General features: G+C 70.9%; 408 protein-coding genes, 10 tRNA genes and 4 pseudogenes (2 of these 422 cut by a window edge). 180 read left to right on the top strand and 242 right to left on the bottom strand.

Annotation, left to right across the window (positions count from 1 at the left end):
• On the top strand, nt 1–442 hold the 3' portion of the coding sequence (locus ACFQ2D_RS02360; RefSeq protein WP_280941989.1) for a PA4780 family RIO1-like protein kinase. The gene continues 419 nt to the left of window position 1, outside the view; only the last 442 of its 861 coding nucleotides appear in the window; its start codon lies beyond the left edge, outside the window; it ends in the stop codon at nt 440–442.
• Nucleotides 443–497: 55 nt separating this feature from the next.
• Here ACFQ2D_RS02360 and ACFQ2D_RS02355 read toward each other — a convergent pair whose 3' ends face one another.
• The 7 genes from ACFQ2D_RS02355 to ACFQ2D_RS02325 form a co-directional block, all read right to left on the bottom strand.
• On the bottom strand, nt 498–1460 hold the full coding sequence (locus tag ACFQ2D_RS02355; protein ID WP_280941988.1) for an alpha/beta hydrolase: 963 nt from the start codon (nt 1458–1460) through the stop codon (nt 498–500).
• A gap of 136 nt (nt 1461–1596) precedes the next feature.
• On the bottom strand, nt 1597–1821 hold the full coding sequence (locus tag ACFQ2D_RS02350) for a hypothetical protein (RefSeq protein ID WP_342457122.1): 225 nt from the start codon (nt 1819–1821) through the stop codon (nt 1597–1599).
• A 108-nt stretch (nt 1822–1929) separates the two neighbouring features.
• The gene (locus tag ACFQ2D_RS02345; protein ID WP_280941987.1) at nt 1930–2991 is read right to left on the bottom strand and encodes an ATP-grasp domain-containing protein; all 1062 of its coding nucleotides are present in this window, start codon (nt 2989–2991) and stop codon (nt 1930–1932) included.
• Nucleotides 2988–4202 carry a tyrosine/phenylalanine carboxypeptidase domain-containing protein gene (locus ACFQ2D_RS02340; RefSeq protein WP_280941986.1) on the bottom strand — a complete coding sequence of 405 codons (1215 nt, stop codon included), beginning with the start codon at nt 4200–4202 and terminating at the stop codon, nt 2988–2990. The genes ACFQ2D_RS02345 and ACFQ2D_RS02340 overlap by 4 nt, the downstream gene beginning before the upstream one ends.
• On the bottom strand, nt 4203–5060 hold the full coding sequence (locus tag ACFQ2D_RS02335; RefSeq protein ID WP_280941985.1) for an N-formylglutamate amidohydrolase: 858 nt from the start codon (nt 5058–5060) through the stop codon (nt 4203–4205).
• An 82-nt stretch (nt 5061–5142) separates the two neighbouring features.
• Nucleotides 5143–6852 carry a SulP family inorganic anion transporter gene (locus tag ACFQ2D_RS02330; RefSeq protein ID WP_280941984.1) on the bottom strand — a complete coding sequence of 570 codons (1710 nt, stop codon included), beginning with the start codon at nt 6850–6852 and terminating at the stop codon, nt 5143–5145.
• 3 nt (nt 6853–6855) lie between these two features.
• Nucleotides 6856–7113 carry a helix-turn-helix domain-containing protein gene (locus tag ACFQ2D_RS02325; protein ID WP_280941983.1) on the bottom strand — a complete coding sequence of 86 codons (258 nt, stop codon included), beginning with the start codon at nt 7111–7113 and terminating at the stop codon, nt 6856–6858.
• A 309-nt stretch (nt 7114–7422) separates the two neighbouring features.
• On the opposite strand from ACFQ2D_RS02325, the gene ACFQ2D_RS02320 reads away from it, so the two are divergent.
• Nucleotides 7423–7956 (top strand): hemerythrin domain-containing protein, encoded by a 534-nt coding sequence (locus ACFQ2D_RS02320; protein WP_280941982.1) that lies wholly within the window; start codon nt 7423–7425, stop codon nt 7954–7956.
• Nucleotides 7957–7963: 7 nt separating this feature from the next.
• Here the strand turns inward: ACFQ2D_RS02320 and ACFQ2D_RS02315 are convergent, their stop codons facing one another.
• Nucleotides 7964–9304 (bottom strand): M14 family zinc carboxypeptidase, encoded by a 1341-nt coding sequence (locus ACFQ2D_RS02315; protein ID WP_280941981.1) that lies wholly within the window; start codon nt 9302–9304, stop codon nt 7964–7966.
• A gap of 142 nt (nt 9305–9446) precedes the next feature.
• On the opposite strand from ACFQ2D_RS02315, the gene ACFQ2D_RS02310 reads away from it, so the two are divergent.
• Complete coding sequence (locus ACFQ2D_RS02310; RefSeq protein ID WP_280941980.1) at nt 9447–9806, top strand: hypothetical protein; 360 nt, start codon at nt 9447–9449, stop codon at nt 9804–9806.
• Nucleotides 9807–9878: 72 nt separating this feature from the next.
• Nucleotides 9879–11117, top strand: a complete 1239-nt coding sequence (locus ACFQ2D_RS02305) for a CynX/NimT family MFS transporter (protein WP_280941979.1) — start codon at nt 9879–9881, stop codon at nt 11115–11117.
• 22 nt (nt 11118–11139) lie between these two features.
• On the opposite strand, the gene ACFQ2D_RS02300 is transcribed toward ACFQ2D_RS02305, so the two are convergent.
• Together ACFQ2D_RS02300 and ACFQ2D_RS02295 are read right to left on the bottom strand one after the other, a co-directional pair.
• On the bottom strand, nt 11140–11619 hold the full coding sequence (locus tag ACFQ2D_RS02300; protein ID WP_280941978.1) for a VOC family protein: 480 nt from the start codon (nt 11617–11619) through the stop codon (nt 11140–11142).
• Nucleotides 11620–11732: 113 nt separating this feature from the next.
• Complete coding sequence (locus tag ACFQ2D_RS02295; RefSeq protein ID WP_280941977.1) at nt 11733–11870, bottom strand: hypothetical protein; 138 nt, start codon at nt 11868–11870, stop codon at nt 11733–11735.
• A gap of 131 nt (nt 11871–12001) precedes the next feature.
• Between ACFQ2D_RS02295 and gntA the strand changes: the two genes are divergently transcribed.
• The 5 genes from gntA (at nt 12002) to ACFQ2D_RS02270 (ending at nt 16000) form a co-directional block, all read left to right on the top strand.
• A complete protein-coding gene (gene gntA, locus ACFQ2D_RS02290; protein WP_280941976.1) occupies nt 12002–12748 on the top strand; it encodes a guanitoxin biosynthesis heme-dependent pre-guanitoxin N-hydroxylase GntA in 747 nt (248 codons plus the stop codon).
• The gene (locus ACFQ2D_RS02285) at nt 12745–13383 is read left to right on the top strand and encodes an urea carboxylase-associated family protein (protein ID WP_280941975.1); all 639 of its coding nucleotides are present in this window, start codon (nt 12745–12747) and stop codon (nt 13381–13383) included. The genes gntA and ACFQ2D_RS02285 overlap by 4 nt, the downstream gene beginning before the upstream one ends.
• A gap of 88 nt (nt 13384–13471) precedes the next feature.
• Nucleotides 13472–14416, top strand: coding sequence for a glutathione S-transferase family protein (locus ACFQ2D_RS02280; RefSeq protein ID WP_280941974.1), 945 nt, complete (start codon nt 13472–13474; stop codon nt 14414–14416).
• Nucleotides 14417–14491: 75 nt separating this feature from the next.
• Nucleotides 14492–15532 carry a S66 peptidase family protein gene (locus ACFQ2D_RS02275; RefSeq protein ID WP_280941973.1) on the top strand — a complete coding sequence of 347 codons (1041 nt, stop codon included), beginning with the start codon at nt 14492–14494 and terminating at the stop codon, nt 15530–15532.
• Between the two features lie 99 nt (nt 15533–15631).
• Complete coding sequence (locus ACFQ2D_RS02270; protein WP_280941972.1) at nt 15632–16000, top strand: SpoIIAA family protein; 369 nt, start codon at nt 15632–15634, stop codon at nt 15998–16000.
• A 67-nt stretch (nt 16001–16067) separates the two neighbouring features.
• On the opposite strand, the gene ACFQ2D_RS02265 is transcribed toward ACFQ2D_RS02270, so the two are convergent.
• Together ACFQ2D_RS02265 and ACFQ2D_RS02260 are read right to left on the bottom strand one after the other, a co-directional pair.
• Nucleotides 16068–17489 carry a PQQ-dependent sugar dehydrogenase gene (locus ACFQ2D_RS02265; RefSeq protein ID WP_280941971.1) on the bottom strand — a complete coding sequence of 474 codons (1422 nt, stop codon included), beginning with the start codon at nt 17487–17489 and terminating at the stop codon, nt 16068–16070.
• Nucleotides 17486–17914 (bottom strand): DUF2231 domain-containing protein, encoded by a 429-nt coding sequence (locus ACFQ2D_RS02260; protein WP_386795550.1) that lies wholly within the window; start codon nt 17912–17914, stop codon nt 17486–17488. Before ACFQ2D_RS02260 ends, ACFQ2D_RS02265 begins: the two co-directional genes overlap by 4 nt.
• Before the next feature lie 376 nt (nt 17915–18290).
• Here ACFQ2D_RS02260 and ACFQ2D_RS02255 point away from each other — a divergent pair, with 376 nt between their 5' ends.
• The 12 genes from ACFQ2D_RS02255 (at nt 18291) to ACFQ2D_RS02200 (ending at nt 34185) form a co-directional block, all read left to right on the top strand.
• Nucleotides 18291–18509, top strand: a complete 219-nt coding sequence (locus ACFQ2D_RS02255) for a hypothetical protein (RefSeq protein ID WP_280941970.1) — start codon at nt 18291–18293, stop codon at nt 18507–18509.
• A gap of 21 nt (nt 18510–18530) precedes the next feature.
• Entirely contained in the window at nt 18531–21050 is a 2520-nt protein-coding gene (locus ACFQ2D_RS02250) for a diguanylate cyclase (protein WP_280941969.1), read from the top strand.
• A gap of 88 nt (nt 21051–21138) precedes the next feature.
• Nucleotides 21139–21648 carry a ferritin-like domain-containing protein gene (locus ACFQ2D_RS02245; RefSeq protein ID WP_280941968.1) on the top strand — a complete coding sequence of 170 codons (510 nt, stop codon included), beginning with the start codon at nt 21139–21141 and terminating at the stop codon, nt 21646–21648.
• A gap of 60 nt (nt 21649–21708) precedes the next feature.
• Nucleotides 21709–22527: an exodeoxyribonuclease III gene (xth, locus tag ACFQ2D_RS02240; RefSeq protein ID WP_280941967.1), complete on the top strand. Its 819-nt coding sequence runs from the start codon at nt 21709–21711 to the stop codon at nt 22525–22527.
• A gap of 71 nt (nt 22528–22598) precedes the next feature.
• Complete coding sequence (gene ligD / locus ACFQ2D_RS02235) at nt 22599–25376, top strand: non-homologous end-joining DNA ligase (RefSeq protein WP_280941966.1); 2778 nt, start codon at nt 22599–22601, stop codon at nt 25374–25376.
• A 19-nt stretch (nt 25377–25395) separates the two neighbouring features.
• On the top strand, nt 25396–26226 hold the full coding sequence (locus ACFQ2D_RS02230; protein WP_280941965.1) for an OBAP family protein: 831 nt from the start codon (nt 25396–25398) through the stop codon (nt 26224–26226).
• A 140-nt stretch (nt 26227–26366) separates the two neighbouring features.
• The gene (locus tag ACFQ2D_RS02225; RefSeq protein WP_280941964.1) at nt 26367–28217 is read left to right on the top strand and encodes a right-handed parallel beta-helix repeat-containing protein; all 1851 of its coding nucleotides are present in this window, start codon (nt 26367–26369) and stop codon (nt 28215–28217) included.
• Nucleotides 28218–28322: 105 nt separating this feature from the next.
• Nucleotides 28323–28853 (top strand): hypothetical protein, encoded by a 531-nt coding sequence (locus tag ACFQ2D_RS02220; RefSeq protein WP_280941963.1) that lies wholly within the window; start codon nt 28323–28325, stop codon nt 28851–28853.
• A 50-nt stretch (nt 28854–28903) separates the two neighbouring features.
• A complete protein-coding gene (locus ACFQ2D_RS02215; protein WP_280941962.1) occupies nt 28904–30217 on the top strand; it encodes an acyltransferase family protein in 1314 nt (437 codons plus the stop codon).
• Nucleotides 30207–31064, top strand: coding sequence for an endonuclease/exonuclease/phosphatase family protein (locus ACFQ2D_RS02210; protein ID WP_280941961.1), 858 nt, complete (start codon nt 30207–30209; stop codon nt 31062–31064). The genes ACFQ2D_RS02215 and ACFQ2D_RS02210 overlap by 11 nt, the downstream gene beginning before the upstream one ends.
• A gap of 338 nt (nt 31065–31402) precedes the next feature.
• Nucleotides 31403–31870, top strand: coding sequence for an FKBP-type peptidyl-prolyl cis-trans isomerase (locus ACFQ2D_RS02205; protein ID WP_280941959.1), 468 nt, complete (start codon nt 31403–31405; stop codon nt 31868–31870).
• A gap of 200 nt (nt 31871–32070) precedes the next feature.
• Nucleotides 32071–34185, top strand: a complete 2115-nt coding sequence (locus ACFQ2D_RS02200; RefSeq protein WP_280941958.1) for a M13 family metallopeptidase — start codon at nt 32071–32073, stop codon at nt 34183–34185.
• An 80-nt stretch (nt 34186–34265) separates the two neighbouring features.
• Here the strand turns inward: ACFQ2D_RS02200 and ACFQ2D_RS02195 are convergent, their stop codons facing one another.
• Entirely contained in the window at nt 34266–35105 is an 840-nt protein-coding gene (locus tag ACFQ2D_RS02195) for a BON domain-containing protein (RefSeq protein ID WP_280941957.1), read from the bottom strand.
• Nucleotides 35106–35282: 177 nt separating this feature from the next.
• Between ACFQ2D_RS02195 and ACFQ2D_RS02190 the strand changes: the two genes are divergently transcribed.
• Together ACFQ2D_RS02190 and ACFQ2D_RS02185 are read left to right on the top strand one after the other, a co-directional pair.
• On the top strand, nt 35283–35627 hold the full coding sequence (locus ACFQ2D_RS02190; RefSeq protein WP_280941956.1) for a RidA family protein: 345 nt from the start codon (nt 35283–35285) through the stop codon (nt 35625–35627).
• A gap of 121 nt (nt 35628–35748) precedes the next feature.
• Nucleotides 35749–36894, top strand: coding sequence for an NAD-dependent epimerase/dehydratase family protein (locus ACFQ2D_RS02185; protein ID WP_280941955.1), 1146 nt, complete (start codon nt 35749–35751; stop codon nt 36892–36894).
• A gap of 73 nt (nt 36895–36967) precedes the next feature.
• Here ACFQ2D_RS02185 and ACFQ2D_RS02180 read toward each other — a convergent pair whose 3' ends face one another.
• The gene (locus tag ACFQ2D_RS02180) at nt 36968–37330 is read right to left on the bottom strand and encodes a glycine zipper 2TM domain-containing protein (RefSeq protein ID WP_280941954.1); all 363 of its coding nucleotides are present in this window, start codon (nt 37328–37330) and stop codon (nt 36968–36970) included.
• A gap of 145 nt (nt 37331–37475) precedes the next feature.
• On the opposite strand from ACFQ2D_RS02180, the gene ACFQ2D_RS02175 reads away from it, so the two are divergent.
• Nucleotides 37476–38213 (top strand): extensin-like domain-containing protein, encoded by a 738-nt coding sequence (locus ACFQ2D_RS02175; RefSeq protein WP_280941953.1) that lies wholly within the window; start codon nt 37476–37478, stop codon nt 38211–38213.
• A 10-nt stretch (nt 38214–38223) separates the two neighbouring features.
• Here ACFQ2D_RS02175 and ACFQ2D_RS02170 read toward each other — a convergent pair whose 3' ends face one another.
• The 3 genes from ACFQ2D_RS02170 to ACFQ2D_RS02160 form a co-directional block, all read right to left on the bottom strand.
• On the bottom strand, nt 38224–38874 hold the full coding sequence (locus ACFQ2D_RS02170) for a glutathione S-transferase family protein (RefSeq protein WP_280941952.1): 651 nt from the start codon (nt 38872–38874) through the stop codon (nt 38224–38226).
• An 88-nt stretch (nt 38875–38962) separates the two neighbouring features.
• A complete protein-coding gene (locus tag ACFQ2D_RS02165; protein WP_386795549.1) occupies nt 38963–40120 on the bottom strand; it encodes a PQQ-dependent sugar dehydrogenase in 1158 nt (385 codons plus the stop codon).
• Between the two features lie 262 nt (nt 40121–40382).
• Nucleotides 40383–41792 (bottom strand): ATP-dependent DNA helicase, encoded by a 1410-nt coding sequence (locus ACFQ2D_RS02160; RefSeq protein ID WP_280941950.1) that lies wholly within the window; start codon nt 41790–41792, stop codon nt 40383–40385.
• A gap of 167 nt (nt 41793–41959) precedes the next feature.
• On the opposite strand from ACFQ2D_RS02160, the gene ACFQ2D_RS02155 reads away from it, so the two are divergent.
• Entirely contained in the window at nt 41960–42382 is a 423-nt protein-coding gene (locus ACFQ2D_RS02155) for a hypothetical protein (protein ID WP_280941949.1), read from the top strand.
• A gap of 17 nt (nt 42383–42399) precedes the next feature.
• On the opposite strand, the gene ACFQ2D_RS02150 is transcribed toward ACFQ2D_RS02155, so the two are convergent.
• The 14 genes from ACFQ2D_RS02150 to ACFQ2D_RS02085 form a co-directional block, all read right to left on the bottom strand.
• Nucleotides 42400–42486, bottom strand: a tRNA-Leu gene (locus ACFQ2D_RS02150).
• A gap of 29 nt (nt 42487–42515) precedes the next feature.
• Nucleotides 42516–42974: a DUF2214 family protein gene (locus tag ACFQ2D_RS02145; RefSeq protein ID WP_280941948.1), complete on the bottom strand. Its 459-nt coding sequence runs from the start codon at nt 42972–42974 to the stop codon at nt 42516–42518.
• A 44-nt stretch (nt 42975–43018) separates the two neighbouring features.
• Nucleotides 43019–43612, bottom strand: a complete 594-nt coding sequence (locus tag ACFQ2D_RS02140; protein ID WP_280941947.1) for a cysteine dioxygenase family protein — start codon at nt 43610–43612, stop codon at nt 43019–43021.
• Between the two features lie 58 nt (nt 43613–43670).
• A complete protein-coding gene (gene metX / locus ACFQ2D_RS02135) occupies nt 43671–44783 on the bottom strand; it encodes a homoserine O-acetyltransferase MetX (protein ID WP_280941946.1) in 1113 nt (370 codons plus the stop codon).
• A 100-nt stretch (nt 44784–44883) separates the two neighbouring features.
• On the bottom strand, nt 44884–45939 hold the full coding sequence (locus ACFQ2D_RS02130) for a tetratricopeptide repeat protein (protein ID WP_425603622.1): 1056 nt from the start codon (nt 45937–45939) through the stop codon (nt 44884–44886).
• Nucleotides 45933–46385 (bottom strand): cytochrome c-type biogenesis protein, encoded by a 453-nt coding sequence (locus ACFQ2D_RS02125; protein ID WP_280941944.1) that lies wholly within the window; start codon nt 46383–46385, stop codon nt 45933–45935. The genes ACFQ2D_RS02130 and ACFQ2D_RS02125 overlap by 7 nt, the downstream gene beginning before the upstream one ends.
• Nucleotides 46382–46939: a DsbE family thiol:disulfide interchange protein gene (locus ACFQ2D_RS02120; protein WP_280941943.1), complete on the bottom strand. Its 558-nt coding sequence runs from the start codon at nt 46937–46939 to the stop codon at nt 46382–46384. The genes ACFQ2D_RS02125 and ACFQ2D_RS02120 overlap by 4 nt, the downstream gene beginning before the upstream one ends.
• A complete protein-coding gene (locus ACFQ2D_RS02115) occupies nt 46939–48933 on the bottom strand; it encodes a heme lyase CcmF/NrfE family subunit (RefSeq protein WP_280941942.1) in 1995 nt (664 codons plus the stop codon). Before ACFQ2D_RS02115 ends, ACFQ2D_RS02120 begins: the two co-directional genes overlap by 1 nt.
• 74 nt (nt 48934–49007) lie before the next feature.
• Entirely contained in the window at nt 49008–49487 is a 480-nt protein-coding gene (gene ccmE / locus ACFQ2D_RS02110; RefSeq protein WP_280941941.1) for a cytochrome c maturation protein CcmE, read from the bottom strand.
• Nucleotides 49484–49654: a heme exporter protein CcmD gene (gene ccmD / locus ACFQ2D_RS02105; protein ID WP_280941940.1), complete on the bottom strand. Its 171-nt coding sequence runs from the start codon at nt 49652–49654 to the stop codon at nt 49484–49486. The genes ccmE and ccmD overlap by 4 nt, the downstream gene beginning before the upstream one ends.
• Nucleotides 49651–50400 (bottom strand): heme ABC transporter permease CcmC, encoded by a 750-nt coding sequence (ccmC, locus tag ACFQ2D_RS02100; RefSeq protein ID WP_280942059.1) that lies wholly within the window; start codon nt 50398–50400, stop codon nt 49651–49653. Before ccmC ends, ccmD begins: the two co-directional genes overlap by 4 nt.
• A 191-nt stretch (nt 50401–50591) precedes the next feature.
• A complete protein-coding gene (gene ccmB / locus ACFQ2D_RS02095) occupies nt 50592–51287 on the bottom strand; it encodes a heme exporter protein CcmB (RefSeq protein WP_280941939.1) in 696 nt (231 codons plus the stop codon).
• Nucleotides 51284–51934, bottom strand: coding sequence for a heme ABC exporter ATP-binding protein CcmA (ccmA, locus tag ACFQ2D_RS02090; RefSeq protein ID WP_280941937.1), 651 nt, complete (start codon nt 51932–51934; stop codon nt 51284–51286). Before ccmA ends, ccmB begins: the two co-directional genes overlap by 4 nt.
• A gap of 34 nt (nt 51935–51968) precedes the next feature.
• Nucleotides 51969–52457, bottom strand: coding sequence for a DUF3293 domain-containing protein (locus tag ACFQ2D_RS02085; protein ID WP_280941936.1), 489 nt, complete (start codon nt 52455–52457; stop codon nt 51969–51971).
• Nucleotides 52458–52531: 74 nt separating this feature from the next.
• Here ACFQ2D_RS02085 and ACFQ2D_RS02080 point away from each other — a divergent pair, with 74 nt between their 5' ends.
• Together ACFQ2D_RS02080 and ACFQ2D_RS02075 are read left to right on the top strand one after the other, a co-directional pair.
• On the top strand, nt 52532–53677 hold the full coding sequence (locus ACFQ2D_RS02080; RefSeq protein ID WP_280941935.1) for a pyridoxal phosphate-dependent aminotransferase: 1146 nt from the start codon (nt 52532–52534) through the stop codon (nt 53675–53677).
• 55 nt (nt 53678–53732) lie between these two features.
• Nucleotides 53733–54530, top strand: coding sequence for an amidohydrolase (locus ACFQ2D_RS02075; RefSeq protein ID WP_280941934.1), 798 nt, complete (start codon nt 53733–53735; stop codon nt 54528–54530).
• 216 nt (nt 54531–54746) lie between these two features.
• Here ACFQ2D_RS02075 and ACFQ2D_RS02070 read toward each other — a convergent pair whose 3' ends face one another.
• On the bottom strand, nt 54747–55841 hold the full coding sequence (locus ACFQ2D_RS02070) for an NAD(P)/FAD-dependent oxidoreductase (RefSeq protein ID WP_280941933.1): 1095 nt from the start codon (nt 55839–55841) through the stop codon (nt 54747–54749).
• Nucleotides 55842–55932: 91 nt separating this feature from the next.
• On the bottom strand, nt 55933–56385 hold the full coding sequence (locus ACFQ2D_RS02065) for a PaaI family thioesterase (protein WP_280941932.1): 453 nt from the start codon (nt 56383–56385) through the stop codon (nt 55933–55935).
• 140 nt (nt 56386–56525) lie between these two features.
• Between ACFQ2D_RS02065 and ACFQ2D_RS02060 the strand changes: the two are divergent.
• The 13 genes and pseudogenes from ACFQ2D_RS02060 to ACFQ2D_RS02000 form a co-directional block, all read left to right on the top strand.
• Nucleotides 56526–59037: pseudogene (locus ACFQ2D_RS02060) on the top strand (DNA internalization-related competence protein ComEC/Rec2); the annotation flags it as partial.
• Entirely contained in the window at nt 58964–59608 is a 645-nt protein-coding gene (locus ACFQ2D_RS02055; protein ID WP_386795548.1) for a MotA/TolQ/ExbB proton channel family protein, read from the top strand. The pseudogene ACFQ2D_RS02060 and the gene ACFQ2D_RS02055, both read left to right, overlap by 74 nt.
• A 4-nt stretch (nt 59609–59612) precedes the next feature.
• Nucleotides 59613–60041 (top strand): ExbD/TolR family protein, encoded by a 429-nt coding sequence (locus ACFQ2D_RS02050; protein WP_280941929.1) that lies wholly within the window; start codon nt 59613–59615, stop codon nt 60039–60041.
• Nucleotides 60038–61807, top strand: a complete 1770-nt coding sequence (gene msbA / locus ACFQ2D_RS02045) for a lipid A export permease/ATP-binding protein MsbA (protein ID WP_280941928.1) — start codon at nt 60038–60040, stop codon at nt 61805–61807. Before ACFQ2D_RS02050 ends, msbA begins: the two co-directional genes overlap by 4 nt.
• Complete coding sequence (gene lpxK / locus ACFQ2D_RS02040) at nt 61804–62823, top strand: tetraacyldisaccharide 4'-kinase (RefSeq protein WP_280941927.1); 1020 nt, start codon at nt 61804–61806, stop codon at nt 62821–62823. The genes msbA and lpxK overlap by 4 nt, the downstream gene beginning before the upstream one ends.
• The gene (kdsB, locus tag ACFQ2D_RS02035; protein WP_280941926.1) at nt 62820–63590 is read left to right on the top strand and encodes a 3-deoxy-manno-octulosonate cytidylyltransferase; all 771 of its coding nucleotides are present in this window, start codon (nt 62820–62822) and stop codon (nt 63588–63590) included. Before lpxK ends, kdsB begins: the two co-directional genes overlap by 4 nt.
• A 4-nt stretch (nt 63591–63594) precedes the next feature.
• Nucleotides 63595–64077 carry a low molecular weight protein-tyrosine-phosphatase gene (locus tag ACFQ2D_RS02030; protein WP_280942058.1) on the top strand — a complete coding sequence of 161 codons (483 nt, stop codon included), beginning with the start codon at nt 63595–63597 and terminating at the stop codon, nt 64075–64077.
• Nucleotides 64078–64086: 9 nt separating this feature from the next.
• On the top strand, nt 64087–65511 hold the full coding sequence (locus ACFQ2D_RS02025) for a thioredoxin-like domain-containing protein (protein WP_280941925.1): 1425 nt from the start codon (nt 64087–64089) through the stop codon (nt 65509–65511).
• Nucleotides 65508–67532: an excinuclease ABC subunit UvrC gene (gene uvrC / locus ACFQ2D_RS02020; RefSeq protein WP_280941924.1), complete on the top strand. Its 2025-nt coding sequence runs from the start codon at nt 65508–65510 to the stop codon at nt 67530–67532. Before ACFQ2D_RS02025 ends, uvrC begins: the two co-directional genes overlap by 4 nt.
• Nucleotides 67529–68179 carry a CDP-diacylglycerol--glycerol-3-phosphate 3-phosphatidyltransferase gene (pgsA, locus tag ACFQ2D_RS02015; RefSeq protein WP_280941923.1) on the top strand — a complete coding sequence of 217 codons (651 nt, stop codon included), beginning with the start codon at nt 67529–67531 and terminating at the stop codon, nt 68177–68179. The genes uvrC and pgsA overlap by 4 nt, the downstream gene beginning before the upstream one ends.
• Nucleotides 68170–68245, top strand: a tRNA-Gly gene (locus tag ACFQ2D_RS02010). The genes pgsA and ACFQ2D_RS02010 overlap by 10 nt, the downstream gene beginning before the upstream one ends.
• Nucleotides 68246–68327: 82 nt before the next feature.
• Nucleotides 68328–68401: transfer RNA gene (locus ACFQ2D_RS02005), tRNA-Cys, on the top strand.
• 436 nt (nt 68402–68837) lie between these two features.
• Nucleotides 68838–70466, top strand: a complete 1629-nt coding sequence (locus ACFQ2D_RS02000) for an FMN-binding glutamate synthase family protein (protein ID WP_280941922.1) — start codon at nt 68838–68840, stop codon at nt 70464–70466.
• Between the two features lie 12 nt (nt 70467–70478).
• Here ACFQ2D_RS02000 and ACFQ2D_RS01995 read toward each other — a convergent pair whose 3' ends face one another.
• The 5 genes from ACFQ2D_RS01995 to ACFQ2D_RS01975 all read right to left on the bottom strand — a co-directional run bounded on the left by ACFQ2D_RS01995 (nt 70479) and on the right by ACFQ2D_RS01975 (nt 76379).
• Nucleotides 70479–71390, bottom strand: coding sequence for an amidohydrolase family protein (locus ACFQ2D_RS01995; RefSeq protein WP_280941921.1), 912 nt, complete (start codon nt 71388–71390; stop codon nt 70479–70481).
• Between the two features lie 95 nt (nt 71391–71485).
• Nucleotides 71486–72772: a dicarboxylate/amino acid:cation symporter gene (locus ACFQ2D_RS01990; protein WP_280941920.1), complete on the bottom strand. Its 1287-nt coding sequence runs from the start codon at nt 72770–72772 to the stop codon at nt 71486–71488.
• 165 nt (nt 72773–72937) lie between these two features.
• The gene (locus ACFQ2D_RS01985; protein WP_280941919.1) at nt 72938–73780 is read right to left on the bottom strand and encodes a MurR/RpiR family transcriptional regulator; all 843 of its coding nucleotides are present in this window, start codon (nt 73778–73780) and stop codon (nt 72938–72940) included.
• Nucleotide 73781: 1 nt separating this feature from the next.
• Entirely contained in the window at nt 73782–74876 is a 1095-nt protein-coding gene (locus tag ACFQ2D_RS01980; RefSeq protein ID WP_280941918.1) for a dipeptide epimerase, read from the bottom strand.
• A gap of 36 nt (nt 74877–74912) precedes the next feature.
• A complete protein-coding gene (locus ACFQ2D_RS01975; RefSeq protein WP_386795514.1) occupies nt 74913–76379 on the bottom strand; it encodes a C40 family peptidase in 1467 nt (488 codons plus the stop codon).
• A 138-nt stretch (nt 76380–76517) separates the two neighbouring features.
• Here ACFQ2D_RS01975 and ACFQ2D_RS01970 point away from each other — a divergent pair, with 138 nt between their 5' ends.
• From ACFQ2D_RS01970 to ACFQ2D_RS01950, 5 genes are all read left to right on the top strand, one after another.
• Nucleotides 76518–77981, top strand: a complete 1464-nt coding sequence (locus ACFQ2D_RS01970; protein ID WP_386795513.1) for a transglutaminase-like domain-containing protein — start codon at nt 76518–76520, stop codon at nt 77979–77981.
• 34 nt (nt 77982–78015) lie between these two features.
• Complete coding sequence (locus ACFQ2D_RS01965; RefSeq protein WP_280941916.1) at nt 78016–81021, top strand: TonB-dependent receptor; 3006 nt, start codon at nt 78016–78018, stop codon at nt 81019–81021.
• A gap of 265 nt (nt 81022–81286) precedes the next feature.
• Nucleotides 81287–84148, top strand: a complete 2862-nt coding sequence (locus ACFQ2D_RS01960) for a TonB-dependent receptor (RefSeq protein WP_280941915.1) — start codon at nt 81287–81289, stop codon at nt 84146–84148.
• Nucleotides 84149–84219: 71 nt separating this feature from the next.
• Nucleotides 84220–85782, top strand: coding sequence for a serine hydrolase (locus ACFQ2D_RS01955; RefSeq protein ID WP_386795547.1), 1563 nt, complete (start codon nt 84220–84222; stop codon nt 85780–85782).
• Entirely contained in the window at nt 85772–86500 is a 729-nt protein-coding gene (locus tag ACFQ2D_RS01950) for a M15 family metallopeptidase (protein WP_386795512.1), read from the top strand. The genes ACFQ2D_RS01955 and ACFQ2D_RS01950 overlap by 11 nt, the downstream gene beginning before the upstream one ends.
• Nucleotides 86501–86515: 15 nt before the next feature.
• Here ACFQ2D_RS01950 and ACFQ2D_RS01945 read toward each other — a convergent pair whose 3' ends face one another.
• The 3 genes from ACFQ2D_RS01945 to ACFQ2D_RS01935 all read right to left on the bottom strand — a co-directional run bounded on the left by ACFQ2D_RS01945 (nt 86516) and on the right by ACFQ2D_RS01935 (nt 87552).
• The gene (locus ACFQ2D_RS01945) at nt 86516–86686 is read right to left on the bottom strand and encodes a hypothetical protein (protein ID WP_280941912.1); all 171 of its coding nucleotides are present in this window, start codon (nt 86684–86686) and stop codon (nt 86516–86518) included.
• A gap of 129 nt (nt 86687–86815) precedes the next feature.
• Entirely contained in the window at nt 86816–87337 is a 522-nt protein-coding gene (locus tag ACFQ2D_RS01940) for a cysteine hydrolase family protein (RefSeq protein ID WP_386795546.1), read from the bottom strand.
• A gap of 41 nt (nt 87338–87378) precedes the next feature.
• Entirely contained in the window at nt 87379–87552 is a 174-nt protein-coding gene (locus ACFQ2D_RS01935) for a hypothetical protein (protein ID WP_280941910.1), read from the bottom strand.
• A 203-nt stretch (nt 87553–87755) separates the two neighbouring features.
• Here ACFQ2D_RS01935 and ACFQ2D_RS01930 point away from each other — a divergent pair, with 203 nt between their 5' ends.
• Nucleotides 87756–88058 (top strand): DUF3247 family protein, encoded by a 303-nt coding sequence (locus tag ACFQ2D_RS01930; RefSeq protein WP_280941909.1) that lies wholly within the window; start codon nt 87756–87758, stop codon nt 88056–88058.
• Between the two features lie 380 nt (nt 88059–88438).
• Here the strand turns inward: ACFQ2D_RS01930 and ACFQ2D_RS17020 are convergent.
• A pseudogene (locus ACFQ2D_RS17020) lies at nt 88439–88561 on the bottom strand (uracil-DNA glycosylase family protein); the annotation flags it as partial.
• 578 nt (nt 88562–89139) lie between these two features.
• On the opposite strand from ACFQ2D_RS17020, the gene ACFQ2D_RS01920 reads away from it, so the two are divergent.
• From ACFQ2D_RS01920 to cydB, 7 genes are all read left to right on the top strand, one after another.
• Nucleotides 89140–90000, top strand: a complete 861-nt coding sequence (locus ACFQ2D_RS01920) for an SDR family oxidoreductase (RefSeq protein ID WP_280941908.1) — start codon at nt 89140–89142, stop codon at nt 89998–90000.
• Nucleotides 89993–91078, top strand: a complete 1086-nt coding sequence (locus tag ACFQ2D_RS01915; protein WP_280941907.1) for a BON domain-containing protein — start codon at nt 89993–89995, stop codon at nt 91076–91078. The genes ACFQ2D_RS01920 and ACFQ2D_RS01915 overlap by 8 nt, the downstream gene beginning before the upstream one ends.
• A gap of 111 nt (nt 91079–91189) precedes the next feature.
• Entirely contained in the window at nt 91190–92851 is a 1662-nt protein-coding gene (locus ACFQ2D_RS01910; protein ID WP_280941906.1) for an FAD-dependent oxidoreductase, read from the top strand.
• A gap of 187 nt (nt 92852–93038) precedes the next feature.
• Nucleotides 93039–94466 (top strand): SDR family oxidoreductase, encoded by a 1428-nt coding sequence (locus ACFQ2D_RS01905; protein WP_280941905.1) that lies wholly within the window; start codon nt 93039–93041, stop codon nt 94464–94466.
• Complete coding sequence (locus tag ACFQ2D_RS01900) at nt 94457–94933, top strand: DUF2269 family protein (RefSeq protein ID WP_280941904.1); 477 nt, start codon at nt 94457–94459, stop codon at nt 94931–94933. The genes ACFQ2D_RS01905 and ACFQ2D_RS01900 overlap by 10 nt, the downstream gene beginning before the upstream one ends.
• Nucleotides 94934–94985: 52 nt before the next feature.
• Nucleotides 94986–96389 (top strand): cytochrome ubiquinol oxidase subunit I, encoded by a 1404-nt coding sequence (locus ACFQ2D_RS01895; protein ID WP_280941903.1) that lies wholly within the window; start codon nt 94986–94988, stop codon nt 96387–96389.
• A complete protein-coding gene (cydB, locus tag ACFQ2D_RS01890) occupies nt 96389–97402 on the top strand; it encodes a cytochrome d ubiquinol oxidase subunit II (RefSeq protein WP_280941902.1) in 1014 nt (337 codons plus the stop codon). The genes ACFQ2D_RS01895 and cydB overlap by 1 nt, the downstream gene beginning before the upstream one ends.
• 27 nt (nt 97403–97429) lie before the next feature.
• Here the strand turns inward: cydB and ACFQ2D_RS01885 are convergent, their stop codons facing one another.
• Nucleotides 97430–97927 (bottom strand): hypothetical protein, encoded by a 498-nt coding sequence (locus ACFQ2D_RS01885; protein ID WP_280941901.1) that lies wholly within the window; start codon nt 97925–97927, stop codon nt 97430–97432.
• A gap of 713 nt (nt 97928–98640) precedes the next feature.
• Here ACFQ2D_RS01885 and ACFQ2D_RS01880 point away from each other — a divergent pair.
• Nucleotides 98641–98716: transfer RNA gene (locus tag ACFQ2D_RS01880), tRNA-Ala, on the top strand.
• A 58-nt stretch (nt 98717–98774) separates the two neighbouring features.
• Nucleotides 98775–98850, top strand: a tRNA-Glu gene (locus ACFQ2D_RS01875).
• Between the two features lie 228 nt (nt 98851–99078).
• Here the strand turns inward: ACFQ2D_RS01875 and ACFQ2D_RS01870 are convergent.
• Both ACFQ2D_RS01870 and ppsR read right to left on the bottom strand, forming a co-directional pair.
• Complete coding sequence (locus ACFQ2D_RS01870; RefSeq protein WP_280941900.1) at nt 99079–99570, bottom strand: DUF1249 domain-containing protein; 492 nt, start codon at nt 99568–99570, stop codon at nt 99079–99081.
• Nucleotides 99571–99705: 135 nt separating this feature from the next.
• Nucleotides 99706–100527 carry a posphoenolpyruvate synthetase regulatory kinase/phosphorylase PpsR gene (gene ppsR, locus ACFQ2D_RS01865; RefSeq protein WP_280941899.1) on the bottom strand — a complete coding sequence of 274 codons (822 nt, stop codon included), beginning with the start codon at nt 100525–100527 and terminating at the stop codon, nt 99706–99708.
• Nucleotides 100528–100645: 118 nt separating this feature from the next.
• Here ppsR and ppsA point away from each other — a divergent pair, with 118 nt between their 5' ends.
• Nucleotides 100646–103051, top strand: a complete 2406-nt coding sequence (gene ppsA, locus ACFQ2D_RS01860) for a phosphoenolpyruvate synthase (RefSeq protein ID WP_280941898.1) — start codon at nt 100646–100648, stop codon at nt 103049–103051.
• A gap of 85 nt (nt 103052–103136) precedes the next feature.
• Here ppsA and ACFQ2D_RS01855 read toward each other — a convergent pair whose 3' ends face one another.
• Complete coding sequence (locus ACFQ2D_RS01855) at nt 103137–104033, bottom strand: EcsC family protein (RefSeq protein WP_280941897.1); 897 nt, start codon at nt 104031–104033, stop codon at nt 103137–103139.
• 55 nt (nt 104034–104088) lie between these two features.
• Nucleotides 104089–104670: an oligoribonuclease gene (orn, locus tag ACFQ2D_RS01850; protein ID WP_280942056.1), complete on the bottom strand. Its 582-nt coding sequence runs from the start codon at nt 104668–104670 to the stop codon at nt 104089–104091.
• Nucleotides 104671–104731: 61 nt separating this feature from the next.
• On the opposite strand from orn, the gene ACFQ2D_RS01845 reads away from it, so the two are divergent.
• Nucleotides 104732–105217: a DUF2721 domain-containing protein gene (locus tag ACFQ2D_RS01845; RefSeq protein ID WP_280941896.1), complete on the top strand. Its 486-nt coding sequence runs from the start codon at nt 104732–104734 to the stop codon at nt 105215–105217.
• 14 nt (nt 105218–105231) lie between these two features.
• Here the strand turns inward: ACFQ2D_RS01845 and tadA are convergent, their stop codons facing one another.
• The 7 genes and pseudogenes from tadA to ACFQ2D_RS01810 all read right to left on the bottom strand — a co-directional run bounded on the left by tadA (nt 105232) and on the right by ACFQ2D_RS01810 (nt 111581).
• Complete coding sequence (gene tadA, locus ACFQ2D_RS01840; RefSeq protein ID WP_386795545.1) at nt 105232–105723, bottom strand: tRNA adenosine(34) deaminase TadA; 492 nt, start codon at nt 105721–105723, stop codon at nt 105232–105234.
• 108 nt (nt 105724–105831) lie between these two features.
• A pseudogene (locus tag ACFQ2D_RS01835) lies at nt 105832–106149 on the bottom strand (GNAT family N-acetyltransferase); the annotation flags it as partial.
• Between the two features lie 110 nt (nt 106150–106259).
• Nucleotides 106260–107246, bottom strand: coding sequence for an aldo/keto reductase (locus tag ACFQ2D_RS01830; RefSeq protein WP_280941895.1), 987 nt, complete (start codon nt 107244–107246; stop codon nt 106260–106262).
• 29 nt (nt 107247–107275) lie between these two features.
• Nucleotides 107276–108841, bottom strand: coding sequence for a glutamine-hydrolyzing GMP synthase (gene guaA, locus ACFQ2D_RS01825; RefSeq protein WP_280942054.1), 1566 nt, complete (start codon nt 108839–108841; stop codon nt 107276–107278).
• A gap of 11 nt (nt 108842–108852) precedes the next feature.
• Nucleotides 108853–109161 carry a hypothetical protein gene (locus ACFQ2D_RS01820; protein WP_280941894.1) on the bottom strand — a complete coding sequence of 103 codons (309 nt, stop codon included), beginning with the start codon at nt 109159–109161 and terminating at the stop codon, nt 108853–108855.
• 5 nt (nt 109162–109166) lie between these two features.
• Nucleotides 109167–110624 (bottom strand): IMP dehydrogenase, encoded by a 1458-nt coding sequence (guaB, locus tag ACFQ2D_RS01815; protein ID WP_280941893.1) that lies wholly within the window; start codon nt 110622–110624, stop codon nt 109167–109169.
• A 120-nt stretch (nt 110625–110744) separates the two neighbouring features.
• A complete protein-coding gene (locus ACFQ2D_RS01810; RefSeq protein ID WP_280941892.1) occupies nt 110745–111581 on the bottom strand; it encodes a cytochrome c oxidase assembly protein in 837 nt (278 codons plus the stop codon).
• A gap of 117 nt (nt 111582–111698) precedes the next feature.
• On the opposite strand from ACFQ2D_RS01810, the gene ACFQ2D_RS01805 reads away from it, so the two are divergent.
• Nucleotides 111699–112202, top strand: a complete 504-nt coding sequence (locus tag ACFQ2D_RS01805; protein WP_280941891.1) for a CopD family protein — start codon at nt 111699–111701, stop codon at nt 112200–112202.
• Here ACFQ2D_RS01805 and ACFQ2D_RS01800 read toward each other — a convergent pair.
• The 5 genes from ACFQ2D_RS01800 to folD all read right to left on the bottom strand — a co-directional run bounded on the left by ACFQ2D_RS01800 (nt 112145) and on the right by folD (nt 117417).
• Nucleotides 112145–112672 (bottom strand): DUF2231 domain-containing protein, encoded by a 528-nt coding sequence (locus ACFQ2D_RS01800; protein ID WP_280941890.1) that lies wholly within the window; start codon nt 112670–112672, stop codon nt 112145–112147. The two genes, ACFQ2D_RS01805 and ACFQ2D_RS01800, sit on opposite strands and share 58 nt — an antisense overlap.
• Nucleotides 112673–112679: 7 nt before the next feature.
• A complete protein-coding gene (locus ACFQ2D_RS01795; protein ID WP_280941889.1) occupies nt 112680–113015 on the bottom strand; it encodes a hypothetical protein in 336 nt (111 codons plus the stop codon).
• Nucleotides 113012–115540, bottom strand: coding sequence for a cytochrome c oxidase subunit I (gene ctaD / locus ACFQ2D_RS01790; protein ID WP_280941888.1), 2529 nt, complete (start codon nt 115538–115540; stop codon nt 113012–113014). The genes ACFQ2D_RS01795 and ctaD overlap by 4 nt, the downstream gene beginning before the upstream one ends.
• Nucleotides 115537–116199 carry a cytochrome c oxidase subunit II gene (locus ACFQ2D_RS01785; protein WP_280941887.1) on the bottom strand — a complete coding sequence of 221 codons (663 nt, stop codon included), beginning with the start codon at nt 116197–116199 and terminating at the stop codon, nt 115537–115539. The genes ctaD and ACFQ2D_RS01785 overlap by 4 nt, the downstream gene beginning before the upstream one ends.
• A 345-nt stretch (nt 116200–116544) precedes the next feature.
• Nucleotides 116545–117417, bottom strand: a complete 873-nt coding sequence (gene folD / locus ACFQ2D_RS01780) for a bifunctional methylenetetrahydrofolate dehydrogenase/methenyltetrahydrofolate cyclohydrolase FolD (RefSeq protein ID WP_280941886.1) — start codon at nt 117415–117417, stop codon at nt 116545–116547.
• 66 nt (nt 117418–117483) lie between these two features.
• Here folD and ACFQ2D_RS01775 point away from each other — a divergent pair, with 66 nt between their 5' ends.
• On the top strand, nt 117484–117792 hold the full coding sequence (locus ACFQ2D_RS01775) for a DUF1244 domain-containing protein (RefSeq protein ID WP_280941885.1): 309 nt from the start codon (nt 117484–117486) through the stop codon (nt 117790–117792).
• A gap of 30 nt (nt 117793–117822) precedes the next feature.
• Here ACFQ2D_RS01775 and ACFQ2D_RS01770 read toward each other — a convergent pair whose 3' ends face one another.
• The 11 genes from ACFQ2D_RS01770 to ndk all read right to left on the bottom strand — a co-directional run bounded on the left by ACFQ2D_RS01770 (nt 117823) and on the right by ndk (nt 128914).
• Nucleotides 117823–118812, bottom strand: coding sequence for a DUF2272 domain-containing protein (locus tag ACFQ2D_RS01770; protein WP_280941884.1), 990 nt, complete (start codon nt 118810–118812; stop codon nt 117823–117825).
• 118 nt (nt 118813–118930) lie between these two features.
• On the bottom strand, nt 118931–120058 hold the full coding sequence (gene moeB, locus ACFQ2D_RS01765; protein ID WP_280941883.1) for a molybdopterin-synthase adenylyltransferase MoeB: 1128 nt from the start codon (nt 120056–120058) through the stop codon (nt 118931–118933).
• Between the two features lie 80 nt (nt 120059–120138).
• Nucleotides 120139–121368 (bottom strand): molybdopterin molybdotransferase MoeA, encoded by a 1230-nt coding sequence (locus tag ACFQ2D_RS01760; RefSeq protein ID WP_280941882.1) that lies wholly within the window; start codon nt 121366–121368, stop codon nt 120139–120141.
• Between the two features lie 2 nt (nt 121369–121370).
• The gene (gene mobA, locus ACFQ2D_RS01755; protein ID WP_280941881.1) at nt 121371–121964 is read right to left on the bottom strand and encodes a molybdenum cofactor guanylyltransferase; all 594 of its coding nucleotides are present in this window, start codon (nt 121962–121964) and stop codon (nt 121371–121373) included.
• 10 nt (nt 121965–121974) lie between these two features.
• Nucleotides 121975–123369 carry a ribosome biogenesis GTPase Der gene (gene der / locus ACFQ2D_RS01750; RefSeq protein ID WP_280941880.1) on the bottom strand — a complete coding sequence of 465 codons (1395 nt, stop codon included), beginning with the start codon at nt 123367–123369 and terminating at the stop codon, nt 121975–121977.
• Nucleotides 123370–123659: 290 nt separating this feature from the next.
• Nucleotides 123660–124853: an outer membrane protein assembly factor BamB gene (gene bamB, locus ACFQ2D_RS01745; RefSeq protein ID WP_280942053.1), complete on the bottom strand. Its 1194-nt coding sequence runs from the start codon at nt 124851–124853 to the stop codon at nt 123660–123662.
• A 32-nt stretch (nt 124854–124885) separates the two neighbouring features.
• Nucleotides 124886–125518 (bottom strand): YfgM family protein, encoded by a 633-nt coding sequence (locus ACFQ2D_RS01740; protein ID WP_280941879.1) that lies wholly within the window; start codon nt 125516–125518, stop codon nt 124886–124888.
• Between the two features lie 107 nt (nt 125519–125625).
• On the bottom strand, nt 125626–126462 hold the full coding sequence (locus ACFQ2D_RS01735; RefSeq protein WP_280941878.1) for a helix-turn-helix domain-containing protein: 837 nt from the start codon (nt 126460–126462) through the stop codon (nt 125626–125628).
• Complete coding sequence (locus ACFQ2D_RS01730; RefSeq protein WP_386795511.1) at nt 126459–127274, bottom strand: type IV pilus biogenesis/stability protein PilW; 816 nt, start codon at nt 127272–127274, stop codon at nt 126459–126461. Before ACFQ2D_RS01730 ends, ACFQ2D_RS01735 begins: the two co-directional genes overlap by 4 nt.
• Nucleotides 127261–128412 (bottom strand): 23S rRNA (adenine(2503)-C(2))-methyltransferase RlmN, encoded by a 1152-nt coding sequence (rlmN, locus tag ACFQ2D_RS01725; protein WP_280941876.1) that lies wholly within the window; start codon nt 128410–128412, stop codon nt 127261–127263. The genes ACFQ2D_RS01730 and rlmN overlap by 14 nt, the downstream gene beginning before the upstream one ends.
• A gap of 76 nt (nt 128413–128488) precedes the next feature.
• Nucleotides 128489–128914, bottom strand: a complete 426-nt coding sequence (gene ndk / locus ACFQ2D_RS01720) for a nucleoside-diphosphate kinase (protein WP_280941875.1) — start codon at nt 128912–128914, stop codon at nt 128489–128491.
• A 193-nt stretch (nt 128915–129107) separates the two neighbouring features.
• Here ndk and ACFQ2D_RS01715 point away from each other — a divergent pair, with 193 nt between their 5' ends.
• From ACFQ2D_RS01715 to ACFQ2D_RS01705, 3 genes are all read left to right on the top strand, one after another.
• Nucleotides 129108–129722 (top strand): TetR/AcrR family transcriptional regulator, encoded by a 615-nt coding sequence (locus ACFQ2D_RS01715; RefSeq protein WP_280941874.1) that lies wholly within the window; start codon nt 129108–129110, stop codon nt 129720–129722.
• A 36-nt stretch (nt 129723–129758) separates the two neighbouring features.
• Nucleotides 129759–132131 (top strand): 3-hydroxyacyl-CoA dehydrogenase/enoyl-CoA hydratase family protein, encoded by a 2373-nt coding sequence (locus ACFQ2D_RS01710; RefSeq protein ID WP_280941873.1) that lies wholly within the window; start codon nt 129759–129761, stop codon nt 132129–132131.
• A 69-nt stretch (nt 132132–132200) separates the two neighbouring features.
• The gene (locus ACFQ2D_RS01705; protein ID WP_280941872.1) at nt 132201–133406 is read left to right on the top strand and encodes an acetyl-CoA C-acyltransferase; all 1206 of its coding nucleotides are present in this window, start codon (nt 132201–132203) and stop codon (nt 133404–133406) included.
• Nucleotides 133407–133542: 136 nt separating this feature from the next.
• Here ACFQ2D_RS01705 and galU read toward each other — a convergent pair whose 3' ends face one another.
• From galU to cmk, 8 genes are all read right to left on the bottom strand, one after another.
• Complete coding sequence (galU, locus tag ACFQ2D_RS01700) at nt 133543–134445, bottom strand: UTP--glucose-1-phosphate uridylyltransferase GalU (RefSeq protein WP_280941871.1); 903 nt, start codon at nt 134443–134445, stop codon at nt 133543–133545.
• A complete protein-coding gene (locus ACFQ2D_RS01695; RefSeq protein WP_280941870.1) occupies nt 134442–136352 on the bottom strand; it encodes a nucleoside-diphosphate sugar epimerase/dehydratase in 1911 nt (636 codons plus the stop codon). Before ACFQ2D_RS01695 ends, galU begins: the two co-directional genes overlap by 4 nt.
• Nucleotides 136353–136399: 47 nt before the next feature.
• Entirely contained in the window at nt 136400–137356 is a 957-nt protein-coding gene (locus ACFQ2D_RS01690; RefSeq protein ID WP_386795544.1) for a lipopolysaccharide biosynthesis protein, read from the bottom strand.
• Nucleotides 137357–137369: 13 nt separating this feature from the next.
• Nucleotides 137370–138548, bottom strand: coding sequence for a lipopolysaccharide assembly protein LapB (gene lapB / locus ACFQ2D_RS01685; protein ID WP_280941868.1), 1179 nt, complete (start codon nt 138546–138548; stop codon nt 137370–137372).
• 3 nt (nt 138549–138551) lie between these two features.
• A complete protein-coding gene (locus ACFQ2D_RS01680) occupies nt 138552–138821 on the bottom strand; it encodes a LapA family protein (protein WP_280941867.1) in 270 nt (89 codons plus the stop codon).
• A 25-nt stretch (nt 138822–138846) separates the two neighbouring features.
• Entirely contained in the window at nt 138847–139149 is a 303-nt protein-coding gene (locus ACFQ2D_RS01675) for an integration host factor subunit beta (protein WP_280941866.1), read from the bottom strand.
• A gap of 110 nt (nt 139150–139259) precedes the next feature.
• Nucleotides 139260–140948: a 30S ribosomal protein S1 gene (rpsA, locus tag ACFQ2D_RS01670; RefSeq protein WP_280941865.1), complete on the bottom strand. Its 1689-nt coding sequence runs from the start codon at nt 140946–140948 to the stop codon at nt 139260–139262.
• A gap of 184 nt (nt 140949–141132) precedes the next feature.
• A complete protein-coding gene (gene cmk, locus ACFQ2D_RS01665; RefSeq protein WP_280941864.1) occupies nt 141133–141816 on the bottom strand; it encodes a (d)CMP kinase in 684 nt (227 codons plus the stop codon).
• A gap of 163 nt (nt 141817–141979) precedes the next feature.
• On the opposite strand from cmk, the gene ykgO reads away from it, so the two are divergent.
• The 8 genes from ykgO to ACFQ2D_RS01625 all read left to right on the top strand — a co-directional run bounded on the left by ykgO (nt 141980) and on the right by ACFQ2D_RS01625 (nt 148283).
• On the top strand, nt 141980–142105 hold the full coding sequence (gene ykgO / locus ACFQ2D_RS01660) for a type B 50S ribosomal protein L36 (protein ID WP_010342887.1): 126 nt from the start codon (nt 141980–141982) through the stop codon (nt 142103–142105).
• Between the two features lie 209 nt (nt 142106–142314).
• Complete coding sequence (locus tag ACFQ2D_RS01655) at nt 142315–142641, top strand: hypothetical protein (protein ID WP_280941863.1); 327 nt, start codon at nt 142315–142317, stop codon at nt 142639–142641.
• Nucleotides 142642–142666: 25 nt separating this feature from the next.
• Nucleotides 142667–143701: an agmatine deiminase family protein gene (locus ACFQ2D_RS01650; RefSeq protein ID WP_280941862.1), complete on the top strand. Its 1035-nt coding sequence runs from the start codon at nt 142667–142669 to the stop codon at nt 143699–143701.
• Nucleotides 143702–143768: 67 nt separating this feature from the next.
• Nucleotides 143769–144671, top strand: a complete 903-nt coding sequence (locus ACFQ2D_RS01645) for a carbon-nitrogen hydrolase (protein ID WP_280941861.1) — start codon at nt 143769–143771, stop codon at nt 144669–144671.
• Nucleotides 144672–144691: 20 nt separating this feature from the next.
• Nucleotides 144692–145219 (top strand): GNAT family N-acetyltransferase, encoded by a 528-nt coding sequence (locus ACFQ2D_RS01640; RefSeq protein WP_280941860.1) that lies wholly within the window; start codon nt 144692–144694, stop codon nt 145217–145219.
• A gap of 31 nt (nt 145220–145250) precedes the next feature.
• On the top strand, nt 145251–145865 hold the full coding sequence (locus ACFQ2D_RS01635; RefSeq protein ID WP_280941859.1) for a TetR/AcrR family transcriptional regulator: 615 nt from the start codon (nt 145251–145253) through the stop codon (nt 145863–145865).
• A 79-nt stretch (nt 145866–145944) separates the two neighbouring features.
• Complete coding sequence (locus ACFQ2D_RS01630) at nt 145945–146955, top strand: alpha/beta fold hydrolase (protein ID WP_280941858.1); 1011 nt, start codon at nt 145945–145947, stop codon at nt 146953–146955.
• A 110-nt stretch (nt 146956–147065) separates the two neighbouring features.
• Complete coding sequence (locus ACFQ2D_RS01625) at nt 147066–148283, top strand: TraB/GumN family protein (RefSeq protein WP_386795543.1); 1218 nt, start codon at nt 147066–147068, stop codon at nt 148281–148283.
• On the opposite strand, the gene ACFQ2D_RS01620 is transcribed toward ACFQ2D_RS01625, so the two are convergent.
• The 4 genes from ACFQ2D_RS01620 to ACFQ2D_RS01605 all read right to left on the bottom strand — a co-directional run bounded on the left by ACFQ2D_RS01620 (nt 148284) and on the right by ACFQ2D_RS01605 (nt 156837).
• On the bottom strand, nt 148284–148997 hold the full coding sequence (locus ACFQ2D_RS01620) for a CPBP family intramembrane glutamic endopeptidase, BDIM_20840 family (RefSeq protein WP_280941856.1): 714 nt from the start codon (nt 148995–148997) through the stop codon (nt 148284–148286).
• A 146-nt stretch (nt 148998–149143) separates the two neighbouring features.
• Nucleotides 149144–152230, bottom strand: coding sequence for an efflux RND transporter permease subunit (locus ACFQ2D_RS01615; RefSeq protein ID WP_280941855.1), 3087 nt, complete (start codon nt 152228–152230; stop codon nt 149144–149146).
• 3 nt (nt 152231–152233) lie between these two features.
• A complete protein-coding gene (locus tag ACFQ2D_RS01610) occupies nt 152234–155707 on the bottom strand; it encodes an efflux RND transporter permease subunit (protein ID WP_280941854.1) in 3474 nt (1157 codons plus the stop codon).
• Complete coding sequence (locus ACFQ2D_RS01605) at nt 155707–156837, bottom strand: efflux RND transporter periplasmic adaptor subunit (protein WP_280941853.1); 1131 nt, start codon at nt 156835–156837, stop codon at nt 155707–155709. Before ACFQ2D_RS01605 ends, ACFQ2D_RS01610 begins: the two co-directional genes overlap by 1 nt.
• A 305-nt stretch (nt 156838–157142) precedes the next feature.
• Between ACFQ2D_RS01605 and ACFQ2D_RS01600 the strand changes: the two genes are divergently transcribed.
• Both ACFQ2D_RS01600 and ACFQ2D_RS01595 read left to right on the top strand, forming a co-directional pair.
• A complete protein-coding gene (locus ACFQ2D_RS01600; protein WP_280941852.1) occupies nt 157143–157589 on the top strand; it encodes a c-type cytochrome in 447 nt (148 codons plus the stop codon).
• Nucleotides 157586–158020, top strand: a complete 435-nt coding sequence (locus tag ACFQ2D_RS01595) for a c-type cytochrome (RefSeq protein WP_386795510.1) — start codon at nt 157586–157588, stop codon at nt 158018–158020. The genes ACFQ2D_RS01600 and ACFQ2D_RS01595 overlap by 4 nt, the downstream gene beginning before the upstream one ends.
• 639 nt (nt 158021–158659) lie before the next feature.
• On the opposite strand, the gene ACFQ2D_RS01590 is transcribed toward ACFQ2D_RS01595, so the two are convergent.
• A complete protein-coding gene (locus ACFQ2D_RS01590; RefSeq protein WP_280941851.1) occupies nt 158660–160315 on the bottom strand; it encodes a hypothetical protein in 1656 nt (551 codons plus the stop codon).
• Between the two features lie 15 nt (nt 160316–160330).
• Nucleotides 160331–160924, bottom strand: coding sequence for an NfuA family Fe-S biogenesis protein (locus tag ACFQ2D_RS01585; RefSeq protein WP_280941850.1), 594 nt, complete (start codon nt 160922–160924; stop codon nt 160331–160333).
• Nucleotides 160925–161049: 125 nt separating this feature from the next.
• Between ACFQ2D_RS01585 and ACFQ2D_RS01580 the strand changes: the two genes are divergently transcribed.
• Nucleotides 161050–161391 carry a 4a-hydroxytetrahydrobiopterin dehydratase gene (locus tag ACFQ2D_RS01580; RefSeq protein WP_280941849.1) on the top strand — a complete coding sequence of 114 codons (342 nt, stop codon included), beginning with the start codon at nt 161050–161052 and terminating at the stop codon, nt 161389–161391.
• A gap of 12 nt (nt 161392–161403) precedes the next feature.
• On the opposite strand, the gene ACFQ2D_RS01575 is transcribed toward ACFQ2D_RS01580, so the two are convergent.
• The 12 genes from ACFQ2D_RS01575 to ACFQ2D_RS01520 all read right to left on the bottom strand — a co-directional run bounded on the left by ACFQ2D_RS01575 (nt 161404) and on the right by ACFQ2D_RS01520 (nt 173072).
• Nucleotides 161404–162657: a glutamate-5-semialdehyde dehydrogenase gene (locus tag ACFQ2D_RS01575; protein ID WP_280941848.1), complete on the bottom strand. Its 1254-nt coding sequence runs from the start codon at nt 162655–162657 to the stop codon at nt 161404–161406.
• A gap of 92 nt (nt 162658–162749) precedes the next feature.
• The gene (gene proB / locus ACFQ2D_RS01570; RefSeq protein ID WP_280941847.1) at nt 162750–163889 is read right to left on the bottom strand and encodes a glutamate 5-kinase; all 1140 of its coding nucleotides are present in this window, start codon (nt 163887–163889) and stop codon (nt 162750–162752) included.
• A 4-nt stretch (nt 163890–163893) separates the two neighbouring features.
• Nucleotides 163894–164127, bottom strand: coding sequence for a YciI family protein (locus tag ACFQ2D_RS01565; protein WP_280942051.1), 234 nt, complete (start codon nt 164125–164127; stop codon nt 163894–163896).
• Between the two features lie 32 nt (nt 164128–164159).
• Nucleotides 164160–165452, bottom strand: coding sequence for an argininosuccinate lyase (gene argH / locus ACFQ2D_RS01560; protein WP_280941846.1), 1293 nt, complete (start codon nt 165450–165452; stop codon nt 164160–164162).
• Nucleotides 165445–166419, bottom strand: a complete 975-nt coding sequence (argC, locus tag ACFQ2D_RS01555) for an N-acetyl-gamma-glutamyl-phosphate reductase (RefSeq protein ID WP_280941845.1) — start codon at nt 166417–166419, stop codon at nt 165445–165447. The genes argH and argC overlap by 8 nt, the downstream gene beginning before the upstream one ends.
• Nucleotides 166416–167027, bottom strand: coding sequence for a GNAT family N-acetyltransferase (locus tag ACFQ2D_RS01550; protein ID WP_280941844.1), 612 nt, complete (start codon nt 167025–167027; stop codon nt 166416–166418). Before ACFQ2D_RS01550 ends, argC begins: the two co-directional genes overlap by 4 nt.
• Before the next feature lies 1 nt (nt 167028).
• Entirely contained in the window at nt 167029–168351 is a 1323-nt protein-coding gene (locus ACFQ2D_RS01545) for an acetylglutamate kinase (protein ID WP_280941843.1), read from the bottom strand.
• Complete coding sequence (locus ACFQ2D_RS01540) at nt 168348–169442, bottom strand: acetylornithine deacetylase (RefSeq protein ID WP_280941842.1); 1095 nt, start codon at nt 169440–169442, stop codon at nt 168348–168350. Before ACFQ2D_RS01540 ends, ACFQ2D_RS01545 begins: the two co-directional genes overlap by 4 nt.
• Before the next feature lie 9 nt (nt 169443–169451).
• Complete coding sequence (locus ACFQ2D_RS01535) at nt 169452–169919, bottom strand: GNAT family N-acetyltransferase (protein WP_280941841.1); 468 nt, start codon at nt 169917–169919, stop codon at nt 169452–169454.
• 2 nt (nt 169920–169921) lie between these two features.
• Nucleotides 169922–171124, bottom strand: coding sequence for an argininosuccinate synthase (locus ACFQ2D_RS01530; protein WP_280941840.1), 1203 nt, complete (start codon nt 171122–171124; stop codon nt 169922–169924).
• A gap of 193 nt (nt 171125–171317) precedes the next feature.
• Complete coding sequence (locus ACFQ2D_RS01525; protein ID WP_280941839.1) at nt 171318–172322, bottom strand: N-acetylornithine carbamoyltransferase; 1005 nt, start codon at nt 172320–172322, stop codon at nt 171318–171320.
• 255 nt (nt 172323–172577) lie between these two features.
• Nucleotides 172578–173072, bottom strand: coding sequence for a hypothetical protein (locus ACFQ2D_RS01520; RefSeq protein WP_280942050.1), 495 nt, complete (start codon nt 173070–173072; stop codon nt 172578–172580).
• A gap of 165 nt (nt 173073–173237) precedes the next feature.
• On the opposite strand from ACFQ2D_RS01520, the gene cysS reads away from it, so the two are divergent.
• The 3 genes from cysS (at nt 173238) to ACFQ2D_RS01505 (ending at nt 176458) form a co-directional block, all read left to right on the top strand.
• Nucleotides 173238–174614, top strand: coding sequence for a cysteine--tRNA ligase (gene cysS / locus ACFQ2D_RS01515; protein WP_280941838.1), 1377 nt, complete (start codon nt 173238–173240; stop codon nt 174612–174614).
• A 153-nt stretch (nt 174615–174767) separates the two neighbouring features.
• A complete protein-coding gene (locus ACFQ2D_RS01510) occupies nt 174768–175208 on the top strand; it encodes a SufE family protein (protein WP_280941837.1) in 441 nt (146 codons plus the stop codon).
• A 71-nt stretch (nt 175209–175279) separates the two neighbouring features.
• Nucleotides 175280–176458, top strand: coding sequence for an MFS transporter (locus tag ACFQ2D_RS01505; RefSeq protein ID WP_386795542.1), 1179 nt, complete (start codon nt 175280–175282; stop codon nt 176456–176458).
• A 58-nt stretch (nt 176459–176516) separates the two neighbouring features.
• On the opposite strand, the gene dksA is transcribed toward ACFQ2D_RS01505, so the two are convergent.
• Nucleotides 176517–177494 carry an RNA polymerase-binding protein DksA gene (gene dksA, locus ACFQ2D_RS01500; RefSeq protein ID WP_280941836.1) on the bottom strand — a complete coding sequence of 326 codons (978 nt, stop codon included), beginning with the start codon at nt 177492–177494 and terminating at the stop codon, nt 176517–176519.
• Nucleotides 177495–177651: 157 nt separating this feature from the next.
• Here dksA and yidD point away from each other — a divergent pair, with 157 nt between their 5' ends.
• Genes yidD through ACFQ2D_RS01485 form a run of 3 tightly spaced genes read left to right on the top strand, consistent with a single transcriptional unit; the run spans nt 177652 to nt 180002 of the window.
• Nucleotides 177652–177828: a membrane protein insertion efficiency factor YidD gene (gene yidD / locus ACFQ2D_RS01495; RefSeq protein WP_280942048.1), complete on the top strand. Its 177-nt coding sequence runs from the start codon at nt 177652–177654 to the stop codon at nt 177826–177828.
• A complete protein-coding gene (locus ACFQ2D_RS01490) occupies nt 177829–179175 on the top strand; it encodes a dihydroorotase (RefSeq protein WP_280941835.1) in 1347 nt (448 codons plus the stop codon).
• Nucleotides 179175–180002: a M23 family metallopeptidase gene (locus ACFQ2D_RS01485; RefSeq protein ID WP_280941834.1), complete on the top strand. Its 828-nt coding sequence runs from the start codon at nt 179175–179177 to the stop codon at nt 180000–180002. Before ACFQ2D_RS01490 ends, ACFQ2D_RS01485 begins: the two co-directional genes overlap by 1 nt.
• Before the next feature lie 184 nt (nt 180003–180186).
• Here ACFQ2D_RS01485 and ACFQ2D_RS01480 read toward each other — a convergent pair whose 3' ends face one another.
• From ACFQ2D_RS01480 to efp, 8 genes are all read right to left on the bottom strand, one after another.
• A complete protein-coding gene (locus ACFQ2D_RS01480; RefSeq protein ID WP_280941833.1) occupies nt 180187–181134 on the bottom strand; it encodes a hypothetical protein in 948 nt (315 codons plus the stop codon).
• A 16-nt stretch (nt 181135–181150) separates the two neighbouring features.
• Nucleotides 181151–182788, bottom strand: a complete 1638-nt coding sequence (locus ACFQ2D_RS01475; protein ID WP_280941832.1) for a sensor domain-containing diguanylate cyclase — start codon at nt 182786–182788, stop codon at nt 181151–181153.
• Nucleotides 182789–182877: 89 nt separating this feature from the next.
• On the bottom strand, nt 182878–183795 hold the full coding sequence (gene folE2, locus ACFQ2D_RS01470; RefSeq protein WP_280941831.1) for a GTP cyclohydrolase FolE2: 918 nt from the start codon (nt 183793–183795) through the stop codon (nt 182878–182880).
• Nucleotides 183796–183869: 74 nt separating this feature from the next.
• Entirely contained in the window at nt 183870–184526 is a 657-nt protein-coding gene (locus ACFQ2D_RS01465) for a phytoene/squalene synthase family protein (RefSeq protein WP_280941830.1), read from the bottom strand.
• A gap of 111 nt (nt 184527–184637) precedes the next feature.
• Nucleotides 184638–185324 carry a phosphoglycolate phosphatase gene (locus ACFQ2D_RS01460; RefSeq protein WP_280941829.1) on the bottom strand — a complete coding sequence of 229 codons (687 nt, stop codon included), beginning with the start codon at nt 185322–185324 and terminating at the stop codon, nt 184638–184640.
• Nucleotides 185325–185327: 3 nt separating this feature from the next.
• The gene (gene ubiG, locus ACFQ2D_RS01455) at nt 185328–186041 is read right to left on the bottom strand and encodes a bifunctional 2-polyprenyl-6-hydroxyphenol methylase/3-demethylubiquinol 3-O-methyltransferase UbiG (RefSeq protein ID WP_280941828.1); all 714 of its coding nucleotides are present in this window, start codon (nt 186039–186041) and stop codon (nt 185328–185330) included.
• Nucleotides 186042–186126: 85 nt separating this feature from the next.
• Nucleotides 186127–187470 (bottom strand): TRZ/ATZ family hydrolase, encoded by a 1344-nt coding sequence (locus ACFQ2D_RS01450; RefSeq protein WP_280941827.1) that lies wholly within the window; start codon nt 187468–187470, stop codon nt 186127–186129.
• Between the two features lie 206 nt (nt 187471–187676).
• Nucleotides 187677–188243 carry an elongation factor P gene (gene efp / locus ACFQ2D_RS01445; protein ID WP_280941826.1) on the bottom strand — a complete coding sequence of 189 codons (567 nt, stop codon included), beginning with the start codon at nt 188241–188243 and terminating at the stop codon, nt 187677–187679.
• An 86-nt stretch (nt 188244–188329) separates the two neighbouring features.
• Here efp and epmB point away from each other — a divergent pair.
• Together epmB and ACFQ2D_RS01435 are read left to right on the top strand one after the other, a co-directional pair.
• Nucleotides 188330–189328: pseudogene (gene epmB, locus ACFQ2D_RS01440) on the top strand (EF-P beta-lysylation protein EpmB); the annotation flags it as partial.
• Nucleotides 189329–189393: 65 nt separating this feature from the next.
• Complete coding sequence (locus tag ACFQ2D_RS01435; protein WP_280941825.1) at nt 189394–191484, top strand: bifunctional diguanylate cyclase/phosphodiesterase; 2091 nt, start codon at nt 189394–189396, stop codon at nt 191482–191484.
• An 81-nt stretch (nt 191485–191565) separates the two neighbouring features.
• Here ACFQ2D_RS01435 and htpX read toward each other — a convergent pair whose 3' ends face one another.
• Nucleotides 191566–192465 carry a protease HtpX gene (gene htpX, locus ACFQ2D_RS01430; RefSeq protein ID WP_280941824.1) on the bottom strand — a complete coding sequence of 300 codons (900 nt, stop codon included), beginning with the start codon at nt 192463–192465 and terminating at the stop codon, nt 191566–191568.
• A gap of 111 nt (nt 192466–192576) precedes the next feature.
• Here htpX and gluQRS point away from each other — a divergent pair, with 111 nt between their 5' ends.
• The 4 genes from gluQRS (at nt 192577) to phbB (ACFQ2D_RS01410) (ending at nt 195834) form a co-directional block, all read left to right on the top strand.
• On the top strand, nt 192577–193488 hold the full coding sequence (gluQRS, locus tag ACFQ2D_RS01425) for a tRNA glutamyl-Q(34) synthetase GluQRS (RefSeq protein WP_280941823.1): 912 nt from the start codon (nt 192577–192579) through the stop codon (nt 193486–193488).
• A 43-nt stretch (nt 193489–193531) separates the two neighbouring features.
• The gene (gene phbB, locus ACFQ2D_RS01420; protein WP_280941822.1) at nt 193532–194272 is read left to right on the top strand and encodes a beta-ketoacyl-ACP reductase; all 741 of its coding nucleotides are present in this window, start codon (nt 193532–193534) and stop codon (nt 194270–194272) included.
• 284 nt (nt 194273–194556) lie between these two features.
• Complete coding sequence (gene phaR / locus ACFQ2D_RS01415) at nt 194557–195030, top strand: polyhydroxyalkanoate synthesis repressor PhaR (RefSeq protein ID WP_386795509.1); 474 nt, start codon at nt 194557–194559, stop codon at nt 195028–195030.
• A 63-nt stretch (nt 195031–195093) separates the two neighbouring features.
• Nucleotides 195094–195834: an acetoacetyl-CoA reductase gene (phbB, locus tag ACFQ2D_RS01410; protein WP_280941821.1), complete on the top strand. Its 741-nt coding sequence runs from the start codon at nt 195094–195096 to the stop codon at nt 195832–195834.
• Between the two features lie 12 nt (nt 195835–195846).
• Here phbB (ACFQ2D_RS01410) and ACFQ2D_RS01405 read toward each other — a convergent pair whose 3' ends face one another.
• Both ACFQ2D_RS01405 and ACFQ2D_RS01400 read right to left on the bottom strand, forming a co-directional pair.
• Nucleotides 195847–196758, bottom strand: coding sequence for a M48 family metallopeptidase (locus tag ACFQ2D_RS01405; protein WP_280941820.1), 912 nt, complete (start codon nt 196756–196758; stop codon nt 195847–195849).
• A 28-nt stretch (nt 196759–196786) separates the two neighbouring features.
• A complete protein-coding gene (locus ACFQ2D_RS01400; RefSeq protein ID WP_280941819.1) occupies nt 196787–198658 on the bottom strand; it encodes a formylglycine-generating enzyme family protein in 1872 nt (623 codons plus the stop codon).
• Between the two features lie 83 nt (nt 198659–198741).
• Between ACFQ2D_RS01400 and rnd the strand changes: the two genes are divergently transcribed.
• The 7 genes from rnd (at nt 198742) to chrA (ending at nt 205529) form a co-directional block, all read left to right on the top strand.
• Nucleotides 198742–199869, top strand: a complete 1128-nt coding sequence (gene rnd, locus ACFQ2D_RS01395) for a ribonuclease D (protein ID WP_280941818.1) — start codon at nt 198742–198744, stop codon at nt 199867–199869.
• Between the two features lie 13 nt (nt 199870–199882).
• Nucleotides 199883–199958, top strand: a tRNA-Ala gene (locus ACFQ2D_RS01390).
• A gap of 172 nt (nt 199959–200130) precedes the next feature.
• Nucleotides 200131–201162 (top strand): patatin-like phospholipase family protein, encoded by a 1032-nt coding sequence (locus ACFQ2D_RS01385; protein ID WP_280941817.1) that lies wholly within the window; start codon nt 200131–200133, stop codon nt 201160–201162.
• Nucleotides 201163–201318: 156 nt separating this feature from the next.
• On the top strand, nt 201319–202488 hold the full coding sequence (gene nirK, locus ACFQ2D_RS01380) for a copper-containing nitrite reductase (RefSeq protein WP_280941816.1): 1170 nt from the start codon (nt 201319–201321) through the stop codon (nt 202486–202488).
• A gap of 238 nt (nt 202489–202726) precedes the next feature.
• A complete protein-coding gene (locus ACFQ2D_RS01375; RefSeq protein WP_280941815.1) occupies nt 202727–203626 on the top strand; it encodes a pirin family protein in 900 nt (299 codons plus the stop codon).
• A 31-nt stretch (nt 203627–203657) separates the two neighbouring features.
• On the top strand, nt 203658–204278 hold the full coding sequence (locus ACFQ2D_RS01370; protein ID WP_280941814.1) for a trimeric intracellular cation channel family protein: 621 nt from the start codon (nt 203658–203660) through the stop codon (nt 204276–204278).
• A gap of 21 nt (nt 204279–204299) precedes the next feature.
• Nucleotides 204300–205529 (top strand): chromate efflux transporter, encoded by a 1230-nt coding sequence (gene chrA, locus ACFQ2D_RS01365; protein WP_280941813.1) that lies wholly within the window; start codon nt 204300–204302, stop codon nt 205527–205529.
• A 10-nt stretch (nt 205530–205539) separates the two neighbouring features.
• On the opposite strand, the gene ACFQ2D_RS01360 is transcribed toward chrA, so the two are convergent.
• From ACFQ2D_RS01360 to hemN, 6 genes are all read right to left on the bottom strand, one after another.
• Complete coding sequence (locus tag ACFQ2D_RS01360; RefSeq protein WP_280941812.1) at nt 205540–205938, bottom strand: SirB2 family protein; 399 nt, start codon at nt 205936–205938, stop codon at nt 205540–205542.
• A 68-nt stretch (nt 205939–206006) separates the two neighbouring features.
• On the bottom strand, nt 206007–207230 hold the full coding sequence (locus tag ACFQ2D_RS01355; RefSeq protein WP_280941811.1) for an NnrS family protein: 1224 nt from the start codon (nt 207228–207230) through the stop codon (nt 206007–206009).
• A gap of 151 nt (nt 207231–207381) precedes the next feature.
• Complete coding sequence (locus ACFQ2D_RS01350; RefSeq protein ID WP_280941810.1) at nt 207382–207630, bottom strand: DUF6522 family protein; 249 nt, start codon at nt 207628–207630, stop codon at nt 207382–207384.
• A gap of 124 nt (nt 207631–207754) precedes the next feature.
• Complete coding sequence (locus ACFQ2D_RS01345) at nt 207755–210037, bottom strand: nitric-oxide reductase large subunit (protein ID WP_280941809.1); 2283 nt, start codon at nt 210035–210037, stop codon at nt 207755–207757.
• A gap of 768 nt (nt 210038–210805) precedes the next feature.
• Nucleotides 210806–211558, bottom strand: coding sequence for a helix-turn-helix domain-containing protein (locus ACFQ2D_RS01340; RefSeq protein ID WP_280941808.1), 753 nt, complete (start codon nt 211556–211558; stop codon nt 210806–210808).
• Between the two features lie 30 nt (nt 211559–211588).
• Entirely contained in the window at nt 211589–213004 is a 1416-nt protein-coding gene (hemN, locus tag ACFQ2D_RS01335) for an oxygen-independent coproporphyrinogen III oxidase (RefSeq protein ID WP_280941807.1), read from the bottom strand.
• A 289-nt stretch (nt 213005–213293) separates the two neighbouring features.
• Here hemN and ccoN point away from each other — a divergent pair, with 289 nt between their 5' ends.
• The 17 genes from ccoN (at nt 213294) to ACFQ2D_RS01250 (ending at nt 228232) form a co-directional block, all read left to right on the top strand.
• A complete protein-coding gene (gene ccoN / locus ACFQ2D_RS01330; RefSeq protein ID WP_280941806.1) occupies nt 213294–214772 on the top strand; it encodes a cytochrome-c oxidase, cbb3-type subunit I in 1479 nt (492 codons plus the stop codon).
• Nucleotides 214769–215422 (top strand): cytochrome-c oxidase, cbb3-type subunit II, encoded by a 654-nt coding sequence (ccoO, locus tag ACFQ2D_RS01325; RefSeq protein ID WP_280941805.1) that lies wholly within the window; start codon nt 214769–214771, stop codon nt 215420–215422. The genes ccoN and ccoO overlap by 4 nt, the downstream gene beginning before the upstream one ends.
• On the top strand, nt 215419–215559 hold the full coding sequence (locus tag ACFQ2D_RS01320) for a cbb3-type cytochrome oxidase subunit 3 (protein ID WP_280941804.1): 141 nt from the start codon (nt 215419–215421) through the stop codon (nt 215557–215559). The genes ccoO and ACFQ2D_RS01320 overlap by 4 nt, the downstream gene beginning before the upstream one ends.
• Nucleotides 215556–216500, top strand: a complete 945-nt coding sequence (ccoP, locus tag ACFQ2D_RS01315; protein WP_280941803.1) for a cytochrome-c oxidase, cbb3-type subunit III — start codon at nt 215556–215558, stop codon at nt 216498–216500. The genes ACFQ2D_RS01320 and ccoP overlap by 4 nt, the downstream gene beginning before the upstream one ends.
• Nucleotides 216497–216793 (top strand): hypothetical protein, encoded by a 297-nt coding sequence (locus ACFQ2D_RS01310; protein ID WP_280941802.1) that lies wholly within the window; start codon nt 216497–216499, stop codon nt 216791–216793. Before ccoP ends, ACFQ2D_RS01310 begins: the two co-directional genes overlap by 4 nt.
• A gap of 199 nt (nt 216794–216992) precedes the next feature.
• On the top strand, nt 216993–218540 hold the full coding sequence (locus ACFQ2D_RS01305) for a 4Fe-4S dicluster domain-containing protein (RefSeq protein WP_280941801.1): 1548 nt from the start codon (nt 216993–216995) through the stop codon (nt 218538–218540).
• On the top strand, nt 218540–219037 hold the full coding sequence (locus ACFQ2D_RS01300; RefSeq protein WP_280941800.1) for a FixH family protein: 498 nt from the start codon (nt 218540–218542) through the stop codon (nt 219035–219037). Before ACFQ2D_RS01305 ends, ACFQ2D_RS01300 begins: the two co-directional genes overlap by 1 nt.
• A gap of 8 nt (nt 219038–219045) precedes the next feature.
• A complete protein-coding gene (locus ACFQ2D_RS01295) occupies nt 219046–221403 on the top strand; it encodes a heavy metal translocating P-type ATPase (protein WP_280941799.1) in 2358 nt (785 codons plus the stop codon).
• A gap of 73 nt (nt 221404–221476) precedes the next feature.
• Nucleotides 221477–221671: a cbb3-type cytochrome oxidase assembly protein CcoS gene (gene ccoS / locus ACFQ2D_RS01290; RefSeq protein ID WP_280941798.1), complete on the top strand. Its 195-nt coding sequence runs from the start codon at nt 221477–221479 to the stop codon at nt 221669–221671.
• A complete protein-coding gene (locus ACFQ2D_RS01285; RefSeq protein ID WP_280941797.1) occupies nt 221661–222386 on the top strand; it encodes a sulfite exporter TauE/SafE family protein in 726 nt (241 codons plus the stop codon). Before ccoS ends, ACFQ2D_RS01285 begins: the two co-directional genes overlap by 11 nt.
• 130 nt (nt 222387–222516) lie before the next feature.
• Nucleotides 222517–222972 (top strand): azurin, encoded by a 456-nt coding sequence (azu, locus tag ACFQ2D_RS01280; RefSeq protein ID WP_280941796.1) that lies wholly within the window; start codon nt 222517–222519, stop codon nt 222970–222972.
• 103 nt (nt 222973–223075) lie between these two features.
• Nucleotides 223076–223152 (top strand) — tRNA-Arg (locus tag ACFQ2D_RS01275).
• Nucleotides 223153–223215: 63 nt separating this feature from the next.
• Complete coding sequence (gene amaB / locus ACFQ2D_RS01270; RefSeq protein ID WP_280941795.1) at nt 223216–224751, top strand: L-piperidine-6-carboxylate dehydrogenase; 1536 nt, start codon at nt 223216–223218, stop codon at nt 224749–224751.
• A 170-nt stretch (nt 224752–224921) separates the two neighbouring features.
• Nucleotides 224922–225203 (top strand): DUF4190 domain-containing protein, encoded by a 282-nt coding sequence (locus ACFQ2D_RS01265; protein WP_280941794.1) that lies wholly within the window; start codon nt 224922–224924, stop codon nt 225201–225203.
• Between the two features lies 1 nt (nt 225204).
• Entirely contained in the window at nt 225205–226260 is a 1056-nt protein-coding gene (locus ACFQ2D_RS01260; protein ID WP_280941793.1) for a quinone-dependent dihydroorotate dehydrogenase, read from the top strand.
• Entirely contained in the window at nt 226257–227309 is a 1053-nt protein-coding gene (murB, locus tag ACFQ2D_RS01255; protein ID WP_280941792.1) for a UDP-N-acetylmuramate dehydrogenase, read from the top strand. Before ACFQ2D_RS01260 ends, murB begins: the two co-directional genes overlap by 4 nt.
• 56 nt (nt 227310–227365) lie before the next feature.
• Nucleotides 227366–228232, top strand: a complete 867-nt coding sequence (locus ACFQ2D_RS01250) for a DMT family transporter (RefSeq protein WP_280942047.1) — start codon at nt 227366–227368, stop codon at nt 228230–228232.
• Between the two features lie 12 nt (nt 228233–228244).
• Here ACFQ2D_RS01250 and ACFQ2D_RS01245 read toward each other — a convergent pair whose 3' ends face one another.
• Nucleotides 228245–230971: a serine/threonine-protein kinase gene (locus tag ACFQ2D_RS01245; protein ID WP_280941791.1), complete on the bottom strand. Its 2727-nt coding sequence runs from the start codon at nt 230969–230971 to the stop codon at nt 228245–228247.
• Nucleotides 230972–231062: 91 nt separating this feature from the next.
• On the opposite strand from ACFQ2D_RS01245, the gene ACFQ2D_RS01240 reads away from it, so the two are divergent.
• Nucleotides 231063–231959, top strand: coding sequence for a GGDEF domain-containing protein (locus ACFQ2D_RS01240; protein ID WP_280941790.1), 897 nt, complete (start codon nt 231063–231065; stop codon nt 231957–231959).
• 101 nt (nt 231960–232060) lie between these two features.
• Here ACFQ2D_RS01240 and ACFQ2D_RS01235 read toward each other — a convergent pair whose 3' ends face one another.
• The 3 genes from ACFQ2D_RS01235 to ispG all read right to left on the bottom strand — a co-directional run bounded on the left by ACFQ2D_RS01235 (nt 232061) and on the right by ispG (nt 237626).
• The gene (locus ACFQ2D_RS01235; protein WP_280941789.1) at nt 232061–235417 is read right to left on the bottom strand and encodes a S8 family serine peptidase; all 3357 of its coding nucleotides are present in this window, start codon (nt 235415–235417) and stop codon (nt 232061–232063) included.
• A 240-nt stretch (nt 235418–235657) separates the two neighbouring features.
• Entirely contained in the window at nt 235658–236347 is a 690-nt protein-coding gene (locus ACFQ2D_RS01230) for a phosphatase PAP2 family protein (RefSeq protein WP_280941788.1), read from the bottom strand.
• Nucleotides 236340–237626, bottom strand: a complete 1287-nt coding sequence (gene ispG, locus ACFQ2D_RS01225; RefSeq protein WP_280941787.1) for a flavodoxin-dependent (E)-4-hydroxy-3-methylbut-2-enyl-diphosphate synthase — start codon at nt 237624–237626, stop codon at nt 236340–236342. Before ispG ends, ACFQ2D_RS01230 begins: the two co-directional genes overlap by 8 nt.
• 189 nt (nt 237627–237815) lie before the next feature.
• On the opposite strand from ispG, the gene xseA reads away from it, so the two are divergent.
• From xseA to ACFQ2D_RS01205, 4 genes are all read left to right on the top strand, one after another.
• The gene (gene xseA, locus ACFQ2D_RS01220) at nt 237816–239189 is read left to right on the top strand and encodes an exodeoxyribonuclease VII large subunit (RefSeq protein WP_280941786.1); all 1374 of its coding nucleotides are present in this window, start codon (nt 237816–237818) and stop codon (nt 239187–239189) included.
• 128 nt (nt 239190–239317) lie between these two features.
• Nucleotides 239318–240964, top strand: a complete 1647-nt coding sequence (locus tag ACFQ2D_RS01215; protein WP_280941785.1) for an acetolactate synthase large subunit — start codon at nt 239318–239320, stop codon at nt 240962–240964.
• Nucleotides 240965–241001: 37 nt separating this feature from the next.
• Nucleotides 241002–242471 carry an aldehyde dehydrogenase family protein gene (locus ACFQ2D_RS01210; RefSeq protein WP_280941784.1) on the top strand — a complete coding sequence of 490 codons (1470 nt, stop codon included), beginning with the start codon at nt 241002–241004 and terminating at the stop codon, nt 242469–242471.
• A 33-nt stretch (nt 242472–242504) separates the two neighbouring features.
• Nucleotides 242505–243296, top strand: a complete 792-nt coding sequence (locus ACFQ2D_RS01205) for an NRDE family protein (RefSeq protein ID WP_280941783.1) — start codon at nt 242505–242507, stop codon at nt 243294–243296.
• A gap of 3 nt (nt 243297–243299) precedes the next feature.
• Here the strand turns inward: ACFQ2D_RS01205 and ACFQ2D_RS01200 are convergent, their stop codons facing one another.
• A complete protein-coding gene (locus ACFQ2D_RS01200; RefSeq protein ID WP_280941782.1) occupies nt 243300–243764 on the bottom strand; it encodes a hypothetical protein in 465 nt (154 codons plus the stop codon).
• A 218-nt stretch (nt 243765–243982) separates the two neighbouring features.
• Between ACFQ2D_RS01200 and ACFQ2D_RS01195 the strand changes: the two genes are divergently transcribed.
• Nucleotides 243983–244342 carry a hypothetical protein gene (locus tag ACFQ2D_RS01195; protein ID WP_386795508.1) on the top strand — a complete coding sequence of 120 codons (360 nt, stop codon included), beginning with the start codon at nt 243983–243985 and terminating at the stop codon, nt 244340–244342.
• Nucleotides 244343–244469: 127 nt separating this feature from the next.
• On the opposite strand, the gene ACFQ2D_RS01190 is transcribed toward ACFQ2D_RS01195, so the two are convergent.
• From ACFQ2D_RS01190 to ACFQ2D_RS01165, 6 genes are all read right to left on the bottom strand, one after another.
• Nucleotides 244470–244937, bottom strand: a complete 468-nt coding sequence (locus ACFQ2D_RS01190; protein WP_386795541.1) for a hypothetical protein — start codon at nt 244935–244937, stop codon at nt 244470–244472.
• Nucleotides 244937–245149 carry a PspC domain-containing protein gene (locus tag ACFQ2D_RS01185; RefSeq protein WP_280941780.1) on the bottom strand — a complete coding sequence of 71 codons (213 nt, stop codon included), beginning with the start codon at nt 245147–245149 and terminating at the stop codon, nt 244937–244939. The genes ACFQ2D_RS01190 and ACFQ2D_RS01185 overlap by 1 nt, the downstream gene beginning before the upstream one ends.
• Nucleotides 245150–245562: 413 nt before the next feature.
• Nucleotides 245563–246633: a class III poly(R)-hydroxyalkanoic acid synthase subunit PhaC gene (locus ACFQ2D_RS01180; protein WP_280941779.1), complete on the bottom strand. Its 1071-nt coding sequence runs from the start codon at nt 246631–246633 to the stop codon at nt 245563–245565.
• Between the two features lies 1 nt (nt 246634).
• Nucleotides 246635–247933 (bottom strand): class III poly(R)-hydroxyalkanoic acid synthase subunit PhaE, encoded by a 1299-nt coding sequence (gene phaE, locus ACFQ2D_RS01175; RefSeq protein ID WP_280941778.1) that lies wholly within the window; start codon nt 247931–247933, stop codon nt 246635–246637.
• Nucleotides 247934–247985: 52 nt separating this feature from the next.
• On the bottom strand, nt 247986–248606 hold the full coding sequence (locus ACFQ2D_RS01170) for a CDP-alcohol phosphatidyltransferase family protein (RefSeq protein WP_280941777.1): 621 nt from the start codon (nt 248604–248606) through the stop codon (nt 247986–247988).
• Nucleotides 248607–249438: 832 nt separating this feature from the next.
• Nucleotides 249439–251268 (bottom strand): 3-hydroxybutyrate oligomer hydrolase family protein, encoded by a 1830-nt coding sequence (locus ACFQ2D_RS01165; RefSeq protein WP_386795507.1) that lies wholly within the window; start codon nt 251266–251268, stop codon nt 249439–249441.
• A 107-nt stretch (nt 251269–251375) separates the two neighbouring features.
• Here ACFQ2D_RS01165 and ACFQ2D_RS01160 point away from each other — a divergent pair, with 107 nt between their 5' ends.
• The 13 genes from ACFQ2D_RS01160 to ACFQ2D_RS01100 all read left to right on the top strand — a co-directional run bounded on the left by ACFQ2D_RS01160 (nt 251376) and on the right by ACFQ2D_RS01100 (nt 263197).
• A complete protein-coding gene (locus tag ACFQ2D_RS01160; protein WP_280941775.1) occupies nt 251376–252179 on the top strand; it encodes a 3-hydroxybutyrate dehydrogenase in 804 nt (267 codons plus the stop codon).
• 92 nt (nt 252180–252271) lie between these two features.
• Nucleotides 252272–252727, top strand: coding sequence for a GNAT family N-acetyltransferase (locus ACFQ2D_RS01155; RefSeq protein WP_280941774.1), 456 nt, complete (start codon nt 252272–252274; stop codon nt 252725–252727).
• A gap of 7 nt (nt 252728–252734) precedes the next feature.
• Entirely contained in the window at nt 252735–253400 is a 666-nt protein-coding gene (locus ACFQ2D_RS01150; protein ID WP_280941773.1) for a response regulator transcription factor, read from the top strand.
• 198 nt (nt 253401–253598) lie between these two features.
• Nucleotides 253599–254036, top strand: coding sequence for an NIPSNAP family protein (locus ACFQ2D_RS01145; RefSeq protein WP_280941772.1), 438 nt, complete (start codon nt 253599–253601; stop codon nt 254034–254036).
• A gap of 151 nt (nt 254037–254187) precedes the next feature.
• Complete coding sequence (locus ACFQ2D_RS01140) at nt 254188–254619, top strand: SRPBCC family protein (RefSeq protein WP_280941771.1); 432 nt, start codon at nt 254188–254190, stop codon at nt 254617–254619.
• Between the two features lie 50 nt (nt 254620–254669).
• The gene (locus tag ACFQ2D_RS01135; RefSeq protein WP_280941770.1) at nt 254670–255041 is read left to right on the top strand and encodes a VOC family protein; all 372 of its coding nucleotides are present in this window, start codon (nt 254670–254672) and stop codon (nt 255039–255041) included.
• Between the two features lie 350 nt (nt 255042–255391).
• Nucleotides 255392–255685, top strand: a complete 294-nt coding sequence (locus tag ACFQ2D_RS01130) for a hypothetical protein (protein WP_280941769.1) — start codon at nt 255392–255394, stop codon at nt 255683–255685.
• 110 nt (nt 255686–255795) lie between these two features.
• Nucleotides 255796–256881, top strand: coding sequence for a sensor histidine kinase (locus tag ACFQ2D_RS01125; protein ID WP_280941768.1), 1086 nt, complete (start codon nt 255796–255798; stop codon nt 256879–256881).
• Between the two features lie 2 nt (nt 256882–256883).
• On the top strand, nt 256884–257750 hold the full coding sequence (locus tag ACFQ2D_RS01120) for a LytR/AlgR family response regulator transcription factor (protein ID WP_280941767.1): 867 nt from the start codon (nt 256884–256886) through the stop codon (nt 257748–257750).
• A 246-nt stretch (nt 257751–257996) separates the two neighbouring features.
• Nucleotides 257997–261074 carry an efflux RND transporter permease subunit gene (locus tag ACFQ2D_RS01115; protein WP_280941765.1) on the top strand — a complete coding sequence of 1026 codons (3078 nt, stop codon included), beginning with the start codon at nt 257997–257999 and terminating at the stop codon, nt 261072–261074.
• 33 nt (nt 261075–261107) lie between these two features.
• Nucleotides 261108–262205 carry an efflux RND transporter periplasmic adaptor subunit gene (locus ACFQ2D_RS01110; RefSeq protein WP_280941764.1) on the top strand — a complete coding sequence of 366 codons (1098 nt, stop codon included), beginning with the start codon at nt 261108–261110 and terminating at the stop codon, nt 262203–262205.
• 105 nt (nt 262206–262310) lie between these two features.
• The gene (locus ACFQ2D_RS01105; RefSeq protein ID WP_280941763.1) at nt 262311–262670 is read left to right on the top strand and encodes a VOC family protein; all 360 of its coding nucleotides are present in this window, start codon (nt 262311–262313) and stop codon (nt 262668–262670) included.
• On the top strand, nt 262649–263197 hold the full coding sequence (locus ACFQ2D_RS01100) for a hypothetical protein (RefSeq protein ID WP_280941762.1): 549 nt from the start codon (nt 262649–262651) through the stop codon (nt 263195–263197). Before ACFQ2D_RS01105 ends, ACFQ2D_RS01100 begins: the two co-directional genes overlap by 22 nt.
• Here the strand turns inward: ACFQ2D_RS01100 and ACFQ2D_RS01095 are convergent.
• From ACFQ2D_RS01095 to ACFQ2D_RS01080, 4 genes are all read right to left on the bottom strand, one after another.
• A complete protein-coding gene (locus ACFQ2D_RS01095) occupies nt 263145–263633 on the bottom strand; it encodes an NUDIX hydrolase (RefSeq protein WP_280941761.1) in 489 nt (162 codons plus the stop codon). The genes ACFQ2D_RS01100 and ACFQ2D_RS01095 overlap by 53 nt on opposite strands.
• Nucleotides 263634–263694: 61 nt before the next feature.
• On the bottom strand, nt 263695–264690 hold the full coding sequence (locus ACFQ2D_RS01090; protein ID WP_280941760.1) for a polysaccharide deacetylase family protein: 996 nt from the start codon (nt 264688–264690) through the stop codon (nt 263695–263697).
• A gap of 48 nt (nt 264691–264738) precedes the next feature.
• On the bottom strand, nt 264739–268062 hold the full coding sequence (locus ACFQ2D_RS01085; protein WP_280941759.1) for a hybrid sensor histidine kinase/response regulator: 3324 nt from the start codon (nt 268060–268062) through the stop codon (nt 264739–264741).
• A 129-nt stretch (nt 268063–268191) separates the two neighbouring features.
• Nucleotides 268192–270393: a TonB-dependent receptor gene (locus ACFQ2D_RS01080; RefSeq protein WP_280941758.1), complete on the bottom strand. Its 2202-nt coding sequence runs from the start codon at nt 270391–270393 to the stop codon at nt 268192–268194.
• Between the two features lie 174 nt (nt 270394–270567).
• On the opposite strand from ACFQ2D_RS01080, the gene ACFQ2D_RS01075 reads away from it, so the two are divergent.
• From ACFQ2D_RS01075 to ACFQ2D_RS01060, 4 genes are all read left to right on the top strand, one after another.
• A complete protein-coding gene (locus tag ACFQ2D_RS01075) occupies nt 270568–271971 on the top strand; it encodes a GntP family permease (protein ID WP_280941757.1) in 1404 nt (467 codons plus the stop codon).
• Between the two features lie 62 nt (nt 271972–272033).
• Nucleotides 272034–274085, top strand: a complete 2052-nt coding sequence (gene asnB / locus ACFQ2D_RS01070) for an asparagine synthase (glutamine-hydrolyzing) (protein ID WP_342457121.1) — start codon at nt 272034–272036, stop codon at nt 274083–274085.
• A 42-nt stretch (nt 274086–274127) separates the two neighbouring features.
• Complete coding sequence (locus tag ACFQ2D_RS01065) at nt 274128–275897, top strand: DUF1800 domain-containing protein (protein ID WP_280941755.1); 1770 nt, start codon at nt 274128–274130, stop codon at nt 275895–275897.
• Nucleotides 275898–275907: 10 nt separating this feature from the next.
• The gene (locus ACFQ2D_RS01060; RefSeq protein WP_280941754.1) at nt 275908–277443 is read left to right on the top strand and encodes a DUF1501 domain-containing protein; all 1536 of its coding nucleotides are present in this window, start codon (nt 275908–275910) and stop codon (nt 277441–277443) included.
• A gap of 251 nt (nt 277444–277694) precedes the next feature.
• Here ACFQ2D_RS01060 and pnp read toward each other — a convergent pair whose 3' ends face one another.
• The 26 genes from pnp to tpiA form a co-directional block, all read right to left on the bottom strand.
• Nucleotides 277695–279803 (bottom strand): polyribonucleotide nucleotidyltransferase, encoded by a 2109-nt coding sequence (gene pnp / locus ACFQ2D_RS01055; RefSeq protein ID WP_280941753.1) that lies wholly within the window; start codon nt 279801–279803, stop codon nt 277695–277697.
• A gap of 123 nt (nt 279804–279926) precedes the next feature.
• Nucleotides 279927–280187, bottom strand: a complete 261-nt coding sequence (rpsO, locus tag ACFQ2D_RS01050; protein ID WP_280941752.1) for a 30S ribosomal protein S15 — start codon at nt 280185–280187, stop codon at nt 279927–279929.
• Between the two features lie 179 nt (nt 280188–280366).
• Nucleotides 280367–281335 carry a tRNA pseudouridine(55) synthase TruB gene (gene truB / locus ACFQ2D_RS01045; RefSeq protein WP_280941751.1) on the bottom strand — a complete coding sequence of 323 codons (969 nt, stop codon included), beginning with the start codon at nt 281333–281335 and terminating at the stop codon, nt 280367–280369.
• A gap of 142 nt (nt 281336–281477) precedes the next feature.
• Nucleotides 281478–281816: a 30S ribosome-binding factor RbfA gene (gene rbfA, locus ACFQ2D_RS01040; RefSeq protein ID WP_280941750.1), complete on the bottom strand. Its 339-nt coding sequence runs from the start codon at nt 281814–281816 to the stop codon at nt 281478–281480.
• 115 nt (nt 281817–281931) lie between these two features.
• Nucleotides 281932–284538, bottom strand: a complete 2607-nt coding sequence (infB, locus tag ACFQ2D_RS01035) for a translation initiation factor IF-2 (protein ID WP_280941749.1) — start codon at nt 284536–284538, stop codon at nt 281932–281934.
• Between the two features lie 95 nt (nt 284539–284633).
• Nucleotides 284634–286145, bottom strand: coding sequence for a transcription termination factor NusA (gene nusA / locus ACFQ2D_RS01030; RefSeq protein WP_280941748.1), 1512 nt, complete (start codon nt 286143–286145; stop codon nt 284634–284636).
• A 98-nt stretch (nt 286146–286243) separates the two neighbouring features.
• Nucleotides 286244–286822 carry a ribosome maturation factor RimP gene (gene rimP, locus ACFQ2D_RS01025; protein ID WP_280941747.1) on the bottom strand — a complete coding sequence of 193 codons (579 nt, stop codon included), beginning with the start codon at nt 286820–286822 and terminating at the stop codon, nt 286244–286246.
• 316 nt (nt 286823–287138) lie between these two features.
• Nucleotides 287139–287948 (bottom strand): hypothetical protein, encoded by an 810-nt coding sequence (locus ACFQ2D_RS01020; protein WP_280941746.1) that lies wholly within the window; start codon nt 287946–287948, stop codon nt 287139–287141.
• 146 nt (nt 287949–288094) lie between these two features.
• Nucleotides 288095–288171 (bottom strand) — tRNA-Met (locus ACFQ2D_RS01015).
• A gap of 61 nt (nt 288172–288232) precedes the next feature.
• The gene (gene nuoN, locus ACFQ2D_RS01010) at nt 288233–289681 is read right to left on the bottom strand and encodes an NADH-quinone oxidoreductase subunit NuoN (protein WP_386795506.1); all 1449 of its coding nucleotides are present in this window, start codon (nt 289679–289681) and stop codon (nt 288233–288235) included.
• Between the two features lie 82 nt (nt 289682–289763).
• Complete coding sequence (locus ACFQ2D_RS01005; protein ID WP_280941744.1) at nt 289764–291278, bottom strand: NADH-quinone oxidoreductase subunit M; 1515 nt, start codon at nt 291276–291278, stop codon at nt 289764–289766.
• A 4-nt stretch (nt 291279–291282) separates the two neighbouring features.
• Nucleotides 291283–293394: an NADH-quinone oxidoreductase subunit L gene (nuoL, locus tag ACFQ2D_RS01000; protein ID WP_280941743.1), complete on the bottom strand. Its 2112-nt coding sequence runs from the start codon at nt 293392–293394 to the stop codon at nt 291283–291285.
• A 550-nt stretch (nt 293395–293944) separates the two neighbouring features.
• Nucleotides 293945–294268, bottom strand: a complete 324-nt coding sequence (gene nuoK / locus ACFQ2D_RS00995; RefSeq protein ID WP_280941742.1) for an NADH-quinone oxidoreductase subunit NuoK — start codon at nt 294266–294268, stop codon at nt 293945–293947.
• Nucleotides 294268–294915: an NADH-quinone oxidoreductase subunit J gene (locus tag ACFQ2D_RS00990; RefSeq protein ID WP_280941741.1), complete on the bottom strand. Its 648-nt coding sequence runs from the start codon at nt 294913–294915 to the stop codon at nt 294268–294270. The genes nuoK and ACFQ2D_RS00990 overlap by 1 nt, the downstream gene beginning before the upstream one ends.
• Nucleotides 294916–294925: 10 nt before the next feature.
• Complete coding sequence (gene nuoI, locus ACFQ2D_RS00985; RefSeq protein WP_280941740.1) at nt 294926–295414, bottom strand: NADH-quinone oxidoreductase subunit NuoI; 489 nt, start codon at nt 295412–295414, stop codon at nt 294926–294928.
• The gene (gene nuoH, locus ACFQ2D_RS00980) at nt 295414–296517 is read right to left on the bottom strand and encodes an NADH-quinone oxidoreductase subunit NuoH (protein WP_280941739.1); all 1104 of its coding nucleotides are present in this window, start codon (nt 296515–296517) and stop codon (nt 295414–295416) included. The genes nuoI and nuoH overlap by 1 nt, the downstream gene beginning before the upstream one ends.
• Nucleotides 296514–298775 (bottom strand): NADH-quinone oxidoreductase subunit NuoG, encoded by a 2262-nt coding sequence (gene nuoG / locus ACFQ2D_RS00975; protein WP_280941738.1) that lies wholly within the window; start codon nt 298773–298775, stop codon nt 296514–296516. Before nuoG ends, nuoH begins: the two co-directional genes overlap by 4 nt.
• Complete coding sequence (nuoF, locus tag ACFQ2D_RS00970) at nt 298772–300139, bottom strand: NADH-quinone oxidoreductase subunit NuoF (protein ID WP_280941737.1); 1368 nt, start codon at nt 300137–300139, stop codon at nt 298772–298774. The genes nuoG and nuoF overlap by 4 nt, the downstream gene beginning before the upstream one ends.
• On the bottom strand, nt 300139–300666 hold the full coding sequence (gene nuoE / locus ACFQ2D_RS00965; RefSeq protein ID WP_280941736.1) for an NADH-quinone oxidoreductase subunit NuoE: 528 nt from the start codon (nt 300664–300666) through the stop codon (nt 300139–300141). Before nuoE ends, nuoF begins: the two co-directional genes overlap by 1 nt.
• An 8-nt stretch (nt 300667–300674) precedes the next feature.
• Nucleotides 300675–301973: an NADH-quinone oxidoreductase subunit D gene (locus tag ACFQ2D_RS00960; RefSeq protein ID WP_280942046.1), complete on the bottom strand. Its 1299-nt coding sequence runs from the start codon at nt 301971–301973 to the stop codon at nt 300675–300677.
• Between the two features lie 20 nt (nt 301974–301993).
• The gene (locus ACFQ2D_RS00955; protein ID WP_280941735.1) at nt 301994–302782 is read right to left on the bottom strand and encodes an NADH-quinone oxidoreductase subunit C; all 789 of its coding nucleotides are present in this window, start codon (nt 302780–302782) and stop codon (nt 301994–301996) included.
• Nucleotides 302775–303383, bottom strand: coding sequence for a NuoB/complex I 20 kDa subunit family protein (locus ACFQ2D_RS00950; protein WP_280941734.1), 609 nt, complete (start codon nt 303381–303383; stop codon nt 302775–302777). Before ACFQ2D_RS00950 ends, ACFQ2D_RS00955 begins: the two co-directional genes overlap by 8 nt.
• On the bottom strand, nt 303374–303730 hold the full coding sequence (locus tag ACFQ2D_RS00945; RefSeq protein WP_280941733.1) for an NADH-quinone oxidoreductase subunit A: 357 nt from the start codon (nt 303728–303730) through the stop codon (nt 303374–303376). The genes ACFQ2D_RS00950 and ACFQ2D_RS00945 overlap by 10 nt, the downstream gene beginning before the upstream one ends.
• Nucleotides 303731–303810: 80 nt before the next feature.
• Nucleotides 303811–303895 (bottom strand) — tRNA-Leu (locus ACFQ2D_RS00940).
• A gap of 50 nt (nt 303896–303945) precedes the next feature.
• Nucleotides 303946–304401 (bottom strand): preprotein translocase subunit SecG, encoded by a 456-nt coding sequence (gene secG, locus ACFQ2D_RS00935; RefSeq protein WP_280941732.1) that lies wholly within the window; start codon nt 304399–304401, stop codon nt 303946–303948.
• A 33-nt stretch (nt 304402–304434) separates the two neighbouring features.
• Nucleotides 304435–305187, bottom strand: a complete 753-nt coding sequence (tpiA, locus tag ACFQ2D_RS00930) for a triose-phosphate isomerase (RefSeq protein ID WP_280941731.1) — start codon at nt 305185–305187, stop codon at nt 304435–304437.
• Nucleotides 305188–305258: 71 nt separating this feature from the next.
• Between tpiA and ACFQ2D_RS00925 the strand changes: the two genes are divergently transcribed.
• Nucleotides 305259–306059 carry an SDR family NAD(P)-dependent oxidoreductase gene (locus ACFQ2D_RS00925; RefSeq protein WP_280941730.1) on the top strand — a complete coding sequence of 267 codons (801 nt, stop codon included), beginning with the start codon at nt 305259–305261 and terminating at the stop codon, nt 306057–306059.
• Between the two features lie 290 nt (nt 306060–306349).
• Entirely contained in the window at nt 306350–307519 is a 1170-nt protein-coding gene (locus ACFQ2D_RS00920) for a trypsin-like serine peptidase (RefSeq protein WP_280941729.1), read from the top strand.
• 79 nt (nt 307520–307598) lie between these two features.
• Here ACFQ2D_RS00920 and ACFQ2D_RS00915 read toward each other — a convergent pair whose 3' ends face one another.
• From ACFQ2D_RS00915 to trpB, 7 genes are all read right to left on the bottom strand, one after another.
• Complete coding sequence (locus tag ACFQ2D_RS00915) at nt 307599–308738, bottom strand: glucuronyl esterase domain-containing protein (protein ID WP_280941728.1); 1140 nt, start codon at nt 308736–308738, stop codon at nt 307599–307601.
• Nucleotides 308739–308825: 87 nt separating this feature from the next.
• Nucleotides 308826–309764: an isopenicillin N synthase family dioxygenase gene (locus tag ACFQ2D_RS00910; RefSeq protein WP_280941727.1), complete on the bottom strand. Its 939-nt coding sequence runs from the start codon at nt 309762–309764 to the stop codon at nt 308826–308828.
• 73 nt (nt 309765–309837) lie between these two features.
• On the bottom strand, nt 309838–311199 hold the full coding sequence (glmM, locus tag ACFQ2D_RS00905; protein WP_280941726.1) for a phosphoglucosamine mutase: 1362 nt from the start codon (nt 311197–311199) through the stop codon (nt 309838–309840).
• Entirely contained in the window at nt 311196–312080 is an 885-nt protein-coding gene (accD, locus tag ACFQ2D_RS00900) for an acetyl-CoA carboxylase, carboxyltransferase subunit beta (RefSeq protein ID WP_280941725.1), read from the bottom strand. The genes glmM and accD overlap by 4 nt, the downstream gene beginning before the upstream one ends.
• 144 nt (nt 312081–312224) lie before the next feature.
• A complete protein-coding gene (trpA, locus tag ACFQ2D_RS00895) occupies nt 312225–313025 on the bottom strand; it encodes a tryptophan synthase subunit alpha (RefSeq protein WP_280941724.1) in 801 nt (266 codons plus the stop codon).
• A gap of 43 nt (nt 313026–313068) precedes the next feature.
• Nucleotides 313069–313572, bottom strand: coding sequence for a hypothetical protein (locus ACFQ2D_RS00890; RefSeq protein ID WP_280941723.1), 504 nt, complete (start codon nt 313570–313572; stop codon nt 313069–313071).
• On the bottom strand, nt 313572–314789 hold the full coding sequence (trpB, locus tag ACFQ2D_RS00885) for a tryptophan synthase subunit beta (protein ID WP_280941722.1): 1218 nt from the start codon (nt 314787–314789) through the stop codon (nt 313572–313574). Before trpB ends, ACFQ2D_RS00890 begins: the two co-directional genes overlap by 1 nt.
• 94 nt (nt 314790–314883) lie before the next feature.
• On the opposite strand from trpB, the gene ACFQ2D_RS00880 reads away from it, so the two are divergent.
• Entirely contained in the window at nt 314884–315777 is an 894-nt protein-coding gene (locus ACFQ2D_RS00880; RefSeq protein WP_280941721.1) for a LysR family transcriptional regulator, read from the top strand.
• Nucleotides 315778–315798: 21 nt separating this feature from the next.
• Here ACFQ2D_RS00880 and ACFQ2D_RS00875 read toward each other — a convergent pair whose 3' ends face one another.
• The 9 genes from ACFQ2D_RS00875 to prmB form a co-directional block, all read right to left on the bottom strand.
• On the bottom strand, nt 315799–316455 hold the full coding sequence (locus ACFQ2D_RS00875) for a phosphoribosylanthranilate isomerase (protein WP_280941720.1): 657 nt from the start codon (nt 316453–316455) through the stop codon (nt 315799–315801).
• A gap of 64 nt (nt 316456–316519) precedes the next feature.
• Complete coding sequence (gene truA / locus ACFQ2D_RS00870; RefSeq protein WP_280941719.1) at nt 316520–317305, bottom strand: tRNA pseudouridine(38-40) synthase TruA; 786 nt, start codon at nt 317303–317305, stop codon at nt 316520–316522.
• Complete coding sequence (locus tag ACFQ2D_RS00865; RefSeq protein ID WP_342457120.1) at nt 317306–319165, bottom strand: FimV/HubP family polar landmark protein; 1860 nt, start codon at nt 319163–319165, stop codon at nt 317306–317308. It lies immediately after the preceding gene.
• Nucleotides 319166–319261: 96 nt separating this feature from the next.
• On the bottom strand, nt 319262–319774 hold the full coding sequence (locus ACFQ2D_RS00860) for a hypothetical protein (RefSeq protein ID WP_280941718.1): 513 nt from the start codon (nt 319772–319774) through the stop codon (nt 319262–319264).
• Between the two features lie 179 nt (nt 319775–319953).
• A complete protein-coding gene (locus ACFQ2D_RS00855) occupies nt 319954–320532 on the bottom strand; it encodes a hypothetical protein (RefSeq protein ID WP_280941717.1) in 579 nt (192 codons plus the stop codon).
• 73 nt (nt 320533–320605) lie between these two features.
• On the bottom strand, nt 320606–321634 hold the full coding sequence (locus ACFQ2D_RS00850) for an aspartate-semialdehyde dehydrogenase (protein ID WP_280941716.1): 1029 nt from the start codon (nt 321632–321634) through the stop codon (nt 320606–320608).
• A 109-nt stretch (nt 321635–321743) separates the two neighbouring features.
• Nucleotides 321744–322748, bottom strand: a complete 1005-nt coding sequence (locus ACFQ2D_RS00845; protein ID WP_280941715.1) for a 2-hydroxyacid dehydrogenase — start codon at nt 322746–322748, stop codon at nt 321744–321746.
• On the bottom strand, nt 322741–323835 hold the full coding sequence (aroC, locus tag ACFQ2D_RS00840; RefSeq protein WP_280941714.1) for a chorismate synthase: 1095 nt from the start codon (nt 323833–323835) through the stop codon (nt 322741–322743). Before aroC ends, ACFQ2D_RS00845 begins: the two co-directional genes overlap by 8 nt.
• 191 nt (nt 323836–324026) lie before the next feature.
• Entirely contained in the window at nt 324027–324974 is a 948-nt protein-coding gene (gene prmB / locus ACFQ2D_RS00835) for a 50S ribosomal protein L3 N(5)-glutamine methyltransferase (protein WP_280941713.1), read from the bottom strand.
• Between the two features lie 86 nt (nt 324975–325060).
• Between prmB and ACFQ2D_RS00830 the strand changes: the two genes are divergently transcribed.
• The 3 genes from ACFQ2D_RS00830 (at nt 325061) to ACFQ2D_RS00820 (ending at nt 327644) form a co-directional block, all read left to right on the top strand.
• Nucleotides 325061–325708 carry an SCO family protein gene (locus ACFQ2D_RS00830; protein WP_280941712.1) on the top strand — a complete coding sequence of 216 codons (648 nt, stop codon included), beginning with the start codon at nt 325061–325063 and terminating at the stop codon, nt 325706–325708.
• Nucleotides 325705–326553: an archaetidylserine decarboxylase gene (gene asd, locus ACFQ2D_RS00825; RefSeq protein WP_280941711.1), complete on the top strand. Its 849-nt coding sequence runs from the start codon at nt 325705–325707 to the stop codon at nt 326551–326553. The genes ACFQ2D_RS00830 and asd overlap by 4 nt, the downstream gene beginning before the upstream one ends.
• Before the next feature lie 77 nt (nt 326554–326630).
• Nucleotides 326631–327644 (top strand): MBL fold metallo-hydrolase, encoded by a 1014-nt coding sequence (locus ACFQ2D_RS00820; RefSeq protein WP_280941710.1) that lies wholly within the window; start codon nt 326631–326633, stop codon nt 327642–327644.
• Between the two features lie 36 nt (nt 327645–327680).
• Here ACFQ2D_RS00820 and ACFQ2D_RS00815 read toward each other — a convergent pair whose 3' ends face one another.
• Complete coding sequence (locus tag ACFQ2D_RS00815; protein WP_280941709.1) at nt 327681–329213, bottom strand: transglycosylase SLT domain-containing protein; 1533 nt, start codon at nt 329211–329213, stop codon at nt 327681–327683.
• 157 nt (nt 329214–329370) lie between these two features.
• Here ACFQ2D_RS00815 and ACFQ2D_RS00810 point away from each other — a divergent pair, with 157 nt between their 5' ends.
• From ACFQ2D_RS00810 to greB, 9 genes are all read left to right on the top strand, one after another.
• Nucleotides 329371–330867 (top strand): helicase HerA-like domain-containing protein, encoded by a 1497-nt coding sequence (locus ACFQ2D_RS00810; RefSeq protein WP_280941708.1) that lies wholly within the window; start codon nt 329371–329373, stop codon nt 330865–330867.
• Nucleotides 330868–330925: 58 nt separating this feature from the next.
• On the top strand, nt 330926–331648 hold the full coding sequence (gene pxpB, locus ACFQ2D_RS00805) for a 5-oxoprolinase subunit PxpB (protein ID WP_280941707.1): 723 nt from the start codon (nt 330926–330928) through the stop codon (nt 331646–331648).
• Nucleotides 331641–332612, top strand: a complete 972-nt coding sequence (locus ACFQ2D_RS00800) for a 5-oxoprolinase subunit C family protein (protein ID WP_280941706.1) — start codon at nt 331641–331643, stop codon at nt 332610–332612. Before pxpB ends, ACFQ2D_RS00800 begins: the two co-directional genes overlap by 8 nt.
• Nucleotides 332609–333370 carry a 5-oxoprolinase subunit PxpA gene (locus ACFQ2D_RS00795; RefSeq protein WP_280941705.1) on the top strand — a complete coding sequence of 254 codons (762 nt, stop codon included), beginning with the start codon at nt 332609–332611 and terminating at the stop codon, nt 333368–333370. Before ACFQ2D_RS00800 ends, ACFQ2D_RS00795 begins: the two co-directional genes overlap by 4 nt.
• Complete coding sequence (locus tag ACFQ2D_RS00790) at nt 333367–334074, top strand: DUF969 domain-containing protein (protein ID WP_280941704.1); 708 nt, start codon at nt 333367–333369, stop codon at nt 334072–334074. The genes ACFQ2D_RS00795 and ACFQ2D_RS00790 overlap by 4 nt, the downstream gene beginning before the upstream one ends.
• A complete protein-coding gene (locus ACFQ2D_RS00785; protein WP_280941703.1) occupies nt 334071–335024 on the top strand; it encodes a DUF979 domain-containing protein in 954 nt (317 codons plus the stop codon). The genes ACFQ2D_RS00790 and ACFQ2D_RS00785 overlap by 4 nt, the downstream gene beginning before the upstream one ends.
• A complete protein-coding gene (pcp, locus tag ACFQ2D_RS00780) occupies nt 335024–335686 on the top strand; it encodes a pyroglutamyl-peptidase I (protein WP_280941702.1) in 663 nt (220 codons plus the stop codon). The genes ACFQ2D_RS00785 and pcp overlap by 1 nt, the downstream gene beginning before the upstream one ends.
• Before the next feature lie 66 nt (nt 335687–335752).
• Nucleotides 335753–336268, top strand: coding sequence for a copper resistance protein NlpE (locus tag ACFQ2D_RS00775; RefSeq protein ID WP_280941701.1), 516 nt, complete (start codon nt 335753–335755; stop codon nt 336266–336268).
• The gene (greB, locus tag ACFQ2D_RS00770; RefSeq protein ID WP_280941700.1) at nt 336269–336772 is read left to right on the top strand and encodes a transcription elongation factor GreB; all 504 of its coding nucleotides are present in this window, start codon (nt 336269–336271) and stop codon (nt 336770–336772) included.
• Nucleotides 336773–336802: 30 nt separating this feature from the next.
• On the opposite strand, the gene rimO is transcribed toward greB, so the two are convergent.
• Nucleotides 336803–338176, bottom strand: a complete 1374-nt coding sequence (gene rimO / locus ACFQ2D_RS00765; protein ID WP_280941699.1) for a 30S ribosomal protein S12 methylthiotransferase RimO — start codon at nt 338174–338176, stop codon at nt 336803–336805.
• Nucleotides 338177–338266: 90 nt separating this feature from the next.
• Between rimO and ACFQ2D_RS00760 the strand changes: the two genes are divergently transcribed.
• Together ACFQ2D_RS00760 and ACFQ2D_RS00755 are read left to right on the top strand one after the other, a co-directional pair.
• Complete coding sequence (locus ACFQ2D_RS00760; RefSeq protein ID WP_280941698.1) at nt 338267–338941, top strand: dienelactone hydrolase family protein; 675 nt, start codon at nt 338267–338269, stop codon at nt 338939–338941.
• 10 nt (nt 338942–338951) lie between these two features.
• Nucleotides 338952–339380 carry an HIT family protein gene (locus ACFQ2D_RS00755; RefSeq protein ID WP_280941697.1) on the top strand — a complete coding sequence of 143 codons (429 nt, stop codon included), beginning with the start codon at nt 338952–338954 and terminating at the stop codon, nt 339378–339380.
• Nucleotides 339381–339395: 15 nt separating this feature from the next.
• On the opposite strand, the gene ACFQ2D_RS00750 is transcribed toward ACFQ2D_RS00755, so the two are convergent.
• From ACFQ2D_RS00750 to ACFQ2D_RS00735, 4 genes are all read right to left on the bottom strand, one after another.
• Complete coding sequence (locus tag ACFQ2D_RS00750) at nt 339396–339896, bottom strand: RDD family protein (RefSeq protein WP_280941696.1); 501 nt, start codon at nt 339894–339896, stop codon at nt 339396–339398.
• A 64-nt stretch (nt 339897–339960) separates the two neighbouring features.
• On the bottom strand, nt 339961–340533 hold the full coding sequence (dcd, locus tag ACFQ2D_RS00745) for a dCTP deaminase (protein WP_280941695.1): 573 nt from the start codon (nt 340531–340533) through the stop codon (nt 339961–339963).
• Between the two features lie 217 nt (nt 340534–340750).
• Entirely contained in the window at nt 340751–341608 is an 858-nt protein-coding gene (gene apbC / locus ACFQ2D_RS00740; protein WP_280941694.1) for an iron-sulfur cluster carrier protein ApbC, read from the bottom strand.
• Between the two features lie 24 nt (nt 341609–341632).
• On the bottom strand, nt 341633–343264 hold the full coding sequence (locus tag ACFQ2D_RS00735) for a tetratricopeptide repeat-containing sulfotransferase family protein (protein ID WP_386795505.1): 1632 nt from the start codon (nt 343262–343264) through the stop codon (nt 341633–341635).
• 178 nt (nt 343265–343442) lie between these two features.
• On the opposite strand from ACFQ2D_RS00735, the gene ACFQ2D_RS00730 reads away from it, so the two are divergent.
• The 5 genes from ACFQ2D_RS00730 (at nt 343443) to rnfB (ending at nt 351871) form a co-directional block, all read left to right on the top strand.
• Nucleotides 343443–346478, top strand: a complete 3036-nt coding sequence (locus tag ACFQ2D_RS00730) for a TonB-dependent receptor plug domain-containing protein (protein ID WP_280941692.1) — start codon at nt 343443–343445, stop codon at nt 346476–346478.
• A 119-nt stretch (nt 346479–346597) separates the two neighbouring features.
• Entirely contained in the window at nt 346598–348634 is a 2037-nt protein-coding gene (locus ACFQ2D_RS00725; protein ID WP_280941691.1) for an alpha/beta hydrolase family protein, read from the top strand.
• A gap of 59 nt (nt 348635–348693) precedes the next feature.
• On the top strand, nt 348694–349131 hold the full coding sequence (locus tag ACFQ2D_RS00720) for a DUF2147 domain-containing protein (protein WP_280941690.1): 438 nt from the start codon (nt 348694–348696) through the stop codon (nt 349129–349131).
• Nucleotides 349132–349254: 123 nt separating this feature from the next.
• Complete coding sequence (metG, locus tag ACFQ2D_RS00715; RefSeq protein WP_280941689.1) at nt 349255–351372, top strand: methionine--tRNA ligase; 2118 nt, start codon at nt 349255–349257, stop codon at nt 351370–351372.
• 64 nt (nt 351373–351436) lie between these two features.
• Nucleotides 351437–351871 (top strand): Rnf electron transport complex subunit RnfB, encoded by a 435-nt coding sequence (gene rnfB, locus ACFQ2D_RS00710; RefSeq protein ID WP_280941688.1) that lies wholly within the window; start codon nt 351437–351439, stop codon nt 351869–351871.
• 22 nt (nt 351872–351893) lie between these two features.
• Here the strand turns inward: rnfB and ACFQ2D_RS00705 are convergent, their stop codons facing one another.
• The 6 genes from ACFQ2D_RS00705 to ACFQ2D_RS00680 all read right to left on the bottom strand — a co-directional run bounded on the left by ACFQ2D_RS00705 (nt 351894) and on the right by ACFQ2D_RS00680 (nt 359460).
• A complete protein-coding gene (locus ACFQ2D_RS00705) occupies nt 351894–352856 on the bottom strand; it encodes a TraB/GumN family protein (RefSeq protein ID WP_280941687.1) in 963 nt (320 codons plus the stop codon).
• 128 nt (nt 352857–352984) lie between these two features.
• Nucleotides 352985–353926 (bottom strand): DUF1684 domain-containing protein, encoded by a 942-nt coding sequence (locus ACFQ2D_RS00700; RefSeq protein WP_280941686.1) that lies wholly within the window; start codon nt 353924–353926, stop codon nt 352985–352987.
• The gene (gene mutL, locus ACFQ2D_RS00695; protein ID WP_280941685.1) at nt 353926–355767 is read right to left on the bottom strand and encodes a DNA mismatch repair endonuclease MutL; all 1842 of its coding nucleotides are present in this window, start codon (nt 355765–355767) and stop codon (nt 353926–353928) included. Before mutL ends, ACFQ2D_RS00700 begins: the two co-directional genes overlap by 1 nt.
• Before the next feature lie 100 nt (nt 355768–355867).
• Nucleotides 355868–357397 (bottom strand): N-acetylmuramoyl-L-alanine amidase, encoded by a 1530-nt coding sequence (locus ACFQ2D_RS00690; RefSeq protein ID WP_280941684.1) that lies wholly within the window; start codon nt 357395–357397, stop codon nt 355868–355870.
• Between the two features lie 75 nt (nt 357398–357472).
• Nucleotides 357473–357961 (bottom strand): tRNA (adenosine(37)-N6)-threonylcarbamoyltransferase complex ATPase subunit type 1 TsaE, encoded by a 489-nt coding sequence (gene tsaE / locus ACFQ2D_RS00685; RefSeq protein ID WP_280941683.1) that lies wholly within the window; start codon nt 357959–357961, stop codon nt 357473–357475.
• Nucleotides 357958–359460 (bottom strand): NAD(P)H-hydrate dehydratase, encoded by a 1503-nt coding sequence (locus tag ACFQ2D_RS00680; protein WP_280941682.1) that lies wholly within the window; start codon nt 359458–359460, stop codon nt 357958–357960. Before ACFQ2D_RS00680 ends, tsaE begins: the two co-directional genes overlap by 4 nt.
• A gap of 23 nt (nt 359461–359483) precedes the next feature.
• Between ACFQ2D_RS00680 and queG the strand changes: the two genes are divergently transcribed.
• Entirely contained in the window at nt 359484–360596 is a 1113-nt protein-coding gene (gene queG / locus ACFQ2D_RS00675) for a tRNA epoxyqueuosine(34) reductase QueG (protein WP_280941681.1), read from the top strand.
• 22 nt (nt 360597–360618) lie between these two features.
• On the opposite strand, the gene pgi is transcribed toward queG, so the two are convergent.
• From pgi to pcnB, 5 genes are all read right to left on the bottom strand, one after another.
• The gene (gene pgi, locus ACFQ2D_RS00670) at nt 360619–362124 is read right to left on the bottom strand and encodes a glucose-6-phosphate isomerase (protein WP_280941680.1); all 1506 of its coding nucleotides are present in this window, start codon (nt 362122–362124) and stop codon (nt 360619–360621) included.
• A gap of 213 nt (nt 362125–362337) precedes the next feature.
• Nucleotides 362338–363189 carry a pantoate--beta-alanine ligase gene (gene panC / locus ACFQ2D_RS00665; RefSeq protein ID WP_280941679.1) on the bottom strand — a complete coding sequence of 284 codons (852 nt, stop codon included), beginning with the start codon at nt 363187–363189 and terminating at the stop codon, nt 362338–362340.
• 3 nt (nt 363190–363192) lie between these two features.
• Nucleotides 363193–364002, bottom strand: coding sequence for a 3-methyl-2-oxobutanoate hydroxymethyltransferase (panB, locus tag ACFQ2D_RS00660; protein ID WP_280941678.1), 810 nt, complete (start codon nt 364000–364002; stop codon nt 363193–363195).
• 4 nt (nt 364003–364006) lie between these two features.
• Complete coding sequence (gene folK / locus ACFQ2D_RS00655; protein ID WP_280941677.1) at nt 364007–364504, bottom strand: 2-amino-4-hydroxy-6-hydroxymethyldihydropteridine diphosphokinase; 498 nt, start codon at nt 364502–364504, stop codon at nt 364007–364009.
• Nucleotides 364501–365826, bottom strand: coding sequence for a polynucleotide adenylyltransferase PcnB (gene pcnB / locus ACFQ2D_RS00650; protein WP_280941676.1), 1326 nt, complete (start codon nt 365824–365826; stop codon nt 364501–364503). Before pcnB ends, folK begins: the two co-directional genes overlap by 4 nt.
• 150 nt (nt 365827–365976) lie before the next feature.
• Between pcnB and ACFQ2D_RS00645 the strand changes: the two genes are divergently transcribed.
• Nucleotides 365977–366052: transfer RNA gene (locus ACFQ2D_RS00645), tRNA-Glu, on the top strand.
• Between the two features lie 216 nt (nt 366053–366268).
• Nucleotides 366269–366592: a ferredoxin FdxA gene (gene fdxA / locus ACFQ2D_RS00640; protein ID WP_280941675.1), complete on the top strand. Its 324-nt coding sequence runs from the start codon at nt 366269–366271 to the stop codon at nt 366590–366592.
• A gap of 69 nt (nt 366593–366661) precedes the next feature.
• Here the strand turns inward: fdxA and ACFQ2D_RS00635 are convergent, their stop codons facing one another.
• The 4 genes from ACFQ2D_RS00635 to dapA all read right to left on the bottom strand — a co-directional run bounded on the left by ACFQ2D_RS00635 (nt 366662) and on the right by dapA (nt 369824).
• Nucleotides 366662–367216 carry a cytochrome b gene (locus ACFQ2D_RS00635; RefSeq protein WP_280941674.1) on the bottom strand — a complete coding sequence of 185 codons (555 nt, stop codon included), beginning with the start codon at nt 367214–367216 and terminating at the stop codon, nt 366662–366664.
• Between the two features lie 242 nt (nt 367217–367458).
• Nucleotides 367459–368298, bottom strand: a complete 840-nt coding sequence (locus tag ACFQ2D_RS00630) for a LytR/AlgR family response regulator transcription factor (RefSeq protein ID WP_280941673.1) — start codon at nt 368296–368298, stop codon at nt 367459–367461.
• An 84-nt stretch (nt 368299–368382) separates the two neighbouring features.
• A complete protein-coding gene (locus tag ACFQ2D_RS00625; protein WP_280941672.1) occupies nt 368383–368892 on the bottom strand; it encodes a hypothetical protein in 510 nt (169 codons plus the stop codon).
• Nucleotides 368893–368918: 26 nt separating this feature from the next.
• A complete protein-coding gene (gene dapA, locus ACFQ2D_RS00620) occupies nt 368919–369824 on the bottom strand; it encodes a 4-hydroxy-tetrahydrodipicolinate synthase (RefSeq protein WP_280941671.1) in 906 nt (301 codons plus the stop codon).
• 116 nt (nt 369825–369940) lie between these two features.
• Between dapA and ACFQ2D_RS00615 the strand changes: the two genes are divergently transcribed.
• From ACFQ2D_RS00615 to ACFQ2D_RS00590, 6 genes are all read left to right on the top strand, one after another.
• Complete coding sequence (locus ACFQ2D_RS00615) at nt 369941–370573, top strand: glycine cleavage system protein R (protein WP_280941670.1); 633 nt, start codon at nt 369941–369943, stop codon at nt 370571–370573.
• Nucleotides 370574–370593: 20 nt separating this feature from the next.
• Nucleotides 370594–371076 carry a peroxiredoxin gene (locus tag ACFQ2D_RS00610; protein ID WP_280941669.1) on the top strand — a complete coding sequence of 161 codons (483 nt, stop codon included), beginning with the start codon at nt 370594–370596 and terminating at the stop codon, nt 371074–371076.
• Between the two features lie 100 nt (nt 371077–371176).
• Entirely contained in the window at nt 371177–372577 is a 1401-nt protein-coding gene (locus tag ACFQ2D_RS00605; RefSeq protein WP_280941668.1) for a PhoH family protein, read from the top strand.
• Nucleotides 372578–372775: 198 nt separating this feature from the next.
• Nucleotides 372776–374659 carry an ABC transporter ATP-binding protein gene (locus ACFQ2D_RS00600; protein ID WP_280941667.1) on the top strand — a complete coding sequence of 628 codons (1884 nt, stop codon included), beginning with the start codon at nt 372776–372778 and terminating at the stop codon, nt 374657–374659.
• A 428-nt stretch (nt 374660–375087) separates the two neighbouring features.
• Entirely contained in the window at nt 375088–375882 is a 795-nt protein-coding gene (locus ACFQ2D_RS00595; protein WP_280941666.1) for a ferredoxin--NADP reductase, read from the top strand.
• 63 nt (nt 375883–375945) lie between these two features.
• Nucleotides 375946–376368 (top strand): universal stress protein, encoded by a 423-nt coding sequence (locus ACFQ2D_RS00590; RefSeq protein WP_280941665.1) that lies wholly within the window; start codon nt 375946–375948, stop codon nt 376366–376368.
• Nucleotides 376369–376398: 30 nt separating this feature from the next.
• Here ACFQ2D_RS00590 and ACFQ2D_RS00585 read toward each other — a convergent pair whose 3' ends face one another.
• Together ACFQ2D_RS00585 and ACFQ2D_RS00580 are read right to left on the bottom strand one after the other, a co-directional pair.
• Nucleotides 376399–376881 carry a glutathione peroxidase gene (locus ACFQ2D_RS00585; RefSeq protein ID WP_386795504.1) on the bottom strand — a complete coding sequence of 161 codons (483 nt, stop codon included), beginning with the start codon at nt 376879–376881 and terminating at the stop codon, nt 376399–376401.
• Between the two features lie 2 nt (nt 376882–376883).
• Entirely contained in the window at nt 376884–378923 is a 2040-nt protein-coding gene (locus tag ACFQ2D_RS00580; RefSeq protein ID WP_280941664.1) for an amidohydrolase family protein, read from the bottom strand.
• 171 nt (nt 378924–379094) lie between these two features.
• Here ACFQ2D_RS00580 and ACFQ2D_RS00575 point away from each other — a divergent pair, with 171 nt between their 5' ends.
• From ACFQ2D_RS00575 to treF, 3 genes are all read left to right on the top strand, one after another.
• Entirely contained in the window at nt 379095–381284 is a 2190-nt protein-coding gene (locus ACFQ2D_RS00575) for a M3 family metallopeptidase (protein WP_280941663.1), read from the top strand.
• A 131-nt stretch (nt 381285–381415) separates the two neighbouring features.
• Nucleotides 381416–382261 carry an NAD-dependent protein deacetylase gene (locus ACFQ2D_RS00570; RefSeq protein WP_280941662.1) on the top strand — a complete coding sequence of 282 codons (846 nt, stop codon included), beginning with the start codon at nt 381416–381418 and terminating at the stop codon, nt 382259–382261.
• Nucleotides 382258–383829 (top strand): alpha,alpha-trehalase TreF, encoded by a 1572-nt coding sequence (gene treF / locus ACFQ2D_RS00565; RefSeq protein ID WP_280941661.1) that lies wholly within the window; start codon nt 382258–382260, stop codon nt 383827–383829. The genes ACFQ2D_RS00570 and treF overlap by 4 nt, the downstream gene beginning before the upstream one ends.
• A gap of 3 nt (nt 383830–383832) precedes the next feature.
• On the opposite strand, the gene cfa is transcribed toward treF, so the two are convergent.
• From cfa to ACFQ2D_RS00540, 5 genes are all read right to left on the bottom strand, one after another.
• Nucleotides 383833–384951: a cyclopropane fatty acyl phospholipid synthase gene (gene cfa, locus ACFQ2D_RS00560; protein WP_280941660.1), complete on the bottom strand. Its 1119-nt coding sequence runs from the start codon at nt 384949–384951 to the stop codon at nt 383833–383835.
• 50 nt (nt 384952–385001) lie between these two features.
• Nucleotides 385002–385832, bottom strand: coding sequence for a DUF3298 and DUF4163 domain-containing protein (locus tag ACFQ2D_RS00555; RefSeq protein ID WP_280941659.1), 831 nt, complete (start codon nt 385830–385832; stop codon nt 385002–385004).
• Nucleotides 385833–386080: 248 nt separating this feature from the next.
• Complete coding sequence (locus ACFQ2D_RS00550) at nt 386081–386290, bottom strand: cold-shock protein (protein ID WP_280941658.1); 210 nt, start codon at nt 386288–386290, stop codon at nt 386081–386083.
• 246 nt (nt 386291–386536) lie between these two features.
• Nucleotides 386537–387250 (bottom strand): pseudouridine synthase, encoded by a 714-nt coding sequence (locus tag ACFQ2D_RS00545; protein WP_280941657.1) that lies wholly within the window; start codon nt 387248–387250, stop codon nt 386537–386539.
• Nucleotides 387251–387361: 111 nt separating this feature from the next.
• The gene (locus tag ACFQ2D_RS00540) at nt 387362–387634 is read right to left on the bottom strand and encodes a GNAT family N-acetyltransferase (RefSeq protein ID WP_280941656.1); all 273 of its coding nucleotides are present in this window, start codon (nt 387632–387634) and stop codon (nt 387362–387364) included.
• A gap of 184 nt (nt 387635–387818) precedes the next feature.
• On the opposite strand from ACFQ2D_RS00540, the gene ACFQ2D_RS00535 reads away from it, so the two are divergent.
• Nucleotides 387819–388001 (top strand): hypothetical protein, encoded by a 183-nt coding sequence (locus ACFQ2D_RS00535; RefSeq protein WP_280941655.1) that lies wholly within the window; start codon nt 387819–387821, stop codon nt 387999–388001.
• Nucleotides 388002–388007: 6 nt separating this feature from the next.
• On the opposite strand, the gene ACFQ2D_RS00530 is transcribed toward ACFQ2D_RS00535, so the two are convergent.
• From ACFQ2D_RS00530 to ACFQ2D_RS00520, 3 genes are all read right to left on the bottom strand, one after another.
• A complete protein-coding gene (locus ACFQ2D_RS00530) occupies nt 388008–389576 on the bottom strand; it encodes a DUF4034 domain-containing protein (RefSeq protein WP_280941654.1) in 1569 nt (522 codons plus the stop codon).
• Nucleotides 389577–389639: 63 nt separating this feature from the next.
• Nucleotides 389640–390245: a rhomboid family intramembrane serine protease gene (locus ACFQ2D_RS00525; protein WP_280942043.1), complete on the bottom strand. Its 606-nt coding sequence runs from the start codon at nt 390243–390245 to the stop codon at nt 389640–389642.
• Nucleotides 390246–390269: 24 nt separating this feature from the next.
• On the bottom strand, nt 390270–391904 hold the full coding sequence (locus tag ACFQ2D_RS00520; RefSeq protein ID WP_280941653.1) for a POT-type proton-dependent oligopeptide transporter: 1635 nt from the start codon (nt 391902–391904) through the stop codon (nt 390270–390272).
• Between the two features lie 107 nt (nt 391905–392011).
• On the opposite strand from ACFQ2D_RS00520, the gene ACFQ2D_RS00515 reads away from it, so the two are divergent.
• Both ACFQ2D_RS00515 and ACFQ2D_RS00510 read left to right on the top strand, forming a co-directional pair.
• On the top strand, nt 392012–393829 hold the full coding sequence (locus tag ACFQ2D_RS00515) for a M14 family metallopeptidase (protein ID WP_386795503.1): 1818 nt from the start codon (nt 392012–392014) through the stop codon (nt 393827–393829).
• Nucleotides 393830–393894: 65 nt separating this feature from the next.
• Complete coding sequence (locus ACFQ2D_RS00510) at nt 393895–394575, top strand: MliC family protein (protein WP_280941651.1); 681 nt, start codon at nt 393895–393897, stop codon at nt 394573–394575.
• A gap of 55 nt (nt 394576–394630) precedes the next feature.
• Here the strand turns inward: ACFQ2D_RS00510 and ACFQ2D_RS00505 are convergent, their stop codons facing one another.
• Nucleotides 394631–396235: a protein adenylyltransferase SelO gene (locus ACFQ2D_RS00505; RefSeq protein ID WP_386795540.1), complete on the bottom strand. Its 1605-nt coding sequence runs from the start codon at nt 396233–396235 to the stop codon at nt 394631–394633.
• Nucleotides 396236–396370: 135 nt separating this feature from the next.
• Here ACFQ2D_RS00505 and ACFQ2D_RS00500 point away from each other — a divergent pair, with 135 nt between their 5' ends.
• The 3 genes from ACFQ2D_RS00500 (at nt 396371) to ACFQ2D_RS00490 (ending at nt 400275) form a co-directional block, all read left to right on the top strand.
• Nucleotides 396371–397501: a GGDEF domain-containing protein gene (locus ACFQ2D_RS00500; protein ID WP_280941649.1), complete on the top strand. Its 1131-nt coding sequence runs from the start codon at nt 396371–396373 to the stop codon at nt 397499–397501.
• A gap of 44 nt (nt 397502–397545) precedes the next feature.
• The gene (locus ACFQ2D_RS00495) at nt 397546–399432 is read left to right on the top strand and encodes a DEAD/DEAH box helicase (protein WP_386795502.1); all 1887 of its coding nucleotides are present in this window, start codon (nt 397546–397548) and stop codon (nt 399430–399432) included.
• An 87-nt stretch (nt 399433–399519) separates the two neighbouring features.
• The gene (locus ACFQ2D_RS00490; RefSeq protein ID WP_280941184.1) at nt 399520–400275 is read left to right on the top strand and encodes a type 1 glutamine amidotransferase; all 756 of its coding nucleotides are present in this window, start codon (nt 399520–399522) and stop codon (nt 400273–400275) included.
• A gap of 45 nt (nt 400276–400320) precedes the next feature.
• Here ACFQ2D_RS00490 and ACFQ2D_RS00485 read toward each other — a convergent pair whose 3' ends face one another.
• On the bottom strand, nt 400321–400731 hold the full coding sequence (locus ACFQ2D_RS00485) for a hypothetical protein (protein WP_280941185.1): 411 nt from the start codon (nt 400729–400731) through the stop codon (nt 400321–400323).
• Between the two features lie 109 nt (nt 400732–400840).
• Here ACFQ2D_RS00485 and ACFQ2D_RS00480 point away from each other — a divergent pair, with 109 nt between their 5' ends.
• Nucleotides 400841–401674 (top strand): helix-turn-helix domain-containing protein, encoded by an 834-nt coding sequence (locus ACFQ2D_RS00480; RefSeq protein WP_280941186.1) that lies wholly within the window; start codon nt 400841–400843, stop codon nt 401672–401674.
• Here the strand turns inward: ACFQ2D_RS00480 and ACFQ2D_RS00475 are convergent.
• The 11 genes from ACFQ2D_RS00475 to ACFQ2D_RS00425 form a co-directional block, all read right to left on the bottom strand.
• Entirely contained in the window at nt 401671–402060 is a 390-nt protein-coding gene (locus ACFQ2D_RS00475; protein ID WP_280941187.1) for a hypothetical protein, read from the bottom strand. The genes ACFQ2D_RS00480 and ACFQ2D_RS00475 overlap by 4 nt on opposite strands.
• Nucleotides 402057–402818, bottom strand: a complete 762-nt coding sequence (locus tag ACFQ2D_RS00470; protein WP_280941188.1) for a sulfurtransferase — start codon at nt 402816–402818, stop codon at nt 402057–402059. The genes ACFQ2D_RS00475 and ACFQ2D_RS00470 overlap by 4 nt, the downstream gene beginning before the upstream one ends.
• 41 nt (nt 402819–402859) lie before the next feature.
• Nucleotides 402860–404416 carry a leucyl aminopeptidase gene (locus ACFQ2D_RS00465; RefSeq protein WP_280941189.1) on the bottom strand — a complete coding sequence of 519 codons (1557 nt, stop codon included), beginning with the start codon at nt 404414–404416 and terminating at the stop codon, nt 402860–402862.
• Nucleotides 404417–404511: 95 nt separating this feature from the next.
• Nucleotides 404512–405759 carry an APC family permease gene (locus ACFQ2D_RS00460; protein ID WP_280941190.1) on the bottom strand — a complete coding sequence of 416 codons (1248 nt, stop codon included), beginning with the start codon at nt 405757–405759 and terminating at the stop codon, nt 404512–404514.
• A gap of 54 nt (nt 405760–405813) precedes the next feature.
• Nucleotides 405814–406179: a DUF6164 family protein gene (locus ACFQ2D_RS00455; protein ID WP_280941191.1), complete on the bottom strand. Its 366-nt coding sequence runs from the start codon at nt 406177–406179 to the stop codon at nt 405814–405816.
• Between the two features lie 34 nt (nt 406180–406213).
• A complete protein-coding gene (locus tag ACFQ2D_RS00450; RefSeq protein WP_280941192.1) occupies nt 406214–406834 on the bottom strand; it encodes an HD domain-containing protein in 621 nt (206 codons plus the stop codon).
• The gene (locus ACFQ2D_RS00445) at nt 406831–407292 is read right to left on the bottom strand and encodes a DMT family transporter (RefSeq protein WP_280941193.1); all 462 of its coding nucleotides are present in this window, start codon (nt 407290–407292) and stop codon (nt 406831–406833) included. The genes ACFQ2D_RS00450 and ACFQ2D_RS00445 overlap by 4 nt, the downstream gene beginning before the upstream one ends.
• Before the next feature lie 98 nt (nt 407293–407390).
• Nucleotides 407391–408686 (bottom strand): MFS transporter, encoded by a 1296-nt coding sequence (locus tag ACFQ2D_RS00440; protein ID WP_280941194.1) that lies wholly within the window; start codon nt 408684–408686, stop codon nt 407391–407393.
• Nucleotides 408687–408714: 28 nt separating this feature from the next.
• Nucleotides 408715–410760, bottom strand: a complete 2046-nt coding sequence (locus tag ACFQ2D_RS00435) for an alpha/beta hydrolase family protein (protein ID WP_280941195.1) — start codon at nt 410758–410760, stop codon at nt 408715–408717.
• A 64-nt stretch (nt 410761–410824) separates the two neighbouring features.
• On the bottom strand, nt 410825–411619 hold the full coding sequence (locus tag ACFQ2D_RS00430) for a fused MFS/spermidine synthase (RefSeq protein ID WP_280941196.1): 795 nt from the start codon (nt 411617–411619) through the stop codon (nt 410825–410827).
• A gap of 189 nt (nt 411620–411808) precedes the next feature.
• Nucleotides 411809–412762 (bottom strand): hypothetical protein, encoded by a 954-nt coding sequence (locus tag ACFQ2D_RS00425; protein WP_280941197.1) that lies wholly within the window; start codon nt 412760–412762, stop codon nt 411809–411811.
• Here ACFQ2D_RS00425 and ACFQ2D_RS00420 point away from each other — a divergent pair.
• Nucleotides 412751–413245, top strand: coding sequence for a hypothetical protein (locus ACFQ2D_RS00420; RefSeq protein WP_280941198.1), 495 nt, complete (start codon nt 412751–412753; stop codon nt 413243–413245). The genes ACFQ2D_RS00425 and ACFQ2D_RS00420 overlap by 12 nt on opposite strands.
• 223 nt (nt 413246–413468) lie before the next feature.
• A complete protein-coding gene (locus ACFQ2D_RS00415; RefSeq protein ID WP_280941199.1) occupies nt 413469–414593 on the top strand; it encodes a tetratricopeptide repeat protein in 1125 nt (374 codons plus the stop codon).
• A gap of 1 nt (nt 414594) precedes the next feature.
• Here the strand turns inward: ACFQ2D_RS00415 and ACFQ2D_RS00410 are convergent, their stop codons facing one another.
• From ACFQ2D_RS00410 to rlmE, 4 genes are all read right to left on the bottom strand, one after another.
• Nucleotides 414595–414861 (bottom strand): DksA/TraR family C4-type zinc finger protein, encoded by a 267-nt coding sequence (locus ACFQ2D_RS00410; protein WP_280941200.1) that lies wholly within the window; start codon nt 414859–414861, stop codon nt 414595–414597.
• Between the two features lie 51 nt (nt 414862–414912).
• Entirely contained in the window at nt 414913–415812 is a 900-nt protein-coding gene (gene folP / locus ACFQ2D_RS00405; protein WP_280941201.1) for a dihydropteroate synthase, read from the bottom strand.
• Nucleotides 415813–415976: 164 nt separating this feature from the next.
• A complete protein-coding gene (gene ftsH, locus ACFQ2D_RS00400) occupies nt 415977–417893 on the bottom strand; it encodes an ATP-dependent zinc metalloprotease FtsH (protein ID WP_280941202.1) in 1917 nt (638 codons plus the stop codon).
• Nucleotides 417894–417923: 30 nt separating this feature from the next.
• Entirely contained in the window at nt 417924–418571 is a 648-nt protein-coding gene (gene rlmE, locus ACFQ2D_RS00395; protein WP_280941203.1) for a 23S rRNA (uridine(2552)-2'-O)-methyltransferase RlmE, read from the bottom strand.
• Nucleotides 418572–418708: 137 nt separating this feature from the next.
• On the opposite strand from rlmE, the gene yhbY reads away from it, so the two are divergent.
• On the top strand, nt 418709–419014 hold the full coding sequence (yhbY, locus tag ACFQ2D_RS00390) for a ribosome assembly RNA-binding protein YhbY (RefSeq protein WP_280941204.1): 306 nt from the start codon (nt 418709–418711) through the stop codon (nt 419012–419014).
• A 12-nt stretch (nt 419015–419026) separates the two neighbouring features.
• Nucleotides 419027–419401, top strand: coding sequence for an Mth938-like domain-containing protein (locus tag ACFQ2D_RS00385; protein ID WP_280941205.1), 375 nt, complete (start codon nt 419027–419029; stop codon nt 419399–419401).
• Between the two features lie 492 nt (nt 419402–419893).
• Here the strand turns inward: ACFQ2D_RS00385 and ACFQ2D_RS00380 are convergent, their stop codons facing one another.
• Genes ACFQ2D_RS00380 through surE form a run of 4 tightly spaced genes read right to left on the bottom strand, consistent with a single transcriptional unit; the run spans nt 419894 to nt 422833 of the window.
• Nucleotides 419894–420664, bottom strand: a complete 771-nt coding sequence (locus ACFQ2D_RS00380; protein ID WP_280941206.1) for a peptidoglycan DD-metalloendopeptidase family protein — start codon at nt 420662–420664, stop codon at nt 419894–419896.
• A 46-nt stretch (nt 420665–420710) separates the two neighbouring features.
• Nucleotides 420711–421358, bottom strand: a complete 648-nt coding sequence (locus ACFQ2D_RS00375) for an exopolysaccharide biosynthesis protein (RefSeq protein WP_280941207.1) — start codon at nt 421356–421358, stop codon at nt 420711–420713.
• 9 nt (nt 421359–421367) lie between these two features.
• Nucleotides 421368–422051, bottom strand: a complete 684-nt coding sequence (locus ACFQ2D_RS00370) for a protein-L-isoaspartate(D-aspartate) O-methyltransferase (protein WP_280941208.1) — start codon at nt 422049–422051, stop codon at nt 421368–421370.
• The gene (gene surE, locus ACFQ2D_RS00365) at nt 422051–422833 is read right to left on the bottom strand and encodes a 5'/3'-nucleotidase SurE (RefSeq protein WP_280941209.1); all 783 of its coding nucleotides are present in this window, start codon (nt 422831–422833) and stop codon (nt 422051–422053) included. The genes ACFQ2D_RS00370 and surE overlap by 1 nt, the downstream gene beginning before the upstream one ends.
• A gap of 102 nt (nt 422834–422935) precedes the next feature.
• On the opposite strand from surE, the gene ACFQ2D_RS00360 reads away from it, so the two are divergent.
• Nucleotides 422936–423475, top strand: coding sequence for a Smr/MutS family protein (locus ACFQ2D_RS00360; RefSeq protein WP_280941210.1), 540 nt, complete (start codon nt 422936–422938; stop codon nt 423473–423475).
• A 46-nt stretch (nt 423476–423521) separates the two neighbouring features.
• On the opposite strand, the gene ACFQ2D_RS00355 is transcribed toward ACFQ2D_RS00360, so the two are convergent.
• The 9 genes from ACFQ2D_RS00355 to ACFQ2D_RS00315 form a co-directional block, all read right to left on the bottom strand.
• Nucleotides 423522–423737 (bottom strand): hypothetical protein, encoded by a 216-nt coding sequence (locus ACFQ2D_RS00355; RefSeq protein WP_280941211.1) that lies wholly within the window; start codon nt 423735–423737, stop codon nt 423522–423524.
• Nucleotides 423738–423828: 91 nt separating this feature from the next.
• The gene (gene truD, locus ACFQ2D_RS00350) at nt 423829–424905 is read right to left on the bottom strand and encodes a tRNA pseudouridine(13) synthase TruD (RefSeq protein WP_280941212.1); all 1077 of its coding nucleotides are present in this window, start codon (nt 424903–424905) and stop codon (nt 423829–423831) included.
• A complete protein-coding gene (gene ispF, locus ACFQ2D_RS00345) occupies nt 424902–425375 on the bottom strand; it encodes a 2-C-methyl-D-erythritol 2,4-cyclodiphosphate synthase (protein ID WP_280941275.1) in 474 nt (157 codons plus the stop codon). The genes truD and ispF overlap by 4 nt, the downstream gene beginning before the upstream one ends.
• Before the next feature lie 2 nt (nt 425376–425377).
• Nucleotides 425378–425827, bottom strand: coding sequence for a hypothetical protein (locus tag ACFQ2D_RS00340; RefSeq protein WP_280941213.1), 450 nt, complete (start codon nt 425825–425827; stop codon nt 425378–425380).
• A complete protein-coding gene (ispD, locus tag ACFQ2D_RS00335) occupies nt 425824–426567 on the bottom strand; it encodes a 2-C-methyl-D-erythritol 4-phosphate cytidylyltransferase (protein WP_280941214.1) in 744 nt (247 codons plus the stop codon). The genes ACFQ2D_RS00340 and ispD overlap by 4 nt, the downstream gene beginning before the upstream one ends.
• On the bottom strand, nt 426564–426896 hold the full coding sequence (gene ftsB, locus ACFQ2D_RS00330; protein WP_280941215.1) for a cell division protein FtsB: 333 nt from the start codon (nt 426894–426896) through the stop codon (nt 426564–426566). The genes ispD and ftsB overlap by 4 nt, the downstream gene beginning before the upstream one ends.
• A 12-nt stretch (nt 426897–426908) precedes the next feature.
• Complete coding sequence (gene eno / locus ACFQ2D_RS00325; protein WP_280941216.1) at nt 426909–428195, bottom strand: phosphopyruvate hydratase; 1287 nt, start codon at nt 428193–428195, stop codon at nt 426909–426911.
• On the bottom strand, nt 428192–428686 hold the full coding sequence (locus tag ACFQ2D_RS00320; RefSeq protein ID WP_280941217.1) for a hypothetical protein: 495 nt from the start codon (nt 428684–428686) through the stop codon (nt 428192–428194). The genes eno and ACFQ2D_RS00320 overlap by 4 nt, the downstream gene beginning before the upstream one ends.
• Before the next feature lie 108 nt (nt 428687–428794).
• Nucleotides 428795–430477: a CTP synthase gene (locus ACFQ2D_RS00315; protein ID WP_280941218.1), complete on the bottom strand. Its 1683-nt coding sequence runs from the start codon at nt 430475–430477 to the stop codon at nt 428795–428797.
• Between the two features lie 656 nt (nt 430478–431133).
• Here ACFQ2D_RS00315 and parE point away from each other — a divergent pair.
• The gene (gene parE / locus ACFQ2D_RS00310) at nt 431134–433023 is read left to right on the top strand and encodes a DNA topoisomerase IV subunit B (protein WP_280941219.1); all 1890 of its coding nucleotides are present in this window, start codon (nt 431134–431136) and stop codon (nt 433021–433023) included.
• A 692-nt stretch (nt 433024–433715) separates the two neighbouring features.
• Here the strand turns inward: parE and ACFQ2D_RS00305 are convergent.
• From ACFQ2D_RS00305 to ACFQ2D_RS00260, 10 genes are all read right to left on the bottom strand, one after another.
• Nucleotides 433716–435833, bottom strand: a complete 2118-nt coding sequence (locus tag ACFQ2D_RS00305) for a glycoside hydrolase family 43 protein (protein ID WP_280941220.1) — start codon at nt 435831–435833, stop codon at nt 433716–433718.
• A gap of 40 nt (nt 435834–435873) precedes the next feature.
• Entirely contained in the window at nt 435874–437847 is a 1974-nt protein-coding gene (locus tag ACFQ2D_RS00300; protein WP_280941221.1) for a glycoside hydrolase family 97 protein, read from the bottom strand.
• Entirely contained in the window at nt 437840–438865 is a 1026-nt protein-coding gene (gene yjfF / locus ACFQ2D_RS00295) for a galactofuranose ABC transporter, permease protein YjfF (protein ID WP_386795501.1), read from the bottom strand. The genes ACFQ2D_RS00300 and yjfF overlap by 8 nt, the downstream gene beginning before the upstream one ends.
• Nucleotides 438862–439920 (bottom strand): ABC transporter permease, encoded by a 1059-nt coding sequence (locus ACFQ2D_RS00290; RefSeq protein ID WP_280941222.1) that lies wholly within the window; start codon nt 439918–439920, stop codon nt 438862–438864. Before ACFQ2D_RS00290 ends, yjfF begins: the two co-directional genes overlap by 4 nt.
• A complete protein-coding gene (locus ACFQ2D_RS00285) occupies nt 439920–441407 on the bottom strand; it encodes a sugar ABC transporter ATP-binding protein (protein ID WP_280941277.1) in 1488 nt (495 codons plus the stop codon). The genes ACFQ2D_RS00290 and ACFQ2D_RS00285 overlap by 1 nt, the downstream gene beginning before the upstream one ends.
• Before the next feature lie 136 nt (nt 441408–441543).
• A complete protein-coding gene (locus ACFQ2D_RS00280) occupies nt 441544–442518 on the bottom strand; it encodes an ABC transporter substrate-binding protein (RefSeq protein ID WP_280941223.1) in 975 nt (324 codons plus the stop codon).
• An 82-nt stretch (nt 442519–442600) separates the two neighbouring features.
• Nucleotides 442601–444040 carry an aldehyde dehydrogenase family protein gene (locus ACFQ2D_RS00275; protein WP_280941224.1) on the bottom strand — a complete coding sequence of 480 codons (1440 nt, stop codon included), beginning with the start codon at nt 444038–444040 and terminating at the stop codon, nt 442601–442603.
• Nucleotides 444041–444126: 86 nt separating this feature from the next.
• Nucleotides 444127–445134, bottom strand: coding sequence for an AraD1 family protein (gene araD1, locus ACFQ2D_RS00270; RefSeq protein ID WP_280941225.1), 1008 nt, complete (start codon nt 445132–445134; stop codon nt 444127–444129).
• A 120-nt stretch (nt 445135–445254) separates the two neighbouring features.
• Nucleotides 445255–446196 carry a Gfo/Idh/MocA family protein gene (locus tag ACFQ2D_RS00265; protein ID WP_280941226.1) on the bottom strand — a complete coding sequence of 314 codons (942 nt, stop codon included), beginning with the start codon at nt 446194–446196 and terminating at the stop codon, nt 445255–445257.
• A gap of 71 nt (nt 446197–446267) precedes the next feature.
• Nucleotides 446268–447317 carry an aldose epimerase family protein gene (locus ACFQ2D_RS00260; protein ID WP_449280310.1) on the bottom strand — a complete coding sequence of 350 codons (1050 nt, stop codon included), beginning with the start codon at nt 447315–447317 and terminating at the stop codon, nt 446268–446270.
• A 537-nt stretch (nt 447318–447854) separates the two neighbouring features.
• Between ACFQ2D_RS00260 and ACFQ2D_RS00255 the strand changes: the two genes are divergently transcribed.
• Nucleotides 447855–447912, top strand: the beginning of a protein-coding gene (locus ACFQ2D_RS00255; protein ID WP_280941228.1) for a TonB-dependent receptor. Its footprint extends 2789 nt past the window's final position; the window shows 58 of its 2847 coding nt (coding positions 1–58); it begins with the start codon at nt 447855–447857; the stop codon falls past the right edge of the window.

The raw sequence follows: 447912 nt of genomic DNA, 5'->3' as shown, positions 1-447912 counted from the left end.
GTCGCCGCTGCAGGCGCGCGGTTTCCACCGCTTCCTGGTGCGACAGGTGGTGCGCATGCTCTGCGCCGGGCTGGTGCACGGCGACCTGTCGCCCTACAACGTGCTGGTCGCCGCCGACGGCCCGGTGGTGATCGACTTCCCGCAGGTGGTCAGCGCCGCAGGCAACAATGCCGCGCGGACCATGCTGCTGCGCGACGTGAACAACATCACCGCCTGCCTCGGCGGCTGGGCGCCGGAACTGCTCGACACCTGGTACGGCGAGGAGATGTGGGCCCTGTACGAGGCCGGCGAACTGCGCCCGGACAGCGAACTCACCGGCACCTTCGCGCACGACGAATCGATGCCGGACCTCGAGGGCGTGCGCGATGCGATCCGCGATGCGCGCGAGGAGGCGCTGATCCGGCAGCAGGGCCGCGAGGCTGCCGAGCAGGATCCGGACTGAGCTTCGTCCGCAAGTGCGATGCCGGGCGACGCGAGCCGCCCGGCATGCAGGTGGATCAGGCGCCCTTGCGCGCCAGATAGCCGTGCATCTTCAGCCAGCTCACCCAGGCTTCGAACCAGCCGGTGCTGGTGGTGTCCTTGGGATACATGCCGAAGCCGTGGCCGCCCTGCTCGTAGTAGTGGAACTCCACCGGGCGGCCGGCCTTCTGCCAGCTTTCCACCAGGCCGAAGCCCGCGTTGGAGAACAGCCCGTCGTCGGCGGCGAGCGCGACGAATGCCGGCGGCGCGTCGGCGGGTACCTCCAGCGCGCTGATCGGCCCGTAGATGTTGCCGATGAAGGCGGGCCTGGCGTCCTCGCCGTGCAGGGCGGTGGTCAGGGTCAGCATCGCGCCGGCCGAGAAGCCGATCATGCCGATGCGGTCCGGATCGATGTTCCACTCACCCGCGCGGCTGCGCACCAGGCGGAAGGCGGCGCGGGCGTCGGCCAGCTGCGGCTCGAGCATCTTCGCCGCGTCGGCCGAACCCGGGTCGCGCGGCGGGCGCGGCCCGGACAGCATCTGCCGGATCGACTGGGCGAAGCCGTCGAGGTCGGCCGGCGTCTGGTTGAGGCGGTACTTGAGCACGAACGCCGACACGCCGCGCTCGGCGAGCGCGCGCGCCACGTCCCAGCCCTCGTTTTCCATGGACAGCGAGCGGAAGCCGCCGCCCGGCGCGACGATGACCGCCGCGCCCGTGGCCTTGGCCGGATCGGCCAGGAACGGCGTCAGCGTGGCGTCGGTGACGTTGCGCGCGAACACGCTGCCGTACTGGCGGTGCCAGGCTTCCTTCTGCTTCGCGTCGGGCAGGGTGCCCGTGTCGAGCGCGATCGCGCCGGGCTGCGCCGGCGTGTCGATCGCGGTCATGGTGTCGTCCTGCGCGATCGCGGCCGGGGCGAGCGCCCAAAGCACGGCGAACATGGCGGCGAGCGACGCGCGGCGGCGCGGGCTCGCGGCACGGGTCGAGCGGGTCTTCGTTGTCATGGAGTCCTCCCTGGGTGCTGCGCCCTGCTGGCGCACGAAGGCGAGGATAGGTCAGCCCGATGGCGCTGGACGCTGCGATCCGGAACTGGACCGGAGCGATCACAGAAGCGGGATGCGGGACGCGCAGGAGCCTTGTTCAACCGTGGCCGGGCGCCGCCACGCCGGCCGCGCCGCTCTCGACCACGTAGCGCGAGAGCGCGTCGTCGAGCCCCGGCATGCAGCATCCGCGCTCGCTGCCGAGCGCGCTGTAGGCGTGCCGCGGCGCCAGCCAGCCGAGTTCGCCCGCCGTGCGGGCGCGCACGCGGGCCGGATCGGCCGTGCCCGCGGCCGCGGCCCGGCAGGCGAGTTCGCTCCAGGTCACCGCCTCGCCATTGCTCAGGTGCCAGAGACCGCACTCGCCACGGTCCGGAATGGCGCGGGCATCCAGTATTGACGGGGCATCGGACGATCAGCCCCGCCGACATCGAGCTCACAGCATCGCGAGCTCCACGTTGCCCAGGTTGCCGCGGTACTCGTCGCGCAGGCGCACCTTGCGCGCCAGGTCGGCGATCACGTATCCGCTGAAGTCCACGCCGGTCAGCTCCTCGGCCATGTTGATGCCGCCGGGCGTGTCCACGTTCACTTCCATCAGCTTGTCGCCGACGATATCCAGGCCGGCCAGGTACATGCCGTCGTGGATCAGCTTGGGCGCCACCAGTTCGGCCAGGCGCAGGGCGTCGGCGTCCGGCTCGGCCAGTTCGATCTTGCCGCCGGCGCTGATGTTGCTGCGCGCATCACCGCTGTCGTTGTAGCGGCGGAAGCAGGCGTAGCGGCCGTCGACCTGCAGCGGGCGCCCGTTGAGCGTGAGCAGGCGCAGGTCACCGTCGGCGGCCTTGGGCAGGTATTCCTGGGCGATGGCGTAACCGTCGCGGATCACCGCGTCGATCATCTGGTTGACGTTGGCGCCGCCGTCGCCATTGACCACGAACACGCCCTGGCCGCCCGAACCCTGCAGCGGCTTGATCACGCCGCGGCCGCCCTGTTCGGCGATGAACGCCTTGATCTCGTCGGCGTCGCGGCTGATGCAGGTCACCGGGCGCACGTCCTCGGGAAAATGCTGGAAGTAGGTCTTGTTGGAGGCGTCGGTCAGGTGGGTGGGATCGTTGAGCACGATCACCCCGCGCTTGACCACCAGCTGCGCGAACAGCAGGGCGCTGTTGGGCGCCCAGGGGCGGTCGACCACTTCCTCGGCCGGGTCGCTGCGCAGCATCAGCACGTCGAGTTCCTCGACGTTGATGCGCTCGACCACGGCCTCCTCGCCGTGCAGCTCGGCCAGCAGCGCCGCGTCGTCGGGGTAGGCGTCGCCCTGCGGCACGTGCGCCTTGGCCCGGACCACGCCGTCGCGGTCGTAGATGAAACCCTCCAGCCCGATCAGCGCCACCGAATGGCCCATGGCCAGGGCACGCCGCGCGAGGCGGATGGTGGTGTAGTTGTCCTGTTCGGTGGCCACGTCGTTGACCACGAAGCCGAGGCGCAAGGGACGTTCGTTCATGCAAGTGGTTCCTGCAGCAGGGGAGCGGGAAGGGAGTGGTGGAAGTCGACCGCGGCGACGCTGCGGCAGCGCTCCAGTGCCTGGGCGAAGCCGGGAGCGCTGGCGTAGCGCGGCAGCAGCCGCGGCGGTGCGGCCCAGCCCTCGTCGATGAGGGCAGCGACGGATTCGCGATGGGCGAGGGCGAACTTGCCGGCGAACAGGATCTCCAGCTCGCCGCCTTCGGCCAGGTCGGCGAGCAGGTCGCAGAGGCCGCGCAGGTACACTGCGTCCTTGGTCAGCCCACCGCCGCGCAGCGCCCGCACCGCCACGTCGAAGGCGTCGTCGGTGGCGAATCCGTGCTGTTCGTGCAGGCAGGCGAAGATCTCCGGGATGCCCTGGCGATGGATCGCCATGTCGGCCGCCACCACGCGCGCGGCCAGGATGCGCAGGCGCTCGCCGGGCAGGTAGCCGGCCAGGTACTCGGCCAGCACGCCGAGTCCTTCCTGCAGCGGGTCGTACTGGGCCAGGCCCACCGCCAGCTGGCGCAGCGGCTGGCGCGCGCCGTTGTAGTGGGTGACTACGTGGGTGCCGATCTCGTGCTGCAGCAGCGGCTGCAGCCGGGCCTCGGGCAGGCGCAGGTCGGCATCGAGGTAGAGCCGGCCATGCGAAACCATCATCAGCGAGCCCACGTCGGCGTTGACGATCACGTCGAGCGCGAAATCGGGGGCGCGCTCGCGATACCACTCCACTTCGCGCTCCACCGCCTCGACCACCGCGTCCACGCCGGTATCGGCCTCCAGCGGCTGGCCGGGCACGACCTCGGCGAGAATGCGGCGGGCCAGGTCCAGCAGCTCCGGCTCGACACCCCCGAACAGGGCGACGCTGGCCTCGGTAAAACCTGCATCGCCGCGCAGCCGCACCAGCTCGAGCGTGCGCGCCAGGTCGACCTGCTTCCCGCCCAGCACCTGCGCCAGCAGCGGAGATTCGATCCGGTCGACCGGCAGGTCGAGCAGGCGGCGGCGCATCGCGTCCAGGTCCAGCACCGGCTCCGGGTAGCGCAACGCGGACACCCGCGTGCGCCCGCTCGCGTCGAACTCGTCCCACAGCGCATCCGTGCCGAGCGGGTTCAGCGCGAGCAGCCAGTCCAGCTCGGCGTCGATCGCCAGAAGCGCCGCATCCACTTCGGCCGCGACCGGGGGCAGGGCTCGCAGCGGCGGCTCGAAACCGTCCACTCAGGCGCGCCGCAGGAAATCCGGGCGCACCGCGTCGACCGCGCCCTGCAGCCCGCGCAGCATCGCCTGCAGCGCGGCGATGTCGGCCTGTCCGGTCCATTCGTCCATGAAGATCTTCTTGTATTCCGGCGAGATCGTGCAGACCCGCTCGCCCCAGCGGGCGTAGACCCACTCGGGGAAGTACCCGCCGGTGGGGAAGCGCACGTTGGCGCGCACGTCCGGCGTGCGGCCCGCGATGGGAACGGCGCGCAGCGCCCCGGCGAACCGCCGGGTCACGTCGCCCCAGCGCTCCGGATCGGCCGTGGTGAGGCCAAGCTCGATGTCCGGATTGCCGGCCTGCGGCGCGCAGGCGGCATCGGCGCCGTCGCGGCGGTGGTTGTAGCTGTGCAGGTCGATCAGCAGCACCGACTGCCAGCGCTCGAGCAGGTGGTCCAGCAGCTCGGCGACCATGGCGTAGAAGCGGTCCCATCGCGCCAGCGAGCGGTCCACCTCGTCCTGGGGCAGCGGTGCATTCCATGCCCGCAGGCCCCAGCAGTGCTCTGGCTGCGCGTACACGGCCAGCTCGCGCGGGCGGTTGAGGTCGACCTCGAAACGCGAGACCGGCACGCGGATGCGCACGTCGCCGACCGTGGTGAGCAGGCCGGTCAGCGGGTCCTCCTCGCGCAGGCGCTCCTGCGGCGACAGCGCCGACAGCGACTGCAGCGAGGACCGCAGCGCGTGGCCGTCGTGGATCGCGGTCGCCACCACCGGCCCGTCCGACAGGGTGATGTCCCAGTCCTCCGCGGGCAGGGCGGGTACGATCTGTTCGCGCGCATCGAACCAGGCCTGCGCGTCGGCCCTTGCCTCGTGATCCATCATGGGAGGCAATGCTGTCAGGGCCGGGATGATCGACCCGTGAGATGCTTGAACGCCGCCCTAACCGGGTTGCCGGAGCCGCCCGTCAGGCTGGTCCTTCCACCCTGGTCAGCTCCGCGGCCAGCGCCACCGCCTCGTCGAAATCGCGCGCCAGCCGGGGCGCGTGCGGGCCGTCGAGCAGCTTCATCTGCCGCACCACGTTGCGCGCCTGCGGCTGCAGGCCGGACATCACCAGGATGATGCCTTCGCGCCGGCAGCGTTCCGCCAGCTTCCTGAGCGCATGGATGCCGCTGGCATCGATCACCGGAACCCGGCGCATGCGCAGGATCAGCACCCGCGGCGGATCGAAGAACTGGTCGAGCAGGTGGTCCAGCCGGCTGGCCACGCCGAAGAACAGGGGCCCCGCGATCTGGTACGCCTCCACGCCGGCGGGCAGCCGGTCGCGCTGGCTGGTCTCGCGCCCGTCCGCCGCCGCGTCGGGCCGCGGGTTCGGGGACTCGCCGGCGCCGGACGAGAGCTCCACCGCTTCGGACATGCGATACATGAACACGAATGCGGCGACGACGACGCCGGCCTGGATGGCGACCGTCAGATCGAACAGGACCGTGAGAAAAAAGGTCAGCAGCAGCACCAGGCGGTCGCCCCAGGGCGCGGACATGGTGCTGCGGAAGTGCTCGGCCTCGCTCATGTTCCAGGCCACCACCAGCAGCACCGCGGCCAGCGCCGCCAGCGGCACGTAGCCCATCAGCGGCGCGAGCAACAGCATGAACAGCAGCAGGAACCCCGCATGCAGCATGCCGGCCACCGGCGTTCGTCCGCCCGAACGGATGTTGGTGGCGGTGCGCGCGATCGCGCCGGTGGCGGGCAGGCCACCGAACAGGGCCGAGCCGACGTTCGCCACGCCCTGCGCCACCAGTTCGCCATTGGAGCGATGGCGCCCCCCCGTCATGCCGTCGGCCACCACCGCCGAGAGCAGCGATTCGACGCCGGCCAGGAACGCGATGGTCAGCGCGCTGGGCAACAGGTCGAAGGTGCGCTCGAACGGGATGTGCGGAAATTCGAAGCTGGGCAGCGACGCCGGCAGCTCGCCGAAACGCGATCCGATGGTTTCCGCCCCCGGGCCCAGGAAGTGGGCCGCGAGGGTGCACACGCACAGCGCGATCAGGAAGCCGGGCCACTTGGGCCGGCGGTGGCGCAGGCCCACGATCACCGCCAGGCCCAGCACGGTCAGCAGCACGGCGGCGGGCTGGGTGGTCGCCAGGTGCGCGCCATAGGCGGTCCAGCGGCCGATGAAGTCCGCCGGCACCTCGCCCATCCGCAGGCCCAGCGCGTCCTTGACCTGGCTGGAGAAGATGCTCACCGCGATGCCCGCGGTGAACCCGGTGATCACCGGCTGCGGCATGTAGCGCATCAGCATGCCCAGGCGCAGCAGGCCGGCGGCGATCAGCAGCAGGCCAGCCATCAGCGTGCACAGGATCAGCCCGCCATAGCCGAACTGCTGGATCACCGCGAACACCACCGGGATGAAGGCGGCGGTCGGACCGCCGATCTGCACCCGCGAGCCGCCCAGGAACGAGATCAGGAAGCCGGCGACGATCGCGGTATGCAGGCCCTTGTCGGGCGTGGTGCCCGAGGCGATCGCCAGCGCCATCGCCAGCGGCAGCGCCACCACGGCCACGGTGAGTCCGGCGATCGCGTCGGCCCGCAGCGCCGACAGGGTGTAGCCCTCGCGCAGCACCGTGAGCAGCTTGGGCTCGAACATCCGCACGTACTCGCGGGCATTGGAGCGTGCCATCGTTCAGGCCTCCGGCGGCGCCTTCAGCCGCACCCCACGGCCCTGGCCGACGCTGGGCTGTCCGTTGCCGATCAGTTCGACCCCGGCCGCTTCCAGCGCCTCGATCACCCGCGTCAGGGTCCCGATCACGCCGCGCACCGTGCCATCGCTGGCTTCCATCCGCTGGATCGTAGGCAGGGACACGCCCGCCATCGCCGCCAGCTGGCGCTGGTCGATGCCGAGCAGGGCCCGGGCGGCCTTGAGCTGCGGCGCGGTGATCACTCGAGTGCCTCCATGGCCCGGCATTATAGCGACTGTACCGTCGAGATGCATGTCCAGACACCCATCAATGATGCTTTGAACATCACGCAGCCGGTTTGTCCCGATGGGCAAACCGTGCGGCATTCGACCGTGCCGCCATCCCACCGCGCCGGCACCCGACTGTGCCACCACCAACGGCGCCGGCATCCGAATGTGCGGTCTCCGGCAGCGACGCCCCGCGGCCCCACGCTTCGCCGCCCTCCGCAACTCACGCGACCAAGACGCGCGGTGCCGCAGGGTCGCGGCTTCGGACCGCAAGGAGCAGCATCGATGGCGACGCGCGACATTCTCAGGACCCTCAAGGCCGAACACGACCAGCTGCGCGACCTGTTCGAGCAGATGGAAGCCACCACCGATCGCGCGGGCAAGAAGCGCGCCGACCTGCTGGGGAAGATCAAGGCCAATCTGCTGCCGCACGCGAAGTGGGAGGAGACGGTGTTCTATCCGATGTTCGCCGAGCGCGCGGACCGCGATGGACTCAAGACCCACGCCGAAGCCGTCGAAGAGCATCGCGCGGTGGAAAAGACCGTGCTGCCGGACGTGCATGCGGCGGAGATCACGACGCCGCAATTCGCCGGACGGGTCAAGGTGTTCGGCGAGATGATCGACCACCACGCCAGCGAGGAAGAGAGCACCATGTTCTCGATGGCGCGCAGGCTGTTCAGCGCCAGGGAGCGCGCGGAGCTCGACGAGGCCTACGAGGCCTGGAAGGCCTCCCCGGCCGCCGCCGCGGTCTCCGCGATGGCGGAAGCCAAGACCGGGGTCAAGGCCACCGTGCGCAAGGTGACGCGACGCGCCGCCTGAGCTTGCGTCAGGGCGGGGACGGCGCCTCCGGGTCGACGTCCTCCGCCAGCGTCCACACCACCTCGCGGCCTTCGGGATCGCGGCTGAGCGCGAAGCGCGCGGCCGCTCGCGGGGCGAGTCCACGCCCGTCCCCGGACGCCAGAGGCAACAGGTACAGGCCGGCCCCGTCGATCACCCGGCGGGCCCTGGCGTCGGCCAGGTCGCCGATCTCCGCGATCCTGCCGCCGCGCTCGAGCAGCGGCTCGTCGAACGCGACCATCACGTCGGCGCGCGCCGGTTCCGCGCCCGGCACGACCAGGGTCGCGCCGCGCACCAGCAGGTCCGGCCAGACCTCGCCGTTCTCCGGCAGGTCCTCGTACGGACCGTGCGGCAGGTCGAGATGGGCGCCGGTGGCGATTGCGTCCAGCGCGCCGGCCAGGGCGAGGAAGTTGAGCTTGCGCAAGCGCTGCTTGTGGCGGTCGCCCTCGATGCCGCCGGATTCGATCAGCAGGGTGGACACGCCCGCCTGCGCGGTCAGGTCGCCGAAGGCGCGCGGATTGAAGGTGTCGTCCCACTTGGCGATGTGGCCGCCGACGTAGGGCTCGAGCACCGCGCGGACCGCCACGGCCAGGCCGATCGCGCGGGCACGCACCGCGTCCACCTCGCGCGATTCGTTGAACGGTGGCGCGAGCAGGGCGATCGCGGTGCCCCGCTCCGAATCGCCAGCGCGATAGCCGACCCGCTGGTCGTGCAGGTTGAAGCCATAGTGCGGCCGCAGGCGTTCGCGCAGGCCGTGCAGGGCGCGCGCCTCGGGCGAGGCGAGGGCGCGCGCGTCCCGGTTGATGTCGATGCCCAGGGCATTGTGGCGCCGGAATCGCGCGGCACCGTCCGGGTTCACGATCGGCAGCAGGTGCAGGGTGGTGCTGCGGCGCAGCCGCTCCACCAGCGGATGCGACGGCTGCGCGCCGATAAACCGCAGCAGGTCGGCCAGGGCCATCGAGGCGGTGCTTTCGTCGCCGTGCATCTGCGACCACAGCAGCACTCGGATGGGACCTTCGCCCCAGGACACGTGCCGCAGCGGCCGCCCCTCGGCGCTGCGCCCGATCTCCTCGACCGACACGCCGGGCTGCTCGAGCAGCGGGGCGGCGACCCGCCACCACTGTTCGGGCTGGAAGCGGCGATCCTCCAGCCCCGCCACGCGGATGCGCGCGTCGTACAGCGCATCCAGTCCGGCCAGCCAGGGTGGAGGCGCGGGCAGTCGCGTCACGCCCGCCTCAGCGGCGTCCTGCGAGGTCGCCGTCCCCGACGCGGTAGCGGCGGGCGGCAGGCAGAGGAGGCCGGCGAGCAGCAGCGCGGCGGTGGTTCGCATGCGGTTTTCCGGCAACGGGATGCGATCCATGCTCTGGACCCGTGCCCGGCTTGTCAACGCGCGTCCGGATGCGCCGGCCTTTGCGCCGCGTTGTCGGGTTCCATGCCATCGTGCTGTCCTCTTGCCTCGCCCTGGAGTTGCGATGTCCAGCCTGCAGCGTATCGCCGTCCTGTCCTCGACTGCGCTTGTCGTCATGCTCGCCGCCTGCGCGGGCACCCCGGCTCCGGGTCCTGCCAGCGCGAACACCACGATCGAGGGCAGCATCGCGTCGATCGATACCAGCCCCTGGGCCTACGACGGCAATGCGGTGATCGCGATCGACGCGGATGCGGGCGGGCGCGTCACGGTGCAGCTGCCGGCGCGCTGGAACCTCTGCCAGGCGGCGCCCGTGGACGTCGCCGCGCTCGCCGAGGGCATGCGCGTGCGGGCGACCGGCAGCAGGGAGGAGGGCAGCCTGGTGGTGTGCCAGGGCCCGTCGCACGAGCTCGTTCCGCTGCGCTGATCGCGGCGGGCACAACGCAGTATCGCGGCGTGCGTGCTGCCCTGCGCGCTGGCGTTCGCCGACAATAGGAGGATGACCTCCCCCCGTTTTCCCTGGGCCGGCCGCCTGCTGGCCCTGTCGTGCATCCTGTTGTCCGCGTTCAACCTGCGCACGGCGGTGACCTCGCTCACGCCGCTGCTCGACAGCCTGGGCGGCACGTTCGGCTTCGGCGCCACCATGACCGGCGTGTTCGGGATGGTGCCGACCGCGGCCTTCGCGGCCTTCGGCGTGCTGACCCCGCGGCTGGCGCACCGCATCGGCCTGGAGCGAACGGCGCTGCTGTCGATGCTGCTGGCAGCGGGCGGGCTGCTGGCGCGCTCCTGCGCAGGCGGCACCGGCGGCCTGCTGGGAGGCTCGGTCGTCGCCCTGGCCGGGATGGGCGTCGGCAACGTGGTGCTGCCGCCGCTGGTCAAGCGCTATTTCCCCGACCGGGTCGGCTCGGTCAGCACCCTCTACATCACCGTGCTGCAGGTCGGCACGATGCTGCCGGCCCTGGCCGCCGTGCCGCTGGCGCAGGCGGCCGGCTGGCGCGTGTCGCTGGGGGTGTGGTCGCTGCCGGCCGTGGCCGCGGCGCTGGCATGGATGGCGGTGCTGTGGCAGGAGCGGCACCACCGGGGTCTGCTCGCGGTCCTCCACGACCGTGCGGTGGCGCCGGGCGACGAGGCGCCGGAGCTCGCGTCGCCCCCCGCGCGGGGCAGCGTCTGGCGGGCACCGCTGGCCTGGGGCATGGCCTTCATGTTCGGCATGACCTCGCTGGTGACCTACACCATGTTCACCTGGCTGCCCAGGCTGCTGTCCGAGGCGGGCGCGAGCCAGGCCTTCGGCGGCGCCATGACCGCGCTGTTCTCGGCGCTGGGTCTGGTCGGCGCGCTGCTGGTGCCGGGCTGGGCGGCACGGGTACGCAATCCGTTCCCGCTGGTGATCGGCTGCGTGCTCGGCTACCTGGCCGCGTTCGCCGGCCTGCTGCTGGCGCCGATGCAGTGGCCGGTGCTGTGGGTGGTGCTGCTGGGCCTGGGGCCGACGACGTTCCCGCTCGCGCTTACCCTGATCAACCTGCGCACGCGCACGCCGGGTGGTTCGGCGGCGCTGTCCGGGTTCACCCAGGGGCTGGGCTACACCCTCAGCTGCGCCGGCCCGCTGCTGTTCGGCGCGCTGCACGAGGCGACCGGCGGCTGGACCTGGTCGTTCGCCTTCCTGCTGCTGTGCGTGGCGCTGATGGTGGCCGGGGCCTGGCAGGCCTGCCGGCCACGCATGCTCGAGGACCAGTGGTGACCGCCGCCGTCGCGACGCGTCGCTAGCCGCGAACCGCGGCCTCGATCGCGGCGATGTCGATGCGCCGCATCCGCATCATCGCCTCGAATGCACGACGCGCCACCGCCCGGTCGGGGTTCGACACCGCCTCGGTCAGCACCCGCGGGGTGATCTGCCACGACAGCCCCCAGCGGTCCTTGCACCAGCCGCAGGCGCTCTCCTGGCCGCCGTTGCCGACGATGGCGTTCCACAGCCGGTCGGTGTCGGCCTGGTCCTCGGTCATCACCTGGAACGAGAACGCCTCGCTGTGCCGGAACGCCGGTCCTCCATTGAGGCCCAGGCAGGGAATGCCCAGCACGCTGAATTCGACGGTCAGCACGTCGCCTTCCTTGCCCGACGGGAAGTCGGCCGGCGCGCGGTGGACCGCGGTCACCGCGCTGTCGGCGAAGGTTTGCGCGTAGAAGGTCGCGGCTTCCAGCGCCGTGCCGTCGAACCAGAGGCAGATGGTGTTGCGGTGTGGCATTGGGGACTCCTGCGGAAGGAACGGGCCCGGATGGCCCTTTCAAGACCGCGACGAGCGGGCAGGGCGGGAATCGACATCGCCTTCCCGTATCGCTCCCCCAAGCGCAGGCCCGGCTAGCCCTGGCCGGGTTCCGGCGCGGTGTCGGGCTTGCCCTCGCGCTCGGCGCGCTTCTTCGCCGCCTTCTCGTCCTGCTTCTTCTTCTTGGCCAGTTCGCGCTGGCGCTTCTCGAACGAATAGTTGGGCTTGGCCACGGTCACTCCGTCTTCATATGAACGCGCAGTGTCTCATTTTTCTGCGGAAACACTCGTGAGGCGCCGCGCACACGCGACCTTGGCGGACCAGTCCCTAGGGTGCAGGGCATTCCCGCGATACCTGGATCGATATGCCCACTGCCGCTGCAAGATGCCCCGTAGACCACTCGCTCCTGCAGCCGCGAGCGTCCGCCGCCCGCCTCGCCAACGAGGAAGGCGCGCTGGCAGCGCGCCTGCGCAAGTTCCTCGCCGGCCCGGCCTTCCCGTGCGTGGGCGCGAAGGCCGCGCTGGCGCGCAATGCGATCTCCATGCACGAGTTCGGCCCGCTGGGCGACCGCGCCAACGATGCGGCCCTGCTGGACCAGCTCGGCGTATTCGCCACCATGCTCGATGGCGTCGACCCGGGCGACACCACGCTGCATTCCCTCGTGGCGCTGTTCGACGGGCCACGCGATACCGATGAGCGCCGCTTCGAGGCGCTGCTGTGGTCGCAGCTGCAGCGGCTTCACGACCTGGACGTGCGGCGCGGACGCCCCTGGGCGCAGGACGTCAGCCGCAATCCCGACGATCCGGACTTCAGCCTCAGCCTGGCCGGGCATCCGTTCTTCGTGATCGGCCTGCATCCGGGCGCGTCGCGCCTGGCGCGCCGCTTCCAGGCGCCGGTCATGGTGTTCAATTCGCACCGGCAGTTCCAGCGGCTGCGTGCCGACGGGCGCTACGCCAAGATGCAGAAGGCCACGCGCGCCCGCGACAGGGCGCTGCAGGGTTCGATCAATCCCAATCTTGCCGACTTCGGCACCGCCAGCGAGGCCCGCCAGTACAGCGGCCGCGCGGTGGAGCCCCATTGGGGCTGTCCGCTGCGGGTGAAGTCGCCATGAGCGCGCGGCAGGCGTCCGGGACGATGGCCGCCGAGGGTTTCGAGCGCATTCCGCCGTGTTCCGGCCGGGCGGTGGAGCTGGAACTCGGCGACGAGCTGATCGTGGTCGATCCAATGGGGCAGCAGGTCAGCGACCTGACCGCGTTCGCACGCGACGACCTCGACGAATACCTCTCGTCCGGCCGTTCCATCGACTACGCGTCCAAGCTCTGGCTCAGCACCGGCGACGTGCTGTATTCGAACCGCAGCCGCCCGATGTTCACCATCGTCGAGGACACCTGCGGCCGCCACGACTTCACCCTGACGCCGTGCTCGAAGCGGATGTTCGAACTGCTCTACGGCGAGCCGGAAGGGCGGCCGGGTTGCGAAGGCAATCTCGCCGCCGCGCTGGCTCCCTACGGTATCGGCGTCGACCGGGTGCCGGTGGCCTTCAACATCTTCATGCACGTCAGCGTCGACTGCGGTACCGGCGCCATCGCGGTCCTGCCGCCGCTGAGCAAGGCAGGCGATTACGTGCGCCTGCGCGCCCACATGCCGCTGGTGGTGGCGCTGACGGCCTGTTCGGCGGGACAGTCGAACAACTTCAGCTACAAGCCCATCGACTTCCGCGTCGAGCGCGCCAGCGCCCGGCGCTGACGGAAGGGAACACTGCAACGCAGCCACGGGACGCCGCCGCCACCCCTGCCGCGCTACCCTGCCTGCAGGCACGATCGATGGAGGCGACATGGGACTGCTGGTCGACGGCACGTGGCACGACGAGTGGTACGACACCAGCGATGGCGAGTTCAAGCGCGAGCAGGCCCGCTTTCGTGACTGGCTGAGCGCCGACGGCGCGCCCGGACCGGGCGGGCAGCGCGGGCATCGGGCAGAGGCGGGGCGCTACCGCCTGTACGTCAGCTACGCCTGCCCCTGGGCGAACCGCACCCTCATCCTCCGCGCGCTGAAGGGGCTCGAGGACCTGGTGCCGGTGTCGGTGGTGCACTGGCGCATGCGCGAGCACGGCTGGACCTTCGATGACGGGCCCGGCGTGGTCCCCGACCCGGTGATGGATGCGGATTACCTGTACCAGCTCTACCTGCGCGCGCGGCCCGGCATGAGCGGCCGCGTGACCGTGCCGGTGCTGTGGGACCAGCAGACCGACACCATCGTCAGCAACGAATCGTCCGAGATCATCCGGATGTTCAACACCGCCTTCGATGGTCTCGGCGCCCGCCCGGGCGACTACTATCCGGAGGGGTTGCGCGAACAGATCGACCGGGTCAACGAACGCGTGTACGCCGAGGTCAACAACGGCGTCTACCGCGCCGGGTTCGCCACCACCCAGGAGGCCTACGAGAAGGCCGTACGACCGCTGTTCGAGGCGCTCGACTGGCTTGAGCAGCGCCTGCAGGATGCGCAGTGGCTGGTAGGCGACCGCCTGACCGAGGCCGATATCCGCCTGTTCACCACCCTGGTGCGCTTCGACGCCGTCTACCACGGCCATTTCAAGTGCAACCTGCGGCGGATCGCCGACTACCCGGCGCTCAGCAGCTTCGTGGCGCGGATGATGGCGATGCCCGAAGTCGCCGGCACCGTGCACATGGACCACATCAAGCGCCACTATTACGAGAGCCACCGCCAGATCAACCCGACCGGCATCGTGCCGCTGGGCCCGCTGCAGCTGTACTGAGGCCCGGCCGCGGCGATTGTCGCGGCCAGCGCCGGTCGCTAGGCTGTCGGCTCCCGACTGCGAACGGACAACCCGATGCGAAGGCGCGATTTCCTGGGCAATGCGGCGCTCGCGGCGCTGGCGCTGTCGCTTCCCGGCGCACCGGCGATCGCCGCGCGCGCGCCCTCGCGCCTGTTGCCGGTCCCGCTGGCGAAGGGCGATACCGTCGCCCTGGTGAGTCCCTCGTCCGCCACCGACGAGCGCCTGAGCCTGCAGCTCGCGGGCGAGGTGATGGAAGCGCTGGGCCTCAGGGTCAGGACCGGCAGCCACTACGCGTCGCGCCGCGGCCACCTCGCTGGAGAGGACCGCGCACGCGCGGCCGACATCAATGCCGCGTTCGCCGACCGCGAGGTCAAGGCCGTGATCTGCGTGCGCGGCGGCTCGGGTGCGGCGCGCCTGCTGCCGCTGCTCGACTACCAGGCCATCCGCGCCAATCCCAAGGTGCTGCTGGGCTATTCGGACATCACCGCGCTGCACAGCGCCATCCACGCCCGCACCGGCCTGGTGACGTTTCATGGCCCCAATGGCACCGGCAGCTGGAACCGGTTCAATGCCGACCAGTTCGAGCGCGTGTTCTTCCAGCGCGAGCTGATGGAATACCGCAACCAGGTCGAGGCCGGCGACGAACTGGTGCCGCGGCGCAACCGCACCCTCACCATCCACGGCGGCAAGGCCAGCGGCGAACTGGTGGGCGGCAACCTGACCGTGCTGACCGCGCTCGCGGGCTCGCCCTACCTGCCGGATTTCAGCGGAAAGATCCTGTTCCTGGAGGACGTGTCCGAGGCGCCATACCGGGTCGACCGCATGCTCAGTACGTTACGGCTGATGGGCGCGCTGGACCGCATCGCCGGCGTCATCTTCGGCGAATGCACCGACTGCGATCCGGGGGAGGGCTTCGGCTCGCTGACCCTGGACGAGATCTTCGACGACTATTTCAAGCCGCTCGGAATCCCCGCCTATCGCGGCGCGATGATCGGGCACATCAGCAGGCAGTTCATCGTCCCGGTCGGCGGGTGCGTGGAGATGGATGCGGATGCCGGAACGTTCCGCCTGCTCGATCCGGTGTTCCAGGACTGAAGTCCGCGCGGCGCGGTTTGACCCGGCGCACACCCGCGGTTGTCGATCATGCGGGTCCCCGGCGGGTCTTCCGCCGTCGACCTCCAGGCAGGAACCGCGATGCATGACTTCCTTCCCACCGCCGACGATGTGATTGCCCTGGTCGTGAGGGACGAGGTGGCGAGTACCGACCTGGAGGCGATCATGGACCGGCTCGAGGCAAGGCTGCAGCGCCACGGCCAGGTGCACGTGTACGTGGAGACGCGTGCGATCGACGGCATCGCGCTGGCCGGCCTGGGCGCCCATGTCGCGCGGGCCATGCCGCTGCTGGGGCAGCTGAAGAAGTTCGGCCGCGTCGCGGTCGTCGCCGACCAGGCCTGGGTCCGCGTGGGCTCGCGGCTGGAAAGCGCGCTGCTGCCGTTCGTCAGCTATCGCGTCTTCGAACCCGCGCAGCGCGAGGATGCACTGGCCTGGGTGCAACAGGGCTGAAATTCACGGCGACGGGCGGACCTGCCCGGCGTCGCCGGCGGCGGAGTCCCGCCACCGCGAGTCCCGGTCATGGCTGCTCCTGCGCCTGTCCCGCCTGCGGCTCCGGGGCCGGCTCCGCATCCGCCGCTGCCCCGGCATCCGTCCCCGTGGACGCAGCGGAGGAGGGCGGCATCGCTGGCGCGTCGTCGCGGCTCACCCGCCAGATCGTGTTGGACAGATCGTCGGCCACGATCAGGGCGCCGCGCGGATCGACGGTGACGCCGACCGGGCGTCCGCGCGCCCGCTGGTTCTCGGCGTCGAGGAAGCCTGTCAGGAAGTCGATCGGATCGCCCGCAGGCCGTCCGTTGCGAAACGGCACGAACACCACCTTGTAGCCGACCGGATCGGCGCGGTTCCAGCTGCCGTGCATGCCGACGAACGCGCCCTCGGCGAACTGCGGCCCCATCACCTCCGAAGAGAAGTCCAGGCCGAGCGCGGCGACGTGCGAGCCCAGCGCATAGTCGGGCACGATGGCCGAGGCGACCTTGTCCGGATCCTGCGGCCGCACCCGGTCGTCGACGTTGCCGCCCCAGTAGCTGTAGGGCCAGCCGTAGAAGCCGCCCTCGCGCACCGAGGTGAGGTAATCGGGCACCAGGTCGGGGCCGATCTCGTCGCGCTCGTTCACCACCGCCCACAGCTGGCCGCTCCCGGGCTCGATCGCCAGCGCGGTCGGATTGCGCAGGCCGGTGGCGTAGGTGCGGTGCATGCCGGTGGCGGCGTCGATTTCCCAGACCACCGCACGGTCGGCCTCGGCGGGCATGCCGCGCTCGGTGATGTTGCTGTTCGAGCCGATGCCCACGTACAGCAGGCGGCCGTCGGCGCTGGCGGTCATCGCCTTGGTCCAGTGGTGGTTGATCTCCGAGGGCAGCGGCGTCAGCGTCTGCGGCGCGCCACTGGCGCGGGTCTGGCCGGGCTGGTAGTCGAAGCGGACCACCGCGTCCTGGTTGGCCACGTACAGCTGGCTGCCGACCAGGGCGAGGCCATAGGGTGCGTCGAGGCCTTCGGCGAACACCGTCTGCAGTTCGTACTCGCCATCGCCATCGGCGTCGCGCAGCAGGGTCAGGCGGTTGCCGCTCGGGACAGACGTGGTGCCACGCGATTTCACCAGGCCCGCGATCACGTCCTTGGGCTTGAGCTTGGGCGCGTTGCCGCCGCGTCCCTCGGCCACGAGGATGTCGCCGTTGGGCAGCACGATCGTCTGCCGCGGGATGCCGAGGCCCGTGGCGATGGCGCGCACGGTATAGCCGGCAGGCGCGACCGGCAGCCGGTCGCCCCAGTCGACGGGCTTGGAGATCGTCATGTTCGGCAGCAGCCCGCGATGCGGCTGCGGCAGCTCCGGGTCGGCGCCGTACTGTTGCTCGACCGGTTGCGGCGCCTTGCCGCAGGCGGCCAGCGCAACCGCCAGCAGCGTGGTCGTGGCGACCCGGGTCGCCTTCCACCGCCGGCTCACGGCACCACCCCGCGACGCGGGACATGGAATCCCAGGCAGACCGCCCCCAGCGCTAGCAGCGTGCCGATCGCCGACAGCACCAGTGCGCCGGGCATGCTGGCCCAGGCGTCGCGCGCGTGCATCAGGGCATTGAACAGCTGCACCAGCCACGCCGCCGCCAGCACCAGCGGATACGCGAACCGCCACCCGGGCCGTCGACGCGCACCCAGCGCGTCGACGACCGCGCACAGCAGCGCCACCGCCGCCAGCACCAGTCCGCCGGCGATCAGCCAGGACGCGAAGTTGTTCCACTGGATCTCGTAGCTGCGCCAGTACGCGATGTCGCTCAGCAGGGCACCGGCGAACAGGGGCAGGGCGCCGGCAAGGAAAACCGCGTGCAGGGGATGCAGCGGCCGGGGCAGGCGCTGGTCGACGATCACGGCCACGCTGGACTCCTCGATGAAGACGGGATCGACGCGACGGGAGTGGTGCACGCGCGGCGCTCGGTGGAGCGTCCGCGGGCAACACAGGCGCGACGTGCAGGCGAGGCTAGCGGGGAGCATGTGCAAGACAGGTGCACGGCGCGACGCGAACGAAGGAGTCGGCCGGCCGGGCGGCGCAGTCCTGCCCACACTGCGGACCTGGCGCCCGGCGACCGGGCTTGCGGGCCGCCGCGCGGCCCGTCCGCCTGCCCTGCGCCATGTGTTAATGTCGCCAACCTGAGGGAGCTGCAGTGCACTGCGCCCTTGCCGCAGGAAGGGCCCGGGTATCGCGGGACGGCGGCGGCGGCGCGACCAGGGCTGTGTGTACCGGGGAAGGGACATGTCGAAGCTGATCGGGTTGATGAGGAGGCTGGGCAGCGACGCTGCGCTCGCCGAGGAATACGCACGCGATCCGGAGGCCGTGCTGCAGCGCGCCGGCCTGACCGAGGAAGAACACCGGGCCATGGCCGAGCGGGACTACGCCGCGGTCAAGCGGCTGACCGGCCTGCCGGATGGCAAGTTCGCCACGAACCACACCATCAAGCTTTACGAGGAATAGCACCGCGGTCGCGGTGCCGCCATGGGCCGGTTGATCGCCAGCGCATTGCTGGGCCTGGCGCTGGCCTGCGCACCCGGCTACGCCCAGGACGATCCGCTCGACGCGCGGGTCCGCGACATCGAGCGGCTTGCCGTCACCGCCCACTGGCGCGAATCGGAAGCGGCGATCGCGCAACTGGAATCGGAGGCCCCCGGGTTCAGCCCGGCGCATCGCCAGCGGCTGGAGTTCGTGCGTCTGCGCAACCGCGCGCTCGCCGGCGACCAGGCCGGCGCGATGGACGGTCTCGACCAACTGCTGCAGCAGGACCTGCCGGTCGAGCTGCGTCTGCGGGTGTACAACACCGCCATCAGCGTGGCCGGCAACCTGGAGCGGTGGTCGCAGGCCTTCACCTGGCTGAGCGAGGCGCTGGCCTACCTGCCCGAGGCGCCCGGCGAATCGGCGGGGATGCTGAGCTCCGCCAGCTACCTGCACACCCTGGTGGGCGAGACCGACAAGGCCCGCGACCTGGCCATGCGGGCGCTCGAGGTGGTGCAGCCGCTCAACGACCCCCGCGCCCTGTGCCTGTCGCTCAGCGACGTCGCCCTGGCCGAGGACCATGCCGGCCGCTTCGCCGAGGCCGAGACCTGGCGCCGGCGCCAGATCGAGGCCTGTTCGCGGGCCGGCGATCCGGTGTTCATCGCCAACGGCAAGTATGGCGTCGGCAAGATGGCCGCGCGCCAGGGTCGCCACGCCGAGGCGCTGGACTGGTCGCGGCAGGCACTGGCCGAGTTCGAGCGCGCCGGCTTCACCGCAGGGGTCTGGAGCGCGCGCCTGGTCATGGCCGAGAGCCTGATCGAACTCGACCAGGACCTGGACCGCGCCGACGCCATGCTCGACGGAACGCTGGCCTATTACCGCGGCCAGCAGGCGCACCTGGCCATCGCCGAAACCGAGGAACTGCGCGCGCGCCTGGCCGAGCGGCGCGGCAATCTCGCGGCAGCGCTGGCGCATTTCCGCGCGGGCGCGGAAGCCGCGGCGATCGCCGAACGCGATGCGCGCGAGCGTCGCCTGACCTACCTGCAGGTCGAGTTCGACACGCGCCTGAAGGAGCAGCAGATCGCCCTGCTGGAGGCCGAGAAGGAGCTCGCCGCCCTCCAGGTCACCGCCACGCAGCGGCGGCAGTGGATGCTGGCGGCGGGCATGGGCGGGCTGGTCGTCATCGCCGTCCTGCTGGGACTGCTGCTGCGCCATACCCTTCGCGAGCGCCGCCGCTACCGCTGGCGCTCCGAACACGACAGCCTGACCGGCCTGTACAACTACCAGCACGCGCGGCGGCTCGGCGAGCAGGCGTTCGCCCGTGCGCGCGCCGAAGGCCGCCCGTTCACCGCCGTCGTACTGGACATCGACCGCTTCAAGAGCGTCAACGACCGCCACGGCCACGCCGCCGGCGACGAGGCGCTGCGGGCGCTCGGCACCTGGATCAGCGAAGAGGTAGGCGACGGCGGCATCGCCGGGCGCAGCGGCGGCGACGAATTCATGATCCTGCTCGACGCCGACGCCGCTTCCGCCGCGGAACTGCTGCAGCGCCTGCGCGCCCGGATCGAGCCGATCGCCGTGTTCGGCCAGACCGTGCGCTTCAGCATCAGTTCGGGCGTGTGCCAGGCCGGCGAACGGGCGGACGACCTCGAACAGCTCGTCCACGAGGCGGACCAGGCCCTGTATCGCGCCAAGCACGAAGGGCGCGACCGGGTGGTGCACGCGGACGAGGGCGGCGCGGCGCGCGCCCCCGGCGGCGGCCTGGTGGTGGTGGGAAGCGGCATCGATTTCGGCCGCCACATCAGCGAGCGCTGCCTGTCTGAGATCCGCGAGGCCGACGTGGTGCTGTGCCTCGTCGATCCGTTCTCGCTGGGCATGATCCGCGACTTCCGCCCCGACGCGATCCACCTTGGCGTGCACTATGCCGACGGCAAGGACCGGCGCGATACCTACCGCGAGATGGACGCCGCGATCATGGAGCAGGTGCGCACCGGCAAGCGCGTCTGCGCGGTGTTCTACGGGCACCCGGGCGTGTTCGCGGACGTGCCCCACGGGGTCGTGCGCAAGGCGCGCGCGGAGGGCTTCCCGGCCCGGATGGAACCGGGCATCTCGGCCGAAGCCTGCCTCTACGCCGACCTCGGCATCGACCCGGGGCGTTACGGCGTGCAGTCGATGGAGGCCACGCAGTTCATGGTGTACGAGCGCATCCCGGACAACGCCGGCCTGGTGCTGCTGTGGCAGGTGGCCCTGGCCGGCGACCTGACCTGCACCCGCTTCCACGCCGAACCCGGGGGATTGCAGGACCTGGTGGACCGGCTGCTGCGCTGGTATCCGCCCGAGCACGAGGTGATCCTGTACGAGGCCGCGCGGCTTCCGATCGAAGCCCCGCGCGCCGACCACCTGCGCCTGCGCGACCTGCCGCGCGCCCGTTACCAGGAATACACCACGCTGGTGATCCCGCCGCTGCGTCCCGCCGCCCGGGAACCGGGCACGGTGGTGGACGGACGCGCCGAACGCATCGCCTGAGCGCTTCGCGCAGGCGTTGACGCCATCGTGCCGCGATATTCACCGCGCGGCCGGCAGGATCGTGGCTCCCACGTTCAGGAGACCCCCGATGACCGACGCCCGCGAACACCTCCTCGACTGGCTGCGCGACGCGCACGCGATGGAGCAGCAGGCCGAACAGATGCTCAAGGGGCAGGCGGCCCGCATCGAGAACTATCCCGCACTCAAGGCCCGCATCGAACAGCACATCCAGGAGACTCTCGGCCAGCAGCAGCTCCTGGAAAGCTGCATCAGCCGCCTGGGCGGCTCGCCGTCCACGATCAAGGACACGATGGGCAAGGTCATGGCCATGGGCCAGGCCGTCGGCGGCATGATGGCGTCCGACGAGATCGTGAAGGGCTCGATGGCCAGCTATGTGTTCGAACACATGGAAATCGCGTCCTACCGCACCCTGATCGCCGCCGCGCAGGCGGTCGGCGATGTCGAGACCCAGCGCGCGTGCGAGCAGATCCTCGCCCAGGAAGAGGCGATGGCCCAGTGGCTGCAGGAGCACCTGCCCGAGGTCACCCAGCAGTTCCTGGTGCGCGACGAAACCCCCGGCGTGACCGCGCGCAAGTAAGCACCCGCCGGCCCGTCCGCGCCTCCCGCGCGGGCGGGCCGCGGCAGCGAGGAGCGCACGGTGGCGCGCAGCCGCACCCTCAAACTGGCCACGTTCAACATCAACGGCATTGGCGCGCGCCTGCCGCAGCTGCTGGCGTGGCTGGAGCAGGCACGGCCCGACATCGTCGCGCTGCAGGAACTCAAGGCCACGGACGCCGCGTTTCCCGCCGCCGAACTGGAACAGGCGGGCTATGGCGCGATCTGGCAGGGCCAGCGCTCGTGGAACGGCGTCGCGCTGCTGGGGCGCGGCACGGTGCCGGTGGAAAGCCGCCGCGGCCTGCCCTGGGACCGCAGCGACACCCAGAGCCGCTACCTGGAGGCCGCCATCCACGGCATCGTCGTCGGCGGCCTCTACCTGCCCAACGGCAACCCGCAGCCCGGGCCCAAGTTCGACTACAAGCTGGCCTGGATGCGCCGGCTGTACCGGCATGCCGCCACCCTGGTGGACTTGCCGCACCCGGTCGCGCTGGTCGGCGACTTCAACGTGGTGCCGACCGACGAGGACATCTACGACCCCACGGGCTGGCGCAAGGACGCATTGCTGCAGCCCGAAGTACGCGGGGAGTATGCGCGCCTGCTCGCGCAGGGCTGGACCGATGCGCTGCGCCGGGTGCATGGCGACGCGCGCATCTACACCTTCTGGGACTACTTCCGCCAGCACGCCGAGCGCGACCGGGGCCTGCGCATCGACCACCTGCTGCTCAACCCCGTACTCGCCGCGCGCCTGGTCGATGCCGGCGTGGACCGCAGCGTGCGCCTGCAGCCCAAGGCCAGCGACCACGCGCCCACCTGGGTGACGCTCCGCACGAGCGGCGCGACGCGGCGGCGCAAGGCGTGATCACGCATGCGCGACGCCGCCTGCGGTAGGTAGGGCGTCCGGACGTAGACCGCCATGCCCCCGCACACGCCATGACGATCGAGGACTATCGCCGCAAGCGACGGTTCGACCGGACCCGCGAGCCCGAGCCGGGCAAGCCGGCGCCGCGCGGCCGGCGGCCGATCTTCGTCGTGCAGCTGCACCACGCCAGCCGTCGCCACTACGATTTCCGCCTGCAGGTCGGCGATACGCTGAAGAGCTGGGCGGTGCCGAAGGGCCCCAGCTACGATCCGTCGGTCAAGCGCATGGCGGTGGAGGTGGAGGACCATCCGCTCGACTATGCCGGCTTCGAAGGCGAGATCCCCCGCGGCGAGTACGGCGGCGGCCACGTGGCCCGCTTCGACCACGGCGTCTGGTCCACCGACGGCGACGCCGAACAGCAGCTGGCCAAGGGCCACCTGCGCTTCGACCTGTTCGGCGACAAACTCAAGGGCGGCTGGCATCTGGTGCGCTCGGGCAAGCCGGCGCGGCAGCCGCAGTGGCTGCTGTTCAAGGACCGCGACGACTACGCCGGCGAGCTGGAGGCCGACGACCTGCTGGCGGACGTGACCGCGCCACCCGCCGAGGACCTCAAGCGCTCCGGCAGCGGCAAGCCGGTCAAGAAGAAGCTCGCCAGCGTGCCGGTGCGCAAGCGCCGGCGCCGGGACTGGGCGGGCAGGGCGCGCAAGCTGGCGGGTGCCGCGCAGGCGGCCGCGCCGACCGGCCCGTTCGAGCCGCAGCTGGCGCGGCTGGGCGAGACCCCGCCCAGCGGCGCGCAGTGGATCCACGAACTCAAGTGGGATGGCTATCGCATCGTCGCCACCATCGCCGAAGGCCAGGTGCGCCTGTGGTCGCGCAACGCGCTGGAGTGGACCGACCGGCTGCCCGACATCGTCGGCGCGCTGCAGGCGCTGGGCCTGCGCAGCGTCGCCCTGGACGGCGAACTGCTCGCCGGCAGCGGCACGCGCGCCGACTTCAACCTGCTGCAGTCCACCCTGTCGGGCGAGCGCCAGGGCAGGCTGTCGCTGGCGCTGTTCGACCTGCTGCACGTCGATGGCGTCGACATCAGCGCCGCGCCGCTGGTCGAGCGCAAGGCCCTGCTCGAGGAACTGCTGGACGGCGCACCCGCGCAGCTGGCCTACAGCTCGCATATCGAGGGCGACGGCGAGGCGGCGTACCGGCTGGCGGGCGAGGGCGATTTCGAGGGGATCATCTCCAAGCGCGGCGACCGGCCCTACCACGGCGGCCGCGGCGACGACTGGCGCAAGACCAAGCAACTGGCCAGCGACGAGTTCGCCGTGGTGGGCTACACCGCGCCCAAGGGCAGCCGCAAGGGCTTCGGTTCGCTGCTGCTGGCCAAACCGGATGCCGAGCACGGCTGGCGCTACGTCGGGCGGGTGGGCAGCGGCTTCAACGACGCGCTGATGCGCGAGGTCAACGCGCGGCTGCGCGGGGGCGCGCGCGAGCCCACCGCCTTCGTCGGCACCACCGACACCGACCTGCGCAGCGCGACCTGGTTCGCGCCGCGCTTCGTGGTCGAGGTCCACTATCGCGGCATCGGCCGCCAGCAGCTGCTGCGGCAGCCCTCGCTCAAGACGGTGCGCTGGGACAAGGAGATCGGCGACCTGTCCGACAGCGACCACGACCCCGACAAGACCGGAGTCCCCGACATGGCAGAACCCTCGGCCGCCGCGCGGACGGCAGCGAAGAATGGCGGTGGCCCGCGCAGGACGGCCAAAGCGGGCGCAGCGTCCAAGGCCGCGAACACTGCGCGGGCATCCGGAACCGCGAGGGCTTCAGGGGCTGCGACGACCCCCAGGACGACGAAGGCAACGAAGGGCGCGAAGTCCGCGAAGGCGGGCAAGGCCGCGCAGGCCGCCAGGACCGCAAGCGCCGCGAAGACCGCCAAGGCGGCGCGCTCCCGCACCTCGCGCAGTGCCGCCGCCCGCGCCCGCCCGTCCGGCCTGCCCACGCTGTCGAGTCCCGACAAGCTGCTGTTCCCCGACGCGGGCATCACCAAGCAGGACGTCTGGGACTACTACGCCGCGATCTCCGAGTACCTGCTGCCGGAGATCGCGGGCCGGCCGCTGTCGGTGATCCGCTGCCCCGGTGGCATCGGCCAGGACTGCTTCTTCCAGAAGCACCTCACCGCCGGGCTGGAGCGCGTGTCCACCGTGCGGCTCAAGGAGGAGAGCGGGCGCAACGCGCATTACCTCGTGGTCGAGGACGAGGCCGGGCTGATGGAGCTGGTGCAGTTCAACACCATCGAGTTCCATCCCTGGGGCGCGCACGCCGCCGATCCGGACGTGGCCGACCGGGTCGTGTTCGACCTGGATCCGGGCGAGGGCGTGCCCTTCGACGAGATCAAGCGCGCCGCCGCGGACATCCGCAAGCTGCTCGAACGTCTCGAACTCGAATCGTTCCTGCGCGCCTCCGGCGGCAAGGGACTGCACGTGGTCGTACCGCTCAATCCCGGCTGCGACTGGGACCTGACCAAACGGTTCGCGCGCGGCTTCGCCGAGGCCCTGGCGCAGTCGCAGCCCGACCGCTTTCTCGCCACCGCCACCAAGAGCAAGCGCAGCAAGCGCATCTTCATCGACTACCTGCGCAACGGCCGCGGCGCGACGGCGGTGGCTTCGTACTCGCTGCGCGGCCGCCCGGATGCGCCGGTCGCCATGCCGCTGGCCTGGCGCGAACTGTCGAAGCTGCCCGCGGCCAACGCCTTCGGGCTCGCGGACGTCCCGGCGCGGTTGCGCCGCCGGCGCAAGGACCCGTGGGAGGGCATCGACCGCATCCGCCAGAACCTGGCGCGCTGGGCCAAAGGCAACTGACGATACCCGGGAGCATCGAATGCAGCGCAACCTCACCATCGCGACCCTGGCCCTGGCATTGTCGGCCTGCGGCGGACACCAGACCGGATCGGGCGTGGACGCGCCCGGGCGCGAGGAAACCCCGGTCACGCAGGCCCTGGATGCCGGCGCCTCCGCACTCCAGGACAAGCCGCCGATCGAGGCGCTCAATGCCTACCTGGACGGATTCCATTTCTACAACGGGCGGATGGACGCGCAGATGGAGGCGCACCACTACTGCGCCGTGCTCAACGAAGAACTGATCCAGTGCGTGATCTACGACGGGAGCGTGCGCGAGGCCAAGATGATGGGCGTGGAGTACATCATCAGCGGCGAGCTGTTCGCCGGCCTGCCGGCCGCGGAGCAGGCGCTGTGGCACAGCCACGTGCACGAGGTGAAGTCGGGCACCCTGGTCGCACCGGGACTGCCCGAGGTGGCCGAACGCGCGCTGATGGAGAAGCTGGTCGGGACCTACGGCAAGACCTGGCATACCTGGCACACCGACCAGGACGATGCGCTGCCGCTGGGCGTGCCGCAGCTGATGATGGCCTTTACCGCAGACGGGCAGGCCGATCCGGCGATGATCGCGGAGCGCGATGCGCGACTGGGCATCGACAGCGCCGCCAGGCGCGAGTCGCGTTCCGGCATTCCCGCTCCCCGGGTCCATCCGGAGGCCGATGCCTGGCAGCGGGGGCAGGTGTACCAGGTGCCCGATCCCACTGGCCAGACGCATCATCCCGAGCACCAGCAGCAGGGCGTCGAAGCGCCGGGTCGCAACGCGGATTCGGATGGCGATGCGGGGCCGTCGGCGAACGGGAGCCCGGATCGCTGACCGCGCGCGTCCAACGCGGGTCTGCTCACGGCGCGGATCCGGAGCCGCATCGCGCGGCGACGCCCGTCGACACGTGCTACCTTCTGGTAGCGCTAACACCGGAGCGTACGACTCCGGCCACGTGTCTCCGGGAGGAACCAATGCCAATCCGCTTCGCCGCGCCGCAGGCGCGTTTCCATCGCCTGCGCGCCTTGCTGGCCCTGCTGCTGGCCACGCTGCCGCTGCCCCTGCTGGCACAGCCCTCGGGCGGTCCCTACGGACCGATCCCGCAGGCCTACGCGGTCCCCGAAGAGGGCCGGGTCTACTACGTCGCTCCCGACGGAGATTCCAATGCGGCGGGCGACGCGCTGGCGCGGCCGACGAGCCTGGAAGCGGCCATCGCGCGCGTCGTGACCGGCGACACCATCGTGCTGCGCGGCGGTACCTACCGCACCGGTGGACTGCAGCTCAACCAGGGCATCACCCTGCAGCCCTACCTGGACGAACGGCCGATCCTCAAGGGCACGCGCGTGGCCACGGACTGGGAGACGCTGCGCGACGGCGTCTGGCGCACGAAGTGGGACCGTCTGTTCCCGGCCAGGCCGTTGGCCTGGTGGCGGGTCGAGCGCGAGGGCATGCGCACGCCGCTGCACCGCTTCAACAACGACATGGTCTTCGTCGACGGCAGGCCGCTGCTTTCGCAGGGCTGGGCCGGCGGCCTTGGCGAGGACGGCTACTACATCGATTACGACAACGGCTATGTCTATGTCAGCGTCGACCCGGCCGGGCACGAGATCGAAATCACCGCGCACGACATCGCACTGCATCGTCCCTCGCGCGAGGTGCACGGCAAGCCGTCGGACGGCAAGGGCCCGACCATCCGCGGGCTGACCTTCACCCAGTACGCGTTCCGCGCCATCGACATCGAGGGCAAGAAGCCGTCCACCGGGCCGAACGAGGAACCCACCGACGATCCGGTCGGCGTGTCCGATCCTTCCCAACACGGCAAGGAGGTGGTGGGTACGACGCTGGAGAACGTCACCATCAGCTTCACCTCGCGCGTGGCCGGCTATTTCCGCGGCGATGGCCTGGTGATCCGCAATTCGCTGATCAGCGACACCGGCACCGAAGGCATCTACGTGATCGGCTCGTCGGACGTGCTGCTGGAGCGCAACATCGTCCGCCGCAACAACATCGAGCGGCTCACCGGCTATTTCCCGGCGGCGGTCAAGATCTTCAACCAGTCCTGGCGCGTGACGGTGCGCGACAACCTGGTCATCGACCATCCCCACTCCAATGGCGTGTGGTACGACGTGGGCAACGTCGATGGCGTATTCGCCAACAACCATGTCGAGGGTACGCTGATCGGCCTGTTCTTCGAGATCTCGAAGGGCATCGTGGTCGCGGGCAACGTGTTCGTGGACAACGAGCAGGGCATCCGCATCCTCAACAGCGCCGATGCGCGGGTCTACCACAACACCTTCTACAACTCGCCGGCGCTGTTCGACCGCGACGAGCGCAGCGCCCGTGGCGACCATTTCGGCTGGCACCCGCAGACCGGTCCGGATGTGGACGAGCGCGAGGGCCACGCATTCGAGGGCAACCTGCTGGTGGGGGGCGAGGGATTCACCCGACCGCTGCTGCACTTCGACCAGAAGGCCAGCCAATGCGGCGTGCTCACCCGGCCGATGGCCACCCGCGTGGACGGCAACGTGTACGTGCGCGGACCCAGCGACGAGCCGCTGGTGACCTGGAGTCCCGTGCGCGGCAAGGACTGCCTGGCAAAGTACGACAGCCTCGATGCGTTCCGCCGGGGCGCGGGGGTGGAGTCGCGTGGCGTGGCGCTGGTGCCGTGGGAGGGCAACCTGTTCAGCAGCGTGGACCTTCGCCGGTTCGAACTGGCGCGCGCGCCCGCGTCGGTCCAGCCGGCCGCGGTGCCGGAAGAGGCGCGCGAGGTACTGGGCTGGAGCGGCGAGGCGCTGCCGGGCGCGTATCCGGCCATCGCGCGGTAACGGTTTCGGCGCGCGCCGTCGCGGCATCGCCGCGGCGCGCGCCGCATCACGTTGATGCGACGCCGGATCTGCCAGCCTCCCGACAGGCTTCAGGAATCCGCTCCCATGTCCGACCTCCCGCTCACCGGGGAAGTCTCCAACAGCAAGCTGGCGGCGGTGTTCGACAGTCGCCAGGCCGCGCAGGACGCCGCGATGGCGCTGTGTCGCGAGCTCGGCATCGCCCAGGCCCAGGTCAAGCTGGTCGGTCCGGACGCGGCCGATGTCGACATCAAGCTCGAGCCCGAAGGCGGCGGCATCTGGCGCACGATCCTGACCGCGCATTTCTGGCTGGGACTGTGGGGCGGGCTGCTCGGCCTGCTGGCGTTCGCCCTGCTGTACTGGGGCGGAGTGCCGTTCATCGTGCAGTCGCCGCTGGCCGCGGTGCTGGCGCTGCTGTTCTTCGGCACCACCGCCGGACTGCTGCTGGGCGGACTGGTGTCGTTGCGCCCGGACCACGACCGCTACATCCACGCGACCCGCGAGGCGATGGAGCAGGGCCGCGACACGGTACTGGTGCACGCCCTGGACGAGGCGCAGTGCGAGCGTGCCGCGCGATTCCTGTCCGAACGCGGCGCGGACGTGACCCGGACCCTGTAGGCCGCGGCACGCGCCCGGCTACCATGGGCCGCCCCCTGTCCGGACATCCGATGTCGTCGTCGCGACGCGACCCCTATCCCGACGCCCTGCGCGCAGGCGCGCTGCTGGTGGTGGTGTTCGGGCACTGGATGGCCACGCTGCCGCGGCTGGTGGACGGCCGCCTGGTCGACACCGACCACCTGCTGGCGGCCTGGGACGCGGCGGGGATGCTGACCTGGCTGGTGCAGGTGGTGCCGCTGTTCGTATTCGTCTCGGCGGCGGTCAGCACGGCGGGCGTGGAGCGTCGGCTGGCCGCAGGACGCCAACGCCACTGGTGGGCGGCGCGCGCGCTTTCGCTGGCGCGACCCACGGTGAGCTACCTGGTGGTGCTGGTGGCCCTGGCGCTGGTCGCGCTGCTGTCGGACGGCCGGCTGCTGGGCGTGTTCGGCCAGTCATTGACCATCCACCTGTGGTTCCTGCTGATGCTGCTCACGGTGCAGGCGCTGCTGCCGTGGTGCCTGCGCATGGACACGCGCATGGGCGTGGCGGCGATCGCGCTGCTGGTGCTGGCGGCAGGCGTGCTGGACCTGGCCCGCGCCGACGCGGGTTCGCTGCAGGCGCTGCGCGAACTCGGCGCGCGGGTGGCGGAGCGGCAGCCCGGCATCGCCTGGCTGAACATGCTGGTGGTGTGGCTGGTCCCGCAGCAGCTGGGCATCGCCTGGGCACGCGGGCGCTTCCGCGGGCCCGCCGCGGGCGCCGGCTTCGTGCTGCTCGGCGCGGCCTGGCTGCTGCTGGCGATGGGCAGCGGCTATCCGGTGGCGATGGTGGGCGTGGCGCTGGCCGGCAACAACATGCTGCCGCCGACGCTGGCGCTGTTGGGCGTGGTGTGGCTGCAGGTCGGCGTGGTGCTGCTGTGCGAACCGCTGGCCCGGCGACTGTTGGCGGGACACGCGCCCGCGCGCGCGATCACGGTGCTGGGGGCGCTCGGCATGCCCCTGTACCTGTGGCACAAGCTCGCCGAGCTGCCGGCGGCCTGGCTGGGCGAGCGGCTGGGCCTGCCGATCGATGCCGGCCTGCCGGGCGAGCCCGGGTTCTGGCTGGGGCGTGCGTGCTGGATCGGGCTATGCCTGCTGATGGTGGCGCCCGTGATTGCGGCGGTGCTGCGCTTCGAACTGGCCCGGGCACGCGACGTGCCTCCGGTGGACAACCTTGGGCGAATCCTCCTGGGTGGCCTTGCGCTCTATGCCGGACTGGCGGCGGCGCTGGTTTGGGGTGCATGGCCGGGCGCGGCGATCGGACTGCCCCTGCTGTTGCTGGCGTCCTGGCAGCTGCGCCGTCGCGGGGATGCACCACGGGACGACGAGGGCAGGGCGGATGCGCGGTAAACGACCGGCGTGGCGCGTCCTGGCCGCCTGCGCGCTGCTTGCGGTGGCCGGCTGCGCTTCGCTGCCCGAACCGCCTGCGCCGATACGCGTGATGACCCTCAACGTGCGCCTGCCGCTGGACAGCGATGGCCCCGACCGGTGGGCGCTGCGCCGCGACGCGATGGCGCGGCTGATCGACGACACCGCCCCCGATCTCCTGGGCACCCAGGAACTGATGCGCAGCCAGGCCGACGAGCTGGCCGCGCGACTGCCGCAGTACGCCTGGTTCGGCGTTGGCCGGGGCGGTGGCGACGCGGACGAACACATGGGCGTGTTCTACCGCCGCGACGCCTGGCGGCTGCTCGATTCCGGGCACTTCTGGCTGTCGGACACGCCGCAGGTGCCGGGCAGCATCAGCTGGGGCCATCCCTATCCGCGCATGGCCAGCTGGGGCCTGTTCGAGCGAAGCGCCGATGGCGTGCGCCTGTACCTGCTCAACACCCACCTGCCGTACCGCCCGGACGACGTCGAAGCGCGCCTGCGCGGCGCGGCGCTGATCCTCGAATGGCTCGGCGCGCGGCAGGACGTGCCCGTCATCGTGACTGGCGATTTCAACGACGTACCGGGTGGCGAGGTCCACCGGCGGCTGACCGCGGTCCTGGACGATGCCTGGGAGCAGGCGCCGCGGCGCGAGGGACCTGAAGGCACCTTCCACGGATTCACCGGCACGCCGGACCGGCGCATCGACTGGGTGTTCGCGCGAGGGCTGCAGGCGCGCAGCGTGCGCACCGTCGATGCACCCGTCGAAGGACGCCACGTCTCCGACCATTTCCCGGTCCTGGTGGAGTTCGCCGCGCCGCGGCCCTGACGCAGGCCGCATCGCCGTCCCCCGGCGTGCGCATTCCGGGGATGCGCGGACGAACCGCCGGCTGCGGCCGCGTGCATGCCGGGCACTGGTCTGCGGCACTGCGCCGTCGCAGGCGGAAACGCTCCGGCTCGCCGCGGCAGCGGCCGTGGCGGCCCGCGGCTGGTCCCGGGCTGAATCCGCCGTTCACTTCGGAGCCCCGGGCGCGCCACGTGGCGGGCCAGGCGTTTGCGCCGCACAGCCCGCGCCGCTATGGTGGTCGGCGTCCGCTCCGCCGTGATTGCACCGGCATGTACTCGCGGACACCTCCCTTCATCCCCTCACGTCCAAGGAGACACTCCATGGAGATCGCTGCCGCGCGCGTTGCCAGCATCCATTACACCCTGACCGGCGACGACGGCCGGATCATCGACCAGTCGTCCGATTCCCGTCCGCTGACCTATTTCCACGGCGCCGGCAACATCATCCCGGGCCTGGAGAAGGCGCTGGCCGGCAAGCAGGCCGGCGACACCCTGCAGGTCGACGTGCCGCCCGAAGAGGCCTACGGCGTCCGCAACGAAGGCATGGTGCAGGTGCTGCCGCGCGAAGCCTTCCAGGGCGTGGAGAAGGTCGAGCCGGGCATGCAGTTCCAGGCCAGCAGCGAGCGCGGCCCGCTGCTGGTGACCGTGGTCGAAGTGGACGGCGACAAGGTCCGCATCGACGGCAACCACCCGCTGGCCGGGCAGACCCTGCACTTCGACGTGCGGGTGCTGGAGGTGCGCGATTCGACCGAGGCCGAGAAGCAGACCGGGCGCGTCGCCCAGGATTGAGCCACGACCTCCGCCCGCGCGAAGGTGGGCGCGCCCACCGCGTTCGCGTGTCTCCGGCGCGGGCCGATCGGGCATGGTTGCGGCCGAGACCATGCCCTTTGGCCCGGGCCACGCACGGGCGCCGCCGCTATCCTCGACGCAGAGGCGGCGCAGGTTGCAAGACCGCCTTGTCTTGTCAATCAATAGCTTGGAGATCGATCTTGAAGAAGAACATCCTGTCGGCGGCAACGCTGCTGGCCTTGGCCCTGTCGGCGTCGGCAGCGGCCAGCGAGGGCCACGGCTGTGTTGACGAGGCCTGCACCGTGCAGGCGCTGGTGCCGGTCGAGGCCGGTGGCGGCGCGGGCCAGGGCGCCATCGAGGCGAAGCGTTACGGCAGCTGGGGCTTCGACGTCGAGGGCATGGACCGCGATATCGCGCCGGGCACGGATTTCTTCGCCTACGCCAGCGGCAACTGGGCGCGCACCACCGAGATTCCGTCCGACCAGTCGAGCTACGGCAACTTCCGCGTGCTGCGCGACCTGTCCGAGGCGCGCGTGCGCAAGCTGCTCGACGGCTACCCGAAGGCCGATCCGGCCACCGGCGGCGATGCGGCCAAGATCGCCACGCTCTACCAGGACTTCCTGGACGAGGCGGCGATCGAGGCGCGCGGCGACGCACCGCTGCGGCCGCTGCTGGCCCAGCTGCGCGAGGCTGCCGACAAGGACGCGCTGGTGCGCGCCAGCGTCGCGCGCGGCTTCGGCGGCGGCCTGTTCCGGCTGATGGTCTCCGACGACCAGCGCGATCCGGATCGCTACACCCTTTACCTGTCGCAGTCGGGCCTGGGCCTGGGCGACCGCGAGATGTACCTGCGCGAGAACTTCGCGCCGCAGCGCGAGCGCTACCTGGCCTACGTGGCCGAGCTGCTCGCGCTGGCCGGCTGGGACGATCCGGAAGGCAACGCGAAGAAGGTGCTCGACTTCGAGACCCGCATCGCGGAGGCGCACTGGACGCGCGCGCAGAGCCGCGACCGCGACAAGACCTACAACCCGCTCGCGCTGCCGGAATTCGACGCAAAGGCGCCGGGCTTCCCGTGGGCGAGCTTCTTCGAGGCGTCTGGCGTGGGCCATGCCGAGCGCGCGGTGGTGCGCCAGGACAGCGCGATCCCGCAGATGGCCAAGGTCTTCGCCGACACCGACCTGGACACGCTCAAGGCCTGGCAGGCGGCCGACCTGGTCGATTCGATGGCCCCGCTGCTGCCGGCGCGTTTCGTCAAGGCCCACTACGAGTTCCGCGAGAAGTTCATGTCCGGCCAGCCGCAGCCGCGCGAGCGCTGGAAGCGGGCGGTGTCCTTCGTCGAAGGCGTGATGGGCGAGGCCATCGGCCGCGACTACGTGGCGCTGTACTTCCCGCCGGACGCCAAGGCCAAGATGGACGACCTGGTGGCCAACGTGAAGCTGGCGATGGGCGCCCGCCTCGACGCGCTGGAGTGGATGTCGCCGGCGACCAAGGCCGAGGCCCGCGCCAAGCTGGCCGGTTTCGGGCTGAAGATCGGCCACCCGGACAAGTGGCGCGATTACAGCGCGCTGGAAGTGCGTGAGGGCGACGTGTTCGGCAACGCGCTGCGCGCGCAGCGTTTCGAGTGGGACTACCGCCGCGCCCGCCTCGGCAAGCAGGTCGACAAGGACGAGTGGGGCATGACCCCGCAGACGGTCAACGCCTACTACAACTCGGTGAAGAACGAGATCGTGTTCCCGGCCGGCATCCTGCAGCCGCCGTTCTTCGATCCCGATGCCGACCCGGCGGTCAACTACGGCGCCATCGGCGGCGTGATCGGCCACGAGATCATCCACGGCTTCGACGACCAGGGCCGAAAGTCCGACGGCGCCGGCGTGCTGCGCGACTGGTGGACGTCCGAGGACGCGGCCAAGTTCGAGGCCCAGGCGGCGAAGCTGGGCGCGCAGTACGAGGCCTACGAGTTCCCGCAGCTGCCGGGCATGCACATCAACGGCAAGGTGGCGATGGGCGAGAACATCGGCGATCTCGGCGGGCTGACCATCGCGCTGGAGGCCTACCGCCGCTCGCTCGACGGCAAGCCGGCGCCGGTGATCGACGGCTTCACCGGCGAGCAGCGCCTGTTCCTGGGCTGGGCGCAGGTGTGGCGCACGCTGTGGCGTGACGATGCGCTGCGCCAGCAGCTGGTCAACGGCACCCATTCGCCCGGGCACATCCGCGCGTTCGCGCCGCTGCGCAACATCGATGCCTGGTACGAGGCATTCGGCGTCAAGCAGGGCGATCCGCTGTGGATCGCGCCCGAGGATCGCGTCCGCATCTGGTGACGCACGAGGAGGGGCAGCGCAGGCTGCCCCTCCTGCCTTGCGGCGGCGGCCACGCCCGTCGGGGCATGGCCGCACGCCCGCTAGCGGTGGTCGCCGCGTAGCACCCGGATGCGGTTGTCCACGTCGCGCACGCCGCTGCAGCGGCCAGCCAGGTCTTCGGCGCGATGCTTCATCCAGCGTTCGCCGACCGTGCCGGCAAGGGTCACGACGCCCTGATCCACCTGCACTTCGATATCGCTGGCGTCGATGTCGTCGTCGTCCGTCAGCCGTTCGCACAGGTCCTCGACGATGCGCTGGTCGGGGCGCCGGTAGTTCTTCGGTCCTCGGCCACGAAAACCCGTTGCCGGTTGCGCGGAAGTGCCGCCCCTGCCTCCGTCGCCATCGCCGCCGTCCGGGCCGTACCAGCCGCGCGGGTTGTCGCCGAAGGCACCGCCGCTGCGCGCAGCGTGCTGCGGCCGGGAGCCGGTGCCGCGCCCCAGGTAACCACCGCCGGCGAAGTCGCCCGCCTGTGCCGGACGCGCGCCGTGTCCGCTTTCGCCCTGGTACTGGCCGCCCGACCGCATGTCCTGGTCCGCGCCACCGCCGAACCGGGTTGCGCCATCGTGGCCGCCGCCGGCCCAGCGGGCGCCATCGCCGCGATCGCGCCCGGCGCGCCCGCGCGGTGCTCCGCGATCGCTGCTGTCGGCGACGCGCTTGCCGCGCACGCCGCGGGGTGCGTCGGCATCCAGGCCGCCGTGGTCGCGCGTGGCCTCGCCATGGCCGCCCTGGCGATAGGCACCGCGGTCGTATCCGCCTTCGCCGTGGCCGTAGCGGTCGGCGAGTTCGCGGGTGTAGTCGTCGCCGCGCGCTTCGGCGCCGCTGTCCTCGAGCCATGAGGATTCCCGCCTGCGCGCGCGTTCACGTGGGTCACGGTCAGCCATCGTTCGCTCCAGTCGTGGGGGTAGGGCGATGCTGCCTGCCCGCGCGTGGGTGCCGCGCATGGGCCGCGTCGAAATTCCGTTCGCGACGCGCGAGCGGCGCGTCGTCGCCACGACCGGCCGCTTCCCTCGCCAAGGCCCATGTCCTATCGTGCAGCTCCCGTCACCCTTGGAGCCACGATGATCCAGCGCATCGACGCCGGCCCGCGCATGTCCGAAGCCAGCATCCACAACGGCGTGGTCTACCTCGCCGGGCAGGTCCCGGAAACCGACGGCGCGGACATCGAGACCCAGACGCGCGAGGTGCTGGAGGCCATCGACGCGCTGCTGGCGCAGGCCGGCAGCGACAAGACCCGGATCCTGCGCGCGCAGATCTACCTGGCCGACATCGCCGATTTCGACGGCATGAACCGCGCCTGGGATGCCTGGGTCGCGGCGGGGCAGGCGCCCTCGCGCGCCACCGTCGAGGCCCGGCTCGCCCGGCCGGAATGGAAGGTCGAGATCGTGGTGACCGCGGCGGTCTGAGCCGCCCGCGCCGCGGCGCTTTGCCGGGCGTGGCGGCAGCGGGGCGACCCCCGACTTCCGCCATGGGCGGGGGCTTCGGCGGCGGTGGTAGAACGGCGGGCACATCCCTGGGGAACCCGCCATGCAGACGACCCGCCGCAACCTGTTCAAGCTCGGCGCGCTCGCCGCCGCGTCCACCGCGCTGCCGTCGCTGGCCATGGCCGCGGGCGAGGCCACGGTGGAGCGCGCCGCAAAACCGCTGCGCATCCTGATCCTGGGCGGCACCGGTTTCACCGGACCGTTCCAGGTGCGGTATGCGCTGGCGCGCGGGCACAAGGTCACGCTGTTCAATCGCGGACGCAGCCCGTCGCCGGAGTGGGACGACGAGGTCGAGCAGCTGCACGGCGATCGCAATACCGGGGACCTCAAGGCGCTCGAAGGGCGCGAGTGGGACGTGTGCATCGACAATCCCACGTCATTGCCGTTCTGGGTGCGCGATGCCGGCCGCGTGCTGAAGGGGCGCGTCGGCCACTACCTGTTCGTGTCGACGATCTCGGTCTATGCGGACGGTTCCAGGCCGGGCATCACCGAAGACGCGCCGCTGGCGCCATACGGCGGCCGCGATGCCATGGCCGAAACGCGTGAGACCCTGATCGCCGACATGGGCAACCTCTACGGTCCGCTGAAGGCACTCAGCGAGGCGGAGGCGCGCAAGCAGTTCGGCGCGAACACCACCATCGTGCGCCCCGGCTACATCGTCGGTCCGCGCGACCAGACCGACCGCTTCACCTACTGGCCGCACCGTATCGCGCAGGGTGGGGACATCCTCGTGCCGGGCGACGGCACCGACCCGGTGCAGATCATCGACGGCCGCGACCTGGGCGAATGGATGATCCGCCTGGCCGAAAACGGCACCACCGGCACTTTCAACGCCTGCGGGCCGGACTACACGCTCACCACGGACGCGATGGTCCACGGCTGCCATGCGGTGACCGGGGGGCCGGCGAGTTTCACCCACGTGCCGGCCGATTTCCTCGAATCGCAGGAGGTGGGCTTCCCCATCTGGGTGTCGCGCCGGCACCCGCAGTTCGGTGGCTATGGCGCGGTGAGCAACGCCCGCGCAATCGAAGCCGGGCTGACCTTCCGCCCGCTCGCCACCACCGTCGCGGATCTGCTGGAGTGGTTCCGCTCGCTGCCGCCCGAGCGCCAGGCCAGGCTGGAAGCGGGGCCGAGCCGCGAGCAGGAGGCGCGGATCCTGCAGGCCTGGAAGGCCAGGGCCGGCGGCTGAGCGGACCGGCGTGCCACAAAAAGGACTGCCGCCCTGGCGGCGGCAGTCCCAAGAAGATCCATCGGCCCTCGAATCAGGGCAGCACGCGTTCGCAGCGTTTTTCGACCACGCGCTCGCCCTTGCGCTCCTGCACGTCGCCCTGGATATTCCGTCCCAGCGCGCCGCCCGCCACCGCGCCGCCCACGGTCGCCAGGTCACGGCCGCGACCGCTGCCGACCTGGCTGCCGAGCAGGCCGCCCACCACCGCGCCGACGGCGGTACCCGCGATCCGGTTCGGATCGCCCTGCGCGCGATGCGTCTCGACCTCTTCGCAAACCACACGGGTGCCGTCGCTGAAGCGGAGACCTTCATCCTCGGGACCGTAGATCTGCGCCTGCGCCAGCGGCGCTGCGGCCAGGGCAAGGGTCGCGACCGCGATGCCGTGAATCCGTTTCATCTCAACCTCCGTCTGTTCTCGGTAGGGCGATGCTCGCGATCCAGGCGAAAAACCACGGTGAAACCGGGGGCTTTCGCCGATCGCGATTCAGTCGGCGGACATGCCCTCACGCACGCTGCACAGGCCGCACGCAGGATGCGGAACGATGAAGCCAAGCGCACCACGCCGCCCGCTGTCGGGCCTGCTGTTCCTGCTGCTCGTTGCGTTCGCGGGCTGGGCGCTGTGGTCGGGCGCGCTGCGGCTGCCGGACGCGTGGAATCCCTGGGCACCCCTGCGGCTCGACGATGCGCCCAATGCACTCACCCGCTACAAGTTCCAGCGCGCGTCGGCCGACCGGCGACTCTGCCGGGAAGCGCTCGCGCAGGCCGGCATGGACGCCGTGGCGCTCGACGATCGCGAGACCGGCCCGGGCTGTGGCTTCGACAATGCGTTCCGGATCGCGCGCACCAGCGTGGCCGTCGGCGAGGCGTTTGCGCTCAGCTGCCGTGCCGCGCTGTCGCTGGCGATGTGGGAACGCCATGCGCTGCAGCAGGCCGCGCTGCACCACCTGGGCAGCCCGGTGGCGCGGATCGAGCACTTCGGTTCCTACAACTGCCGCAACCTCTATGGGCGCGAGGGCGGCAGGCGCAGCCAGCACGCCAGCGCGGATGCGCTGGACATCGCCGGTTTCGTGCTCGAAGACGGCCGCCGTATCCGGGTGCTGGGCGACTGGGCCAGCGACGGGACGGGAGAGGGCGCCGACCTGCCGGCCGAGGCCGCCTTCCTGCGCGAACTGCGCGACGGCGCCTGCGACTGGTTCGATGTCGTGCTCGGCCCCGATTACAACGCCGCGCATGCCGACCACTTCCACCTCGACCGCGGCCGCGCGCGCATCTGCCGCTAGTGGGCCGGCGTCAGTCCTCGATCGGCCCCAGCGGGAAGTACGACCGGTAGGGCCGCGCTTCCTCGACCACGCGCGCGAACGATGGCCGCGCCAGCAGGCGCGCACGATAGGCCAGCAGGCGAGGATAGCGGTCCGGGATCGGATGCGTGAAGTGGGCGTAGAACAGGAACGGCGCCGCGCCGCAGTCGGCCAGGCTGAAGCAATCCGCCGCCGCCCAGGTGCGTCCCTCCATGTGCGCGTCGAGCCAGGCATAGGCCGTGTCCAGCATCGCCCTGGCCTCGGATACGCCCCGCGGGTCGCGCTCGCCGGGCGGGCGCAGCGCGTCGAACACGCACGTCTGCTGCGGCGTGGAGACGTAGTTGTCGAAGAAGCGGTCCAGCATCCGCACCTCGAGCGCGGCGTCGGCGCCGGCGGGGAGCAGCGGCCGGCGACCTGGATGGTGGAGCCGCAGGTGCTCGATGATGATGCTGGCCTCGATCACCGTGCGGCCCTCGTAGACCAGCACCGGGAAGCGCTTCATCGGCCACAGCGCGGCCAGTTCGTCCATGTACGGCGCCTGCTCGAGATGCCGCAGTTCGAAACCGGTGTCGTTTTCGTACAGCGCCACCAGCACCTTCTGGCAGTAGGAGGAGAACGGATGGGCGTACAGGATCGGCGGCATGCTCGGGACTCCGGACGGTTTGCGATGCGACGAGCCGGCGCGCGTGGAATCGACGCCGGACACGCATGACACACCGCCCGGGTGGCCGTCAGCCCGGCGGGGTGAGCCTGAGCAGGCGTCCGCCGGCGCCGTCCTCCAGCAGCCACAGGGCGCCGTCCGGCCCCTGTTCGACCTCGCGGATGCGGCGGCCCATCGGGTAGCGCCGGTACTCGGCCGCCGCGGTGCCGTTGAAGCGCACCCGCACCAGCGCCTGCGAGGCGAGCCCGCCGATGAAGGCATCGCCGCGGAAGGTGGGGAACAGGTTCCCCGAGTAGATGACCATGCCGGCCGGCGCGATCACCGGCGTCCACCAGGTCTTGGGCGCTTCCAGGTCGGGTCGCGTGCCGTGGTCGGGGATCGGCGCGCCGCCGTAGTGGTTGCCGTTGGACACCAGCGGCCAGCCGTAGTTGCGCCCGCGCAGGATCAGGTTGAGCTCGTCGCCGCCTTCGGGGCCCATCTCGTGCGCCCACAGGCGGCCCTCGGCGTCGAAGGCGATGCCCAGGGGATTGCGGTGGCCCCGCGTCCAGACCTGCGCCGCCACGCCGCCCTGGTTCGCGAAGGGATTGTCGGCAGGAACGCTGCCGTCGGCGTTGAGGCGGAGGATCTTGCCGAGATTGCCGGACATGTCCTGGGCCGGATCGAACTTCTGGCGGTCGCCGGAGGTGATCCAGAGCTTGCCGCCGGCGTCGAAGGCGAGGCGGTGGCTGAAGTGTCCCTGGCCGCCCACCTTGGGCACCTGCTCCCAGATCCGCTCGACCATGTCGAGGTGGCCGCCGCCGGCGCTGTCGGGCGTCAGCCGCGCGCGGACCACCACCGCACCGTACAGCGATCCGCTGCGCTCGACGTGGCTCAGGTAGATGCGCCGGTTGCTGGCGTACTGCGGATGCAGGATCACGTCGCCCAGGCCGCCCTGGCCGCCATAGGCGACGGCCGGCACGCCGCTGACCGTGCCGACCCGGCCGGTCGCCGGATCGACGATGCGCAGCGACCCGGCCTTCTGCGTCACCAGCAGGCGCCCGTCGGGCAGGAAGGTCATCGCCCAGGGCTCGTCCAGGGTGGCCACCGGCGTGCTGCGGAAAGGCGGATCGGGTTCGACGATGCGCCGTCGCGGGCCGTTGCCGCCGGTCGCGCGCTCGGCAGCCGCAGGTGCGACAGCGGCGGGTGCGGGCACCTGTGGCGCGGCGCGTTCCGGGGAACGCCTGGACACCACCACTGGAGACGCAAGCTGCTGCCGCGCCCGCGTCTCGGCGGCGGTCCGCTCTTCCCGCTGCGAGGACGTCTCGACGACGACCTCGTCGCAGCCCGCGAGGGCCAGCGCGAGGAAAAGGCAGGCGGACCAGGTCAGGCGCATGCGCATGCTCCCTGCAGGACGGGTGCGCACGGTCTCCGGTGCGCCACGCGCTTCCAGTAGCGCGCGTGGCGTTAGCTCGCCGTGATCGGCCAAGGCGGCCGAAGGCCGCAGGCGGCGCTCAGCGGTCGATCCCGAGCTCGCGGTAGAACGCCAGCACCACCGGATCGGCGCGCACGTCGCGCATCGAGATCGGCCGCGCCAGGGTGATGCCTTCCAGGGTCCGCGCGCGCGACAGCGCCACGTAGGTCTGGCCCTCGGCGAAGGCGCCGCCGTCGCCGAGGTTGAGGGTCATCGCGTCCAGGCTCAGGCCCTGCGACTTGTGGATGGTCATCGCCCAGCCCAGCGCCAGCGGGAACTGCTCGAAGCTGCCCACCACCTCGGCTTCGACCCGCCGGGTCTGGTAATCGTAGACGTACTTGTACTTGTGCCAGGTCTCGCGGCCCACCAGCAGCACGTTGTCGGTCTCGTCCTTGCGCACGCGCACGTGGTCGTCTTCCAGCCCCACCACGGTGGCCAGGTCGCCGTTGATCCAGTCGGGCTTGCGGTTCTTGAGGAAGATCACCTTGGCGCCAAGCTTCAGCTCCAGGCGGTCGGGCACCGGCAGCTTCCACTTGTTGGCGGCCACCGTGCCGCCCACGCGCGCTTCGTACAGCCGGGTGTCGCCCGGCAGCTGGTCGAGCTCGCGCATGTTGATGCTGCGCGCGCTCTGGTTGGTCGGGACCAGGTAGGTGCCGGCCGGCGCATCCGCCGCGCGGTCGCGGTAGCAGGTGCGGTTGAACAGCGCGACCGCCTCGCGGCAGTCCTCGCCCAGGCGGATGCGGTTGAGCGCCTCGATGAAGTCTTCGTCGGCCTGGCGCCGCACCTTGGCCAGTACCACCGGCACGATCGGCTGCTCGCGGAAGATGTCGGCCGAGAAGAAATAGCGCGTGCGGTAGCGATGCGAGAAGTACACGACCTCCTCGGGCGTGCCCACCACCGGCGGCAGCTGCAGCAGGTCGCCGACGAAGATCACCGGCACGCCGCCGAAAGGGCGCTCGTCGTCGCGGGCGCTGCGCAGGATGTTGCTCATGGTGTCGACCATGTTCGGCAGCACCATCGACACCTCGTCCACGATCAGGCACTTCACGTTTTCCAGCACCAGCCGCACCTTGCTGCTGAGCGGATGCTTCTCCTCCGGGTCGATCAGCCGCGGCGGAAGGCCGAAGAAGGAGTGGATCGTGTCGCCCTGGACCGCCGCGGCCGCGACCGCAGTCGGCGCCACCACCGCGCAGGAATCGAGCCGGCTGCGCAGCCAGTGGATCAGCGTCGACTTGCCGGTGCCGGCCTTGCCGGTCACGAACAGGGCCGGGCAGCCGGACTGGATCGCCTCGAGGATGAACTCGTACTCGGGCAGCACCTCCACGCCGGCCAGTTGGTCGGGCGTGGAGGTATAGCGCCTGGCCTGGCGCTGGCCCTGCTCGGGCACGATCCGGTCCTCGACGCGGGACAGGTCGCGCGCCAGCCATTTCAGGGTGTCGCGAATGCTCATGGAGAGATGATGCGCCGCACCGGCAGGACCCGCCAGCGACGCGGCCGGGATGCGCGTGAATGCGCCCGCGGCCTGTTCACACGTATCCGTCGCGAAACGTGTAGCGTTCAGGTCAGGGGACGCAGGGATGGGCGTCGCACCGGGACCTCAGCGCAGCTGGAGCTGCCATGCCGTTCTCGCTGTTCGAATGCAGGGATGGAACCTTCGTCGTCGTCCCCCGCGGACTCGCGCCGCCGCTGGCTGCCTACCAGGCGCATGGCGAATCGATCCACCTCAGCGACCTGTGCCGCCACCTCTACGACTCCAGCGTGTGGGACGACGTCTCGCGCGAGGTCGAGCGCCAGCTCTATGCCGTCGTGCATCCGGACGTGGCGTTCCGCCTGTTCGACCTGCCGGCGGGCGCGGCAGGCACGAGACCGGGCGATACGGCGCAGGAGATCGTCGAAGGCCAGGGCGCCGCGCCATCCGGCAGCACGCGCGGACGCAGGGCCGAACCGCACCGCATGGGCCGCGCGACGTCGCCGAGGACCGAGGCGGGCCAGCGCCGCCACCTGCGCGCCGTCCGCCCGGCGCCCACGGGGTCGCAGTAGCGGACGGACATTGTCCCTGGTGCCGGAAGTGGGACTCGAACCCACACGCTTTTAAGGGCGGCGGATTTTGAGTCCGCTGCGTCTACCGATTCCGCCATTCCGGCGCGGGCGCGCAGTATAGCGGGCCGGCCGGTCAGAACGGCAGGCCGCCGTGGCGGGCCATGCCGGCGGCGCAGACCAGGATCACGGCGATCAGCGCGAATTCCAGGCGCACGATCGTGCGCAACCTGCCGACCTGGGCAGGATCCGGCGACCAGGCCGCGTTGGCGCGCAGCTGCCGGCGCCACTGCAGGAAGGCGAGGGTGGGCCAGAGCGACAGCGCGGCGGTCAGCACGAAGGCGCCGACCTTGGCGTGGAACCAGGGATTGTGCAGGTAGAAATCGCTGCCCTTGACCCCGTGGAACAGGCGCGCGCCGCCGGCGAACAGCAGCAGCACCGCGGTCAGGCCATAGCCCCGGTCCAGGCCCGCCAGGCGCCGCATCGCGGCCGCGTCGATCGGGCGCGACAGCAGCCCGGACTGGAGCGCGAGCATCGCGACCAGACCGAAGGCGAGCAGGTGGTGGAGGCTGGCGAGCAGGAAGTCGGTCAGCATGGACGTGCCTCGGCGGGGGAGGGCCGAAGCCTAGCGCAACCGGCTCAGGCGGCGCGATCGATCACCAGGGTCGCCGGCACGCGCCGGTACCATTCGCCATCCTCGGGTTCGAAGCGGCAGCAGTGGTCCATGCGGCCTTCGTAGATGTGCACCGATACCGCCACTGCGTCCTCGCTGGCGTTGCGGATCGTGTGGTACTCGTGCGGCGGGATCAGGCTGCCGGCACTGCCGGGGCCAGCCCGCATGCCGCCGGCGGCGCGGAAGCGGCAGCGCTCGCCGTCGCTCTCCAGCAGTTCGTACTGGGTGATCTCCAGTTCGCCGTGCCACACGCCCTCCACGCACCACAGGCCGCAGTGGTCGTGCACCGGCGTGCCCTGGCCGGGGCCCCAGGTCATCGCGATCACGCTGTAGCCCAGGTCCGGACTGCGGTAGATCTCGCGCCGGGCGTAATGGTCCTCGAGCCGGTCGTGCACGCAGGCCGGCAGGCGCACGGACGGATCGCGGATCAGCTCGCACAGCACGCCGCGCAACGATGCGGTGACCGCGTGGCCGTCGCCGCTGCGGACCGCCGCGTCGACGGCGGCGATGAAGCGCTCGCGCCCTTCGAAGGGCAGGCCGGTCTCGGCGTCAGGGCTCATGGACCCATTCTAGACCGTACCGCTTGAAACAATCCAAGCCGGTCCGGCCGCGCGGGGTTCAGAGCGCGTCGAGGAAGCCGCGGATCGCCGGGCCGAAGCGGTCGAAGTCCACCAGGAAGGCGTCGTGGCCCTGCGGCGATTCCAGCCCGAGGAACTGTGCGTCGGCGCCGCCCAGGGCCAGGCCCTCGGCGATCTCCTCCTGCTGCTCGACCGGGAACAGGATGTCGGTGCGCGCGCCGATCGCCAGCGCCCGCTCCACCCGCAGGCCCGCCAGCGCGGCGAGGACATCGCCACCGTTGCCCTCCGACAGGTCGAACCAGTCCATCGAACGGCTCAGGTATAGATAGCTGTTGGGGTCGTAGCGGCGCACGAAGCGCCGCGCGTGGCCTTCCAGGTAGCTCTCGACCTGGAACTCGAGGCCGAAGGGATCCTCGTCGAGCTGGTCGGAGTCCAGGCGCACGCGGCCGAAGCGGCCGTCCCATTCCAGCGCCGAACGATAGGTGATCACGCCGAGCTTGCGCGCGATGCGCATGCCCGACTCGGGATACGTGGCCTCGTCGTATCCGCCGTTGTTCCAGTTGGGATCCAGCCGGATCGCTTCCCGCTGCAGCGAGCGCACGGCGATCGAGAACGGCAGGGCGCGGGCGCTGCCCGAGACGTTGACATGGCTGCGGGCAAGCCCCGGATGGCGCTGCAGCAGGGCCAGCGCGGTCATGCCGCCCATCGAATTGCCGATCACGCAGGCCAGGCGTTCGATGCCCAGCGCCCGCACCACGTGCGCGGCGGCGTCGGCGATGTCCTCGATCGAGACGTCGGGGAAGTCGAGCCGGTAGGCGCAGCCGGTTGCCGCATTGAGCGAGGCCGGACCGGTCGAACCCTTGCAGCTGCCCAGCGAGTTCACGCAGACCACGAACCAGCGGCCGGTGTCGATCGCCTTGCCGGGCCCGAGCATGGCCTCCCACCAGCCGGGCGTCGGGTCGGCCGCGCAGGACGCGGCATGCGCGTCCGGCGAGAGGCCGGTGACGATCAGGATGGCGTTGCTGCGCGCCGCGTCGAGTTCGCCCCAGGTCTCGTAGGCGACGCGCGCGCCGTGCAGCGTGCCGCCGCGCTTCATGGCGAACGGCGAGGGCAGGTCGATCCAGCGGGTGGCGGGCGGGATGAATTCGGTCATCGCGCGATTCTAGCGGCATCGACCGGGCCGCCAGGCGGCATCCCGGCAAGGCTCGCCCTGGTGCGCGCCGCGCCTGCTCGCGGCACGCGGCGTCCTTGCCTCAGGGCGCCTGCGCGCCGATCACCAGGTCCACCGGCCCGTCCGCGGGCAGCGCAAGCCGCACCGGCGCCGATTCGAGGTCGCCTTCGGAGCGGTTGGCGCTGCCGGTGGCGGAAATGCGCGCCAGCACCTCGACCTCGCGCAGACTCGACAGCTTCGCCGTCGGCATCGGGCTGTCGCCGTCGTCGAGCACCACCTCCAGCGGCAGCGACTGCAGCGCATGGCGTTCGACCGCCACCGGCATCGGCGGCCCGCCCGCCGCGCGCGCGATCACGAACACGGTGGCATCGCCGCGCAGGCGCACGCGCGCGGCGAATTCCGGGTCCAGCGAGACGCGCACGCGCAGCCCGGCGCCCGGCGCGGCGCCATCGTCGGCCGACACGGACGCGACCTCGGCAGGCGCCAGCGGCGGCATGCCCGCGGCCTCGCGGGCCTGGTCGATCTGGGTGCGCAACGCGGCGGCGGTGTCCGCATCGAGCGCCGGCAGCAGCGTCTCCCAGGTTTCCACGGCCGCGCGGTCATCGCCGCGCTGGCGCTGGACCACGCCGATGAACCACAGGGCGCGCTGGTTGCCCGGGTCGAGCGCGAGCGCCCGCCGCAGCTGCGCCAGCGCCTCGTCGTCGAACTGGTTGCCCGGCGCGGCCTGCGCGCGTGCCTGCGCGGTCTCGATGAGAAGTTCCGGATCGTCGGGAATCTGCTCCAGCGCCCGCATGAAGGCATCGCGGGACTTGGCCCGCTCGCCCTGCGCCGCGTAGGCGCGCGCCAGCAGGCGCCAGCCCTCGGGTTGGGCCGGATCGCGCCGCAGCGCGGCCTCCAGCTCGGCGATGGCTTCCTCCATCGTCGGCGCATCCGCCTGCGCGCTCGCCGCCGCCAGGGCGGGATCGAGCGCGGCAGGGGTGCCGACGATGCGGTACAGCGCGAAGGCCAGCACCGGCACCACCAGCACGACGGCCGCGAACAGCTTCGGCGTCGCGCGGCGCAGCGGCGCGGCGACCACGGCGGCGGTGGCCAGCGCGGCCACGGCCAGCACGACGTACAGTATCGGCACGCTCACCACTCCTGTTCCTCGTCCGCCGGCAGCGGCCGGCTGCTGCGCGCCCGCACGATGCGCGCCACGACCACCACGCCGACCAGCAGCACAAGCCCCGGCGCCAGCCACAGCAGCGCGGTATGCCCGCCGAAGCGCGGGCGGTACAGCACGAACTCGCCATAGCGCTCGACCAGGAAGCTGCGGATCTCCTCGTCGCTGCGGCCGCTGCGCATCAGGTCGAAGACCTCGCGGCGCAGGTCGTGCGCGATCTGGGCATTGGAATCGGCCAGCGACTGGTTCTGGCACATCACGCAGCGCAGTTCCGCCACCAGCCCGTTGAAGCGCCGCGCCTCGTCGGCATCGCGGAATTCCAGCGGCGTGGCATCGCGCACCGCCTGCGCCGCGACGCCCGCCGGCACCAGCAGCAGGGCGGCGAGGAGCAGGGCGCCGCCGCAACGCAGCCAGGCGCTCATCGTGGCACCCCCAGTTCGTCGAGCAGCGGCACCAGGCTGTCGGCGATCACCCCGTCGTCAACCGGCCCGACGTGCTTCCAGCGCACGATGCCCTGGGCATCGACCAGGAACGTCTCGGGCGCGCCGTAGATGCCCCAGTCGATCGCCTTGCGGCCCTCGTAGTCCACCAGCACCAGCCAGTAGGGGTTGCCGAACTGCTCGAGCCAGCGCATCGCGTCGGCGTGCTCGTCCTTCCAGTTGTAGCCGACCACGCGCACGCGCTTGGTCTCGGCGAAGCGCGTGATCACCGGATGCTCGACCCGGCAGCCCGGGCACCAGCTGCCCCAGACGTTGAGCAGGTAGGGCTGGCCGCGCAGTTCTTCCGACGAGAACAGGCGACCGGGCTGGTGCAGCACCGGAAGCTCGAAGGCGGGTGCCGGCTTGCCGATCAGCGGCGAGGGCAGGGCCTCGCGGTCGGCGCGGTCGGAGACCAGCACGCCGTACAGCAGCAGGCCGACCAGGCCGACGAAGACCACGCCGATGACCACGGCGGGCACGGCACGGGAACGCGCCATCAGTGTTCTCCTCCGCGCGCGGGCACCGCGCCCGCCGCGCCATCGCGATCGTCGCCGCGCACCGCCGATGCGGCATCGCGCTCGCGACCGACCCGGCGGAAGCGCCGGTCGAGCGCGGTGACGAAACCGCCCAGCGCCATCAGGAACGCGCCTGCCCAGATCCATCGCACCAGCGGCTTGATCTGCACCCGTACCGCCCAGGCGCCGTTGCCCAGCGGTTCGCCCAGCGCCGCGAACACGTCGGCCATGATCCCGGCGTGGATGCCGGCATCGGTCATCACCTGGCCGCCCGAGGCATAGGCGCGCTTTTCCGGATGCAGCAGCGCCAGCGGCCGCTCGTCGCGGAAGACCTGGACCGTGCCGCGGTCGGCCATGTAGTTCGGGCCGGGCACGCGTTCCACCCCGTCGAAACGGAAGGCGTAGCGGCCGATCTCCACCGTCTGCCCGGGGGACAGCGCCACCTCGCGCTGCACCAGCTGCGCCTCGACCAGCAGCGCGCCGGCCACGAACACGGCGATGCCGGCGTGCCCGAGCACCATGCCCAGCATTTCAGGCGTGAACGTGCGCCCGGCCGCGCGCACCCGGCTCCAGACGAAGCGCAGCGTGCCCAGCGCCACCCAGGCCGCGGCGAACACGCCCGCGGCGGTCTTCAGCGGGCCCTGCGGCGCGATGAACCACCCGGCCACGCCCGCCGCCAGCGCGAGGCCCAGCCAGGGCAGCAGCATCGCCACCGGCCTGGACGCCTGCTCCTGCTGCCAGCGCGTCAGCGGGCCGAACGGGACCAGCAGCACCAGCGGCGCCATCAGCACCAGGAACAGCGTGCCGAAGTAGGGCGGCCCCACCGACACCTTGCCCAGGTCCAGCGCATCGGCCAGCAGCGGGTAGAGCGTGCCCAGCAGCACCATCGCGCAGGCGGCGGTGAGCAGGAGGTTGTTGACCAGCAGCAGGGTCTCGCGCGATGACGCGGCGAACGGCCGGCCGTCGGGCAGGCGCGGCGCGCGCAGCACGTACAGCAGCAGCGCGCCGCCGATCACCGCCGCCAGGAAGGCGAGGATGAACAGCCCGCGCGACGGATCGGCCGCGAACGAGTGCACGCTGGTCAGCACGCCCGAGCGCACCAGGAACGCGCCCAGCAGCGACAGCGAGAACGTGGCGATCGCCAGCAGCAGGGTCCAGCCGCCGAAGCTGCCGCGCTTCTCGGTGACCGCCTGGGAATGGATCAGTGCCGCTCCGGCCAGCCAGGGCATGAAGCTGGCGTTCTCCACCGGGTCCCAGAACCACCAGCCGCCCCAGCCCAGTTCGTAGTAGGCCCACCACGAGCCCAGCGCGATGCCGATGGTGAGAAAGCCCCAGGCCACGTTGGTCCACGGCCGGGTCCAGCGCTGCCAGCGCGCATCCACCTTGCCCTCGAGCAGGGCGGCGATGGCGAAGGCGAACGGCACCACGAAGCCGATGTAGCCGATGTAGAGCATCGGGGGATGGATGATCATCCCCGGGTCCTGCAGCAGCGGGTTGAGGTCGTGGCCCTCGGCCGCCGCCGGCAGCAGGCGCTCGAACGGGTTGGAGGTGAACACCATGAACGACAGGAAGCCGATCGCGACCAGTCCGATCACGCCCAGCACCCGCGCCGCCACCACCTCGGGCAGCGCCCGCGACCACAGCGCCACCGCCGCGTTCCACACGCCCAGCATCAGCACCCACAGCAGCAACGAGCCCTCGTGCGAACCCCAGACCGCGGTGTAGCGGTACACCATCGGCAGCAGCGAATTGGAGTTGTTGGCCACGTACAGGACCGAGAAGTCCTGGCGCACGAACGCTGCCGTCAGCACCGCGTACGCGAACCCGAGCAGCAGCAGCTGCGCGTACGCCGCGGGTCGCCCCACCGCCATCCAGGCCGGCCGCCCGCCGGCGGCGCCCACCAGCGGGAATACTGCCTGCAGCAGCGCCGCAAGCAGGGCGAGGAGGAGGGCGATCTGGCCGAGTTCGGGAAGCACTTAGTCGGATACCTTGCTGGGGGCGGCGCGGAACGGCGGCGCGGCGGGAGCGGTGACGCGCGGCGGACGCGGGGTCACGGCGCCGGCTTCGCCGGAGCGACGTCGACGTCGTGCTTGCTGTGCGCCAGGCCCATCTTGTCGGCGACTTCCTTGGGCACGTAGGTCTCGTCGTGCTTGGCCAGCACGTCCTCGGCCACGAAGCGGCCGTCCTGCATGCGCCCGGTGGCCACCACCGCCTGGCCCTCGCGGAACAGGTCGGGCAGGATCCTGTCGTAGACCACGTCCAGCTGCGCGTCGCCGTCGGTGACGCGGAAGTGGCTCTGCAACGAGCCTTCCTCGCGGCGGAACGAACCGTCCTCGACCATGCCGCCGAGGCGGAAGCGCGCCTGGCCCGAGGCCACCGCCTCGCCGGCGGTGCCCGACAGCACCTCATGGGGCGTGTACAGGTAGGCGATGTTGCGCTGGAGGGCAAGCGCGATCAGGACCGCGGCGAGGCTGGCGGCGGCCAGCAGCGCGACCACGAACCAGATGCGGCGGCGGCGGACGGGGTTCATCGTTTGAGCTCCTGCGCATCGGGCTGCGCGCGGGCGGCGTCGCGGCGCGCCAGCAGGCGGACGGCGCGCAACACCTGGGCGATGCGGATGCGCGGGGCCACGAAGTCCCACAGCAGCACCGCGATAAACACGGCATAGGCCGCAATGACGTAACCGGCGTAGCTCATCGCGCCGCTCCCGCCACGCGCCGCACCCAGTCCTTGCCGGCCTCGCGCTGCAGGTTGTCGGCGCGGGCGCGCGCCAGCAGCGAGCCGATCGCCCAGAGCTTGGTGCCGACCACCATCCACAGCAGCGGCGGCAGCATGCTGGCGTCCATCGAGGACTCGCCGAACACTCGGATGGTCTGGCCCTGGTGCAGCGAGTTCCACCACACCACCGAGTAGCGGATGATCGGCAGCATCACCACGCCGACGATGGCCAGCAGCGAGGCGGCGCGCGCGGCGGCGCGGCGGTCCTCGATCGCCGCGTACAGGCCGATCACGCCGAAATACAGGAACAGCAGCACCAGCTGCGAGGTCAGGCGCGGATCCCAGTCCCACCAGGTGCCCCACATCGGCTTGCCCCAGATGCTGCCGGTGGCCAGGGTGATGGCGGTGAAGCCGGCGCCGATCGGCGCGCAGGCCATGGCCAGGATCTCGCACAGCTTGATCCGCCAGACCAGGGCGATGGCGCCGTACACGGCCATCAGCGCGAACATCGCCATGCTCATCCACGCGGCGGGCACGTGGATGTAGAGGATGCGGAAGCTGTCGCCCTGCTGGTAGTCGGCCGGCACCACGAACAGCCCCAGGTACATGCCCACGGCCATGGTCGCCAGGCCCAGGCCGAAACCCCAGGGGGCCCAGCGCGCGGCGAAGCGGTCGAAGTAGGGGGGCGACCCGAGCTGGTGGAACCAGCGCACCACCGGGTTCATCTTGGACATCGGGCTGTTTGCTCGCTAGGGGGGAACCGCCGCAGGCGGCAGGAGGCCGGGCTGGCCGCCGGCATCCTTGGCTAAGTGCCTATTTTTTCAGACTCGACCGGTGGGGCCAAGCCTTGGGGGTGGACAGGATGCCCCAGCGCCGCGCGTCGTGCCCGCGCGGCGCCTCGCGCCGGCCCGGCGCCTCACTGGGACGCGATCCGGATCGCGGTGGCGGCCGCGACGGGCGCCAGCACCAGCGCCAGCAGCAGCCCGGCGGCGAGCAGCAGCAGGCCGCCGGACGGGTCGTGCCCCTGCGCGGCCTGGGCCACGCTGCCGGCCCCGAACACCAGCACCGGCACGTACAGCGGCAGCGCCAGCAGGGCCAGCAGCACGCCGGCCCGGCGCATGCCGACGGTCAGCGCCGAGACCACGGCGCCGAGCAGGCTCAGCAGCGGGGTTCCCAGCCCCAGCGCCAGCAGCAGCACCGGCCACAGCGAGCGCGGCAGGTACAGCAGCTCGGCCAGCACGGGCACCGCCACCAGCAGCGGCGCGGCGGTGGTCAACCAGTGCATCAGGGTGCGCACCAGCACCAGCCAGGCCAGCGGCACCGGGGCCAGTCGCCACTGCTCCAGCGAGCCGTCCTCGGCATCGCCCCGGAACAGGGTGTCCAGCGCCAGCAGGCCCGACAGCAGCACCGCCACCCACAGCACGCCCGGCGCCGCGCGGGCGAGCAGCTCGCGCTCGCTGCCCATCGCCAACGCGAACAGCACCACCACCAGCACCGCGAACAGCGCCGGCTGCAGCGCGTCGCCCCGTCGGCGCCAGAGCAGGCGCAGGTCGCGCAGCACCAGCGCGCGCGCCGACGCGGCCAGTCCGGGCGTGGCCGGCGATGCGCTCACGCGCGCACCGCCGTGCCCAGTTCCAGCAGCCGGGTGCGCACCGGCGGTGCGGCGTAGGCGCCGTGGGTGGTGACCAGGGCGCCGCCGCCTTCGGCCAGGTGCGCGCCCACCATGCGGTTGACCAGTTCGATGCCGGGCAGGTCGAGGTTGGCGTAGGGTTCGTCCAGCAGCCACAGCGGCGCCGGCGAGAGCCACAGCCGCGCCAGCGACAGGCGCTTGCGCTGGCCGGCCGAAAGCGTGCGCGCGGCGGCATCCTCGTAGCCGGCCAGTCCCACGATCGCCAGCGCCTCTTCCAGCGACAGCGATGGGCGACGGCCGAGCAGCCCGCACAGGTAGTCCAGGTTCTCCATCGCCGTCAGGTCGGCCTTGAGGCCGGGCAGGTGGCCGAGGTAGGCCAGGCTGCCGGCGCGCGCGGCGGGCCCGGCGCTCCGGCCGCCGAGGCGGATGTCGCCGCGCTCGCCGTCGAGCAGGCCCGCCAGCAGCCGCAGCAGGGTGGTCTTGCCGGCGCCATTGCCCCCCTGCACGAGCAGGGCTTCGCCGCGCTCGACGCTGAAATCCAGCGGGCCGAACACGGGCAGGTCGTCGCGGTCGAAGCTCAGGCCGCGCACGTCGAGCAGCGGCGCGGCGGCGGAAAGGGTCTCGGGCATCAGGCGCGCTTCGGCCGAAGACCGGCCATCGCGCTCATTCTACTAGCCAGTCGACGAAGCGGTCGTCGTCGTCGAGTTCGGGCGGACGCCGCGCGTCCATGCGCAGGCGCACCGGCGCGCCCGCCGGCCACCACAGCGCCCCCAGCTGCCCGAACCTGCGCGAGAGGGCATCGTAGCCGGCCGCATCCATGTCCATCACCAGCCAGCCGGGTTCGCGCCAGCTGCGGTTGCGCGCCGAGGAAAAGGCGGGCAGGTACTGGTAACCGGTGGCATCGAGCGCCTCGCACAGCGCCTGGTCGGCGTCGCGGTTCTCTGCGGTGCTGCGCTCGATCGACGATGGATTCCAGGCGGAGACCAGCCCGAACGAGCTGGCGCGCGGATACGCCAGGTCGAGCCCCGGCGCGGGCAGGCCGATGCTGATGTCGTGCCAGTCGCCCTCGCGCTGCCAGCGGTACTCCGCGGCCAGGTAGGCGCGCAGCAGCGAGGCAAGTCGCGCGTCATCGGGGGCTGCCTGCGTCGACATCGGCGACAAGGTTTAACCGATCGGGGGCGGACCGTAAACTGCCGGGCTTCCGGTCGCCGCGTGGATGGACGTCGATGTTGCAGAGCAAGCTGCCGAAGGTCGGCACCACCATCTTTACCGTGATGTCGCAGCTGGCCCAGGAACACGGTGCGGTCAACCTCGGCCAGGGTTTCCCCGACTTCGAGGCACCCGCGCGCCTGGTCGAGGAACTCGACCGGGCGATGCGCGCCGGCCACAACCAGTACGCGCCGATGACCGGGGTGCCCGCGCTGCGCCAGGCCATCGCCGCCAAGACCGTTCGCGTGTACGGCCACCAGCCCGACGCGGACGGCGAGGTCACGGTGACCAGCGGCGCCACCGAAGCCATCTTCAACGCCATCCACGCGGTGGTGCGGGCAGGCGACGAAGTGGTGGTGCTCGACCCCTGCTACGACTGCTACGAGCCGGCGATCGACCTGGCCGGCGCCCGCGCCGTGCACGTGCCGCTGGACCCGGCGACCTTCGCCCCCGACTGGCAGCGGGTGCGCGAGGCGATCGGGCCGCGCACGCGCATGCTGATGATCAACAGCCCGCACAACCCCTCCGGCGCCATGCTGTCGGCGCAGGACATGGTCGAGCTGGCCGCGATCCTCGAGGGCACCGGCATCTTCCTGCTCTCGGACGAGGTCTACGAGCACATCGTGTTCGACGGCGCCCGCCACGAGTCCGTGCTGCGCTGGCCGGCGCTGCGCGATCGCGCCTTCGTGGTGTCGAGCTTCGGCAAGACCTACCACTGCACCGGCTGGAAGGTCGGCTACTGCATCGCCCCGCCGGCGCTGACCGCCGAGTTCCGCAAGGTCCACCAGTACAACGTGTTCTGCACCTTCGCCCCGGCCCAGCACGCCTTCGCCGCGATGCTGGAGGCCGAGCCGGAGCACTACGAGCAGCTGGGCGCCTTCTACCAGGCCAAGCGCGACCGCTTCCGCGAGCAGCTGGCGAGCACCCGACTGCGGCCGCTGCCGGTGCCCGGCGGTTACTTCCAGCTGGTGGACTATTCGGCCGTCAGCGACCTCGACGACGCCGCGTTCTGCCGATGGCTGACGGTGGAACACGGCGTGGCCGCCATCCCGCTTTCGCCGTTCTACGAGGCGCCGCCACCGGGCCAGCGCCTGGCCCGCCTGTGCTTCGCCAAGAACCCGGCGACGCTGGACGCGGCGATCGGTCGCCTGCAGCGGCTGTGACCGCACCGCGCGGACCCGCCTACCCAAGCCCGCGCGGCTTGGATAGGCTGGCCGCATGAACGACCTCCGCATCTCCCTGGTCCAGGGCGCCACCCGCTGGCACGATCCCGCCGGCAACCGCGACTACTACGGCAGGCTCATCGCGCCGCTTCGCGGCACCACCGACGTGGTGCTGCTGCCCGAGACGTTCACCAGCGGCTTCTCCAACGACGCGATCGGCAACGCCGAGACCATGGACGGCCCGACCCTCGACTGGATGCGCGAGCACGCGCAGCGGCTCGACGCGGTTGTGTGCGGCAGCGTGCAGCTGCGGGTCGGCGACGGCGTCTACAACCGGCTGCTCTGGGTCGCGCCCGACGGAGCCGTGTCGCACTACGACAAGCGCCACCTGTTCCGCTATGCCCGCGAGCACGAACGCTACGCGGCCGGACGCGAGCGGCTGACCGTGGAGTGGCGCGGCTGGCGGATCTGCCCGCTGGTCTGCTACGACCTGCGCTTCCCGGTGTATTCGCGCAACCGCTACGACGTCGAGCGCCCCGGCGCGCTGGACTACGACCTGTTGCTCTACGTCGCCAACTGGCCGTCGGCGCGGGCGTACGCCTGGAAGACCCTGCTGCGCGCACGCGCGATCGAGAACCTGTGCTACGTCGCCGGGCTCAACCGCGTCGGCACCGACGGCGCCGGCCTGCAGTATTCGGGCGACAGCGCGGTGATCGACTTCCTCGGCCATCCGTCCAGCGAATGTACCGACGCCGAGGTGGTGGCGACCACGACCCTGCTGGCCGCCGAGCTGGCCGCGCACCGCGAACGCTTCCCGGCCATGCTCGACGGCGACGCGTTCGAGCTGCGCTGACGCCCAGCCGTTGTCGAGGCGCTACGTGCGCCGCGTGCGCGGCACCACGAGGACCAACCAGATCCGCGAAGGCATGGTCGCTGCCCGTCGCGTGCAGCGCGTACTCACGGCGCGGCGCTGGTCGGGTGCGATATCGCGGTCGTGCGCGGCGCCTTGGCCAGGGCGACCACGAACCCGGCGCCAGCGTGCCCGGCTGGCCAAACGACAGCGCCAGCATCATCGGGCACCGCGCGGCCTGGCGTGGAAGTAGATGCGTTCGGCCGCCCAGCGCAGCGGCGGCGTGCCCAGCAGCAGGTCGAACGGCCAGTCCTGCTGCAGGTGGTCGTAGGCCCAGCGCAGCAGGCGCTTGCCCCGATAGCGCGGCGCGGCGCGGGCGGCGACGTGGCCCGGATCCGGGCCGCCCGCCAGCAGGTGCGCGGCAATCGCGCGACCGACCGCCTCGCCATGGCGCCAGGCCGAATGGATGCCGCCCGCCGTGACCGGCGAGACGATGCCGGCCGCGTCGCCGGTCAGGATCACGCCTGGCGCCGCCAGCGGCCGTACCGGCCCACCGCAGGGAATCAGGCCAGCGCGGGTGGCGGTGGCCCGCCGCCCGGGGTCCAGCCCGAGCCGTTCTCCGACCCGCCGGCGGAACGCGTCGATATCGGGGACCCCGGCACGGTCCTCGCGATGGCGGAACGCCAGGCCCAGCTGCACGCCGCGCGGATTCTGCGCCGCCCAGCCGACGTAGCCCGGCGCCAGCGCCCGGTCGATGAAGCAGTGCAGGCGATCCGGTTCTGCGAGCGTCGCACCGTCGAACTCGTGCTCGACGCCATAGAGGAAGTCGCGCACGCGGCCCAGGCCGGCGCGCATCGCCACGCGCGACTTGGCGCCGTCCGCGCCGACCAGCCAGCGGCAGGCCCCCAGCCCGGCCACCTGCCAAGCTTCGCCGTCGCGCCTTGCGTCGGTGAACGACTGCATCAGCCGCAGCTCGACGCCGGCGCGTTCGAGTTCGCCCGCCAGCCAGCGCATCACCGCCGGGGTGTCGGTGGCAAGGAAATAGTAGTCGCGGCGCTGCAGCGCGACGCTGCGCAGGCCCGGCGCGTACAGGCGCACGCCGTCGACGCGGCGCACGAGCGCCGGCGGGATTCCGGCCAGTGCCGTACCTTCGGCGGCCTCGCGCACGATGATGCCGGTGGTGTGCAGGCGGATGCCCGGATCGCGCTTGCGTTCGAGCACGCACACGCGCAGCCCTGCCTCGCGCGCCGCCAGCGCGCAGGCCGCGCCGGCGAAGCTCGCACCGACCACCACCACGTCCCAGCTGCATCGCATCCACGCGCCTCCATCCCGAACCGCGCACAGCGTGGCGCGGCGGGATGTGGGCGGCGGGAAGCCGCGGTGAAGCGGGAATGAAGTCGGGCGATCAGCCCGGGACGCGTTCGCCCAGCAGCTGGTTCACCGACTGCGCCAACACCACGATCTTCCCGGCCTCGTTGCGGGCCTCGGCGTGGATGTGCAGCGTGTTGCGGGTGCGCTCGACCAGCCAGGCGCGACAGGTGATGCTGGCATCGGCCGATGTCACCGGGCGCAGGTACTGGGTATCCAGGCTGGCGGTCGCGCTCGGCGGCGCCACCAGGAACGAGAACGGGCCGATGGTGTTGTCGAGCGCCGCCACGATGAAGCCCCCCTGCATGTTGCCCAGCGGATTGCGGTAGCGGGGCAGCACCGGAAAGCGCATGCGCAGCTCGCGTCCGTCCTCGTAGTCCACCAGTTCGCCCTGCATGTCCAGCAGGCAGGGCGGCGGCACCAGGGCCTGCAGCGCGGGCGGAAGCCGCTCGCGGATCAGCGCGGACAGGTCTGGCGTGGAAGCGGACATGGGGGAGACCGTGTGGTTGCGGAGCCTTCGATGGTAAGCGGAGCGGGTCGGGGCATTCCTACGCCGCGGCGCGCCACGCCCCGATGCCGCCGGCACGACGGGCGCTGCACGCTTTCCCCGTCTCCCCCCGGCAGGCGACCATGGAAGGTCCAAGCTGCGATCCGGCGCCGCGCGCGCCGTTCGGGCCGGCGGTCGCCGCCGCCCTCGTGCTCGGCGTGCTGGCCTGCGCGCGGCTGCCGGCGCTGCCGCCCGTCCCGCTACTGCTGGCTGCCGCCTGCGCCGGGCTGGCCGCGTGGTGGCGCTGGGACGACTGGCGCAGGCTGGCGGGCGCGCTGGCCTTGGGCGCGGCGCTGTTGGGCCTGCATGCGTCGTGGGGACTGCACGGCCAGCTGCCGCCGGCGCTGGAGCGTGGCGACTTCGAGGTCCAGGGCCGGGTGGTGCAGTTGCCCGAGCACGAACCGCGGCGCACGCGCTTCCTGTTCCGGGTCGACCGCGACGCCGGCCAGCCGGAGGCGCTGCGCGGCCGGCTGCTGCGCCTGGCCTGGTACGACGACCGCGACAGCGCCGCTTCGCCGCGCCTGGACCTGGTGCCGGGCAGCCGCTGGCGCCTCACCGCGCGCCTGCGCGCGCCGCGCAGCCTGCGCAATCCCGGCTGGTACGACGGGGAACGCCATGCGCTGGCGTCGCGCCTTGCGGCCACAGGCTACGTGCGCTCGGGCGAGCCCTGGCAGCGCATGCACGGCGCGGCAGGCATCGACGGCTGGCGCGACACCATCGCCACGCGCATCGACGCCGCACTGGCACGGCCGTCGTCGCGCTTCATCCGGGCGCTGGCCCTTGGCGACACGCGCAGACTCGACGATGTCGACTGGGAGGTCCTGCGCGCCACTGGATTGACCCATCTGATCGCGATCTCCGGATTCCACGTCGGCCTGGTCGCTGGCTTCTTCGCGCTTGCGGTCGCCGGCCTCTGGTGGCTGCTGCCGGGCCTGGGGCGATGGCTGCCGCGGCCGCAGGCATCGGCCTGCGGCGCGCTGCTCGGGGCGGTGGGCTATGCCGCGGTTGCCGGCTTCGCCCTGCCGACGGTGCGCACGGTCCTGATGATCGCGGTGGTGGTGCTGGCGCGGCTGTGGCGGCGGCCGATGGGCGTGGCCGGCTCGCTGGCGCTGGCAGCCATCGCCCTGCTGCTGGCCGATCCGCTGGCGGTGCTTGCCGCCGGCTTCTGGCTCAGCTTCGCCGGCGTGGCCTGGCTCGCCTGGTGCCTGCCCGGCGTCCACGCCCAGCCGCTGCTGCGCGGCTTCCTGTCCGCGCAGTGGGTGGCCACGCTGGGCCTGCTGCCGCTGACCGCGGTGCTGTTCGGCCAGGCCTCGCTGGCCGGGCCGCTGGCGAACCTGGTCGCGATCCCGTGGTGGAGCCTGGTGGTGGTGCCGCTGGCCCTGGTCGGCACCGGGCTTGAGGCGCTGGGCGCCGGCTGGGGCGGCCCGGCCTGGCGACTGGCGGCGTGGTGCTTCGACCTGTCCTGGCCGCTGTTCGAATGGCTCGCGCAGGGCCGGCTGGCCCTGTGGTGGCTGCCCGAGCCGCACTGGCTGGCGCTGCCCCTGGCCCTGCTGGGGGCGTTCTGGCTGCTGCTGCCGCGGGGCGTGCCGGGCAAGGCGCTGGCCGCGCTGCTGCTCCTGCCGCTGCTGTGGCCGGCGCGGGCGCTGCCGGCACCCGGCGCGTTCGAACTGGTGGTGATGGACGTGGGGCAGGGCACCTCGGTGCTGGTGCGTACGGCGCACCATGCGTTGCTCTACGACACCGGCCCCGCCCAGCCGGAGGGCTTCGACGCCGGCGAGCGGGTGGTGGCGCCGGCCCTGCACGCGCTGGGCGTGCGGCGCCTGGACGCGGTGGTGGTCAGCCATGGCGATGCCGACCACGCCGGTGGATTGGACGCGATCCGCCGCCGCTTTCCCACCGGCCCGGTGTTCGCCTCCGCCGACGCAGGAATCGACCGGGCCGCGCCCTGCCTGGCGGGCAGCGCCTGGCAGTTCGACGGCGTGCGTTTCGCCTTCCTGCATCCGGACCTGCACTTCCCGGCCATGCGCAACGAGTCGAGCTGCGTGCTGCGGATCGAATCGGCGCAGGGTTCGGCCCTGCTGGCCGGCGACGTCGGCGCGGTGGTCGAGCGCATGCTGGTGCACGGCCAGGCGGCCTCGCTGCGCAGCGACGTGGTGCTGCTGGCCCACCATGGCAGCGACAAGTCCTCCGACCCGGCCTTCGTGGCCGCGGCACAGGCGCGGCTGGCCATCGCGTCCAGCGGCCACGGCAACCGCTTCGGGCACCCGCATCCGCGGGTGATCGAGCGCTGGAGACGGGCCGGCGCAGCGACCGCCGACACCTCCCGCGACGGCGCGGTGCGCGTGCGCATCGGTGACGCAACGCACATCGAACGCCGGCGCAGCCGCCATCCACGGCTGTGGGACGCGGTGCGGAGGGCCGACGCGGCGCGCTGACCGGCTATCCTATCGGCCGATCTGGGGCAGGCCGTCGGGCCGGAGGACGAAGCGTGCTTGAACTGGTGAAGGCCGGCGGTTGGCCGATGCTGCCGCTGCTGCTGCTGTCGGCGGTGGGGCTGGCGATCATCGTCGAACGGTTCTGGGCGCTGCGCCGCGCCGCGGTACTGCCGCCGGGGCTGGGGCAGGAAGTCCGCACCTGGGCCGCGCGCGGCCGGCTCGACCCGGCCCACATCGATTCGCTGCGCCGCAATTCGCCGCTGGGCGAGCTGCTGGCCGCCGCGCTGGACGTGCGCCATCGTCCGCGCGAGGAGATCCGCGAGCGGGTCGAGGACGTCGGCCGCCACATCGCCCACCGCATGGAGCGTTTCCTCAATGCGCTCGGCACGATCGCCGGGGCAGGCCCGCTGCTGGGACTGTTCGGCACCGTGGTCGGCATGATCCAGATGTTCCTCGGGGTGATGGACCACGGCGTGGGCGACGTCAACCAGCTCGCCGGCGGCATCGGCAAGGCCCTGGTCTGCGCCGCGGCGGGCATGGTGGTGGCAGTGCCTGCGCTGGTCTTCCACCGCTGGTTCCGGGCCCGCATCGACGGCTACATCGTGGACATGGAGCACGAGGCCATCCAGCTGATGGACGTGATCGATCCGCGCGCCCGCGCCGCCGCCGCGGCCATGGCCGCGATCCCGACCGGCGCCGCAGCGCCCGCGGCCGAGCCGGCCCAGGGCTGACGCCGTGCGCATCCGCGACCGGCGCGCCGAGGACGTGCCCGAGATCAACCTGGTGCCGCTGATCGACGTGATCCTGGTGCTGATCATCTTCTTCGTGATCACCACCACCTTCGACGCGCGCTCGGTGCTCAAGCTCGAACTGCCGCGCGCGGCCGGCGAGGCCAACACGCAGTCCGATTCGCTGAGCCTGCTGATCAACGCCGACGGCCGCTATTTCGTCGGCGACCGCGAGGCGCTGCGCACCGACGTCGAATCGCTCAAGCGCACCATCGTGGAGGTGGCCGGCGACGACCGCGATCGCACGGTGCTGCTGCGCGCCGACGCGCGCACGCCGTGGCAGGCGGTGGTGACCGCCTACGAGGCGCTCGGCCAGCTCGGCTTCACCCGCATCGCCAACGCCACCGCGCCCGAGCAGGCGCCGGCTCCACAATGACCCGGCCTTCAAGCGAAGCGCAGGCGCCGGGCGCCTGGCCGATCTACCGCAGGCTGCTCGGCCACGCCTGGATCTACTGGCCGTTCCTGCTGGTGGCGATGGCGGCGATGATCGTCGAGGCCCTGGCCGGCGCCGCCTTCGTGTGGCTGATGGAGCCGCTGACCAACGACGGCTTCGTCGATCCCAAGCCCGAGATGGCGGTGGTGCTGCCCGCGGCGATCATCGGCCTGTTCCTGCTGCGCGGCCTGGCCACCTTCGCCACCGACTACGGCATGGCCCGGGTCGGCCGCAGCGTGGTCCGCGACCTGCGCGAACTGGTGCTGGGCAAGTACCTGCGCCTGCCCAGCACGCGGTTCGACACCGAGTCGGTGCCGGCCATGGTGAGCCGGCTCAACTTCGACACCGAGCAGGTCACCCAGGCCAGCTCCGATGCGCTCAAGGCGATCCTCACCGATGGCCTCACCATCGCCTTCCTGTTCGGCCTGATGCTCTATACCAGCGTCAAGGTGACCCTGGCGATGATCGTGATCGCGCCGCTGATCGGCGTGCTGGTCTGGTACGTGGGCGGGCGCTACCGGCGCATCAGCCGCGGCATCCAGGACGGCATGGGCGCACTGGCGGCCAGCGCCGAGCAGTCGCTGGCCGCCCAGCAGGACGTCAAGGTCCATGGCGCACAGGCCTTCGAGCGCGAGCGCTACTCGGGCTTCGCCAACCGCATCCTGCGCCTGAACATGAAGGTCGAGACCACGCGCGCGATGTCCTCGGCGCTGGTCCAGATCCTGGCCGCGCTGGCGCTGGCGGCGATCGTCTGGGTCTCGGTGCACGAGGCCCTGGAGGGCCGGCTCAACCCGGGCGAATTCGTCCAGCTGATGACCGCGATGATGGGCATCATCCCGTCGCTGCGCCGGATCACCAACGTGCAGAGCGTGATCGGCCGCGGCGTGGCCGCGGCCGAGCGCCTGTTCGGCGTACTCGACTCGGCCGAGGAGCGGGACGCCGGCAGCCTCCCGCTGGCGCGCGCCCGCGGCGAGCTGGTGTTCGACAACGTCTCGCTGCGCTACGAGCGCGACGAGGCGCGGCACGCGCTGGACGGGATCAGCTTCACCGCGAGGCCGGGCACCGTCACCGCCATCGTCGGGCGCTCGGGCAGCGGCAAGACCAGCTTGGTACGCCTGGTCCCGCGCTTCTACGAGCCCAGCGGCGGCCGCATCACCCTCGATGGCGTGCCGCTCGACCAGTACCGGCTCTCCGACCTGCGTCGCCAGATCGCCCTCGTCGGGCAGCGGGTCATGCTGTTCGACGACAGCGTCGCGGCCAACATCGCCTACGCCGCCGAAGCCTCGCCCGAGGCGCTGCGCGCGGCGGCCGAGGCGGCCAACGCCTGGGAGTTCATCGAGCGCCTGCCGCAGGGCATGGACACGCCGGTCGGCGAGAACGGGGCGATGCTGTCGGGCGGCCAGCGCCAGCGCCTGGCGATCGCGCGCGCGATCCTCCGCGACGCGCCGATCCTGATCCTGGACGAGGCCACCGCCGCACTCGACACCGAATCCGAGCGGCTGGTGCAGGAAGCGCTGAACCGGCTGATGCCCGACCGCACCACCCTGGTCATCGCCCACCGCCTGTCGACCATCGAGCACGCCGACCAGGTCCTGGTGCTCGACCAGGGCCGGCTGGTGGAGCAGGGCACGCATGCCGAACTGCTTGGCCGGGGCGGCCTGTACGCGCACCTGCACCGGATGCAGTTCCGCGAGGGCGGCGAAGCGTGAGCCGCGGCAGCGGGGTTCCGGGGTACTGGTACGGCGGCAAGGCGCCGCCGCCGCATGCGCGGCTGCTCTCGGGCGTCTATGGCGCGCTGACCGGCCTGCGCCGCGACCTGTACCGGCGTGGCCTGCTGCGTGCGCGCCATCCGGGCTGCCCGGTGGTCGTGGTCGGCAACCTGGTGGCCGGCGGCAGCGGCAAGACGCCGATGACCATCGCCCTGGTCGAGCGCCTGCGCGCGGCCGGCTGGACGCCCGGCGTGGCCAGCCGCGGCTACGGCCGCGCCGAGGCGGGCCGGCCCGCCTGGGTCGAGGCCGGGACCGATCCCGCGCTGGGCGGCGACGAACCCGTCCTGATCGCCGCGCGCACCGGCGTGCCGGTGCGGGTCGACGCCGACCGCGTCGCCGCGGCGCGCGACCTGGTGGCGCGCGGCTGCGACATCGTGGTCTGCGACGACGGCCTGCAGCACTACCGGCTGGCGCGCGACCTCGAGATCGAAGTGATCGACGGCCGCCGCCGCTACGGCAACGGCCACCTGCTGCCGGCCGGACCGCTGCGCGAGCCCCCGGGTCGCGGCGAGTCGTGCCACTTCCGCGTGCTCAACGTGGGCAGCGATCCGGACCTGTCCGCCGGCTTCGGCGAATGGCCGATGTGGCTCGAGCCGGCCGACGCGCGCCCGCTCACGGGCGGGCGGCCGCGTCCGCTGGCGGCCTATTCGGGGCAGCGGGTGCACGCGGTGGCCGGCATCGGTGATCCCGAGCGGTTCTTCTCGATGCTGCGCGGCCACGGCATCGCCGTGGTCCCGCACGCGTTCCCGGACCACCACCGCTACCAGGCCGACGACCTGCGCTTCGGCAGCGACCTGCCTGTGCTGCTGACCGAGAAGGACGCGGTCAAGTGCGCCGCCTTGGCCGGCGAGCGCTGGTACAGCGTCGGCATCGACGCGCGACTGCCCGAGGCCTTCTGGGTGGCGCTGCTCGGCCGCCTCCCGACCCGTTCTTCCCGACCCGCCCAGGCGCCATGACCCACCCCGACTTCGTCGTCGCCATCCCGGCCCGCTACGCGGCCACGCGCCTGCCCGGCAAGCCGCTGCGCCTGCTCGGCGGGGAGCCCCTGGTGTTGCACGTCGCGCGGCGCGCCCTCGCCGCCGGCGCGCGCGAGGTCTGGGTGGCCGCCGACGATCCGCGCATCGCGGACGCGCTCGAGGGCTGCGGCGTGCGCGTGGCGATGACCCGCGCCGACCACCAGTCGGGCACCGACCGCCTGGCCGAATGCGCCGACATCGCCGGCTGGGCCGACGACACCCTCGTGGTCAACCTGCAGGGCGACGAACCCTTCGCGCCCGCCGCCGGCATCCGCCGGGTGGCGGAACTCGCCGCGGACGGACACGCCGCGATGGCGACGCTGGCCGAACCGGTCGACGCGCCCGCGGTCCTGTTCGATCCCAACACGGTCAAGGTGGTGGTCGCCGATACCGGCCATGCGCTGTATTTCAGCCGCGCGCCGATCCCCTGGCACCGCGACGCCTTCGCGCGCGAGGGCACGGTGGCCGTGTCGGGCGAATGGCTGCGCCACATCGGCATCTACGCCTACCGCGCGGGCTTCCTGCGCCGTTTCTCGCGGATGCCGCCGGGGCGGCTGGAGCAGATCGAATCGCTGGAACAGCTGCGGGTGCTGGAGGCGGGCTGGCCGATCGCCGTCGGCCTTGCGCCAGAAGCGTTTCCGCAGGGCGTGGACACGCCCGAGGACCTGGCGCGCGCCGAGGCGATCCTGGAGGCGGCGCGTGGCTGAACCGCTGCGGCTGCTGGTGGTGTGCCTGGGCAACATCTGCCGCTCGCCGCTGGCCGAAGGCGTGCTGCGCCAGCGCCTGCACGACGCCGGCCTGGACCACCGCGTCGAACTCGACTCCGCCGGCACGGGCAACTGGCACGTCGGCGAACCGCCGGATCCGCGCACCGTCGCCAATGCTGCGCGCCACGGCGTCGACCTGACCCTGCTGCGCGCGCGCCAGCTGCACGCCTCCGACTACCGCCGCTTCGACTGGCTGCTGTGCGCGGACCGCAGCAACCTGTCGGACGTGCGCGCCCGCGCGCCGGCCGGCGCCACCGCGCGCAGCGCGCTGCTGCTGGAATGGGCGGGGATGGGGCAGGGCGCCGAGATTCCCGACCCCTATACCGGCGGGCCGGAGGCCTTCGAACGCGTCTGGACCCTGGTCGACCGCGCCGCGCGCGCCGTGGTCGCGCGACTGGCGGACCGCACTGCGCCGATTGACGCATAATCGTCGGCGATGGACGCGACCACCGCCCCCGAGTTCCCGCCCGGCATCGAATGGCTGAACCTGCTGGCGCCGCTGCGCATGGCGCAGCTGCGCGGCAAGGTCTGCGCGCTGGCGTTCGTGAACGCCGGTTCGGCCTGGTGCCAGCAGCGCCTGGCCGACCTGGCGCGCCTGCGCGCGCGCCATGGCGACCGGCTGAACGTGGTCGCCGTGCACGTGCCGCGCTTCGACGGCGAGCGCGACGCGCGGCGCATCGGAAAGCGCCTGAACCGTCCGCGCTACGACTTCCCGCTCGGCCACGATCCGGACTGGACCCTGTGGCAGCACTACGGCATCGAGGCCTGGCCGACGGTGGTGTTGATCGATGGCGAGGGGCGCATCCGCCAGCGCGTGGTCGGCGACGGGCCGATCCGCGAACTCGACGCCCTGGTCGGCGCACTGGCCGGCGAGCTGGTGCCGACCCTGCCCAGCGCCGATCCGATCGAAATGCGCCGCGGCGGCGAGCCGCCGCTGCCGCTGCGCTTCCCGACCGGCCTGGTGGTCTCGGGCAACTATCTGTACGTGGCCGACTGCGAGCACCACCGCATCCTCGAGTGCGACCAGTCCGGGCGCGTGCTGCGCCAGTTCGGCAGCGGCGACCCGGGTTTCATCGACGGGCCGATGGAACTGGCGGCGTTCAACCGCCCGCACGGCATGTGCCTGTGGCGCGACGTGCTTTATGTCGCCGACAGCGGCAACCATGCGGTCCGCCGCGTCGAACTGCGCGGCGGCGACGTGGACACGCTCTGCGGCGCCGGACGCTCCGGCACGCCGCGCGAGGGCGCGATCTCCGATCCGCGCGCGGTCCCGCTGGACCAGCCGCGTGCCGTCGCGATCAGCGGCAGCGCGCTGTTCATCGCCACCACCGGCGACAACCGGATCTGGAAGTACGACCTGGGTGCGCCTGCCATCGAACTGGTGGCCGGCTCCGGACGCCTGGCGGTGACCGATGGCGGCAGCGTGGGCGCCGCCTTCGCCGAACCCGTCGCGCTGGCCGCGGTGCAGCAGGTGCTGTACGTCTGCGATGCGGCCGGCTCGGCCATCCGCAGCGTCAACGTGCGCAGCGGCACGGTCTCGACCCTGGTCGGCCAGGACCAGTGGCAGTTCGGCCATGCCGACGGCGTACGCACCGAAGCGCGGCTGCAGCAGCCGCTGGCGATCGCGCTCGACCCCGATTCCCCGCTGCTGTGGATCGCCGACGGCGGCAACGACGCGCTGCGCTGCCTGCGCCTGGGCGGCGGCGAGCTGTCGACCATCGAACTCCCGCAGCGCCTGCACGGCTCGGCCGGCCTGGCGGTCGGCGGCGGCGCGGTCTGGATCGCCGACACCGACGCCCACGCGGTGCTCCGCTTCGATCCCCGCACCGGCGCGCTGCGCCACGTGCCCATCGGCGAATGACCGGCGACCGATCCGTTCCCGGCACCGGCAGTCCGCCCGACGACGCGCCCTTCGACGGCAAGGCCTTCGCCCGCGGCCTGAGCACCGCGCCGGGCGTGTACCGCATGATCGCCGCCGACGGCAGCGTGCTGTACGTGGGCAAGGCCGGCGCGCTGCGCAAGCGCGTGGCCAGCTACTTCGCCAACACGCCCAAGGCCTCGCGCACGCTTGCCATGCTGTCCCAGGTGGCGCGCATGGAGGTCACGGTCACCCGCACCGAAGGCGAGGCGCTGCTGCTGGAGAACCAGCTGATCAAGTCGCTGCGGCCGCGCTACAACGTGCTGCTGCGCGACGACAAGAGCTATCCCTACGTCCTGGTCACCCAGGAACCGTGGCCGCGACTCGCGCTGCACCGCGGCCCGCGCAGCGTGCCCGGCCGCTACTTCGGCCCGTACCCCGGCGTCACCGCGGTGCGCGAAACGCTGAACATGATGCACAAGCTGTTCAAGCTGCGCAGCTGCGAGGACAGCGTGTTCCGCAACCGCTCGCGGCCGTGCCTGCAGCACCAGATCGGCCGCTGCACCGCGCCTTGCGTGGGCCTGGTTCCGGCGCGCGAGTACGCCGATGCGGTGCGTCGCGCGACGCTGTTCCTGGAAGGCCGGAGCGACGAACTCACCCGCGAACTGGGCGAGGCGATGGAGGCGGCCAGCGCCCGCCTCGACTTCGAGGAAGCCGCCCGCCTGCGCGATCTGGTTGCCAGCGTGCGTACCCTGCAGGCGCGCCAGTACGTGGATGGTCGCGCCGCCGAACTCGACGTGCTCGCGGTGGCGATGCAGGGCAGCCAGGCCTGCGTGCTGCTGCTGGCCTTCCGCGACGGCCGCAACCTTGGCACGCGCGCGTTCTTTCCCAAGACCAACGGCAGCGACAACCCGGCCGAGGTGCTGGCCGCGTTCGTCTCGCAGTACTACGGCGAGCAGCCGGCGCCGCGCGAGATCGTGCTCGACCGGGCGATCGAGGACATCGAACTGCTGGAAGAAGCCTTCACCGCCGCCACCGGCCGCAAGGTGCAGATCCGCCACAGCGTGCGCGGCGAGCGCGCCGGCTACCTCGACCTGGCGCGGCGCAACGCCGAGATGTCGCTGGCCACCGAGATCGGCAGCCGCGCCGCGCAACGGGCGCGGCTCGATTCGCTGTGCGAACTTCTGGGCCTGGTGCGTGCGCCGTCGCGCATCGAGTGCTTCGACATCAGTCACACCATGGGCGAGGCCACCGTGGCCTCGTGCGTGGTGTTCGACGCCGAGGGGCCGGTGCGCGGCCAGTACCGGCGCTACAACATCGCCGGTATCGAACCGGGCGACGACTACGCGGCCATGCAGCAGGCCCTGACCCGGCGCTTCCGCCGCGCCGCCGAAGCGCGCGACGCGTCGTCCCTGCCGACGACCGCCGGTGCGGCGGCAGGCGGCGACGGCGCCGACACGACGCAGCCGGACACCGGGGCAGCGGCCGCGCGCGAAGCCGGACCGTCCGGCGTCCTGCCGGACCTGCTGCTGATCGACGGCGGGGCAGGGCAGGTGGCGCAGGCGCGCGCGGTGCTGGATGCGTTCGGCATCCCCGCCGCCGGTGGCCCGGGCGAGTCCGGCGTGATCGTGGTCGGCGTAGCCAAGGGCGAGGAGCGCCGCGCCGGACACGAGCGCCTGCTGCTGCCCGACGGGCGCGAACTGCGTCCCGGCACCGACTCGCCCGGCCTGCAGCTGATCCAGCAGGTGCGCGACGAGGCCCACCGCTTCGCCATCACCGGCCACCGCGGCCGTCGCCAGAAGGCGCGCAGCGTCAGCCGGCTCGAGGACATTCCCGGCATCGGTCCGCGCCGCCGCGCCAGCCTGCTCAAGCATTTCGGCGGCCTGGCCGGGCTCAAGGCCGCGGGCATCGAGGAGATCGCCCGGGTCGAAGGCGTCAATGCGGCGCTGGCGGGCCGAATCTATGCGACCCTGCACGGCCTCCCGGACGCCGTTCCCCCCGGCACGCCCCCCACGTCCAGATGAAGCTCACCATTCCCACCTGGCTGACCCTGCTGCGGATCCTGCTGATCCCGGTCCTGGTCGCCGTGTTCTACATGCCCTCGCACTGGACCAACTTCGCGTCCGCGCTGGTGTTCATCCTCGCCGCGGTCACCGACTGGCTGGACGGCTGGATCGCGCGCCGCTACCACCAGTACTCGGCCTTCGGCGCCTTCCTCGATCCGGTCGCCGACAAGCTGATGGTGGCGGTCGCCCTGTTCCTGATCGTGCAGGGACATCCGACGCCGTGGATGGCGTTCTGGGCGGCGGTGATCGTGGGCCGCGAGATCGCGGTCTCGGCGCTGCGCGAATGGATGGCCGAACTGGGCCAGCGCGCCAAGGTCAAGGTGGCCACGATCGGCAAGATCAAGACCATCGCGCAGATGGTGGCGCTGTCGTGCCTGCTGTACTCGATCAACCCCCGCCATCCGCTGCAGCCGGGCACCGACATCTGGATGGGCGTGCCCGTATTCCACCTCGGCGACTGGCTGCTGGGCGCCGCCGCGCTGCTGACCCTGTGGTCCGGGTTCGCCTACCTGCGGGCCGCCTGGCCATCGCTTCGCGCGGCGGAGAAATCAGTTGTTGACACCAAACAAAGCTCCGGTAAAATGCCGGGCTCAACGCGGGAATAGCTCAGTTGGTAGAGCGCAACCTTGCCAAGGTTGAGGTCGCGAGTTCGAGCCTCGTTTCCCGCTCCAGTTTCAAAGCAGGCCCCGGCACCGCCGGGGTTTTGTTTATCGGCGCCGCGAACGTGTATCGTTGGCCGCGGCGAGCGTCACCGGCCTGGTGGCAGAGTGGTTATGCAGCGGACTGCAAATCCGCGTACGCCGGTTCAATTCCGACCCAGGCCTCCATCTTCCCCGCAGCGGGATGACGCACACGCCGCCACGCCCGAGTGGTGAAATCGGTAGACACAAGGGACTTGAAGATTTGAGCCCTCCGGGGGAAACCCCGGGGGTGGCACCCGTCAAATTCGGTGGACGCCCTGGGCCCCGCGCCCGAGCCAACGCCGAGCCAAGCCCTCCGTTCGCGGCAGGGAAGGTGTAGAGAGCAGACGGCGGGCACCTACCGCGCGCAAGCGCCACGGTGAAGGCGTGCTCCAGACCACGAACGGCTACGGCCGGCGGCCAAAGCCGAAGTGGTACGAAAATCCCTCGACCTCGCGGTCATGCCGGTTCGAGTCCGGCCTCGGGCACCACTCCTTACCATTGCGCCGTGCGGGCACGCGCCGGCCACGGCGGCTGTGTGATGATGGCGCCGCGCCATTCCGGCGCGTCGCTCCCGGTGCCCATGCTCCATCGCAAGACCGCCTGGTTCGCCTGCATCGCGTTCACCGTGCTCGGCATCGTGCTGGCACTGTTCTGGTCGCCGGCCTGGTGGTGGGCGGCCGCGATGTTCGGCGCGCTGTCCCTCCTGGGCCTGGTCGACGTCGTGCAGCGGCGTTCGACGCTGCGCCGGCTGTATCCGCTGATCGCACACTTCCGCTACGGGTTCGAATCGATCCGGCCCGAGATCCGCCAGTACTTCATCGAGGACGACCTGGCCGAGGTGCCGTTCTCGCGCGAGAAGCGCGCCCTGGTCTACCAGCGCTCCAAGAACGAACGCGACACGGTGCCGTTCGGCAGCGAGCACGATCCCTACAGCGTCTCCTACGAATGGATCAACCATTCGCTGTCGCCGGCGCACGCCGAGTCGCATGACTTCCGCGTGCTGGTGGGCGGCGCGCAGTCCATGCCCTACGACGCCAGCGTGTTCAACATCTCGGCGATGAGCTTCGGTTCGCTCTCGGCCAACGCGATCCGCGCGCTCAACGAGGGCGCGAGGCGCGGCCGCTTCTACCACGACACCGGCGAGGGCTCGATCTCGTCCTACCACCGCGAACGCGGGGGCGACCTGGTCTGGGAGATCGGGTCGGGCTACTTCGGTTGCCGCGACGCGGCCGGCGGTTTCAGCGAAGAGCGCTTCGCCGAGAACGCGCACGACCCGCAGGTGCGCATGATCGAAATCAAACTCTCGCAAGGCGCCAAGCCCGGCCACGGCGGCATCCTGCCGGCCGCCAAGGTCACCGCCGAGATCGCCGCCGCGCGCGGCGTGGTGCCGGGCGTCGACTGCGTCTCGCCGGCCTCGCACTCGGCGTTCTCGACACCGGCCGGCCTGCTGGAGTTCGTCGCGCGGCTGCGCGAGCTTTCCGGCGGCAAGCCGACCGGCTTCAAGCTGGCGATCGGCCATCCCTGGGAATGGTTCGGCGTGGCTAAGGCGATGCTGGAAACCGGCATCACGCCGGACTTCATCGTCGTCGACGGGGCCGAAGGCGGCACCGGCGCCTCGCCGCTGGAGTTCATCAACCACGTCGGCGTGCCGATGCACGAGGCGTTGATGCTGGTGCACAACACCCTGGTCGGGATCGGCCTGCGCGACCGTGTCCGCCTCGCGGGCGCCGGCCGTATCGCCAGCGCCTTCGACATCGCCCGCACCATCGCCATGGGCGCGGACTGGTGCAATGCCGGGCGCGGCTTCATGTTCGCGCTGGGCTGCATCCAGTCGCGCAGCTGCCACAACGACCGGTGCCCCACCGGCGTGGCCACCCAGAACCCGGCGCGCTGGCGCGCGCTCGACGTCGAGGACAAGGCCGCGCGCGTGTTCAACTTCCACCAGAACACCCTGCGCGCGCTGCGCGACATGCTGGGCGCGGCGGGCCTGGAGCACCCCTCGCAGCTGGGACCCGAGCACATCCTGCGCCGCGTCTCGCCAACCGAGGTGCGCTCGCTGGCGGCGCTGTACCGCTTCCTCGTACCGGGCGAACTGCTCGACCAGGTGCCCGAGCACGCCGTGTTCCGGGCGTTCTGGGCGAGCGCTCGCGCCGATTCCTTCCAGCCGCCCGAGCGGGCGCTGGAGATGCGACGCAGCAAGCTGATGTAGGCGCCGCGCCTGTCAGGGCGCCTCCAGGCCGAACAGCCGCGCGGCGTTGTGCCACCGGATCTTCGCCTTCTCCTCGCCGGTGAGGTCGAGCCGTCCGAGCGCGTCCACGGCCGCGGCCAGTCCCAGCTGCGGATAGTCCGATCCCAGCAGCACGTGGTCGATGCCGACGTTGCGCAGGGTCCACACCAGTTCGGCTTCCAGCGGCGAGTCGGCCAGCAGCACCGGGCCGGAGATGTCGAAGTAGAGGTTGTCCATCGCGAAACCGTCGGCGGTGCGCGCAAACATCAGGATGTTCCAGAAGCGGAAATTCATGCCGCCCATGTGCGCCAGGATGAACTTCGTGCCGGGGACGCGCACCACGAGGTTGAACAGCTTCTCGTGGTCCCCGGGCAGGATCCCGGCGTTGTCCATCAGCACCACCACGCCGAGCTCGCCGGCCCGGCGCACCAGCGCCTCGACGCGCGGATCGTCGACATCGAAGCGCTGGGTGTGGGCGTGCAGCTTGAGCAGCTTCACGCCGGCGCTGGCGACCCGCGCCAGCTCGTCCAGCGCCGCCTGGCCGTCATGGGGATGGACGGTGGCCGCGGCCACCACCCCAGGTCGCGTCGCGGCCAGCGCGATGATGCCGTCGTTGCCGGCGCGCACGGCGCCGGTGTCGCCGGCCAGGGCCTGGTTCGGCCCCCCGAACCACATGGCGCCGACCCCGCCCAACTCGATGCCGGCCGCGCGCGCGTCGGCCTCGTAGTCCGCCAGCGAGCGTGCACCCTCGCGCAGGTGCACGTGGACGTCGAACACCGGCTCGGCAGCCGGGGCAGCCGGGACCGCCAGCACAGCCGCAAACAGTGCCGGCAGTGCCAGCCGGCGCGCGAACGATGCGGGGAAGCGGGCGCGGGATTCCCGCGAAGCAAGCGATACGGATGCCATGGCGTGCTCCTGTCGGACCGTTGGCGGTGGGGCGCGTATGCGCCTGTCCCGCCATCAGACGCCCGGCAGGGCCGGGCTGTGACCGCGCAAGCTGCCTACGCGGCAGTTCCAGCGGCGTCGTCAGCGCCGCCATGGCGGGTGACGATCGCCGTCGCCGTCACGTCGGCCGACGTGTTGGCGACCGTGGCGAACACGTCGGGAATGGTATCCACCGCCAGCAGCACGCCCAGCGGTTCCACCGGCAGGCCCATGGACTGGGTGACGGGCATGTTGGTGGTCATGAAGCTGACCTGGCCGGGCAGGCCCACGGAGCCCATGCTCACCACGATGCTCAGGCCGACCGCCGTCGCGTACTGCACCGCGGTCAGGTCGACGCCGTACATCCAGGCGATGAAGCTGGCCACCACGATGTACTGGGGCGGGCTGGCGATGCGGAACAGCGACACCGCCATCGGCAGCACCAGCGAGGTCACCGCCAGCGGATAGCCCAGGCGCATGCGCGCGCTCTCGATCATCACCGGCAGCGAGGCCAGCGACGACTGGGTGCTGGCCGCGATCGCCTGCACCGGCAGCAGGGCGCGGGCCATGCGCCCCGGGCGCTCGCCGGCGGCCAGCAGCGCCACAGCGTACAGCAGCAGGGTAATGGCGATATAGAGCGCGCACTGGGTCAGGATGTAGTAGCCCAGCGCGCTGAGCATGTCGAGGCCGACCCGCGCGCACACCGCCAGGACCAGCGCGAAGACGCCCAGCGGCGCGGCCCACAGCACCCAGCGCACCACCACGATCATGGTGTCGCCGATGGTGCGCACCAGCTCCAGCATGCGCGCGCGCCGCTCCGGCTCGATGCGGGTGAGGCCGAAGCCGAAGAACATGGCGAACACCACCAGCGGCAGCATCGCGCTGTTGGCGGCGGCCGCGATCGCGTTGTTCGGGATGACGTTGGCCAGCCAGGCGCCGATGCCCGGCGCATCGGGCAGGTTCTCCGGCGCCTGGATCGCGGCGCGGAAGGTGGCGATCAGCGCCTCGTCGCGCGGCAGCATCGACAGGAAGGCGGGCGCGGCGATGGCCGCGAACGTACCCGACAGCGCCAGCAGCACCAGGAACACCACGATGGCGATGCGCGCCGTGCGCCCGGAGGCCGCGGCGTCGGCGGCGGAGTTGATGCCTACCACGACCAGCGCCGCCACCAGCGGCACCACGGTCATCTGCAGGGCGTTGAGCCAGAGCCGGCCGATCGGCTGCACCGCGTCGGCCACCGTCGCGGCCTGGAGCGGATCGAAGGCGGCCAGCAGCAGGCCGACGGCGGCGCCGAGCAGCAGCGCGATCAGCACCCGTGCGGGCGTGGACAGGCGGGGGCGGGGCGCACCGGCTGCGTCAGTCATGGAGATCCTGGCGAACGGGGGGAGACGAATGGCGGGAGACAGATAGCACGAAGCTGCGCCTGGTGCGCGTGCGAACGGGCCAGCGCCTGGCGCAGGGCGCCGCCCGGTGCGCCATTGTCCGAGCCACGGCGGGGGACGGCCGCGATCCGCCCCTGCGGGCGTCCCTCACTCATCCAGCAGCGAGCGCACGTGCTCGCGGTAGTCGTCCAGCCGCATCCGCCGCGACTCGTCCGCGCACAGGCGCAGGAACACCAGGTCGAGCAACTGCTGCAGCGCCGCCTGGTAGAGCAGGGGTTCGACATGGCGGGCGTCGTCGTGCGCCGACACCAGCAGGGACAGGTCGGCATGCGCGCGCAGCGCGTTGGCAGTATGCCGGGTCACCGAGACCACCCGGCCGCCGCGGCTGCGGAACAGCCGCGCCAGCCGCGCCAGCGCGGTCACCTCGCCGCGTTCGGAAAACAGCAGCAGCAGGCCGCCGGAGCGGGCGTTGGAGACCTCGGCCGGCACCAGTGCCGGATCGAAGTGGTGGATCGCCAGCAGCCCCAGCAGCGACAGCCGGATGGCGAAAGCCCGGGCCATCACGCTGTCCTCGCCGATGCCGACCACGAAAATGCGCTCGGCCTCCTGCAGCATGCCGGCCAGCGCCTCGAGCCGCTCGGGCGGGTTGAGCAGGCGGGTCTCTTCCTCGGCCCGCGACTTGGCCTGCCACAGGCCGCGCGCCAGCGGATCCTCGCCGGCGCCGTCGCCGGCCTCCACCGCGGGCTCGGCGCTCTCGCCATTGCGCGCCACCGCTTCGCCGATCGAGTACTTGAGGTCGGGATAGCCCTTGAAGCCCAGCTTCTGGCTGAACTTGACCACGCTCGACTGGCTGATCCCGAGCGCGTTGGCGAGCTGCTGCGAGGAGTAGTCGCGCAGCAGGTGGGCGTTGTCGAGGATGAAGTCGGCGATGCGGCGCTCGATCGCCGACATGCCCCCGCGTCCGGCGCGGATCAGCAGCAGCGGCTGCATGTCAGACGATCGGCTGGTAGCCGCGGATGGCGCGGATACCGAGCCCCGGGGCGTCGGACACCGAAATCTCGGACTCGTTGAAACTAACCCCGCCGTCGACCGGATCGAACGCACACAGCGAGGGTCCGTCCAGGTCGACCTTGGTGACCACATCGGACTTTGCGATCGCCAGGTGCACGGCCGCGGCCACGCTGATGCTGGTCTCGATCATGCAGCCGATCATGCATTCCACGCCGTAGAGCGCGGCGATGTCGGCGATGCGGATGGCGTTGGAGATGCCGCCGGTCTTCATCAGCTTGATGTTGATGATGTCGGCCGCGCGGCGCTCGATCAGGTTGATCACCTCGAGCGGACCGAACACGCTCTCGTCGGCCATCACCGGGGTCTTGATCCGGTCGCTGACGTACTTGAGCCCGTCGATGTCCTGCGCACGCACCGGCTGCTCGAGCAGTTCCAGGTGCACGCCGGCATCCTCGAGCGCATGCATGGCGTGGACGGCCTGCTTGGCGGTCCAGCCCTGGTTGGCGTCGAGGCGGAGCAGGGCGCGCCCCTCGACCGCGGCATGGATGGCCTTGACCCGCTCCACGTCCAGGCCGATGTCCTTGCCCACCTTGATCTTCAGCGATTCGAAACCTCGGTCGACCGCCGATAGCGAATCGGCCACCATCTTGTCGATGTGGTCGACGCTGATGGTGATGTCGGTGGTGATCACCGGCTCGCCGCCGCCCAGCATGCGGTACAGCGGCGCCTCGTACAGTTGGCCCCACAGGTCGTAGAGCGCGATCTCGACCGCGGCCTTGGCGCTGGTGTTGCGCTCCAGCGCGGTTTGCACGAGCCGCACGATGCGGTTGAGGTTGGCGATGTCCTCGCCGACGATGCGCGGCGCGATGATGCGGCCGATCGCCTCGATCATCGAACCGTGCGTGTCGCCGGTGATCACCGCGGTCGCCGCGGCCTCGCCGTAGCCCACGTGGCCGGTGTCGGTGTGGATCGAGACGATCAGGTCCTCGACCGTGTCGACCGTACGCAGCGCGGTCTTGAACGGCGTCTTCAGCGGAACCCGGACCCGGCCCAGGCGCACCTCGGTGATCTTCATTCCCCGTTTCCCCTTGCGGCCACGGCCGCGCGCTCCTCACCGGTCATGCCGGATCCGCCTGATGGTGGTGATGCGGTCCACGGTGGGCGTGGTGGCGTCCGACATCAACGGCAGCAGAGGCGTCACCACCACGCCGTTGAGATGGTACCGGCGCAGCGCGCCGTCGTCGTCCAGCAGCGACATTCCGCTGGTGTCGTGGATGACGTAGGTGTTCCCGTCGACCTGCCCCAGCACCATCATCACGTGGCCGGGAATGTAGACCAGATCGCCGACCTGGCTCTGGCGCAGCAGGCGCAGGCGCTCCTCGTGGCCGGTGCGATCGTCCATCAGCACCCCGTCCAGGCCCGGGCTCCGCGACTGGGCGCTGGTATTGCGCGGCAGCAGCAGGCCGAAGCTGCGGTAGATCTCGGACACGAAGCCGCTGCAGTCGCGAGCGTCGTAGCGATGCCCCCAGCCGTAGCGCTCGCCGAGGAACTTGAAGGCCTGGCGCACGAGGTTGGCCCGGGTCAGCGGCAGGTAACCGCGCGAAACGTCCGCCGAGCGGGGCACCAGCGCCCGCGCGAAGGACAGCGTGCCGTCTTCGGCGCGGACCGGCAGCTCGACCACGTGGCCGAAACCGGGGTGCTGGCCGTTGAGCGGTTCGTCGGCCGGCCACTGCGCCAGCGGCAGCCGCACGCCCATGTCCAGCACCACGTCGGACACCTCGGGGCGCTCCGGCGTATGCACGGTGCGCACCTGCGCGCCGGTCACGACCAGGAAGGGCGCGCGGCGCGCATAGGCGAAGACCTCGTCCTTCCCGCCGACCGCAACCGCGTCGGCCTCGACCCAGGCCGCATAGGTCTCGCTGACCACGAACAGCCAGCGCCGGTCGCGGCTGCGGTGCACGACCGCCACCGGCGTGCCCGGGAACAGCGCGCTCTCCTGGAAGCGGTCGATGTCGCGGTCGTCGGGCGTGCTGAATACGCGCAGGTGGGTCGGGAAGGTGCGCAGATTGGCGCGGCGCACGAGCAGTCCGTAGCGCGTGACCTGGGTCTGCGGGATGGCCTTGAGGTCCAGCCCGGCCTCCAGCCGGTCGAGCGCGCGGGCACTGCCTTCCCCGCCGCTCTCGTCGTAGAGCGTGCGGGTCGGACGCGGGGAGGCGGCCTCGATCCAGGCCCGCACCTGCTCGGCCTCCAGGGTCGCGGGCAGTTGCTCGATCAGGTAGAGCGAGGGCTCGCGCTCGCGCATGCGCGCGTTGTGCGCGGCGATCTCGTCCGCATCAAGGATGGTCTGGTCCGCGCCACGCAGCCGGCCGATCCAGTAGGCGGGTTCGAGCTGCTCCTGGGTGACCCCGGGCAGCACTTCATGGGCCGGATCGTCCGGAACCTGCGCGGCCGTCCCCAGGGCGGACGCGACCAGGATCAGTGCGGTGAGCAACCGGGCCCCGGTCCCTGACCAGCGCTTGCGCAAGGCGGTTCTCCTGCAGGTCGCCGTGCCTGCGGCGCTGAAGAATACATCATTCATTTTTACTGCCTGTCAAGAATAATTTATTGACCCCGCCTTGCGGCCATGTTACACAGCCGCCGACCGCCACCTCGCGTGAGGGGGAACACGCCAATGCCGACCAGCTTCCGTTGGAGACGGGCCGGGGGCGCCAGCCGCATGCACGCTGCCCGCCGCGCAGCGTATCCGCTGCTGGCGTCGGCGCTGCTGCTCGTCACCGGCCTGGGGCTCCGCGCGGCGTCGCCGCCGGCCACCGCACTGCTGGAGGATGTCATGGACCTGGTCGACGGCGGGCGGTTCGCGCAGGCCGAACGGCTGATCGCGCAGGCGGGCGAGGGCGGGTCCCTGACGGATGAGCTCGCTTTCCAGCGCGAACGCATGCGCCGTATCCGGCTCGACTTCAGCCTTGACGAATCCGGGCTGCGCGCGGCGGTGCGGCGCCAGATTCCGGACCTGCGCGAGGACGAGTTCCGTCGCTGGCGACGTGCGGGACTGTTCGATGCCATGGCGATCGACGGCGAGATCCGCTACTTCGGTCGCGCACCCCACAACCTGTTCCGCCTGAGCGAGGAGGCGCGCGCGCGCCGCGCGCAACCGCGCCCGTTCCACGACAGTCCGCTGGAACTCGCGCAGGGCCCGCACCACGCGGAGGTGCGCGATCGCGCGGCCTCGGCCGGCCCGGCCGCGGCGCGCCGGGTGCGGATCACGCAGTCGCTGACGGTCGAGCCCGACGCGGTACCGGCGGGCGAGACCATCCGCGCATGGCTGCCGTATCCGCGCGCGATCGCCGGCCAGCAGGAAGACATCCGTCTGCTCGGCGGCGAGCCGGGAATGCCGCGGCTGGCGCCCGCATCGGCGCTGCAGCGCACCGCCTACTTCGAGCAGCCGGCGCGGGCCGGCCAGGCAACCCGGTTTTCCGTGAGCTACGAGCTCACCATCCTCGGCAGGCACGTGCAGGTCGATCCGGCGCGGGTGGTGCCGGTCGAGGCCAGTCCCGGACTCGCGCCGTTCCTGTCCGAACGCGTGCCCCACGTGGTGTTCAGCGACGCGATGCGGCTGTTCTCCGCGCAGGTGGTGGGCGACGAGACCAATCCCTATCGCATCGCCCGCCGCCTGTTCGACGCGGTGGACCGCATTCCCTGGGCAGGTGCGCGGGAGTACTCGACCATCGCCAATCTCGGCGAGCATGCGCTCCGCGCCGGGCGCGCCGACTGCGGGCAGCAGACCCTGTTGCTGATCACCTTGCTGCGGCTGAACGGAATCCCGGCGCGCTGGCAGTCGGGCTGGATCTTCTCCGACGGCGACTACAACAACATGCACGACTGGGGCTGGCTGTACCTCGCCCCCTACGGCTGGCTGCCGATGGACGTCACCTTCGGCCGGCTGCCCGGCGACGATCCGACGCTGGAACACTTCTACCTCGGCGGCATGGACGCCTACCGCGTCGCCTTCAACGACGACTACGGCCGCGAGTTCGTGCCGGCCAAGACCCATTTCCGCTCCGAAACCGTCGACCTGCAGCGCGGGGAAGCCGAGTGGGCGGGCGGCAACCTGTACTTCGACCAGTGGGATTACGACTTCGATTGGGAGCTGCTGCCGCTCCCTGAAGACCAGCGCAGCTGAACAGGCCAACTTTTCGCACCGGGGAGAAACCGCAATGTCGACACACCCGCAGTTCCGTCGTGCAGCCCTCTGGATCGCCCTGGGCGCCTGCATCGCGGCCACCACGCCGACGGTGTTCGCGCAGAGCGCCACCGGTGCAGTCGCCGGCCGCGCGACCGCAGGCGACCAGATCACGATCACCAACCCGGATACGGGGCTGAGCCGAACGATCTCGGTGGGCGCGGACGGCGTCTACCGTCTGGCCCAACTCCCCGTCGGCGATTACACCCTCGTGGTCGCGCGTAACGGGCAGGCGGTCGGGGAACCGATCACGGTCAACGTCGGGCTGGGTGGAACGACCACAGTGAACGTCGCCGGCGACGGCGCCCTGGTGAATCTCGCTGCCGTCCAGGTCGTCGGTTCGCGAGTGGTCAACCGCGTGGACGTCCGCTCCACAGAGTCGGCGACCAACATCCGACGGGAAGAACTGGCGCGGCTGCCTGTGGACCAGAGCCTCGCATCCGTCGCGCTCCTCGCGCCCGGCGTGGTCGCCTCGGGCGCCACGTTCGGCGGTCTCACTTTCGGTGGCTCCTCGGTCGCCGAGAATGCGGTGTACATCAACGGCCTCAATGTCACCGACCCCTATCGTCGCCAGGGCTTCTCCACGGTACCGTTCTCCTTCTACGAGGAATTCCAGGTCAAGACCGGGGGTTACTCGGCCGAATTCGGCCGCACCACGGGCGGTGTGATCAACGCGGTCACCCGTTCTGGCTCGAACGAATTCAGGGCCGGAGCGCAGGTCACCATGGAGCCGAGCGCCTGGACCTGGGCCCGGCAGGACAGGTTCCATTCCGACGGCACCATCGATGAGCGGGATCGCAGGAGCCGCGACGAATCCCCTCTGTACAAGGCCAACGTCTGGGCATCAGGCCCGATCGTGCGCGACCGCCTGTTCTTCTTCGCCATGTACGAACGGCAACAGAGCAAACCGCGCGACATCGACAGCGCCCAAGCCTGGTATACCGACAGCGACAACGACTTCTGGGGCGCCAAGCTGGACTGGCAGATCAACGATAACCACCTGCTGGAGTTGCTCGCCTTCTCCGACCAGGCCGACTCCGCGACCGGCGCCTACGAATACGGCTGGAATACCACTGGTCGCGGCGAGAAGACCGGCGAAAGCTTCGCCGGGTCGGGCGGGGAAAACTGGTCGATCACCTACACCGGTCATCTGGGCGAGAACTTCGTCACCAAGGCCATGTACGGCGTCAACGAGCGCAGCGCCACAGCCGGCAGTCCCTGGGATCCGGACTGCAGCATCGTCAGCCGCGACAGCAGCTACGACGCCCTGTTCCCGCCCGTCTCGGTGCGAGAGGGCTGCCACCCGAGCAACTCGAGCATCAGCAACCGCTACGACGAACGCGAGGCGGCTCGCCTCGACTTCGAATGGACGCTCGGCAACCACCTGCTCCGCTTCGGCGTCGACCAGGAGAAGATGGACTCCACCAGTTCCCGCATCTATCCGGGCGACGGTCGCAGTTACATGGTCCTCGGCATCGAGGACGAGGAGGACCGCGACCTGCCCAACGGAGCGCGCGTACCCGACGGAGCCCTGGCCTACGTGGATGCGCGGCGCTACATCACCGGCGCGCCGGTGACGACCGAAGCCCAGGCCATCTACATCGAGGACAACTGGAACATCACTCCCAACCTGCTGCTCAACCTCGGCGTGCGCGCGGACAAGTTCCACAACAAGCTGGCATCCGGAGCCACGTTCGCCCGGGCGGACTTCGAGGACATGATCTCGCCACGGCTGGGTTTCAGCTGGGACATGAAGGGCGACGGCACCACCAAGCTGTTCGGCAATGCGGGGCGCTACTACATCCCGATCACCAACAAGCTGACCGACTACTTCGGCGGGGGCACGACCGACGAGCACACCTATTACACGCTGGAGGGCTGGGACCAGCGCATCGACCCCGTGACCGGAACGCCCTACCTGTTCCCGCTGATCGGCGAACAGCTGGGGCCGGTCAACACCGACGGCAACGCGCCCGCACCGAGCGACATGCGGACTGCGGTCGCGGACAATCTCAAGCAGGTGTTCCAGGACGAGTACATCCTCGGTTACCAGCAGGCGATCAACCAGGCCTGGTCCTGGGGCGTCAACGCGACCTACCGCAAGGTGACGCGGGCGGTGGAGGACGCCCGCATCAACCATGTCGAAGGTTGCCCGTGGTACTCGGGAGACTGGCCCATCATCAACCCCGGCGAGACCACGCGCCTGTGGTGTCCGGATACCCAGGACTGGGTGACGTTCGACAGCTCCCGTGACGGCTACATCGCCCAGGGAAGCAACATCGTGATGGGCTACAAGAAGCCCCGCCGCACCTACAAGGCGGTCGAGTTCCAGCTGGACCGGGCCTGGAACGAGCGCTGGGCGTTCAATGCCAGTTACCTCTGGTCGAAGTCCGAGGGCAACATCGAGGGCCCGGTGAACTCCGATACCGGCTACAACGACACCAACCTCGTGCAGTACTACGACCATCCGGCCGTCAACGAGCGCTACGGCGTCCTGTTCAACGACTTCCGGCACCAGGTCAAGCTGCGTGGCAGCTTCAAGCTCAACGAGATGTGGAGCTTTGGCGCCACGATGTCCGCCCGCTCCGGCGGCCCGATCACCGCATTCGGCGTTCGCTGGCCCGACGACAACCGCAGCGCCGGCGGTCCGGGCGAGTTCAGCGGCGGCGGTTCGGGATGGCTCTGCGTTTCCGGATGCGGAGACTGGACGACCCGGGAACTGGTCTACACCGAACGCGGCGCCTTCGGACGCATGCCCTGGGTGTACGACCTCGGCGCCAGCGCAACCTGGACGCTGCCGGTCGAGGGCATCGACCTGAAGGCCCGGCTTTCGGTGTACAACCTGCTGAACCGACAGACCGTGATCAACGTGCATTCCCGCTACGAGAGCACGCCTGGCAGCCGCATGCCGTACTTCGGCGAGGGCACGGTCTGGCAGTCCCCGCGCTACATGCAGCTCGTGGTGACTTGGAACTTCTGACTCCTCCCTGCGGCCACCGCACGTGGCCGCATTCTTGTTCTTCGTCGATCGGGGACGCGATGGCGCCGCTGCAATGCGGCGCCATCGCGCGCATGCGGAGGCACAGACTGAAATTGACAGGCTTCTTCAGCCCGTGATAAGCAACGTGCAGGGGATCCACGCGATTGCGCGGACGGCCTGCCCTGCGGGGCGGCCGGCGCGAACCCATTGCACATTCATTCCGGGGGAAGCCATGTCACCAGTCCGTAGCCACCAGTCCGCCGCAATGGCATCGGCGCTCGCCTTGGCGATCGCGCTCGCACTGAGCGGGACGGCCGCGGCGCAGGATGGCGCGACCAGCGCGGACAGTGCATCCACCCGGACGCTCGACCGGATCAACGTCACCGGCTCGCGCATCAAGCGCACGGATGTCGAGGCCGCTCTGCCGGTCACGGTCATACAGAAGGAGGAAATCCAGGCGCAGGGCATTTCCTCGGCGGAACAGCTGCTGCAGTACATGAACATCGCCGGCAACGGCTCCGACAACCTGGCCGCCAACGCCGGCATCGCACCGGCCGACCTGCGCGGCAACAACGGGGTGTCCGGCGCAAACCTGCGAGGGCAGGGCGCCGACGCCACGCTCGTGCTGCTCAACGGGCGCCGTGTCGCGACCCACGGCCTGCGCGGCACCGCGGTCGACCTGAATTCGATTCCCTTCGCCGCGATCGACCGGGTGGAGGTGCTGCGCGACGGTGCGTCCGCGGTCTACGGCACCGATGCCATCGGCGGCGTGATCAACTTCATCACCCGCACCGACTACCAGGGCGCGCAGGCCTCGGCCTTCGTCGACGTCACCGAGGAAGGGGGCGGCAACATCTATCGCACCGACTTCCTGGTCGGCGGGGGCGACCTCGACACGGACCGCTGGAACGCCTTCCTGAGCCTGGGTGCCAGGAAGAACGATGTCCTGCGCGGCAACGCGCGCGATTTTTCCAACAGCTTCCAGCCCGAGCGCGGCCTTTCGCCGGATACCCGCGGCACACCCTTCGCCACTGTCTTCAACCTGGAAGGCGGCATCACCGGAACCGGGCTGATCGATCCCGACGGGGCGTCGGTCAACGGCGTGAACATCCTCAATCTGCCGGGCGGCGCCGGTTGCGAGGCTGGCGGCGACGATATGGGCCCGTACGACTACCGCCTGTGGGCGACCACGGCCGCGAACGTCGCCTCGCGCTACGGCTGCGCGTGGGACTACCCGGCGGCGGCGGTCATGCAGCAGCCGCTGGAGACGGTGCAGGCGATCGCCCGCGCCACATTCAGGATCAGCGACGGCCACCAGGCCTACTTCGAGTTCATGGGTTCCAACGCGAAGGCCAACCGCATCTTCGAGCCCAACCAGATCTCCTCGTCGGCGACCACGACGGCGGTGTTCAACCCCTCCACCTGGTATCCGCTCAACGACCGCACCCGCGAGACCTACGACATGGTCTACAACGGCCTCGCGGCCTTCTTCGGCGAGGATGCGCTGACCTATGGCGCACCCATCGCCTACCGCTGGCGCTGCATGGAGTGCGGCCCGCGCGAGATCCAGACCACGACCAAGGCCTTCCGCTTCATGGCTGGCGTGGACGGCATGATCGGCGACTGGGACTACAGCATCGGCCTGGCGCATGCGTCCAGCGAATCCGAGTCCGAGCTGGGCACGGGGTACCACTACGTCGAAGGCCTGCAGGCGGCATTCGCCGGCGGACTGCTCAATCCCTTCCTGCTGCCCGGGCAGGCGCAGAGCCCCGAGGCGATCGCCGCGCTCGAGGCCGCGTCCGCGCGCGGCGTGGTGCTCTATGGCGGCAAGTCGACGGTGACCAACTTCGATGCGGTGATGTCGGGCAGCATCGGCCAGCTGCCGGGCGGCGACCTGCAGGTGGCGGTCGGCGTGGACCTGCGGCGCGAGGCCTTCGAATTCAACGGCGACCGTCGCGCTGCCGCGACGCGGCCAGCTATCTTCAATGCGCCCTTCGACGACGCCAACGCGCTGCCGGAGGCCACTCGCGACGTCAAGGCGATCTTCACCGAGATCAACCTCCCGTTCTTCGAGCGCTTCGAGGCCACCCTGGCCGGGCGCTACGACCACTACACCGGCTTCGGCGGCACCGCCAACCCGAAGGTGTCGTTCAAGTGGCAGCCGCTGGATTCGCTGGCGGTGCGTGGCGCCTACAGCACCGGGTTCAAGGTGCCCGAGTTCAGCAAGCTCTTCAGTGGCCTGACCGAAAGCCAGAACAACGCGCTCGACCTGGCCGACCCGGCCACCTGCCCGGGCGGCGTCGTCGACGTCAACCGGCCCGGCTGCGAGCAGATCGACCCGGACATCCTGACGGGCGGCAACCCGAACCTGGCGCCGGAGGAGTCGCGCCAGAAGAGCCTGGGCATCGTCCTGGCACCGGTCGACTGGTTCAACATGAGCCTGGACTGGTGGGAGATCGAGCGCATCAACACGATCCGCACCGGCCCGGACCTGGACATCCTGCGCGAATACTACGATCTGTACGCCGACAACTGGATCCGCGACGCCAGCGGCGAAGTGGTCCTGGTGGACCGCCGATTCGTCAACTCGGGCGGCACGCTGATGAGCGGCGTCGAGATCGACCTCAACTTCCGTGGCCAGCTCGCCGGCGGCGACTGGAACCTCAACCTCAACGGGAGCTACCTCGACAACTACCAGGACAAGCTGTTCGAGTTCATGCCCTATTCGGAGAACCGCGTCGGCGAATACATCCGCTACTGGAGCCTGCCGCTGCGCTGGAAGCATACGCTTGGCTTCTCCTGGGCCCGCGGCGACTGGGCGCACAGCATCACCCAGATCTACCGCGACGGTTACAAGGACGAGGAGCCCACCAGCGTGTCCACCGGGCACTACATCCCCTCGCAGTGGAACCCGGACGTCGACCGCTACATCACCTACAACTACAGCACCACCTACACCGGGTTCGAGGGCCTGCGCCTGACCTTCGGCGTCAAGAACCTGCTGGACGAGGACCCGCCGTTCACCGCGCACAAGAACGACTGGGCCAGCGGCGCAGGCTGGGAGCCGCGCATCGCAGACCCGCGCGGCCGCGCCTACACGTTCCTGGTCCAGTACGACTTCTGGTGACCGGGACGCGCGCATCGCGGGGCAGGGGAGGCGGCCGCGGCGCGGGCCGCGTCCTGGCCTGCACCGCGGGCCTGCTGTGCGGAGCGGCGCTGTCGCCGGCGACTGCCGCGGAAGCGGTTCCGCCCGACCCCGTCGTCATCGAGGCGGACGTGGACGCAGCGGTAGAGCGCTACCGTCCTCCCGGCCTGGCCGTCGGCATCATCGTCGACGGCGAGGTCGTGTTCACCGCGACGCGGGGGGAACTCGCCGCCGGTGGCGGGCAGCCCGTCGACCGCGACACGCTGTTCCAGATCGCCTCCAACAGCAAGGCCATGACCGCGGCGGTGCTGGCGCGCCTGGTCGACCAGGGCAAGCTCGCATGGACCGACCCGGTGGTGCGGCACCTGCCGGACTTCCGCATGTACGACGACTGGGTCACGCGCGAGATGCAGGTGCGCGACCTGCTGATCCACAACAGTGGCCTTGGGGCGGGCGCCGGGGACCTGATGCTCTGGCCCGGCCCCAACCGCTTCAGCCGCCAGGACGTGATCCACGGACTGCGCCATCTCAAGCCGGTCTACAGCTTCCGTTCGCGCTACGCCTACGACAACACGCTCTACATCGTTGCGGGCGAGGTCGCGGCCGCGGCGGGCGGGGCGCCGTTCGACCGGTTGCTGCGTCGCGAGCTGTTCGAGCCGCTGGGCCTGCGGCGCTGCCAGGCCGGGCGCTGGCTCCGCGACGAGGTCGGCAACATCGCCCAGCCGCATGCCGGCGGTGCGGATGGCCACCGGGTGGCGCGTGCGGATCCGGAGATCGTCGAGGACCCGCCGATGCTCGCGGCCGGCGGTATCCGCTGCAGCCTGGACGACATGCTGCGCTGGGCCGCGATGTGGCTGCAGCCCGAACGCCATGGCCTCGACGCCGGGGGGCGGCCCTTCCTGTCGGCCACGCAGCGCGAAGAGGCGTGGAAGACCCACATGCCGATGCCGCTGACCACGCGCATGCGCGAGTGGGACAACAGCCACTTCTCCGCCTACGGATACGGCTGGCGGCTGACCGACGTCGATGGCACCTGGAAGGTTTCGCATACCGGCACGCTGTCGGGCATGTATTCGTCGCTCACCCTGCTGCCGGAGAAGGGCGTGGGCATCGTGATCCTCGCCAATGGCGAGATGGACGAGCTGCGCACGGTGCTGGGCCAGGTGCTGGTGAAGCGGTTCACCCGCCCGGCCGACGCCACGCTGACGGTCGCGCACTACGCCGGCCTGCTGGCGGCGACAGCGCCCGCCGCGGCCAACGCGGCCACGGCGGCCGACGCCGGTCCACGCAAACCCGCGCTTGCATCGGACGCGCAGGTGCCCACCGGCCGGTACCGCGATCCCTGGTTCGGCGAGGTCGCGCTGTGTCCAAACGGCGAGGGTATCGAGTTCCGCGCACTCAAGTCCCCGCGCCTTGCAGGCGCGCTGCATTACAGCGGCGAGCGGCTGCTGGTGGACTGGCACGACCCCGGCGTGGATGCGGAGGCCTGGGTCCACTTCGACCAGCGCGACGACGGCACGCGGATGACCCTTGCCAAGGTCGATCCGGCGGCGGACTTCAGCTACGACTACGAGGACCTCGCCTTCGAGCGGACCGGGGACTGCGATGCGCCGTGATTCCGGCATGCTGGGCACGCTGTTGGCGATGGTGCTGTGCGCCGGCTGCGAGACACCCGGTCCGCGGCACGCGGCGGCCGGTCCGGATGGCGCAGCGGCGACGCCGGCAGCGGCAGGCATGGTGGACATCGCCACGCTCGTGCCCGACATCGACCTGGACATCCGCTACGCCGGACCCGGCAATTTCACGGGCGCGCCGGTTGAAGGCTACGAGGCGCCGAAATGCTATCTGCTGCGCGACGCGGCCGAAGCCCTGCGCCGGGTCGAGATCGCCCTGCGCCCGCAGGGCCTGCGCCTGCGCATCTTCGACTGCTATCGGCCAGAGCGCTCGGTGCGCGCATTCATGCGCTGGGCGGCCGATCGCGCCGACCAGTCGACGAAGGCCGATCACTACCCAGCACTGGACAAGGCCAGTCTGGTCCCGGGCTACATCGCCGAGCGCTCGGGCCACAGCAAGGGCGCGACCGTCGATCTCACCTTGCTCGCATGCGACGGCGACGCATGCGCGCCGCTCGACATGGGCACGCCGTTCGACTACTTCGACCCGCTCGCCAACACGGACAACCCTGCGATCACGCCGGGACAACGGGCGAATCGCATGCGACTACGCGACGCCATGGCGCGCCACGGCTTCGAGAATTATCCGATGGAGTGGTGGCACTACAGCCTGCGGATGGAACCGCCACCGGAGGCGTTCCACGATATCCCGGTCAGATAGGACCGGTGGCGGGACTCAGCCGATCTTCTTGAAGGTATTGGTGTTGCCGAGCTTCTCGATCTTGCCGCCAGCCTTGCGGAACGCCGCCAGGTGATCTTCGATCTGCTCGCGGGTGAGAGAGGCGGCCTGCTTGCCGCCGGCCTTGCCGGATTTGCGGAGGACAGTGTTATTGGTCTTGGGCGCCATCAGGGTCTTCGGTTGCGGATGGTGAGCGTCACCATAGCGTGAAGCCTGTAAAATTTCGTCAACTGGCGCTGGATTGCGCTTGATCGGACACTATTTTCCCCGAACTTCGCGTAAGTTGACCGCAATTGCCTAGCGCGCAGCCCATGCCAGGGCGGCCCGGCTGGTCATGACGCGCGCGGTATGTGCGCCCTCCAGCACCTTGAACGTGGGCGCCGCCAGGTCGGGGGCCCCTGCAACCCCGTCCTTCACCACCGCGACCTCGAACTCGCGCGAGTGCGCGTCGACCGCGGTCGCCAGCACGCAGCTCTCCAGCGCCATCCCGGTCAGCAGCAGGCGCCGGACGCACAGCTTGGCCAGAAGGACGGGGAGGGGCGTGGACAGAAACGCGGAGTGCTTGGGCTTCAGCACATAGTGATCGCGCGGCCCGGGATCGAGACAGGTGGCGATCTCGCCGGCCGCGCCGCCCGCGTGCATCGCCATCGCCACCTGTTCCCGGAATTCGGAATGCCAGCGGGCGAAGTTGTCGTTGGCGAACACGACCGGCCAAGCACGTTCATGGAAGGCGCCACGCAGCTTCTGGATCCGGCGCGCGGCGGCGACCGCCCGCGGGGCCATGCGTTCGGCGCCGGGAAAATCCAGCAGGCTGATCATGTCGATCACCAGCAGTGCGGCCGGCGGTCCCGCCTGCGCCATTACTCGGGCCTCTTGGCCGGAATGAAGGGCGATACCGGATCGCTGGCGGGGAAGGTCTCCTCCAGCGCCTCGTCCTGGTTCTCGCTTTCGCGCTCCTTGCGTTCCCTGCGCTCGGCCGGGCTCTCCTGTTCCGGAGGTTGGGACTTGGGTGGATCCTTTCTGTCGCGACTCATGGCATGGCCCTCGCCTGGGGAGGGCTGTGATAGCGCAGGCCGCGTTGAATCCGCGTGACCCCGGTCGCGCGGCGTGGGCCCTTCACCCGCATCGCGCACTGCTGAACCGCGCGCATCCGTCGACTTGCCTGCACGGCTGCGCAGGCACCGATTTGACAGCCGCCCCCGTAGCATCGCCTGCAGTCGGACACGAGGCCAATCCCATGGCGCAACGCGCGGAACGGGTGCATACCCGTCAGCAGGACATCGAGCGGCTGACGTCGCTCTGCGATGCCCTCGAAGAAGAGGAACACGTGCTCGTCACCCTCGCCAACGGCGAGACGTTCTCGGGCGTGGTGCTGATGAAGCCGAGCCTCCAGACCTTCGTCGATCCTGCCGGCAACGAAGGCGTCAACGGCGTCCTCAAGCTCGACAATATCGGCGGCATGGGGGTCACGCGGTACTTCTGGCTCGACGACATCCGCGACGTCGCGCATCGCCCGTCGGGCGAGGCACCCGGCGCCTGACCGGCGGCCGCAGGCGGTTCCTCCAGGCATCCATCCGGACGCGCGCCTTCGCGCTGCGTACATCCGCCAGAAGCTGCGCCCGCGCGGCTTCGCGCTCGGGTCCACGCATGCGCCGGATGGCGGAGGGGTGCCGTCGATGTCGCTGAGGCATGGGACCGACGATGCGCCAGCCTCCCCGTTCGCGGGTGAGGCGGTAGCCGCGCCCGGAAAGCGTTTGCGCCGCCAGCGCGCCCAGGCAGACGATCACCCTGGGTCTGATCCGTGTTGCAGTTCCGCCGCCAGCCACGGGCGGCAAGCCGCCTGTTCCGCGGCGTTGGCGCGTTTGTGGAGGCGTGCCTTACCCCGTGCCTCGAACTTGAAGTGCTTGACCGTGTTGGTCGGGTAGACCTCGCCAGCGCCGATGCCGGCTGGTCCAGCAGCTGGCGAAGGAGTTGCCCGGCGGGCCCGACGAAAGGCTTGCCCTGGATATCATCCTGCGCGCCCGGCTGCTCCCCGATGAGCATCAGCGGCGCACGCGCCGCTCCCGCACCGAAGACGGTCTGGGTCGTGGTCGCCAGATCGGACACACCCTGCATTCGCGTGCCCGCCGGCGCAGCGCCGACAGGCTCCCCGCCGGCACCTCGTCGACACCGAGCGCCAGGCGAACCCGGGGAACCGTCGAGGCGTTCACTCCCCAGGCGGAGGGTTCTGCTGCGGCTCGGCAGGCGTGACGGTTGCGGGCGGATTGTTGCGGAGACAGGTCTCGCGCTCCGCGCCCGTGGTGCGGTCGCAATCGACGCCTTCTCGTCCGGCCCCAGTGCCGGACCCCGGCGCGGGAACCGCCGGGACGTCGTCGGCCGGTACCGTGCCGATGGGTTCCTGGTGCTTTTCGCAGGCGGTGGCGAGCAGCAGGCAGGCTGCAGCCGCGAGTGCGGCGCATATCGAGGACATCGGAATCTCCACGGGCGGGGACGGGTGAGCCTCCCACCGCACGGGCGATGCGTGCGTGAACAGGGGCGGTTACCGAATCCTGAAGCCGGCCGCGACGTGGACTGCACGGCCCAGGTGCCAAGGTGCGCGCTCGACAGGCATGGAGCGCGAGATGAACGACGACGCACAGACGCCGCCACCCCAGCAGCAGACCCACCAGCCGGGCCGGCAGTCCGAGATGCATCCGCAGCCGATGAGTATCCGCGACAGCTACCGCGGCTCCGGGCGGCTCAAGGACAAGGTTGCCCTGATCACCGGCGGCGACAGCGGGATCGGCCGCGCGGTGGCGCTGCATTTCGCGCGCGAGGGCGCGAACGTGGTGATCGGCTATCTCGACGAGGACCAGGATGCGGCAGAGACCGAGCGCCTGGTGGCGGCGGAAGGCGCGACCTGCACCCGCATCGCCGGCGACGTGGGCGAACCCGCGTTCTGCCGCGAGCTGGTGCGCAGGACAATCGAGGAGCACGGCAGGCTCGACATCCTGGTCAACAACGCCGCCGAACAGCACACGGTGGACGATCCGCGGCAGCTCACCCCGGCGCAGGTCGAACGCACCTTCCGCACCAATGTCTTCGCCTACATCAACCTGGCGACGGCCGCGCTCGAGCACCTCGGCGAGGGCGGCAGCATCATCAACACCGGGTCGGTCACCGGTGTACGCGGCCACGAGAAGCTGATCGACTACGCCTCGACGAAGGGCGCCATCCACGCGCTCACCTTCTCGTTGGCGCAGGCGGTGGCCGAGCGGGGCATCCGGGTCAACGCGGTCGCGCCGGGACCGATCTGGACGCCGCTCATCCCCGCCAGCTTCACCGCCGAGGAAGTCGCGGAGTTCGGTGGCTCGACGCTGCTCAAGCGCCCCGGCCAGCCGGCGGAGGTGGCCCCGGCCTACGTCTTCCTCGCCAGCGAGGAGGCGTCGTTCATCACCGGCCAGACCATCCACGTCAACGGAGGAGGGCATATCAGTGCGTAATTCCCATCGATCACGCCGCGGCTCGCGCCTGGACGACGAGCGCAACGTGGCCGGCGTCGGAGAGCTGCGCGCCGTCGCCGAACGGCTGCTCGAAACCGGCGCCCAGTACCTCGAGCAGGGCCGCGAGTGGCTGCACGCGGCGACACGCAAGGAGCGGGACGGCGGACACCATGGGCCGGGCCATCGCGCCAGCCAGGAGGGGTTCGGCCCACCGCGCGGAGGTTTCCGCGACAAGGACGACGACTTCGGCCCCTACGCCCCCGACGAGACTGCGTTTTCTTCCACCGGCGGTCATTACGACGCGCGCGCGCGGGCGGGTTACGACTACGACGACCACCGCGCGCGCGACTTCGACGACCATGCCGACCGGCTGGCACGCGGCCGCGGCGGACCGCAGCGCGGCGGCAGGCGCGACGACCCGTTCGAGGCCTGGGCCGAGACCTACCTGCCCGGCAGTTACGGATTCGGCGGGGAAGGGCGCAGCCAGACCGGCGCACCCTCAGGCAGTGGCCGGACACGCCACGAGCGCGGCTTCGACGAGGTCGCCGGCCGCTGGGAACGCACCTACCGGGCGCAGGGCTATGGCGGTCATCGCGGCCGCGGTCCCCGCGGATACACGCGGTCGGACGAGCGCATCCTGGACGAGGTCAACGAACGGCTCTGCGACGATCCCATCGTCGACGCCACGGACGTCGAGGTGCGCTGCGAGCGCGGCTGCATCGTGCTCGAGGGCCGGGTGCCGACGCGCTGGATGAAGCATCGCGCCGAGGACATCGCCGACGCGGTCTCCGGCGTCAAGGACGTGGACAACCGCATCCGCGTCTCCGCCGAGGAGCCCGTCGCGCAAGGCGACTTCGACACCGGGCGAGCCAGGTCCGGTGCGACGTACTCGCCAGATGGGCGGCCCGGCTCGAAGTCGTATTCGACGGGCGCGGGATCTTCCCCCGGCGCGTCCACGGACCAGGAGGCCAAGGCGACCTCGGCGCCTTCGTCGGGATCCACCGCCGCCGGCGCGGGTACAGGCGCCGGGCCGGCGCAGGCCAGCATGTCGCCGCAGGAGCCGCAGTCACCGCATTGAGCGGAGACCGGCCCGCTTCCGTATGGATGCCGGGCACAGAAGGCGCGGTGGTGCACCGCGCCTTCACCCTTGGCCAAGCACCCTGCCGCCTGGCCAGAGTCTGGAATGCACATGGGGACTGCGCGCACGATCCCGGTCTGGAGCGACGTGACCGCCCAAACCGCCGGGTGGTGGAGCGAGGCCGCTCCTGAAGGACCGCTCGATATCGTTGTCGTCGGCGCCGGCATCGCCGGCCTGAGCACGGCGCTCTGCCTGCTGCGCGAAGGCCGGCAGGTCCTGCTGGTGGACCGCGAAGGCATCGGCGCGGGCGAAACGCTCCGCACCAGCGCCCATCTCGCATCCGCACTGGACGACCGCTTCAGCGTGCTCGCCCGCGATCACGGCCGCGATGGCGCCCGCCTGGCCGCCGAGAGCCATGCGGCTGCGATCGACTGGATCGAGATCCTCGCGTCGGGGCACTCCTCCGGCTGCGGCTTCAAGCGCATCCCGGGCTACCTGTTTCCCCACGATGGCGATGCATCGACGTTGCGACGCGAGGCGGAGGCGGCCGCACGCGCGGGGCTGAAGGTGCAGCTGCTCGACCAGGGAGTGCCTGGCCTGGCCATCCCCGCACCCGTCCTGCGGTTCGAACACCAGGCCAGGATCGATATCGGCGCCTACCTGCTTCACCTGGCCGGCGCCGTCCGGCAGGCGGGCGCGCAGCTGTTACGCGCCAACGTCGCGTCCATCGAAGGCGGCGATGCGCCGCGCGTGGTGCTCGCCGACGGTGCCACGCTGCAGGCGCGTGCGGTGGTGGCAGCCTCGAACGTGCCGTTCCACGCAACCCGCGTCGGCTGGATGAAGCAGGCGCCGTACCGCACCTATGTGGTGGCCGGCCATGCGCCTCGGGATTCGATTCCGGACGCGCTGTACTGGGACGACGCCGATCCCTACCACTACGTGCGCCTGTGCGAGGGTGGCGGAGCGGACGAGGTGCTGGTCCTCGCAGGCGGAGCGGACCACAAGGTCGGGCAGGACGACGATCCGGAAGTCTATGCGCGGCTGCAGGCGTGGACCCGTCGGCACTTCCCCTCCGTCACCCGCTTTACCGCCGCCTGGTCCGGGCAGGTGCTCGAGCCCGCCGACGGGCTCGCTTTCATCGGCGCCGACCCGCAGCACGAGAACGTCTACCTGCTGACCGGCGATTCGGGCAACGGCCTGACCCACGGCACCCTGGGCGCATTGCTGCTGTGCGACCTGGTGCAGGGTCGGTCCAACCCGTGGGCCGAACTCTACGATCCGGCGCGGCGGCGCTGGACGAGCGCCGGCCCATGGCTGCGCGAGAACCTCAACGCCGGGGCCCAGTACCGCGACTGGGTGGCGCCCGCGGATCTGTCCGATCCGGCCGAACTCACGCCGGGCAACGGTGCGGTGATCCGCCGCGGACTCCACCGGATCGCGGTGTACCGAGACGGGCATGGTGCGCTGCACGCGCACGATGCGCGCTGTACCCATATGGGCTGCGTGGTGCGCTGGAGCAGCGAGGAGAAGTCCTGGGACTGCCCCTGCCACGGGTCGCGCTTCGAGGCGACGACCGGCGCCGTCCTCAACGGCCCGGCGAGCGAGCCGCTGGCGCCCGTCGCGCTCGACCCCGCCGCGCGGGACCCGGATTCACCACCGCCCGCACCTTCGCATGTCGCGCGCAGCGGCTGGCCAGCAGCAGGCCCAGCCCGAACGCGGCATACGCCGCCGCCACGCCGGCCGGTCCGATCCGGTGCTCGAAGCCGGGACTGAGCCGGCGGGGGACGACGTGGTAGTCCACGACGTAAGCGAGCGCCGCGGTGCCTGCGGCACGGACCACCTGCCCGCGCAAGGGGGCCTGCGCGGGACGCGTCGTTTCGTACACGCAAGCCCAGAGCAGCGAACTGGCGTGGTGTATCGCGTAGCCTGTCGCGGTGTACCGCAGCGAAGGACGCGAGACATGCCGTGCCCGCGGATACCAGAGCCACTGGCTGGCGGCATTCGTGCCGGCGGCGGTCGCCCCGCTGCGGCGCCGGCTGAAGACCGACACCACGAGTGTGCTCAACGCACTGGCGAGGCCTCCCGAGCCGAACACGCGGGCGGCGAAGGACATGGGCGTGCCGCCCGGCTGCGCGTGCTGGTCCTCGGGGCGGGGCTGATCGGCTCGGCACTGGCGAAGGCGCTGGCCTTGCAGGGACATGATCCACTCCTCGTAAGCCGGCGCCCGGATGCCACCGCCGGGACGCCCGGCATCGACTTTGGCGCATTGCCCGACGACCGTGCGCTGTTGGACATGCTCGCCGGCGTCGACGTACTGGTGAATACGGTCGGCATCTTTCGCGAACCAGCAGACCAGTCCTTCGATGCAGTCCACGTGAAAGGCCCGCTGGCGCTCTTCGACGCCGCGCGTCGCGCAGGCGTGCGCCGCATCGTGCAGCTCTCGGCACTGGGCGCGGCCCCCGCCTCGCCGTTGCCGTATTTCTCCAGCAAGGGCAGGGCAGAGCGGTTGCTGCGGGAGATCGGCATCGACCATGCGATCGTGCGGCCGTCGCTGGTCTTCGCGCCGGCGGGGACCAGCACGCGCTGGTTCGCGCAGCTGGCGAGCCTGCCGCTGCTGCCGTTGCCGGGAGGCGGTACCCAGCAGGTCCAACCACTCCATCTGGACGATCTGGTCCACGCATTGGTCCGGCTTGTCGAGGCGCGAAGCGTGCCGGGCTCGCTCGACGCGGTCGGCCCGCGGCCGCTGCCGCTGCACCGGTATCTCGACCTGTTCCGCCGCGCCATGGGCGTACCCGGCGCGAGCGTTCCGGTTCCCCGTGCCGTGGCGAGTCTCGGGGCCGCGGCTCTCGGCAAGGTGTCGCCCGCGCTTCCCGTGAATGCCGATGCGCTGGCGATGCTGGATGCGGGCAACACCGCCGATCCGGCGCCCTTCGCACAGTGGCTGGGCCGCGATGCGCGCGATCCGGCCGCATTCGTCGCCGGAGCGGCGGACCTGCGCTGGCCGGCCCTGCTGGGGTGGAGCGTGCCGCTGATGCGCCTGGCGCTCGCGGCGATGTGGATCGCCACCGGCATCGTCTCGCTGTGGCTGTACCCGCGCGAAGCGAGCCTGGCCCTGCTGGCCGAAGTCGGCCTGCGGGGGGCGCTGGCCGATGCCGCGCTGGTCACGGCCGCCCTGCTCGACATCGCCCTCGGCATCGGACTGCTGGCTCGGCGCTGGCGCCAGCCGGTGTACCTGGGGCAACTGCTGCTGGTGCTGGGCTACACGGCCATCATCACCCTGTGGCTGCCGGCACAGTGGCTGCATCCGTTCGGGCCGGTGCTCAAGAACCTGCCGCTGCTCGCGATGATCCTCGCCCTGTGGTCGCTCGACCGGAAGCCATGGACCTGATCCTGGTCAAATACCTGCACGTGCTCTCGTCCACGCTGCTGTTCGGGACGGGCATCGGCACGGCGTTCTATCTGTTCTTCGTCAGCTGGACGCGCGACGCGCGCGTGGTGGCGCCGGTCGCCAGACTGGTGGTGGCCGCGGACTGGATCTTCACCGCCACGACGATCGTCTTCCAGCCGCTCAGCGGTTTCTACCTGGCCCATCGCATGGGCCTGCACTGGACCACGCCGTGGATCTTCTGGTCGACCGTCCTGTTCGTCATCGCGGCCCTGTGCTGGCTTCCCGTGGTCTGGCTGCAGATCCGCCTGCGCGACATCGCCGTCGACGCCGCGCAGGACGGGCGCGAGCTTCCGCCGGCCTACGCCTCGCACCTCGGCGCCTGGGCCGCGCTGGGCGTGCCGGCGCTGGTGTCGTTCCTGGCGATCTTCTACATGATGGTGTCGCGGCAGGTGCCGTTCGCGGGGTGACCCCGCCATCGGATTCACCGGTCCTTAGCGGGCGCGATGCTATCCAGCATCGATGGATGCCTTGCTCCTGTCGCGGATCCAGTTCGGTTTCGTCATCAGTTTCCATGTCCTGTTCCCGGCCTTCACGATCGGACTGTCGAGCTGGCTGGCGTTCCTCGAATTCCGCTGGCTGCGCACCCGCGACCCGGTGTGGAAGGACCTGTATTTCTTCTGGCTGAAGATCTTCGCGGTGTCGTTCGGGATGGGCGTGGTCAGCGGCATCGTCATGAGCTTCCAGATCGGCACCAACTGGTCGGTATTCGCCGAGCGCGCCGGCGCGGTGATCGGGCCGCTGCTGGGCTTCGAAGTGCTGACCGCGTTCTTCCTGGAAGCGACCTTCCTCGGCGTGATGCTGTTCGGCTGGAAGCGCGTTCCCGACCGGCTGCACTTCCTGTCCACCTGCATGGTCGCGCTGGGCACGCTCATCTCGACCTTCTGGATCCTCTCGGCCAACAGCTGGATGCAGACACCGCGCGGCTTCGAGCTGGTCGACGGCATGTTCCACGTCACCTCGTGGCGCGAGGTCATCTTCAACCCCTCGTTCCCGTACCGGCTCGTGCACATGACGCTGGCCGCGTTCCTGACCACCTGCTTCGTGATCGGCGGCGTATCGGGCTGGTACCTGCGCCGCGGCCTGCACCGCGATCCGGCCCTGCGGATGCTCAAGCTGTCCATCGCCTTCGCCCTGATCGTGGTGCCGCTGCAGATCCTCGCGGGCGACCTGCACGGCCTGAACACCGCCGAGCACCAGCCGCTCAAGGTCGCGGCGATGGAAGGCCACTGGGAGCGCCAGCCGGAAGGCGAGGGGATGCCGCTGCTGCTGTGGGCGGTGCCCGACCAGGCCGCCGCCACCAATCGCCAGGAAATCGCGATCCCGCGCCTGGGCGGCCTGATCCTCACCCACACCTGGGACGGGCAGATCGAGGCGCTGGACATCGCCCTGCCCGAGGATCGTCCGCCGGTGGCCCCGGTGTTCTACGCGTTCCGGGTGATGGTCGGACTGGGCATGGCGATGCTGCTGCTGGCGCTGGCCTCGGGCCTGCGCTGGCGACAGGGCCGGCTGGAGAGCGCACGCGGGCTGCACCTGGCCTGGAACGTGATGCTGCCCTCGGGCTTCGTCGCCATCCTCGCCGGCTGGTTCGTCACCGAGATCGGCCGCCAGCCCTGGGTGGTGTACGGCCAGCTGCGCACTGCGGACGCCGTGAGCGATATCACGACGGCCAGCGTGGCGATCTCGCTGGGCGTCTACATGTTCGCGTATGCGGTGGTGTTCGGTTTCGGCACCGCCTACATCCTGAAGATGCTGCGCCGCGGACCGCTGCCGCACGAGCCGGAGCCTGAGACCGAGGGCGGGGACCGGACGCCGGCGCGGCCGCTGAGCGCCGCCGACGCCACGCTGGAAGAGGGGACACGCTGATGCCGGTGGAGACCTGGCTGCCCGTCGTGTGGTTCGGGGTCATCGGCTTCGGCGTGCTGATGTACGTCGTCCTCGACGGCTTCGTGCTGGGCCTGGGCATCCTCGCTCCGTTCGCCGAGGACGAGGACCAGCTCGACCTGATGATGAACACGGCCGCGCCGATCTGGGACGGCAACGAAACCTGGCTGGTGCTGGGCGGGGCGGGGCTGCTGGCCGCGTTCCCCGCCGCGTACGCGCTGGTGTTATCCGCGCTGTACCTGCCGGTGCTGCTGATGCTGGTGGCGCTGGTGTTCCGGGGCGTCGCCTTCGAGTTCCGCTTCAAGGCCGGCAGCACGCGCTGGCTGTGGGGCTGGGCGTTCGCGCTGGGATCGCTGTGCGCGGCGTTCTGGCAGGGCGTGATCCTCGGGGCGCTGGTCGAAGGCATGCCGGTGGAGGAGGGGCGCTACATCGGCGGGCTGCTGTCGTGGTTCAGCCCGTTCTCGATGTTGACCGGCGCCGCCGTGGTATTCGGCTATGCGCTGCTGGGCAGCACCTGGCTGATCCTCAAGACCGAAGGCGACCTGCAGCGCGTGGCGCGCGTGCTCACGCGCCCGCTGGTGCTGGTGGTCGCGGTCTTCATGGGGCTGGTGAGCGCCTGGCTCCCGTTCCTGGATTCGCGCGTGATGGAACGCTGGTTCGAGGACAACAACTTCTGGTGGCTCTCACCGGTGCCGGCGCTGACCCTGCTCACCGCGTTCGCGCTGTGGCGGGCCGCGATGGCGCAGGGCCGCGATGCGCGCCCGTTCGTGCTGACGCTGTGCTTCTTCGGACTCGGGTTCGCCGGGCTGGTGCTGGGAATGTGGCCCTACCTCGTGCCGCCGTCGCTGACGATCTGGGAAGCGGCCGCGCCGCCTTCCTCGCAGGGTTTCATGCTGGCGGGGGTTGCCGTGCTGCTGCCGGTGATCCTGGGCTACACCGCGTGGTCCTACCGCGTGTTCCGCGGCAAGATCCTGGCCGAGCAGGGCTACCACTGAACCCTCCGCCAGGCGCGGCGCGATGACTCAGCTCAGGGCCGTGGCCGCGTCGTAGGACAGGCGGGACGCACCCGCGCCCTCCAGCGCCTGCTGCACGGCAGGCAGTTTCTCGGGTTCGGCATCGACGACCACGAGCACGCTGCCCGATTCCAGCTCCGCCTGGAACTGGCGCCGGATCGGATCGCGGATCGAAGCGCCCGCGAGCGATCCGCCCAGGCCGCCCATCGCGGCGACGATGCCGGTGGAGAAGATCAGCGCGTAAGCCGGCATGCCCCAGAGCAGCATGATCGCGATACCGGCCACCAGCCCGATCACCGCGCCCATCAGCACGCCGCGCATCGCGGACGGCACCAGGTCGCTGTCGGCCAGCTTGCGACGGTTGCTGACCCGCCGGACCTCGGTATCCGAGCGGGCGATGATGCGGACGTCGTCGTCGGGAATCCCGCCCTGCGTGGCCAGGCGCGCCACGCGGTTGGCGTCCTCGACGCTGCCGGTCTTGAACACGCTGCGATGCTTGATGGACATGCTGGACCTCGCTGGCTTAAGCCTGGGATCGATGCCCGAAGTCTAGGTAGCTGCGTGTGCGGCGAACGTGTACAGCGGCAGTGGAGATCGCAAAGGAGTAAAGCGAAGCGTTGGGCGGAGCAGCGAGCTTTGGGGGTGCGCTGAAGGCATTACGGCGCTTTGGGAAGGCGGCAGGTCCAGCCAAGGTCGCTCTTGATTTCGCATAATGCATATTATGTTATAATCTGCCTGCGCCAATTCTCGCGAGTTGGCTGCTTACTCGACGGCGCCGCTGGGCGTTGAACTGCCTCCGGCGATGCGGGCCGGCCTTGAACTGCCTATGGCCAGCGAAGACATCGACTCCCTCCATCCGTGGACTTGGCCAGATGGCGCGTGTCCCAACGCATGTCGTCCACACAGCGCATGGCGACAGGATCCGTCCTTGGGCCCGGCACCTCTGCACCCACTCCGGGCAGCCGCGCGCCTGATCGATGGAGCCGACAGCCAGCCTGGCTTCCGGCACCCAGCGGCGCGCATCCGGTCCGATGCAGCGCAGCTTCACCGCGTTCGCGCCGGACATGCACACGCGCCCCGTATCCAGCACGCGCATTCCGTATCAAAATCGCGCAGCGGCGATCGAAGCGATGCCGCCATCGAACGCTCTTCGGATCGTTGAAAAAATCCTGTTGACGGACTCGGAAACCGCCCCTACAATTTCGCGCTTTCCAGCCCGTGGGGCCATAGCTCAGCTGGGAGAGCGCCTGCATGGCATGCAGGAGGTCGGCGGTTCGATCCCGCCTGGCTCCACCACAATTCGCTGCACGTTCCGCTGCACAGGCCGCGCGGTAACGAACAACTTGTTTACCGCGTCCCCATCGTCTAGAGGCCTAGGACATTACCCTTTCACGGTAGCGACCGGGGTTCGAATCCCCGTGGGGACGCCATCTTCTGACAACGCCCGCGCAAGCGGGCGTTGTCGTTTACGGGATCTTGCTCACAGGCAGAACCCCGCAGCGGTTGAACTGCTGCCGCAGCGCCGCTGCGACCCGACGCAAGCGCCGGATCCAGCAGGCGCCTCTACCCGTGATGCCAGCGTTCCCGATGCACCCGGACCGCCCCCGGCCATGCCTCGCATCGCCCGGACTTCGCGCGCGACGGACGCCGCGGCCCGGTCACTCCACCGGCGCCAGATCCACCCGCGCGGCCACTTGCCGCAGCGTGGCCACGCCGTGTCCACCCTCGGCCAGGTACTGCAGCCATTTGCCCAGGAAGGTGTTCATCCGCATGCGGTGGTCGAGCACTTCGGCTGCCGGCGGGTACATCCCGATCACGTCCTGCCAGCGCCGGCCCACGTAACAGTGGGTCGCCTCTGCCTGGCGCGCGTCGCGGTAGAGGCGCAGGAAGGCCGAGGGGTCGGGTTCGCCGGTCAGCGGGTCGCGCACCGTGTAGGTCAGGCGGAGCTCGCTGGTGTAGGCGTGTTGCTCCAGCACGTCCAATCGCACGTCCAGACCGTTGCCCACGCTGGACACATAGCGGCCCGGCGCCAGGTCGCCCGGTTCGAACAGCCGGGTGATGCGCTGGTAGTTCTCGGCATACAGCCCCATCAGCCAGCCGAACCGACCGAGCTTGGGAATCTGTGCGCTGCGCTTGGCGACCTGGTGCATGGCTCGATCCTACACGCTGGTGCCGAGCGCGGGCAGGATTGAATAAACCCTGCAAAGCCCCTACGTTAAGAAAGTCGCCGGCGGCCATCAGGCGCAACTCCCGCCCTCACGCGACGCGCACGCGCCCTCCCCCGTTCAGTACATGACCCGCTGCAGGCCCAGGGTCGACATGACCTTGCTCGAGATTTCCTCGATCGATACGTGGGTGGTGCTGAGCACCGGGATCCGCTCGGCACGGAAGAGCTTCTCGGCCGCCGCCACCTCGCGCTTGCAGGTCTCGAGCTTTGCGTAGGACGAATCCGGGCGCCGCTCCTGGCGGATCTGCTGCAGCCGGACCGGGTCGATCGTCAGTCCGAACAGCTTGGACCGGTGCGCGCGCAGCCGCGGCGGCAGGCGATCGTGTTCGAGATCCTCGTCCGTGAGCGGATAGTTGGCGGCGGCCACGCCGTGGTGGAGCGCGAGGTAGATGCAGGTCGGCGTCTTGCCGGCCCGCGAGACCGCCACCAGGATCACGTCGGCCTGGTCGTAGTTGATCGACATGCCGTCGTCGTGCGCCAGCGCGAAGTTCATCGCGTTGATGCGGCGGTGGTAGGTTTCGAAGTCGACCATGCCATGTGCCTGCCCGACCTTGGCCTGCCGCTGCTCGCCCAGCTCGGCTTCCAGCGGTGCGATGAAGGGCTCGAACACGTCCAGCATCAGCGCGCCGCTGTGCCCCAGCGCTGCCGTGATCTCGGGATTGACCGAGGAGTTGACCACGATCGGCCGCACCCCCCGCGCCTCCCCTTCCGCGCGGATGCGTTCGGCCACTTCGAAGGCCCGCTCGACACTGTCCACGAAGGGAATACGGCTGGTGTGGAACCGTTGTCCGCCGAACTGGGTCAGCAGGCTGTGGCCGACGGTTTCGGCGGTAATGCCGGTGCCATCGGAAACATAGAACACGGGTCTGGTCGTTGACAACGCTGTCTCCTTGCCTACGGGCGCCTGCCGTGGCCTGCATGGGGGCTAAAATAACGTCCTTTTCGACCGGGCGCCGCCCGGTTGTTTTCGTCTTTCGCCACGTTTCGGGAGTTCCGCCTTGAACCAGCCTGCACCGCAACCGTCCGGATCGACGGCCAACATCCTCTGGCTGCACGACCTGCGGCTGTCCGACCTGGCCCAGGTGGGCGGCAAGAATTCCTCGCTCGGCGAGATGATCGGCGAGTTGTCGGGACTCGGGGTGTCGGTCCCCGGCGGCTTCGCGACCACGGCCGAAGCCTTCCGCGCCTTCATCGCCCACAACACGCTGCACCAGCGCATCTTCGATCGGTTGGCCACGCTGGATGTGGAGGACGTGGACGCACTGACGGCGGCCGGCGGCGAGATCCGCGGCTGGGTGATCGACGCGCCACTGCAGCCCGAGCTGGACCGCGAGATCCGCGAGGCCTACGCCAGGCTGTGCGCCGACAACGGCGGCGGCGACATCGCCGTGGCGGTGCGTTCCTCGGCCACCGCCGAGGACCTTCCCGATGCGTCTTTCGCCGGCCAGCAGGAGACGTTCCTCAACGTCACCGGCGCCGATGATGTCGTGCGCAAGGTCAAGGAAGTCTTCGCCAGCCTCTACAACGACCGCGCCATCGCCTACCGCGTCCACCACGGGTTCAAGCACGAGGACGTGTTCCTGTCCGCCGGCGTGCAGCTGATGGTACGCTCGGACGTGGGCGCCTCGGGCGTGCTGTTCACCCTCGACACCGAGTCGGGCTTCCGCGACGTGGTGTTCGTCACCTCCAGCTTCGGCCTCGGCGAGATGGTCGTCCAGGGCGCGGTCAACCCGGACGAGTTCTACGTCTACAAGCCCACGCTCAAGGCCGGCAAGCCGGCGATCCTGCGCCGTTCGATCGGCGCCAAGCAGCTGCGCATGGTGTATTCCGACCAGCCCGGCGAACGCGTGCGCACCGAGGACACGCCGGCAGAACTGCGCAAGACGTTCTCGATCAGCGATGCCGACGTGCATGAGCTGTCCAGGCAGGCGCTCGTAATCGAACAGCACTACGGCCGCCCGATGGACATCGAGTGGGCGAAGGACGGCGTGACCGGCAAGCTGTTCATCGTGCAGGCGCGTCCGGAGACGGTGAAGTCGCGCGCCAAGGCGACCCAGATCGAACGCTACTCGCTCGAGCAACGCGGCACCGTGATTGCCGAGGGCCGCGCCATCGGCCAGAAGATCGGCAGCGGCGTGGCGCGCGTGGTGCGCAGCCTCGAGGACATGAACCGCGTGCAGCCCGGCGACGTGCTGGTGGCCGACATGACCGATCCCGACTGGGAGCCGGTGATGAAGCGTTCGTCCGCCATCGTCACCAACCGCGGCGGCCGCACCTGCCACGCCGCGATCATCGCCCGCGAGCTGGGCGTGCCGGCCGTGGTCGGCACGGGCAACGCGCTGGACGCGATCGAGGACGGCAAGCCGGTGACGGTGAGCTGCGCCGAGGGCGACACCGGTTTCATCTACGACGGCACCCTGCCCTTCGAGCGGATCACCACCGACCTGACCTCGATGCCCGAGGCGCCGCTCAAGATCATGATGAACGTCGCCAACCCGGAGCGCGCGTTCGACTTCGGCCAGCTGCCGAACGCCGGCATTGGCCTCGCGCGCCTGGAGATGATCATCGCCGCGCACATCGGCGTGCATCCCAACGCGCTGCTCGAGTACGACCGCCAGGACGCGGAGACGAAGAAGAAGATCGACGAGAAGACCGCTGGCTACGCCTCTCCGGTCGACTTCTACGTCGACCGCCTGGCCGAGGGCATCGCCACCCTGACCGCGTCGGTGGCGCCCAACCCGGTGATCGTGCGCCTGTCGGACTTCAAGTCCAACGAGTACGCCAACCTGATCGGCGGCCCGAACTACGAGCCGCACGAAGAGAACCCGATGATCGGCTTCCGCGGCGCCAGCCGCTACGTCGATGCGTCCTTCGCCAAGGCCTTCGCCCTGGAATGCCGCGCGGTGCTGCGCGTTCGCAACGAGATGGGCCTCGAGAACCTCTGGGTCATGATTCCCTTCGTGCGCACGCTCGAGGAAGGCCGCAAGGTGGTCGAAGTGCTGGCCGAGAACGGCCTGCGCCAGGGCGAGAACGGCCTGAAGATCATCATGATGTGCGAGGTGCCCTCGAACGCCCTGCTGGCCGAGGAGTTCCTGGACATCTTCGACGGCTTCTCGATCGGCTCCAACGACCTGACCCAGCTCACCCTGGGCCTGGACCGCGACTCCTCGATCGTCGCCCACCTGTTCGACGAGCGGAACCCGGCGGTCAAGAAGCTGCTGTCGATGGCGATCAAGGCCGCGCGCGCCAAGGGCAAGTACGTCGGCATCTGCGGCCAGGGCCCGAGCGACCACCCCGACCTGGCGCAGTGGCTGATGGAGGAAGGCATCGAGTCGGTGTCGCTCAATCCCGACACCGTGGTCGACACCTGGCTGAAGCTGGCCAAGTCGAAGGCCAGGGGCTGAGCCACCTCACGGCGGCTCGCGGCAGGCATGCCGCGGGCCGTCGGTCGATCCATCGGGGTCGCCCCGCGCGACCCGGGCGTCCGGCCTAACCGCGTCCGGCCCGCTCCGTGAACGGCCTTGCGGGCACTGCCTTCCCCTCGCGCGCCAGCCGGTCGTAGGCCTCGCGCACCGCATCCTCCCCGTACCGACGCTCCAGTCGCCGCACGATGAAGTGGCCGCGCGCCATGTCCTGGTAGTAGTCGGTGAACATGGTATTGAGCGCGGCTCCGGTGGCGGCGCCGACGATCGGCACCGCCTGTGCGGCGAACTTCTCGGTCACCACCACGCCGAAGCGCGTGGCCACCTTCTCGACCAGCTTGGCCAGCCACTTGCCGGCCTCCTTCGAGCCGATGCCGCCGGTCAGGCCCTGCCCCGCCAGGCTGCGGCCGGCCAGTTCGGCCGACAGGTGCCGCATGACGTCGGCCGTGAACCCGCGGGCGAGGTAGTAGCCGGTTTCGCTGGCGTCGTCCTTGCCCGACTTGCCGCCCAGCGCGAACACCTCCAGGCAGGCCTGCTGCGTGCCCGGCTCGGAGAGATCGAAGCCTTCGCTGCGCGCGACGTCGGCGACCGCCCGCATCATGATCGTGGTCGACACCGGCAGTTCGACGAACAGCGCGGCGAAGCCGAACGCGCCGCCCACCGCGCCGGTCGTGGCCGCGGCCAGCTTGTGCCAGCGGGTCGAAGCGCCGCGGCCCGGAGCGTTGTCCATGCTCCACAACGCGACCTGCGCCGAACGGTACAGCGCCGCTTCGACCGCGCCGTGGATGCGGCCGGACACCGAGTCCGGCAGCGCGCGCACCGCGAACTCCAGCGGCGTGCCCACCAGGCTGGCCATGCGCGCGGTGATGGTGGGCGCTTCCAGCAGGGCGACGGCGCGTCGCAGCTCGGCGCCATCCAGGGTCGCGTGGGACAGGCCTTCGGCCGGTTCGATCATCTGTGCCATGCCGCGATGCTAGCGCCCCGGACGGGCACGCCGCAGCCCCGGCACGGCACGCGGTTCAGCCGGCCGCGGGCAGCCCCGACAACGGCCCCATGTGCCGACGGTAGTGGCGCAGCTCCTCGATCGAATCGTGCACGTCGCTCAGCGCGGTGTGCGCCGCGGCCTTGCGCACGCCCGACAGCACCTGCGGCGCCCAGCGCCGCGCGAGTTCCTTGATCGTGCTGACGTCGAGGTTGCGGTAATGGAAGAAGCGTTCCAGCGACGGCATCTGCCGGTGCAGGAAGCGGCGGTCCTGGCAGATCGAATTGCCGCACATCGGCGACTGGCGCGGACCCAGCCACTGCTGCAGGAACTCGAGCGTGCGCTGTTCGGCCTCGTCCATCGCCACGCCCTCTTCCAGTACCCGCCGCCACAGCCCGGACTTGCCGTGCTGGTTGCGGTTCCATTCGTCCATCGCCTCGAGCGTGGCCAGCGGATGCGCGATCGCCAGCGACGGGCCCTCCGCCAGCACCTCGAGCGAGGCGTCGGTGACGACCGTGGCGATCTCGAGGATCGAGTCGCGATCGGTATCCAGTCCGGTCATCTCCAGGTCGATCCAGACCAGGCGGCCGTTGCCCTGTGCGTTGTCGTGCTGTGCCATGCGCTCGCGGCGATTGTCGGGACGGGGCATGATAACCCCGTCGCCCCCACCGCCCTCCCCGATGCCATCCAACGCCCCGCTGGCCCACTACGCGATCCTGACCGCGATGCTCGCGCCCGCGTTCTTCCTGACCGCGACCGCCGCGCTCCTGGCCTCGGCCAATGCGCGCCTGGCCCGGATCATCGACCGCGCCCGCCAGTTGCTCAAGGACCTGGCGGAGATCGAGGACCCGGCCGAACGCCGCGTCCTGGAGCAGCGCGTGGTGGTGCAGCGCCGCCGCAGCCAGATCATCCTGCGCGCCAGCCAGCTGCTGTACGTGGCGATCAGCTGCTTCGTCGGCACCAGCCTGCTGGTCGCGGGCGATTCGTTCTTCGACCACGCGTTCGGACCGGGCCCGACCATCATGGCCGTGCTCGGCGTGCTGGCGATGTTCGGATCGAGCCTGCTGCTGGCCAGCGAGGCGTCGATGGCCGTGCGCGCGATCAACGACGAGATGGACGACCGCCACCGCTTCGCCAACCGTCGCGGCGCCTCGCCGCAGGACTGAGGTTCCCGCCGCCGCTACAGCGGGGGCTTGCCGCGCTTGGCACGGAAGTAGTTGGACAGGCGCCGGCCCGCTTCCTCGCCCAGCACCCCGCCCTGCACCGAAACGCGGTGGTTGTGGCGCGGATCGGCCACGAGGTCGAACACGCTGCCGCAAGCCCCGGTCTTGGCATCGGCAGCGCCATAGACCAGGCGCGCGACGCGGGCGTGCACCAGCGCCATCGCGCACATCGCGCAGGGCTCGAGCGTCACGTAGAGCGTACTGCCGAGCAGGCGATGGTTGCCCAGCCGGCGGCCCGCTTCGCGCATCGCCATGATCTCGGCGTGCGCGCTGGGATCGTGGTCGGAGATGTTGCGGTTCCAGCCCTCGCCCAGGATCTCGCCCTGGGCCGAAACCAGGACGGCGCCGACCGGGATCTCGTCGTCCTCCCGCTGCGCGCGGTCGCCCAGGGCCAGGGCGTGCTGCATCCAGCGTTCGTCGGCCGCTGCGTCAAAGGCTGGCGCCTTCAGCAGTTGCCTCGAATCGTCGAGCAGCTTGTAGAGCACGCGCGTGGCGGCCAGCAAGCCGTGCGGCTTGTAGGCGTACTCGGGGATGTCGCCTGCGGTGCGGTAGCCGAGCCGGCGATAGAACGCCGCCGGGCCCTCGACCAGGGAGGCATCGAGCGTGAGCAGGCGGCGGCCGCGCTCGCGCGCGGCCTGCTCCAGCGCGGCAACGAGGGCGACCCCGACGCCGGTGCCGCGCGCGGCCGCGGTGGTCATCACCTTGGTCAACTCGCCGCGGTGCGGCTGGCTGGGCGCCGCCACCAGCAGCAGCGAACCGGTGCCCAGCATTCGGCCGTCGCGCCAGGCGCACAGCACCACGCGCTCGCCGCGCGCGGCCGAGTGCAGCGCGCCGTCCCAGAATGCGCGCGCATCGTCCAGGTCCAGCGGGTGCATGAAGCCGACCGAGCCGTTCGCGGCCACGGTCTCCACCAGCAGCGCGGCCAGCGCCTCGCGATCCTCCGCGCGCGCCGGGACGATGCGCAGCGGCTGTGCCTCGCCTTCCATCACCAGCGCTGGTGGACGTGCGGCCGGATGTCCTGGTCGTAGATGCGCGCCACCTCGTCCATGGTGGCGACCGGCAGCGCCGGCAGGTCGGCGGCGGCGAGATTGGCCAGCGCCTGTTGCGGATTGCGCGCGCCTGGAATCACCACCGACACCGCCTCGTCCATCAGGATCCAGCGCAGCGCCAGCTGGGCCAGGGTCGCGCCTTCGGGCACGAGCGGGCGCAGCTTCTCGACCGCGGCCAGGCCGACCTCGTAGGGCACGCCGGAGAAGGTCTCGCCCACGTCGAAGGCCTCGCCGCGGCGGTTGAACTGGCGGTGGTCGTCGGCTCCGAAACGCGTATCGGCGCGGAACTTGCCGCTCAGCAGGCCGCTGGCCAGCGGCACGCGTACGATCACCGCCACGCCGCGGCGCTGGGCTTCGCGGAAGAACAGCTGCGCCGGGCGCAGGCGGAACATGTTGTAGATGATCTGGACACTCGCGACGTCCGGGTACTCGATCGCCTTGAGCGCTTCTTCCACGCGCTCGACGCTCACGCCGTAGCGCGCGATCTTGCCGCGCTCGACCAGCCGGTCCATGCGCTCGAAGATCTCGGGGCGGTAGTAGGCATCGGTCGGCGGGCAATGCAGCTGCACGAGGTCGAGCGTCTCGACCTCGAGGTTGCGCAGGCTGCGGTCGATCCAGGACTCCAGGTTCTCCGCGCTGTAGCCCTCGACCGCCTGCGCCGGCAGCCGCCGCCCGGCCTTGGTCGCCACGAACGGGCGCTCGCCGCCACGCTCTTTCAGCACGCGCGCGATCAGGCGTTCCGAATGGCCGTCGCCGTAGACGTCGGCGGTGTCGATGAAGTCGAGCCCGGCGTCGAGCGCCGCGTGCAGCGCCGCGATGGACTCGGCGTCGTCGACCTTGCCCCAGGCCGCGCCGATGGCCCAGGCGCCGAAGCCGATCTCGCCAACGTTGCGGCCGGTGCGGCCGAAGGGTCTGGATTGCATGTAACGCTCCCTGTGCCGGCCAGCCCGCCCTACTCCCACTCGATGGTCGCGGGCGGCTTGCCGGAAATGTCGTAGACCACGCGCGAGACGCCGCGCAGCTCGTTGATGATGCGGTTGCTCACCGTTCCGAGGAACTCGTACGGCAGGTGCGCCCAGTGCGCGGTCATGAAGTCGATGGTCTCGACCGCGCGCAGCGCGATCACCCACTCGTAGGCGCGCGCGTCGCCGACCACGCCCACCGACTTCACAGGCAGGAACACGGCGAAGGCCTGCGAGGTCCGGTCGTACAGATCCGCCTTGCGCAGTTCCTCGATGAAGATCGCATCGGCGCGCGCCAGCAGTTCGGCGTACTCGCGCTTGACCTCGCCGAGGATGCGCACGCCCAGGCCCGGGCCCGGGAACGGATGGCGGTAGACCATGGTGCGCGGCAGGCCGAGCTCGACGCCCAGGCGGCGGACCTCGTCCTTGAACAGTTCGCGCAGCGGTTCGACCAGACCCAGCTTCATGTGTTCGGGCAGGCCGCCGACGTTGTGGTGACTCTTGATCACGTGCGCCTTGCCGGTCTTGCTGCCGGCCGACTCGATGACGTCGGGATAGATCGTCCCCTGCGCCAGCCAGCGCGCGTTCTTCAGCTTGCCCGACTCTTCCTCGAAGATCTCGACGAACAGGTTGCCGATGATCTTGCGCTTGGCCTCCGGGTCGGCCACGCCTTCCAGCGCCTTGAAGTAGCGGTCGGCGGCATCGACGCGGATCACCTTGACGCCCATGTGCTCGGCGAACATCGCCATCACCTGGTCGCCTTCCTGCCAGCGCAGCAGGCCGGTGTCGACGAACACGCAGGTCAGCTGCTCGCCGATGGCCTTGTGCAGCAGCGCGGCGACCACGGAGGAATCCACGCCGCCGGACAGCCCCAGGATCACCTCGTCCGAACCCACCTGCTCGCGCACGCGGGCGATCTGGTCCTCGATGATGTTGGCCGCGGTCCACAGCGTGGCGCAGCCGCAGACATCGACCACGAAGCGACGCAGCAGGGTCTGGCCCTGCAGGGTGTGGGTGACCTCGGGATGGAACTGCACGCCGTACCAGCGCCTGTCCTCGTTGGCCATGGCGGCGACCGGGATGCGGTCGGTCGTGGCGGTGATGCGGAAGCCCGGCGGCACTTCGGAGACATGGTCGCCGTGGCTCATCCAGACGTTCAGGCGGCTCTTGCCGGGATGGTCGGTCAGGCCGGAGAACAGCGCATCGGGGTGGACCACGTCCACTTCGGCATGGCCGAATTCGCGCTGGTCGGCGGCCTCGGTGGCACCGCCCAGCTGCGCGGCCAGGGTCTGCATGCCGTAGCAGATGCCGAGGATCGGCAGGCCGCTGTCGAACACCTCCTGCGGCGCCGCGGGCGCGCCCGGCAGCGTGGTCGATTCCGGACCGCCCGACAGGATGATGCCCCTGGCGCCGAACGCGGCGATCTCGGCCGGATCGTGGTCCCAGGCCCAGATCTCGCAGTACACGCCGATCTCGCGGATGCGGCGGGCGATCAGCTGCGTGTACTGCGCGCCAAAGTCCAGGATCAGGATCTTGTCGCCGTGGATGTCGGTCAGCGGCTGGGAGGTCATGCCTTGTTCTTCCGGATGTAGCGGGTGATGAGATGGAGCACCAGGGCGGCGCACATGCCGACGGGCGCCACGACGACGGCGACCTCCGCCGCCACGGACGCCGGTTCGGCGAGCGTCATGCCGACGGAAGGCGGCCCCCGCCGCACCATGTCGGCCTGCATGGCGTACAGCACTGCCGCGTAAACTGCGGCTGCAACGGCGCCGGACAACGCGACGCGCTGCCAGACACGGCGGAAAAACAGGCCGATGGCAGCACCGCCGAGGACAGGAGCCGCCACCAGCATCATCCAGGCGAACTCCTCCACGGGCCTCAGCCGATCTGGTAGTTCGGCGGCTGCTTGGTGATCGTGACGTCGTGCACGTGGCTCTCGCGCTGGCCGGCGCCGGTGATGCGCACGAACTTCGGCTGCGTGCGCATCTGCTCGATCGTGGCGCAGCCCACGTAGCCCATGGTGGCGCGCAGGCCGCCGGCGAGCTGGTGGATGATGCTGCTCAGCGGGCCGCGGTAAGGCACGCGGCCCTCGATGCCCTCGGGCACCAGCTTGTCGGCATCGCTGGCGTCCTGGAAGTAGCGGTCCTTGGACCCCTTCTCCATCGCACCCAGCGAGCCCATGCCGCGGTAGCTCTTGTAGCTGCGCCCCTGGAACAGCTCGACCTCGCCCGGCGATTCCTCGGTGCCGGCGAACAGGCCGCCGATCATCACCGTCGAGGCGCCGGCAACCAGCGCCTTGCCGATGTCGCCGGAGTAGCGGATGCCGCCGTCGGCGATCAGCGGGATGCGGTCCTGCAGCGCCTCGGCCACCAGGTCGATGGCGGTGATCTGCGGCACGCCCACGCCCGCGACCACGCGGGTGGTGCAGATCGAACCCGGGCCCACGCCGACCTTGACCGCGTCGGCGCCGGCATCCATCAGCGCCAGCGCGGCGTCGCCGGTGACGATGTTGCCGCCGATCACCTGCAGCTTCGGGAAGTTCTTCTTGACCCAGGCCACGCGGTCGATGACGCCCTGCGAGTGGCCATGCGCGGTATCGACGATCACCACGTCCACGCCGGCGGCGGCCAGCGCGGCGACGCGTTCCTCGGTGTCGCCACCCACGCCCACCGCGGCGCCGACCAGCAGCTGTTCGTCGGGATCGTAGGCGGCGTTGGGATTGTCGCTCTTCTTCTGGATGTCCTTGACGGTGATCAGGCCGCGCAGCTCGAAGGCATCGTTGACCACAAGCACCTTCTCGATGCGGTGCTTGTGCAGCAGGCCGATCACTTCCTCGTCGGCGGCACCTTCCCTGACCGTGACCAGGCGATCCTTCTTGGTCATGATGTTCCTGACCGGATCGTCGAGCTTCTTCTCGAAGCGCATGTCGCGGCCGGTCACGATGCCGACCAGCTGGCCGCCGTCGACCACCGGCACGCCGGAGATGTTGCGCGCGCGGGTGAGCTTGAGCACCTCGCCGATGGTGGTCATCGGGCCGACGGTGAACGGCTCGCGGATCACGCCGGCCTCGAAGTTCTTGACCTTCGCGACCTCGGCGGCCTGCAGTTCGGCCGACAGGTTCTTGTGGATGATGCCGATGCCGCCGAGCTGGGCCATGGCGATGGCCAGGCGGGCTTCGGTCACCGTGTCCATCGCGGCCGAGACGATCGGTAGCTTCAGGCGCAGGGATTTCGTGAGCTGGGTGGCGAGCGAGACGTCCTTGGGCAGGACGGTGGAGTGCGCGGGGACGAGCGAAACGTCGTCGTACGTCAGTGCTTCAGCCTGGATGCGGAGCATCGGCAGTCCCGGGAGAGGTGGGGAAGCGCGTCATTATACCGCGCTGCGGCATCGCCGCGCAGCGCTCCGCCGATCACCGCCCCTCGACCGCGCCCTGCCCAGAATGGCCCCCGCCGGCGCTCACCGGACCGGGCGCAGGCGGTCGAGTTCCCGGGCCAGCAGCCAGATCGCACCGGCCAAGTACGGCAGGCAGGACGGCACCCACATCACCAGGCCCGCCAGCTGCTGGTCGGCCAGGACGCCGAGGCCCAGTTCCGGCGCCCGCGCCTCGTAGAACGGATACAGCGCGCGCCGCGAGAACGTCAGCAAGGCTCCGAGGAAGCCCATCTGCATCATGACCACCACGATGGCCACCGTTCCCGCCAGCGCGCCGCCCGCCGCGTCGTCGCGCAGGCGCTGCCACAGCAGGGTCCAGAGCCACAGGCCGGCGGCGAGGAAGCTGCCATGCATCAGCCAGTGCACCGCCTCGCTGGCCAGCGCCAGTTCCAGCGCGGCCGGCGCGTGCCAACCCCACATCACCGCCGCATTGGCCAGGGTCGCCGCCGCCAGCGACCGCAACGGCGCGACCGTGGCAGCCTGCGCGCAGCGGTGCAGGACGCGCGACCACGCCGGCGGCAGCGCCGCGGCCAGCGCAGCGCGCGGCCGTGCGGCCAGCAGCAGCGGCGGCGCCAGGGCCAGCAGCAGCATGTGCTGGGCCATGTGCGCGGCCAGCGACCACTCCCCCAGCGCATCGAAGGGCCAGACCGTGGCCAGCGTCAGCGCCAGCAGCCCGGCGCCACAGGCTCCGGCCTCGGCACGCGAGATCCCCCGCCCCGTGTGGCCGCCGCGCCACAGCCGCCACAGGCCGCGCAGGTACAGGCCGGCGAACAAGGCCAGCGGCACCAGCAGCAGCGGCGACAGCGTCCAGGCCGTGGCCAGGGTGGGCACCCCGTGTCCGGTATCGTGGGCGAACGCCACCCCCGGGAGCGCCAGCGTCGCCGCGGCGGCGCGTGTCCAGCCGCGTCCGGCAGCGACCCGGTCCGCTCCGCGATCCCGTCCCGCCCGCCTTCTCCCGCCCGCTCCTGGAGCCGATCCATGCTGTTCTGGCTGAAGGTCGCCCACATCGCCTCGATGTCGATCTGGTTCAGCGGCCTGTTCCTGCTGGTGCGCCTGTTCGCCGCCCGCCGACGCGGTGAGCGCGACGCGCGTCCCGACTTCTTCAATCCGGTCGCCAATCGCCTGTTCTTCCGGATCGCCACACCTGCCGGCGTGCTGACCATTGCCCTGGGCATGAGCCTGATCCCGTGGGTCGAACCGGGCGCCTGGCTGATCGGCAAGCTCGTGCTGGTGGCCCTGGTGGTGCTGGTGCACCTGTGGATGGGCGCGCACCTGCACGCGCTGGGCAAGGGCAAGGAGCGGCGCCCTGGGCTGCTGCCGCGCCTGCTGGGCTGGAGCCCGCTGCTGCTGTTGCTGGGCATCGCCGCGCTGACCGGGGCGAAGCCGCGCAGCGTGGGCGACCTGCCACCTCCGGGGGAGGCCACTCATTCGTCCAGCGCCCGGTCGGAGGCGTCGTCCTCGTCGCGCTCGCGGTGGCCGTAGACGCCGATGCCGTGGCCGAAGCTGAGCGTGCCTCCCAGCCATCCCACCACCAGCACCATTGCCGCCGTCGGCGCCGAGTGCGCCAGCGCCCACCAGCCGGCCGCGGCCGGGTCGGGCCAGCGCAGCCAGACGCCCGCGGCCGCGAGCGCCAGCAGCATCACGCCCGCGATGAAATGGCTCCATGCCGACACATGCCGCCGCGCCACCCGGATCAGGAACATGTCGGCGATGCCCAGCCCAGCCGCCATCAGGCCCGCGACCAGGCCGACCACGTTCAGCCACCACGCCGCCTCGGCCCAGAACATCCGGCCGCTCCACAGGTGGAGGACGTCGGCCGGCAGCAGCAGGGTCAGGCAGGCAATCGGATAGACCACCGCCACCGGATGCAGCGGATGGCGATGGAGCGCCACGCGGCTTTCCACCGTGGGGCTGCGCTGTTCGGGGACGGGTTGCTGGAGCGTCTCGCGCATGGCCGCTTCACTCGCAGGGCTGCAGCAGCAGCACGGGGATGGTGGTGAACGCCATCGCCAGCAGCGACAGCAGCGACAGCATCGCGACCAGTCGTGCCGCGAAGCGCCGGCCGTCGCCGGTGTCCGGCGCGGCGGCGCTCCGCCTGGCGCGCAGCCCGATCCAGGCCACCGCAGCGAAGGCCGGCAGCGTCGCCAGGGCGATCGCGATCCACGCCGCCGGCGCCGGCCAGCCGCGACCGCAAACCAGACCCTGCAGCGAATAGACCGCGAAAAAGTGCAGCCCCCAGACCAGGAAGGGGCTGGCGATCCAGCTCAGGCGGCGGGGACGTCGCGCGCCGTTCATTGCAGCACCGGGAACAGATGGACCACCGCCCAGCCGATCGCCGCCTGCACCAGCGCGTAGCGCAGGAAGGCGTGCGCGACGCGCCACTCGAGGGGCCGCGCCGCGTCCACCAGGCGGTGGCCGATACGCGCGCTCACATGCAGGCACAACACCGCGGCGAGCACGAGGTGCAGCGCGCAGAAACCCGCCAGGGTCCACACCACCGAGGCATAGGCATGGGCCTGCGGCTGACCCGGCGCATCGGCCAGCGGCGGCAGGTGGACCAGGACGGATCCCAGCGCCGCCGCGGCCGCCACGATGGCCGGGATCGCAACGCGACGACGGCGCCGGAATCCGGCGCGCAGTGCAGCCGATGCCACCGCGCCGGCCAACCAGGACACCGCCAGCAATCCCGGCGCGAACCAGTGCATGCCACGCAGCGCGGCCTCGCCCATGCCGCGCGGCGGCCAGCCGTCGCTGCCCAGCCACAGGTAGAAGTAGGCGAACACCAGCGAGGCGAACAGCGAGCCGACGATCAGCATCGTCACCACCACCGCCCACCAGCCCGGCGCATTGCGGCAGGCATATTGCGACGGCAGCATCCGCCCGTCGCCGGCGTCCACCTCCTCCGGCGCGCCGCGCCAGCCGGTGCTCCAGGCCCAGGTGCAGAACAGCGCCAGCAGCGGCGCGACGCAGGCGGCCGCCAGCCAGTACCAGCCGGCGATGAAGCAGGCCAGCAGCGCGGTGATCGCCAGCGCCGACAGCAGCGGCAGCCACGACGAACCGGACAGGAACACCACCTGTTCCGGTCGCGCCGACACGATGCCGGTGCCCAGCAACTCGCGCCGGCCGCGTGCGGGATCTCCGAGCAGGCCGTCCGTGCGCGCCACCCGCTCGCGCAGGCCGCGGTCGCGCCACAGCGGCCAGGCGTCGTCGACCCGGGGCGCGGAGGCGAAGTTGTAGTTGGGCACCGGCCACGGCAGCGCCCATTCCAGCGTGCCCGCCCGCCACGGGTTGGGGCGCGCGCGGCGGCCGTGGGCGAAGCAGAGGCCGGCGTCGACCAGGATCGCGACGATCCCCACCGCCAGCACGAATCCGGCGGCGGTCGAAAGCAGGTTGAGCCATTCCACCCCCAGTTCCGGCGCATAGGTATGGACCCGGCGTGGCATGCCGAGCAGGCCGGTCAGGTGCATCGGCACGAAGGTCAGGTGGAAGCCGACGATCACCAGCCAGAACGCCATGCGGCCGATGCTCTCGGACGGCATGCGACCGGTCGCCAGCGGCAGCCAGTAGTAAAGCCCGGCGAACAGCGGGAACATCAGCCCGCCGATCAGCACGTAGTGCAGGTGCGCGACCACGAAATGCGTGTCGTGGGCCTGCCAGTCGAACGGCACGAAGGCCAGCATCACCCCGGTCAGCCCGCCCAGCACGAACACCACCAGGAAGCCCAGGATGTGCAGCATCGGCAGCCGCAGCCAGGGCCGGCCGGCCCACAGCGTGGCGATCCAGGCGAACACCTGTACCGAGGTCGGGATCGCCACCGCCATGCTCGCGGCGCTGAAGAAGGCCAGCGCCAGCAGCGGGATGCCGACCGCGAACATGTGGTGCACCCACAGTCCGAAGCTGAGGAAGCCCGTGGACACCAGCGCCAGCACGATCCAGGCGTAGCCCACGATGGGGCGCCGGGCGAAGGTCGGCACGATCATCGACACCACGCCCGCCGCCGGCAGGAAGATGATGTACACCTCCGGATGGCCGAACAGCCAGAACAGGTGCTGCCACAGCAGCGGATCGCCACCCAGCGCCGGGTCGAAGAACACGAAGCCGAAGGCGCGCTGCAGTTCCAGCAGGATGCTGGCCAGGATCAGCGGGGGGAACCCGAGCGCGATCATGAAGGCCATCACCAGGATCGCCCAGGCGAACAGCGGCATGCGGCGGATGTCCATGCCCGGTGCGCGGGTGACCAGGATCGCCACGATCAGCTCGACCGCCGCCGTCACCGCCGCGATCTCGGAGAAGGTGACGCCGATCAGCCAGAAGTCCGGCCCCTTGCCCGGCGAGAAGGTGGCGTCGGTGAGCGGCACGTACATGAACCAGCCGCCGTCGGGCGCCGCGTCGAACAGCAGGCTCGAGTAAAGGAACAGGCCGCCGAACAGGTAGCACCACCAGCCGAAGGCGCTGAGCCGGGGGAACGGCAGGTCGCGCGCGCCCAGCATCTTCGGCAGCAGGTACATCGCGAAGCCTTCCATGATCGGCACCGCGAACAGGAACATCATCGTCGTGCCGTGCAGGGTCACGAACTGCGCGTAGCGTTCCGGGTCGAGCACCTCGGCATCGAACCAGGCCAGCTGCAGGCGGATGAACATCGACAGCAGGCCGCCCACCAGCATGAAGGCGAAGCCGGTGACGATGAAGCGCATCGCGATGGTGCCGTGGTTGACCGCGGTCAGCTGGCCGCGCCATCCGGCGTCGTTGGCCCAGATGCGCTCGAGCGCCGCGAGCCGGCGCGCGTGGGTGCCCGGGATCGGGGCCGCCGGCGCGCTCATCGCACCCTCCCGTCGACGGCGTTTCCGTCGAGCCAGCCCGCGAACGCGTCCGGTGCAAGCACCACCACGTCGAATGCCATCAGCGCGTGGTCGAGTCCGCAGAACTCGGCGCACTGGCCGCGGATCGGGCCGGCGCGTTCGGCACGCAGGCGCAGCACGTTGACGCGTCCGGGGATGGCGTCGATCTTGCCGCCCAGGCGCGGGATCCAGAAGCTGTGGATCACGTCCTCGCTGCCCACATGGAACTCCACCATCGTGTCCAGCGGCATCGCCAGCTCGTCGAACGAGCGCGCGACGACCTCTCCATCGGCGTCCAGGTAGGCGAATTCCCATTCCCACTGGCGCGCGGTGACCTGTACCACCTGCCCCACCTGGGCGCGTTCGCCGGTGATGCGGTCGCTGGCGAGGGTGCCGTAGACCAGCAGCGCCAGCAGCAGCGTGGCGGGCAGCGCGACGCCGCCGGCGAGGATCAGCTTGCCGCCCTTCGCGGGGGACAGGCGGTGCCGACCGCGCATGGCGACCCCGGCGAGCAACAGCACGACGCTCCAGGCGAGCAGCGCGCCGGCGGCCATGAGCCACCAGCTGGCCGCGATCGCTCCGGCCGCCGGCCCAGCCGGATCCAGTGCCGACTGCGGCCCGGCGCAGCCGGCCGCGAGCACCGCGATGCCTGCCGCGCAGGCCCTGTGGCCGCTTGCACGCCGATAACGCTCGATGGTCCCTACCCTCCGGGGAACCGCGCGCCACGCGCGGCCCATGCACAGGAAGGCCCAGTCTGCCCAGCGGCTCGTGAAGCCCCTGCGAGACGGAATCCATGCGCAGCGCATCCGCAAGCGTCCAGGACCGCCGGACCCGGGCACCAGAAAGCGGTCATTGCACCCGGAAGCGTCAAAGGCCCCCGGAGCGTGATAGGCAGCCGGGATACCGTCGCCACAAGACCGGCGCGCACGTCCCCTCCCCGCCTGCGGGGGAAGGCCGGGATGGGGGCCCTCAGGTCGCCACGAACCCTACCCCGCCCGCTGCGACTCCAGCGCTTCAGCCGCTTCCAGTGTGTTCTGCATCAGCGTGGCCACCGTCATCGGGCCGACGCCGCCCGGCACCGGGGTGATCCAGCTCGCACGCCGCGCGGCGGCATCGAACTCCACGTCACCGGTGAGGCGGCCGTCGTCGAGGCGGTTGATGCCCACGTCGATCACCACCGCGCCCGGCTTCACCCAGTCGCCCGGGATCAGGTCCGGCCGCCCGACCGCCACCACCAGGATGTCGGCTTCGCCCACGTGCCGCTGCAGCTCATCGCGCGGGGTGAACTTGTGGCAGCTGGTGACCGTGCAGCCTGCGATCAGCAGCTCCAGCGCCATCGGCCGGCCGACGTGGTTGCTCACGCCGACGATGGTGGCGCTACGGCCGCGCACCGGGCGGTCGGTATAGGCCAGCAGCGTGGTGATGCCGCGCGGCGTGCAAGGACGCAGTCCGAACTGGCGCAGCGCCAGGTGGCCGACGTTCTCGGGATGGAAGCCGTCGACGTCCTTGCGCGGGTCGATGCGGTGGATCATGTGGGTCGCGTCCGGAATGCCCGGCAGCGGCAGCTGCACCAGGATGCCGTGCACGGCCGGATCGGCATTGAGCCGGTCGATCAGGGCCAGCAGCTCGGCCTCGCCGGTGCCCGCCGGCAGGTCGTGGTCGAACGCCTGGATGCCGACCTTCTCCGCGGCGCGCCGCTTGTTGCGCACGTACGATTGCGATGCCGGGTCGCTGCCCACCAGCACCACGGCCAGCCCCGGCCGCGGCAGCCCCGCCGCCACGCGCGCGTCCACGCGCTGGCGCAGTTCGTCGAGCAGGGAGTCGGCGATGCGCTTGCCGTCGAGGATGCGTGCGCTCATGCGTCTTGGAGGGCGGAAACGGGAACGCGTATTGTCTCACGTCCTCCCTGACAGCCAAGAGCGCACATGTCCCCCAGCGACGACGACACCGTCCATATCGAGGCCGCGGTTTTCCGCCGCCTGCGCGAGCACCTGCTGCAGCGGCGTCCGGACGTCCAGAACATCGACCTGATGATCCTGGCCGGTTTCTGCCGGAACTGCCTGGCCGACTGGTACCGCGACGCAGCGCAGGAGCGCGGCATCGGCATGGACCGCGAACAGGCCCGCGAGGCCCTGTACGGCGAGCCGTTCGCGCAGTGGAAAGCGCGCCACCAGCGCGAGGCGACGCCGGAGCAGCTGGCGGCGTTCGAAGCGGCTCGCCAGCGACACGGCTGAGGGCCTGCGACCGCCGCATGCCTCGGTCGCTCACTCCTCGGCAGGTGGCGCCGGCGTAGCGATCGGTGCGGACGCCGGTGCCGATGCAGGGGCAGCGCCCGGTGTGGGCGCCACGCCCGGCGCAGGCACCATCCCCGACCCGCCCCGCAGTCCGGCCAGTTCCGCCGCCGGCCGCAGCTGCAGCAGCACCGACCAGTCCTGGCGGTTGAGGTCGCACACGTGGCGGCTTTCGGGCGTGCAGTCCGGGTCGCTCGCCAGGCGCATCGGCAGCGCGGCGAAGCGTCCGCCCGCGCTCAGCGGCAGCTCGCGCATGGCGACCGTGTCGAACACGTTGCCGCCGATCAGATGGGCGTACTGCACCCGGTCGCGGATGGAGGTGCCGACCACGATGTCGCAGTGCATGCCCAGGCCCGGGTCGTTGTTGCTGAGCACGTGGGCCAGCTCGCCGAAACCGTACACGCGGGTGCCGCCGCGCACGCTGCACAGCATGTCGCCCACCCCGACCTTGCCGGACTCGGGGTTGGACACGCGGTAGGGGCTGAGGAAGGGTTCGCGGTAGGCGCGTCGCACGTAGCCGAGGTGGCTGGCGGACGCGCCGAAGCCCGGCAGGCCCGCGCGCTGCATGACCCAGGACACGAACGCGGCCGACCACGGCGTGTCGACGACGAACGCGCGACACGAGGGCGCCGGCAGTTCGCCGTAGGCGCAATCGCCGGCGCCGGCCTGCCACAGCAGCCCGCTGCCGCGCCAGTACTCGATCACCCGCTCCCATGCCGGCTGGCCGTTGACCAGCCGCGCGCGCTGCGCCTCGCGCACGCTGACCACGCCCACCCGGCCATCGGCTTCGATGAAGGGCCGGTACCAGTTGCGGTGTTCTTCGCAGGCCACGGCCGCGATGCGGCCCGGTACGTCGTCCGCCGCCGGCGTGCCCAGGCGCATGCAGGGATCCGAGGCCAGCGCCGCGGACGACGACAGCCCGCACAGCAGCGAAAGAAACAACAGGAAGGCGAGACGCGGCAAGAGGTCACCTGCACCGGCTGGAAGGGGGCCGCCCGGCCGGTCGCATGCTCCCCGCCGGACCCTGCGGCGCCCTCGAAGCTAGCACAGCGTCGTGCAGGCGATGTCGCCGTGGCCAGGTTCAGCCGGCGCAGAACGCTGCGTAGTCGATATAGCCGGGAAAGGCCGCACCCGGCGCGCACAGTGGGCAGTCGGGATCAGGAGCGAGCCGGGTTTCGCGGAACCGCATCGACAGCGCGTCGAAATGCAGCAGCCGGCCGGTCAGCGGTTCGCCGACGTGCAGCAGCAGCTTCAGCGCCTCGGTCGCCTGCAGCATGCCCACCACGCCGGGCAGCACGCCCAGCACGCCGGCCTCGCTGCAGTTGGGCGCGGCTTCGGGCGGCGGCGGCTCGGGAAACAGGCAGCGGTAGCACGGCATGCGTCCGCGCTGTCGCCCGGCATCGAACACGCTCACCTGCCCCTCGAACCGGTGTACCGCGCCATACACCAGCGGCTTGCCCAGGTGCACGCAGGCGTCGTTGAGCAGGTAGCGGACCGGGAAGTTGTCGCCGCCGTCGACCACCACGTCGGCATCGGCGATCAGCCGCTCCACGTTGACCGACTCCAGCCGCTCGGCCACGGGCTCGACCGACACCCGCGGGTTGAGCGCGGACAGCCGCGTGTGCGCCGACTCGACCTTGGCCACGCCGATGTCGGCATCGGTGTGCAGGATCTGGCGCTGCAGGTTGCTGCGGTCGACCACGTCGTCATCGACCAGGCGCAGCTGGCCCACGCCGGCCGCGGCCAGGTAGAAGGCGATCGGCGAGCCCAGCCCACCCGCGCCCACCACCACCACGCTGGCGGCTTCGAGCCGGCGCTGCCCGCGCGCCCCGATCTCCGGCAGGCGCAGGTGGCGCGAATAGCGTTCGTGGAAATCCTCGTCGACCGTGCCGGTCGGACGCGTCAGCGGCAGCCCTTCGGCCTGCCACATCAGGGTGCCGCCGCGCACCGAGACCACGCGCCGGTAGCCCAGCCGCTGCAGCTGCTGGGCCGCGAGCAGCGAGCGTCCGCCGCTCTGGCAGATCAGCATGATGTCCGCATCGGGGCCCGGCAGGTGCTGGTGCGGCGCGGCCTCGAGGTCGGCCCGCGCCACGCCCAGCGCGCCCTGGGCCATGCCCAGCTCGCGTTCGTGCTCTTCGCGCACGTCCACCAGCACCGCGCCCTGGGCAAGGCGGTAGCTGGCGTCGCGCGGCGTGATTTCCCTGATCATGCGCCGATTATCGCCCCCGCCGGGCGACGCAGGTACCCGGGCCAGCACGAGGTGGCGGCACGCTGCGTCGCGTGGGCGGATCAGTAAGGCAGCACCTGGACCACGTCGCCCGCCTCGAGCCGCCGGGCGCCCTCGTCGAGCACGATCAGGGCATCGGCGTCGGCAGCGGCGCGCATGCGATGCGATCCGTCCGCCGGATCCGGCTCCACCAGCAGGCTGCCGTCTTCGCTGCTGGCCAGGCGGCCGCGCAGGAACTCGAGCCGGTCGTGGCGCTTGTCCCAGGGCGCGGCCAGCCGTGCCCGCCAGCGCTTGCGGGGCGCCCTGCCCTGCAGTCCGTCCAGCAACGGGCGCGCCAGCGCCAGGAAAGTCGCCAGCACCGAAACCGGATTGCCCGGGAGGCACAGGAACAGCGCGGGCCCGAGCGTGCCTCCGTCGGCCAGCAGCGCGGGCATGCCGGGCCGCATCAGCACCTTCCAGAAATACACGTGTCCGCGCCGCTGCAGCAGGGCCGGCAGGTGGTCCTTCTCGCCGGCGGAGACGCCGCCACAGGTCAGCACCAGGTCGAAGGCCTCGCCGGCGTGGCGCAACGCCGATTCGATCGCGGCCGGGTCGTCGGGCAGGGTCGGCCAGGCCACCGGGTCGAGTCCCTCGGCCCGCAGCAGGCCCATCAGCAGTTCGCGGTTGGAGTTGTAGACCTGGCCGTGCGCCAGCGGCATCCCGGGCTCGACCAGCTCGTCGCCGGTGGCGAAGACCGCCACCGTCGGGCGACGCACCGTGTCGACGCCGGCCACGCCCAGCGCCGAGAGCAGCGCCACGCGCGCCGGCGTGAGCACCTCGCCCGGCGAGGCCACCAGGTCGCCCACGCGCACGTCCTCGCCGCGGCGGCGCACGTGGCGCCCGGACGCGACTGGTTCGAGGATGCGTACCCGCGCGCCGTCGACCACCGTGTTTTCCTTCATCACCACGGTATCGGTGCCGGGCGGCAGCGGCGCTCCGGTGGTGATGCGCACGCACTCGCCCGGACCCGCCCCCGCCGCCGTTGCCGCACCCGCGAACTGCTCCCCGACCAGCAGCAGGCCGGCCCCCTCCGCGCCGGCCAGATCGGCGTGGCGCAGCGCGAAACCGTCCATCGCGGCGTTGTCGAAAGCGGGCATCGCGACCTCGGCGACCACTTCGCGCGCCAGCATCCGCCCGTGCGCGCGCGCGGTCGCGGTGTGCTCCTGCGGCAGCCGCCGGGCGCCCGCGACGCGCTCGATAATCGCCAGCGCCTGGGCGTAGGGGATGCGCAGCGGGAATGCGTCGTCGGCCATGGTCAGGTGGGGTCGATGCCGGCGGCCCGCAGGTCGTCCGGCGTATTGAGGTTGCCGAAGCGTACCCCCGCGAAACGCGCCACGCCCATGCCCATCCGGGCCTGCAGGGCCTGGACCGCCAGCGCGCGCTGCGCCAGCGCCTCGGCCACGGCCCCGCGCAGGGCGGGCACCGGCCACAGCGCAACCAGCGGTTGCGGACCGTCGTCGTCCTGCGCGCTCGCGCCGCGCGTGCCCGCGACCGCGACGAGGCTGGGCAGCAGGCAGTCGTTCGCGTCCACGAGGTCCACCGGCAGGGTCAGCAGCCAGGGCGTCGCGCAGGCCGCGGCCAAGGCGTCGAGGCCGGCCAGCGGCCCTGCATCGGCAACCCGGTCGGCGACGACCTGCAGTCCGGCGCCGGCATGGCGGTCCAGGCCGCGGTTGGCCGACACCAGGATCGCGCCCGTGCCCACGCCGAAGCGGCGCGCCAGGCGCAACACCTGCGGCACGCCGTCGCGTTCGAGCCAGGCTTTGTCGCGCCCGTCCAGGCGCGTGGCGCGCCCGCCGGCGAGGAGGCCGAGAGTGACGTCCTGCCCGGCGATGGCGGACCGCTCCTCCATCGCGCCGCGGCTACCTGCCGCGCTTGACGTGCCGGATCAGGCGCCGCTTCCTGGCCACCTGGCGCTCGGTGAGCACGTTCTTCTTGTCCTTGTAGGGGTTGTCCCCCTCCTTGAACACGAAACGCACCGGCGTTCCGACCAGCTTGAAGCGCTTGCGGAAGAAGTTCTCGAGATAGCGCGTGTAGGTCGGCGGCAGCGACTTCAGGCGCGAACCGTGGACCACGAAGGTCGGCGGGTTCTCGCCGCCGGGGTGGGCGAAGCGCAGCTTCGGCGCGTGTCCGCGCACCACCGGTGGCGGGCTGGCCTCGTAGGCGATCTCCAGCGCGCGGGTGACCTCGGCGGTGCTGAACTGCCGCGTGGCCGAACCGTGCGCGCGGTGGATGGCGCGGAACAGCTCGCGCAGGCCCGAACCATGCCTGGCGCTGATGCGCACCGCTTCGGCCCAGTTGACGAAGGCAAGCTTGCGCGAAAGCAGCGCTTCGGTCTGCTCGCGCTGGTAGGTGCTCAGCCCGTCCCACTTGTTGACCGCCACGACCAGGGCACGGCCGGCATCGAGCACGGCACCCAGCACCGAGGCGTCCTGCTCGGTCACGCCTTCGCTGGCGTCGATCATGATCACCGCGACCTGGCATTCCTCGATCGCCTGCAGCGTCTTGACGATCGAGAACTTCTCCACCGCCTCGTCGACCCGCGACTTGCGCCGCAGGCCGGCGGTATCGATCAGGCGGTAGCTGCGACCGTCGCGTTCGAGGTCGACCGCGATCGAGTCGCGCGTCGTGCCCGGCACGTCCGAGGCGATCATCCGTTCCTCGCCGAGGATGCGGTTGACCAGGGTCGACTTGCCCACGTTCGGCCGGCCGACGAAGGCCACCCGCACGCGGCCGGGATCCTCTTCCGGCTCCTCGGCATCGGCCGGGAGCCGCTCCAGCACCGCGTCGAGCAGGTCGTCGATGCCCTGCCGGTGGGCGGAGGACACCGCGAAACTGTCGGCGTAGCCGAAACGCGCGAACTCGGCCAGCGCCGCGCGCGCGTCGATGCCGTCGGTCTTGTTGACCACCAGCAACACCGGTCGCGCGGCCTTGCGCAGCCACTGCAGGATGTCGTCGTCCAGGGCCGAAGCGCCTTCGCGGCCATCGACCACGAACAGCACCAGGTCCGCTTCCTCGGCGGCGGCGCGCGCTTGGCGTGCGGTCGCGCCGGCCAGGCCTTCTTCCTGCCCGGCGATGCCGCCGGTGTCGATCACCACGAACGGTCGCCCCTGCTCCAGCCTGCACACGCCGTAGTGGCGGTCGCGGGTCACGCCGGGCTCGTCGTGCACCAGCGCGTCGCGGGTGCGCGTGAGCGCATTGAACAGCGTCGACTTGCCGACATTGGGGCGGCCCACGAGGGCGACGGAGGGAAGCATGCTGGACCGTTGTGGAAGGATTTCGGGGGTGAAACCGGACGCCGGGCGCGCCGGCCGCGGCATCGGCGGGCGGCGGATGCGCCGGCGATCGGGATGGCAAGCCTACCGTGCCCGCGCCCGCGGCGCAGGAAACCGCCCCGGGACGCAGGCCCTGGATCGACCGGATTCACCGGGTGGGCGCACATCCGGGCGGGCCGGCGCCCTGCCGCTCCAGCATCCCCAGTCCGCAATCGCGGACATCAGGCTGCCTGGATCGCGGGCCAGGCGCGGCCCGGGTCCGGCGGGCGACGTCAGTCGACGCGCCAGGCGGTCAGGTCGCCCTTGACGTTCTGCACCACGAGGATGCCGTCGGCCACGACCAGCGCGCCCTTGACCGGCGCACGCCCGGCGCGTTCGCGCGCCGCGAACTCGCCGCTGTCCAGGCGCAGCCAGTGCAGGTAGCCCTCGAAGTCGCCGACCACCGCATAGTCGCCATGCACCGCCACGTTGCCCAGGTTGCGGCGGGCCAGGCCCGGCTGCTCCCAGGCCGGGCTGCCCGAACTGCGGTCCAGGGCCCAGACCGAGCCGTTGCGGTCGCTCACGAGTACCTTGTCGATCGACAGTCCCGGGCGCGAGGAGCCGCCACGGTCGCTGGCCCAGATCGGCCGGCCGCTGGGCGCATCGATGGCCACGGTCGACAGGCGATAGCTGCTCGCATACAGCACGGTGCCGTCCAGCACCGGCGTGCCGTCGATGTCGGCCATGCGGTCGAGCTCGGTGCGCCCGTCGGGCTGGGCGACCGGGATATCCCACATCTGGCGGCCATCGGCCAGCGACAGCGCCGCCACCGTGCCGTCGTCGTTTCCGACGAAGACGAAGCCGGGACCCAGCACCGGGCCGTCGTTGCCGCGCACGGTCAGGCTCGGCAACTCCCGCGTCCAGAACCAGCGGCGTTCGCCGCTGCCCGCGTCGAACGCGGTCAGGCGGCCATCGTTGGACCGGACGAAGACCATGCCCTGCCCGATCACCGGCGCGGCGATCACCTCGTTGGGCACCTTGGCCTGCCAGCGTTCGGCGCCGGTGGCCGCATCCAGCGCGACCACCTCGCCATCGAGGCTGCCGACCACGACCAGGCCGTCGCCGGCGCCGGGGCCGCCGCTCAGGCGCAGGTCCGATTCGTAGCGCCACACCTGGGCGCCGCTCTGCAGGTCGAACGCGCGCACGCCGCCGCGCACGGCGGCGGCGTAGACGCGGCCATCGGCGACGACCGGGCCCTGGCGGGCCCCAACCTGGTCCTCGCCCTTGCCGGCGCTGGCGGACCACAGCCGCGACACGCTGGCCGAGGGCGCGAATTCCACCAGCTCGGCCGGCTCGGCCGCGCGCTTGGCCTTGGCCTTCTCGCTGTCGCCGCCGAACCAGCCCTTGACGGTGCTGCAGCCCGCAAGCAGGGCGACGCAGGCGACGAGGGCGACAACGCGGCCACCACGGGACCAGGCGCCCGCCATCTCGTGCGCGGGCGGATTGCGTTCGGGCTTCATCAGGATTCGGTCCCCGTCGTGGCCGGCGAGCCGCCGGTCTGGGTCAGCTTGAGTTCGAGCAGGCGGCGCTGCGGAGCGGCGGGATCGAGCTTGCGCAGGGCCTGCGCGTAGTCCTCGCGGGCCTGCTCGAGTTCGCCCTTGGCATGGCGCGCGTCGCCGCGCGCTTCGAGCGCCGCCGGATCCTGCGCATCGGCCAGCAGCGCCAGCGCCTCGTCGCCCTTGCCGGCATCGACCAGCAGCCTGGCGAGGCGATGTTCGATCACCGCGGCCAGCGCCGGCTCTTCCGTCTTCGCGCCTCGCAGGGTGGCGATCGCCTCGTCGCGCTGCCCGGCCTCGGCCTGGGCCTTGGCCAGATCAAGCGCTGCCAGCGGCGCATACGCGGTGCCGGCCAGCGTCGCGGCATCAGCGACCGCGCCGGCCTGGTCGCCCGCTTCGAGCTTGGCCACCATGCCGTTGTAGGTTTCGCCCAGCGCCAGGCGCTTGTCCTGCTGCTGCTGCATCCACCAGCGACCGCCGCCGATCAGGGCAAGGCCGAGCGCGAGGCCCCCGATCAGGCCGAAGCTGTTCTGCTTGAGCCAGTTGCGGACTCGTTCGCCTTGTTCGTGCTCGTCGAGCAGTTCATCCAACGCCATCGTGTGCTGCCATGAAGGCCTGTCCGCGGCCGACGGCGCGACAGGCAAGCGATCGGGAACGCCCGGCGTCTGCGCCGGGCGCGCATTCCACCGGGGCCGTCGCGGCGCTAGTGGCCGGCGGGCTGGATGGAGCCGTCAGAGGATACCGTAAAGCGCGCAACGTTCGCGCGCTGGAACTCGGCCAGATCCTGAATGTCGCCGTTGCCGCGGACTTCCACCGCACCGGCATTGCCAAGCACGACCCGGCCGACTTCGCCCTTGCCGTAGTCGCGGCGTTCGCCTGCCTTGAGCAGGCCGCGCTCGAGCAACGCGCCCTTGGCGTCGAAGATTTCCACCCAGCTGTCCTGGGCGAAGCGCAACGACAGCGCCGGCAGCAGCGCCGCCTCGGGCGCACGCGACTGGCGAGGCGGCAGCGAGGCCATGGACGCGACCAGCGGCCGCGGCCCCTCCTCCGCTTCCTCCGCAGCCTGCGCGGCGACGGAACCGGTGGCCGCGCCGGCGGGCGCGTCCAGCGAAGCGTCGACGCGGATCTGCGAGTCGAGGTGGGAGCGGGTCGCCATCCAGGCCGGCACCGCGATCAGCGCGGTGATCACGATGTAGACCATGCGGCCCATCATCCGGTCCATCGTCCGGCGCAGCGGCGGGGTGAAGGTGCGCGGCTGCAACCTGGCCGGTTCGATCGGGACCGAGGGCGAAGCCGCGGGGAGGTCTTCGTCCACGCGCACGCCCAGCAGGCGCGCGTAGCTGCGCAACTGTCCACGGACGAAGACCGGCGCATCCAGCCGGTCCCAGTCGCCCGATTCGAGTGATTCCACCACCCGCACCGGCATTTTCAGCCGTTGCGCCACATCGGCCACGGTCAGGCCGGCCGCCTGGCGCGCCTGGCGCAGGCGTTCCCCTTGGCCGCGGTCGATCTGGCCAGGATTCTGGTCGGACGACGTCATGGTTGCGTGCTGTCCCCTGGGATCGTGTTCCGTGCCTGCGGAAACTCCGTCCTCAGGCGCTGAACATAGCGAGTGGCGGCGACGGTGTCGCCGAGTTGTTCTTCAATCCGTGATGCAAGTTCGAGTGTAGCGGGTGTCACGGGGGCCGCTGCAAGCCTGCGCTCGGAAAACGCGCGGGCCTCGAGGTACCGCCCTTGGGCGAAGGCATGGCTGGCCATCGCTTCGAGCGCCACCGCATTGACCGGATCCAGTTCGAGCGCGGCGCGCAGGTCGCGTTCGACGCGGTCGCGTTCCCCGGCCCGCGCGGCGCAGGCGCCGGCGTTGGCGAGCACGCCGGCGCGGTCCCCGTAGGCAGGGTCGCGCAGCGCGTCGTCGAACCAGCGCAGCGACTCCTGCGGGCGGCCATTGCCGCACAGCCACGCCCCGTAGTTGTTGTAGGTGGGGCCGGAAGGACCCAGCCGGGCAGCCTCCGCGTAATGGCGACCAGCCAACTCCGCCTTGCCCTGCTGCGTGGCAACCAGGGCCGCCATCGTGTGCGGCTCCGGAATCAATGCGTCGGCCTTGAGCCCCGCCCTGGCGGCCGCCTCGGCCGCGGCCAGCTCGCCGGCGCGCAGGTGCCGATCGGCGATCGAGACCTGGCGGCGGGCTTCCGCGCGGGCCTTGCTCTGCGGGGTTTCCTTGAAGCGGTACTCCGGAGCCATCCGCTCCGCTCCCCGGCGCTCGGCACTGGGCTTGACGAAGGTCAGCCGCGAGCAGCCGCCGGCCAGCAGCACCAGGACGACCGCGAGGGCCAGCCCCTCAACCCCGCGCACCGCCGCCCCCCGCAGCCTCGACCTGTTTGCGGAATTCCGCCTGGCGACGGGTGCGGTCCATCACCTGGCCCTTCAGCTGCCCGCAGGCGGCGTCGATGTCGTCGCCCCGGGTGCGGCGCACCGGCGCGATCCGCCCCGACTCGTTGAGCAGCTTCTGGAACCGGCGGATGGCCGCATCGTCGGGCCGCGCATAGCGCGTGCCCGGGAAGGGATTGAACGGGATCAGGTTGACCTTGGCCGCATCCTTCATCTGGAGGCGGTTGTCGAACTCGCGCATCAGCCGGATCAGCTGGCGCGCATGCTCGGGCTGGTCGTTGACGTCCTTCATCAGGGTGTATTCGAACGTCACCGACTCGCCGCGCTTGCGCTGCGCGTAGCGCACGCAGGCATCCATCAGCTCGGCGATCGGATACTTCCTGTTGAGCGGCACCAGGGTGGTGCGCAGCTCGTCGGTCGGCGCATGCAGCGAGACCGCGAGCGAAACGTCGCTGACCTCGGCCAGCTGGTCGATCTGCGGCACCAGACCCGAGGTCGACAGGGTCACGCGCTTGTTGGCCAGGCCGTAGCCCAGGTCGTCGCGCATCACGCTCATGGCGCGCACGACGTTGTCGAAATTCATCAACGGCTCGCCCATGCCCATCATCACCACGTTGGTGAGGCGGCGCTGCTTGTGCGGGACGTTGCCGAGGTGGCGCGCGGCCACCCACACCTGGCCGATGATCTCGGCGGTGCTGAGGTTGCGGTTGAAGCCCTGGGTCGCGGTCGAGCAGAAGGTGCAGTTGAGCCCGCAGCCCACCTGCGAGGACACGCATAGCGTGCCGCGTCCCTTGTCGGGGATGTAGACCGTCTCGATGGCGTTGTTGCCGTCCATGCCCAGCAGCCACTTGTGGGTGCCGTCGGCCGAGGGCTTGTCGAACTGGACCTGCGGCACGCGCACTTCCGCGTGCTCCTGCAGTTTGGCGCGCAGCGCCTTGCCCAGGTCGGTCATCTCCTCGAAGTCGGTGACGTGGCGATGGTGGACCCACTTCATCACCTGGTGCGCGCGAAAGCGCTTCTCGCCGAGCGTGTCGGCGAAAAAGTCCTCCAGACCCTTGCGGTCGAGGTCGAGGAGATTCTGCTTGGCGGACGATTCGGTCACTTGCACTTCAGAGGGTCGGGCTCGGAACGCTTGCCACGGACCGGCGCACTGGCGCGATCCGTGGCAGGCGCGACGATCAACGCGCGTAGACGTCGGTGGTCGGGAAGAAGTACGCGATTTCCACCGCAGCGGTCTCCGCCGCATCCGACCCGTGCACCGCATTGGCGTCGATGCTGTCGGCGAAGTCCGCGCGGATCGTGCCCGCCGCGGCTTCCTTGGGATTGGTCGCGCCCATCAGCTCGCGGTTCCTGGCGATGGCGTTCTCGCCCTCGAGCACCTGGATCATCACCGGGCCGCTGATCATGAACTCGACCAGCGCGTTGAAGAACGGACGCTCGCGGTGCACCGCGTAGAAGCCTTCGGCTTCCTTGCGCGAGAGCTGCTTCATCTTCGAGGCAACGACCTTCAGACCGCCCTTCTCGAAGCGGGTATAGATTTCGCCGATGACGTTCTTGGCAACGGCATCGGGCTTGATGATCGACAGGGTGCGCTCCAGCGCCATGGATCCTCTCCGGGCAGGGGCCGCTCGCTGTGGAGACGGCCAGATTATCATGGAAAAACCCGCGTGTGGACGCGGGTTTAGCCGACAAGGCTACGGTAATTCTATCGGATTGCACGGCAATGCAGCAGCCCCCGTTGCACCCGGACCCGCAGCGCCCTAATATCAAACAAGCGTTTGAATCAGTGAGGTGGCGATGACCGGCCAGCAGTTCTCGACCAAGGAGCGGATCCTGGGGGCCGCCGAGGAACTCTTCGCCCAACACGGTTTCTCGGGCACCTCGCTGCGCCAGGTCACCAGCCGCGCCGACGTGAACATCGCCGCGGTCAACTACCACTTCGGCAGCAAGGAGAACCTGGTCAACGAGGTCTTCCGGCGCCGCATGGACGTGATGAGCGCCCAGCGCCTGGACCGCCTGCGCGCCGCCCTGGCCGACCATCCGGCCCAGCTCGAGCCGATCCTGGCCGCCTTCGTCGAACCCGCGCTGGACATGGCCCAGGACCGGCACGGTGGCGCCTTAATCCGGGTGATCGCGCGTGCGTATGCCGAAAAGAACGAGGGACTGCGCAAGTTCCTGTCCGACCAGTACGGGCACGTGCAGCGCGAGTTCGCCCGCGCCCTCTCGACCTGCGTGCCGCACCTGGACAAGGAGCAGCTGTACTGGCGCCTGGATTTCCTGGGCGGCGCGCTGACGTATGCCATGGCCGACTTCGGCCTGATCAAGCGCCCCGCCGGGGTGAGCGAGGCCGAGCATCGCCGGCACGCTGCCCGCGAACTGATCCGCTTTTCCGCCGCAGGCTTCAAGGCCTGAGCCTGACTTTCCTTTCCATACAAATGGATGCATCACATGTCTGAGAAACTGCTTGTACGACGCGCCGCGGTACTTGGCGCTGGCGTCATGGGCGCACAGATCGCCGCCCACCTCACCAATGCCGGGGTGGACACGGTCCTGTTCGACCTGCCGGCCAAGGAAGGCGACCCCAGCGGCGTCGTGACCAAGGCCCTGGCCAATCTCGCCAAGCTCAGCCCTGCCCCGCTCGCCAGCAAGTCGCTGGCCGAGGCCATCACCCCGGCCAACTACGACACCGGGCTCGAACTGCTCAAAGGCTGCGACCTGATCATCGAGGCGATCGCCGAGCGGATGGACTGGAAGCAGGACCTTTACCGCAAGATCGCCCCCTTCGTGCCCGGCCATGCGGTACTGGCCAGCAATACATCCGGCTTGGGGATCAACAAGTTGGCGGATGTTCTTCCGGAACAGCTTCGACACCGGTTCTGTGGCGTGCACTTCTTCAACCCGCCGCGCTACATGCACCTTGCCGAGCTGATTCCCGCCAAGAGCACCGACAAGGCGGTGCTCGAAGGCCTGGAAGGCTTCCTGACCACCACCCTCGGCAAGGGCGTGGTCTACGCCAAGGACACCCCCAACTTCATCGGCAACCGGATCGGCGTGTTCTCGATCCTGGCCACCGCCCACCACACCGGCGAGTTCGGCCTGGGGTTCGACGAGGTCGACGCCGTCACGGGTCCGCTGATCGGCCGGCCCAAGTCGGCGACCTACCGGACCTCCGACGTGGTCGGCCTGGACACCATGGCCCACGTCATCAAGACCATGGCCGACACCTTGCCGGGCGATCCCTGGCACGACTACTTCAAGTCGCCCAAGTGGCTGGAAGCACTGGTCGCCAAGGGCGCGCTGGGCCAGAAGACCGGCGCCGGCGTGTTCCGCAAGGTCGGCAAGGACATCGTGGTACTCGACCTGGAAAAGCAGGACTACCGCCCGGCCGACCGCCAGGCCGCGCCCGAAGTGGTCGAAATCCTCAAGACGAAGGACCCGGCCGAGAAGTTCCGCAAGCTGCGCGAGAGCCGGCACCCGCAGGCGCAGTTCCTGTGGGCGGTGTTCCGCGACCTGTTCCACTACAGCGCCTACCACCTGGCCGACATCGCCGAGACCGCGCGCGACGTCGACCTCGCCATCCGCTGGGGCTACGGCTGGTCGCTGGGCCCTTTCGAAACCTGGCAGGCCGCGGGCTGGAAGCAGGTGGCCGGCTGGATCGCCGAGGACATCACCAGCGGCAAGGCGATGAGCAGCGCGCCCCTGCCCGACTGGGTGTTCGACGGCCGCGAAGGGGTGCATGCCGCCGAGGGCAGCTACAGCCCGGTGCAGGACGCCAAGCTCCCCCGCTCCGCGCTGCCGGTCTACAAGCGCCAGCGCTTCCCCGATCCGCTGCTGGGCGAGTCGTTCGCGCAGGGTGAGACGGTGTTCGAGAACGACGGCGTGCGCCTGTGGACCGATGGCGACGACATCGGCGTGGTTTCGTTCAAGACCAAGATGCATACCGTGTCCGACCAGGTCCTCGACGGCCTGCAGGAAGCGATCGGCATTGCCGAGAAGAAGTTCGCCGGCATGGTGATCTGGCAGCCGAAGGAGCCCTTCTCCGCCGGTGCCGACCTGGCTGGCGCGCTTGGCCTGCTGCAGGCGGGCAAGGTGGATGCCTTCGAGGCGATGGTCGCCAACTTCCAGGCCACCAGCCAGCGCATCAAGTATTCGCTGGTGCCGGTGGTCGCGGCGGTGCGCGGCCTGGCGCTCGGCGGCGGCTGCGAATTCCAGATGCACAGCGCCCGCACGGTCGCCCACCTCGAGAGCTACATCGGCCTGGTCGAAGCCGGCGTGGGCCTGCTGCCGGCCGGCGGCGGCCTCAAGGAACTGGCCGCGCGCGCTTCGCAGGCGGCCGGTCCCGGCGGCGACGTGTTCGCAGAATTGAAGAAGACCTTCGAAACCATCGCCATGGCCAAGGTCTCGTCCTCGGCGGTCGAGGCGAAGGAACTTGGCCTGATGCGCGCCAGCGACAAGGTCGCGTTCAACGCCTACGAGCTGCTGCACATCGCCAAGGCCGAGGCCCGCGGCCTGGCGGAGACCGGCTACCGTCCGCCCCTGCCCGCGCGCCGCATCCGCGTCGCCGGCGACGTCGGCATCGCCACCTTCAAGATGCTGCTGGTGAACATGCTCGAGGGCCGCTTCATCAGCGAATACGACTATGAGATCGCCAGCCGCATCGCCACCGTGCTGTGTGGCGGCGAGGTCGACCGCGGCGCAGTGGTGGACGAGGCGTGGCTGCTCAGGCTCGAGCGCCAGCACTTCGTCGAACTGGCGCAACAGGAGAAGACCCAGGCGCGCATCGCCCACATGCTCAAGACCGGCAAGCCGCTGCGCAACTGAGCCCGCCCCCATCCGCCCTTCGGGCACCTTCCCCCGCCACGCGGGGGAAGGGATCAGCAAGGACCAAACATGAGCAAGCAAGTACAAGAGGCCTACATCGTCGCCGCCACCCGCACCCCGGTCGGCAAGGCGCCCAAGGGCGTGTTCCGCAACACCCGCCCCGACGACATGCTCGCGCACGTGCTGCGCAGCGTGGTGGCGCAGGCGCCGGGCATCGACGTCTCGCGCATCGACGACGCCATCATCGGCTGCGCCATGCCCGAGGGCGAGCAGGGCATGAACGTGGCGCGCATCGGCGTGTTGCTGGCCGGCCTGCCCAACACCATCGCCGCGCAGACCATCAACCGCTTCTGCTCCTCCGGCCTGCAGGCCGTGGCGCTGGCGGCCGACCAGATCCGCCTCGGCAACGCCGACCTGATGCTGGCCGGCGGCACCGAGTCGATGTCGATGGTGCCGATGATGGGCAACAAGGTCGCCCTCTCCCCCTCGGTGTTCAAGGACGACCACGTTGCCATCGCCTACGGCATGGGCATCACCGCCGAGAAGGTCGCCGAGGAATGGAAGGTCTCGCGCGAGGCGCAGGACGCCTTCGCCGTGGCCTCGCACCAGAAGGCGCTGGCCGCGCAGGCGGCGGGCGAGTTCAAGGACGAGATCACCCCCTACGAGGTCGTCTCCCACCAGCCCGACCTGGTCGGCAATACCGTGCGGCTGAAGAAGCTGCTGGTCGAGCAGGACGAGGGCCCGCGCCCCGACACGTCGCCCGAAGGCCTGGCGAAGCTGCGCCCGGTGTTCCGCAACGGCCAGTTCGGCGGCTCGGTCACCGCTGGCAACTCCTCGCAGATGAGCGACGGTGCCGGCGCGGTGCTGCTGGCCTCCGAGCAGGCGATCAAGGATTACGGCCTGACGCCACTGGCCCGGTTCGTCAGCTTCTCGGTCGCGGGCGTGCGTCCGGAAGTGATGGGCATCGGCCCGATCGCCGCGATCCCGAAGGCGCTCAAGCAGGCGGGGCTTACCAGGGACCAGCTGGACTGGATCGAGCTCAATGAAGCCTTCGCCGCGCAGGCGCTGGCGGTGATCCAGGATTCCGGGCTGGATCCCTCCAAGGTCAACCCGCTCGGCGGCGCGATCGCGCTCGGCCATCCGCTCGGCGCGACCGGTGCGGTCCGCACCGCCACCATCGTTCACGGCATGCGTCGTCGCCAGCACAAGTACGGCATGGTGACCATGTGCATCGGCACCGGCATGGGCGCGGCTGGGATCTTCGAGGCGCTCTGAGGCCTCGACCAGTGGAGGCGGCGCCCACGGGCGCCGCTTATCCAGCAGCGAGCGATGACCGCCGGCTTGGTCGCCGCAAACAGAAACGGCGCCTTTCGGCGCCATTTCTTTGCAAGCTCCGCGCGTCCTGGGGGCGTCAGCTCAACTCGGTGACACCCAGTTCGAGCAGCGCGGCGGCCATCGCGTCGCGGGCCGCGTCGCTGATCTTCTCGTGGTCGAGCGCGAAGCGGATCGTGGCCTCGACCAGGCCGATGTGGGTACCGCAGTCGAAGCGCGTGCCGCGGAAGCGGTAGGCGTCGATCTGCCGCTCGCCCAGCAGGCTCGCGATCGCATCGGTCAGCTGGATCTCGCCGCCTGCGCCACGGCCGGTCTTCTCCAGGTGCTCGAAGATCGCGCCCGGCAGGATGTAGCGGCCCACCACCGCCAGGGTGCTCGGGGCCTCCTCGGGCTTGGGCTTTTCGACCATGCGCCGGATGGCGCCACTGCGGTTGCTGAAGTCGCCGGTCTCGACGATGCCGTAGCTCGCGGTCTGCTCGCGCGGCACGTCCTGCACGGCGATCGCGCCCACGCCATTGGCCTCGGCGTGGTCGGCCATCTGCTTGAGGGCACCGTCGCCGTTGCGGTTCCAGATCAGGTCGTCGGGCAGCAGCACGGCGAACGGCTCGTCGCCGATCACCGACTTCGCGCACAGCACGGCATGGCCCAGGCCCAGCGCCTCGGCCTGGGTGACGAAAACCGCGCGCACGCCCTCCGGCAGCACGTTGCGCACCAGCTCGAGCTGCTCGTGCTTGCCCGAGCGCTCCAGTTTCTGCTCGAGTTCGTAGGCCTTGTCGAAGTAGTCCGCGACGGCGTGCTTGTAGCGGTTGGTCACGAACACCAGGGTGTCGCAACCAGCCTCGACCGCCTCGTCGACGGCGTACTGGATCAGCGGCCGATCGACGATCGGCAGCATCTCCTTGGGAACGGTCTTGGTCGCGGGAAGGAACCGCGTCCCCAGTCCTGCGACCGGAAACACGGCCTTGCGGATGCGTTGCGTCATGTTCTACGTGCCTGTCTGGCTGGGAATGCAACGACCGTCCCGCTGCCTTCGCGCTCGCTGGCAGCCTGGGAAGGCTGGAACTCCGGCAGCGCCTCTCGCAGCAGACGCCCGAGCAGCTCGACGTCGAAGCTCGCCACGGCGTCGCGCAAGCCGACCAGCGAATGCTGGAGCTTCTCCTTGGACACCGAACGCGCTTCCGCCTGCAGGATTTTCGGGTGCAGCGTCGGCCGGTAACGCTCGTCGGCGTGGAACAGCGTTTCGTGCAGCTTCTCGCCCGGGCGCAGGCCGGTGTAGACGATCGCGATATCGCGGCCCGGCTGCTTGCCCGCCAGGCGGATCATCTGCTCGGCCAGCAGGCGGATCGGCACCGGTTCGCCCATATCCAGCGTGTACACGGCCTCGCGCGAGCCGATCGCCACCGACTGCATGATCAGCTGGCAGGCCTCGGGGATGGTCATGAAGTAACGGGTCACTTCCGGATCGGTCACCGTCACCGGACCGCCGTTGCGGATCTGCTCGCGGAATACCGGAACCACGCTGCCGGCGGAGTCGAGCACGTTGCCGAAGCGGACCGTCACGAAGTGCGTGCCATCGGGTTCGGCCATGGCCTGGCAGACCATCTCGGCCAGGCGCTTGGTGGCGCCGAGCACGTTGACCGGATCGACTGCCTTGTCGGTGGAGATCAGCACGAAGGTGCCGACCCTGGCAGCCGCGGCCTCGCGCGCCACCACCTCGGTCGCCAGTACGTTGTTGCGCACCGCCTCGCGCAACTGGCCTTCCAGCACCGGTACCTGCTTGTAGGCGGCGGCATGGAACACCGCATCCGGATTGCACAGCCGCAGCGCATGGCGCATCACCGCCGGGTCGCCGCAGTCGCCCAGGACCGGGATGCACTGGATCTGCGGGAAATCGCGCCGCAGTTCGGACTCGGCCATGATCAGGGCCAGTTCGTCGATCTCGATCAGCGCGATGCGCGCCGCCCCATGACGGGCGCACTGGCGGCACAGTTCGCCGCCGATCGATCCACCGCCCCCGGTGATCAGGACGCTGCGACCACCCAGCCATCCGCGGATCGCCTTCCAGTCCGGCGTCACCGGCTGGCGCCCGAGCAGGTCCTCGATCGCCACTTCCTTCAGTTCGCCGGGCAGCGAGCGCCCTTCGAGCATGTCGTCCAGGCGCGGCACGGTGCGGAACGGCAGGCCGGTCTGCTCGCAGGCCGCGACGACGCGGCGCATGGTCGCAGCGTCCACCGACGGCATGGCGATCACCAGCAGGCCCGCGGCCGTCTCCGGTGCGATGCGGACGACATCCTCGATCCGGCCCAGCACGGGGATGCCCTGCAGGCGGCTGCCGCGCAGCTTGGCCGCATCGTCCAGGAACCCGACCGGATCGTAGGCACCGGCGCGACGCAGGTCGCGGACCAGGGTCTCGCCGGCCTGGCCCGCGCCGAGGATGAGGACGCGGATGGAGGCCTTGTCTGTGCGGGCGATACTGTGGTCCTTCCACGCCCGGTACATCAGCCGCGGCATGCCGAGCATGGCGGTCAGCAGCAGCGGGTACAGCAGCAGGACCGACCGCGGCACCTGGTCGAGGCGGTTGTAGACGAACAGCGCCAGCATGATCCCCAGCAGGCCGATCACCGAGGCCTTGAGGATGTTGAGCAGGTCGGGGAGGCTGGCGAATCGCCACACGCCGCGATACAGGCCCACCTGCCAGAACACCGCGCCCTGGGCGAACAGGACCAGCGCCACCTCGGCGAAGCCGACGCCGGGCACCCCGTTCGACGGCTGCAACGCATAGCGGAACTGGTGCAACGCCAGCCAGCACAGCCAGACCATGCCCAGGTCGTGGACGACCACCGCCATCCGCGGCATGGTCACCGCCACGCGGTCCCTCAAGCTGAGCATCGTCAAGGCGTCCTGTCTCGGAGGGGGTCCTGGTCCTTATCCATGGATCATCTGCGCAACAGCTTCCATGCCATTCCCCCCAAGGCAAGCATCACCAGATAGGACACCATGATAAGCGCGATAGTCGATGAACGCATGGCAAACGCAACAGACGCGACCAAGGTCGCAGCGAACGCGTAAGCCAGCGTGACCCGGGCATGCCCGCGCCGGCGGGCCCATGCCTGGTAGGCATGCTGGGTATGCGGTTCCCACCAGCGCTCGCCACGTACGATGCGCGCAAGCAGTGTCAAGGACGCGTCAAGCAGGAACGGCAACAGCGGCATCGCCACGAGCAGCCGCGTGGCTGGATCGGCGCCGATCGAAGCGAAGGCCACCAGTCCGGCGAGCGCATAGCCGAGCGCACCGCTCCCCACGTCGCCCAGGAAGATCCGGGCTCGCGGGAAATTGAAGGGCAGAAAGCCGCAGGCCGCGGCCGCAAGCGCCAGGCCCAGCCAGAACGCCGGCCCCGTCGACGCGAACAGCGCGCAGGCCACGGCCACCAACGCCGCCTGGCTGGTGGCGATGCCGTTGATGCCGTCCATGAAGTTCCAGACGTTGACGAGGACCAGAACGGCGGCGAAGGCGATCGCCAGGTCCAGCGGCGCGCCACCGGCCCGCCACAGGGCAGCGCACAGCAGCGCAGCGGCCGCGCCATGCACGGCCAGGCGCAACCGCGCGGAGAGCGGGCGGTGGTCGTCGACCCAGCCGATCCCGGCTACCAGCACCAGCCCGGCCGCGGCAAGGGCAAGCGCGACGGCGTGCGCCGGCGCATGCAGGGCCAGCGCCAGCATTGCCGCCAAGAGCACCATCACGATCGAGATCCCGCCGCCGCGCGGCGTCGCCTCGCTGTGGCTGCGCCGCTCGCCGGGCTGGTCGATGAGCCTGCGCCGCAGGGCGTACCCGCGCGCAAGCCAGGTGCCCAGGGCACCGAGCGCCAACCCCGCCAGCAGCCAGGGCACCAGCAGGTCCACGCCCATGTCAGACCACGGCGTAGTTCAGCAGCGGCTTGATGGTGCCCCACTCCTTGCAGCTCGGGCATTGCCAGTGGTGGCTGCGCGCACCGAAGCCGCAGCGGTTGCAGCGGTAGCTCGGGTTGCGCACCAGCAGCTGCTCGGTGATCAACCGCAGCTCCTGCAGGGTGGTGGCGAAGCCGGTGTCCTCGGCCAGGGTGAGGTCGATCAGTGCCGCTTCGCCGCGAACCGAGGGGCGGTCCTTGAGCTGCTGCGCCAGGTAGGCCCGCGCGGCGGGCACGCCGTCCTGCTCCTCCAGCAGGCGCGCCAGCGCCAGCACCGGGGCGATGCCGCGATAGTGCTCGCTCATCTCGGCCAGGAACTTGCGGGCGCCGGAGGCGTCACCGACCCGGCCGTAGGCGGCCAGCAGCGCCGGCAGCACTTCTGGCAGGAAGTCGGTGTCGTGGCGGGCGGCACGCTCGTAGGCGCGGATCGCCGCCGCGTCGTTGCCGGCGTCCGTCTCCAGGCGCCCTTCGAGAATGCCGGCGCGCACCGACTTCGAGTCGGCGGCATAGGCGCGCGCCACGGCAGCGCGGGCGCCCTCGCCGTCGCCGGCCAGGCGCAGCCGGTCGGCCAGCTCGCATTCGAAGTGGGCGATCAGCTTGCCCATCGGCTCGCCGGTGGCGGCCTCGTAGCGGGTCGCGTTCTCGATCGCCTTGGCCCAGTCGCGTTCTGCCTGGTAGATGCCGATCAGGTGGCGCAGCGCCTGCGGTGCGCGCTGGTCGATCCTGGCCAGGTCGGTGAACACCACCTCGGCGCGGTCGAGCAGTCCCGACTTCATGTAGTCCTCGCCCAACGCCAGCAGCGCCTGCACCTTCTGCGGGTCGCTCAGGTCGTTGCGCTGGGCCAAACCCTGGTGCAGGCGGATGGCGCGGTCGACTTCGCCGCGGCGACGGAACAGGTGGCCGAGCGCGAGCTGGGTTTCGAAGGTTTCCTTGTCCAGCTCGGCGATGTGCAGGAACAGTTCGATCGCCTTGTCGGGTTGCTCGTTGAGCAGGTAGTTCAGGCCGCGGAAGTAGGTCGTGGACAGCCGGCTCACTTGCGTATCGCTGTGGCGTTCCCCGCCGCGGCGGCCGACCACCCAGCCACTGAGCGCGGCCAGCGGCAGCAGCAGGAAGAACCAGAACCACTCGGTGACGAACGCCATGGTTCAGACTCCCGTGTCGTGAGGTGGAGGCGACGCCTGTCCGGGCGCGCGCCTGCGTTCCAGGTCGCGGCGCATCGGCGCGATCACGCCCAGCGCCAGCACGAGCCCTCCGAGCACCGCGCCGAGCAGCACGGCCGAAAGCAGGGCGACGCCAACGCTGGAGCGGAGGGTGGTCGCACCCAGGTCGAGGACGACGCCTTGCGGATTGAGTGCGCCGAGCGCGATGCCCAGCGCGATGAATACGATGGAGACGAGGATCCGGAGCAGTCGCATGCGCTGCGGTCTGGGGCTGCGCGCCCTACTCCTCGAGCGGCAGCGGAACCACGCCGGTCACGCGCTCGCGCAGTTCCTTGCCCGGCTTGAAATGGGGCACGTGCTTGCCGGGCAGCGCCACGGCTTCGCCGGTCTTGGGATTGCGACCGGTGCGCGGCGGACGGAAATGCAGCGAGAAACTGCCGAAACCGCGGATCTCGATCCGCTCGCCGTTGGCCAGCGAACCGGCCATCATCTCCAGCAGCGACTTCACCGCCAGGTCGACGTCGTCGGCCTTCAGGTGCGCCTGGCGCTGGGTGAGGATCTCGATCAGTTCCGATTTGGTCATTATCGACGCATCCGTGGACACTCGGATGGATGGTCCGGCGCACCGGACCATCCGCCTTTCAAGCCGCCCGGCCTCGCGGCCGGGCGACGCGGCTGACGCCGCAAGCCCGATTACTCGGACTTGTTCTCCAGCTGCTCGCGCAGCAGCGCGCCCAGCTTGGTGGTACCGCTGGAAGCCTCGGCCGCCGCCTTGTTGTACTCGGCGAGGGTCTCGGCCGCTTCGGCCTCGTCCTTGGCGCGGATCGACAGCTGCAGGGTGCGGCTCTTGCGATCCTGGCCGATGTACTTGGCCTCGATCGAATCGCCGACCTTCAGGTGCTGGCTGGCGTCGTCCACGCGGACGTCGGCGACGTCGCGGGCGGCCACGTAGCCTTCCACGCCCTCGCCCAGGTCGATGACCGCACCCTTGGCGTCGACTTCCTTCACCGTGCCGGTGACCTTCGAGCCGCGCGGGTGGTTGGCCAGGAACTGGCCGTACGGATCCTGCTCGAGCTGCTTGACACCCAGCGAGATGCGCTCGCGCTCCGGATCGACCGCCAGCACCACCGCCTCAAGGGTGTCGCCCTTCTTGAAGTTGCGCGCGACTTCCTCGCCGGTGGAGTTCCAGCTGATGTCCGAGAGGTGGATCAGGCCGTCGATGCCGCCGTCCAGGCCGATGAAGATGCCGAAGTCGGTGATCGACTTGATCTGGCCCGACACCTTGTCGCCCTTCTTGTGGATGGCCGCGAAGGTCTCCCACGGGTTGGACGTGACCTGCTTGATGCCCAGCGAGATGCGGCGACGCTCCTCGTCGACGTCCAGCACCATGACCTCGAGCTCGTCGCCGACCTGCACCACCTTGGACGGGTTGACGTTCTTGTTGGTCCAGTCCATCTCGGACACGTGCACCAGGCCCTCGACGCCCGGCTCGATCTCGACGAACGCGCCGTAGTCGGTGACGTTGGAGACCTTGCCGAACACGCGGGTGTTGGACGGGTAGCGGCGGGCGATGTTGTCCCACGGATCCTCGCCCAGCTGCTTGAGGCCCAGGCTGACGCGGTTGCGCTCGCGGTCGTACTTGAGCACGCGCACGTCGAGCTCCTGGCCCACTTCAACGACTTCGGACGGATGGCGCACGCGCTTCCAGGCCATGTCGGTGATGTGCAGCAGGCCGTCGATGCCGCCCAGGTCGACGAACGCGCCGTAGTCGGTGAGGTTCTTGACCACGCCCTTGAGCACGGCGCCCTCGACCAGCTTCTCCATCAGCGCCTCGCGCTCCTCGGAGTGCTCGCTTTCGACGACGGCGCGGCGCGACACGACCACGTTGTTGCGCTTGCGGTCGAGCTTGATGAGCTTGAACTCGAGTTCCTTGCCCTCGAGGTACACCGGGTCGCGGACCGGGCGCACGTCGACCAGCGAACCCGGCAGGAACGCTCGGACGTCCTTGATGTCGACGGTGAAACCGCCCTTCACCTTGCCGCTGATGCGGCCGACGATGGTCTCGTTCTTCTCGAGCGCTTCTTCCAGCTCGTCCCAGACCATGGCGCGCTTGGCCTTCTCGCGCGACAGCACGGTCTCGCCGAAGCCGTTCTCGAGCGAGTCGAGCGCGACCTTGACGACGTCGCCCTCGGCGACGTCGATCTCGCCGGCGTCGTTACGGAACTGTTCGATCGGCACGATGCCTTCGGACTTGAGGCCGGCGTTGATGACGACCACGTCGGTGCGCACCTGCACGACGGTGCCGGTGACGATGGCGCCCGGCTTGAGCTTGGCCAGGTGCGACTGGCTGGCTTCGAACAGTTCTGCGAATGATTCGGTCATTTGAGTTACTCGGTTGATGACACAGACCGCCGGTCCTTGCCGGACGCCGCGGTCCACCCGTTTGTCGGCCTGCGCGGGATTGCGTATGGCCGTGAGTGTGGTGATGGATGGACCATGCGGGGGGACTCCCGCATGGGGTTGTGCCTGCCCGGTCGACACCCGGTCGCCGGCGCCCCGCGCCCGGTCAGGAACCGGCCCGGGGGGCGACCAGCGCCAGCACGCGCTCGACGACCGCGTCGATGCCGAGGCCAGTGGTGTCGATGTGGACGGCGTCGTCGGCCGGCCTCAGCGGCGCCACCGTGCGACCGGCGTCACGGGCGTCGCGCGCGAGGATCTCGCGCAGCAGACCGTCCATTGTCACCGAAACACCCTTGCTCTTCAACTGTTTATGGCGCCTCTCGGCGCGTTCCTCGGCGCTGGCCGTCAGGAAGACCTTGTAGCGGGCGTCCGGGAAGATGACCGTACCCATGTCGCGGCCGTCGGTCACCAGGCCCGGGGGCTGGCGGAAGGCACGCTGGCGATCGCGCAGGGCCGCCCGGACCTGGGGAATGGCGGCGATGGCCGAGGCCGCGGCGCCGGCGGTCTCGGTGCGCAGTTCGTCGGTCGCGTCCGTGCCGTTGACGATGACCCGCAGCTCGCCGTCCCCGGCCTCGGTGAAATCGACCTGCGTATCGAAGGTGCAGCGGACCAGGGCGCCGTCGTCGTCCAGGTCGATGCCCGCCCAGCCCGCGGCCACGCCCACCGCCCGGTAGAGGGCGCCCGAGTCGAGGTAGTGCCACCCCAGCCTATGCGCGACCAGACGGCTGATGGTGCCCTTGCCCGAGCCGGAGGGGCCATCGATGGTGAGGACGGGGACGATGTCGGGCATGAGTGGGCCTGCTGGGTGGGGACGGCGATTATCCCGCAGCGGGGCCCATCCGCCGAGCCTCACCGCCCCCTCACCGCCCCAGCCACCAAGCGCTTGAGCAGGCAGGAAAAAGTCCGCTATAATGCGCGGCTTACTTTTTCAACCCTGTTTTCAGAGGTCTCCCATGAAGGTCCTGTCCTCCCTGAAGTCGGCGAAGGCCCGTCACCGCGACTGCAAGGTCGTTCGTCGCCGTGGCAAGGTCTTCGTGATCTGCAAGTCGAACCCGCGTTTCAAGGCGCGCCAGCGCTGATCCGCGCGACCCGCCGGCCACGTGCCGGACAGGGTCTGTCAGGCTAGCAGCAAGAGGCCGCAGCGATGCGGCCTTTTTGCGTGCCCGCGCGCCGGCCGCGGCATGCGTGCGCCGGCCGCCGACGCGGCGTCGCGCACGGCGCGGCGCGCGTGAATCTGTTAAAACGCCCGGGCCCCACCCACCCGGCCCGCGCCAGAGGAACCCAGACCATGCGCCCGACCTCCTGCCTGCTCCTGTCCGTCCTGCTGTGCTTCGCCGGCGGCGCGTCCGCCGACACCCTCCTGGTCGAACGCGCGCAGCAGAAGGCGCACGTGGCCCTGCCCGAGCGCGGCCTGAGCGCCGCCCAGGTGCAGGCGCGGTTCGGCGCCCCCGCCCAGCGCCTGGAGCCTCGCGGCGGCCAGAAGGCCCAGTGGCCCACCATCCACCGCTGGGTCTATCCCGAATTCACCGTGTACTTCGAGCGCGACCGGGTGATCGACGCCGTGCTCAACCAGGCCACCGCCAGCGAGACCGGACCCAAGCCGGCGATCCGCTGAGCCCACGCAGGCGATCCGTTCCGAGATGACCGAGTCCTCAGCGCGTTTCCCCGCGGAGTGGGAACCCCAGTCCGCGATCCTGCTCGCGTGGCCCAACGCCGACACCGACTGGGCGGACCGGCTCGGCGAAGTCGAGGAGACCTACATCGCGCTGGTCGCGGCCATCACCCGCTTCCAGCCCGCGATCGTGTGCGTAGCCGATGCCGACGTGGAGGCCTACGCCCGCGCACGGCTGTCGTCCGCGCGGGTGGACATGGAGCGGGTGCGCTTTGTCGAAGTGCCTTACGACGACACCTGGCTGCGCGACTCCGGACCCATCTCGCTGCGCGAGGGCGACGGCTTCCGCCTGCTCGACTTCCGCTTCACCGGCTGGGGCGGCAAGTTCGACGCCAGTCAGGACGACCGGCTGGTCGAGCGCTTGCACGAAATGGGAATCTTCTCGAAGAGTTCCCGCCAGTCCATTGATTTTGCCTTGGAAGGCGGCGCCATCGAGACCGACGGCGCGGGCACCCTGCTGACCACCTGGACCTGTCTGGGCGAGCGCCATCCCGGCGCCAGCCGCGATGAACTGGCAGCGCAGCTCGCCGGCTGGCTGGCCCAGGAGCGGGTGCTGTGGCTGGAGCACGGCGCGCTGGAGGGCGACGACACCGACGCCCATGTCGACACCCTCGCCCGCTTCGCCGCGCCCGACGCCATTGTCTACCAGGCCTGCAACGACCCGTCCGACAGCCATTACGAGGGCCTGCAGGCCATGGCCGCCGAACTGGCTGCGCTGCGCACCGCGCAGGGCCAGCCCTACCGGCTGTTCGCGCTGCCGTGGCCGGCGCCGGTGCTGGACGATGGGCGCCGGCTGGCCGCCTCCTACGCCAACTTCCTCATCGTCAACGGCGCCGTGCTGATGCCCGCCTATGGCGATCCGGCCGATCCGGCGGCGGCCGCCGTGCTGCAGCAGGCCTTCCCCGGCCGCGAAATCGTGCAGGTGCCCTGCCGCCCGCTGATCTGGCAGAACGGCAGCCTGCACTGCGTGACCATGCAACTGCCCGCGGGGCTGGTCGCCTGACGACGCCCCCGTGGCGGGTGCGCCGCCGTTCCCGCGGTGGACACGGTGCAGCGCCTACAATGCGCGGATGAACAAGCGCACCCTTCCCGTTGCCCTGGTCCAGGAACGCAACCATGGCGACGCCAACGCCAACCTGTCCGTGATCGAACAGCGCGTGGCCGAGGCCGCGCGCTCCGGCGCCAGGCTCGTCCTGCTGCAGGAACTGCACAACGGCTGCTACTTCTGCCAGCACGAGTCGGTGGACGAGTTCGACCTGGCCGAACCGATCCCCGGCCCCAGCACCGACCGCCTTGGCGCCCTGGCCCGCGAGCACGGAATCGTGCTGGTGTCGTCCCTGTTCGAGCGCCGTGCCGCCGGGCTGTACCACAACACTGCCGTGGTGTTCGAGCAGGACGGCAGCATCGCGGGCAAGTACCGCAAGATGCACATCCCGGACGATCCCGGCTTCTACGAGAAGTTCTACTTCACCCCCGGCGACCTTGGCTTCGAGCCCATCGACACCTCGGTCGGCCGCCTCGGCGTGCTGGTGTGCTGGGACCAGTGGTACCCCGAAGCGGCGCGCCTGATGGCGCTGGCCGGCGCCGAACTGCTGCTTTACCCGACCGCGATCGGCTGGGATCCATCCGACGCGCAGGCCGAGAAGACCCGCCAGCGCGACGCCTGGGTGCTCAGCCATCGCGGCCACGCGGTGGCGAACGGGCTGCCGGTGCTGTCGTGCAACCGCGTGGGCCATGAACCCTCGCCCCTCGCGGCCGAGGGTCCCGTGGGTGCCGGTGGCATCGAATTCTGGGGCAACAGCCACGTGCTGGGGCCGCAGGGCGAATTCCTGGCCGAGGCGGGCACCGAGGCCACCGTCCTGATAGCCGAAGTCGACCTGCAGCGCAGCGAACATGTCCGCAGGATCTGGCCGTTCCTGCGCGACCGCCGGATCGACGCCTACGGCGACCTGCTCAAGCGCTATCGCGACTGACGCTGCAGGGGGCGCGGGCCTTGCAGGTACGCGCCGCCCGCGACGGCGACATCCAGGCGATCACCGCGATCTATGCGGCCGAGGTTCGCGGCCACGTCAACACCTGCGAGTACGAGCCCCCGGACGAGGCGGAGATGGTGCGCCGGATGCGCGAGCTGCGCAGCGCCGGCCACCCGTACCTGGTGGCCGAGCAGGACGGGCGGGTGCTGGGTTACGCGTACACCTCCGCCTTCCGCGGCCGCGCCGGCTACCGGTTCACGGTCGAGGATTCGGTGTACGTGGCCGCGGACGCTCGGGGCCGGGGAATCGGCGCGGCCCTGCTCCGGGCCCTGCTCGAGGCCAGCGAACGCCGCGGCATGCGGCAGATGATGGCGGTGGTCGGCGACCCGGCCAACGCCGCTTCGATCCGGCTGCATGAGCGCTTCGGCTTCCGCCGGATGGCGGTGCTGCCCGGAATCGCCTGGAAGCACGGACGCTGGCTGGACACGGTATTCCTGCAGCGCCCGCTGGGCGACGGTAGCGGCACCGAGCCGGTGGACGGCACTTGAGCTGAACGAACGGTCGTGCTTTTATGCTCGCATGCGCACAGCCAATGCCAGCAAGGGAGCAAGTACGCGCGAGGCCATCCTCGCTCGCTCCTATGCGCTGGCCTGCGTCCACGGGCTGGAGGGGCTGACCATCGGATCGGTCGCGGATCAGGTGGGCATGTCCAAGAGTGGCGTGTTCGCCCACTTCGGTTCGCGCGAGGAACTGCAGCTGGCGACCCTCGACCTGGGGGGCGAGCTGTTCATCCAGTCGGTGCTGGTGCCATCGCTGCGCGAGCCACGCGGACTGCCGCGCCTGCGCGCGATCTTCGCCCGCTGGGCGCAGTGGGTACGCCACGAACAGGACGGCGGCTGCCTGTTCCTTGCCGCCGCCACCGAGTACGACGACCGCCCCGGCGCGATCCGTGACCGCCTGCTGCGGCTGGAGTCGGCGTGGCGCGAGCAGCTGGCCCAGGCGGTGCGGCTGGCGGTCGACAGCGGCGAGCTCGACCCGGAGACCGAGCCGGCGCAGTTCGCTTTCGAGATGTACGCCCTGGCACTCGCCATCCACCACGATGCCGGACTGACCGGCTACGAAGAAGCCGCGGCACGCGGCACGCGTGCCTTCGAGCGACTGATCCGCGGCTACCGGGCCGCTCCCGCCTCCTGATCCCTCCCCACGAGGTCACGACATGGACTCATTGCACGCCAGAAATAGCACGATCGTTCGTTCTGAAAATGAGGTCTCGATGCTGGAAGACGCCTCTCTTGACCGGTCTGGCGACCGGTCGGCGGCGGCGACGGCGGATGCCGAAGCCGCCTGGCTGGCCCGCGACTGGCGCTACCGGCTGCTGCGGGCCGGCATGGCGGCGCTGTCGCGGGTGGCGCCCAGGCGCGCGGTCGCGCTGTTCGACCGGATCTGGTTCACGCCGCCCAGGACGCGGCCCGGACCGGACGGGCGTCGCTGGCTGGCGCGAGGGCGGCGGCTCGATGTCCGGCTGCACGGGCTGCCGCTGCGCGCCTGGTCCTGGGGCCATGGACCCGCGGTCCTGCTCGTCCACGGCTGGGGCGGCAACGCGGGCCAGATGCGCGCGATCGGACAGCGGCTGGTCGAGCGCGGACTGCGCGTGGTGGCCTTCGACGCCCCCGCCCATGGCGGTTCCGGGCCCAGCCGGCTGGGCCGCCGCGTGAGCATGGTCGAGATCGCCCAGGCCCTGCGCGTGGTCGCCGCTGCCGCGGGCCCGCTCGCGGGCGTGGTCGCCCATTCCGGAGGCTGCGCCGCCACCGCGCTGGCGCTGCGCGACGGCTGGGCCGGACCAGAACGCCTCGTGTTCGTCGCGCCATTCGCGCAGCCGTCCATGGCGATCGGCCCCTTCGGCCGCGCGATCGGCGCCAGCGCGGCGGTGACCGCCGCTTTCAGCGACCTCGTCCAGCGCCGTTTCGGGCGGCCCTGGACGGACTTCGACGTGCCCGGCCTGCCCCGCCTGCGCGAGCTGCCCCCGCTGCTGCTGGTGCACGACCGCGACGACCGGGAAGTGCCGTGGGCGCACGCGCAGGCGGTGGCGGAGACCTGGCCGGGCGCACGGCTGACGACCGTGCACGGCCTCGGCCACCGCCGGCTGCTGCGCGACGAGGCGGTGCTGGCGCGGCTCACGGGTTTCCTGGCGCCCGCCCCGGCGGCGCGCCCCTGCCCCGCGCTGGCGCGGGACGAACTGGACGAGGCGTTCGAATCGGGCGGGCTGGCGCCCATGCGCTGTTGATCGCGCTGGGTCGCTTTTCCCGTCGCACGCGAGGCTCTACCCTGTCGCCCCGGAACCGTGGCGCCAGCGCAAGGCGTGGTCGCGACCACGGCCCGCCCTGCCCTGCGGACCTGTCCTTGAACGCACCTGCACAACCGGCCGCCGAGTGGCGGTCGCAGCCACATGCCCTCGTCGAACGCGACGGGGTGCGCTACACCCTGCTCGGCACCGCCCACGTCTCGCGCGCCAGCGTGGACGCCGTCCGCGAAGCGATCGCCGGCGGCGGATTCGACGCGGTCGCGGTCGAACTCGACCCGCAGCGCCTGCAGGCGATCAGCGATCCCGACGCCATGGCCCGGCTCGACCTGGTCAAGGTGCTGCGCGAGGGCAAGACCCCGCTGTTCGCCGCCAACCTCGCGCTGGCCAGCTACCAGCGCCGCCTCGCCGAACAGCTGGGCATCGAACCGGGGGCCGAGCTCAAGGCCGCCGTCGACGACGCGCAGGCGGCCGGCCTGCCGACGCACCTGATCGACCGCGACGTCGGCCTGACCTTCCGCCGCGCGCTGCAGCGCCTGGGCTGGTGGCAGCGCGCCAAGCTGGGCGGCGGCGTGATTGCCGGGCTGATCGTGGACGACGAGGTCGCCGAGCACGACATCGAGAAGCTCAAGCAGGGCGACCTGCTGCAGGCCAGCTTCAGCGAGTTCGCCGAGCAGACGCCAGAGCTGTATGACGCCCTGATCGCCGAGCGCGACCGCTACATGGCGGCGCGCCTGCGCGCGACCGCAGGCGATGCGCGCGAGGTGCTGGCGGTGGTCGGCGCCGGCCACCTCGATGGCCTGGCGCGCCATCTGCGCGAGGATGCGGCCGCGCCCGACGAGGTGACGGCGGCGCTGGAAACCGTGAAGCCGAAGTCGAAGCTGCCGGTGATGGAGCTGCTGATCGGCGCCTTCCTGCTGGGCGGCTTCGCCTGGGGCTTCGCGATGGGCGGCTTCGACGTCGGCGCCGACCTGCTGCTGTACTGGGTGCTGTGGACCGGCGGCCTGGGCGCGCTGGGCTGCCTTGCCGCGGGCGGGCACCCGCTCAGCATCCTCGGCGCCTTCGTGTCTTCGCCATTCACGCCCCTGCACCCGGCGCTGGCCTCGGGCACCGTCAGCGCGCTGATCGAGGCCTGGGTGCGCAAACCCACCTACGGCGACTTCATGGCGCTGCGCGAGGACGTCAACACCGTGCGCGGCTGGTGGCGCAACCGCGTGGCGCGCGTCCTGGTCAACTTCTTCCTGACTTCGCTGGGCACCGCCATCGGCGTGTGGACGGGCGGCGCGCGGATGCTGGCGCGCCTGTTCGGCTGATCAGAACAGGGTGAACGCGCCGTTGGCGACGTTGTGCGCCAGCACCGGCAGCAGCAGGCTGCCGGTGCGTGCGCGGAACCAGGCCAGCAGCAGCGCCGGGCCGCCGGTCAGCGCCATCGCCACCGCATCGAACGACGGCCCGCCCTCGCGCCAGAACAGCGCGTGGCCGAGGCCGAAGGCCACACTCGACAGCGCACCGCCCCAGCCGATCCCGGCGAAGCGCTCGCGGCGCGCGCCGTCGAGCGCTTCGTTGAGCGCGAGCAGCAGCAGGCCACGGTAGAACAGCTCTTCCTCGATGCCGGGCATCGTCCACTGGAACGCGATCGTGCCCAGGTCGTCCGCACCGTCGCCGAACCACCAGGCCAGTACGAAGATGCCGGCCGCGAGTGCCCCGAACACCCACCAGGCCCCGCGCGCGCCTCGCGACTGCGCGAGCGTCACCCCGCAGCGGCGCAGGCCGAGCCCGGGCAGCGCGGCCACCAGCAGCAGGCCTGCCGTCGCCATCAGTTTGCCCGTCCAGGCCCAGCCGCCGGGCACCAGGTTGGGGACCAGCCCGTAGCCGCGCAGGACCAGCGCATCGCGCAACAGCATCAGCAGCAACGCTGCGAGCAGCCAGCCCGGGCGCAGCCGCACGCCCGGCAACAGCGCGACGAGGCAGGCCAGCGCGGCCACGACCGCCACGTGGATGGAGATTTCGGTCAGTGCGGCCTGCATGCATTCGCTCCGGACAGGGTGTCGCGCCCGCGCGGATGCGCGAACGCGGGCGTGCGACGCGTTCCGCAGTCCACCAACTGCGCCGGCGACGGTGCGCCGCCAGCGGGGATCGATCCCGGGCGCGGCGGCGGCCGCCGCGCGACGCCTCAGCCTTCCTGCGCCAGCGCGGCCGGGGCCCCTCCGGCCTCGGCCGCGCGCCCACCGCGCGCACGGCGCACCAGGCGGGCGGTGCCGGTGCGCAGGTCGTCGAGCAGCGCGTAGATCGTCGGCAGGAACAGCAGGCTGACCACGGTCGAGAACGCCAGCCCGCCGGCGATCGCCCGCGCCATCGGGTGGTAGGGCGGCATGCCCTGCGGGGTATCGGTGTTGAGCGCGATGGGAATCATCGCCAGGATCGCCGTGCCCATCGTCATCATGATCGGACGCAGGCGCTCGCGGCTGCCCTCCACCAGCGCATCGGTGCGGGCCATGCCGCGCCGGCGCAGGTTGTTGATGTGCTCGATCATCACGATGCCGTTGTTCACCACCACGCCCATCAGCACCAGGATGCCGATCACCGCCATGATTCCCATCTCGGTGCCGGTGATCCAGAACAGCCAGTACACCCCGAAGATCGAGAACAGCACGCAGGACATGATCGCGGTCGGGAACAGCAGGGACTCGAACACCGCGGCCATGATCACCAGCATCAGCACCAGCGCGATCATGATCGCCTGCACCATCTGCTGCATGCCGTCGAAATTGATGTTGAAGCCCATCCCGGTGAAGGTGTAGCCGTAGCCGGGCGGGAACGGAACGCCATCGAGCGCGGTCTCGATCGCCTTGCGGGCATCCTCGACCGAGACGTCCTTGGCCACGCCCGCCTCGATCTTCAGCATGGTCTGGCGGTTCATGCGCTGGATCGAGGTCGAGGCCGGATTCACCGCCACGTCCACCATCGCCAGCAGGGGCACCTCGGTACCGCCGGGGGCGCGGACCATGAAGCTCGCCAGGTCCTCGATGCCGTAGTTCTCGGAACCGGCGAAGCGCACGTTGACCGGGATTTCGAGGTCGTCGCGGTGGAAGTCGCGCAGCGACGAGCCGCGCAGCGCCATGCTGACGAACTGCGCCACCTCGGCCGCGCTGAAGCCGTAGGCCGCGGCGCGCTCCCGGTCCACCCGCACGGACAGTTCCGTGTTGGCGTCGCCGGTGTCCACCCGCGCGTCGCGCAGGGCCGGGTTGCGGTTGAGCATCGGCACGATGTCGCCGGCCAGCTCTTCCAGCACCTGGGTCGAGTCGCCGACCAGGCTGAAGCTCACGCCCTGCCCCTGGCTGCCCAGCCCGCCGGGCCAGCCGATGCCGATGGTCGCACGCGCCGATTTCGGCAGGCCCTCGCGCACCTGTTCCTCGATGCCCTTGGTGATCTCGCGGTCCTTAACGTCCAGGAACAGGCGGGTGAAGGCCCAGCCCTGCTCGCTGTAGCGGCTGTACACCTTGTCGATGCGGAACCGCTCGCGGTTGGCGTTGACGTACTCCTCCACCCGCGCCACCTCGCGCCCCATGTCCTCCTTGGAGTAGGCGCCCTTCCACTGGTAGTAGATGTTGATCGAGCTGGCGTCGCCGTCGTCGCCGCTGCCCTTGGTGTTCATCATCGGCAATACGCTGACCAGCGAGATGGCGAGGATGCCCGCCACGCTCCAGCCGCGGTGGTCCAGGGTCCAGCGCAGCAGCCGCGCGTAGCGGCGCTGCATGCCGTTGATCAACGGCGACTGCAGTGCCGGCGGGGTCTTCATCCGCGCCGACAGCATCGGGATCAGGCTCACCGCCACCAGCCACGAGGCCAGCAGCGAGACCGAGATCGTGACCGCCAGCTGCGAGAGGTAGATGGTGATGATGTTGTTCTCGCCGAACAGCATCGGCAGGAACACCACGCAATGGCACAGCGTGCCGGCGGACAGCGCGATGGCCACGTGGCGCGTGCCGATGATCGAGGACAGCGTCGGCTGGTCGGGATACTTCTCCCGCTCCTGGTAGATGCTCTCCACCACCACCACGGCGTTGTCGACCAGCATGCCGACCGCCAGCAGCAGGCCCATCATCGACAGGATGTTGAGGGTGATGCCGGCGAAGTACATGAAGCCCAGCGTCATCACGAAGCAGATCGGGATGGCGGTGGTGACCATCAGCGTGGACGGCCAGTGGCGCAGGAACGCGTACAGCACGATCACCGACAGCGCCAGGCCGATGGCGCCCGCCTCCGCCAGGGCCAGCAGCGAGGAAGTCACGGCCTCGCCCTGGTCGTCGACGACTTCGATGCCGACCCCGCGCATCGCCGGGTCCTCGGCCAGCACTTCCACCTCCGCGCGCACGGCACGCGACAGATCGACGAGGTTGGCGGCCCGTTCCTTGTAGACGTCCACCGCCACGCTGGGCTTGCCCTCCAGCTGGCGCACGTAGTTCATGCGCTGCGGCTGCAGGTTGACGTCGGCCACGTCGGACAGGCGCGTGCCGCGCTTATCCACGGGCAGGTCGCGCAGGGCCTGCAGTTCCTGCAGTTCGCCGCGAGGCTGCACGCGCAGGCGCTGTCCGGCCTCGGTGATCTGCCCGGCCGACACCGAGAAGTTGGCCGCCTGCAGGCGCTGCACCAGTTCGTTGAGCGCGACGCCGTGGGCGCTGAGCCGGTCCTTGTCGAGCGCGACCAGCACCTCCTGGCGCGCCACCCCCTCGACCTCGACGCGCGCCACGCCCGGCAGGCGCTCGAGCCGCTGCTTGACGCTGCGCTCGATCAGGTCCGCGCGCGCGGTCAGGTCGTCGTCGCTGGTCAGGCGCAGGCTCATCGCCTCGCGGTCGGACGTGGTCCAGCGCTGGACGTAGTAGCGGCGGAAATCGTCCGGCAGCTGGTCGCGCACCGCGTCGATGCGTTCGCGCGCCTCGGACGCGGCGATGGCGATGTCGCGGTTCCAGTCGCTGAACTCGACCTGGATCTGCCCGCCCTCGGAATTGGCGCGCGAGTTCATCGACTTGATGCCGGACATCGTCGCCAGCGCTTCCTCGACCGGGCGCAGCAGGTTGCGTTCGACCTCCTCCGGCGTGGAGCCCGGATAGGGCAACGCGACGAAGAAGAACGGGATCGTCGCCTCGGGCTCGGCCTCCAGCGGCAGCCGGAACGACGCGATCAGGCCGATCGCCACCATCGACACGAACAGCATGATGGTGGTGACCGGACGGCGGATCGAGAGCTCGGTGATGTTCATCGGTCAGCTCCGCACGCCCGGGCCATCCAGCGCGTCCTGCTCGTGCGCCAGTACCTGCGCGACCTCGCTGGCCGTGGCCTGGACGCGACGCCCGCGCTCGGCGTAGTACTCGTCCGGCTTGCGGTCCAGCAGGTCGTACACCACCGGGATCACCACCAGCGTGAGCAGGGTCGAGACCAGCAGGCCGCCGATCACGGTCACCGCCATCGGCGAGCGCACCTCGGCGCCTTCCCCGAAGGCCAGCGCCAGCGGCATGAAGCCGAACACCGCGGTGAGCATGGTCATCATGATCGGGCGCAGGCGCGAGCGGGCGCCCTCCACCAGCGCCTCGCGCTTGGCCATCCCGGCCTCGCGCAGCTGGTTGACCTTGTCGATCAGGATGATCGCGTTCTTGACCACCAGGCCCACCAGCAGGATCAGGCCGATGAACACCACCACCGAGATCGGCGAGCCGGTCAGGAGCAGGGCCCCGATCGCGCCGACCATCGCCAGCGGGATGGTGAACAGGATCACGAACGGATGCAGCAGCGATTCGAACTGCGACGCCATCACCAGGTAGACCAGGAAGATCGCGAGCGCGAACGCGAACAGCAGCGAACGCACCGATTCGCCCAGTTCCTGGCCCTGGCCGCCGATCCGCATCTCGACCTCGGCGCCGAGTGGATTGGCCGCCACCATCTGCTGCACCTCCGTGATCGCCGTGCCCAGGTCGATATCGCGCAGGTTGGCCGAGACCAGGGCGACGCGGCGCTGGTCGGCGCGGTGGATCTCGCTGGGGCCGGTGGTGGAGACCACTTCGGCGACCGAGCCCAGTTCCACCGGCGCGCCCGCGCCGGGGTTGACGATCAGCCGGCGGATGTCGTCCACCGACGAACGCTCCGACTCGGCCACCCGCACCAGCACGTCGATCTTGCGGTCGCGGAAGCTGTAGCGGGTGGCGACGTTGCCGCGCACCTTGTTGACCACCGCGTCGGCGATCTGGCGCGAGGTCAGGCCCAGCGCGGCGGCGCGATCGTGGTCGAACACGATCTGGATCTCCGGGAAGCCCTGCTCCACCGTCGACTTGACGTCGGCGTAATGCGGGTTGTCGCGGAGCATGCCGGCCAGGCGCACGCCGGCGACGCGGATCGACTCCAGGTCGCTGCCCTCGATCTCGATCTCCAGCGGCGGCGAGAGCGCGAACAGCTCGGGCCGCGCGAAGTCCACCTGGGCGGCGGGATAGCCGGCCATCGTGCCGCGCAGGCTGTCGACCAGCGCCTGCTCGCGCGAAGTATCGTCCATGACCACCGACAGCTTGCCGATGTTCTCGCCGCTCTCGGTCGGACTGGCATCCAGGCGCGTGCCCGTGCCCGACACGCCGTACAGCAGGCGCACACCCTGCTCGCCCTCATGCCTGCGCTGCACCTCGCGGATCAGCGCGTCGGTCTGCGCCAGCGGCGTGCCGGGCGGCAGCTTGGCGGTCATCTCGAAGCGGTCCTGCGCCAGCTGCGGGATCAGGTCCATGCCCATGAACGGCAGCACCGCCATGGTCAGGGCGAAGGCGAGCACCGCGCCGGCCAGCACCGGGAAGGGACGCGCCAGCGCACGCGGCAGCAGCCGCAGGTACGCTGCCTCTGCGCGGTTGTAGGGCGCCATCGCAATGTCGCTGGCCTTGCCCATCACCGGCGAGACCACGGCGACCAGCAGGCGCCATACCCTCACCGCCAGCCACACCGCGCCGAAGGCCAGGCCGCGCACAAGGGCGCCGAACCCGCGGCCGGTGGCCGCCGCCGGCCTCTTCCAGCGGCTCTGGGGACGCCACTGCGGATGCGGCGCTTCCTCGGGGAACGCGAGCGGGGCGCGGCCCTTGAGCGAACTCAGCATCGGGATCAGGGTCATCGATACCAGCAGCGAGACCGCGATCGCGATCGACACCGTCAGCGCCTGGTCGCGGAACAGCTGGCCGGCGATGCCTTCCACGAACACCAGCGGCAGGAACACCGCGATCGTGGTCAGGGTCGACGCCACCACCGCCATGAACACCTCGCGGGTGCCGAGGATGGCCGCCTCGAGGACGCCCATGCCGCGCTCGCGCGCCTTGGCCACCGACTCGAGCACCACGATCGAATCGTCCACCACCAGGCCGGTCGCCAGCGCGAGGCCACCCAGCGACATCAGGTTGAGGCTCAGGCCCAGCTGGCCCATGAAGAAGAACGTGGTGATGATCGAGATCGGCAGCGACAGCGAAATGACGAAGGTGCTCCAGCCGTCGCGCAGGAACAGGAAGATGATCAGCACCGCCAGCAGGCCGCCCAGCACCGCGTCGAACTTGAGGTCGCTGATGGCATGGCGGATGAATACCGACTGGTCCTCGACCACCTCCAGCGCGATGTCGGCCGGCAGCTCCTTGCGCACCTGCTCCAGGCGCGCCTCCAGCGCATCGGCGGTGGACACGGTGTTGGCGTCGCCTTCCTTGTAGACGGCCAGTTCCACCGCCTCGTTGCCGCCGGCACGGATCACGGCCTCGCGCTCGCTGTAGCCCTGGCGCACCACGGCAACGTCCTTGAGCCGCACCGGCGCAGCGCCGCCGCCACCGCCGTCGCTGCGCAGCGCGGCGATCACGTTGGGGTCGCGGCTGCCGAGGATGGCGGTCATCAGCTGCCGGTTCTCGCCCGCGCCACCGCTGGACGTTCCACCGCCCGCGGGATTGAGCAACATCTCGCCCATCTGTTCGACGGTGGAGAACTGGTTGACGGTGCGCACCAGGTAGCGCTGCGAACCCTCCTCCAGGCGGCCGCCCGACAGGTTCACGTTCTCCTGCTGCAGGCGCTGGATGACGGTGTCCAGGGAGATGCCGAGCTGCGCCAGGCGGCGCTGGTCGATCTCGACCTGGACCTCGTCCTCGAGACCGCCGCCGACCTTGACCGCGGCCACGCCCGGCACCGGCTCGAGCTTGCGCTTGAGGTCGTCGTCGGCATAGCGGCGCAGCTCCATCAGCCGGCGCACGGCTTCGGCATCGTCGCCTTCCTGCCGGGAGGACAGGGCCAGGCGCATGATCGGCTGGGTGGAAGGATTGAAGCGCAGCAGCACCGGCGGCTTGGCCTCCAGCGGCAGCTGCAGCGTCTCCATCTTGTCGCGCACGTCCAGGCCGGCCTGCTCCATGTCCGTGCCCCAGGCGAACTCGAGCACGACGTCGCTCTGCCCGGTCCGCGAGATCGACTTGAGCTTGCGCAGGCCCTTGACCACGCCCAGCGCTTCCTCGGCCGGCTGCGAGATCAGGGTCTCGATCTCCGTCGGTGCGGCGCCCTCGTAGTCGGTGCGCACGGTGAGCGTGGGATAGCTCAGGTCCGGCAGCAGTTCGACCTTCAGGCTGCCCAGCGAGATCAGGCCGAACAGCACCAAGGTCAGCGTCATCATCGCGACGGTGACCCGGCGCCGGGTCGAGAACTCGACGACGTCGAAGCCGCCTGCGCCCGGCGGCGCGTGGTGGGAAGCCATCAGTCGGCCGCCCGCTTGGCCGCGCCGTCGGTGCCGCCGGCCTTGGCCGTGGCCTCGGCGGCGTCGCCCAGCACCTGCACCACCGTGCCCTCGCGCAGCGCGGCCTTGCCGGCGACCACGACCGCGTCGCCCTCGGCCAGGCCCTTGCGCACTTCCACCCAGCCGCCGTCGGAATAGCCCAGCTCCAGCGGCACGCGCGCGGCCTTGCCGTCGCGCACGGCGAATACGGCCGGCTCGCCACCGTCCTCAAGCAGGGCGCGGCGCGGCAGCACCAGCGCGTCCTCGCGCTGGTCGTAGCGGATCGCGACGCGGCTGAACATGCCCGCCTGCAGGTCGCCGTCGCCGGCGAAGCTGGCCACGACGCGGAAGGTGCCGCTGCCGGTATCGACCACCGGCGAAACACGGTCGACCTCGCCGGCGAACCTGCGGCCCGGCAGCGCGTCGACGGTCAGTTCCACCGCCTGCCCGGCGCGCAGCTTGGTGATCTCGCGCTCCGGCACGTTGAGCGTGGCTTCCAGGCGCGCGGTATCGACGATGCGGAAGATCGGCGAGTTGATCTGCACGAAGTTGCCCGCCTTGATGTCGCGCGAGGCGATCACGCCGGAGATCGGCGCGACCACGTCGGTGTAGGACAGTTCCAGGTTGGCCAGGCGATTCACCGCACGGGCGTTCTCGAGGTCGTAGCGCAGCTGGTCGAGGTCGTTGGCGCTGACCATCTGCTGGGCCTCGAGCTGCTGGGCGCGCTTGAAGTTGGCTTCCAGCTTGCGCAGCTGCGCGGCGCTCTGCGCCGCCTGCAGGCGCGCGCGGTCCGGGTCGAGCCGCACCAGCACCTGGCCGGCGCGCACCACCTGGCCCTCCTCCGCCAGCACCTGCAGCGCCACGCCGGAGGTCTTGGCGACCACCTGCGATTCAGCGCGCGGCTCGAGGGTCGCGGTGTTGCCGTAGCTGGCCGCGATGGCGCGGCGGGCGACCTTTTCGACCTCCACCGGGATGGCTTCGGGGCCCTTGTCCTCGGCCGGCTTGGCCTGCGCGTCGCCGCCCCCCTTGCATCCGGCGAGGATCAGGCAGGCCGACAGCGCAGCGGTCGCCAGCAGGGGGCGAAGCCCCGGAAACGCATGGTTCGTGGACATGGACGGACTGGACCCCTTTGGTGTTGTAGCAAGGTATATCACCCGTCGGACGGGCGGCATCCGCCGAAGGTCATGGTGACTCCCGGCGGCGTTGTGGAGTAGACGTTTCCGGGATGCGGAAGTGACCACGCCGGTTGCGCGCGACGCGCGGCGCGACGTGGTCGGGAAGCCGGACGCAAGCCGCCGCCGGAAGCGCGCGCGTTAACAGCCCGTGGAGCGCAAGCTATACTGCGGCGATTGCGCGACGGCACGCCGTCGCCATCCGATCCACCAAGCCAACAGCCACAGGATTGCGGAACCACTCCATGACGCGACCGTCGACGATCGCCGCCAGCCTCGCCGCCGTGCTCGTGCTGGCCTCGCTGCCGCACAGCACCCCGGCGCAGGACGCCACCCCGCCCGCCGGACAGGCCAGCCCGGCCGATGCCGATGCGGCCACCGGCGAGGCGTCCGCCGCCCCGGCCCAGCCGGCCCCGGCCGCCACCCCGGCGGCCCTCGCCGGCAATGCCGACAGCGGCCGGCAGCTGACCTACACCTGCCTGGGCTGCCACGGCATCGTCGGATACCGCAACGTGTATCCGACCTACCACGTGCCCAAGATCGGCGGGCAGTCGGCGGCCTACCTCGGCAATGCGCTGACCGAATACCGGAAGGGCACCCGCAAGCATCCGACCATGCAGGCGCAGGCGCAGAGCTTCTCGGACCAGGACATCGCCGACATCGCCGCTTTCCTGTCGGAGCTGAAGCCATGAGTCTCGCGCGTTTCGCCGGCCGTGCCGGCCGCATCACCCTGCCCGTCCTGTTCGCCCTCGCCCTGGCCGCCTGCGCCGGCGGCGACGATACCGGCGAAGGCAGCCAGATGTCCTCTTCGGCGGGCCTGCCGGAAGGCCGCATCGCCGAGGGCGAGGCGCAGGCCAACGTCAAGGGCCAGGCCACCGGCCAGTCGTGCATCGACTGCCACGGCGCCGACGGCAACCAGCCGCTGGACGAGACCTATCCCAAGCTTGGCGGCCAGTATTACGACTACATCGAGCACGCGCTGGTCCAGTACCGCGATGGTCGCCGCGAGCATGCGCTGATGTCGCAGCAGGCGGCCAACCTGACCGACCAGCAGATCGCCGACCTGGCGGCCTACTTCGCGTCGCGTCCGTCGGAACTGCGGGACCTGCACGGCGCGCACTGAGCCGGTCGCCCGCAGTCCGGTGAAAAAGCCCGCCTCGAGCGGGCTTTTTCATGCCTGCAGTCTGTCGAGCGGGAGCCGGCGGGCGCGCCGTGCGGATGGCGGGCGCGTGGCGCCGCTCGACCCACGGGGAGGGTGTCGCCTGACGTCGAGGCGACCGGTCGCCCCCACCCCGGCCCTCCCCCGCCTTGCGGGGGAGGGAGCGAAGCGGGGCAGTCGGTCCCGGCGCGCCGAGTACGCCTGGCGGCCCGGCGCATCTGGACCGGACACTGCCCTATGCGCTCCGCAACCCTGGGCTCTGCAATCCCTCCGCTCTCCAATCCGTTCCTCTGCGCTTTGCGCTCCGCAACCCTGCGCTCTCAACCCTGCGCTCTCAACCTTGCGCTCTGCGACCCTGCGCTCTGCGCTCTGCGCTCTGCGCTCCGCAGCTCTGCAGCTCTGCAGCTCTGAACTCTGCGCCTGCAGTTCCGCGCTCGCCTATCGCCCGACTCCTTCCCCCCCGCTCGCGGGCGAAGGCCGGGATGGGGCGCGTGCCGCGCCGCTGGAGTCCCTGTCACGGAGACGGGACGGTCGCCCCACCCGTTACTTGCCGGCGCCACGGCAGCGAACCGCCAGCGGCGGGCCCGCCGAGTCCGCACGGAGTCAACCGCCCGGCGGTCGCAGGCTGTCCTGGTCTTCCTGCAGCTCGCGCTTGAACGGCACGTCCGGCGGCTTGCGCGCGTCGGCCTCCACGTCGAGCATGTTCGGATCGTTGATGCCGCAGGCACCGCCGAGCATCAGCATCGCCACCGTGCACTTGATGCGCTTGCCGGTGCCGGGAATCGGGATCAGCACCTCCTTGATGCTGCGCCTGACCCATTCCTCGAGCAGGTTCTCGTGAGGAACCCAGAAGCGGTCGAAAGCGGTGGGCTGGTAGCCCACCGGAGGCCGCTTGAGCCAGGTGCCCATGCGGTCGATCTTTTCGTAGTCCTCGGTGATCGTGCCCGGCGGCAGGCCGCCGCCGACGGCCCCGGTGTTGCCGGCCAGGCGCGGGCTGCCGTCGGCGTTGAACAGCCCCGACGAACTGCCGGCCTGTCCCCCTGGTACGTTGCGGCTCGAATCGCCCCAGTCGTCGCCGCGGCGCGGCGATGGCAGCGCGCCCGGCGGCGCCTGCGGCGCGGCGCCCGAACCGGCGCTCGACGCCGTGGTGGAGGCGCCCTGCCCGGCCTCGCGCGTGCCGCCGGCCGTGGTCGCGCCGGCCGAGGCCTGTCCACTGGCGGACGCGTCCGGGGCGGCGCCGTCGCGATCGGACGCCGCGTCCGCGCTGGCGGCACCCTGCGCCGGCGCGCGCAGTTCGATGTCGCGCTGGGCGATGGCCGGACCCTCGCGGCGCAGCTCGGGCGCGGGCTGCGCGGACTGGGGCGCACGCAGCGCCACCTCGGGCACGGGCGCCGGCAGCGCGCGTTCGACGACCTCGACGTCGCGCTGGCGGACGTCCGGCACGTTGATGTCGCGCTGCTCCAGCGGCTGCAGGGGCGGCGGCACCGCTTCCAGCGGCACTTCGACCACGCGCAGTTCCGGCGTCGGCGCGCTCAGCTCGGGCGTTGGAGCGGGCGGCGTGGGCAGCGGATCGATGCTCGGCGGCACCAGCACGAAGTCGCTGTCGGGTTCCCGGGTTTCGGTGACCTCGAGCGGCTGCTCGGCCACCGGCGGCGGCGGCGCCTCGGGCGGGGCCTCGCTCTCGGCCACCGATGGAGGCGGTGGCGGCGGAGCGGCCTGCGGCGCGCTCGCGGCGGGCGCAGGGGCCGCGGCCGGGGCGGCCGCCACCTGCGGCTGCGGCTCCTCGGCCGCCTGTGCGCCACCGCCCTCCTCCTGCGGCGTGCCCTCGCCGATGAACTCCACCTGGGTGATGTCCTCGCCCAGGCGCTCGGCTTCCTCGCCGCCGGGGGGATTGGCGACCATCAGCAGGACCATCAGTTGCAGCCAGAGCACGTGCAGCAGCAGCGACAGCGACATCGAGGCCACGCGGGTGCGGCGGTCGGGCACCGGTTGCTCGCGCCAGTCGTAGCGCCACAGCCGCAGGAAGGCCTGCAGTCCGTTGAGCTTGCGGTAACCGCGCGGGTACACGACCTCGCGCGACAGCAGCACCGCGACGACCGCATCGACCGCGCGCGCGCTTCGCCGGGGCTGCGCGGGATCTTCCTGGAACCATTCCTTCCAACCAGGCGGGAACTCCCCGGCCGGCCGCGGCGGCCGGATCGAGCGTCCCTTGCGCAGACGGCGCTGGATCGCCTCGAGCAGTTCGCTGGAAGAGAACACCCGCGGCGCGATCCGTCAGTCGGCGCCGCGCGGCATGTACGGTGCCGTGCCGGTATCGTGGTCGGTGGCGTCGCGCACCGCGGTGATGCCCGGCACCTTGTCCATCAGGGTGCGCTCGATGCCGTTCTTGAGCGTCACGTCGACCATGCCGCAGCCATGGCAGCCACCGCCGAAGCGCAGCACCACCACGCCGTCGGCGGTGACCTCCTGCAGCGAAACGTGGCCGCGATGCGAGGCGAGCTGCGGATTGATCTCCGATTCGATCAGCCAGCGCACCTGCTCGACCATCGATGCCGATTCCGGCGGCGCCTGCCCCTTGATCCTGGGCGCGCGGATCTGCAGCTGGCCGCCGGTGGCCCGGGTCTCGTAGTCGATCCGGGCGCCGTCGAGGAAGGGCGCGCTGTCGGCGTCGAGCCACAGGGTGAAGCCTTCGCAGTCGATCGCCCACTCGTCGCCGTGCAGGTCGCCCGGCTCCGCGAACTCGAGCTGCACGTCCGCGCGCGGCGTGCCCGGATGCACGGCCGCCAGCCGCACCCCGAGGCCGGGCACCGCCTCGCGTTCGATGAGCCTGCGGAAATGCGTCTGTGCGGTGTCGGTGATCTCGATCATGGCCTTGCCTGTCTTTGCACGTATTCTAGGACAGCCCCGCGCCCCGCCCGTTCATCGCGCCGCGGAACCGGCCCCGCGAAACACGGTCCGTTCATTCCCGCGCCGCCCGTCCAGGAGATCCCGCCATGTCGGACCTCGTTCCGCTCGTCCAGGCCCACTGTATCCCGCGCCGCGGCATCGGGCACCGCCTCGGCGAGGCCCGCCTGCGCGAACTGCTGCCGCAGGTGCCGGGCTGGGAGCTGGCCGAGGAGGGTCGCGCCCTGACCCGGACCTTCCGCTTCGAGGACTACTACCGGACCATGGCCTTCGTGAATGCGCTGGCCCACGTGGCGCACCGCGAGGACCACCACCCCGACCTCGGCGTGCACTACGACCGCTGCGTGGTGCGTTTCTCCACCCACGACGTCGGCGGCCTGAGCGAGAACGACTTCATCTGCGCGGCCAAGGCCGACGCCCTGGCCGGCTGAGCGCGCCGCGGCTCAGCCGTGGATGTTGCGGGTCTGGCCCTCGCCGCGCACCACGAAGCGCTCGATGGTGAGGGCCTCCAGGCCCATCGGCCCGTAGGCGTGCAGGCGCGTGGTGGAGATGCCGATCTCCGCGCCCAGCCCGAGTTCGCCGCCGTCGCTGAAGCGCGATGAAGCGTTGACCATCACCACCGCCGAGCGCAGCGCCGCCACGAATCGGCCGGCCGCGTCCGGGTCGCGGGTGGCGATCACCTCGGTGTGGTCCGAGCCATGGCGGCGGATGTGGGCGATCGCCTCGTCCAGCGAACCGACCACGCGCAGGTTGAGCGCGAGGTCCAGGTGTTCGGTGTCGTAATCGTCCTCGCCGGCCGCCGCCACGCCTTCGCACAGGGCGCGCGAGGCCTCGTCGCCGCGCAACGCCACGCCGCGGGCGTGCAGTGTCTCCACGGCCCGGGGCAGGAAGCTCGCGGCCACCGCTGCATGCACCAGCAGCGTTTCCAGCGAGTTGCAGGCGCTGGGCCGAGAGACCTTGCCGTCGACCAGCAGGCGCAGCGCCAGGCCTTCGTCGACATCCGCATCGACATACAGATGGCACACGCCCTTGTAGTGCTTGATCACCGGTACGCGCGCGTGCTCGGCCACGAATCGGATCAGGCCCTCGCCGCCGCGCGGAATCGCCAGGTCGACGACGTCGTTGAGCTGCAGCAGTTCGACCATGGCCTCGCGGCGCAGGTCCGACACCACCGTGAGCGCGGCCGAGGGCACGCCCGCGGCCTCCAGCGCACCGTGCAGGCTGGCGGCGATGGCAGTGTTGGAGCGGATCGCCTCGCTGCCGCCACGCAGGATCACGCCGTTGCCGGCCTTCAGGCACAGCGCGGCGGCATCGGCGGTGACGTTGGGGCGCGCCTCGTAGATCATCGCGATCACGCCCAGCGGCATGCGCACGCGCTCGACCGTGATGCCGTTGGGGCGCACGTCGCGACGCGTGAGCTGGCCGACCGGATCGGGCAGCGCGGCGACCTCGCGCAACGCGGCGGCAATGCCGGCGACGCGACCGGCGTCGAGCCGCAGACGGTCGAGCATCGCCTCGCCCACGCCCTTCTCCGTCGCGGCGGCCATGTCGCTCGCGTTGGCCGCGAGGATCGCGTCGACGTCGCGCTCCAGCGCGTCGGCCATGGCGCGCAGCATGGCGTCCTTGGCGTCCGTGGACAGCGCGGCCACCGCGCGGGCGGCGTCGCGGCACTGCAGGGCAAGGGTGCGGATGGACATCGGGATCGGCATTCGGGGGAGCACCCGCATGGTAAGCGAGCATGCGGCGCGCCGGCGCGACGGTTGCGGCGGCAACCGCACCAGCGCATCCGCTAGACCAGCATCAGGTCGTCGCGATGGATCACCGTGCCGCCGTAGCTGTAGCCGAGCACGGATTCGATCTCGCGCGAATGGCGGCGGGCGATGCGGCGGATGTCGGCGGCCGAGTACTGGCTGACACCGCGCGCCACGCGCTCGCTGCCGTCCTCGCCGCGCAGCAGCACCTCGACCATGTCGCCACGGCGGAAGTCGCCCTCGGCGGTGATCACGCCACCGGGCAGCAGCGAGGCGCCCTTCTCGACCAGGGCGTTGGCCGCGCCCTCGTCGATGACGATGCCGCCGGGCTCGGCCGGCGCGTTCTGCAGCCAGTGCTTGCGCACCGCCACCCGGCTGCGCAGCGCATGGATGCGGGTGCCGCGCAGGGCGTCGCGCGCCAGGTCCGCGAGCACGTCGGCGCGGGTGCCGTTGAACAACACGGTCGACACGCCCGCCGCCGAGGCGCGCTGCGCGGCCTCGAGCTTGGTGCGCATGCCGCCGGTGCCGACCGCACTGCCCGATCCGCCGGCCGCGGCCATCAGCGCCGGCGTCATCTGCGACACCACCTCCACCGGCTGCGCGTCGGGATTGCGGCGCGGGTCGGCGTCGTAGAGTCCGTCGATATCGGTGGCGATGAACAGCACGTCGGCGTCGACCAGGGCCGCGACGATGGCGGCCAGGTTGTCGTTGTCGCCCAGCTTGAGCTCGTCCACCGAGACGGTGTCGTTCTCGTTCACCACCGGCACGGCGCGGTGGCGCAGCAGGGCCGACAGCGTGGCGCGGGCGTTGAGGTAGCGGCGCCGGTTGCGCAGGTCGTCGTGGGTCAGCAGCACCTGCGCGACCTGGCGGTCGAGCAGCCCCTGCCAGAAGCCGATCAGCCGTGCCTGGCCGAGCGCGGCCAGCGCCTGGCGCTCGGCCATCTCGGCGCCGTCGTGCGGCTGCTCGCGCATGATGGCGCGCCCGGCCGCGACCGCGCCCGAGGACACCACCACCACCTGCCGGCCCGCCGCATGGCAGGCGTTGACGAAGCCGGCGATCGCCTGCGCATGGTCGGTGGACAGCCCGCCGCCGTTGGCCGCCAGCAGGCTGCTGCCCACCTTGAGCACGGCGCGCCGCCAGGGCGGCAGGCGCTGCTCGGAGAAGGCGGAGGGGCTCATGGGTTCAGCGCGCCAGCCAGGCGTGGACGACGATGTCGGACGCGCCGTGCAGCGCCAGCGGATCGCGGGCGACGATCGCCTCGGCCTCGGCCAGGTTGGCGATGCCGCGCAGCAGATAGGCCCCGCCGCTGCGGTCGGCGAAGCCGCCGTTGAGCTCCAGCAGTCCCTGCGCGCGCAGCTCGTCGAGGAAGGCGAGATGCGGCGCGACCAGCGCCTCGTCGAAGCCGGGGCGACGCATCAGCACGACGAGATAGCGCGGCGCCGGCGCGTTCACAGCGCCTCCCAGCGACGCTGCAGCGCGTCCAGGCGCAGGTCGGCCGCGGCGCCCGGCGAGGTGCGCGCCACGAGGCTGCCCTCGGGCGTGCGGCCCTGGCCGGCGCTGTCGGCGCCCGCGGCCGCGGCCCTGTAGGCATCGCGGAACGGCACGCCGGCGATCGCGGCCTCGACCGCCACGTCGGTGGCGTACATGCCCGAGTCGATCGCCGCGCGCAGCCGGTCCTCGCGCCACTCGAGGTTGGCCAGCAGCGCCGGCAGCAGCTCCAGCGCGGCCAGGCCGCGGCCGAAGCCGTGGAAGATCGCACCCTTGGAGGACTGCAGGTCGCGCTGGTAGCCGGACGGCAGCGACAGCAGCTGCTCGATCTCGGTGCGCGCCGCGGCGACGCTGGCGTGGGTGGCGCGCATCAGCTCGATCACGTCCGGGTTGCGCTTGTTCGGCATGATCGAACTGCCGGTGGTGTACTGCGCCGGCAGCGAGACGAAGCCGAACTCGGCGGTGGTGTACAGCGACAGGTCCCAGGCCAGGCGGCGCAGGTCCAGGGTCGCGCTGCCGAGCGCTTCCAGCGCGGCCAGCTCGAACTTGCCGCGCGACAGCTGCGCATAGACAGGGCTGACCTGCATGCGGCCGAAGCCCAGCGCGGCGGTGGTGTGCTCGCGGTCCAGCGTCAGGTTCACGCCGTAGCCGGCGGCGGTCCCCAGCGGGTTGCAGTCCACCAGCGCCAGCGTGTCGGCGGCGCGGATGGCATCGTCGATGAAGGCCTCGGCCCAGCCGGCCCACCACATGCCCGCCGAGGACACCACGGCGCGCTGGATGTGGGTGTAGCCCGGGATCGGCAGGTCCCGCTCGGCGGCGGCGCGGTCGAGCGCGATCTTCGCGGTCTCGCGCGAGAGCTGCGCGACGCGGGCCAGCTTCTCCTTCAGCCACAGCCGGGTCGCGACCAGGATCTGGTCGTTGCGGCTGCGGCCGGTGTGGATCTTGCGCCCGGCATCGCCCAGGCGTTCGGTCAGGCGCGCCTCGATCGCCGAATGGCAGTCCTCGTAGCGCTCGTCGAGCACGAAGGCGCCGCTTCGGAAATCGTCGGCGAGGCGCGACAGTTCGCGCTTGAGACCCTCGAGCTCATCGCCCGACAGGATGCCGATGCGCTGCAGGCCCTCGGCATGCGCCGTGCTGGCGGCGATGTCGTGCAGGAAGAACTCGCGGTCCAGGATCACGTCGTCGCCGGCGAGGAAGCGCTGGATCTGCGCATCCACCGCGACGCCGGGTTTCTGCCACAGCAGTTCAGCCATGGACACTCTCCTTGAAGGCCGGAATCGAGGCCAGTTCGGGCAGCCCCAGCGCGATGTTGACGTTCTGCATGGCCTGGGTGGCCGCGCCCTTGAGCAGGTTGTCGATGGTGGCCACCACCACCAGGCGCTTGCCGCCCGGCGCGACGGTAAAACCGCCGATGTCCACGCCGTGGCGGCCGGCGATGCGGCTGACCCAGGGTGCCTGCCCGACCACCCGCACCAGCGGCTCGCCGGCGTAGCGCTGTTCGTAGCGCGCCTGCACCCAGTCGGCCTTGACCGGCTCGCGCAGCCACAGGTTCACGGTCATGGTGATGCCACGGAAATGCGGCGCCACGTGCGGCATGAATTCCACCGGCACGCCCAGGTGCGCGGACACCTCGCGCTCGTGCATGTGGTCGACCAGCGCATAGGGCATCAGGTTGTCGCGCAGCAGCTCGACATTGTTCTTGTCCGAGGGCGTGGTGCCGGCGCCGGAATAGCCGGACACGCCGAAACACTGCGGGGGACCGGCAAGGTATTCCAGCATCGGCCAGATCGCCAGCTGCATCGCGGTGGCGTAGCAGCCGGGGTTGCTGATGCGCTTCTGGCCCTGGTAGTTGCCGCGGGTCATCTCCGGCAGTCCGTAGTACCAGGCCGGGTCGAAGCGGTAGTCGGCCGACAGGTCCACCACCAGGGTCCGGGGCCCGGACGCATCGATCGCCTCGACGAAGGGCGCGCACTTGCCGTTGGGCAGCGCCATTACCACCACGTCGGCGCCCTTGGCCGCGACCGCCGCCGGGTCCAGGCTCTCGAAGCGCAGGTCGCCCCGGTAGGCGTCGCCGTGGTCGGCCACGCGCTGGCCGGCCAGTTCGCGCGAGGAGACGAAGGCCAGCTCCAGGTCCGGATGACCGGCAACCAGGCGGATCAGTTCGGCGCCGGTGTGACCGCGCGCGCCGACGATGCCGATCGAGTACGTCTTGTTGCTCATGCGTGGGCATCCAGTCTGGCCCGGAGGTGGTTGCGCACCACTGGCCATTCGCTGTCGAGGATGGAGAACGCGACCGTGTCGCGCAGGGTGCCGTCGGCGTGTCGCTTGTGGCTGCGCAGCACGCCGTCCTGCTTCGCGCCGAGCCGGGCGATGGCAGCGCGCGAGGCGTGGTTGAACCACGAGGTCTCGAAACCGACGCAGGCGCAGCCCATCGCTTCGAAGGCGTGGCGCAGCAGCATCAGCTTGCACTCGGTGTTCGCACCGCTGCGCTGGACCCGTGGCGCGTACCAGGTGTAGCCGATGAGGAGCCTCGGCACCTCGGGATCCAGGCCGTAGAAACGGGTGCTTCCCACCACCGTGCCTGCGGCGTCACGGACCACGAATGGCAGCACCCTGCCCTCGGCCTGCGCCTGGAGCGCGGCGTCCACGTAGCCCGCCACGTCGTTCGGCGCCGGCACGCTGGTGTACCACAGGCGGTCCAGCCCGCTGCCCTCCACCGCCACGCGCAGGCCGTCCACATGCTCGCGCGCCAGCGGCTCGAGCACGGCGTGGCGGCCGGCCAGCCGCGGGACCGTGGACCAGGGCGAAGTCGTGGCGTGCGCGTCCATCTCAGCCCTCCAGCGTCGGCGGCCGCGTCGCGCAGTGCGCCACGCAACGCTCGATCTCGGAGAAGCCGTCCAGGCCATACCAGAACACCTTCCACTTCTCCTGCTTGAGGCAGCCGTCGGACTCGGCGTAGTAGAAGATGTTGACCTGGTTGTTGTGGCGCGAACGCCAGAACAGCTGCGGCGTCTCCTCGCGCATCACGTTCCAGACCGCGCGGCCGAGGCCCTCGCCCTGGGCGTCGTCGAGCACGGCGAACTTGTCGAGGTAGACCATTCCGTCGCCGTCCACCAGGATCACCGCCGCGCGGTAGTTCTCGCTGACGTAGGCGCGCAGCAGCGGCGTGCGCTCGAAGTAATCCGGCACCAGGGTCCTGCCGAAGCTGGATTCGATCAGCCCGCGCAGGCGCGCCAGGTCGAAATCCTCCCAGCGCGTCCCGCGCACCACCTTCTCGCCGCGGCGCACCAGGGTGCCGGAACCCTTGTGGGTGAACAGCTCCTTGGCCAGGTCGGCCGGGCGGGTGATCGAGACCGAGGACTCCAGCGGCAGGTGGTCGAGCAGGTCCTTGATCTGCTCGATCTTCACCTTCATGCCGCCATTGATCCACGGCTGCTGCATCAGGTGCTCGTACTCGCTGGTGAGGTTGATCGAGTCGATCACCTTGCCCTCGGCATCGAGCAGGCCGCCGGTGCCGGTCAGGAAGATGATCTTGTAGGGCTGCAGCTCGCGCACCAGCTCGTTGGCGGCGAAGTCGGCGTTGATGTTGAGGATCTGGCCCCCGGGGGTCTCGCCCAGGCTGGCGATCACCGGGATCGAGGTCGCCTGCAGGCTGGCCTCGATCGGGGCCAGGTTGACCCGCTTCACCTCCCCGACCAGGCCATAGGTCTCGCGGTCGAGGTAGTCGGCCTCGAACACGCCACCGGTGATCGAGGTGGCGCGCACGCCGCTGCGCTGCAGCGCCTCGACCAGGGCCAGGTTGGAGACCTGGAACACGCGGCGCACGATCGCCAGCGCTTCGGGCGAGGTCACGCGCAGGCCGTTGACCGTCTGCTTCCCGATGCCCGCCGCCGCGAGCTCGGCGTCGAGCTGCGGGCCGGCGCCGTGCAGCACGATCGGGGTCAGGCCGACTTCCTGCAGGAAGGCCAGCGACGAAGTCAGCGCCTCGAGGTCGTCGCGCAGCACCGCGCCGCCAACCTTCACCACCGCGAAGCGCTTGGCGTCGATCTGCGAGAAGCGCTTGAGGTACTGGCTGATCTCCTTCGCGCTGGCCATGCTGGAAAGCAGGCGCACGATGGTCTGCCGGGTCTGCCGGTTGGCTTCGATGTTCATTGGTCGAGTATGTCGCGGACGATGCCGCCGTAGCGTTGCAGTTGGTCGAGCGAGACCCACTCGTCGGCGGTGTGGGCCTGGGCGATGTCGCCGGGGCCGAACACCAGTGCGGTCATGCCGGCGGCCGAGAACAGGGAGGCCTCGGTCCAGAAGTCCACCGCGTTGCCGACCGGCAGGCCGAGTTCGTCGGCCAGGTCGCGCGCGGCAAGGCGCCGCTCCTCGGCGCTGGCGACGTCGCCGGCGGGCAGCGACGGGCCGCGGAACGTCTCCTCGTAGGATTCCAGGCCTTCGGGCGCGGCGAAGCCACGGAAGGCCGTGTGCAGCTGGTCGATGTCGTGCGAGGGCAGCGGCCGGAAACCGAAGCGCACCTCGGCGGCGGGCGCGATCACGTTGGCCTTGATCCCGCCTTCGACCCGGCCGATGTTGAAGCGCAGGCCGGTGAGTCCGCCGAATCGGCGATGCGATTCCAGGCCGACGAAATCCAGCGCCCGGCTGCTCCAGCGCACCGCGTGGTGCACCGCGCTGGCCTCCAGCGCACCGGCGCCCGATGCGTGGCCGGCACGGCCGCGGAAGGCCATGCGCACCGCGCTGATGCCGCGGTGGGCCAGGACGGCCTCGCAGCCGGTCGGCTCGGCCACCACCACCTGGCCGAAGCCGTGGTCGCGGTCGAGGAAGGCGGCGATGCAGCGCGCGTCGTTGGCCTCCTCGTCGCTGGTGAACAGGAACGCGGCATCGCCCTGCGTGACCTGGGCCGCGGCGATCAGGCCCGCGGCCGCACCCTTGATGTCGCAGGCGCCCAGGCCGGTCGCGCGCCCGTCGGCGACGCGCAGCACGTGCGGATCGGCGCTCCAGTGCGGCGACGAGGGCACCGTGTCCAGGTGCACGTTGAACAGGCGCGTCGGCGTGCCGCGCACGGCCAGCAGCGACACCGCGCCGGCGCCGTGGTCGACCACTTCGACGCGGAAGCCGGGCAGCTGCCCGCGCACGTAGTCGAAGATGCCACCGGTGGTGATCTCGCGCGGCGGATTGCGGGTGTCGAAAGACACCAGCTTTTCGAGGTGCGCGAGGATGGAGGGAAGCAGGTCGGTCATCGGATCGTGTCAGTGGGCCGCCGCAGCAACCTGGTAGATGTCGGGTTGCAGGATTTCCATCAACGTCTGCGGCTGCGCTGGCGCGGCGAAGCCGTACTTCGCATACAGGCCATGGGCGTCGCTGGTCGCCAGCATGATGCGCCGCAGGCCCTGCAGTTGCGGATGGGCCATCGCCGCGTCCATCAGTTGTCTGGATAATCCGTGCCCGCGATGGTCCGGCAGCACGAACACGTCGGCCAGGTAGGCGAACGTCGCGCCATCGGTCACGGCACGCGCGAAGGCCACCTGTCCGGCGCCTTCAAGGTACCCGCCGAAGCACAGCGAACCGGCGATCGCACGTTCGACCGTGGCGCGCGGGATGCCCCGGCACCAGTACGCCTCCTGCGAGAGATGGCGATGGATCATCTCCACGTCCAGTTCCTCGCGGCGGCTGCTGATGCGCAGGCGCTCGCCCGCGCTGCCGGCCCGGGTGTCCATGCTCAGCGGTTGACCTCGGCCCACAGCGTGCTGCTCATGCCGAACAGCTTGATGAAGCCCTCGGCCTCCTCGACGCCCCAGTCGGCGGACTGCGCGTAGGTGGCGCCCTTGGAATGCAGCAGGTGCGGCGACTTCACCGCCACCGCGTCGACGCGGCCGCCGCGGGTCTCGAGCACCACTTCGCCGTCGACCATCGCCTGCGACGAGGCCAGGAACGCCTCCAGGTCGGTCTTGAGCGGGTCGTGGAAAAAGCCCTCGTACACCAGCTCCACCCACTTGCGCGCCACCTCGGGCTTGAATCGGTTCTGCTGCTTGGACAGCACCGCCTCCTCCAGCGCGCGGTGGGCGGCCAGCAGCGCCACGAGGCCGGGCGCCTCGTACACGATGCGCCCCTTGAGGCCGATCACCGTGTCGCCGGTGTACATGCCGCGCCCTACGCCGTAGGGCGCGAACAGCCTGTTGAGCTTGGCCAGGATCTGCTCGCCCGGCAGCGCCTTGCCGTCGAGCTCGACCGCCTCGCCGCGCTCGAACTTCAGGCTGACGATGAGCGGCTCGGCCGGCCAGGCGCTGCGCGGGGCGCACCAGCCGCGCGCGCCTTCGCCAGGGGCCTCCCACTGGTCGATCTCGCCACCGGACATGGTCACGCCCAGCAGGTTCTCGTTGATCGTGTAGGCCTTCTGCTTGGCGCGCACGCCGAAGCCGCGCTCCTCGAGGTAGGCCTGTTCGTAGGCGCGGGTCTGGGTGTGCTCCTTTTGGATCTCGCGGATCGGCGCCACGATGCGGTAGCTGCCCTGGGCCTTGATCGCCAGGTCGAAGCGCACCTGGTCGTTGCCCATGCCGGTGCAGCCGTGGGCGATGGCGTTGGTGCCGAGTTCAGCTGCGCGCTTGAGCGCCGCGTCGACGATCAGGTATCGGTCCGAGACCAGCAGCGGGTACTGGCCCTGGTAGCCCTCGCCCGCCCACACGAAGGGCTTGACGAAACCGTCCCAGATCGCCGGGCCGCCGTCCACGGTGACGTGGCTGGACACGCCCAGCTCGGCGGCGCGCTTCTCGATGAAGGCGCGCTCGTCGGCGTCCACGCCGCCGGTGTCGGCGAACACCGTGTGCACGCTCCAGCCGCGCTCCTGCAGGTAGGGCACGCAGAAGCTGGTGTCGAGCCCGCCGGAAAAGGCGAGGACGATGTCTCTGGATTCGGTGGCGCTCATGGTCGTGTTCTCGGTAGTGATCCCCTCCCCGCTTGCAGAGGAGGGTCGGTGTGGGGGTGGTCGGCGGGCGGACCTGCCGGAGACCGGCCGGGTGCCCATGTTCTGGTTTTTCCTGCCTTCCCTGGCCGGGTCCGGGGCGGTCGGCCCGGGCAACGGCGTTGCCTGGCGCGTGCCGCCAATGGATCGGCGGCGCCTACTGCCGCGCCAGCGCGGCCATCACCGCCTTCTGCACGTGCAGGCGGTTCTCCGCCTCCTCGATGGCGATGCAGTTGGGCGAATCCATCACCGCGTCGCTGGCCTTGACGTTGCGGCGCAGCGGCAGGCAGTGGCTGAACACGCCGTTGTTGGTCAGCGCCATCTTGGCCTCGTCGACCATGAAGTGCTTGAACCGGTCGCGGATCGGCTTCTCCGGCTCCCAGTTGCCGAAGTACGGCAGCGCGCCCCAGCTCTTGGCGTAGACCACGTCGGCGCCGGCGTAGGCGCTGTCGATGTCGTGGCTGACCTGGAACGAGCCGCCGCTCTCGGCGACGTTCTGCCGCGCCCAGCCCATGTAGCGATCGTCGAGCACGTACTCGGGGGTCGGGCACAGCAGGGTCACGTCCATGCCCAGGCGGGTGGCGATGGTCAGGGCCGAATTGGCCACGGCGGTGTTGAGCGGCTTGGGGTGGTAGGTCCAGGTCAGCACGTACTTCTTCCCGCGCAGGTCGGGCGTGCCGAAGTGCTCCTGCAGCGCCAGGGCGTGGGCCAGCTCCTGGCAGGGATGGGTGATCGTCTCCATGTTGATCACCGGCACCGTCGAGTACTTCGCGAAGGCCTTGAGCACGTGGTCCTCGCGGTCATAGCTCCAGTCCTTGAACTTCGGGAAGGCGCGCACGCCGATCAGGTCGACGTAGCGGGCCAGCACCCGCGCGACTTCCGCGATGTGCTCCTCGGTGTCGCCGTCCATCACCGTGCCCAGGTCGAACTCGATCGGCCACGCGTCCTTGCCCGGCTGCAGCACGATGGCGTGGCCGCCGAGCTGGAAGGCGCCCAGCTCGAAGCTGGTGCGGGTGCGCATGGAGGGATTGAAGAACACCAGCGCGATCGACCGGCCCCTGAGCTCGTCGCCGATGCGGTTGCGCTTGTACAGCGCGGCCTGCGTGAGCAGCGCATCGAGGTCGGCGCGGCTCCAGTCCTGGGTATTCAGGAAATGCTTCATCGGCGGCATCCAGTGGAGTAGATCATCGGGTTTGGCGGTGCAGAAACGAAAAAACCCAGCCTGCGGGCTGGGTTTCGGCATGACGGAGACAACGTCCGGTCGACCCAGCTCAGGTGCAGGAATCCGGTCGGCGCGCACGCGAGGTCATCCCGGCCGCCATGCGGGCGGAGGTCAGGATGTCGGCGTGGGCAGGGGCGTTTTTCACCGCGCGAATGGTCGCACGGGCGGCCGGTGCGCTGCAACAGAAAGCTGCACTCAGGGAGTTTCGCCGGCAACCACCGGAGTCACCGAGACCCGCACCTGGACCCGGTTGCCCGGGTCGGCCGGCAACCGCGAGCGGTACTTCACGCCGCGGTGCACGTAGTCCACGTCGTAGCCGATCGGGCGCCGGAACTCGCGTTCGATCGGCACCATGCGACACTCGCCGCCGGCCGAAGGCGCCACTTCCTCGACCTTGGGATCGGGGGTCAGCGCGCCACGGACCGCACCGATGACCCGGGCGAAGCCGGTCTTCTCCTCCGCGTCCTCCACCGGGGTCGAGGCTTCGCAGCGCTCGACCATGCTGGTGGCGCGCAGGGTCTGGTAGACCGGCTCGGCACGCAGCACCTGGGCGTACTCCATGCGCACGTTCTCCTGCGCCCGGGACGCCGGCGCATCGCCCTGCTGCGCCAGGGCCGGCACGGCCAGGCACAGCAGCAGCGCGCCGGGGAGGCGGCGGCGGGCACGGGAGAAAGTTTCCAGGCGGACCATCGACACCAGTGTAGGCCGCAAGGCGGGCGATGGGCTGAACCCGCGCCGCACGGAGCGCTCCGCGGTGCGCCCGGCCATGCGCGCCCGCGCCGGCGCCCGGGCCTCCGCGGTATGCGCTGGCGCGCGTACGCTCTAGAATCGCCTGCTTTCGCCCGCCGCGTGCCGATGTCCCTGCGCCTGTACAACAGCCTGACCCGCCAGGTCGAAGCCTTCGCGCCGCTCGACCCTGCCTGCCCGACCATGTACCTGTGCGGGCCCACGGTCTACAACTACGTGCATATCGGCAATGCGCGCGGGCCGGTGGTGTTCGGCGTGCTGGCGGCCCTGCTCCGCCGCCGGCACGGCGCCCTGCGCTACGCGCGCAACATCACCGACGTCGACGACAAGATCAACGCCGCCGCGCGCGAGCAGGGCGTGCCGATCGCGACGATCACCGACCGATTCGCCGCCGCCTACCGCGAGGACATGGCCGCGCTGGGCGTGGAAGGCGCCTACGCGCCCGACCTCGAGCCGGCCGCGACCGCGCACATCGCGCAGATGATCGAGATGATCCAGCGCCTGGTCGAGGCCGGGCACGCCTACGCCGCCGAGGGCCACGTGCTGTTCGCGGTCGACACCTTCCCCGGCTATGGCAGGCTGTCGCGCCGCGATCCGGACGACATGCTCGCCGGCGCGCGCGTGGAAGTGGCGCCGTACAAGCGCAATCCGGGCGACTTCGTGCTGTGGAAGCCATCGGACGAGACGCTGCCCGGCTGGGACTCGCCCTGGGGCCGCGGCCGACCGGGCTGGCACATCGAATGCTCGGCAATGGCGGCCACCCACCTGGGCGAGACCATCGACATCCACGCCGGCGGCGTCGACCTGCAGTTCCCGCACCACGAGAACGAGGTGGCGCAGAGCGAGTGCGCGCACGGCGGACGCGTGTTCGCCCGCACCTGGCTGCACAACGGCATGCTGACGCTGTCGGGCGCGAAGATGTCCAAGTCCGTCGGCAATATCGAGAAGGTGCACGACCTGGTCCGCCAGCATCCGCCCGAGGCGCTGCGCTACGCGCTGCTGTCGGCGCACTACCGCCAGCCGCTGGACTGGTCGGACGGGTTGATCGAACAGAGCGTGCGCACGCTCGACCGGCTGTACGGCACGCTGCGCGACCTCGCCGACGTGGAGGCCACGGCCGCCATCCCGGCGGGCGTGGACCTGGCGCTCGACGACGACCTCAACACGCCCGCGGCGCTGGCCGAACTGGCCCGCATCGCCGCCGAGGCGCGCAAGGCGCAAGGCCAGGCCGACCGCGCGCGCCTGAAGGCCGAGCTGCTCGGCGCGGGCCTTGCGCTGGGGCTGCTCCAGCAGGATCCGCAAGCGTGGTTCGCGCGCGGCGCCTCCGGCGAGGACGATGCACGCATCCAGGCCCTGGTCGACGAACGTGCGGCGGCCAAGAAGTCGCGGGATTTCGCCCGCGCCGACGCGATCCGCGACCAGCTCGCGGCCGAGGGCATCCTGCTCGAGGACACGCCGCAGGGCGCGCGCTGGAAGCGTGCCTGAAGCCCGCACGCATCGTCTTCGCACGTGCTGCCCCATCCTGCGTCCAGCGATGGCATCGGCAGGCCGCAGGCCCGGCCAGGCCGCTGCCGGAGCTTCCCACGCGACCGCCCCCACCCCTCCCGGCCCGCCGGCAGGCGCCCAGACAGGACCCCAGTGAACGACACGCCCTTCCCGCTCGAACCCACCGCCGCCGAGGCCCAGGCCGCGATCCGCGAGGAATTCGCCTTCTTCGGCGACTGGTCCGAGCGCTACCAGTACCTGATCGACCTGGGCCGCAAGCTGCCTGCGTTCCCGGATGAACTGCGCATCGAGGAGCACCGCCTGCTCGGCTGCCAGTCGATGGTGTGGATCGTCCCGTCGGGCGATGCCTCGCGCCTGGATTTCGCGGCCGCCAGCGATTCGGCCATCGTCTCGGGCCTGATCTTCCTGGCGCTGCGCGTGTACTCCGGGCGCAGCGCGCGCGAGATCATCGACACCGACGCGAGCTACATCGCCGACATCGGCCTGGCCAGGCACCTGTCGCCCACCCGCAGCAACGGGCTGGCCTCGCTGCTGGCCTTCATCCGCGAGACCGCGCAGCGCGCGCTGGGGTGACACCGCGCCCGGCCACCGCGTTTGCCGACAGCCGCGCGGCGCCGCTGCGCAACCGCGAGTTCAGGCGGCTGATGGCGTTCCGGATCTTCACGATCCTGTCCTACCAGATGGTCGCGGTGACGGTGGGCTGGCACGTCTACGAACTCACCCGCGATCCGTGGATGCTAGGCCTGATCGGCCTGGCCGAGGTGCTGCCGTACTTCTGCGTGGCGCCGTTCGCAGGTTACCTGGTCGACATCCTGCCGCGCCGCAGGCTGGGTGCGCTGGCAGCCTGCGCACTGGCGATCACGCCGCTGCTCCTGGCCACCATCGCCAGCGGCTGGTGGACGCCGGGCGGCACCCTGGCGATCTACGGGGCCATTGCCCTGACCGGCTGCGTACGCGCCTTCCTCGGGCCGGTCTACAACGCGCTGTTCGCGCGGGTGCTGCCGCGCGAACAGTACGTGCGCGGTGCCAGCCTGGGCAGCATCGTGTACCAGTCGGCGCTGGTGAGCGGGCCGGCGGTCGGCGGCTTCCTGATCGGCTGGGCCGGCAAGCCGGCGTCTTACGCGGTCGCCGCGGTGTTCGCCGCCTGCGCGGCGGTGGCGATGCTGCGCCTGCGGGTGAGCGAACCGGCGCCGCAGCTGCAGCGCGCGCCGATCTTCGCCAGCATCGCCGAGGGTGCGCGCTTCGTGTTCGGCCACCAGGTGCTGCTGGGCGCGCTGGCGCTGGACATGTTCGCGGTGATGTTCGGCGGGGCGATCTCGCTGGCGCCCGCCTTCATCCAGGAGATCCTCGATTACGGACCCGAGGGCCTCGGCATCCTGCGCGCCGCGCCCGCGCTGGGCGCGGTGGCGATGGGAGTCTGGCTGGCGCGGCACCCGATGGACCGCAACGCCGGCCGCGTGCTGCTGCTGGCGGTGGCCGGCTTCGGGCTGTGCATGATCGGGTTCGGGCTGTCCGCGAGTTTCTGGCTCTCGGCCTTCTTCCTGCTGCTGTCGGGCCTGTGCGACGGCGTGTCGGTGGTGATGCGCTCGACCATCATGCAGCTGGCCACGCCCGACCACATGCGCGGACGGGTGTCGTCGATCAACGGCCTGTTCGTCGGTTCCTCCAACGAGATCGGCGCGTTCTACGCCGGCTCGATGGCACGGGTGCTGGGGCTGGTGCCGGCCGTGGTGCTCGGCGGCTGCGTCACCATGGGCGTGGCCGCCGTCACCGCCTGGCGCGCGCCCAGGCTGCGCGGGCTGCACCTGGGCCAGCTCCGCTAGCGGCGCCTGCGCGGACAGAAAAAACCCCGCCGGAGCGGGGTTTTTTCTTTAGAAAGCTTCAGTCGCCCATCTGCTTCTGCAGGTGCTCCCAGCGCTCCTGCGCGTCGATGGTGCGTTCGGCCTGCGGGCGCGCCTCGAGGCGATCGAGGCCGATCTCCTCGCCGGTATCGACGCAGTAGCCGTAATCGCCCTCGTCGACGCGGCGGATGATGCTCTCGATCTTGTTGATCAGCTTGCGGTAGCGGTCGCGGGTGCGCAGCTCCAGGGCGTTCTCGGTCTCGCGGCTGGCGCGCTCGGCCTCGTCGCCGACGTCGCGCACTTCGTCCTTGAGGTTCTCGATGGTCTGGCGCGATTCCTCGACCAGTTCCTCGCGGCGCGCGAGCAGCTTCTGGCGGAAGTACTCCAGCTGCAGCGGATTCATGTACTCCTCGTCCGCGTCCGGCTTGTAGCCCGGGGGCAGGATCGGGCGGCCGGACTCCGGATCGGTCTCGTAGGGCACGACCTTCACCTTGGCCTTGGGCGCGGGGGCCGAGGAGCGCGTGGTGACGGCCACCGCCACCTTGCCCTGCACGCGCGGGCCATTGCTGACGCGGGCCGGCGAGGCCTTGGCGGGCTGCTGCGCGGCGGGCGCGGGCGCCTTGGCCTTCTTCGTTTCCGCCTTGGTGGCCGGCGCCGCGGCCTTGGCTTCAGCCTTCTTCGGCGCGGGCGCGGGCTTGGCGGGCGCGGTCTTCACCGCAGGCGCCGCAGCCTTCTTGGCGACCGGCTTGGCGGCCTTCTTCCCCGGTGCAGGGGCCGCCTTGGCAGCAGGCTTCTTCGCGGGTGCGGGCTTGGCGGCCTTGGCCGGAGCGGCCTTCTTCGCCGCGACCTTCTTGGCCGGCGCCTTCTTCGCCACCGCCTTCTTGGCGGCGGGCTTGGCCACCGCCTTCTTCGCCGACGCCTTCTTCACCGCCTTGGCGGCGGGCTTGGCCTTGCTGGCGCTGGTCTTGGCCGTTTTCGCGGGCTTCACGGGCTTCTTCGCCGACTTCTTGACTGCCACTTGATGCGATCCCTCTGGATTCCCTTGGACGGGAAAAGCGGGGTGTTATACCCTGCCCCGGCGGCAGCGGCAACCGCGCCGGAGTTTTCCACCCCACGCCGTGATCGAACGCCTGCTCATCGCCCTGCTGCGCGGCTACAAGCGCTTCATCAGCCCCATGCTTGGCCCGCGCTGCCGCTTCGCGCCGACCTGCTCGGAGTACGCGATGGAGGCGATCGGGCGCTTCGGCGCGCTGCGCGGCGGCTGGCTGGCCGCCCGGCGGATCGCCCGCTGCCACCCATTCCACCCCGGCGGCCTCGATCCGGTGCCGCCCAAGACCCATGGAAACGGCTGAATGTCCGACACCCTGATCGTCAACGCCCGCCTGGTCAACGAGGGCCGGGAGTTCGACGGCGACCTGCGCATCGCGGGCGACCGCATCGCTGAAATCGGCAGCGGCCTGTCCGCGCGCGCCGGCGAGACCGTGGTCGACGCCGCCGGCCGCCGCCTGCTGCCGGGCATGATCGACGACCAGGTGCACTTCCGCGAGCCGGGGCTGGAGCACAAGGCCGACATCGCCAGCGAATCGGCCGCGGCCGTGGCCGGCGGCCTGACCAGCTTCATGGACATGCCCAACACCAGCCCGCCGACGCTGACCGGCGAGGCGCTGGAGGACAAGTACGCGCGCGCCGCGGGCCGGGCCCGCGCCAACTACGGTTTCTATTTCGGGGCCAGCAACGACAACCTCGAGGCGGTGCGGGGGATCGATCCGAAGGCCACCCCCGGCCTGAAGGTGTTCATGGGCGCCTCGACCGGCAACATGCTGGTCGACGACCCCGAGACGCTGGACGCGATCTTCCGCGACACCCCGGTGCCGATCATCACCCACTGCGAGGACACGCCGACCATCGACGCGATCCTGGCCGGGTACCGGGCGAAGTACGGCGACGACATCCCCGCCGCCTGCCATCCCGACATCCGCTCGCGCGAGGCCTGCATCAAGTCCACGCGCCTGGCGCTGGAGCTGGCGCGCCGCCACGACACCCGCCTGCACGTGCTGCACATCTCCACCGCCGACGAGCTGGCGCTGTTCGAACGCGGCCCGATGATCCGCGCCGACGGCAGCCGCAAGCGCATCACCGCCGAAACCTGCATCCACTTCCTGCGCTTCGACCGCGCCGACTACGCGCGCCTGGGCCACCAGATCAAGTGCAATCCGGCGATCAAGGACGCCTCCGACCGCGCGGCGCTGCTGGCCGCGCTGGCCGACGACGTGATCGACGTGCTGGCCACCGACCACGCGCCGCATACCTGGGAGGAGAAGCAGCAGCCCTACGTGCGCGCGCCCAGCGGCCTGCCGCTGGTGCAGTTCGCCCTGGTCGCGGCGCTCGAATGCGTGCACGAGGGGCATTTCGACACCGCGCGGGTGGTGCAGAAGTTCGCCCACGCCCCGGCGCAGCTGTTCGACGTGAAGGAGCGCGGCTTCCTGCGCGAGGGCTACTACGCCGACCTGGTGCTGGTCGAGGACACGCCCTTCACCGTGCGCCGCGAGCAGGTGCTGTCCAAGTGCGGCTGGTCGCCCTTCGAGGGCACCACCTTCCGTTCGCGCATCGCCTCGACCTGGGTCAACGGCATGTTGGCCTGGAATGGAGAGGCGCTGGAAGGGACCGCGCAGGGCCGCCGCCTGGAATTCGCCCGCTGATGCGCCGCCTGTCGTGGTGCCTGGCCGCGCTGCTGTGCGCGGCGGGCCTGGCGGTGGCGCAGGCGCCGAGCGACAGCCGCGTGGTGTTTCCGCCGCGCGTGCAGCAGGGCGCGATGGTGATCGGCAAGGTGCCGCCGGGGAGCGTGGTGGAGTACGCGGGGCGCCGGCTGCGCACCACCGGCTACGGCAGCGTGGTGTTTGGCGTCGGTCGCGACGAACGCGGTCCGCTGCAGGTGCAGGTGACCCGCCCCGACGGCAGCCGCGAACGCGCCAGCATCGTCGTGGACGCGCGCGACTGGCCGGTGCAGCGCGTCAACGGGGTGCCGCCCAGGACGGTGGACCCGCCGCCCGCGATCGCCGAACGCATCCGCCGCGAACAGGCCCGCGTGGCCGAGGCGCGGGTGCGCGACGATGCGCGCGCCGATTTCGCCAGACCGTTCCTGCGTCCGGTCGAAGGCCGGATCAGCGGGCGCTTCGGCCGCGCCCGCGTCTACAACGGAAAGGCCGGCGCGCCGCACTCGGGCATGGACATCGCCGCGCCCGCCGGCACGCCGGTGCGCGCGCCTGCGGCGGGGATCGTCACCTTCGCCGACCCGGACCTCTATCTCACCGGCGGCACCCTGCTGATCGACCACGGCCACGGCATCAGCAGCAACTTCCTGCATCTGTCGCGTATCGACGTGCAGGTCGGCGACCGGGTCGAACAGGGCCAGGCGATCGCCGCGGTGGGTTCGACGGGCCGGTCGACCGGGCCGCACCTGCACTGGGGGATGAGCTGGTTCGACGTCCGGATCGATCCGCAGCTGGTGCTCGAACGCGGCAACTGACCGCTTTGCCCCGACGCTGTTCCGCAGGTGCGTCGCTGGCGACGCGTTCCATCGGAACGGGGCTGAGGCAGCGGCTGGCACCTTGTTCGAGCGCGGAACGGACCGTCCGCCGGGGATTGCGCCGATGCACGGAGCGAAGCGATGCACTGGTCCCCGACGAATCCGGGACGAACGTCGGGAGCGCCTAGCCAGCCGTCCTGCCGACGCGCTGCATCAGCCGTCCCAGCAGCGACAGGCTCGGCGAGGCTGCGAGGTCCTGCGGCGACACCAGGCGCGGATTGGGGTTGGGCACCACGGTGTCGTCCCCATCAGGCACGACCGCTTCGCCGGCTGCTGCGACGGCCGCCAGCCCGGCCTGGCCGAGCACCCTCTGCCGGGCCGACTCCAGTTCTTCATCGGCGATCTCGGGCACAACGTCGGTCTGGGCGTGCAGCGCATCCAGTTCGCCGCTGCGCAGGGCGTTGAGCCGCAGCCTGGCCGGCTGCAGGCGCGCCTGGCCTTCGGGATGGAGCAGCGGCCACATCTCGTCGAACAGGGCCTTCCAGTCGATGTCGGGGAACGGCGCGGTGCCGCGCGGCCCCACCACGATCACCGGCGCCAGTCGGCCCTCCGGCGCCGCCGCGCACTCGGCATAGGCGCGGTAGACCACCTCGCTGCAGACCATGCGACCGGTGTCCTGCGGCAGGGCATGGTCGAGCGCCACGCGCACCAGCAGGCGTCCCCAGGGATGCTCGGGCCACTTGCCGCGCACGGCCATGATCGCGCCGAACAGCGCGAGCTGGTCGATCGGGTACGGCGTGCCGAGCAGGGCGACCGCCTTCGCCAGGACGGCGGCGCCGTCGGCCGGATCGAGCGGACCCTGCGGCGCGTGCATCCGCATCGCGTCGATGTAGTGGTAGTTGGCCTGGTCGGCCAGGCGCGTGGCGAGCGGATAGCGGCGCACGCCGGCGGTCGCGGCCTCGATCAGGTCGCCCCCGTCCGCCACCAGCGCGGCATGGCTGTAGGGTCCGTCGCTGGCCCAGGCGATCAGCTCCGACAAGGGGCCCTCGCCCAGCATCAGCAGGACGTCGCCGGTCCGCAGGTCGTCGGCGGGCAGCAGGGGCGCGGTGGCGGGATCGGCTGGCGTGTCCATGGCGGGTCCTTGTCGGTCAGGTGGTCCAGAGCCCTTCGGGTGGAGCGGCCGCGGTCGCACGGTCGCGACCGGCCGACTTGCTGGCGTACAGCGCGGTATCGGCGCGCTCGAACAGGCTCGACATCGATTCGCCCGGACCCAGTTCGGCAACGCCGATGCTCAGGGTGACCGGGATGCTGGCGTCGGGCATCGACAGCGGCCGGCAGTTCACCGAGACGCGCATGCGTTCGGCGATCCGCCCGGCCGAGCGGGCATCGTGCCCCGGCAGCACCACCAGGAATTCGTCGCCGCCATAGCGGCCCAGCCCGTCCTGGCGACGCAGCTGGTTGCGCAGCCGCCAGGAGACGATGCGCAGGCACTGGTCGCCGATGCTGTGGCCGTGGCGGTCGTTGATTTCCTTGAACCGGTCCACGTCGACGAAGGCGATCGACAGAGGCTCGTCGCGGGCGCGGGCGCGCTCGACGGCCTGGAACAGGCGTTCCTCGATACCGTGGCGGTTGAAGGTCTTGGTGACCGGATCGATGGTGGCCTGGCGACTGGCGTGGTCGCGATCGCGGCGCAGCTGCAGCAGCTTGTCCGACAGGCCCAGCGCCAGCAGCAGGCTGGCGAGCGCGAACGCGCCGGCCAGCCCCTGGCCGAGCCAGCTGGGCCCGTCCCACAGCCCCATCATGTGCGCCGCGGCCAGCACGCAGAACACCATCAGCGCGCTCCAGGAGACCAGCACCACGCGCGCCGCGCGCTCGCCGCGCAGCGCCAGCCAGCCGCTGGCCAGCAGCAGCACCAGCGCCGAGTACAGCAGCGCGAGGTTGCCGACCCTGGCCGGCAGCGGCCCGCTGCCCAGCGAGAGCATCACGCCGAGCACGGCGATCGCGGTGCCCGCGTGCAGCAGCCGGTCGAACAGCGGCGACTTGCGCCGCAGGTCGAGGTAGCTGCCCTGGAACAGGTTGCTGAACATCACGCCCAGGCAGGCGATGATGCGGTTGGCCTGCGGGCCGCTGCCGAACAGCGTTTCGGCCCCCGGCATCCAGCGCAGGTCGCCGCTGATCGACGCGAGGTAGCCGATGGCGCAGACCAGCATCGCGCTGAAATAGCCGTAGCTGCGCTCGCCGGTCCCGCCCCAGAACGCCAGCCCCAGGACCGCCAGGACCGCCAGGCAGGTCAGGACCAGGCTGCGCCAGGCCATGAATACCATGTCCTCGCGATGGACCTGGTCGAGCGGTTCCACCGACAGCGGCGAGGCCATGGTCGAGCGGTACTCCACCCGCAGCCAGACCGCCTGTCCCGCGGGAATGCCCCCGGGCAGCGCGATCACCAGCGCGCGATGCGAATAGCGGTCGTCGGCGTGTTCGCCGTAGAGCGAATGCCGGGTTGGCGCCCGCGCGCCCGGCGGCCAGGCCTCGACCCGGTACAGGAACGGCGAGCGCATCACCAGCTGCGGGGCGTCATCGGCCGGAACCGGCTGCCTGGCCTCGATCCGCCACCACTGCGCTTCGCGCGCGGGCTGGCGGAGCATCGGCTGCGGCTCGGGCGGCAGCAGCCGCGCATCGTGCAGGCCGGCCAGCACTTCGGCCGCTGGCGGGTCGTCGCGCAACTCGCGCACGACCAGCTCTGCCGCGGCCGCCAGCGACGGACACAGCAACAGCAGGCACAGCATCCAGCTGCGCCACCTCCGATGAAACCCCGGATCCCCCATGGCGCGATCCTAGCCCAACGCCGCGGCGAAGGGCATCGGTTTGCGCCGCTTCAGCGCCCGGAGCTGACCCGGGCCACGGCGTCGTGGGCGTGAAGACTCTCGAAATGCGAGACGGTCGCATCGAAGCGCTCGATCCGCGCATCGGCCTGCAGCGCCGCGGCAACGCGGCGGGCGGCGTCTTCGCAGAACATCAGGTTGGCGGCGTTGAGCGCGGCGAAGGCCTGCTCGTCCTCGCGCTTGACCGCGGTCTGCACCGGCGTGCCCAGCGCAGCCTCGATCGCGTCGACCAGTTCGGCCAGCGGGACCGCGTCGAACGCCGGACGCAGGCGCAGGCGGATGTCCGCGCGGCTGCGCTGAGCGTGCGGCGTGGCGGCCAGCCCGCGCGGCGAGGCCAGCCAGTCGTGCACGGTCATCGTCGTGAGCGGCGAGGAGCCCGCGAAATCCTCGGCGAAGCGCTGCGCGTTCAGCTGCCGCGACAGCGCCGCCGATGCCGGGCAGGTGCTGGAATATTCGACCGAGAACGCCAGGTCCAGCGAGAGATGCCCGTTGTCCAGCTCCGCCGCCAGCTCGACCGGATAGGTCTTCCAGCCGCTGTAGCCGCTGGCCAGGGCCGGGCGGCGCAGCAGGTGGCCGTAGCGGACCACCAGGCGCGCGCGCGAGGACAGGCCCTGCTGCGATTCGATGCAGTCCTGCAGCACCCGCCGCAGCATGGCGTGGCCGGGCGTTTCGGCCGACAGCGCGTCCTGCAGCCGCAGGTACAGGCGCGACATGTGGATGCCGCGCGCGTCGGGGTCGCGCAGGTTCACCGCCACGTCGACCGAGGCCGGCACCAGCTGCGTGCCCTGGTCGCCGGCGTCGATGCGCAGCGGCAGGGCGATGCGGTCCATGCCCACCCAGTCGAGCGCACGGGCGGCGCGGGCGGCGTCGCCGGCGACGTCGGGCAGGGTCCGGGCAGGGGTCTGGGTCACGGCAGGTCCAGCAAGGGGGAAACGCGGCATTTTACCGGTCCGGCCGTCGGCGCCCGCGCAACGCTGCGTTGTGGTCAGCCGCGGCGGGCCGCGCGCCACCCCGACAGCAGCAGGCCCAGGCTGGCCGGGCGCGCCTGCGCCTGCCCGCGCGCGCGTTGCGACAAGCGAGCACGCAGCGCCACCTGCTGCAGGCGCCGCGGACGGCTCAACCCGCCTGCCGGGGGTGTGGGCGGCGCGACTGCCGCGCCCGACTCGCCCTGGACCAGGCTGCGGGTGGCCTGCAGGTCGGCGGCCACGGCGGCGATGGCGGTCGCGTCCGGCGTCGCACCTCCGAACAGCGCCGCCTCGCAGGCGAGCACGGCGGCGCCGAAACGCTCGATGGCCTCCCGGCCATCGCCCTCGCCCGCCGTGCGCGTGGCCGGCAGCGCCGCCAGCGCGCGGCCCAGCGTGTCCCAGGGCGCCGCCAGTCGCTGCAGGGCCTGGCCCAGCGGATGCCGGCGGGCACCCTTGCTCCAGCCCAGGAGTTCCTCCTGCCACCAGGCCAGCTTGGCCAGCCCGGGGGTCGGGTCGGCGCCGGCCCAGGCCGCGTCGCCCAGTTCCTGCAGCAGGGTCAGCCATGCCGCGACCGTCCCGCGCTGCGGCGCCGGCACGAAGACCGAAAGCAGCTCCCATTCCGGCCAGCGCGCACGCCACTTGTCGAGGAAACTGTCGAGCGAATCGGACTCGTTCATCGCGTCATTGTAGGCGGCGCTGTCCGCGCGTCCGTCGTCGCGACCTGCCGGCGCCCTGCCCGGCCCACGCTGCCCGCGTCGCCCGGCAGGGACTGCGGCCGCGTCTGAACGCTAGGCGCGCAGCGGCCAGGCGGCGGGATCGAGGAGCGCCTGCGGCGCATGCACCATCACGTCGCCCTGCCAGGCGGCGGGGTCGTCGTCGTCCAGGCGGTATCCCCAGAGCGCGACCACCGAGGGCATTCCGGCCGCGCGCGCGGCATCGATGTCGCGGCGATCGTCGCCCACGTAGGCGCAGTCGCCCGGCGCGATGCCGATCGCGTCGGCGGCGTGCAGCAGCGGCAGCGGATGGGGCTTGCGCTCGGCCAGGCTGTCGCCGCCCACCAGCACGCCGCTGCGGCGGTCCCAGCCCAGCATCGGCAGCAGGTCGCGCGCCAGGCCCTCGGGCTTGTTGGTGACGATGCCCCAGCGCACCCCGTCGGCCTCGAGCGCGGCCAGCATCGCTTCGATGCCGTCGAAGGGACGCCCGTGCCGGCCCAGCTCCTCGCGGTAGAACGCCAGGAATTCGGGCACGAGCCCGGGCACGTCCTCGGCCCGCACGTCGGGAAACGCCACCGCGGCCATCGCGCGCGCGCCGCGCGAGACGTGCGGACGGATCGCGTCGAGCGTCATCGGCGCCCTGCCACGCGCCTGGCGCATGCGGTTGACCGTGGCGAGCATGTCCGGGGCGCTGTCGAGCAGGGTCCCGTCCAGGTCGAACAGGACCCCGCGCGGGAAACGGCGCGGGTTGGCGCTGCGCATGGATCAGGCCTTGAGCGCGCAGGCCAGGTAGTTCACGTCGGTGCGCGACACCACGCGCGCCGCGTTGCGCCACGGCTCGTAGCGCAGGCCGCTGACGTCCTCCAGCTCCAGGCCGGCCGCGCGCAGCCACCCCGCGAGTTCGGAGGGACGGATGAACTCGCTGTAGTGGTGGGTGCCGGTGGGCAGCAGCCGGGCGATGTATTCGGCGCCGACGATCGCCAGCGCGAACGCGGCGGGCGTGCGGTTGATGGTCGACACGAACAGGCGCCCGCCCGGGCGCAGCAGGGTCGCGCAGGCGGCGAGGATCGCGCCCGGATCGGGGACGTGCTCGAGCATTTCCATGCAGGTGACCACGTCGAAGCTGCCCGGCTCGGCGCTCGCCAGCGCTTCGACGGACTGCACCCGGTAGTCGACCTCCACGCCCGATTCCAGCGCATGCAGGCGCGCGACCTTCACCAGTTCCGGGGCAAGGTCGAGGGCGGTCACCTTCGCGCCGGCCTGGGCCATCGCCTCGCTCAGCAGTCCGCCGCCGCAGCCCACGTCGAGCACGCGGCTGCCGGCCAGCGGCGCGCGCGCGGCCACGTAACCCAGGCGCGCGGGATTGAGCGCGTGCAGCGGCTTCTGCGGGCCGCCCGGGTCCCACCAGCGGTTGGCGAGGGCGGCGAAGCGGTCCAGTTCGGCCTGGTGGAAGTTGGAGGCGGCGGAGGCAGGGCTCATGGCGTCGTTCTCGGTATGACGTGGTGCCGGCCCGGGCCGGCGCTGCGCCGCGAGGCCCGCGGCGCGGAGGATCAGGTGCAGCCGCTCAGCCGACCCGGATGCCGGCGATCCTGTCGCGCCACTGGCGGGCGTTGGCGACGATCGCATCGGCATCCATGTCGACCAGCTGGCGCCCGCGCAGCTTCGCGCGGCCCGCGATCCAGACATCGTCCACCTGGTGGCGGCCGGTGGCGTACACCAGCTGCGAGACCACGTGGTGCAGCGGCTGGGTCTCGAGCGCCGACAGGTCCACGCAGGCCAGGTCGGCCTGCTTGCCCGGCTCGATCGAGCCGACCAGGTGGTCGAAGCCGATCGCCCTCGCCCCGCCCAGGGTGGCGGCGCGCAGCGCGGTGAAGGCATCGAGCGCGGCCGCATCCCCGGCCACGGCCTTGGCCAGGATCGCGGCGGTGCGGGTCTCGCCGAACATGTCCAGGTCGTTGTTGCTGGCCACGCCGTCGGTGCCGATGGCCAGGTTCACGCCCGCCCGCTCGAGCGCGCAGGCCGGGCAGAAGCCCGAGGCGAGCTTGAGGTTGGATTCGGGGCAGTGCACCACGCTCACCCCGCGCTCGGCGCAGAGGTGGATCTCGGACTCGGTGAGCTGGGTCATGTGCACCGCGATCAGGCGGTCGTTGACCAGGCCCAGCCGGTCCAGGCGCGCGATCGGGCGCTGGCCGTGCTCCTTCAGCGACTGCTCCACCTCCTGCGCGGTCTCGTGCAGGTGCAGGTGCACGGGCAGGTCGAGCTGGTCGGCGAGCATGCGCACGCGTTCGAAGTTGGCGTCGTTCACGGTGTACGGCGCATGCGGCGCGAATGCGGTGGCCACCAGCGGATCGTCGCGCCACTGGTCGTGGACGGCTCCCGCCTTGTCGAAATACTCGTCGTCGCTGGCCGCCCAGGCGGTGGGGAAATCGATCACCGGCAGCCCGATCCGCGCGCGGAAGCCGTGCCTGCGGTAGGTCGCGGCCTGCACGTCGGGGAAGAAATAGTTCTCGTTGACGCAGGTGACGCCGCCGCGCAGCAGCTCGGCGATGGCCAGGGTCACGCCGTCCTCGACGAAGGCCGGGCTCATCACCGCGCCCTCGATCGGCCAGATGTGCTTCTGCAGCCAGACCTTGAGCGGCAGGTCGTCGGCGATCCCGCGCAGCAGGGTCATCGGATTGTGCGTATGCGCGTTGACCAGGCCGGGGATCAGCGCGCCGTCCGGACGCGAGACGGTCTCGCGGGCCTCGAAGCGGCCGCGCGCCTCGGCGGTCGGCAGCACGGCGAGGATCCGGCCGTCGCGCACGGCGACGGCGTGGTCCTCGAGGACGAGGCCATGCGGCTCGACGGGAACGACGTAGCCGGCTTCGATCAACAGGTCGCAGGTCTGGGGCGGGAGCGTTTGCGTCATGCCCACATTCTGACAGGTCGAATCGGACGGCGCGTTGACGGTGCGATGGCGACCATGCGCCTCGCGTGCGATCCGATCGCGGGTGCCCCTGCATGGTCCAGAGGCCAGCCAGCCCGCACGCCGGCAGGAGTGCCGGGCTGGCCAGCACACCCGCGCCGTCGGCGCGGGGCGCTGCAGGCGGCGCCCGCAGCGCCGCCCCCGGGGACTTACTTGACGCGGCTGACGTATTCGCCCGAACGCGTGTCGACCTTGATCACTTCCTCCTGGCCCACGAACAGCGGCACGCGGACCACGGCGCCGGTCTCCAGGGTGGCCGGCTTGCCGCCGCTGCCGGAGGTGTCGCCGCGCACGCCGGGGTCGGTCTCGGTGATCTTGAGTTCGACGAAGTTCGGCGGGGTCACCATGATCGGCGTGCCGTTCCAGAGCGTGACCACGCAGGTCTCCTCGCCCTTGAGCCACTTCTCGGCGCCGCCCATGCCGGCCTGGTCGGCCTGCACCTGCTCGAAGTTCTCCGGGTTCATGAAATGCCAGTATTCCCCGTCGCTGTACAGGTACTGCATGTCGGTATCGACGACGTCGGCGGCCTCGACCGAGTCGGTCGACTTCATGGTGATTTCCTGCACGCGTCCGGTCTTGATCAGGCGGTAGCGCACGCGGGTGAAGGCCTGGCCCTTGCCGGGCTTGACGTAGTCGGTCTCGGTGATGATCGCCGGTTCGTTGTTGACCAGGATCTTCTGGCCGTTCTTGACGTCGTTCATGCCCAAACTGGCCATGGGGTCTCCTGCTTGGCCGCGCGCCGGCGGCTAGAATGATGGAATCGGGACACCCGGCGACGCCGGGCGAGGAATACGGACCGCTCATGATAACTGCTGCCCCCACCCGGCTGCAGCCGCAGGGCTGGCAGCAGGCATGGCGCGAGGCCATCCGCGACCCGCGCGAGCTGCTCGAACTGCTGGGCCTGCAGGGCCTGCTGGCCGCCTCGGACGGGGCTGCGGCGAGCTTCGCGCTGCGCGTGCCGCGGGGTTTCGCCGCGCGCATGCGGCCGGGCGATCCCCACGATCCGCTGCTGCGCCAGGTGCTGCCGCTGGACGAGGAACTGCGCCCGGCCCCCGGTTTCGACCTCGATGCGGTGGGCGATGCCGCGGCCGGGGCCGGCCAGGGCGTACTGCACAAGTACGCCGGGCGCGCCCTGCTGGTGGCCACCGGCAGCTGCGCGGTGAACTGCCGCTACTGCTTCCGCCGCCACTTCCCCTATGCCGAACAGAGCGCGGCGGCGGGCGGCTGGCGAGCCGCGGTCGAGACGATCGCGGCCGACGACACGCTGCACGAGGTGATCCTGTCGGGCGGCGACCCGCTGTCGCTGGCCACGCCCAAGCTGGCCGACCTCACCGCCGCCCTGGCCGGCATCGCGCACGTGCGCCGCCTGCGCATCCACACGCGACTGCCGGTGGTGCTGCCCGAGCGGGTGGACGAGGCCCTGGTGGCCTGGCTGGCCGCCCTGCCCTGGCCGGTGGCGGTGGTGGTCCACGCCAACCACGCCAACGAGTTCGACGCCTCCGTCGACGCGGCGATGGGCCGGCTGCGGGCGGCCGGCGCCACGCTGCTCAACCAGGCGGTGCTGCTGCGCGGCGTCAACGACCGCCTCGAGGCGCAGGTCGCCCTGCACGAGCGCGGCTTCGCCGCCGGCGTGCTGCCCTACTACCTGCACCAGCTCGACCGCGTCGCCGGCGCGGCCCATTTCGAAGTGCCGGACGCCGAGGCGCTGGCCCTGCATGCGGCGATGCGCGCGCGGCTGCCGGGCTACCTGCTGCCGCGGCTGGTGCGCGAGGTGGCCGGCGATGCATCCAAGCGCCCGATGGGGTCCGCGGCGATGGACGCAGGCGGGCCGGCGTGGCATAACGCGCCGGACGGGGGAGGACACGCATGTCGATGAAGCAAGACAACGCCTTGCGCCTGCTGATCGTGGACGATCGGGTCGAGGACGCGGAGGCGCTGGTCAGCGGCCTGCGCAACGCCGGCATCGCCGTGCGCCCGGTGCGCGCGGCCAGCGCCGAGGAACTCTCCGCCGCCCTCGCCGGCCCGGCCGACCTGGTCCTGGCGGCGTTTTCCGCCCAGTCCCTGCCCTTCGCCGAGGCCGCGCACCTGGTGGCCAGCTGCGGCAAGGACCTGCCTCTGGTCGCCATCGCCGACCAGCTCGACGAGGCCCTGTACGACGCCGCGCTGACCGCCGGCGCGCGCGCCGTGGCGGTCCGCCACCGCCCGCAGCAGGTGCTGTCGCAGGTGCGCAACGAGTGGGCCGACCTCGACGCCCGCCGCGCGCAGCGCCGGCTGGAGGCGCGGGTCCGCGAGACCGAGCGCCGCTGCGATTCGCTGATCGAGTCCTCGCGCGACCCGATCGCCTACATCCACGAAGGCATGCACATCCGCGCCAACGCCGCCTACCTGGAGATGTTCGGCTACGGGGACTTCGAGGACATCGAGGGCATGTCGCTGCTTGACATGATCGCCCCGCAGCACGTCGAGGGCTTCAAGCAGCTGCTCAAGTCGATGGCCAAGGGCGAGGCGCCGCCGCCGCGCTACGAGGTCGAGGCGCGCGACCTGGAGGGCAACGCCTTCCCCGCCTCGATGGAGTTCACCCAGGCGCAGTACGAGGGCGAAGCCTGCCTGCAGGTGGTGTTCCGCCGCCAGGAGTTCGATCCCGAACTGGCCCAGGAACTCGAGGAACTGCGCCAGCGCGACCAGGTCACCGGCCTGCTCAACCGCCCGACCTTCCTGCGCTCGCTCGAGGACGCGGTGGACGACGCCGGCCAGAACAACGGCCAGCACGGCCTGCTGATGATCGAGCCCGACCACTACCACCGGCTGCTGCAGGACATCGGCCTGGAGGCGGCGGACGCGCTGCTGGCCTCGATCGGCCAGCGCCTGCAGGCGTTGCTGCAGCAGGGCGACCTGGCCGGGCGCGCGGTGGCCGCCCGCTTCTCCGAGCACACCCTCGCGGTCCTGCTGCGAGGCAGCGACTACGCGGGCACCTGTGCGCTGGCCGAGCGCATCCTGGCCGCCTTCGCCGCCGACGTGTTCCAGATCGGGGCGCGCTCGAGCGTGATCACGCCGAGCATCGGCGGCGTCCAGATCGGCGAGAAGATCGCCAGCGTCTCGCAGGTGCTGGCCAAGGCCGCCCAGGGCGTGGAGTCGTCCAGCGGCGTGGGCGGCAACCGCTTCGAGGTCTTCGACCCGGCCGCGGTCGACCGCGCCGAGGAAGAGCACGTGCGCGCCTGGGTGGCGCGCCTGCGCGAGGCGCTGGACAACGGGCGCTTCGTGCTGCACTACCAGCCGGTGATCAACCTGCAGGGCGACACCGGCGCCACCTACGAGGCGCTGATGCGCCTGGACCCGGGCGACGGCCAGCTGATCGCGCCCACCAGCTTCCTGCAGATCGCCGAGGAGCACGACCTGCTGGGCGAGATCGACCGCGCGGTGCTCGGCCAGGCGATCGCCGCCATCGGCCAGCGCCTGGCGGACAACCGGCCCACCACCCTGGTGGTCAAGGTCAGCCAGGCGGCGCTGGACGATCCGCAGCTGGCCGAGTTCATCGGCCAGCAACTGCAGGCGCATGGCGTGCCGGGCGAGTACCTGGTGCTGCAGTTGCCCGAGGCCAAGGTGTTCACCCACCTCAAGGCCACCCAGGCCTTCGCCGAAGCGATCGGCCGCTTCGACTGCCGGCTGTCGCTGGAGCAGTTCGGCATGGGCCTGGATTCGTTCCAGCTGCTGGCGCACCTCAAGCCGAACCTGCTCAAGATCGACCGCAGCTTCATCGAGGACCTGCCGCGCAGCGCCGAGAGCCAGACCCGGGTGCGCGAGATCGCCAACCGCGCGCGCGAGCTGGGCATCCGCACCATCGCCGAGCACGTGCAGGACGCGGCCAGCATGTCGATCCTGTTCTCCTCGGGCGTGGACTACGTGCAGGGCTACTTCCTGGCCACGCCCGGCCCGACGATGAACTACGACTTCGAATAGGCGCGGCACGGGTTCCGCATGAAGGAAAGGCGCCGGTCTCCCGGCGCCTTTCTTCCCGACCTGGCCGCAGCGGCCGCGGCGCTAGACCGCGATGCCTTCGCGCAGCGCCTCGGGCGGCGCGTTGCGCAGGGCGGCGATGCGCTCCTCCAGCGGCGGATGGCTCAGCAGCAGGCGGCGCAGGCCGAAGCCCATCGCACCGCTGATGCCGAAGGCCGCGATCTGCTTGGGCAGCGTGTTGGCGCCCTGGTTCTGGGCAAGCCGCTGCAGCGCGGCGATCATCTTCTCGCGCCCCGCCAGCGCGGCGCCGCCGGCGTCGGCGCGGAACTCGCGATGGCGCGAGAACCACATCGCGATCATGCTGGCGAACAGGCCGAACACCATGTCCAGCACGAACACCACGGCGAAATAGCCGAGCCCGCCGCCGCCGTTGTCGCGACCGCCATTGAGGTAGCCGTCGACCACCCGGCCGACCACGCGCGCCAGCACGATCACGAAGGTATTCAGCACGCCCTGCAGCAGGGCCATGGTGACCATGTCGCCATTGGCCACGTGCGCCACTTCGTGGGCGAGCACCGCCTCGGCCTCGTCCTTGTCCATCGAGCGCAGCAGGCCGGTGGAGACCGCCACCAGGGCGTTGTTGCGGTTGGCGCCGGTGGCGAAGGCGTTGATCTCCGGCGCGTCGTAGATGGCCACCTCGGGCATGCCGATGCCGGCCGCATCGGCCTGGCGGCGGACCGTATCCACCAGCCAGCGCTCGACCTCGTTGCGCGGCTGTTCGATGACATGCGCGCCGCTGAAGCGCTTGGCGGTCCACTTCGACATCAACAGCGAGATCAGCGAGCCGCCGAAGCCGAACAGCGCGGCCATGACCAGCAGTCCGCCGAAGGTGGACGGGTTCACGCCGAAGATCGACATGACGATGCTGACCAGGGCCAGCACCGCGAGATTGGTGAGCAGGAACAGGGTGATGCGCTTGAACATGGGTGGTCTTCCAGGGCCGGCGTCGTCGGGCGCCGGTCGTCGGGATCGATTATGGTGCACGACCCCGGATTTCAAGTCGTGGATCGAACCGCGCGCGCGACCCGTTCAGCCATGCCCCACCCGACCGACTACCGCGGCCGCTTCGCGCCATCGCCCACCGGCGCGCTGCACTTCGGCTCGCTGGTGGCCGCGCTCGGCAGCTGGCTGGTGGCGCGCCATGCCGGTGGCGAGTGGCTGGTGCGGGTGGAAGACCTCGATCCGCCGCGCGAGGTCCCCGGTGCCGCACAGGCGCAGTTGCGTACGCTGGAGCACTTCGGACTCCACGCCGACGGCGCGATCGTGCGGCAGAGCGAGCGCGGCCATCTCTACCAGGCCGCGCTCGACCGGCTTCTCGCCAGCGGCGACGCCTTCGCCTGCCACTGCAGCCGCGGCGCGCTGGCCGCCAGCGGCGGCATCCATCGTCGCTGCGTGCCCGGCGCGCGCCGCCACGATCCGGCGATCCGGCTGCGCGTGCCCGACCGCGCGGTGATCGCGTTCGACGACCCGGTGCACGGGCGCATCGAACAGGACGTGGCGACCGGGGTCGGCGATTTCGTCCTGCGTCGCGCCGACGGCCCCTGGGCTTACCAGCTGGCGGTGGTCGTCGACGATGCCGACCAGGGCATCACCCAGGTGGTCCGTGGCGCCGACCTGCTGGACTCGACCCCGCGCCAGATCCTGCTGCAGCAGCGTCTGGGCCTGCCCACGCCGGCCTACCTGCATCTGCCCCTGGTGCTGGACGGGGACGGGCGCAAGCTCTCCAAGTCGCAGGCGGCGCTGCCGGTGGACGACCACGCACCGATGCCCGCGCTCGTCGCGGCCTGGCGCGTCCTCGGCCAGGACGCGCGGGCGGTGGCGGAGGCCGCAACGCCGGAACGGTTTCTCGCCCTGGCCTTGCCCGCCTTCGAGCCTGGCCGGATTCCCCGAGGACCGGTCGCCCTTCGCGCCGCGATGCACAACACGGGTGCCATCGACGCAGACTAGACTGGACCCGGTGCCGCGAGGGCGGCGGAAGAGGACGATGCACATGGCGACACGCGTGGCTCTGGTGACCGGCGGAACGGGGGGGATTGGCACGGCGATCTGCAAGAAGCTTGCGGACCAGGGCCACAAGGTGGCGACCAACTACCGCAACGAGGAGAAGGCCCGCGCCTGGCAGGCGCAGATGCAGGCCGAGGGTTACAGCTTCACCCTGGTCAAGGGCGACGTCACTTCGCCGGAGGAAGCCGAGCGCATGGTGCGCGAGGTCGAGCAGCAGCTCGGCCCGATCGAGATCCTGGTCAACAACGCCGGCATCACCCGCGACGGCACCTTCCACAAGATGAAGGCCGATCAGTGGAACGACGTCATCAACACCAACCTCAACTCGGTGTTCAACGTCACCCGCCCGGTGATCGACGGCATGCGCGAGCGCAAGTGGGGCCGGATCATCCAGATCAGCTCGATCAACGGCCTCAAGGGCCAGTACGGCCAGGCCAACTACGCCGCGGCCAAGGCCGGCATGCACGGCTTCACCATTTCGCTGGCGCGCGAGAACGCCAAGCTCGGCATCACCGTCAACACGGTCTCGCCCGGCTACGTCGCCACCGACATGGTGATGGCGGTGCCGGAGGAAGTGCGCGCCAAGATCGCGGCCGACATCCCCACCGGCCGCCTGGGCAAGCCCGAGGAGATCGCCTATGCGGTCGCCTTCCTGGTCGACGAGCAGGCCGCCTGGATCACCGGCTCCAACCTGGACATCAACGGCGGCCACCACATGGGCTGGTGAGCCGCGCCGCGTGCGCGGAGGCGGCCCCCGCTTCCGCGCGCGGCGCAGTGCCGGGCGGGTCTCTCCCCCCGCACCGCCGGGTTTGCCCGGTCCGCTCCGGACGCCGGACCTTCCCTTCCAGGCATCGGACCCGGCGCCTGCTCCCGCACAACGGCGGGGATGCGTTCGATGGCGGGCACCGCGACCCGGAAACGCGGCGGCCGCGCCGGCCGGCGACCGCCGGCTTGCAAGCCCTGCTGCGCTGCGCCATGCTGCGAGGCACCAATCCTTCGAGCAATTGCTCCATGGCCTCGACCCGGATCATCAAGAAGTATCCCAACCGTCGTCTCTACGACACCGAGATCTCCAGCTACATCACCATCGAGGATGTGCGCCAGCTGATCGTCGACGGCGAGGAATTCGAGGTCCGCGACGCCAAGTCCGGGGAGGACCTGACCCGGTCGGTGCTGCTGCAGATCATCGCCGAGCACGAGTCCGACGGCGAACCCGTGCTCTCGACCCAGCTGCTGAGCCAGATCATCCGCTTCTACGGCGATTCGATGCAGGGCTTCATGGGCAGCTACCTGGAGCGGTCGATGCAGATCTTCCTGGACCAGCAGCAGCAGTTCCGCCAGCAGATGGGCGGGATGCTCGGCCAGACGCCGTGGGCGCTGATGAACCAGCTCACCGAGCGCAACATGGAAATGTGGAAGGAATTCCAGAAGAACCTCACCGGCAGCGTCGGCCAGAAGCCCGGCGCGGAGCGTCGCGGCCGCTGACCGCGGCCTCCCGCGCGGCGCGCATCGCGTCGCCCTGCGTCCCATCTTTTCCCGAAAGATCGAATGAACAATCGCGTGGCCGTCGTGACCGGCGGCATCGGCGGGCTCGGCTCTGCCATCTGCATCCAGCTCGCCCGCGCCGGGCGCCGCGTGATCGCGGCCGACCTCCACGGCAATCCCGAACGCGTGGCGCGCTTCGAGCGCGAGGTCGACGGCCTCGACATCCGCTTCGCGCCGCTGGACGCGTCCGACTTCGATGCCTGCGCGGCCTTCGTCGCCGGGGTGGAGCAGGCGCACGGCTCGCTCGATGTGCTGGTCAACGCCGCCGGCATCACCCGCGACGCCACCCTGCGCAAGATGGACCGTGCGCAGTGGGACGCGGTGCTGTCGGTCAACCTCGACAGCGTGTTCAACCTGTGCCGGCACGCGGTCGAGGGCATGATGGCGCGCGGCTTCGGCCGCATCGTCAACATCAGTTCGGTCAACGGCCAGACCGGCCAGTTCGGCCAGACCAACTATTCCGCGGCCAAGGCCGGCATGCACGGCTTCACCATGGCGCTGGCGCGCGAGGTCGCGCGCAAGGGCGTGACGGTGAACTCGGTCTCGCCGGGCTACTGCGAGACCGCGCTGGTCGCGGCGATCCCGGAAGACATCCGCCAGGGCATCGTCGACCGCGTGCCGGTGGGGCGCCTCGGCCAGCCGTCGGAGATCGCGCGGACGGTCGAGTTCCTCGCCGCGGACGAGGCCGGCTACATCACCGGCGCCAATATTCCGGTCAACGGCGGCCTGTACATGGGCTTCTGAGCGCGGGGGCGCTCAGGGCTGCCCGCCCGCACCCTGTCCGCAGAAGCGTTCGCGGTACTGCAGCGCCTTGGGCATCAGCGCCTGCAGGTTGGCGATGCGCGTGCCCGGGTTGGGATGGGTCGAGGAGAACTCCGGCGGCGCCTGGCCGCCGCTGGCCTCGCTCATGCGCTCCCACAGCGGCACCGCCTCCTGGGGATCGAAGCAGGCGGCCGCGGCCAGCATCAGCCCCACCTCGTCGGCCTGGGTCTCGTGCTTGCGCGCATAGGGCAGCAGGTAACCGTAGCCCATCGCGGCCATGATCATCTGCTGCTGCTGCGGGTCCATGCCGCTCATCGCGCCGGCCATCTGGCCAACCTGGCTGAGCTTCTGCTGGGCCATGCGCTGCGCGCCGTGGCGCAGCAGCGCATGCGCGATCTCGTGGCCCATCACCACCGCCATCGCGTTCTCGTTGCGCGCCACTGGCACCAGGCCGGTGTAGACCGCCATCTTGCCGCCGGGCAGGCAGAACGCATTGGCCTGGTCGGACTCGATGACGTTGACCTCCCACTGGAAGCTCTGCGAGAAGGTCGGGGCGGGCTGGCCGTTCTCGGCGGCGAGCGCTTGCTCCACCTCGGTGACCTTCGCCACCAGGCGTTCGGCGATGCCGCGCACCTGGCGCGCGATCGGCGAGTCGGGATCCACCGGCCGCTCCTGGCTCAGGATCTCCTCGTAGGCCTGCAGACCCAGCGCCTTCTCGTCCTCGATCGACAGGTTGCGGTCGATCAGCACCGACTCGCCGGTGACCGGGTCCACCGACTGGTTGGAGAACCAGTAATACGCGCCATAGCCGGCGAACAGCAGCAGGATGATGAAACGCGGGTTGATCCCGCGCCTGCCGCCGGACGGCTGTTGCCGGTAGCGCCCACCGAACGGATCACGTCGCATCGCCGCCCCCTCCTGACCTTCCTCGACCCTAGAGATCCCGTACCACGCGGAAGCCCAGCCGCGCGTTGGTGGTGTCCACCGACGCGGGCGCACGCCAGGCCGAACGCGTCTGCGCGGGCGAACTGGCCCAGGACCCGCCGCGGATCACCTGGTCGCGGCAGCCCGGATTGATCCAGGCCGAACCGTCGCCCGGGGCGCGGCGGTAGCCATCATGCCAGCAGTCGGCCACCCATTCGCTGACGTTGCCCGAGAGGTCGTGAAGCCCCCATGCATTCGGCTCCATGCTGCCCACCGGGGCCGGCCCCCAGTGGCCGTCGCCATAGCCCCGGAAGGCGTTGGCCCAGCTGCGGCCGGCCGGCGAGCGGTCCAGCCCGCCGGTGGTGTTGGCGATCCGCGGCGGCGGTTCGCCGCTGCCCCAGGGATAGCGCCCGGTACTGCCGGCGCGCAGCGCGTACTCGAACTCGGCTTCGCTGGGCAGGCGGTAGCGGCGCCCGGTCTGCGCGGACAGCCATTCCACGTAGGCCTGCGCGTCGCGCGCGCTCACGTGCACCACCGGCAGGCCGTCGTCGGCGGGACGGCCGAGGTAGTCGGTATGCCAGTCGGCGCCACTGCGCCGCACGAAGTTGTTGCTGCGCTCGTCGTAGACCATCGAGAAGCCGCGGCGCGAGGCGCGCGTGCGGTGTCCGGTGGCGGCGATGAAGCGGCGGAACTGGCCGACGGTGATCTCCCGGATCGACATGCCGAAGCCGCGGCCGAAGCGGATCGGATGCGCCGGCCGCTCGAAGTCGCTGGCGTCGCGCTCGCCGGGCGGCGCGCCCATGGTGAAGGCGCCATGCGGCACCACCGCCATCTGCGGCCCGCGGCCGCCGGTCTGCAGCGCGTCGGTGAACACCTGCCCCGGCGCGTACAGTCCGTAGTGCACGGCCAGGTCGATGCGCTCGCGCAGTTCGGTCGCCGCCGGGTCGCCGGGACGGGCGATGCGCAGCAGTTCGGCCAGGTGGCGGCGGGCCAGGTCGATGCCGCCGAACCTCGGCAACGCCCCGATGCCGAGGTCGCGCAGGCGCGCGATGCGCGTGGCGCGGATCGTGGCCACGCGCTCGCGGGCATCGGCGACGGTCTCGATGCCGTCGTCCGGCCGCACCTCGTTGGCATGGGCGAGCCAGCGCGCGGCCGCATCGAAGTCGGCGTTCTCGGCGGCGTCCTCGGCACGACGGATCAGCGCGCTTTCCACCGCCGCAAGTCCCTGCCGCGCGCGCGGCTGGTCCGGCAGCAGCTCCAGCGCGGCGCGGAATTCCGCCAGCGCGCCGCCGCCCTCCTCGCCCAGCGCGCCTTCGGCCAGCGCCTGCTCGCCGGCCAGGTTCAGCGTGGACACGCGCTCGGCCAGGTCGACCCGGCCGAGGAAGGCCTGCACCGCCTCGTCGCGGGGATCGATCGCGCGCAGCACGGTCGCCAGCAGCAGCGCTTCGCGCAGCGCCTGGTCGTCGTCGCCGGCGCGGGCCAGGGCCGCGTCGCCGTCGCGCAGCAGCAGGCGCAGCGCGCGCGCCAGCCCGGCCTTCGCGAAGCGGGCGTGTTCGGGCAGCGTGGACAGCGCCAGGTAGATCGGTACCGCGGAATCGGCATCTTCGTAGAGCCGTCCTTCGGCGAGCGCCGCAGTGGCACGTTCGCGCAGTGCGGCCGCATCGCCGCCATCCAGGTCGACCGCGGGCGGGCGCCAGGTCAGGCTGGCCGCATCGCGGTCGTCGCCGCTGACGACCACGCTGCCGCTGGCCACGGCCGCGTCGGCAGTTGCGCCGCCGGCTGCATCCGGCGCGTCGCCGTCGCGCGCGCAACCGGCGCACAGCGCGGCGCCGAGCGCGCACGCAATCCAGGCCCAGCGCAATCGGGACTTGCTCGACGACATCGGCGCCAGATTAAGCGATCGCGGCAGGAGGCGCGAAGCCGCGCCATTGCCACGCCGGGTCGCGCGCCGGTAGGCTGCCGGCCATGTCGTCTTCGCCACACTGGGTCGCGGACCCTGCCGTCCTCCGCACGCACCTCGCCGCCGCAAACGCCCGCGTCGCCGTGGATACCGAGTTCATCCGCGAGCGCACCTACTGGCCGCAGCTCTCGCTGGTGCAGGTGGCGATCGAGGTGCCGGGCGCGCCGGAGCCGGACATCGTGCTGGCGGACATGCTGGTCGAGGGCATGGCCGGCGCGCTGGCGCCGCTGCTCGAAGACCGCGCCGTCATCAAGATCATGCACAGCGCCAGCGAGGACCTGGTGGCGCTGCGCCAGGCCTGCGGCGTGGTCCCCGACCCGCTGTTCGACACCCAGATCGCCGCCGCGCTGGCCGGCGTCGGCGCCGGCCTCGGCTACCAGCGGATGGTGCAGGAACTGCTGGGTATCGCCGTGGACAAGGGCGAAACCCGCTCGGACTGGCTGAAGCGGCCGCTCTCGGCCTCGCAGCTGGCCTATGCCGCCGACGACGTGCGCCACCTGTTCGCCGTGCACGACGCGCTGGATGCGAAGCTGCGCACGCTCGGGCGGATGGACTGGTTTTCCGAGGACTGCGCGCGGATGGTCGAGGCTGCGCGGCGCGACGAATCCGAGCGCTGGCCGCACCTGTCCCAGCGCGCCGCGCAGTTCCTCGACGTGGACGGCCAGCGACGCCTGCTGCGGCTGCTGCGCTGGCGCGAACAGCAGGCCCGGCGCAGCGACCGGCCGCGCAGCTGGGTCCTGGACAGCGACCTGGCCGCCCTGCTCGCCCGCGAGGCGCCGGGCGACGCCGCCGCGCTCGACCGCCTGTTCGCCGCCCACCCGAAGGCGCCGCGCAAGCTGGCCGGGGCGGTGCTCGCGGCGCTGCACACGCCGCTGGACGACGAGGCCGACGCCCCCGCGCCGCGCACCACCGAGCGCGACCGCAAGGCGCTGCGGCGCCTGCAGGATGCGGTCGCGGCGCGCAGCGGCGAACTGGGCCTGCCCGATGGCGTGCTCGCCTCGCGTCGCTGGCTGGAGACCCTGCTCGACGGCGAGGACTGGCCCGGCATGCTGTCCGGATGGCGCCGGTCCGAACTCGAACCGGTGCTGGCGCCGCTGCTGGCCGTTGGCAGCGAGGCCGAGGCTCCCCTATAATGCGCTGCCTCGTGGGGCCATAGCTCAGCTGGGAGAGCGCGTCGTTCGCAATGACGAGGTCGGGAGTTCGATCCTCCCTGGCTCCACCACTCGATACAGAAGAAGGCCGGGAAACCGGCCTTTTTCTTTGCCTGCGGATCGGGACGCCCGTGGCGCCGCCGCTTCAGCCGGCGACAGGCCGGCGGCCGATATGCTCGCCGCACCGGGCCACGGAACGCAGGACGCGCTGCCGGCCCGATCCCCTCCCCCCGCCGCCCGCCCATGAACCGCGCCCGCCTCCGCTTTCTCCCCGCCGCCCTGCTGGGCCTGCTCGTCGCCGCGTGCGGCGGCGGCCAGGCGGTGCGCGACGCACCCGCTGCGGCGCCCCCGCCGGCGACCGCCCCCGCGCCACCGCCGCTGCGGATCGGACTGGCGCTGGGCGGCGGCGCGGCCAAGGGCTTCGCCCACATCGGCGCGATCAAGATGCTCGAGGCCAACGGCATCCGCGCCCACGTGGTGGCCGGCACCAGCGCCGGCAGCGTGGTCGGCGCGATGTACGCCAGCGGCATGGACGCGTTCGAGATGCAGCGCCGGGCCGCGGCGCTGGACGAATCGAGCCTGCGCGACGTGCGCCTGTTCGCCGGTGGCCTGGTCCAGGGCCAGGCGCTGCAGGACTACGTCAACCGCGAGGTCGGCGGCAAGCCGATCGAGCGACTGGCCAAGCCTTTCGCCGCCGTCGCCACGCGCCTGGACACCGGCGACCGCGTCGTGTTCGTGCGCGGCAACACCGGCCAGGCGGTGCGCGCCTCGAGCAGCGTGCCCGGCGTGTTCGAGCCCACCCGGATCGGCGAGCGCAGCTACGTCGACGGCGGGGTGGTCAGCCCGGTGCCGGTGGACGCTGCGCGCCAGCTCGGCGCCGACCTCGTCATCGCCGTGGACATCTCCAGCAAGGCCGGCGGCACCACGCCGACGGCGCTGGCCGGCATCGTCAACCAGTCGATCACGATCATGGGCCAGACCCTGGGTCGCCAGGAGCTGGCGCGCGCGGACGTGGTGATCCGGCCGCAGGTCAACGACATCGGCCCGGTCAGCTTCGAGCAGCGCAACGCGGCGATCCTCGAGGGCGAGCGTGCGGCGCTGGCCGCGCTGCCGGCGATCCGCGAGGCCATCTCCGCCGCGGAACGGTCGCGCCGCGACGTGGCCGCACGCCGCAGGGCCGAGGCCGAAGCCGCGCGGGCTCCGCCCGACATCGACTGCGGCGACAGCTGGGTGCGCCGCCTCAACCCGTTCGCCAGGGACCGTCCCTGCGGCTGAGCATCGCCCGCGCTTGATCCATGTCAAGCCGGAGGCAATCGGCCCCACAAACGCGCCATACGCAGGCGTGCGGTTGATTTCAATCAAATGCAGGCGGGCGTCCGGCCGCCACGATATCCCCGAACCCCAACAACGCGGATATCGAGGAAGACCCTCATGAAACTCCTGCATACCAGTGTCCTGGCTTCGGCCCTCGTCCTGGCGCTCGGCGCCAGCGTCCCCAACCCCGCACAGGCGGTCGACGCGCTGGAGCTGGTCAACGCGACGCTGGACCAGGCTTCGGACCTGGCCGCCCTGCCCCGTCAGCAGGTCACCCTGGTGCGTCCGCCCTTCGTGCACGAGCACGACCAGGTCGCCAAGGGCGGCCCGAAGGTGGTGCAGTTCACCCTGCCCATCGTCGAGAAGGAAATCGTGATCGACGGCGAGGGCACCAAGATGCACGCGATGACCTTCGGCGGCTCGATCCCGGGCCCGCTGATGGTGGTGCACGAGGGCGACTACGTCGAGGTGACGCTGGTGAATCCGGCCACCAACACGATGCCGCACAACATCGACTTCCACGCCGCCACCGGCGCGCTGGGCGGCGGCGACCTGACGGTGATCCAGCCTGGCGAGGAAGTGACGCTGCGCTGGAAGGCCACGCGCGCGGGCACCTTCGTGTACCACTGCGCCCCCGGCGGCCCGATGACGCCCTGGCACGTGGTGGCCGGCATGCACGGCACGATCATGGTGCTGCCGCGCGAAGGCCTGACCGACGGCAACGGCAAGTCCCTGAAGTACGACCGCGCCTACTACATCGGCGAAACCGAGTTCTACATTCCGCGCGACGCCGATGGCAAGTTCAAGTCCTACGCGTCGCACGCCGAGTCGCTGCCCGATACCCTCGATGCGATGCGCAGCCTCACGCCCTCGCACGTGGTGTTCAACGGCGCGGTCGGGGCGCTGGCCGGCGAGAACGCGATGACCTCGAAGGTCGGCGAGACGGTGCTGCTGGTGCACTCGCAGGCCAACCGCGACACGCGCCCGCACCTGATCGGCGGCCACGGCGACTACGTCTGGGAAGAAGGCAAGTTCGCCAACGCCCCGCTCAAGGACCTGGAGACCTGGTTCATCCGCGGTGGCTCGGCGGGCGCGGCGCTCTACACCTTCCACCAGCCGGGCCTGCACGTCTATCTCAACCACAACCTGATCGAGGCGGTGCTGCTCGGTGCGGCGGCGCACATCAAGGTCGAAGGCGACAAGTGGAACCACGACCTGATGACCACGCCCTCGCCGGTCGGTGCGATCAAGCCCGACACCGACCTCTCCCTCCCGGTCGGCAAGTAATTACGGCGCACTCCCCGGTGCCGTTCGGCCACTCCCGGTTCGCCGGGGGTGGCCTTTTTTCTGCGGGCTGCGGACGTGGCGGCGCGGCGCTTCGGGCCGCGATCCGCGTCGCCGGCCCTGCAGCGCCTCGACACCGCGCCGGTGGCGGAAACCAGTGTCCCGTCAGGACCTTGCCTCGCCCCCGCCCGCAGCTGCGATGATGCGCCTTCCGCTTCCGCGGCCTGCAGGAGGCACGCGCATGATCGAACTCGTCATTCCGCAACGCTCGCGCGACCTGGGCAGTTTCGAGGTCGGCCGGGTGCTGCCATTCGCGCGCCGGCGCATGGTCGGCCCCTACATCTTCTTCGACCGCATGGGCCCGAAGCTGCTCGAGCCGGGCCTGTCGCGCGAGGCCGACGTGCGTCCGCATCCGCACATCGGCCTGTCCACCATCACCTACCTGTTCGACGGCGAGATCACGCATCGCGACAGCGTCGGCTCCGAGCAGCCGATCCGCCCGGGCGAGGTCAACTGGATGACGGCCGGTCGCGGCATCACCCATTCCGAGCGCTTCGAGCGCCTGCGCGAACGGGGCGGCCCGATGGACGGCATCCAGGCCTGGGTGGCGTTGCCCGAGGAGCGCGAGGAAACCGATCCCGGGTTCTGGCATTACGAGGCCGGCGCCCTGCCCGCCTTCGCCGAAGGTGGCGTGTCCGGACGGCTGATCGCGGGTCGACTGGGCGGCCTCGAATCGCCGGTGCGGGTGGACTCGCCGCAGTTCTACCTGCACTGGACGCTGCGCGCCGGCGCCCGCACCTCGCTGCCGGCCGAGTATCCGCAGCGCGCGGTCTACGTGGCGCGCGGCAGCGTGGAGATCGCCGGCCAGCGCGTGGACACCGGCAGCATGGCGGTGCTGCTGCCCGGCGACGCGGCCACGATCGAGGCGTTGGATGACGCGGTGCTGATGGCGCTGGGCGGCGAACCGGTGGGGCCGCGCTACATCGACTGGAACTTCGTCTCGTCCTCGAAGGAGCGCATCGACCAGGCGCGCGCGGACTGGGCCGCCGGCCGGATGAAGCTGCCCGACCTGGACGACGGCGAATTCATCCCGCTGCCGCCGCAGCCGCCGGGCATGCGCGAACCGGAACCGATGTCGTGAGCGGCGGCGACAGCGGCGGAAGGCGACGGCCATGACCGCCACCTTCGTCGTCCTGATCGACTTCCTCGGCACCTTCGCCTTTGCGATCAGCGGCGGCCTGGTGGCCGTGCGCCACCGGCTGGACCTGTTCGGCGTGCTGGTGCTGTCGTTCGCCGCGGCCACCGCCGGCGGCATCATCCGCGACGTGCTGCTGGGCCTGGTGCCGGCCTCGGTGGTGGACTGGCGCTACCTGGCGGTGTCGGTGGCGGCGGGCCTGGTCACCTTCTGGTGGCACGACGTGGTGGAGCGGCTGCGCAATCCGGTGCAGATCTCCGACGCGATCGGCCTGTCGCTGTTTGCCGTGCTCGGCGCCGGCAAGGCCCTGGCGTCGGGGCTGGGGCCGACCGGCGCGGTGATGCTCGGCATCCTGTCCGGCGTCGGCGGCGGCATCGTGCGCGACGTCCTGGTCGCCACGATCCCGGGCGTGCTGCAGCGCGAGCTGTACGCGGTCGCCGCCTTCGTCGGCGCGCTCGTGGTCGTGCTCGGCGATGCGCTGTCGCTGCCGCCGGCGCCGGTCGCGGTCGGCGGCGCGGTGGCCTGCTTCGTGCTGCGCTGGCTGGCGATCCGCCGCGGCTGGCGGCTGCCGCAGCCGCGCAGCCGCGAGGTGCCATGACGATCCAGGCGCGAGTACGCCATGGCGCCCGCCCCTGATCCGCAGGACTGCGTCGCACGCGGCTCGGCGCGCGAGGTGTTCGCCAGCTTCCTGCGGCTGGGACTGACTTCGTTCGGCGGACCGGTCGCGCACCTGGGCTATCTGCGCCGCGAATGCGTGGACCGGCGCGGCTGGCTGGACGATGCACGCTTCGCCCAGCTGGTGGCGCTGTGCCAGTTCCTGCCCGGCCCGGCCAGCAGCCAGCTGGGTTTCGCGATCGGCCTGCAGCGCGCGGGCTGGCGCGGCGGCGTGGCGGCCTTCGTCGGATTCACCCTGCCCTCCGCCCTGCTCATGGCCGGCTTCGCGCTGCTGCTGCCGTCACTGTCGCAGCAGGACTGGCTGGTGCCGGCGCTGCACGGGCTGAAGCTGCTCGCGGTGGCGGTGGTCGCCCATGGCCTGGCCGGGATGGCGCGGACGCTGACGCCGGACGCACGACGGATCGGCATCGCGTTTGCGGCTGCGGTGCTGGCCATCGCCGTGCCCGGCGGACTCTGGCCGCAGCTGGCGGCGATTGCCTTCGGCGCCGCCGCAGGCCTGTTGCTGTGTCGTGCCCCGGACCCCGCGACCACCGGGGCCGCCGTTGCTCCGCCTGCACGTGCGCGCGCGGTGCCATGGCTGCTGGCGATGTGGGTGTGCCTGCTGGCGTTCGCGCTCGCGCACCCGCCGGGCAGCGTGCCGGATGCGCGTTCCACGTTCGCGGCCTTCTATCGCGCAGGCTCGCTGGTGTTCGGGGGCGGCCATGTCGTGCTGCCGCTCCTGCACGAGGCGGTGGTCGCGCCCGGCTGGCTGGAGGCCGACCGTTTCCTGGCCGGGTACGGCGCCAGCCAGGCGGTGCCAGGCCCGATGTTCACGATTTCGGCCTTCCTCGGCGCCAGCCTGCCGGGCGCCGGGCCCGGCGGCGCCGGCGCGGCGATCGCGCTGGCCGCCATCTTCCTGCCCGGCCTGCTGCTGGTCGCGGCGCTGCTGCCGCTGCAGGCGCGGCTGATGGCGGTACCCTCCGCGGCGCGCGTGGTCGCGGGCATCAATGCCGCGGTGGTCGGCCTGCTGGCCGCGGCGCTGTACGACCCGCTGTGGCGCGAGGGCGTCCGCGGCCCCATCGACCTGCTGGTGGCGACGGTCGCCCTGGTCCTGCTGGCGAGCGGGCGGGTGCCGGTGCTGCTGGTGGTGGCCTGGTGCGTGCTGGCCGCGCTGGGACGCGCGACATTGGCCTGACCGGCAGCGCTCAACCGAGCAGGTAAAGGGCGCCGAGCGGATGGTGGGTGCGGGCGATGAAGTACACCTGCGCGAACACCAGCAGGGCCGCCACGTAGCAGGCCGCGCGCGTCCCGCGGGTCCGGCCCCGGCGCAGGGCGAACACGCCCAGCACCACGTAGGCCACGATCAGCGCCACCTTCACCGCCAGCCAGCCATTGGCGTACAGCCCGGCCGGCAGGATGGTGAGCAGCATCAGCGCCGCGGTGAGCAGCGCGGTGTCGATCGCGTAGCTCAGGTAGCGCAGCGGCGCGGCATTGGCCCAGCGCACGCCGAGGAGCAGCAGCAGGCCGCGCAGCGCGAACAACGAGCCGCTGAGCAGGGCCAGGCCGATGTGGGCGTGCTTGATCTGGGGATAGAACTCGATCATCCGGGAACCTCGGGAGAAAAACGGACGTTGTCGGTCGACGGACGCGCAAGGATAGACGCGCGCGCATCTCAGCCTGGCTTGCCGTCGGCGCGCGGCGACAGGTAGATCCTGCCGATGCGCAGCACCCACGGCGCCAGCACCAGCAGCCAGCCCAGCGCCGCGGCCGCCTGCCAGGCCAGCGTGTCCGGCGCCAGTTCGGCGGCGATGCGCGTCGCCGCCACCAGCTGGATGCCGACGAAGGCGAACCAGGCCAGGACGTACATCTTCAGCGGCCGCCCGGAATGGCCCTGGGTGACGCGGCTGACCATCGCCACCAGCACGCTGCCGAACAGGCCGATGAACAGCGCATGCGCCGGCGCCCGCCCCAGCGCGAACACCCCCGACTGCAGGTAGAGCAGGCTCTGCAGCGCATACAGCGCGAATGCGACCGGCCACCACAGCAGGCCCACGAACAGCACGTTCAGCAGTCCCGGCGCGCTGCGGCGCGGCCACCAGCGCCACAGCGCGTAGAGCGCGAGCAGCAGCGCCGGCACGTCGGCCAGCCACAGCCAACCGTAGGCGTGCGCCAGCTCCAGCGCCAGGTGGGCCATCGCCAGCGCCCAGACCGCGGCCAGCAGCCACATCGGCCGCCAGGCCACGTAGCCAGGCACCACGTTGCCGGCGAAGAACGGGAACATGCGGTGCGCCACCGTGAGATAGACCGGCAGCAGCAGGCCGAACGTGCCGAGCTTGATCGACACGAACACCCACCACGGCGAGCCGCCGAGCAGGAACGCACCGAAGCACAGCACGCCCGCCAGGCCGAGGAGCATCGCGGCCAGGCACGAACGCGCGTGCCAGGTCTTGCCGCGTTCCGCCCGCAGCAGGCGCGCGAGGATCCACACGCCCGCGCTCCAGCCGGCGATGGTCATGAACAGGCCTACGACCAGCGCCACCTCCAGGCCCAGTGCGCCCAACAGCATCGCCGCCTGCCCACCGAACATGCCCACGCCCACCGGCACGTAGCGCCAGCGCGGGATGTCGGGCAGTCCCAGCCAGCGCGGGAACACGGTCAGCAGGAAGCCGAAGAAGAAGCTGGGCAGCACCTGGTACTGCATGACGAAGGCATGCAGCCAGCCGGGGAAGGTGGACGCCTGCGGCAGCTGCAGCAGGCCGGGCCAGCGCTGCGCGGCGAGCCACGCGGCCCACCACGCCATGGCCAGCAGCAGGTTGCCGGCGCCGATGAAGAACATCAGCCGGTGCGGGGCCACGGCCAGCAGGCCGGGCGAAGGAGCGGTCGCGGATCTGGTCATGGGCGCCATGGTGGCGAACGCGGTCGCTGTTGCCCATGACGCAGGTCAAGCGGCGACTGGACGACGGTCCGCCGACGCTGGCGCTGATCGAGCGGCGGGATGCGCGCCGCGAAGCCGCCCGGGTGTCGCAGCTGCGGCCGTCCCCGCCGTTTCAGCGATCCGTTACCGGCGTACCGCTCGCGTCGACCACCAGGCGCGCGCGCCGGTCGCCGTAGTAGAAGCTGGCGCGGTAGAGGCCCGCGTCCTCGCCCACGCCGCGCTCGCACAGCGTCGAGATCCGGCCCTGCTCCATCAGCCGCCGGAACTCCGCGACCTCCAGGTCCAGCGCCAGCGCCACCAGCGCGCCGTCGATCTCGATCTGCGGGTTGAGGGCGATGCCGATGCGCCTGCCCGTGTCCATGCCTGCTCCTGTTTTTCCGTCTTCGCCGACCGGGGCGCCGATCTCCCGCCGCATCACGCACCAGGGCCCGGCATCCACTCGGGGATGCCGGACCCGTGCTTTCAGGCGGCGAGCGCTGCCTGCCTCAGCCGCGCGCCTCCACCACGCTGCCCGCCACCGGCAGCGCCTCGCGGCGCGGCACGATCCACAGCCGCAGCATGAACCAGGCCAGGGCCAGCGCGCCGACGCTGAAGATCGTGTCGCCCGGCACCCGCATCCACACCAGCATGTCGATCAGCGGCTGCTGCATGAACTCGGCCGAGCGCGCGTACCAGTAGCCGTGCTCGAGCACCGCGACCAGCTGCATGATGCCGATCGGCAGCAGGGTCAGCACGGCCATCAGCGCCAGGCCGATGTTGAAGGCCCAGAACGAGAGCTTCAGCGCCCGGTCGTTCCAGCTCACGTCCGGCTTCAGGCCGCGCAGGCAGAACAGCATCAGTCCGACGCCGAGCATGCCGTACACGCCGAACAGTGCGGTGTGCCCGTGCAGCGGGGTCAGGTTGAGGCCCTGCATGTAGTACAGCGGCAGCGGCGGGTTGATCAGGAAGCCGAACAGGCCGGCGCCGACAAGGTTCCAGAACGCCACCGCGATGAAGAACATGATCGGCCAGCGGTAGCGCTGCATCCATGGCGTGGCCTTGCCGAGCTTGTAGCTCTGGTAGGCCTCGAAACCCACGTAGGCGAGCGGCACCACTTCCAGCGCCGAGAAGCTGGCGCCGATCGCGATCACCGCGGTCGGGGTGCCGGTGAAGTACAGGTGGTGCAGGGTGCCCAGCACGCCGCCGGCCATGAACACGATGGTGGCGAACAGCACCGCGATGGTCGCCGACTTCACCTGCAGCAGGCCCAGGCGGGTGAACAGGAAGGCGATCACCGCCACCGCGAACACTTCGAAGAAGCCCTCCACCCACAGATGCACCACCCACCAGCGCCAGTACTCGACCATCGACAGGTGGGTGTGCTCACCCCACATCAGGCCGGCCGCGTAGAAGATGCCGATCGCCACCACCGACAGGAACAGCAGGCTGACGATCGAGCGCGACTCGCCGCCGTGGCGGATCGCCGGCCACAGCGCGCGGCCGACCAGGGTCAGCCACAGCATCAGGCCCACGAACAGGAACCACTGCCAGAAGCGGCCGATATCCACGTATTCCCAGCCCTGGTGGCCGAACCAGAAGTTCTTCGCCAGGCCCAGCTTCTGCATCACCGCGAACCACTGGCCGGCGAACGCGCCGACCACGATCACGATCAGGCAGACCCACAGCACGTTGACGCCGAGGCGCTGGAACTTCGGCTCGTGGCCGGAAATCGCCGGGCCGATGTACAGGCCCATGCCCAGCCACGCGGTGGCGATCCACAGCACCGCCAGCTGGGTGTGCCAGGTGCGCGTGAGGGAGTACGGCAGGATTTCCGACAGGGCGAAGCCGTAGGCTTCCTGGCCCTCGACCTGGTAGTGCGCGGTGGTCGCGCCTAGCAGGATCTGCACCAGGAACAGCGCCATCACCACCCAGAAGTACTTGGCGGTGGCGCGCATCGACGGCGTGACCTTGATGCCGGCCAGCGGGTCGGACTTGGGCAGCACCGGCGCCATCTCGTCGCCGTGGCTGACCGCGTAGTGCCAGCCGAGCAGACCGACGCCGGCGATCAGGAACAGCACGCTGAAGACCGTCCACAGGAAGGCGCTCGGCGGCGGGGTGTTGCCGACCAGTTCGTCCGCCGGCCAGTTGGCGGTGTAGCTGATCTCCTGGCCGGGACGTTCGGTCGACTGCGACCAGGACACCCACCAGAAGAAGGCGGTCATCGCTTCGCGATGCGCCGCCTCGCCCACGGTGTCGTTGCGCATCGCGTAGGCTTCGCGCAGGGCGGCGGTTTCCGGCTCGTTGCCGAACAGGCTGGTGTAGTGCGTGGCCACCTGGCGGATCGCCGCGACGCGGTCGGCGTCGAGGGTGATCGTCCGGCTGGCTTCGTCCCAGGTATTGGGCCGCAGCAGCGCCTGCACGCGCGCGGCGTAGGCCGCCTGCGTTGCTGCGTCGAGCGCTTTGTGGCTGTCCACGCCGTGTTCGCGCGCGGCCCAGATGTCGAGGATCGCCTCGGCCTCGCGATGCATCCAGTCCGCGCCCCAGTCGGGTGCGACGTAGGCGCCGTGGCCCCAGATCGAGCCCAGCTGCTGGCCACCGATGGACTGCCAGACCTGGCGGCCCTGTTCGATCTCGGCACGGGTATAGACCACGCTGCCGTCGGTGGAGACCACCTGCTCCGGCATCGGCGGCGCCTGGCGGTGGACCTCGCTGCCCACCCATAGCAATACGGCGAATGAACTGATCAACAGGATCGCCAGTCCTGTCCAGAGCTTGCGTGTCGAATCCATGGTTGCGAAAACCTCTTTCAGGGTCGCGGCATGGTCTTGCGCCGGCATGGCGGGCACCTTGACCTGCGTCAAGCTGGGCCTGGATCCGCACTGGGTGTGTCGTTCTCGGGCGCGTGTGGGGACGCCGGGACGGAGGGGCGCACCGCAGGTGCTAGTTGGAGATCGCTGCGATCGTTGGCCCCCACCCCAGCCCTCCCCCGCACGCGGGGAGGGAGTGGTTGCGATGAGGTGTCAGCCCCCTGCTCCTTCCCCTGCTTGCGGGGGAAGGCCGGGATGTGGGCGCGCACCGCAGGTGCGCGTCGGAGATTGCCGCGATCGTTGGCCCCTACCCCAGCCCTCCCCCGCACGCGGGGGAGGGAGTAGTCGCGATGAGGCGTAAGCCCCCTGCCCCTTCCCCCGCTTCCGGGGGAAGGCCGGGATGGGGGCGCGCACCGCAGGTGCGCGTCGGAGATTGCCGCGATCGTTGGCCCCCACCCCAACCCTCCCCCGCACGCGGGGGAGGGAGTGAATGCGATGAGCGTAAGCCCCTGCTCCTTCCCGCGCTTGCGGGGGAAGGCCGGGATGGGGGGGCGCACCGCAGGCGCGCGTCGGAGATCGCCGCGATCGTTGGCCCCCACCCCAGCCCTCCCCCGCACGCGGGGGGAGGGAGTGGGTGCGATGAGGCGTAAGCCCCCTGCTCCTTCCCCCGCGTGCGGGGGAGGGAGTGGTTGCGATGGGGCGTAAGCCCCCGGCTCCTCCCCACGCGCGCGCGGGGAAGGAAGAATGCGATCAGTCGCGCAGCACGTGGTGCGCCAGTGCGTCGAGCACGTCGGGCTTGAGGATTTCCATGTCGCGGCGGTCGACCCTCAGCACGCCCTCGTCCTGCAGGCGGCGCAACACGCGGCTCACCGTTTCCGGGGCCAGGCGCAGGTAGTTGGCGATATCCGTGCGGGCCATGGTCAGGCGCATGCGCCACGGCGAGAACCCGCGCTCGGCGAAGCGCCGCGACAGCATCACGATGAACGCCGCCAGCCGCTCGTCCGCGGTGAAGTTGCCCGACAGCACCGAGGCCTTGCCGATGTCCTGGCTGAGCAGGTTGAACAGGTGGCGCTGCAGCCCGGGCATGCGCCCTGCCAGGGTGGCCATCATCGGGAACGAGAACCGGCACAGCATCACCGTGTCCAGCGCCACCGCGTTGCAGGGATAGCGTGCGGCGTGGATGGCGTTGAGCCCGATCACCTCGCCGGGCAGGAAGAAGCCCAGCACCTGCTCCCGCCCACTGGCGTCGTTGACGTAGGTCTTGACCGTCCCCGCGCGCACAGCGGCGATGGCGTTGAAGGGATCGCCCTCGCGGAAAATGTGATCGCCCTCACGAAAAGGACCGACGTGCTCGACCAGTACGTGCAGGTCGCGCAGCACGCTCTTGTCGTAGCCCTCGGCCAGGCACGCGGCCGAGAAGGCACAGGTACTGCAGAAGGTGTACGCGTCGCCGTCGTCGGCGATCGGCGTTCCGGTCGGCACCTTCAGTGTTGGATCTTGCACACGCCCGCCCCGTCTGGCCGCTGGATGGTCTCAGATGGCCTTGGAATAACGCATTCCCTCGGGTTGCGTCTCCAGGTACCGGTCGAAACACATGGCAATGATACGCAACAGTGCGCGTCCGCGGGGCGTGGCCCGGATCCAGCCCGGCGGGCACTGCACCAGGCCGTCGTCCTGCAGCGGCCGCAGGGCCGCCATCGCGTCGCGGAAGTACTCGCCGAACGAGATGCCGTAGGTCTTCTCGACCTTGCGCACGTCGATCTCGCCCTGGCACATCAGCTGCTGGATCAGGTCGGCGCGCAGCACGTCGTCGTTGCCCAGCATCAGGCCGCGCCAGATCGGCAGCCGGCCCTCGTCGATCGCGATCTCCCACGAAGGAAGGTCGCGGTGGTTCTGGGTGAAGCTGTCGCCGACGTGGCTGATCGCGCTGACGCCGAAACCCACCAGGTCGGTCTGCGCGTGGGTGGTGTAGCCCATGAAGTTGCGGTGCAGGCCACCTTCGCGCTGGGCGCGGGCCAGCTCGTCGCCGGGCAGCGCGAAGTGGTCCATGCCGATGTACTCGTACCCGGCGTCGCCCAGCCGCTGCACGGCCAGCTCCAGCAGGGCCAGCTTGCCCTCCGGGCTGGGCAGGTCCGCGTCCTCGATCTGGCGCTGGGCCTTGAACAGCCGCGGCATGTGCGCGTAACCGTAGATCGCCAGCCGGTCCGGGCGCGCGTCGATCACGGTGTCGAGGGTGCGGCCGAAGCCCGCCAGGGTCTGCTTGGGCAGGCCGTAGATGAGATCGACGTTGACCGAGCGCATGCCGAAGCGGCGGCAGGCGTCGATGATCGCCAGGGTCTCGTCGATGCCCTGCACGCGATTGATCGCCTTCTGCACCTCGGGGTCGAAATCCTGCACGCCCAGGCTGGTGCGGTTGAAGCCGATCGCCGAGAGCAGTTCGATGTCGGCGGGGGTCACGAAGCGCGGGTCCAGCTCGATCGAGAAATCGCGATCGGCCGCGCGGCTGAAGCTGAAGTGGCGCCCGAGGCTGCCGACCAGCTCGCCCAGCAGCTCCGGCGCCAGGAAGTTCGGCGTGCCGCCGCCCAGGTGCAGCTGCACCACCTCGCGATCGCGGTCGAACAGCGGCGCGACCGCCGCGATCTCGCGTTCCAGCCGGTCGAGGTAGATGCGGCCACGGGCCACGTCGCGGGTGATGATCCGGTTGCAGCCGCAGTAGAAGCACGGGCTCTGGCAGTACGGGATGTGCACGTACAGCGAGAGCTGGCGCGGGATCGGATCCTGGTTGCTCCGCCGCGCCAGGTCCTGGAAGTCGGCCTCGCCGAAGCCCTCGGCGAAATGCGGGGCGGTCGGGTAGGAGGTGTAGCGCGGCCCGGGACGGTCGTAGCGGCGCAGCAGTTCCGCGTCGAAGCGCCAGGTCCTTGCCGGATCGATGGGGGAGATGGTCTGCATGCAGCGCAGTTTCCGCAGTTTCGGCGCGGGCGCCTTGACCCGGATCAAGCGCGCTGCGGGAAGGTGGGCAATTTGTCCACCGGCGGGCGGTCCGGGGCGGGCGGACACCCCGTGGCGGCTGGGGGATAATGATGCCCGGCTCCGTCCCCGACCCTCCCCGCCCCGCCGCGGGCCTCGGTCGCGCCCGGACCGCGGGTCGTGGCGCGTCGCCCGGGGCGCCTTGATTGCGATCAAGGCCCGGCCGCCGCCCCCGCCCTATCCTTCACCCGTTCAACGTCAGGACGCGCCCATGCAACAGGCCGCAACAGCAACTTACAACGACAAGGTGGTCCGCCAGTTCGCGGTCATGACCGTAGTCTGGGGCATCGTCGGCATGGCCGTGGGCGTGCTGATCGCCGCCCAGCTCTACTGGCCCGACCTCACCAAGGGCATTTCGTGGCTCAGCTATGGCCGCCTGCGGCCGCTGCACACCAACGCGGTGATCTTCGCCTTCGGCGGCAGCGCGCTGTTCGCCACCAGCCTGCACGTGGTGCAGCGTACCTGCCACGTGCGGCTGATCTCCGACCGGCTGGCGGCCTTCGTGTTCTGGGGCTGGCAGGCGGTGATCGTCGCCGCCGCGATCACCCTGCCGCTGGGGCTCACCCAGGGCAAGGAATACGCCGAGCTGGAATGGCCGATCGACCTGCTGATCACCGTGGTCTGGGTGGCCTACGCGGTGCTGTTCTTCGGCACCATCGCCAAGCGCCGGGTCAAGCACATCTACGTGGCCAACTGGTTCTATGGCGCGTACATCATCGCCATCGCCCTGCTGCACATCGTCAACAACATCTCGATCCCGGTCGGGCTGGGCAAGTCCTACAGCATCTACACCGGCGCGGTCGACGCGATGGTGCAGTGGTGGTACGGCCACAACGCGGTGGGATTCCTGCTGACCGCCGGCTTCCTGGGCATGATGTACTACTACGTGCCCAAGCAGGCCGAGCGCCCGATCTACTCCTACCGCCTGTCGATCGTGCACTTCTGGGCGCTGATCGCGGTCTACATGTGGGCCGGCCCGCACCACCTGCAGTACACCGCCCTGCCCGACTGGGCGCAGAACCTCGGCATGGTGTTCTCGCTGATCCTGCTGGCGCCCAGCTGGGGCGGCGCGATCAACGGCATCATGACCCTCTCGGGCGTGTGGCATAAGCTGCGCACCGACCCGATCCTGAAGTTCCTCATCGTCGCGCTCAGCTTCTACATGATCGCCACGTTCGAGGGGCCGATGATGTCGATCAAGACGGTCAACTCGCTGTCGCACTACACCGACTGGACCGTGGGCCACGTCCACGCCGGCGCCCTGGGCTGGGTGGCGATGATCTCGATCGGCTCGATCTACGCGCTGCTGCCGCGCCTGCTGGGCCTGCGCGAGATGTACTCGACCAAGTGGATCGACCTGCACTTCTGGCTGCACACCATCGGCGTGGTGCTGTACATCGCCTCGATGTGGATCGCCGGCGTGATGCAGGGCCTGATGTGGCGCGCCACCAACGACGACGGCACGCTGACCTACAGCTTCGTCGAGGCGCTCAACGCCACCTATCCCTACTTCCTGGTGCGCCTGCTGGGCGGCGTGGTGGTGTTGGCGGGCATGTTCCTGATGGCCCTCAACGTCTGGAAGACCTACCGTCAGGGACAGGCCGTCGCCGCCGACCAGCCGGTGCTGGCGCCCGATCCTTCCCATTCCATTGCCGCCGTGGGCCAGGCCCGCGCCGGAGGCCAGGCATGAGCGAGAACAACCACAAGCCGCACGCGCACGAGAAAGTCGAGAAGAACGTCGGCCTGCTGGCGGTCCTGATCGCGGTCGTCGTCTCCTTCGGGGGCCTGGCCGAAATCGTGCCGCTGATGTACCAGGCCGAGGCGATCGAGCCCCTGCCCGGTGTCGAACCCTACCCGGCGCTGGAGCTGGCCGGCCGCGACGTCTACGTGCGCGAGGGCTGCTACAACTGCCACTCGCAGATGGTGCGCACCCTGCGCTTCGAGACCGAGCGCTACGGCCACTACTCGCTGGCCGGCGAGTCGGTCTACGACCGCCCGTTCCAGTGGGGCTCCAAGCGCACCGGCCCGGACCTGGCCCGCGTCGGCGGTCGCTACTCCGACGACTGGCATCGCGTGCACCTGATCAACCCGCGCGACGTGGTGCCCGAATCCAACATGCCGGCCTACCCGTGGCTGGCCTCGAGCAAGGTCGACGGCGAGCAGACGGTGCGCCGCATGCGCGCCCTGCAGCGCGTCGGCGATCCCTACACCGACGAGGCCATCGCCCAGGCCCCCGACGCCCTGGCCGGCAAGACCGAGCTGGACGCGGTGGTGGCCTACCTGCAGGGCCTGGGGCGCCACGCGCCGCGCTCGGGCGAAGCCCAGGGAGGTGCCCAGTGATCTCCGGCATCGTCACCGCCGTGCTGCTGGCGTGCTTCGTCGGCGGCTGGATCTGGGCCTGGAGCCCGAAGCGCAAGCATGAATTCGACGAGGCGGCCCAGCTGCCGCTGAACGAGGACCAGGAGTCTTCCCGATGAGCAATGCGTGGTCGTGGTACGTCATCGCACTGGTGGCGCTCAACATCGGCGGCTGCGCCTGGCTGCTGTGGTGGACGGCGCGCCGCCGGCCCGGCGACCCGAAGCCGGAAGAGACCAGCCATGTCTGGGACGGCAACATCACCGAGTACAACAAGCCGCTGCCGCGCTGGTGGATCAACGGCTTCTACCTGACCATCGTGTTCGGCATCGGCTATCTGGTCTGGTACCCGGGCCTGGGCAACTTCGCCGGCACCTCCGGCTGGACCTCGGCCCGCGAGCACGACGCCGACAAGGCGCGGCACGACCGCCTGCTCGAGGAGACCTTCGGCGTCTACGCCAACCAGTCCTTCCAGGCGCTGGCAGCCGACCCGACCGCGATGGAGCTGGGCCGCTCGATCTTCGCCAACACCTGCGCGGCCTGCCATGGCTCCTCCGCCCAGGGCGCGGCCGGCTATCCCGACCTGACCGACGCCACCTGGAACTGGGGCGGCGAGCCGGAGCAGATCCTGCAGACCGTGCTCGACGGACGCCAGGGCATCATGCCGCCGCTGGGCAGCGTGCTCGAGGGCATCGGCGGCGACGTGGCCGTGACCCAGGCCGCCACCTACGTGCGCGCCCTGCGCTCGGAGGACATCGAGGCCACCCTGCGCAACGACTACATGGCCGCGCGCGGCAAGAAATACTTCGACAGCCTGTGCGTGGCCTGCCACGGCCCCGACGGCAAGGGCAACCAGGACCTGGGCGCGCCCGACCTGACCGTGCGCAACACCCTCTACCCCAACACCCTGGACAGCATCCGTACCACGATCATCGAAGGCCGCCACGGCGTCATGCCGGCGCACCGCGATCTGCTGGGCGAGACCCGTGGACGACTGGTGGCCGCTTATGTATGGTCGCTGTCGAACGCCCGGGGAACGGACGCCGCGTCAGGACAGCAATGACCGATTTCACTCAGCCGCGGTTCGACCACCCGCCGCGCCCGATGGCGCAGCGGGTCGGCGCGATCGCCTGGCCGAGTTTCTTCGCCGCGGGCGTGTGCACGATGGTGTTCTTCGCCTTCATCGACCCGATCGCGTTGCGCGACATGACCTTTCCGGACCTGCCGCTGACCCGGGAACTGGGCTACTCGATCGGGTTCTTCATGTTCTGGGCGGCCACGGCCGCCTCCAGCCTGTTCACCTGGATCCTGCTGCGGCCGGCGAGCCGCTTCAACCGGGCGCTGCCGCCCGACTGAGCCGTGCCCGCGCCGGCGCCTCGCGCGCGGCCTGGGACATTCTGTCGCTTTAGCCCCGCGCGCCGATCCCCATACTGGCGGGTGCGCCGGCGCGGCCGCTGCCGTGCCGCGAGCGAACCGGTGGAGCCCTTCGCAACATGACCTTCCGCATCCGCAAGCCGCCCTCCAGCACCTCGCCTGCCCTGCCCGGGAACCTGCGATGAGCCGCCACATTCCCATCGACGTGGTCGACGACGGCGGCTCGCTGTACGTCAAGGAGCGCAAGGTCTATCCGCGCGACGTCTCCGGCCCGCTCAACCGCCTGCGCGTGGCGGCGGTGGTCTGGCTGCTGGGCATGTTCTATCTATTCCCCTGGCTGCGCTGGGACGGCCGCCAGGCGGTGCTGTTCGACCTGCCGGCGCGCAAGTTCCACGTGTTCGGCCTGACCTTCTGGCCGCAGGACTTCCTGTTCCTGGCGCTGCTGCTGATCATCGCCGCGCTGGCGCTGTTCTTCTTCACCGCGCTGGCCGGGCGCCTGTTCTGCGGCTACGCCTGCCCGCAGACGGTGTGGACCGAAGTGTTCCTGTGGATGGAGCGCTGGACCGAAGGCGACCGGCCGAAGCGGATGAAGCTCGACGCCGGCCCGTGGACGCGCGAGAAGATCCTGCGCAAGTCCGCAAAGCACGTGCTGTGGGCGGTGTTCGCGCTGTGGACCGGCTTCACCTTCGTCGGCTTCTTCACCCCCATCACCGACCTCGGCGCGCGCCTGGCCACGCTGTCCTGGGGCGGCTGGGAGACGTTCTGGGTGCTGTTCTACGCCTTCGCCACCTGGGGCAACGCCGGCTTCCTGCGCGAGCAGGTGTGCAAGTACATGTGTCCCTACGCGCGCTTCCAGAGCGCGATGTTCGACCGCAACACCCTGATCATCGCCTACGACCCGATGCGCGGCGAGCCGCGCGGCCCGCGCAAGCGCGGCCTGCCCAGCGTGTTCGAGCGGGTGCGCGGCCTGCTCGATCCGAAGACCGCCTACGACTACGTGTTCCGCGCCAGCCGGCATCCCTCCGCCGCCACCCAGGCGGCACACGCCACCGGCACCATCACCTGGGACGGCGACCTGGGCGAGGTCAAGCCGCTGCCGAAGTTCCAGTTCGAGGAACTGGGCGACTGCATCGACTGCACCATCTGCGTGCAGGTCTGCCCGACCGGCATCGACATCCGCAACGGCCTGCAGTACGAGTGCATCGCCTGCGGCGCCTGCATCGACGCCTGCGACGAGGTGATGGACAAGATGGGCTACCCGAAGGGCCTGATCCGCTACTCGACGCAGAACGCGATCGACGGCAAGGCCACGCGGGTGCTGCGTCCGCGCATCTTCGTCTACGGCCTGCTGCTGCTCGGCCTGATCGCCGCCTGGGCGGTGGGCGTGGGCACCCGCAGCGACCTGATCGTCGAGGCCCTGCGCGACCGCAACGCGCTGTACCGCGAGACCGCCGGCGGCGCGATCGAGAACGACTACACGCTCAAGCTGGTCAACAAGACCGACCGCGACCGCAGCTTCCGCATCCGCATCGAATCGCCCAACCCGGGCATCGAACTGCGCGACAATGCCGCCGCCGTCGGCGCCCGCGCCGAAGCCGTGGTGTCGGTGCCGGTGGTGCTGGTCGCGCGCGACGGCGCCAGTGGCCGGCACGACGTGCGCTTCATCGTCGAAAGCGATGATGGGGGCAGCCGCGAGGTCGTGGACAGCAGCTTCTTCGGACCCATGTGATGGACAAGCCCAAGCAACCGTTCTGGAAGACCCCGATCATGTGGCTGGTGATCGGCCTGCCGCTGGCCTCGGTGGTCGCCGGCGTCACCCTGGTGATCATCGCGTCGCGCAGCGGCGGCACCGACGTGGTGGCCGAGGACGTGCGCCGTGTCTCGCAGATCCAGACGACCGACCTCGGTCCCGACGCGCAGGCGCGCGAGCTCGGGCTGAGCGCGGTGCTGCGCGCGGACGAGGGCGTGCTGGAGGTGATTCCGGCCACCGGCGAGTTCGACCGCACCGCGCCGCTGCGCCTGGTGCTGCAGCATCCCAGCCGCGGCAGCGAGGACCTCACGCTCGACCTGCCGCCCAGCGACACCGGCTGGCGCCTGCAGCGCGAACTCGACCACGGGCATGACTGGATCGTGGAACTGGCGCCCGGCGATGGCGCCTGGCGCCTGCACGGGCGCCTGCCCCGACAGCAGCTGGCGACGCGCCTGGCCCCGTCGCTGGCCCAGTAGCGCCGTCCGTGGCGGGTTCCGCCTGCCACCACTGCGGGGAAGCGCTGCCGGGCGATCCGCGCCAGCGCGCCGTCGATGGCGACGGCCACGCCTACTGCTGCGACGGCTGCGCCTCGGCCGCGCGCTGGATCCGGGACGCCGATCTGGGCGACTACTACCGCCTGCGCACCGCCAGCGCCGGGCGCGTGGGCACCGATGCGGTCGACCTCTCGGCCTGGGACCGCGAGGACCTGCTGCGCGAGCACGCCCACGCCGTGCCGGGCGGGCGCCGCATCACCCTGCTCACCGACGGCATGCGCTGCGCGGCCTGCGCCTGGCTGATCCAGAACGCGCTGCAGCGCGAGGCCGGCGTGGCCGACGTGACCGCGAACGCGGTGACCGGCCGCATCCGCATCGAATGGGACCCGGCGCGCACGCCGCTGTCGCGCGTGCTCGCGCGCCTGGTCTCGCTGGGCTACCGGCCGTGGCTCGCCGGCGGCGACGCGCGCGAGCGCGCCCGCACCGCCGAGCGCAACCGCTGGCTGCTGCGCTTAGGGATCGCCGGCATCGGCATGCTGCAGGCGATGATGATGGCCGAGGCGCTGTACCTCGACTTCGACAGCACCATGCCGCCGGCCACGCGCGACTTTTTCCGCTGGCTCACCTTCCTGCTGTCCACGCCGGTGGTGTTCTACTCGGGCTGGCCGTTCCTGGCCGGCATGTGGCGCGAGCTTCGCGCGCGCCATGTCGGCATGGACACGCTGATCGCCACCTCCACCCTGCTGGCCTATTTCGCCAGCCTGTTCGAGACCATCCGTGGCGGGCCGCATGTCTGGTACGACGCGGCGGTGATGTTCGTGTTCCTGCTGCTGGCCGCACGCATGCTCGAACAGCGCGCGCGCAGCGTCGCCAGCGCCCAGGTCGATGCGCTGGCGCGGGCGCGGCCGGCCTTCGCCACGCGCGAGCGGCCCGACGGCAGCCGCGAGTCGGTGCCGCTGGCCGAGCTGCGCGAGGGCGACGTGGCCTGCATCGCGGTCGGCGAGGCGGTGCCGGCCGACGGCCTGCTGCTGGAGGCCGAGGCCTGGTTCGAGGAATCGCTGCTGACCGGCGAGTCGGGCGCGGTGCGCAAGGCGCCGGGCGCGATGGTCTATGCCGGCACCGTGGGGCGCGAGGCGCCCGCGCGCATCCGCATCACCTGCACCGGGCCGCAGACGCGGCTGTCGCAGCTGACCCGGCTGGTCGAGGACGCGCAGTCGCATCGCCCGCGGCTGGCGCGGCTGGCCGACGACATCGGCAGCCGCTTCGTGCTCTCGTTGCTGTTCGTGGCGGTGCTGGTGTTCATCGGCTGGCGCCTGTACGACCCGTCGCGCGCGTTCGAGGTCACCCTGGCCCTGCTGGTGATCAGCTGCCCCTGCGCGCTGTCGCTGGCCGTTCCCACCGCGCTGGCCGCGGCGCACGGCAGCCTGGCCCGCGCCGGCGTGCTGGCAACGCGTGCCGATGCGATGGAGACGCTGGCCACGGCCACCGACATCGTGTTCGACAAGACCGGCACGCTCAGCGACGACCGGCCCGCGCTGGCCGCGGTGGAAGCCTTCGGACCTGGCCGGGCCGACGCACTCGCGATCGCCGCGGCCCTGGAGCGCGACGCCGGGCATCCGCTGGCGGCCGCGTTCGCCGATGCGTCCGTCTCCCTGCCGGCCAGCGATCTGCGCGCGGTGCCCGGCCAGGGCGTCTCGGGCCGGGTCGACGGGCGCGAATGGCGACTCGGCCAGGCCGGCTTCGCGGCCGGCCGGCGCGACGACGGGGCGATCTGGCTCGGCGACGGGCAGCGCGCCGCCGCGCGCTTCGAGCTGCGCGAGCACGTGCGCGCCGACGCTCGGCAGGCGCTCGACGCGCTGCGCGGGCTGGGCATGCGCGTGCACCTGTCGAGCGGGGATGCGGCGGCCCGCGTGCAGGCGCTGGCGCAGCCGCTCGGAATCGACGCCGCGTACGCACGGCAGCGGCCCGAGGACAAGCTGGCGCTGGTGCGCGACCTCCAGCGGCAGGGGCGGATCGTGGCCATGGTCGGCGACGGACTCAACGACGCGCCGGTGCTGGCCGGCGCGGACGTCTCGCTGGCGATGGACAGCGGCGCGGCCCTGGCCCAGCGCGCGGCCGACCTGGTGATGACCGGCCCCACCCTGCTGCGCATCCCGGCTGCGGTGCGCATCGCGCGCGCCACCCGCCGCATCATCCGCCAGAACCTGGGCTGGGCGCTGGGCTACAACCTGCTGGCGATCCCGCTGGCCGCCAGCGGCGTGGTCACGCCCTGGATCGCCGCGCTGGGGATGGCGGGATCTTCGCTGGTGGTCACCCTGAACGCCCTGCGCCTGGCGAGGCTTCGATGAACGCCTTCCCTGCCCGGCATGCGCGCCCCCGTGTCAGGCTGCACGCCGTCGCCCTCGCCCCGGAGTCCGCCCGATGAGGATCCTGCTGCTGCTCGTGCCGATCAGCCTGGTGCTGCTGGGCCTGGCGATCTGGGCCTTCGTCTGGGCGGTGCGCCGCGGGCAGTTCGACGACCTCGATACCCCGGCCCTCGACATCCTGCGCGAGGACGAACAGGACAGGCCGCGCGGCGAGCGCCCGCGCCCCCTGGAACCGCCGCATGCCGATTGACTGGCTGGTGCTGCTGGCGGCGCTGACCAGCGGCCTGCTCGGCGGGCTGCACTGCGCGGCCATGTGCGGCGGAATCGCGACCGGGCTGGCGTCCACGGCGCCCGGCGGCGGCTGGCCGGCGGCACTGCAGCTCAACCTCGGCCGCGTCGGCGGCTACGTGCTGGCCGGCGCGATCGTCGGCGCCTTCGGCCATGGCCTGCTGGGAGTGCTGCGCGAGCCGTGGATCGGGATCGTCCTGCGCAGCCTGGTGGGCGCGGCGCTGGTGGTGGTCGCCCTGCGGTTGCTCGGCCTGCGCGCCCTGCCCGGCTTCCTGTCGCGGCCGGGCACGCGCGCCTGGGGCTGGCTGCGTCCGCTGCAGGCGCGCCTGCTGCCGGCCGACACGGCGGCGCGCCGGCTCGGCATCGGCGCGCTCTGGGGCTGGCTGCCCTGCGGGCTGAGCTTCAGCCTGCTCACCGTAGCCTGGCTGCAGGCGCATCCGCGCAATAGTGCGCTCACCATGCTCGCCTTCGGCCTGGGTACGCTGCCGGTGATGCTGCCGCTGACCTGGTCGGGGCAGCGCATGGGACGCTGGCTGCAGCGCCCGGGCCTGCGCCGCTGGGCGGCGGGCCTGGTGCTGGCGATGGGCGCGCTGACCATTGCCGCGCCCTGGCTGATGCACATCCCGGCGCTGCACGGTGTACTGGCGGCGCTGGGATGCGCACCCGCGCCGTTGTGAACGCCATGGCGCGGCGGGCAAGGGCCCCGTACGGTGGCGTCCGGATGATCCAGATCAAGGCAGGCGAGGCGCGCGTCGGCGATGATGGCGCCAAGTCGACAAACAGACGATCCCCACGGAGAAGACCGCAATGAACGTCCGCAAGACCCTGTTCGCACTCGCCCTCCTCGGTGCCGCCGGCGTGGCCCAGGCCGCACCCAACTGCACCGTCAAGATCAAGGGCGGCGACAACATGCAGTTCGACCTCAAGACCGCCACGGTCTCGGCGGCCTGCAAGAGCATCAGCTTCGAACTGCAGCACACCGGCAAGCTCCCGGTCGCGGCGATGGGCCACAACATCGTCCTGACCGAGACCGCCAACGCGGCCGACGTGGCCAAGGATGCGGTCAAGGCCGGCGCTGCCGCGGGCTACGTGCCGGCCGGCGACGCGCGCGTGCTGGTGGCCACCAAGATGATCGGTGGAGGCGAGACCGCCAGCGCCTCGCTCCCCGGCAGCAAGCTCAAGGCCGGCGGCGACTACACCTTCTTCTGCTCGTTCCCGGGCCACTCGGCCCTGATGCGCGGCAAGCTGGTCGTCACCCCGTAAACCGCCACCACGCTTCCTGCTTCCCCGGAGGCCCGCGCAGCGTCGCGGGCCTCCGCCGTTTTGGCATGCGCGCGCGCGACATGCGAAAATCCGCGCACCTGCTGCCCCCGTAGCTCAGCTGGATAGAGCGTCCCCCTCCTAAGGGGAAGGTCGTGCGTTCGAATCGCGCCGGGGGCGCCATTCTTTTCGCATTCGCGCCCACCTGCCGCCCCGCGGCCCCGCGGCGCACAGGAGTCCCGCAGCATGACCCACCCCGTCCTTACCGCCCTCGGCCTCGGCGCGAGCGAATCCGGCACCTGGCTCGGCAACGGCGAATGGTCCAGGACCAGCGACGCCGGCGTGCTGGAACCGGTCAACCCGACCACCGGCGAGGTGCTGGGCCGCGTCCAGGCTTCCTCGCAGGCCGACTACGAGCTGATCGTCGAGCGCGCCCAGGCCGCGTTCAAGGTCTGGCGCACCACCCCGGCCCCGCGCCGCGGCGAGGCGATCCGGCTGTGCGCCGAGGCGCTGCGCACGCACAAGGACGCGCTGGGCTCGCTGGTCGCGCTGGAAATGGGCAAGTCCAAGCCCGAGGGCGATGGCGAAGTGCAGGAGATGATCGACATCGGCGAGTTCGCCGTCGGCCTGTCGCGCCAGCTCTACGGCCTGACCATGCACTCCGAGCGCCCCGGCCACCGCATGTACGAGCAGTGGCATCCGATCGGGCTGGTCGGGATCATCTCGGCGTTCAACTTCCCGGTCGCGGTCTGGGCCTGGAACGCCTTCGTCGCGGCCGTCTGCGGCGACATCTCGATCTGGAAGCCCTCGGGCAAGACCCCGCTGTCGGCGATCGCCTCGATGAAGATCTGCAACGAGGCGCTGCGCAAGGGCGGCTTCCCGGACATCTTCTTCCTGTTCAACGACACCGACAATGCGCTGGCCGAGCGCATGGTCGACGACAAGCGCGTGGCCCTGGTCAGCTTCACGGGCTCGACCCGCGTGGGCCGCATCGTCGGCGAGCGCGTGGCGCGGCGCATGGGCCGCTCGCTGCTGGAACTGGGCGGCAACAACGCGATCATCGTCGACCCCTCCGCCGACCTGAAGCTGGCGATCCCGGCCATCGTGTTCGGCGCGGTCGGCACCGCCGGCCAGCGCTGCACCACCACCCGCCGCCTGTTCGTGCACGAGTCGATCTACGGCGAAGTGCTGGCCAAGCTCAAGGCCGCCTATGCGCAGGTGGAGAAGAAGATCGGCGACCCCACCGACCCGGCCAACCTGATGGGCCCGCTCAACAGCCAGGGCGCGGTCGACGCCTACCTGGACGCCATCGAGCGCGCCAAGGCGGCCGGCGGCACGGTCGAGAGCGGCGGCGCCGCGCTGACCGACCGCAAGGGCTTCTTCGTCCTGCCGACCCTGGTTACCGGCCTGTCCAACGACGCCGAGGTGGTGCAGACCGAGACCTTCGCCCCGATCCTGTACGTGATGAAGTACAGCAGCCTGGACGAGGCGATCGAGCTGCAGAACGCGGTGCCGCAGGGCCTGTCCTCGTCGATCTTCACCACCGACCTGCGCAATGCCGAGGCCTTCCTGTCGGCGGCCGGTTCGGACTGCGGCATCGCCAACGTCAACATCGGCACCTCGGGCGCGGAGATCGGCGGCGCCTTCGGCGGCGAGAAGGAAACCGGCGGCGGCCGCGAGTCGGGCTCGGACGCGTGGAAGGCCTACATGCGCCGCCAGACCAACACCATCAACTACTCGGACGCGCTGCCGCTGGCCCAGGGCATCAAGTTCGACCTCTGACGCGCCCCCGGCCGGCGACGCCCGGCGCGCGATATGCGATGCTGCGGCGCCGCAGCCCCGGCCTGCCCGCACCGGTTCCACGCGGGCCGGGCGCGGGGTCCGGTGACCGGACGCATGTTCGCCCGCGACTGCCGTCCGTCTGCCGCGCATCCACGATCCGGAGGATCCGAATGAACGTTCCAACCCGCCAGACGAGCTCGCTCGCCGTGGTCAGCCTGGTCTCCGGCATCCTCGGCTGGTCCCTGCTGCCGCTGATCGGCAGCATCGCCGCCATCATCACCGGGCACATGGCGCGCGCCGAGATCCGGCGTGCTCCCGAGCGCCTCGACGGCGACGGCATGGCCCTGGCCGGCCTGATCCTCGGCTACGTCATGCTGGTGCTGGGCACCATCGGCATCGTCCTCGCGCTGGTGTTCTTCGGCGGCCTGATCTGGCTGGGGCTCGCCAGCTGACATGTACGGCCTGCTCCGCCCGCTGCTGTTCGGCCTGGAGGCCGAACGCGCGCACCTGCTCGGCCTGCGTGGCCTCGACGCACTGCAGCGCCTCCACGCCGGCGCCGTGCTCGGTCCGCGGCCGCGACCGTTCCCCAGCCGCGTGCTGGGGCTGCAGTTCCCCAATCCGGTCGGCCTGGCCGCCGGCCTGGACAAGAACGGCGCGCACATCGACGCGCTGTTCGGGCTGGGCTTCGGCTTCGTCGAGATCGGCACGGTCACCCCGCGTCCGCAGGCGGGCAACCCCACCCCGCGGATGTTCCGGCTGCCGCGGCACCGCGCCCTGATCAACCGGCTGGGCTTCAACAACGAGGGCGTGGACGCCCTGGTGCGCAATGTCGGGCGCGCGCGCGCCCGCAAGGGCCCGCTGGGCATCAATATCGGCAAGAACAAGGACACGCCCAACGAGGACGCCGAGCGCGACTACCTGCACTGCCTGGAGCGCGTGTACCCGCTGGCCGACTACATCACCGTCAACATCTCCTCGCCCAATACCGCCGGCCTGCGCGAACTGCAGGAGGAGCAGGCGCTGCGGCGCCTGGTCTCGACCCTGCGCGAGGCGCAGGAGCGGCTGGGCGCGCAGCACGGCAAGCGCGTGCCGATGCTGGTCAAGATCGCGCCCGACCTGTCCGACGAGGACGTGCACGCCTGCGCGCGCGTGCTCGGCGACCTGCAGGTGGACGGCGTGATCGCCACCAACACCACCGTCTCGCGGATCAGCGTGCAGGACGACCCGCTCTCGCGCGAGACCGGCGGATTGTCCGGCGAGCCGCTGATGAACAAGTCCACGGCGGTGCTGCGCATGCTGCGCACGCGCCTGCCCGAGGCGATCCCGCTGGTCGGCGTGGGCGGCATCCTGTCCGGCGCCGACGCGGTGAAGAAGATGGCCGCCGGCGCCTCGCTGGTGCAGGTCTATACCGGCCTGATCTACCGTGGGCCGGCGCTGATCGGCGACTGCGTCGAGGCGATCCGCCGGCGCAAGGAAGCGCCCAGCCGCGGCAACCTGCCGAACCTGTGAACCGGGCAGTGAGCGCTGCCTACCGGATCGTCGAGGGCGCGGACCTGAGCGCCCGCAACAGCTTCGGCGTCGCCGCGCGCGCGCCGCTGCTGGCCGAGGTCGACGACCCCGCCGCCCTGCCCGACGTGTTCGCGCGGCACCTGTCCGGCGGCGCGCCGCCGCTGGTCCTCGGCGGCGGCAGCAACCTGCTGTTCGCCGGCGATGCCGACATGCCGGTACTGGCGCTGAGCGACGACGCGGTCGCCGTCGTCGACGACGACGGCAGCGCCGCCACCGTGCGCGCGGGCGCCGGCGCCCACTGGCACCGTTTCGTGCGCGCCACGCTGGATCGGGGCCTGTGCGGGCTGGAGAACCTCGCGCTGATCCCAGGCACGGTCGGCGCCGCACCGATCCAGAACATCGGCGCCTACGGGGTGGAGGTGGGCGAGTACGTGCAGGCGGTGGAGGCCTTCGAGCCGGCCAGTGGGCGCTTCATCCGCCTCTCGCGACAGGACTGCGCCTTCGCCTACCGCGACAGCGTGTTCAAGCGCGAGCCCGGCCGGCTGGTGGTGACGGCGGTGGAGTTCCGCCTGCCGCGCAGCGCAGCGGCGCGCACCGGCTACGCCGGCATCGCCGAGGAGCTCGCCGCGGCCGGCATCGACAGGCCGACCCCGCTGCAGGTATTCGAGGCGGTATGCGCGATACGCGCCCGCAAGCTGCCCGACCCCGCCGTCATCGGCAACGCCGGCAGCTTCTTCAAGAACCCGATCGTGGCCCAGGCGCAGGCTTCGGCGCTTGCTGCCGCCCATCCCGGGCTGCCGGTGTTTCCCGGCGCCGATGCCGGCAGCCGCAAGCTGCCCGCGGCCTGGCTGATCGAGGCCTGCGGCTGGAAGGGCGCGCGCGAGGGCGATGCCGGCGTCGCACCCGGGCACGCGCTGGTGCTGGTCAACCATGGCGCCGCCAGCGGGGCGCAGCTGCTCGACCTGGCCCGGCGCATCGCCGGGTCGGTGCGGGCGCGCTTCGGCGTGGCGCTGGAGCCCGAACCGCGGATCGTCGGCGCCCGCTGGTGAACCGCACTCGCCCGCGCTGGTGGCCCCAATCGGTGTACGCGCGCGCCGCGGTGCTGATGCTGGGCAGCACCCTGTCGTTCGCGGTGATGGCGCTGACCATCCGCTACGCCACCCGCACCATCCCGACCACCGAGATCGCGTTCTTCCGCAATCTCTTCGGCCTGCTCACCCTGCTGCCGCTGATCCTGCGCAGCGGCACCGGGCTGCCGCGCACGCGCCATCCCGGCCGCTACCTGGCGCGCACCGTGGTCGGGCTGGCGGCGATGCTGTGCGGGTTCTGGGCAGTGGGCCACCTGCCGCTGGCGCAGGCGATCTCGCTGTCCTACGCCACCCCTTTGTTCGTCACCATCGGGGCCGCGATGTGGCTGGGCGAGCGCGTGCGCATCCGCCGCTGGGCGGCGGTGGCGGCCGGCTTCATCGGCGTGCTGGTGATCCTGCGGCCCGGCACCGGCTTCACCCCCGGCATGATGGTGGCGCTGGGCGGGGCCCTGTTCGCCGGCATCGTCGCGATCCAGATCAAGCAGCTTTCGCGCTTCGACACGCCCGACACGGTGGTGTTCTACACCTATGCGTTCTGGGTGCCGATGTCCCTGCTGCCAGCGCTGTGGCAGTGGGTCTGGCCAACGCCGATGGCCTGGCTGTGGCTGGCGGCCACCGGGGTGATGGGCACCTTCGGCCAGCTACTGTGGACGCGCGCGATCGCGCTGGGCGAGGTCTCCGCGCTGCAGCCGATCAGCTTCGTGCAGCTGCCGGTGCTGGTGCTGTTCGGCTGGTGGCTGTTCGGCGAGACCATCGACGGCTGGACCCTGCTGGGTGCGGCGATCGTGCTCGGCGCCAACGGCTACATCGCCCATCGCGAGGCGATGCTGCTGCGGCGGGCCGCCACCCAGGCGCCGGTCGAGGCGGCCAAGCCGGGCGAGTGACGCCGGCCGCGGTCAGCCGCGCTTGGCCAGCCGGCCCGCGTCGGCGGCCAGCGCCTCGCTGATGGCCTCGCGCAGGCGCTGCTGGCGCGGATCGAGGCGGGACGGATCGGCCGACAGCAACGGCGCCACCACGCGTGCCTGCAGCGCGTCGGCCTCGGCCCTGCCGGCGGCGCCGCGCTCGCGCAGCACGCCGATCAGCGTCCATGCCGTGTCCACGACCTGGAACGAGCCGGCCGGCTGGAACTGCTCGCGCAGGGCGAGCGCCGAGCGCAGCTGCGCCGCCGCGCCGGCCAGGTCCCCCGCGTCGCGCAGGGCGTGGCCCCATGCCACCATCCCGAGCTGGTACTGCGGGTGCTTGGTGCCCAGTACCGCCAGCGCGCGCGGCATCGCCTCGCCGAACTGCGACAGCGCCCGCGACAGCTGCCCGGCACGGGTGAGGGTCATGGCGTGGTTGAGCGCGACGAACAGGGTGTCCGGGTGCTCCGGCCCGAGCAGGCGCGTGCGCGCCCGCAGCACCTGCTCCTCCAGCGGGAGTGCGCCGTCGAAATCGTCCAGCCGCGCGCGCAGGCTGGCGAGGTTGAGCAGTCCGCGCAGCGTTATCGGATGCTCCTCGCCCAGGACCCGGCGCCGCGCGTCGGCCACCGCCGCCGCCTCGCTGACCGCTTCGGCCGTATCGCCCCGGTCGCTGAGCATGTTGGCCAGGTTGCCGCGCGCGCCCAGGGTGTCGGGATGCTCGCTGCCCAGGCGCCGCGCCTGCACCGCCACGACGGTGCGCTGCAGCTCCACGGCCGGCACGAGATCGCCCTGCATGGCCATGGCGGTCGCCAGCGCGCTCATGCTGGCAACCGTGTCGGCATGCTCGTCGCCGAGCGTGCGACGGCGGATGGCCAGGACCTCTTCGAGCAGCGCCCTGGCCTCGGGCAGGTCGCCGCTCCGCGCCATCTGCATCGCCAGGCCGGACTTGATCCGCAGCACCAGCCGGTCGTCCGGACCTCGCGACGCCTCGAGCCGTTCCAGCAGCAACCGGCGCGCGGCCACCGCGCCCGGCAGGTCGCCCTGCAGGCCCTGCACTTCCGCCAGGTCGTATTCGATCAGCGCGCGTGTCTCGTCGTCGCCGGGCAGGCCCGTCGCGTCGGCGAGCGCGGCCTCCAGCTCCGCCCGCGACTGGTCGTAGCGCGACAGCTGGCGCAAGGCTTCGGCGCGCGCGCGGCGCGCGCGCAGGGTGGCCGGATCGTGCGGGCCCAGCGCGGAGACCCGCCAGTCCACGACCGCGGCCTGGGCGCGCTCGGCGCCGGCATACAGCCCCAGCGCCTCGTGCACGCGGCCGGAGGCTTCGCGCAGGTCGGCGGCCAGCGCCGGCTGGTCGGCGAAGTCCCGCTCGATCGCCTGCTCGGCGCGGGCCAGCACGCTGGTTTCCATCAGCGAACGCGCCAGGTCGGCCATGCTCACCTTGGCCAGCACCTGTTCGGCCGGGCCTTCGAGCTGCGGCGCGTTGCGCGCCACCTGCTGGCGGAACTCCTGGCCGAGCCGCACGCCCATGCCTTCGACGTCGATCTCCTCGAGCAGCGACTGCTGGAACGCGGCGACGCGTTCGAGCTGCCCGCTGCGCTGCTCGGCCAGCGCGCGCTGGGCGCGCGCCTGCATCAGTCCATGCAGCGACAGCCCCAGTCCGCCCAGCAGGGCGCACAGCGCCACCGCGGCGGCGGCGATGCCGGCCCGGTGGCGCGAGGCGAATTTCCGCCAGACATAGCGGCGCGAGGACGGCACCGCCAGCAGCGGCCGGCCGGCGAGGAAACAGCGCAGGTCCTCGGCCAGCGCCGCGGCCGTCGGATAGCGCTGGTTGCGATCGTGCTGCATGGCGCGCGCGACCACCCAGTCCAGCTCGCTGCGCAGCACCCGGCGCAGGGACGGCAGCCGCTTGCCCTGCGCGCGGGCCAGCCGCTCGGCTTCTCCCGGCGCGAGCGTGCGCAGCTGCGCGGACGGCAGGCGCAGGGTCTGGCCGTGGGCGGTGTGGGTCTCGCCGCGCGCCAGCGGGCGCTGCCCGGTCAGCAGTTCGCTCAGCACCACCCCCAGCGAATACACGTCGCTGCGCGTGTCCAGCAGGGCCTGGTCGCCGTCGGCCTGCTCCGGACTCATGTAGTCCGGCGTGCCGGCGATCTCGCGGGTGCCGGCGCGCTCGGCGGCGGTGGCGATGCCGAAATCGATGATCCTCGGACGCGGCCGGCCGTCGGTGTCGTCGACCAGCAGGTTGCCGGGCTTGAGGTCGCGATGGATCACGCCCTTCTGGTGCGCGTGCTGCACGCCCTCGCAGATCTCGATGAACAGGCGCAGGCGCTCGTCCAGCGGCAGCCCGCGCGACTCGCAGAAAACGGTGAGCGGCTGGCCGTCGATGTACTCCATCGCGAAGAATGGATGGCCGTCGGCGGTGGTGTCGGCGTCGTGGATCTGCGCGATCGCCGGATGCCGCATCTGCGCCAGGACCTGCCGCTCGATCTCGAAATGCGCCTTGCGCCGCGCATCGAGGGCCTGGCCGCGCAGCAGCTTGAGCGCCACGGTGCGGCGCACGGGCTCGAGCTGTTCGGCGCGGTACACCTCGCCCATGCCCCCGCGGCCGAGCAGCGCGTCGATGCGATAGCGGCCCAGGCACGTGCCGCGCGGCAGGTCACCCTCGCGCGCGGGCGCCTCGTCCGCGGCCAGCAGCTGGGTACGATCGGGATCGTGGTCGTCCGGATGGATCATGCCGCCCCCCGTCGGCCAATGGCGCCATGGTAGCGGAAAGCCCCATGGCCCCGGGGCCGGGTACACTTCCCGGCCCTCCGACCGCGCCGCCATGTCCAGCCACGACGACCCGGCCCACACCACCCAGCGCACCCTGCTCAGCACCGGTCCCGACCGCCCGCTTCCGCGGCCGGCCTGCCTGGTGGTCATCCTGGGCGAGGCGCTGGGCGCGCGCGTGGACGTGGGCGAAACACCGGTGCTGGTCGGCCGCTCCCAGGAAGCGGACCTGGTGATCGCCCACAAGAGCGTGTCGCGCGAACACTGCCGCATCTGGCTGGACGGCGAGACCTTCCGCATCCGCGACCTCGGCGCCACCAACCCCACCCGGGTCAACGACCTGCCGGTGGAGGAGGCCACGCTGGCCGACGGCGACCACATCCTGGTCGGCGAGAGCCTGCTCAAGTTCATCGGCCAGACCAGCGTCGAGGCGCGCTATCACGAAGAGATCTACCAGCTCGCCACGCTCGACGCGCTGACCGGGCTGTACAACCGCCGCCACTTCATGGAGGTGCTGGACCGCGAGATCGCACGCGCCCTTCGCCACGGCCGGGAACTGGCGCTGTGCATCCTCGACGTCGACCTGTTCAAGCCGGTCAACGACACCTACGGCCACATCGCCGGCGACGAGGTGCTGCGCCGCATCGCCGGCGTGCTGTGCCAGCACGTGCGCGGCGACGACATCGCCGCCCGCATCGGCGGCGAGGAATTCGCCGTGCTGCTGCCCGAGGGCGGCACCGAGGGCGCGGTCGCGTTCGCCGAGCGCCTGCGCGAGGCGATCGCGGCCACCATCTTCTCGCCGGGCGGCGTGCCGCGGCAGATCACGGTGAGCGTCGGCGTGGCCCCGCTGCAGGCCCCGGTCCTCAACCGGTCGCAGCTGCTCGCCGCGGCCGATGCCGCGCTGTACCGGGCCAAGCACGCCGGCCGCAACCGCGTGCACGCCACCGCCTGAGCAATCGCGCCGCGTCGCGCCGCTGCCGCGGAATCCTCGCTCCACGGCGAAAAAGAAGGGCCGGTTGCCCGGCCCTTCGCATCACTGCCTCGCGTCCGATCCTACGGCGTGACCGTCAGCCGGATCGTGCCCGCCCGCTTGGGCGTGGCCGGATCGTTGCTGGAGACGCAATAGAACGCCTCGCGCACCCCGGCCGGCAGGCCCGGCGCGCTGAGCTGGATGGTCGAGGCGCGCGACGCCCCCGGCGCCAGCGTACCCATCGGCGGCGCGACCGCGCCGATCCAGGGCGCGCCGCAGGCGACCTCGCCCACCACCCGCATCGCCAGGCCCGGCGCGGCATTGTTCGCCGCCCAGGCGCCGGCGCCGGCCGTGCTGATATTGAGGCCGGCGAACCCGCCATCGCCCAGCGAGGCCGAGGCGTACCAGGCCCAGCGGTTGGCGAAGGTCGAGCTGGTGTGCACCACCAGCCAGTAGCGGCCCGGGGCCAGGTCGGCGGCGACGCCCGCGGCCGCGAGGTCGAGCGTGATCGCCGCGCCGGCGGTGTCCACGCCGGGGCCGGCAACCGGCGCGGTATGGCTCCACACCGCCGCCCCCGGCGAGCGCACCGGATCGCCTGCCGGCACCCCGCCGGCATCCGGGTAGATCGCCCAGGTCAGCGTGGGCGAGACCGCGGTCAACGCCGAGCCGCTCACCACGAAACCCTCCGCACGCAGCGACACGATCCGGGTCTGCGCCGACAGGATGAAGTCGTCGGCGGAGAACTGCGCGGCGAAGCCGGCCACCGCCGGATCCGCGTAGCGGGTGGCGCGATAGCCCGTGGTCGAGTTCTGTCCCAGCGTGTTGGCGACCGCCGCCAGCGCGGTGCCGCTGTTGTCGAAGCTGTAGTGCAGCGGCGAGCCGCCGGCGTTGCCCACCGTGGTGCTGGCGCGGCCGCTGCGCCCCGACTGCAGGGCTGCGGAGACCAGGTCGGGGAGCTGGATCACCGGCGGCGGCACCACCACCGCGATCGGCAGGTGCAGCTCCGGCGGCGGCGCGCTGCCGCCGCCGACCGGGGTCAGCACCAGCTCGCCGAAATTCCAGCTGCCGTCGGCCGGCAGCGCGGTGCCGTCCACCACCACCCGCACCGAGACCGTGCCGCCTGCCGGCACCTTGACGCTGGCCGGGGTGACGCGCCCGGGCAGGCCGTCGATGCGCGTGCGGTAGCCCTGCGCGACGCCCAGGGTGTTGCGGAACGTGCGCACGAACGCGCACTGCGGCGCGCAGCTGCGACGGATCATGTTGGGCTGGTTGAGGGCGGCCGGATCGCCGCCGGCGGCGGGATTGGCCGCGGCGTAGTTGTCCGCCGTCTCCGGCAGCACCAGGCCCGCCGCGACCGCGCGGTCCACCCGGATCCGGCCCGAACCGCCCGCGTGCGGATTGGCCGGGGTGACGCCGTCCTCCAGCAGCACGGTGCGGTCGGCGGTCATCGCCAGCGCGGACTTGATCTCCGGCGGTGTCCAGCCCGGACGCACCTGGCGCACGAGGCCCGCGGCGCCGGCTTGGTGCGGCGAGGCCATCGAGGTGCCGTTGTACAGCGCCACGTCGTTCTCGGCGCCGGTAATGGTGGTGCCCGAAACGGCGGCGAGGATGCGCACGCCCGGGGCGGTCACGTCCGGCTTGAGCAGGTCGTAGGTGCCGGCCGGCCCGCGCGAACTGAAGGCGGCCAGCACGTCCGGCTGGTTCTCCAGGATGATGGCCGGATACGGGATGCCCGCGGTGACCGCCTCGTTGGCGGCCGCGAAATCGCGCAGCGCGTTGCCGTCTTCCTGCAGGATGCCGAAGGCCGGGATGGTGGTGCCGGGCACCGACGGGATGATCCCGCCCGCCGCGTTGTTGGCGATCACGACCGCCACCGCGCCGGCGGCCGCGGCGTTGTCGACCTTGATCGAGAACGAGCAGCTGCCGCGGCGCACGACCGCGATCGCACCGGCGAGGCTGCCCGCCGGATAGGGATTGCAGGCGTCGTCGACCGAATCGATGCCGGGGCTCACCACCAGCGGGGTATCGCCGGGAATCGCGGCATCCTGGCTCACGCCGCTGCCGCCCGGATTCATCTCGATCGACTGCAGCGCCGCCGGCACCGGCTGCGGGCCGGTCACCTGCAGCACCACCACGAAATCGCCGCGCCCGTGCTGGGCCGCGGCGGTCGAGGACACCCAGGGCTCGACATGGCCGAGCGTGTTCGGGCCCGGGCCGCTGTTGCCGGCCGACGCGGCGATGTAGATGCCGGCCTCGACCGCGTTGAGGAAGGCCAGCGAGACCGCCTCGCTCCAGGGCGAGGCGCCGCCGCCGATCGAGTAGTTGATGACGTCGACCACGCCGTCGGCGATGGCCTGGTTCACGGCCGCCACCGCCGAGGTGTTGGGGCACAGGCCCTGGCCGGTGGCGGTGTTGGTGTAGCAGATGTCGAAGGCGACGATGTTCGCGCGCGGTGCGACGCCGGAGATGCGGCTCACGTTGCCCAGCAGTTCGGCATCGCGATGGTTGCCGGCCGCCGTCGAGGCGACGTGGCTGCCGTGGCCGTTGGTGTCGCCGAAGCCGGGTTCCTCGCGGATGTTGGCTGCGCCGCAGGTGTTGCCGGGCGCGGCGCAGACGAAGTCGTAGCCGCCGATCAGCTTGTCGTTGCAGCGGCCCGCGTCGATGCCGCCGGGTGCGCAGGTTCCGAGGAAGTTGCCCGATCCCAGCGGGTTGACGTGGGCATAGCCGTCGATGGGATCGACCGCGGCGAACGAGGGGCTGCCGAAGTTGATGCCCGAGTCGAGGATGCCGAACACGATGCCCTCGCCCCTGTGGCCGGTGCCGCCGCCGGCGCTGCCGTCCCACACCGCCGGCGCGCCGATCAGGCCCGGGCCGACGTCGGTGTCGAGCGCGTATTCGCGGTACTCGTCGACCAGCACGACCTCCGGCAACGCGCGCACGCGCTCGGCCTCGGCCGCGCCGAGTTCGGCGACCACGCCGTTGAGTGCGTGCTGGAAGCGCTGGGAGACCTGCGGCTGGCGCCCGATGGCGCGCGCCATGTCGCGTTCGGCCTGCTGCTGCCGGCCCTCGAGGTAGCGCGCGTACTCGCGCGCCTGGGCGCTGCGCATGTCGGGTCGCTGCGGTCCGCCGGCCTTGCTGCGCCGCATCGGCGCGGCCTCGATCCCGGCGATGCCGCCCCGGTATGCGACGACCGCCGGTTCGCGGAACACCACGATGTAGCGCCCGCGCGCATTGCCGGCTTCGGCGCTGCCTGCCGTCGCGCCGCTGCCGCGCACCGCCGCCGAAGCGACCACCGTCGGCGCCGCCGCGCCCTGCGCCTGCACGCCTGCCAGCCAGGTTCCCGCCGCACTGCCGCCACCGCCCGCCGCGACCGCCGCCAGCACTGCCCCGCCGGCCACGCACAATCCTGCGACCAGCCCCCATCGCGCCCTGCTGTCCATGCCCACCTCCGGAATCGTCGATACTCCGCGGAAAATCGACGGCCGGCCCGCAGCACCCCCCGGACCACCGCCGAGCATTTGCGAAGAACGCAGGGGCGCGTGCGCGCCGGAGTTCCGGACTTCCGGTGACCCCGCCGCAACCGCCCCTGTCCGATTGCGCATCCCTGTGCCCAGCGTTCCGCACTCTACGCCTGTGGCGGCGCGGCGCAAGTCGAGCTTGCCGGCCACGCCGGCGGAGACTCAGCGCAGGCCCGGGCCCACGCCCTCGCCCCGCCTCAGCAGCAGGTAGGCCCCCACCGTCCAGAGCGCGGCCGCGGCCCAGCCGGCGAGGATGTCCGAGGGGTAATGCACGCCCAGGTACACGCGCGACATGCCCACCATCGGCACGAACACCAGCATCGCCGCCACCACCCACCAGCGCAGCCGCGTGGGCCAGGCCAGCAGTACCAGCACCAGGGCCAGGGTCATCGAACCCATCGCGTGGCCGCTGGGAAAGCTGTAGGTGGTTTCCGGGGCGAGCGAGTCCCACAGCGCCGGCCGCTCGCGCGAAAACAGCCGCTTGGTGGCGAGGTTCAGCAGCGCCGAGCCGCCCGTCGCCACCGCCGCGAACAGGCCCTGCCGCCATCGCCGCAGCGCCAGCAGCACCAGCACCAGGCCGATGTCGACCGGCACCACGCCCCATTCGTAACCGATCCGGGAGAAGAACAGGAACACCCGGTCGAGGCGCTCGCCCGCCAGCGACTGCGCGTACCGCAGCAGCGGCTCGTCGAAGGGAATCGCCTCGGCCTCGTGGACCTCGTCGGCCAGTTCCAGGAAGCCCCAAAGCGGCAGCAGCATGCCGCCGAACAGCAGCGCCAGGCGCAGGCCGTGACGGCGCAGGAAACCGCTGCAGGCGGTCGCGGCGTCCCGGCCCCAGCCGGACTCAGGCATCCGCGCCGCGGCCCCAGGTGCGGTCGACGTAATCGTCCACCAGGGCCACGAACTCGTGCGCGATGTTCTCGCCGCGCAGGGTCACGGCCTTCTGGCCGTCGATGAATACCGGCGCCGACGGCGCCTCGCCGGTGCCCGGCAGCGAGATGCCGATGTTGGCGTGGCGCGATTCGCCCGGGCCGTTGACCACGCAGCCCATCACCGCCAGGGTCATGTTCTCCGCGCCGGGGTGGGTGATCTTCCACTCCGGCATCTTCCCGCGCACGTGCTCCTGCACCACCTTGGCCAGTTCCTGGAAGAACTCGGACGTGGTGCGGCCGCAGCCCGGGCAGGCGGTGACCATCGGGGTGAACGCGCGCAGGCCCATGGTCTGCAGCAGCTCCTGCGCCACCACGACCTCGTTGGTGCGCGGCGCGCCCGGCTCCGGGGTGAGCGAGATGCGGATCGTGTCGCCGATGCCTTCCTGCAGCAGCACGCCCAGCGCCGCGCTCGAGGCGACGATGCCCTTGCTGCCGATGCCCGCCTCGGTCAGTCCCAGGTGCAGGGCGAAATCGCTGCGGCGCGCGAGGTCGCGGTACACCGCGACCAGTTCCTGCACGCCGCTGACCTTGGCGCTGAGCACGATCCGCTCGCGCGCCAGGCCGAGCTCGACCGCGCGTTCGGCCGAGTCGAGCGCCGAGCGGATCAGCGCCTCGCGCAGCACGCGCCCGGCGTCCCAGGGATCGGCGCGGCGCGCGTTCTCGTCCATCAGGGTGGCCGCCAGCGCCTGGTCGAGCGAACCCCAGTTGGCGCCGATGCGCACCGGCTTGCCGTAGCGGATCGCGAACTCGACCAGCTGCGCGAACTGGGTGTCGCGCTTCTTGCCGAAGCCGACGTTGCCGGGGTTGATGCGGTATTTCGCCAGCGCCTCGGCGCACGCCGGTTCGCGCTCGAGCAGCTGGTGGCCGTTGTAGTGGAAGTCGCCGATGATCGGCACCTCCACGCCCTGCATCGCCAAGCGTTCGACGATGCGCGGCACCGCGGCGGCGGCCTCGGGCGTGTTGACCGTGACCCGCACCAGTTCCGAACCCGCGCGCCACAGTTCGGCCACCTGGCGCGTGGTGGTCGCGACATCGGCGGTGTCGGTGTTGGTCATCGACTGCACCACCACCGGCGCGTCGCCGCCCACCGCGACCCCGCCGATGCGCACCTGGCGCGTGGACCGGCGCGCCTGCGGCCCGAAGGCGGGTTCCGCCGGTTCGGCGTGGCAGGGCGGCGGGATCTGGGGTTGTGCGGACATGGCGCCATTTTACCCGCGAAGGCGTGACGCCCGCCTGTCGCGCCGGCTGCCGGCCGCCGCGGACGGCGCGGGCGCGGCACCGGGCAGGTGTGGACCCGGAAGTCGCCTCCCGGCCCGCGTCCGCCGCGCGCCGCCCTCCGCGCGGCGGGCGTGATGGGCCGGGCGGGCGCGCGCGGCTATCCTGCCCGCATGTCAGACGCGATCACCGGCGAGATCCTAAGCCCCAGCCAGCTCAATACCCTCGCCCGCAGCCTGCTCGAGGACGCGTTCCCGCTGGTGCTGGTCGAGGGCGAGCTGGGCAACGTGTCCCGGCCAGCGTCCGGGCACCTGTATTTCACCCTCAAGGACGCGCGTGCCCAGGTGCGCTGCGCCCTGTTCAAGCCCAAGAGCCAGTGGCTGCGCTTCGCCCCGCGCGAGGGCATGAAGGTGCTGGCGCGCGGTCGGCTGACGCTGTACGAGGCGCGCGGCGACTACCAGCTGATCCTGGATTCGCTGGAGGAAGCCGGCGAAGGCGCGCTGCGCCGGGCATTCGACCAGCTCAGGGCCCGGCTGCAGGCCGAAGGCCTGTTCGACGAGGCGCGCAAGCGCCCCCTGCCCGCCTACGTGCGACGGCTGGCGGTGATCACCTCGCCGTCCGGCGCGGCGGTGCGCGACGTGCTGAGCGTGCTGGCGCGGCGCTTCCCGCTGGTCGAGGTGGACGTGCTGCCGGTACCGGTGCAGGGCGAGGCCGCGGCCGCCCAGATCGCGTCGATGCTCCAGCGCGCGGTCGCCGCCGGGCGTCACGACGTGATCCTGCTGGCGCGTGGCGGCGGTTCGCTGGAAGACCTCTGGGCCTTCAACGACGAGGCGCTGGCGCGCGCGATCGCCGCCTCGCCGGTGCCGGTGGTCTCGGCGGTGGGGCACGAGACCGATTTCAGCCTGTCGGACTTCGCCGCCGACCTGCGCGCGCCCACGCCGTCGGCCGCGGCCGAGCTGCTGGTGCCCAGCCGCATCGACCTCGGCCAGCGCCTCGCCGGGCTGCAGCGGCGCGCCAACGCGCTGCAGGCCAACCACCTGCGCCAGCTGGCCCAGCGCGCGGACCGTGCCGCGCTGCGGCTGGCCGCGCAGCGTCCCGAGGCGCGCCTGCACGCGCATGCGCGCCGCCGCGACGAGGCGATGCGGCGACTCCGTTCGGCCCTGCGCCAGCGCCTGCAGGCGCATGCGGCCAGCCTGCGCCACGCCCGCGCGGTACTGCAGGCCACCCGCCCGCAGCGCCGGCTGCAGCAGCTGCGCCAGCAGCTGGCCGACACGCAGCCACGGCTGCAGGCGGCGATCGCGCGGCGCCTGCAGCGCGATGCGCTGCAGCTGCGCGGACTGGCCCGCTCGCTGGAGGCGGTGAGTCCGCTGGCCACCATCGCCCGCGGCTACAGCATCCTGCAGCGCGACGACGGCCGCGTGGTGCGCACCACGCGCGACGTCGCGCCCGGCGATCCGGTCGCGGCGCGGGTCGCCGACGGACGCCTGCGGCTGCGGGTCGAAGCGGTGGACACGGCGCCGCCTGCGCCCGCCGCGAAGAAACGCTAGCAGCGAGTTCCACGATGCGGGACCGCGCCCACGCGGTCGCCTCGTTGGAACGCAGCCGGCGACGCCTTCGTACAGTCCGTCCCGCATGCGGGACACACGGCCAACGCGACTCGTGTGAGACTCGCCCCATGACCAAGGCCTCCGATCTCTTCGTCCAGGCGCTGCAGGCCGAGGGCGTCGACCATGTCTTCGGCATCCCCGGCGAGGAAACGCTGGCGCTGCTGGAATCGCTGCGCAGCTCCGGCATCCGCCTGGTGCTGACCCGTCACGAACAGGCCGCCGGCTTCATGGCCGCGACCTGGGGACGCCTCACCGGCCAGGCCGGCGTCTGCCTGGCCACGCTCGGCCCCGGCGCCACCAACCTGGTCACCGCCGCGGCCTATGCGCAGCTGGGCGCCATGCCGATGCTGATGGTCACCGGGCAGAAGCCGATCCGCAGCAGCCGGCAGGGCCATTTCCAGATCGTGGACGTGGTCGACATGATGCGCCCCCTCACCAAGTACACGCGCCAGCTCATCAGCGCCGACGCGATCCCGGCGAAGGTCCGCGAGGCCGTGCGCCGCGCGCAGGAGGAGCGGCCGGGCGCCACCCACCTGGAGCTGCCGCAGGACGTCGCCGGCGACGAGACCGACGCCATCGTGCTGCCGCCGGTGTACAGCCGCCGGCCGCTGGCCGAGGACAAGGCCCTGGCCGCGGCCGCCGAGGCGATCGCGCGCGCGCGCCATCCGCTGCTGATGATCGGCGCCGGCGCCAACCGCAAGACCACCTCGAAGATGCTGCACGCCTTCGTGGACGGGCTCGGCATCCCGTTCTTCTCCACCCAGATGGGCAAGGGCGTGCTCGACGAATCCGGCCCGCTGTGGCTGGGCACGGCCGCGCTGTCGGACGGCGATTTCGTGCACCGTGCGATCGACGCGGCCGACTGCATCGTCAACATCGGCCACGACGTGATCGAGAAGCCGCCGTTCTCGATGCACCGCGGCCGCCGCACCGTGATCCACGTGAACTACTCGCCCGCGGTGGTCGACCAGGTGTATTTCCCGCAGATCGAGGTGGTGGGCGACATCGCCCACTCGGTCTGGGCGCTGGCCGAGCGCCTGGACCCGCAGCCGCACTGGGACTTCGGATTTTTCGACCGGGTGCGCGAGGCGCTGTGCGGCCACGTGGCCACGCTCGCGGCCGATGCGCGCTTCCCGATGGCGGTGCCGCGGCTGGTGGCCTCGCTCGCGGATGCGCTGTCGCCGGACGACATCACCTGCCTGGACAACGGCCTGTACAAGCTCTGGTTCGCGCGCCATGCGCGCTGCCGCCGGCCCAACAGCCTGCTGCTGGACAACGCGCTGGCGACCATGGGCGCCGGCCTGCCCTCGGCCATCGCCGCGGCGCTGGCGCGGCCCGCCAGTCGCGTGGTGGCGGTCTGCGGCGACGGCGGCTTCATGATGAACTCGCAGGAACTCGAGACCGCCGTGCGCCTCGGCATCGACCTGGTGGTGCTGGTGTTGCGCGACGACGCCTACGGCATGATCAAGTGGAAGCAGGCACACGACGGCTACCCGGCCTACGGCATGGATTACGGCAATCCGGATTTCGTGCGCTACGCCGAAAGCTACGGCGCACGCGGCCACCGCGCGACCTCCATCGAAGGCTTCGAGGCGCAGCTGCGCGAGGCGCTGGCGCGCCCGGGCGTGGACCTGATCGAGGTGCCCATCGACTACGGCCGCGACGACGCCCTGCTCAATCGCGAGATCCCCGAACTGGCGGCGGCCGTGGCCTGACCGCCCCACCCATCCGACACCGTCCGCGGAGTTCCTGATGCCCAAGAAGACCAGCAGCGGCAAGTCCGGCGCCCTCGCCAAACGCTATCCCTGCTACCTGGCCAACCGTCCGATCCAGCCCAACGCGGATCTGGAGGTGCTGGACAAGTACAGCGGCAAGGTCGCCACCCGCACCGCCTTCGTCGATGCGAAGACCGTCGACCAGGCCATCGCCGCCGCCTTCGCCGCGCGCGAGGCGATGGCCGCGTTCACCCCCGACCGCCGCCGCGACGTGCTCGAGCACTGCGTGCGCCGCTTCGGCGAACGCGCCGAGGAACTGGCGCTGGCGCTGTGCATCGAGGCCGGGAAGCCGATCCACGACGCGCGCGGCGAAGTCACCCGCCTGATCGACACCTTCCGCATCGCCGCCGCCGAGGCCACGCGCATCGAGGGCGAGACCGTCGAACTGCAGATCTCGCAGCGCACCCGCGGCTATCGCGGCATGGTCAAGCGCGTGCCGATCGGCGTGTGCAGCTTCATCACCCCGTTCAACTTCCCGCTCAACCTGGTCGCGCACAAGGTGGCGCCGGCGATCGCCGCCGGCTGCCCCTTCGTACTCAAGCCCGCGGCCAAGACGCCGGTGGGCGCGCTGATCATCGGCGAGGTGCTGGCCGAGACCGACCTGCCCGAGGGCGCGTTCTCGATCCTGGCCTGCAGCAACGAGGACGCCGCCGCGCTGACCGAGGACGACCGCATCGCGTTGCTCAGCTTCACCGGCGGCCTGGTCGGCTGGGACCTCAAGGCGCGCGCGGGCCGCAAGCAGGTCACGCTGGAGCTGGGCGGCAACGCCGCCTGCATCGTCGATGCCGATCCGGGCCTGCCGCTGGACGACGTGGTCGAACGCCTGGTCTTCGGCGCCTACTACCAGTCCGGGCAGAGCTGCATCAGCGTGCAGCACATCCTCGCCCACCGCGACGTCTACGAGCCGCTGCGGCGCAAGCTCAAGGCGCGCGTGGGCAAGCTCGTGATGGGCGACCCGCGCGACGAGAACACCTTCATCGGCCCGGTGATCGACGAGGCGGCGGCCAGGCGCATCGAGGGCTGGGTCGAGGCCGCACGCAAGGGCGGCGCCAAGCGCCTGGCCGGTGGCCCGCGCGAGGGCAACATGCTCCCGGCCACGCTGATGGAACACGTGCCGGCCGGCAGCGATCTCTACCGCCAGGAAGTGTTCGGCCCGGTCGCCTGCCTGCAGGCCTTCGACGATTTCGACGCGGCGCTCGACACCGTCAACGCCAGCGACTTCGGCCTGCAGGCGGGCGTGTTCACCGCCCGCCTCGATCACGCCATGCGCGCCTGGGACCGGCTTGAAGTCGGCGGGGTCGTGGTCGGCGACGTGCCGAGCTTCCGCGTCGACAACATGCCCTACGGCGGGGTGAAGCAGTCCGGGCTCGGCCGCGAAGGCGTGAAGTACGCCATCGAGGACATGACCGAGCCGCGCCTGCTGGTGATCCGCGATGCGCCGCGCTGAGGCGGCGGTCTCGCGGCGGGCGGAATGCTCGCGATGTGCCTGATCGCCATCGCCTGGCGGGCGCACCGGCGCTGGCCGCTGGCCCTGCTCGCCAACCGCGACGAGGCGCACGCACGACCGTCGGCACCCGCAGGTGGCGATCCGGAGGCACCGCACGTCTACGGCGGCCGCGACCTGGTCCAGGGCGGCGGCTGGCTGCAGGCGCGGGCGGATGGCCGCCTGGCCGCGGTCACGAACGTGCGCGCGGGCCTGGCCGCCGAAGCCGCGGCGCGCTCGCGCGGCTGGCTGGTGCGCGACTTCGTCCGTGGCGATGGCGATGCCGCAGGCTTTGCCGCGTCGCTCGCCGCCCAGGCCGGCGACTACGGCCGATTCAACCTGCTCGTGCACGATGGCGAGCAGCTCCTGTGCGCGACCAACCATCCGGCGTTCGACGCGCGACCGGTCGCGCCGGGCCTGCACGCCATGTCCAACGGCCCGTTCGATGCGCCCTGGCCCAAGGGCGTGTTCGCCACGCGGACCCTGCAGGCCTGGCTCGACTCGCCGCTGGCCGATATCGCGCAGCCCGACGCGGACGCCATCGAACCGCTGTTCGCCGCACTGCGCGACACCACGCGCGCGCCCGACCCCGCGCTGCCCGATACCGGCGTCGGCCTCGAGCTCGAGCGCATGCTCTCGCCGCCGTTCGTGCTCGACCCGCGCTACGGCACGCGCTGCAGCAGCGTGGTGCTGGTGGGCGACGGCGGCGTGCTGTTCGCCGAGCGCTGCTACGGGGCCGCGGGCCAGGCGACCGGCACCTCGACCGTCACCCTCCGGCGCAGCACCTGAGCGCTATCGCGCGGTGACCGGCGCCTCCACGCAGGCTACGGGCGCGTCGTTCTCCAGCTGCTGCTGCCAACCGTTCTCGTCGCGCAGCGCGATGGTGCCGTTGATGCAGGCGGCAGGTGCGCCGTCGCGCCTGGCCAGCAGGGCGCCCGGCAGCGCGGGCGGCGCGGCCCCGGATTCGCCGTCGGCCACGGTCGCCGCTTCTGTCCGGCGCGCAGGTTCGACGCTGTCGGAGTCCGCCGGCGGCGTCGCCTCGGGTTCGGCCGTCTGCACCAGCGCGCTGCCAGCCGGTGGTTGGCCGCCGTCCGTCGCCGCCGCGGCAACCGGCTGCGGGGCATCGTCGGCGACCGGATCGTCGTCGAGGCTGCGCAGGATCAGTCCCGCCACCAGTCCGCCCACCAGCACGGCCAGCGCGATCGGGACGAAGAACGACCAGGGTGTGGCTGCTGCTGGGATCCGGCCATCGCGCATGTGTCGCCTCCCTCCACGGCAGCGGCGGGCAGGCTCGGCTGCCACGGCCGCTGGACTCGGATTCCCCCGCGCGCAGGGTACGCCATGAAAGCGTCCGCCTGCGTGTGCGCGCTCGCATTGCTGGACGGCGCGTGCGTGCTCCTGTTCCGAACCTCGGCCCATCGACCCAGGCGTACTCCCGCCAGGCCGGCGCCTGGACGCTGGACGACGGTGCGCTGATGGCGTTCGCCACCATCACCGGGGGCTGCGCTGCGAGCGGGATCGCGTCGCGCTGCGCAGCAAGCCCGCTGGAGGGGCGCAGCGGCAGCCTCGCGCTCGCCGGCCGCACGCTGGGTTGCACTGTCTGCGCGCGAAGGCTGGCGGAACGACGGGCCGGACGCGACCGGCGCGCGCTTCAAAACCCGGCCCGTCCGGCCGAATGGCGTTCGCGCCCGTCGAAGGCGGGACGGCATGGCGCCGCGCTTGCCGCTGCGGATCACCGGCACCCCGTTCGCCAGCGACGGCCTGCACCCGGCAAGGCGAGCACCATGGCCAGACAAACAGAAGGCCCAGTCTCCCGGAGCGATCCGGTCGGCTGAGCCTTCCTTGCCGGAGCTTGCTGCTTCGCGGCTTTCGCCGGTCCGCTGTCTGCTTCGACGGATGCAGAGTACCGCGGGCGTCGTTATCGCATCGTCAAAGCGCGCGACCGTTCGTCGGCATGGGCCATCAGCAGGGCCAGGGCCACCAGCCGCGTCCGGTCCGGGCATAGCGGTCGGCGGCACGCTCGAAGCGGTTGCGCACGCTGATGCCGCCGCAGGCCAGGTATACCGGCAGGAACAGCGGGCCCAGCGCCATGTACTGGTACACGTGCGCGCGCTCGTGGTCGCCCAGCACGATGCCCGGCTCGCTGCACAGGCCGGCGCGATGCGCGTAGGTGCTGCATCGGGTATCGAGGCTGTCGCCGGTATGCAGGATCACGTTGCCCAGCGTCATCGCGCCGCCGGGTCCCCAGGGCCAACGATGGAACACCAGGGCACGCTCGCGCCGGTTCAGATGCAGGCGCGCACCCAGCGGGACCGCCGCGAGGCCGGCAACCAGCCCCAGCAGGGTATTGGGCAGCGTCCACGCCACGCCCAGCGCCAGCACGAGCGGGTTCCAGGGCGGCGCCACGTGGGGCGCGGCGTCGTGCTCGATCAATCGTTGCCTTCGGGAATCAGCAGCCACAGCACCAGGTACACCAGGATGCCGGGAAACGCGGCCGACAGGGTCGATCCCACCACGTAGAGCACGCGCAGCAGCGTCGGGCTCCAGCCATAGCGGTGCGCAATGCCGCCGATGACGCCTGCGAGCACGCGGTCGTGGATCGAGCGGGTCAGGCCTGGGGATCTCGCGGCGGTCTGGCTCATGGGTCGCATCCAGGGTGGATGCGACGCAGTCTAGCGCCGAGTTTGTGAAGAATCCGATGCGCGCAGCCGCCGCGCCCGGTCGCGGAAGCGGCGTTCGCCGTCTGCTCTGGAGCGCCATCGCGCTGCATGCTGCAGGCGCCCGCTGCGGCTGGACAGCGGCCGATGGACTCCTCCACGCCGCCCCCAGTCGGCGTCTGCGTACCGGCGCCCGCCTGCGGTGCTGGCGCGCCTGCGCCGCCGGCGGGTGCCAGCGGCCATTGCGCTGGCGGCGGCAATCCAACGCACCGGCCGCGTCGATGAACGCCGCGATCTCGCCTTGCGCATCACGCCCGACGCGGCGTCGACGGCGGATGCCGGCGCATCAGCGCCAGCGCGACCGCACAGGACCGCGGCAGTGCGATGAAGCGAGGCGATCAGCGCGCCCGCTTCGCCAGCCAGTCGTGGATGGCGCTGGGCACTTCCTTCTGCGCGCGGCCCGACACGTAGATGCCGATGTGGCCACCGCGGAACGACAGCTCGGAGTAGTCGTCCGTACCCACCACGTCTTTCAGCGCGCGCGACGCGTCAGGCGGCACCAGGTGGTCCTGTTCGGCGAAGATGTTGAGCACCGGCATGTCGACGAAGCCGAGGTCCACCGCGCGCCCGCCGATCTCGATGCCGCCCTCGATGAAGCCGTTGGCCTGGTAGAACTGCTTGATGAACTGGCGGAAGGCCTCGCCGGCCTGGTCGGGCGAATCGAAGATCCACTTCTCCATGCGCAGGAAGTCCTCCAGCGCCCGGGGATCGTCCAGGATGTCGACCAGGCCCACGTATTTCTGCACGAACAACCGCCACGGCTTCAGCGTGAGGTAGCAGAAATTCATCATGTCCGCCGGCACGTTGCCCAGCGTGTCCACGAACAGGTCCACGTCCATGTCGCGGGTCCAGTTCGACAGCATGTTGTCCGGCGTGTGGAAATCCACTGGCGTGACCATGGTGATCAGGTTGCGGATCTTGTCCGGATGCAGCGCGGCGTAGCACAGCGAGAACGCGCCGCCCTGGCAGATGCCGAGCAGGTTGATCCTGTCCAGCCCGCTGCGCCGGCGCAGCGCATCGACCGCGCCGCCGAGGAAGCGCTCGATGTAGTCCTCGAGGGTGAGGTAGCGGTCGGAGCGGTCGGGATAGCCCCAGTCGATGATGTACACGTCCTCGCCGCGCTCCAGCAGGCCGCGCACCAGCGAGCGGTCCGACTGCAGGTCCACCATGTAGGGGCGGTTGACCAGCGCGTACGCGATCAGCAGCGGCACCCTGGCGGTGGGCGCCTTGGCCCCGACATAGCGGTACAGCACCACCTTGCCGTCGCGCCACACCTCTTCCTTGCCGGTGGCGCCGTAGTCGTAGTCGCCGACTTCGCGCAGGCTCTGCAGCCCGGCGCCGAGCTTGTGCTGCAGGCGCATCGCCTCGTTGGCCAGGGCGTCGGGCGTAATGGCGAGGGGTCCGTGCATGTCAGCGCGCTCCACGCTTGGCGGCGGGCGCGTCCAGCGGCAGCGGCGCCTCGGGGATCGGGATGAAGCTGGTGAATCCGTTGGTGGGCGGGCGGCGCGCGCTCACGCTGGGCCGCGGCGCGAGCTTGCGCGCGGGGCGCCTGGCGGGCGCGGCGGCCTTCGCATTCTTCTTTCCGCCCGCACGGGCGCCGGTCGAACCCTTCGCGGGCCTGGTCGTGTTCGCCGCCTTGGCCGTGGGCTTCGTCGCCGCTGCGGCCGGCTTGGCCGATGCCTTGGCCGGCGTGCGCCTGCTGGCCGCCTTCGTCGCCGGCTTCTTTCCCGCGGTGGAGGAAGCGCCGCCATCTGCGCGGACAGACGAGCCCCCACGTGCGCTACCCGGCGCGGCCGGCGCGGCACCGTGCTCGACCGCATCGCGCAGCCGGCGCAGCGAGCGCTCGAGCTCCACGATCTTGCGGTGGGCGGCGTCGATTTCCGTGCGCGTGGGCATGCCCAGGGTGGTACAGGCCTGCTCCACCTCGCGCTGCAGGCCGGCACGCACGCGCATCGTCGCATCGACCAGATGGCCGTAGGCGCGGCGGAACTCCTGCGACAGCGCGATCTCGGCGTAGGACTCTTCGGCCGCGTCGATCCACAGGTCGAACAGCGCGCGGGCGCTCTCGATCCGCTCGTCCGAATCGGCCTTCGCCGCCAGCTTGTCCTCGAACAGGGCGAAGGCGCGCTGCGAGGCCTTGAGCATCAGCGCGGTATAGGCGCTGCTGCTCTCGTCGTACTCCACCAGTGCCGCGGCCAGCTGCTGCAGCCGCTCCTGGTGTTCGCGGCCGGCGCCGAAGGCCGGCATCCGCAGCCAGGCCATGCCCTCGCCGCGCACCGCATCCAGCCACGGGCGGGCGTCCTCGACCCACTGGTCCAGTCCGGCCGGGCCCTGGCCGCGCATCGCGCGCAGCATCTCGGGAAACGGGTTGGCGCCGGTCGCGCCCAGCGCCTGCTTCCAGGCCCGGGCGACGTCGCTGGCGCTGTGGTCCTGGCCGGCGAACTGCGCGGCCACCTGCTGCATCTGCGCGTACCAGTCGCGTGCCTGGGTGTTGAAGCGCTCCAGCACGTCGTTGACGCCGCTGCGGCCGCCATGGGCATAGCGCGTCCACCAGTCGATGGCATCCTGCCAGGCGTGCGTTCCGGCCTGGCCAGCGCCCGGTGCGGTGCCGCGCAGGGCATCGCCCCAGGCCGCCCAGTACTGCCGGGCCAGCCGCTCGAACTCCTGCGCCTGCCCGCCCGCGCCCATGCCGAAGCCCTGGTTGAACATGCTGTCCTCCTGTGTCACCCGATCATAGCAACGGCAGGCGACGCCAGGCGCGTCAGAGCTTGGGGATCCGCACCGTCTTGCTGATCATCAGCGAACCCGACAGCGCGTACACCAGCACCAGCGGATGCAGCTGCCAGGGGCCGAGCTGCCACTGGCCGAACCAGATGTCCGCGCCGATCGAGCCCTGCCATGCCGCGACCGCCAGCGCGATCACGATCGCCAGGCTGGTGGGAATGGGCGTGCCTTCGAAGTACTTCACCTTGTCGCCGCCGTCGGCGAGGATCTCGGCGGTGACGTTGTAGCGCGCCAGGCGGCTGACGCCGCAGCCCACGAAATAGCTGAGCACCACCCAGTCCCAGCCGCCCTGCAGGCCGCAGGCGTAGCCCAGCGCGGCCGGGGCGAGGCCGAAGGAGATCACGTCCGCCAGCGAGTCGAGTTCGCGCCCCAGGGTGGAGGCCACCTTGCGCCAGCGCGCGATGCGGCCGTCGAGGGCGTCGAAGATGAAGGCCAGCGGGATCAGCGCCATGCCGATCATCAGGTCGCGCACCACCCCGTCCTGCAGGAAGCGCATCGCCGCGAACACCGCCCCGGTCCCGCAGACCGCGTTGGCCAGGGTGAACCAGTCGGCCAGGTGGAAGTCGCGCAGCATCGAGAAATGGCGGGGTCTGGACATGGCGCGCCCTGCGAGAAGCGGATGGGCAGAGTGCCAAAAGCCTTGTGAGGATGACAGCGAGGGCTGGAAGGCCTATCCGCCATGGGAGGCGTACGCGTGAAGCGCCGCCGCGCGTAGCGCCTTTACGCAATGACGACGGCCAAGCCTGACTACGGTTCGCAGATGGTCGGGCGCACGGTTTCGCTTCGGCGGCCCCCACCCCAACCCTCCGCCGCAGGCGGGGGAGGGAGCAGAAGCCGCATCGCCCTCTCCCGCAGGCGGGGGATCGAGCAAAAGCCGCATCGCCATCCTCCGCAGGCGGGCGGGGGGAGCAGAAGCCGCGTCGCCTTCTCCGGCGGGCGGGGAAGGAGCACAAGCTGTGCCGCCCTCTCCCGTAGGCGTGGGGAGGGAGCACGAGCCGTACCGCCCTCCCCCGCGGGCGTGGCTCGGCAGCACAAGCCGTATCGCCTCTCCCGTGGGCGTGGGGAGGCAGCACAAGCCATATCCCGCTCCCCCGCGGGCGTGGCTCGGCAGCACAAGCCGTATCGCTTCTCCCGCAGGCGTGGGGAGGGAGCACAAGCCATATCCCCCTCCCCCGCGGGCGTGGCTCGGCAGCACAAGCCGTATCGCTTCTCCCGCAGGCGTGGGGAGGGAGCAGAAGCTGCCCGCAGCGTTATCTCCACCGACCGCGCTGTCCCCCACTCGCCGCGTTGTCCCCCATCCTCGGCTTTAACCCCCTCCCCCGCCTGCGGGGGAGGGTTGGGGTGGGGGCGGTCGGAGCGACGTCTCGTGACCCTACCTGGCAATGTCCGAAGCCCCGCGCGCGATGCCTGCACCGCGCCCGAGCGGACCGTCACGGCATCGCCAGATTCCCGGCCTCCAGGGCCTTCCCCGCCCCACGCGGCACCGTCTCGATCACCCCATCCACCGGCAGCGCGCCATCGCCATCCAGATGCGCCGACACCCGGTCCAGCGCCGCGTACACGTACGGCAGCAGCGGCACATACCGCGCCGCGTAGTCCGGCAGCCCCAGGAATCCGTCGAAATGCTGGGCGTTGCGCACCTGCCAGAAGCGCACCTCGCGCCCGGCGGCCTGCGCCGCGGCCACGTAGGGCGCGCTGCTGAAGGCCATCGGCACCAGGCCGTCGTCGGTGCCGTGCACCACCACCACGGGCAGGCGGGCACGCGGCAGCTGCGCGCGAGTGCCGGCGATGCCCGCCTGCACTCGCTTCGCGTCCTCGCCGTCGCCGGCGTTGAGCGCGCGCAGGCACTGCAGACCGGCATACCCGAAATCCGGCGGCGCCAGCGACCGATCCACCAGCCCCACTCCCGCGCCCGGCGGGATGCCGCTGGCATCGCTCCACCACGCCGCCTGCTCGGCCGCGGTCGCGGCACGGGCGCTGAAGTCCGGCGCCTGCGCGGCGAACGAGAAGCCGCAGGGATGCTCGCCCACGCCATAGCGCCCGTAGGCCGAGGCATAGGTGGCGGCCACCGCCCGCCACAGGTCGAAGCCGGTGGACAGCACGCCGGCGCGGATCGCGCCTTCGGTCCAGCCGCTGGCCAGCATGCGCTCGTAGGCCGACTGCGCCTGCGACGCCGTGTCGCTTCCCCCCACCAGCCCCGCGGCCGCCAGCGAGGCGCAGCGTGCCGTCCACAGCGGCGCGACCTGGGCGGCCAGCGGCGGCTGCGGCAGGCCCTGCAGGTGCAGCTGCGCGCAGGGCATCAGCAGTGCGGCCTCGGTGGTGTAGTCGTAGAGGCTGCGCGCGCCCGGCGCGTCGAGGAACACGTTGGGTTCGCCGGCCACCACCGCATCGAGCCAGTCGCCCTCCAGCTCGGCCGCGCGCAGCACCGCGCCGCCGCCGTTGGAAATCCCCACCGCGATGACGCGCGTATTGTCGAAGGTGAAAGGCGCCGCGCCCGGCAGCGCCTCGTCCAGCGCCTGCAGCGCGAACTCGGCCGCCTGGCGCACGTGGCGGCCCCAGTCAGCTTCGGGGTTGTCGCCGGAGTGCGCATGGCGGAAGGCCACGCCCGAAGCGTTGACCGGCGCGTTCGGCACGAAGGCCAGGTCGGGCGCGCCCAGCGCGGCGCGCGTGCCGTCGGGCGTCACGCCGGTCCGGGTATCAAGGTCGAAATAGTCGGTGCCCGCGCCCTTGTCGGTATAGGCCACCGCGCAACCCCTGGGCAGGCCCCAGGCGCCGGCCACCGCGATCGAGCCATAGATGCCGCGCGAACCCGACGAAGCGGTGACCACCACGCAGCGCTTTCCGGCATCGAAGGCGTCGGGTAGCTGCAGCATTACCCGGTGCGGGTGGTTCGCGCCGGGCACCTTCGCGTAGGCATGGAACTCTCGTCCCGGCACAGCAGCGACGCTACCGAACAGCTCGCCATAGCCGCCGCCCGGCGCGAGGTCGGCGATGCCGCGCCAGTTGCTCCAGATCGCGCGGCGCCGCAGTTCCTGCGCGGTCGGATGCCCGGCATCGGCGAAGGCCGGCGGTGCCATCGCACGCAGGCCGTCGATGCCAAGGCCCGCGGTCAGCAGATCGTCCTGGCCGCGATGCTCGCTGCTGCGCTGGGCACTGAACAAGGAGGTCTCCGCCTGGGTGCGCGGACCGCTCGCACAGGCCACCAGGCCAACCGCCAGGGCCGCCGCGCACATCTTCCCGATCATCGATGGAATGCTCATGCCGGCAAGGTAGCAGCCACTCCGGCACGCTTCATCGTACTTTGGTACCACGCTCGCGGGCCGCGCGCCTGCTACCTTGGCCGCAGGCCCCCACCCCAGCCCCATCCATGACCGACCGCTTTCTCGAAGGCCGCACCGCACTGGTGACCGGCAGCACCTCCGGCATCGGCCTGGCCATCGCCAGGGCCCTGGCCGCCCACGGCGCCCGCGTGGCCGTCAACGGCCTGGGCGACGAGGGGCAGATCGCCGCGGCCGTGCAGTCGGTGCGCGAGGCCGGTGCGCCCGACGCCCGCCACTTCGGCGCCGACCTGCGCGAGCCCGCCCGGATCGAATCCATGATGTCCGCCATCGACGCCTGGTCGCCGGTCGACGTGCTGGTCAACAACGCCGGCATCCAGCATGCGGTGCCGCTGGCGGAGATGCCGGTGGAAAAGTGGAACGACATCATCGCCATCAACCTCAGCTCGGCCTTCCACACCATGCGCCTGGCCATGCCGGGCATGGCGGCGCGCGGCTTCGGGCGCGTGGTCAACGTGGCCTCGGTGCATGGGCTGGTCGCGTCGAAGGACAAGGCGCCGTACGTGGCCAGCAAGTTCGGCATCGTCGGCCTGAGCAAGGTGGCCGCGCTGGAATATGCCGCGGTCGGCAGCCGCGACACCGGCGGCGTTACCGTCAACTGCATTTGCCCGGGCTGGGTGGAGACGCCGCTGATCGAGCCGCAGATCCAGGCGCGCCGCGATGGCGGCAGCCGCGACGACGGCGTGCGCGCCCTGCTCTCGGAAAAGCAGCCCAGCCAGCGCCTGTCGCTGCCCGAGGACATCGGCGCGATGGCGGTGTGGCTGTGCCGGCGCGAGGCGCACAACGTGACGGGTACGGCAATGCCCATCGACGGCGGCTGGACGGCACAATAGGCTGCACGCCCGCACCCGGCGGACCTGCCTCGCGCGCCGGCCCGCCCGGCACGGGTGCGCACCTCGCGATGCCTCCCGCCCCGGCTGCCGCCATGCACATCCGTCCCGCCGACCTCGACGATCCCGCCTTCGCCGCGCTGATGGCCCAGCACGCCGCCGCCATGGCCGCGACCGCGCCACCCGAAAGCTGCCACGCCCTCGACCTCGGCGGCCTGCGCCAGCCCGGCGTGCGCGTGTGGACCCTGCACGACGGCCACCAGCTAGCAGGCTGCGGCGCGCTGCAGCGCCTCGATGCCACGCACGTCGAGATCAAGGCCATGCGCACCGCACGCGAGTACCAGCGCCGCGGCGTGGCAAAAACCATCCTCGCCCACCTGCTGGCCGAGGCCCGCGCCGCCGGTTACGCCCGCGCCAGCCTGGAAACCGGATCGATGGCCTATTTCGAACCCGCACGCCGCCTGTACCTCGGCGCGGGCTTCCGGCCCTGTCCGCCCTTCGCCGGCTACGTCGAAGACCCCAACAGCGTGTACCTGAGCCTCGCCCTGTAGTCCCGCCATGCCGACCCTGCTGATCGCCGACGACCACCCGCTGTTCCGCGCCGCCCTGCGCGGCGCGGCGGCCGATGCTGCAGCGGACGTCGACACCTGCGAGGCCGAATCGCTCGACGGCGTGCTGGCCCTGCTCGAATCACGCCACGACATCGACCTGGTCCTGCTCGACCTGCACATGCCCGGCAACCACGGCCTGGCCGGCCTGGCCGCCATCCGCGCCCAGTATCCGGCCGTGGCGGTCGTGCTGGTATCGGCCAACGAAGACCCCGCCATCGTCCGCCGCGCCCTCGACCACGGCGCCGCCGGCTACATCCCCAAGAGCGCCGGCCTGGACGAACTGCGCGACGCGATCCGCACCGTGCTGGCCTGCGAACAGTGGCTGCCCCCCGCCCTGCGCGGCGCCGTCACCCGCACCCAGTCCTCCCCTGCCGACGCCGACCTCGCCGCGCGCCTGGCCAGCCTCACCCCGCAACAGTTCCGCGTGCTCACCCTCGTGGCCCAGGGCCTGCTCAACAAGCAGATCGCCGACCGCCTCGACATCCAGGAGCGCACGGTCAAGGCGCACCTGTCTGTGATCTTCGAAAAGCTGGGCGCCCGCAACCGCACCCAGGCCGGAGTGATCCTGCGGGAGCTGGAGATCGGGGATCCGAGCCGGCAGGTGGCCGGATAGATGGCACGGCATACCTTTCGGCGTCACAAACCAGCCTAGGCTCGGCGGTGACCGCAGCAGGCGAGGCATGGCCATTTGCTAGGCTTCCACGTGACGGCGCACTCGTGGCCATGCATTCGGCCGATGCGCGTCCACGCGGCCGACAAGCCCGTTTCCGCCTTGTCAGGCCATCGCGCCCCATCCCACCGGAGGCACGCCATGCGCATTCCCCTGTTTCCCGCGGTGCTGTCGGCCGCGCTCCTTTCCGCGAACGCGGCCGCGGCCGACCCCTACCGTTGCGAGCAGCAGGACGGCATCCAGCAGCTGCGCATCTACGAGATCGAACGCGACAACCGCGATGCGTTCCACGACCGCTTCCGCGACCATGCGCTGCGCATCATGCGGCGCCACGACTTCAACATCGTCGACATGTGGGAAAGCGACACTGGCGACCGCGTCGAGTTCATCTACCTGCTGGCGTGGCCGGACCAGGCCACGATGGACGCCCGCTGGGCGTCATTCCTTGCCGACGAGGAGTGGATCGAAACCAAGCGGCGCACCGCCGCCGAGCACGGGACCCTGGTGCGCGAGGCCAACGGTCAGCCGCTGGTCCGCCTGTCCTACAGTCCTGCCTGCGCGCGAGGTCCTGCGTCCTGAAACCCTGGACGGTCGAGGACAGTTATGGGGCTCGGCTCGCGGCCACGCGGAGTATCCTCTGCCTGCTCTCACAGTGTGCCCTCCTCGACTGCTCGACTGCGTGGCCAGGCCAGCGTGGCCGCCGCTCGCCACGGAAAAGGAGAACCGCAAGATGACCGGGAAAGCACCGCTGATTGCCGAGCACGTCGTCCAGGTGCGGGCAACGCCCGCCGCCGTCTGGGACGTGCTGACCCGCGCCGCCAACATCCGCGAATGGGACGACGTGCCCGAAAGCTTCACCGCCGACACGCTGGCCGCGGGCTCGGTGCTGGAGTGGGAAGGCTACGCGGTGCTCAAGGTGGTCGAGTTCGACGTGCCGCGCAGCCTGCGCATGGCCTACCACAGCCCCAGGTGGGAACGGCCTGTCGACGGGATCGAGTACGCCTACCTTCTCAGCCCCGCGGCGTCCGGCTGCGAGCTCACGCTGCGCGTCGGCGACTGGGCGCTCGCCCCCGACGGAAACGCGCGGGACTACTTCGACGCTTCGGTGGATTTCGTCGCGGACGCCGCGGCGAAAATCAAGGAAATGTCGGAGCGGCGTTGACTTCAGCGTCGCGCGCGCGGCGACCGCCCCGCCCCACCACCGGAGGCCCAATGACAGCCCTGACCCGCTCGCTCGTTGCCTTCGCGCATGTCGCCAGCGTGGAGCGCAGCATCGGCTTCTACGCGGACCTCGGATTCACGGTGAAGAACACCGTGGTCCCGCAGGGACAGTCCGCACCGGTCTGGGCCTGGCTGGAATCCGGCAGGGCGGACCTCATGGTGGGACTGGCGGACGCGCCGGTCGATGCCTCGCAGCAGGCGATCCTGTTCTACCTGTACTTCGACGACATCGTGCAGGCGCGCGAGGCGCTGGTGGCGCGCGGCCATTCACCAGGCGCCATCCACTACCCGTTCTACATGCCGGGCGGCGAGTGCCGGCTCGAAGATCCGGACGGCTACGTGCTGATGCTGGCGCAGATCTAGCGCCACCACGCGGGACGGAGCCCGTCCGCGGCGAGCATCCTTTGCGGCAGACCGGCCCGACCGGCCTGCCCCGACTGTGGCGCGCGCGGTCCGGCGGACGCGCTTGACCGCCCATGCCAAATGCCCCTGTCGCCGGAGGAGGCACTTCCCGCGTCGTCCGACAGAATGGGCCTCGCATGCCGGTGCATGGATGGAACCGCCCCGGCCGGATCCGCGAGTGGGGACCCGCCATGACCGACACGCTCGCCGCTCGATCGCGTGGGTACGCCGGAACGGATCCGGTTGGGGTAGGCCTGCCCGGCCGACGCGGCGCCGGTCCCGCCGCAGCCACACAGTACCGAGGGGACGACATGGGGATTGCTGCTACGGAGACGGGGCCACAGGACAACCCGGCCGGACGGGCGGCATGGATCTGCCTGGCGATCGCTTGGGCGACCTTCATCATCCCGTTCCCGGGCCTGGGCCTGTTCCTGGGCTGGCCGCTCAACCTGGTGGCCTTCATCCTCGCCATCGTGGCGATGTCCAGGCTGGGCGCGAATGCGGGCCTGTGGCAGCTGCTGGCCTCGCTGCTGGTCTCGCCCTTCGTCTATTTCCTGGGCCTGGTGGTGTTCGCCGGCCTGCTCGGGGCTGCCGGACAGTCCTGATTCCGCGGCGCGGCCGGCCCGCGGCAAAGCGTGCCGGCGGCGCGACGAACCGTGGATGCACGGGCCGGGGCCGGGAGTAGGATGCGTGGGATTGCATCCGGGCACCGCCGATGTCCATCGCCATCTCCCGTCCGTTCGAGCTTCCGCGCCAGCAGCTGTTCTGGTTGCTGCACCTGGGCGGCTGGACGGCGTACTTCGCGCAGGGCTGGCTGGCCGCCATCGCGCACGACAAGCCCTCGGGCTACTGGGTGGTGCCGCTGACCGCAGCCGGCACCGGCGCCCTGGCCACGCTGGGGCTGCGGATGCTGCTGCGCGCCTGCTGGAGCCTGCCGCCGAAGCGCCTGCTGCTGGCGATGGTGCTTCCCATCCTGCTCAGTTCGGCGCTGATGGACATGGCCACGCGCGAGGTGCTGGTGGAGTTCTGCGAGACCTGCAAGCCGCGCAACCGGGTCGCGTTCGTCGCCTACTCGCTGGGCTACATCTACGTGGTGCTGGCCTGGGTGGGCCTGTATTTCGGCATCAAGTACTACCGCCAGCTGCAGAGCGAGACCGAGCGCTCGCTGGCGGCGCGCAGCATGGCCCACCAGGCGCAGCTGAAGATGCTGCGCTACCAGCTCAACCCGCACTTCCTGTTCAACACGCTCAACGCGATCTCCACCCTGGTGCTGGACCGCGACAACGGCACCGCCAACCGCATGGTGCAGGGGTTGTCGGCGTTCCTGCGCCATTCGCTGGACAGCGACCCGATGCAGCGCGTGACCCTGCGCCAGGAGCTGGACGCCCTGACCCTGTACCTGGACATCGAGAAGATCCGCTTCGCCGAGCGCCTGCGCGTGCAGATCGACATCGAGGAGGATTGCTGGCGCGCGCTGCTTCCCAGCCTGTTGCTGCAACCTCTGGTGGAGAACGCCATCAAGTACGCCGTGGCGCGGCAGGTGGCGGGCGGCACGCTGCGGATCGAGGCGCGCCACGACGGCGAGCAGCTGGTGCTGCGGGTGGTCGACGACGGCCCCGGCTGCACCTGCCTGGAGGGCGACCGCCTGCCGCCCGGCAAGGGCGTGGGCCTGCGCAACACGCGCGAGCGGCTGGCGGTGCTGTACGGCGAGCGCGGCAGCTTCGGCGTGCGCAACCTGTCGCCCGGCATCGAGGTGACGCTGCGGCTGCCCTTCGAAACCAGCCAGAGCACGGGAGACTGACCTTGGACGCCCGGGCCACCACCCTCGATGCCACCGCCCCCGCCGCCCAGACGCGCCTGCGCGCGGTGATCGTCGACGACGAGCCCCTGGCCCGGCGCGGGCTGGAGATCCGCCTGCAGGCCTGGCCGGACGTCGAGATCGTCGGCCAGTACGGCGACGGTGCCTCGGCCATCGCGGGCCTGCGCGACGACCGCCCCGACCTGATGTTCCTGGACGTGCAGATGCCGGGCGTGGACGGCTTCGAGACCCTGCGCCGGATCCCGGCCAGCGAGATGCCGCTGGTGGTCTTCGTCACCGCCTACGACCACTACGCGATCCGCGCCTTCGAGGCCTCGGCCACCGACTACCTGCTCAAGCCGGTGGAAGACAGCCGCCTGGCGCAGGCGCTGGCGCGGGTGCGCTGCGCGCGCGCCCAGCGCGAGGCCGATGCGCACTGCGGCCAGCTGCTGGAGCTGCTGGGTGAACTGAGCGGGCGCGCGCCGCTGCGCCTGGACGAGGCGCTGCAGCCGGACGCGGCGCGACAGCTGCGCCGCGAGGACCGGCTGATCGTGCGCGATGGCCACCGCAGCCTGCGCGTGGAGCTGCGCAGCATCCGCTGGATCGACGCGGCCGGCGACTACATGTGCATCCACGTCGACGGCGAGGACGGCAAGGGCGACACCCTGATCCTGCGCGCGACCATGCGCGAGATGGAGCAGCAGCTCGACCCGCAGCGGTTCCCGCGCATCCATCGCTCGACCATGGTCAACGCCGACCGCGTGGTCCAACTGCGCCCGCACACGAACGGCGAAAGCTTCCTGCGCCTGGACTGCGGCCAGGAACTCAAGCTCTCGCGCACGCACCGGGACAAGCTCTCGATCCTGCTGTGAGCCGCGTGGACCGGCAGGTCGCGGCCGGCCGCCGCTGAGTCTCCGCACGGCGGGACGACAGACCGCGCAAACTCCGCGGCGTTTCCCGTCGGCATCGGCCAGCGTGCTGCACACGCCCTTGCCCACCACTCGGCGCGGCCCTGCAACGCTTCGCCGCAACCGCGCCTGCCGCGTGACTTGTGGGCCATCGCCGCACCGGGCGGCGCGCGCATCGTGCGCGTCACGCTCCCCACCTGCCCGCCCGCCATGAAGCTCACCGACGCCTCCCTGCGCAATCCGGCCGCCGTGGCCGTGGTGGTGGCCCTGGTCTGCGCCTTCGGCCTACTGAGCCTCGGCAAGCTGCCGCTGCAGCTGTTTCCCGACATCGAACGCCCGCAGATGTCGATCGTCACCACCTGGCGCGCGGCCTCGCCGCAGGAGATGGAATCGGAAATCGTCGAGCCGATCGAGACCGTGCTACAGGGCCTGCCCGGGATCGAGGAAGTGGCTTCGAACATCGGCCCGGGCTTCAGCGCGATCAACCTGTCGTTCGCGGTCGGCAGCGACATGGACGCGATGCTGGTCGAGGTGCTGTCGCGGATGAACCGCCTGCCCCCGCTTCCACGCGACGCCAGCCCGCCGGTGGTGCAGGCCGGCGCCGACAACGCCAACAACTCGCTCACCTACTTCTTCGTGCAAAAACTGCCGGGCACCTCGGGCAGCATCCTCGACTACCGACGGATGATCGAGGACCGCATCGTGCCGCGCCTGACCTCGGTCGAGGGCGTGGCCGGCGTGGAGATCAACGGCGGCTCCACCGAAGAGCTGGCCATCACCCTGGACCTGGCACGCGCCGCGGCGCTGGATATCCGCATCCCCGACGTCGCCGCGGTGGCCGCGCGCGCCACCGATGTGTCCGGCGGCGTGGTCGAGGCCGGGCGCCGCGAATACGTGCTGCGCTTCGCCGGCCGCTATTCCCCCGAGGCCATGGGCGAGCTGGTGCTGGCCTGGCGCGACGGCCGTCCGGTGCGCCTGGCCGACGTGGCCACGGTCGAGATCCGGCGGCCCGAGCAGCGCTTCTTCTCCTACCAGAACGGCAACCCCGCGATCGGGCTGCGCATCCTGCGCACGCACGACGCCAACGTGCTAGCGACGCTGGGGGAGGTGAAGCGCGTGGTGGAACAGCTGCGCGAGGACGAACTGCAGCCGCTGGGACTGGACATCGCGCAGAGCTTCGACGCCTCGGTGTTCATCAACCGTGCACTGGGGCTGCTCGGCGGCAGCCTGACCTTGGGCGTGCTGCTGGCGGTCGGCTGCCTGTGGTGGTTCCTGCGCGACGTGCGCGCGACCGCGCTGATCGCCTGCGCCATCCCGATCTCGCTGCTGGCGACCTTCATCGTGCTGCAGCTCACCGGGCGCAGCCTCAACGTGATCTCGCTGGCGGGCCTGGCCTTCGCGGTGGGCATGGTGATGGACGCGGCGGTGGTGGTGGCCGAGAACATCCTGCGGCTGCGCGAAGGCGGGATGCCGGCCGCGCGCGCCGCGCTGGAGGGCACGCGCCAGGTGGGAGGCGCGCTGGTGGCCTCGACGCTGACCACGGTGGCGGTGTTCCTGCCGGTGATCTTCATGGAGGACGTCGAGGGCCAACTGTTCGCCGACCTCGCGCTGACGATCTCGATCGCGGTCGGCATCTCGCTGCTGGTGGCCGTGACGGTGCTGCCGGCAGCGGCGGGCAGCTGGCTGCGCACGGGCGCGGGCGCGGCGCCGCATCCGGGCTGGCGCATGGCCGGCGACTGGGCGCTGCGCGCCACGCGCACGCGTCGCCAGCAGTTGGCCTGGCTGGGTGCGCTGGTGCTGGCGCCGCTGCTGCTGGCGGCGCTGCTGATGCCGCAGATCGACTACCTGCCGCCGGTCAAGCGCGCGGCAGTGGATGCCAACTTCACGTTTCCCCCCGGCATGAGCCCGGCGCGCGTGGACGCCGAGATCGCGCCGGTGCTGCTGGCGCGCATGCGGCCGTACATGGACGGCGACAAGGCACCGCAGCTGAGCAACTGGTACCTGAGCCTGTGGCCGGGCGGCGGCACGCTGGGCGCGCGGGTGGTCGGTCCGGGCGACATCGGCGAACTCGAGCGCATCGTGCGCGACGAGATCGTCGCCGGCCTGCCCGATACCCGCGCCTTCGCCAGCGAGGGCGAGCTGTTTGGCGGCTTCGGCGGCTCGCCGCGCGCCATCGCCATCCACCTGCAGCACGGCGATGGCGAAGCGCTGCAGCGCGCGGCCGAGGCCGGGCGGCGCGCACTGGGCGAACGTTTCCCCAATGCCAACGTGCAGGCATGGCCCAGCGCCGACCCCGGTACGCCGGAGCTGCGCATTGCCCCCGACGACCGCCGCCTGTCCGAGGCCGGCTGGCAGCGCAGCGACCTGGGCACGGTGGTGCGCACGCTCGGCGATGGCCAGTGGCTGGGTGAGTACTTCGACGGCGACAGGCGTCTGGACATCATCCTGCGCGCCGCCCGCGACCGGGCCGCCGCGCTGGGTGCGGCCATGCTCGCCACGCCGCAGGGCGGGCTGCTCGGCCTGGATGAACTGGCACGCTTGGACACGGTGATCGCGCCCAGCCGCCTGCGCCGCATCGACCGCCGCCGCACCATCACCCTCACCATCGATCCGCCGGCGGCGGTATCGCTGGAGGAGGCGCTGGGCGTGGTCAACGACGAGATCGTGCCGCGGCTGCGCGATGCGTTGCCGCCCGATGCGGCGGTGCGCGTCTCGGGCAGCGCCGACCGGCTCGGCGAGGTGGTCGCCAGCATGGGCGGCAACTTCGCCATGGCCCTGCTGGTGCTGTTCATGCTGATGGCGGCGATGTTCCGCTCGCTGCGCGACAGCGCCTTCGTGATGGCGACCCTGCCGCTCGCGCTGCTCGGGGGCGTGGCCGGCCTGCGCGTGCTGGACCTCGCCGCCGGGCAGACGCTCGACCTGCTGTCGATGATCGGTTTCATCCTCCTGCTGGGCATGGTGATCAACAACGCCATCTTGCTGGTCGCGCAGGCGCGCGCCGCCCAGGACGCCGGGGCGGCGCTGGACGAGGCGCTGCGCCAGGCGCTGGAGCAGCGCCTGCGGCCGATCCTGATCGGGGCGCTGACCGGCGTGCTGGGCGCGCTGCCGATGGCGGTCAATCCCGGGCCAGGCGCTGTGATCTATCGCGGCTTGGCGGCAGTGTCCGTGGGCGGTGTCGCGCTCAGCCTGCTGTTCACCGTCGTGCTGGTGCCGGCGCTGATGCGCCTGGGCGACGGACTGTCGCTGCGCCGCCCCGCGCCCCTCCCCCTGCCGCAGGCCGCGGCCTGACATCCCCGCTTCCTTCCCCCGAGGAGAATCCCGATGCGTACCCTGCATGCCTGCTTGATCGCCACCGCCAGCGTCGCCACCCTCGGCGTCCTGCTGCTGCGCGGCGATGCCGGCGCCAATCCCCCCGCCGTCGTGCCGGCAGCGCCACCGGCCACCGTGAGCGTGGCACCGGCGGTCAGCGCCGAATTCGCGCCCCGCCACTGGGCGCCGGGCGCCGTGGCCAGCCGCCACGATTCGCGCGTGGCCGGCGAGATGCCCGGGCGCGTGCTGCGCGTCGCCGACGTCGGTACCCGGCTGCGCAAGGGCGAGCCGATCGCGATGCTCGACGACACCGCGCTGCAGCTGGAGGAGCGCGAACGCGCCGCCGAGATGGCACGCATCCGCGTGCAGCTGGACCTCGCCCAGGCGCAGGAGCGCCGCTACGCGGCGCTGTCCGAACAGCGCGGCATCGCGCGGGCGCAGTACGAGCAGCAGCGGGCCGAACGCGACACCCTCGTGCAGGAGCTGGCGCGCACGGGCGCCCAGCTTGCGCAGGTGCGCCACCAGCGCGCGCAGATGGTGGTGCGCGCGCCGTTCGACGGCATCGTGGCCGAGCGCATGGTCGAGGCTGGCGAGTACCTGCTTCCCGGCGGCGCGGTGGCGCGGCTGGTCGATCCGGGCGCGCAGGAGGTGCACGCGCGCGCGCCGGTGGCGCTTGCGAAGCTGGCGTCGCCCGGCAGCCATGTGCGGGTACGCAGCGAGGGCGAGGAGCGGAGCGGCCGCATCACCGCGCTGGTGCCGATCGGCGACGATGCCTCGCGCCAGCTGGAAGTGCGCGTGGCGCTGGACGACACCGCCCTGCCGGTCGGCACGCCGGTGACCGTGGGCCTGCCCAGCGCAGTACCGCGTACCGTGGTCGCGGTACCACGCGACGCGCTGGTGTTGCGCAGCGAGGGCGATTACGTGGTGCGGATCGATGCGGGCGAACGCGCCACGCGCCTGCCGGTGCGTGCCGGCGCCGAGCTCGACGACCTGGTGGAAGTCGAGGGCAACGTGCGGCCGGGCGACCGCCTGGTGGTGCGTGGCGGCGAGCGCGTGGAGCCAGGGCAGTCGGTGCGGATCGAGCCGATGCGCGCGGTGGCGATGCGCTGACCGCACGGCGCGGCTCCGGCCCTGGACGTTGCGCTGTGGCATCATCGCCGCGCGCTGGGCGCCGCTCGGCGCCATCGCGGAACGCACGCGCAGCGGGAGGACACCATGCCCGGACACGGGACCATCAACTACGTCGAGCTGCCCTCGCGCGACCTCGCCGCGACGCGGCGCTTCTTCGAGCAGGCCTTCGGCTGGCGCTTCGTCGAATACGGGCCGGAGTACCTGGCCATCGAGGGCGCCGGCCTGGACGGCGGCTTCTACGCCTCCTCCCTGGCTGCGCGCAGCGAGGCAGGCAGTGCCCTGGTCGTGCTCTACAGCGATGCGCTCGAGCAGACGCTGGCGGGCGTGGTGGAGGCCGGCGGCGAGGTGATCAAGCCGATCTTCGAGTTCCCCGGCGGCCGGCGCTTCCATTTCCTCGCGCCCGGTGGCAGCGAGTTCGCCGTGTGGAGCGAGCCGGCGGCTTGAGGCCGCAAGCGGGCACTTCGCGAGCCACGACGGCGGCCGCACACGCGCGCGCCGACGCGGCCGCGCACATTGCCGCGGCGCTGCTGCTCGCCGCTGCGCTGGCGACGCTGGTGGCGCTGTTTTCCGGTGCGGACTGGCTGGAAGCCGCGCTGCCCGGCGGACTGCCCCTGGGCAACGTGCTGGCGGCGCTGGCCCTCTGCGCGCCTGCGGCCACGGCGGCGCTCATCGCCCGCCATGGCAGCCTGGCGCGCGGTGTGGCGGTCGCGGTGCTGGTCCTGGGTTTGGCGTGGATGCCGGTTTCGCTGCTGCTGGCCGGCAATCCCGAGCTCAACTTCGCCGGCGGCCGCGGCGGCATCTGGCTTGCGCTCAGCCTCGCGCTGGCCGTCTGCTCCTATGGCGTGCTGGCGTGGTGCCTGGCGGCGGCCACGTTGCGCGCGTGGCGCGGATGGCAGGTGCGCCGAGCCGCGCGGCGCCTCAGATCCGCGAGTAATTCCAGGACACCATCCGGCCGTCGCGATACGGCATGACGCCGTGGAAGGCGCGCGGGTCGCTATCGAACACCAGCGGCAGGAACTGCCGGTCGCCCTCCCACAGCGGCAGCTCGAGGATGCGTTCGACCTCCACCCACTCCAGCGTGCCTTCCGGATTGGAGGTGTAGGGTTTGCCCGACCAGCGCGTCACCACGAACAGGAAGCCCAGCCAGTCCTCGCCGTGCTTGCCGAAGCCCGGCCAGCTGATGGTGCCGCGCAGCTGCAGCTCGTCGCACTCGATGCCGGCCTCCTCGCGGATCTCGCGGCGCATGCCGGCCACGATGTCCTCGTCGGCCTCGAGCTTGCCGCCCAGACCGTTGTACTTGCCCAGGTGCTGGTCGCCCGGGCGCGCGTTGCGGTGGACCATCAGCACGCGGCGGCGGTCGGGGGAGAGGACGTAGCCGAGCGTGGCGGCGATCGGTGTATAGGGCATGTGCGGTCCATGCAGCGGCGGGCGGCGCATGGTAGCGGTGCGCGGCCGCGCCGGTCGACCGCTATTCGGCCTCCACGCCCGCCAGCGCCAGCACCCAGGCCGGCGTTTCCGGTTCGCCGGCGAAGAACTCCCGCCCCTTTCCCTCGCCGATCGCCCAGCGGTGCAGCCAGCTGGGGCCGGAGCGTCCGTCGTAGCCTTCCGCGCCGCGCGCGTAGGCCGGGTCCTGCATCGCCTCTTCCAGCGCGACCACGCGATAGCCGCGCGCCTGCACGCCGGCCACCAGCGCCGGGAAGGCCTCGGCGTTGAGTTCGTTGGCATGGAGCAGCCAGACCTGCGCGATCTCACGCCCCAGCAACTCGCGCGACTGCCGCTCGTAGTACTCGACCTTGGCCAGCATGTAGGGCACGTAGGCCTCGCGCAGCCGCGCCAGCGTGTCCTCGCGGCCCGGTTCGGGCGCAGCATCCAGGACCCTGCGATAGGCGAGCGCCCAGATCCAGTCGCTGTTGTCGATGGTGACCGGGGCGATGCGGTAGCCATGCGCATCGAGGAAGGCCTGCAGCGCCGCGCGATCGTCCGCGCTGCGCCCGGCGCGCAGGTAGGGGTGGCGGAACCAGCGCGGCGCAGTGCCGGTTTCGGCGAGCAGTGGCCGCAGTTCGCGTTCGCCGTCCAGGATCGCCTGCCGGTAGGCCTCGAGGCCGACCGCGTGCAGGTCGACGTGGCCGTAGGTGTGGTTGCCCAACTCGTGGCCGCGATCGAGCCAGTCGACCAGCATGCGCAACCGCTCCGGCAGCACCCGTCCGCCGGATTCGAGCTTGTCGCCGTTGACGAAGCCGGCGACCGGCACGGCGGCGGCGTCCAGTGCGGCCATCAGCCGCCGGTGGCGCGCCTCGAGCTGCGCCTCGTCGAGCCCCTCGAACGAAACCCAGGGCAGGTCGTCGATGGTGATCGCGATGCGGCGCGCGGACTGCTCCGGCGGCGCCTGCGCGCGCGCCGGGATGATGCACGCCAGCCCCAGCAACAGCCCGGCCAGCATCCGGTCGCGCCAGCATCCCGCCATCCCGCACCCCTTGCGCGTAAGCAGGCGCGAGTGTAGCGCGCGGCCCGATCAGTCCTGGCGCATCGTGCGCAGGCGGTCGAGCGTGGACTTGAGCGCCAGCGGCCGCACCGGCTTCTGCAGCAGCGACAGGCCGTGCTCCAGCGCGCGGCGGCGCACCTCGCCGCTGTCGTCGGCGCTCAGCACCAGGGTCGGGCGCACACCGAACCGCGCCGACAGGCGCTGGTACAGGTCGATGCCGGTATCGCCATCGTCGAGGTGGTAGTCGAACAGCCACAGCGCCGCGGGCCGCGCCTGCAGCAGCGCCTCGGCGCCGGCGCCGTCGGCGGCCGCGTCCACCACGCAGCCCCATCCCTGCAGCAGGCCGCGCAGCGAGGACAGCGCCATCGGATCGTTGTCGACGATCAGGATGCGCGTGCCGGCCAGGCCAGCGCGCGGCAGTTCGGCCTCGGGGCGCGGCGCGGCCCGCGCGACAGGCAGGCGCAGCGAGAACACCGTGCCGGCGCCGAGGCGGCTGCGCAGCCGCAGTGGCGCCTGCATCAGGCGCGCGATGCGGTCGGCGATCGCCAGGCCCAGTCCCAGGCCCTGCCCCGCCACGCCCTCGCCGCGGCGGAACTCCTCGAAGATCAGCTGCTGCTGCGAGGGCGCGATGCCGGGCCCTGTGTCATGCACCTCGATGCGTAGCCCATCGCCGTCGCGGCGCACGCCGAGCAGCACGCCGCCATGACGCGTGTAGCGCACCGCGTTGGCCAGGAAGTTCTGCAGCACCCGCCGCAGCAGCTGCGGATCGCCATGCACCCAGGCGCTGCTGGGAACGTGGCGGAAACGCAGGCCGCTGGCCTCCGCGAGCGCGCGGAATTCGGAGGCCAGCGGTTCGAGCACTTCGGCCAGCGGGAAATCGCGCGGCTGCGGGACCAGTCCACCGGCCTCCAGACGCGACATGTCGAACAGGCCGGTGAGCAGGTCGGTGGTGGAATCCAGCGCGCCCTGCAGCTGGCCCAGCGCGGGGCGGTGCCCCGGGTCGAGCTGCTTGGCCAGCGATTCGGTGAACAGCTGCGCCGCGTGCAGCGGCTGCAGCAGGTCGTGGCCGACCGCGGCCAGGAAGCGGCTCTTGGCGTCGTTGGCGCGTTCGGCCTCTCGCCGCGCCTGGTCGAGGCTGGCGGTGCGCTCGGCCACGCGCTGCTCCAGGGTCTCGTTGGCGCGCTTGAGCCCGGCTTCCGCCACGCGGAACGCGGTGACGTCGGTGAACGTCGCCACGAAGCCACCGTTGGGCATCGGGTTGCCGCGGATCTCGATCACGGCGCCGTCGGGGAAGCGGCGCTCGGCCACGTAGGGCGTGCCGGCGCGCATGTGCGCCAGGCGCCGCTCGACTTCGCGTTCGATGTCCAGCGGCCCCAGCAGGCCGCTGGCGAGGTTGTGCCGCACAAGCCGTTCGACCGGCACGCCGACGCGCAGCATCTGCGGCGGATAGTCGAAGCGCTCGGCGTAGCGGCGATTCCATGCCACCAGGCGCAGCTCGCTGTCGACCACGCTGATGCCCTGGCTCATGTTCTCCAGCGCGGCCTCGAGCAGGCGCTGGTTGAAGCGCAGGTCCTGCGAGGCCTCGCCGACGATGGCGGCGACGGTGTCCAGGTCCGGCCCGGCCTCGCGTCGCGCGGCGTCGAGCAGCAGGCGCGCCGAGGCGCTGCCGAGCACCGCCGCCAGCTCGCGCTCCAGCGCCGATTCGATCGCCGCCGGCACCGGCCCGCTCGGCGGCGCGCCGCGCAGCAGTTCGTCCACCCGCTGCGCCGGCAGGAAGCGGCGGCCGGCGTTGCGCAGGGTCTGCCGGTCCGAGCCGCGCGCCTCGCTGCGGTGCGGCGCGCTGCCCATGCCGGCCAGCAATGCGGTCGTCAGCGTGCCGATGAACAGGCTCACGCCGACCGCCCGCCCCAGCCGGCTCCAGCCGGTCAGGCCGAACAGCGACTCGGGCGCCAGCCAGGCCAGTCCGAGCGGGCCGTCGTGCAGGAACGCCTGCGCGGGCGCGACCATCGGCGGCAGCATCACCCAGGCCCAGGCGGCGAACCCCGCCAGCACGCCGAAGACCGCCGCGCGCGCCGGCGTCTGCGGGCGCCACACGGCGAAGGCCAACGCCGGCGCCAAGGTGGCGAGCGCCGAGAACGAGACCGCGCCCACGTCGGCCAGCGCCTCGTTGCCGCCCACGCGCCGCGCATAGGCCCAGCCGAGCAGCATGATCGCCACGATGCCGGCGCGACGCAGCAGCAGCAGGCCGCCACGGTGATCGTCGCCCTGCCCGCGCGACCAGGCACCCCGCAGCAGGCCCGGCGCGAACCAGTGGTTGCCGATCATCAGGCTCAGCGTCAGCGTCGCCACGATCACCATGCCGGTGGCGGCGCTCAGCCCGCCCAGGAACACCAGCAGCGCGATGCCGTCGTTGCCCGCCGCCAGCGGCAGCGCCAGTGCGTACATGTCCGCCGGCACGCTGTCGCCGAGCAGGCGCGCGCCGGCGCGCGCCAGCGGCAGCGCGGGAATCGCGATCAGCAGCAGGTACAGCGGGAACAACCAGCGCGCGGTGCGTACATGGCGATCGTCGCGGCACTCCACCACGCCGACGTGGAACTGGTGCGGCATGACGAACATCGCCAGCGCCCCCAGCAGCACCAGCGGCACGAAACCGCCGGCCGATGGCGCAACCGGCGCCGGCGCCGTGCCGCCACGCAGCCCGTCCAGTCCCAGCCACACGAAGACGCCCAGCGCCAGCATCGCCAGCAGCTTGAATACCGACTCGAAGGCGATCGCCAGCACGAGGCCGCGGTTGTGCTCGGTGGCGCTGGCGCGGCGCGTGCCGAACAGCATCGCGAACAGCGCCATCGCCAGGGCCACGTACAGCGAACCGTCGCGCCATGGCGCCGGCACCTGTCCCGCCGCGGCTTCCGCGCCGCCGGTCAGGGTGGCGAAGCTCTGGGTGATCGCCTGCAGCTGCAGTGCGATGTACGGAATCACCCCCAGCGCCGCCACCAGGGTGACGGTCGCGGCCAGCCAGGGATCCTTGCCCAGGCGGGTGGCGATCAGGTCGGCCAGCGAGGTCGCGTTGGTCTCGCGCGCCAGCCGCACCAGCCGGATCAGGAAGAACACCGCCAGCGCGTAGAACGCGATCGCGCCGACGAAGGTCGGCGGCAGCGGCCAGCCGTAGCGCGCGGCCTGGGTGACCGTGCCGTAGAACGTCCACGACGTGCAGTGCACCGCCAGCGACAGCGCGTAGACGTGCTTCCAGTGCCGGGCCAGCACGCCGGTGCTGCGCTCGGCGTGCACCGCGATGCCGAACAGCAGGGCCAGCCACAGCACGGCCGCGACGACCACCACGCCGATGCTCAGCACCGCGACCGCCTCCCCACGTCCTGCCTCACCGCCCCGCCGCTACAGCGCGCGAGCATAACGCGAAGGGCCGCGGACGGATCCGCGGCCCCTGGCCAGGGCGGCGCGGACGCCGCCCAGGTCCGCGCATGCTCAGAAGTCGTAGCGCGCGGTGAGGCTGTACTGGCGCGGCGGCCCGTAGAAGCCGGTGAGCACGCCGAGGCCGGAGCTGACCAGGTTGTAGCCGGTGGTGCGGTACTCCTCGTCGGCCAGGTTGGTGCCCTGCAGCGAGAAGGACCAGGCGTCGTTGGCCCGCCAGATCACGCCGGCGCTGACCAGTCCATAGCCGCCCTGCTTGATCTCGGGGCTGAGGTCGGTGGTCGGCCACACCTCGGACTGGTAGGAGTAGCCCACCCGCGCGGACAGGTTGCCGCCGCCGGCCAGGTCGGTGCGGTACTCCACGTTGATCGCGCCGGAGAACTCGGGCGCATTGGTGAAGTACTGGGTGTCGGCGATGTTGACGCCGCCGCTCATGAACTCGTCGTACTTGGCGTCCAGCCAGGCCAGGTTGCCGCTGACCAGCCAGTGCTGGCTGGGCATGAACTGGTACTCGGCCTCGACGCCGGTCACCGTGCCCTTGCCGGCATTGGTGAAGTCGCCGAAGAAGCCGCCGCCCGGCAGCGCGGTGAACACCGACAGCTGGATGTCCTCGTAGACATTGTGGAAGGCGGCCAGGTTCAGGAACAGGCGCTGGTCGAGCAGGCCCATCTTGGTGCCGATCTCGAAGCTGTCCACGCTCTCGTCGTCGAACGGCTCGCCCGAGCGCGGCACCGCGGTGGTGTTGGCGCGGATGTTGTAGCCGCCGGACTTGAAGCCGCGCGAGGCCAGGCCGTAGATCATGATCTCGGGGGTCAGCTGGAAGTCCAGCGAGACCTTCGGCGAGACGTTCTTGAAGTTGACGGTCTTGTCGAAGTCGGCGGCGACCGCGCCGTTGGGCACGGTGAAGCTGTCGTCGGTGTAGCCGATGTTGTAGGCCACCGCGTGCTTGTCCTCGTCGGTGTAGCGCGCGCCGACGTCCAGCTTCAGCCGGTCGGTGAGGTCGTGGGTCCAGTCGGCGTACAGGGCGATCGCCTTGGTGTTGACGTAGCCCTGGGTGTCGCCGAAGGAGATGTTGAAGAAGTTGTTGAGGACCTGGCCACCGGCGTCGCCGTTGAAGTGGTACAGGCCCACCACGCCGCGGCCGCGTCCGCCGGCGTCGTAGTTGGCCTGCAGCTCGTTGGTGACCTGCTGGTCGCTGTAGAACGCCTTCACGTCGGCGATCTTCTCGGGCAGCGTGTCGAAGTCGATGTTGGTCTCGGTGTCGGACTCGCGCTTGGCGACCACGTACTTCAGCGACCAGTCCTCGCTGGGACGCCAGTTCACCGTCGCCGAGATGCCCTTCATCTCGGTGTCGTTGACGTTGGGCATGCCGCTGCGGATGTCGTAGCGGCTGTCCATCGGCGCGCCGCCGGTGACCGGGACCAATACGTTGTTGTTGGGCGCCAGCATCTTCGCCCCGCGCACGCCGGACTGGTCGTCGATCCAGTCGAAGGCGAACTGCACGTCGAAGTCCTCGTGCGAATAGGCGCCCAGCTGCATGCGCAGCGCGTTGATCTCCTTGTCGCTGACTTCCTGCCCGTTGAGCAGGTTGGTGCCGTAGCCGTCGCGGTTCATGCTCGCCACGGCGACGCGGCCGCGCAGGCCGCTGTCCTGCCCGCCGATCGCGCCGCCGATGGCGGCCTTGGCGTCGAGCTGGTTGAAGTTGCCCACCGTGATCGAGCCGAAGCCGGTGGTCTCGGTCGGCAGCCCGCGCGAGATGTACTTGATCGCGCCGCCGATGGTGTTCTTGCCGTACAGCGTGCCCTGCGGGCCGCGCAGGACCTCGATGCGCTCGACGTCGAACACGTCCAGCAGCGCGCCCTGCGGACGGGCGATGTAGACGTCGTCCAGGTAGATGCCCACGCCCGGGTCCACGCCCCACAGCGGGTCGGCCTGGCCGATGCCGCGGATGTAGGCGGTGACCGTGCTGGTCGAACCCCGGGCGGCGTAGATGGTGAGGTTCGGCACCTGCGCATCCAGGTCGCCGATGTCCTTGACGTTGAGCTTGTCGATGGTCTCGGCGGTGAACGCGGTGACCGCCACCGGGACATCCTGCAGGGTCTCCTCGCGCTTGCGCGCGGTCACCTTGACCGCGTCCAGGGTGGTGGCGCTGGAACCCGGCGACGGCGCGGCGCCCGCCTCCTGCGCGAAGGCGCCGGGCGCGGCGAGGCCCATGGCGACGGCCAGGCTCAGGGTGGTTCTCAGGTTGCGCTTCATCGTCGGTACCCCTCCCAGGGATGCAGTGCGGACGGCCTGCAGGGCCGCATGCGACAGAGGTTAGGGAGGGCGCGCGCGCGGCGGCATCGTACCTTCGGACAATGGGCCGGCACCGCGGCCCTTGCCGACACTGGCCGCCGGTTTCCGGGCGCCACGCGCCGAAGGCTTACGCACATGGACTTCCTGATCGTGCTCGGCGCGCTGTGCTTCCTGATGCTGGTCGCCTATCGCGGCTACAGCGTCATCCTGTTCGCACCGATCGCGGCGATGGGAGCGGTCCTGCTCAGCGATCCCTCGCTGGTCGCGCCGATGTTCACCGGCCTGTTCATGGACAAGATGGTCGGCTTCCTGAAGCTGTATTTCCCCGTGTTCCTGCTGGGCGCGGTGTTCGGCAAACTGATCGAGATCTCCGGCTTCTCCAAGTCGATCGTGGCCGCCACCATCCGCGTGGTGGGTGCGCAGCGGGCGATGCTGGCGATCGTGCTGGTCTGCGCCCTGCTCACCTACGGCGGCGTGTCGCTGTTCGTGGTGGTGTTCGCGGTCTATCCCTTCGCGGCCGAACTGTTCCGCCAGGGCAACATCCCCAAGCGCCTGATCCCGGGCACGATCGCGCTGGGCGCGTTCACCTTCACCATGGACGCGCTGCCGGGCACGCCGCAGATCCAGAACATCATCCCCACCGCCTTCTTCGGCACGACCGGCTGGGCCGCGCCGGTGCTGGGCACGCTGGGCGGCGTGTTCATCCTGGTCGTGGGCATGAGTTACCTGGAATGGCGCCGCCGCGCCGCCCAGGCCGCCGGCGAAGGCTATAGCGACGCGGCGACCCTGCTCAACGAACCGGCGCCGTTCGCCGGCGAGCGCCTGGCGCATCCGCTGGTCTCGCTGCTGCCCCTGCTGCTGGTGGGCGTGAGCAACCTGCTGTTCACCCGCTGGATCCCGGCGCTGTACGGCGCCAGCCATGCGTTCGTGCCGGCCGTGGTCGGCAATCCGGCCCCGGTGGTGCAGGAAGTGCCCAAGGTCGCGGCGATCTGGGCGGTGCAGGGCGCGCTGCTGGTCGGCATCGCCACCATCCTGGTGTTCGCCTGGAAGCCGGTGCTGGCGAGCTTCGCCGAAGGCACGAAGTCGGCGATCGGCGGCGCCCTGCTGGCCTCGATGAACACGGCCTCCGAATACGGCTTCGGCGCGGTGATCGCGGCCCTGCCCGGCTTCCTGGTGGTGGCCAACGCGCTGGGCGCGATTCCCGACCCGCTGGTCAACGAGGCGGTCACGGTAACCGCCCTGGCCGGCATCACCGGCTCGGCCTCGGGCGGCATGAGCATCGCGCTGGCGGCGATGGCCGAAACGTTCATCGCCAACGCCGACGCGGCGGGCATCCCGATGGAGGTCCTGCACCGCGTAGCTTCGATGGCCTCGGGCGGCATGGACACCCTGCCGCACAACGGCGCGGTGATCACCCTGCTGGCCGTGACCGGCCTGACCCACCGGCAGTCCTACAAGGACATCTTCGCCATCACCCTGATCAAGACCGCCGCGGTGTTCGTGATCATCGGCCTGTTCTACGCCACCGGACTGGTCTAGCGCGACGCTGGCCTCCGGCGTCGCCGGATCACGTTTGAAAGGGTGCGATCGGTGCGCCCGCGGTGCGCCGGTCGACGGGGGGACAGGCATCGGGCAGCGGCAGGCGGCCAGGCCGCGACCCCGCATCGCCCCTTGCCGAGAAGCACGCCGTGTGTGGAATTGCCGGAATCGTGCGCTTCGACGGAGCCCCCGTCAGCGCCGACAGCGTTGCCCTGTTGACCGACCTGATCGCGCACCGCGGCCCTGACGATGCCGGCGTGCACGTCGACGGCCACGTCGGCCTCGGGCATCGCCGGCTGAGCATCGTCGACCTGTCGCCGGCAGGCCACCAGCCGATGCCCAGCGGCGACCGCTCGCTGTGGATCGTCTTCAACGGCGAGATCTACAACCACCAGGCACTGCGCGTGGAACTGCAGGCGCTGGGCCACGGCTTCCGCTCGACCACCGACACCGAAGTCATCCTCGCCGCCTACCGGCAGTGGGGCGAGGCCTGCGTGCGGCGCTTCGAGGGCATGTGGGCGTTCGCGATCTGGGAGCCGGCGCGGCAGCGCCTGTTCTGTTCGCGCGACCGGCTCGGGATCAAGCCGTTCTACTACGCGCTCACCCCGGCGGGCTTCGCGTTCGGCTCGGAGATCAAGGCGGTGCTGGCCAGCGGCCTGGTGCCGGTGCGCCCGAACCACGAGGCGCTGCGCCTGCAGCTGCTCTACCGGGCGCGCGCCAGCAACGAGACCACCTGCTTCGACGGCGTGCTGCAGCTGCCGCCGGCGCACAACGCCGTGCTCGAGGGCGGCCGCCTGCTGCGTTCGCGCTACTGGAACGCGGAAGACGCGCTGGCCCGGCGCGGCGATGGCGGCGGCGACCACGCGGCCCGGTTCCGCGAGGAGATCGCGCGCGCGGTCCAGTCGCACCTGCGCAGCGACGTGCCGGTCGGCGCCTGCCTGAGCGGCGGCCTGGACTCCGGCACCCTGGTGGCGCTGGCCGCGCGCGAGACCACATCGCCGCTGCGCACCTTCTCGGTCACCTACCCGGGCACGGTCCACGACGAGTCGCGCTACATCCAGGCGCTGCGCGGGCAGGTCGGCAATCTGGCCGGCACCGACACCTCGCCCGACGGCCGCGACCTGATCGACGTGCTGGAACGCTCGACCTGGCACTACGAGGAACCGGTCTGGGGCGGCAGCGTCTACTCGTGGTGGCAGGTGATGAAGTCGGTCAATGCCGGCGGCATCAAGGTCGTGCTCAACGGCCAGGGCGCCGACGAGCTGCTGGCCGGCTATCCGCGCTATTACCCGACCTACCTGCGCCAGCTGCTGCTGTCCGGGCGCGCGGGCGCGCTGCGGCGCAACTTCGAGGGTTTCCGCGCCCAGCAGGGCGACCTGTCGCGGCTGGGGCTGCTGCGCGAACTGGCCACGCCGTTCTGGCCGGACTGGTTGCGCCGCGCGGCGCGGGTTGCCGGCCGCGGCACCGCGTTCGACGATGGTTTCCTTTCGCCGGAACTGCGCGCGATGTCGTCCCCGGCGGCCGAGGCCCTGGCCCGTCGCGCGTTCTCCGACCTCGACGCCCACCTGCTCAGCGACCTCACCGTCACCCGCCTGCCGGAACTGCTGCAGGCCGAGGACCGTTTCAGCATGGCGTTCTCGATCGAGAGCCGGGTCCCGTTCCTGGACCGGGCCTTCGTCGAGTACGGCATCGCCCTGCCCGCGGCGCAGAAGATCGAGGGCGGCACGACCAAGGTCGTGCTGCGCGAGGCCATGCGCGGCATCGTGCCCGACGCCACCCTCGACCGGCGCGACAAGCAGGGCTATCCGACCCCGGCCAACGAGTGGCTGCGCAGCTACGGCGTCGAGTACGCAGGCGACCTCATCGGCTCGCGGGCCTTCCGCGAGCGCGGGGTGTTCGACCCCCCGGCCGCCACCGCGGCGTTCGAGCGCTGGCGTCGCGGCCAGGTCCCGCTGGCCGGCCTGTGGACCTGGCTGTCGGCGGAGAACTGGTTCCGCCAGTACGTCGATACCCCGGTCGCCGGCTGGCCCCGCCATGCGCGCGCCGCGAGCCTGGCCCCTGCCGGCGCCAACCGCACAGGGACTGTGCCCGAAGTCACATCCGCCGCCGGATAACGCGGATACTCTCCGCGGCAGGGGATCTGACAAGGACATCGTATGCACCCAGGCCTCTCCCAGGCGGAGCGCGCCGCGCTGGAGCGCGCGCATCGCGAACGTTATGGACTGACCGGGGCGCCGCGCTACCAGCGCGCGCCCAAGGCCGTTGCCGCCCCCCCCGGCGCCGGGCCCGGCCTGGAGAAAGCCTCCCCCCGCCGCCTGCTCACCCTGCCCACGCCGCCGTTCGCGGTGCGTGCGCTCAACCGGATGAGCTATGGCGCGACGCCCGAATCGATCGCCGAGTTCAACGCCCTGGGCGACACCGACCGGGCCCGCCTGACGGCATGGGTCGACCGGCAACTCGCTCCCGACACCATCGACGACAGCGCGGTGGACCAGCGTCTGGTCGACGCCGGCTACACCACGCTCAAGAAGAGCCTGGCCAGGCAGTGGCGCGATCACGTCCGCGGCGATGTGGAGTATGCCGAGCGGATGCGGCCGGGCTGGGAGGTGCAGCGCGAAGCCCTGGTGCGCGCGGTGTTCTCGCAGCGACAGCTGTTCGAGGTGGCGACCGCCTTCTGGCACGACCATTTCAACGTGATGGTCAGCGACTACGACTGCTGCCCGGTCTATGGCCATTACGACCGCAACGTGATCCGCGCCAACGCCTTGGGCAACTTCCGCAGGATGCTGGAGCACGTGGCGCGCAGCACGGCGATGATGATCTACCTCGACAACAAGTCGAACCGCCGCTCCGGCCCCAACGAGAACTTCGCCCGCGAACTGCTGGAGCTGCACACCTTCGGCGCGGAAAACTACCTGGGCTTCATGGATCCGTTCGAGGTGCCGCCCTGCCCCGAGGATCCGGACTACCCGATCGGCTACACCGACATCGACGTCTACGAGACGGCCGCCGCGTTCACCGGCTGGACGATCAACAACAACCATTGGGAATTCACCCATCCCGAGAAGGACAACGGCGGCTTCTACTACCACGCCGACTGGCACGACTCGGGCCCCAAGTTCGTGCTCGGGCGCTTCATCTACCCCGAGCGTCCCGCGCTGCAGGACGGCCGCGACATCCTCGACCGCATCGCCAGCCACCCGCGCGTGGCGCGTTTCATCTGCCGCAAGCTGGTGCGCCGCTTCGTGGCCGACGACCCGCCGCAGGTGCTGGTCGACAGCGCGGCCGCGGTGTTCCGCGCCAACTGGCAGCACTCCCAGCAGATCAAGCGGACCCTGCGCCACATCCTGCTGTCGGACGAGGCGCAGCACGCCTGGGGCCGCAAGACGCGCCGTCCGTTCGAGGCGGTAGCCGCCACCCTGCGCGTACTCGGCTGCCAGTGGACCTATCGTATCGACGAGAACCGCAGCAACGACCTCAACTGGCGCATGGGTTTCACCGGCCACCAGCCCTACGACTGGGCCGCGCCCAACGGCTATCCCGACGTGGCCACGGCCTGGTCGGGCGCCAGCACCCTGGGCATGACCTGGAAGCTGCAGAACTGGCTGACGGAAACCAACAACGTGGCCGGCGACGGCAAGCTGCTGCCGCTGCTGGAGATCACGCGCGCTGGCCTGCGGCCCTCGCTGTGGACAGCGAACCGCCTGGTCCAGTTCTGGTGCCAGCGGATCCTGGGCTACCAGCCGACCGCGCAGCGCCTGGCCGTGCTGCGCGGCTTCATGGCCCAGAACGGCGATCCGGCCACCTATGTCATCGAGGACACCAATACCTGGGCGCAGAACGATCTCAAGCGGCACTACAACCACGAGCGCCTGCGCAGCATGGTGTCGCTGATCCTGATGTCGCCCGAATTCCTGAGCCGCTGAGGACGAGACCATGACCATCGAACTCGATCGCCGCGGCTTCCTCAAGGGCTGCTGCGCCACCGCCGCGGTCGGCGCGGCCAGCCCGGCCCTGTTCTTCGGCGGCCATGCCCATGCTGCGGTCAACGGCTACGACACCATCGTGCACGTGTTCCTGCGCGGCGGCATCGACGGCCTGAACCTGGTCCTGCCGGTATCCGGCAACGACCGCACCTACTACGAGCAGGCCCGACCGGACATCAAGGTGCCGGTCAGCGGCGAGAACGCAGCCCTCCCGCTCACCCTGGCCAACGGTTCGGCCACCGGCTTCGGCCTGCACGGCGCGGCCACCGGGCTGCGCGACATCTGGGTCGACGGCAAGCTCGCCATCGTGCACTGCTGCGGCATGCAGACCGCGGTAACGCGCAGCCACTTCGACGCCCAGCAGTACCTGGACTTCGGCACGCCAGGCACCAAGGGCAACGGCACCGGCTGGCTGGCGCGCGCCTGGGAGACCCAGCCCGGCGCCTCCCCATCGGTGGTCATGCCTGCCCTGGCCGTCAACAGCCGCCTGCCGGCGAACCTGCTCGGCGCCACCCAGGCGCTGACCATGGGCAGCCCGACCGACCTGGTCCTCAACGGCGGCTCCTGGGCCTGGCAGCGGGCGCGCGACAACTCGCCGGCGGGCTTCAAGGGCGTCAACGAAACGCTGGCCGAGATGTGGCGCGGCAACGTGGGCATCGAGCACAGCGGCCGCGCCGCCGATGCCGCGCTGCGCACCGTGGCGCAGCAGCCCTACAACGCGACCCTGCCGACGGGCTGGCCCACTACGACGTTCGCCCGCCAGCTGTGGACGGTGGCGCAGTCGATCCGCTTCAACCTGGGGCTGCGCTACGCCGCACTGGACGTGGGCGGCTGGGATACCCACGAGAGCCAGGGCAGCAACGGCGGCGGCTATTACCAGGGCCGCGTGGCGGACCTGTCGCAGGCGCTGGCGGCGTTCTACGGCGAGCTGGCCGCGACCGGTGAAATGGCGCGGGTGACGGTGGTCATCCAGTCCGAGTTCGGTCGGCGCGTGCGCGAGAACGGCAGCGGCGGCACCGACCACGGCTACGGCAACCCGCTGCTGGTCCTGGGCGGTCCGGTGAACGGGCGGCGCTTCTACGGCACCTGGCCGGGACTGCACCCGGAAATCCTCTCGCCGTACTTCGGCGACGTGCCGGTCACCACCGACTTCCGCCGCGTGTTCACAGAGCTGCTGCAGCAACGCATGGGCCATACCCGGACCGCCGACGTCTTCCCCGGTTACACCGGCTACAGCGCGCTCGGCATGTTCGCCTCGACCGGTGCCTCCGCGGCCGCGCCCCAGCCGGCGCGCCAGGCGCCGGAACCGGCGCTGTCGAGCATCCGGACGACATCGGGCCCAGCGCCGGCGCCGGCAGGCGAGGTCCCGGCCGCGACGCCGATCCGCCACCGCCGCGGGACGGTGCGCATGCCCACCCGGCTCTCGCAGCCGCTGCTGCGCCTGCGCCTGAAGCTCTACCGGCTGATGCAGCAGCACCGGCTGTAGCCGCGCCGGGGCGGGCCTCGCGCCCGTCCCGGCCCCAGCCGATTCCGTGATCCTCGCCCGGCGCGTTGGCGCGGCGGCGATCTTCGCCGCAGGCGACGCTCGCGCAGGACACCCGCGGCTCCGGCGGAGTCGCCCGATGCACGCGCATGGCATCGCGTACGTGGCGATCCACCGCGCTCTTTCGGAGCTTTTCCCCGCACAAAGAAAAAGCGGGCCGAAGCCCGCTTTTCCATGCGAACGGTGGTCGCGCCTTACTCGGCGGACACGCCCTCGCCTTCTTCCACGGCCTTCATCGACAGGCGGATGCGGCCCTGCTTGTCGACTTCCAGCACCTTGACCTTGACCACGTCGCCTTCCTTGAGCTTATCGGAGACCTTCTCGACGCGCTCGTTGGAGATCTGCGAGACGTGCACCAGGCCGTCCTTGCCCGGCAGGATGGTGACGAACGCACCGAAGTCCATGATCTTGGCGACCTTGCCCTCGTAGATCCGGCCGGGCTCGACGTCCGAGGTGATCTGCTCGATGCGCGCCTTCGCGGCCTGGGCGGCGGCGGCGTTGACCGAGGCGATGACGATGGTGCCGTCGTCCTGGATGTCGATCTGGGTGCCGGTTTCCTTGGTGATCGCCTGGATCGTCGAACCGCCCTTGCCGATCACTTCGCGGATCTTGTCGGGGTGGATCTTGATCGTCAGCAGGCGCGGGGCGAACTCGCTCAGCTCGGTGCGCGGCGCGGTCAGCGCGTTGGCCATTTCCTTGAGGATGTGCAGGCGGCCCTGCTTGGCCTGGGCCAGCGCGACCTTCATGATCTCCTCGGTGATGCCCTGGATCTTGATGTCCATCTGCAGGGCGGAAATGCCGTTCTCGGTACCGGCGACCTTGAAGTCCATGTCGCCCAGGTGGTCCTCGTCGCCGAGGATGTCCGACAGCACCACGAACTCGTCGCCTTCCTTCACCAGGCCCATCGCGATGCCAGCGACCGGCGCCTTGATCGGCACGCCCGCGTCCATCAGCGCCAGCGAGGAACCGCAGACCGAGGCCATCGACGAGGAACCGTTCGACTCGGTGATCTCCGAGACCACGCGGATCGTGTACGGGAACTCCTCCATCGACGGCATCACCGCCAGCACGCCGCGCTTGGCGAGGCGGCCGTGGCCGATCTCGCGGCGCTTCGGGCCCATCATGCGGCCGGCTTCACCGACCGAATAGGGCGGGAAGTTGTAGTGGAACAGGAAGTGTTCCTTGTACTCGCCGGCGACCGCGTCGATCACCTGGCCGTCGCGGGCGGTGCCGAGGGTCACGGCGACGATCGCCTGGGTCTCGCCGCGGGTGAACAGCGCCGAGCCGTGCACGCGCGGCAGGATGCCGACCTTCGAGGTGATCGGGCGGACGGTGTCCAGCGCGCGGCCGTCGATGCGGACCTTGGTCTTGAGGACCGATTCGCGCATGGTCTGGTACTCCTGCTCGCCGAATTCCTTCGACAGCTCGCCGGCGGACCAGGCGTTGGCTTCGGCGTGCGGGGTCAGCGCCTCGAGGATCGCCTTCTTGAGCTTGGAGATCGCGTCGCGGCGCTCGAGCTTGTCGCGCACCTGGAAGGCGCTGGCCAGCTGCTCGCCGACCGCGGTGCGGATCGCCGAGACCAGGCCTTCGTTGGCGGCCGGCGGCTGCCAGTCCCACTTCGGCTTGCCGGCTTCGGCCACCAGTTCGTTGATGGTGGCGATCGCGACCTGCATCTGCTGGTGGCCGAACATCACCGCGCCCAGCATCACTTCTTCCGACAGCTCCTTCGCTTCGGACTCGACCATCAGCACCGCGTTGGCGGTACCGGCCACGACCAGCTCCAGGTCCGAATCGGCCAACTCGCTGGTGGTGGGGTTGAGCAGGTACTGGCCGGCCTTGTAGCCGACCTTGGCGGCGCCGATCGGGCCGTCGAACGGCGCGCCCGACAGCGACAGCGCGGCGGAGGCGCCGATCAGGGCGAGGATGTCGCCGTCGACTTCCGGGTTCATCGACATCACGGTGGCGATGATCTGGACTTCGTTGCGGAAGCCGTCCGGGAACAGCGGGCGGATCGGCCGGTCGATCAGGCGCGAGATCAGCGTCTCCTTCTCCGTCGCGCGGCCCTCGCGCTTGAAGAAGCCGCCCGGGATGCGGCCACCGGCGTAGAACTTCTCCTGGTAATCGACGGTGAGCGGGAAGAAATCCTGCCCTTCACGCGCGGTCTTGTTGGCCACGGCGGTGACCAGCAGGACGGTGCCCTCGCACGAGACCACCACCGCGCCGCCGGCCTGGCGGGCGATCTCGCCGGTCTCGAGCGTGATCGTCTGATTGCCGTACTGGAAGCTCTTGGTAACTTTTGCCACTTTGGATTTCCTTGATGACTCTTTCGATGGACCGGCCAGGACCCCTGTCCCGGTCGGGCGGCCGCGTCCACCACGGCCAAAAAAGAACCGCGGCGCATCGCTGCGCCGCGGCGGTGGTCTGGCTTAGCGACGCAGGCCGAGTTTCTCGATCAGCGCCTTGTAGCGCGCCACGTCCTTGCGGTGCAGGTAGTCGAGCAGGCTGCGGCGGCGGTTGACCATCTGCAGCAGGCCGCGCCGGCTGTGGTGGTCCTTCTTGTGCGTCTTGAAGTGCTCGGTCAGGTGCACGATGCGGGCGGTGAGCAGGGCCACCTGCACTTCCGGCGAGCCGGTGTCGTTGGTGCCGCGCGCGTGTTCCTGGATGATCTTGCTGTTGTCGATGGACATGATTGCCTCTGGTCACGAAACCCGCAGACCACGTCGCCGCATCATCGACGCCGGCGTCGTACCGCAAGGGTCCGTCATGGGATGGAGGGAAGGCCGATGGCCCGCCCGGGCTGGATGGAACGCTGAAGTGCTTGAAAAAAGCCGTGGAATTGTAGCCGCTGGCGGCCACCCGGACAAGGTCAGCGGGCCCCGCCGGCCGCGGCCTCGACCGCCCATGTGAACAGCCGCTGGGGCCGCAGGGCACCGTCGACCACCTCGCCCAGCCCCAGCGCCCGGCCGCGCGGACCGAATACCGCCACGCTGCCCGGCGGGTGGAAGTCCCCGTTCACGACCTGGCCCCGGCCCAGCCGCAGGGCCTGGGCCTCGTCCAGGTCCACCGGTGGCCAGGACGCCATGCCGCGTTCCAGCGGCAGCAGGCAGGCGAGCAGGCAGTGGTCGCCGCGGGCGGCCAGCGCCTGCAGCTCGTCCAGGGTCCACATCCGCGGATCGCGGAACGGATCCACCCACAGGCGCCGCAGTTCGGCCACGTGGGCGCCGCAGCCCAATGCCTCGCCCAGGTCGCGGACCAGGCTGCGCACGTAGGTGCCCGATCCGCACTCGACGTGCAGGCGCAGCTGCGGGGGGACCCCGTTCAGGTCGTCGAGCAGGTCGCTGGCGGATTCGAGCCGGAATTCGTGCACGTCGACCGGGCGCGGCTCCACCTCGACCGGTTCGCCGCGACGGGCCTTGGCGTACAGCGGCTCGCCGCCGCGTTTGAGCGCCGAATAGATCGGCGGCCGCTGCTGGATGCGCCCGGTCAGGGCGGCCAGCGCGGCGTCGATGCCGGGGATGCGCAGCGCCGGCACGGGACGCTCGCGCAGCGGCTGGCCGTCGGCATCGTCGGTGTCGGTGACCACGCCCAGCCGCGCGACCGTGTCGTAGGCCTTGCGCGCACCGAGCAGGCCGCCGGCGATCTTGGTCGCCTCGCCGAAGCACACCGGCAGCAGGCCGGTGGCGAGCGGGTCCAGGCTGCCGGTGTGGCCGGCCTTCTCCGCCCGGAACAGGTGGCGCACGCGCTGCAGCGCCTGGTTGGAACTCAGCCCGCGCGGCTTGTCGAGCAGCAGGATGCCGTCGAGTTTCCTGAACTTCGTGCGGGGGCGGGAGGTCATTCGATGGGATTGTAGGAGGCGGGGGTCGGCCGTGCCCGTCGGTCACCGGCCGTCGCGGCGTGGGGCCCGGGATCCGTCCCGCCCTGCCGGCCGGCGCGCACGCCCGCGGGCAGGCGCGACCGCCGCGGCATTCCCCCGGACGCTACAGGTCGCGCAGCAGCTGGTCGATGCGCTCGCCGCGATCGACCGAATCGTCGTAGTGGAAGTGCAGCTCGGGCACGTGCCGCAGCTTCACCGCCCGCGCCAGGCGGAAGCGGATCTCGTGCGCGATCGCCTTCAGTCCCTTGACCGCCTCGGTCGCGCGCTCGGACTGCAGCGCGGTCACGAATACCTTGGCATGCGCCAGATCGCGGGTGACCTCGACGTCCGACACGCTGACCGACGGCAGGCCGTGCTCGGCCACCGCCTCGCGCACCAGCGTGCCCAGCTCCCTGCGGAGCTGCGCGGCGATACGGTCGGTGCGGGAGAAGGATTTCGTCATCTTGGGTGATTCGCGATTCGTGACTGGTGATTCGGAAGGGCAAGGCGTCGGATCCCGGTGGTGATCGTGTCCTTGCGAATCACGAATCACCAATCACGCGCTGTAACGCAGGGCGTTACAGCGTCCGCTGCACCTCGATGCGCTCGAAGCACTCGATCTGGTCGCCCGGGCGGACGTCGTTGTACGCCTTGACCGCGATGCCGCACTCGGTGCCGTTGCGCACTTCCTCGACGTTCTCCTTGAAGCGGCGCAGCGATTCGAGTTCGCCCTCGAACACCACCGTGTTGTCGCGCAGCACGCGGATCGGGCGGTTCTTGCGGACCACGCCCTCGACCACCATCGAACCGGCCACCGCGCCGAACTTCGAGCTGCGGAACACGTCGCGCACCTCGGCGATGCCGATGATCTCCTCGCGGATCTCCACGCCCAGCAGGCCGGACGCCACCTGCTTCACCTGGTCGATCACGTCGTAGATGATCGAGAAATAGCGCAGGTCCAGGCCGCTGTTCTCGATGACCTTGCGCGCCGACGCGTCGGCACGGACGTTGAAGCCGATGATGGTGGCCTTGGCGGTGGCCGCGGCGTTGGCGTCGGACTCGGTGATGCCGCCCACGCCCGAGACGATCACGTTGATCCGGATCTGCTCGTTCGACAGCGCGGTCAGCGCCTGGCGCAGCGCCTCCACCGAACCCTGCACGTCGGCCTTGATGACCAGGTTGAGCTGCTGCTGCGCCTCGCCCTGGCCCATCTGGGCCATGATGTCTTCCATGCGGTTGCCGGCCTGCGCCACCAGGCGCAGCTCGCGGCGCTTGGTCTCGCGCTGCTGGGCGACGTCCTTGGCCAGGCGCTCGTCGGCGACCACGACGAAGTCGTCGCCCGCGTCCGGCACGCCGGACAGGCCCAGCACCTGCACGGGGATCGACGGGCCGGCGGCCTGGACCTGCGAGCCGGTCTCGTCGAACAGCGCACGCACGCGGCCGAACTGCACGCCGCACACCAGGTAGTCGCCCCTCGAAAGCAGGCCCTGCTGCACCAGCACGGTCGCGACCGGGCCGCGGCCCTTGTCCAGCGAGGATTCGATGACCGTGCCCGTGGCCCGGCCCTCGGCCACGGCGCGCAGTTCCAGCACCTCGGCCTGCAGCGAGATCGCGTCGAGCAGGTTGTCCACGCCCTGCCCGGTCTTGGCCGACAGCGGCACCATCTGGGTGTCGCCGCCGAAGTCCTCGGCCACCAGGTCGTGGGCCAGCAGTTCGTTCTTGATCCGCTCCGGGTCGGCGTCGGACTTGTCGACCTTGTTGATCGCCACGATCAGCGGCACCTTGGCCGCCTTCGCGTGCTGGATCGCCTCGATCGTCTGCGGCATCACGCCGTCGTCGGCCGCGACCACCAGCACCACGATGTCGGTCAGCTTGGCGCCGCGCGCGCGCATCGAACTGAAGGCCGCGTGGCCGGGCGTATCCAGGAAGCTGATGACGCCCTTGTCGGTCTCGACGTGGTAGGCGCCGATGTGCTGGGTGATGCCGCCGGCCTCGCCGGTGGCGATCTTGGTGCGGCGGATGTAGTCCAGCAGCGAGGTCTTGCCGTGGTCCACGTGGCCCATGATGGTGACCACCGGCGGACGCGCCACCGCGTCGCCCTGCACGTCCTCGACGTGGGCGAGCAGCTCGGACTCGGCGTCGTTGGCCTCGGCCGCGACCGCCTTGTGGCCGAGTTCCTCGACCACCAGCACGGCGGTGTCGTGGTCGATGGTCTGGGTGATGGTGGCCATCACGCCCATCTTGAACAGCGCCTTGACCACGTCGCCGCCCTTGAGCGCGAGCTTCTGCGCCAGGTCGGCCACGGTGATCGCCTCGCCGATCGCCACTTCGCGCACCACCGGCGCGGTCGGGCGTTCGAAGCCGTGGGGACCGCCGCCGCTGCGCGACTGCTCGAGGTGGCGGCGCGGCTTGGGCTTGTTGCCCCGCGTGCTGCTGCGGCGCGCCCGCTCGGACGGGCTCAGGTGCAGCTGGCCGGCGAAACGCGCGGTGCTGTCGTCGTCCTCGACGCCCGCCACCATCGCATGCGAACCGCGGTTGCCCTTGTGCTTGGGACCGGTGCCGCGGTCGTGCGCCGGCGCCGGCTTCGGATGGCCATGGCCGTGGCCATGGGCCGGCTTGCGCGCTGCCACATCTGCCTCGGGCGTGGCGACGGCCTGCTCGGCCTCCTTCCGCAGACGTTCGGCCTCGGCCTCTTCCTGGCGCTTGCGCTCGGCGGCTTCCTCGGCGCGGCGACGGTCCTCCTCGGCCAGGCGCTGCTGCTCGGAGAGATTGCGCTGGCGCGACTCCTCGAGCTTGCGCAGGATCTCGGCCTGCTCGTCGTTCACCGGCGCGGCGGGCGCGGCCGCGGTGTCCTCGGCCTCGGCGGCCGCCGGCTTGACCAGGGTGACCTTGCGGCGCACCACCACATCGACGGTCGAGCGGTTCTTGCCGCCGCCGACGGTCAGCTCCTGCTTGCGCGTGCGGCTGAGCGTGATCTTCTTCGGCGCGACGGCCTCTTCGGCCGGCTTGTCGTCCTTGCCGTGGGTGCGGCGCAGGAAGCCGAGCAGCTTGACCTTCTCGGTGCTGGTGACGACCTGGTCCGGGTCGCTGAACGCCATGCCGGCTTCGGACAGCTGTTCCAGCAGCTTCTCCACCGGCGTGTTGACCAGGGCGGCGAGCTTGCGGATGGTGGTTTGTTGCGACATTCGGGTCCTATGCTCTGTTTGGCGCCCCCTCGCCGAGAGCAAGGGAAGCGCGGATTCTAAGCCCTGATCGGTGCAGGGCAGCGTTCATCGCGGGATCATTCGCCGCGCTCCAGGCGGGCGATCTCCTCGGCGCGTGCGGCCAGGATCAGCGCCGCGGCACGCTCGGCATCCAGCCCGTCGATGCCGAATTCCACCACTTCGTCGGCGGCCAGGTCGGACAGGTCCTCGCTGGTGCGCACGCCGTGCGCGGCCAGCGCGTAGGCGGTCTCGTCGTCCATGCCTTCCAGCGCCAGCAGGTCCTCGGCCGGCGCATTCTCGTCCAGCTCCTCCTCGACCGCGAGCGCGTCGTTGAGCAGGGCGTCGCGGGCGCGGGCGCGCAGTTCCTCGACGATGTCCTCGTCGAAGCCCTCCACCGCCAGCAGTTCGCCGACCGGCACGTAGGCGATTTCCTCGACCGTGCCGAAGCCTTCCGACACCAGGATGCCGGCGATCTCCTCGTCGACCTCGAGCTTTTCCTGGAACAGGGCGCGGGCGGCGGCCTGCTCGGCCTCCGACTTCGCGGTGACCTGGTCCTGGGTCATCACGTTCAGCTGCCACCCGGTCAGGCGGCTGGCGAGGCGCACGTTCTGGCCGCCCTTGCCGATCGCCTGGGCCAGCTTGTCCTCGGCCACGGCCAGGTCCATCGAGTGCTTGTCCTCGTCGACGACGATCGACTGCACCTCGGCCGGGGCCATGGCGTTGATCACGAACTGGGCCGGGTTGTCCGACCACAGCACGATGTCGACGCGCTCGCCGTTGAGCTCGTTGCTCACCGCCTGCACGCGCGAACCGCGCATGCCGATGCAGGCGCCGATCGGATCGGTGCGGTTGTCGTAGGCGATCACGGCGATCTTGGCGCGGTCGCCCGGATCGCGCGCGCAGGCCTTGATCTCGACCAGGCCCTGGCCGACTTCCGGCACTTCGAGCTTGAACAGCTCCATCATGAACTCGGGCGCGGCGCGGCTGATGAACAGCTGCGGGCCGCGCGGCTCGCTGCGCACGTCGAACAGGTAGCCGCGGATGCGGTCGCCGGCGCGCACGATGTCGCGCGGGATCGCCTTGTCCTTGGGGATGAAGGCTTCGGCGTTGCCGCCGAGGTCGACATACACGTTGCCGCGCTCGACGCGCTTGACCACGCCCGTCACCAGCTCGCCGACGCGATCCTTCCACGCGTCCACGACCTGCTGGCGCTCGGCCTCGCGCACGCGCTGCACGATCACCTGCTTGGCGGCCTGGGCGGCGATGCGGCCGAAATCGACGTTCTCGATCTGCTCTTCGATGTAGTCGCCCACTTCGACGCCCTCGACCTCGTCGACGGCGTCCATCAGGCGGATCTGGCGGTCGGGCGATTCCATCACCACGTCGTCGGCCACCACTTCCCAGCGGCGGAAGGTCTCGTAGCTGCCGTCCTTGGGGTCGATCGACACGCGGGTCAGCACGTCCTGGTCGAGGTAGCGCTTCTTCGCCGCGGTGGCCAGCGCAGCCTCGATCGCCTCGAGGATCACCGACTCCGGCACGCCTTTTTCGTTGGCGACCGCGTCCACGACCAACAACAGTTCTTTGCTCATCTGTGTAAGACCTCTGAAAACCGGCTTGACCTAGTCATCGCTCCGGGCGCGGTGCCCGGTCCCTCTCCCGCGCCGGCGTCGGCCGGCGCGGCGGAAATTCATTTGCGCTTCGGCTTCGTGGCGCCCTTGCCCGCCGCCTTGCGTCCCGGCTTGCCGGGGCGCGCATCGCCGGGCAGTTCGCGCGCGGGTCCATAGCCCAGCGCCGCCCAGTCGGGCACCAGCCGCGCCTTGTCGATGTTGTCCACCGACACCTCGATCGGCTGGCCATCGACGTCGAACACGATCGTGCCGCCGTCGACCGAGACGATGGTGCCGGTCAGGCGCCGGCGCCCGTCCTGCGGCAGCTTCAGCCCCACCTTGGCGCGCTCGCCGGTGAAGCGCGCGAACTGCGCGGCGTCGAACAGCGGGCGGTCCACGCCGGGCGAGGACACCTCGAGCGTGTAGTTGCCCTGGATCGGGTCCTCCACGTCGAGCTGCGCGGACACTTCGCGGCTGACCGCCTCGCACTCCTCGATGCCGACGTGGCGGGCGTCGGCTTCGGCCTCGGGCACGTCGATGTACAGGCGCACCACCGAACCGCCCGGCGCGGGCAGGTATTCGATGCCCAGCAGCTGCAGGCCGAGGGCCTCGACCGTGGGCGCGAGCAGCGCGCTGATCTGTGTCGCCTTGTCCGTCACGTCGCGTCGTTGAACCTGTTCAAATCGCCGGAAACAACAAAGGGCCCGATGGGCCCCTTGTCCTGAATGTCCGGCCTGGGCCGGATTTCGGCATCGCGGCAAGCCTGCCCCGATGAAGCCCGGTTTCCCGGCACCGTCCGCGGGCTTCAGCGCCGGCGGTGGCCCGGTGAAACTGGTCGCGGGAGCGCGCTCCATCCCCTGCGGTCGGTACCTTGCAGGGTGAGGCTGCGCTGCGCGAGCCGGGAATCATACCGGCTTTCGGCCCCCGATCCAACCGGGCCGCCCCACGCGCGGCCATGGCGGGCCCGCCCCGCCCTCAGCCGAAGGGCGTGAAGCCCGCGGGCGCGGCACCGGCGTGGCGCGCCGGGGCCTGCAGTTCCACGTAGCTGGCAGGACTGGACACGTTGCCGCCGACCCGGATGGGCGCGGCGCCCCCGAGGACCAGGGTCGGCCTCAGGCCCTTGGCCGGATCGCCGCCGCCGGCCCAGCCGCGGGCGCCGGCGAGCTTCATCCAGACCGCGCGCGACTCCGCGTCCACCGCCAACTGCACCACGATCCGCTGGCCTGGGGTTCCGGGCAGGTCCGCCAGTTCCAGCTTCACCTCGCCCGGCAGGCCGTAATTGGCATAGGCGACCACGGCCCAGGCCGAAACCGCCTGCGCCGACGCGCCGGCTGCACCGTAGCTGCGGCCTGGATGGGCATCGTTGCGCAGCAGTTCGGGGCGCTCGCCCCACAGCGACACTCCGACCGCGTGCTCGCCGCCGTGGAACAGCACCGCCTCGACGTAGGCGCGCCCGCGCAGCGGCCTGCCGGCGAAGGCCGCGCCGACCAGGTCGGGCCCGGTGGTACTCAGGCGGGTGCCGTCACGGGTCACCCGGGCGTGCGCGTTGGCATGCTGCAGGCGGATCGCGCCCGCGGAAGCACCGGCTGCGACGGCGGCATTACCGGTCGGTGTCGCGGCGGCCCGCGGCGTCGCCGCGACATCGCCGCATGTGGACCAGGCCGACAGCAACAGCACGGCGATGAGTGCGACACGCAAACGGACCATCCGGATCTCCCCCTGAAACACAACGCCGGCCATGCATCGCGACGGCGGCGTCCATCGCAGACCGGCGGCGCGATGCACGGCACTCCGATCCGACGCGGCGCGGGACCGGACGGCCCGGACTCCGCGCATCCGGCGCAGCGCAACGCCGACCGGATACGAAAAAGGCGACCCCGTTGCCGGGGCCGCCTCTTCGTCGCCTGCGTGCTCGTCTACGCAGACAGTGTTGGTAGCGGGGGCAGGATTTGAACCTGCGACCTTCGGGTTATGAGCCCGACGAGCTGCCAGACTGCTCCACCCCGCATCAGAAGCGGAATTATGACGACGTGCGGTTTTTTTCGCAAGCCCCCGGACTGAACGGATGCTCAGGCGAACGCCGCCTGGCACCACGACATGATCGGGCTCCAGAACAGGCCAAGGCCGAGCAACGCCAGCGCGTTGAGCGAGAACACCGCCTGCAGCGCGCCGCCGCGCACGGTCACCGGCTCGCCGGAGGGCTGGTCGAAGTACATGACCTTGATGACGCGGAGGTAGTAGAACGCGCCGATCACCGCGAACACCACGCCGACGATCACCAGCCACATCAGGTCGGCCTCGAGCGCCGCGCGCAGCACCGCGACCTTGGCCCAGAACCCCAGCAGCACGGGCACGCCCGCCAGCGAGGCCATGATGAGCAGCACCAGGCCCGCCATCCACGGATTGCGCGCGTTCAGCCCGCGGAAATCCTCGATGCGGTCGGCCTCGAAGCCCTTGCGCGCCAGCATCACGATCGCGCCGAACGCCGCCACCGACATGATCGCGTAGCTGATCGCATAGAACATCGCCGCCGCGTAGCCCTCGCTGCCGCCGGCCGCCAGGCCGAGGAACATGAAGCCCACGTGCGAGATCGTCGAGTACGCGAGCATGCGCTTGAGGTTGGACTGCGCGATCGCGAACAGGTTGCCCACGGCCAGCGACGCCGCCGCCAGCACCGCCAGCAGCAGCTGGATCTGCTCGTAGTTCGGCCCCAGCGCGATGTCGAGCATGCGCCAGGTCATGCCGAAGGCCGCGACCTTGGGCGCCGAACCGATGAACAGCGCGATCGGGGTCGGCGCGCCGTGATAGGTATCGGGCAACCACATGTGGAACGGCGCCGCGCCGAACTTGAAGGCGATGCCCACCACCACGAACACCGTGCCGGTCAGCAGCAGGGTGCGGTCGGTGCCGGACACGGCGTAGGCCGCGTCGCGGATGCCGGCCAGGTCGAGCGTGCCGGTGGCGCCGTAGACCAGGGTCATGCCGTACAGGAGCAGGCCAGAGGCCAGCGAACCGAGCACGAAGTACTTCATCGCGGCCTCGGAGGCCAGCGGGCTGTCGCGGTCGGTGGCGACCAGCGCGTAGGAGCACAGGGCCAGCAGTTCGAGGCCCACGTACACCATGGTCATGCTGCCGGCCGAAACCAGCAGCATCATGCCGGCGACCGAGAACAGCACCAGCACCGCCACCTCGCCCTTGTACAGGCCGCGTTCGCGCAGGAACGGCCAGATGTAGCCCATCGCCAGCGCGCTCACCACCAGCAGCACCAGCTTCATCACGTCCGCGCCCTCGTCGCGCACGAACATGCCCGAGAGCGTGGTGCCCTGCCCGCCTACGTCGAACCAGACCAGGACGGCGGCGGCGGCCAGGGTCACGATCGCCAGCGCGTGGGTGACGACGCGGCGGCGGTCGTCCAGGAACAGGTCGAGCATCAGCAGCGCGAATGCGCCGAAGACCACGAGCAGCTCGGGCGCCAGCGGCGCCAGCTCGGCGAAGGAGCGAACGGGAGGGGGCGTCATCGCGGTCGTCATCACTGCATGCTTTCCTTGGAGGCCGCGCGGGCCACCGTCTTTCCGTCCAGGCGGGGTGCCACGCGCCGGGTCACAGCTTGCTGGCCGAGATGTGGGTGGCCAGCTGCGCGATCGCCGGGTCCATCAGGTCGATCAGCGGCTTGGGGTACACGCCGATCGCCACGGTGCCGATCGCGAACACGCCCAGCACCAGCCACTCGCGGCCGTTGATGTCCTTGAGTTCGGCGACGTGGGCGTTGCCGACCTCGCCGAACATCACCCGCTTCACCAGCCACAGCGAGTAGCCCGCGCCGATGATCAGGGTCAGCGCCGCGGTGAAGGCGATCATCGGATGGTGCTGGAAGCTGGCCAGGACCACCATGAACTCGCCGACGAAGCCCGAGGTGCCCGGCAGGCCGGAGTTGGCCATCGCGAACAGCACCATGAAGAAGGTGAACCAGGGCATGACGTTCGCGACGCCGCCGTAGTCGCGGATCATGCGGGTATGCATGCGGTCGTACAGCACGCCGACGCAGGAGAACATCGCGCCGGAGATGAAGCCGTGCGAGATCATCTGCACCATCGCGCCCTGCAGGCCCAGGCGCGCCGCGTCCTCGCCGCCGCCGACGTCGCGCATCAGCGCGAAGGCGATGAAGGTGCCGAGGGTGACGAAGCCCATGTGCGAGACCGACGAATACGCGATCAGCTTCTTCATGTCCTCCTGGACCAGCGCCACCAGGCCGACGTAGACCACCGCGATCAGCGACAGCGCGATGACCAGCCAGGCCCACTCGTGGCCGGCGTCGGGCGTGATCGGCAGGCTGAAGCGCAGGAAGCCGTAGCCGCCGATCTTGAGCATGATCGCCGCCAGGATCACCGAGCCGCCGGTCGGCGCCTCCACGTGCGCGTCCGGCAACCAGGTGTGCACCGGGAACATCGGCACCTTCACCGCGAACGCGGCGAGGAAGGCGAAGAACAGCCACATCTGCTCGCTGGCGGTCAGGCGCAGCGCGTACAGGTCCGGCAGCTGCCAGCTGCCCGCCTTCAGGTACAGGTAGATCAGGCCGACCAGCATGAAGATCGAGCCGAGGAAGGTGTACAGGAAGAACTTGATCGACGCGTACACGCGCCTCGGGCCGCCCCAGACGCCGATGATGATGAACATCGGAATCAGCATGGCCTCGAAGAAGACGTAGAACAGCAGCGCGTCCACGGCCGAGAACACGCCGATCATCAGGCCTTCGAGGATCAGCATCGCGCCGTAGTACTGGCTCACGCGCCGGTCGATCGAGGTCCAGGCGCCGACCAGCACCAGCGCGGTGGTCAGTGCGGTCAGGATGATCAGCGCGATCGAGATGCCGTCCGCGCCCAGGTGGTACTGGATGTCGTAGGCCGGGATCCACTCGCGGCGCTCGAGGAACTGCAGGCCGGTGGCGGCATAGTCGAAGCCGGTGAACAGCGGCAGGCTCAGCAGGAACACCGCCACGGCGATGGCCAGCGACAGCCAGCGTGCGCCGGAGGCGCGCTTGTCGCCGAGCGCGAGCACGGCGGCACCGCCGAAGATCGGCAGCCAGATCAGGAGACTCAGGAGGGGCCAGTTCTGCACGGTGTCAGGTCCAATGGCGGATCAGCACGGCCAGGAGCACGATCAGGCCGACGATCATCGCGAACGCGTAGTGGTAGAGGTATCCGGTTTGCATGCGGCGGATCAGCCCGGCGGAGAAGTCCACCACCCGGGCGGCGCCGTTGACGAGCACGCCGTCGATCAGCTTGCCGTCGACCTCGCGCGAGCCGCGGCCCAGCAGCAGGCCGCCGCCGGCGAAGCCCTTGATCCACAGGTCGTCGAAGCCGTACTTGTTCTCGAGCACGCGGATCGGACCGCGCAGCGCGTGCGCCACCTTCAGCGCCAGGCCGGGTCGCCACACGTACATCAGGGTGGCGAGCAGGAAGCCGGCGAAGGTCAGCCAGAACGCCGGGGTCAGGAAGCCGTGCAGCGCGAACGCGACCGGGCCGTGCCACAGGGTGTCCTTGAGCTGCGCCATCACGTCGTGGGCGGCGAGCACCTCGATCGCGCCGGCGAAGAACGGCGTGCCCTGCTCGTGGCCGCTCCAGTCGGTGCCGAACAGCATCGGGCCGGCGGTGAAGAAGCCGATCAGGATCGACGGGATCGCCAGCAGCACCAGCGGCAGGGTCACCACCCAGGGCGACTCGTGCGGCTCGTGCACGCCGTGGTGCCCGTGGTCGTGGTGGCCGTGACCGTCGTCGTGCAGCGGCTCGTGGTGCGTCTCCTGGCCGTGCGCGTCGTGCGTCGCATGCTCGCTGGACGCGTGCGCGTGGCGGAAGCGCTCCTCGCCGAAATAGGTCAGGTACAGCAGGCGGAAGCTGTAGAACGAGGTCACGAAGGCGCCCAGCAGCACTGCCCAGAAGCCGTAGGTTCCCACCCAGCCGCGGCCGTCGGCGGCATGCCTGGCGGCCTCGATGATGGTGTCCTTGGAGTAGTAGCCGCTGAAGAACGGCGTGGCCACCAGCGCCAGCGTGCCGATCACGGTGGTCCAGAACGTGATCGGCATGTACTTGCGCAGGCCGCCCATCTTGCGCATGTCCTGCTCGTGGTGCATGCCGATGATGACCGAGCCGGCGGCCAGGAACAGCAGGGCCTTGAAGAAGGCGTGGGTCATCAGGTGGTACACGGCCGCCGAATAGGCCGATACGCCCAGCGCGACGGTCATGTAGCCCAGCTGCGACAGCGTCGAATACGCAACCACGCGCTTGATGTCGGTCTGCACCATGCCGATCAGGCCGGTGAAGAACGCCGTGGTGGCACCGATGAAGAGCACGAAGTCGAGCGCGGTCATGCTCAGTTCGAACACCGGCGACATGCGCGCGACCATGAAGATGCCCGCCGTGACCATGGTGGCGGCATGGATCAGCGCCGAGATCGGGGTCGGGCCTTCCATCGAGTCGGGCAGCCACACGTGCAGCGGCACCTGCGCGGACTTGCCCATGGCGCCGATGAACAGGCAGATGCAGATCACCGTGGCCACCGACCACTCGGTCGAGCCGACGATCTGGATGGTGCGTCCGTCGAGCACCTCGCCGGCGCGGCCGAACACGGTGGCGTAGTCGAGGCTGCCGAAGTACCACATCACCGCGGCGATGCCGAGCAGGAAGCCGAAGTCGCCCACGCGGTTGACCAGGAAGGCCTTGAGGTTGGCGAACACCGCGGTCGGGCGCTTGAACCAGAACCCGATCAGCAGGTACGACACCAGGCCCACCGCTTCCCAGCCGAAGAACAGCTGCAGGAAGTTGTTGCTCATCACCAGCATGAGCATCGAGAAGGTGAACAGCGAGATGTAGCTGAAGAAGCGCTGGTAGCCCGGATCCTCGGCCATGTAGCCGATGGTGTAGACGTGCACCAGCAGCGAGACGAAGGTCACCACCACCATCATCATCGCGGTGAGGTTGTCGACCAGGAAGCCGACGTGCGCGGCGTAGTTGCCCACCTCGAAGAAGGTGTAGACGTTGGCGTTGTAGGGCGCGGCGCCCTGCGCCACCAGCTGCCACAGCACGTAGCCCGACAGCGCGCAGCTGACCGCGACGCCGAGGATCGTGGCGGCATGCGCACCGGCGCGGCCGATCTGCCGGCCGAAGAAGCCCGCCAGGATCGCACCCAGCAGCGGCGCCAGCACGATGATCAGCAGGTGGGTTGTGGAAATCGCCATGTCTTGTCCATTACCGGAGTCGTACCGTCTTCACTGCCCCGGGGTGGTCGATGCGCGCGCCGCGGCACGCGTACCCGGTATTCGAATTGTCACTGCGGCCATCCGTGGCGGTACCGCCTGGGCTCCGGGGAGCCCGCCACCCAGCCATCCTGGCCGGGCGTTCGCCGATGCGCGCGCCAGTGGCGCGCGTACCTGGTGTTCGAATTGTCACTGCAGCCATCCGTGGCGGTACAACGCGGGCTCCGGAGAGCCCCTGCCCGGCCATCCTGGCCGGGCGTTCGCCGATGCGCGCGCCAGTGGCGCGCGTACCTGGCGTTCGGATTGTCACTGCAGCCATCCGTGGCGGTACAACGCGGGCTCCGGAGAGTCCTGCCCGGCCATCCATGGCCGGGCGTTCGCCGATGCGCGCGCCAGTGGCGCGCGTACTGGTGTTCGAATTGTCACTGCAGCCATCCGTGGCGGTACAACGCGGGCTCCGGAGAGTCCTGCCCGGCCATCCATGGCCGGGCGTTCGCCGATGCGCGCGCCAGTGGCGCGCAAGCGCATCGGCTCACCCCTTCAACGAGTCGATTTCGGCGACGTTGATGGTGTTGCGGTTGCGGAACAGCGTGACCAGGATCGCCAGGCCGATCGCGGCCTCCGCGGCGGCCACGGTCAGGATGAAGAACACGAAGATCTGCCCGGCCTCGTCGCCGAAGTGGCGCGAGAACGCGATGAAATTGACGTTCACCGCCAGCAGCATCAGCTCGATCGACATCAGCAGGATGATCACGTTCTTCCGGTTGAGGAAGATGCCTGCGACGCTGATGCAGAACAGCGCGGCGCCGAGCGCGAGGTAGTGGCCCAGCGCCAGGCCCTGTCCGAAGAATTCCATCACTTGGCCTCCCCTTCGCCCGCGGCATCGGCCGGCGGCGCTTCGACGACGCGCTTCTCGGCCGGCATGCTGACCATGCGCACCCGGTCGGCGGCGCGGGTGCGGGTCTGCTCGCCGGGGTTCTGGTGCTTGGCGCCGGGGCGGCGGCGCAGGGTCAACGTGACCGCGGCCACGACCGCGACCGTCAGGATCAGCGCGGCCACCTCGAAAGGCAGCAGGAAGTCGGTGAACAGGCGGCGCGCGACCCAGCTGACGTTGCTGGCGCCGACCGCGTCGATCTCGTCCACGCCGAACGGGGCCAGGCGCGACTTGATGCCGATCAGGGTCAGGATCTCGACCAGCATCACCACCGCCACCAGCAGGCCCACCGGCAGGTAGCGCACGTAGCCCTCGCGCAGCGGCACGACGTCCACGTCGAGCATCATCACCACGAACAGGAACAGCACCATCACCGCGCCGACGTAGACCAGGATCAGGGCCACGCCCAGGAACTCGGCGCCGGCCAGGATCCAGGTGCAGGCCACGGTGAAGAAGGTCAGCACCAGGAACAGCGCGGCGTGCACCGGGTTGCGGACGCTGATCACCGCGCCGGCCGAGGCGACGGCCACGGCGGCGAAGGCGAGGAAGGCGAGCAGTGCGAAATCCATGGTCGGTCGCTTATCGGAAGGCGGCGTCGGCGGCGCGGCGCTCGGCGATCTCGGCTTCGAGCCGGTCGCCGATGGCCAGCAGCTGCGGCTTGGTGACGATGTTCTCGCCACGGTTCTCGAAGTGGTACTCGTGCAGGTGGGTCTCGACGATCGAGTCGACCGGGCACGACTCCTCGCAGAAGCCGCAGAAGATGCACTTGAACAGGTCGATGTCGTAGCGCGTCGTGCGGCGGGTGCCGTCCTCGCGCGGTTCCGAGTCGATGGTGATCGCCAGCGCGGGGCACACCGCTTCGCACAGCTTGCAGGCGATGCAGCGCTCTTCCCCGTTGGGGTAGCGGCGCAGCGCGTGCAGGCCACGGAAGCGCGGCGACTGCGGCGTCTTTTCCATCGGGTACATCAGCGTGTACTTGGGACGGAACAGGTACTTGAAGGTCAGCGCCATGCCGCCGAGCAGCTCGAGCAGCAGCAGGCTCCGGAACCAGGAAACGAACTTGCCCATCACTGCCCCGCCTCGAACACGCCGAAGTACGCCATCAACGCCACCACCACGATCCAGCCGATGCTCAGCGGGATGAACACCTTCCAGCCCAGCCGCATGATCTGGTCGTAGCGGTAGCGCGGGAACGAGGCGCGGAACCAGATGAAGCAGCTGGCGAAGAAGAACACCTTCGCGAACAGCCACCACCAGCCGCTGCCCAGGATCGTGCCCAGCACCGGCACGTCGGGGATCCAGGCCGCCGGGATCGGCGACAGCCACCCGCCGAGGAAGAAGATCGGGGTCAGGAAGCTGACCAGGATCATGTTCGCGTACTCGGCCAGGAAGAACAGCGCGAACGCCGAGCCCGAATACTCGACCATGTGGCCGGCCACGATCTCCGACTCGCCTTCCACCACGTCGAACGGCGCGCGGTTGGTCTCGGCCACGCCGGATACGAAGTAGATGACGAACAGCGGCAGCATCGGCAGCCAGAACCATTCGAACACGCCCGCGTCGCCCGCCTGCGCCATCACGATCTGCGACAGGTTGAGGCTGCCGGCGCCGACCATCACGCCGACCAGGGCGAAGCCCATCGCGATCTCGTAGCTCACCACCTGGGCGGCGGAACGCATCGCGCCCAGGAACGCGTACTTCGAGTTCGAGGCCCAGCCCGCGAGGATGATGCCGTACACGCCCAGCGAGGTCATCGCCAGCAGGTACAGCAGGCCCGCGTTGGCGTTGGACAGCACCAGCTGCGCGTCGAAGGGCACCACCGCCCAGGCCGCGAACGCCGGCGCGAGGGTGATCAGCGGCGCCAGCACGTACAGCGCCTTGTGCGCGCTGCTGGGCTGGATGACTTCCTTGAACAGGAGCTTGAACACGTCGGCGAAGGCCTGCAGCACGCCCCAGCCCACGTACATCGGGCCATGGCGGGCATGCATCCAGCCGATCAGCTTGCGCTCCCAGACCACGTAGAAGGCCACGGCCAGGATCACCGGCACGGCGATGACCAGCACCTTGAGCACGATCCACGCGATCACGCCGATGGCGCCCAGCGAGATCAGCCAGTCGTGCAGCGGCGCGGTCCAGTCCGACAGCAGCGTCGCGGTATTGGTCGCGCTCATGCCGCCTCCACCGTGACGTTGCCGGCGCCCAGCGCGGCGGTGGCGCCGTAGCCCGACTCGACCCAGGCGCAGCCGGGGGCGACCAGTCCGCTCACGTTGACCGGCAGCGCGGCGACGCCGGCGCCATTGCGCACCTTCGCCATCGCGCCCTGCCCCAGGCCGAGCGCGCCCGCGTCGTCCGGATGCAGGCTCAGGCGCGGCCCGACCGTCAACGGATGCGCCTGCAGCGCCTGCGCACGCCGGGTCAGCCCGTCCACGCGGTAGATCGCCGGGGACACGGCCAGCTCAAGCCCGTCGCCGGAAGCGGCCGCCGTCGCCCGGCCGGCCGACGCGCTGGGCGCGACCGCCTGCATGCCGGCGCGCAGGCCGGCGAGGTCGGTGAACTCGAAGCCCGGCAGCGACAGCGCGCCACCCAGGGCGCGCAGCACGGTCCAGCCCTGCCGCGCCTGGCCCGGCAGCTTGCCGGCGGCCACGGCGCGCTGTTCGCGGCCTTCCAGGTTGGTCAACGTGGCGTCGCTCTCGAACAGCGTGGCGATCGGCAGGATCACGTCGGCGACGCGGCGCGTGGACTGGCAGGCGAAGTGGCTGAAGGCCACCACCTGCGCGCCACCCAGCGCCTTGAGCGCGGTGGCCTGGTCGGCGAAGTCCAGCCCCGGCTCGATGCCGTACAGCAGGTAGGCGCCGCGCGCCTCGGCCAGCATCGCACCGGCATCGCGCGCCGTCGGCAGCACGCCATGGCGGGCCAGGCCGACGGCATTGGCGCCCTGCGGGATGCGGCACAGCGCCGCGCCGGTGGAACGGGCGAAGGCCGCGGCGGCTGCGCGAATGGCGGCGGCGTGCGGGCCGTTCTCGGCCACCGCACCGACGATCACCGCGACGCGTTCGGCGCCACGCACCGCCTCGGCCAGTTCCGTCGCGGCCAGCGCGTCGGCGACCCGGGACGGCGCGACGATCGCCTTGCTGGCGATGTCGAAGGCGAATTCGAAGTCGACCGGGCCGACCACGTGCACCTTCGCGCCGCGGCGCCAGGCCTTGCGCACGCGCTGGTGCAGCAGCGGCACCTCGTGGCGCAGGTTCGATCCCACGATCACGATCGCATCGGCCTGGTCGATGTCGGCGACCGGCATCGCGAACGGCTCGGCGACCGCGCCGTCGGACAGGTCGTGCTGGGCGATGCGGTGGTCGAGGTTGCCGGTGCCCAGGCCCTGCGCCAGGCGCGCCAGCAGGCTGCCTTCCTCGTTGGAGGTAGCCGGGTGGACCAGCACGCCGAGGTTGTCGGCGCCGTTCTCGCGCAGGATCCGACCGGCCCTCGCCAGCGCCTCGTCCCACGACGCCTCGCGCCAGTCGCCCTCGTCGCCGTTGCTGGCGACGCGGATCAGCGGCTGGACCGCGCGGTCGTCCGCGTACAGGCCCTGGTGCGAATAGCGGTCGCGGTCGGACAGCCAGCACTCGTTGACCGCCTCGTTGTCGCGCGGCACGGCGCGCATCACGTCGCCGCGACGGGTGTGCAGGAACAGGTTGCTGCCCAGCGCGTCGTGGAAGCCCAGCGACTCGCGCGCGATCAGCTCCCACGGGCGGGCGCGGAAGCGGAACACCTTGTTGGTCAGCGCGCCGACCGGGCACACGTCGATCACGTTGCCCGACAGCTCGGTGGTCAGCGGCTTGCCGTCGTAGGTGCCGATCTGCAGGTTCTCGCCGCGCTGCATGCCGCCCAGCTCGTAGGTACCGGCGACCTCCGCGGTGACGCGGATGCAGCGCGTGCACTGGATGCAGCGGGTCATGTCGCTGGCGACCAGCGGGCCGAGGTCCTCGTCCGCCACGACGCGCTTGCGCTCGACGAAGCGGCTGACCGAACGGCCGTAGCCCAGCGACAGGTCCTGCAGCTCGCACTCGCCGCCCTGGTCGCAGATCGGGCAATCGAGCGGATGGTTGATCAGCAGGAACTCCATCACGTTGCGCTGCGCCTTGAGCGCCTTCTCGTTGCGCGTGAAGACCTTCAGCCCGTCCATCACCGGCGTGGCGCAGGCCGGCGACGGCTTGGGCGCGGAGCGGCCACCCACTTCGGTGTCGACCAGGCACATGCGGCAGTTGGCCGCGATGGACAGCTTGTCGTGGTAGCAGAAGCGCGGGATCGGGATGCCGGCCTTGTCGGCCGCCTGGATGATCATCGAGCCCTTGGGCGCGGCCAGTTCGACCCCGTCGATGAAGACGGTGACGTGGTCGGGCGGCAGGTTCGGGTTGACGGGCTGTGCGCTCACGCGACCACCTTTTCAGCCTTGACCAGCGTGCCCGCGAGCTCGTCGTCGACGTAGAAGCGCTTGTTCACGATGGCGTATTCGAATTCGTGCCAGAAGTGGCGCAGGAAGCCCTGCACCGGCCACGCCGCGGCTTCGCCGAAGGCGCAGATGGTGTGCCCCTCGATCTGCCCGGCCGCGTTGCGCAGCATCTGCAGGTCGTCGAGGGTGGCTTCCATGTTGGCGATGCGGGTGAGCATGCGGTACATCCAGCCGGTGCCCTCGCGGCACGGCGTGCACTGGCCACAGCTTTCCTTGAAGTAGAAGCGCGCGATGCGCTGGCAGGCGCGCACCATGCAGGTGGTGTGGTCCATGACGATGACCGCGCCCGAACCCAGGCCCGAACCGGCCTTCTGGATCGCGTCGTAGTCCATGGTCAGGCCCATCATCACCTCGCCCGGCAGCACCGGCATCGACGAGCCACCCGGGATCACCGCCTTGATGCGGTTGCCGTTGCGGATGCCGCCGCACAGGTCGAGCAGCTCGGAGAACGGCGTGCCGAGACGGATCTCATGGTTACCCGGGCGCGCCACGTGGCCGGAGACCGAGAAGATCTTGCAGCCGCCGTTGTTGGGCTTGCCCAGGTTCATGAACCACTCGGCGCCGTTGCGCACGATCGCCGGCACCGAGGCGTAGGTCTCGGTGTTGTTGATCGTGGTCGGCCTGCCGTACAGGCCGAAGTTGGCCGGGAACGGCGGCTTGTAGCGCGGCTGGCCCTTCTTGCCTTCCAGCGACTCCATCAGCGCGGTTTCCTCGCCGCAGATGTAGGCGCCCGCGCCCAGCGCGTTGTAGATGTCGATGTCGATGCCCGAGCCGAGGATGTCCTTGCCCAGCCAGCCGTTGGCATAGGCCTCGCGGGTGGCTTCCTCGAGGTGCTCGAAGGGCTCGTGGTGGAACTCGCCGCGCAGGTAGTTGTAGCCCACGGTCGAACCGGTGGCATAGCAGGCGATCGCCATGCCCTCCACCACCGCGTGCGGGTTGTAGCGCAGGATGTCGCGATCCTTGGCGGTGCCGGGCTCGGATTCGTCGGAATTGCAGAGGATGTACTTCTGCATCTCGCCCTTGGGCATGAAGCTCCACTTCAGGCCGGTCGGGAAGCCCGCGCCGCCGCGGCCGCGCAGGCCGGACTGCTTGACCATCTCGATCACGTCGGCCGGCGGGATCTTCTCGGTGAGGATCTTCCGCAGCGCCTGGTAGCCCCCGGTCTTGAGGTAGTTCTCGTACGACCACGGCTTGTCGAAATGCAGCGTGGTGTAGACGGCCTGGTGCTCCTTCGGAGCCGGGCCGACCGGGCCGTAGCCTTCGGAATAATGAGAATGACCCGCCATTACTTCAGCCCGTCCAGCAGCTCGTCCACCTTCTCGGGGGTGAGCTTCTCGTGGTAATGCCCGTTGATCACGACCACCGGCGCGCCGCAGCACGCCGCCACGCACTCTTCCTCGCGCTTGAGGTAGACGCGGCCGTCGGCGGTGGATTCGCCCAGCCTGCAGCCGAGCTTCTTCTCGGCGTGCTCGACCAGTTGCTCGGCGCCATTGAGCCAGCAGCTGATGTTGGTGCAGAACGCCACGTTGTTGCGGCCGACCTTCTGGGTCTCGAACATCGAGTAGAAGGTCGCGACCTCGTAGGCCCACACCGGCGGCAGGTCGAGGTACTTGGCCACGGCCGCGATCAGCTCGTCGGTCAGGAAGCCCTGGTTCTGCTCCTGCGCCGCGAACAGGCCCTGCAGCACCGCCGAACGCTTGCGGTCCGGCGGGAACTTGGTCAGCCAGTGGTCGATGTGCGCGCGCGTCGCGTCGCTCAGCGCGACCATCGGGTCGACGTTGCGCGCGTTCTCGAAATTGCCTGTCGCTTTCATCGCCTGCCTTACCTGTCGATTTCGCCGAACACGATGTCGTAGGTACCGATCATCGCCACCACGTCCGACAGCATGTGCCCCTTCACGATCTCGTCCATCGACGACAGGTGCGCGAAGCCCGGTGCGCGCAGGTGCACGCGGAACGGCTTGTTGGCGCCGTCGCTGACCAGGTAGCAGCCGAACTCGCCCTTGGGCGCCTCGACCGCGCAATAGGTCTCGCCGGCGGGCACGCTGTAGCCCTCGGAGAACAGCTTGAAGTGGTGGATCAGCGCTTCCATGTCGTCCTTCATCTCCTCGCGGGAGGGAGGCGCGACCTTGTAGTTGTCGATCATCACCGGGCCGTGATTGGCCCGCAGCCAGCGCACGCACTGCTCGATGATGCGGGTGGACTCGCGCATCTCGGCCACGCGCACCAGGTAGCGGTCGTAGCAGTCGCCGTTGACGCCCACCGGGATGTCGAAGTCGACGGCGTCGTACATCGCGTACGGCTGCTTCTTGCGCAGGTCCCAGGCCACGCCCGAGCCGCGCAGCATCGGGCCGGTCATGCCCCAGGCCAGCGCCTGCTCCGGCGGGATCACGCCGATGCCGACCGTGCGCTGCTTCCAGATGCGGTTGTCGGTGAGCAGGGTCTCGTATTCGTCCACCCGATTCGGGAAGTCCTTCGCGAAGGCCTCCAGGTAGTCGAGCATCGATCCCTCGCGCCACTCGTTGAAGCGCTTGAGCTTGGCGCCCTTGCGCCAAGGCGACTCGCGGTAGCGCGGCATGCGGTCGGGCAGGTCGCGGTAGACGCCACCGGGGCGGTAGTAGGTCGCGTGCATCCGCGCGCCCGACACCGCCTCGTACACGTCCATCAGTTCCTCGCGCTCGCGGAACGCGTACAGGAACACCGCCATCGCACCCAGGTCGAGCGCGTTGGACCCGATCCACATCAGGTGGTTCAGGATGCGGGTGATCTCGTCGAACATCGTGCGGATGTACTGGGCGCGCACCGGCGCCTCGATCCCCATCAGGGTCTCGATCGCGCGCACGTAGGCGTGCTCGTTGCACATCATCGACACGTAGTCCAGGCGATCCATGTAGCCGATCGACTGGTTGAAGGGCTTGGACTCGGCCAGCTTCTCGGTGCCGCGATGCAGCAGGCCGACGTGCGGGTCGGCGCGCTGCACCACCTCGCCGTCCATCTCCAGGATCAGGCGCAGCACACCGTGCGCAGCCGGGTGCTGCGGGCCGAAGTTCAGCGTGTAGTTGCGGATTTCCTGGCGCTGCTCGGACGCGTTGCTGGCGAAGCCTTCGCTGGCCTGGCGCACGGGAACGTGGGGGGTACTGCTCACTTCGATCCCTCCGTGGCGCGCGCCTGCTCGCGGCGCGCGCGCTGCTCGTCGACCGCGGTCAGGTAGCGCGCGTCGTCGCGGACCACGCGCGGCACGTTGACCCGCGGCTCGACCGAGGTCACCGGCTCGTACACCACGCGCTTCCTGTCCGCGTCGTAGCGGACCTCGACGTTGCCGATCAGCGGGAAGTCCTTGCGGAACGGATGGCCGACGAAACCGTAGTCGGTCAGGATCCGGCGCAGGTCCGGGTGGCCGCTGAACACGATGCCGAACAGGTCGAACGCCTCGCGCTCGAACCAGTTGGCGACCGGCCACACGCCGGTCAGCGACGACACCACCGGCAACTCGTCGCTGGGCGCCAGGCAGGTCACGCGCACGCGACGGTTGTGCTGCACCGACAGCAGCTGCGCCACCGCGGCGAAACGCCGCTGCGGCACCGGGATCGCGCCGACGCCGTCGGGCTCGTCGAGCTGCTGCGAGGGCGACTCGCCGAAGCGGAAGCGGCCGGGGCCCTTGCCTTCGACACCGCGGCTGAAGCCTTCGGACGAGGCGTTGGTATCCCACTCGTCGCTGCCGTAGCCGAGGTAGTCGATGCCGCACAGGTCGACCAGGGACTCGAAGCCGAACTCGTCGCGCAGCGCGGTGCACACCTCCAGCCAGTCCCCGGCCGTGGTCAGCCCCACCTCGCCGCGCGGCTCCGCCACGACGACCTCGGCATCCGGGAAGCGCGCGCGCAGGCGCGCCGCGAAGGCCGAAGCGGCCTCGCGCGAGACGCGATCACCCATGGCGCATCCCCGTCTTCTGGTCGCCGAAGTTGGTGGCGCGGCGGATCTTCTTCTGCAGCTGCAGGATGCCGTAGATCAACGCCTCGGCCGTGGGCGGACAGCCCGGCACGTACACGTCGACCGGCACCACGCGGTCGCAGCCGCGCACCACCGCGTAGGAATAGTGGTAATAGCCGCCGCCGTTGGCGCAGCTGCCCATCGAGATCACCCACTTGGGGTTGGGCATCTGGTCGTAGACCTTGCGCAGCGCGGGAGCCATCTTGTTGACCAGGGTGCCGGCCACGATCATCACGTCCGACTGGCGTGGCGACGGGCGGAACACCACGCCGTAGCGGTCCAGGTCCAGGCGCGCGGCGCCGGCATGCATCATCTCGACCGCGCAGCAGGCCAGGCCGAAGGTCATCGGCCACATCGACCCGGTGCGCGCCCAGTTGAGCAGCACGTCCGAACTGGTGGTGACGAAACCGCGCTCGAGCAGCGGGTTGTTGTCCGCCGAGCCGCCGAGCAGGGTTTCCGGGCGCAGGATGTCGTCGACGCGTCCGTCCGGCAGCGGGTTGCTTGCCGAATCCGCCAGGCCGCGAATCGCCTGGATCACTCCCATTCGAGCGCTCCCTTCTTCCACACGTAGATGAACCCGAGCAGCAGCATGCCCGCGAAGATGCCCATCTCGACCAGGCCCAGCGGCCCCAGCTCGCGGAACACCGTCGCCCAGGGCACGATGAAGATGATTTCCAGGTCGAAAATGATGAACTGGATGGCGATGAGGTAGTAGCGCACGTCGAACTGCATGCGCGAATCCTCGAACGCGTTGAAGCCGCACTCGTAGGGCGACAGCTTTTCCGGGGTCGGGAGTTTGGGGCCCAACAGGTTGCCGATGATCAGCAGGGCGATGCCGACCCCCGTGGCAACGATCAGGAACAGCAGGGTCGGCAGGTATTCGGCCAGCACTCGTTGTTCTCTCGGCTACTTGCCGCACTGTAGCGGCCGTCGCTCGGCGCGCGTTGACGCGCGCGCGACATCGGTAAATATGGTGCCCAAGGGGGGACTCGAACCCCCACGACCTAAGCCGCTACCACCTCAAGGTAGTGCGTCTACCAATTCCGCCACCTGGGCAAATCTGTCGCCGCGCCAACCCACTCCGGGCAACGCGGCAATTGTAAGCGTTATTGCTCGTTTTGAGCAGCCGGCGCGGTCTCCTCTCCGCTCTCTTCCTGCGGGGCCGCCGGCACGGCGGTCGCGGCCGGCTCGACGGCCGGCTGCTGCTGCGGCGCAGCGGGAACGGCAGCGCCGGTCTCGGGCGCCGCCGGGACGTTGGCCGGGGCCACGGGAGCAGCCGGAACCTGGGACATGACGCCCAGGTCGGCGGTCGGCTGCGGCGCGGTGGCCCGATGGGTCGCGTACCACGCCATGAACAGGGTGATGCCGAAGAAGCTGATGGCCAGCCACTTCGTCGCCTTGGTCAGGAAGCTCGCCGAACCGCGCGCGCCGAACACGGTCGCCGACGCGCCGCCGCCGAAGCCGGAACCGGCCGAGGCGCCGGCACCGCGCTGCATGAGGATCAGCGCGATCATGGCGATCGCGACCAGGACGAACAGGATGTTGAGGATCAACAGCAGCATTGCGGCGTACTCGAAATGTCTTGTGACCTGCGGTCAGCGGGCCGCGGCGCGGGCGATGGCGAGGAAGTCCGCCGCCACCAGCGATGCGCCGCCGATCAGGCCGCCGTCGATGTCCGCCTGGGCGAACAGCTCGGCGGCGTTGGCCGGCTTCACGCTGCCGCCGTACAGGATCGGCAGCGAATCGGCGATTCTAGCATCCCGCGCCGCCACGTGGCCACGGATCAGGGCGTGGACCTCCTGTGCCTGCTCCGGGGAGGCGGTCCGTCCGGTGCCGATCGCCCAGACCGGTTCGTAGGCCACCACGGCGCCCTGGAACCGGGCCACCCCGGCCCGCTCCAGCACCGGCTCGAGCTGGGCGGCGATGACCTCGGCCGTGCGCCCGGCCTCGCGGTCGGCCAGGGTCTCGCCCAGGCACAGGATCGGCACCAGCCCGGCGCTGGAGGCGGCCAGGAACTTCTTCGCGACCAGGTCGCTGTTCTCGTGGTGGTACTGGCGACGCTCGGAGTGCCCGACCAGGCCATAGCGCGCGCCCACGTCCAGCAGCATCCGCGCCGAGACCTCGCCGGTGTAGGCGCCTTCCTCGTTGTGGCTCACGTCCTGGGCGCCGAAGGCGATGGGGCGATCCTCGAAATCCTCGATCAGGTCGCCGAGGTAGGGCAGCGGCGGCAGGACCACGATGTCCACGCCCTGGATCGGGAGTTCGGCGGCGAGTGCGCCGACCAGGCCGGTGGCGAAGTCCCGGGTGCCGTTGAGCTTCCAGTTTCCGGCTACGATCCTGCGGCGCATCGCTTGCCCCTGACGTGTGAAGGGCGCAAAGGATAGCCGACGCCACCCGTCCCTGCCCGAGGACCCACACCGTGACCGACCCCCGTGGCCATGCCCTCGTGACCGGCGCCTCCAGCGGCATCGGCGAAGCCATCGCCCGCGAATACGCGCGGCGCGGGGTGCCGCTGGTCCTGACCGCGCGGCGCACCGATCGACTGGAGGCCCTGGCGGCCGGGCTGCGCGTCCGGGTACCGGTGCACGTGCTGCCCGCCGACCTCGCCGACCCTGATGCACCGGCGCGGCTGGTCGATGCGATCGCCGCGCTTGGCGTGCCGGTCCGCATCCTGGTCAACAACGCGGGATACGGCGTGCCCGGACGCTACCTGCGCAGCGACTGGAACACCCACGCCGCCTTCCTGCAGGTGATGGTCGGCGCGGTCTGCGAACTGACCTGGCGCCTGCTCCCGTCGATCCGCGACAGCGGCGCCGGCCGCATCCTCAACGTCGCCTCCTTCGCCGCGCTCGTGCCCTCGGCCGACGGCCAGACGCTGTATGCGCCGGTCAAGGCCTTCATGGTGAAATTCAGCGAATCGCTGGCGCTCGAGAACGCCGACGCGGGGGTGCACGCGACGGCGCTGTGCCCGGGCTTCACCTGGTCGGAATTCCATGACGTCACCGGCACCCGCGCGATGATGTCGAAGCTGCCGCGCTGGCTGTGGCTGGAGGCCGCGGACGTGGCCCGCGCCGGCATCGACGGCGTCGAGCGCGGAGAGGTGGTGGTGGTGCCGGGCGCGGTCTACCGCGCGCTGCGCGTGGCGACGCGCCTGATGCCCGAGCGCTTCCTGCTGCGCCGCATGGCGAAGAACTCCGCGCGCATCCGCAGCACGGAATAGGCGCCCGCGGGCGCTTCGCACGACAAGCCCGTGTAGGAAAACCCTGATTCCGCGCCGCCCCTGTCCGCGGCGGTGCGGGCGGGGCGTTGGACTGTGCGGACATGCAGCACGGAGATGGACCGCCGCGCGTGAAGGGGCCGCGCGGCGCGAAGGCAAGGACGAGGCGGAGCGCGCCTCCCCCAACGCAACGGCATCGACCGCACCGCCGCACGGCGGCGCGCAGGGGTCGTACTGCCCGTCCCGCAGCGGCGAATTCCCGCCGCCGCGACCCAGAGCAAAGGCAACCGCAGATGAAATCCAGCACGACCCTCCATGCATCCCGCACGACGACCATGCAGTGCGCGGCCATCGCCCTGATCGCCACCGGCTCCATCGCCGGCGCCGTGCAGGCCTCGGAGAAAGTGGTGCGCACGCCGCAGGGCGAGGTCACCGTCCTCACCGCCAGCAGCGAATCGCAGCGCAAGATCCCCGACTCGGCGGTGGCGCATCCTTTCGCCACCGAGAAGCAGCGCGCCGCGGCGGCGCCGCTGCCCTGGCCCGCCGACGCGCGAGTGCAGCCCAAGGACGCCGAGGCCGCGCTGCCCGCGCCGCGCCAGCCGTTCCTGGACAACACCCGGCAAGGCGGCAGCCCCCTGCCCTTCGCCGACTACCAGGCCCGCCAGCAGTTCGGCGAGGCCTGGCGCCGGCTCGAGGCGCTGGCAGGCACCGAGGTCGAGCAGCCGGCCAAGGATTCGGCCGACAAGGACGGCGCCCACCATCCCTACCTGCGCTATCCCGGCAATTACTACACCTTCCAGTGGACGGCCGCGCCCTGGAACAAGATCGGCAAGCTCTACTTCACCACGCCCGGCGGCGGCAGCTCCTACTGCACCGCCAACGTCGCCAGCGGCAACTCGGTGATCATCACCGCGGCCCACTGCGTGTACACCCGCGGCCAGGGCTTCAACCGCAACTTCGTGTTCGTGCCGGCCGACCGTTACGGCGTCGCGCCGTACGGCCGCTACGGCTGGCAGTCGGCGACCGTGCTCAACAACTGGATCAGCGACGGCGGCCGGCGCTGGGACGTTGCGGTGATCCGCCTCTCCGGCGAAGCGACCACCGGCCAGCCTGTGACCAACTACGTCGGCTGGCTGGGCCGCAGCTGGGACTGGGGCTACGACCAGCAGATCTACTCGCACGGCTACGCCAGCAACCTGAGCACCCAGTACACGCACATCTGCGCCGGACGCAGCTACAGCTCCGGCTGGGAGGGCACCGACGTGCTGGTGCAGGGCTGCGACATGACCTACGGCAGCAGCGGCGGCGGCTGGCTGCGCAACTACACGCCGAACTCGCACGCGGGCAACCACGTCAACGGCGTGGTCAGCGGCCCGCACATCGGCGATTTCGGCAACAGCTACGTCGGCCCGCGCTTCAGCAGCGCCAACATCGTGCCGCTGTGCAACGTGGCCGGCTGTTGAGGCCGGATCGACGTCCCGGCAGGCGATGCGCCTGCACCGGCAGCTCGGCAGGACCGGAGCGTCCTGCCTTGCCGACCGTCTACGGCGCGGCTTCCGTACCTGCCGGCACGATCGCGAGATCGTCCGCCGGCAGGCCGCGCAGATGGCGGCGGATCGCATCGCGGGCGGGCTGGTCCCATTCGTCGCGCCAGGCGCAGTGCCGGCCGTCGGCGACCTGCCCGTAGTAGCCGAGGTTGCCCGCCGCTCCCAGCAATGCGAACGCCGGCAGCGCGGCGCGCGCGCTGGCATGGCCGGCCGGCGCGCCCAGCCAGTCGACGTGCGGGTTGTCGAGCACCAGCAGGCCGCGCGGCGCCACCAGCGCCAGCACCGCGTGCTGGTCGATCGGCAGGCGTTCCACGTCGTCGGCGAACGCCGCAAATCCCTCACCCAGCCAAGGCTGTTCGCCGAACGCACTGTGCGGCGGCTGCGCCCCGCCGGTGCTCACGCCACGCCACAGCGGCACGCCGCCCGCGCCGGATTCGACCGGGATCGTCAACGCGATACGCGTATCGAACGCGCCCGCCGCGAGCGCGCCCTTGCCGTAGCGCGAACAGCCGCTCACCGCGACTGCATCGCCACGCAGCAGGTCTGGCAATTGCCCGATCGCGTCCACCAGCCGGCTCACGCCCCAGGACCAGGCCATCAGCGTGCCGGTGGCATCCTGCGCCCCGCCGTGCAGCGCATAGTAGGCGCCGCGCCGTTCGCGCGACTGTCCGGTCTCGGCGCCGACCTGGGTGGGGTCGAACTTCAGCAGCGCCACGCCCTCGGCGTCGAGCAGCGCCGGATCGACGCCCCCGCCCGGCCCCAGAAGGACCATCACCGGATACGGTCCTGGCCCCGGCGGCAGGTGCAGCTCGGCCTCGAAGCCCGCCTCGCGTCCGTCCCGGCGGACCACGACCTGCAGCCGGCCATCGACGATACGCGCCGTCACCGCTGCGTCGTCGGGGCCCTTCCCGCCATACACATGCGCCTCTGCGGTCGCGCGCAGCGCAGCCCGGCGGCACGGCCAGTCGACCGCCGCGACGGGCGTGCCGTCGGACCTGCGCAGCAGGTCCGGCACGCCGGCGTGCGCTTCGAGTGGTGCGAGCGGCGCCACGCAGGCGTCCGCGGCCTTCGCCCATGCGAACGACGGCGCCAGCGCGGTGGCCAGGACCACCAAGCGGAACAGGATCGAGGGCATCGCGGGCTCCCTTGCAGGTCGCCCCGATGATGCCAGCGTGGCGCGCGTTCCGGCCAACGCGCGGCGCCGGCCGGCTCGCAGGCGCGGTTACTTGAGCTTGATCTCGCGCAGGCGCTGCTCGAGGAAGCCGTGCGCGGTGATGGGCTCCGGGTAGCGGCTGGGATTGTCCTCGCTCACGCAGGACGGCAGCACGTCGATCAGGAAGTCCGGGTTCGGGTGCAGGAAGAACGGCACCGAATAGCGCGGCTGGCGCGCGGCCTCGCCCGGAGGATTGACCACGCGGTGGATGGTCGAGGGATAGACGTGGTTGGTCAGGCGTTCGAGCATGTCGCCGATGTTGACCACGATGGTGTCGCCTTCCGAGGTGAAGGGCACCCACTCGTCCTTCTTCGACAGGACTTCCAGGCCCGCGGTCGAGGCGCCGACCAGCAGGGTGATGAAATTGATGTCGCCATGCGCGCCGGCACGCACGTTGGGGATGTCGTCGGCGGTGATCGGCGGATAGTGGATCGGGCGCAGGATCGAGTTGCCGAAGTTGGTCTTGTCGGCGAAGAAGTCCGCCGGCAGGCCGATGTGCAGGGCCAGCGCCGACAGCACGCGCGAGCCCAGGGCGTCCAGCGCGTTGTACAGCGCCAGGCCGTATTCCCTGAACTCGGGCACTTCGGCCGGCCACACGTTCGGCGGCATCACGTCGCGGTACTTCGAGTCGTCCGGCAGTTCGCGGCCGATATGCCAGAACTCCTTGAGGTCGAAGTGCTTGGATCCCTTCGCAGTCTCGATGCCGAACGGGGTGTAGCCGCGCGCGCCGCCGCCGCCGGGAATGTGATACTGCTTCTTCACGTCCTCCGGCAGCGCGTAGAACTTGCGGAACGCGGCGTAGGCCTCGTCGATCAGCGCCTGGGGGATGCCGTGGTGGCTGATTCCCGCGAACCCCCATTCGCGGTAGGCGGCGCCGAGTTCGGCCACGAACGCGTCGCGGTCGCTGTCGAAGCGGCGGATGTCGAGGGTGGGGATACGCGCACTCATGCTGGACTCCGGGTACGTCTGCGATCCGGCATCAGGCCGGCCCGCCGCGCGGGCCGCACCGATCCGGGTCAGTTCATGCTTCCGCGGCGGCGCGCACCGCGTCGGCCAGGGTGTCGAGGGTGGACTGCACCAGCGCATCGTCGTCGGCCTCGACCGTGACGCGCACCACCGGCTCGGTGCCGGAGGGGCGCAGGAAGGCGCGGCCGCGGCCTTCCACCGCCGCCTGGGCGCGGCCCAGCGCGGCGAGCACGCTCTCGGCCTCGGCCGGGCGCGCGCCGTTGCCGTAGCGCACGTTGACGGTCTTCTGCGGCAGCTTGCGCACGCCGGCCATGGCCTGCTGCAGGGTCAGGCCGCGGCGCTTGAGCACCTCCAGCACCTGCAGCGCGCTGATGATGCCGTCGCCGGTGGTGGCGCGGTCCAGGCACAACAGGTGGCCGGACGCTTCGCCGCCGAGGATCCCGCCGTGCTCGAGCAGGGCCTGGTGCACGTAGCGGTCGCCGACCTTGGTGCGCAGGAATTCGATGCCGGCGCGCTGCAGCGCCTGCTCGAGGCCGTAATTGGTCATGATCGTGCCGACCACCGGACCGCGCAGGCGGCCGCTGGCCTGCCAGTCGGTGGCCAGCAGGTACAGCAGGTTGTCGCCGTCGTGGACCGCGCCGTCGCTGTCGACGAACAGCAGGCGGTCGCCGTCGCCGTCGAAGGCGATGCCGAGGTCGGCGCCTGCCGCGCGTACGCGCGCCGACAGCGTCTCCGGGTGCATCGAACCGACGCCGTCGTTGATGTTGGTGCCGTCTGGATCGACGCCGATCGCGTCGACCCGCGCGTCGAGCTCGCGCAGCACCAGCGGCGCGATCTGGTAGGTCGCGCCGTTGGCGCAATCCACCACGATGTGCATGCCGGTGAGGTTGAAGGTGCGCGAAACAGAACTCTTGCAGGCCTCCACGTAGCGCCCCACCGCGTCGCGGGTGCGCACCGCCTTGCCCAGGCGCTCGGAGGACACGGTGGTGAACGGCCGGTCCAGCGCGGCCTCGATCGCGAGCTCCGTCGCGTCGTCGAGCTTCTCGCCCTCGGCGGAGAAGAACTTGATGCCGTTGTCGTAGTGCGGGTTGTGCGAGGCCGAGATCACGATGCCGCCATCGGCGCGCATCGAACGGGTCATGTGCGCCACCGCCGGCGTGGGCATCGGCCCCATCAGCTGCACGTGCACGCCGGCAGCGACCAGGCCGGCCTCCAGCGCCGCCTCGAACATGTAGTTGGAGATGCGCGTGTCCTTGCCGATCACCACCAGCGGCTTGCGGCTGTCGCCGCGCGCCTCGGCGGCCTCGCGCAGGGCGTGGCCGTAGGCGTTGCCCAGGCGGAGCACGAAATCGGCCGAGATCGGGCCCTCGCCGACGCGGCCGCGGATACCATCGGTACCGAAGTACTTCCTGCTCATGCGGCGGCATCCTGCGGGATGGGCTGGCGGGTCATCATCGCCACCAGCGACGCGATGCGGTCGCGCAGCTGGCGGCGGTCGCAGATCTGGTCGATGGCGCCATGCTCGAGCAGGAACTCCGAGCGCTGGAAGCCCTCGGGCAGGGTCTCGCGCACGGTCTGCTCGATCACGCGCGGGCCGGCGAAGCCGATCAGCGCCTCCGGTTCGGCGATGTTGATGTCGCCCAGCATGGCGAACGAGGCCGACACGCCGCCGGTGGTCGGATGGGTCAGCACCGAGATGTAGGGCAGGCCCGCGGCGCGCAGCCGCCCGAGCGCGGCCGAGGTCTTGGCCATCTGCATCAGCGAGAACAGGCTCTCCTGCATGCGCGCGCCGCCGCTGGCCGAGAAGCAGACGAAGCCCGAGCCCAGCTCCAGCGCGCGCTCGGCGCCGCGGGCGAAGCGCTCGCCCACCACCGAGCCCATCGAGCCGCCCATGTAGGCGAAGTCGAAGGCGGCAGCGACCATCGGCATCTGCTTGAGCCGGCCCTCCATCACGACCAGCGCGTCGCGCTCGCCGGTGGACTTCTGCGCGGCCTTGATCCGGTCGGCGTACCGCTTCTGGTCGCGGAAGCGCAGGATGTCGGTAGGCCCGAGTTCGCCGGCGATCTCGGCAAGCTCACCCGGGTCGAGGAACGTGCGCAGCCGCGCACGGGCGCGGATCGGACGGTGGAAGTTGCACTTCGGGCAGACCTCGAGGTTCTCCTCCAGCTCGGGGCCGTAGAGCACGGCGCTGCAGCGCTCGCACTTTTCCCACAGGCCCTCGGGCACGCTGCGCTTGCGCGCGTTGGTGCCCGTCTCGGTGCGGATGCGCGGCGGCATCAGTTTCTTCAACCAGGACATGCTTGGCGTCGGATCCGTTGGCGGCTGCGGCCGCGAAGGCGCGCAGTTTAGCGCACGGGTCGGAGCACCCCGCCCCCCCGGCGCCGGCCACGCGCGCCCCCGGCCTTCCGACGCCGGCCAGGCCGCGCATGTCCTGGCCGGGGCTCAGTCCAGCGCGGCCCGCAGCGGAGCCAGGAACGCGCCGGCGCGGCGGGCCGCCTCGTCCGGATCCCCGGCATCGGCCAGCTCGGCGACCAGCGCGCTGCCGACCACCACGCCGTCGGCGTCGGTCGCCATCGCCGCCGCGCTGGCGGCGTCGCGGATGCCGAAACCGGCCACCACCGGCACCGGGCTGTCGGCGCGGATCCGGCGCAGGTGCGCTGCGGCGGCCGCCGGGTCCAGCCGGTCCGAGGCGCCGGTGACGCCGGCGAAGCTGACGTAGTACAGGTAGCCGCGGGCGTTGCCGAGCAGCACCGGCAGCCGCGCTTCGGGGGTGGTGGGCGAGACCAGCAGCACCAGGTCGATGCCGTGCGCGGCGAAGGCGTCGCGGAACTCGGGCGATTCCTCCGGCGGCAGGTCGACCAGCAGCACGCCGTCCACGCCGGCCTCGGCGGCCTCGCGCCCGAATCGCGAGGCGCCGCGGATCTCGACCGGGTTGAGATAGCCCATCAGCACCACGGGCGTGTCCGGGTCGCGGGTCCGGAATTCGCGTACGGCCTCGAGTACCCAGCCCAGCCCGGCGCCGCGCGCCAGCGCGCGTTCGGAGCTGCGCTGGATGGTGGGGCCGTCGGCCATCGGGTCGGAGAACGGCACGCCCAGCTCGATGACGTCGGCGCCCGCGGCCACCAGCGCGTGCATCGCCGGTACCGTTGCCGCCAGCGAAGGGTCTCCGGCGGTGATGAAGGGAATCAGCGCCTTGCGACCGCGCCCGGCCAGTTGGGCGAATCGCTGCGGGATACGGCTCATGGGCAGGAAATCCGGATGAAGGACAGGATGGCGGGTCGCGGGGTCATGCGCAGCCCTCGCTGAAACCGACGGCCTGGGCGCGACCCCAGAGGATCGTTTCGACGACGCCATCGGGCACTTCGATGCGCACGGCGCGGTCGCGCGCCGGGTCGCGCCAGATGAAGTAGAGGCCGGGTGGCCAGGCGTACTTGTGCAGTTGCGGCTCGACGTCCGCGTCCGGCAACAGCGCGCCGGCCTCCGCCAGCGACATGCCCGGACGCAGTCCGAACGGCGCCTCGGACGTGGCGTCGCCGCCGTATGGCAGGCCGACCTCGAAGCGCGCGATGCGTCCGTCCAGCAGCATCATGCCGGCACCTGCGGGCAGGCGTCCGCCGGACACCTGGGTGCAGAGTTTGGGGTCGGGCCAGTCCGCGACCTGCCAGCCGTCCCCTGCGGTGGCCGGGTCGAATGGCTGGTCGATGCACAGCCCGGCCACGCAGTCGATGTCCGGTGCCGGCGCGGCGCCGCCGCCCAGGGCCAGCAGCAGCGCGGCGAGCGGAGCCGGCATCAGACCTCCACCCCTTCGCGCGCGGCAATGGTGTGCACGTCCTTGTCGCCGCGGCCGGACAGGTTGCACAGCACCAGCGCGTCCCTGGGCAGTTCGCGCGCGAGCTTGATCGCCTGGGCGACGGCGTGGCTGGATTCGAGCGCCGGCAGGATGCCCTCGGTGCGGGTCAGGCGGTGGAAGGCGGCCAGTGCCTCCTCGTCGCTGACGCCCACGTACTCGGCGCGACCGGAGTCCTTGAGGAAGGCGTGCTCGGGACCGACGCCGGGATAGTCCAGGCCCGCCGAGATCGAATGCGTCTCGGTGATCTGGCCGTCGTCGTCGCAGATCACGTAGGTGCGGTTGCCGTGCAGCACGCCAACGCGCCCGGCCGAGAGCGAGGCGGCATGGCGGCCGGTGTCGATCCCGTCGCCCGCGGCTTCGGCGCCGACGATGCGCACCGACGCATCGTTGAGGAAGGCATGGAACAGGCCGATGGCGTTGCTGCCGCCGCCCACGCAGGCGGTGATCGCGTCCGGCAGGCGGCCGTAGTCCTCCAGCATCTGCGCGCGCGCCTCGCGCCCCACCACCGCGTTGAAGTCTCGCACCATGCGCGGATACGGATCGGGGCCAGCCACGGTGCCGATGATGTAGAAGGTGTCGCGCACGTTGGTCACCCAGTCGCGCATCGCCTCGTTGAGCGCGTCCTTGAGCGTGGCCGAGCCGGAGGTCACCGGCACGACCGTGGCGCCCAGCAGCTTCATCCGGTAAACGTTGATCTTCTGGCGCTCGATGTCGGTGGCGCCCATGTAGACCACGCACTCCAGGCCCAGCCGCGTGGCGACCGTGGCGCTGGCGACGCCGTGCTGGCCGGCGCCGGTCTCGGCGATGATCCGCTTCTTGGCCATGCGCGCCGCCAGCAGCGCCTGGCCGATGGTGTTGTTCACCTTGTGCGCGCCGGTATGGTTGAGGTCCTCGCGCTTGAGCAGGATCTGCGCGCCACCGACTTCGCGGCTCAGGCGTTCGGCGTGATAGATCGGGCTGGGCCTGCCGACGTAATGCTTGAGGTCCTTGTCGTAGGCGGCGATGAAGGCCGGGTCCACGCGCGCGGCGTCGTAGGCCGCGGCCAGTTCCTCCAGCGGCCCCATCAGGGTCTCGGCGACGAAGCGCCCACCGTGGCGGCCGAAGTGGCCACTGGCGTCGGGCCAGGCGTGGAAGTCCTGCGGGGCTGGGGCGTTCATCGGGGCGGACCGGATCTTGGAGAGATTCCACTGTAGCGCACGTATCGCCGCCGAAAAATCGATAATATCTGGTCGACCTTTGAGGAAATCTCACATGTCGGGTCGCAACCTCCCTGCCCTCAACGCGCTCCGTGCCTTCGAGGCGGTGGCCCGGCTCGGCAGTCTCGGGCGCGCTGCCGCGGAGCTGCACGTCACCCACGGCGCGGTCAGCCGGCAGTTGCGGCTGCTGGAGGAGGAACTGGGGCTGGCGCTGTTCCGGCGCGAGGGCCGCGGCCTGCGCCTGACCGATGCCGGCCAGCGCCTGGGTGAGGCGGCCGGGATCGCCTTCGAACAGATCCAGGACGCGATCCGCAGCCTGCGACGCGGCGCCGGGCCCGATACGCGGGTCATCGGCTGCCCGGGCAGTCTGCTGGCGCGCTGGATGATCCCGCGGCTGGAGCGGCTGCGGCGGGACCTGCCCGGCCTGCAGCTGCACCTGTCGCCGCATGAAGGCGACTTCAGCCCCGCCCTGCCCGGCCTCGATGCCGCCCTGCTCGTCGGCGAGCCGCCATGGCCGACGCAGTGGCGCGTCCACGCCCTGGCGTCCGAACGCATCGGCCCGGTGGTCGACCCGCGCCATCCGGCCGCGGCGCGCCTGCACGGGCAGCCGCCCGGCGCGCTGCTCGGCGAGGAACTGCTGCACACCGCCTCGCGCCCGCAGGCCTGGCCGCAGTGGGCGCACGCGCAGGGGCTGGACCCGGCGGCGCTGCGCACGGGCACCGGCTTCGAACACCTGTACTACCTGCTGGAAGCCGCGGTGTCCGGGCTTGGCGTGGCGATCGCCCCGCAGCCGCTGGTCGCCGCCGACATCGCCAGCGGGCGCCTGGTCGCGCCCTGGGGATTTGTCGACACCGGCGCGCACTGGTGCCTGTGCACGCGCCACGATGCAGATCCGCAGCTGGAACGCCTGGCCGGCTGGCTGCGCGCGGAACTGGCCATCCGGGGCTGATGCCGCGGCTGGCGCCGCGCCTCAGCCGCAGTCCGCGCGCCGCACTTCCTCGACGAAGCGGCGCATGCGCGCTCCGTCCTTGGCGCCCGGCACGCCGTCCGGCGCCTCGATCCCGCTGGCCACGTCCACGCCCCAGGGCCGCGTGGACGCGACCGCATCGTGCACGTTGTCCGGGGTCAGCCCACCGGCCATGAACCAGGGCTTGATCAGGCCGCGCGGCGCCTTCGACCAGTCGAACGCGACCCCACCGCCGCCGGCTTCGCCGGGCGCGTGCCCGTCGAGCAGGAAGCCCGCCGCGCTCGGCCAGCGCGCGTGCAGCTGCAGCGGATCCAGCGACGCCTCCCCGCCCATCGGCACCGCCTTGAGGTAGCGCAGGCCGAAGCTGCGGCAGAACGCCTCGTCCTCGTCGCCGTGGAACTGCAGCAGCGCCGGCCGCACGCGCGCGATCACCTCGCGCACTTCCTCGGCCGGGTTGTCCATGAACAGCGCCACCGCATCGACCATCGGCGCCAGCGCCTCGACCATCGCCGCCGCCTGCGCGGCATCGACCCGGCGCCGGCTGCGCGCGGCGAACACGAAGCCGACCGCGTCCACGCCGAGTTCGCCCGCCAGGCGGACGTCGCCGGGACGGGTCATGCCGCAGAACTTGATCCGGGTGCGGAAGGGAGGCTGGGACACGAACGCGTTTCCATGGGGCGGTGGCGCATTGTGCGCGGTCGCGGCGCGGCCGCACAGGTCGGACTCAGTCCAGGCTGACCTCGGCGGGCAGCCCGTGCATCGCCGGATACAGCGGGCCGACGAACACCAGGCCGCTGGCGGGCGCGGTGGGCCCGGCCAGGCGGCGGTCGCGGCTGGCCAGCAGTTCGGCGATCCAGTCTCCAGGCCGGGCGCCGGCGCCGACCTCCAGCAGCGAACCGACGATGTTGCGCACCATGTGGTGCAGGAAGGCGTTGGCCTGCACGTCGATGGTCACCACGTCGCCGTCGCGATCCACCGCGATGCGCTGCAGCTCACGGCGGCCGTGGGTGGCTTCGCATTCGGCCGAACGGAATGCCCCGAAGTCGTGCTCGCCGATCAACGCCTGCGCGGCGTGGTGCATGGCCTCGGCCTGCAGCGGCCGCCAGTGCCAGGACAGCCACTGCCGGGCCAGCGCGGGACGCACCCGGCGGTTGAGGATGCGGTAGCGGTAGCGCCTGGCCACCGCCGAAAAACGCGCGCTGAAATCGTCGGCCACCGGCCGGCACCAGGTCACGCTGACCGCCGGCGGCAGGCGCGTGGTCGCACCCAGGGTCCAGGCGCGCAGGTCGCGCCCGGCCTCGCTGTCGAAATGCGCGACCTGGCACTGCGCGTGCACGCCGGCGTCGGTGCGCCCTGCGCAGACCGTGTCGATGCGGGCGTCGGCCACCGAGGACAGCGCGGTTTCGAGCACGCCCTGGACGGTGGCCTCGTCGGGCTCGCCGGGCTTGCTCAGCCGCTGCCAGCCGCGGAAGCCGCCGCCGTCGTATTCGACGCCGATCGCGTACCGCACTCAGGCCAGTTCGCGCAGCAGGCGCTCGGCTTCGCCGCGGGCGACCGCGTCTCCGGTCACGGCGACTTCCTGAAGCAGGCCGCGCGCGGTCTCTGCATCGCCCAGGTCGATGTAGGCACGGGCCAGCTCGATGCGTTCCTGTCCGGCCGAGGCCAGGCCGGTCGGTGCCGGGCCGGCCGACGCGGAGCCCGGTTCCTCGCCGGCCGCGTGCCAGGTCGGCGAGCCGCCGGTGGCCGCGGCGGGCGCGGCATGCCACGACACGGCGGCGTCCATCGGCAGTGGTGCCGGGGCAGGCGGTGGGCTGGGCGCCGTGGCCGCCGCGGCGGCCGCTGGCGGCGGTCCGGCCGGGGCGACCGGTCCCGCGGGTGCGGGCGGCGCGGACACAGGATCGGCCGCTCTGGCAGGCTTCGGGCCGGTGGCAGGCCGCGCCGGCGGGGTGGCCGGCGTGGCGAATCCATAGCCTTTGCGCGCGGGCACGGCCGCCTTGCGCCGCGCCAGCCACCAGGCCAGCAGCGCGGCAGCGAGCAGGCCGAGGCCGATCCAGGCCCAGGGCAGCGCGCCAGCGGTCGCGGCCGGTGCCTGCGCATTGCTCTCGGCCAGTCGCTGCTGGGCGGCGGCCAGTTCGCTGTCCTTCATTTCGATGAGCTGCCGCTGCTGTTGCTGCAGCTGCTCGAGTTCGGTCAGGCGCGCCTGCAGGTCCTGGATCTCGGCCTCGCGCGCGGCCAGCGTTTCACGCGTCTGGACCAGTTCCTGTTGCTGCAGCATGTCGCCCTCGCCTCCGGCGGCGGCGCCGGTCCGTGTTCCTGCCTGTCCTGCCTCGCCGCTGCCCGGCGGCACGATCTCCAGCCGCGCATCGGCCACCCGCGGCGCCGTGCCCGCGGCCGCCGCGGCGGGCGCCGCTGCATCCGCCGTCCCGGGCGCCTGCCCCGCCCCGGCGACGGCGTCGGGCTGCGGCACCGGCCGGCGCATCTCGCGCCAGCGGGCCACGTGTTCGCGCACCACCGCGTTGGCTTCGGCCACGCTGGCCTGCGACCACTCCTCCTGCGGAGGCAGGCGCAGCACAGCGCCCTGCCGGATCAGGTTGAGGTTGCCGCCGATGAAGGCTTCGGGATTGGCGCGCAGCAGCGCCAGCATCACCTGGTTGAGGCTCTGGCCGCTGCCGGCCGACAGCTCGGCGGCGATCCGGCCCAGGGTCTGGCCAGCCTGCACCGGCCCGTACTCGCCGGGCGTGCCGGATGGCGTGCCGGATGGCGCAGGCGCAGGCGCAGGCGCAGGTGCAGGGGCCGGCACAGGCGTCGCCGTCTCCGCGACCGCCTCGGCGGGCGCCGGCTCTTCCGCGGCCGCCGCCTGCTCGGGCCGCGAAGGCTCCGCGGCCGGTTCCGGCTGCGGCGGGCGCGCGATGAGGTTGGACGGCGCCGCGGACGGCGCCTGGATCGGCGGCTGCGCGGGCGCGGCCACCGTCTGCGGCGTATCGACCAGCGCGGAGTATTCGCGCACCAGCCGGCCCTGGCCCCAGTCCACCTCGACCAGGAAGGTCAGCAGCGGCTGCTCCACCGGCGCCGGGCTGGTGATGCGGATCACGGGGCGGCCCCGCGGATCCAGGGCGATGGCGAAGTCCAGCTGCGAGACCAGGCCCGAGGGTGGTTCCAGGCCGATGCGGCGGAAGGTCTCCGGCGAGGCCAGCCGCGCCTGCAGGTTCTCCAGCTCCGACGGATCGGTGGAGATGATCGGGATTTCGGCCAGCAGCGGCTCGCCGGCCCGCGACTTCACCTCGATCTGACCCAGGCCCAGGGCCATCGCGACCGGGACCTGCACCAGCAGCGCCAGCAGCAGGACGAGGCGGCATGCCAGCGTCTTCAAGAGAAGGCCCCCAGGAATCCGGATCAGGATCGGTCGAAATGACGGTCGCAACTTATTGATTGCGGTAGTCACCGTCAAGCTGCCGAAGCGCCCGGGTCAAGGCGGCGGCGCTGGCGGCTCCCAGAAGACCTGTCGAAAGGAGGCCTGCGCGTCCGGGGCCCGCCATGCGTTCCCGATGAACATGGTTGCGTGCGTCGGGCTCCGGCCGCTGGCCACCTCCGGATCGCAGGCCAGCGGCAGGGCCAACGACTCCCCATGCCTTGCCTCCGCCGCAGGCGTCCACTGTGGATCGCCCGGCTGCCGTGCCAGCAGGCCATCGCGGCCCGCGATCCAGCGTTCCCCGGCGCGCAGTGCGCCGGCCGCGCAGTCCACCTGCAGGTCCCAGACCACATACGGATGCGGCGCCCCGCGCTCCTCCAGCACCTGTACCAGCTCGATGCGGCGATGACCCTGTGCGGAACCTGCCCGGGCGCGGGCCAGCCACGCAACGCGCGCCGGCGCCTCGCCGATGCCCCCCACCAGGTACCAGCAACTGGCATCGCTGTCGCGGCACCCGGGCTCCTGCGCCAGCACCCCCCGATCCACGGGCGCCAGCACGGCCATCGCCATGGCCAGGCCCAGTTGCCATCCCGCCCTGCGTCGCATGCGACCTCCTTCCGTCCCTGGATGATGCATCGCTCAGTACAGCGCCCGCGAAGGAGGCGCGAACGTGGTGACCGCCCCCTCCCGGATCTCGACGATCTCGCCGACCTGCACTCCCATCGCATTGTCGAACCGCTCCACGCGGGTCACCGGCCGGGCCCGGTAATGGCCCGCACCCACCCCCGCGTAGACGTACTCGTAGTGTATTCGCCGGTCAGGGACGCCCGGTGCCCGCGGAACGGGACGATGAAACTCGACAGCACCAGGTAACGGCCGGGACGCAGCCCATCGAACGAGAAATTGCCGTCCGCATCGGTGCGGACCCGCCCGGCATAGGTCCAGGCCTCGGGATGCAGTCGCACCTCACGCTCGATCGTTCCGTCACGGTTGTTGCGCGCGTGCCACTCCTGGACGTGGGCCGTCATCGGCAGCAGCAGCACCCACTCGTGCTCGGCCAGCGCGATCTCGCGGCCGCGGATCACCCGTTTCAGCAGGCCGCCGACGCCCTCGCGGTTGCTGACGCCCATGACGCCGCGCAGCGCGCCGCCGCCCAGCGCCATCGCCTGCTCGAGTTCGGTGCGATCGAAGTGGCCGGCGACCGGCAGCCGGCCAACGCGGTCGCGCGCGGGCGGCCCGTCATCCCGCGGGCCGGCCATCGGACCGGACATCGGACCCAGCGCGCATGTCGCGAACGCGATCCAGGCGCACAGCTTCCATGCGTGCATCGGCCACTCCCTGGCTGTGACCGGGCCAGTGTTCCACCGCAGGCCCGGGCCGGTCAACGGCGACGCCTGGCGGTCAGCCCTCGGCCGCGACCAGTTCGGCCAGCTGGACCGCGTTGAGGGCGGCGCCCTTGCGGATGTTGTCCGAGACGATCCAGAGGTTGAGGCCGCGCGGATGCGACAGGTCCTCGCGGATGCGGCCCACGTACACCGCATCCTTGCCCGAGGCGTGGGTCACCGGGGTGGGATAACCGCCGGGCCGGCGTTCGTCCACCACCTCGACGCCGGGCGAGGCGGCAAGCAGCTCGCGTGCAGCCTCGGGCGTCACCTTCTCGCGCGTCTCGATCGCCACGGCCTCCGAGTGGCCGTAGAACACCGGCACCCGCACCGCGGTGGGGTTCACCTGGATCGATTCGTCGCCGAGGATCTTGCGCGTCTCCCAGACCAGCTTCATCTCCTCCTTGGTGAAGCCGTTGTCCAGGAAGCTGTCGATGTGCGGGATCAGGTTGAACGCGATCTGGACCGGAAACTTGTCCGTCTCGACTTCCTTGAAGCCGAGCAGCTGCGCGGTCTGCTTGCCCAGCTCCTCCATCGCCGTGCGGCCGGCACCCGAAACCGACTGGTAGGTGGCCACGTTGATGCGCTCGATCCCGTACTTGCGGTGCAGCGGCGCCAGCGCGACCAGCATCTGCATGGTCGAGCAGTTGGGGTTGGCGATGATCCCGCGCGGGCGGTTCTTCGCCTGTTCCGGATTGACCTCGGATACCACCAGCGGGACGTCGTCCTCGTAGCGGAAGGCCGAGGAGTTGTCGATCACCACCGCGCCGGCGGCGGCGAACTTCGGTGCGTACTCCTTCGAGGTGTCGCCGCCCGCGGAGAACAGGGCGATGTCGATCCCGGCGGGGTCGAAGCTGGCGAGATCCTGGACCACATGGTCCTCGCCGGCGAACTCGACGGTGCTGCCGGCCGAGCGCTCGGAGGCCAGCGGGACCAGCTTGCCGACCGGGAAATCGCGCTCGGCGAGGATCGAGAGCATGACTTCACCGACGGCGCCGGTGGCGCCGACGACGGCGACGTTGAAACGACGGTTCTGCGGGGTGTTCATTTCAGGAAGGTCCGGGGAATGCGGGAATGGAGATGGCGTGGGGCCGCGCGCGGCGCGCGCACTCGCTGTGTTCGGGGGAACCCGCGCAGGATGACCGGCGACGGCTCCCCTACCGTTTGGCGGTCGCTTTGCCGGTGATCGGGGTCGGCGGGTCGCCGGCGCGGGGGCCACGGCCCAGCGCGGCGATGAGGTTGTCCACGGCCAGCGTGGCCATCGCCCGACGCGTCGCCCGGCTGGCGCTGCCCACGTGCGGGGTCAGTACCACATTGCGCAGCGCCAGCAGTCGCGGATTGACCGCCGGCTCGCCCTCGAACACGTCCAGCCCCGCGGACGCCAGGCGGCCCGCGGCGAGTGCGTCGGCCAGCGCGTCCTCGTCGACCAGGCCACCGCGCGCGATGTTGGTCAGCGTCGCGGTCGGCTTCATCTTCGCGAGGGCGGCGGCGTCGATCACGTGGCGGGTCTGCGGCGAATACGGCAGGACCAGCACCAGGTGGTCCGATTCGCGCAGCAGTGTATCCATGTCCACCAGCGTCGCACGACAGTTGCTTTCGATACCGCCCGGCAGGCGGCTGCGGTTGTGGTACAGCACGCGCATGCCGAAGCCGTGCGCGCCGCGTCGGGCGATGCCCTGCCCGATCCGGCCCATGCCGAGGATGCCCAGGGTGCTGCCGTGCACGTCCTGGCCCAGCAGGGTGTCGAACGACCACTGCGTCCACTCCCCCGCGCGCAACCAGCGCTCGCCCTCGGTGATCCGCCGCGCCGTCGCCATCAGCAGGGCGAAGCCCAGGTCCGCGGTGGTCTCGGTGAGCACGTCGGGCGTGTTGGTGGCGACGATGCCGCGCGCGTGCAGCGCATCGACGTCGAGGTTGTTGTAGCCCACGCCGACGTTGGCGACCGCGCGCAGGCGCGGCGCGTCGGCGATCTCGTCCGCGCCGATGCGCTCGTTGAGCGTGACCAGGGCGCCGTCGGCCTCGCGCAGCCGGGCCGCGATCGCCGCCTGCGGCCACGCGGTCACCTCGCGCGCGGCGTCGACCCTGAAGTGTTCGTCGAGCCGCGCGACGATGTCGTCGAACAGCGGCTGCGACACCCAGACGCGCGGGCGCGCTTCAGCCATCAACGCGGCCGGGAATGCGATGCGGCACCTCGCCCACGTCGCCGCACTGGGCGCGATGGCGCAGCGCCTGGTCGATCAGCACCAGGGCCAGCATGGCCTCGCAGATCGGGGTGGCGCGAATGCCGACGCAGGGATCGTGGCGGCCGGTGGTGACGATGTCGACCACGTTGCCGTCCACGTCCACGCCTTCCACCGGCAGGCGCAGGCTGGAGGTCGGCTTGAACGCCACCGAGACCACCACCTGCTGGCCGGTGCTGATGCCGCCCAGCACGCCGCCGGCATGGTTGGACAGGAACCCGCCCGGCGTCATCACGTCGCGGTGCTGCGTGCCCTTCTGCGCCACGCTGGCGAAACCGTCGCCGATCTCCACGCCCTTGACCGCGTTGATCGACATCATCGCCGCGGCCAGTTCGCCGTCGAGCTTGCCGTACACGGGCTCGCCCCAGCCCGGCGGCACGCCGTCGGCCACCACGGTCACGCGCGCGCCGACCGAATCGCCGGACTTGCGCAGCGCGTCCATGTAGCTTTCAAGTTCTGGCACCTGCGCGGCATCGGGCCAGAAGAAGGGATTGTCCTCGACCACGGCCCAGTCGTGGCTGCGCGGCAACACGTCGCCGATCTGCGCCATGTGGCCGCGCACCTGCACGCCGCGCCCGGCCAGCCATTTCTTGGCGATGACCGCGGCGGCCACGCGCATCGTGGTCTCGCGCGCGGACGAGCGCCCGCCGCCGCGCGGATCGCGGATGCCGTACTTCTGCCAGTAGGCGTAGTCGGCATGGCCTGGGCGGAACTGGCGCGCGATGGCGCTGTAGTCCTTGCTGCGCTGGTCGGTGTTGCGCACCAGCAGGGCGATGGGCGTGCCGGTGGTGACGCCTTCGTATACGCCGCTCAGGATCTCGACCTCGTCGGCCTCGCGCCGCGCCGAGGTGTGGCGGGTCTTGCCGGTGGCGCGGCGCGCCAGGTCGTGCGCGAACTCCTCCGGCGCGATCGCGATGCCCGGCGGACAGCCGTCGATCACGCAGCCGATCGCCGGGCCGTGCGATTCGCCGAAGGTGGTGACGCGGAACAGGTGGCCGAACGTGTTCAAGTGCGCAGAGCCTCGCTTGCCTCGGTGGGCGGGCCGGCGGCGTCGCGGCCCGCGCGCCGTGCTGCGGCGCAGCGCCAGTGTCGCACCCGCGCTTCCGGCTTGAAACCCGGCAGGTCGCGCGGCGCCGCGGTTTCAGGCGCAACCGCCGCGGAGCAGCGACGGCGCGGCTCGCGGGCCTGCCGGGCAGCGGCTCAGAACAGGCCGTCGGGCGACGACCCGGCGCCTTCCCGCGCATCGGCCAGCGCGCGGATCCGCGCGTGGTGCGCGACCAGATCGTGGCGCTCGACCACGAAGACACCCATCTGCCCGACCTTGAACTCCACCCACACCAGCGGCAGCTCCGGCAGCAGCTTCACCAGGTGCCGCTCGGATTCGCCAACCTCGCAGACCAGCAGGCCCTCCTCGGTCAGGTGCAGCGGCGCGTCGCGCAGGATGCGCAACACGATGTCCAGGCCGTCGTCGCCGGCGCGCAGGCCGAGCTCGGGCTCGTAGGAATACTCCTGCGGCAGCGCGTCGGTTTCGTCGTTGGTGACGTAGGGCGGGTTGGTCACGATCAGGTCGTAGTGCTCGCCCTGCAGGCCGGCGAACAGGTCGGACGTCACGAAGCGGGTGTTCCCGACCAGCAGGCGCGCCTCGTTCTCGCGCGCCAGCGACAGCGCCTCGTCGCTGATGTCGGCGCCGTCCACGTGCCAGTCGGGGTTGTAGTGCGCCATGGCGATGGCGATGCAGCCCGAGCCGGTGCACAGGTCCAGCGCGCGGCGCACCTCGCGCCCGCCCAGCCAGGGCTCGAATCCGGTGAGGATCAGCTCGGCGATCGGCGAACGCGGCACCAGCGCGCGCGCGTCGCTCTTGAAGCTCAGGCCCGCGAACCAGGCTTCGCCGGTGAGGTAGGCCGCCGGCACGCGCTCCTCGATGCGACGCAGGAACAGCGCCAGCACGTCTTCCTTCTCGGCCAGCGTGACCCGCGCCTGGCCATAGGCCGGTCCCAGGTCGTGCGGCAGGTGCAGGGCATGCAGGGTGAGCTGCGTCGCCTCGTCGATGGCGTTGTCGTAGCTGTGCCCGAAGGTCAGCCCGGCCGCGCTGAAACGGCTGGCGCCGTAGCGGATCAGGTCGATGATCGTCTGCAGTTCGTCGGTCATGGCGGGGGCCCGTGCCGGCACGACGCCGGTCGGCGAGTATAGCGGCGGCCGGGGTATCATGGCCCGCTGACCGACAGGATTCCCGGATGTTCAACCGCACCGTCATCGTCGTGCTGCTGGTCGCGCTGTTCGCCGGCCTCGGCCTGCTGGCCTCGCGCAAGTTCTTCGCGGCCCCCGAGGCGCAGCAGCCCCGGCTGCAGGCGGTGAAACTGTTCCCGCAGCCGCGCGAACTGCCCGATTTCGCCCTGCAGCAGTCCGACGGCACCCAGCTGATGCCCGGCGAGCTGCACGGGCACTGGACCCTGGTGTTCATCGGCTTCACCTACTGCCCGGACGTGTGCCCGACCACGCTGGCGCAACTGGCGCAGGCCCAGCGCCAGTGGGAGGCGCTGCCGGAATCGACCCGTCCGCGGGTGCTGTTCGTCTCGGTCGATCCGGAGCGCGACACGCCCGACCGCATCGGCGAATACGCCCACGCCTTCCACCGCGACACGCTCGCGGCCACTGCCGACGTGCCTTCCCTGGAGGCCTTCACCCGCTCGCTGTCGATGGTGTTCGCCAAGGTGCCGCCGCCGGACGGCGCGCCGGCCAACCAGTATTCGATCGACCACAGCGCCTCGATGGCCCTGCTCGACCCGCGCGGCCGCATGGCCGGGGTGGTGACGGGCAGCGCGGTGGACGACCCGGCCGCGATCGCCGCCGACCTGCTCGAACTCAGCCGGGACATGCGATGAACCTCGTCACCGCCCTGACCTGGGTGCTGCCGCACCGGCTGCTGTCCTCGCTGGCGCGCTCGCTGGCGTACTCGGACAACCCGCGCACCCGCGCCTGGCTGATCGACACGGTGACGCGCCGCTTCGGCGTCGACCTGTCGGAAGCGCTGGAATCCGACCCGGGCGCCTATCCCACCTTCAACGCCTTCTTCACCCGCGCGCTCAAGCCGGGCGCGCGCGTGCCCGACCCCGATCCGCAGGCGCTGCTGATGCCGGCCGACGGCCGCGTGAGCCAGTGCGGCCGGATCGAGCAGGGCCGCATCTTCCAGGCCAAGGGACGTTCGTTCACCGCCGCCGAACTGCTCGGCAGCGAGGATGCCGCGCGCGCCTACGACAACGGTCGCTACGCGACGGTGTACCTCTCGCCGAAGGACTACCACCGCGTGCACATGCCCTGGACCGGGCGCCTGCGCGAGACGGTGCACGTGCCGGGCCGGCTGTTCTCGGTGGGACCGGACGCAGTGGCCTCGGTGCCGCGCCTGTTCGCGCGCAACGAGCGCCTGGTCTGCCATTTCGACACCGACTTCGGGCCGATGGCGGTGGTGATGGTCGGCGCGCTGCTGGTCTCGGGCGTGGAGACGGTCTGGAGCGGCGAGGAGATCCCCGCCTACGGCGACCGCATCACCTCGAAGAACTGGACCAGCGAAGACGTCGTGCTGGAGCGTTTCGAGGAGATGGCCCGCTTCAACTACGGCTCGACCGTGATCGTGCTGCTGCCCGACGGCGTGGCCGAGCTCGAGCCGGCGCTGACGGCCGAGACGCCGGTGCGACTGGGCCAGGCGCTGGCGAGGCGCACGTCCGCATAAGCTCATTCCATCCGGCAATGATGGCCGGATGCGCCAGCGGCATAGGCTCTTGGTCCCGTTCCACCGAGACCGATGCCATGCGCCCGTTGCTGCCCGCCCTCTTCGCCCTGTTCCTGGCCGGTGCCGGCCCGGTGGCCGCCTCGCCCGCCCAGCCCACCGTGACCGTGCTCTACGACGCCTTCGGCGACGCCGGGCCGCTGCGCAAGGACTGGGGTTTCGCCGCGCTGGTGGAGGTCGACGGTCGCCGCATCCTGTTCGACACCGGCAACGACGCGGGGGTGTTCGCGCATAACGTGAAGGCTGCCGGCGTGGACCTGGCGACGATCGACACCGTCGTGCTCTCGCACCGCCACGCCGACCACATGGCCGGGCTGGCGGTGGTGCTGGAGGCCAACCCCGACGTGGTGGTGCATGCGCCGCAGGAGGGCTTCGGCATCTACGGCTCATCCCTGCCCTCGGGCTTCTACCGCAAGGACCCGTCCCTGCCCGCGCGCCAGCGCTACTTCGACGGCCAGCCGCCGGAAACGCTGCAGTTCGGCAGCGCGTGGCCGGGGGCCAACTTCAAGCCGCATGCGGCCACCACCGAGATCGCGCCGGGCGTGTGGGCGATCATCACCGTCTCGGACGTCGCCGGCACGCGCGAACTGCGCGAGCTGTCGCTGGCGGTGCGCACCGACGCCGGCCTGCTGCTGGTGGTCGGCTGCTCGCACCCGGGCCTGCCGGTGATCGTCGCCGAGGCGGCGAAGATCGATCCGGACGTCCACCTGGTGGTCGGCGGCTTCCACTACGTCAACGCCGACGATGCCGCCATCGCCGGGGTGCTCGAGACGCTGGCCCCGTACGAGATCGACTTCATCGCGCCCGGCCACTGCACCGGAGAGGCCACCTTCGCCGCCCTGCAGAAGGCCTATGGCCAGCGCTACCTGTTCGCCGGCCTGGGCGCGCGCCTGGTGCTGGGCGAGGACACGACCGCGCAGGGCCGCCGGCGCGGCGGGGACGCGGGCTTCAGCGCATCCGAAGCGGTCGCCTACCGCGCGCTGGCGCTGCGCGGCGACCACGTGCACGGCCACCTTGCCCACGCGCATCCCTGACCGGTCGGGCGGCGGCGCGCAGGCGCCGCCGCAGGCTCAGCGGCAGCCTTCCAGCTTGAGCTGCTGGCCCTGCCGCAGCACGTAGCGCGGCGGCTTGAGGCCGTTGGCCGCCGCCAGCGTCCTGGTGTCGCAGCTGTAGCGGCGGGCGATCGCGACCAGGGTCTCGCCGGATGCCACGCGGTGCGTACGCGGCGCGGCCGGTGCAGGCGCGGGGACCGGCGCGACGGCCTGCTGGACCACGCTGCCGTCGGGCAGGGTCACGGCCTCGACGTTGCCCACCCGCACCACCGCGGTGGACGGATCGCTGTTCACCAGCTGCCGGGCCAGGTCGGCGCGCGGACCACGCGTGCACCAGCGCTCGTACAGCCCGGCCATGCGCACGGTCGCGTTCAGGCGCGTGCCTTCCGGGATCCAGGCTTCGGCCTCGTACTGCGGATTGAGGTTGCGCAGCACGCGCATGTAGCCGTCGCGCGTGTTGCCGTTGCCCAGGCAGATGGTCAGCTCGTAGATCGAGGCCGGGCGCTTGAGCTGGATCGTGGCCGGGCGCGCGTCGACGCGGGGGAACACCAGGCCGTACTCGCGCGGATGCAGGTACAGCCAGGCGGCCGCGATCACCATCGGCACGTAGTCGCGGGTTTCCGGCGGGAACTGGTTGAACACGTCCGGATCCCAGAAGCTGCGCCCGCCCGACTCGCGGTGCACGCGGCGCGCGCGGCCCTCGCCGCCGTTGTAGGCGGCCAGCCACAGCTCGATGTTGTCGCCGCCCAGCTCGGCATAGCGCTCGCCGAGGTACACCGCGGCCGCGTCGGCCGAGGCCCGCGGGTCGTAGCGGGTGTCGAAGCCGCGCCCGTCCGGGCCCAGGCCCAGGCGGCTGCCGGTGGCGGGCATGAACTGCAGCGGCCCGGCCGCGCCGGCGCGCGAGCGCGAATGCACGCGGCCGTTGGATTCCTTGGCCAGGATGCCGAACAGCAGCGCCTCCGGCAGGCCACGCCGCTTGAACGAGGGCGACATCAGGTGCTGCATGTACTGGAAGTTCTCGTGGCTGGTGATCAGCGCCACGCGCATGTCCGTCAGCCAGCGCCGGATCGCGCCCTGCACCGCCGGGTTCATCTTGACCAGTTCGAGGAAGCGCCGGTCCTCGGCGGCCAGCAGCGAGGCGGCGGTGGCGCTGTCGGGCACGTCGCCGGTGGCCAGGTCGCCCTCCCCGCCCGGGTCGTCCATCTCCTCGCCCGTGACCCCGGCGGCGGCATCGGCCTGGGCCTTGAGCAGGCGCTTGTAGCTGGCCAGCAGGTTGCCCGAGCCGCAGCCCTTGATCCGGCCGCACTCGACGATCACGTCTTCCATGTCCTCGAGCGCGGCGTTGCTCTCGTCGAGCCCGGCCGGGTCGCTGTTGCCGATCTTCACCAGCGCCTCGCGCCAGCGCGCCTCGGCCGCGACCATGCGCTGGTTGAGCGCGTCGATCGCCGCTTGGGTGCGTCGGGACTGGGCCTGGGCCAGCGAGGGGACGACGACCAGCGCGAGCGCGATGCCCAGCAGCAGGCGGCGCAGGAGGGGAGAGGCGAACGACATCGACCACCGGACCGGTTTCGAGGGGCCGGGCAGGTTAGCCGCTGGACCCGGGGGCCACAAGGAAACCCGGCACGTTGCGTCACGCAGCCCCGGGGCGCTGCGGAGGCGCGCCGCCACGGCCTAGAATCGGCGCATTCCAACCGGGGACCCCACGCGCATGCAGCCCATCCTTGTCGGCAAGGCCATCACCAGCGGCGACGGCGCCCAGGTCCACCTGCTGCCGCGCTACGGCAACCGCCACGGCCTGGTCGCCGGCGCCACCGGCACCGGCAAGACGGTCACCCTGATGACCCTGGCCGAGGGCTTCTCCCGGATCGGCGTACCGGTGTTCATGGCCGACGTGAAGGGCGACGTTGCCGGCCTGGCCATGCCCGGGACGATGAACGGGAAGCTGGAGGCGCGCGCGGCGCAGATCGGCGTCGAGGGCTACGCGCCGGAAGGCAGCCCGGTGGTGTTCTGGGACCTGTACGGCCAGCTCGGCCATCCGGTGCGCACCACGGTCAGCGAGATGGGCCCGACCCTGCTCTCGCGCATCCTCGAGCTCAACGACACCCAGTCCGGCGTGCTCGACATCGTGTTCAAGCTGGCCGACGACCGCGGCCTGCTGCTGCTCGACCTGGCCGACCTGCGCGCCCTGCTGGGCCTGGTCGCCGAGGAGCGCAAGGCGGTGTCCACCGAGTACGGCCTGGTCAGCCCCCAGTCGATCGGCGCCATCCAGCGCGCCCTGCTGCGGCTGGAGCAGGAAGGCGGCGAGCACGTGTTCGGCGAGCCGGCGCTGGAGCTGAGCGACCTGATGCGCACCACGCCCGACGGGCGCGGCGTGATCGGGATCCTGGCCGCCGACCGTCTGGTGCTCAAGCCGCGCCTGTATTCGAGCTTCCTGCTGTGGCTGCTGTCGGAGCTGTTCGAACACCTGCCCGAGGTCGGCGACCTCGACAAGCCGCGGTTGGTCTTCATCTTCGACGAGGCGCACCTGCTGTTCGACGACGCGCCCGCCGCGCTGCGCCAGCGCATCGAACAGGTGGTGCGGATCATCCGTTCCAAGGGCGTGGGCGTGTACTTCTGCTCGCAGTTCCCGGACGACGTGCCGGACGAGATCCTCGGCCAGCTCGGCAATCGCGTGCAGCACGCGCTGCGCGCCTTCACCCCGCGCGACCAGAAGGCGGTGCGCACCGCGGCCGAGACCTTCGTGGCCAACCCGGCGCTGGACGTGGTGCAGACGCTCTCGAAGCTCGGCACCGGCGAGGCGCTGGTCTCGACCCTGCAGGACAAGGGCGTGCCGATGGCGGTGGAGCACACCCTCGTTGCGCCGCCGCGCTGCCGCATGGGCGCGATCACCGAGGCCGAACGCGCGCAGGTGCGCGCGGGCAGTCCGGTCGGCGGCAAGTACGACCGCGCCATCGATCGCGAATCGGCCGCGGAGATCCTCGCCGCGCGTGCGCAGTCGGCCACCGATGCGGCGAAGGCGCCGGCCGCGGGCGGTCGCGCCGCCGAACGGGACGGCGGCTTCGGCAAGGCGGTGCGCGACGTGCTGTTCGGGACCGGCCGGCGCCAGGGCGTGCTCGAAGCCTCGGGCAAGCAGGCCGCGCGCACCATCACCAACCAGATCGTGCGCGGCATCCTCGGCAGCCTGCTCGGCGGCAGGAAGCGCTGAGCGTCGCGATGCCGTCGCCGGCCCGCCAGCCGCATCGGCGTCACCGCACGGCGCGCGGATGACGGCGGGCGACGCCACCGCCGGCTGCACGCTCGAGGCGCTGGGCGAGGACGCGGTCCTGCTGCGCCTGGGCGAACGCATCGACCCCGCGCTCAACCGCGAAGTCCATGCGCTGGCCGCGCGGATCGCCCGGGCCCGCCCGCCGTGGCTGTGCGACATCGTGCCGGCCTACGCCTCGCTGGCCCTGTTCGTCGATCCCGCGCAGGCCGGAGACCGTTTCGCGCTCGACCTGGTCGGCGAATGGCTGGCGCAACTGCGCGGCGACGCGGTCGCGAAGGCGCCGCGCGACGCGGCGCCGGTCGAGATCCCGGTCTGCTACCACCCGTCCTGTGCGCCAGACCTGGAGGCCGTCGCGCAGCGGACCGGCCTTGCGCGCGACGAGGTCGTCGCCCGCCACTGCGCCGACGATTACCGCGTGGGCATGATCGGGTTCGCGCCGGGCTTTCCCTACCTGCTCGGACTCGACCCGGCCCTGGCCGCCCCGCGCCACGCCACGCCGCGGGTGCGCGTGCCGGCGGGCAGCGTCGGGATTGCCGGGCAACAGACCGGGATCTATCCGGGCGACGGTCCCGGCGGCTGGCAGCTGGTCGGGCGCACGCCGCTATCGCTGTTCGACCCGCGGCGCGATCCGCCCAGCCTGCTCCAGCCCGGCCAGCGCCTGCGTTTCGTCGCGATCGGGCTGGACGAGTACAACGCACGCATGGGCGCCGCGCATGGCTAGGCGCGGCGTGGAAGTCGAATCGCCCGGGATGCTGACCACGGTGCAGGCCGCCGCTCGGCTCGGCCTGCGGCATTTGGGCGTGGCCAGCGGTGGTCCAGCGGATCCGTGGGCGCATGCGTTGGCCAACCGGCTCGTCGGCAATGCCGCTGCGACGGCCGCGCTGGAGATCACGCTCGCCGGTCCGCGCCTGCGGTTCGCGCAGGCGGTGCGCGTCGCGCTCTGCGGCGCCGAGATCGAAGCCGATGCCGACGGTGTCGCCGTTCCCTGCCACCGTCCCGTCGACCTGCCCGCCGGCGCGCGGCTGGCCCTGGGCGCGTGCCGCGACGGCGCGCGCAGCTACCTCGCCGTGGCCGGCGGATTCGCGCTGCCCGAGGTACTGGGAAGCGCCAGCACCGACCTGCGCGGCGGATTCGGGGGCTGCCACGGCCGTGCGCTCCGCGCCGGCGACCGTCTCCCGCTGGATGCTCCCGCCGCAATCCAGGCGCGTCGCGTGCGGCCGGCGGCGTGGTGGATCGACCCCAGCCCCCTGTCCTGCGCGCACCCGCCCGGTGAGCCCTGCACGATCCGCCTGCTGCCAGGCACCGATGACGCGGCAGAAATCGCGCAGGCGCCGTGGCGGGTGGACGCGCGCAGCAACCGCCAGGGGCTGCGCCTGCAGGGGCAGGAACTGCAGGTCGCCGACGCGCGCGAACGCGTCTCCGAACCGGTCGCGCCCGGCACCGTGCAGCTGCCGCCCGACGGCCAGCCCATCGTGCTGCTGGCCGATGCCCAGACCCACGGCGGCTATCCGCGCATCGGCCACGTGCCGCGCGCCGACCTGCCGCTGCTGGCGCAGCTGCGACCGGGCGCGCGCCTGCGCTTCCTTCCCTGCACGCCGGCAGACGCCGCCCGCGCGAACGCCGAACAGCGCCAGCGGATGCACCGCATCGCGCTCGCCATCGCCGCCAGGGGAGCACGCCCGTGACCACGCGCATCGACTTCAACTGCGATCTCGGCGAAGGCTGCGGCGACGATGCCGCGATCGTGCCCTGCATCAGTTCGGCCAGCATTGCCACCGGCGGCCACGCCGGCGACGAGGCCAGCATGCGCGCGGCCATTGCGCTGTGCCTTGGCCACGGCGTGGCGATCGGTGCGCATCCGTCCTTCATCGATCGCATGCACTTTGGCCGGCGCGAATTGGCGTTGCCGCCGGCGGAGATCCACGCGCTGGTCCACGCACAGGTCGAGGCGCTCGCCACGCTGTGCGCGCAGGCCGGCACGCGCCTGGCCCACGTCAAGCCGCACGGCGCGCTCTACAACCTGGCCGCCCGCGATGCGCAGGTCGCCGACGCCGTGGCCCGGGCGGTGCGCGACAGCGACGCGCGATTGCGCCTGTACGCCCTGGCCGGTTCGCGGCTGGTGGACGCCGGCCGGCGCCTCGGCCTCGCCGTGGCCGAGGAAGTCTTCGCCGAACGCGGCTACGCGGCCGACGGCAGCCTGGTGCCGCGCGGGCAGCCTGGCGCGGTGGTCGAGCGCGTCGAGGACGCGCTGGCGCAGGTGCGCGACATGCTGCGCGACGGGGCGGTGCGCGCGATCGATGGCGGCCGGGTGCCGATCCGCGCCGACACCCTGTGCCTGCACGGCGATCGCCCCGATGCCGCGGCCTTTGCCGCGGCGCTGCACGATGCGCTGCGCGATGACGGCATCGCCATCGTCCCTCCTGGCGCTCCGGAGTCCGCATGAGCTACTGGCCCTTGCTCGGGATTGCCGTGGTCGTGGCCGGCTTCGCGCTGCGCCTGAATCCCGCGCTGATCGTGGTGGCCGCCGGCCTGGTGACCGGTCTGATCGCCGGCCGTACGCCGCTGCAGGTGCTCGAACTCCTCGGCGAGGCGTTCACCAAGCAGCGCTACCTCACCGTGTTCCTGCTGACCCTGCCGGTGATCGGCCTGCTCGAGCGGCATGGACTGAAGGAACATGCCCAGGCCTGGATCCGGCGCCTGCGTGGCGCCACCGCCGGGCGCCTGCTGATCGCCTATCTCGGCGCACGCCAGATCGCGTCCGCGCTGGGCCTGACCAGCCTTGGCGGCCATCCGCAGACGGTGCGGCCGCTGCTGGCGCCGATGGCCGAGGCCGCTGCGGAAGCCCGACATGGCGACCTGCCCGAGGAGGCGCGCGAGCGCCTGAAGGCGCTGTCGGCGGCGACCGACAACGTCGGCCTGTTCTTCGGCGAGGACATCTTCATCGCCTTCGGCGCGGTGCTTCTGATGCAGGGCTTCTACGCCGAGCACGGAATCGTGCTCGAACCTTTGCACATCGCGCTGTGGGGTATCCCCACCGCGATCTGCGCCTTCCTCATCCACGGCTGGCGGCTGGCGCGGCTGGACCGGCGCCTGCGGCGCGAGGCCGGGGCGATCGCGACGCGCTCCGGAACGGGAGAACCGCGATGATCGACCTGCAGTGGATCTACTGGCTGGTCGGCGCCTACCTGGCCTGGAGCGCGCTGCGTGCGCTGCGCGACCGCAGCAACCCGCGCCGCCTGGCCAACGGTCTGTTCTGGGGCCTGCTGGCGCTGGCGATGCTGGCGGCCGACCGCATGCCGCCGGCGTGGGTCGGCGGCCTGGTGGTGGTGCTCGCCTGCCTGGCCGGCTTCGGCGGCCTCGGCCGCGGGCAGTGCGACGAAGGCACGCCCGCCGCACGCGAAGCCGAGGCGCGGCGACTGGGCAACCGCCTGTTCGTGCCGGCGCTGCTGATCCCGCTGGTCGCGGTGCTGGTGGCGGTGCCGTTCGCGGACCTGGAGATCGGCGGCACGCGCGTGTTCGGGGCGCAGCTCACCACGCTCGTGGGCCTGGGCGTGGCCTGCCTGGTCGCGACCGCGGCCGCGCTGCTGCTCACGCGCAGCGGGCCGGGGGCGGCGATCGAACAGTCCCGCCGCCTGCTCGACGCGATCGGCTGGGCCGCGCTGCTGCCGCTGCTGCTGGCCACGCTGGGCAGCGTGTTCGCCGCCACCGGCGTGGGCGAGGCCGTGGCCGGCCTGATCCGCGTGCTGATCCCGGTGGAAAACCGCTTCGTGGTGGTGCTGGCCTATGCGCTGGGCATGGCCGCCTTCACCATGGTCATGGGCAACGCCTTCGCAGCCTTCCCGGTGATGACGGCCGGCATCGGCCTGCCGCTGCTGGTGCGGATGCACGGCGCCGACGCCGCTTCGCTGGCGGCGATCGGCATGCTGTCGGGTTATTGCGGCACCCTGCTCACGCCGATGGCCGCCAACTTCAATCTGGTGCCGGCGGCGCTGCTGGAGCTGCGCGATCCCAATGCGGTGATCCGCCAGCAGGTGGCCACGGCGCTGCCGCTGCTGGCCTGCAATATCGCGATCATGTACCTGGTGGTGTTCCGTTGATGCCCCGTGCTCCCGCTTCTTCCCCGATCCTGCTCACCGGCTTCGAACCGTTCGACGGCGACGACCGCAATCCCAGCCAGGCGATCGTGCAGGCGCTGGCTGGGCACGCCATCGCCGGGCACCGCATCGTCGGCCACGAGCTGCCGGTGGCGTTCGGCGATTCGCTGCGCGTACTGCGCCGGGCGCTGCGCCGCACGCGCCCCGCCCTGGTCGTATGCCTGGGGCAGGCCGGCGGGCGCGACGCGATCTCGCTCGAGCGCGTGGCGATCAATGTCGACGACGCGCGCATCGCCGACAACGCGGGCGCGCGGCCGGTCGACCGCCCCGTGATCGCACGCGGTCCGGCGGCCTACTTCTCCACCCTGCCGATCAAGGCGATGACGGCCGCCGTGGCCGCCGCCGGCATTCCCGCCGCGGTCTCGCAGACCGCGGGCACCTTCGTCTGCAACCACGTGTTCTACGGGCTGATGCACGCGCTGCGGCGACGGCCGGGCGTGCGCGGCGGCTTCATCCACGTGCCCTGGTCGGACGTCCAGGCCGCGCGCCGGCCCGGCCAGCCGGGCCTGCCGCTGGCCGCGATGGTGGACGGCATCCGCATTGCACTGGAGACGGCCATCGCGCATCCGGTCGACATCGCGGTCGCCGCCGGCGCGGAGCATTAGCGCGCGATGCCCCGTGCCGGCGCGCTGTCCTATCCTTGTCGCACCCGACCCGGAAGGAATCCGCCCATGCGCCTGTTCCGCTGCCTGACGCCCACGCTCGCCCTCGCGCTCGCCGCCTGCGCCCCCGATTCCGCCACCGCGCCGGCCCCCGGAACCGGGACCGAGGCCGCCGGCAAGTCCGCCGAAGCCGCGCTGGCCGATCCCATGCTCGAAGGATCGGACGCCAGCGCCGTGGTCCGGCACGATCCGCAGGACCCGCAGGGCTTCGACCGCAAGGCCTTCGCAGGCCGGTTCGCCGGCATCCTGCCCTGCGCGGACTGTCCCGGCATCGAGATGCGGCTGGAGATCGCCAGCGAAGGCACGTTCGCGCTGCGCCAGACCTACCAGGCGCGCGACACGACGACTTCGCTCACCGGCACCTGGACTGTCGACGAGGCCGGCAAGCGGCTGCTGCTCGATCCCGACAGCAAGGACGAGGCCGACCGCGTGTTCGAGATCGTCTCGCGCGATGAACTGCGCGCGCTCGATGCCTCGGGCCGGCCGATCGACAGCACGCTCAACTACAGCCTGCGCCGCAACTGAATGGGCCGCTGGCGTCCCCCGGCCGAGAAGAGCACCGCGCTGATCACGCCCGAAGGGCATGCGCGGCTCAAGGCCGAACTCGACGACCTCTGGCGCGTACAGCGCCCCGAGGTCGTGCGGGCCCTGGCCGCGGCGGCGGCCGAGGGCGACCGCTCCGAGAACGCCGAGTACACCTATCGCAAGAAGCAGCTGGGCGGCATCGACCGGCGCGTGCGCTACCTCAGCAAGCGGCTTGAAGCGCTGCGCGTGGTGGACGGCGCGCCGGCGGACCCGGGCGCGGTGTTCTTCGGCGCGCATGTGGAGATCGAGCACGCGCAGTCCGGCGACACCGCGCGCTACCGCATCGTCGGGCCCGACGAAACCGACGCGGCGCGCGGCTGGATCAGCATCGACTCGCCGCTGGCGCGGGCGATGCTCAGGAAGCGTGTCGACGACGAATTCGAGGCGCAGCTGCCGGCCGGGCCGGCGCGCTACTACATCGTCGACGTGCGCTACGGCGACTGACGCCGCGCGGCGCGGCGGGCGCGATGTCCGCTAGCCCAGCACCCGCAGTGCCGGCGCGCCGGCAATCGCCTCGCCATAGAGGTCGTGCTCGTCGCTGCCCAGGATCTCCACGTCGACGAAGTCGCCCGGCTGCAGGCCGGCCTCCAGGCCGTTCTGGATCTGCACCACGCCATCGATCTCGGGCGCGTCGGCGCGCGTGCGGGCAATCGCGAGGTCGCCGTCGACCACGTCCACCAGGCAGCGCTGCACGCTGCCCACTTTGGCCTCGAGCTTCTGCGCCGAGATCTCCGCCTGCACGTCCATGAAACGCGCCAGCCGCTCCTGCTTCACCGCCTCGGGCACCGGATCGGGCAGCGCGTTGGCCGTAGCGCCGTCGACCGGCGAATAGGCGAAGGCGCCGACCCGGTCCAGGCGGACTTCGCGCAGGAAATCCAGCAGCTCCTCGAACTCGGCCTCGGTCTCCCCCGGGAAGCCGACGATGAAGGTGCTGCGGATCGCCAGTTCCGGGCAGACGTCGCGCCAGCGAGCGATGCGCTCGCGCACCTTGTCCACCGCGCCCGGGCGCTTCATCAGCCGCAGGATGCGCGGGCTGGCGTGCTGGAACGGGATGTCGAGGTAGGGCAGCAGCTTGCCTTCGGCCATCAGCGGGATGGTGTCGTCCACGTGCGGATACGGATAGACGTAGTGCAGGCGCGTCCACACGCCCAGTTCGGCCAGGCCCTCGCACAGCGCCTTCATCCGCGTCTGATACGCCTTGCCGCGCCATTCGCGCTCGGCGTAGCGCAGGTCGACGCCATAGGCCGAGGTGTCCTGCGAGATCACCAGCAGTTCCTTGACCCCGCCGCGCACGACCAGGCGTTCGGCCTCGCGCAGCACTTCGTCGACCGGGCGCGAGGCCAGGTCGCCGCGCATCGAGGGGATGATGCAGAAGCTGCAGCGGTGGTTGCAGCCTTCGGAGATCTTGAGATACGCGTAGTGCTTCGGCGTGAGCTTGATCCCGACATCGTCCTCGGCCGCGCGTCGCGGCAGCAGGTCGATGAACGGATCGTGCCTGGGCGGCACCGCCGCGTGCACCGCCGACATCACCGTGCCGTAGTCCTGCGGACCGCTGATCGAGAGCACGTCCGGGAACTGCTCGCGGATCATCTCCGAACGCTTGCCGAGGCAGCCGGTCACGATCACCTTGCCGTTCTCGGCCATCGCCTCGCCGATCGCGTCGAGCGATTCGGCCACCGCCGAGTCGATGAAGCCGCAGGTGTTGACCACCACCACGTCTGCATCGTCGTAGCTGGGCACCAGGTCGTAGCCCTCGACGCGGAGCTGGGTGAGGATGCGTTCGGAGTCGACCAGGGCCTTGGGGCAGCCAAGGCTGACGAAACCGACCCTGGGGTTGGCTGCGGACATGATTCGGGAGGCGGGAGGGGACGCGCTGGCGTCACGGGCCGCGAATTATAGCCTCGGCTAGAATCGCCCCACGCCCGCAGGGAGCCCGCCATGGGCCGCGACATCGTCATCCAGACCGCGCATGGCGCCATCGACGCCTGGCGCGCCGATCCGCCGGACCGCGCCGCCGCACGCGGGGGCATCGTGGTCCTGCAGGAAATCTTCGGGGTCAACGAGCACATCCGCAGCGTGGTCGAGGGCTATGCCGCGGCCGGCTATGTGGCGCTGGCCCCCGCCCTGTTCGACCCGGTGGCGCGCAGCGTGGAGCTCGGCTACGACGAGGCCGGCTTCGCGCGCGGCCGCGAGCTGGTCGGCCAACTGGGCATCGAGCGGGCCGTGGACGCCACCCGGGCCGCCGCCGAGCTGCTGCTGGGCGAGGGGCTGAAGGCGGCCGTGGTCGGCTTCTGCTGGGGCGGTAGCGTCGCCCTGCTGGCCAATACCCGGCTCGGCCTGCCCGCCGTGGCCTACTACGGCGCGCGCTCGCAGCCCTACCTGGGCGAGGCGCTCGGCGCTCCGATGCTGTTCCACTTCGGCGCCGACGACCAGAGCACCCCGCCGGACTACGTCCAGGCGCACCGCGACGCCTGGCCGGACGCCGTCGTCCACGTCTATCCCGGCGCCGGGCATGCGTTCAACCGCGACGTCGATCCGCGCCATTTCCATCCCGAGAGCGCGGCCCTGGCGCGCCGCCGCAGCCTCGATTTCCTCGCATCGGTCCTGGGCTGAAGGAGTCCGCATGGCCAGGCATCCAGAACCCGACCACTACGAACTGCATCCGCAACTGGCGGTCGACACCCACCCGCTGTCTTCGCTGGCGCTGTGCGACCTGCGCCTGCTCGACGATGCCAACTACCCGTGGCTGGTGCTGGTGCCTCGCGTCGCCGGCGCCCGCGAACTCGTCGACCTGGACGCCGCCCAGCGCCACCTGCTCACCGACGAAATCGACCTGGCCGCGCGACTCCTGCGCGGCGTGTTCCAGCCGTTCAAGCTCAACGTGGCCGCCCTGGGCAACCTGGTGCCGCAGCTGCACGTGCACGTGATCGCCCGCTTCGAAGGCGACCCGGCCTGGCCGGCGCCCGTCTGGGGCCGGGTGGCGGCCCGTCCCTACTCTCCCGAAGCGCTGGTCGAGCGGATCCGCCTGCTCGACGCAGCGCTACGCGGCTGAGCCGCCGCGGGGCGGTCAACCGTTCCTCACCACCTGGGTACCGGCGACCAGGTCGTGTCCGCAGCGGCGGTCGCCGCGGAAGATCAGCAGCACGTTGACCAGGCCCAGCACCATGCCGACGACGGGCACGTTGCCGACCGCGTGCACCGGCAGGTAGCGCACCAGCAGCAGGCGGCCGACCGGGGGCTTGGCGCCCGTCATGTCGACGATGCGGATCCCGAGCAGGCGCTTGCCCCAGGTCTGGCCGCCGGCGTCGAGCGGATACCACTGCACGGCCGCGAAGACGGCGAAGCCGATCGCCGCCCACAACAGCGCGGCGCCGAACGGCACCTCCCCGCCGGCCGCCATCGCCATCTGCCAGTAGCCGCCCACCAGCATCAGCGGCACCATCACCACCAGCAGGATGATGGTGTCGATGATCGCCGCGCCCAGCCGCTCGCCGCGGCCGGCGAGATTGCCGTGGGCGAGGTCGGCGACGGCCGCCTCGGGGCTTCCGTACGGATTGTGCTGTTCCATGACTGCCTCCCTGCGTGGATGGTGGAAAAGCGGGTCGGCCGCGCCGACCGCGCACGCTGCCGCGTCAGGTGCGCGGCAGCGTGACGCCGCGCTGGCCCTGGTACTTGCCGCCGCGGTCCTTGTACGAGGTCTCGCAGACGTCGTCGGGATCGGACTGGAAGAACAGCATCTGTGCCACGCCCTCGTTGGCGTAGATGCGTGCCGGCAGCGGCGTGGTGTTGGAGAATTCGAGGGTCACGTGCCCTTCCCATTCCGGCTCGAGCGGGGTCACGTTGACGATGATGCCGCAGCGCGCGTAGGTGCTCTTGCCCAGGCAGACCACCAGGGTGTCGCGCGGGATGCGGAAGTACTCGACCGTGCGCGCCAGCGCGAACGAGTTGGGCGGGATGATGCACTCGTCCGCCTCGATGTCCACGAAGCTCTTCGGGTCGAAGTGCTTGGGATCGACGATCGTGGAGTTGATGTTGGTGAAGACCTTGAACTCGCGCGAGCAGCGCACGTCGTAGCCATAGCTCGAGGTGCCGTAGCTGACGATGCGACCGCCCTGCGCCTCCTTCACCTGGCCGGCCTCATAGGGCTCGATCATGCCGTGCTGTTCCGACATCCGCCGGATCCAGCGGTCGCTCTTGATGCTCATGCGCGGTTCCCTGCGGCCTTCGCGGCCAATCGCCGCATTGTAGGGGGCTTGCGCGACCGCAGGAACCTTGGCGCGCCATCATGCCCCCAGCACGCGGCCTTCCCCCGCGCTGGCCAATGGCTGGGCCCACGGTGCGGCCGCAATGTGTGGTGGGGCGCTACCGGTCGGGGATGCCGCAGCCTCAGCATGGAGGGCAACCCGCCGGCGCCGCGCTCTCCTAGAGCAGCGACGCAGAGATGCTGCGCGGCGCGCGTGGCCGCTTCTCGAGCTCCTCCACCAGCCGGCGCGCGGTCTGGCGGTACGCCGTCGCGGCGGCCGACTCCGGCGCCGAAGCCACCACCGGCACCCCCGCATCGCCCTGTTCGCGGATCGCGATCTCCAGCGGCAGCGAACCCAGCAGCGGCACCCCGTACTGCGCGGCCATGCGCTCGCCGCCGCCGTGGCCGAACAGGTGCTCGACGTGCCCGCAGTTCGAACACACGTGCTGGGCCATGTTCTCCACCAGACCGAGCACGGCGACCTCCACCTTCTCGAACATGCGCAGCGCCTTGCGCGCATCCAGCGTCGCGACATCCTGCGGCGTGGTGACCACCACCGCGCCGGCGACCGGGATCTTCTGCGCCAGGGTCAGCTGGATGTCGCCGGTGCCCGGCGGCAGGTCCACGACCAGGTAGTCCAGGCCCTCCTCGCCGCCCCACAGCGTGTCGTTGAGCAGCTGGGTCAGCGCCGAGGTGGCCATCGGCCCGCGCCAGATCATCGGCGTGTCGGCATCGACCAGCAGCCCGATCGACATCGCCTCGATCCCGTGCGCGCGCATCGGCAGGATCGACTTGCCGTCAGGGCTGTCCGGCTTGCCGGACAGCCCGAGCATGGTCGGGATGCTGGGGCCGTAGACGTCGGCGTCCAGCACGCCGACGCGGGCGCCCTCGGCGGCCAGCGCCAGGGCCAGGTTCACCGAGGTCGTTGATTTCCCGACCCCGCCCTTGCCCGAGCCGATGGCGAGGATGTTGCGGATCGCCGGCAACGGCGTCAGACGACCCTGTACGGCTCGCACCTGGATCATGGACTTGGACATGGAAAGCACTCCCGGGACGCGGCGTCAGGCATCCCGTGCGACGGAAACGCCGCCGGCGACCAGCCGGTCGACCAGCGGTCCCAAGCGATCGAGGTGCCGCCGCGAACTGTTCACAGAGCGCGAATGGACCGGCTCACGCACCTGCGCGGCGCTGGCGGTGGAGAACGCGACGTCGCTGGCCGGGGTCGCCAGCACCTGCGGCGTCCATTCCAACCCGCACCACTCATACATCCGCCTGGACTCTTCCTCCGGACGGGTCACCAGGTCCTCGTAGCGCACGTCCAGGATCCCGCCGGGCATGACCGCGTGCCAGTGGCGCATCATCCGCACGTAAGCAGCGTAGTAATCGCCGAGCTCGGCCTGGTCGTACGAGAACTCGTACGCACTGAAGAACAGCGTCTTCAAGATCGCGTAGCAGCTGTCCAGCGGATCGCGGACGAGGTGGATGATCTTCGCGTTAGGCAGAGCCTTGCGGATCATCCCGCAGTACATGAAGTTCGTCGGCAACTTGTCGATGAAGACGTCGGCGCCATGGGCCATCTGCCGCGCGCCCAGCATGTAGCGGCGCCCGACCTCCTGCAGGTCGGCCTGCAACGCGGCCTGCGTGGGGGACAGCCCCGGATCGCGGCGGCGGATCCGCTCCACCTCCGCGGTCAGGTGGAAGCCGAAGTCGAGCAGTTCGCCCGCATCGCCCACCTTGCCAGACTGCATCAGCAGCCGTTGCGCAAGCGTGGTGCCCGTGCGCGGCATGCCAACGATGAAGATCGCACCCGCCTCGTTGCAGCCATGCGTCGCGCCGGCCATTGCAGTCGCGTCCATCGTGTCCGTGATCTCGCCCAGGCCGCGGACCACCGCCCCGATGTCGTACTGGAGTCCAGCGCGTTTGCGCGACGCGCCGGCCTGCAGCGCGTCGAACGACTGTCCGTGTTCGCCGAGATCCTCGAGTTCCTTCGCCAGCGCGTACAGCGCGGCCGCCTCGTTGTCAGGCTTGGCGAACCCGGCAGCGATGCGCGCACGGATGTCGTCCACGTGGTTGTCTTCGGGCTTCTGCCGGCGTAGCACCGAGCGCAGGTAGATCGCCGTCCCGGCTTGGGGCGACCGCGCCAGCAGCTTCTCCAGCCCCGCTTCCGCCTGCGCTGCATCGCCCGCGTAGAACTGCGCCAGCGCGAGGTTGTAGCTCCAGTCCGGACGGTCCTCCAGACGCAGCGCGCGCTCGTAGCAGTCGATCGATTCGCGCAACCGGTTATGCAGGTAGTACAGCCTCGCCACCTGCCAGTACACGAGGGCCGGGGCATTCTCGCGCGTGGCCTGGGCCAGAATCCGTTCGGCGAGGGCCGGAATCTCGTCGCGGCGCAGGGCCGCCGAGAGCAGCCAGGCCTTCTTGATCAGATGGCGGATGGCGGGCTCCACCGCGATCGCCCGTTCGATCCAGGCGAGCGCGGCGACCGGATCTGCATCCGCCTGACAGGCATCGGCTAGGAACGCGAGGACCCGGGGGTGGCTCGGCCACTGCGCGTCCATCCCTTCGCCGTGGCGCACGGCTTCGCCGAACCGACCCTGCCGCAACAGGGAGATTCCACTCGCAAGTGATTGATCAAGCGTGGCACCAGCCGGTGTGCTACCCGTCGGCCGCGGCGCAGGAGAAGAGGTATTCATCGGCCGGGCAGTGTAGGCGCAGCGCAAGACCTACTCCAGCGGCGCCGTGAACTCCCCGGCCGTGACACCTTCGTTAAGGGAGCGGTCATTCATTGCTAATTTAATGTTAGGATCGAGCGCAAGGAGGGCAAAGCACAGGCCACTTCTTTCACAAGCGCTTGATTTAAAGGGGATTTAAATGAGGTTGACCAACAGGTCCAGCGGTTTCACCCGGAACCAGCTCACGCTTGCATTGGCAGCAGTGCTGCTCTTGCCGGCCGGTACGGCGTTCGCCCAGGAGGCGGGCCAGGATGCGCAGCAAGAAGGCACGGACGTCGAAGAGACCACCACGCCCGAGGGCGCGCCGGTCCAGGTCCTCGACCGGATGGTCGTCACCGGTTCGCGCATCAGTCGCGATACCTTCAACTCCGTCTCGCCAGTCCAGGTGATCACCCGTGAAGAGACCACGGCGGCCGGCTTCAGCTCGACTGCAGGCGTGCTGCAGAGCAACTCGGTGACCGGCGGGTCGTCTCAGATCAACAACGCTTACGGTGGGTTCGTCGTCAACGGCGGTCCCGGCGTCAACACCCTGTCGCTGCGCGGCCTGGGCGCGACGCGCACGCTGCTCCTGCTCAATGGCCGGCGCGTGTCGCCTGCGGGCTCGCGGGGCTCGGTCGGTTCTGCAGACCTCAACGTTCTGCCGAACATGTCGATCGACCACATCGAAATCCTCAAGGACGGCGCATCCTCCATCTACGGCTCCGACGCGGTGGCCGGCGTGGTGAACATCATCACCAAGCCCAAGGTGGATGGCGTGACCGTCGATTTCCAGCACAACGCCACGGCTGACGGCGGCGGCGAGGAAACCCGCGGCGGCATCATGCTCGGCAAGACCGGCGACCGCTGGCGCGTGTCCGGTTCGATGGAGATCTACCAGCGCGCCGAGATGACCTTCGGCGACCGCGACTGGGCCAGCAACTGCCCGCTGCCGCTGGTCGGCCGCAATGCCGACGGCAGCTACGGCGCCGACGACTACATCGATCCGGTGACGGGCCAGCCCAAGTGCTGGACCATTGACAACGGCGGCGTGACCATCAATACCCTGGGGACTGCCTACCTTCTCGGTCAGCCCGGCCTGGGCAGCCTCGGCTACTACGGCACCTACTTCCCCGAAGAGTGGGAAGGCGGTCTGGACTTCTTCAACCGCTGGCGCCCGAACCCCGGCGTGACCCAGGGCCTGGCCGGGTTCGAGGGCGTGGATGTCTACGGCCGTGACAGCTTCGACCCGCAGATGCTCCGCGAGTCGCTGGTCTCGCCGACCAAGAACTACACCGGATTCCTTGAGGGTGGCTTCGACCTGCAGGCGCTGGGCGATGCCGAGCTCTACTTCGAAGGCCTGTTCCACCGTCGCGAGTCGTCGCAGAACGGCTACCTGCAGCACACGATCGACTACCCGGTCGGCAGCCCGCTGCTGGGCGACCTGTCCTGGCTGCCAAGATTCGCGAATGCGCCGGCCGATGGATCGACCAACGGCCTGCCGATCGCCGCCCGCGCCTTCGTCGGCTGGGGCATCTACAAGAACTGGCAGGAAGTCGACTTCTACCGCACCACCTTGGGCTTGCGCGGTGACCTCGGTTCCGAATGGAACTACGACACCTACTTCAGCTATGCCCGCTCGGACGCGGACTACTACACCGAGAACCGCCTGACCGACCGCATCGCGCGCAGCTTCGACGTCGTGCCGGACGGCGCGGGCGGTTTTGCCTGCCGCAATCCGGCCGGCGGCTGCGTAGCCGCACCGGTCCTGACGGGCGCTGTGATCGGTGGCCAGCTGCCGGCCGAGTACCGCGACTGGATCATGGACGACACCCGCGGCAACACGCTGTACACCGAATCGACCTTCAACGCCGGGGTCAACGGCCCGCTGTTCGACCTGCCGTACGGCACGGTGAGCGCGGCCTTCGGCTTCGAGTACCGCGAGCAGAAGATCGACGACACGCCGGACCCGAACTCGATCGCAAACAACCTGTACGGGTTCACCGCCTCGCAGCCGACACGCGGCACGGACTCGGTGCAGGAGGCATACGCCGAAATTGAGGTGCCGGTCCTGTCGAACCTGCCGTTCGCGCAGGAACTGACCTTCAACTTCTCCGGCCGCTACACGGACTATGACTCGTACGGCGACGACACCACCTGGAAGGTCGGCATGCTGTACACGCCGGTGAGCTGGCTGTCGCTGCGTGCGTCGCGTGGCACCTCGTTCCGCGCGCCCGCGCTGTTCGAGCAGTTCCTGGGCGCCACCAGTGGCTTCCTCGGCGCCAACATCGACCCCTGCAACAACTGGGCGTCGCGTAATCCGAGCACCCCGCGCTACATCAACTGTGCCAGCCTGAACCTGCCGAACAACTTCAACCAGACCAACAGCGTCACGGTCATTACCCGCGGCGGTGCCGAAACCGGCCTGGCGGCGGAGACGTCAGTGGCGGTCACGGCCGGCCTGGTGTTGCAGCCGGAGTTCCCGGAATGGTTCGGCGACCTGTCGTTCGCTGCGGACTACTACGACATCAAGGTCGACAACGGCGTGGCGCGGCTTGGTGGCCAGCAGGTGCTGAACCTGTGCTACGACAGCCAGCCGGCGGACTTCAGTTCCAACGCCGGCTTCTGCAGCCTGGCCAGTCGCGGCCCCAACAACGCGCTGTCGGTGACCACGGGTTACGTGAACATCTCCGAGAGCGTGGTACGCGGCTGGGACTTCACCACGCGTTACGTGCGTGACATCGGACCGGGCACTTTCCGCGCTACCGCCCTGGTGTCGAACTACCTGACGCAGGCAGGCCGCACCTTCCCGACCGATCCGCTGCGCAATGTCACCGGCACCGTTGCCGCTCCGCAGTACACGGGGCAGCTCGAACTCTCGTACCGGGTGAAGAACTGGTTCCTGTTCGGCGGCGTCGACTGGGTCGAAAGCACCAACGACTACGACTACTACGACGAGTACTTCGACACCGACTACCGGGACACCTACCTGATGGAAACGGACGATTACTTCACCTACAACACGTCGGTGCAGTATTCGGGCGACGACTGGTCGGCCCGCGTCGGTGTCCGCAACCTGTCGGACAAGCAGCCGCCGATCATCTCGGCCTACACCAACACGCTGGGCAACGCCCCCCTGTACAGCGGCTACGACTTCTTCGGTCGGACTTTCTTCCTCAACCTGACCAAGTCGTTCTGACGCCCGCCGCACTGCCGGCAAGCTGAAAAAGGCCGCCATCCGCGAGGGTGGCGGCCTTCTTTCTGTCGCACTGCCGATCATGTACGCTCGCGGTGGTCCAGCCAATACAGACGGATTCGATGAAGCACATCCTCGTTGCCCTGTCGTTCGCGGCTGCCGCCGCGACCGGCCCGCTGCAGGCCGCGACACCTGCCACGCCCACAGTCGAACAGCTCGGCGCGTTCCCGGCGTTTTCCAGTTTCACCATGTCGCCTGACGGCAAGCACATCGCTGCGCTACGCGCCGAGGGCGAAGACCGTTACATCGCCGTGTGGCGGTCCGACGCGCTCGACCAGGCGCCGACGCTGATCGGCTCTGACAAGATGAAGTTCACCGGGGTGAGTTTCATCAAGAACGACAGGCTGGCGGTATCGCTCTGGCAACCGTTCGACCTGCGCGGTGAGCGCGTGGTCAAGACATTCCTCAGCAAGCTCATGATCACCGACCTAGCCGGCAAGCAGTGGAAGGAACCGCTGCCGCTTCCGCGCCCTCGGAGCCGCGAAGAGGAATTGGCGCAGTCAAGGACCAGTCCGACGGTGCTCGACAGCCTGCCCAACGATCCGCACCACATCCTGGTGATCAACAACATCGGCAGCTCGGGTGGCGATGTCTTCCGCGTGGATCTGCGCAACATGTCCTCGTCGCGCATCCAGATGACCGGCGAAGACGTGGCGGGCTATGTGACTGACCTGGCCGGCGAGCTGCGCGCTCGCCTGCAGACCAGGACCGACAGCACCGGCGCTTACATCGCGGCAGAGTTCCGCAATCCCCAGTCCGGTACGTGGGAGGAGCACTTCCGGTCCTACGTGAAGAACCGCGACCAGACCCAGATCGTCGGATTCGGCAGCGATCCGAACATCGCCTTCATCCAGAGCAATGAGGGCCAGGACAAGTCGAGCATTTTCGAGTACGACATCGCCGCGAAGAAGCGCAAGGAAGTGCTGTTCCAGCACGCCTTCTTTAACGCGGGCCGGGTCATCGTCAATCCCTACCTCAGCGCCGGCGAAGGGTTCGGCGAGATCCTCGGTCTCGGCTACGAGGGTCCGCGCGGCGACGACGTGGAATGGGTCTCGCCGCGGATGCGGGCTCTCGACGCGGGTCTGCGCCAGGCGCTCGGCATCCGCCTGCAGCGCACCGAACTCGTGGACCCGGCGACCGGCAGCCGCGCCAGCGTCGAGTACCCGGTGGAGAAGAGCTACCGTGTTATCGATTTCACGCCGGACCTGTCCACCATGCTGTTGAGCGTGGACGGCGCCTCTCATCCGCCGGAGTACTACCTGTTCCGCAACGGGTCACTGTCGCTGCTGGCCAAGTCGTATCCGCAGATCGACACCGCCGCGCTGGGCCGAACCGAACTCGTCTATTACCCTGCACGCGACGGTCTGCAGGTTCCGGCGTTCCTGACCCGCCCGGACGGCGAGCTGTGCGGCGCGGGTCCGTGGCCGGCGGTCGTACATCCCCATGGCGGCCCCTGGTCGCGCGACACGATGGACTTCGACGGATCGATGTGGGTGCCATTGATGGCATCGCGTTGCATGGCGGTACTGCGGCCGCAGTTCCGGGGCTCTGACGGCTGGGGTCGCAAGCTCTGGATGGCGGGCGACATGGAGTGGGGCCAGAAGATGCAGGATGACAAGGACGATGGCGCGAAGTGGCTGATCGACCAGGGAATCGCAGCGCCGGGCCGCATCGCGATGTTCGGCTTCTCCTATGGCGGCTACTCCGCCTTCGCAGCGTCGGTACGGCCCAACGGCATTTACAAGTGTGCCATCGCCGGCGCTGGCGTAACCGACATCAACCGCATCTGGGCCCGCTTCTACAGCAACCCATTCTTCCGCCAGGCGCAGGCACACACGGTGAAGGGTCTGAGTCCCCTCGACCGGGCCGGCGACATCAAGATCCCGCTGATGGTCTACCACGGTGTTCGCGACCAGACGGTACCGGTCGAGCAGTCTCAATGGTTCGTGTCCCGCGCCAAGTCCGCCGCGCATCCTGTGGTCTATCACGAAATCGAGGACTACGGCCATGGCCCTGCATGGACGCGCGGGATCATGACCCGGCAGCTAGGCCTGATCGAGGACTACCTCGTGAACGACTGCGGCGGCGGCGGACTGTGATCCGGTCGGCATTCGGGTCTCATGTGATACATCCCATCAGGTTCTACCGGAGTACACCCATGGCTCGTCGTTCCATCCAGTTTTTCGGGGGCGCATCCGCCCTGCTCATGGCGGCCTCCGCCCTCGCCGCCGACCCCGCGGTCGGCCGCTGGAAGACCATCGACGGCGACACCGGCCAGGCCAAGTCGATCGTCGAGATCAGCCAGAACGCCGACGGCAGCCTCAGCGGCCGCATCGTCGAGCTGCTCAACCCGAGCCGTCCCAATCCCACCTGCGACAAGTGCAAGGACGATCGCAAGAACAAGCCGATCACCGGGATGGAGATCATCCGCGGCATGCGGCGCGACGGCGAGGACTACGCCGGCGGCACCATCCTCAAGCCCGACGAGGGCAAGGTGTACAAGTCGAAGATGGAGCTGATCGAAGGCGGCAGCAAGCTCGAGGTGTCGGGCTGTGTCGCGTTCATCTGCAAGTCGCAGGTCTGGCTGCGGCAGTAGCGCCGCGCCAGGCAGGCGCCAGGGGCCCGGCCATCGCGCCGGGCCTTTCCGTTTCCCGGGTTCGGCGCAGGGGCGCTCCGGCGGCCATGCGATAATCGGCGCCCCTTCGCAGAACGCCGCGCCATGCCCCGCCCCGCCATCGTCACCAGCGCCCTGCCCTACGGCAACGGGCACCTGCACATCGGCCACCTGGTCGGCTATATCCAGGCCGACATCTGGGTGCGGGCGCGACGCATGGCCGGCGGCGAGGTGCATTTCGTCTGCGCCAACGACACCCACGGCACCCCGATCATGCTCGCGGCCGAAAAGGCCGGCGTGGCGCCCGAGGAGTTCATCAAGGTTACCCAGGCCAGCCAGCAGCGCGACTTCGGCGACTTCCGCGTCGACTTCGACTGGTACCACTCGACCCATTCGGACGAGAACCGCGAACTGACCGAGCGCTTCTACGCCGCGCTCGACCGCGGCGGCCACATCGACCGTCGCTCGATCGAGCAGCTCTACGATCCGGTCAAGCAGATGTTCCTGCCCGACCGCTACGTCAAGGGCAGGTGCCCGGTCTGCGGCACCGACGACCAGTACGGCGACAACTGCGAGAACTGCGGCGCGACCTACTCGCCGACCGAGCTCAAGAACCCGCGCTCGGTGGTCTCCGGCGCGACGCCGGAATTGCGCGCATCCGAGCACTTCTTCTTCAGGGTCGGCGACTTCACCGAGACGCTGCGCGGCTGGCTGGAGCGCGACGTCGCCATCCCCGGCGTCAAGGCCAAGCTGCGCGAGTGGATCGACGCCGAGGGCGGCCTGCGCGACTGGGACATCTCGCGCGACGCGCCCTATTTCGGCTTCGAGATCCCGGGCCATCCGGGCAAGTACTTCTACGTCTGGCTGGATGCCCCGATCGGCTACTTCTCCAGCCTGCTGGCGCTGGCTCGCAGCGGCCGCAAACCCGGTTTCGACGAGGCGGCGTTCGACGGGCTGCTGGCGCCCGGCGAGCACGCCGAGCTGCGCCACTTCATCGGCAAGGACATCGTCAACTTCCACGGCCTGTTCTGGCCGGCGGTGCTGTCGGGCAACGGCCTGCGCCTGCCCGAACGCCTGCACGTCAACGGCTACCTGACCGTCGACGGCGCGAAGATGTCGAAGTCGCGCGGCACCTTCGTGATGGCGCGCACCTACCTCGACAGCGGCCTCGATCCCGAAGCGCTGCGCTACTACTTCGCCACCAAGTCCTCCGGCGGCGTGGACGACGTCGACCTCAACCTGTCTGACTTCGTCGCGCGTGTGAACAGCGACCTGGTCGGCAAGTTCGTCAACATCGCCAGTCGCTGCGCGAAGTTGCTGGAAACGCAGTTCGGCAACGTCCTGCCCGGCGGCACGCCCGAAGGCGGAAGCGAAGGCTGGGCGGCGCAGGCGCGCGCGGTGCGCGATGGCGTGCGCAAGGCCAGCCTGACGGCGCCGCCGGACTACGAAGCCGGCAACTTCGCGGCCGTGGCGCGCAGCGCCATGGCCGCGGCCGACAGCGTCAACGAGTACATCGCGCAGACCGCGCCCTGGGCGCTGGCCAAGGATCCCGCGCGCCGCGCCGACCTGCACCTGGTGCTGGGCACCTCGCTGCAGGCCTTCGCCGACATCGCGGGCATGCTCAAGCCGGTGCTGCCGGGCATCGTCGCGCGCGTCGAGCAGTACCTCGGCGTCGACGGCCTGCGCCCGGGCGCCTTCGTCGAACTCGACGGCCGCACGCTGCAGTCCTACGTTCCCCTGTTCACCCGCATCGACCCCAAGCACATCCAGGCCATGACCGACGCCAGCAAGGACACCCTCGCCGCTCACGTGGACGCCACGCCCGCCAAGGCCGCCGCGAAGGACGCCGCCAAGGAGGCGTCGCTCGCGCAGGCCGCTGGCGACGCGCCGGCCTATATCGGCATCGACGACTTCGCCAAGCTCGACCTGCGTATCGGCAAGGTGCTCGAGTGCGGCTTCGTCGAGGGCTCGGACAAGCTGCTGCGCTTCCTGCTCGACGCCGGCGAGCTCGGCCAGCGCCAGATCTTCTCCGGCATCCGCGCCAGTTACGGCGAACCGGACACCCTGGTCGGTCGCAAGGTCGTGTTCATCGCCAACCTCGCGCCGCGCAAGATGCGCTTCGGGCTGAGCGAGGGCATGATCCTGTCGGCCGGCTTCGACGGCGGCGCGCTGGCCCTGCTGGATGCCGATGCCGGCGCCGAGCCCGGCATGCCGGTGCGCTGAAGGAACCCGGGCGGCCGAACCCCATGCACCGCGCGCGGACCGGCTCCCACGGCAGGCGACTGGCGTGAGCACGCAGACGCCGGATCGCCCCGACCTCGTCGAACGCCTGGACCGCCTGCTGCCGCAGACCCAGTGCGGCCAGTGCGGTTTCGCGGGCTGCCGGCCGTATGCCGAGGCGATGGCCCGGGGCGAGGCCGGCATCGACCACTGTCCTCCCGGGGGTGATGCCGGTGCGCTTGCGCTGGCCCGCCTGCTCGGCGTGCCCGCCCTGCCCTACGACCGCGGCCGCGGGCTGCAGTCGCCGCCGCAGGTCGCGCTGATCGTGGAGGCCGACTGCATCGGCTGCACCAAATGCATCCAGGCCTGCCCGGTCGACGCGATCGTCGGCGCGAACAAGCTGATGCACACGGTGCTGCCGACGTTGTGCACCGGCTGCGAACTGTGCGTCCCCGCCTGCCCGGTCGACTGCATCGTGATGGAAGCGGCGTCCGGCGCCTGAGCGACGCCGGACGCGGGGGCGTTCAGTCCTTCGAGCAGGCGGAGCAGATCCGCTCGACCTCGTAGCCCTTGGCGCGCAGCTGCTCGACCACGCCGTCCTCGCCCAGCAGGTGCAGGGCACCGACCACCACCAGCACGTCGTCGCCCTCCGGTGCCTGCAGTTTGGCCTCGAGCTTCGGGACCCAGGCCGCGTTGCGTTCGACGTTGATGCGCCGGTACAGGTCGGGGAATTCGCGGCGCATGTCCGCGGCCATGCCCTCCCAGAGCGCGGCGGCATCGCCGTTGCGCCAGGCCGAGTGCAGCTTGTCGATCTCGGCCGGGCCTTCGGCGGCCCCCTCCAGCGCCTGCTGCAGGAACTGCAGCTGTTCGGCGCGATCCATGCCGTCGAGAAACGCGATCTGCTCGACGCCCGTTTCCAGGCCCGCGGTCGCCTTGCCGGTTTCGCCGGCGCGCCGGGCGAGATGGGTATCCAGGCCCAGCGTCGGGTCGAGGCCGGCCTTGCCCATCTCCACCACGGTGACCATCAGGCCGACGAACCACGGCTCGAACATCTGCAGCGCCTGCGCCGGCAGCTTCATCGCCTCCAGCGGCGCGGCGTTGGCCCGGGTCCACTCCGCCAGCGCCTGACGGGTCTGTTCGGGCAGTTCGCTGTCCAGGCCGGTGCCGTCGGTACGCAGCGCCGCCTGTCCCATCTGCATGCCCAGCATCGGCGAGCCCAGCTCCTCGGGCGGGATCTCGAACACCACCTGTTCCGCATCGGCGAGCGCGACGTCGATGTCGCGCGAGAGCGGATAGTCGGCGGGCTTGAGCAGGTGGAACGAGCCGAGCAGGTACAGCGAGCTGTCCTGGTCGGACACCTTCCACATCAGCGGTACGGGCGCCTGCTCGCGGGCCGCATCGGCATGGGCTGCGCCGGCGAGGGCCAGCAGGGTGGCGAGCGCGAGGGCGCTGCGGAAGGAGCGGCGGGCATTGCGGCGAAGACGCATCGATCTGTCCTTTTCGATTGGGCTTGGCATCGTTCCAGACGCCGAAGACCGTGGGGATGTGACCGGTCGCGCGCATCGCGCTGCATCGGCGATGCATTGCGACCTGCCACGCGCCCGGAGGCGGCGGCCTACGGCCGGCGGTATTTCTTCTCGCCTGCGGTGACCGCCAGGTCCAGGCGGTTCTCGGGCGGCGGCAGCGGACACGTGGCGAAGTCGGTGAACACGCAGGGCGGGTTGTAGGCGCGGTTGAAGTCGACCAGCACGCGACCTTCGGCATCGGGCGCGGCCGTATAGAGGTAGCGTCCCGCGCCATAGCTCCCGTGCCCGCTGGTGCGGTCGGCGAAGACCAGGAACAGGCCGCCGTCCTCGCCCTCCAGCGCTTCGAGCCGGTAGCCGGCGCCGCCATGTTCGAACTCGATCGCGCCCGGGTTGGGCTGCGGCGCCTGGCGGCTGGTGATGTCCATGATCGGAATGGTCTTGCCCTGCGGATGGGCCACGAAACGCGCCTGCACGCGCCAGGCCGGATCCGCGGGCCAGTACTCCAGCGGGCCCAGGCCGGTGAGGCTGGCCGCCTCGGCGTGCTTCACCCGCAGCGCCTTGCGCCCGCCGCGATCCACCAGCGACAGCTGGCCCTTGCCCTCGTCGAAAGCCACGATGGTCGGCGTCCCGCTCACGTCCGGCAGCAGCTCGATCCGCTCCTTCGCCGGCGCGTCGTCGACGGTCAGCGCCGCCCCGGGATCGGGGACGAGCCACACGCGTCCGCCCTGCTGCTGCAGCATGCCCAGCTTCTCCGGGCCCTTCGCGAGTCGGATGCCGTTGGTCGCCCCGCTGCCCACGTAATGCGCGGGCAACTCGATCCAGTGCAGCCCGATCAGGCTCGCCCAGCCGTCGGGCTCCAGCAGCGCGGCACGACGCTCGGCGCGCCAGGCCTCGTTGTCCGCGACGAACGCCGGATCCGCGGGCGACTGCGCCGCCTCTTCGTCACTCGCAGCGTCGCCGGGTCCGCCCGTGCACGCGGCCAGCAGCAGCGCCAGCACGACCCCCGTCGCGCCCCCCGGAATCCTCGGCATCACCGCCCCCTCAGGAACCATCGATCGATCTCGCCCAGCCGGAAGTGCGCCCAGGTCGGGCGCCCATGGTTGCACTGTCCCGAGCGTTCCGTGGCCTCCATCTGCCGCAGCAGCGCGTTCATCTCGGGAACCGTCAGGCGCCGGTTGGCGCGCACCGCACCGTGGCAGGCCATGGTCGACAGCAGCTCGTCGCGGGCGCTGCGCACCCGCAGGCTTTCGCCGCGTTCGCGCAGGTCGGCCAGCACGTCGCGCAGCAGCGCTTCGGTATCGCCATCAGCCAGCAGCGCCGGCACGCTGCGCAGGGTCAGGCTCTGCGGTCCTGCGCGGGACACTTCGAAGCCGAGCTCGGCCAGGGTTGCGGATTCCTGTTCGGCCACGTCGGCCTCGCGCTCGGACACCGCGACCACCTGCGGCACCAGCAGGGGCTGGGTGCGCAGGCCCTCGCTGTCGTGCGCAGCCTTGAGCCGCTCGTAGCCGATGCGTTCGTGCGCGGCATGCATGTCCACCACGATCAGCCCGTCGGCCGCCTCGCTGAGGATGTAGATGCCGTGCAGCTGCGCCACCGCATAGCCCAGCGGCGGGACGCCCGCGGCGGCATCGGCGTGCGGCAGGGAAGGCGCCGCCGCTTCCGTCTCCGCCGTGGCGGGCCCGGGTGCGTACAGGGCGGCATAGGCCGCGCGCGCCTCGTCCACCTGCAGCGCCATCGGCACCTGGGCCGCCGCCAGGCCGCCCCAGGAGGGGCGCGCAGACGGGGTGGCCGCAGGCCAGGACGGCGCGGCCGCCGCATCGCGCGCCGCCAGGCCCTGCGTACCGTCCGCCTGCGCCGCCGTGCCCGCGCGCGTGCCCGCCAGGGCGTCGTGCAGGGTGCGATAGACGAAGTCGTGCACCAGGCGCGCGTCGCGGAACCGGACCTCGTGCTTGGCCGGATGCACGTTGACGTCGACCCGGGTCGGATCGAGTTCGAGGAACAGCACGTAGGCCGGCTGGCGCCCGTGGTACATCACGTCGGCGAAGGCCTGCTTGACCGCATGCGCGACGCTGCGGTCGCGCACCGAGCGGCCATTGACGTAGAGGTACTGCTGGTCGGCGCTCGCGCGCGAGTACGCCGGCTGCGCGATCCAGCCGTGCAGCCGCAGGCCGGCGCCCTCGTGCTCGACGCGCAGCGCGTGCTTCGCGAACTCCTCGCCGAGGGTTTCGAGCAGGCGCTCGCCGGTGAACAGGGCGCCGCCGGAACGATCGAAGGCGCGGTAGCGCCGCGATGCCTTGCCGTTGTGCGACACCCGCAGCTCGACGTCCGGGCGCGCAAGCGCCAGCGAACGCAGCCATTCCTCGATGTGGCCTAGCTCGGTCCGTTCGGCGCGCAGGAACTTGCGCCGGGCCGGCACGTTGTAGAACAGGTCGCGCACCTCGACCGTGGTCCCGGCCGGATGCTGCCTGGGCGTCACCTCGCTCACACGCCCGCCTTCGACCGCGAGCTCGGCGCCATGCGCGTCCTCCGCGCGTCGCGTCGACAGCCGGAAGCGGCTGACCGAAGCGATCGACGGCAGCGCCTCGCCGCGGAACCCGAGCGTGGCCACCGCTTCGAGGTCGTCGAGGCTGGCGATCTTGCTGGTGGCGTGGCGCGAGACCGCCAGCGGCAGTTCCTCGGCCGGCATGCCGCCTCCGTCGTCGCGCACGCGGATCAGGCGCACGCCGCCTTCCTCCAGGTCGAGGTCGATCCGCGTCGCGCCGGCGTCGAGCGCGTTCTCGACCAGTTCCTTGACCACCGATGCGGGTCGTTCGACGACCTCGCCCGCGGCGATCTGGTTGATCAGGGTGTCGGGCAGTTGCTGGATGGGCACCCGCGCATGATAGCGGTGCGCGCCCGCGACGAGGCGGAACGCCCGCTTTCGAACGCAGTGGGCGGACGCCGGCGTCCCGGGGCCCGGCCCCCTTGAGCGACTACGGGCTGCCGCCCGCGCTCGCCACCTGCCCGGCCGCGGCCCGGGCCGCGTACAGCGTGCCCGGCGGCGGCTGGCTGGAGAAGTAGGTGTGCACGCCATCGAGGATCGCGCGCGCCACGGTGCCCTGGAACGCCGGATCCACCAGGCGCTTTTCCTCGTCGGGATTTGAGAGGAAGGCGGTCTCGACCAGCATCGCGGGCATGTCCGAGGTGCGCAGCACCGCGAAGTTGGCGCGCTCGATGTGCGGCTTGTGGTTGTTGCCGATGCGCTTGAGGCCCTGGAGGATGTGGTTGCCCGCGTCCTCGGAAGCCTTCATCTGACCGCTCTGGGTGAGGTCGAGCAGCACGTTGGTAAGCACGCTGTCGTTGCTCGGGGCGCGCACGCCGCCGATCAGGTCGGCCGCGTTTTCCTTGTCGGCCAGCCAGCGCGCGCGCTGCGACGAGGCGCCGCGCAGCGACAGCACGTAGACCGAGGATCCCTTGGCGTTGCGGTTCTCGGCCGCATCGGCGTGGATCGAAATGAACATGTCCGCCCGCGCCTGCCGGGCGATGCGGGCGCGGTTGTTCAAGGGGATGAACACGTCGCGGTCGCGGACCAGGTGCGCGCGGAGGCCCGGCGTGGCGTTGACCTGGCGCGCCAGTTCGCGCGCGATGGCCAGGGTGATGTCCTTCTCGCGCTTGCCGGTGGGGCCGATCGCGCCCGGGTCCTGCCCGCCGTGGCCGGCATCGATGGCGATCACCAGCGGCCGGCCGCCGTTGGCGATGGCCGGCTGCGCGGGGACGGGCGCAGGCACCGCTGCCGGCGTCGCCGGAGGCTGGACCGAAGCCGCTGCGGCAGTCGGCATCGCCACCGGTTGCCCCCTGGTGTTGCCAGACTGCGGTGGCGGTGCCGGGGCGGGAGCAGGTTGCGCGGCGGTCGCCGAGGCGGCCTGCTTCGCCGTCGCCAGGCCCGCCACCAGGCGCGAGGTCGCGGCGGCGGACGCGGCGGAAGGATCGGGTGCGGGCGGCTGCGGCTCGACCGCGGGGGCCGCCGGTACGGCGGCGTTGGCCGCAGGCTGGGCGGCAGTCCGCCGCGCCGTGGCACCGGCGGAGGCCGCGGCGATGCGGGCGATGGGATCGTCCTGTCCGTCGCCCGGCCACTCGATCACCAGCCGGGTGCCCCCGGGTCCCGACTCGTAGCGGGGCTTGAGCGCGGCCACCGGCTCGGCGAGGTCGAACACGATGCGCACGGTGCCGGGTTCGGGCTGGCCGCTGCGGATGGTCTTGACCACGCCCGCAGGCGCCGGCAGGGCCAACTTGCCCGCGGCGCGGCTGGCGGGCAGGTCGACGACCAGGCGGTCGGGATTGGCCAGCGAGATCAGGCGGTACTCGGCTTCGCCGTCCACGCGAAGCTCGGCGCGGGTGCCGGTGGGCCCGGTCTGAAGTTCGATACCGCGGATTTCCGCGGCGTGGGCGAGGTTCCAGAGCAGCGCCGCCAGCAGTGCCGCCGCCAGCAAGACCTGTTGGACGTTGATTCCCCGCGTGCGCATGAGCCGTAGTCAATCACCGTTGATACGGATTTGCAACGCACTTTTCCTTTCAAAACGGCAACCTGCCGCCGGTTCCTATGGCTCCGGTTCAGATAACGGGCGCAAATCCGCCGGCAGCGACAGTCCATCCAGCCAGGCCCTGCCCCGGCTGCTGGCCGGATCGAGCCGCGCGGACCGGCCGCTGCCGGCCACCTCCAGATGCACGTGCAGGTCGGCCGGCGGCAGGCCGCCGGCCCCTCGCTCGGGCCATTCCACCAGCCACAGGCATGCGCCGGCGTCGTCCAGGCCCAGGTATTCCAGTTCGGCGGCGCCGCCGATCCGGTACAGGTCCAGGTGCAGCGCCTCGCTCCCCGCCGCCAGCGGGTAGCGTTCGACGAGGGTGTAGGTGGGGCTGCGGACGGTTCCGGTCACGCCCAGCGCGCGCAGCCAGGCGCGCGCCAGCGTCGACTTGCCGCTGCCCAGGTCGCCGTGCAGGTAGACCACGGCCGGCGCGGGTGCCGACGCAGCCAGCGCGGCGGCCAGGCCCTGGCTTGCCGCCTCGTCGGCCAGGTAGAGGCGAATCACGACACCGCCTCCGCGTTGGACCAGCGCCGCATGGAATCGAGCAGGTCTCCCGGCAGCAGGCCGCGCTCGCCGTCGCGCGCCGCAGTGTCGCCGGCGACCGCATGCAGCAACGCGCCGCAGCAGGCCGCCTCGAAGGCATCGAGCCCCTGCGCCCACAGCGCGGCAATGCAACCGCTGAGCAGGTCGCCCATGCCGCCCACCGCCATGCCCGGGTTGCCCGCGGCGACCACGCGCGGCACGCGGCCCGGCGCGGCGACCAGGCTGCCGGCGCCCTTGAGCACGACCACGCAGCCGTGCCTCTCCGCCAGCAGGCGGGCCGCGGCATACCGGTTGCCCTGCACCTCGGCCACGCGCATGCCGAGCAGGCGCGCCGCTTCGCCCGGGTGCGGGGTCAGCACGGTGTCGGCCCGCAGGGTGCGGGGTTCGCCTGCCAGCAGGTTCAGCGCATCGGCATCGAGCAGGACCCGACGGTCCGCCTCCAGCACGCGCCGGTACAGGGCGCTGCCCCACTCCGCCTGCCCCAGCCCGGGGCCGAGCGCCACCACGCCGGCGCGGGAGAGCTGCGGTTCCAGCAGCGCGGGCGTGTCGATCCCGCGCACCATCGCTTCCGGCCTGCGCGCCAGCGCGGGCGCCACGTGTTCTGGCCGCGTGGCGATGCCGACCAGGCCGGCACCGCAGCGCAGCGCCGCATCCGCCGCCAGCATCACCGCACCCCCCGTCCCGAGGTCGCCGCCCACGCACAGCACGTAACCGCTGTCGCCCTTGTGTGCGTCGCGCCTGCGCGGCGCCAGCCAGCCGGACAGGTCGCCGGCATCCAGCCGCAGTGCCGCCATGGGCACGTCGGCAAGCAGATGCGCGCATTCGAGCGGAGCGAGCGACAGCGCGCCGGTGCAGGCCAGGGCCGCGCCCGTGGCCAGCCCGGCGTGCGCGGCGATGAACTGCAGCGTGCGCGTGGCGCGAACCGCGGCGCCGGGCGCGGCGCCCGTGGCGGCGTCCACGCCGCTGGGGAGGTCCAGCGAAAGCACGGGCAGGCCGGCGGCGTTGATCGCCCCGATCAGCGCGGTCGCCTGCGCATCGGGCGCCCGCGCCAGGCCGATCCCGAACATGGCATCCACCACCAGATCGCTCTCGGCCAGCGGCATCCCCTCCCCGGCGTCCTCGACGCATCCGCCGGCCTCGATGAAGGCGGCGCAGGCGCGCTGCGCCAGCGACGTGCGCGGTGCATGCGCCTGCAGGCGCAGCACCCGTACCTGTCGACCGGCCAGCAACGCGTGGCGCGCCAGCTCGTAGCCGTCGCCGCCGTTGTTGCCGGGACCGCAGACCACGGCGATGCGATGCGCCTGCGGCCAGTGCCGCAACACTTCGCGCCAGGCCGCCTGGCCAGCGCGCGCCATCAGGATGAAGGCATCCCCGCTGCGCCCGGCGGCGCGCGCTTCGACCGCACGCAACGCGGCCACGTCGTACAACGGCGTGCCGCGGTGGTCGGGGTCGGCGTCCATCGCGCGGATTCTATACTGGTGCCGTGCCCCAGCCCCCCGCCAGCGCCGCGCGCGACGCGCGCCCCGATCCCGCGGCCCTCGCCCTGCGCATCAAGGCACTGGCGCGCGAGGCGGGCTTCCAGCGCTGCGGCATCGCCGGCATCGAACTCGGCGAGGACGAGGCGCACCTGCGCGACTGGCTGGCGCAGGGCCTGTATGGCGACATGGACTGGATGGCGCGCCACGGCGACAAGCGTTCGCGTCCGCAGGAGCTGGTGCCGGGCACCGTGCGCGTGATCTCGGTGGGCCTTGACTACGGGCAGGATGCGGACGCCGCGTGGCGCACGCTGGAGGACGGCGAACGGGCCTACGTCGCGCGCTATGCGCTGGGCCGCGACTACCACAAGCTGATGCGCAACCGCCTGCAGAGGCTGGCCGGGCGCGTGGCGGCCGAAGTCGGGCCGTTCGGCCACCGCGTGTTCGTCGATTCGGCGCCGGTGCTCGAACGCGCCCTGGCGCGCAACGCCGGCATGGGCTGGATCGGCAAACATACCTGCCTGATCGACCGCGACGGCGGCTCCTGGTTCTTCCTCGGCGAGATCTACGTCGACCTGCCGCTGCCGGTCGATCCGCCGGCCAGCGCGCACTGCGGCACCTGCGTGCGCTGCATCGAGGTCTGCCCGACCGGCGCGATCCTCGCCCCGCACCGGCTCGACGCGCGCCGCTGCATCTCCTACCTGACCATCGAGCACGAGGGCAGCATCGACGAGGCGCTGCGTCCGCTGATCGGCAACCGCATCTTCGGCTGCGACGACTGCCAGCTGGTCTGCCCCTGGAACAAGTTCGCGCGGCGCACCGACGAACCGGACTTCCGTGCGCGCAACCGCCTCGACCAGGCTTCGCTGGCCGAGCTGTTCGCCTGGACCGAGGAGCAGTTCCTGCAGCGCACGGAAGGCTCGGCGATCCGCCGCAGCGGCTACACGCGCTGGCTGCGCAACATCGCCGTGGCGCTGGGTAATGCGCCGTCGTCGCCCGCGGTGGTCGCGGCACTGGAGTCGCGGCGCGACAGCGTCGATCCGGTCGTGCGCGAGCACGTGCTGTGGGCGCTGGCCCGCCATCGACCCGCGCCGGATCCCGCGCTGCCGGCGACAGCCTGAACCGACGCGTCGCGCGAGCCGCTCAACCCTGGCGCGCCAGGATCTCCGCGAGCAGCGCGCGCGTCACCGGATCCTCCGCCCCGCCCTTGCCTTCCAGCGCCGGCAGCAGCCGGCTGGCGAGCTGCTTGCCCAGCTCCACGCCGAACTGGTCGAAGGCATTGATGCCCCAGGCCACCGACTGCAGGTAGACGCTGTGCTCGTACAGCGCGATCAGCGCACCCAGCGACTGCGGCGTCAGCGCGTCCAGCAGGAGCAGCGTGCTCGGGCGGCTGCCGGCGTAGGCGCGGTGCGGATCATCGCTGGCCTGGCCGTTGGCCAGCGCCTCGGTCTGCGCCAGCAGGTTGGCCAGCAGGGCGCGATGGTTGTCGGCATGGCCGTCCTCGCTACGTACCACGCCAATGAAATCGGCTGGCACCACCTGGGTGCCCTGGTGCAGCGCCTGGAAGAAACTGTGCTGGGTATCGGTGCCCGGGCCGCCCCACCACACCGGCACTGTATCGACGCCCAGCGGCGCGCCGTCCAGCCGCGCCGACTTGCCAAGGCTCTCCATCACCAGCTGCTGCAGGTAGTTGGGCAGCAGCTTCAGGCGCTCGTCGTAAGGCAGCACCGCCTGGGTCGACAGGCCCAGCGCGTTGCGGTTCCAAATCGCGGTCAGCGCATGCCACACGGCGAGGTTCGCGCGGGGCGCGGCCGATGCGACGTGCGCATCGAGTTCCGCCGCGCCTGCCAGCAGCGCTTCGAAGCGGTCCATCCCCAGCGCCAGCGCGATCGGGAAGCCGACCGCCGACCAGAGCGAGTAGCGCCCGCCCACCCAGTCCCACATCGGCAGGATGCGCCCGGGCGCGATGCCGAACGCGGCCGCGCGCTCGACGTTGGCGCTGACGCCATATACCCGCGCGTCGTCGCCCAGCCAGTCGCGCACGATGCGGCCGTTAAGCAGGGTTTCCTGGGTACTGAAGGTCTTGGAGATCAGGATCGCCGCGGTCTTCGCCGGATCCAGCCCGGCCAGCACGCGCTGCGCGGCGTTGCCGTCGACGTTGGACAGGAAATGCACGCGGAAGCGCGCGCCCGGCAGGGCCAGCGCATCGACCACCAGGCGCGGCCCGAGGTCCGAGCCGCCGATGCCGACGCTGACGATGTCGGTGACGTCGCTGGCCGACAACGCGTCTATCAGCGTGGCCATGCGGGTGCGCGCCTGGACCGCGAGCGCGGCGCATTCGCGCGCGACCTGCGCGTCGGACGCGTCGCCGCGCAGGGCGGTGTGCAGGGCCGCACGGCCCTCGGTCGCGTTGACCGTCCCGCCGTCGAGCAGGCGCCGCATCGCGCCGGGAAAGTCGGCCGCATCGGCCAGCGCGAACAGCGCGTCGAGCGCCGGCGCGTCGTAGCGCTGCCGCGCGAAACTGGCGTAGAGCGGACCGACCCGCAGCGACAGCGATTGCGCACGCGCCGGGTCGTCGTGGAGCAGCGAGGCGATGGAGGTGGAGTCCAGACGCTGTGCGTGGGACTGGAGGGTCGCGAAATCCGACATGGACGAAGCCTGCCTGTTTCCTTGGAAGTGGACGATGCGGATCAACCGCAACCGTGCGCGACGCAGCGTGCGCATCCACGGAGTATAGGGTCGATCGGCGGCGTGCCGATGCCGCGCTGTCGCGGCGAATGCGCGCACCGCGCATCGTTGCGAAGGCAACCAGATCGACGCAGAGTTCCCGGGGCGATCTGCCCAGCCGGCGCGCGCCCCGGCTCAGCCCGCGTCGAAGGCGAGGTTGTCGATCAGGCGGGTGTTGCCGATGCGCGCGGCGATCAGCGCCACCAGCCGGCCCGACGGCGCATCGCCCACCGGTTCCAGGTCCTCGCGCCGCAGGGCGGCGTAGTCCACCGCGAAGCCGTGGCCCTGCAGCCGCGCAGCCGCGTCGACCTCGGCCTGCGCCGGAGACACGCCCGCGCGCGTCGCCTCACGCATCGCCAGCAGGGTGCGATGGATCTCGGGGGCGGCGGCGCGCTGCGCCGCGTCCAGGTACTGGTTGCGCGAACTCATCGCCAGGCCGTCGGCCTCGCGCACGGTCTCGCCCGCCAGCAGTTCGATCGGGAAGGCCAGGTCGCGGACCATGCGCCGGATCACCGCAAGCTGCTGGTAGTCCTTGCTGCCGAAGGCGGCGACATCGGGCTGCACCTGGTTGAACAGGCGCGCCACCACGGTGGCGACGCCGTCGAAATGGCCGGGGCGATGCGCGCCTTCAAGCAGCTCGGTGACGCCGGGCACGCGCATCCGGACCGCCGCATCCGGGCCATCGGGATACATCGTCTCCACCGACGGCAGCCACAGCAGGTCGCAACCGGCTTCGCCCAGGCCCGCGGCGTCCTGCTCCGGCGTGCGCGGGTAGCGCGAGAAATCCTCGTTCGGCCCGAACTGGGTCGGGTTGACGAACACGCTGGCGACCACGCGGTCGGCCCACGTGCGCGCCAGCCGCACCAGCGAGAAGTGCCCGGCATGCAGGTTGCCCATGGTGGGCACGAAGCCCACGCGCAGGCCTTCGCGCTTCCAGCGCGCGACGTGCCCGCGGAGCACGGCGAGGTCGGTGACGATGTCGGTCATGGCTCAGTAGGCGTGTTCGGGGCCGGGGAAACTGCCGCCGCGCACCGCGGCCACGTAGGCGCGGACCGCGCCGGCGACCGAACCGCCTTCGGCCAGGAAATCCTTGACGAACTTCGGACGCCGGTGACCGGTGTCCAGTCCGAGCATGTCGTGCAGCACCAGCACCTGGCCGTCGCAATGCGGCCCCGCGCCGATGCCGATGGTGGGAATCGGCGAGGCGGCGGTGATCTCGGCGGCCAGCGCCGACGGCACGCATTCGAGCACCAGCAGCGAGGCGCCCGCCTCGGCCACCGCCAGCGCATCGGCGCGCAGCTGCGCCGCTGCGGCGGCCTCGCGGCCCTGCACCTTGTAGCCGCCGAAGCGCAGCACCGACTGCGGAGTGAGGCCCAGATGGGCCGACACCGGGATCTCGCGCGCGGCCAGGAAGCGGATCGCGGCCAGTTTGTGCGGGCCCGCGCCCTCGAGCTTGACCATCCCGGCGCCGGCCTGCAGCAGCCGCGTGGCCGCATCGAGCGCGCGCTCCGGCGTGGCGTCGGCCTGGAACGGCAGGTCGGCCACCAGCAGCGCGCGACGCAGGCCGCGAGCCACCGCCGCCACGTGGTAGGCCATGTCTTCGACGCTGACCGGCAGCGTCGAGTCGTGGCCCTGTACCACCATGCCGAGCGAATCGCCCACCAGGATGAGGTCGACGCCATTGGCATCGCATACGCGCGCGAAACCGGCGTCGTACGCCGTCAGCATCGCCAGGCGGCGGCCGGCCTGGCGCGCCTCGGCCAGCCCGGGGACGGTGATCGGCCTGTCTGCAGTGTCCATGCGGCTAGGGTATCGCTTCGATGCCCGCCGCATCCAATAGATCGAGCACATCGCCCACGCGGCCGTGCCCCGGGATCCGAGCGTCCGGTGCGATCTCGGCCAGCGGCACGAGTGCGAACGCGCGCTCGTGCAGGTGCGGATGCGGCACGCGCAGGCCGGGTTCGTCGACGGCCGCCTCGCCGTACAGCAGCAGGTCGAGATCGAGCGTGCGTGGCCCCCAGCGCCCGTCCGCGCCGGCCTCGCGTTCGCGGCCGTAGCGTTGTTCCACCGCCAGCAGCTGCGCGAGCAGTTCACGCGGCGCGAGCGAGGTTTCCAGCAGCGCGGCGGCGTTGAGGAAATCGGGCTGGTCCCGCCGGCCCCAGGCCGGCGTGCGGTAGAACCGCGAGGCGCGCAGCAGGCGCGAGCCGGGCAGCGCGTCCAGCGCCGCCAGGGCATCGCCCAGGGTGCGCGCGACGTCGCCGAGGTTGCCGCCCAGCCCGATGCAGGCGACGGCCGGGGTCATTCGCCGGCCGCGTGGCTGCGTCGCCGCCGGCGGCGACGCTTGCGCGGGCCGCCTTCGGTCCCGGCCTCGTCCGCGGACGCCGGGTGGTGCGCGATGGCGGCGTCCGGATTGCCCTGCGCCTCCTGCCAGAAGGCGATGTCTTCCTCGTGCGCCGGCGAGGCGGCGCGGCGCAGCACCAGGAAGTCGAACGCGGCGCGGAAGCGCGGATGCGAGAGCGTGCGCACCACCCGCTTGCGCTGGCGCAGGGAGAAGCGCGACTGCATCAACCAGATCTCCTGCATGGGCAGGGAGAACCTGCGCGGCAGGGCGATGGTGGACAGCTGGTGCAAGGTCACGCGATCGGCGGCGCGGCGCTCGGCCTCGACCGTGTTCAGGCCCTGCGCCTGGAGCGCCATCAGCGCGCGGCAGTAGGCCGGCCACAGCAGGACCGCGAACAGGAATGCGGGCGAGACCGGCTCGTCCGCGGCCACGCGCTGGTCGGTACCGCGCAGGCCCTCGATGACCATCCGCCGCAGCGCGCCGCTGCGGTTGGCCGCCAGCGCCGCCGCGCTCTCGGGAAACAGCGCCGCCAGCAGGCCGTGCCGCTCCAGGCCCTCGAAACTCGCCACCGCGTGCCCGGACAGGAACATCTTCAGGCATTCCTCGAACAGCCGCGCCGGCGCGGCTTCGGCCAGCAGCGAGCCCAGCGCCGACAGCGGTGCCGCGGTTTCGGCACCGATCTCGAAGCGCAGCTTCGCCGCCAGCCGGATCGCCCGCAGCATGCGTACCGGATCCTCGCGATAGCGCGTCGCGGGGTCGCCGATCAGGCGCAGCACCCGGTTGCTGACGTCCTCGAAGCCACCGACGTAGTCGCGCACCGAGAAGTCGGCGATGTCGTAATACAGCGCGTTGGCGGTGAAATCGCGGCGCACCGCATCGTCCTCGATGGTGCCGTAGACGTTGTCGCGCAGCAGGCGGCCGTCATCGTGGACCTGGCGGTCGCCGCTGCCGTCGTCGATGTTGGCGCGGAAGGTCGCCACCTCGATGATCTCGCGGCCGAACACCACGTGCGCCAGGCGGAAACGGCGCCCGATCAGGCGGCAGTTGCGGAACAGCTGGCGCACCTCCTCGGGCGTGGCGTCGGTGGCGACGTCGAAGTCCTTGGGTTCGAGCCCGGCGAGCAGGTCGCGCACGGCGCCGCCCACCAGGCAGGCCCGGTGGCCGGCTTCATGCAGGCGGTACAGCACGCGCAGGGCGTTGGGACTGATCGCTCGACGCGAAATCGGGTGCTGGTCGCGCGGAATGATCCTCAGCGCGGGAATCACGGGGGTGTTGGTCGGCATCGGGCCTGCTGGTTCCGGATCGGGGCCGACATGGGTGTATTCGACGGCCGTGTATCGCTGCTATACTAGCAAGCTGCACCGGCACCTTGGCCTTCCAGGGACGCCGGTGCAGCCGGAAAGTCCATCCGGCGCTGCTTCGGCGGCACCCCTGCTCCCTTCGTCTAGAGGCCTAGGACGTGGCCCTCTCAAGGCTAAAACACGGGTTCGAATCCCGTAGGGAGCGCCATCTTCCGCCCAGGGCCCGCGCAAGCGGGCCTTGTGCTTTCCGGGTCCAACCCCGGCCCGCCGACCGCCTGCGGCCGCGCCGAAGCGCCGGCGATCGCGCCGTCGCCGCCTGCTGCACACGCGCCGGGCGGATGGATGCGAACGCTTCGCACCGCTGGCGGCGCGGGTGCTCTAAAATCGCGTGCTGCCACGCCCGCCACCACGGAATCTTTGCGACATGCCCTTCGTCGTCACCGAGAACTGCATCAAGTGCAAGTACACCGACTGCGTCGAGGTGTGCCCGGTCGACTGCTTCCACGAAGGGCCCAACTTCCTGGTCATCGACCCGGACGAGTGCATCGACTGCACCCTGTGCGAACCCGAGTGCCCGATCAACGCGATCTATCCGGAGGACGACGTGCCCGCCGGCCAGGAGCACTACGCGGCGCTCAACGCCGAGCTGTCGAAGGAGTGGCCGGTGATCACGATGCGCAAGGATCCGCCGGCCGACGCCAAGGACTGGGAAGGCAAGCCCGACAAGCTCAAGCTGCTCGAGCGCTGAGCCGCCTGCCGCGGCCCGCGCGCGGCGCCGGCGCCGCCGAAGCCCGCACCGGCCGGCACCCCTCGTTATCTAGACCCGCCGACCCAGCATCCGCCGCAGGGTGCCGTCGCCGTCGACCAGATGATGCTTGACGGCCCCGGCCACGTGCAGCGCCAGCACCACCACCAGGGCATAGCCGATCCACTCGTGGGCGGTTTCGCCCAGCGTCGACAGCGCCTCGCTGTACGGCACCACCGCATGGGGTTCGGTCGGATGCGGACGCGACCGCATCAGCTCCAGCCCGAACACGCCGAAGCCGTTGCCGCTGGCGCCCGAATAGAGCATGCCGGTCAGCGGCATGGCCAGGACGCCCAGCAGGAGCGTCCAGTGGCTGGCCTTCGCCAGCCGCTGCTCGATGGCCGTGTAGCGGCCGACCGGCTTCGGCCAACCCTGCCCCAGCCGCCAGGCGGCCCGCGCCAGCAGCAGCGGAAGGGCGACCAGTCCGAGGGACTTGTGCAGGTCGTACAGGCCCCAGGCTTCGGCCAGCGCCATGTAGATGCCCACCGCCAGCAGCGGCAGGACGAGGGCGGCGACCAGCCAGTGCAGCCACAGGGTGGGCTTGCTCAATGCGTGCGGGGTGTCCACGGCGACTCCTGTATCGGGGAACGGAGGCGCGGGGCAGCACGCCCCGCGGCCGTGGCAGTCGAACAGGCTGGCGCGGGCGGCTCAATCGCGCTGACGCGGATGTCCGGATGGCGGGACGAACGTCCGGCAGGCGGGGTGTCGGGACAGGCGTCCGAGCGCGCGGGCGGCGATCCGCGCAGTCGTCGACGCCGACGCGTGCGCGGCCGCCAGTCGCCGCGATCGCTACGGGCCGCGGCCGTCGATCAGGCGTCGATGGCCGGAATGGCGCAGGACGCCTTCAGCACCGAGCGGTACTTCTTGCTCATGGGCACGACATGGCCGCCGCGCACGACCACCGAGCCGTTGCCTGCGGGCGTCCGGGTCATGTGCTGCAGGGACGACAGGTTCACCAGGTGCGAGCGATGCACGCGCACGAACTGTCCGGGCGGCAGGGTCCGCTCCAGCTGCGTGAGCGTTGAGCGCAGCAGGTAGACCTCGTCGCCGCAGCGGATGTCGACGTAGTTGCCGGCGGCGCTGACCACATCGATCTCGTAGAGCTGGACCAGGCGCTCGCGCCGGCCCTGCGACACCAGCAGCGTGGCCGACATCGCCGGCGCCGGATCCGGCTCCGGTTCCGAAGAGATGGCGGTCCGCACCAGTTCCCGGTCTTCGCGGCGTCCCGCCAGCTGCCAGGCGAGCACGACCAGCGCCAGCGCGGTGGCGTGCCGGGGCAGGAAATGCACCAGGCTGGACGCGGCGCGGGCGCCTTCCAGCACGTCCAGCCCGACCCGGCATGCGAGCGCGAGGCACAGCGCGGCGGCGCACAGCGCCCCATGGCGCCATGCCGCGCTCCGCGAGACCCCGGCCTTGGCCTGCGCGCGGCGGAAACCCGCCCACAGCAGCGGCGTGAGCAGCAGCCACATGCCCCATTCGCGCAGGGGCCAGGCGGCCGAATCGGCCAGGTCGACGGGCGCAGCCTCGACGATGGCGGTGTGGAGCACGCAGTAGACCGCGATCAGGCCCATGTAGGCGCCCCAGCCGATGAACGAACGCCGGCAGTCGTTCCATGCCGGCATCAGCGCCGCGCTTGCTGTCTGCGCCATGGCGAAGGTGCCTCCGTTTCCGGCGCCGCGACGGGATCGACCCGCCGCTGGCGTATCGCGAAGAGTCCTTGAATCAGCCCGGAATCAGGGCGCCAGCGCGGCCTTGAGGGCGGCGATCAGCCGCTGCGGCGCCTCGCCGCCGGCCGGCAGGCCGCGCGGATCGACCGCGGCGACATAGGCGCCGGTGTCGGTCTTGGTCACGCGCACCAGGAACTTGGTGTTGCCGTAGTCCACGTCGTAGGTGCCCAGCAGCTGGGCGCGGTTGACCACGGTCAGGCCCTCGGTGGCGGCCAGCACCTCGCCCACGCGGGCGAACACCTCGTCGCGCTCGCCGGCCACGGCGAAGCCATTGGGGGCCGGGCTGCCCGCGGCGGCCGTGCCCGAGCGGGTCACCGACCCGGTCTCTGGGAGCGCCATCGCGGTGGAGGTGTCGGGGCGGTCGAGGTCCGGCGGGACTTCCAGCGGCCGGGTCTCGGGGCTGCCGGCGTACAGATCGCTGCCCTTGCGGAACCACTTGCAGCCGCTGGTGCCGAGCACGGCCGCGGCCAGCAGGCCGATCGCGAGCACGCGGAACAGGGGGCGGGAATGACGCATCGTTGAAGTCTCCTGCGGAAAAGGGGTCAGGCCGCGAGCGGATCGCGGAGGCTGTGCTCGATTGCCACCGCGGCGGCGGCGATGCGCACGGCCGCGGGTTGGTTGGCCGCGCTCAGTACGGTCAGCGGCAGGCGCGGGCCATGTCCCACGCCCAGCAGGGCGAGCGCGGCCTTGACCGGGATCGGATTGGGCTCGAGCGAGGCAAACTGGTGGAACTGCTCCAGGCCGGCATTCCAGTCCAGCGCCTCGGCGCGGCGCCCGGCGCGAGCCAGGTCGCACAGCCGGCGCATGGCCGCCGGGACCAGGTTGGAGACCACCGAGATCACGCCGTCGGCGCCGGAGAGCATGGCCTCCGCGGCGGTGGCGTCGTCGCCGCCCAGCACGGAGAAGCCCTCGCGGCGCAAGGCGAACCATTCGGCCATGCGCGCCGGATCGGCCACCGCCTCCTTCACGCCGACGATCCGGGGATGGTCGACCAGGCTGGCCACGGTCGCCGGCTGCAGGTCGCAGCCGGTGCGCGCGGGCACGTTGTACATCACGATGGGCAGCGCGCCGTCCTCGGCCAGGGCGCCGTAGTGCGCCAGCAGTCCGGCCTGGGTGGGACGTACGTAGGGCGGCGTCACGACCAGGGCGGCGTCGGCACCGAGCGTGGCGGCGCGACGGGTCTGTTCGATCGTCTTTCCGGTGGCCGAATATCCGGTTCCGGCCAGCACCGGGATGCGCCCGCCGATGGTCTCGACCGCGGTGCGCAGGAGCGCGTCGTATTCCACGTCCAGCAGCGAGGCCGCCTCGCCGGTCGAACCGGCCACGACCACAGCCTGCGTCCCGGCCTCGCACTGCGCCTGCAACAGTCGCCGCCAGGCGTCGAGATCGAGTTCTCCCGTCGCGGTGAACGGCGTCGCCAGCGCGGTGATGCTGCCGGAAAGTCGCAAGGGCCAGGTCTCGTGCGAAAGCGCCTGGAACCGGGCGCGTGAACGGATATTTCGGTGCCCGCATGTTACTTGCGGCCCGGAAGCACGGGCAAGTATGCTGCCCCCATCGCCGGGCGATGCCCGGGCCACCGTTCATCACGAACTTCACCGCACCATTACGGACCTTCGCCGCGGACGCCGCCTTGACCGATCCTGACACCGCATCCCGGCCCTCGCCGAACGAGAACCACCTGCTGATCAACGCCTATACGACGCATCCGGCATCTCCCCTGCTGGCCGTGTCGCGGCGCATCGCGGACAGTGGTTGCAACCTCGTCGACACGCGTCTGTCGACCGTCGGCCGCGACGTGTCGGTGACCGCGCTCGCCACCGGTTCCTGGGATTCGGTGGCCAAGCTCGAGGCGATGCTCACCCGCCTGGAGCGCGAGGAAGACCTCAAGCTGGTGTGGTACCGCACCGGCCCCAAGCCGATCCAGTCCAACCTGCTGCCCTACATCGTCGAGGTGGTGGCCGCCGACAAGCCGGGCATCCTGTTCCAGCTCGCCGACTTCTTCGACCGCCAGGGCATCACCATCGAAAGCCTGCACTGCTCGCGCTACCGCGCCATGCAGACCGGCGCGGACATGTTCTCGGCGCAGGTGACCATCGGCGTGCCGGCGAACATGCACATTGCCGCGCTGCGCGACGACTTCCTCGAGTTCTGCGACCACCTGAACCTCGACGCGATCATGGATCCGATGAAGTTCTGATCCCACGGAATGACGGTGGAATGATCGCAACCGGCAAGGCCCTTCCCAAGTCCACGCTGAAGCTGCCGCTGGCGCTGTCCGGCGGCGCCAGCGCGACGCTCGCCGACTACGCCGGCCGCTGGCTGGTGCTGTACTTCTATCCCAAGGATTCCACCCCCGGCTGCACGACCGAGGGGCTGGACTTCAATGCCCTGCTGCCGCAGTTCGAGGCCCTGGGCGCCGACGTGCTGGGCGTGTCGCGCGACTCGGTGAAGTCGCACGACAACTTCTGCGCCAAGCAGGGGTTCCGCTTCCCGCTCGTGAGCGACGCCGACGAGGCGCTGTGCCGCGCCTTCGACGTGATCCACGAGAAGAACATGTACGGGCGCAAGGTGATGGGGGTGGTGCGCAGCACCTTCCTGGTCTCGCCCGACCAGCGCCTGGCCGGCGAGTGGCGCGGCGTCAAGGTCGCCGGCCACGCCCAGGCCGTACTCGATGCACTGAAGGCCGCACGACCCGCGTGACCCCTTTCCCGGACCGTCGCCACCGCCGCCCTGCCCCGCAGGCCGCGGCGGCGCGCGGCCGCGCCCGTCTTCCCGCCGCCAGGAGGCGAATGCTCCGATGATGACCCACGGCAAGCGCATCTACGTGCTCGACACCAACGTCCTGATGCACGATCCCACGGCGCTGTTCCGGTTCGAGGAGCACGACGTGTTCCTGCCGATGCAGGTGATCGAGGAACTCGACAACGGCAAGAAGGGCACCTCGGAAGCGAGCCGCAACGCGCGCCAGGTCAGCCGTTTCATCAACGAACTGATCGAGGCCCAGGGCACCGACAAGATCGAGAGCGGCCTGCTGCTCGAACGTCCCAACGGCCTGCAGCTGCGCGGTGCGGCCAGCATCGGCAAGCTGCGCTTCCAGACCACGGTGCCGAAGGAGGACAAGACCTCGTTCGGCGCGGTCGCGCCCGACAACCGCATCCTCGGCGCGATCCTGCAGCTGCGGCGCGAGTCGCCCGAACTGCCGGTGGTGTTCGTGTCCAAGGACATCAACCTGCGGATCAAGGCCGCGATCGCCGGCCTGGTCAGCGAGGACTACGAGAACGACCGGGCGCTGGACGATTTCAGCCTGCTCTACACCGGCGCCACGCCGCTGCCCGAGGATTTCTGGACCCGCCACGGCAAGGACCTGCGCTCGTGGACCGACCGCGGCCGCACCTTCTACGAGGTGGCGGTGGACGAGGCCGGCGACTGGCATCCCAACCAGTACCTGTACCTGCCCGGCGACGACGACGCGGAGTTCCGCGTCGCCCGCGTGGAGGGCGGCAAGGCGGTGCTGCAGATCGTCGACGACTACCGGCGAAGCCAGCACTCGGTCTGGGGCATCACCGCGCGCAACCGCGAGCAGAACTTCGCGCTCAACGCGCTGATGGACCCGGAAATCGACTTCGTCAGCCTGCTGGGCACCGCCGGCACCGGCAAGACCCTGCTCGCCCTGGCCGCCGGCCTGGCCCAGACCATGGACCAGCAGCGCTACCGCGAGATCATCATGACCCGCGCCACGGTCAGCGTGGGCGAGGACATCGGCTTCCTGCCCGGTACCGAGGAAGAGAAGATGACGCCGTGGATGGGCGCGCTGACCGACAACCTCGAGGTGCTCACCCACAACCAGGAAGGCGGCAGCTGGGGCCGCGCGGCCACCAACGACCTGCTGGCCAGCCGGATCAAGATCCGCTCGCTCAACTTCATGCGCGGGCGCACCTTCCTCAGCCGCTGGCTGATCCTGGACGAGGCGCAGAACCTCACGCCCAAGCAGATGAAGACGCTGATCACCCGCGCCGGCCCCGGCACCAAGATCGTGTGCCTGGGCAACGTCGAGCAGATCGACACGCCCTACCTCACCGAGACGACCTCCGGCCTGACCTACGCGGTGGACCGCTTCAAGAACTGGGCGCACAGCGCGCACGTCACCCTGCGCCGTGGCGAGCGCTCGCGGCTGGCGGACTACGCGTCCGAGGTACTGTAGGCCCCGCAAGCCGGCCCGCCCTGACCGGGCCGCCGGGATGAGCGGACCGGCGGCATCGTCCCGCCGCAGCGCGACGGGGTGCGACGCCGGCCGCGCCCGCGTCGCAGCGCATGGCGGCGCCGTGCCGGGCGCACCCGCAACGCAGGCCCCGCAGCCGGCCTTCGCGACACGCGCACGGTCCCGATGCACAATGCCGGCATGAGCCGACGCGGCAGCGAAACCGCCCCCAAACCCAGCCGCGCCGACTCGCGCCCCAGCCTGCGCGAGCGTTTCGACGCGATGCGCAACATCCCCCCGTTCCTGCGCCTGATCTGGGGCACCAGCCGCACGCTGACGCTCACCGCCATCGGCCTGCGCCTGGTCCGCGCCTTCCTGCCGGTCGCGATGCTGTACATCGGCAAGCTGATCATCGACGAGGCGATCCGCCTGGTCGGGCTGGACGCGGGATTCGACCTGCTCGACGAGGCCTGGCGGTCCGGCGAGCTGCGTCCGCTGATGTGGCTGCTCGCGCTCGAATTCGGGCTCGCCATCCTGTCCGACCTGCTCGGCCGCCTGGTCAGCTATGCCGACGGCCAGCTCTCGGAGCTGTTCACCAACGCCACCAGCGTGCGCCTGATGGAGCACGCGGCCACCCTGGATCTCGAGGACTTCGAGGATCCCGACCTGCAGGACAAGCTGGACCGGGCGCGGCGCCAGACCATGGGCCGGATGAGCCTGATGGGCCAGCTGTTCGGGCAGATGCAGGACGCCATCACCGTGGTGAGCTTCGCCATCGGCCTGCTGGTGTATGCGCCATGGCTGATCCTGCTGCTGGCCATCGCCCTGGTCCCGGCCTTCGTCGGCGAGTCGCATTTCAACGCGCTGGGCTACTCGCTCAACTTCCAGTGGACGCCCGAGCGCCGGCAGCTCGAGTACGTGCGCCAGACCGGCGCCAGCGTCGAGACCGCCAAGGAAGTGAAGATCTTCAACCTGCACCGCTTTCTGGTGGACCGCTACCGGACGCTGGCGCAGAAGTTCTACCTCGCCAACCGCGCGCTGGCGCGGCGGCGTGCGGTCTGGGGCACCCTGCTCGCGGCACTGGGCACGCTCGGCTATTACATCGCCTACGGCTACATCGCCTGGCGCACGGTGCGCGGCGATTTCACCATCGGCGACCTGACCTTCCTGGCCGGCAGCTTCCGGCGGCTGCGGCAGCTGCTCGAGGGCCTGCTGATCGGCTTCTCGCAGGTCGCCGGGCAGGCGCTGTACCTGGACGACCTGTTCTCGTTCTTCGAGATCGAACCGGAGATCACGTCGCCCGAAAACCCCCTGCCCTTCCCCGACCCGATCGCGCGGGGCTTCGTATTCGAGGACGTGGGTTTCCGTTACCCCGGCGCCGAGCGCTGGGCGGTACGGCACATGGACTTCGAATTGCGCGCGGGCGAAGTGCTGGCCCTGGTCGGCGAGAACGGCGCCGGCAAGACCACCCTGGTCAAGCTGCTGGCGCGCCTGTACGACCCCGACGAAGGCCGCATCCTGCTCGACGGCCGCGACCTGCGCGAATACGACATCGACGCGCTGCGCGCCAACATCGGCGTGATCTTCCAGGACTTCGTGCGCTACCACCTGACCGCCGGCGAGAACATCGGCGTCGGCCAGATCGACCGCATGGACGACCGCGCCCGCATCGAGGACGCGGCAAGGCGGGCGATGGCCGACGAAGTGATCGCCTCGCTGCCCGGGGGCTACGACCAGCTGATCGGCCGCCGCTTCAAGACCGGCGTCGACCTGTCCGGCGGCCAGTGGCAGAAGATCGCGATCGCCCGTGCCTACATGCGCGACGCGCAGGTGATGATCCTCGACGAGCCCACGGCCGCGCTGGACGCGCGCAGCGAGTTCGAGGTGTTCCAGCGCTTCAAGGAGCTGTCCGACGAACGTACCGCGGTGCTGATCTCGCACCGCTTCTCCAGCGTGCGCATGGCCGACCGGATCCTGGTGCTGGCCGATGGACGGGTCGAGGCCAGCGGCACCCACGACGAGCTGATGGCCCAGGGCGGCCGCTACGCCGAACTGTTCGAGCTGCAGGCGGCGGGATATCGCTAGCAACCGACGGGCATGACGCCCATTGCGCTACCAATGTCCGTAGAGCGCACGCTCACTTGCCCGCGCGCGGGTCGACTGGAGCCGATGGCAGCGTGCGACACCAGCAGCAAAAGCGCAGGCGCCGCCACCGCAAGCCGGGCCCGGTCGCGGCCGGCAGGTGTTCGCAGCGAAATCAAGGAGGAGGCATCCGCCTGCAGGCGGACGCCGGAGGACATTCGCGGAGAAGACCCGGCGGCCGCGGCCGGGCCCCTCGGGTAGCGATGTCTCCGCGGCCGGAAGAGCAAAGCTCAGAGCCCAAGGGTCCGCCGGATCACGCCCCCCGCCCGCACGCGCAACAAGCTGTCCCGGACAAAATGCCCGCAGCCAAGATGAGAACCGATCTCATCGCTCCGCTATAATGCGCGGCTGACTCTCCCCGACCTCCCCGCATGTCTTCCGCTTTCGGCACCGAGACGGTGCTGGACGTCCGCCACTGGACGGACAGCTACTTCAGCTTCACCACCACCCGCGACGACGGCTTCCGCTTCGAGAACGGGCAGTTCGTGATGATCGGGCTGCAGGCCGAGGGCAAGCCGCTGCTGCGCGCGTACTCGATCGCCAGCGCCAACTGGGAGGAGCAGCTGGAGTTCTTCAGCATCAAGGTGCCCGACGGCCCGCTGACCTCGCGCCTGCAGCACATCCAGCCGGGCGACCAGGTGCTGGTGGGTCGCAAGCCCACCGGCACCCTGCTGATCCACGACCTGCACCCGGGCCGCAACCTCTACCTGCTGGGCACGGGCACTGGGCTGGCGCCCTGGCTGTCGGTGATCAAGGATCCGGAAACCTACGAGCGCTTCGAGCGCGTGATCGTGGCCCATGGGGTGCGCCGCGCGGGCGACCTGGCCTACCGCGACTACCTGGTCAACGAACTGCCGCGCCACGAATTCCTGGGCGCGCAGATCAGCCGCCAGCTGCTGTACTACCCGGCGGTGACCCGCGAGTCCTTCGACTGGGAGGGCCGCGACCAGCGCGGCCGCCTGACCGACCTGCTCGACAGCGGCCGCATGGCCGCCGACCTCGGGCTCGAACCGCTGGATCCGGGCCGCGACCGCGCCATGATCTGCGGCAGCCCGCAGATGCTCTCCGACTTCCGCGCCCTGCTCGACCGGCGCGGTTTCGTGGCCGCGCCGCGCATCGGCACGCCGGGCGACTACGTGTTCGAACGCGCCTTCGTCGAGAAGTGACCCCACCCGCGCGCCGCGGCCGGCTTCGCGGCTACAATCCACGCACCCTTCGGAGGCATCGCAATGAAGATCCTGGTTCCTGTCGACGGCAGCGAGACGAGCACGCGCGCCCTCAAGCACGCGCAGGCCCTGGCCCGTTCGTTCGCCAAGCCCGGCAAGTTGATCGTGGTCGCGGTCGACGACGCGCTGTTCCCCGGCGTCGAGCGCAAGATCGGCGCGGAGGCCGCGCAGCGCCACCACCAGGAAAACTTCGAGCGGATGCTGGCCCCGGCCCGCAAGGCGCTGGCGCGCAGCAAGGTGGCCGTCGAGTTCGTGGAAGTGGTGGACGCGGTCGCCGACGGCATTATCGGCATCGCCGCGAAGCGCAAGGCGGACCTGATCGTGATGGGTTCGCGCGGCAGCGGCGCGATCAAGGGCACCCTGCTCGGCTCGGTCTCGATGAAGGTGCTGGCCGGCGCCCAGGTTCCGGTCACCATCGTCCACTGAACATGGCGGCGCGGCGCCGCCGCGCCCGCCTCAGCCCAGCGCCGCCTCGATGCGGGGACGCAGCGCTTCGGGCGTCTCGCTGGGCGCGAAGCGGTCGAGCACCCGGCCATCGCGCCCCACCAGGAACTTGGTGAAGTTCCACTTGATCGCACCGGTGCCGAGCAGGCCACGCTTCTCGCGCTTGAGCCAGGCCCACAGCGGATGGGCGTTGGCCCCGTTGACCTCGACCTTGGCGAACATCGGAAAATCGACACCGTAGTCGAGCGTGCAGAAAGCGTGGATCTGCGCCTCGTCGCCCGGCTCCTGGTGGCCGAACTGGTCGCAGGGAAAACCCAGCACCACCAGGCCGCGCTCGCGATAGTCCTGCCACAGCTGCTGCAGGCCCGCGTACTGTGGCGTGAAGCCGCACCTGGAGGCGACGTTGACGATCAACAGCACCTTGCCCGCATACGTCGACAGGTCGACCTCGCGACCGTCGATGGCGGTGGCCCGGAACTGCTGCACGGTTGCCACGTTCAGCGCCCGCCGGCGAGGACCGGCACCGGATCCGCGAACGGCTTGACGCCCAGCTCGGTCAGGATTTCGGCGGGGTAGTAGGCCACCTCGCCCTTGATCACGGTGGCGACGCGCCGCAATGCCGCGATGTCGGTGGTCGGATCGCCATCCACCAGCACCAGGTCGGCCAGCTTGCCGGGGACGATGCTGCCCAGGCGATCGAGCGTGCCGGAATACTTCGCGCCGTTCCAGGTCGCCACCTGCAGGGCCTGGGCCGGAGTCAGCCCCGCGCGCACGTACAGCGCCAGCTCGTGGTGCAGGGTGAAGCCGGGCACCTCGTCGGTGCCTGCCACCAGCGGGACGCCGGCGCGCCAGGCGCGGCCGACGAAGTCCACCATCTTCGCGTAGGACGCGCGGAAACGCTGGCCGGTGGCGTCGTCGGGGATATCCATCTCGGCCGCGCGCCGGCCGCGCTGCACGTCCGGCGGCAGGTGGTCCTCGATGCCGGCGAAGATCGGCGAGATCTCGCCATTGCGCTGGTGCAGGAACTCGAAGGTGGCCAGGGTCGGGTCGATCACGATCTGGCGGTTGGCCAGGGTGGCGATGAAGTCCTGCACCGGCTTCGAATCCAGGTCCAGGTCGGCCAGCTCGCGCGCCGGCAGGTAGAAGCGCTCCAGGGTTCGGGTATCGGTGTCGGGCTCGACCAGGAAGTTGAGCATCAGCTGGTTGATGTGGCTGACCTCGTCGTAGCCCGCCTCGATCGCGTCCTGCGCGCGCAGGAACACCGGGACGTGCCCGGTCACCCGCAGGCCCTTTTCGTGGGCATAGGCCACCGTCTGCGGCAGGATCTCCTTCGGGAAGGAGTTGTAGATCTTCAGGTAGGGATAGTCGTGCGCGGCGTACCAGTCGATCGCCTCGCGCGCGCCCGCCAGGTCGCTGACCACGAAGCCGTTGCGCGCCGACTGCTGGCTTTCGCCCTCCAGGAAGCCCGCCGGGACGATGCGCGGCATCAGCAGGGTGCCGGCGCGCTCCTCGGCCATCAGCTGCTGCAGCGTCGCATTGTCGTTGCCCATGTCGCGCAGCGAGGTCACGCCTGCCGCCAGCTGCAGGCCGCCGTCCCAGCGCGAAGCGTGCGCGTGCATGTCGAACAGCCCGGGCAGCAGCACCCGGCCCGCCGCGTCGATCACCTGGTCGGCCTGTGCCCGGTCGCTGCCGGCCGCACCGACCGCCACGATGCGCCCACCTTCCAGACGCACGTCGGAAGCATCGCCAAGCCTGACATGCTCGCTGTCGAACACGCGCGCGTTGCGGATCAGGGTGCTGCCCTTCAGCGGATGCGCCAGCCGCTGCTGCAGCGACACCAGCGCCTCGGCTTCGGCGGCCTTCTGCAAGCCTTCCAGTGCGTCGGCATTGGCCTCCCAGCCCGCCTCCACCATCTGCAGGAAGCCCGGGAAGATGAAGGCGAACAGGCGCGGCCGCGCCTCGACCGTCGCCCAGACGAAGCCGGGCGTGAAGCCGACGCCGGTGACCGCCATCAACTGCACCTGGCGGGTCTCGTTCCCGCGCGTGACCTCGGCCGTCGCGACCTGGCGCGCGCTCAGCGTGCCGCTGGGGATCAGCGGCAGGCGGCCGTCGGGGCGCGCGGCCATTGCCGCGAGCGCGACCGAAGTCACCGCAGGGGAGCCCCCGAGCGGCGAATACTGCGCGCCCGCCTCGACGCGCTGTTCGCCCCGGTCGGAGGTCGAGCGCCAGCGTGCCATGCCGTCGACCAGGGAGAACTCCTCGTCGACCGGCGCGCCGAAGGTGGAGCTGCCCTGCACCTTGTAGGTCCGCAGGGTCCCGTCGTCGTTGAGTGTGAAAGTCTCCCTGAGTTCGGGGCCGCGGCCGTTGTCCTTGAACACGAACTCGCTGCGGACCACGCCGTCCTCGCCGGTGTCGATGGTCTGGTGCCCGGCAGGCTTGCCGCCGTCCACCAGCACCACGTAGCGCAGCGGCCCGGCCGCCTGGAGGGGGCCGGCCAGGGCCAGCAGGATCAGGCACAGGCGTAGATGGCGCTTCATGTCGATCTCCGGTGGGTCCCGGGCACCCGGCGGGAGCCGGGGCGGCGGCCGGGGCAGTGTAAGCCCGCCCGCAGGCCACCCGCGCGGCGCGGGCCATGTGCCGTTCGTCATGGCGGCCCCCCGCCCCCCATCGGCTACCCTTGGCGATTCCGATTTTCGAAGGACTGCCCCATGAAGCACCCGCTCACCGCTGCCCTGGCCATCGCGCTGACCGCCGCGGTCGCCGCTCCGGCCATCGCCCAGACCGCGGCCGCGGACGGCGCGGCCAGCGTCGCCACGGCGAACGAGGCCCAGGCCGGCAACCCCCTGTTCACCACCAGCCCGCTGCCGCTGCGCTACCCGCAGTTCGACCAGCTGAAGGACGAGCACTTCGCCCCGGCGTTCGACGCCGGCATGGCGCAGGAGCTGCAGGAGATCGCGGCGATCGCCAACCAGCGCTCGGTGCCGACCTTCGAAAACACCATCCTGGCGCTGGAGAAGTCCGGCCAGCTGCTGGGCAACGCGCGACGCATCTTCGGCAACCTCAACGGCACCGATACCAACGACGCGCGCAAGAAGATCAACAGCGACTATGCGCCGAAGTTCGCCGCGCACCGCGACGCGATCATGCTCGATCCGCAGCTGTTCCAGCGCGTGGAAACGGTCTACAACAAGCGCAACGAGCTCGGCCTCGACGCCGAGGGCGTGCGCCTGGTCGAGGAGTACTACGACGGCTTCGTGCGCTCGGGCGCCAAGCTCGCCGATGCCGACAAGGCACGGCTGAAGGAGATCAACGCGCGCATGGCCGCGCTGGGCACCCAGTTCTCCAACAACGTCCTGGACGAGGTCAACGACTCGGCCGTGCTGGTGGACGACGTCGCCGAGCTGGCCGGTCTGAGCGAATCGCAGATCGCCACCGCCGCCTCTGCCGCCAAGGCCAAGGGCCACGAGGGCAAGTACCTGCTGACCCTGCTCAACACCACCGGCCAGCCGCTGCTGCCGCAGCTGGACAACCGCGCCCTGCGCGAGCGCGTGCACAAGGCCTCGGTCGCCCGCGGCAGCCGCGGCAACCAGTGGGACAACACCGGCATCGTCGCCGAGGTGCTGAAGCTGCGCGGCGAACGCGCCAAGCTGCTGGGCTACGACACGCCCGCCGCCTTCACCCTGGCCGACGAGACCGCCGGCACCGTCGAGGCGGTCAACGCGATGCTCGGCCGCCTGGCCCCGGCCGCGGTTGCCAACGCGCGTCGCGAAGGCGCCGCGCTGCAGGCGATGATCGACCGCGAACAGGCCGCCAAGGGCGAACCGAGCTTCCAGCTCGAGCCCTGGGACTGGGCCTACTACACCGAGAAGGTGCGCCAGGCCGAGTACGAGTTCGACGACAACCAGCTCAAGCCCTACTTCGAGATGAAGAACGTGCTCGAGAACGGCGTGTTCTTCGCCGCCACCGAGCTGTACGGCATCACGTTCAAGGAACGCACCGACCTGCCGAAGTACCACCCCGACACCTGGACCTACGACGTCTTCGACAAGGACGGCAAGCCGCTGTCGATCTTCATCTTCGACCCCTATGCGCGTCCGTCCAAGCGCGGCGGCGCGTGGATGAACTCCTACGTCGGCCAGTCCGAACTCGAGGGCACGCTGCCGGTGGTCGCCAATCACCAGAACATTCCGAAGCCGCCGGCCGGCGAGCCGACCCTGCTGACCTGGGACGAGGTCACCACCATGTTCCATGAGTTCGGCCATGCGCTGCACGGCATGTTCTCGGACGTGAAGTACCCGTACTTCTTCATGAACGTGCCGCGCGACTTCGTCGAGTTCCCGTCGCAGGTCAACGAGATGTGGGCCGACTGGCCGTCGATCCTGGCCAACTACGCCAAGCACCACCAGACCGGCGAGCCCCTGCCGCAGGCGCTGCTGGACAAGAAGATGGCCTCGGCCACCTTCAACGAAGGCTTCGCCACCACCGAATACCTCGGCGCGGCGATGCTCGACCAGTACCTGCACCAGCTGCCGCAGGACAAGCTGCCTTCGGCCGACCAGATCATGGCCACCGAGGCGGCCGCGCTGAAGTCGGTGGGCCTGGACTACGCGCCGGTGCCGCCGCGCTACCGCACGCCGTACTTCAGCCACATCATGGGCGGCTACGCGGCCGCGTACTACGCCTACATCTGGTCGGAGGTGCTGGACGCCAACACCGTCGAGTACATCAAGGCCAACGGCGGCCTCAAGCGCGAGAACGGCGACCGCCTGCGCGAGACCCTGCTCTCGCGCGGCGGGGCGAAGGACGCCAAGCAGCTGTTCGTGGACTTCACCGGCCACGAGCCGCGGATCGAGCCGCTGCTGAAGAAGCGTGGGCTGGACGCGCCGGCGTCGAACTGAACCGCCGTCCGCAAGCCTGAAGCGCCGCCGGGATTCCCGGCGGCGTTTTTTTTGGGGCGGACAGCACCGCACGGCGGCGCCGGCCGCCGCCGGTTGCCGCCCCCCCGGATGGGGGCGGTTAGCATCGCGGCATGTCCTCCCTGCCCGACCCGCCCCTGCCCGACCCGGCTGCCTCGTCCCTGCTGCGCGAGTGGCTCGACCGCCACCGGCGCCTGTTCGTGCTCACCGGCGCCGGCTGCAGCACCGGCTCGGGCATTCCCGACTACCGCGACCGCAACGGAGACTGGAAGCGGACGCCGCCCATCACCCTGCAGGCGTTCACCGGCAGCGACGCCGCCTACCGCCGCTACTGGGCCCGCAGCAGCATCGGCTGGCCGGGCTTCCGCGCCGCGCAGCCCGGCGGTTCCCATGCCACGCTGGCCGAGCTGGAACGCCGCGGCCGCGTGAGGCTGCTGCTCACCCAGAACGTCGACGGCCTGCACCAGCGCGCGGGCAGCCGCGCGGTGATCGACCTGCACGGCCGGCTCGATGCCGTGGTCTGCCTCGGCTGCGGGTCCCGCAGCCCGCGCGAAGAAGTGCAGCTGCAGATCGTCGAATCGAACCGCGACTGGCAGGCCGGCGCGGCGCGGATGGCGCCCGACGGCGACGCCGACCTTGCCGACGAGGCAGTGGACCGGTTCCGGCCGCCCTGGTGCGGGCGCTGCGGCGGCCTGCTCAAGCCCGACGTGGTGTTCTTCGGCGAGGCGGTGCCGCGCCAGCGGGTGGACGAGGCGCAACGCGCCCTGCACGAAGCCGATGCCATGCTCGTGGCCGGATCGTCGCTGATGGTGTGGTCGGGGTTCCGGTTCGCGCGCATGGCCGACGCGGCAGGATTGCCCATCGCCATCCTCAATGCGGGCCGTACGCGCGCCGACGGGCTGGCCACGCTGCGGATCGACGCCGACATCGCCACCACCCTGCAGGAGGCCCTGCGATGAAGCATCCGCGCCCGCTGCTCGCCCTGCTGCTGTGGGCCGTCCCGCTGGCCGGGTCCGCGCAGCAGTGCGTGGCCGGATTTCCGGAGATCTACGGCCCGCTGTTCGCCGACGCCCAGCGGGCGCTGCCGGATCCCAAGTCGATGGTCGATGCCGTTCCCTCGGCGGCGCCGGCCTCCATCGCCGCCGAATACGCGCAGCGGCGCGGCGAACCGGACTTCGACATGCGCCGCTTCATCGAGCAGCGCTTCGAGCTGCCTTCGCCGGCAGGCGGGGAGTACCGTACCGACCCCCGCGACGACGTCGTGGCGCACATCGACCGCCTCTGGACGGTGCTCGAACGCCAGCCACAGCCGGGCGACGCGCGCAGTTCGCTGCTGCCGCTGCCGCAGCCCTACGTCGTGCCCGGCGGGCGCTACGGCGAGATCTACTACTGGGACTCCTACTTCACCATGCTCGGCCTGGTGGAGAGCGGCCGGCTCGACCTGGTGCGTTCGATGGTCGCCAACTTCGCCGCGCTGATCGACCGCTACGGCCACGTGCCCAACGGCAACCGCACCTACTACCTGAGCCGGTCGCAGCCGCCGTTCTTCGCGCCGATGCTGCGCCTGCTGGCCGAACGCGACGGCCCCGGGGTGCTGGCCAAATACCTGCCGCAGCTCGAGCGCGAATACGCCTTCTGGATGGATGGCGCCGATGCGCTCGCGCCCGGGCAGGCGCATCGCCGCGCAGTGCGGCTGCGGGACGGCACCGTGCTCAACCGCTACTGGGACGACTGCGACACGCCGCGCGACGAGAGCCACGTCATGGACCTGGACACGGCGGCGGCCGGCGACCGCCCCCGCGCCGAGGTCTACCGCAACCTGCGCGCCGGCGCCGAAAGCGGCTGGGACTTCAGCTCGCGCTGGCTGGCCGACGGGCGCAGCCTGCACAGCATCCGCACGGTCGAGATCGTGCCGCCCGACCTCAACAGCCTGCTGTACGCGCTGGAGGCCACGCTGGCCGACGCCTATCGACAGGTTGGCGACATCGCGCGCGCCAGTCGGATGGACGCGCGCGCCGAGGCTCGCGCCGCGGCGATCCGCCGGCTGCTGTGGGACGAGGACCGGGGCGTGTTCACCGACCTGCTGTGGGCCGACATGCGCTCCACCGGCGCGGTCACCCTGGCCAGCGTCTATCCGCTGTACTTCGGCATCGCCGGGCCCGCCCAGGCCGCACGGGTCGCCGAGACCCTGCGCGCGAGGCTGCTGCAGCGCCACGGACTGGCATCGACCACGATACGCAGCGGCGAACAGTGGGACATGCCGAACGGCTGGGCCCCGCTGCAGTGGCTGGCGATCCGCGGGCTGTCGCGCTACGGCGAGGATGCGCTGGCGCGCGAGGTGGCCCATCGCTGGATCCGGCGCAACCTCCAGGTTTTCGCCGCCGAGCGCAAGCTGGTCGAGAAGTACGATGTCACTGGCGACGCGGCCGCCGGCGGCGGCGAGTACCCGCTGCAGGACGGCTTCGGCTGGACCAACGGCGTGCTGCGCGCGCTGCTGGTCCTCTACCCCGAGGCGGCGAAAAACTGAGCCCTAGCGCGGCGCCACGTAACCGCCGGCGACGCCGCGCGGCGACAGCACCAGCTGCCACAGATGGATCGAGCGGGCGCGGAAGCTCGCCATCGACGCGCCCAGGTAGTAACGCCACATCCGGCGGAAGCGTTCGTCGTAGCGCGCGGGCAGCGTGCTCCAGGCCGCCTCGATGTTGGCGCGCCAGGCCTGGAGGGTGCGATCGTAGTCGGCGCCGAAGTTGTGCCAGTCCTCGATGACGAAACGTCCCTCCAGCGCCGTGGCCAGCTGCGCGGCCGAAGGCAGCATCGAGTTGGGGAAGATGTATTTCGCGATCCAGGGGTCGGTATGCGTGCGGCTCCGGTTGCCGCCGATGGTGTGCAGCAGGAACAGTCCGTCGTCATCAAGGCAGCGGCGGGCGACGTCGAAGTAGGTCGCGTAGTTCCTCACCCCCACGTGCTCGAACATGCCGATCGACACGATGCGGTCGAAACGCTGGTCCAGCGCGCGGTAGTCCTGGACGCGGATCTCGACCGCCAGCCCGGCGCACAGCTCGCGCGCCAGCGCGGCCTGTTCCCGCGAGATGGTGATGCCGACGCCGGATACGCCATGGCGCTCCGCGGCGAACCGGAGCATCTCGCCCCAGCCGCAGCCGATATCGAGCAGGCGCATGCCCGGTTGCAGCCCGAGCTTGCGGCAACACAGGTCGAGCTTGGCCTCCTGCGCCGCGTCCAGGTCGGACGCCTGCCGCCAGTAGCCGCAGCTGTAGACCATCCGCCGGCCCAGCATGGTGCGGTAGAGGTCGTTGCCGAGGTCGTAGTGGCGCTCGCCGACCTGGTAGCTGCGCCTGCCGCGCTGCAGGTTGAGCAGGCGCGCCAGCACGGCCAGCCGCAGTTCGGCGAAGCCGTGGACGCGCCGGTCGGTGCCCGCGCGCAGCAGCCGGTACAGCAGGCCGTCGAGGGATGCCACGTCCCAGGCGCCGTCCATGTACGACTCGCCCAGCGCCAGCGAGCCGCCCGCCAGCACGCGGGCGGGGAAACCGCGATCGTGGATCTGCAGGTCCCAGGGACGCGGGCCGTCGAGCTGGATGTCGGCATCCGCAAGCAGGTCCTGCAGACGGGCCCTGAAGCGCGCGTCCGCCATTGCTCCCGCTCCGTGCCGGCCGCCGTGGCCGGCCACAGTCGCGGGCCAGTCTACTGCGCAGGCTGCGCGTCCGCGAACAGCGGCCGGTAGGCGGGCGCGACATGCGGCAGCAGGACCCGCGCGGGCACCTCGACCGTCTGCACCCCGTCCGAATACGGCCCCACCTGGTAGGGCGGGAACACGAACCGCAGCGCGACCAGCCGTCCGTCGGCGCCGGGCACGGGTTCGAACTGGGCGAAGTTTTCCGGATCGGGAGCCGTGCCCTCCTCGATCATGCGCCCGGCAGAGCGCATCACCCGGCCGCGTTCGTCCGGATCGAGTTCGTCGGCGTCCACCCGCTGCGACAGGGCCGCGTGCAGTTGCTCGCGCACATACGAGGACACCTCGCGCCAGGCTTCCTGCCGGGGAACCAGCTCATCGGCGGTGAGCAGGCGTTGCTCCTGGGGCAGCCACACGAAGCGCGCGATCAGCGGCGCGCCGTGCGCGCCGCCGGTATAGCTGCCGCCGTCGGCCGCCACCGCGAAGACCTGCGGCGTATCCGCCAGCACCTGGAACTCGAGCGCGAGGTCGTACATCGCGCCAGCCTCGGGCTCCATCGCCTCGACCGCCTGCAGCACCTCGGCCTTCGCGGCGTCGGCGTACTGCTTGAGCAGCACCGACAGGCCCGGGTAGCGGTCGACGCCCTTGGCCCAGGAGATGCCGATGATGTACCGCGGGTCGGTTTCGACCACGTCCTCGAGCACCACGGGCTCGGGCGCTGGCGCCTCGGCCGGGTCCGCCTGGTCCGCGTCCGGCGCGACGGTCCCCTGCGGTCCGGGCGCTTCGCCACGGCACGCGGCGAGCACGCACAGCAACACCACCGGAACCAGCCACCGCTTCATGGAACCCCCTGTCGAGACGAGTGCGCAAGCCCTTTGCGCTAACGCTTTTGTAACGTTGTCCGCGTGCAGGAAAGGTCAAGGCGCCCGTGCAGGACCAGCCGCGCCCTGCACACGACACGTGGACGAGACGCACGATGCCAGCCAGTACATGGCGGCACTGGAGCGCCGCGCGATGCTGTCCACAAACAAAAAGCCCCGGGTGTTTCCACCCGGGGCCCTTGGAGGCGTTGCCTTGAGCGCTGTGTCGCTCAGACGGCCTGCACTTCGTCGGCCTGCAGGCCCTTCTGGCCCTGCACGACCTTGAAGGTGACCTTCTGGCCTTCCTGCAGGGACTTGAAGCCGGTGCCCTGGATCGAGCGGAAGTGGACGAAGAGGTCCTGGCCGCTTTCCGGGGTGATGAAACCGAAGCCCTTGGCGTCGTTGAACCACTTGACGGTGCCGGTCTGACGTTCGGACATGTTGTTACTCCTTGAAACTGACAGTGGATGGATACCAGGCCCTATCGGGGGCTGCCTGGACTGTATCGAGCAAGGGGTAACGCGAACGATGGAGCGGATCGTCTGGAGCAACCGCCGGGGGGGACGGCCTGTAACTCTGGTGATCTACCGCATCGGAGCCACGATGTACCGTGATCCCGGCCTTGAACAGTCCGGGCACGATAGCGCACTTTCAGGGGAAAGTGTGAACCGGGTTTGTCAACCGCCTCACCAGTCTTCACGCCCCGGCAGCAGGGCCGACAGTTCGGCGTCGGTGAGGTTGCGCCACTGCCCCGGCTTGAGGTGGCCGAGCCGGACGCTGCCGATGCGGACTCGACGCAACTGCTTGACCCGGAAGCCGAAATGCGCGGCCATCAGCCTGATCTGGCGGTTCAGGCCCTGCACCAGCACGATCCGGAAGCCGAACGGGCCCAGCTTGCTGGCCCGGCACGGCAGCGTGGTCTGTCCATGGACCGGAACCCCGCGGCTCATGCCGCGCAGGAACTCGGGGGTGACCGGATGGTTCACCGCGACCAGGTATTCCTTCTCCAACCGGTTCTCCGCGCGCAGGATCGCATTGACGATATCGCCATTGCTGGTCAGCAGGATCAGGCCCTCGGAATCCTTGTCCAGGCGGCCGATCGGGAAGATCCGCTGCTCGTGGCCGACGAAATCGACGATGTTGCCCTTGACCGAGGACTCGGTGGTGCAGGTCACGCCGACCGGCTTGTACAGCGCGATGTAGACGTGGCGCCGCTTGCCGGGCGCGACGCGGCGCTGGCGCAGCGGCTGACCGTCCACCAGCACGGCGTCGTCCTCGCCTACTTCGGCACCGACGCGGGCGCGGATGCCGTTGACCGTGACCCGGCCCTCCCCGATCAGGCGGTCGGCCTCGCGGCGGGAACAGTGGCCGGACTCGCTGATGTGACGGTTGAGCCGCATGGGGATGGAGGTGCTGGAGGACGCGCAGTCTCGCAGATCGCGCGCGCACTTGCCGGCCCGAAGCGCGCCGCGTCGGGTGGAGGACGCGAGGAACCGCGCGCCGCCCCGGTCTCAGGCCTGGTCCGCGAGATCGGCGTAGCCGGGATGGCGCTCCAGCCAGGCGGCGGCGTACTCGCACTGCGGCACCACGCGCAGTCCCTGCGCGCGGGCGTGGTCGAAGGCCGCCCGCACCAGCTGGCCGGCGATGCCGCGACCGCGCAGTTCCGTCGGCACCCCGGTGTGGGTGATCCGCATCCGGCCGTCGCCGAGCGTGTAGTCCAGGACCGCACGATGGCCGTCCAGGTCGATGTGGAAGCCCTGCCCCGGGCGATGTTCGACGTCCATTGCGCTCCTCCTCTACGAAGATCCGTGGGCACCGGCACCGGCGGCCCTCACCGGCCAGTATGCGCACGGCAGGCCATCGGCTGACGCGGCGCGTCAGCCTGGAACTTGACGACCATCACGTTTCACTCTGGCACGCAACCTGCTTCGTCCGGGTCAACGAAAACGTCGCCGCAGGGGGCCCACGATGATCGACAGCAGCGTCCAGCACCAGGCCATCAACCGCCTGTTCGACCTCGTCCGCAGCGGCGACGTCGACACCCTGGAGTTCTCCCAGCTCGATTCGCTCATCTACAGCGGCCTGGAGCGGACCTACCAGGTCAACGACGCGGATCTGCAGCAGCACCACGCCCAGACCTCGTCGGCCTGAGCTCCGTCAGCGGCCTTCGGCGGCGCGGTAGGCGGCTTCGATCGAGTCCACCGCCTGGGCCTGCACCGGATCGCCGCGATCAGCGTGCTTGCGGAACATGTTGACCGACTCCTGGTCCGTGCGGCCGTCCAGCGCGCTCGAGATGAGGATCCGCAGCATCCAGCCCAGGCCCTCCTCCGGATATTCCGACAGCAGGCGGTCCACGTAGGGCTTGGCCTTCGTCGCAGCCTCCGTCGCCTCCAGCCCGGCGTGCATCATCCACATCGAGCCGAGCGCACCCAGAGCCCCGCGGCGCTGCGTCGCGTCGTCGGCGGCGCGGAGGAAGTGCACTTCGGCCTGTTCCCAGCGCCGGCTGCCGTAATAGCCGCCGCCCGCCAGGTAGTGCGCACTCGCATCGTCGGCATCGAGGGCCAGCGCGGCCAGTGCGTGTCGCAACGCCCATTCGGGCTCGTGACGCACCAGCTGCCACGCGATCTGCCGGTGCGCCCATGCGTTGGTGGTGTTGAACCGGTATTCCTGCAGCAGCAGCGCCACGCCCTTCCAGCGGTCGGGACCGTCCTGGTCCTCGGGCAGGTTGAGGAACACGTTGCCCGCGTCGCGCAGATGATCTTCGTTGGAGCCGGTGCGCACGGCGATCTCGAGGATGTCGGCCGTCTCGCGGTCGAACCGGTTGTCGTGGCTGAGCCGGTTCCCGCGGTCCCCATAGGGCGCTGCGATGTGTATCGCCAGCTGCGGACGACGCGCCACGTGGCGCGACAGCACCACGCCGAACGAAAGCATCCGCTCGTAGTCCCCGCCCCAGCGGGGCGCCAGCGATGCCATCCGCTGGCGGGCGAAATCCACGCACGCCGGGTCGTGAGCCATCGCGCCGCGGTAGGCCTCGCGCTCGAGATGTTCGCGTGAACCGAGCATCGCCACGCTGAGCAGGCCCACGTAGGCCGGCATCAGCCTCGGCTCCAGCGCGATGGCGCGCCGGAACAGCGGCACCGCCTGTTCGGCCAGGACGCCCATCCGCCGCATCTGCTCCATCGGGGTCTCGGAGGCCCATTTGCCGCCGCGGGCGTCCCACGCCGCGTCCTTGTAGTGATTCGCACGCGCCAGGAGGGCATACGGGCTCCGCGGGGCCAGCTCCAGCCAGCGTCCGGAGATGCGCCCGGCCTCCTCGCTCTGGTCGAAGGCTTCGATGGCGACGTGGATCTCCTCGCTGCCGGCCTCGGAGAAATGCGCCGCCAGCAACGCCTCGAACACCGCGTCCAGCGCCGCCAGCTCGCCGCGGTCGAGATAGCCTTCCACCGTTGCCAGCGGCAGCGGCCTGAACGCGTGGTAGCGGCAGTGGGCCTCGGCATGGCCGTCCGGCCAGCGGTTGCCGGGCAGGTCCGGGTAGGCCAGGCAGCGCGCCAGCGGGTCGTCGAGGCGTTCGGCCTCGCGTGCCTGCGAGAAGTAGGCGCGCCAGGGGTCGGGCGCCGCCCTGAACGCATCGCCTGCCGCCCGGTCCGGAATCGGAGGCGGCTCCGGTGCCGCCACGTCCTGCGCCATCGCCGCGCCGCACGCCAGCACGCACGCCGCCGCGGCCATCCACGTCCCGTGCCCCATCCCCGCCCCCATCACCGCCCTGGGCCGCGGCACGGGGCGCCGCGATCAGCCGAAGGACGGACTGAGCAATCTTGCCACGAAGGTGCTGGCCGCGCGCGGCTCCATCAGCACGGTGAACAGGATCCCGTAGGCGGCGCCCCACAGGTGGGCGCTGTGGTTGACGTTGTCGCCGCCGCGCCGGTCCATCCAGATCGAGTAGCCGACGTACAGCGCGGCGTAGACGATCGCGGGGACCGGGACGAAGAACACGAAGATCAGGCTCCACGGCGCGAACAGGATGAAGCTGAAGAGCACCGCCGACACCGCCCCGGACGCGCCCAGGCTGCGGTAGCCCGCGTCCTTCTGGTGGCGGAAATAGGTCGGCATGATCGCCATGACGATCGCCGACAGGTAGAACGCCGCATAGCCGAGCTGGCCGATGCGGTCGACGAACACCGGCTCGATCGCGCGCCCGAAGAAGAACAGCGTGATCATGTTGAACAGCAGGTGCTGCATGTCGGCATGCACGAAGCCGTGCGTGACCAGCCGGTCGTACTGGCGGTGGCGGTCGATGGCCGGTGGCCACAGCAGCAACCGCTCCAGCAGCGCGCGGTTGTTGAACGCCTGCCAGGACACCAGCACGGTCAGGCCGATCAGGACGAAGGTGACGATGGGCATGCGCGGCTCCGGCGGGCGTCAGGTGGCGACGCGGTAGTTGTCCTGCATCGGGTAGACCCGCGCGTACAGCGCGAACGCCGCCGCGGCGACGAAGGCGAAGGCCGCGAAGAAGAACATCAGGAAGGCCGGCTCGCTGAGCCCGGTCTGCGCGATCATCGCCTTGAAGCCGTCGTTGCGCACGCCGGCGTTGGTCAGCAGCACCCACAGGCTGCCGAACGTGCTCGTCAGGTACCAGAAGGCCATGATCACGCCCTTCATCGCATGCGGCGCCTGGCTGTAGGCGAACTCCAGCGCGGTGGCCGAGACCAGCACCTCGCCGAAGGTCAGCAGGAGGTAGGGCAGCGCCTGCCAGGTGAGCGAGACCTGCGCGCCGCCGTCGATCCACAGCTGCAGCACGCCCGCCACGATCCAGGCCACGCCCGAGAACGCGATGCCCCAGCCCATGCGCCGCAGCGCCGTGACCTGGAAGCCCATCCGGCGCAGCAGCGGGTACAGCACCAGGTTGTTGAAGGGGATCAGCAGCATCACCAGCAGCGGATTGAGCGCCTGCATCTGCGCCGGCTCCTGGATCAGCCAGCTGGGCCACCACGACGCCTCGTGCGGGATCACCATGGCGTTGCCCTGGATGATCCAGGTCGAGGCCTTCTGGTCGAACAGCGACCAGAACGGCGTCACCAGCGCGAACACGATCAGGATCCGCAGCACCGCGCGAACGCCGTCCACCGCCGCGTCCGGATGCAGGCCACGCGCACGCTCGAGCTGCAGCGACGCGCCCCAGCCGCCGAATGCGATCAGCACGCCGAGCGCCAGGCAGGCGGTGATGACGAAGCCGAACGCCTCCGGCCATGGCACCCCGGCGCCGACCGCGTCCAGCGCCCACAGGGCAAGCATCAACGCCGCCGCCACGATGCCGGTCCAGGCCACCATCGCGCCGGCATTGCCCTCGCCCGCGCGCCGCTGCCGCAGCGCGGTGCGGACCACGTTGAGGAAGGAGTGCGGGTCGTTGCCCGAAGGCGGCACGTTGACGTACTGGCGGCGCCCCATCCAGAAGATCACCGTGGCGATGAACATCAGCACGCCCGGCACGCCGAACGCCACCGCCGGCCCGAAATGGCGCAGCAGCAGCGGCGCGAACAGCGAGGCGAAGAACGAGCCGAAGTTGATGATCCAGTAGAAGGCGTCGAAGACGACCTTGGCCTTGTCCTTGTTGCTCTGGTCGAACTGGTCGCCGCAGAAGCTGACCACCAGCGGTTTGATCCCGCCCGAGCCCAGTGCGATCAGGAACAGGCCGGTGAAGAAGCCCGTGCGGTTGCCCTCGAACAGCGCCAGGCAGGCGTGGCCGGCGCAGTAGATCAGCGAGAACCACAGGACGGTGTTGTACTTGCCGAAGAAGCGGTCGGACAGCCAGCCGCCCAGCAGCGGGAAGAAATACACGCCGATCACGAAGGAGTGGAACACCTCCTTGGCCATCGACTCGCGGTCCGCGCCCTCGGGCAGGTACTGCAGCAGCACCGAGCTGATCAGGAACGGCACCAGGATGTTGCGCATCCCGTAGAAGCTGAAGCGTTCGCAGGCCTCGTTGCCGATGATGTACTTGATCTGGCCGGGCATGCGGCCCTGGGCGGGGTTGGCGGGCGTGGCGCCGTGGTTCATGGGCGTCGGGTCCGATGGGCGAAGTCGGGCAGGCTAGCCGATCCGGCGGGATCTGCCCATGCGCCCCGCCCCTTGACACTTGGGCGTCGCGCAACCCCGCTGGCATGATGCCGGCCTGTCCTCGCACCGGATACCCGATGAAACAGGCCCTGTTCGCCACCCTGCTCGCCCTGGCGACGCCCCTGTCGGTCGTCGCGCAGGCGCCGCTGACGACCGTCTCCGAGCGCAGCGGCTTCGTGAAGACCGGCCGCTACGACGAGACCATCGCCCTGTGCGCGGCCTTCGCGCAACGGCATCCCGACGCGGTGCGCTGCTTCGATCTCGGCACCACGCCCGAGGGCCGGCCGATGAAGGCGCTGGCGATCTCCCGCAGCGGCGCGTTGACGCCTGCGGCGGCGCGCGAGCGAGGCATCCCCGTGGTGCTGATGCAGGGCGGCATCCACTCCGGCGAGATCGACGGCAAGGACGCCGGTTTCCTGGCCTTGCGCGAGGTCCTGGAGGGCGCCGCCGCGGCAGGCGCGCTGGAGCAGCTGGTGTGGGTGTTCGTGCCGGTGTTCAACGTCGACGGCCACGAGCGCTTCGGCGCCTGGAATCGCCCCAACCAGCGCGGCCCGGAGGAAATGGGCTGGCGCACGACGGCGCAGAACTACAACCTCAACCGCGACTACGCCAAGGCCGACTCGCCGGAAATGCGGGCGATGCTGCGCCTGGTCGGGGAATGGGACCCGATCGCCACCATCGACCTGCACGCCACCGACGGCGCGCAGTTCGAGCACGACATCTCGATCCAGGTCGAGCCGCTGCACGGGGGCGACGAGGCGCTGCGCGAGGCCGGCCGCGCGTTGCGCGACGGCACCATGGCGGACCTCGCCGCGCAGGGCTCGCTGCCGCTGCCGTTCTATCCCTCGTTCGAGGATTACGAGGACCCGGCCTCGGGCTTCGAGGATGGCGTCTCGCCGCCGCGCTTTTCCACCGGCTACTTCCAGCTGCGCAACCGGCTCGGGATGCTGGTCGAGACCCACTCGTGGAAGGAGTACCCGGTGCGCGTGCGCATCACCCGCAACACCATCGTCTCGGTGCTGGAGCAGGTGGCGCGGCGCGGCCGCGACTGGATGGCGCTGGCGCGCGCGGCCGATGCGCGGGACCTGTCCGGCCAGCCGGTGGCGCTGGACTACAGGGCGACCGACGCCAGCCGCGTCATCGATTTCCGCGGCTATGCCTATACGCGCACGCCGTCGGAAGTGTCGGGTGCGCCGATGACGCGCTACGACGAGTCCACGCCGCAGGTGTGGAAGGTGCCGCTGCGCGACACGGTCCTGCCGCGCGTCGAGGTGGCGGCCCCGCGCGCGGGCTACCTGGTGCCCGCGGCCCATGCCGGCCTGGTCGCGCCCAGGCTGGACGTGCACGGGATCGCCTATCGCCGCGTCGGTTGCGAAGCGAGGGACGGTTGCGCGACGCAGCCGGCGAAGATGCTGCAGGTCGAGGTGTTCCGGGCGACCGGCAAGCGCTTCGCCCCGCAACCGGTCGAGGGGCACCAGCGGCTCGAGGTCGAGGGCGCCTGGGCACCGGAGTCGCGCGAAGTCGGCGCCGGGGCGCTGTTCGTACCCATCGCCCAGCCGCGCGCACGCCTGGCGATGGCCCTGCTCGAGCCGCAGGCGCCCGATTCGCTGCTCCAGTGGGGACTGTTCAACAACGCCTTCGAGCGCAAGGAATACATGGAGGCCTACGTCGCCGAAGCGGTGGCGCGCGAGATGCTGGCCGCGGATCCGGCGCTGAAAGCCGAGTTCGAACGACGCCTGCGCGATGACCAGGCGTTCGCCGATAGCCCGGACGCGCGCCTGGAGTTCTTCTATCGCCGCCATCCGTCCTGGGACGAGCGCCTGGACCTGTATCCGGTGATGCGGGTGGATCGCGCGCCGGACTGAGCAGCCGCGGTTTGCGTCGGGCGCTGCGATTGCGGACAGTGAGACCTCCCGCCCGGAGACGTCCGATGCGCCCTGCTCCCGCCTGCCTCGCCCTCCTGCTGCTCGCCGCCTGCCGGCCTGCGCCCGAGGCTGCACCGGAGCCATCCGGCGCCGGTCCTGCGACGGCGCCAGCCGCGCCCGACGTCGTCGAGTCCCGCTTCCGCTGCGGCGACCTGCTCGCCGGCGCGCGCTTCGACAACGCGCGCAGCGAACTGGTGCTGACCGTCGCCACCCGCCGCATCGTGCTGCCGCAGGCGCTCTCAGCCTCGGGCGCGCGCTATTCCGATGCAGCCGGCAACGAGTTCTGGAACAAGGGCAACGAGGCTACCCTCGTCCTCGACGGCCAGCGCCACGCCTGCGCCAGCACCGACGAGGTCTCGCCCTGGGACGAGGCGCGCGGACGCGGCGTGGTATTCCGCGGCCTGGGGACCGAGCCGTTCTGGTCGCTGGAGGTGGCGGGCGGCGACGCGCCCGACATCCAGCTGGCGCTGGACATGGGCGAGCGTCCGCTGCGCGTTGCCGGTGCCACCCGCCTGCCCGGGCGCGAGGGCTTCCGCGGCATCGCCAACGATGGCAGCGAGGTCGAGCTGCGGATCGTCGAGTCCGCCTGCAGCGACGGCATGAGCGACATGGACTACCCGGCGACCGTCGAGCTCAAGGTCGGGCCGGACACGCTGCGCGGCTGCGGCGCGTTCCTGGACCAGTGAGCCCGGGCCCCGCCGCGGTCAGCAGCGGTCCTGGGGGCATGCCTGTGCCGCCCGCTCAGGAACTGCAGGACAGCATCGAGCATCCCGCGCGGCTGCGTGCCCAGTCCGGCCGCTTCGCCGCATGGGCCTCGCGCCCCGGCTGCTCGTCGTAGGGCCGGCGCATGACCTCCAGCAGGTCGGCGATCCCCGACGGATCGCCCGCCGCCGCCTGGTCGATCGCCTGCTGGGCGAGATAGTTGCGCAGCACGTACTTGGGGTTGGACGCGCGCATGCGCGCGCGCCGCGCGGCCGCGTCGAGCGGATCGTCGCGCAGCCGCAACGCATAGTCGCGCAGCCACTGCTCCAGGTCCGCGGCGTGCGCCTCGCGCAGCGATGCGTCGTAGAACCCGTCCGCCATCGGCGTCAGCGACGGCTGCGCGGGGTCGAGCTCGGCCAGCGCGCGAAACCAGATCGCCATGTCCACCTGCGCGGACTGCATCAGCGCCTGCAGGCGCTCCATCAGCGCCAGGTCGCCGTCGCGGCAGCGGGCGAGGCCGAGCTTGCCGGCGACGACCTCGCGCTCGGCCGCCTGCCAGGCCTCCACGTAGCGGTCCAGCCCCGCCTGCAGCGGCGCCACGTCGCCGAACAGCGGCGACAGCGCCTGCGCCAGGCGCGAGAGGTTCCAGTGCGCCACGCGCGGCTGCCAGCCGAAGCGGTAGCGCCGGCCCTGCGCGTCGGTGGTGTTCGGCGTCCAGTCCGGATCGAAGTCGTCGATCCACCCGTAGGGCCCGTAGTCGATGGTCAGGCCCAGGATCGACATGTTGTCGGTATTGAGCACGCCATGCACGAAGCCCACCCGCATCCAGTGCGCCACCGTGCGCGCGGTTCGCACGCACACCTCCTCGAACCAGTCGCCATAGCGTGTCTCGTCGAACGCGCCGGCCCGGCGCAGCGCGTCCAGCGGCTCGGCGGCGCGCGCGCCCAGCAGGTGCGGGAAGTCGCGCCAGATGCAGAAATCCGCGAGCCTGCGCAGCAGTTCGAGGTCCCCCGCGGCGTAGGGCAGCTCGAAGTGGCCGAAACGCAGGAACGACGGCGCGACGCGACAGACGATGGCGCCGGGTTCGGGCGCGGGATGTCCGTCGTAGAACATGTCGCGCACCACCGCCTCGCCGGTGGACACCAGCGACAGCGCGCGCGTGGTCGGCACGCCCAGGTGGTGCATGGCCTCGCTGCACAGGAACTCGCGGATCGACGAGCGCAGCACCGCGCGGCCGTCGGCGGAGCGCGAGTACGGGGTCATCCCGGCCCCCTTGAGCTGCAGCTCGCGGCGCCCGCCGGCGGCGGTGATGCATTCGCCCAGGCTGATCGCGCGGCCGTCGCCGAGCTGCCCGGCCCAGTGCCCGAACTGGTGGCCGCCGTAGTTGCTGGCCACCGGGTCCATGCCCGGCAACAGCGTATTGCCGCCGAAGACCTCGGCGAACGCCGGGCTGGCCAGCTGCCCGGGGGTGAACCCCAGCTCTTCCGCCACTTCGCGCGAGTGCGCCAGCAGGGTGGGCGCCTGCACCGGCGTCGGCATGACCCGCGACCAGACCGCCCCCGCCACCTGCCGCACCCGGGGACCCGTCTCGGGATCCCCGGGCAGTTCGCGGACGAAGGCGTTGTCGAAGTGCAGGCGAGGCAGGTCCATGCGCACAGGGTAGCGCCCGGGCCGTCGCGGCCGCGTCGCCCATCCATGCGAACATGGCAGCGTGCCGGCGCTTGCTTCATCGGCGGCGCGGGCTGTGATCGGCACCGGGGCTGCGGGAGGGGAAGCGCCATGGCCTGGAAGTGGACGCGCGCGCTGGACGGCAACATCGCCAGCCTGGAACGCGGCGAACGGCGCAACTTCTTCGTCTACGCCTACCGCAACACGGCGGCCAGCCGCACGGCGCTCACCTTCGGCCTGCCCCTTTTGTTCCTGATCGGCTGGACACGCGACTACGCGGTGTCGCCTGCCATGGCCATGGAGAGCCTGCCGCGCCGGCTGCTGCTGTTCTCCCTGCTGGTGGCCATGGCGCTGCTGATACGCGCGCGGCTGCGCGCGCACTGGCGCGAAGCGGCGCTGGTCGGCTACGCCTGCGTGTTCAGCGCCGGGATCGCGATGACCACGCTGGCCGAACCGGAGCGCATGAGCCTCACCCACGTGGCGGCGGTGCTGACGACCATCATCGTGCTGCCGTTCGCGCTGCACCGGGCCACCGCGGCGGCGGTGATCGTCGCGTTCTCGATCCCGCTGTTCGCGATGCTGGCCATCCAGGGCGCCGGGCCGGCCCTGTTCCTGGCTTATGCCGGCTACACGCTGGTCGGCGTCGGCATCGGCCTGGGCTACCGGCGGGTATGGCTGGACACGTCGCTGGACGTGTTCCAGCTGCGCCAGCGCCTGCTCTCGCGCATCCACGTCGACTCGCTGACCGGACTGCTCAACCGGGAGGGCTGGCAGACGCGCGCGGTGCGGGCCTTCGAGCGCGCCTTGTCGGAGCAGCGCCGGGTCGCGGTGGCCTATTTCGACCTCGACCACTTCAAACGCGCCAACGACACCCATGGCCACGCGATGGGCGACATGCTGCTGCGCACCGTGGCCAAGACCCTGCGCGAGCAGTGCCGGGCCGGCGAACTGGTCGCGCGCGTCGGTGGCGAGGAGTTCCTGGCCCTGCTGCCGGACGCCGGCGAGGACGATGCCTATGCCTGCGCAGAGCGGGTCCGGCGCGCGGTCGCCGCGCTCCCCGGGCCCATCCCGGCCAGCGTCAGCTGCGGCGTGGCGGCCTGCCAGGCTGGAGAGCCGCTGGAGCTGGCGGTGGCGCGCGCGGACGCGGCGATGCTCGAGGCCAAGCGCCGGGGCCGCAACCTGGTGCTGCGCGCGGACGCGCATGCGCCGCCATTCACGGTTGCAGGGCCCGCCGGGGAGTAGAATTGGCGGCCCCTCAGCGTGGCGCCATCGGCGCGATCCTGCCCATGAGCGCCCAGACGCCTACCGTTTCCTTTTCCGACTTCCAGCTCTCCGAGCCCCTGCTGCGGGCCCTGGGCGACGTCGGCTACGAATCCCCCTCGCCGATCCAGGCCGCCACCATCCCGCCGCTGCTCGCCGGCCGCGACGTGCTCGGCCAGGCCCAGACCGGCACCGGCAAGACCGCCGCTTTCGCCATTCCGGCGCTGGCCCGGCTGGAGCCGGACGCGCGCAAGCCGCAGGTGCTGGTGCTGGCGCCCACGCGCGAACTCGCCATCCAGGTGGCCGAGGCCTTCCAGAAATACGCCAGCCACCTGCCCGGCTTCCACGTGCTGCCGATCTACGGCGGGCAGGGCTATGGCCAGCAGTTCTCGGCGCTCAAGCGCGGGGTGCAGGTCGTCGTCGGCACGCCCGGGCGCGTCATCGACCACCTCGACCGCGGCTCGCTGGACCTGTCGGAGCTGCGCACCCTGGTGCTCGACGAGGCGGACGAGATGCTGCGCATGGGCTTCATCGACGACGTCGAGGCGGTGCTGAAGAAAACCCCGGAGACGCGCCAGGTGGCGCTGTTCTCGGCAACCATGCCGAGCCAGATCAAGCGTATCGCCCAGACCTACCTCAAGGATCCGGTCGAGATCGCGATCAAGTCGCAGACCACCACCGCGGCCAACATCCGCCAGCGTGTGTGGATGGTCAGCGGCACCAACAAGCTCGACGCGCTCACCCGCATCCTCGAGGCCGAGCCCTTCGACGCGATGATCATCTTCGCGCGCACCAAGCTGGGCACGCAGGAACTGGCCGACCGCCTGTCCGCGCGCGGCTTCGCCGCCGCCGCGATCAACGGCGACCTCGACCAGAAGCAGCGCGAGAAGACCATCCAGCAGCTCAAGGACGGCCGCATCGACATCCTCGTGGCCACCGACGTGGCCGCGCGCGGGCTGGACGTGGAGCGCATCAGCCACGTGCTCAACTACGACATCCCCTACGACACCGAGAGCTACGTGCACCGCATCGGCCGCACCGGCCGCGCCGGGCGCAGCGGCGAGGCGATCCTGTTCGCCGCGCCGCGCGAGCGCGGCATGCTCGGGGCGATCGAGCGCGCGACGCGGCAGAAGATCGAGCCGATGCAGCTGCCGAGCGTGGAGACCGTGAACGAGCGCCGCCTTGGCAAGTTCATGGACCGCATCACGGGCGCGCTGGGCAGCCCGGACCTGGCGCTGTTCCGCGACCTGGTCGAGCGCTACGAGCGCGAGCACAACGTGCCGGCCGCCGAGATCGCCGCCGCGCTCGCCCGCGTGGTCCAGGGCGACACCCCGCTGCTGATCGCCGCCCCGCCGCCGCGCCGCGACCGCGACGAGGGCCGCGGCCCGCGGGAGCGCATGGAGCGGCGCGAGCGCGAGGGCGCCGACGCGCCCCCCGCACCCGCCGCCGCGCCGCGCGGCCGCGCGCGCAACGACGCCGAAGCCATGTTCGAGGACGACGCGCCGCCGCCGCGGGCGCCGCGCGAGCGCCCTGCGCGCGCCGCGCGCACGGACGGCGACCCGGCCTTTCCGGTGGAGACCTTCCGCATCGAGGTCGGCCACATGCACGGCGTGCAGCCGGGCAACATCGTCGGCGCGATCGCCAACGAGGCCGACTTGGAAAGCCGCTACATCGGCCGCATCGACATCCGCGACGACCACAGCCTGGTGGACCTGCCGCAGGGCATGCCGCGCGAAGTGCTCGAGCACCTGAAGAAGGTGTGGGTCTCGGGCCAGCAGCTGCGCATGCGCCGGGCCGAGGATGACGACCGCGGCGCTCCGCGTGGCCGCACGGGCGCCCCCGCGGGCCGGCCCCGCGGCAAGCCGCCCGGTCCGCGCGGCGCCAGGCCGGGACCGCGCGGCCGCCGCGCCTGAGGGCGGGAGCCGAGACGGCGCCCGGCCGCGGGCGTCACAGCTGCAACCATCGGTCCACCGGCCGCGATCGTTTCCTAGAATCGCCGCATGTCCCGCATCCTCGTCTTCCAGCACGTGGCCGCCGAACCGCTGGGCACGCTCGACCCGCTGATCCGCCGGCGTGGCCACCGCATCCGCTTCGTCAACTTCGAGCGCGAGCCCGAGGCCGAGCCCGACGTGGACCGCTACCGCGGCCTGGTGGTGCTGGGCGGTCCGATGAACGTCGAGGACCAGGCCACGCGCCCGCACCTGCGCACCGAACTGCGCGCGATCGAGCGCATGCTCGGCCAGGGCAAGCCGGTGCTGGGCATCTGCCTGGGCGCGCAGCTGCTGGCGCATGCGCTGGGCGCACCGGTGCGGCGCCACCGCGTGCCCGAGATCGGCTGGTACCGGCTGCAGGCGACGCATGCCGGCCGCGACGACCCGGTGCTGGCCCCGCTCGGCGACGAGGCGCCGGTATTCCAGTGGCACGGCCAGCATTTCGAGATCCCGCGCAGCGCGGTGCACCTGGCGCGCAGCGAGACCTGCGAGCAGCAGGCCTTCCGCTGGGGCGAGAAGGCCTACGGTTTCCAGTTCCACCTGGAAATGGACGAGCCGCTGATCGATCGCTGGCTGGCCACGCCCGGCTACCGAGCCGAGCTCGAGCGGCGCGAGGGCCTGCACGACGAGGCCGCGATCCGCGCCCATACCCGCGAGCACATCGCGACGATGCAGGAACGCGCGGACGCGGTGTTCAACAACTTCCTCGACCTGGTCGGCCGGCCGCAGCGGCGCATCGCCCTGCCCTCGCGCGAGTTCGGCTGACGCGCACAGCCGCGCCGTGAGGGCGCGGCTCCAGGGGAAGTGCGATCAGGCGGCCGCGGGCCGCGAAGCCCGCAGCCCGATCCAGCCCAGGTCGGCGAACGCCAGCACCGCCAGCGCCTGCCCCAGCACGAAGGCGATGCCCGCGACGCTCGGCTGCCAGTCGCCGCCGAAGGCCACCCACACGCTGGCCGCCACCCAGGCGAAATTGACCGCCACCACGGCGGCCACCGCGCCGCGCGCAGGCGCGGCCTGGCGCGACAGGCCGTAGACCACCGCGACGAAGGGCAGCAGCACGACGCCGGCGGTTCGCAGCAGGCCCGCCGGCAGCTGCAGCAGCGGCGCCAGCAGGTCGGCCGCGGCGACCAGCAGCACCGCGGTGGCGCCCGACGCGAGCGCGTCGACCAGCAGCAGGCGCGGCAGGAAACGGGGATGGGCGAGAGTCTGGCGCAGGGTCATGGTGTGGCTCCTTGTGGGATGACGCGGCCATCGTGGGCGGGGCGGGTCGCCACGGCGATTACCTGGCGGGTAAAGCCGAACCGCCCCGGCAGGGGCTAAGGTGGCGGCCATGCAGACCACCACGACCCATTCCCGGATGCGCAACGTCGGCGACCAGCTGCGCGACTGGCGCCAGCGCCGCCGCCTGTCCCAGCTCGACCTCGCCGGGCTGGCCGACATCTCCCCGCGCCACCTGAGCTTCGTCGAGACCGGCCGCTCGGTGCCCAGCCGGGCGATGCTGCTGCGACTTTCGGACCGCCTGGAGGTGCCGCTGCGCGAGCGCAACGCGCTGTTCGTCGCCGCCGGCTATGCGCCGGTGTACAGCGAACGGCGCATCGACGATCCCTCGCTGGAGGAAGCGCGCAAGGCGATCGACCTGGTGCTGCGGGGGCACGAGCCCTACCCGGCCCTGGCGGTCGACCGCCACTGGAACCTGCAGGCGGCCAACCGCGCGCTGGCGCCCCTGCTCGAAGGCGTGGCAGCCGAACTGCTCGCGCCGCCGGTGAACGTGCTGCGCCTGAGCCTGCATCCCGACGGCGTCGCGCCGCGCATCGCCAACCTCGGCCAGTGGCGCAGCCACCTGCTGCACCGCCTCGACCAGCAGGTCCAGGCGACCGGCGATGCCACGCTGCAGGCGCTGCGCGAGGAGCTCGCCGGCTATCCCGCGCCCGACCACGAGGAAGCGGCGGATCCGGGTGCCGTGGTGGTACCGCTGCGCCTGCGCACCCCGATCGGCGAGCTGTCGTTCCTCAGCACCACCACCGTGTTCGGCACGCCCGTCGAAGTCACGCTGTCGGAACTGGCGATCGAATCCTTCTTCCCGGCCGATGCGGCCACCGGCGAGCGGCTGCGCGCGACCGCGGCCGCGATGGCCGGCGACGCGACCGCGGAGTCCGGCCGCTAGCGGGACGGCGTGTCCACGGCGGCAGGCGGCACGTCGTCCGCGTCGGCGTCCGTGGGCGGCGGCTCCGGCAAGGGCTCGACCGGCGACCCGGTCGGCGGCTCTGGCGACGGCGACAGGATGCGGTCGACCAGCCCGTCGACGACCCGGTCGCCCACCTCGCCGGCGATGCCCGACGGATGCAGCACTTCTTCCACGCGCCGCCCGCCGAAGTCCGGGCCGAGCACGTAGACCAGGTCCGACACCGACGGCCAGCCCATGAGCGGAGCCAGGAACCAGTACAGGCCGACCAGCGCCAGCACGAACATCAGGATCTTCAGCAGCGCGCCCACCAGCTTCCAGGCCAGGTACGCGCCGACCGCCAGCACGACCAGTCCGACCCAGCTCATGCGGCCTCCGCGCGCAGGGCGTCGCCGTCGACCAGCGGGCGCAGCTGCGGATCCAGGGCCACGCGCTCGTCGAACACGAAGCAGCGCCCTTCGTAACCGGCGCCGCCGACCGCCTCGAAATAGCCCAGGATGCCTCCCTCGAGCTGCAGCACGTTGTCCATGCCGCTGTCGCGCATCCACAGCGCGGCCTTTTCGCAGCGGATGCCGCCGGTGCAGTAGCTCACCACGGTGGCGTCGGCCAGCGCGTCGCGGTGCGGGTCCAGCGCCGCGGGCAGGTCGGTGAAGTTGTCGATCGGCAGGCACAGCGCGCCAGCGAAGGCACCGTGCGCGGTTTCCTCGCGGTTGCGCGTGTCCAGCATCACCACCCGGCGACCGTCGTCGTCGTGGCCTTGCGCCAGCCAGCGCGCGAGGTCCGCGGGCGCGACGGCAGGCGCGCGGCCGCCGCGCAGCGGCGTGGCCTCGTCGCGGCGGAAGCTGATGATCTCGCGCTTGAGCTTGACCTTGAGCCGCGCGAACGGAACCGTGTCGCTCCAGCTGTCCTTGACCGCGATGTCGCCCACCCGCGCGTCGCCACGCAGCTGGCGCAGGAACGCGTCGATGGCGCCGTCGCTGCCGGCCAGGAACAGGTTGATGCCTTCCGGTGCGACCAGCACGGTCCCGCGCAGCCCGCCCGCCTCGGCCCAGGCGCGCACGTCGGCGGCCAGGGACGGCGGGTCGGCGATCTCGACGAAGCGGTAGGCGGCGATGTTGCGGATCATGCCGCCATTGTAAGCGGCGGGCGCGGCGGCCCACCGCAGGCTCACCGCGCCGAGGCCTCGTGGTGGTCGCGGACGAAGCGGTCGAGCAGGCGCACGCCGAAGCCGGTGGCGCCTTCCGGCACGGTGGGCCTGCCGCTGGAGGCCCAGTCCGAACCGGCGATGTCCAGGTGCGCCCAGGGCAGCTGGCGGTCGACCCACTCGCCGATGAAGTACGCGCCCGCGCCCGCTCCGGGCGAGCCGCCGCCGTTGCGCAGGTCGGCGATCGGCGACTTCAGCCGCTTGCCGTACTCCTCGCGCAACGGCATGCGCCACAGCTCCTCGCCGCTGGCCTCGCCCGCGGCCAGCAGCTGCGCGGCCAGCGCGTCGTCGCGCGCGAACAGGCCGGCGTAGTCCTCGCCCAGCGCGGCCATGATCGAACCGGTCAGGGTGGCCACGTCGATCACCAGCTTCGGCCGGTCCTGTCGCTGCACGTACCAGAGCGCGTCGGTGAGCACCATGCGTCCCTCCGCATCGGTGCTCATGATCTCGAAGGTCTTGCCCGACGCGGTGCGGATCACGTCGCCGGGGCGCGCGGCGCTGCCCGATGGCATGTTCTCGGCCAGCGCCGCCACGGCCACCGCGTTCACCGGTGCCTTGCGCCCGGCCAGCGCGATCACGGTGGACACCACGCTGGCGGCGCCGGTCATGTCGCCCTTCATCTGCCACATGTTGGCGCCCGGCTTGATCGAGATGCCGCCGCTGTCGAAGGTGATGCCCTTGCCGACGAAGGCCAGCGGCGCCTCGCCCGCGGCGCCGCCGTCGTAGCGCAGCAACAGCAGCCGCGGCGGGCGCACGCTGCCCTGGCCCACGGCCAGGATGCCGCCCATGCCCAGCTTCTGCATCGCCGGCACGTCCAGCGCCTCGATGCGCAGCGGCAGGCCCGCCGCCGCCGTGCGCACGCGAGCCACGAATTCCTCGGGCCACAGCGCGTTCGCCGGCTCGGTGGACAGGTCGCGCGCGAGCGCCACCGCTTCGGCCACCGGCTTCCACTGCGCGGTCCAGTGCGCGCTCGCGCCCGCCCCGGCGGCGGTGCGGATCACCAGCTCGCCCTTGCCCGCCTGCGCGGCCTCGTCGTCGTCCTTGCGCGAGCGGTACTTGTCGAAGCGGTACTGGCCCAACGCGGCGCCGAAGGCCAGGTGCGAGGCGGCTTCCGCTTCGTTGCCGTCCCAGACCAGGTCCACGCGCGGCGCGGTCGAGCGCGAGAACGCACCGGCGACGCGGCCGCCGAGGTCCTGCAGCGCCTTTCCGGTCAGGGCGTCCTTGCCGGTGCCCAGCACCAGCAGGCGGTCGTAGCCGGCGAAGCCGCGCAGGTCGAGCTGGCTGCCGGCCTTTCCGCCGAATCCATCCGCCTGCGCGGCGCGCCTCAGGGCGCCTTCGCTGCGCGCGTCGATCGCATCGAAGCTGGCGCTTCCCGACAGGCCCTCGCCTACCGCGATCGCCACCGCACCCTGCCCGGGCAGCGCATGCGCATCGAAGGACAGGCTGCGCTGGGCGAGGACGGAGGCGGGCCAGGCGATGGCCACGGCGAAGGACAACACGAGCGCGGTCAATCTGGACATCGATGCCCCGGTTCTGGTCGGAAAGGGAGCCGGGGCACGACGCCGCCGGCCCCCGACCTTACCCCGCAGGCTGCGCCCGCGGGTCATGCCGAAAGTCATGCGCGGCGCGCGAGCACGCCGGTGACCGCCATCAGCAGCGCGCCCGCCAGCATCGCCAGCGCGACGTTGCGCAGCTCGGCCTGGCCCGCATGCAGCACCAGCCAGCCGATCACCAGCAGTGCGCCGCCCACGACCCAGGCCGCGGCCGGGACCCGGAACGCGGCCGGTGCCAGGCCATCGCCCTCGCGCCGGCGCAGCACCGGCACCGCGATGCAGGTCGCCGCATAGGCGAGCAGGCGCGTGATCGTGCTCAGCGCGACCGCGCCCAGGAACGAGCCCGACAGCGTCAGCGCCAGCATGCAGGCCGCGGTGAACACGATCGCCCGGTGCGGGGTGTGGAATCGCGCATGGGTGCGCGCCAGCGGCGCCGGCAGCTGCCCGTGCTCGGCCATCGCGTACAGCAGGCGCGGCGCCGACAGCACCAGGCCGTTGAGGGTACCGGTGATCGAAACCAGCGCGCCGAGCACGATCGCGCCCGCACCGAGGCTGCCGGCGAAGCGGCCCGCCGCGTCCGCCAGCGGCGTCGCCGAGCCGCCCAGGCCCGGCAGCGTGCCGATCGCCACGACCTGGATCAGCACGTACAGCGGCACGATCAGCGCCAGAGATGCGAGGATCGCGAACGGCAGCGTGCGCCGCGGATCGCGCACCTCGCCTGCCGGTACCGTCGCGGTCTCGAAGCCGGTGAACGCGAACACCAGCAGCAGCACCGCGGCGGAAAAATCCGCGGGGCCCGGGACGTGCTGCGGCACGTAGCGTGACGGCTCGACGAAGAAGAGCCCGACTGCGACGAACAGCAGCAGCGGCACCAGCTTGGCCACGGTGAACGCGTTGGCGACGATGGCGGCCGCGCGCACGCCGCGCAGGTTGACCGCGGCGATCGCGAGGGTGAGCAGCGCGGCCACCGCCACCCGCCCGGCGCCGCTGGCCAGCGCGGGCGACAGGTGTCCGAGATAGTCGATGAGCAGGTTGCACAGCGCGGCGAATGCGGTGACCCGCGTGAGCCAGACCAGCCATCCCACCTGGAAGCCCACCACCGGGCCGAACGCCTCGCGCGCGTACAGGTAGGGCCCGCCGGTCTGCTCGAAGCGGCTGCCGGCCTCTGCGAAGCACAGCACCACCATCAGCACCAGCAGCGCGCAGGCGACATAGGCCAGCAGCGCGTACGGACCCAGCAGTTCGTGCACCCGCGCCGGCAGCCCGAAGATGCCGGCGCCGACCACCGAATTGATGAACAGCGCGACCATGCTGCCGCGCCCGATCCCCCGCACCAGCCGGCCAGGCGCGCTTGCCCCCACCCGTCAGCGCCCGATCAGCACCGCGGGCAGCGCCATCAGCGCCACCAGTACCAGGATCGCCAGCACGGTCAGCACCACCCGCAGCGGCTGCGCGCGGGCCACGTCGGCGAAGGTCTCGGCCGTGCCCTCGCGTTCGGCGCGCAGGCGTTCCGAGCGCACGCGGGTCGCGCGCTCGCGCTGGTACCGGGCCATCAGCTGCCGCGCGCGCGGGACGTCGTCGTCCTCGCGCACCCAGATACCCCCGGCGGAAATGCCGAACGGGCTGGGCCGCGTCTCGTAGTGCTCGATGCGCGCCTCGCGCAGGAAGGCGCGGACGTCCTCGGCCTCGTCTTCAGGCACGTTGCGCAGGTTGAGCAGCAGCTTGGCCATCGGCCGATCATAGCCGCTCCGGGTCGTGCGGCGCTCAGCGCTTGCTGGTCACGGCCCGGCGCAGGTTGCTGCGCGCCTGCGCGTCGTAGCGCTCGTGGAAGAAGTCGCTGAGGTAGATCCGCGGCCTGGCCAGCAGCGACTTGAGGAAGCGCCGGCGGTTGATGCGGAACAGCCAGCCCGGCACGTGGCCGCGGTACTCGGCGGCGATCGCACGGTCGTACGCGTCGAATCCCGCCGGTTCGGCCCCCAGGATGGCCATGTCGCAGTCGAGGAAGTGGCGGGTGTCGTCGGCCACCGCGGTCTTGCCGAAATCGGCGGGACGGAACTGGCCATGGCGCGCGGTGAGTTCGATCAGTTCGGCCACGCGCCCGACCTCCACGCCGGCGCCGGGCAGCCAGTGCCCGATCTGCTCGCGCGCGAACGCGGCCGACCGCGCCTCGTTGTCCTTGCGGCCGGGCTCGTACACCGCGTCGTGATAGAGCACCGCCAGGCGCACCTCCACCGGCTGCAGCCAGCCCGGGCCTTCCGCCACGGCCGCGTAGTGGCGCAGCACCTCGGCGACATGGTTGAAGTCGTGGTAGGCCCGAGGCGGGGTGGCATAGGCCAGCTCCAGCGCGTGCATCTGGCCTTCGGGCAGCGGCTGCATGGCGTTCATGCGGACTGCCAGGGGCGCATGACCAGCACGGCGCCGGCCAGCACCAGCACCGCCCCGCCGATGCGCAGCGGATCGGCCGCACGCTGCGCGCCGAGCACGCCGAAGTGATCCAGCAGCAGCGCGCCCAGCACCTGCCCCAGCACGATCAGGCAGACCAGGGCGCCGGCGCCGATCCGCGGCACCATGAGCGTCGAGGCCAGCACCAGGCTGGCGCCGATCGCGCCGCCCAGCCAGATCCAGGGCGGCAGCGCGGACAGCGGTGCCTGCGGCAGCAGCGCCGTGCGGCTGGCGAGCAGCAGCGCGCCGAGCAGGCAGGTGCCGACCAGAAACGAGACGAACGAGGCGTACAGCGCTCCCTGGGTGAGCGCGCCCAGCCGCGCGTTGATCAATGCCTGCAGCGGCAGCAGCGCGCCGGCGAACACCACGGCGACGATGCCAAGCGGGATCCAGGCCTTCACGCGTTCTCCTCCGGACGGGCGTCGTTCCAGTCTAGGACCGTGATGCCCGCTTGCGCCGTGAACGCCACGCGGAGCGGTGCCGCCGGCCGGCCAAGGCATCAGCCCGCGTGCGCGGGCCGCCTCACCATCAGCAGGCCGAGCAGGGTCAGCGCGCCGATGCCGGCCAGGTACCAGCCCACCGAGGCCAGCCCATACCGTTCGCCGAGCCGCGTGGCGATGTAGGGCGCCGGCGATGCGCCCAGGATGCCGGCCAGGTTGAAGGCCAGCGAGGCACCGGTGTAGCGCACCGTGGTCGGGAACATCTCGGCCAGGATCGTGCCGCAGGGCCCGTACGTCAGGCCCATCGCGCCGAGGCCCAGCGCCAGGAAGGCGAGCACGCCCCAGTCGCTGCCCGACTGCAGCAGCGGCGCGAACACGAAGCCGAAGCCGATGATCAGCACCGTCGCCAGGACCATCGCGTTGCGGCGTCCGAACCGGTCGGCGTACAGCGCCGACAGCGGGATGGTGGCGGCGAAGAACAGCACGCCCAGCATCTGCAGCAGCAGGAAGTGCTCGCGCGTGTAGCCGAGTTTGGAGGTCCCCCAGCTCAGCGCGAACACCGTCATCAGGTAGAACAGCACGAAGGTCGCCACCAGCGCGAGGGTGCCGCCGAGCAGGGCGAAGGGATGGTCGCGCACGGCGGTCAACATGGGCAGGCGCACGCGCTCCTCGCGCTCGATGGCGCGCTGGAAATCCGGCGTCTCGGAAATGCTCAACCGCACCCACAGGCCCACCATCACCAGCACCGCGCTGGCCAGGAACGGGATCCGCCAGCCCCAGGCCAGGAAGGCGGCGTCGCTCATCCAGTGGGTCAGCGCGAGGAACACGCCGGTCGAGAGCAGGAACCCGATCGGCGCGCCCAGCTGCGGGAACATGCCGTACCAGGCGCGCCGCCCGGGCGGCGCGTTCTCGGTGGCCAGCAGCACCGCCCCGCCCCACTCGCCGCCCAGGCCCACGCCCTGGCCCAGCCGGCACAGCGCCAGCAGCAAGGGCGCGACGATGCCCACCTGCGCGTAGGTGGGCAGCAGGCCGATCACCACGGTCGAGATGCCCATCGTCAGCAGAGCCGCGACCAGCGTCGCCTTGCGCCCGACCCGGTCGCCGAAATGACCGAACAGGGCCGAGCCGAACGGCCGCGCGATGAACGCCAGCGCGAAGGTGGCGAAGGACTGCAGCGTGGCCGAGGCCGGATCGCCCGGCGGGAAGAACAGGTGCGGGAACACCAGCACCGCCGCGGTGGCGTAGATGTAGAAATCGAAGAACTCGATGGTGGTGCCGACCAGGCTGGCCAGCAGCACCCGGCGCCTGGCCGCGCCGGACGGCGGCGCGGCGGCGGCTTGCACCGCCGCGCTCATCCGGCCGCGTCCATGGCGCCCGGGCACATCACTTCTTCGCGTCGCCCGCCGGCAGCGCGTAGTCGATCTCGTACGGCGGCGGCTCGCCGCCCGGGCCCTTGAGGTAGTGGTCCATCCACTGCATCAGGCGCAGCGAATAGTCGTAGCGCGAGGCCGCGCGCGAATTGCCGTGGCCCTCGCCCGGGTACAGCACCAGCCGCACCGGCGCCTGCCCCGCCAGCTTGAGATAGCGGTAGAACATGTACGACTGCATCACCGGCACGCGTGGGTCTGCCTCGCCGTGCAGGATCAGGGTCGGCGTCTTCGACTGCTGCGCATAGGCGATCGGGCTGGTCTTGCGGAACAGTTCCGGGTTTTCCCACGGCCAGGTGCCCATGTGCACCAGGTTCTGCTCCCACGGAATGTCGCCCGTGGTCACGAGGCTGGCCTGGTCGGAGATGCCGACGAACATCACCGAGGCGGCGAAGCGCTCGCTGTAGTAGGTCGCGCCCCAGGCACTGGCGTAGCCGCCGTAGGAGCCGCCGGTGATGCCGACCTTGTCCCTGTCCACCAGGCCGCTGGCGACCAGGTGGTCGACGCCGTCCACCACGTCGTCGAACTCCTCCATGCCCGGGCGACCGAAGCCCTTCTTCGAATACTCCACGCCGCGACCGGTGCTGCTGCGGTAGTTGGGCAGGAACACGGCATAGCCCTGTGCCGCGGCGTGGTGCAGCGGCTGCGCATAGCTGGTCAGCCAGCCGTTGGTGTAATGCGATTCCGGACCGCCGTGCACGACCACGATCAGCGGCACGCGCGCATTGCCGCGGCGCTCCAGCGGATGCACCAGCAGCCCTTCGATCTCGAGCCCGTCGCGCGCGGCGTAGCGGATCACCTCCTGCCGGGCCAGGCGCACGTCCTTCAGCCAGGGATTGCTGTCGGTCAGCTTGCGCGGAGCGCCCGCGCCGGCCGGCAGCAGGTAGGCTTCGGACGGCTGCTGCGGCGTGCTGCCGGTCAGCGCGATGTCGCCCGCCGCCGAGCGGCTGAAGCCGGCCCAGACCGGCCCTTCCCCCGCCAGCAGCGTGCGCTGCCCGCCGCCTGCGACACCGACTTCGCCCAGCCGCGCCTGCACGCCTTCCCAGCTGATGAACTGCGCGGTGGACGCGTCGCGCCACTCGATGTCGACCACGTGTCCGGGCAGCCCGGGCAGCAGGTCGCGCCAGGCGCCGCCGTCACGGCCGGCCACGAACAGCCGGCCCTGCTGGGCGTCGTGCTTGTCTTCGGCGGAAATGAAGGCCAGGTGCGCGCCGTCCGGGCTCCACGACAGTCCGCCCACCTTGCCGGGATTCTCCACCCGACCCAGCACACGACCTTCGGGCGAGACGATCCGGATGCGGGTGAACACGAGGGTGTCGTCGGTGAGCTGGCGCGGCGCGACGGTCAGCGCGAGACGGTCTCCCGCCGGGCTCCACTCGACCGACTGCACGCTGCCCTCGACCGGCACCAGGCGCGGCTCCGCGCTGCTGTCACCGAGGTCGGCGATCCACAGCTGCACCGGGCGCCAGTCCTCCTCGTAGACCTTCTGGCTGAAACCCTTCTTCTTCAGCGCCTTGAGCGCGTCGCTCTCGGGCGCGCCGGCCAGCAGCGCGGCGCGCCGGCCATCGGGCGACAGGCTGAAAGCGGTGATGTCGGACTTGAGGCTGGCGATGGCGACCGACTCGCCGCCATCGACCGGGATGCGGTACAGCCTGCGCGTCTCGTCGCCCTGGCGCTTGGCGAGGTAGGCGAGCGAGCGGCTGTCGGGCATCCAGGCATGCGCTCCGACGTTGACCTTGCCCGTCACGTAGCCGCGGCTGGCGCCCTCGCGCGAGACCAGGTGCAGCTCGGTCCAGGCCGGACCGTCGTCGTCCACCCCGGGCACGCGCGGCACCGACAGCGTGTAGGCCACCTGCCGGCCGTCCGGGCTGATCGATGCCTGGCCCACCGCGCGGACTTCGGCGACCTGGCGCAATGTCATGCCGCCGCTGGCGGCCAGGATCGGCGCAGCCAGGACGAGCAACAGCAACAGGCCCGTGGTCCGCAGGATCGGATGGCGCATCGGCATTACCCCTTCTGGCGTGAACCGGAGACTTTCGCGCGGCGGGCCCCCGATGGCAAGGCCGTCAGCGCGCCTGCCAGGCCCGCGCGACACGGGCGAAGGCGTCGCCCAGCTCGCGCACGGCGCCCGGTTCGATGCGCGCGGTCACCGTCGGCAGGTCGATGCGTCCGTCCGGAAACGGGTCGCCGGCCCAGGCGAACGCCACGCGGTTGCTCTGCCGCGCCTCCTCCAGCACCCAGACGCGGTCGCGTCCGAAGCTGCGCCGCAGCTTGCGGACATGGTCCTCGAAATCGGTGGCGTAGAGGTTGCCGGCCAGCACCCCGCCCGGCGCGAGTGCGTCGCGGCAGTCGTCGTAGAAGGCCTGGCTCGACAAGGCGGCCGGAATGCCGGACTCGTCGTAGCCATCGACCAGCAGGATGTCGAAGCGCGCCTTGTTCTCGCGTACGAACGCCGCGCCGTCGGCCAGCATCACCCGCAGGCGCGCATCGTCGGCGGGCACCCGGAAGCTGCGGCGCAGGGCAAGCACGTGCGGGTTGTTCTCGGCCACTTCCACCCGGGTCCGCTGCAGATGGCGATGGCAGAACTTGGCCTGCGATCCGCCGCCCAGCCCGATCATGCCGATCAGCGCGGGCTGCGGCCGGAACAGCAGGCTCGCCATCATCGTGCGGGTATAGTCGATCAGCAGTTCGCCCGGCCGGAACGTGCGCATCCGGCTCTGCGAAACGCCGCCGGTGAACTGCAGTTCGGTGAAACGCCAGCCGCGCTTGATGCGCGGCATCCGCGCGCCCTCGACCGGCGGGTCCTGGACCACATCGCGCGCGCGCCATCGCCGCCACCAGCCCTCACGCCCTGTCGCCATCGACCGCTCACGCTCCAAACCAGACCGCGCGGAAGACTAACCCACCGGCCGCCCCACGCCCTGGAGAAGCCGCGGTTGACACCGTCCCGGCGCCGGTTGGATGCCGGTTCAAGTGGAAGCGGTTTCGCCTTCCGGGCCCTGAACCGGCCTGGAAATCCTCAGAGCCGGTTCATTGCACGAGCGCAAACACTATGCCCTGCGCCGACCCGGGTGTCGGCAGGGGTCACCACCATGCAGCAGCCTACCTTCCGCCTTGTCCTCCAGGCCACCCTCGCGCTTGGACTGGCAGTCGCCACCGTCGCTCCCGCCGTCGCGCAGGAACGCGAACGCGAACGCCGCGAGCACCGCACCCAGCGCGACCGCGAGCCGCGTCGCACGGAAACGCCTGCGCGGCGCGAGCAGGCCGATCGCCCGCGTGGCCCTGCCCGGGAACAGCGCCAGCCTGCCCGCCAGGCGCGTGAGGCACGGGAGGCGCCCCGTGCGATCGCCCAGCCCCGCCCCGGGAACAACGTCGCTCGACAGCGCGAGGCGGAACGCCAGATGCAGCCGCGCCGCACTCCGGATGCGGCCGCCCAGCGCGAAAGCGCCCGCCGACAGCAGTTGCAGGCGGCGCAGCGGGCCGAATCCCAACGCCAGCAGGCGGCCCGGCGCGACCAGGGGCGGGCTGCCCAGATGCAGCGTGAGCAGGCGCAGCGTGCCCAGGCGCAGCGCGAGCAGGCTCGTGACCAGGCGCAGCGGGCGCAGGCGCAGCGACGGCAGGCCACGCTCCGCGAACAGGCGCGGGCGCGCGACGAGGTTGCGCGCAGCCGGCAGGCCCGGCAGGACGCGGGCGACGCGCAGCGACGCCAGGCACTGCAGCAGCAAGCCGATCGCGAACGCAACCTGTCGCGCGAGCGCCAGCAGGCGCGCCGCGACGATCCCGGCCGGCGCGCGATGGCCACGCCCCAGCCGCGGCGCGAGCAGGCCCGCGACGATCGCAGGGACGACCGCAGCCGCGATCGGGCCCGCCGCCTCGACCGCGACCGCCAGCAGGCGCTGATCCGGGCCGAACGCGAGCGTGCAGAGCGGTTCCACCGCGATCGCGAGCGCCAGCAGCGGATCGCCGAACAGCGCAACGCCGAGCGCGCGCGCATGCTGCAGCAACAGCGGCGCATGGCGCAGTACCGCTACCAGCGCGACTATCACGCGCGCCTGCGCGAGCAGGAACGCCGCTGGCGCGCAACCTCGTGGGACTACGCGAACGATCCGTTCTACTACACGCCCGCCAGCTACCGCTACAACTACGGGGGCCGGTGGTACCAGACCAACCGCTACGGCGCGGACCTGATGCGCGAAGCCGTCCGCCGCGGCTACGAGGAGGGCCTGCGCGCCGGCCGCGCCGACCGCGAGGACGGCTGGCGCTACGACTACCGCAACAGCGATGGCTATCTCGATGCGAGCTACGGTTACGGCGGCCGCTACATCGCGCACGACCAGTACGCCCATTATTTCCGGCAGGGATTCGAGCGCGGGTATGAAGACGGCTACCACAGTCGCTACCGCTACGGCGGTCGCAACGACCGCGGCGACTACACCGTGCTCGCAACCGTGCTTGGCGTGATCCTGGGCCTGCAGCTGCTCGACTGAACCTGTCCCGGCGGTGGAGGCCCCGTCGCCTCCGCCGCCGCTGGCGCGGGAATGTTTGCAGTTCCTGGCGCGATTCCACCGTGCGATGCGACGGCGGTCTGCTAGTCGGGCGCCTCCCCGCTGCCGCTGGTCCGAAACCGCCTGCGCACACCGCACCGCAGCAATACGCGCGGCGGACCCCAGGCGTAGACTGGCGCAGGCGACACATGGGAGGACCATCGTCATGTTCGCATCGCTGCTCGCCGCCGCCTTGGCCATCTCGCCCGCCGACGCCGCGCCGGCTCCGCCGGAACCCGTCGCCCTTGCGCCGCCCGTGGTCCAGGCCGCGCCCGATCTCGGGCCGCCCCCCGGAATCGACGAAGTCTTCGCCGTCCCCGCCGCGTTGCGCGAGGCGCTGCACCAGCGGGTCGTCCGGCCCGGAAGCGGTTCCGACCAGCAGCGGCTCAACCGGCTCGTGCGTTTCCTGTTCGACGACGACGGCCTCGCCATGCGCTACCGGCACGATGCCGACCACACGGTGGCGCAGGCATGGCAGACGCGCGAGGCCAACTGCCTGTCCTTCACCATCCTCACCATCGCGCTGGCGCGTGCGGCTGGCATCGACGCGTACGGACAGGAGATTCCGCGGGTCCTGAGCTGGTATCGGGAAGGCAACACCCTTTACTTCAGCAACCACGTGAATGCAGGCATCCGCATCGCCGGTCATCGCTATTCGGTCGATGTCGCCAGCGACAGCATCCTGGCGGTGGATCCGCCCAAGAAGATCGATGACCAGCGGCTGCTTGCGATCTTCCATTCCAACCGCGCCGCGACCCTGGTGGGCCGGCAGCAGTACGCCGAGGCGGGCGACTACATGACGGCCGCCTTCGCCGCGGACGACAGCTATCCCGCCGCGTGGAACAACGCGGGCGTCCTGGCCTTGCGCCAGGGCCGCGAGCCCGACGCGGAGCACCACTTCAAGAAGACCCTGGAACTCAACGACCAGCACGAGGGCGCGTTGATGAACCTCGCCGCCCTCTACGCCGCCCGCGGCGACAAGGCCAGGGAACGGCAGCTGCGGGCCAGGGTCGACCGGATCCAGCGCAGCAACCCCTTCCATTACTTCCTGCTCGCCACCGAGGACGAAGCTCGCGGCGAGTACGCGAAGGCAGCACAACGCTACCGTCGCGCCATCTCGCTGCACGACGGCGAGCACCAGTTCCATTACGGACTGGCCCGCGCCTACCTGCATCTCGGCGAGTACCGGAAGGCCGGCGAGTCGCTACGCCGCGCCCAGGCCCTCGCCGGGGCCGGCGTGGCCGAACGCTACCAGGCCAAGCTCGAGCAGCTGCGCAGGAAAGGGCTGTAGTTCAACGCAGCTGGCTGTCCTTGCTGCCGCGGCGGTTGTAGCCGCTGTGCGCCTGGTTGTCCTGCTCCTCGGCTTCCTGGCAGGCGATGCACAGGCGCACGCCGGGCATGGCCTTGCGTCGCGCCTCCGGGATCGGGGCGTCGCATTCCTCGCAGCGCATGCGCGCCGGACCTTGCGGCAGCTGGCTGCGCGCGCGCTTGATCGCGTCCTCCACCGTGGCGTCGATCTGGTCCTGCACCGCGCCATCGCCTGCCCAACCCGTCGCCATCGCATCCTCCGTCCTGCAGTTGCCGCGCTACCTGTCTAGCGCAAGCCATGTTCAGATCCCGTCGGGCCAGCTGATCGCCGGCGCCGCGCCGGGCTTGCGCGGCTCCGGAACACCGGCGACCGCCTCCCAGACGCGCAGCGCGTCGACCGTGGCGGCCACGTCGTGCACGCGCACGATGCGCGCCCCGCGCTGCGCGGCGACCAGGTGCGCCGCCACCGACCCGAACACCCGCTCCTGGGGCTGGTCCCGCCCGGTCAGCTCTCCGATCGAGCGCTTGCGCGACAGGCCTGCAAGCACCGGCACGCCCAGCTCCAGGAAACGCTCCAGCCGCGCCAACAGCTGCAGGTTGTGCTGCGTCGTCTTGCCGAAGCCGAAGCCGGGATCGGCCACGATCTTCTTGCGCGAAATACCCGCCATTTCCGCGGCGAAGATGCGCTCGGCCAGGAAGCGATGCACCTCGCCCACCACGTCCTCGTAGTCCGGCGCGTCCTGCATCGATCGCGGCTCGCCCTGCATGTGCATCAGCACGACCGGCACGCCAAGCGATGCGGCCATGTCCAGCGCGCCCTCGCGGCGCAGCGCGCTGACGTCGTTGACCAGTCCCGCGCCCGCCTGCACCGCCGCCTGCATGACCTCGGGTTTGGAGGTGTCCACGCTGATCGGCAGCGCGGTCTCGCGCGCCAGCCGCTCGACCACCGGCACGACCCGCCGCAGCTCCTCCTCCAAGGACACCTCCGCCGCGCCCGGGCGGGTCGATTCGCCGCCGATATCGAGCAGGTCGGCCCCTTCCTCGGCCAGTCGCAGGCCGTGCGCCACCGCGGCATCGGCGTCGAAGTGCGCGCCGCCGTCGGAGAACGAATCGGGAGTCACGTTGACGATGCCCATCACCCGCGTCCTGTCGAGGCGGAGGATGCGGCCGGCGCAGTCGAGCTGGGGAGCGGTATCGAACATTGAAGTCGGGATGTCTGCGGCCTGGAATCGGCCGATTGTGGTCTCGGAGCGCGCGCGGCGCCACCGCCGGCGACAGCGCCGTTCAGGGCCCAAAATGCACCGAAGGCGCCGGTTGCCCGGCGCCTTCGCTGTCCGCATGGCCTGCCCCGCAGCGGGGGCGCGGCTCAGGTCTGCTCGGCCGGACCGCCGATCGGCGGCAGCGGGCGCGAATCGCCATCGCCGCCCTTGCCTGGCCCGCCCCGGCCCGACTCGATCCAGCCCATCGGCGGCGGGGGCTCGCGGCCCTCCATAATCGCATCGATCTGCGGCACGTCGATGGTCTCGTACTCGAGCAGCAGCTTGGCCATCGCATGCAGCTTGTCGAGGTTGTCGGTCAGGATCGTGGTGGTGCGTGCGTAGGCCTTGTCGAGAATGCCGCGCACCACTTCGTCGATCTTGCGGGCGGTGTCGTCCGAGACGCTCTTGTGCTGCGTCACCGAACGGCCGAGGAACACCTCGTCCTCGTCCTCGCTGTAGGCGATCGGTCCAAGTTCCTCGGACAAACCCCACTTGGTGACCATATTGCGCGCCATCTTGGTCGCGCGCTCGATGTCGTTGGAGGCGCCGGTGGTGACCTTGTCGGCGCCGAAGATCAGCTCCTCGGCCACGCGGCCGCCGTACAGCGAGCACAGCTGCGATTCGATCGCGGTGCGGTTGTACGAATACTTGTCGCCCTCGGGCAGGTACATGGTCACGCCCAGCGCGCGGCCGCGCGGAATGATGGTGACCTTGTAGACCGGGTCGTGCTCGGGCACCAGGCGGCCGACGATGGCATGGCCCGCCTCGTGGTAGGCCGTCAGCGTCTTCTCGTCCTCGCTCATCGCCATCGAGCGGCGCTCGGCGCCCATCAGGATCTTGTCGCGCGCCTTGTCGAAGTGGTCCATGCGGACGTCCTTCGCGTTCTCGCGCGCGGCGAACAGCGCCGCCTCGTTGACCAGGTTGGCCAGGTCCGCGCCGGAAAAGCCGGGCGTGCCGCGGGCGATGACCATCGGCTCGACGTTCTCGGCCAGCGGCACCTTGCGCATGTGCACGCGCAGGATCTGCTCGCGACCCTTCACGTCGGGCAGACCGACCACCACCTGGCGGTCGAAGCGCCCGGGGCGCAGCAACGCCGGGTCGAGCACGTCGGGACGGTTGGTCGCGGCGATCACGATCACGCCCTCGCCGCCCTCGAAGCCGTCCATCTCGACCAGCAACTGGTTGAGGGTCTGCTCGCGCTCGTCGTGGCCACCGCCAAGGCCGGCACCGCGATGGCGCCCGACCGCGTCGATCTCGTCGATGAAGATGATGCACGGCGCGTGCTTCTTGGCCTGCTCGAACATGTCGCGCACGCGGCTGGCGCCGACGCCGACGAACATCTCGACGAAATCCGAGCCGGAGATCGAGAAGAACGGCACCTTGGCCTCGCCGGCGATCGCCTTGGCCAGCAGGGTCTTGCCGGTGCCGGGCGGGCCGACCATCAGCACGCCGCGCGGGATCTTGCCGCCCAGCTTCTGGAATTTGGACGGATCGCGCAGGAACTCGACCAGCTCCGAGACCTCTTCCTTGGCCTCGTCGCAGCCGGCGACGTCGGCGAAGGTGACCTTGGTCTGGTCTTCGTTGAGCAGCTTCGCGCGCGACTTGCCGAACGACATCGCGCCCTTGCCGCCGCCCTGCTGCATCTGCCGCATCATGAAGAACCAGAAGCCGATGATCAGCGCCACCGGCAGCAGGTTGATCAGGATGTAGATGAAGGACGGGCCGCTGGACGGCGGTGCTGCCTGGATGTCGACCTTGTGGTTGATCAGGTCGTCCATCATGCCCTCGTCGCGGCGAGGCGCGATGACGGTGCCGGTCTCGCCACCCTTGGTGACGAACTCCACGGTCTTCTCGTCCTCGGCGATCTTGACCGACTTGATCTGGTCGCGGCGCACCTGCTCCATGAACTGGGAGTAGCGCACTTCGCCGGTGGCGCCCTGCCCCGGGTTGAAGCTGTTGAACACCAGCATCAGCACGACGGCGACCAGCGCCCACAGGAGGAGGTTCTTGACGAGGTCGTTCATCGGGATTTCCGGGACTCCAATGGGCTCATGCTACTTGATTGCCGCCAGCTTGCCCTGCGCCAACGCATAGACTTCGGGCGACCGCTTGCGCGACGCGGCGGGCTTGCGGATGACCACCTTCGCATAGCGCCTGCGCAGGTCGCGCACGAAGTCGTCGAAACCCACGCCCTGGAACAGCTTGATCAGGAACGCACCGCCGGTCTTGAGGTGGCGGTCGGCGAAATCCATCGCCAGTTCGGACAGGTACATCGCACGCGGCTGGTCGACCGCGTCCACACCGCTCTTGTTGGGGGCCATGTCGGACAACACAAGGTCCACGGGCTGGCCGCCGAGTGCGGTCTCAAGGGCCGATAAGACCGCATCCTCCCTGAAATCGCCATGAAGGAACTCCACCCCGGCCAGGGGCGGCATGTCCAGGATGTCCAGGGCGATCACCCGGCCCGGCCGCGCGGGGTCGAGGCGATCGAGCTCCTGCCGGACCCACTGCGACCAGCCGCCGGGGGCGGCCCCCAGGTCGACGACCACCATGCCCGGCTTGAGCAGGCGGTCGCGCTCGACCAGTTCCTCGAGCTTGTAGGCCGCGCGCGAACGCAGGCCCTCGGCCTGGGCCTTCTTCACGAAGGGGTCGGAGAAGTGTTCCTTCAGCCAGCGCTGGCTGCTCTTGCTGCGGGTCGCCATGGGGGTCTTCCGCCCCCTTCCGCCTGTGCGGCGAGGGCCGGTGGGCCTGCGGCCGCGGTCGCGGCGGCGCAGTCCCGGAGAGGGGAATGAGCGGCGGCATGATACCCTGCCGTCCCCCGCCCACTGCCGAATTCCCGATGTCGATCGCCCTGACCGCCGCCCAGAACCGCTTCCTGCGCGGGGCAGCGCACGAACTCAAGGCGATGCTGCAGGTGGGCGGCAAGGGCGTGACCGACGCGCTGGTGGCCGAGATCGACGGCGCCCTGGAACATCACGAACTGATCAAGATCAAGGTGGCGGCCGCCGACCGCGAGGAGCGCGACCAGCTCATCGCCGAGATCGCGCGCCGCGCCGACGCCGCGCTGGTGCAGCGGATCGGCCACGTGGCGGTCCTGTACCGGCCCTCCCGCGACAAGCGACAAATCGTCCTGCCGCGGGCCTGACCTCGTCCCGCGATGCAGCTGGTCCACGAACAGCCCGATTTCGAATTCTTCCTGCGCGGCGCCGACGGCCGCTCGGCCCTGGTCAACGACCGCAGCCTGGACGCCAGCTTCATCGTCGCGCCGGACCGGCTGCTGGAAGGCTGGCCGGCGGGCGATGTCCAGGCCCTGCAGGTGGCCGACCTCGAACCGCTGCTCGCGCTGGAGCCCGAGCTGATCGTCCTGGGCTGCGGCGACCGCCAGGCCTTCCCGCCGCAGGCGGTGCTGGCCGCTTGCCTTTCGCGCGGCATCGGCCTGGAAACCATGACCAATGCCGCCGCCGCCCGCACCTACAACGTGCTGGCCGGGGAAGGCCGGCGGGTGGTCGCCGGATTCATCCTGGCCCCGTAGTCCCGGCGCTGGCGCGGAGCGGATCCGCCGCCCCCCAAGATTTGGAGCGTCCAGGGCCTCGACCGGTGCTGCAGCGGGTGCTCGCCGATATGCGGCGAGCGGTGGTGCCTGCAATTCGCGGGATCTTGCGCTCCCGCACGCCGGGTGCGCCGGGCCGGGGACCCGCTCCCACAGGAAACGACCGCCCCTCAGCGTCGCGGCAGGTACTGCAGCGGGTCGACCGGCTTGCCGTTGTAGCGGGCGGACGGGCGCTGCTCGCGATCCGCAGGATCGCGCGCCCGTGAGCGCCCGGCGCGCTGCGCCGGGCCGGGGATCCGCTCCCACAGGAAACGACCGCCCCTCAGCGGCGCGGCAGGTACTGCAGCGGGTCGACCGGCTTGCCGTTGTAGCGGGCGAGCGGGCGCCGCCGGCGATCCGCAGGATCGCGCGCCCGCGAGCGCCCGGCGCGCTGCGCCGGGCCGGGGATCCGCTCCCACAGGAAACGACCGCCCCTCAGCGTCGCGGCAGGTATTGCAGCGGGTCGACCGGCTTGCCGTTGTAGCGGATCTCGAAATGCAGCATTTCCCGCGCGGTGCCGGTGCTGCCCATCTCGGCGATCTGCTCGCCGGCCTTGACCCGTGCGCCTTCGTTCACCAGCCGGGTCCGGTTGTGGCCGTAGGCCGAGAGCCACTGCTCGTCGTGCTTCACGATCACCAGTTCGCCGTAGCCCACCAGTCCGGAACCCGAATACACCACCACGCCATCGGCGGCCGAGCGCACCGCCTGCCCGCCCTTGCCGGCGATGTCGATGCCCTGCCGGGTCGGGTCGCCGTCGGCGTAGCGGTTGATGATCTGGCCGTCGGTGGGCCAGCGCCAGGCGATGCTGCTGCGCACCGGCGGCGGCGTGGTCGGCTGCGGCGGGGTCTGGGTCGGCCGCACCACCGGCGGACGCCGGGTGCCGGCGGACGGCGCGGTGGTCGTGCGCGCGGCCTGGGCGCCCGAGCGCGGATACAGCCACAGACGTTGCCCCGGGTAGATCGTGTACGGCGCCGAGATCCCGTTCCACAGCGCCAGGTCCATCGGGCTGATGCCGTTGCTCACCGCCAGCCGGTAGAGGGTGTCGCCGCGCTTGACCACCACGCTGGCACCTGGCTTGGGCGTGGAGGTTTTCGGCGTGCCGGCGGTACCCGGCGCGCGCACCACCGTGCTGCTGCTGCATGCGGCGACAAGCAGCGCGCACAGCAGCGCCAGCGCAGCGGCGGGAATTCGCGATGGGGTCGTCATCTTCCGTATCGTCCTTCGGTCCGGCGGAACGGTGGCGGCGCGGCCATCATCCCGCAAGGCGCTTGAACAGTTCCTGCGCAACCAGTCCGCTGCCGCCGATCAGTACGCTGAAATAGACCACGGTACCGATGTTGGCCAGGTGACCGAGCAGCACCGCGCCTCCGTCGCGCTGGATGAAGCCGATCGCATAGGCCAGCAGCGCGATGGCGGGGATGGTGTTGCTGAAAGGCACGAAGCCAAAGGGCGCCATCAACAGCAGGGCTGCGGCGATGAAAGCCAGATTGTTGAGCAGGTCCTGGGCGCGCCCGTCGACGAGCATCGGCAGCCGGTGCGGGCGGCTGAGCCGCTCCAGCCGCGTCACCCAGCGCAGGCCGCCGACGAGGCCAGGCCGCAGCCGGTCCGACGGCAGCCGCCGCTCGCGCACGCGGCGCGGCACCCACAGCTGGCGCCCGAGCACCCGACTCACGCCCACCAGCAGGATCGCCGCGCCGAACACCGTGCTCACGCCCGGAATCGACACCGGGATCAGGAACACCAGCGTCAGCAGGATCGTGAGCAGCAGCAGGCCTTCGTCGCCAAACAGGTCGAGCAGCTCGCCCAGGCTCACATGGTCGGGCGGCATGCGCGCGATCATGCCCTCGATCTGCGTGCCGAGGCTTTGCTCGTCCGCCTCGCGGGCGGCCTGCTCCTCCATGGACACGGCTCAGCCCAGGGTGCCGGACAGCAGCGGCACGAACACCACCTGGCCCAGCTCCCGGCGCAGCAGCGAGCCGTCGGCCTGCCGGCGCAGCATGAGCAGCTGCTGTGCGTTGGCCGCGCCGACCGGGGCGACCAGTACGCCGCCCGGCGCGAGCTGCTCGGTCAGCGCATCGACCAGCGCCGCGGCACCGGCAGTGACCAGGATGCCGTCGTAGGGGCCGTTCTCGGCCCAGCCGGCGCGACCATCGTCGTGCTTGCTGCGCACGTTGAGCCCCAGCGAGCGGAAGCGCTTGCGCGCCACCCGCAGCAGGTCGCCGATGCGTTCGACCGTGTGCACCTCCAGCCCCAGCGCGGCCAGCACGGCGGCCTGGTAGCCCGAACCGGTCCCGACCTCGAGAACGCGCCGCGGCTGGTGACCGTCCTCGAACAGCGCCTCGGTCATGCGCGCGACCACCCACGGCTGCGAGATGGTCTGGCCATGGCCGATGGGCAGCGCGGTGTCCTCGTAGGCGCGCGTGGCCAGCGCCTCGTCCACGAACAGGTGGCGCGGCACGGTGCGGATCGCGTTGAGCACGCGCTCGTCGCGGATGCCGTTGGCGCGCAGTCGCTCGATCAGGCGGTCGCGCACGCGCTGCGAGGTCATGCCCACGCCGAGTGCCTCGGGCTGCAGGCGCAGTCGCGGCGTCATCACGGCCGCGGCTCCTTCAGTTCCGCCGCGAGGCTGCCGACCCAGCTCGCCACCTGCTCCAGCGCCTGGTAGCGGGTCAGGTCGACGTGGATCGGGGTGATCGAGATGTGGCCGAAGCGGACGGCGTGGAAGTCGGTGCCGGGGCCCGCGTCCATCTCCGGCCCGGCGGCGCCGATCCACCACCAGGTACGGCCGCGCGGGTCCTCCTGCTTCGTGCAGGGCTCGGCGCGATGGCGGTTGCCCAGGCGCGTGACCTCGAAGCCGGCGATCTCGCTCCAGGCGCGGTCGGGCACGTTGACGTTGAGGATGGTGTCGGCCGGCAGCGGATCGGCCTTCAGGCGCTCGACGATCTCCACGGCGGCGCGCGCCGCGGTCTCGTAGTGGCGGCCGTCGTGGTTGACCGTGGCCAGCGACATCGCGATCGCCGGCAGGCCCAGGAACCGGCCTTCCATCGCCGCGGCGACGGTGCCCGAGTAGATCACGTCGTCGCCGAGGTTGGCGGTGTTGTTGATGCCCGAGACGACGATGTCGGGTTCGACGTCGAACATGCCGGTGATCGCCACGTGCACGCAGTCGGTCGGCGTGCCGTAGACGCGCCACACCGACTCCTCGAGCTGCTGCACGCGCAGCGGCATGTCCAGGGTCAGGGAATTGCTGGCGCCGGAGCGGTCCCGGTCCGGCGCGACGATCAGGACCTCGTGACCCGCATCGCGCAGGCCCTGCGCGAGGATGCGGATGCCCGGTGCGTCGACGCCATCATCGTTGCTGACCAGTACTCGCATGAAACCCCGGATCCACCCCTGTCGCGACGCGTATGCAGCGATGATACCGGATGCGCGCCCCGCGATGCCGGACGCTCAGCCCGGAAACGGCATACTTGGCCGATGAGCCACGACCGCAAGCCGCCCGACGAGGACGACGCCGCGCTGTTCCGCAGCGCGATCGGGCCCGTGCGCGAGCTGCCGCCGGCCGATGCGCCCCCGCAGCGCCCGAAACCGCGTCCCGGCACCCGCATGGGCGACCTGGACGAGGCCGACGCCAGGGACGAATTCCGGCGCATGCTCGGGCCGGACACCATCGAAGCCGGCGATACGCTGCGCCATCGCCGCGACGAGGTGCCCGTGCGCGTGCTCAAGCGGCTCGCACAGGGGCAGTACGCCGCGCAGGACGAACTGGACCTCCACCACGCCACGGCGGCGGGCGCGGAGGCGCTGCTGCGCAGCTTCCTGCTCGACGCGCGCGACCGCGGCGCGCACTGCGTGCGCGTGATCCACGGCAAGGGCCTGGGATCGGGCGGCGTGCCGGTGCTCAAAAACCTCGTCGATCGGCTCCTGCGCCAGCGGAGCGACGTGCTGGCATTCCATTCCGCACCCGCCTCGCAAGGCGGAACGGGTGCGGTGCTGGTATTGCTCAGGCCGCGCTAGGGCCGGGATGCTTTGGGTGCCGGTAGCCCACGGCGCCTCCCTGCGGTCAATCGACCCGCCGCTGCGGAGGATTGACCCAATGGACCTGCATGTATCGCCGTCCTGCCAATCGCTCGACGCGCGAAACATAGACCGCGTCGGCGACCAGGGTTCCCGGTTGCGGTTGCACGACCGGGCGCCGTGCGATTCCGGAGCTGCTGGCGCAGGCGGCCAATCCCGCCAGCAGGACGGTTGCGGTAACGACACGAAGGGCTGCGTTCATGGCTGCGCTCCTGTTGCCGCGTCGGCACGACCACGCGCCGCGCGGTCCACAGATATACGCCCGGCGCACGCCCGCGCCAGTGTCCGATCCGTCAATCCGACGAATGGTCGCCGGACGCCGCATCCTCGATCGTGCCAAGTTCGGCCAGCACGCTGGTCGCATACGCGCCCGGCGGAAGGGAGAATGCCAGGCGCAGCGCGTCGTCGGTGAGCCATTGCCATGCCAGGCCGTCCGCACGCATGCGCGTCGCGCGCCGTTCCTGGCGCAGTCCGGCCGCCTCGAGTCCGTGGCGCAGACGCAGCGCGACCGGCTCATCAAGCACCGCATTCTCCACGGCCAATGCGGCGCCCTGGCTGCGTCGTTCGCCCCGGCCCCACAGCGGCGCCGTGGGATGGATGTCGAAGGCCGCCAGGCGCGCCGCCAGCTCCTCGTCGAACGGTTGCGGGCCAAACACGCTGCGGCTGCCGTCCAGCATCCAGACCTCGCCGTCGAGGCCGCGGTCCCAGCTGCCCGCCGCGACGCGCGCCGCCAGTACCCGGTTGAACAGTTCCGAACGGGCTGCCGACAGCAGCATCGAGCGTTCCTCGCGACGCACGCGCCGGCCGGAAAACATCGCCAGCGCCTTGCCGACGTTGCCGCCGCCGTGGCCGAAGCGCTGTCCCCCGAATCCGTTCGGCACGCCACGCGCGTGGATCGCGCGCAGTCGCGCCTCGATGGCTTCGCGTTCTCCGCGCACCGCGCGCAGCACCAGGACGAAACGGTTGCCCGCCAGCGCGCCGCGCGGCAGCTTGCGCGCGTGGCGGGTCGCGTCGAGCACCCGCAGCGCCTCGCCGGAACCGGCGTCCTCGAAGGCGAGCAGGTCCGGCGGCGGCGCCTCCCGCCCGGGCAGCTGCACCGTGAAGCGCTGGCGCGTGAGCGCGTGGCGGTCCTTGATCCCGGCATAGCCGACGGCCGCCTCCGGCACGCCCGCCCACTGCGCGATCCTGCGCGCCACGAAGGCGGTGTTGAGCGCGCGCTTCTCGACGGTCAGCAGCAGGTGTTCTCCGGCGCCGCTGGCCTGGAATGCGTCGATCTCCTCGACGACGAAATCCTCGGGCGCCTGGCGGATGCCCGCATGCAGCACGGGGGCGCCGTGGGCCCGCAGGCGTGCAGCCGCGGCCTCGCTCATGCGCGCACGAGCAGGCAGGTCGCCATCGCGGCGATGCCCTCGCCGCGCCCGGTGAAGCCCATGCGTTCGCTGGTCGTCGCCTTGACGCTGATGTCGTCCATGCCGATGCCGAGTTCGTCGGCGATCAGCGCGCGCATGGCCGGCGCATGCGGCCCGACCCTGGGACGTTCGCAGACCACGGTGACGTCGGCATTGCCCACGCGCCAGCCGCGCTCGCGCAGCAGCTCATTGCAGTGGCGCAGGAATACGCGGCTGTCGGCTCCCTTCCAGCGCGGGTCGGAAGGCGGGAAGTGGATTCCGATGTCGCCCAGCGCCAGCGCGCCGAGCATGGCGTCGCACAGCGCGTGCAGCACCACGTCGCCATCGCTGTGCGCGAGCACGCCGCGTTCGTGCGGCACGCGCACGCCACCGATCATCACGTGGTCGCCGTCGCCGAAGGCATGGACGTCGTAACCCTGGCCGATCCTCATGTTCACGGCAGGAACAGCTCCACGATCCGGTTCATGTCGACATGGCGGATGAGGCCGGAGGCCTCGGCGGCCACGCGCGGGTCTGCGAACAGTCCCTCGCCGGCCAACTCGCCAACGCGACGGAACGCGTTTCCGACGGCCTGGTCGGCACTGCCGTCGCGGAACGCCCGGCGCGCCGGCTCGGCGCAGTCCTCCGCCAGCAGCCGCTCCATGACGGCGCCCATGCCGCGGTTGGCCTCCTCGCGCTGTGCGCCGGTCGGCTGGGGCAGGTCCTGCAGTTCCGGATGCAGCGAGATCGCGGAGAACATCCAGCGCACCAGGGCGCGCCGGTCGTCGGCCGTCGTCGCCTCCACCACGCAGGCCTCGAGGTCGCCCACGCCCTCCTGCGCCGCGGCCGGGTGGGCCGCCGTCGCGATCATCGCGAACAACGCCGCTGCCGCCAATCGCCTCATCCGTTCTCTCCGTGCAGGGTCCGCCGGGCGAGCAGGAATTCGAAGCGCGCCAGGTCGCTGGTGGTGGTGATCTTGAAGTTGTCCTCGTCGCCCTCGACCAGCAGCGGACGCATGCCCTGGCGCTCCATCGCCATGGCCTCGTCGGTGACTTCGACGCCGGCCTCGCGCGCCGCTTCCAGCGCGCGGGTCAGCTGCAGGCGCCGGAACAGCTGCGGGGTCAGCGCGCGCCAGAGCCGCTCGCGCGGTTCGGTGCCATCGATGCCGCCGTCGTCGCCGGCGCGCTTGAGCGTGTCGCGCACGGGCGCGGCGAGGATGGCCCCGACCGGGTCGCCACGGCCGCGCTCCAGCAGCGCGCCCAGGTCCGCGTGGCCGAGGTTGGGCCTGGCCGCATCGTGCACCAGCACGAAATCGTCCGCCCTCACCTGCTCCGGCAGCGCGCCCAGCGCGGCCAACACCGAACCGGCGCGGCTGTCCGCGCCGTCCACGCGCAGCAACGGCTTGCCGTCCATCGAGCTCCAGCCCGGCCACCATGCGTCATCGGCGGCCAGCGCCACGACCGCGCCGCACACGGCCGGATGCGACAGCAGCGCGTGCAGCGCATGCGCGATCAGCGGGCGACCGGCGACGTCCACGTACTGCTTGGGCATCGCACCGCCAAAGCGCTGGCCGCGACCCGCGGCCGGCACGATCGCCCAGACCTGCGCGGCATGCGCGCCCGCCACCAGGCTGCCGGGACTCATGGCGCCTCTCCCTGCTCCGCTTCGGGCGGCGGAGCGGGCGCGGTGCGCGCGTCGTCGACCACGCGGTAGAAAGTCTCGCCCGGTCGGATCATGCCCAGCTCGTTGCGCGCCCGCTCCTCGATCGCCGCCTCTCCCGACTTGAGGTCGGCCACCTCGGCCGCCAATGCGGCGTTGCGCTGGCCCAGGCCCTCGTTCTGGCGCCCCTGTTCCTGCACGCGCGCGTCCAGGACCTCGACGGCCTGCCGCCCGCCGTTACCGAACCACAGCCGGTACTGCAGGAGTCCCAGCAGCGCCACCAGCGCCAGCAGCAGCAACCGCAACCAGCGCATGGCGGCGATCCGTCAGCGCTTGAGCGAGACGAAGGCGTCGCGGCCGGCGTACTTCGCCGAAGCGCCGAGCTGTTCCTCGATGCGCAGCAGCTGGTTGTACTTGGCCACGCGGTCGCTGCGGCACAGCGAGCCGGTCTTGATCTGGGTCGCGGTGGTGGCCACGGCGATGTCCGAGATCGTAGTGTCCTCGGTCTCGCCCGAACGGTGCGAGACGATCGCCGCGTAGCCCGCGGCATCGGCCATGGCGATGGCCTCCAGGGTCTCGGTCAGGGTGCCGATCTGGTTGACCTTGATCAGGATCGCGTTGGCAGTGCCGCTGTCGATGCCCTCCCTGAAGATCTTCGGATTGGTCACGAACAGGTCGTCGCCGACCAGCTGCACCTTGTTGCCCACGCGCTCGGTCAGCTGCTTCCAGCCGGCCCAGTCGTCCTCGGCCATGCCGTCCTCGATGGTGACGATCGGGTACTGCGCGGCCCAGTCGGCGAGGAAATCGACGAACTGCTCGCTGGTCAGGCGCTTGTTCTCGCCGACCAGGTTGTACTTGCCGTTGTCGTGGAACTCGCTCGAGGCCACGTCCAGGCCCAGCAGCACGTCGTCGCCGGCGCTGTAGCCGGCCTTGCCGATCGCTTCGAGGATGGTGTCGAGCGCTTCGACATTGCTGCGGAAATCAGGGGCGAAACCGCCCTCGTCGCCCACCGCGGTGGACAGGCCGTGGCCCTTGAGCACCGACTTGAGCGCGTGGAAGATCTCGGTGCCGCAGCGCAGCGCCTCGGAGAACGAGGACGCGCCGACCGGCAGCACCATGAACTCCTGGAAGTCGACATTGTTGTCGGCGTGGGCGCCGCCATTGATGATGTTCATCATCGGCACCGGCAGCACCGGCGCGCGGCCGCCGGCCAGGTGCTGCCACAGCGGCAGCTTCTTCGACGCGGCCACCGCGTGGGCGTTGGCCAGCGACACCGCCAGCAGCGCATTGGCGCCGAGGCGGCCCTTGTTCTCGGTGCCGTCGAGGTCGATCAGGCGCTTGTCGAGGCCGGCCTGGTCGGCGGCATCGAAGCCCTTGAGCGTCTCGGCGATGGCGCCGTTGACGTTGGCCACGGCCTTCTGCACGCCCTTGCCGAGATAGCGCGTCTTGTCGCCGTCGCGCAGTTCCACCGCTTCCTTGGCGCCAGTGGAGGCGCCCGAGGGCACGGCGGCGCGACCGAAGGATCCGTCGGCGAGCGTGATTTCGGCTTCGAGGGTGGGGTTACCGCGGGAGTCGAGGATTTCGCGTGCGTGGATCTTGGCGATAGCGGTCATTGAGGCCTCTGTAGGGATGCAAGTCTTCGAACTTCGGAAAGCATGGACTGACCTGCGGGCGACGCCGGGTCCGGAATTGCAGTGGAGCCCCAATGGACCCGCCAACGCCGGTCAGCCAAGGGCTCCAGGAACAGCAGGTGGAGACGTCCGACAAATGCGCGGGAAAGAATACGATCTTGGCCGCAAGCGATCTCGTAAACCACCCCATCGGCATTCGGCGTAACCCGTTCGACCGGCATATGGACTTCGACCGCAGTTCCTTCGACTGCCACCTCGCCACGTACCGTCTCAGTCACGCGGAACGACGATTCTACAGACAGCGAGCCATCAGCTCCGCGCGATTCGGAGACAGACGTCAGCTCAGCCACCACGATCGCTTCGTTACCCTCGTAAGTTTCTTCTGTCGACCAACCCGGCACGCTCGTGCAGGCCGCTGCCGGCTGCGAGCAGACGAGACAGGCCGCCAGCAAGGGCAAGGCCGATCTAATCATCAACAGGTTTCCATCCGCAGAAACACCATGCCTCCTGCACTCGGCCACGGTAGGACAGGCGATCGGGCCCAAGGCCCGTTGGATGCGGACCTCGCCACCCGCATCGCTTCACGCCTTGGCTTCCTTGAGCAGCTTGCCGCCGGCCCTACGCTCGCGCGCGGCGCGCACGAAGCCGACGAACAGCGGATGGCCGTTGCGCGGGGTGGACAGGAACTCCGGATGCGCCTGGCAGGCGATGAACCAGGGGTGCCCGGGCAGCTCCACCATCTCCACCAGCAGGTCGTCCATCGACTTGGCCGAGATCACCAGCCCGGCATCCTCGAGCTGGGTGCGATAGCGGTTGTTGAACTCGTAGCGGTGGCGGTGGCGCTCGCCGACCACGTCCTTGCCGTACAGCTCGCGCGCCCTGGTCCCCGGCTTGATGCGCTGCTCCTGCAGGCCCAGGCGCATGGTGCCGCCGAGGTCGGAGCGCTCGTCGCGGCGCTCGACCTCGCCAGTGCTGGTGCGCCACTCGGTGATCAGGCCGATCACCGGATGCGGACTCTGGCGGTCGTTCTCGGTGCTGTTGGCGCCTTCCAGGCCGGCCACGTGGCGGGCGAAATCCACCACCGCCGCCTGCATGCCATAGCAGATGCCGAAATACGGCAGGCCCTGCTCGCGCGCGTGGCGAGCCGCCAGCACCTTGCCCTCGAAGCCGCGGTCGCCGAAGCCGCCCGGCACCAGCACGCCATCGACGCCATGCAGGGTCTTGTCGGCCCCGTCGCGTTCGATGTCCTGCGATTCGATCCAGCGCAGGTTGACGCGGGTGCGCTGGCGGATGCCGCCGTGCTTGAGCGCCTCGCCCACCGACTTGTAGGCGTCCTTGTGGTCGACGTACTTGCCGACCACGGCGATGGTGACCTCGTCGATCGGATGTTCGGCCGCATCCACCACCGCCAGCCACTCGGACAGGTCGGCCTGCGCGGCCGCCTTGCCGTCCAGGCGCAGGCGATCGACCACCAGCGCGTCCAGGCCCTGCGCGTGCAGCCACATCGGGATCTTGTGGATGTTGTCCAGGTCGATCGCCGAGATCACCGCCTTTTCCGGCACGTTGGTGAACGAGGCGATCTTGCGCCGCTCGCCGTCGGGCAGCGGCTGCTCGCTGCGGCAGACCAGCACGTCGGGCTGGATGCCGATCGAGCGCAGTTCCTTGACCGAATGCTGGGTCGGCTTGGTCTTGAGCTCGCCGGCCGCGGCGATGTACGGCACCAGGGTCAGGTGCATGAACAGCGCCTTGTCCGGGCCGCGGTCGGTACGGATCTGGCGGATCGCCTCCAGGAAGGGCAGCGATTCGATGTCGCCCACGGTGCCGCCGATCTCGACCAGGGCCACGTCGAAGCCCTGGGTGGCGGCGTCGATGCAGCGCTTGATCTCGTCGGTGATGTGGGGGATCACCTGCACGGTGGCGCCCAGGTAGTCGCCGCGGCGCTCCTTGCGGATCACCGACTCGTAGATCTTGCCGGTGGTGATGGAATTCCTGCCGCCCAGGCGGACGTTGATGAAGCGCTCGTAGTGGCCGAGGTCCAGGTCGGTCTCGGCCCCGTCGTCGGTGACGTACACCTCGCCGTGCTGGAACGGGCTCATCGTGCCCGGGTCGACGTTGATGTACGGGTCCAGCTTCATCATCGTCACCTTCAGGCCCCGGGCCTCGAGGATCGCGGCCAGGGAGGCGGCGGCGATGCCCTTGCCGAGCGAGGACACGACCCCGCCGGTGACGAAGACGAGCGGGGTGAAGGAACTGGGGGAAGTCATGGGGAGTGGGCACCCGCTGGAAAGCCCCATTCTACAGGCTCGGCGCGCCCGCCGCCCCCTTGACTCCGGCCCCGGCGGGCCACCCACCCCGCAGCGGAACCGCCCAAGCGGCCTAGTTGCGCGAGGTGAGGGTGCCGCAGACCGCCTCTATCGCCCGACGCCAGCGCGCCGGCAGGGCCGGGCTGGCCTCCGGTCCGGTCCCGCCGGCCACACGGAAGGGACTCGCGATCCAGTGCGGGCAGCGGGGTCGACCAGGCAGCCGCCTGGGCGGCTGCCCACCTGCCGCACGGACGACGGTGTTCCGGCGCAGCGCGCTGCCGGCGGCGTGGAAGATGGCCACGCTGCCGCGGCGCCGATAACTGCCGGACGCCCGTGCCGGTTCCGCCGGACGTGGGCCGGATGGCCGCCCATGAACACCCCGTAAAAGCGTTCGATGCACCGCCGGTCGCGCAGTCGGCGGCCTTGGCTCTCGCCGCGGATGCTCGTACCGGCCGGTCGAGCCCGGCCGCGCCCGTGGCAGGCGGAACAGGGCCGCGCGCCCGATGGGGCGGGCGCCATCGGGTTCGTCGCAGCCTCCGCGACGGCGTCCCGCCAGCCTTGACCACCCCCGCCCCGCCCCCCATCCTGCGCGCCTCCGCAGTCCGCCCCCGCCCCCGATGAATTCCCGCTACAACGCCGCCGACATCGAAGTCCTGTCCGGCCTGGATCCGGTCAAGCGCCGCCCCGGCATGTACACCGATACCACCCGCCCCAACCATCTGGCGCAGGAGGTGATCGACAACGCGGTGGACGAGGCGCTGGCCGGGCATGCGCGGGAAATCGCGGTGACGATCTACAAGGACGGGAGCTGCGAGGTGTCCGACGACGGCCGCGGCATGCCGGTGGACATCCATCCCGAGGAGAAGATCCCCGGCGTCGAACTGATCCTGACCCGCCTGCACGCGGGCGGCAAGTTCAGCAACAAGAACTACACCTTCTCCGGCGGCCTGCACGGCGTGGGCGTGAGCGTGGTCAACGCGCTCTCGACCCTGGTCGAGGTGCACATCAAGCGCGAGGGCCAGGAGCATCGCATCACCTTCCGCGACGGCGACCGCGCCACGCCGCTGGAAGTGGTCGGTACCGTCGGCAGGAAGAACACCGGCACGCGCGTGCGCTTCTGGCCGGACCCGAAGTACTTCGACAGCCCGAAGTTCAGCGTGCGCGCCCTGCGCCACCTGCTGCGGGCCAAGGCCGTGCTCTGCCCGGGCCTGACCGTGACCCTGTTTGACGAGGCCACCGGCGAGAACGACCGCTGGTTCTTCGAAGACGGCCTGCGCGACTACCTCAGGGGCGAGCTGGCCGGCCGCGAACTGCTGCCGCCGGAGCTGTTCGTCGGCGCGCTGCGCAAGGACACCGAGACGGTCGACTGGGCGGTGGCCTGGGTGCCGGAGGGCGACCTGGTGCAGGAAAGCTACGTCAACCTGATCCCCACCGCGCAGCACGGCACCCATGTCAACGGCCTGCGCACCGGCTTCACCGACGCGCTGCGCGAGTTCTGCGACTTCCGCAACCTGCTGCCGCGCGGCGTCAAGCTGGCGCCGGAGGACGTGTGGGACCGCGTGTCGTTCGTGCTGTCGCTGAAGATGACCGATCCGCAGTTCAGCGGCCAGACCAAGGAGCGCCTGTCCTCGCGCCAGGCCGCGGGCTTCGTCGAGGGCGCCGCCCACGACGCCTTCAGCCTGTGGCTCAACCAGCACGTGGAGCTGGGCGAGCGCATCGCCCAGCTGGCGATCGAACGCGCCAGCGCGCGGCTCAAGACCGAAAAGCAGATCGTCCGCAAGAAGGTCACGCAGGGTCCGGCCCTGCCAGGCAAGCTGGCCGACTGCATCAGCCAGGATCTCTCGCGCACCGAACTGTTCCTGGTGGAGGGCGATTCGGCAGGCGGCAGCGCCAAGCAGGCGCGCGACAAGGACTTCCAGGCGATCCTGCCGCTGCGCGGCAAGATCCTCAACACCTGGGAAGTGGCCTCGGGCGGCGTGCTCGCCTCGCAGGAAGTGCACGACCTGGCCGTGGCCATCGGCTGCGACCCGGGCAAGGACGACATCACCGGGCTGCGCTACGGCAAGGTGGTCATCCTGGCCGACGCGGACTCCGACGGCCTGCACATCGCCACCCTGCTCTCGGCGCTGTTCCTCAGGCACTTCCCGGCCCTGGTGCGCGCCGGCCATATCTTCGTGGCGATGCCGCCGCTGTTCCGCGTGGACGTGGGCAAGCAGGTGTTCTACGCGCTGGACGAGGAGGAAAAGCGCCTGCTGCTGGAGAAGATCGAGCGCGAGAGGCTCAAGGGCCAGGTCAATGTCACCCGCTTCAAGGGCCTGGGCGAGATGAATCCCTCGCAGCTGCGCGAATCCACCATCCACCCCGACACCCGCCGCCTGGTGCAGCTGACCATCGACGATGACGTCGAGACCAGCGGGCTGATGGACATGCTGCTGGCCAAGAAGCGCGCCTCGGACCGGAAGGCGTGGCTGGAGCAGAAGGGCGACCTGGCGACGCTGGAAGTCTGACCCCGACGCGTCATTGGCCTAGGCCGTGGCGACGGGCTCATTGGCTTCGCGACGGAATGTTCTGGGTGGCGCGGCTGGAACAGAGGGGAGGTCCGGCGACGCTGGAGGTCTGACCCCGGATCTTCACCGGCGTTGGTCGGGGCGACAGCCCCGTGGCGTCCGAACGGAGTAGTCCAGGCAGCGCGTCTTCGGAGGGGCCGCGCCTGCCTCGGGCCGTCCGCCTTGACTCGCCGCCTTGCTTCGCGCGCCCAAGTTATGCCCGTCGGCCGCTTCGCCGTCGCTTGTCCAGCCGTGCGGCTCGCCGACGCAACCGGATGAGCAGATCACGACCCGCCTGGAGAACACCTGGACAACTGTCACCTCGAGCGGTGCGGGAAATCCAGCCAGGTTTTCCGAGGCTCCTCACCGCGTCCGGCATGACAATGGCGCGCAGTCGAGTCCTTCCCTGTCCCGACTGGCCCCGCACGAATATTTTGTCGCGACGTCGCTCCGCCTCTGCCTTTCCAAGACGACGCGGAATGTATCCACGCGGGTACGGGTGCCCGTTGGCCGCAGGCCGACGCCGGGGGACATTCGTACCCAGGGGTACCCGTACCCAGCGCCGCGCACACCCTGCTGTTGCACTTCGGCGTTTCCGAATCCTGCAACATCCTGCGCCCCCCCTCGCATGCCAGCGGCGCCGTAAACGTGCGTTAATCCGGGGCAGCAGCACTCCACCGCATGACCGTCCCGTCCTTGCGGTCCGGTCGCGGTCCCGGACGGTCCGCTCCGTAAGGCTCTCCGCTGCCGGGCAGGATGCCGAGATAGCGATGCGTCTTCATCGACAGCAGCATGAACTCGCCGCGCAGCAGGTCCTGCCACATGAAGCGGCTGTCGACCGGATGCTCGGGCAGCAGGCGCACGTCGGCGGACAGGCCGATGCCGACGACGGTGAGGAATCCGCTGCCGTCTAGCGCCTCCAGCGCAACCTGCCCCGCCCCGCGGTCGTGCACGCGGAAGCGCGCGGCTGCGGTTCTTGCCGGTTCCGAATCGGCCTGCACCGGATGCAGCACGCCGAGCGCGTGCACCGCGGCCACGCTGCCATCACCCAGGTTGGATACGGTCACCGACTGGCCGTAGGGGACGTTGCGCGAACGGTCGGCCAGGGGTTCGACCAGGTCGAAGCCGTCGAAATCGGCGTGGCCGCCCTCGCGTCCCTCCTGGTTGAAGGCGAACAGCGCGTAGCGCGTGCCCTGGAAGGTCTTGAGCTGGTACGGCAGCCGTACCGGTTCGCCGATGTCCTGGAACGTCCGGCCATCGGCGCTCCAGGCGAACCGCGCCAGGTCCTGGTCATGGTCGCCGCGCACGCGCAGGTGGATCCGGCTGGCCGGCAGCGGCACATCGACGTGGTCTTCGCCCGCCTGCGAGTACCAGCGCAACGCCCGGGTTTCGCCCGACTGCACCACCGCCAGCCACGCGGCCGGCATGTTGAGCAGCCCGAGTCCAGCAACGTCGCCCGGGCGCAGCCCGCCGGCGTCCAGCACGACCGTGGCGGTGGCCTCGGGCCCCACCACGCGCTGCGTCAGCGTGTTGCGCGCATGCAGGAAACCCGCGGCCGGCAGCGCATGCAGGCGCAGGTGGCCGGGGCGCTGGCGCAGTGACCACCTGCCCTCTTCCGGCTCATGGTTCCACTGCCATACCGGCTGCAGCGCAGGCGCGGCGAAATCGTCGCTGCGCACGTACGGCGCGTGCGGCTGCACCTGCGCATCGACCTGCGGCTTGCGCCAGGTGCGCGGCGAGCGGCCGAGGTTCCCGGGCAGGCCGAAATAAGGCCAACCCTCATGCCAGGTCACCGGCGAGAGGAAGGTGGTGCGGCCGATGGACTTGAGATCCATCATCGAGAAACCCCACCACTCGCCGCCCGCCGTCCGCACGATGCCGCCCTGGTGCAGCGGCACCGCGCCCAGCTCGTTGTCCCCAGGCTTGTGCGCGGAGAAACCGGAGGCGTCGGTCGGAATCGGCGAACGCTGGCCGACGCCGTTCTCCCACCAGCCACGCTGGAACCCCATGGTTTCGCTGGCGCTGATCGCGACCGTTTCCCACGGCCCGTCCAGCCGCTCTGCGCGCGCGGCCTGCATGCGGCCGACCGGCGCGTAGTTGGCGCTGATGATGTAGTAGCGCCCATCGATCCTGTAGAAGTGGTGCCCCTCTCCCATGCCGTTGCCGGCCGGGATGATCACCCGCTCGCTGCCCTCGACCACGCCGGACAGGTCCGGCTCGAGTTCGACCAGCCGCACCTCGTTGTAGTTGAACACCGCCCACACCCGGCCGTCGTCGTCGAACAGCACCGACAGGTCGTGCAGGTTGCGGTCGATCACCGTGTGCGTCCACGGCCCCGCGGCGTCCTCCGCGGTGAACACGTGCAGCCCGCGCTCGTTGATGTTGGCGAAGATGTGGAAGCGGCCGGCATGGTGGCGCAGCACCGGCGCCCAGATGCCCTGCCCGTACATGTCCTTGCCGTCCTCGAGCCGGTACTCCGGACCCTCGGGGAACGAAGGCATGGCGTAGGAAACGAACTCCCAGTTCACCAGATCGCGGGAGCGCAGCACCGGCAAGCCAGGTACCGCGTGCATGGTGGTGCCGGTCATGTAGAACCAGTCGCCGACGCGGATCAGGTCCGGGTCCGAGAACTCGTCGTAGAAGATCGGATTGGTGTAGGTGCCGTTGCCGTTGTCGGCCGACCAGGTGGCCGGCGCGGCGCTGGCGGAAGCGCCGCCCGCCAGCAGTGACAGCAGCAGCCACGCCAGATGGAAAGGTCGCGCGAACACCATCGGTCACCTCCAGGCAGGGCGCGGTACCCGCGCCTTTGCATCAGTCCAGCTGCAGCACGAATCCGCCCGCCGCCGGCAACTCCAGCTCCAGCGGCTCGCCAGGCGCGAACTCCACCCGCCGCTGCGCGAAACCGGGCGCATCATCGCCATCCGCGATCAGCAGGCCGCGCTGCGGGCCGGCGCCCAGCGCTTCGGCCTTCAGCGTCACCTTGCGCGGCCCGGGACCGGCGTTGATTCCGCCCACGTACCAGCGCCCGCCGCCCAGGCGCGCGAACACCGTGTGCCGGCCCGGATATCCATCGAGGAAGCGGCTGTCGTCCCACACTTCCGGCAGACCGGACAGGAAGCCGCGTACATACTCCGGCACCTGATCCATCCCCTCGGCGGTCTCGGCGTAATGCTGGATCCCGGAGACGAACAGTACCGACTGCGCCAGCTCGAACGCCGGGCTGGTGCGACGCTGGACGCGGTCGTTGAGCTTGACCATCGCCAGCGGGGTGAAGTCCATCGGGTCGAACACGTTGCGCGTGAAGGGCAGCGTTGCCGCGTGCACGGGCATGCGGTCGGCGTTGGGCTGTTCGAAGGTGGCGAACTCGAGCCCGCGCACCGCCTCCACCGTCTGCAGGTGCGGCCAGGTGCGCTGCCAGCCGCGCGGCAGGGTGGCGCCGTGGAAGTTCATCTGGAAGCCATAGGGCGCGGCGTCGGCCAGCAGGTCCAGGTAGTAGGCGATCATCGACGAGCCGTCGCCGCCGAAGAAATCGACCTTCAGCCCGGCCACGCCCATGGCCTTGAGCTTGTCGAATTCGCGCAGGCGGCTGGCCTGGTCCAACAGCCTGCCCCGCGGCGTCTGCGGCGCGTCGTTCCAGTCGCCGGCCGAGTTGTACCAGACCAGCACCGAGACATCCTGGCCGCGTGCGTACGCGACCAGCTCGCGTAACCTGTCCTCGCCGATCTGCGTGTCCCACAGCCCGTCGACCAAGGTGTAGCGCCAGCCCATTCGCGCGGCGTAGTCGACGAACCGCCGCTGCACCTCGAACACGGTGTGCTCGTCGCCCAGCAGCGGCCAGCTCCACGACGCCTTGCCGGGGATCGACGGCGCCGGCACCGCCGGCGGATCGGCCAGGTCGGTGCCGAGGCTGGAATCGACCACCGTGGCCAGGTCGCCGACCGCGACGATGCGCCATGGCGAACGCCAGGGAAACGCCTCGATCCACGGCAGCGCCGCGCCACCCGGCAGCGCCTCGCGTTCATCCGGGAAGCCCACCAGGTATTCGCCCGCGGTCGCGCCATCGAGCAGGCGGCTGCCGGCATCGCCACGGCGCAGGCTGCCCTCGCTCAGCAGGATCCAGTCTTCGCCGGCGCGGAACAGCGCCGGGAACGCCCAGCCGTGCCCCATCGGCGTGGGGGTGCCGACCGGCACGTCCTGCAGGTAGTCCTCCTCGTACGAAGGATTGGTGCGCGCGAAGCCGGTCTTGGGCTCGGCCAGCGGCTGCAGCCAGCCATGGGCAGCGGACGGCAGGCGGAAGGTCGCCGCGTCCCGCGTCCAGGTGTCCAGCCCCGGCACCGGGCGCTCGAGTTCGTACCGGAACGCCGCACCGTCGTTCGACACCTGCCAGGCCACGGACAGTTCGTGCCCGCGCGCGTCCTGCCAGCGCAGCACGCGGCGATTGGCGCGATACGCGTTGTGCCGGCGCTTGCCGGACAACAGTTCGTAGTCGTCCGCCACCGGTCGCACCGCATCGGCCCCGGCGTAGGACAGACCGCGCGCCAGGTCCACGCCCTCGCCGACCATGCCCAGCGGCGAAGACGCGATCACCTCGCGGCCGTCGCGCAGCAGCCGCCAGTTGGGCCGACCGGCGTCGTCCAGCGCCATCTCCACGCGCAGGCGGCCGTCGGGGCTCGCGACATCGGCCAGCGCAGGCGACCCGGCCGCCTGCAGCGGCAGCCACGCCACCAGCAGTCCCAGCGCGACCAGCATGCAGACGGCCCGCGCACGCGAGATCCGCTCAGCCATGCCCGCCGCCGCCCGCGGGGCCCCGAGCCAGCAACCGCTGCAGCAGGCAGAACGCCAGCAGCAGCACGCCGATGGCGATGCGCGTCCACCACGAGCTCAGGGCGCCGTCGAACACGATCAGGGTCTGGATCAGGCCGAGCACCAGCACGCCGAACACCGTGCCGAGCACGTAGCCGCTGCCGCCGGCCAGCAGGGTGCCGCCGATCACTACCGCGGCGATCGCATCCAGCTCCAGGCCCATCGCATGCAGGCTGTAGCCGCTGAGCATGTAGAACGTGTACACCACGCCACCCAGCGCCGAGCAGAACCCGCTCAGCGCGTAGACCTGGACGAGGGTGCGGTCCACCGGCAGGCCCATCAATCGCGCCGAAGCCTCGCTGCCGCCGATCGCGTACACGCTGCGGCCGAACCGGCTCCTGCCCGCCAGCAGCGCTCCTGCCACCACCACGACCAGCGCGATCAGCGCGCCCGCCGACAGCGAAGCGCCGCCACCGACCGGGACGCGCAGGCTGGCGATGGCGACATGGAAGGCGTGGTCGATGCCGATCGACTCCACGCTCACCAGCGTGGCCGCGCCGCGCGCCAGGAACATGCCCGCCAGCGTGACCACGAACGGCTGCAGCCGGTAGCGCTGGATCAGCACGCCCATGAGCGCGCCGAACGCGGTGCCCAGCGCCAGCACCACGCCGATCGCCGGCAGCGGGTGCCAGCCGTGCCGCTGCACCAGGCTGGCCAGCAGCACCGTGCTGAAGGCGACCACCGCCCCGACCGACAGGTCGATGCCGCCGGTCAGGATCACGAAGGTCATGCCGACCGCGACCACCAGCAGGAAGCCGTTGTCGATGAACAGGTTGAGGAACACCTGCGGGCGCAGGAAGCCGTCGTAGAGCGCGCCGCCGGCGAACGACATGCCGGCGAACAGGGCGATGGTCACCGCCAGCGAGACCAGCCGCGGATCGCGCCGCAGGCGCGCCAGCCCGCCCGGGCCCAGCATCGTGCGCAGCGGCACCGCGCTCATGCCGCACCTCCCGCCGGCCGCGTCACCAGGGCGCGCAGCTGCCGCCGGAAGTCGGGCGACTGCAGCAGCAGCACCGCCAGCACCAGCAGCGCCTTGACCACCAGGTTGACCTGCGGTGGCACGCCGATGGCGTAGATCGTGGTGGTCAGGGTCTGGATGATCAGCGCGCCCACCAGGCTGCCGGCCAGGCTGAAGCGGCCGCCGGCCAGCGCGGTGCCGCCCAGGGCCACGGCGAGGATCGCATCGAGCTCCAGCAGCTGGCCGGCATTGTTGGCATCGGCGCTGGCGACGTTGGAGCTGACCAGCAGCCCCGCCAGGCCCGCGCAGAAGCCGCTGAACACGTACAGCCACAGCGTGATCGCGCGCGCGCGCACCCCGGCCACGTGCGCGGCCAGCGGGTTGTGGCCGATGGCGCGGACGAACAGACCCAGCGCGGTGCGGTCGAGCAGCAGTTTCAGCGCGATGAACAGCGCCGCCACCACGAACAGCGCGAACGGCAGCCCCAGCAGGAATCCGCCGCCCAGGAACGCATACGGCGCGTAGTAGATGGTCAGGATCTGCCCGTCGCTGACCAGCTGCGCGACGCCGCGCCCGGCGACCATCAGGATCAGGGTGGCGATGATCGGCTGCATGCCCACCTTCACCACCAGCAGCCCGTTCCAGACCCCGCACAGGGCGGCGGCGGCGAGCGCGGCGCCGATGGCGGCGAAGAGCGGCAGCAGTCCGGTGCTGCCGCCCGCGGTCATGCGCGTGATGGTCCAGGCCGCGACGGTCGCGGCGATCGCCAGCACCGCGCCCACCGAGATGTCCAGGCCGCGCACGGCGATCACCAGGGTCATGCCCAGCGAGACCAGGATCAGCGGCGCGGCGCGGTTGGCGATGTCGACGAGGTTGCCGTACAGGCGCCCGTCGCGCCATTCCAGCGCGAGGAAACCGGGGTTGAGCAGGCCGTTGCCGACCAGCAGCAGGACCAGTGCGAGCAGTGGCCAGGCCAGCGGGTGCCCGAAGGCACGGCGCAGGAGCGAGGGCGGCGGCAGCGGCGATGCGGTGGACATCAGCCCTGCCCCGCGATCAGTTCGAGCACCTGCCCGCCATCGCTGCCGCCGGGCAATTCGCCGGCCAGGCGCCGCTCGCGCAGCACCGCGATGCGGTCGCCCAGGCGCGTGAGCTCCTCGATCTCGGCGGAAATGAACAGCACCGCCATGCCCTCGCGCGCCAGGCGCACCACCTCGGCCATGATTTCCTGCTTGGCGGCGATGTCGATGCCGCGCGTGGGCTCGTCCAGGATCAGCAGCGACGGCTGCGTCGCCAGCCAGCGCGCCAGCACCACCTTCTGCTGGTTGCCGCCCGACAGCGCACCCACCGGGGTCTCGATGTCGGCGGTGCGGATGCCCAGCAGCTCGACGTAGTGTGACGCCATCCGCGCCTGCTCGGCCGGCGAAAGCGCGCGCCGCCAGCCCCGCCGGGCCTGCAGCGCCAGCGCGATGTTCTCGCGTACCGACAGCCCGGCCACGATGCCCTCGGTCTTGCGTTCCTCCGGACACAGCGCCAGCCCGCGCGCGACGGCGTCGGCCGGATGCTGCAGTTCCACCGCCTCTCCTTCGATGCGCAGTTCGCCGCTGCCCGCCCGATCGAGGCCGAACAGCAGCCGCGCCAGTTCGGTGCGGCCCGCGCCCAGCAGGCCGCCCAGCGCCAGCACCTCGCCGCGGCGCAGCTGCAGGTCGACCGGATGCAGGCTGCCGCGACGACCCAGCCCGCGCGCCTCGACCACGACCTGCGCGTTGCCAGGCGGCGGCGCGGCGGCATCCCGGCCGCCCGCCAGCTCCACCTCGCGCCCGACCATGGCGCGCACCAGCGCGGCCTGCGGCAGCTCGGCCGGCAGGTACTCGCCGACCAGGCGCCCGTTGCGCAGCACGGTGATGCGGTCGGATACCGCATAGACCTGGTCGAGGAAGTGGGTGACGAACAGGATCGCCATGCCGCGTTCGCGCAGCCGCCGCATCACCGCGAACAGCTCGCGCACCTCGCCCTCGTCCAGGCTCGAGGTCGGTTCGTCGAGGATCAGCACCTTCGCCGACACGCCCAGCGCGCGCGCGATCGCCACCATCTGCTGGACCGCGACCGGGCACGACGACAGCGGCCGGTCCACGTCGAGCTCGAGGTGCAGTTCGGCCAGCAGCGCACGCGCGCCCTCGCGCACGCGGCGCCAGTCGATCAGGCCGAAGCGGCGCGGATAGCGCCCGGCATAGAGGTTCTCGGCCACCGACAGGTTCGGGCAGAGGTTGACCTCCTGGTAGACGGTGCTGATGCCCTCGCGCTGCGCGTCCAGGGGCGTGGCCGGGTCGATCCTGCGGCCGTCGAGGGTCACGCTGCCGTCGTCCGGCCGTTCGACGCCGGTGAGCAGCTTGATCAGGGTGGACTTGCCGGCGCCGTTCTGACCCATCAGCGCGTGGATCTCGCCCGCGCGCAGGCACAGGCCGACGCCCTCCAGCGCGCGCGTCGCGCCGAAGCGCTTGTGCAGGCCTTCGGCGCGCAGCACCACGGGATTCAAGCGCAGGCTCCCATGCGTCCCGCGACCGGCCCCGTCGCACGCCCGCACCCTGCCCGCGCGGCCGCGCAGGAGAGCGGGAAGAACCGCGCGTTTGCCGGGACGCGAGCTGCGGACTTCACCTGCGTACTCAGTACTTGCGGTTGGGCAGTTCGGCTTCGGCCTGGTCCTGGGTGAACACACCCTCTTCCACCTGCACCCGCTTCGGCACCTCGCGCCCCGCGTGCACGTCGCGGATCAGCTGCGCCAGCTGTTCGCCCAGCAGCGGATTGCATTCCACCGTGGCGTTGAGCTTGCCCGCCTTCATCGCCTCGAACGCGCCGCGCACGCCGTCGATCGACACGATGCGGATGTCGGTGCCCGGCTTGAGGCCGGCTTCCTCGATGGCCTGGATCGCGCCGATCGCCATGTCGTCGTTGTGCGCGAACAGCACGTCGATGTTGCGCCCCTCGGCCTTGAGGAAGGCTTCCATCACTTCCTTGCCGCGGGCGCGGGTGAAGTCGCCGCTCTGCGAACGCACGATCTGGAAGCGCGCGTCGGCGTCAATGACTTCCTTGAAGCCCTTCATGCGGTCGTTGGCGGGCGCCGAGCCCACGGTGCCCTGCAGCTCGACGATACGGATCGGTCCGTCCTGGCCTTCGCTGTCCTCGACCAGCCAGCGCGCGGCGCGGCGGCCTTCCTCGACGAAGTCCGAGCCGATCAGGGTCGCGTACAGCGAATCGTCCGCGACGTTGACCGCGCGGTCGGTCAGCACCACCGGGATGCCGGCGGCCTTGGCCTCGCGCAGCACCGTGTCCCAGCCGGTTTCGACCACCGGGGAGAACGCGATCACGTCCACGCCCTGGGCGATGAACGAGCGCAGCGCCTTGATCTGGTTTTCCTGTTTCTGCTGCGCGTCTGAAAACTTGAGGTTGAACTCCGGCGGCGCCAGCGCCTCCTTCACCGAGCGCGTGTTGGCCGTGCGCCATTCGCTTTCCGCGCCCACCTGGCTGAAGCCGACGGTGATCGCATCGCCCCCCGCACCGGCGCCCGCGCCGTCGCCGCCGGAACACCCGGCCAGCGCCGCCGCGCAGAACATCGCCGCCACACCCAGAAACTTCCGCATCGCTCCCTCCCGAACGTCGTTGTGTTTGCGCTACCACCAGGCGCCCGCCGCGCTCCCACGGCGCGGCGGCGCGTGGCCGGCCTCAGGCCGAGGTATAGGCGGTCTTGACCGTCGTGTAGAACTCCACCGCGTAGCGGCCCTGCTCGCGCGGACCGTAGCTGGACGCCTTGCGCCCGCCGAAGGGCACGTGCGGGTCCACGCCGGCGGTGGGCAGGTTGACCATCACCATGCCCGCCTGGGCGTGGCGCTTGAAGTGCGTGGCGTACTTGAGCGAGCTGGTGCAGATGCCCGCGCACAGCCCGAACTCGGTGTCGTTGGCCATCGCCAGCGCCTGCTCGTAGTCGTCGGCGCGCAGCACCGCCGCCACCGGCCCGAAGATCTCCTCGCGCGAGATGCGGTCGCCGGGCTTCGCCGCGAACAGGGTCGGCGCCAGGAAGTGGCCCTTGGTCTTCCATTCCACCATGTCGCCGCCGGCGAGCAGTTCGCCGCCGTCGTCGTGGCCGGCCTGGATGTAGGACAGGTTGGTCTTGAGCTGGTCGCCGCTGGCCACCGGGCCGATGTCGACTCCGGCTTCCAGCGGATCGCCGACGCGCACCTTCGCCAGCCGCGCCTGCATACGCGCGACGAACTCGTCGTACACGGCGCTCTCCACGATCAGGCGGCTGGAGGCCGTGCAGCGCTGGCCGGTGGAGAAGAACGCGCCGTTGACCGCGCATTCCACCGCCTTGTCGAGGGCGGCATCGGCCAGCACGACCAGCGGATTCTTGCCGCCCATCTCCATCTGCACCTTGAGCGCGCGCTCTGCGGCCTGCTTGAGCAGCGCGTGGCCGGTGGGCACCGATCCGGTGAAGGTCAGCGCGTCCAGCGACTTGTGGTTCACCAGCGCCTGGCCGACCTCGCGGCCGCTGCCCAGCACCATGTTGAACACGCCCTCGGGCAGGCCGGCACGCGAGAGGATCTCGGCGATCGCCCAGGCGCAGCCCGGCACGATCTCGGCCGGCTTGAACACCACGGTGTTGCCGTAGGCCAGCGCCGGCGCGATCTTCCAGGCCGGGATCGCCAGCGGGAAGTTCCAGGGCGCGATGATGCCGACCGTGCCGACCGGTTCGCGAGTGATCTCCACGTCCACGCCCGGGCGGGTGGAGGCCAGCTTCTCGCCCGGGATGCGCAGCGCCTCGCCGGCGAAGAACTTGAAGATCTGCCCCGCGCGCGCGGCTTCGCCGATGCTCTCGGGCAGGGTCTTGCCCTCCTCGCGCGCCAGCAGCCGGCCGAGCTCTTCCTTGCGGGCGAGGATCTCGCTGCCGACCGCGTCGAGGATGTCGGCGCGCTGCTGCGGATTGGAGACCGACCAGGCCGGCAGCGCCGCCGCGGCCGCGTCCACCGCCTGCGCGGCGCGCTGCGCATCGAGCCGGCCGTAGCTGCCGACCGGCGTCGCCAGGTCGGACGGGTTTTCGTCGGCGTGGTCGCCCGCGCCCTCGACCCACTGGCCGGCGATGTAGCTGCTGAAGCGTTGCTCGGTCACCTCACGTTCTCCTTTCTTGTCCTGGTGTCGCGACCGCCGAAGCGGCCGGACGGTGCGCGGGCGGGGGCGGCGCGCCGACGCCAACCTTACAGCGCGCGCACCCCGCCCGGGGCGAAACCCGCCGCCACGGCCCGCAGCCGGTTGCGCAACGGGGCACCCAGTTCGGGCAGTTCGATCTCGAATTCGTCGCCCGGCTGGGCGCGTACGCCGTCGGCGAAGCTCAACGTCGCCGTGCCGAAGAAATGCAGGTGCACGTCGCCCGGTCGCCGGTGCGCGGCGTACTTGAAATGGTGGTACTCGAGGTTCTCCAGCGAATGGCACATGTTGGCCTCGCCGGTGAGGAAGGGCTTCTCCCAGACCACGGCGCCGTCGCGCCGCAGGCGGCTGGTGCCGCGCAGGTCGCGCGGCAGCGCGCCGGTGCGCAGCTCGGGGCCGACCGCGCAGGCGCGCAGCTTGGAGTGGGCCAGGTAGAGATAGTTCTGGCGCTCGGTGACGTGGTCGGAAAACTCGTTGCCGATCGCGAAACCGAGCCGGTGCGGCGTGCCGTCCGGGCCGATCAGGTAGAGGCCGACCAGTTCGGGCTCCTCGCCGCCATCGAGGGCGAAATCGGGCGATGCCAGTTCCGCGCCGGGCGCGGCGAGGATCCCGCCATCGCCCTTGTAGAACCACTCTGGCTGCGCGCCCGGCTTGCCCGGCGCCGGCATGCCGCCCTCCACGCCCCACTGGAACATGCGCATCGAGTCGGTGAGGCTGCCCTCCTCGGCCTGCTGCTGCAGCTTCTGGTGCATGGCGTCGCGCGCCGCGGCGCTGCCCAGGTGGGTGAGGCCCGTGCCGGTGACCAGGCAGTGGGCTGGATCGGGATGCTGGAGCGGTGGCAGCACCCGGCCGGCGGCCAGCAGCGCCGGATAGTCCAGGCGGGTCGCGCCCGGGGTCGCCTCGGCCTCGTCGGCCAGGCTGCGCCCGGTGGCGATGGCCACGCTGGCCAGCGCGTAGGTGCCGTCCAGCCCGTCGAGCAGGCGCACCTGCGCGCCGTCGGGCGAGACCACACCCACGCGGACGTCGCCCGCGTCGTCTTGCAGCTGGATCAGTCGCATCGGCGCAGTCCGTCCTGACTTGAGTGCCAGCCGCCGATTCTGCCGGGTCGACGGATATGCATCCAATTCATTCGTTCGAGAAATCGATACCCATTAGCGTATATCGCAATCCGCTGCGGGTCAGTCGTCGAACGGGTCCACCACCTGGCGCTGGCCCAGCATGAACGCATCCGCCACATGGCGCAGCGGCGCCAGGTCCACGTCCGAGGCGCCGCTGCGCACCAGCCCGGCGAAGCGCCGGTACAGCATCGGGTACTCCTGCTCGGGCTCGCTGTGCACCACCCGCCCGTCCACCGACAGCGTGGCCCCGCCCTCGGCCAGCAGCATCGTGCCGGCGTCGGTGGAGGCCTCGATGTCCCAGCTCTGGCGGCCGGTCTGGCGCCAGTCGAACTCGGCGGCCAGGTCCAGCCCCCCGGCGTCGGAGAACCGGATCGAGGCGGCGATCGGTGCCTGGCGGTTGGCGGGGAACTCCAGCGTCGCCGCGGTGGCGAACACCGGCCGCGGCAGGATCCGGGTGACGATGGACAGCGCGTTGATGCCCGGGTCGAACACGCCCAGGCCACCGGGCTGCCAGATCCAGTCCTGGTTGGGGTGCCACTGGCGCACGTCTTCCTTCCAGGTCACCCGCATGCGCTGGATCCGGGTACCGGCCAGGAACGCGCGCGCGGCCTCCACCGCCGGGGCGTAGCGCGAATGCCAGCTGGCGAACAGCGACACGCCCTGCGCCGCGGCGCGCGCCGCCAGGTCCTCGACCTCCGACAGCGTGGCTCCCGGCGGCTTTTCCAGGAACACATGCTTGCCGGCGTCGATCGCCTGCACCGCCGCCGCGTAGCGGTACTGCGGCGGCATGCACAGCGAGACCGCGTCGATCGACGGCACCGCGGCGAGCATCGTGCCGATGCTGTCGAAGTTGTCGATACCCTCGACGCGGCCGTTGCGGCTGGCCGCCGCGACCAGGCGGAAGTCGCCGTCGGCAGCGACGGCGGGCAGGTGCTGGTCGCGCACGATCTTGCCCACGCCGACGATCGCCAGGTTGATGCTTGCCACGGGTGCTCTCTCCATGAAATATCTGTGTCGGCGCGGCATGCGGCGCCGCGGGTTCGTCCCTGCCGTACGCCGGCAGGCGGTTGGCGTCAGGTTAGCCCCAGCACCGCGGCCACTTCGGCCCAGTCGCGATCGCGTCCCGGACAGGCGAAGCGGTAGCTGATTTCGCGCCGGTATGGCGTCCCTGGGCGCAGGATCGCGCTCGGGAACGCCGGCTGGTTGGGTGCGTCGGGATAGTCCTGCGGCTCCAGGCACAGTCCGTCGCCCAGGCCCGGATGCTGGCGCGGCAGGGCCTGCCCGCCGTAGAGCTGCACGGCCGGCGCGTCGCAGTCGATGCGCATGGCCACGCCGCTGTGCGGCGAATACAGCGCCGCGACGTGCGTGCGCCCGGCCTCGAGCACCAGGCAGTGGTCGTAGCCCCCGGCGATGGCGATCTGCGGATCGTCCGCATCCATCCGCGCCTGCAGCGGGGCCGCCTCGCGGAAGTCGAACGACGTGCCCGCCACCGGCTGCACATGCCCCAGCGGAATCAGGTCCGGCGCCACCGGCAGCACGCCGGTGGCCGGCACCTGCAGCAGCTGGCGGCCGGCAGGCACGCCGCGATCGCCCGCGAGGTTGAAATAGGGATGGTGGGTCGGGTTGAAGGGCGTGGCGGCGTCGACCGAGGCCTCGAACACCAGCCGCAATGCATCGCCGTCGACCCGGTAGCGCGCGGTGACATCGAGATTGCCCGGATACCCTTCCTCGCCCGCCGGCGAACGGTAATGCAGCGCCAGCGCATCGGCGCGATGTTCGACGACCCGCCAGATCCGCCGCCCGAAGCCGAGCATGCCGCCATGCAGGTGGTTGCGGCCTTCGTTGGCGGCCAGCACGTGCGCCTGCCCGTCGAGGCTGAAGCGCGCGCCGCCGATGCGGTTGCCGTAGCGGCCGACCAGGATGCCGAGGAAAGCGGGATCGTCGTAGTAGGCCTGCGCGTGCGGCAGTCCCAGCACCGCATCCACCGGTCCGCCGGCGCCGGGAACGCGCAGCCGCGCGAGGATGCCGCCGAGGTCGAGGATCTCGGCGTGGAGGCCGTCCTCCTCGCCGATGCAGTGCGCGCGCACGACGCGCCCATCGGCAAGACTGCCGAACGATCGGATCCTGTCCACAACTCTCCCGGGTTCAAGGCGTCTGCCGTGGCGCCGCAGCATAGGGGCCGGCGCCGACGCGCAGCCATCCCGCTTCAGGAATCACTTTTTGCGGGATTGGAATGGCAGCGGTTCGATACGCGAACCCGTATCGATTGGCTTGTTAAATTCATTAGAAGGTTATCGAAGCCCCGCCTATTCTCGGTCCGCATCGCAAAAGGCGAGGCCGTACAAGCGCCGCGATGCATCGGCCGCCGCAGACAGCCAGCGGCCCTACAACTCGGGTTGATCGCGTCCATTCGTAGACCGGGAGGGGTTGAAAGTGACGACGCATACAGCAGTCGGCGTGCGCGCACGCCATGCACCGCCCCCATTTCCTGTCCAACGCCTCCTGCCGCCCGGTTCGCGGCAGCCGGTCGACGACCGCACTCGCCCATCCCACGGCTTTCCGCACCCGGGATGACACCGCATGACCGGTGTCTTCCCGGATACCGCAAGGTCCGTTCCGGCGCGAGGCCGGGCGAACACGAACGACACAGAGGCCTGCCCATGACCCGCACGTCCCGCCCCCTCGCGTCGCGCCAGCCGCGCCGCGCCGCGCTTCCCG

The sequence above is a fragment of the Luteimonas composti genome, assembly GCF_042678665.1.
Lineage (GTDB): Bacteria > Pseudomonadota > Gammaproteobacteria > Xanthomonadales > Xanthomonadaceae > Luteimonas > Luteimonas composti.
This window is presented reverse-complemented; position numbering and strand designations above follow the sequence as displayed.

What these genes read in the sequence shown, in the direction of transcription:
- ACFQ2D_RS00720 (WP_280941690.1), top strand. Translation starts at nt 348,694, where the DNA reads ATGGCTCGTCGTTCCATCCAGTTTTTCGGGGGCGCATCCGCCCTGCTC.
- rnd (WP_280941818.1), top strand. Translation starts at nt 198,742, where the DNA reads ATGTCGTCTTCGCCACACTGGGTCGCGGACCCTGCCGTCCTCCGCACG.
- ACFQ2D_RS01830 (WP_280941895.1), bottom strand. Translation starts at nt 107,246, where the DNA reads ATGCAATCCAGACCCTTCGGCCGCACCGGCCGCAACGTTGGCGAGATC.
- ACFQ2D_RS01645 (WP_280941861.1), top strand. Translation starts at nt 143,769, where the DNA reads ATGAACAAGCGCACCCTTCCCGTTGCCCTGGTCCAGGAACGCAACCAT.
- ACFQ2D_RS02220 (WP_280941963.1), top strand. Translation starts at nt 28,323, where the DNA reads ATGTCCGACCTCCCGCTCACCGGGGAAGTCTCCAACAGCAAGCTGGCG.
- ACFQ2D_RS02080 (WP_280941935.1), top strand. Translation starts at nt 52,532, where the DNA reads ATGTTGCAGAGCAAGCTGCCGAAGGTCGGCACCACCATCTTTACCGTG.
- ACFQ2D_RS02280 (WP_280941974.1), top strand. Translation starts at nt 13,472, where the DNA reads ATGGGACTGCTGGTCGACGGCACGTGGCACGACGAGTGGTACGACACC.
- ACFQ2D_RS01115 (WP_280941765.1), top strand. Translation starts at nt 257,997, where the DNA reads ATGAAGCTCACCGACGCCTCCCTGCGCAATCCGGCCGCCGTGGCCGTG.
- eno (WP_280941216.1), bottom strand. Translation starts at nt 428,195, where the DNA reads ATGACCGCTATCGCCAAGATCCACGCACGCGAAATCCTCGACTCCCGC.
- ACFQ2D_RS00300 (WP_280941221.1), bottom strand. Translation starts at nt 437,847, where the DNA reads ATGGCTGAGCGGATCTCGCGTGCGCGGGCCGTCTGCATGCTGGTCGCG.
- ACFQ2D_RS01150 (WP_280941773.1), top strand. Translation starts at nt 252,735, where the DNA reads ATGCCGACCCTGCTGATCGCCGACGACCACCCGCTGTTCCGCGCCGCC.
- cysS (WP_280941838.1), top strand. Translation starts at nt 173,238, where the DNA reads ATGTCCCTGCGCCTGTACAACAGCCTGACCCGCCAGGTCGAAGCCTTC.
- ACFQ2D_RS00480 (WP_280941186.1), top strand. Translation starts at nt 400,841, where the DNA reads ATGCAGACCACCACGACCCATTCCCGGATGCGCAACGTCGGCGACCAG.
- ACFQ2D_RS01245 (WP_280941791.1), bottom strand. Translation starts at nt 230,971, where the DNA reads ATGATCCATCCGGACGACCACGATCCCGATCGTACCCAGCTGCTGGCC.
- ACFQ2D_RS02335 (WP_280941985.1), bottom strand. Translation starts at nt 5,060, where the DNA reads ATGATGGATCACGAGGCAAGGGCCGACGCGCAGGCCTGGTTCGATGCG.
- rlmE (WP_280941203.1), bottom strand. Translation starts at nt 418,571, where the DNA reads ATGGCGACCCGCAGCAAGAGCAGCCAGCGCTGGCTGAAGGAACACTTC.
- ACFQ2D_RS01530 (WP_280941840.1), bottom strand. Translation starts at nt 171,124, where the DNA reads ATGAGCGCCACCGAATCCAGAGACATCGTCCTCGCCTTTTCCGGCGGG.
- nuoH (WP_280941739.1), bottom strand. Translation starts at nt 296,517, where the DNA reads ATGAGCGCGACCAATACCGCGACGCTGCTGTCGGACTGGACCGCGCCG.
- asd (WP_280941711.1), top strand. Translation starts at nt 325,705, where the DNA reads ATGAACCTCGTCACCGCCCTGACCTGGGTGCTGCCGCACCGGCTGCTG.
- ACFQ2D_RS01980 (WP_280941918.1), bottom strand. Translation starts at nt 74,876, where the DNA reads ATGAAGATCACCGAGGTGCGCCTGGGCCGGGTCCGGGTTCCGCTGAAG.
- ACFQ2D_RS01680 (WP_280941867.1), bottom strand. Translation starts at nt 138,821, where the DNA reads ATGCGACTGCTCCGGATCCTCGTCTCCATCGTATTCATCGCGCTGGGC.
- ACFQ2D_RS00265 (WP_280941226.1), bottom strand. Translation starts at nt 446,196, where the DNA reads ATGGAGAGAGCACCCGTGGCAAGCATCAACCTGGCGATCGTCGGCGTG.
- ACFQ2D_RS01180 (WP_280941779.1), bottom strand. Translation starts at nt 246,633, where the DNA reads ATGCACGGACCCCTCGCCATTACGCCCGACGCCCTGGCCAACGAGGCG.
- ACFQ2D_RS00730 (WP_280941692.1), top strand. Translation starts at nt 343,443, where the DNA reads ATGAGGTTGACCAACAGGTCCAGCGGTTTCACCCGGAACCAGCTCACG.
- argH (WP_280941846.1), bottom strand. Translation starts at nt 165,452, where the DNA reads ATGGCTGAACTGCTGTGGCAGAAACCCGGCGTCGCGGTGGATGCGCAG.
- chrA (WP_280941813.1), top strand. Translation starts at nt 204,300, where the DNA reads ATGGCGCCCGCCCCTGATCCGCAGGACTGCGTCGCACGCGGCTCGGCG.
- accD (WP_280941725.1), bottom strand. Translation starts at nt 312,080, where the DNA reads ATGTCCTGGTTGAAGAAACTGATGCCGCCGCGCATCCGCACCGAGACG.
- ACFQ2D_RS02355 (WP_280941988.1), bottom strand. Translation starts at nt 1,460, where the DNA reads ATGACAACGAAGACCCGCTCGACCCGTGCCGCGAGCCCGCGCCGCCGC.
- ACFQ2D_RS00725 (WP_280941691.1), top strand. Translation starts at nt 346,598, where the DNA reads ATGAAGCACATCCTCGTTGCCCTGTCGTTCGCGGCTGCCGCCGCGACC.
- ccoS (WP_280941798.1), top strand. Translation starts at nt 221,477, where the DNA reads ATGAGGATCCTGCTGCTGCTCGTGCCGATCAGCCTGGTGCTGCTGGGC.
- truB (WP_280941751.1), bottom strand. Translation starts at nt 281,335, where the DNA reads ATGACCTCCCGCCCCCGCACGAAGTTCAGGAAACTCGACGGCATCCTG.
- ACFQ2D_RS00625 (WP_280941672.1), bottom strand. Translation starts at nt 368,892, where the DNA reads ATGCGTCATTCCCGCCCCCTGTTCCGCGTGCTCGCGATCGGCCTGCTG.
- ACFQ2D_RS01760 (WP_280941882.1), bottom strand. Translation starts at nt 121,368, where the DNA reads ATGGCCGACGACGCATTCCCGCTGCGCATCCCCTACGCCCAGGCGCTG.
- ACFQ2D_RS00690 (WP_280941684.1), bottom strand. Translation starts at nt 357,397, where the DNA reads ATGCGCACGCGGGGAATCAACGTCCAACAGGTCTTGCTGGCGGCGGCA.
- greB (WP_280941700.1), top strand. Translation starts at nt 336,269, where the DNA reads ATGGGCCGCTGGCGTCCCCCGGCCGAGAAGAGCACCGCGCTGATCACG.
- ACFQ2D_RS00375 (WP_280941207.1), bottom strand. Translation starts at nt 421,358, where the DNA reads ATGGAGGAGCAGGCCGCCCGCGAGGCGGACGAGCAAAGCCTCGGCACG.
- ACFQ2D_RS01960 (WP_280941915.1), top strand. Translation starts at nt 81,287, where the DNA reads ATGGCATCGGCGCTCGCCTTGGCGATCGCGCTCGCACTGAGCGGGACG.
- ACFQ2D_RS01520 (WP_280942050.1), bottom strand. Translation starts at nt 173,072, where the DNA reads ATGGTCCGCCTGGAAACTTTCTCCCGTGCCCGCCGCCGCCTCCCCGGC.
- ACFQ2D_RS01400 (WP_280941819.1), bottom strand. Translation starts at nt 198,658, where the DNA reads ATGTCGTCGAGCAAGTCCCGATTGCGCTGGGCCTGGATTGCGTGCGCG.
- ACFQ2D_RS00890 (WP_280941723.1), bottom strand. Translation starts at nt 313,572, where the DNA reads ATGCCGGCTCCGCTCGCCGCGCTGCTGCTGGCCCTGGGCGGCGGCGCC.
- ACFQ2D_RS00280 (WP_280941223.1), bottom strand. Translation starts at nt 442,518, where the DNA reads ATGCGGAAGTTTCTGGGTGTGGCGGCGATGTTCTGCGCGGCGGCGCTG.
- ACFQ2D_RS01610 (WP_280941854.1), bottom strand. Translation starts at nt 155,707, where the DNA reads ATGGCTTCCCACCACGCGCCGCCGGGCGCAGGCGGCTTCGACGTCGTC.
- panB (WP_280941678.1), bottom strand. Translation starts at nt 364,002, where the DNA reads ATGGACACTGCAGACAGGCCGATCACCGTCCCCGGGCTGGCCGAGGCG.
- ACFQ2D_RS02190 (WP_280941956.1), top strand. Translation starts at nt 35,283, where the DNA reads ATGATCCAGCGCATCGACGCCGGCCCGCGCATGTCCGAAGCCAGCATC.
- ACFQ2D_RS01355 (WP_280941811.1), bottom strand. Translation starts at nt 207,230, where the DNA reads ATGACCAGATCCGCGACCGCTCCTTCGCCCGGCCTGCTGGCCGTGGCC.
- ACFQ2D_RS00495 (WP_386795502.1), top strand. Translation starts at nt 397,546, where the DNA reads ATGAGCGCCCAGACGCCTACCGTTTCCTTTTCCGACTTCCAGCTCTCC.
- ACFQ2D_RS00415 (WP_280941199.1), top strand. Translation starts at nt 413,469, where the DNA reads ATGTTCGCATCGCTGCTCGCCGCCGCCTTGGCCATCTCGCCCGCCGAC.
- ACFQ2D_RS00850 (WP_280941716.1), bottom strand. Translation starts at nt 321,634, where the DNA reads ATGAACACCCCGCAGAACCGTCGTTTCAACGTCGCCGTCGTCGGCGCC.
- ACFQ2D_RS01975 (WP_386795514.1), bottom strand. Translation starts at nt 76,379, where the DNA reads ATGAATGATGTATTCTTCAGCGCCGCAGGCACGGCGACCTGCAGGAGA.
- ACFQ2D_RS01535 (WP_280941841.1), bottom strand. Translation starts at nt 169,919, where the DNA reads ATGGACACCCGGGCCGGCAGCGCGGGCGAGCGCCTGCGCATCAGCAGC.
- lapB (WP_280941868.1), bottom strand. Translation starts at nt 138,548, where the DNA reads ATGGCGTTCGTCACCGAGTGGTTCTGGTTCTTCCTGCTGCTGCCGCTG.
- ACFQ2D_RS02270 (WP_280941972.1), top strand. Translation starts at nt 15,632, where the DNA reads ATGCATGACTTCCTTCCCACCGCCGACGATGTGATTGCCCTGGTCGTG.
- ACFQ2D_RS00515 (WP_386795503.1), top strand. Translation starts at nt 392,012, where the DNA reads ATGCCGGCCTGTCCTCGCACCGGATACCCGATGAAACAGGCCCTGTTC.
- ACFQ2D_RS01360 (WP_280941812.1), bottom strand. Translation starts at nt 205,938, where the DNA reads ATGATCGAGTTCTATCCCCAGATCAAGCACGCCCACATCGGCCTGGCC.
- ACFQ2D_RS02330 (WP_280941984.1), bottom strand. Translation starts at nt 6,852, where the DNA reads ATGGCACGCTCCAATGCCCGCGAGTACGTGCGGATGTTCGAGCCCAAG.
- araD1 (WP_280941225.1), bottom strand. Translation starts at nt 445,134, where the DNA reads ATGCGACTGATCCAGCTGCAAGACGACGCGGGCGACGTCCGCGTGGGT.
- ACFQ2D_RS02305 (WP_280941979.1), top strand. Translation starts at nt 9,879, where the DNA reads ATGACCTCCCCCCGTTTTCCCTGGGCCGGCCGCCTGCTGGCCCTGTCG.
- ACFQ2D_RS01145 (WP_280941772.1), top strand. Translation starts at nt 253,599, where the DNA reads ATGCGCATTCCCCTGTTTCCCGCGGTGCTGTCGGCCGCGCTCCTTTCC.
- ACFQ2D_RS02075 (WP_280941934.1), top strand. Translation starts at nt 53,733, where the DNA reads ATGAACGACCTCCGCATCTCCCTGGTCCAGGGCGCCACCCGCTGGCAC.
- ACFQ2D_RS01215 (WP_280941785.1), top strand. Translation starts at nt 239,318, where the DNA reads ATGACCAAGGCCTCCGATCTCTTCGTCCAGGCGCTGCAGGCCGAGGGC.
- ACFQ2D_RS00705 (WP_280941687.1), bottom strand. Translation starts at nt 352,856, where the DNA reads ATGCGTCTTCGCCGCAATGCCCGCCGCTCCTTCCGCAGCGCCCTCGCG.
- ACFQ2D_RS02065 (WP_280941932.1), bottom strand. Translation starts at nt 56,385, where the DNA reads ATGTCCGCTTCCACGCCAGACCTGTCCGCGCTGATCCGCGAGCGGCTT.
- ACFQ2D_RS01075 (WP_280941757.1), top strand. Translation starts at nt 270,568, where the DNA reads ATGGACTTCCTGATCGTGCTCGGCGCGCTGTGCTTCCTGATGCTGGTC.
- ACFQ2D_RS00810 (WP_280941708.1), top strand. Translation starts at nt 329,371, where the DNA reads ATGCAGCCCATCCTTGTCGGCAAGGCCATCACCAGCGGCGACGGCGCC.
- ACFQ2D_RS00630 (WP_280941673.1), bottom strand. Translation starts at nt 368,298, where the DNA reads ATGGCGCAGACAGCAAGCGCGGCGCTGATGCCGGCATGGAACGACTGC.
- ACFQ2D_RS02245 (WP_280941968.1), top strand. Translation starts at nt 21,139, where the DNA reads ATGACCGACGCCCGCGAACACCTCCTCGACTGGCTGCGCGACGCGCAC.
- ACFQ2D_RS02310 (WP_280941980.1), top strand. Translation starts at nt 9,447, where the DNA reads ATGTCCAGCCTGCAGCGTATCGCCGTCCTGTCCTCGACTGCGCTTGTC.
- ACFQ2D_RS00915 (WP_280941728.1), bottom strand. Translation starts at nt 308,738, where the DNA reads ATGCCCTCGATCCTGTTCCGCTTGGTGGTCCTGGCCACCGCGCTGGCG.
- infB (WP_280941749.1), bottom strand. Translation starts at nt 284,538, where the DNA reads ATGTCGCAACAAACCACCATCCGCAAGCTCGCCGCCCTGGTCAACACG.
- ACFQ2D_RS02025 (WP_280941925.1), top strand. Translation starts at nt 64,087, where the DNA reads ATGGACGCGACCACCGCCCCCGAGTTCCCGCCCGGCATCGAATGGCTG.
- ligD (WP_280941966.1), top strand. Translation starts at nt 22,599, where the DNA reads ATGACGATCGAGGACTATCGCCGCAAGCGACGGTTCGACCGGACCCGC.
- ACFQ2D_RS01930 (WP_280941909.1), top strand. Translation starts at nt 87,756, where the DNA reads ATGGCGCAACGCGCGGAACGGGTGCATACCCGTCAGCAGGACATCGAG.
- phbB (WP_280941821.1), top strand. Translation starts at nt 195,094, where the DNA reads ATGAACAATCGCGTGGCCGTCGTGACCGGCGGCATCGGCGGGCTCGGC.
- ACFQ2D_RS01885 (WP_280941901.1), bottom strand. Translation starts at nt 97,927, where the DNA reads ATGTCCATCAAGCATCGCAGCGTGTTCAAGACCGGCAGCGTCGAGGAC.
- ACFQ2D_RS01870 (WP_280941900.1), bottom strand. Translation starts at nt 99,570, where the DNA reads ATGCACCAGGTCGCCAAGCGCAGCGCACAGATTCCCAAGCTCGGTCGG.
- ACFQ2D_RS02230 (WP_280941965.1), top strand. Translation starts at nt 25,396, where the DNA reads ATGCAGCGCAACCTCACCATCGCGACCCTGGCCCTGGCATTGTCGGCC.
- ACFQ2D_RS00380 (WP_280941206.1), bottom strand. Translation starts at nt 420,664, where the DNA reads ATGACGACCCCATCGCGAATTCCCGCCGCTGCGCTGGCGCTGCTGTGC.
- cydB (WP_280941902.1), top strand. Translation starts at nt 96,389, where the DNA reads ATGCCGGTGGAGACCTGGCTGCCCGTCGTGTGGTTCGGGGTCATCGGC.
- ACFQ2D_RS02315 (WP_280941981.1), bottom strand. Translation starts at nt 9,304, where the DNA reads ATGCGAACCACCGCCGCGCTGCTGCTCGCCGGCCTCCTCTGCCTGCCG.
- ACFQ2D_RS02250 (WP_280941969.1), top strand. Translation starts at nt 18,531, where the DNA reads ATGGGCCGGTTGATCGCCAGCGCATTGCTGGGCCTGGCGCTGGCCTGC.
- ACFQ2D_RS00570 (WP_280941662.1), top strand. Translation starts at nt 381,416, where the DNA reads ATGTCCTCCCTGCCCGACCCGCCCCTGCCCGACCCGGCTGCCTCGTCC.
- ACFQ2D_RS02170 (WP_280941952.1), bottom strand. Translation starts at nt 38,874, where the DNA reads ATGCCGCCGATCCTGTACGCCCATCCGTTCTCCTCCTACTGCCAGAAG.
- ACFQ2D_RS01710 (WP_280941873.1), top strand. Translation starts at nt 129,759, where the DNA reads ATGTCTGAGAAACTGCTTGTACGACGCGCCGCGGTACTTGGCGCTGGC.
- ACFQ2D_RS01600 (WP_280941852.1), top strand. Translation starts at nt 157,143, where the DNA reads ATGACGCGACCGTCGACGATCGCCGCCAGCCTCGCCGCCGTGCTCGTG.
- ACFQ2D_RS00370 (WP_280941208.1), bottom strand. Translation starts at nt 422,051, where the DNA reads ATGACGCCGCGACTGCGCCTGCAGCCCGAGGCACTCGGCGTGGGCATG.
- ACFQ2D_RS02070 (WP_280941933.1), bottom strand. Translation starts at nt 55,841, where the DNA reads ATGCGATGCAGCTGGGACGTGGTGGTGGTCGGTGCGAGCTTCGCCGGC.
- ACFQ2D_RS00485 (WP_280941185.1), bottom strand. Translation starts at nt 400,731, where the DNA reads ATGACCCTGCGCCAGACTCTCGCCCATCCCCGTTTCCTGCCGCGCCTG.
- nuoL (WP_280941743.1), bottom strand. Translation starts at nt 293,394, where the DNA reads ATGGCGATTTCCACAACCCACCTGCTGATCATCGTGCTGGCGCCGCTG.
- gntA (WP_280941976.1), top strand. Translation starts at nt 12,002, where the DNA reads ATGCCCACTGCCGCTGCAAGATGCCCCGTAGACCACTCGCTCCTGCAG.
- kdsB (WP_280941926.1), top strand. Translation starts at nt 62,820, where the DNA reads ATGACCCACCCCGACTTCGTCGTCGCCATCCCGGCCCGCTACGCGGCC.
- ACFQ2D_RS00580 (WP_280941664.1), bottom strand. Translation starts at nt 378,923, where the DNA reads ATGAAGCGCCATCTACGCCTGTGCCTGATCCTGCTGGCCCTGGCCGGC.
- cmk (WP_280941864.1), bottom strand. Translation starts at nt 141,816, where the DNA reads ATGCCCGACATCGTCCCCGTCCTCACCATCGATGGCCCCTCCGGCTCG.
- ACFQ2D_RS02195 (WP_280941957.1), bottom strand. Translation starts at nt 35,105, where the DNA reads ATGGCTGACCGTGACCCACGTGAACGCGCGCGCAGGCGGGAATCCTCA.
- ACFQ2D_RS00320 (WP_280941217.1), bottom strand. Translation starts at nt 428,686, where the DNA reads ATGATTAGATCGGCCTTGCCCTTGCTGGCGGCCTGTCTCGTCTGCTCG.
- ACFQ2D_RS01845 (WP_280941896.1), top strand. Translation starts at nt 104,732, where the DNA reads ATGCCATCCAACGCCCCGCTGGCCCACTACGCGATCCTGACCGCGATG.
- ACFQ2D_RS02215 (WP_280941962.1), top strand. Translation starts at nt 28,904, where the DNA reads ATGTCGTCGTCGCGACGCGACCCCTATCCCGACGCCCTGCGCGCAGGC.
- ACFQ2D_RS00305 (WP_280941220.1), bottom strand. Translation starts at nt 435,833, where the DNA reads ATGGTGTTCGCGCGACCTTTCCATCTGGCGTGGCTGCTGCTGTCACTG.
- apbC (WP_280941694.1), bottom strand. Translation starts at nt 341,608, where the DNA reads ATGTCCAAGTCCATGATCCAGGTGCGAGCCGTACAGGGTCGTCTGACG.
- ACFQ2D_RS01375 (WP_280941815.1), top strand. Translation starts at nt 202,727, where the DNA reads ATGATCGAACTCGTCATTCCGCAACGCTCGCGCGACCTGGGCAGTTTC.
- ACFQ2D_RS01140 (WP_280941771.1), top strand. Translation starts at nt 254,188, where the DNA reads ATGACCGGGAAAGCACCGCTGATTGCCGAGCACGTCGTCCAGGTGCGG.
- ACFQ2D_RS00500 (WP_280941649.1), top strand. Translation starts at nt 396,371, where the DNA reads ATGGCCTGGAAGTGGACGCGCGCGCTGGACGGCAACATCGCCAGCCTG.
- ACFQ2D_RS01475 (WP_280941832.1), bottom strand. Translation starts at nt 182,788, where the DNA reads ATGCTGTGCCTGCTGTTGCTGTGTCCGTCGCTGGCGGCCGCGGCAGAG.
- ACFQ2D_RS00430 (WP_280941196.1), bottom strand. Translation starts at nt 411,619, where the DNA reads ATGGCGACAGGGCGTGAGGGCTGGTGGCGGCGATGGCGCGCGCGCGAT.
- ACFQ2D_RS01345 (WP_280941809.1), bottom strand. Translation starts at nt 210,037, where the DNA reads ATGGATTCGACACGCAAGCTCTGGACAGGACTGGCGATCCTGTTGATC.
- ACFQ2D_RS01735 (WP_280941878.1), bottom strand. Translation starts at nt 126,462, where the DNA reads ATGACGTCGTCCGACCAGAATCCTGGCCAGATCGACCGCGGCCAAGGG.
- ACFQ2D_RS01110 (WP_280941764.1), top strand. Translation starts at nt 261,108, where the DNA reads ATGCGTACCCTGCATGCCTGCTTGATCGCCACCGCCAGCGTCGCCACC.
- ACFQ2D_RS01620 (WP_280941856.1), bottom strand. Translation starts at nt 148,997, where the DNA reads ATGCAGGCCGCACTGACCGAAATCTCCATCCACGTGGCGGTCGTGGCC.
- ACFQ2D_RS02320 (WP_280941982.1), top strand. Translation starts at nt 7,423, where the DNA reads ATGGCGACGCGCGACATTCTCAGGACCCTCAAGGCCGAACACGACCAG.
- hemN (WP_280941807.1), bottom strand. Translation starts at nt 213,004, where the DNA reads ATGCAGACCATCTCCCCCATCGATCCGGCAAGGACCTGGCGCTTCGAC.
- nuoI (WP_280941740.1), bottom strand. Translation starts at nt 295,414, where the DNA reads ATGGGCAAGTTCGTTTCCTGGTTCCGGAGCCTGCTGCTGCTCGAGCTG.
- ACFQ2D_RS01105 (WP_280941763.1), top strand. Translation starts at nt 262,311, where the DNA reads ATGCCCGGACACGGGACCATCAACTACGTCGAGCTGCCCTCGCGCGAC.
- phaE (WP_280941778.1), bottom strand. Translation starts at nt 247,933, where the DNA reads ATGTTCAACCAGGGCTTCGGCATGGGCGCGGGCGGGCAGGCGCAGGAG.
- ACFQ2D_RS02000 (WP_280941922.1), top strand. Translation starts at nt 68,838, where the DNA reads ATGCTCCATCGCAAGACCGCCTGGTTCGCCTGCATCGCGTTCACCGTG.
- ACFQ2D_RS00435 (WP_280941195.1), bottom strand. Translation starts at nt 410,760, where the DNA reads ATGCGCCATCCGATCCTGCGGACCACGGGCCTGTTGCTGTTGCTCGTC.
- ACFQ2D_RS00605 (WP_280941668.1), top strand. Translation starts at nt 371,177, where the DNA reads ATGACCCACGGCAAGCGCATCTACGTGCTCGACACCAACGTCCTGATG.
- ACFQ2D_RS02180 (WP_280941954.1), bottom strand. Translation starts at nt 37,330, where the DNA reads ATGAAACGGATTCACGGCATCGCGGTCGCGACCCTTGCCCTGGCCGCA.
- ACFQ2D_RS02255 (WP_280941970.1), top strand. Translation starts at nt 18,291, where the DNA reads ATGTCGAAGCTGATCGGGTTGATGAGGAGGCTGGGCAGCGACGCTGCG.
- ACFQ2D_RS00535 (WP_280941655.1), top strand. Translation starts at nt 387,819, where the DNA reads ATGATCGACAGCAGCGTCCAGCACCAGGCCATCAACCGCCTGTTCGAC.
- ACFQ2D_RS02155 (WP_280941949.1), top strand. Translation starts at nt 41,960, where the DNA reads ATGCCGTTCTCGCTGTTCGAATGCAGGGATGGAACCTTCGTCGTCGTC.
- ykgO (WP_010342887.1), top strand. Translation starts at nt 141,980, where the DNA reads ATGAAGGTCCTGTCCTCCCTGAAGTCGGCGAAGGCCCGTCACCGCGAC.
- ACFQ2D_RS01965 (WP_280941916.1), top strand. Translation starts at nt 78,016, where the DNA reads ATGTCGACACACCCGCAGTTCCGTCGTGCAGCCCTCTGGATCGCCCTG.
- ACFQ2D_RS01895 (WP_280941903.1), top strand. Translation starts at nt 94,986, where the DNA reads ATGGATGCCTTGCTCCTGTCGCGGATCCAGTTCGGTTTCGTCATCAGT.
- yhbY (WP_280941204.1), top strand. Translation starts at nt 418,709, where the DNA reads ATGTCGATCGCCCTGACCGCCGCCCAGAACCGCTTCCTGCGCGGGGCA.
- ACFQ2D_RS00950 (WP_280941734.1), bottom strand. Translation starts at nt 303,383, where the DNA reads ATGGGAGTGATCCAGGCGATTCGCGGCCTGGCGGATTCGGCAAGCAAC.
- der (WP_280941880.1), bottom strand. Translation starts at nt 123,369, where the DNA reads ATGCTTCCCTCCGTCGCCCTCGTGGGCCGCCCCAATGTCGGCAAGTCG.
- ACFQ2D_RS02285 (WP_280941975.1), top strand. Translation starts at nt 12,745, where the DNA reads ATGAGCGCGCGGCAGGCGTCCGGGACGATGGCCGCCGAGGGTTTCGAG.
- ACFQ2D_RS01155 (WP_280941774.1), top strand. Translation starts at nt 252,272, where the DNA reads ATGCACATCCGTCCCGCCGACCTCGACGATCCCGCCTTCGCCGCGCTG.
- yjfF (WP_386795501.1), bottom strand. Translation starts at nt 438,865, where the DNA reads ATGAGCGCGGTGCCGCTGCGCACGATGCTGGGCCCGGGCGGGCTGGCG.
- uvrC (WP_280941924.1), top strand. Translation starts at nt 65,508, where the DNA reads ATGACCGGCGACCGATCCGTTCCCGGCACCGGCAGTCCGCCCGACGAC.
- pgi (WP_280941680.1), bottom strand. Translation starts at nt 362,124, where the DNA reads ATGTCGGATTTCGCGACCCTCCAGTCCCACGCACAGCGTCTGGACTCC.
- secG (WP_280941732.1), bottom strand. Translation starts at nt 304,401, where the DNA reads ATGCTGCTGTTGATCCTCAACATCCTGTTCGTCCTGGTCGCGATCGCC.
- ACFQ2D_RS01435 (WP_280941825.1), top strand. Translation starts at nt 189,394, where the DNA reads ATGTCGATGAAGCAAGACAACGCCTTGCGCCTGCTGATCGTGGACGAT.
- trpA (WP_280941724.1), bottom strand. Translation starts at nt 313,025, where the DNA reads ATGAGCCGTATCCCGCAGCGATTCGCCCAACTGGCCGGGCGCGGTCGC.
- ACFQ2D_RS00550 (WP_280941658.1), bottom strand. Translation starts at nt 386,290, where the DNA reads ATGTCCGAACGTCAGACCGGCACCGTCAAGTGGTTCAACGACGCCAAG.
- amaB (WP_280941795.1), top strand. Translation starts at nt 223,216, where the DNA reads ATGACCCACCCCGTCCTTACCGCCCTCGGCCTCGGCGCGAGCGAATCC.
- ACFQ2D_RS00910 (WP_280941727.1), bottom strand. Translation starts at nt 309,764, where the DNA reads ATGAGTGCGCGTATCCCCACCCTCGACATCCGCCGCTTCGACAGCGAC.
- ccoN (WP_280941806.1), top strand. Translation starts at nt 213,294, where the DNA reads ATGCAACAGGCCGCAACAGCAACTTACAACGACAAGGTGGTCCGCCAG.
- ACFQ2D_RS00555 (WP_280941659.1), bottom strand. Translation starts at nt 385,832, where the DNA reads ATGAAGCGGTGGCTGGTTCCGGTGGTGTTGCTGTGCGTGCTCGCCGCG.
- ACFQ2D_RS01350 (WP_280941810.1), bottom strand. Translation starts at nt 207,630, where the DNA reads ATGGACACGGGCAGGCGCATCGGCATCGCCCTCAACCCGCAGATCGAG.
- ACFQ2D_RS01465 (WP_280941830.1), bottom strand. Translation starts at nt 184,526, where the DNA reads ATGAACGAGTCCGATTCGCTCGACAGTTTCCTCGACAAGTGGCGTGCG.
- ACFQ2D_RS00790 (WP_280941704.1), top strand. Translation starts at nt 333,367, where the DNA reads ATGAGCTACTGGCCCTTGCTCGGGATTGCCGTGGTCGTGGCCGGCTTC.
- ACFQ2D_RS01635 (WP_280941859.1), top strand. Translation starts at nt 145,251, where the DNA reads ATGCGCACAGCCAATGCCAGCAAGGGAGCAAGTACGCGCGAGGCCATC.
- dcd (WP_280941695.1), bottom strand. Translation starts at nt 340,533, where the DNA reads ATGAGCATCAAGAGCGACCGCTGGATCCGGCGGATGTCGGAACAGCAC.
- ACFQ2D_RS00450 (WP_280941192.1), bottom strand. Translation starts at nt 406,834, where the DNA reads ATGAACGCCATGCAGCCGCTGCCCGAAGGCCAGATGCACGCGCTGGAG.
- ACFQ2D_RS02275 (WP_280941973.1), top strand. Translation starts at nt 14,492, where the DNA reads ATGCGAAGGCGCGATTTCCTGGGCAATGCGGCGCTCGCGGCGCTGGCG.
- ACFQ2D_RS01910 (WP_280941906.1), top strand. Translation starts at nt 91,190, where the DNA reads ATGGGGACTGCGCGCACGATCCCGGTCTGGAGCGACGTGACCGCCCAA.
- ACFQ2D_RS00440 (WP_280941194.1), bottom strand. Translation starts at nt 408,686, where the DNA reads ATGAGCGCGGCGGTGCAAGCCGCCGCCGCGCCGCCGTCCGGCGCGGCC.
- surE (WP_280941209.1), bottom strand. Translation starts at nt 422,833, where the DNA reads ATGCGAGTACTGGTCAGCAACGATGATGGCGTCGACGCACCGGGCATC.
- galU (WP_280941871.1), bottom strand. Translation starts at nt 134,445, where the DNA reads ATGACGCAACGCATCCGCAAGGCCGTGTTTCCGGTCGCAGGACTGGGG.
- nusA (WP_280941748.1), bottom strand. Translation starts at nt 286,145, where the DNA reads ATGAGCAAAGAACTGTTGTTGGTCGTGGACGCGGTCGCCAACGAAAAA.
- ACFQ2D_RS00385 (WP_280941205.1), top strand. Translation starts at nt 419,027, where the DNA reads ATGCAGCTGGTCCACGAACAGCCCGATTTCGAATTCTTCCTGCGCGGC.
- bamB (WP_280942053.1), bottom strand. Translation starts at nt 124,853, where the DNA reads ATGGCGGGCGCCTGGTCCCGTGGTGGCCGCGTTGTCGCCCTCGTCGCC.
- ACFQ2D_RS01565 (WP_280942051.1), bottom strand. Translation starts at nt 164,127, where the DNA reads ATGCGTCGCCCCGGCTTCGACGAGGCGCTGGTCGCGCCGCATCTCGCC.
- fdxA (WP_280941675.1), top strand. Translation starts at nt 366,269, where the DNA reads ATGCCCTTCGTCGTCACCGAGAACTGCATCAAGTGCAAGTACACCGAC.
- ACFQ2D_RS01060 (WP_280941754.1), top strand. Translation starts at nt 275,908, where the DNA reads ATGACCATCGAACTCGATCGCCGCGGCTTCCTCAAGGGCTGCTGCGCC.
- ACFQ2D_RS00855 (WP_280941717.1), bottom strand. Translation starts at nt 320,532, where the DNA reads ATGCACGCATGGAAGCTGTGCGCCTGGATCGCGTTCGCGACATGCGCG.
- ACFQ2D_RS02345 (WP_280941987.1), bottom strand. Translation starts at nt 2,991, where the DNA reads ATGAACGAACGTCCCTTGCGCCTCGGCTTCGTGGTCAACGACGTGGCC.
- mobA (WP_280941881.1), bottom strand. Translation starts at nt 121,964, where the DNA reads ATGGAGGAGCGGTCCGCCATCGCCGGGCAGGACGTCACTCTCGGCCTC.
- ACFQ2D_RS01650 (WP_280941862.1), top strand. Translation starts at nt 142,667, where the DNA reads ATGACCGAGTCCTCAGCGCGTTTCCCCGCGGAGTGGGAACCCCAGTCC.
- ACFQ2D_RS01185 (WP_280941780.1), bottom strand. Translation starts at nt 245,149, where the DNA reads ATGAGCCAGACCGCCGCGAGATCCCCAGGCCTGACCCGCTCGATCCAC.
- ACFQ2D_RS01855 (WP_280941897.1), bottom strand. Translation starts at nt 104,033, where the DNA reads ATGGCACAGATGATCGAACCGGCCGAAGGCCTGTCCCACGCGACCCTG.
- ACFQ2D_RS01065 (WP_280941755.1), top strand. Translation starts at nt 274,128, where the DNA reads ATGCACCCAGGCCTCTCCCAGGCGGAGCGCGCCGCGCTGGAGCGCGCG.
- ACFQ2D_RS02225 (WP_280941964.1), top strand. Translation starts at nt 26,367, where the DNA reads ATGCCAATCCGCTTCGCCGCGCCGCAGGCGCGTTTCCATCGCCTGCGC.
- nuoK (WP_280941742.1), bottom strand. Translation starts at nt 294,268, where the DNA reads ATGGAATTCTTCGGACAGGGCCTGGCGCTGGGCCACTACCTCGCGCTC.
- ACFQ2D_RS01900 (WP_280941904.1), top strand. Translation starts at nt 94,457, where the DNA reads ATGGACCTGATCCTGGTCAAATACCTGCACGTGCTCTCGTCCACGCTG.
- ACFQ2D_RS00470 (WP_280941188.1), bottom strand. Translation starts at nt 402,818, where the DNA reads ATGATCCGCAACATCGCCGCCTACCGCTTCGTCGAGATCGCCGACCCG.
- ACFQ2D_RS01800 (WP_280941890.1), bottom strand. Translation starts at nt 112,672, where the DNA reads ATGCGCGAGACGCTCCAGCAACCCGTCCCCGAACAGCGCAGCCCCACG.
- ACFQ2D_RS01170 (WP_280941777.1), bottom strand. Translation starts at nt 248,606, where the DNA reads ATGTCCAGACCCCGCCATTTCTCGATGCTGCGCGACTTCCACCTGGCC.
- ACFQ2D_RS02145 (WP_280941948.1), bottom strand. Translation starts at nt 42,974, where the DNA reads ATGCTGACCGACTTCCTGCTCGCCAGCCTCCACCACCTGCTCGCCTTC.
- ACFQ2D_RS01450 (WP_280941827.1), bottom strand. Translation starts at nt 187,470, where the DNA reads ATGACGCAAACGCTCCCGCCCCAGACCTGCGACCTGTTGATCGAAGCC.
- glmM (WP_280941726.1), bottom strand. Translation starts at nt 311,199, where the DNA reads ATGAGCAGGAAGTACTTCGGTACCGATGGTATCCGCGGCCGCGTCGGC.
- yidD (WP_280942048.1), top strand. Translation starts at nt 177,652, where the DNA reads ATGCTTGGCCCGCGCTGCCGCTTCGCGCCGACCTGCTCGGAGTACGCG.
- ACFQ2D_RS00465 (WP_280941189.1), bottom strand. Translation starts at nt 404,416, where the DNA reads ATGTCCAGATTGACCGCGCTCGTGTTGTCCTTCGCCGTGGCCATCGCC.
- ACFQ2D_RS00615 (WP_280941670.1), top strand. Translation starts at nt 369,941, where the DNA reads ATGCCCGGGCCACCGTTCATCACGAACTTCACCGCACCATTACGGACC.
- ACFQ2D_RS01285 (WP_280941797.1), top strand. Translation starts at nt 221,661, where the DNA reads ATGCCGATTGACTGGCTGGTGCTGCTGGCGGCGCTGACCAGCGGCCTG.
- pxpB (WP_280941707.1), top strand. Translation starts at nt 330,926, where the DNA reads ATGACGGCGGGCGACGCCACCGCCGGCTGCACGCTCGAGGCGCTGGGC.
- phbB (WP_280941822.1), top strand. Translation starts at nt 193,532, where the DNA reads ATGGCGACACGCGTGGCTCTGGTGACCGGCGGAACGGGGGGGATTGGC.
- ACFQ2D_RS00575 (WP_280941663.1), top strand. Translation starts at nt 379,095, where the DNA reads ATGAAGCACCCGCTCACCGCTGCCCTGGCCATCGCGCTGACCGCCGCG.
- rimO (WP_280941699.1), bottom strand. Translation starts at nt 338,176, where the DNA reads ATGTCCGCAGCCAACCCCAGGGTCGGTTTCGTCAGCCTTGGCTGCCCC.
- efp (WP_280941826.1), bottom strand. Translation starts at nt 188,243, where the DNA reads ATGGCCAGTTTGGGCATGAACGACGTCAAGAACGGCCAGAAGATCCTG.
- ACFQ2D_RS01940 (WP_386795546.1), bottom strand. Translation starts at nt 87,337, where the DNA reads ATGATCAGCCTGCTGGATTTTCCCGGCGCCGAACGCATGGCCCCGCGG.
- ACFQ2D_RS00760 (WP_280941698.1), top strand. Translation starts at nt 338,267, where the DNA reads ATGGGCCGCGACATCGTCATCCAGACCGCGCATGGCGCCATCGACGCC.
- ACFQ2D_RS00860 (WP_280941718.1), bottom strand. Translation starts at nt 319,774, where the DNA reads ATGGCGATGGCCGTGCTGGCGCCCGTGGATCGGGGGGTGCTGGCGCAG.
- tpiA (WP_280941731.1), bottom strand. Translation starts at nt 305,187, where the DNA reads ATGCGCCGCAGGATCGTAGCCGGAAACTGGAAGCTCAACGGCACCCGG.
- ACFQ2D_RS01775 (WP_280941885.1), top strand. Translation starts at nt 117,484, where the DNA reads ATGTCCCCCAGCGACGACGACACCGTCCATATCGAGGCCGCGGTTTTC.
- ACFQ2D_RS01405 (WP_280941820.1), bottom strand. Translation starts at nt 196,758, where the DNA reads ATGCGACGTGATCCGTTCGGTGGGCGCTACCGGCAACAGCCGTCCGGC.
- ACFQ2D_RS01715 (WP_280941874.1), top strand. Translation starts at nt 129,108, where the DNA reads ATGACCGGCCAGCAGTTCTCGACCAAGGAGCGGATCCTGGGGGCCGCC.
- ACFQ2D_RS01985 (WP_280941919.1), bottom strand. Translation starts at nt 73,780, where the DNA reads ATGCAGCCGCTGCTGCTGATCCGCGCCGGACGCGGGGGCATGTCGGCG.
- ACFQ2D_RS01615 (WP_280941855.1), bottom strand. Translation starts at nt 152,230, where the DNA reads ATGAACATCACCGAGCTCTCGATCCGCCGTCCGGTCACCACCATCATG.
- ACFQ2D_RS01195 (WP_386795508.1), top strand. Translation starts at nt 243,983, where the DNA reads ATGGCGTTCGCCACCATCACCGGGGGCTGCGCTGCGAGCGGGATCGCG.
- ACFQ2D_RS01260 (WP_280941793.1), top strand. Translation starts at nt 225,205, where the DNA reads ATGTACGGCCTGCTCCGCCCGCTGCTGTTCGGCCTGGAGGCCGAACGC.
- azu (WP_280941796.1), top strand. Translation starts at nt 222,517, where the DNA reads ATGAACGTCCGCAAGACCCTGTTCGCACTCGCCCTCCTCGGTGCCGCC.
- ACFQ2D_RS01370 (WP_280941814.1), top strand. Translation starts at nt 203,658, where the DNA reads ATGACCGCCACCTTCGTCGTCCTGATCGACTTCCTCGGCACCTTCGCC.
- ACFQ2D_RS01160 (WP_280941775.1), top strand. Translation starts at nt 251,376, where the DNA reads ATGACCGACCGCTTTCTCGAAGGCCGCACCGCACTGGTGACCGGCAGC.
- ACFQ2D_RS02055 (WP_386795548.1), top strand. Translation starts at nt 58,964, where the DNA reads ATGCTGCCGCTGCTGCTGCTGTCGGCGGTGGGGCTGGCGATCATCGTC.
- ACFQ2D_RS00735 (WP_386795505.1), bottom strand. Translation starts at nt 343,264, where the DNA reads ATGAATACCTCTTCTCCTGCGCCGCGGCCGACGGGTAGCACACCGGCT.
- pgsA (WP_280941923.1), top strand. Translation starts at nt 67,529, where the DNA reads ATGAAGCTCACCATTCCCACCTGGCTGACCCTGCTGCGGATCCTGCTG.
- ACFQ2D_RS01575 (WP_280941848.1), bottom strand. Translation starts at nt 162,657, where the DNA reads ATGTCCATCCGCACCCTTGCCCTGCAGTGCCGCGACGCCGCCCGCGCG.
- ACFQ2D_RS00545 (WP_280941657.1), bottom strand. Translation starts at nt 387,250, where the DNA reads ATGCGGCTCAACCGTCACATCAGCGAGTCCGGCCACTGTTCCCGCCGC.
- ACFQ2D_RS01090 (WP_280941760.1), bottom strand. Translation starts at nt 264,690, where the DNA reads ATGGCGGGATGCTGGCGCGACCGGATGCTGGCCGGGCTGTTGCTGGGG.
- ACFQ2D_RS01490 (WP_280941835.1), top strand. Translation starts at nt 177,829, where the DNA reads ATGTCCGACACCCTGATCGTCAACGCCCGCCTGGTCAACGAGGGCCGG.
- ctaD (WP_280941888.1), bottom strand. Translation starts at nt 115,540, where the DNA reads ATGAGCGCGCCGGCGGCCCCGATCCCGGGCACCCACGCGCGCCGGCTC.
- ACFQ2D_RS02085 (WP_280941936.1), bottom strand. Translation starts at nt 52,457, where the DNA reads ATGTCGACGCAGGCAGCCCCCGATGACGCGCGACTTGCCTCGCTGCTG.
- ACFQ2D_RS01165 (WP_386795507.1), bottom strand. Translation starts at nt 251,268, where the DNA reads ATGAGCATTCCATCGATGATCGGGAAGATGTGCGCGGCGGCCCTGGCG.
- ftsB (WP_280941215.1), bottom strand. Translation starts at nt 426,896, where the DNA reads ATGCGCTGGTTGCGGTTGCTGCTGCTGGCGCTGGTGGCGCTGCTGGGA.
- ACFQ2D_RS01950 (WP_386795512.1), top strand. Translation starts at nt 85,772, where the DNA reads ATGCGCCGTGATTCCGGCATGCTGGGCACGCTGTTGGCGATGGTGCTG.
- proB (WP_280941847.1), bottom strand. Translation starts at nt 163,889, where the DNA reads ATGAGCCCCTCCGCCTTCTCCGAGCAGCGCCTGCCGCCCTGGCGGCGC.
- ACFQ2D_RS00355 (WP_280941211.1), bottom strand. Translation starts at nt 423,737, where the DNA reads ATGAACGCAGCCCTTCGTGTCGTTACCGCAACCGTCCTGCTGGCGGGA.
- ACFQ2D_RS00820 (WP_280941710.1), top strand. Translation starts at nt 326,631, where the DNA reads ATGCGCCCGTTGCTGCCCGCCCTCTTCGCCCTGTTCCTGGCCGGTGCC.
- ACFQ2D_RS00955 (WP_280941735.1), bottom strand. Translation starts at nt 302,782, where the DNA reads ATGGGTGATCGCGTCTCGCGCGAGGCCGCTTCGGCCTTCGCGGCGCGC.
- ACFQ2D_RS01265 (WP_280941794.1), top strand. Translation starts at nt 224,922, where the DNA reads ATGAACGTTCCAACCCGCCAGACGAGCTCGCTCGCCGTGGTCAGCCTG.
- ACFQ2D_RS00800 (WP_280941706.1), top strand. Translation starts at nt 331,641, where the DNA reads ATGGCTAGGCGCGGCGTGGAAGTCGAATCGCCCGGGATGCTGACCACG.
- msbA (WP_280941928.1), top strand. Translation starts at nt 60,038, where the DNA reads ATGACCCGGCCTTCAAGCGAAGCGCAGGCGCCGGGCGCCTGGCCGATC.
- ccmD (WP_280941940.1), bottom strand. Translation starts at nt 49,654, where the DNA reads ATGAGCTACGCCGGTTACGTCATTGCGGCCTATGCCGTGTTTATCGCG.
- ACFQ2D_RS00610 (WP_280941669.1), top strand. Translation starts at nt 370,594, where the DNA reads ATGATCGCAACCGGCAAGGCCCTTCCCAAGTCCACGCTGAAGCTGCCG.
- nuoN (WP_386795506.1), bottom strand. Translation starts at nt 289,681, where the DNA reads ATGACGCCCCCTCCCGTTCGCTCCTTCGCCGAGCTGGCGCCGCTGGCG.
- ACFQ2D_RS02125 (WP_280941944.1), bottom strand. Translation starts at nt 46,385, where the DNA reads ATGAGCGCCTGGCTGCGTTGCGGCGGCGCCCTGCTCCTCGCCGCCCTG.
- ACFQ2D_RS01550 (WP_280941844.1), bottom strand. Translation starts at nt 167,027, where the DNA reads ATGGACGCGCACGCCACGACTTCGCCCTGGTCCACGGTCCCGCGGCTG.
- ACFQ2D_RS00530 (WP_280941654.1), bottom strand. Translation starts at nt 389,576, where the DNA reads ATGGCCGCGGCGGCGTGCGTGCTGGCGTGCGGCGCGGCGATGGCGCAG.
- ACFQ2D_RS00880 (WP_280941721.1), top strand. Translation starts at nt 314,884, where the DNA reads ATGTCGGGTCGCAACCTCCCTGCCCTCAACGCGCTCCGTGCCTTCGAG.
- ACFQ2D_RS02205 (WP_280941959.1), top strand. Translation starts at nt 31,403, where the DNA reads ATGGAGATCGCTGCCGCGCGCGTTGCCAGCATCCATTACACCCTGACC.
- ACFQ2D_RS01695 (WP_280941870.1), bottom strand. Translation starts at nt 136,352, where the DNA reads ATGCTCAGCTTGAGGGACCGCGTGGCGGTGACCATGCCGCGGATGGCG.
- ACFQ2D_RS00455 (WP_280941191.1), bottom strand. Translation starts at nt 406,179, where the DNA reads ATGGCCAAGCTGCTGCTCAACCTGCGCAACGTGCCTGAAGACGAGGCC.
- ACFQ2D_RS00590 (WP_280941665.1), top strand. Translation starts at nt 375,946, where the DNA reads ATGAAGATCCTGGTTCCTGTCGACGGCAGCGAGACGAGCACGCGCGCC.
- ACFQ2D_RS01945 (WP_280941912.1), bottom strand. Translation starts at nt 86,686, where the DNA reads ATGGCGCCCAAGACCAATAACACTGTCCTCCGCAAATCCGGCAAGGCC.
- ACFQ2D_RS01740 (WP_280941879.1), bottom strand. Translation starts at nt 125,518, where the DNA reads ATGGCGTTGGATGAACTGCTCGACGAGCACGAACAAGGCGAACGAGTC.
- nirK (WP_280941816.1), top strand. Translation starts at nt 201,319, where the DNA reads ATGAAACTCCTGCATACCAGTGTCCTGGCTTCGGCCCTCGTCCTGGCG.
- rbfA (WP_280941750.1), bottom strand. Translation starts at nt 281,816, where the DNA reads ATGACGAAATCCTTCTCCCGCACCGACCGTATCGCCGCGCAGCTCCGC.
- ACFQ2D_RS02300 (WP_280941978.1), bottom strand. Translation starts at nt 11,619, where the DNA reads ATGCCACACCGCAACACCATCTGCCTCTGGTTCGACGGCACGGCGCTG.
- ACFQ2D_RS00475 (WP_280941187.1), bottom strand. Translation starts at nt 402,060, where the DNA reads ATGAGCTGGGTCGGACTGGTCGTGCTGGCGGTCGGCGCGTACCTGGCC.
- ACFQ2D_RS00775 (WP_280941701.1), top strand. Translation starts at nt 335,753, where the DNA reads ATGCGCCTGTTCCGCTGCCTGACGCCCACGCTCGCCCTCGCGCTCGCC.
- ACFQ2D_RS01920 (WP_280941908.1), top strand. Translation starts at nt 89,140, where the DNA reads ATGAACGACGACGCACAGACGCCGCCACCCCAGCAGCAGACCCACCAG.
- ACFQ2D_RS01385 (WP_280941817.1), top strand. Translation starts at nt 200,131, where the DNA reads ATGAACCGCGCCCGCCTCCGCTTTCTCCCCGCCGCCCTGCTGGGCCTG.
- ACFQ2D_RS01205 (WP_280941783.1), top strand. Translation starts at nt 242,505, where the DNA reads ATGTGCCTGATCGCCATCGCCTGGCGGGCGCACCGGCGCTGGCCGCTG.
- ACFQ2D_RS00290 (WP_280941222.1), bottom strand. Translation starts at nt 439,920, where the DNA reads ATGTCCACCGCATCGCCGCTGCCGCCGCCCTCGCTCCTGCGCCGTGCC.
- panC (WP_280941679.1), bottom strand. Translation starts at nt 363,189, where the DNA reads ATGACCGACATCGTCACCGACCTCGCCGTGCTCCGCGGGCACGTCGCG.
- ACFQ2D_RS00815 (WP_280941709.1), bottom strand. Translation starts at nt 329,213, where the DNA reads ATGTCGTTCGCCTCTCCCCTCCTGCGCCGCCTGCTGCTGGGCATCGCG.
- ACFQ2D_RS01655 (WP_280941863.1), top strand. Translation starts at nt 142,315, where the DNA reads ATGCGCCCGACCTCCTGCCTGCTCCTGTCCGTCCTGCTGTGCTTCGCC.
- ACFQ2D_RS01935 (WP_280941910.1), bottom strand. Translation starts at nt 87,552, where the DNA reads ATGAGTCGCGACAGAAAGGATCCACCCAAGTCCCAACCTCCGGAACAG.
- ACFQ2D_RS02160 (WP_280941950.1), bottom strand. Translation starts at nt 41,792, where the DNA reads ATGAGCATTCGCGACACCCTGAAATGGCTGGCGCGCGACCTGTCCCGC.
- parE (WP_280941219.1), top strand. Translation starts at nt 431,134, where the DNA reads ATGAATTCCCGCTACAACGCCGCCGACATCGAAGTCCTGTCCGGCCTG.
- nuoE (WP_280941736.1), bottom strand. Translation starts at nt 300,666, where the DNA reads ATGAAAGCGACAGGCAATTTCGAGAACGCGCGCAACGTCGACCCGATG.
- ccmA (WP_280941937.1), bottom strand. Translation starts at nt 51,934, where the DNA reads ATGCCCGAGACCCTTTCCGCCGCCGCGCCGCTGCTCGACGTGCGCGGC.
- ACFQ2D_RS01970 (WP_386795513.1), top strand. Translation starts at nt 76,518, where the DNA reads ATGCACGCTGCCCGCCGCGCAGCGTATCCGCTGCTGGCGTCGGCGCTG.
- argC (WP_280941845.1), bottom strand. Translation starts at nt 166,419, where the DNA reads ATGAGCAACAAGACGTACTCGATCGGCATCGTCGGCGCGCGCGGTCAC.
- ACFQ2D_RS01995 (WP_280941921.1), bottom strand. Translation starts at nt 71,390, where the DNA reads ATGGCATCCGTATCGCTTGCTTCGCGGGAATCCCGCGCCCGCTTCCCC.
- cfa (WP_280941660.1), bottom strand. Translation starts at nt 384,951, where the DNA reads ATGGCGGACGCGCGCTTCAGGGCCCGTCTGCAGGACCTGCTTGCGGAT.
- ACFQ2D_RS01095 (WP_280941761.1), bottom strand. Translation starts at nt 263,633, where the DNA reads ATGCCCTATACACCGATCGCCGCCACGCTCGGCTACGTCCTCTCCCCC.
- ACFQ2D_RS01135 (WP_280941770.1), top strand. Translation starts at nt 254,670, where the DNA reads ATGACAGCCCTGACCCGCTCGCTCGTTGCCTTCGCGCATGTCGCCAGC.
- metX (WP_280941946.1), bottom strand. Translation starts at nt 44,783, where the DNA reads ATGACCGAATTCATCCCGCCCGCCACCCGCTGGATCGACCTGCCCTCG.
- ACFQ2D_RS01250 (WP_280942047.1), top strand. Translation starts at nt 227,366, where the DNA reads ATGCTGGGCAGCACCCTGTCGTTCGCGGTGATGGCGCTGACCATCCGC.
- ACFQ2D_RS00785 (WP_280941703.1), top strand. Translation starts at nt 334,071, where the DNA reads ATGATCGACCTGCAGTGGATCTACTGGCTGGTCGGCGCCTACCTGGCC.
- ACFQ2D_RS01210 (WP_280941784.1), top strand. Translation starts at nt 241,002, where the DNA reads ATGCCCAAGAAGACCAGCAGCGGCAAGTCCGGCGCCCTCGCCAAACGC.
- ACFQ2D_RS02140 (WP_280941947.1), bottom strand. Translation starts at nt 43,612, where the DNA reads ATGAGCCCTGACGCCGAGACCGGCCTGCCCTTCGAAGGGCGCGAGCGC.
- ccmE (WP_280941941.1), bottom strand. Translation starts at nt 49,487, where the DNA reads ATGAACCCCGTCCGCCGCCGCCGCATCTGGTTCGTGGTCGCGCTGCTG.
- ACFQ2D_RS00520 (WP_280941653.1), bottom strand. Translation starts at nt 391,904, where the DNA reads ATGAACCACGGCGCCACGCCCGCCAACCCCGCCCAGGGCCGCATGCCC.
- ftsH (WP_280941202.1), bottom strand. Translation starts at nt 417,893, where the DNA reads ATGAACGACCTCGTCAAGAACCTCCTCCTGTGGGCGCTGGTCGCCGTC.
- ACFQ2D_RS01795 (WP_280941889.1), bottom strand. Translation starts at nt 113,015, where the DNA reads ATGAACGGCGCGCGACGTCCCCGCCGCCTGAGCTGGATCGCCAGCCCC.
- ACFQ2D_RS01200 (WP_280941782.1), bottom strand. Translation starts at nt 243,764, where the DNA reads ATGCGCGATGGCCGGATCCCAGCAGCAGCCACACCCTGGTCGTTCTTC.
- ACFQ2D_RS01305 (WP_280941801.1), top strand. Translation starts at nt 216,993, where the DNA reads ATGAGCCGCCACATTCCCATCGACGTGGTCGACGACGGCGGCTCGCTG.
- ACFQ2D_RS01080 (WP_280941758.1), bottom strand. Translation starts at nt 270,393, where the DNA reads ATGAAGCGCAACCTGAGAACCACCCTGAGCCTGGCCGTCGCCATGGGC.
- ACFQ2D_RS00540 (WP_280941656.1), bottom strand. Translation starts at nt 387,634, where the DNA reads ATGGACGTCGAACATCGCCCGGGGCAGGGCTTCCACATCGACCTGGAC.
- ACFQ2D_RS00755 (WP_280941697.1), top strand. Translation starts at nt 338,952, where the DNA reads ATGGCCAGGCATCCAGAACCCGACCACTACGAACTGCATCCGCAACTG.
- ACFQ2D_RS01310 (WP_280941802.1), top strand. Translation starts at nt 216,497, where the DNA reads ATGACCGATTTCACTCAGCCGCGGTTCGACCACCCGCCGCGCCCGATG.
- ACFQ2D_RS00830 (WP_280941712.1), top strand. Translation starts at nt 325,061, where the DNA reads ATGTTCAACCGCACCGTCATCGTCGTGCTGCTGGTCGCGCTGTTCGCC.
- ACFQ2D_RS01990 (WP_280941920.1), bottom strand. Translation starts at nt 72,772, where the DNA reads ATGACTGACGCAGCCGGTGCGCCCCGCCCCCGCCTGTCCACGCCCGCA.
- ACFQ2D_RS01230 (WP_280941788.1), bottom strand. Translation starts at nt 236,347, where the DNA reads ATGCCTGAGTCCGGCTGGGGCCGGGACGCCGCGACCGCCTGCAGCGGT.
- prmB (WP_280941713.1), bottom strand. Translation starts at nt 324,974, where the DNA reads ATGACCGACGAACTGCAGACGATCATCGACCTGATCCGCTACGGCGCC.
- ACFQ2D_RS01240 (WP_280941790.1), top strand. Translation starts at nt 231,063, where the DNA reads ATGTCCAGCCACGACGACCCGGCCCACACCACCCAGCGCACCCTGCTC.
- ACFQ2D_RS01505 (WP_386795542.1), top strand. Translation starts at nt 175,280, where the DNA reads ATGGCGTTCCGGATCTTCACGATCCTGTCCTACCAGATGGTCGCGGTG.
- rpsO (WP_280941752.1), bottom strand. Translation starts at nt 280,187, where the DNA reads ATGTCCATCGACAACAGCAAGATCATCCAGGAACACGCGCGCGGCACC.
- ACFQ2D_RS01235 (WP_280941789.1), bottom strand. Translation starts at nt 235,417, where the DNA reads ATGGACAGCAGGGCGCGATGGGGGCTGGTCGCAGGATTGTGCGTGGCC.
- ACFQ2D_RS00750 (WP_280941696.1), bottom strand. Translation starts at nt 339,896, where the DNA reads ATGGAACAGCACAATCCGTACGGAAGCCCCGAGGCGGCCGTCGCCGAC.
- ccoO (WP_280941805.1), top strand. Translation starts at nt 214,769, where the DNA reads ATGAGCGAGAACAACCACAAGCCGCACGCGCACGAGAAAGTCGAGAAG.
- ispF (WP_280941275.1), bottom strand. Translation starts at nt 425,375, where the DNA reads ATGAGGATCGGCCAGGGTTACGACGTCCATGCCTTCGGCGACGGCGAC.
- ACFQ2D_RS00595 (WP_280941666.1), top strand. Translation starts at nt 375,088, where the DNA reads ATGTCTTCCGCTTTCGGCACCGAGACGGTGCTGGACGTCCGCCACTGG.
- ndk (WP_280941875.1), bottom strand. Translation starts at nt 128,914, where the DNA reads ATGGCGCTGGAGCGCACCCTGTCGATCATCAAGCCCGATGCCGTTGCC.
- ACFQ2D_RS02120 (WP_280941943.1), bottom strand. Translation starts at nt 46,939, where the DNA reads ATGGCGCGTTCCCGTGCCGTGCCCGCCGTGGTCATCGGCGTGGTCTTC.
- ACFQ2D_RS01125 (WP_280941768.1), top strand. Translation starts at nt 255,796, where the DNA reads ATGTCCATCGCCATCTCCCGTCCGTTCGAGCTTCCGCGCCAGCAGCTG.
- ACFQ2D_RS02175 (WP_280941953.1), top strand. Translation starts at nt 37,476, where the DNA reads ATGAAGCCAAGCGCACCACGCCGCCCGCTGTCGGGCCTGCTGTTCCTG.
- ACFQ2D_RS02210 (WP_280941961.1), top strand. Translation starts at nt 30,207, where the DNA reads ATGCGCGGTAAACGACCGGCGTGGCGCGTCCTGGCCGCCTGCGCGCTG.
- ACFQ2D_RS01805 (WP_280941891.1), top strand. Translation starts at nt 111,699, where the DNA reads ATGCTGTTCTGGCTGAAGGTCGCCCACATCGCCTCGATGTCGATCTGG.
- ACFQ2D_RS00920 (WP_280941729.1), top strand. Translation starts at nt 306,350, where the DNA reads ATGAAATCCAGCACGACCCTCCATGCATCCCGCACGACGACCATGCAG.
- ubiG (WP_280941828.1), bottom strand. Translation starts at nt 186,041, where the DNA reads ATGAGCCCTGCCTCCGCCGCCTCCAACTTCCACCAGGCCGAACTGGAC.
- pcnB (WP_280941676.1), bottom strand. Translation starts at nt 365,826, where the DNA reads ATGCCGACCAACACCCCCGTGATTCCCGCGCTGAGGATCATTCCGCGC.
- ACFQ2D_RS00680 (WP_280941682.1), bottom strand. Translation starts at nt 359,460, where the DNA reads ATGGACGCCGACCCCGACCACCGCGGCACGCCGTTGTACGACGTGGCC.
- ACFQ2D_RS01605 (WP_280941853.1), bottom strand. Translation starts at nt 156,837, where the DNA reads ATGTCCACGAACCATGCGTTTCCGGGGCTTCGCCCCCTGCTGGCGACC.
- ACFQ2D_RS01545 (WP_280941843.1), bottom strand. Translation starts at nt 168,351, where the DNA reads ATGAACATCGAAGCCAACCGGCAGACCCGGCAGACCATCGTGCGCCTG.
- ACFQ2D_RS02185 (WP_280941955.1), top strand. Translation starts at nt 35,749, where the DNA reads ATGCAGACGACCCGCCGCAACCTGTTCAAGCTCGGCGCGCTCGCCGCC.
- ACFQ2D_RS00600 (WP_280941667.1), top strand. Translation starts at nt 372,776, where the DNA reads ATGAGCCGACGCGGCAGCGAAACCGCCCCCAAACCCAGCCGCGCCGAC.
- ACFQ2D_RS01540 (WP_280941842.1), bottom strand. Translation starts at nt 169,442, where the DNA reads ATGACCGACCTGCTTCCCTCCATCCTCGCGCACCTCGAAAAGCTGGTG.
- pcp (WP_280941702.1), top strand. Translation starts at nt 335,024, where the DNA reads ATGCCCCGTGCTCCCGCTTCTTCCCCGATCCTGCTCACCGGCTTCGAA.
- ACFQ2D_RS01485 (WP_280941834.1), top strand. Translation starts at nt 179,175, where the DNA reads ATGCGCCGCCTGTCGTGGTGCCTGGCCGCGCTGCTGTGCGCGGCGGGC.
- orn (WP_280942056.1), bottom strand. Translation starts at nt 104,670, where the DNA reads ATGGCACAGCACGACAACGCACAGGGCAACGGCCGCCTGGTCTGGATC.
- rpsA (WP_280941865.1), bottom strand. Translation starts at nt 140,948, where the DNA reads ATGACCGAATCATTCGCAGAACTGTTCGAAGCCAGCCAGTCGCACCTG.
- ACFQ2D_RS00340 (WP_280941213.1), bottom strand. Translation starts at nt 425,827, where the DNA reads ATGAGGCGATTGGCGGCAGCGGCGTTGTTCGCGATGATCGCGACGGCG.
- ACFQ2D_RS01130 (WP_280941769.1), top strand. Translation starts at nt 255,392, where the DNA reads ATGGGGATTGCTGCTACGGAGACGGGGCCACAGGACAACCCGGCCGGA.
- nuoF (WP_280941737.1), bottom strand. Translation starts at nt 300,139, where the DNA reads ATGGCGGGTCATTCTCATTATTCCGAAGGCTACGGCCCGGTCGGCCCG.
- ACFQ2D_RS00315 (WP_280941218.1), bottom strand. Translation starts at nt 430,477, where the DNA reads ATGACTTCCCCCAGTTCCTTCACCCCGCTCGTCTTCGTCACCGGCGGG.
- folP (WP_280941201.1), bottom strand. Translation starts at nt 415,812, where the DNA reads ATGTTCGATACCGCTCCCCAGCTCGACTGCGCCGGCCGCATCCTCCGC.
- trpB (WP_280941722.1), bottom strand. Translation starts at nt 314,789, where the DNA reads ATGAACGCCCCAGCCCCGCAGGACTTCCACGCCTGGCCCGACGCCAGT.
- ACFQ2D_RS01595 (WP_386795510.1), top strand. Translation starts at nt 157,586, where the DNA reads ATGAGTCTCGCGCGTTTCGCCGGCCGTGCCGGCCGCATCACCCTGCCC.
- ACFQ2D_RS01480 (WP_280941833.1), bottom strand. Translation starts at nt 181,134, where the DNA reads ATGGACACGCCAGCCGATCCCGCCACCGCGCCCCTGCTGCCCGCCGAC.
- ACFQ2D_RS00990 (WP_280941741.1), bottom strand. Translation starts at nt 294,915, where the DNA reads ATGGATTTCGCACTGCTCGCCTTCCTCGCCTTCGCCGCCGTGGCCGTC.
- ACFQ2D_RS00845 (WP_280941715.1), bottom strand. Translation starts at nt 322,748, where the DNA reads ATGGCTGAAGCGCGCCCGCGCGTCTGGGTGTCGCAGCCGCTGTTCGAC.
- ACFQ2D_RS00700 (WP_280941686.1), bottom strand. Translation starts at nt 353,926, where the DNA reads ATGCCGAGGATTCCGGGGGGCGCGACGGGGGTCGTGCTGGCGCTGCTG.
- gluQRS (WP_280941823.1), top strand. Translation starts at nt 192,577, where the DNA reads ATGCCCCACCCGACCGACTACCGCGGCCGCTTCGCGCCATCGCCCACC.
- phaR (WP_386795509.1), top strand. Translation starts at nt 194,557, where the DNA reads ATGGCCTCGACCCGGATCATCAAGAAGTATCCCAACCGTCGTCTCTAC.
- ACFQ2D_RS00410 (WP_280941200.1), bottom strand. Translation starts at nt 414,861, where the DNA reads ATGGCGACGGGTTGGGCAGGCGATGGCGCGGTGCAGGACCAGATCGAC.
- ACFQ2D_RS01300 (WP_280941800.1), top strand. Translation starts at nt 218,540, where the DNA reads ATGGACAAGCCCAAGCAACCGTTCTGGAAGACCCCGATCATGTGGCTG.
- metG (WP_280941689.1), top strand. Translation starts at nt 349,255, where the DNA reads ATGCCCCGCCCCGCCATCGTCACCAGCGCCCTGCCCTACGGCAACGGG.
- ACFQ2D_RS00490 (WP_280941184.1), top strand. Translation starts at nt 399,520, where the DNA reads ATGTCCCGCATCCTCGTCTTCCAGCACGTGGCCGCCGAACCGCTGGGC.
- treF (WP_280941661.1), top strand. Translation starts at nt 382,258, where the DNA reads ATGAAGCATCCGCGCCCGCTGCTCGCCCTGCTGCTGTGGGCCGTCCCG.
- ACFQ2D_RS00510 (WP_280941651.1), top strand. Translation starts at nt 393,895, where the DNA reads ATGCGCCCTGCTCCCGCCTGCCTCGCCCTCCTGCTGCTCGCCGCCTGC.
- ccoP (WP_280941803.1), top strand. Translation starts at nt 215,556, where the DNA reads ATGAGCAATGCGTGGTCGTGGTACGTCATCGCACTGGTGGCGCTCAAC.
- ACFQ2D_RS01460 (WP_280941829.1), bottom strand. Translation starts at nt 185,324, where the DNA reads ATGCGCAGCGCCAACCCGCGCCGTTTCCCGCGCGGGGTCCTGTTCGAC.
- folD (WP_280941886.1), bottom strand. Translation starts at nt 117,417, where the DNA reads ATGAGCGCACGCATCCTCGACGGCAAGCGCATCGCCGACTCCCTGCTC.
- ccmC (WP_280942059.1), bottom strand. Translation starts at nt 50,400, where the DNA reads ATGAACCCGGTGGTGCGCTGGTTCCACCAGCTCGGGTCGCCCCCCTAC.
- ACFQ2D_RS00360 (WP_280941210.1), top strand. Translation starts at nt 422,936, where the DNA reads ATGAGCCACGACCGCAAGCCGCCCGACGAGGACGACGCCGCGCTGTTC.
- xseA (WP_280941786.1), top strand. Translation starts at nt 237,816, where the DNA reads ATGTCAGACGCGATCACCGGCGAGATCCTAAGCCCCAGCCAGCTCAAT.
- moeB (WP_280941883.1), bottom strand. Translation starts at nt 120,058, where the DNA reads ATGATCAGGGAAATCACGCCGCGCGACGCCAGCTACCGCCTTGCCCAG.
- ACFQ2D_RS00460 (WP_280941190.1), bottom strand. Translation starts at nt 405,759, where the DNA reads ATGGTCGCGCTGTTCATCAATTCGGTGGTCGGCGCCGGCATCTTCGGG.
- ACFQ2D_RS01675 (WP_280941866.1), bottom strand. Translation starts at nt 139,149, where the DNA reads ATGACCAAATCGGAACTGATCGAGATCCTCACCCAGCGCCAGGCGCAC.
- truD (WP_280941212.1), bottom strand. Translation starts at nt 424,905, where the DNA reads ATGAGCGAGGCCGCGGCTGCACGCCTGCGGGCCCACGGCGCCCCCGTG.
- htpX (WP_280941824.1), bottom strand. Translation starts at nt 192,465, where the DNA reads ATGTTCAAGCGCATCACCCTGTTCCTGCTCACCAATCTCGCGGTGCTG.
- ACFQ2D_RS01905 (WP_280941905.1), top strand. Translation starts at nt 93,039, where the DNA reads ATGCCGTGCCCGCGGATACCAGAGCCACTGGCTGGCGGCATTCGTGCC.
- ACFQ2D_RS01585 (WP_280941850.1), bottom strand. Translation starts at nt 160,924, where the DNA reads ATGATCGAGATCACCGACACCGCACAGACGCATTTCCGCAGGCTCATC.
- ispD (WP_280941214.1), bottom strand. Translation starts at nt 426,567, where the DNA reads ATGAGTCCCGGCAGCCTGGTGGCGGGCGCGCATGCCGCGCAGGTCTGG.
- ACFQ2D_RS01705 (WP_280941872.1), top strand. Translation starts at nt 132,201, where the DNA reads ATGAGCAAGCAAGTACAAGAGGCCTACATCGTCGCCGCCACCCGCACC.
- ACFQ2D_RS01525 (WP_280941839.1), bottom strand. Translation starts at nt 172,322, where the DNA reads ATGAAGCATTTCCTGAATACCCAGGACTGGAGCCGCGCCGACCTCGAT.
- ispG (WP_280941787.1), bottom strand. Translation starts at nt 237,626, where the DNA reads ATGTCCGCACAACCCCAGATCCCGCCGCCCTGCCACGCCGAACCGGCG.
- ACFQ2D_RS01580 (WP_280941849.1), top strand. Translation starts at nt 161,050, where the DNA reads ATGTCGGACCTCGTTCCGCTCGTCCAGGCCCACTGTATCCCGCGCCGC.
- ACFQ2D_RS00420 (WP_280941198.1), top strand. Translation starts at nt 412,751, where the DNA reads ATGCTGCAGCAACAGCGGCGCATGGCGCAGTACCGCTACCAGCGCGAC.
- guaB (WP_280941893.1), bottom strand. Translation starts at nt 110,624, where the DNA reads ATGCTCCGCATCCAGGCTGAAGCACTGACGTACGACGACGTTTCGCTC.
- ACFQ2D_RS01630 (WP_280941858.1), top strand. Translation starts at nt 145,945, where the DNA reads ATGCTGGAAGACGCCTCTCTTGACCGGTCTGGCGACCGGTCGGCGGCG.
- folK (WP_280941677.1), bottom strand. Translation starts at nt 364,504, where the DNA reads ATGACCCCGGCCGTCGCCTGCATCGGGCTGGGCGGCAACCTCGGCGAC.